Genomic DNA, 461373 nt, shown 5'->3' on the forward strand with positions numbered 1-461373 from the left:
AAAACCAACACCAGCGGCCGCGAAAATTAAAGCCTGAATAGAAAAATCATCAAAAAATGTTCCAGAAAGTACGGTAAGAGCGCATAAACCAAGACCTATTGAAATCATACCTAATGGCATTAATCCTTCTACTTTTTCTAGCCTATCAAAACTATAAATTATCCATAGCCAGAAAAAACCGGCGAAAAATTTATCAATAAGAGTTGGTGGCATCCTATCAAAATCAATGAATATAGATGTATTAAAAGTAGTAAGCGCGACAGATATCGCAAGTAATCTTATAGCTACCTTCGCTATTTGATGAATTGGCATTACATTGCTTAAGAGCGGTATAGCTGTCAGCATGAATATAGCGAGTATTAGGATATAAGTATAATTAGTTTGAACTCCCAAAAAGCCAATAATTATAGCGAACACCAAAGCTATACCACCATTTGTTGGTACTGGTGCTTTTTTCTTTCCGGTCATTATATTTATATCCGGAGATTTAAGGCTATTTCTAAGAGTTAGGATAACCAATTTTGTTCCGATAAGTGAGATAAAAAAAGCCGAGAAAGTAATTATTATATAAAGAGGCATCAGCGTCTTCCAAATAAGATTTCTATATCTTTTAATTTTAGCTCAATATAAGTTGGTCGTCCATGATTACATTGACCAGACAGAGGGGTTTGTTCCATTTGCCTTAATAGATCATTCATCTCCGCTATATTTAACATTCGCCCAGCCCTGATACTACCGTGACAAGCGATAGTTCCCGATAATTGTTCTATTTTTTCTTTAAGGGCAAGAGTCTGTCCATATTCACTTATATTATCAGCCAGCTCTCTTACCATATCTTGAACATTGACCTCACCAAGCATAGCGGGAGTCTCTCTTACTATTATCGTCTCGTCACCAAACTTTTCTATAACAAAACCAAACTCAAGAAGCTCACCTTGTCTCATTATTAGTGCTTCAACCACATCCTCACTTAGAGTGACGATTTCAGGGATAAGTAATTTTTGTCTGCTTATATTATTTTTATTTATTGATAATTTCATTTTCTCAAGAACCAGCCGTTCATGGGCGGCGTGCTGGTCAACTATCACTATACCATCATCAGTTTGCGCTACTATATAGGTCTTATGCAATTGGCAACGAGCGGCTCCCAAAGGATAAGACGTGTAGTCCTGCATACCAACACTATTACTGTCATATTTGTTTTGTTCTTCTGATTTTTCTATTTCTTTATAAATCTCATCATATCTGGCAAGGGGTGGCATCATCTCGGAAGGAATAAAGGGTTCCACTACCGGAGGATGATTATTAAATCCTCCACCAGAACTTTCTTCTAAAATAGGAATATCCATTGCCTTTTCTAAAGGTTGGTAGAATCTATTTAATGGAGAATTAACATTATTATTTATATTACTATAACCAGAAGCGGATTTACTATGTGTTGAAAAACGCTCCAGAGCTGAAGCGCTTACCGTGCTTGAGGCACGAAAACCAACATCGTTAAGAGCGTTTCTAATCGCTCCTACTATTAAACTTCTTACTGCTTGATTATCCCTAAAACGTACTTCCGCTTTCGCTGGATGAACATTTACATCAACTTCCTGATTAGGTATTTCTATAAACAATACAACTACCGGATGACGATCATGCGCTAGTACTCCCTGATACGCTCCTTTTATCGCGCCAAGTAGCAGACGGTCACGTACAGCTCGTCCATTTATAAATAGATATTGCTCACTGGAAGTTCCTTTATTAAATGTCGGAAGAGAGGCAAAACCGGTAAGCCTTATATTATCACGCTTATAATCAAGGGCTACCGAGTTATCGGCAAAATTTTTGCCCATAATATCACTTATCCGGTTAATCCTTTTATTATTAGAAGCCGTTTTTAGAGTGGTTTTACCATTGGAGCTAAGTATAAAAGAAACATGATGATTCGCCATTGCCAGACGTTTTACAATATCATTTATCTGAGCTATTTCCGAACGTTCGCTTTTTAAGAATTTTAGTCTGGCTGGTGTCGCGTAAAATAAATCTCTTATTTTTATAGATGTAGCACAACCAATGCTAGCTGGTGATACATCACCTATATTTCCTCCCTCTACCGTTATTTTCCAACCGTCCTTTTGTCCTGTAGACTTACTAGTAATACTCATCCGGCTTACCGAGCCAATTGATGGTAGCGCCTCACCACGAAATCCCAAAAAATTTATATTAAGTAGATCATTATCAGGAAGTTTAGACGTAGCGTGCCGTTGAATAGCCAGAGATAACTCCTCTTTTGACATTCCCTTGCCATCGTCACTTATAGAAATTAGGTTTTTCCCTCCTTGCTCAAGTGATATTTCAATATTTTTCGCTTTAGCGTCCAAAGAGTTCTCTATAAGTTCCTTAACCACTGACGCTGGGCGTTCTATAACCTCACCGGCGGCTATCTGGTTAATCAAAGTTGGTGGTAAAACACGAATTATAGACATGGCTCAGCAAGCAGATATTTTCTGGTAAGCTTTTTGCTTTCCTCAACTGCGGGTTGATCAAAAGGGTTAATTTCGAACAAGAATGATATAAACATTATCTCCAGCATAAAATGCATAATAAGTGCGCCAAAATGTTCTTCATCAAGCTTTTCAATCTCAATAACTCTTGTCGGGCAGCGATTATGAATAAGAGTTTCTATAGTAGCTTTTTGCTGAGCTGCCATCACATCACCCAAAGTTTTGTCAATCATGTAGAAAGCGTCAGGATGCTCACTATTAAGTACTTCTATATCATCTCCACTTCCTTCACGTTTTATCGTGAGCATATTAAATATTTTATCCTTAGGACCACTTAAATATAGCTGAAGTTGGCTGTGTTGATCAGTAGTTCCCATAGCGCAAACCGGAGTTGTACCTTTTCCTTTTTTACCAAGACTTTCCGCCCAGCATTGACGATACCAAGCGGACAAACCACTAAGACGTTGCCCATAAGGAAATAGCACACTTATGTTGTAGCTGCGCTGGTAAAACGCGTATTGTATAGCCGCTCCAAGAGCCGGAGCGAAACTCGCTGGTGTCTCAGCCTCCTCAAGTTGACGGACAACGGACGCGGCTCCTCTGCGCAAAGCCCTTACATCAATTCCAGCTATTATAGCCGGCAATAAACCAACATTAGTAAGGATTGAGAATCTACCGCCAATATCCTTTTTATGGTCTAAAACTCGCATATTATATTCACGGGCAAGCTGACGCATCGGGTTTTGCCCTTCAGCTTCCTCAGGTTCAGTTATCATAATAAATTGAGCGGGTAGGGCAGTACGTCCAATTTTCTTTTTTATCCGTCCAATAAGGGCGTATGTCTGACTTAATGTCTCAATAGTTTTACCGCTTTTACTGATAACAATAAAACAAGTATTTTCTATCTGGATTTTCGCCATAATATCATCCAGCATATGAGGATCTATATTATCAAGAAAATCAAAAGTTGGAGATACACACGGAGACATAGCGATTAGAGCGGAGCCACTAAGCCCAGAGCCACCAGATCCTACAACCAAAACGTGATTAAAACGACGGCGTATAGCTTCAGCCAGTGTTTCCAATTCTTCAAGATCCTCATCTTGCTTTGTTATATCAAGTATGGGATTAGCACCAGAAAACTTACGAGATTTTATTTTGTTAAATCCTGTTTTCAAATCATCCATAATCGCGCTTATTTCTTCCGCGCTAAGACCATGCACCCCTAGAGTTTCCTGCATACAATAATCCGTTATATGGCGATATGACATCATGGTTTTACTTCCCCATCAAATTTAGGTTTTCCTATCATTACAATTTGTAGCTTATCAGTTTTTATCAGTTTCTTGGCAATATTATTTGCTTTTTCAACTGTCACTTCATTTATTAGCTTATTCCTTCTATTCATATAATCTATTCCCAGATTATGCAATTGCATCATGGTAAGAAAATTTACAATACTGCTATTGCTATCCAGTTTTACCATAAATGAGCCTATAAGAAATTTTTTAGCATCACGTATCTCTTTTTCCGTAACACCATTTTCCACCATCTGCTTAATAGTTTCTTTTAATATAGACACAGCTTCTTTTGCTTTATCATTACGAGTAGCAAATCCTCCACCAAAAACAGCGGCGTGATTCATAGGAGATAAATCAGATGATATAGAATATGTAAGACCTTTTTTAGCTCTTAGATTATCATTAAGTCTTGAGGTGAGGGTTCCTCCACCAAGAATATAATTCATAACATAAGCGTCTATATAATCTGGTGAGTTTCTTTTTATTCCTTCCATAGAGAACAGAATTATAGTTTGTGGTATGTCTTTGTCTATTATCGTCTGTTTTGCCCCTTTTTGAACGGAAATATCCTTTATTTTGATAGCGGAACTATATTTTTTCGGTAGATTATTAAGGTTTTTATCTATCAGCTCTACTAACTCTTGTTCTGTTATATCACCAACAACGCTGATTATAATATTTTCCTTAGTTAAATAATTGCTAGTAAAGTTTTTTAGATCCTTCTTACTTATCGACTTTACGGTATTTTGATAACCGTAATCAGGTTTCGCGTATGGATGACTACCAAATATTTGTTTTTTCCATTCTCTATCTAGTAGATAATAAGGTTTTTTTTCATTTTCTTTAATCAGAGAAATAATCTGTCTCTTTAACCTATCAAGAGGTTTTTTATCAAAACGTGGTTTACTAAGAGCTAAACCAAGATAGTAAAACGCCTGCTGTTTATATTCACTCAAAGTATTAAGATTGGCGTAAAAATTATCATCTCCAGCGCTAAAGGACAGCTTTATAGCTTTTTCCTCTAAGCTATTGGTAAAACTTTCTGAGTTCATATTTCCCGCTCCTTCGGTAAGCATAGAACCAGCAAGTTTTATAAGACCTTCCTTACCATCAGGATCATATGAACTGCCACTATTACGGAAAGCTATATTTACTGAAATTATAGGATTAGAATGTTCCTCCACCAACCATACGTTAAAACTGTTTTTAGTTTTGATTTCTTTAACCTCAGTAGCTTCCGCGCCATTTGCTATAAATATTATTATAAACGGCAATAATAGATAAATTTTTTTCATTACTTATTATCTCCGTTATTATCATCATTTGGCAGCAACATAGCGGTAACACAATTATTGTCATTAAAAGCAATTCTACCAGCCTCTGTAATCTCTTTTTCCGAAACTCTATCTATTACAGAGGGCAATTCATTGAAGTAGCTAGCCTTAAGACCGATTATTTTTATCCAGCCGATAAAATTAGCGACAGAGCTAAGACCATCACGAGCGTAGATAAAATCAGCTTTTAGAAGAGTTTTAGCTCTTTTTAACTCATCGTTTTTTATGCCGTATTTGAGTAGTTTTTCTATCTCTTTTTTGATCGCCTTTTCAAGGGTTTTAATATCAACACCATGCTCAGGAACTGATAATATAAAAAATCCACCAGGACCACGATTAAATCCGCTATAATCAACATATATGGAAGAAGCTAGCTTTTGTTCTTTAATTAAAGATTTATAAAGCCTGCTAGTTTTTCCACCACCAATTATTTGAGAAAATATATAAAGAGGTATAGCTTGTTCTTTATTGCCATAATTAAGACTAGCGGTTGCGCAATTCATAGTTAGTTGCGGTTTTGTAACCTGCTCATGATACATCTTTAGTAGTCTTTGCGTATTTTGTGGTGGCTCATCAGTCCAATTTCTTGTTGGGATCTCGGCTTTTGGTAGGCTACCATAATATTTCTCTACCAGCGGCATTATTTCTTTCGCGGTCACATCACCACCTATAACTAGCATAGCATTGTTGGGATGATACCATTTATTGTGAAAATCAATAACATCCTGTTTGGTAAGTTTTTCTATCTCATGTTTCCAGCCAATTATAGGCATACGATAAGGGTGATGCCGAAACAAAGAAGCATTCACCTGCTCAGCCAAAAGATACTCTGGATTATTGTCAATTCGCATTCTCCTTTCTTCAAGAACCACTTGTTTTTCTTTTTCTATATCTTGTTCAGACGGAGTTATGGATCTCATCCTGTCAGCTTCCATACGCATGGCAAGCGATAAATTATCTTTTGATATATTTATGAAATAGGCGGTAGCGTCACGTCCGGTAAAAGCGTTATGCTCCCCTCCATTGCCGGATATTATATTACTATACTCACCGGATTTATAATTATTTGTTCCTAAAAACATCGCGTGCTCATGATAATGAGCAAGACCTGATTTTCCTAATGGATCATCACTAGCCCCAACAAAATACCATATAGTGTGATTAACTGCGGCAATCCTATGGTTAGGCACAACCACGACTTTAAGACCATTCTCAAGCTCAAAACTTTCTATGACTGATTCAGTTGACGCGGCGTAAGCACTGGCGTTTAGGGTAAGGCTAAATAGCAGCGTAAAAAATATTCTAATTTTTTTTTTCATCATCAGGTTTATTAATAGACTTTATATTGTAACGATTACCACCCGAATAGATCACCAAGTAAACCCCTGTCTTTTTCTTTTACAGTTGGAGTTTCTCCTTCGGTTATCGACTTATTTTTTTTGCTATTATCCTCAATACGTTTTCTCTCAGCGTCAGCGTCAACCAATACCGCCTTTTCTTTTTTCGTACCATATGAGAAAATATCCCACCAGCTAGATTCTTCTTTTTGTTGTCTGGTGACGATTTCTTGTTTTATTAATTTCTCTCTTATATCGGGATCAGCTTTGCTGACACCAATATTTTGTAAAAACCCTGAATTCGCCTTATCGTCACCCGATAAAGAACGAGAGCTTACTGGCATTACAGCGGTGTCTGAATATATTTCGTCTAGCTCAAAGCTGTTCCTTCTTGGCTCGTTGCCAATTACTATCGATTGCGCTTTCATATCCGCCGATACAACAGTGGGAGAAGTAGAAATAGCAGAAGGAGGGCGTAGATTAAATTGTGGAGGAACCGAGAGAGGTGGCCTTGATACAACCTGAAACTCATCAGGTGAGGTACGGTTTATACCAAGAGTTTCTTTTATAGTGCTTCCACTACCACCGCAGGAAGCGAGGAAAAAAACACTACAGCTTAAAGTTATTGGAAATATAGAAGAAATTTTCATAATATGACCTAGCCTAAAATTTTTTCTCAAAGAACATACTATAAACACATAAAACTACAACACCTATGAATATAAAACTATCAGCGATATTAAAAGCTGGCCAGTGCAGGTTATTTATATGAAAATCAAGAAAATCAACTACCGCGCCGTAATATATGCGATCCATGACATTGCCAACAGCGCCTCCTATTATAAATCCTATTGAAAATACAGTAGCCATAGAGGTGGTTTCCCACAACCATACAAGTAGAATAAGTACAATTACCATTGCTACTAATATCAGTAGCAATGGCTGGTTATGTTCAGAAAACATACCAAAACTTACGCCGCGATTAAAAACCAGAATAAAATTAAAAAAAGATGTTACTTTTATTACATTTCCATCCACGACTTCCTGCCATCCTAATATGGCGGTCTTACTCCACTGATCTAAAGTGAAAATAATAGTGGCGATAGCAAGAGCGATAATAACCTTGATAGGATTTTTTTTCATACGAATATAGATTCTTTTACTTGCTTACAATCTTTCGCGATTTGTTTTTTTAGTTCCTCTAAGGAAGAAAATTTCTTTTCCTCCCGTATAAAATCAATAAATTCAGCGCATATAAATTTACCATAGAGATTTATATTAATATCAGGAACATGAATTTCTAAAACTGGCTTACTAATACCAAAAGTGGGCTTTATACCTATATTAGCTATCGCGTTATACTTAACATATCTTCCAGATGAGTTTTTATCATATATATGAGCTTTTACCGCATAAACTCCTTTAAGAGGAATAAAGAGATTATCAATTTTAATATTAGCGGTGGGAAATCCAAGCCCCCTTCCTTGCTGATTTCCTTGTATAACTCTACCGCCTATGTGGTATGGTTGCCCTAGTAATTTATTCGCTTTTTTTACCTCACCACCATTAAGTAAATCACGTATGGCGCTAGATGATATTATATTATTCTTATCATCCATAATTTGCGGACAATCTTCATACTGAAAACCAAAAAGAGCTGCTTTTTCAGCAAGAAGATTTTTATCTCCTTGTCGGTTTTTGCCGAAGTAGAAATTTTGACCGGTTATCACGTAAGCGGCGTTTAATTTATTAACAATTATATCTTTTATAAACTCATCCGCTCTTAAAGCGGAAAATTCTTTATTAAAACGAACTAAAAAAATGGCTTCCACGTTAAGAGATTTTATCACGGAAAGTTTGCTTCTTACGTTAAAAATTCTGATTTTTTCTTGAGCTAGTTCTCTGTTATTACCTTTAAGTTTTTGTAGGAATTCTTTAGGGTGTGGCTCAAAACTCATTAATGTAAGTGGAATATTTCTGCTGTCAGCTATTTTCCTAGCTTTTTCTATTATAGAACGATGTCCGAGATGTAAGCCATCAAAATTACCCAGTACTACAACCGAGTTTTTATATTTTTCTGGTATAGCGCTAATATCACGAAAAATTTTCATTTTTTATCATTCATATTTTCCGTATCATTTTCTAGGGAAGGTCGTAGATTGAGATAGATAAGGGTAGGAGCGGAAATATATACAGAAGAGTATGTTCCTATGATTACCCCAAAAACCATAGCCGCTGAAAACGCTTTTATTACCTCTCCACCAAATAATAAAAGAGCAAGCGCTGCAAGAAGGGTAGTTCCAGCGGTAAGAACGGTACGTGACAAAGTATCATTTATACTTATGTTGATAAGGTCAAAAACTGACTTCTTTTTGAAACGTCGCATATTCTCTCTTATGCGATCATAGATAACCACAGAGTCATTTATCGAATAACCAATTATGGTGAGTATCGCTGCTATAGCGGTAAGCCCAAAATCAAGCTGTGTTACTACAAAGAAACCAATAATCATGGCACTATCATGGAAAAGAGCTAGTATTGCCCCAACTCCATACTGCCATTCAAAACGAAACCATATATAGAGCATTATACAAATAAACGCTAAGGAAACCGCCAATATACCGGATTTTATTAGCTCTTTTCCAACGGTTGGTCCTACATAATCTATTTTTCTATAGTCAATTCCCTCAGCTATATTTTTTTCTAGTATTTCTTTTATAGCCGTCACTACTTTCGCTTGTTCATCAGTCTCGGACACTTGGACACGGATCATTATATCACGTCCGGTTTCTATATCTCCTATATTCTGTAAGGATATTTCCCCAAATTCACCTTCTGATAAAGATTTTCTTACATTCGCTAGGTCAATTTTTTTTTCACTGTGGATTTCCATAAGAATACCACCGGTAAAGTCAATACCAAGATTAAGCCCTTTGCTAAACAGTAATCCAATTGAAACAATGGTAAGAATAATTGACAGAACAAAGCCTATCCAGCGCTTGCCCATAAAGTCAAATTCCGTTTTCTTGTGAAAAAAGGAAAGAATCATAAATTGTCCTTAACAATAGTATTGTAGGTAACGACCGTGAACGATTTACCTAAGCGGATACCGCTTCAACGGCTATCACCTCTGGTATATAGTGTTTTAACATATTCTCAACACCATTTTTTAGGGTAATTGTGGAACTCGGACAGCCAGAACAAGAACCATGCATTTCCAAGCTTACTATACCATCGCTAAATCCACGAAAAATAATATCTCCACCATCTTGAGCGACTGCTGGACGTACTCTAGTATCAATAAGCTCACGAATTTGCTGAGAAATCTCATCATCTTCAGAATTACTAGCGCTATCTGATATATTGTTTTTTTCTGTTGACAGCATCACAGGCTTTTTAGCTACAAAAAAATCCATGATACAGGTAAGTAGAGGAGCTTTAAGACTTTCCCAATCCTCATTTTCGCTTTTGGTTATTGTAATAAAATCATTGCCAAGAAATACAGCTTCTACCCCATCAATAGAAAACAACTCAGTGGCAAGTGGTGAAACTGTCGCGTCTTTCGGGTCTGTAAAAAAAGCGGTTCCTGATTCCATCACGGTACTTTCAGGAATAAATTTCAAGGTTTGTGGATTTGGTGTTTCTTCAGTCTGTATAAACATAGCGTTACTTTATAATATAATTAATGACATTTATGTTATATATAGTATTTACTGTCGGAAATTCAATCAATATCGTATCCTAAATCAGCTATTAGAGGATTATTTATGAAAAAATTTACTAGCAAAACTTTGTTATTTACAGCGTGTATATACCCATTTTCACAGTCTATAGCCGCAGAGTCTATAATATCTGTCACCTCAAATGATATAAAGCATGAAGCCAGAATAGCCGAGAAATTTGCTTTTTGTAAAGCGGACGGCAAGGGTAAAGCAGAGCCTTCTTCTAATATTAGTCCGCATATATCATGGTCTGGAGCGCCTAAAGCGACTAAATCATTTGCTTTAATTGTAGTGGATCCCGATGTTCCCGCTAAATTTGATGACGCTAACAAGGAAGGGAAAGTTATAGCGAAAGATTTTCCTCGTAAGAATTTTTATCACTGGATAGTAACTGATATACCAGTCTCAGTGACAGAATTGAAAGAAGGTGAGGGGAAGAATATAGCGCAAAACTTATCAGCGGGAAAAGAGCTTTTTTCCTATAAAAATGGAGGTGTTCCAGCGATAAACGATTACGCTTCTTTCATGAAAGATAAGCCAAGAACAGAATTTTTAGGATATGATGGACCTTGCCCACCATGGAATGATAGCCGTATTCATAATTATCATTTTACTATCTACGCCCTTGATACAGAAAAATTAGATACGGATAATGTTTCAAGTAATGAGGAGCTAGCTAATAAAATAGCGGCAAATAGCATTGCCAAAGGAATTATAGTTGGCACTTACAGTAATTATAAAAAATAGAGTTTTAGGCATAAATCATTGACTACCACCTGATGTGGTAGTTTGTAACGCTGCGCTTGAACCACTAGAAGTGTTTTGATTAAGTGTTAATAGTTTCTATTGAATAAGTCTGCATAGTCAGAGCATGGCAATCGCATTTGGATACAATGTCACCCCGTACGTGGTTAGCGGGGTCTGGTAGGTTGCAGAGCAATCCAGTGAAAAGCTCTGCTTTTCACAACCGGATGCCGTCATAAAGACGGCATGACAGTGTCATGTTCAGTGCCTGATACCCAAATGCAATCGCCATGCACCTACGGTAGAGGTTTAATTTGTATACAAAAAAACCTGCTGGAGTTTCCCCCAGCAGGTTTTTGTCGGTAAAACAAACTGATTATGGACAACCAACCGCATTGCCACCTAAAGCACCAACAAGGGCACTAGCACCGAAGATCAAGGATATACCAAGACCTACGATAATTGCCATACCCCAAGATACTTTACCCATAAGGGCACCGATACCGATGACTATGATCGCTATTGTCGCAAGACCTTGACCGGTAGTTCCGGTGAACCAGCCTACAACTGTACACATCATGTTACCAATTACGGTGTTAGTAGCGAATGCCATATCAGGTAGCATCACTACTATAGCGGTAAGCATCACTAGAAGCGATACTTGCCAAGTAAGAGCAAGCTCTTTGGTTTTAGTTTTCATAAAAAACTTCCTTTACAAAAAGGTTTAATAAAAATTGTGGATAATCCACTAATAAAAAGGTTTACTCCCAAAATGCGGAAAAACCGCGAAGCAAACAAGATTATCATATATTAAATATTTGTGGGGTGTAAATGATAAATTTAAGAAGATTTTGTTACAAATTGTTTAATTTTCTTCAAAACACATATAACCAATTGTAAAATAATAATTTATATAGTGCGTCTGCCCTCAAGCAGATGCTTGAGAATGGACACGATCAAAGCACGCGCCGTAAGTGTGTGCTTCGCGTGGCGCCTTGTTTTGTCGTAGCTTTTTAGGGTGAAGACAGAAGATAGCATAATAATAAATACCCCTGGCATGAGCCAGTAAAAATTAACGTAACTTTACTCCCTCACCTCAATAAACGCCTTGCGACGTAAATCTATCAAATATTTTTTTGCCTCTATCTCAAATTTCTGTCTAAACAAATTATCTTTTATTTTACTTAGCATTATCAGGCTGTTAGAAGATTGTTTTTTGCTGCATAGCATATACATACGTACACCTTGTTTGCTGGCAAAAGGCGTAGATATGTCACCTTCCTCCAAGTTTTTTACTATCGCTTTTAACGCTGAGGAAAGTTGTGACATTTTCAATTTCTGTATGCTTACGATAGGCCTATAATCACCAGATGTTCCTGTATATTCCAGTTCTTTAGAGTCACATTTTCCAGGATTTTTCATAATTTGCTCAGCGACTCTGGTAAGCGATCTTTTCTCTTCATCAGATGAGTCAGGAGAAAGCTTAAATAGTATTTCTTTTAAAGTAATCTCATAATCTATTGGAAGCCCTTTTTTTGTTGATTTTATATCAATGATCTTTACTATATTGAAGCCATTTTCTGTACGAATAGGCCTAGTCACTGCTCCTTTTTTGGCAGTAGATTTTAGTTCTTCCGCTATGTTTGGCTCTAATTGTTCAGGACGTATCCAAAAGGCTGATATATCATTATTTGCTGAGAATTGTCTTGCTATCGCGTGAAAATCAGCCCCTCTGCGTAATTCATAAAATAACTTTTCCGCGAGATTTTTTATTTTCAATTCATCTTTAGGGTTTTCTACAGGTAAATTAATAACCGATATTTTGATTTCCTTAATGTTTTTTTCTTGTTCAGCAAAAGAATAGCTCTGAATAAACTTAACTTCCTCATCATTTATTTTTATGAGTGGTCTTATATTCTTATTCAATAATTTGCTCCATGCTATTTGTGCTTTTATCTGTTTTTTGAAGGTGTCTAAGGGCACTTTGTGCTTGTTCAACATAGATAATATTCCTCCCTCAGGAATCTGCCGTTGAACTTCTATCGTACGAATAGCTTGCTCTACCTCATTTTTATCTATTTTTATATTATTCTTCTCCGCTTCCTGCAGTTGGAGTGATTCATTAATAAGAGTATTTATTACCTGCGGTCTTATATTCGCCTTCATCTCCGCATTATCAGGCAACCCCGTCGTTTTTATTATAAATTTTATGCGGCTATCCACATCAAAAGATGATATTATTTTTTCTCCTACAACCGCCTCTATTTTAAGAGAGGCAGCTTCCTTAGCTTGAGTTTTATGAATACAGAACGGACTAATGGCTACGAATAACGAAATACAGCCGTAATATAATATCTTGCTAGTTTTTTTACGAATATCAGCCATATCTTAGTCCAGATTCTTAAATGATATTTGAAACATGTAAGTGGTAGATGGTTTAATGTCACGATCTGAAGTATAGTTTCTACCGAAGCTGTTAGTAATATAAATACATTCATTATTAAAGGTTAAACTAGTGGAAGCGTTGCTAATATCATTTATTTGCAAGTCACGCGTAGCGCTTACTCCCCATATCCACTGTTTGGTAAGATTTATGGCAAGCGCTCCACTTATCTCCTCCCTATTTTGTAGAGTGGGATCATTCTTAAGAGAAAGATAAGAAGAGCTTAAATATACCGGATAATAATTAAATAAGGCATTTACCTCATTTTGGTTAAAGGCAAGACTATCTTTATCAAGACGTGTTCTATAGGATACCGAGAATGGGTCGTAATATACACCTATATTCCCTACATAGTCAGAAAATTTATTGCTGCTATTATTGGAATATGGAAAATTATTGTTAGTATCACGACGATAATGCTGACCTACCAACCAATTTACATATTTATTATCAGGAAATTGCGCGTGTCCCCTTATCCCATAACTAGCTTGCGCTCCAGTTTCCACCCTGTCATAGCCAGCAAAACGGTTGGGACTAAATAGATTGCTGGTGTTAAACTCAGGTATACTGGAATCCTCATTTGGTATTTTACCTGAGTTTCCACTTTTGGCGCTAGTTGCCAGCATTACTATAGGTTCTATAAGTATATTACTATTTTCTAAGTTGTTTATGAATGGATACCGCCATGTGACTGAGGCGCTAGGTAATACACGGGTAGTTTTTCCACTAAAGTTATTACCGTTTACGAGTGTAAAATCATCTATCCAATATAGATCAGTACGTACTGCCGCATTTAATTCTATTATCTGCCCATCCTCAGTGATATATGGCAGATTCCATCCTGCGGTAGTTGATATGCGGCGACTTTCCGTACCCTGCCTTCTAGTAAGAGCCATAATATTAGCGTTTATCAGAAATCTATCATCATATTCCCCTTTTTCTGATTGCCAGTCAAAGTTTACTAAAGGCAAAATACGTGGAGATATTCTGTTATCATCATCTGCGGTAAGCCCATCAAATTCTAAGGCTTGAATGTCAAAGGCGCTACGCATATGATTTTTTAGCTTATTATCCCCGATAAAATCATATTTTTCAGCGTATATCCTAGAGGTCAGAAATGAGTCATCACTAATATCATAACGTCTTAAGTAAGTATCATCACTGGTCTTATTTATACTAAATCCAAGATTAGTTTTATCCTTAGTGTGGAAATGACCCTCACCACTAAAATGTCCACGTATATCCTGTCCTTTTGAAACCACCCCTCCCGCGTCACGAGTCTGCGGCTTGGTAATACTCCCTGACAGATTTAGCGTGCCATTGTTAAATAGCTGGCGGTATTCACCATCCAATACAGGTCCTTCCAGTGATGTATATATCGGTGTAACAGTAATGTCTTTATCCGCTTCTATACTATAATATATTGGCTGTTTATATACAGTACCCAGATTGGTCGATTGCTTTAGAGTTGGAGCGAGTAAACCGCTCTTATTATCCGCTCCCGGTGTCGGGTGAGAGAAATAAGGTGTGTAAAAAATAGGTATGTTATAAATTTCCATAAAAGCGTTCTCATAGGAAACTTTTTGCTTTTCTTTATCTATAACTATGTGGTCAGCCTCTAATTGCCACAGAGGATAATTTTCCTCTGTTTCTGAGCGACATACTTTACAAGGCGAATATACCGCCTGATGTAGTTCTGTAACATTCTCGTTAATTTTTTTCGCGCTATTTGCGGCAAATAAAGAGTCATCATTAAGTCTAGCTTTGAATTGACCTATAACCCCTTTTTTCATATCATCTTTAAGTTCAAGCTTATCAGCGAATACAACATTTCCAGAAGCTTCCAAGACGCTTATATTGCCACTTGCCGTAACCACATTTTCCTTTTGATCGTAAATAATATGATCAGCAAGTAGTATTATTTCACCTTGTACTACCTCAACCTTACCACTAGCTGAAACTAAAGATCTTTCCTTGTCATAATCAACTTGTCTGGCTGTAAGTAGAACCGGTTGCTTTGTATCATGCTTTGAGTCAGATTTTATCTTTGTTTTACTAAAAACCGGAGCCGGTGTTGTGCCAACGGAGACAGTTATAGCGGAAGATGGATAAGGTATAAACAGTAGGGAGCCAGTTGAAATAACTCCTGTTGCTATATAACGATTAAACGAAATTAATCTCAAAATATCCGCCAGCTAAAAATTAATGTTTTAGTATATATAATTAGTATAATTAAACAGACAGTACCTAATTATCCAGTACAATAAAATTATCTAGTGAATTTTTTTCCACAAATTGCGCTTTGCTATATACATGAACATGGTAAATATAGCTAGAAAAATCAGAACCTTTATACCCATCTGTTTACGTGATTCCATTTCTGGCTCCGCAGCCCATTGCAGAAAAGTAGTAACATCACGTGCCATTTGCTCAACACTAGCTTTAGTTCCATCACTATACTCAACCTGATCCTCAGCAAGAGGCGGCGGCATAGCTATTCCAACATGATATCCGAAATATGGGTTATAATATTGACCATCGGCTATATGCACACCTTCCGGTGGAGTTTGCCCATATCCGGTAAGTAATGAATATAAATAATTCGCCCCGTCAGGACGAGCCTTTACTATCAAACTAAGGTCTGGTGGATAAGCACCATTATAAGCCGCCCGCGCAGCTTCTTCATTAGGAAAAGGAGGGACAAAATAATCAAACGGTTTCCCAGCTCTTTCAAACATCTCACCTTCATCATTAGGACCATCTTTTACCTGATAGCTTGCGGCAAGAGCCTTAATTTCAGCCTCAGAAAATCCTATGTCAGAAAGATTACGAAAAGAGATACGTCCAAGACCATGACAGGCGGAACACACTTCCTTATAAACTTGAAAACCACGTTGAGCGGATTGCTTATCAACATGACCAAAAATTCCATCAAACTCCCATACCATTTTTTTGGGGATAGCTTTATCTCCACTGGCAAATGCGGCACTACCGCTTACACCTAAAGCTATTAATGATACTGCTGTTAAAACTGACTTTTTCATATAGCTTATCCAATTAATGATGTTCTTTTTTAGACTTAAGCACCGCTGAACTTATGCTTTCAGGGAGCGGTAGGGTTTTTTCATTACCACTGATAAACCATAGCAGAGGAAAATAAGCGAAATAAATGAAAGCACAAATTTGACTAACAAGAGTATTGGTTAGTCCCCATGTATGACCATCAGCAGATTGTGAACCCATATAACCAAGCATTATGGTATTGACAATGAACAACCAAAACAACTTTCTGAACAGTGGACGGAAAGTCCCGCTACGTATTTTTGAACGATCAATCCATGGCAAAGCAAACATGATAAGTATTGAGCCAAACATAGCGATAACGCCACCAAGCTTATCAGGAATAGCCCGTAAAATAGCATAGAAAGGCAAGAAATACCATTCAGGAACGATATGAGCCGGAGTCACCATAGGATCAGCAGGAATATAATTATCTGGGTGTCCTAGTGAGTTTGGCGAAAAGAACACAAACCAAGCAAACACCATGAAAAAGACACCAAAACCGAAGAAATCCTTATAGGTATAGTAAGGATGGAAGGGAACGGTATCCTGAGAACCTTTAACATCTATGCCAAGAGGATTATTTGAGCCATGTTCATGTAGTGCCCATATATGTAAAACCACCACGCCAACAATTACAAACGGCAACAGAAAATGCAATGAATAAAAACGGTTAAGAGTGGGGTTATCTACAGAAAAACCTCCCCATAACCAAGTCACGATAGACTCACCAACTCCGGGAATAGCGGAAAAAAGATTAGTAATAACCGTAGCTCCCCAAAAGCTCATCTGTCCCCATGGCAGCACATAACCCATAAAAGCGGTTGCCATCATAAGTAAGAATATAACAAGGCCAAACCACCATAAAATCTCACGTGGAGCTTTGTATGATCCATAATATAAACCACGACATATGTGAATATACACCACTACAAAGAACATAGACGCACCGACCGCGTGAGCATAGCGCATCATCCAGCCATAATTAACATCACGCATGATATGCTCAACACTACCAAAAGCCATATCAACATGGGCGGTATAATGCATAGAAAGAAACAAACCAGTCAGAATCTGCATAACTAGGCAGATCCCCGCTATAGAGCCAAAATTCCACCAGTAATTTAGATTACGTGGCGCTGGATATTTACTGCCGAGACTATTATCCAGAAATGAGAAAACCGGTAGGCGATACTCAATCCAACCTTTAATCCCAGCTTGTTGTTCTTTTTGTTTATGAGCCATTATTTTTAACCAATCTTAATACGATTATCGCTTAAAAAACTATATTTAGGAATATCCAGATTTTTTGGAGCAGGACCTTTACGGATACGACCAGCGGTATCATAATGTGAACCGTGACATGGACAGAACCAGCCACCATTATCAGAATTATTATAGTCACCTGCCCCACTCAAAGGAATACAGCCAAGATGTGTACATACACCAACCATCACCAACCATTTTTCATGACCTTTTTGCACGCGATCTTCATCTTTTTGTGGGTCTTTCAGCTCATCAAGAGGCACCTTCCTTGATTCATCTATATCTTCATCTGTTCTATGACGAATAAATATTGGTTTTCCTCTCCATTTAACCTTTATGGTCTGACCTTCTTTAATCGGTGACAGATCAACCTCAATTGAGGAAAGCGCAAGAACGTCAGCCGATGGATTCATGCTATCAACTAGAGGCCAAGCAACGCTTGCCCCGCCAACAGCCGCCATAGCTCCTGCGGTAAGAGCCATAAAATCACGACGGGTACTACCGCATGATTTTTCATTACTATCTATGTTTGATGGTGTATTACTCATGATATTCTACTTAATAATATGTATATAGACATTACTAATTAGCTTTCTATAACAAAACATTATGAAGTTTCAACTATTAGTTCAATAAATTAAGTCAATTTTTACAAAACAGTTTTTTATGCTACTAGGATTATACGGAGTTTTTAAGGAATAAAAGCCAATTTGGAGTGTTGTTTTAATGATAAGTATAGCTCTATTTGAACCTGATATAGCGCAAAATACCGGCAGTATAATGCGTCTATGTGCCTGTCTTGGCATAAAACTTCACATTATAGAGCCGTGTGGATTTTTGTTGAACGATCGTCAACTTAAACGTGTGGCGATGGATTATAGACAGCATGTGGATATGATAAGGCACATGTCATGGCAAAAATTTCTCAAATCATTGCAAAAAGATAATCGTTTAATATTGCTTACCACCAAATCTGAGAACAAATATACAGATTTTACTTTTGAGGAGAATGATATTTTGCTATTAGGGCGTGAATCATCAGGAGTTCCTGACTATATAGATAAGGATGTGTTTGCCAAAATTAAAATCCCAATGCAAGAAGGGGCACGTTCGCTAAATATAGCACTTGCCGCTGCTATGGTCTTAGGCGAGTCTTTGAGGCAGATTAACTGATAGGAATTAAATTTATGGAAAAAATAGAACAGAGAAAAGAGCAAGCCGCTTCATGGTTTCGCACTTTACGTGATGACATATGCGCACGTTTTGAAAAGTTAGAGGATGAACTCACTGCTAGTGAACTTCCCGCTGGGCGATTCACGCGGACAAATTGGCAGCGTGACGAAGGTGGTGGCGGTGAAATGTCGGTAATGAAGGGCAGGGTGTTTGAAAAGGTAGGAGTAAATATTTCTACAGTACATGGTGAATTTTCAGGGATTATGCGTAAGGAAATTCCCGGAGCTGCGGATAAACCTTACTTCTGGGCAAGTGGAATATCATTGGTCGCCCATATGTGTTCGCCGTTAGTTCCCGCTGTCCACATGAACACCAGAATGATCGTAGTAAGCGATAAATCTGCTATCTCTGAATCGGAAGATATGCAAGAAGGTGTGGTCCGCAGACCACACGAGCCATCAGCCAGCGAAGCTGTGTTCCATGCGAAAGAAAGTAGTCTTTCGCGGGAGCAAAACATAAACAGGTCAATAGACCGAGTCAGCCTTGAGCAATGCCTCATGGGATTTCCAGTAGGAAATACCGGAGGCGAACATAAAACACGACCAGTAGACCGAGTTAGTCCTGAACACGCCTCATGTGAAAGCCAGCAGGCCTTCACGGAGGTAAACATAAATTATAAAAGTTGGTTTGGTGGTGGGGCTGATTTAACTCCAATGTATCCGATTGAGAAGGACACGCAGGATTTTCACGTCGCTTTTAAGGATGTATGCGACAAGTTTGATCCAGAATATTATGGTAAATTCAAAAAATGGTGTGATGAGTATTTTTTTCTAAAGCACCGTAATGAACCACGTGGCATTGGTGGAATTTTCTATGATTACATAAATACAGGTAATTGGGATAATGATTTTGCTTTTACTCAGGAAGTAGGAAAAGCTTTCGCCAATATTTATCCACAACTGGTGCGTCGTCATATACAGGAAAAATGGACGCAAGAACAAAGAGAGTGGCAACTTGCGAAGCGTGGGCGTTATGTGGAATTCAACCTGCTTTACGATCGTGGAACTCGTTTTGGGCTGATGACTGGAGGTAACACAGAAGCTATACTTATGTCACTACCACCAGAAGTTAAGTGGGGGTGAACTGTATGCTTCTAGCCGTATTTTTTTAGGAAATTACGCAAATCATCATATGATCCGTCCTTATTAGCGTATTCACTATAGCTTTTCGCAAGACCAAGCCATTCTCCAGTTGAAGACTTTATCTCAGTAAAAGCTTCCTGAAAATGAGAGTTGGAAAGTGGAATTATATCACTTCCGTCATTGCATTCATCAATCGCGTAATCCACAGCCGTTTCAACAAGAGCCGCTAAATCCGCGCCTGAAAATCCAGAGCTTTTCTCAATAATTAGCTTTTGATTAAGGTCGCTTACAACAGGGCGATCTTTAAGCAAGTCTTTTAATATAAAGCTACGGGCAATACGGTCAGGAGGAGGCACAAATATTGTACGATCAAAACGACCAGGACGACGAAACGCTGAGTCTAAAGACCACGGCACATTAGTCGCTCCCAAAAATAAAAGTCCCTCATTATTATCACCTACTCCCGCCATCTCGTTAAGGAGTGTTGACACAATTGTATTTACCGTTGATTCTGATTGGCGACGTTGCGCTAAAGCCTCAACTTCATCAAAGAACAGCACAGCGGGCTTTGATGAGCGAGCTTGGGCAAATATATCCACAATTTTCTTTTCCGCGACTCCTTGCCACCGATCAAGAATGTCAGCGGCGCGCGCCTCTATAAACTGTGCGTTGCATTCATTGGCTAAAGCTCGCGCGATCATGGTTTTTCCACAACCCGGTGGTCCATACATAAGAACACCGCCACCGGCACGTCTTTTGAATTTCAGGCAGGGTTTTTAAATAATTCGCCGCTTTCTCTCAGTGCGGCAAATTTTGCCGCATCGGCATCATTATTAAAACCAGATATTGTTTATAATTGCTGGGATTTTTAAGATCAATGTCCACAAATGTGACATCTATTCCATGTGATTTTAACACTTGATTTAGCTTCATTTAAAGAGCGATCACTAAATAAATAGTGTGATTCAATAGCCTTTCTTTTAGAGGCAGTGCCATCAGAATTGGGAAATCTATTTCCTTTACCGGTGAGTGATTCAGATTTATTTCGGTAATATCATTTATCACTATATTTTTTTATCTTATCAGCTAATTTTTCATTCGTTATATTTTCTGATATACTGGTTACTTTTCCAACAATGCGTGGTATGAATTGGTCCCTATATACTGGAAATGTAATTCCGGATAGGCTTTTGCCATTAACTCATTGGTTTTTTTGCGTCTCCACCGAATTTCCTGTAAGCTTGATTATATACTGCTGGTCATCTCCGCCATCGCTTCACGCGGAAATTCCGATGGCTTGTAACCCAGTGTGTTTTAAGATGCCTGCTTATGGTTCTTTCCGGATTTATTTCCGCTAATGCTGCTTCCCCTCGCCAGCCATTTCCTCTTTTCTCTTCTTTCCAATGCTTCATTCCATTTGTCTGATTTGTCTCAGAGATGTGTTACTCAGATGTGGAATAGTCCATGAACCATAATCAAATCTATGCCCCATTTCGTGACTGGTTATACTATGCACCAATTCAGGGTTAGAAATCAGATACGTATGCTGAATCATATTCTCTAAAGAAACCAATAGTTTTTCTGGATTTATCATTATTCAGTTGATGTATATCATTGAGTGTCCCGAAAGTAGCTCTTTGATGGTTTTCTATAATAAAAGCCTGTTGCCAGGGAGGAAACTCAGACAGTATCTTGACATATAGAGAGCGTATTTTATTCTTTTTCTTTTCACTAAAACTATCGGTTATTTCTATGGTGTCATCCACGAATTTTTTTATTGCGGAATCAGTATAGCCTTGTTTTGGCATAGGTATGGTTGTATCAGCGGACAAAAATTTTCTTGTCAAGACAAGCTGTGCAGCGATAGCTCGCTCCAGAGAATGACGGATATTATCTTCGTCTATCTCTATATCTCTGTTTTTTCTTATTTCTTCTTCAGGCATCCGCTCATTATAATAGAATTGTGCGGAAGAATAAATAGGATTTTGTTAAGGTTTTGTTAATTTATAGATATATCTCTGGCTGATTATTACAAAAACATTATCTGTCAATTAAACTTCATCAGTACTTTCTTCTGAATTGTCAACAGGTGTTTCTTCCAGCGCATAACCGGCAGAGCGTACAGTGCGAATAAGATCCGGCTGGTTGCCGTCATAATCAAGCCCTTTGCGCAGGCGGCGCACATGTACGTCAACTGTCCTTAACTCAACATAAATATCATGTCCCCACACCGCGTCCAGTAATTGCTCACGAGAGAACACTCTAGCAGGATGTTCCAGTAGGTAGCGAAGTAGCGAGAACTCGGTAGGGCTTAAATGCACCTCAACATCATTGCGGGTGACTTTATGACTAGACACATCCATTTTAATGCCAGCGAAAGACAAGGTCTTTTCCGAAAGCGCCGGACGGAAACGACGAAATACCGCGCGTATTCTAGCGATAAGCTCAGCGGGAGAAAACGGTTTGACCAGATAATCATCAGCCCCCGCGTCCAGACCCTTTATCCGGTCGCTCTCCTCACCACGCGCCGAGAGCATTATAATTGGTATACCTTTAGTGTCAGGACTCCAGCGTAACTGTTTGCAGATATTGATTCCAGACATTGATGGTAACATCCAGTCAAGCACGATAATATCCGGCTTACAGTCTTTAACCATATCCAGAGCTTCCTCACCATCACCGGTGGAAAATACCCGAAACCCCTCACGCTCAAGATTATAGCGTAGCAGTGTTACAATCGCGATCTCATCCTCAACTATTAAAACAGATGTTTCCAAAGTTTAACCTCTTATTGTTTGCAGGTAAGCCAGCGTAAAAGGTTATATATTTTATGCTGGTTAATTATTCCATTTAGTTATAAATAGGTGGTGATTGTAACATAATATATATTATAGGCAACAGGTTAATGAGTGATAAACATATGAATCCTAAATTGAAAATGCTCTTGGACATCGCTCCTCTTGCCGTATTTTTTGTCTGTTACAAGTTTTTTGACCTATTTGTCGCTACTGCTGCTATAATGGTAACGACTATTATTTCGCTTATTGTAACATATTGGCAGGAAAAGAAAATTTCTATAATGCCACTGGTTTCTGGCATAATAATCTCCGTATTCGGAACGTTGACATTAGTGTTGCATGATGAAACATTTATTAAGATGAAACCGACAATAGTTAACATGATATTCGCCGCCCTGCTACTTGGTGGGGTTTATTTCAAGAAATCACTACTTAAATACGCTATGGATAGCGCCTTCAAGCTTAGCGAAGAAGGTTGGCGGCTGTTGTCGTTGCGCTGGGGGGTGTTCTTCCTGTTCTTAGCCGCTCTTAATGAATTTATTTGGCGCAATTTTTCTGAGGATTTTTGGGTAAACTTTAAGGTGTTCGGGATGTTTACCCTAACCATAATTTTCACCATTCTGCAAATGCCACTTATAAAGAAACATCTGCGAGAGGAATAAACATATATAGTAAATTAAAACTACTTACTGTAAACTCTCCTAAACTACCTGCCAAGCTATGTCTCGTCTACAAAAACCATCTTTCCAGTCAATTAAATCCACAGCCTTATAGGCGCTTTTTTGCGCTTCCTTGATGTCATTGCCCAGTGCGCTCACTCCTAGAACTCGTCCGCCCACGCTTATAATATTACCGTCTTTTTCAGCGGTTCCAGCGTGGAATATTTTTACGCCATCTACTTCTTCAGCTTCTTTAAGTCCCTTAATCACACTGCCTTTCTCATAAGAAGCCGGATAGCCCTTAGCCGCCATTACCACACAAACCGCGGCTTTATCACTAAATGACAGATATTTTTCCTCAATATCTCCACGAGCGCAGGAAAGCAGCAGTTTGAATAGGTCGCCATTAAATCGCAGTAACATAGATTGCGCCTCTGGATCACCAAAACGGATATTATACTCAAGGATTTTTACGCCGTCTTTTGTCAGCATCAAACCGGCGAATAATATTCCTGTAAATGGACAACTTTCAGCCTCCATCGCCTTTATGGTTGGATTGATTATTTTTTCCATTATTTCCTTGCGGATTTCAGGGGTGGCAAGTGGTGTTGGGCTATAAGTACCCATCCCGCCAGTGTTAGGACCTTTATCGCCATCATAAGCCCGCTTATGATCTTGCGCGCAGGCGAACTCTACAGCTTTTTTACCATCACAAAGAGCAAAAAAGCTGATTTCTTTACCATCTAAAAATTCCTCAATTACTATATTACTTCCAGCTTCTCCAAACCTGCCGGAAAACATGCCTTCTATCGCTTCTGTCGCTTCCTTCTCGTCTTGTGCTATTATCACTCCTTTACCGGCGGCAAGCCCATCGGTCTTTATAACTATCGGAAAATTTTTTCCAGCTAGAAAAAGGGTAGCTTGTCGCTCATCAGTAAATGTTCCATAAGCGGCGGTTGGGATGTTATATTTCTTGAATAAATCTTTCATGAATATCTTTGAGCCTTCAAGCCGCGCCGCGCTTTTGCTGCAACCAAACACGGTAAGTCCCGCTTCACGTAAAATATCGGCAAGCCCGTCAACTAGCGGTTGCTCAGGACCTACCACCACCAGCTCTATATTCTCACTTTTACAGAAATTTATTATCTCGTCAGGCGCTGATATATTAATACAGATCGCGTCAGCGGTAATTCCAGCGTTACCGGCTGCGCAAAAAACCTGTTTAACTTCCGGTGATTTGCCAAGCTGCCAGCAAATAGCATGCTCTCTGCCGCCACTACCAATTACTAAAACTTTACTCATTGAATGCCTCATAAATTATGTTACAGTCTCCACTATAGCCATTAAAAATTTGAAACTCTATATGTTATTGCTCGTGATATGCCAGAAACAATACCAGATATAGGTCACAACCAGATAGTTTACTCGGTTAGTGAGATTTCTAGCTCCATAAAGAATATGGTGGAGGATCGGTTTGGACGGGTTTGTCTCAGAGGCGAAATCTCCGGCTGGAAAGTAGCGAGTTCAGGGCATGTTTATTTCAGCCTCAAAGATAGTTCAGCGGTGATAAACGCTATTTGTTGGCGAGGTGTTGCCGGAAAATTTAATTTTAAGCCAGAAGATGGGTTGGAGGTAGTCGCTAGCGGAAAAGTCACTACTTACGCCGGAAGATCATCTTACCAGATTATAGTTGATTCCATGCGTCCTTCCGGTGTTGGTGCGCTTATGGCACTGCTGGAAAAACGTAAAGCTGAATTAGAAAAAGAGGGGCTGTTCGCGCCAGAGCGTAAGAAGAAATTGCCGTACTTGCCGCAGGTAATAGGGGTGATAACCTCACCCACAGGAGCGGTTATCCGTGATATACTGCATCGTATCTCTGAGCGTTTTCCGCTGCGTGTGCTGGTATTTCCAGTAGCTGTTCAGGGTGAGGGGGCAGCCGAGCAAATTACCGCTGCTATTAATTTTTTCAACAATCTAGACCATGATTCTAAAATTCCAAAACCGGATTTATTGATCGTCGCGCGTGGTGGTGGCTCAATAGAGGATCTGTGGGCATTTAATGAGGAAATAGTGGTACGGGCTGCGGCGAATTCCTCTATCCCACTTATTTCCGCCGTCGGTCATGAAACCGATACTACTTTAATAGATTACGTCTCTGACCGTCGCGCGCCAACACCAACAGCAGCGGCGGAAATAGCCGTTCCGGTACGTTCCGAGCTTATTTTAGGCATAAAACAGTTGTCGCTGCGTGGTGATAGCGCTATATCACGCCTTATTACTCAAAGAAGTGAAAAATTAAATGGCATGGCAAGAGGCTTGCCCAAGCCAATGCAGCTATTACAAGCCGCTACTCAAAGGCTGGACGATTGGTCGGAAAGGCTTGTTTCTTCCCTTCCGACTTTGCTTACCATAAAGCAACAAAAATTAACTTTAATGTCGGCGCATCTGCGTCCACATATTTTAATAAATGATATAAATAATAGGCAAGAAAAGCTGGTTTCTCTGCACAAAACCCTTGAGTTTTTTACTAAGCGTAATCTTGATACAAAAAAAGATAAGCTGTTCTCAATAGAGCGTGCTTTACGTCCTATAACCTTAGTAAACGATATTAAAAAATATAATAAACAGCTAAATGATTTAAGTGATAGATTATATAGTTCAACGGTTCGTAAACTGGATTATACTGCGAGAAAACTAGAAAATTCTGGTAGTCTATTAGAAAGCGTAAACTATAAAAAAGTTCTGGCACGTGGTTTCGCTCTAGTAAAAAATGACGAGGGAAACTTAGTAATGACAGCTAAAGAAGCAAAAAATAGTAAAAAATTACAGATAGTTTTTGCTGATGATTCTTTATCAGTTTCCAAAGTTTAATATTTTACTTTGAAATAACCATAATATCGCTAGAACCCTAAATTTAGGAATACTACATCACAATTTTTATCTAGTTTAGTAGTATCGTATACGGCATTGGGTGCGGGCTTTGATTGTGGATTGGTACATCCATCAAGTTGCCAGTCACTTAATACCTGTATATTTCCTGAAGCTGGCTTCCCATCATCGTATTTTTTATCGAATGAGAACATTTCAGCCGGAGTTAGTAATTGAGGAGAGCCATAACCAAAGCTGCGAGTTGACACCATCATATGCTGGTTACGGAATCGCTGGTAAAGCTCAAATCCATTCCAGCTATCGACATTTGTATGTTCAAGATACCATGTATTATCAGAACCAGCTATCGCAGGCATTGATGTAGAATCATATGCTGGACTTCCGTTTGATGCTTGCGTTCCTCTATAGAAACCTTTTATCAAATTCGCGGCCGCTAGCTGCTGCCATACAGTAAATACTTCATCAATTATTCCATTGCCGTTACCATTACAGGTGCTATTTGTTTGTGGGCTTGCGGTAGGAGCCGGACATCCCGCCGGATTAGTTCCAAAATAGCTGGTAGCGTCTGGCAAATCACCAGGAAGGTAATTATATTTAAGCTTAAACGTATTTATAGCGGCTACAATATCTTCTTTTTGCTTATATATAGCTCTCAACTCGGCAGCTTTTATTAGATAATTGCCAACTAATACTCCACTAATAATAAGGCCAATAATTACCAAAACTATGGAAAGTTCTATTAAGGTGAAGCCTTTGCTAGGGTTACGGTATTGTCTCATAAAAATATTCATGCAATTTTAGTTCAATTTACACGAATCTATATATGGTTTATTAATATTGTTTTAATATTTTTCTCATTCTTTTGGCCAGCGTTTATGTACCCAAAACCATTGTTCCGGATACTCTCTTATCCACTCCTCCAGTGTTTCATTAATCTTTAGCATAATATTACGTGCGTCTTTTTCTTTATCACCAGTTTTGTTATATTCAATAGGTTTGTATATCGTAACCTCAAAATTAGCGCCACCCATGCGGATTGCTCGCGCTGGTATTATCGGCGCGTTGTAACGCAGGGCGAGTTCGGCGATGGCTGGCGCGGTCATCGCTGGTTTTCCAAAAAAAGGCACTTCAATACCATCATTCATTTTTTGATCAACTAGCATTGATATAGCTTCATTATTCTTAATAGCGCGGGCGATTTTTACTGCGCCTTGCCTGCCTTTAGGAATAAGATTAAGACAGCGGCTTCTGCGAATTTTTGCGATCATCTCATCAACTATCCGGTTATTTGCCTCACGGTAAACACCGGTTATTGGACGACCACAAATCTGCGCGACAACGGCAAGTAATTCCCAGTTACCGATATGACCGGAAAACATAAAAGCTGGTTTGCCGCTGACCGGTAAATTTTCCTGACCCCTTACGGTTATTCTGGTTTCTACATAGCTTTTTTGCAAGTGGGATAGCTCAGCGGCGGTTCTGCCTAGATTATCCCACATCTTGTTCAATAATTTATCTTTATCTTTTTCGCTAAGAGTAGGAAATACCATAGACAAATTCTTTTTCGCTGTTTTATGGGCGGAAAGAGAAGGACCTATCGCTTTTGCCATCAGACCACCCATTTTTGACGCTGTATCAAAAGAGAATAAGCGGAAGGCGGTAAACAGCATATGCAAGACAAAAGCTTCAAGAAAATGTTCAATTTTTTTTATCATTTTTCTCTGGTAATATATCTTCTATTAATTCCTCTAAATGGGCTTTATTTTCAAATATCAACTCCATTTCCGCTATTTTAATAGATTCCATCTCTTGTTTGAACTGTTTTTTCATACGGGCAGCATCCTTACTGGTAGTAACCAATTCCGCGTTATGTTTTTTCGCCTCTCTAAACAAGAAAAGTAAATCCTTTTCTTTGTAAGGATAGTGGTCAGGATAATCTACAGCCCTAATAATATCAGCGCCAACCTCTCTTAACATATCAAAGAATTTGGTGGGGACGGCTATACCACAAAAAGCGATGATTCGCTTTCCTTTAAGAGCGAGCATAGAATCCTTCGCTTTTGAGCGGGCGATTAGCATAGATGTATCCGGCATGGCAGTTGGTATAAAATTCGCCGGATTTACGATGATAACCGCGTCCGCCTTATTAAGACCTGCCGCTACCGGTTCACGCAGGGGACCCGCCGGCAATAATCTTTCATTGCCAAAACCAAGTCTTCTATCAGTAACTATAAAAGATAGATCTTTCTCAATGGATGGATTCTGCAATCCGTCATCCATTATAATAAGCTCAGCGCCTTGCTCTATAGCAAATTTTGCCACCTCAAGGCGGTTTTTACCGATAATAGTCGGCAGTATCTCCGCAAGTAGCAACGGCTCATCACCAACTAATTCCGCTCCATGTATATCCGCATCCACCCTGATCGCTGATTTTTGACTGCCACCATAGCCACGACTGATAAAAAAAGTGTTTACTCCCTTATTTTTTACCAGCTCACCTATATATAAAGCGACAGGAGTTTTCCCAGCTCCTCCGACACTTATATTTCCTACACAAATAACCGGAACAGGTAATTTCTCAGGTTTTATACGACCATATAACAATCTACCGACCAAGTAATATAACCATGAAAATGGAACCAGAATAAGCGATAACAAGGTAGATAACTTGGTTTTAGAATTCCAAAATTTAGGAGCTTTCATTTTCATATGATTTTTACTCTTTCTCCAGAGTAACCGGAGTAAAAATCGGAGCGAGTGTTTTTATTATTCTCTCTATCGCTCCAGTCTTGGTGTTAAGCCATTCTTTGGTCGCTATTAATGTATCAGTTATCCGGTCAGAATCCTTTATTAAAGTGGCTACTTGCTCTGTTAGTTCTGTCGCGTTTTTAACTCGCACGCATATCTTAAGCTCTTCCATCTCATTATACATATCCAGAAAATTCTTAGTATGAGTTCCGGTTATTATGCAGCAGCGCAGTCGTGCCGGTTCTAGTGGATTCTGCCCGCCATGCTCAATAAGTGATCCACCCATAAACACCACTTCACATAACCGGTAAAACAAACCTAACTCGCCGAGAGTATCAGCTATATAAAAATTCGTGTCAGCTTCTATTTTATCACCTCGTGAGCGCAAGGAAACCTTGCCGTAAGCGGAAATGGTTTTGGCTATTTCCTCACCACGTTGTGGGTGGCGAGGAGCGATAATAGTAACTATATCAGAATATTTTTTTATAAGAGGGGCGCAAGCAGCAGCGATTTGCTCTTCCTCATTGTTATGCGTGCTGGCGGCAAGCCAAACTGGTCTTTCCCCTATTTGTTTTTTCATAGCGGCGAGCTCTGATTCTAGGCAAGGAAGCACCGATGAGTCATATTTAAGATTACCGGGATAAATAGAGTCTTGTGCTCCAAGCGCCTTAAAACGCTGGCTATCAAGAGGAGTTTGCGCGAACACCACACTAAAGCAATTAAGCATATCAAAGATCATCAGCGTAGCGTATTTCTGCCACATATTGTAAGATTTTTCGGACATTCTGCCATTTATTATTACCATGAAACAGCCACGTGCCCGCGCGTTCATCACTAGGTTTGGCCATAATTCTGACTCAATCCAAAACCCAATATCAGGTCGGAAATGGCGTAGGAATTTATTAGTCGCCTCATCAGTATCTACCGGCACGAATTGGTGAAGTACATTAGGAAGACGTTTTTTAACCAACTGCGCTGAGGTCACTGTACCGGTGGTAAGCAGGATCTTAACATCTGGAAATTCAGCGTTTATTTTTTCTATTAACAGTAAAACCGAGTTTACCTCACCGACACTTGCCGCATGCATCCAAAGCAGTACGCCTTTTGGACGTTTTATCTTGTAATTTCCCAGCCTTTCACCAACCCTGTTTTTATCCTCTTTTCCTTTATACTGGCGGATTTTAAGCCAGATATAGATGGCAGGAGCGCATAAGATAGTAGCTATCTTATATGTTCTATAGCTTATCTGCATTTTTTTCTGTCCCACCTAACGTGCTCGCCTTTTTGGTTAACTCATTCATTGCTTTTTCAACCAATATCCGGCCCTCTTCATTCGCTATCTTTATGTCTATTGGTTGTCCGATACAAAAATATATCCGGCTAAAAATTTTAGCTAGCATAAATTTATCCCAGCTTCTTAGTCTTTTATGCTTGGTGGCGTAGAAAGTGACCGGTATTATCGGTAGTTTAGAGAGTTTTGCTATGGTAACTATTCCCATTGCCGCTGTTTGATTAGGACCACGCGGTCCATCAGGGGTTATGCTGACATTATCACCATTTTTAAGCAGGCGTATTATATCACGCACCGCTTCCGTCCCACCCTTGCTGGAAGATCCTTTCACCGTATCCTGCCCAAAACGCTTTATTACTTGTGATATTAGCCTACCATCACTATGGTCAGAAATAAGCACATGCATTTTGCGCTGAGGATTAACTGCTGGAAGTAACATCATTCGTCCATGCCAGAAAGCGAAAATAGCATTTTTCTTGCCATCCATAAAAATTTTTGCCTCAGGATGTATATAAAATTCTTTTTTTGCTGTAAGCATTACTAGGCGGATGTAAAACGCCAACATATGGCTTAAAATAAACTGTGTGAGCGGTTCTTTGAGCAGGCTCTTAAGCTTAAGTGATGCCATACCCGCCTCTTTACTGCCTATTTTTCGGGAATAAAGAAATAATTATCATCAGCGGCAATCCCAAAATATTTATGGTGGTGGTGGTAAGTATCGCTATTAATACCGAATCTGAAAGATTTTGTTTGTATAATGTATATGCTATTATAAGAGCGACGCATATCAAATATATTGATACCACCCACATTACCCAGCGACACATTCTGATCCTTAAGTTAGAGGTCGCTTGCTTAGCGTCATTACTAAGCTTATGCTCGCGTAATTCCTGTTCTTTTTTCAAATTATCAGACTCAGGAACAGGAGGAGTGGTATATTTTCTACCTTTAATTTTGGTAAGCAGAGCGGTTACGTCAATATTATCATCCACTACCATTTACCTTTATATTTAACTATCGCCTGTTTCGCCCTTTCTCTGATTAAAGAATCATCCATAGGAGAGTTCTCTCCCTGATCATAAGCATGACACCAAGGGCTACCATCTTCATGAGTAATATCGCTCAGTTCCAGACCGCTTTTATCTTTATATACCGCCCATACAGCGCTTAGTAGCTGAATAATATCATCATCGCCATTTTTGATTATGGGATAAGAGATCTCTCCAGTTTTCATCGCGAAATTCATTGAGAAAAAATCAATTGGATCATTAGCCGCCCGCTTGAACTCATGATATATGGAAGGAATAACCGGTCCATAACGCCACGCCTCAATCTTCTCAGAAAACAGCTTTTTGCCAAACAAAGCGTAATACCAAGCATAGCTGAAATAAACTAACTTTATCAGCTTCATTGTGGTTAAATCCTCAACATTTTCCTGCTTCGCCAGCCACAGAAAATAATTCGCTATGTGAGAGGGTAGGTAAGGAGGTTCGCTATCTTGTTCGTTCATAGTTATATTGTGGTGAATATTAGTGGTTAAGCCTATAGCATATTAATATAATTTTGTTAAGTAAAACAGATATAAACTACTATAACATAGGGAATTGTAGCAAATAGCTATAAGTTATGGACTAGAGTCTGGGGACTAGGAAAAAAGAAGCACGACCAGTATGTCGTGCGAGCCATCAGCCAGCGAAGCTGTATCCCTGTGAAAGATAGCAGTCTTTCACAGGGATAATATAAAAACCTCGTCATTCTGTGATCCACAAGACCGCATAGAATCTCAGAGTTATCTGAGCTTCTTCTCCAGATGTCACGACAAGTGTGGCATGACGATGTCAAATACTATTCAAAATTATTAGAATAAAGCTGATAATACTTACCTTTTTTTGTAAGCAGGCTTTCGTGATTACCGCTTTCAATTATTTTACCATCTTCCATAACATAAATTATATCAGCTCCAATAACTGTGCTAAGGCGGTGAGCGATAACCAGAGTGGTACGACCTTTCATAAGCCTAGATAAAGCTTCCTGTATGTTTCTTTCTGACTCATTATCTAGCGATGATGTCGCTTCATCAAGTAGCAGGATTGGGGAGTTTTTCAGCATAGCTCGCGCGATCGCTATTCGTTGCCGCTGTCCACCAGACAAACGTATACCATGAGAGCCTGCCATAGTTTCATAACCAAGCGGCATTGAGCGGATAAAATCATCGGCGGCGGCGTTTTTAGCGGCGGTAAGTATTTCCTCATCACTTGCCGATTGTCTGCCATAGGCTATGTTCGCTTTCATAGTATCATCAAACAACATGGATTCTTGCGGCACAAAAGCCATTGCCTCACGCAAACTATGGATAGTCACCTCTCTTATATCCTGTCCGTCTATGGTTATGCTGCCGCCTTGTATCTCATAAAAGCGTAGCAAAAGATTCATTATAGTTGATTTGCCGCTACCAGACAGCCCGACCAAAGCCGCCGTTTTTCCGGCGGGAACCGTAAGGTTAACTTTATCTATACCGACAATATCTGGTGTATACCCAAAAACCACATCCTTAAACTCTATACTGCCGGATTTTATATCAAGAGGTTTCGCGCCTTCCTTATCAGCTATCATAGGCTCGGTATCTAAGATATTAAATAACCGGTTAGCCGCCGCCACCCCTTCTTGCAAAACCCCGTTTAAGCCGGATACCGCCCGCACCGGCTTATAAGCCATCAAAAATGCTGTAATAAATGAGAAAAAAGCACCAGTTGTTATAGTTCCTTCCATAACCTGAAACCCGCCATACCAGATCACTAAAGCTATTGAGACTCCACTTAAAATCTCAATCATCGGTGTCGCCGCCGCTTGTACTTTCGCTGATTTATAATAAAGAGAAAACAATCTTTCTATTATAGTTTTCGCTCTATTTATCTCATAATTTTCTCGGTTATATGATTTTACCGTACGCGCTCCACTAAAAATCTCATCAAGAGTGCTGGTAAACTCACCAAGCTCATTTTGTGTACGGTCGGAAATACGGCGCATTTTTTTGCCAAGCCTTATTATCGGATAAATAGCTATCGGAAAAGCGATAAGAGCAAGAGCGGCAAGGGTAGCGTTCTGGTATATCATTACACCAAGCAAGAATATCATACTAAGCAGTTCTTTAGTAATAGCGGTGAGCACATTGGAAAAGGCGTTCCTCAGCAGATTTATGTCATTGGTAAAACGTGATATAAGCCTGCCGGACGATTGATTATGGAATAATCCGACATCGCTTTTCATAAGATGCTCAAATAACCTTATTTGCATATCAGCGATTATTCGCTGTCCAATAAAGCGCATGGATATAGTGTTACCATAATTAGCGATAGCTCCGATTATTGATATAGCTACCACCGCTATTGGTATAAGCAACAGCATATCATGATTTTTCTCAATGAATATTTGGTCAAGAGCTGGTTGAATCATCCAAGCATTGGCAGCGGTGCTGGCCGCTACTACTACCATGCAGGATATAGCGACAAAAAGCTTGCCACGATAGCGCGTTATATGCTCACGCAGTAGCCTTTTTATAATATCGTCACCTTTTCCTTCATTGGATTTGATTATAGTCATTATAATATAATTTACCTATAGTTTTATAATTCAGTTCTATAATCCATATTAATATCAAAATTCATATTAAACACCGGCTATCGTCATATTCTCAATTCTTATGGTAGGAGTGTTTTTAGAGTAGCGAAAAACAAGGTCATTCGCCGCTGTAAGATTAGAGAACATATCTTTTAAGTTTCCAGCGATGGTGATTTCTGATACCGGATAGGTTATCTCACCATTTTCTATCCAAAAACCTGCCGCGCCCTGACTATAGTCACCAGTTACCGTATTAATTCCCATACCAAAAGTCTCAGTAAGGTAAAGCCCATTTTTTATATCTGATATTAACTCTTGTGGGGTTATCTTTCCCGCCTCCATATACACATTGCTAGCGGACGGTGAGGGTGGTGAGGAAAGACCACGTGAGGCGTGACCTGTGGTTGTCATTCCAAGTTTTATCGCGGTTCGCATATCCAGTAACCAGCTTCGCAAAACACCATCTTTTATGATTGAGAGTTCTTTACCAGCGACACCTTCCATGTCAAAAGGTTTTGAGGAAAGTCCCCTTATTATGTGAGGATTGTCAATAATTGAGATATTCTCAGGAAATATTTTTTTGCCCATAGATTCTTTCAGGAAAGATGATTTTCTAACGATAGAATTTCCTGAAATACTACTTGTTAATATTGATAGTATAGACTTACCAACTCTTGGATCAAAAACTATAGGAGCGGTTGTAGATTTTATTTTTCTTGGATTAAGCTTCGCCAATGTTTTTTTCGCGGCACTCAAGCCAATGGATTTGGGAGAGTCCAAATCCTCTTTATGACGGACGCTGCTAAAATCATAATCCCTCTCCATTTTCTGTCCTTCTCCGGCAAGAACACAAACGGAAATAGAAAACGAGCTATTCTTATAGAAGCGAGAAAAACTCGTACCATTTTTTCCCATTATGGCTAGTTGTACGTTTGATTTCCTGTAACTAGCGTCAGCTCCCTCAGAATTGCTGATACCGCTTACGGAAAGAGCCGCCTCTTCCGCTTCTTGGCAATTATCCAAAAGCCATTCAGGGCTTGGTTCATAACTATCGTAAAGCTCAAGTTCTGGAATATCGCTAGGATATAGTTCCTCAGGGGCGAGAATATAATCTTTATCACTAGGCGCTAACCTTGCCATTTTCACAGCGTTATCCGCCAACTCCTCAAGTGCTGGTTCACTAAGATCGCTGGAAGAAACATTGGCTTGAGAAATTTCTCCATTGTCTTTTTTTACAAACACCCTAAGACCAATAGCGGAGGTTTCCGAGCGCTCAATGTTTTCTGGTTTGCCAAGCCTCTGTGATATACTCAGATCTGTAGTATTAAACATAACACCGTCAGCGTAGTCACCGCCATGCTTTTTGGTCATATCTAGTAGTTTATATAGTTTATCTGATTCGTTGGTCATCATCTATTCGTTATAATTATTTTGCCGCAAATTATTGCGTATTGTGTTTGCTATTAATACATATATAATCCACCCATTATGAATAGGGAAGCTTTAATAGAAACAGATTTTACACCAAGACCAAAGGTTAACCGTCTTCCGCCTGTCGCGCTTTATAAATCTCCATCATCTTTGCCTAAAAAGACCAATAAACTACCTAAAGTTAACATCGGGTTGAGCCCTATAAAAATTATTATTTATACTCTGGTCGCTTTGTTGTTTTTATTATCCATCATTATGGGTTATCAATATATAAAAGGGATGTATGATAATTTTAATAAAGAATATGAAGATGACCATCTGCTTAATATAATAAATAACAGCGGCTACGATAATCAGGCTTTTTATTTCAAAGATGGTGACAGTATTATAAGTGGACGTGATATACATATAGTCTCTAATAATAATTTTTTATTTTATGTTCCAAAATCTGAGAAAAATATGGAAAAAGATATTCTTACCATCATTAATAGATATGACTAATCACCAAATTTCTTAATAAAAGTTAATTTTTTGTAAAAATTGTTTGACAAACGTTAACCTTTTGGCTATTAACCCTATATTCTTTAGAAAAACTATATATTATAAAAAGTTATAATTTGGCAATTTTAGGTTATTATGTTCTTGTTTTTACGCAAATATTATTTAGCAACCTCATATTTTCTAATATTTACGCTATTTTTTGTATTATCATCAATTGTCACAATAGCTTTTGGTTATTCCGGAAAAGATATAAATATATCTATAGTAACCGGCCTTAAAACCGGTACTTATTATGCCTTTGCTCGTGACATATCGTCATTGGTAAAAGGAAGTGACATAAATGTTAACGTAAAAGATTCAGAAGGCTCCATTGACAATATAAGGCGCTTAAATAGTAATGAAAAAGTATCTCTTGGATTTATCCAGTCAGACATATTAGGTTTCTTGAAACGCTCCAAAAATCCTGACTCTATGAAAATGGCGAAAAATCTTCGGGTGGTTTTCCCACTTTATGATGAGGAGATACATGTTCTCGCCAATAAAAAAATAAAGTCATTCTCTGATTTGAATGGTAAAAAAATAGCTATAGGTGATGATGGTAGCGGTAATATGCTGACATCAATAAATTTATTTTCCATAACCGGAGTTAAACCGGCGGAAAGCGTAAAAATATCTTCAGCGAAAGGTGTAGTAAAAGTATTAAAAGGTGAGCTTGACGCGGTAATATTTGTCGGCGGCAAACCGATTCGCCTTTTCAAGAATCTTGAGGATTTAACTCTACCAGAAAACAAGAAATACACCCCTATGCTTGATAATGTGCATTTTGTTCCATTAAATGGCGTAAGACTACTTGAGGAATATATACCGTCAGAAATAACCTCTAAGGATTATAGTTTTGTAAAAGAAAGCGTGCCAACGGTCGCAGTAAGGGCTTTTCTTATAAGCTATGATTTTTCTGCTAATGATAATGAGGCTGTTAAAGAGCGCTGCGATAATTTGAATAAATTATCAAAAATTATCGCCAATAATATTGAGATACTTAAGAGAAAAGGTCATCCCAAATGGCGAGAGGTAGACCTAAACGCTGATGTGAATATATGGCAAAAAGATAGCTGTGTATGGGAAAATCCAACCGAGCTTAATAACATAATAAGCGGCAGGGAATAAGCTACCTTTGTTGTTTATAACATATGTCCGGCTTTTTCTTTTTTAGCTTTCATATATCTTTCATTATGTTTTCCGGTTTTGGTGACAATAGGAATCCTTTTTGAAATGGTAATACCATATTTCCTTAACTCAGTAACCTTGCGCGGATTATTTGACAATAGCTTTATTTTATCAAAACCCAGATGTTTAAGAATTAGCACGGCTATATTAAAATCTCTTTCATCATCAGCGAAACCTAGTGTATTATTGGCTTCATAGGTGTCCATGCCACATTCTTGCAATTTATAGGCTCTTATTTTATTGGTTATACCTATTCCACGCCCTTCCTGATTCAGATAAATTAATATCCCGCCACCATCATTTTTTATCGCCTCAATAGCGAGCTTTAGCTGATTGCCGCAATCGCAGCGCAGACTGCCAAGAAAATCTCCGGTAAAGCATGAGGAATGTACTCTTACCATCGGTGCTTGCTTGTCGTTTAATATATTTTCGTTAATTATAAGCGCAATATGAGTCTTGCCGTCACTTTTATCTCGGAAGCTGATTATAGTATTATTTTCACTTCCCTCCACAGGCATGGAAGCTCTTGCTGTTTCTAAAATCTCTTTACCTAGTTTTTTTAGCTCTTTTTTTAATAACTCTTCCTCAAATACCGGCCAGTCCTCACTCGCTAAGTTCATGGGGACACTAATGAGAGTAGGCAGTAGTCCAGCATATCTGGCTAAATCATTAACTATTGATGATTTTTCAATTGTATATTTCCCTTTCATCTGTTCATTTAGAAATTCCGCCGGATATATGGCGATTTCTTTGCCGTTTTTCTTTTTTATTACAATGCCTTCTTGGCGACGTAAATAGTCTGCGGCTTTTGTTAATATTCTTTCAGAGCTATTCATATTATCACTAGCAATCATCTATTATGTTTTCTATAATCTTAACTGTTACGGTTTACTATCTGTTATTAAGGAATAATTATGGAGGAATCATCAAATATAATCTTATTAATAGATAATAGTGATTTTATAGATGGATTTTGTGATATTGTCACGCGGGAGTTGGAGATTCCCTGCGATATAGTACAGTCTGAGGATGATATAGAAGGAAAAAAAGGGCTTATCGTTACTAACAGGAAACTTGTAAAAGATTATAATTTGCCAGTTGTCTCAATAAACCTTCCCGTATATATGAGAAGCCTGATCTCAGACATTGAATATTATCTAAAAAACAATAAGGATAATGACATTTTAATATTATCCGATGATTACTTATTATCCATTATCCACAAAAACCTGACTTGCAAAAATAATGGTATTTCTATTTCGCTTACTGATAAAGAAGCTCAGATATTAAGAGCCTTTGCTATATGCGATAATTCAGAAGTATCAAGAGAATATTTGCTAAAAGAAGTATGGAAAATAGAAGAAATTCTAGATACCCACACTATGGAAACCCATATATATCGTTTACGCAAGAAGATAAAGGATAGTTTTGGCATTGATATGATAAAGGCGACCGCAAACGGTTATAAAATTATATGATAGAAATTTAGGCTATAGATGACAAATAAAACAGAAATTATTGGACTAACCAGAAATGAGCTTGCCGCGAAACTTAAAGAGCATGGTTTTGAGCCTTTCCGTGCTAAGCAAATATGGCAATGGTTATATGTAAAAGGCGCTACGGACTTTACTCAGATGACCAGCATAGCAAAAAAGCAGCAAGCCATGCTTCATGAGCATTTTACGATTGGCCGCCCACAAATATCATGTGAGCTTACTTCTTTTGACGGAACTCGTAAATGGCTTTTGAGGATGAATGATAACAACAAAGTTGAGATGGTGTTTATTCCAGAGGAAGAAAGAGGAGCTTTATGCGTTTCCTCACAGGTTGGCTGTACCCTAAGTTGTAGTTTTTGTCATACTGGAACCATGCCATTAGTGCGTAACCTCACCGCTTATGAGATTATAGGACAAGTTCTTGTAACCAGAGACTCTCTTGGTGAGTGGGACAAAGACCGCAAGGAGTGTTTGTTTACCAATATAGTAATGATGGGAATGGGTGAGCCATTATTTAATTATGCTAATGTAGCAAAAGCATTAAAAATTATAATGGATGGCGAGGGCATAGCTATTTCAAAAAGACGTATTACTCTATCTACTTCCGGTGTCGTTCCAGAAATAGAAAGATGTGGTCAGGAATTAGGAGTAAATCTCGCTATTTCCCTGCACGCGGTTAGTGATGAGTTGCGTAATGAATTGGTGCCGATTAATAAAAAATATCCGATTAAAGAGTTGCTCGCGGCGTGTAGAAATTATCCAGCGGCGAATAACGCCAGACGTATTACTTTTGAATATGTTATGCTTAAAGGTGTAAATGACTCTGATAGTGACGCTAGACAATTGGTAAAATTACTTAAAGGTATTCACGCTAAAGTTAATCTTATTCCGTTTAATCCATGGCCTGGTTCAGCGTATGAACCTTCCAGTAATAACCGTATTCATTCCTTCGCTAGTATCATTAACGATGCTGGATTCTCAGCACCAGTGCGTGCTACTCGGGGTCAGGATATTTTTGCCGCTTGTGGTCAATTAAAATCTGATAGTGAGAGAAAAAAACGCCAGAAAGTCATTTTATAAATCTATATCTTATCTAAATTTATAGATGCTAGTCCAAGATTGTTTATTTGAATATTTATACAACAAAAATATTTGTTTTGTGATATTTTTGCCATATCCATGTGTAGATAATTTGTTCCGTATACGAAACATTATCTTTTCTTCTGTAAAAGGCTGTGATATTTATTGTTAAGAGTTTTAATTTGTTACGCGCAATTTTTTTGTGCTTTTATCTTCCTGTTTTGGGATTAATATTATCGGTTTTTTAACTAAATATTAATCTAGGAAAACTAGAGATAATGATGTAATTATAACGGCATCATGAGTTTTATAAGTTTTGTTGTTTATCTTTTATATTAATTTACGGAGTTCAGGTTATGAGTTTTATAAAAAAAGCTTTGTTTACTACTAGTGCGCTTGCGATAATTCCTGTTGCTGTCGCTTATTCTTCTTCAAGTTCATTCGCGGGGGACTCAGTTCTCGCTGACCGCCTTGATAAGGCAAGTACAGAAGCTTTTCCCGAAGTGACTCCGGGAAGTGTTGGGTATGCTATTTTACATGGTACTCCGTGGATAGATCTACGCTATCGTTATGAAACTGTTGACCAAGACGGTATCGCTAAAAACGCTCGTGCCTCAACACTCAGCAGCAAGATTGGATATAAAACTGGTTTATGGAAAGGCTTTCAATTCGCGGCGGAAGGCGAGAATATATCTGTCATAGGATCTGAGCGTTACAACAGTACCACTAATGGCAAGACACAATATCCAGTGGTAGCTGATCCTGAGGATACTCTCCTTAACCAATTATATATTAGTTATCAAGGTATTCCAAAAACCAATATAACAGTTGGTCGTCAGTATATAAAACTTGATGATCAACGTTTTGTTGGTGCGGTTGGCTGGAGACAAAATGACCAGACTTTTGATGCTGCTAGTATATCCAGCAACTATATAGAGAACGCTACTTTTTATTACGCATATGTAAGAAAAGTTAATCGTATTTTTGGTCCTGACGCTAATAATGGTGCTTTTGACAGCAACTCACACCTAATTAATCTTTCATATACGTTCCATCCCGCGCTAAAGGTAACATTATATGATTATATGCTTGATTTTGATGACGCGCGTAGCCTATCATCAGTGACTTATGGCGCGCGCCTTAGCGGTAGCTACGATTTAGGCAGTGGAGCGAGCTTTATATATAAAGCTGAGTTCGCCGATCAATCTGACTATGCTGATAATCCTAATAATTATAGCGCTAATTATTATGCGATTGAACCGGGAGTTACTTGGAGTGGCTGGACTGCTAAAATTGGTTATGAAGTCTTAGAGGGTGATGGCGTTGCTACTAATTCATTCCAAACACCTCTTGCCACGCTACATGCGTTTAACGGTTGGGCTGATAAATTCCTTAGCACTCCGGCAAATGGTTTGGAAGATCGTTACGCTTCTCTTGCTTATAAAGTACCATTTGGCAATGAGTGGTTTAAGGGAACTAATATGGCTGTTATCTATCATGATTTTAAGGCCGATAAGACCAATGCTGATTATGGAACTGAGTGGGATGCGGTAATATCTAAGACATTCTTTGATCATTATACGGTTGGTGTAAAATTCGCTGATTACGACGCGGATAATTTATTTACCGATACCACTAAAGTCATAGCCACATTACAGGTAAAATACTAGTAATTGGAGCGGTAGAACATATTTGATGAATAATAGATTATATTTATGTGGAGCTACCCTACTAATTAATTGTAATTTCTCATCTCCCGCTATAGCGGGAGATGAGGAAAACGCTAAGAATATGGCCACACTTTTTATGTCTGGTCGGGCGGTTATCTCCGAATATCAGTCTAAGATTAATGATCCCGATATTGGAGAGAAGGGGTTGACGGGTGATTTTGTAGTATCTGCCGCTAAAGAAAAATATAAAGAAAGACTCAATAAAAGAGTTGACGAGAAGGATCCCAATCAAAGAGCTATCGTAGAAGCTATAAGAGAAGTTATGGCTGAAGCCCAGCCGGTAATAAATCAAAAAGATAAGACATTTAAGGGGTTTCTTCCGGCTGTTTTTGCCAGTCAAGTGGCGAGTAAAGCATCTCAAAAGATGAATGGTAAGGCATTCATCAAGCTCACGGCTCCAAAGGAGTTGGTTCGCAATAAAAGAAATAGTCCAGATTCATGGGAAAATACAGCTATAGAAACGATTTTTAAGATAGCTGGTTATGAAAAGGGAAAACCTTATTCAGAATTGACAGAAGAGAAGGGGCAGATCGCTTTTAGATATATTCAACCAGAATATTATAAGAAGTCATGTCTTAACTGTCATGGCAAGCCCAAAGGTGAGCGTGATATATCTGGTGGTATAAAAGAAGGGGCCAGTCTTGATGATTTGGGTGGCGCGGTTAGTATCACTTTCTTTAAGTGATCACCATAGATCATCTTACTCAATTTTTACTGTAGAAGTTAAGCAGAAATATTATAAAAAAAAGTGCCGGTTTTTATTTTTAAGGCTTCTGATAGTTGTTTTAGGTAGTCATTCCTATTTATCTCAATTACGCCGAATTGCTTAAGATGATCATTGGTAAATTGCGTATCAAGTAGTATATATCCTGATTCTTTAAGTATCTCAACTAGATGTACCAGAGCGATTTTGCTGGCGTTACTCACGTTTGAGAACATGCTTTCGCCAAAAAAAGCGCCACCAATCGCTACCCCATATAATCCACCAACTAGAATAGGTTCTTTTTTATATTCATCTGCTGATTTTTGCCAGCATTCTACACTATGAGCGAACCCATAATTATATAATTCGCAGTATAATTCTATTATTTGCTGGTTTATCCAAGTATCTTTTCTTTTATCACTTGTTTCCGCGCAATGTCTGATAACCCGTTCGAAAGCTTTGTTAGCAGTTATCGTAAATAGATTTTTCTTAATTATCTTACTCAGGCTTCTTGGTGTATGGAATTTGTCCAGTTGTATTATTCCTCTAGTCTCAGGATACATCCAGTATATAGAGTCACTATTTTTACTCTCTGCCATCGGGAAATAACCATTCGCGTAAGCGGCAAGCAGAAATTCCCAGCTTATACTTGCTTGTGGTTTTTCATTTTGTTTGTCCATCTTCTAAGACCTATAGTAATTTAGAAACGGTCAGGAAAATCACTTATGATACCATCTACACCCAGTAAGTGCGCTCTTTCCATTTCATTATTTGAGTTTACCTCCCATGTTATTACTCTAAGATTTCGGGCATGAGCGTCATTTACCAGCTCTTGGTTAACGCAGTAAATTGGAGGATTTAGTGACCATGCTCCTGCTTCGCTTGCAATTTTTGCCAGAGTTGTAGGGATGCCTTCAAATAAAGCGCATGTACGTATATCAGGAATTGCAGAGCGCATCGCTTTAAGTTGTAAGTGATTAAAGGAACATATAAAGAATTTTTCATGATTCCATCCCAGATTTTTTAATCCATAGGCAAGCAACTTCGTTACGGGAATTACAGAATTTTCTGCTTTTAACTCAATAAACAGGCGTGTCCGCTCATCTATTATCTCAATCGCTTCCTGAAGAGAAAGTATTGTCTCTCCATCTCCCGCGTCTAATCTTTGCAATTCCCGCAAACTGAAATCATGGACATAACCTTTACCATTGGTCGTTCTGTCTAATGTATCATCATGTATTACAACTGGTATACCGTCTTTGCTGATTTGAATATCAAACTCAACACCATCTACACCCAATTCAATAGCTTTCTTTATGGATAAGGAAGTGTTCTCTGGCTCATAACCTTGCGCCCCTCTATGACCAATCCGCCACATAGTTAATGTTTATTTTCCAGCAAGTTGTTTACAGCTTGTAGCGCTAAAATATAACTATCTCCTCCAAACCCACAAATAACACCACTTGCCGCTTTAGATATGTATGATTCATGGCGGAAGGGTTCGCGCCTGAATATATTGGATAGATGAACTTCTATAACCGGCATATTTACCGCAAGCAGAGCGTCCATTATAGCGATTGAGGTATGGGTATAGGCACCGGCGTTAATTATTATCCCATTATGAGTTTTAGCTGCTTTCTGAATGGTAGTGATTATCTCATCCTCAGCGTTTGATTGCGTGAAATCAATAGCAATACCAAGTCCATCACCATATTTCTTACATTCAGTAGCTATATCATCCAGTGTTTGCTTGCCGTATATTTCTGGCTCACGAGAACCGAGCATATTTAGGTTAGGACCATTTATAATCAGTATTTTTTTCATATTTCATTATCCGTAAAATAATATCATTATCTAAACAATTCTTGCATGATAATGTTTAATTATTTAATAACTACATAAATAATGCTAATAACATATGTATGATTATGCAAATTCTCCTAAACGGTAAACCACACGAACTGCTAGCGGAAACCAGCGTCGGTGACTTAATAACCGAGCTTGGGCTCAAGGCTGGGCAGGCGGCGTTTGAGCGTAACCGAGAAATAGTGCCTAGTTCCTCCTATGATAGTACCATTCTTGAGGATAACGATGAAATAGAAATAGTCTCCTTTATCGGTGGTGGTTGATTGGTTTACAGCATGACAGATGGTAGCAATATAGCTGATAACTCAGAAGATAGGCTTGTAATAGCCGGTCGCGAATTCTTGTCCCGCCTGATGGTTGGAACTGGGCGTTACGGCGATATGGAAACCACAAAAATGGTAATAGAAGCCTCAGAAGCGCAAATAGTAACCGTCGCTCTGCGCCGAGTTAATCTAAGTGAAGATGGTAAGAATAGTCTAATAGAGGCAATACCACCGCAAAAATATACTTATCTTCCCAATAGTGCCGGATGCTATAATGCGGACGAGGCGGTACGCACATTACGGCTTGCTTGTGAGCTTGGAACAAATTTTGGTGGGATCTGGGATTTGGTAAAACTAGAGGTAATCGGTGACAAAGAAACTTTGTTGCCAGATGTTGAGGAAACCATAAAAGCTGCGAAAATTCTGGCAAAAGAGGGTTTTTCGGTAATGGCTTATACTAGTGATGATCTTATAAGCGCGAAGAAGCTAGAAGATGTTGGTTGCGTGGCGGTTATGCCGCTGGCCGCTCCGATCGGCTCCGGTCTTGGCATATTAAATCCCTATAACATAGAGCTTATAGCAAGCAAGCTCTCTGTTCCGGTGATAGTTGACGCGGGCATAGGAACAGCGTCTGACGCTTGTCTTGCTATGGAACTTGGCTGTTCCGGAGTGTTGCTTAATACCGCCATCTCAGCGGCACAGAACCCCGTATTAATGGTAAAGGCAATGAAAAATGCCGTAAAATCAGGTAGGTTAGCCTATCTTGCCGGCAGAATGCCCAAGCATAAAACCGCAAACGCCAGCTCCCCGAGTGTCGGTATTATGGGTATTTATGGTTGATTATTTGTTTATATACAAAATCTTAGTGCGCATAAGCTAATAAAAACTGTAACAAAAAGTTCATTAATATAGCTAAAATTTTCTGTATAATTGATGGAGGATCAGTTGATTATACACAGACTATTAGTTGGCTATGGAACATAATCTGGAAAAGATAAAAATAGAGCAGAGCAGGGTAGATGGGAAGTTAATAAGCGGTATCCTGACTGGCATGGCTGATGAGAGAAACGCAAGAAACGTTGCTCTTTACAATGTTGCTTTTTATAACAAGAATATTGGGCGTTACGAGCCAGTTGGTAGTAATTATGAACGAATAAATAGCGATTCAATAAGGCAGGTAAGTATAGATTTAGGAGGCGGCAATATACGCTATTTTCGGCAGATAGATTATCTTGACGCGCACAACAAGACCCTTCCTAAAAGTAGTACGGGTATCAGAGCGACCGCTTGGGAAGAAATAGATGAAGATGGTAAGGCGATAAAAGATGAAGACGGCAAACAGCAGATAAGAATAGGATTTCTTGGTTTTTCATTTTTTAATAATAACGATCATCGTTCTTTAATGGCGACGTTTGATGGCAGACTTAACCCACAGACTGTAGATGCTGTATCTTTTACCGATAATGTTATTAGCCGGATTGGAAAGGATAATATTTCATCAATAATATATATTGGCCATTCAATGGGCTCCAGTAACGCTATGGCGGCGAGCGTTATGGGAAGATTGCATAATATTCCAACTGAGGAGATATTACTGGTAGAACCGGTAGGGGCATCACAGCAGAAAGAAAAGATAAAATCTGCTTTGATGGATAAAAATAGTCCGTTTTTCAGAGAGATATTAAAAAACATGAATGGAGAAGACTCTCTAGGCAAGATAAATAATGTTATAGATACATTCAAAGATTATATAGCGCGAAATACAGTATCGATCCGCTCTGTAGTAATGGATGATGAGGGTGTACTAAGACCAACAACTTCTGCTAGTCTGCCGGTTGGTGATGGGTTATGGCAGGTAGTATCAGGTCAGCGTAACAATCCTTTTTCACCTGAAGGACTAAATAATGGTATGGTCGGGGAAAAAACTTATTACCAGGAAATAAAAGGTGATTGTATCGTGGATAAAGGACTAGATAGCGGGCATTTGCTAGGCAGTATGGTAAATTGTAACCTAATGGGGTCAGACTACTATAAACCGACTGATACACCAAAACGACCTGGGCAAATAGTAGCCAAGTGGGAGAAATAGTAGCCTTATCAGATTTTTATCTCAAAAGTAGCGTCAACCTCAACAGCAACTCCGAACGGAAGTTCAGCCACTCCAACCGCGAAACGAGCGTGTTTTCCCGCGTCACCAAATATTTCCACCATCATGTCAGAAACACCATTGGCGACTTTTGGCTGATCGGTAAACCCCTCGGCGGAGGCGACAAAAATACCCATACGTACACATTTTACTACTTTGCTTAGATCACCACCGCAAGCTGCTTTCAGGTGAGCGAGTATATTTATTCCGCACAGCCTAGCGGTTTGTTGCCCTTGCTCAGTGGTAAATTCTTTGCCAACCTTGCCAATATCCTGAGGTTTTCCATCTTTCATCGGTAGTGTTCCTGATATAAATACCAAATTTCCCGATATGGTATATGGCACATAATTAGCCGCCGGCATTACCGATGGCGGCAAGGTTATTCCCATATCATTCAGTTTTTGCTCAATATTATTCATATCATTTCCTTTTTGTTTTGATAATTATAACTTAATTTCCATCTAATCCAAATAACTTTTGTACAAACCACCATTAGGAATACCATCCTTTCGCCTCTCCCTATAAGATAGAACCGCCTTTTTCCCTCTCCCTCTGGGAGAGGGTAGGGTGGGGGTTCACTTGCAGGATTACAGATTCTTCTGCTTGCGAACTCTCGGTCGGGATTGTAAAAGTCAAATAATTCGGTGTCAGATTTTGTAATCTGTTTCATGTTATATTTTTTCCAATAAGATGAGAAGGAGTTTTTCCATTTGCGGCGGAGTGAGGTCTTGCGTAGTTGTAGTAAGTCATATACTCGAACACTTCATTTTTGAGCTGGTCTAGCGAGTCGAATACCATTTCACGCAGCAAATCTTCTTCTATTGTTTTCCAGAATCTCTCTATTTTTCCGTTAGTTTGTGGTCTGTAAGGTTTAGTTCGGCGATGTTTTATTTTAAGTTCAAAAAGCAGACGCATAAAAGGATTTTTCTTAATAGTTGCTGGATCGTTACTACCACTGCCAAACTCTGAACCATTATCCGTTAGTATCTCAACAAAATCAAAACCAAACTCTTTCTTGAATAAATTAAGTAGCTTCATTGTAGAAAACATCACATTTAGCGATGTAACTTCAGGAATAACCTCACACCACGCTAGAGAAGTTTTATGGTCAATCAGCCCCACCAGATAATAACGTTTATTATCACCGGAAATCATGCCTTTGGGTAGGTAATGGCAATCTATATGCCCTAGCTCACCGGCTTTTTCTTTGATAATCTTGCGTTTTTCTTCCATCATTCTTGGCTGCAATCTGTTAAATCCATGTTTTTTGCTTATATTATAAATAGTGCTAGGACAAGGACGAGTTTCATGTTCAGAAATCTGTAAATCAGCATGTATCTCAAAACGATTCAAACCTTTTTGCCGTAAGCCTATAATCTGTTGTTCTATATGAGGTAAAATTCTCCTAGTTTTATATTTAGCACCGCGTTTTTGAGGCAATAATTCTAATTTAGAACCACTACTTTTGTAACGATTATAGTATTTTATGAAATTCTGACGGGTTAGATTATGAAATTTATAAAATTCACTGACAAAACAAAATCTTGTGTGTCGCTTTGCCTTAATTAATTCATATTCCGAACATAAAAACTCCATCCGCTTTATTGTGCTTGACTCAAGAACTCTGTCCTTGCCACTGCGTAATTCTTGTTTGCTCATGCGTTGCCTCATTTATAAAGTTTGACTCAATTAGTGACTTTACAAAATCTGACACCGAATTATTTGACTTTTACAGGAATGACAGGACAAATACTAAGATAATCATACAAAAATAGTATAATAGAGAATCTATTAGCCTATAAGCCGCTGCCGTGTAAATAATTATTTGAGTTTTTAGCTATTATTAATTAATTTTAATTATTATAAAATAATGGGTTAATGAGTTTAATAAATAATAATAAATCATATTATTGTCAAAAATCTGTAACATATATGTGTTAGCATATTAGCAGAAGGTAAAATATTAACGTTGTTTGTTGGGAGTTAAGTGATGCGGAGAACTACTTCAAAAGCTGTGTCAGTCACCATAGATCATATAGATATGCGGCATTTTGGTGTTTTTTTGCTGTTTGCCTTATTTCTGATTCTGTTTTCCGGTAGTTTGGCTTTCGCGCAATCTCCGATAGGTAGCGTGTTGTGCAGCGCCTATGGTCTTATATATCATGATATAGGAAGAGCACTTGCGACACTTGGTGTGCTGGTATTTGGCATTGCCGCAACCCTCGGTAGGGTAACTTGGGCGCAAGGGCTTATAGTCATAGTCTGTATAGGAGGCCTTTTCAGTGCTTTTGATATTATTACAATGTTAATGCCCAATACATTGTTTGGTTCTGGTAATGCCGCTATTTGTGATTTGACTGGTTCAGTGGCTAATTATCAGAGTGCTGGCGGTAAGGTATTTAATATGCTTAATATTTTTAGATAGGTTTTATGGATGGTTGGGAGTTTGTTATGTTAGGTAGAAGAAGTGGCTTGGTCTCACTTGAGGGTTGTTCATGCTCATATAATGATAATAATTATATGAGGTTCGTAACTGGTAATTTACTTGTTATATTGTTGTTCTTAATTTTTACTAATCCGGTTTTCGCACAGAACGCTATATCTAATACTCTTTGCAGCGTTTACGGTATAATATATTACGATATAGGTAGGGGACTTGCAACCCTAGCCATTGTCGCTCTTTGTGTCGGTGGTTTGTTAGGCAGGGTAACATTTGGACAGGTGGCGACTGTACTCGCTGGCATGGGCGTTCTTTTTGGCGCTATTCGCCTTGCTTTTGCTCTTACACCAGTGAGTATTACAAGTGCTCTCAGCTTAACCGCTTGTGGTATAACAGGTACTATCGCACAGGGTAGTTCTTTTCTAAACTTTGCCAAAAACATATTCAATCCATTCTGATAAATCTATGATAGACAAAGAAAGTAACTCATGAAATTCGGTAAATCTTCCAGTGTAAAGAAAAAGATAAAAGAAGTCGTTGACTCATTGGGAGATAAGAGTGAGTTCATCCCATATCATAGCTATTATAATGGCCATACTATCCTCACCAAGAATGGTGAGCTACTCCAAATAATCAAAATAGAGGGTAATCTACGTGGAGATTCCTGTGAGAATATAGACGGAATACACGCCACTATTCGTGATACTATCCGTCAGGTAGTTACCCAAAGCGGTATAACCTCTAAAATGTCCTTTTGGTTGCATACAGTGCGCCGGAAAAAGAAGTTTGTTTCTAGGGTGCCAGAGTCTAAGGATAAAGAATCCGCTGATAGTTTCGCCGAGTATGTTGGGGCGCATTGGGATAATAATCACAAATGGGAATATGAGTATTATAATGAAATATATCTTACTATTCTCTATGACGGCCAGTCAGCAGCGATGATTGACGGTAAAAATACTGGCATGCTTCTTTTTCCAGCTATTAACCGACGTGTGCGTAATAAATACATTGATATTACTTATCCTATTTTAGACAAGACAGTTTTATCTGTATTGGATAATCTTAAAGCACAATGTACGACAAAGCGTTTGTCTCTAACAGAGCGTGCCACCGCAAGCGCTGGCAAAGTTAACCGACCGTCGGTTTTTTACTCCGAGATGATGGAGTTTTTAGGTTTTCTAATTAACATACGTCAGGAAAATTTCCCACTTCGTGATCTGGATTTGAGCGCTGATATACAAACATCAAGACTTACCATTGGTTTTAACGCTATAGAATCACGTTGTCGTATGTCAGGAAAACGTGATTTCGCCGCGATGTTTTCGCTTAAGCAATATATAGATAGTCCAGTAGAGAACATAGATTTTGTTCTTCAGGCTCCAGTTGAGTTTGTGATAAGTCAAGCCTTCGTATTCGTGCCATCAAAGAAAGCGTTAAAGTCCTATAATGAGCAGAAATATCTTTTTGATACGAGTGGGGATATTAAGTCAAAAGATGATTTTGGTATAAGCGATGTAATCGGTTTTAATAATAAGAAATCAGTTGATTTTTGTGAGCAGCAGACCAACATCATGGTTTTATCCGATGATTTGCGGACACTTGAGCAAGAGACGGAAAGATTTTTGAATTCCTTTCTAAAACTTGGTCTAGTGATTATCCGTGAGGATATAATGATAGAGGAAGCGTTTTGGTCACAACTACCAGGTAATTTTGAGTTTATCCGCCGCCTAAGCTACCTAGCTACGGGGCAGGCTGGTGGATTCTGTAGGTTAAATCGTTTCCATAAAGGAGTGGATGGAGAAGTCCGTTGGGGAAATCCTCTCCTTACTATTCCCACCAATGTGAAATCGCCATATTTTTTTGATTTTCATGTAGGAGATAATGGACACACCATATTGTATGATTTTAACAGTTTTGGTGATGGCATAGGCAAGATTCTACAATATTTTTTATTTACCAAACTATACGGTAGAAATGTACGTTCTTTTGTTTTCGATAGAAATCAGTCTGCTCGCCTTCTCTTCAATAAGTTAGGGGGAAGTTATTTTCCCATGTTACAATTGGTAAATTTCACCAAAGATATGGGAGAGGATAATTCAAGAAGGCTTTATCTGAACCCATTTATTTTGGAGCCAACTCCTCATAATATCTCATTTCTTGTGTCATGGTGTGGTTTATTGATTTCACCAGATGGTGAGCTTGATGACTCTGTTAAAACTATATTACGTGACGCGATTTCTAGGCTATATGAAAGACCAACAAGTGACCGCGACTTACCGACCTTAGTTGAGCTTCTTGCTCATTCGCATCCTTCTATTTCTAGCGTGTTTGAGCCATGGATAAAAGGCGGTGAGTATTCTGGCTTGTTTGATAATAAAGATGATACATTAGACATAGAAAGAAATCTTGTTGGGGTGGATATGTCATCAGCTCTATCCAAGCCTGCCTTTTCTCTTCCTTTATTCTCCTATCTCGTTCACCGTATTATTTCTTCAATTAATGAGGAACCAGCTATAGTCATTATTAATGACGCGCTTGATTTGTTTGAGAATCATTTCTTCGCTCCTCGCTTAGAAAGTCTTCTGGAAATGTTACGACAAAGAAATGTTATGGTGATGTTTACCATAAATAATCCCAAAATTTATGGTAACTCTGTAACTCTTGATACCATAAAATCCTCTGTGGCGACTCATATATACATTCCTGACGATTTGCCGGTTTCCTATCATAGGCAGAATATCGGTCTTAATAATCATGATGCTTTGAGTTTGTTGCATATGAGAAGACAGGATGGTGATTTTCTCTTAAAGCAAAATGGGGAAAGCGTAGCTCTTAAAGTCTCTCTTGGTGAGGCGGAAGATATAATCTCTATATTTACTAATGATCTTAAATCACTCTCAATAGCTCGCGGTCGTTTTGCCTCTATGCCGGAAGACTATTGATAAATTAATTATATGGAAAAATTACGTCATATAACAGTTTTTCTGATAACTATGTTGCTTACTACAGTATTGCTTACTGAAAGCGCTTTCGCTCAGAATGTTACCTGTAATTCTTCTGGTGGCATGGATACCACGACAGGTTTTATTGACACTTCTGTTGTTTCCACCTCAAACTGTACTGTTGCTAATGAAAATGAAATATTCAGCAGGCTAGCTTGTAATTTCATCTCTATAATAAATGATGTGTTTGGACATTTCTATTGTGGAATTCAATATGCTCTAGAGCGTATATTACCCACAGTTTTGGTGCTATATTTAGCGGTTTTTGGCATTGGCATTATGATTGGAACACAGGACTTAAACGCTGGAAATGTTATTCTTACTTTATTTAAGATAGGCGCGATTGTAGCTATAACTACTAATAGCGTCGTTGGGGTCGGGTTGATTTATAGCTTTTTTGTTTCTCTAGTAATAGAAGGTGTAGATTGGGCGCTCAGCGCGCTTGATTTTTGTGGTGGTAATTGTGGTAATGGTCTTAGGGATGTTTTTTCTAGTATAGATAGTAAGATATACGAGTTATTCTTGGGTAATAATGGTTTCTTCAGTGGTGATGGTGAACTGGTTTTATTCTTCTTTATGATAGTAACTCTAGTCCCACCAATATTCTATATGGTAGTAAGTGTTCTGTGGATGGTTTTTAGTGTATTTGTCCGCTCCATGGTTAGTTTTCTTATGAGCATTACCGCGATAGCCTTCCTTATAGCTCTTAGCCCTGTTTTCCTTAGTTTTGTTCTTTTCCGTTCGACAAGAAGTATGTTTGATAGCTGGATACGTTTTCTTACTGCTTATACTATAGAACCTATGCTAGTTTTTATGATTCTCGCGTTATGGGTAAATGTTTCTGGAGGTTTTCTAGATTTTGTACAGCAATTATCAAATGTCATTGAATATAGGAAAACACCTCTGGATAAGGGTGCTATCGCCACCGATAAAGATGGGATTGTTTTCTGTCGTCCTATCTATAATGATAGAAATCCAGGTGTCGGTATTTCCAGTGTTAGCTTTTCAATACTCGGCTTTTTTAGTATACCGCTTCCAACCTTAAATTTTACCCCAGGTGGTCCGACTATAGAGCTGGTTGATCTTAATGGTAATGGTAAGAAAGATAATGGTGGATGCTGTAGTGTATTAGGTAGCAAGATGACAAATGTAGGTCCTGTTATTACGTGTGATAGCTCAGCTAGCTCTGTTGATATTGGCTTAATAAATGATGATGATAAAGTTATTCCAAGTGTTATGATAAGGGATAGGGAGTTTATATATTTTCTGGCATACCATCTTATTACCATGCTTATAATAAGCTATGCTTTTGTAAATATGCTTCTTATGGCGCCAGTAATAGCCTCAGAGATAAGTGTATCACGCTCTCCTGCGCCACTTGGTGTTGGCTTTGGTAGTAGTAGGTCTGGTATTACTAGAATGGTCAGCGGGATTACCGATACAAGTAGGAATTTAGTAGGAAGAGTAGGCAATAGAACCGCTGGAAGTATGGCTAAATCACTTAACAATATGGCAAGTGGTAGAGCAAAGGTAAAATAAGAATCTTAACTCGCTATAAAATCAGCTGCTGTATTTTCCTTTATTTCTTCCAGCGAAACTCCTGTGGCTAAACAGCTAAGTATTAGCTTGCTGTCTTTTATAAGAAATTCACCTAGATTAGTTATCACCATATCTACGACATTCTTACCTGTAAGTGGAAGAGAGCACTCTTTTACTAGCTTGGAGGAGCCATCCTTTGAATTATGTTCCATAATAACTATAACTTTTTTTACGCCAGCTACTAAATCCATAGCGCCACCCATGCCTTTTACCATTTTACCGGGAACCATCCAGTTAGCTAGGTCACCATTTTGAGACACTTCCAACGCTCCAAGTATCGCCGCGTCAATATGTCCTCCTCTAATCATAGAAAAAGATGTAGCGGAATCAAAATAGCTGCTATGTGGTAACTGGGTTATGGTCTGCTTGCCGGCATTTATTAAATCCGCGTCTACTTCATTTTTTAGGGGAAATGGTCCCATGCCCAGCATTCCATTTTCACTTTGCAGAGTAATATGTATATCGTTAGGTATGTAATTAGCGACTAAAGTCGGAATTCCTATGCCCAGATTAACATAATACCCATCTTTTAGTTCTTTTGCCGCGCGTTTGCACATATCTTCTTTTGTCCAAGCCATTATTAAGTCTCTCTAGTTGTCGCGAATTCAATTCGTTTCTCAAAACTATCACCCTTGAATATACGTTGTATAAAAATTCCTGGCGTATGTATCATCTCAATATCAAGCTCACCTGGGTCCACTAGCTCTTCAACTTCAGCCACCGTTATTTTCCCAGCGGTCGCCATTATCGGGTTGAAATTACGAGCGGTTTTACGATAAATGAGATTGCCTTCGCTATCGCCTTTCCATGCTTTTATTATAGATAGATCCGCCTTTAGGGATTTTTCCATAACATATTTTTCCCCATCAAATTCCTTTATTTCTTTATTCTCAGCTATTACAGTTCCAACACCGGTCTTGGTATAAAATGCTGGAATACCGGCTCCACCAGCGCGTATACGTTCAGCTAGAGTGCCTTGCGGATTAAATTCAACTTCTAATTCACCTGATAAAAATTGTTTTTCAAAAGTTTTGTTTTCACCCACATATGAGGCAATCATTTTTTTTATTTGATGAGAATGTAACAATATGCCGCTGCCAAAATTATCTACACCACAGTTATTAGCAATCCATATTAGATTTTTAACTCCAGATTCCGCCAAAGCCCTTATACAATGTTCAGGTATCCCGCATAAGCCAAATCCCCCTGACATAATAGTCATACCGTCAAATAATAAACCATCAATGGCCGAATGAGCATTTTTATATATTTTATTCATATATTAACAACTGCTTGATTTTACTTGATTATAATAATAGTTGAAAAAATCTAACACAAATTTTTTAATAAAAAGTGAAGGTTGTTTTAGTGAAATATTAACTAAATTTATGTTTAATTAATTATATAGGTTATTTGCGGGTTTTGCTTAATTGACTAAAGTGTGTATTAATGTTAAATTAATTAGTAGTAAACTTTGCGCACAATTTTTTATTAATATTTAACTTTTATCATCTGTGTTGCTGAAGTCGTAAATAGCGGTTTATTCTATTCTTTGTTGTAATAATAAGAGATTATATGTATTATCTCGCCACCAGCGGGAGTTGAGTAAATCTAATTTTATTGCTAACGGTTTATGAGATGCAGTTGACAGCTATGGATGTACATAAATTAATTCAGGATCCTTCGGGTGTTGAGCTTGGTGTTCTAGCAGAGAAGGTAGTGGTAGCATTCGCTGCCGGAAGTTTTAACTCAAGAGAATCTGAAATAGCGTCTGATATTTTTCGTCTTTTGTTAAAAGATGCGGGTAGATCTGTGCGCCTCACTTTAGCGGAGCATTTGTATGATAATGACCAAGCTCCTCATGACGTTATTTTTAGTCTTGCCTGTGATGATGTGGATATTTCAGGGCGTGTTTTGCAACATTCGCCCGTGCTTACCGATAAAGATCTTTTGGCGATAGTGGAAAGTAGTAAGGATGTACTAAAGCTTTGCGCTATAGCGCGTCGAAATTCAATCTCTAACACTGTGTCAGGTGCGTTACTCAATAGTCGTCAGGAAACCGTACTTAAAGAATTATTTAACAATGAGAACGCATTGTTTGATGATGCCACCTTAATGAAAGTATGGGATAATATAGCTGCTAGCCATACGTTGTTGGAGGCTTTGGTGCAAAGAGGAGGGCTTTCTTTGGTTGTAGCTGAAAAGGTTTTATCGGTTGCCTCTGATGAGCTTAAAAAACATCTTACTCAAGAGTATGACTTTTCTTCCGCGGATGCTGGTAGTTCTCTTGCTGACGCAAGAGAATGGGGATTACTTGGTATCCTTCCCGTATCTAACATACCAACTCCCGATGATAGTGACAGGGTGGAAGAGTTAGTAGAACATTTGTATGTCAATAATCGGCTTACCTATTCGCTTATAGTGCGTGCTTTATGTATGGGGTTCTTAAACTTATTTGAGACCTCGCTAGCTCGTATGGCGGGAGTTCCAAGAGTAAATGCTCGTATTCTACTTATGGGTGGCGATAGCGGTTTTAGAGCCATTTATAAAGCGGCTAAAATGCCAGAATGTTTTGTGGAGGCGGTTGAGGTTCTGCTCAGTATATCTCATGAGCTTACAAAATATGGACATGAGAAGCCAAAAGATTTTCGTAAACATCTTGTTGAAAAAATATATGTAAATGGTTACAATAAATCCATAGATGGTATGGGATATCTTTTATCTATAATAGATGGGAAAATATCTTCCGGTTATACTTCTTCTTCTGTACATTAATTATGAACAATGGTATGAGCGCAATGAAGAGTGTGGAGTTGACAGAGGACGATGTGAGTCGTCTTTTGAGCGATACTTCTTCAGGTAGCAGATTTGATGTAGGCGCTAAAATAGCCGCCACTTATGGCAATAATATTTTAGGTGAGCAAGAAAAGCAGATGGCTGAACAGATATTTCGGCTTTTGCTTAAAGACACAGAGATTAGAGTTAGAGCATCGCTCGCTGAGAATCTCAAAGAGAGTGATGTCATTCCTCGTGATATAGTGTTATCAATGGCAAGTGATGTTAATGAGGTCGCGCTTCCAGTTATTGAGTGTTCTAGGGTTTTAGATGATAATGACTTGCTTGATATAATTCATTCAGCTAAGGACGATTCGCGCTATCTAGCAATATCACGCCGTGATACATTGTCGGAAGTAGTGTCTGATACTTTAGTTGATAAGGGTAATGAGGAAGTTCTGGAGTCTTTACTAAGTAATAATGGAGCGTCAATATCAGATAATGTTTTTTCTGGTATAATAAATACTCACAAAGAAAATCCCGCACTTATGGAGGCGATTACCTCGCGTTCTCATTTACCTATAAGTGTGGTTGAGAAGCTTGTAAGTGTTGTCTCAACCAATATAGCTGATTCTTTGAAAGAGAAATACCGACTTCCTGATGAGGCTATTAAGAAGGAGGTAGAGAAAAATAGAGAATCTGAGACCCTTGCGCTTGTCCGTCAAGCCTCATCCATAGATGACGTAGGTAGGCTGGTAAGTAATCTTCGTGATACTGGAAAACTTACACCATCAATTATCTTGAGTTCCCTTTGCCAAGGAAGTTTTGATTTTTTTGAATCATCCCTTGCTATTCTTTCTAATATAAAAGTTGAAAATGCCAGAACACTCATAGCGGATCGTGGAGAGTTAGGGTTTCGTGCTATTTACAATAAATCAGGATTGCCTGACGCTATGTTTCCAGCGGTAAAGCTTCTGCTTAAAATTGTAAGGGAGTTAGACGTGGAAGGAGAGAAATCTGGGACTTCGCGTTATTCCAACCGTATCGTTGAGCGTATACTGCAATATTCAGAAAATACACCGGTTGATAATATATCCTATATTATAGCTCTTATAAGGCGTGTGGCTATCCATTAGGAAAAATTATGGAAACTATTAAGATAGGTTGTGTCGCAGATAAATCACCAGTAGCTCAGGATGCTCTAAAAAAAATTAAAGAGCGTTATGAGGTGGTGGAAATCACCAAAAGAAATATGAAGGCACAGGTCATAGTTGTGCTTGGAGGTGACGGGTTTATGCTGCAAACTCTACATACATATATGAAGATGCGTTTGCCGTTTTATGGCATTAATTGTGGTACTATAGGTTTTCTTATGAATGAGAGGGTTATAGAAAATCTGGAAGAGCGTATAAATAATTCCCGCAGTACGACCCTTTATCCTTTGCATATGTACGCTAGAAGGCTAAATGGAAAAGTCGTACAAGCTCTTGCCTTTAATGAAGTATCCTTGTTTCGTCAGGGACGGCAGGCCGCGAAAATCAAAGTGGCTATAGATCATGTCGTAAGACTAAACGAGCTTATATGCGATGGTGTTATGGTGTCAACCCCAGCGGGAAGTACCGCCTATAATTTTTCAGCGGGAGGACCTATAATCCCTCTTGGTGCTAACGTAATAGCACTTACCCCACTAGTTCCATTTCGCCCACGCCGCTGGCGCGGAGCGCTGCTTACCCATAACTCAAGTGTTATATTCAGTATTTTAGAGCCTAAAAAACGTCCTGTAGCGGCGGTCGCTGATTTCACTGAAATTCAGGATGTTCAGGAGGTTATAATAAGTGAACAGCGTAAATCCGGTGTGAATTTACTTTTTGACCCTGAACATAATTTGGCTGAAAGAATAATTAAGGAGCAGTTTACCCATTAATGTAAAAAATGCTTAAAACCGGCTTGCATGTAAGCAAAAATTAAGTTACTAAATGCAGCGGCATTACTATGGTGGTATTGTTGTGTTTTAATATTGGGTCACCCAATTTGTTGTTTGTATAAGGATGTTAGTTTATGGCTACAGGTGTTGTTAAATGGTTTAATCCAAATAAGTCTTATGGTTTTATTAAGCCGGATGATGGCGGTAGCGATGTGTTTGTTCATATTTCCGCGTTGCAGGCGGTTGGTCTGCGTACCCTTAATGATAATCAGAAAATAGAGTATGAGCTAGAAAACAGTAAGGGTAAGACCTCAGCTGTTAATCTTAAGCTGATTGATTAGTTTATATAAGACTAATTTACCACGTCTGATTTTTTGTTTTCGGCAAACATTGATTTGTTTCCTCTTTGCTTGTGCATTGGTTTCTATTTAATTTTAGAGAATTGCGGATTGATATTGCCTAAAAAATAGAGATTAGTAAGCTAGTTTGGCTAGTGTGTTTTGTGATGCTCTAAGCTCATCATAACGATACCTTTTGGGCTTTTTTGCTAGTAATGCTCTCTATTAATTTATAAAATTTAACCATTATATATGTCTTATGAAGGATATTCGTAATATAGCTATCATCGCTCATGTGGATCATGGCAAAACTACTCTTATTGATCAAATGTTAAAACAGAGCGGAAGTTTTCGCGCCAATCAGTCTGTAGAGGAGCGCGTGATGGATTCTAACGCTCTGGAAAAGGAGCGTGGTATTACCATACTTGCGAAATGTACTTCGGTAATTCGTGGTAATGTCCGCATTAATATACTTGATACACCGGGTCATGCTGATTTTGGTGGAGAGGTGGAGCGCGTTCTCAGTATGGTAGATGGAGTTATTCTGCTGGTGGACGCGGCGGAGGGAGCGTTGCCACAGACAAAATTTGTTCTAACCAAAGCTCTTAAATTGGGGTTAAGGCCTATTGTTGTAATCAACAAGGTTGACCGTTCCGATGCTATTCCCGAGCAGGTTGTAAACGAGGTTTTTGATTTGTTCGTCGCTCTTGACGCTAGTGAGGAGCAGCTTGATTTTCCAATCTTCTATGCTTCCGGTCGTGACGGATGGGCAGCAAGAGAATTAGGAGATGGGCGTGTGGATTTGTCTCCGTTATTTGACTGTATAATAAGCCATGTGAATGCTCCTGATGTTGACGCTGAAGCTGATTTTTCTATGCTTGTATCCATCTTAGAGTATGACTCGTTTCTTGGGCGTATACTTACAGGCAGAATCTATAGTGGTATAGCTAAGGTAGGAATGCCGGTTAAATCTATGGATTTGGAAGGCAATGTTCTTGAGCAAGGTAGACTTACCAAACTACTTACTTTTAATGGTATTAAAAGGGAAACGGTGGATGAGGCGCATGCTGGTGATATTGTAGCGATTGCCGGTCTTACCAAAACGTCGGTGGCAGATACTATCGGTGATTTATCTATCTCTTCTCCAATTCCGTCTAGCCCTATAGACCCGCCTACTATGGCTGTTACTCTTTCTGTAAATGACTCTCCGCTTGCTGGTCAGGAAGGAACTAAAGTTACTAGCCGAATGATTAGGGATAGGCTGTTTAAGGAAGCTGAAGGTAATGTGGCGATTCAGATAAAAGAAACAGAGGCTAAAGACGCTTTTGAGGTGGCTGGTAGAGGAGAGTTGCAGCTTGGTGTTCTCATAGAAACTATGAGACGAGAGGGTTTTGAGTTATCAGTGTCACGTCCGCGTGTTTTGTTCAGGGAAGACTCTGGCACAAAAATGGAGCCTATAGAAGAGGTAGTTATAGACGTTGATGATGAATATACCGGCACTGTAGTTGAGAAAATATCTATGCGTAAGGGTGAGATGATAGATATGAGACCATCTGGAGGTGGAAAAACTCGTATAGTTTTTCACGTGCCATCGCGTGGCTTAATCGGCTATCAAGGAGAATTTCTCACTGATACGCGTGGTACAGGCGTTATGAATCGTCTGTTTCACTGTTACGCCCCTTACAAAGGAGATATTACAGGAAGGCGCAATGGTGCTTTGATTTCTATGGAAAAAGGTGAGGCGGTTGCTTACGCTATATGGAATCTACAAGACAGAGGTGTAATGTTCGTAAATCCAGGAGATAAGATTTATGAGGGAATGATTGTTGGTGAGCATAGCAGGGATAATGATTTAGAAATTAATCTTATAAAAAACAAGCAGTTAACCAATATAAGAACAACAAGCAAGGACGAAGCTATAAAGCTCGTTCCACCTGTTAAAATGACTCTTGAGCAGATGATTTCATATATAGAATATGATGAACTTGTTGAAATAACACCAAAATCTCTGCGTTTGCGGAAGATAGCTCTTGATTCTAATGAAAGAAAAAAAGCGTCAAGGCTAAAAAAAGCTGAGTAATTGATATATTTTTTTATTATTTGTTAATTTTCAATTGTTATCTTGTTTACAATTATAAAGTTATAGTTATACTTCTGCTTGTTATAAATATTTGTATGGTTAATAGTATTTAGTGAAGCTTATTTATGAAATTTGTATTTTATAGTGTATTAGCCGTTATCGCTGTTGTAGCGGCAATGGTTTCGCTCCGATTTTCTGAGCAGGAAACGAAACAGCCTGCTCCTGCTGTAACGCAGAATATACCGGTTCGTGAGATTAATATAGAAACAGCTCAGGTTTTGGTCGCTAAAAATAATATTTCAGTTGGTACTATCATAGATAGTTCAATGGTTGACGCTCAACCATGGCCAAAGAACTTAGTGCTTGCCAGTTTCATTACTGGTGAAATGGCAAGGCAGGAAGTTATAGGTAAGGTGGTTCGTTCCTCAATTCAGGCAGGTGAACCATTCATAAAGAGCAAGCTAGCTAATCCTAACGATCCGGGATTTTTAGCCGCGGCTCTTCCTCCTGGTATGCATGCTATTACTATTTCTACGGACGCTATATCCGGTATAGCAGGTTTTATATTTCCAGGTGATCGTGTTGATATATTGTTCGCTCACAGTATAGAGGGCGGAAAGTCAAAAGGTATTGGTAGGGCTTCCACCGCTGAGGTGCTTGGATCTAATATCAAGGTTCTTGCGGTAAATCTGCGCTCCCCTGATCCTAATAGCCCGCCTCCTGTCTCTCCTAATAGTGTTACTGTTGAGGTAAATGAGGAGTTGGCGCAAAGAATACGTCTTGCCGAGAAAAATGGCACTTTATCTCTGTCTCTTCGCTCAATTTACGATAATGGTACTGATATACCAAACCCAACCGGTATAGGAAGTCTTTCTAATATGTCGGCTCCTTCTCCTTCTCTGCTGGTTGTTCGTGGTCCGGGGCAAGGCGGTGGCGAGATACGTTCTTCGGATGTAACTGTTGGTGCGGTCGACTCAGCTTCTTCGGCTGCTGTGCGTAGTACGGATGGTGGTGATAAATTTGGTCTTGAAAAACTCAAACTTAATGGTGGTAGGTAGTTGGTATATGGCTTTTTTGAAAAATATATATAGCTCTAGGCTGTGGAGGGTTGGGGTTTTTACTTGCTTTATTGCATGTATAGGGTCGTCTTCAGCCTTTGCTGGTTCTGGGTTATTCGTTCCTATTAGCCGCTCTTCGGTTGTGGTAATGCCAGGGGTGGCTAAGGAGGTGGTCGTTGCCAATCCAGACATAGCTGACGTTCATGTTAACAATGAGAATACAATAACAGTTATAGGAAAATTAGCTGGAAAGACTAATATCAGAGTGTTTAGTGGTTCTGGTAAATTGCTGCAAACACTTAATGTCTCTGTGGGCTATGATCTTCCGGCGATTCGTCACGCTCTGAAAAAATTTATTCCTGATGAGACGATTGGTGTGGAGATGATAAATACTAGTGTAGCTCTTACCGGCTATGTTCGTAATAATTCTTCTGTAGATCGTGCTCTTAAGATTGTTCAAGAGTATATCACGAATGCTTCTGGTGTTCAAAAAGGGCAAGGCGATCAGAAAAACAAATCTAAAGACGCCACAGAGGGTTCTGCGTATCCGAAAATCATGAATATGCTAAAGTTGGTTTCTGGTCAGCAAGTTATGATTAGGGTAAGGGTCGCTGAGGTAAATAGGGATGCCCTAAAAAGACTTGGAGTTGATCCACAAGCTGTTTTTAATAGTGGAAATTTTGCCTTTTCCGGTGCTCTTGGTACCGCTACTGAAGGTATAACAGCAGGCTCTACAGCTGCTTGGAGAATATTGGACGATCAGTATAGAGGAACTGGTTTTCTGAGGTGGAATGGCTCTGACCGTTCTTTAGGAGCTGCTATTAATATGTTAGAGCGTGATGGCTTGGTCAAAACTCTAGCGGAGCCTAATTTAGTGGCAGTATCAGGTGAAGAAGCAGAGTTCTTGGCAGGTGGAGAAATACCAGTTGTCGCGCCGAGTTCCGCAACACCTGGAAGTCCAGTAAGTGTTACTGTGGAATATAAGCCTATAGGTGTATCGGTTAAATTTACTCCAGATATTTTATCAGAAAATCGTATTCGCATGAAGGTTCAGCCAGAGGTTTCAGAGGTTTCAGATGCTGATGCTGTTTTGCTGAGCGGATTTAGAGTTCCAAGCATTTCTACCCGTCGTGCCAAGACAGTAGTAGAGCTTGCGCCAGGCGAGAGTTTTATGATAGCTGGTTTGCTCAAGGATGAAACTAGATCTAGTATAGATCAATTACCTGGTATTAAGGAAGTGCCGGTTCTTGGGGCTTTGTTCAGAAGTACAGAATTTCAACGTAATGAAAGTGAGCTGGTAATAGCTGTTACTCCTTATATAGTGGATCCTCTTAAGAGTTCTGATGTTAAACTTCCAACGGATGATTTCCGTCCGGCTAGCCAGATGGAGATGTTCTTCTATGGTGCTTTAGGGTCAGTACTCACAGATAAGCGTTCTGCTTTTATTCCTAAATTAGAGGGACCAACAGGGTTTATGGTGGATTAGTTTATGAAAAAAAATACATTGAAAATATATGGATTGTTGGCTTGTGTGTCTATTTTGGCGTCATGTGATGTTGGAGGTAGCGAGTTTCAGATAAATAGAGGAGACCCTGAACGTTTCCTATATAATTCATCTGAGGAGGTTACGATAGGGCTTGATTCCGCTAACGCTCTATCTCATATCACCAGCATAGTTGATAAGGATAGACCAACAGGAGTTGAGCTTAGATGTTCAATAAAAGATGTTCGTTGCGCTCAAGCAAAAGAGATTATAGAGCGCCGTTCAATACAGATATATCTGAATAATGAATGGGCGAACAGTGTTGTTATGCTGTATAATAGAAACGTGGTTGGTGACTGCGAGCAGCGCTACGTTGATAATACTAGAGGTAGTCGCAGTGTGAATCATCCTGCTTTTGGTTGTTCAGTAGCGGGTAATATAGTGCAGATGGTCGCCGATAAAAAACAATTTACCGAGCCAGCGATTCTTGACTTGCCTGATGCTGAAAAAGCTAATCAGTCATATAGTAATTATTTAAGACCGTCTAATGAGCGCGAGTCTGGTGATACTGAATGGATAACCTCTGATAAATAACTTAATGATTGGGATTTTGTAGATTTGTCAGATTTATTTGACATTGGTTTAAGGGATAGTTTATGAGTGCTGCAAGTCCACTTTTGGTTATTAGTTATGATCCTGAGGAGAGAATTAATCTTGATGAGATTACGGATAGTCTTGGCTATCCCGACGCTCATTTTGTTACCGGCGAACTTTCAGAGATTATATCAGAACTTGAATCAAGGACTATATCACCGGAATATATGATTATAGATATAGGTGATCACGCTGATGATATTTTTTCTGATCTAGACGAAATCGCTATGCATTGTGAGCCAAATGTGCGTGTGGTTGTGATAGGTTCCGTAAACGATATTAATTTTTATAGGGAGTTGAAATCACGTGGAATAGTTGAGTATTGCGCGAGGCCTGTAAAAATTAGTGATATTCGTGAAATATTATTAAAATCTCATGGTAATGAGTATAATAATGTTAAAGCGAGTAGTAGCAACAGAGGTTCAGTTATTTCATGCATAAGCGCCGCTTCTGGTGATGGCGCTAGTACCTTTGCGGTGAACCTAGCATATTGTCTTGCTGAGGAATTTAACAAATCTACATTACTTATAGATATGGATTATCAATTCGGTCTCATCTCCAAAGGCTTAGATCTTACTGCGCCTTTTGGTATAAGGGAGCTGTTTGATTATCCAGAGCGTGGTGTTGATGACATGCTCGTTGAAAAAATGCAGGTTAAATATTCAGATAATCTTAGCATTGTCGCGTCTCCAAATGAACTTCGTAAATTACCAATGGTAAAGCCAGAGCTAATAAGAGATATGATAGCTTTACTGCGTAAAAAATTTGATTTTATAATACTTGATATCCCTCATATCTGGACTGGCTGGACAGCCACATCTCTTACCTATTCGGATAAAATAGTCATGGTAGCGCAGTTATGGTTAAGGTCTCTCACTCATTCCTCCAGAATGATATCCGCTTGGCAGGAAATGGGTATATCAAAGGAATTCGTGTCTCTGATAATAAATCGTAGTGGAGCGAAATTTAAGGAGGCGATTACTTCTCAGGATTTTGAGCGTATTTTACGCCATAAGATTGATGCTTACGTTAATAATGATATTAGAGCGGTAGTAAATGCTGAGGCTAATGGTCAAACATTATTTGAGATGGAGCAAAGCACAGCCATCCAACAGCAAATCAGGCAATTCGCGCAGAATATTATAGTTGATAGTGGAGGAACTGGTAAGTATTTTGATGATAACCCTACTAGTAAAAAGAAACTACTTTCTTTTCTAGGTAAGAAGGGTTAATCGCTATGTTCGGTAAAAAAGCTTCCGATCAAAATCAGCTAATAGATGGTAATCAATTTCGTGATATTGAGAAGATTAGCCTAAAAAATAAATTCCTTACCATAAATCATGAGGATGTTGAATCGGAAAAAAAAGAGCATGGTGATTGGTATAAAGTTGATGAGTTTTTTAGGGATTCTACTTTAGAAAACGCTGAATATGCTTCTGCCAAATCTTATCTTACAGAAAAAATTCTTGATAAACTTGAATTTTCCATTCTTGAAAAGATGGATGATGATGTAAAAAGAGACAAAGTAAGGGGGATAGCTGGTCAGATCATTAGAGATGAAATATCAACACCTCTAACCGCTGCTCAGATTGAGCTGTTAAAAGAACAGGCTATTGATGATTTGTTGGGATTTGGTCCTTTAGAAGTTTTACTATCTGATCCTGATGTGTCTGATATAATGATCAATGGAAGCAAAAGAGTTTTTGTTGAAAAGTATGGTAAAATAGCTCTTACCGATGTTACGTTTACTAGTGAGAAGCACTTACTTAATGTTATTCAAAAGATAGTATCGATTGTAGGAAGACGGGTTGATGAGGCTAACCCAATGGTTGATGCGCGCATGCCAGATGGTTCCAGATTTAACGCTATTATACCACCTTTGTCGCTTGATGGTTCCTTAGTTTCAATCAGGAAATTTCGTCGCCAAAAAATATCATTAAAAGAGTATGTGGATTTTGGTTCTATGACTCCAAGTATGGTAGATTTTCTAGCTATATGTGGATATATAAGATTAAATATCTTAATATCAGGTGGTACTGGCAGTGGTAAAACTACCTTGCTTAACGCTATGTCCGGTAATATTGCTCATACAGAACGTGTTATTACCGTAGAAGATGCCGCTGAATTGCAGTTGCAGCAGCCACACGTGCTGCGTATGGAAACTCGTCCACCAAATATGCAAGGTGTAGGGGAGATAACCGCTCGCCAGCTTGTAAAGAATGCTCTTAGGATGAGACCTGATAGGATAATTATTGGTGAGATACGTAGTGATGAGGTGATAGATGTGCTCTCTGCGATGAATACAGGACATGATGGATCAATGGCGACAATTCACGCTAATACACCTAAGGACGCTTTAAGTCGTATTGAAAATTTAGTAGGCATGTCAAATGTAAGTATGTCAGCCGCTTCGCTTAAAAATCAGATAGCAAGCGCACTGCATTTGATAGTGCAGGTGGCAAGACAGAGAGATGGTAAAAGAAGAATTACTCATATAGAAGAAATAATCGGAATGAAGGACGGCGAAATAGAAAGAAGATTATTATTTTCTTTTCATCCTGGTGAAATGGGAGAAGATGGTGTGCTCACAGGAGAATTTCGTTGCTCTGGTGAGGCACCTGATTTCCGCACGCAGGCCGCGTATTTTGGTAAGGAAAAGGAAATGCTTAAAGCTCTTGGTATAAGTAAGGATAAGTAAATGGTAGGATTGCCTATAGTAATAGCGATTATGGTTGGAATATCAGTATATCTGATAGGGGTTCTTCTCGCTCCAAAAATGTTAACCTCAGAGACTACAAGTTTTACTCGTAGGCAATTAAAGGGGCTTGAGAAGATAACCGCTGACGATGTTGAACGCGAGCATAACGAAAATCTTATGCGTGATCGCTATCAATCTACTGGTCCCTTAGCTAAAATATATTATGCTCTACCATTTGGTAAAGCTTCCCATCCTGCCTTGATACGTGGTGGTATAGCCGCTTCAGTGGATAAATTATTCGCGTTCTGTTTTGTGGTTTTCGTGTCATTGATGGTAATATTATCTATGACCAAAATTACTAATAACTGGATAGTTGTGTTTGTTATGTCGGTGGTTCTTTCCTATTTGATCTGCTGGTACATAATAAACTCTAGCATAAAAAGGCGTACAAAAAAATTTGTTGAGCAATTTCCTGATTCTCTTGATATTATAGTGCGTAGTGTAAAATCAGGGTTTCCAATAAACGCCGCTGTTAACATGGTATCGGAAAGTATGCCTGCTCCGGCATCTGAGGAATTTAAGCAGGTATCAACCGAAGTGGTTCATGGTAGTACTTTGGTTGACGCTCTTTCTCGCCTGAGCGATAGAATGCAAACACCAGATATAAGGTTCTTTGTGGTGGTGCTCACTTTGCAGCAGGAAGTTGGCGGTAGTCTCGCGGAGGTTTTAAGTAATCTATCACTGCTTATTCGTAAGCGCAAAATGATGTTTAAGAAAATTCGCGCGATAACTTCTGAGGGAAGATTCACCGGTTGGGTTCTTGGCGCATTACCGCTTTTTGTGGCGGCTGCCATACATTATATGAGCCCTGAGTATTTGTTGCCATTATTCAATACCGATATGGGGCATAATATATTGATGGCGATAGTCGGTACCATAGCGCTCGGTATGTTTATTATAAGAAGAATGGTTGATATGGAGATATAGTTGATGTTTTTTTCTGAATATCTTGGTTATGCTTTGTTAGTAGTTGGTATTTTTACCGCTTATATGGCGTTGGTAAACTTATTGCGTAAGGATCGTAATAAAACGCGTGCTGAAAAAATTATACTTTCCACTCATGATTTAGAAAAACAATATGACTCACTAGATGTCAAGGCGACGGTTATAAAAACCATTCTTATTCTTACGGGCGTTAATTTTGACAAGCAGGATGAAGTGTCTATGCAGCTTGCTAAGGCTGGCTATAACTCGCAAAGATCGCTCATATATTATCTGTTTTTTCAGCGTATTATCCAGCCTGCTTTACTCATCATAGGTATGGGCATATTGATAAAATTATTAATTTATAATCGCACAGAGATTAGTGATCATTTAGCTCTTTTCATCACTGGTTTATTGCTTTCGGTAATTGGTGGTTATGGTGGAAAGTTATTTTTGAGTAATAGCGCTACTAAAAGAAGCCAAGAATTAAGTAAAACATTCCCTGAGGCGCTTGATCTGATATTAATATGTGTAGAGTCCGGTCTTGGTGTTGATGCCGCTTTTGCCAGAGTATGTAATGAAATGAGGCATACACATCCAGTTGTCGCTTCTGAGTTTGACCGAACTCGTTTTGAGATGACTATGATGAGTGATCGTATTCAAGCGTTGCAGAATTTTTCTGATCGTACTGGTCTTAATGCCGTAAGAAGCCTTGTTTCATCACTTATTCAAGCTGAAAGGTTTGGGACCAGTCTTGTTGATACTATGCGTACTATTTCTGAAGAACAGCGAACTGATAGAATGATGCGAGCGGAGGAAAGAGCGGCTCGTCTGCCGGCGATGATCACTTTGCCGCTTATTATATTCATACTTCCGGGACTTTTCATGATAATACTAGGACCAGCTGTTATCAAAATAGTAGAACAAGGTGGTATTTTCGGAAGATAATATTTTCAACTGTGGTATCATAGTCATTTAAGGCAATAATTACCTAAATGTATTTTAACCGCAGAGGATTTTAATGACAGAGCTGTTCAAACTTGTTTCAGATTATACACCATCAGGAGACCAACCAACAGCGATAGATTCTCTGGTAGGTGGTATAAATTCTGGTAAGAAAGATCAGGTGTTACTTGGTGTAACCGGCTCTGGAAAAACTTTTACTATGGCGCATGTAATTGAGCGTACTTCCCGTCCAGCTCTTATCATGGCGCATAATAAAACTCTTGCCGCTCAGTTATATGCGGAGATGAAAAGCTTTTTTCCTGAAAACGCTGTTGAGTATTTCGTTTCTTATTATGATTATTATCAGCCGGAAGCTTATGTCCCCAAAAGCGATACCTTTATTGAAAAAGATTCTTCAATAAATGAGCAAATAGACAGAATGCGTCACTCCGCTACTCGTTCTATGCTGGAAAGAAGAGATGTCATAGTTGTCGCTTCCGTGTCATGTATATATGGCATTGGTTCAGCGGAAATGTATTCACAAATGACGGAAACTATAAAAGTTAGTGATTTATATAAGCAGAGTGATTTTATAAAAAAATTGGTTGAGTTGCAATATAGCCGAAGCGATATTGATTTCGCTCGTGGAACGTTTCGGGTGCGTGGTGATACTATAGATTTATTCCCAGCTCACTATGAGGATAGAGCTTGGCGAATTTCTTTTTTTGGTGATGATATAGAAGAGATAAACGAGTTTGATTGGCTTACTGGTGAAGTAAAAAAAGAACTTTCTGAAATAACCATATACGCCAACAGCCATTATGTTATTCCACGACCAACTATAGATAAAACTATAATTCAAATCAAAGCTGAGCTTAAAGAACGGCTTGACTATCTTTATAACACCGGAAAATTAGTAGAAGCACAGCGTTTGGAACAACGTACAAAATATGATTTAGAAATGCTTATGGAAACCGGTATGTGTAAAGGCATAGAAAATTATTCACGCTATCTAGCCGGTACAAAAGCTGGTGAGCCACCACCAACATTATTTCAGTATCTTCCAGATGACGCGCTACTTTTTGTTGATGAAAGCCATGTAACAGTGCCACAAATTGGCGGTATGTCTAACGGCGATCGCGCGCGTAAATCTACTCTCGTTGAATATGGATTTCGTTTGCCATCGGCTCTTGATAACCGTCCTCTACGTTTTGATGAATGGGATGCGCGCAGACCACAATCAGTTTTTGTTTCCGCGACCCCAGGTAAGTGGGAGTTGGAAGCGACCGGTGGTGAGTTCGCGGAGCAAATAATCCGCCCAACTGGTCTCATAGATCCGCCATGCCACATCCGTCCGATCGCAACACAGGTTGATGATTTACTCGCTGAATGCCATGAAAAAATAAAAATCGGGCAGCGTATATTGGTTACAACATTAACTAAGCGTATGGCAGAAGAGTTAACTGATTATATGAATGAAGCTGGAATTTCCGTACGTTATTTGCATTCAGATGTGGATACTTTGGAGCGTATAGAAATTATCCGTGACTTGCGTATTGGTAAATTTGATGTGTTAGTCGGGGTAAATCTGTTGCGTGAAGGGCTTGATATACCAGAATGTGGACTTGTTGCCATACTAGATGCTGATAAAGAGGGATTCCTGCGCTCAACCACTTCACTTATTCAGACTATCGGGCGTGCCGCTCGTAATGTTGACAGCAAGGTGATTTTATACGCTGACAGAATAACTGATTCCATGAAAAGAGCTTTAGATGAAACTGAACGCAGAAGAAACGCTCAGGTAGCCTATAATACCAAGCATGGCATAACCCCAGTATCCGTTAGCAAAAAAATCAGTGAGATTATGGATTCAGTATATGAGCATGACCATTATACGGTCGCCAAAACCTCTAAGAAATATGAGGTGGCAGATGATGGCAAAGATAGGCTTAAATATATAGAAAAATTACGCAAGAAAATGCTGGAAGCCGCCTCTGACCTTGAATTTGAGGAAGCCGCCCGCCTACGTGACGTTATCGGAAAACTGGAAAATGATAATAATAAGAGAAGGTAAAGAGTGAAGATGTATAAAAGCGCTTCCAAATCATCATTTAAGTTGCTATTTAGACGATAATAGGCAATATTTAGTCTTAAAAAGAGGGAAATGTATGTTAATTGAATTTAGTGTAGAAAATTATAGGTCTATTAAAGAACGGCAAACATTATCTATGGTTACAACTGAATCTGTGGATAAAAATGGACGTTGTGTAATTGATACTAACTTCAATGCTGCTTCAACAGTTTTAGCGAATGCAGCTATTTATGGACCAAATAGTTCTGGTAAGAGCAATCTTATTGATGCTATGGGTCTTTTTCAAAAGTTTGTTGTTAATTCTCACAAATTACAGCAAACAGAAACTATTGATGATATTGTTCCATTTCTTTTTTCTAAAAGAACTCAAAAACAACCATCAAGTTTTGAAGTGGTTTTTATTCATAATGGACATCTTTTTCAGTATGGGTTTGCCATAGATAAAAATAAAATTCATGATGAATGGTTATATGCAACTCCAGAAGGCAAACAAAAGCAAAAACCGCAAACATGGTTTGAAAGAAATTCAAAAAATATGAAGGAATCAACTATAAGGAGGCAGTTGAAGGGAGCTAAAGAATCATGGAAAGAAGGCACTGGTGAAAATCAGTTGTTTCTTTCTGTAGCTTCTAACAGACAATCTGAAGACTTTAGGAAACCTTTCGACTGGATTCAAAATAGTTTTAATGTTTTAACAAATCCAGAATTACTTCATCATGGATATACTGCTGGGCAGATTCATAAAAATGGTAAAAAAGATGCAGTTATGAAGTTTATGAAAGACTTAGATGTATCTTTTGATGATATTGAAATTGTAGAAAAAGAGATTGTTGAAGGTGATTTCAAAGATATTAAGGAACTACCAGAAGAGCTAAGAAAAAAACTTCTTAAAGAGATGGTTGGTAAAAAACGTCCAGAAATATTTACCTTACATAAAATGGAAGATGGAGGGTATTATCTGTTACAATTAGAAGAGGAGTCAGATGGGACAAAACAGCTTTTTGCCTTTGCCGCTCCAATTCTTGATGTATTAGAAAATGGCTATACTTTAGTTGTTGATGAACTTCATAATAGCTTGCATCCACTTGCCCTTAAAGGGGTTGTCTCTATGTTTCAGAATGAAAAAATTAATACAAAGAATGCACAGTTGATTTTTACTACACATGATACTAGTGCAATGAATTATTTATCACGTGATCAAATCTGGCTTTTAGATAAAGGAAAGTTTGGTGATGCTATTTTTACTGCATTGTCGGAGTTTAAAGATAAAAAAGACGTTCCTACTGAAAAGCGTTATTTAGGCGGAAGATATGGAGCATTGCCCAATGTTAAAGGTATTACCTGATGGCTGGTGCAAGAAGTGATAAGCTACATCAGAAAGCAAAACGGAAGTTTGCAAGAAAACCACCCACTAAATCCCCACGCGACCGTATTTTGATTGTTTGTGAAGGAGAGAAAACAGAGCCACATTATTTTGAGGAGTTATGTAGAGATCTCAATTTATCAATTAATACAGAAGTTAAAATATTTGGTAAAGAGTGCGGAAGTGCACCATCTTCTGTTTATGATTATACGATACAAGAGTTAGAAAAAGATTTAAAAGATACTCGTTATGATAATTACGATATAGCCTATTGTGTTTTTGATAAAGATAATCACGATGATAACGGTGGAAAGTACAGGCAAACACTTGATAAAATTAAAAAGAATAAGAAGTTTAAGATAATTGCAGCAAACAGTGTTCCTTGTTTTGAATTTTGGGTGTTGTTACATTTTGAGTCAACTACTAGCCAATTCAAGAATAGTACCGAAGTTACTAAGCGCATTAAAACACATTGGAAAGAATACAGTAAAGAAAAAACTAAGGATTTATATGCCAAGCTAAAAGATAAAACTGATATGGCAATAAAAAATGGGCATAATTAAAAAAGTGTGATGCTAGAATCTGCATAATTGCTTTATAAAACAATGCGATATACTGTATTTTTAAAAAAGGATTATAAAAGTGTCTAAAAACGCTGTGTAAAATGCGGTTTGAGCAGCATAAAAAGCAATGGCAAATTGCGTGGTCGTAAACGGTATCGTTGCAACTTGTGCTTACATCAATGGGTTGATAAGCGCGGCAAAAAAACCGACTATAAGCGTTACTATTTAGACTGGCTGCACAAACGCCGAACACTAGCAGAAATTGCTAGCATTCTTGATATTTCCATCCCCAAGCTCACCAAGGAATTTGATGCTCTTGAGTGGGCAGAAGGATTAATTTTTCCTGCCTCAAAAGAAGCGATTAACCTGCTCATGGATGCGTCTTTCTTCGGCAGAGAATATGGCTATTTCTGTGCGCATGATGGCAGCAGAATCATTTATTACCAAGAGATCAAAACCGAATCAGTGAAGCATTTGCGTGAAGCTTTGCATGAGCTTGTGCAGGCAGGATATTGCTTCAAATCAGTGACCATTGATGGGCGCAAAGGGTTTTATGAAAACATCAGAAAAACACTTGGTGGAGTACCAATTCAAATGTGTATTTTCCATCAAAAAGCGATTGTAAGGCGATATACTGGAAATAATCCAAAGCTCCGTCCTGCAAAGGATTTGAAGGAGTTGATGGAAAAATTATGCAATACCGAACCAGAAGATTTTGTGGCTCAATTTTACGCTCTGGCAGAGCAGCACAAAGGATTCCTGAATGCCAAAAAGGGTGGAAGATTTACGCACGGAAGGACGCGTTCTGCATATAATTCCGTGCAAGAAAATCTGCACAGGCTATTTACATACAAGGAATTTCCAGAACAGAATATTCCGCCAACAACCAACCATCTAGAAGGCTTCTTCTCTCACCTCAAGGAAAGAATAAATATCCACCGTGGGTTGAAACTCCATAGAAAGAAAAAAGCTATAAAAGCTTTCCTCAATTCTTTCTAAAAAGCATCACACTTTTTTAATTATGCCAAAAAATGCAAAGACTGTATTAAAAATTAAAGACGGCGACAACCCTTCAACACAAGTTCATATTCTTGTTGAAGATTTAGTTAATCAAGGCAAAAAATAGTTAAATTTATCCAACTATTTCAATTCCACTAAAAAAGAAATTTATTTCTATAGCGGCATTTTCCTCGCTATCTGAGCCATGCACTGAATTACGTTCAATGCCCTCACCAAATTCTTTGCGGATGGTTCCAGCGTCAGCCTTTGCCGGATCGGTCGCTCCCATAATCTCACGATTCTTAGCCACAGCGTTCTCACCTTCTAAAACCTGTACCACAACCGGCGCGGAGACCATATACTCTACTAGCTCACCATAGAAAGGACGCTCCTTGTGAACAGCGTAAAACTCACTAGCTTGTAAGCGAGACATACGCAGTCGTTTTTGTGCTACTATCCTAAGCCCGTTTTCCTCAAATTTAGCATTTATCTTACCAGTAAGATTACGCTCTGTCGCGTCCGGTTTTATTATTGAGAACGTACGTTGAATTGCCATTATGTGAATGCTCCTTGATATTACTAATAGTTAGACTTCGCAGGCTATATAAGTGGAAATGTCACAGAAAGCAATAATAAATTAGTACTTCCAATAATATACTAACAATATACTGTACAAAAATACTAAATTTAGTATGTTACACCCGTTTGTATCATTACTTGATTTTTCAAATAGCTAATGGTTTTATCAATCGTAATTTTGGGGTATCTGCTGATATGCGTTTTAATAGCCCTATATTATTTTTAGCTGTCATTCTATCTGTTACCGGATGTACCTCCAGTCTTGAGAAATTACAGAAAATATCTCCGGTAGCGGGTGACTTTAACAGTGCTCTTGCCGCTGAATATCAGGCATACGCTGAGTCAGAAGATGAACAGGGTAGGTATGAGCAGGCGGAGTATTATGCCTATAAGGGAATACGAGCGGTAAAAGGTTATAAGGTAGAGCCTGAGGAAATATCATTTAATTTTCAGGATAATAGCGTAATAAAAGAATATCGCGCGCAGCTTATTGACCTTTTAAGTGGTGACGTAAAGCGCGTAATTCCACAAAAAGCCGCTCGTGCTCAAATGCTGTTTGATTGTTGGAGTAAGCAGGAGGAACGTGCTAATTCTCAAGACGATGTGTATTGTAAAGATGAATTTGTAACAGCGTATGAAGAGTTAAAAGAGGTTGCCGGAAGCCTTATTCACGGCGCGGATAGTAAGAACGCCATAAAATTCTATCCCACTAGCACGCGGCTTGACGCTGAGGCAAAATACGTTATCGCTAAGCTAGTGTCTCATTTAAGAGGTCATTCTGACTATATGTTAAAGCTGGTGGCTAATGGCTACGTAAATAATAGCAAAAGCAGTAAAAGCATTATGGCCTATAACCGTCTTGTCGCGGTAAAAAATAGGTTGATAAAAGAGGGGGTTCCTAAAGAAAACATAGTTTTTATTCTTCCATACTCAGGAGGGGTTGTTGGTGGTATGGTTTATCTTAGTAATGATGATATAAGAAACAGTTCAGATGAGGTATATGTGATAATAACTTCTGACCGTATGTCATCACTGGTATCTAGGTAATGCTTAGGAAAATTACATTTTCATCATTATTAATATTGGTCACAGGTTGTTCCGCCTACAGTCTTCAAGAATTACGCAAAACCACTCCAAAAGGAAGTGAGTTTCAGAAAGAATTATCACGTTTTTATATGAAATTAGCCGAATCTGAGGAAAAAGACTATGATTGGCGTGATTCTTGGTATTTCGCTGATAAAGGGCTAGTTGCTGCTTATGGTCATGATGTTAATCCAGAAGAGCTTAAAAATTGGGATATAGCGGAGGATAAACTACCGCAACTTAAGGCAGCAAGAGATGATCTGATTTTTGCCCTTAAATCTGATATTATTCTTAAAAAACCAAAGCTTACAGCGAAAGCGCAATATTATTTTGACTGTTGGGTTGAGCAACAAGAAGAAAATTGGCAGCAAGAGGAAATAGATTATTGCCGTAATGGTTTTAATGAGACAATGGCTGAATTAGTGCTTACAAAGATTGATAGCAAGAGGAAAAATATCAAAACATTAAAAAAATCATCTGGAAAATCATTGGTTAATAAGGTAAGAAAACCACCTGAAGAAAAATCTACGGTAATATACTCATATCTTGTCCTATTTAAGGACGGTGGCATAGAGCTTACCAGTATGGGTAGCTCGGCTTTAGAGGAAATAATAAATATTCTAAAAGATAAAAAGAATTATGAGATTATAATTTCTGATAAAAGCGGTGTCGTAAAAAATGATTTATTGTCAGAAAGAGTTCAATATATAAAAGAGTTTTTAATTGCTTCTAGCATAGAAGGAGGCTCTATAAAAACATCCGTTACTGTTAATAGTAGCGGAAGTAGGGCAGTTAAAGCAAAATTTAGGGTAGAGATATTTATAAATGAATGAATGTATTTTGATTCTTGATTTTGGTTCGCAGGTTACACAACTTATCGCTCGCCGTGTACGTGAGTGTGGAGTTTATTCTGAGATTAGACCGTTTAATATTACGGCTGATGAGATAAGGTCATTCGCGCCAAAAGCTATTATTCTGTCAGGTGGTCCCGCTTCGGTTCATCATGATTTTTCACCACAGGTGACCGATAGTATTTTTAGTATGAATATTCCTATACTTGGTATTTGTTATGGTGAACAGCTAATGTGCAAGCAGTTAGGAGGTAAGGTTGAGCCATCACAAGATAGGGAGTTTGGCAGAGCGGAGATAAATATAGATGATAATTGCGCTTTATTTTCTGGTATCTGGGAAAAAGGTACAAAACAAACTGTTTGGATGTCGCATGGTGATAGAGTTATAAATTTACCAGAAGGGTTTAAGGTGGTCGCTTCCACCAATTCCGCGCCATTTGCGGCAATAGCCGATGAGAGTAGAAAATATTACGCCGTACAGTTCCATCCTGAAGTTGTTCATACCAAAGATGGCGCTAGATTACTTGAAAATTTTGTAAAAAAAATAGCTGGTTGTCATGGTAACTGGACTATGGAAGAATTCCGTAAGTCGGCTATAGATAAGATTCGTTCTCAAGTGGGTGATAGTAAAGTTTTATGCGCGGTATCAGGTGGTGTTGACTCTTCGGTTGTCGCCGCCCTAATGCATGAGGCGATTGGCGAAAGACTTATCTGTATATTTATAGATAACGGTTTATTGCGCGCTGGTGAGCCTCAGCAAGTAGAGAAAATGTTTAAGGAGAATTTTCATATACCTCTTATCCATGTTGACGCTAGTATGCTTTTCCTTAACCGTCTAAATGGTGTTTCTGATCCAGAGCGTAAACGTAAAATAATCGGCGAGACTTTTATAGAGGTTTTTGAGAACGAGGCGAATAATGTTGGTGGCGCTGATTTTTTAGCGCAAGGAACATTATATCCTGACGTTATAGAATCGGTATCGTTTGCCGGAGGTCCTAGTGTTACCATCAAATCACATCATAATGTTGGTGGGTTGCCTGAACATATGAAAATGAAATTGGTAGAGCCACTTCGTGAATTGTTTAAGGACGAGGTCAGGATTTTAGGCAAAGAGCTTGGAATGCCTGAGTCAATGGTCGGCAGGCATCCTTTTCCCGGACCAGGTCTTGCCATTAGAATACCGGGTGAGTTAAGTGAGGAAAAAATCGCGCTTTTGCGCAGAGTCGACGCTATATATATTGATGAGATAAGAAAGGCCGAGCTATATGATAAGATATGGCAAGCATTTGCTGTTTTGCTCCCAATTCGTAGTGTTGGTGTAATGGGAGACGCTCGTAGTTATGATTATGTTTGCGCTCTTCGCGCGGTAACTTCCACAGATGGTATGACCGCTGATTATTATGATTTCTCCCATGATTTCTTAGGTAGAGTATCTAATCGTATAACTAATGAGGTTGGTGGTATAAACAGAGTCGTGTATGATATTACCAGCAAGCCACCCGGCACAATAGAGTGGGAGTAAAAATAACAATGAGTGAGTTATTTAGAGAAATAGAAGAAGATCTTAAAAAGGAAAAGTTTGACAAAATATGGCGTATCATATGGCGGATAGCTATATTTGGCAGTATAATAGTTGTTCTTGTTACGGGAGCTTACGTTGGTTGGGACAATTATCGTCAGTCTAAGGAAGAAGCGAATACCATGAAGCTGTTGCAGGGAGCGGAACGTCTTGAGATAAAAGACTATAAAGGAGCTAGTCTTATCTTCTCCTCTCTTACCGATGATAAGAATTCTTCTTATTATCCACTAGCTATGTTGCAAAAAGCATGGGCTCAGGAACAGGGAGATGATTTAAGCGGAGCGTTAAAAACTTATCAACATCTTGCTAACAGTAACTCGGAGCTTGCCGATTTTGCTAGACTTAAACTATTAAAGGATCATGAAATCAAGATAGATAAAAACTCACCTTTTTATTATACGATGCTAGAAAATGAAGCTTGGAAATTACTGGCTAACGGCAAAAAGTCTGAGGCGATTGATATTTTTGTTGAGCTTACAAAAGCGGATAATGTACCAAATAGTATGGCGGCAAGAGCAAGAGGGGTAGTCAGGTTGCTTTCTCCAAAAAAACTGGAAAGTAAAGATGACATACAAGCCCAGATTGAGAAAATGATCGGCGCTAAATAACTATAATTTTACAGTCGGAGATACTGGAATGAGAAAAGTAATTTTATTATGCGGTATACTACCTTTTATCACCTCTTGTAGCTATATGCCGACATGGCTTGGTGGAGAGGAAAAAAAAGAGGAAAGGCTCGCTGGAAAAAGAGAGTCTGTGCTGTCATCTAATAATAATCTAAAAGTTGACGATGATATTAAGAATACCTCTCCCGAAATACCTGAAGCGGTATCCAATGTCGCGTGGAGTCAGCATAATGGGAACTTCACCGCCAATACCGCCAATATAAAAGCTGGTAATTTTTCTAATTATAGTTCGGCTACTATAGGTGATGGCAATGAGTTTTCTCATGGTCTTGTTACGTCACCAGTGGTTGCTGGAGGTAAGGTTTTTGCGATGGATTCAGCCGGTGTAATTTCCGCACATGACGCTGTTAATATAGAAAAAATATACTGGAAATCGGAAATAGTCGCCGATAGTCACGAAAATGAAATTATGGGTGGCGGATTATCTGTCAGTGGTGATTATCTATACGCCAGCACCGGACAGGGCAAAATAGCCGCTATTAATATTAAGGATGGCAAAAAAATATGGAGCAGAGCTTTTGGTGTACCTCTAAAAGGCGCGCCAAGAGTTAGTGGTTCCAACGTTATAATAGTAACTATTGATAGTCAGACCTATGCTCTTAACTCTAAGGACGGCAATATTCTTTGGGATCATAGAGGTATCAGCGAGATAGCGGCGGTAATGAGTGATGTAACTCCTACTATCTTTGGTGATGAGGTATTCATACCATATTCATCCGGTGAGATGTTCTCACTCTCTCTTGCCACAGGCGATGTCTCATGGGTTGATACTTTAATGCGTGATAGCCGTTCATCAGTTGATTTTTCTGGTATTGGCGGTGATCCAGTAACAGATAAGGAAGTGGTTTTTGTAACCGGTAATAACGGAGTCACTACCGCTATATCCATATTCAATGGCAGAAGGGTCTGGCAAAGACATATAGCGTCTTTCAATACTCCTTTATTAGCTGGTAGTGAGCTTTTTATTCTCTCTTCTGATAATGTTCTTATCAATATGGTAAAATATACCGGAAAAATCCGTTGGGTAAATCAGCTTGCTAGCTATGAGAATCCTGATGATAAGGAAGACGCGATAAGTTGGAGAGGACCAGTAATGGTAAACGGAAAGTTATTGCTTGTTGGCTCCAACGGGAAAATGATTTTCGTATCAGCTAGCGACGGTAAAGTTATTGAGACAAAGCAAATTCCTGATTCCATATTTACCCAGCCAGTTATAGCCGGTGGCAGGTTATATCTGGTGGATAAGGACGCTGTTTTATATTCATTCAAATAATAAAAATAAAATAATTAAAGATATGAGTTTTACGGTAGTAATAGCCGGTCGCCCTAATGTCGGTAAATCAACTTTATTTAATCGCTTAACCGGAAAGCGTCATGCTCTTGTTGATGATGTCGCGGGAGTTACCCGTGATTTAAGAGAAGGTATGGCGGAAATATCCGGCGTTAAATTCACGGTTTTTGATACAGCCGGACTTGAGGAAGCGAAAGACGGAAGCCTTGCCGCAAGGATGAGTCGGCAAAGTGAAAAAGCTATTGAGGCGGCTAATATTGTTTTGTTCGTTGTTGACGCTAGAGCTGGGATAACTCCCGTTGATAAATATTTCGCGGCGTTAATCAGGAAAAAACATTCAAATCCTATATTGCTTATAAATAAAGCGGAAGGTGGAAAAACAGAAGATGTTATCGCTGAAGCTTATAGTCTTGGCTTTGGTGAGCCAATTCTAATATCAGCCGAGCATGGCATTGGTATGGGCGATCTATACGATGTTATCGCTCCTCTGATAGAGAGTGCTCAAGAAGGAGATAGTGACGATTATGACAAAGAGGAAGATGTAAACACGACAATGCGAATTTCCATAATCGGTCGCCCTAATGTCGGTAAGTCAACACTGGTAAATAAATTGCTTGGAGAGGAAAGGGTGCTTACCGGTGATGAGGCTGGTATTACCCGTGATTCCATAGAGGTTGATTTTGAGTTTGAGGATAACCCTATCAAATTAGTGGACACCGCCGGAATGCGTAAAAAAAGCAATGTGATAGATAGGCTGGAAAAAATGGCGGTGGCCGACAGCTTAAGAACTATCCGTTATTCCCATGTCGTAATATTGGTAATAGATGCTAACGCTCCTATGGAAAAACAGGAAAATAATATAGCTTCACTTATAGAAAGAGAAGGTAGGTCTTTGGTTATAGCCATAAATAAATGGGATAGTGTCAAAGATAAGCCAGCCTATATGAAAGAAATATCCGATATAATTGATAAAACCCTACCACAACTAAAAGGTGTACCGTTGATACCAATTTCCGCTAAAACCGGATTTCAGATACATAAGCTACTTAAAACCTGTTTTGAGGTTTATGAGTTGTGGAATAAAAAGATAAGTACTGGTGAGCTTAATCGTTGGCTAGAAGCGGCGCTGGAATATCACTCTCCACCGCTAGTAAACTCACGGCGAATCAAAATACGCTACATAACCCAGAAATCTAGCAGACCGCCGTCTTTCTTACTGTTCTCTAATAATAGCGATATACCGGAGAGCTATATACGCTATCTTAGAAACGGACTTAGAGAGAGCTTCAACCTGCCATCAGTTCCAATCAGGATAAAAATCCGTAAGAACAAAAATCCGTATAGCAAAAAATAAATTTGTTTCACTCCCACTAAGGGACTACTGTCCCTAATCTTTGCGAATATCACCTCTCCCTTTGGAAGAAGGTTAGGGTGAGGGGTTATTATATCTCTCATCCTCGTGAAAATATGCTGATTTTCACATAAGGCATTGCTCAAGGCTTGCACGACCTGCTGACCGAGTTTCTTGTTCCCTAGCCCCTAGAACCTATACTTGTTCCATATAAAAATTATCCAAAAACTAGTATAGATAGCTATACTTTCAAATAAGCCTTGTATATATTTCAATATATGAAAAATTCCACAGCGAAAAAGAATAATGAACCGGCAGGAGCTAAGTCAGAAGTGACTCCAGCTATGCGTCAATTCCTTGAGATTAAACAGCGGCATCAGGATTGTCTACTGTTTTACCGGATGGGGGATTTTTATGAGCTGTTCTTTGATGACGCTGTAAAAGCCGCTGAGATTCTTGACATAGCTCTTACCAAGCGGGGTAAGCATGAAGGTCAAGATATACCGATGTGTGGAGTGCCCGCTCATTCGCATGAGGCTTATCTTGAGAAGCTTATTCGTTCCGGTGTTAAAGTCGCTATTTGTGAGCAGCTTGAGGAACCACATGAGGCTAAGAAACGTGGCTATAAAGCCGTAATATCGCGTGATGTGGTGCGAATAGTAACCGCCGGAACCATAACAGAGGAAAACCTGCTTGACGCTAGAAGCTCCAACTATCTGGCGGTTATAGTAAAAAATACGAATGATATAGAGAAGAACTCTAATAATACGCGGTCAGTAGTTCCGTATAATAAGCAAGATATAAAAAATTACATCATAGCTTGGCTGGACATATCAACCGGCGAGTTTAATGTTATAAATATAGAGGAAAAATCAATAGCTATGGAGCTATCGCGCATTTTCCCTCGTGAGCTTCTTGTTCCTGACAGTATATCGGCAATAGATGAGCTAAAGTCTTTTGATGGAGCTATTACCCAGCGCCCCGATAATATGTTTGAGGAAAAAAGGTCACAAAGATTGCTCAAGGAGTTTTATAATATATCATCACTTGACGTACTTGGGGATTTTAATCAATCCGAGATTATAGCCAGCGCCTCCTTGCTTGATTACATTAGAATAACCCAAAAAGAAACTCTGCCTCGCCTAGACCTGCCTCGTAGACAGGATGTGTTATCACACATGTTGATAGACTCGGCTACCAAAAGAAATTTAGAACTGCTTACTACCATGAGTGGTCAGAAAAAAGGCAGTCTATTCTCGGTAATTGATAAGACAATAACCTCATCTGGCGCTCGTCTGCTCGCCGGCAGGATTTCCGCGCCACATACCGATATAAAGATAATAAATGGCAGACTTAACATGGTACAGGCGTTTTTTGAGCAGTCAGACCTACGCTCTAAAATCCGTCTTGCTCTTAAAGAATGTCCTGATATGGAAAGAGCTTTGTCTCGTCTTTGTCTTGGACGGGGAGGTCCTCGTGACGCGTTAATGATAGCGTCCGGTCTGTCATCAGCGCAGGAGATACGGGTATTTTTAGAGTTAAGCGCACAGTTGTTGCCGCTAGAAGTTACTGCCGTAGCTCCAGTATTAGGAGGACATGAGGAAATTACCTCCAAGATTCTTTCTATCATTAGTAAAGATTGCCCGCTGCTCGCTAGAGATGGGAATTTTGTTCGCGCTGGACATAATGCCGCCCTTGATGAGTTAAGAAGGCTACGTGACGATGGCAAGAAACTAATAGTTGATCTTCAACAGAAATATATAAAAGAAACTGGAATAGCCAGTCTTAAGATTCGCTTCAACAATATGCTTGGCTATTTTGTGGAGATAACCCAGCAGCATCAAGCAAAGATTACTAGTGATTTTATTCATCGTCAGACCTTAGCTAATAATATACGTTATAGTAGTGTTGAGCTTTCTGAGCTAGAAAGAAAGATAGGTGAGGCGGCAGCGAATGCCTTAAAGCTTGAGCAAGAAATATTTGCCGAATTACTAGAAGAGATAAAAATCTCCTCAGAAAAAATAATAGATACGGCAAGAGCTATTGCTGAAATTGATGTGGCGACCTCTCTTGCTCATCTCGCCTCAGAGCGTGATTATACAAGACCATTGCTTGATAATAGTTTTTCTTTTGATATTACTAGTGGTCGTCATCCAGTTGTAGAGGAAAGCCTCAAGAAAAACACGGATTCTTCCTCTTTTATAGCCAATAGCTGTGACCTAGAAAATAGTAGAAGATTATGGTTGCTTACAGGCCCTAATATGGCTGGAAAAAGCACCTTCCTACGTCAGAACGCGCTTATCGCCATTTTAGCGCAGATTGGCTCTTACGTGCCCGCTACCTCCGCGACTATAGGTATTGTTGACCGCATGTTTAGTAGGGTAGGGGCGGCTGATGATCTCGCGCGTGGACATTCCACTTTTATGGTGGAAATGGTTGAGACCGCGACAATATTAAATCAGGCGACAGAGCGCTCGCTAGTTATATTGGATGAGATAGGACGAGGTACCGCTACATTTGATGGGCTTTCCCTTGCTTGGGCGGTGGTGGAGTATCTTCATGACGTAATTAAATGCCGCTCATTATTCGCCACTCATTATCACGAGCTTACGGAGCTTAAAGGTAAACTTTCTTGCCTGTCATGCCATACTATGAAGGTAAAAGAATGGAAGGGAGAGCTTATATTCATGCATGAGGTTGCCACAGGTAGCGCGGATAGGTCTTACGGTATTCATGTGGCAAAGCTTGCCGGACTTCCCGAGCCGGTAATAAGGAGAGCTGGCAATATTTTGCGAAACCTTGAAAATCAGCAAGGAGCGAGAAATAATTCGGGAGACTCATTGCCACTTTTCGCGCGTGATGAGGAGCCGGAAGAAGAGATTACTAACAGCTCTAATAACAATAGTGTAAATTTGCTATTGCTGCAGGAAATACTGGATATTTCGCTTGATGACCTTACACCAAAACAGGCTCTTGACGCTCTATATAATCTTAAAAACAAAGCGGAAGAACTTGCCTAAAATGTGGTATAGTGCTATTTACAGTATATAATCGTGTTATTTGCCATTATACGTACGTAAATATTAATAGCTATGTCACAAAAATCTGTCCTCCTAATAATCACCGGTAGTATCGCCGCTTATAAATCTCTTGATTTGATAAGAAGGCTACGCGCGAAAAACATTATGGTACGGGTGGTGCTTACCGAATCCGCTAAAAAATTTGTTACTGAATTTTCAGTAGCAGCTCTTACGGAAGGAGAGGTTTATAGCGATTTATGGTCACTAAAAGATGAAAGTGAAATGGGACATATCCGCCTGTCACGCGAGGCGGATATTATACTAGTCGCTCCAGCCTCCGCTGATATAATAGCGAAAATATCTGGCGGTTTTGCCTCCGACCTTGCTAGCAGTGTTTTGCTTGCGAGCAACAAACCGCTTATCGTCGCTCCTGCGATGAATAGTATGATGTTTGAAAATTCAGCGACCAAGCGCAATATAGAGCGGATAAAAGCTGACGGTGCGCTAATTATTGAGACGGAAAGTGGTGTTCTCGCTTGTGGTGAGGTCGGGCAAGGACGTATGGCGGATATTGAGAAAATAGAGCGGGTGGTGCTGGATGCTCTGCATGAAGACAGCAGTAAAAATAAAATACTTGCTGGAGTTAAAATTCTTGTCACAGCCGGAGCTACTTTTGAGGCGATAGATCCAGTACGTTATCTAGGCAATCATTCTTCCGGCAAGCAAGGATACGCTATCGCGGAAGCGCTTGCGGAAATGGGAGCGGATGTTACCTTAATAAGCGGGAAAACCAGCCTTGATACACCAAAAAATGTAAAATTTACTCAAGTAACAGACGCGCTTAATATGCTTGAGCGAGTTACAAACAGCCTGCTGGTAGATGTCGCTATATTCGCAGCCGCGGTAAGTGATTGGCGGGTGCGCGAGTTTTCTAGCGATAAAATCAAGAAGAATGATGATAATGACGAGTTGGTGCTAAACCTTGTTAAAAATCCTGATATTCTAAAAACCGTAGCGGGACATAAGAATCGCCCTAAATTAGTTATCGGTTTCGCCGCTGAGACTGAGGATTTAGAAGACAACGCCATAACTAAAAGGCAAAAGAAAAATTGTGACTGGATTCTGGCAAATAATGTCGCGAACGGTAAAGTATTTGAGCGTGATGAAACCGCTATTTTATTTCTTGGTGATGGTGATACCAAAGAATATTGGAATGATATAACCAAGCGGCAAGCGGCCGTAATGCTTGCGCAAAAAATAGCGGAAAAGTTAATGATTGGGAAGGACTGAATCTATGCTTAAGGTGAAAATTGTGAAGCTAGCTCATGGTGATGACCTGCCACTTCCATCCTATGCGACGCAACAAGCGGCTGGTGTTGATCTGATGGCGGCGGTGAGTGAGGATATTATTATCCAGCCTATGGACAGACGGCTAATACCAACTGGTATATCAATCGCCTTACCAGCGGATTTTGAGGCGCAAATCCGACCACGTTCTGGTCTTGCCTTAAAGCATGGTATTACGCTGCTTAATTGCGTTGGCACGATAGACGCTGATTATCGTGGAGAGATAAAAGTAATAATAGTGAATTTAGGAGGTGAGGAGTTTACGGTTAAGCGAGGTATGCGTATCGCCCAGATGATAATAGCCCCAGTTGCTCAGATAAGCTGGATTTCTGTTGATTGTTTGGATGAAACCGCAAGGGACATAAAAGGATTTGGCTCAACTGGATATGCGTAATAAAAACTATACATAAACAGGACTGTATGAATTTATTTAACAATAAACTATTTTACGCGGTAGAGGCGGTTGTTACCATAGCCTATAATTCAGGTGTTAGGGCAATATCAGGTAAAGAGATAGCTTGTTTGCAAGGTCTTTCCGCTCGCTACTTGGAACAGATAATGCAAAGCTTGGTGCGCGCGGGAATTCTTAGAGGAATGCGCGGACCAAATGGTGGCTATGTTCTGGCGAAAGAACGCAGGCGTATAACCGTATCTGATATTTATGAGGCAATAAGTGGCGACTTAGAGAAGGATAACCAGACAAGTAAAGAAAGAAATGAGAGTACAGAACTTTCAGAATTAATTATAAAGCCGGTATTTAAGGAGTTTGATGAGGTTATGTTAAGGTATCTTGAGCAGATAAATATAGAGAGTCTGTGTGAGAAGGCCTCCCTTAAGAATATCGGTAAATCCACTGATGAGAAAATTGACTTTATTATTTAACCAGTATTTTTATACAAACAATTATAAAAATATTAAAATAGGAGAATATTATGACAGCAAAACTTGATAAACCAAATCGTGGACGTATTTACGATAATATAATAGAGACTATCGGTAATACGCCGCTTATCCGCCTTAATCGTCTAGCGAAAGAAGCTTCGGTAGTTGCTGATATAGCGGTAAAGGCCGAATTTTTTAACCCTCTATCCTCAGTTAAAGATCGTATCGCTCTTTCTATGATTGAGGCCGCTGAAAATAGTGGCAAGCTGAACAGCGAAACTGTGGTTGTTGAGCCAACATCAGGAAATACAGGTATAGCTCTTGCCTTTATTTGCGCTGCTAAAGGCTATAAGCTTATCCTTACCATGCCTGAGAGTATGTCGCTTGAAAGACGTAAGCTGCTTAAGCATCTTGGCGCGCATCTTGAGTTAACACCAGCTGCCAAAGGTATGCGTGGGGCGATTGAAAAAGCAGAAGAAATCGCTGGAGCCAACAAAAACGCTATAATACTTCAACAATTCCAAAATCAGGCAAATCCCGAGATACATCGCCGTACCACCGCTGAGGAGATATGGCATGATACTGACGGCAAGGTAGACGTGTTTATAGTAGGGGTTGGAACTGGCGGTAGCATCACTGGTGTTGCTCAAGTATTAAAAGAGCGTAATCCTAACATAAAAATTATCGCTGTGGAACCTGAGGATAGCGCGATTTTATCTGGCGGTAAACCGGGTCCTCATAAGATACAGGGAATTGGCGCTGGATTCGTTCCCGATATATTGCAAAAAGATTTGATAGATGAGGTAGTAACAATCGGCAATGAAACCGCTTTTGCCACCGCTCGCAAAGCGGCGAAGCTTGAGGGAATGCCTCTTGGTATTTCATCTGGAGCTACTATCGCCGCCGCTCTTGAGGTTGGCGCGCGTCCTGATATGAAAGGAAAGCTGATAGTGACACTCGCCGCCTCATCAGCCGAGCGTTATTTAAGTACCGATTTATTCTCTGAGTAATATGGATTTAAGTCTTGACTGGCAGCGGCGTTACGCGCGCCATATAGTGCTTTCTGAAATTGGTAAGGGTGGGCAAGAACGTCTAGGACAGGCAAGAATACTTGTTATTGGCGCTGGCGGGCTTGGTAGCTCAGCTATCGCTTATTTAGCCGCCGCCGGAGTTGGTAAAATTGGCGTTATTGATCCAGATAGGGTGGAGATCTCTAATCTTCAGCGGCAAATACTTTTTGAAAGCGCTGATATTGGACGTTCTAAGGTATTCGCCGCTAGGGACCGCGCGCAAGAAGTAAACTCTGATTGTTTAGTCGAGGTTTTTGAGGATAGCATAGACGATAAAAACGCGGCTGGTATAATTCATAACTTTGATATTGTTATTGATGGTAGTGATAATTTCGCTACCAGATTTTTGGTTAGCAAAGCCTGTTTCTTAGAAAAGAAGATTTTAATATCAGCGGCGATAAGTGGCTTTTCAGCGCAAATATCCACCTTTAAGCCCTATCTTGGAAAAGAGCATCCTTGCTATAATTGTTTGATACCAGAAATACCTGAGCGGGAATTAAGCTGCGCTCAAGAGGGAATCATCGGACCACTCGCCGGAATGCTTGGTAGTATGCAGGCTTTAGAAGCAATAAAAGAGTATTTAGAGATAGGGCAGGGTCTTTCAGGTTTCCTTATAATTATTGATTCACTTACAATGAATATAAGAAAAGTAACTTTAGCGAAAGATAAAGATTGTAGGCTGTGTGGTTAGATACGACAGTAAGATATTCTTTAATGAGCGGCTCTTGCCACTTCTAAATCAGCTATTTTCTTCCAGTTAGAAGCTGATGCTAGCATAAAATATATAAACGGTATCCACCCTTTTTTGCGGAAGGAAAGATACACATCATCAGAAAGTTCATTAAAGGCTTTCTCATTTATCATGTTAAAACCAGATAACTGTTTTTTCTGACCGGTCTTTAATGTTACTTCAGATTGATATGGTTGTAGCAGCTTATGCTCCTGTAGATCAGCGCAGAAATTTCTAGTTATTAAATGATGTTGGTAGAAAGCGGTACAGAATTTGAGGGCATTGTCAGTAAATTCGGTTGGCTTGCCATCATCATTATAAAAACGGCTTACTCCATCTTCAGGTTTTTCCGCAAAATGTGGCGATAATTCGTCAACACAAAGATAAAATTTGTTTTCCTCTTTTCTTTCAAAGAATATAAAAGGATATTGACGGACATAAGCCGGTATATAGGAGTTTTCCTGCCATGAGCCATTATTCTTTATAAATATATTTTTTTGCTCAAGACCAACTACCGCAACTGGCATTACACTCTCATTGTTAGTAAAAACTACAGGATAGTTTTTCGCCGCCTCAATTAACTCAATAGTATTTAGTGGCAGAGAGTTAGTGTCACTTGCGAATGAATAATCGCTGACCGGACGTATCCCAGCTTCTTTATGACGGTTAGAGTCTAAAGGAACTGGTCTCTTATATAAGAGAGGCAGACCGGATAATTCATTATCATCCGGTCGCCCATTATTAAAGTCTTTTGCTTTTGTCATTTATTACTGTTGCTGATTAATATTACAGGTTCCTAGATTAAATCCATTATTGAATCCAGAACCAAGGAAGTTGTTTCCACAACTGAGACCACCCGCCGCTGGAGAAAGACTAGCTAGAGGATTATCACCACCCGCCGCTGGCTCTAAACCACCTAATTGATCTGGGGTAAGACCGGCAGGATTAACCGCACCACTATCCGCACCACCTGCCGCTGGGCTAAGCAAGCTTAGATTCAGCGAAGATATATTGAATTGAGGTGGGGTTACACCTGGATCATTGGTTATAGTCCGTCCGGCGTATGAAAATAGACCTAGAGGAGGAGCTTGCTGAAAACGGGTAAGACTAGCTGGAGCAAGGAAAGCGGCTACAGGGAAGTTCTTATAGAACACGTTACCGATAGTAGGTATGCCATCCTCAACATCTATAGTTTTAGCTTCAGCGGCATCACGTTGCGCCACTGTAAAGTCACTTGCTCTAACACCCTCAAAGAATTGCGCGCTAGCATCCAGAGTATCTCCAAACATAGCATTATTTTGTAGTACAAAATATTGATTCAGACCGGAGAATCTACTGGTATTGCTGTCAAATTGCATTGAGCTGCCAGCACCGTCTATCAGCACTCCTAAGCTATTACCAACACCAGATATATCAAGACCACGCACTAAAGTTCCACCAGAACCATTTTGTATCAACATACCAACGCCACCATTTGGAACACTCATTATAGCTTCGCGAATGTTGGTATTTTGTGAGTTATCAAGATTGATGCCAAGCACGTTACCGGTAAATATATCACCAGTAAGGGTTGCGTTGTCGCTATCAAAGAAAGATGCTCCAGTACCATTTCCTATGAAATCATTACTGGTCAAATTTACATTATCACTGTTATTTACAATAACACCAAACAGGTTATTCGTTAGAGTATTATCATTTAATACAGAGTTATCAGAGCCAACAACATTTATACCAGCAGAATTATCTGTCAGTGCGTTGGTTAGTATAGACAAGTTGGTGCTATTCTCAGCAAAAATACCGTTATTAGCATTTTCTACGCTATTATTAGCGATAGTAATAAAGTTATTTGACAAGCTATGAATACCACTTCCAGCCTTATTTATGATATTCAATATGGTCAGAGTACTAATATTAGAATCAAGGAAAATAGCATCCTTTATGATGTTAGTTATGTTGTTTGAGTCAACACGACTATTATTGCTATTTTGAACAATTACACCATCCACAAAATTATCTACAATATTATCTTTAATAGAAGTGTTAAGCCCACCATCCACGCTAATCGCGAACAACCCAGCTCCAGCTCCACCATCTGAACCATTTATATTATTATCAATTATCGTAAGACCGGTAGAGTTATTGGAAATAATACCCATATTGATTTTGTTCATAATATTATCCCTAACAAATAGAGAATTTCCATTTGTTGTGATAATGCCAGCACCGGTTTGTTCAAATAGGTTGTTGGAAATTATAGAGCCAACCACATTATTAAATATTCCGCCTGTAGGATTACCTAAGAATCTGTTGTTATCAACGGTAAGCCAAGTGGCGCTGTTCGCTATAAGACCTATAGAATTATCGCTAATAGTATTATCTATAATTTTTGTAAGTATAGAGTTGGAATCAACTATACCAAAGATATTATCAAAAATATTATTACTCAACACAAGTAGAGCGCTATTGCCATTCGTCAACACACCATTATTGGTGTTGCTAATATTGTTATCAACAATATCTATCTTAGAGTTTGAGTCGGCGAACACGCCATTTCTAGCGTTATTTATCGTGTTTCCTATAACAAGTGTGTGAGTGTTTTTATTTAAGGAAACAGCATCATTAAACATATTATTTATATTGTTTGAATCAATACGGCTATTATTGCTGTTGTTAATCAGAACACCATTTGTAAAGTTGCTTATATCATTACCTTTAATGGAAGTATGAAGACCATCTACAATATTCACGGCATGCAGACCCAGACCAGCTGGTTTTGTAAACCCAGTAATGATGTTATCAAGTATAGTAAGACCAGTAGTTCCAGAGGAGTCAATCCCACGCCTAATACCATTCATGGTATTATCATTGATAAAGATAGAATTTCCAGCGAATGTCACCACTCCAGTATCAGTAAAGTTAAATATATTATTTGAAATAGGAGCGCCTACTATATTATCCAGTATTACGGCGATTCCAACTCCTGAGAACAAATTATTCTCAACTTTAGACCAAATAGCATTTTTAAGTTTAACACCGGTAAAATTCCTATAAAATTCATTTCCAATAACTTTTACAGAGTCAGAGGCTATGCCACTTATAGCAACGTTATTTCGTAAAAAATTATTGTTGGTAACTAAAACGTTATTGGTATTGCTTAAAGCTAAAGCTATCCTAGAATTATCATGGAGCAAAGAGTTTATTAGTTCAAATAAAGAGCTATTATTCACCGAAACACCAACTTCACCACCGCCAATAGATAGATCTTTGATAGCTGCGTTATGAGTATTGTTTAATAGAAATACTGGATCAGCAGCGGCAAGTGGATTAACCACAGTAGCTCCGCTTCCCTGAATTGTAAGATTATCTTTTCCGTTAATCACCACATTCTCATTCCATGTGCCGTTGCCAAGAGTAACTGTCGCCTCTCCAGTTTCCACATTACTTATGGCATCAACAGCGTTTTGGATAAAGCCTGTTATATCTTGATTTAAGGTAACTACTTTACCACCAAGAACATTCGCTATGTTGCTACCAAATCTTCCAGTATTGTTGATCGCCACATTACCAAGAGAGCTTTTTATAGTACTAGAGCTCATCTTCATTTCACCAGTATTTATCGTAATATCACCACGCTTTGTCCATATATTGGCATTGCCCATCTGCACGCTGGTTCCTGAGTTTATATTAATCGCCCCTTGATTAGCCGCCCCATTAAAGAACGATCTTATGTCAGATTCTATTATGGCGTTATTACCAGCGTTTATAGTAAAATTACCAGCTCCACTCCAGACCATATCAGCTAACACGCTTACATTATTCGTGCCCAAAGCTATCACGTTAGCTCCACCATCTAGGGCTGTTACCAATGGTGCTATATTTACAAATAAATCTCCAGCGAAAGCATGATCAATAAAGTTTCCTAAGAACAGGCTGCCAGGATCTAGAAGCAGAGTTCCCGCGTTGCCGTTAGCCGCGCTCAGGTCAATAGAGCCATCAAATCCCAATTCACCTTTAGACGAAATCTCAGCAAAGCCACCATCACCACCATTTGTGCCGCCAGTGCCAGCTATTGTGGCATTAAAGTCGGTAGCTTCGTCAGACCATACGATAGCGGTTCCTGCGTTACCAGAATCGGTAGCGCTCACATTTATCTTGCTTTCTTTGTCGGTGGTTACGGTTTTAGCAGTAGCAAGTTCACCACCACCTTGATAATCACCGCCAATTCTTACTTTACCACCACCGGTTTTACCACTTGCGTCAATATCCGCTTTTGCAAGAATTATGTTGTCACCAGTTACGGTTACATTACCACCTTTTTTAGCGGATGAGGCGTTAAGCTTGCCAGAAACATTAACATTGCCACCATCAGCGCTAAGTACAATGTCCCCACCATCCATATAAGCGGAACTAGCCTCAATTACACCAGTATTATTTATAGCGTTATCAACGATGTTCTTAGCCACTTTAGCGGTTAGCACAACTTTACCACCACCAACAGAAATTATGCCGTTATTACTAACCGCCGCTGCTTCACCATCAGCGATTTGTGTAGTTTCACTATCCACTGCGAAGCTGTAAAGATTATCACCATAAAAATCTATACTAGCTGTTTGACCACTAGCAAGAATAACTTTACCCATGTTAGCTTGAATTACGCCATCATTACGCACACTGTGACCAATTAGCGCTACCAATCCACCATCAGCGGCGGTTATTGTCCCCTCATTTATAATCTTAGCTCCTGGGCTGCCTGCTATAGAAAAATTGGTTTTTCCAGCAAGGAAGTCAGAATTTCTTATATCATTTACTGTTGCTACCAAGCTAGCAACATCAACTTTAGAACCAGCGCCAAAAACCACACCGCTTGGATTTACTATAATTATTTTCCCATTAGCCGTAAGAGTACCAAATATTTTTGTTGGATTACCGTTTCTTATCCGGTTAAGAGCTACAGAATTAACTGATGGCTGAATAAATTGAGTGGTCTCACCATGTAATATATCAAAGCTCTGCCAGTTTATTATAGCCTTATCACTGCCCTGATTAATGACGGTCTTATTGATTTCTGGAGTGGTTATAGTTATGTTTCCAGACACTACCTGCGCACCTTGCGGGTTAGCATAGGCATTACTCGCTTGTAGAAGCGCGAACGTCGCCACAGAAAGGCACAGCGCCTTTGATAGACCACCTTGTTGCTTATTTTTTGAAGATAACAAAAGGCTTTTATTTTCTCCATTGAAGTGACTAATAATCATAACTTTTCCCCAGATGTGACAAATTTATTATTGTTTATTTTTTATTTGTAGTGTGTTTAAGCAAGTTCCGACACATTAGTCAAGTAATAGTTAATAATTATAAGTAAAATTATTAACGGTAAATGCTAAAAAATAGTCATTCTTGCTTAATTTCATTGTATTAACAGTATTAGCAGCTTGTTTTTTCACTCCTTGTTTGTTAATAAATTTATTAATAACGATACTGCATATTAAAAAATATACGTGGAGCTGAACCATCCGCACCATAAGCCGCGACATCTCTGGTTAGAGGGAAAGCTAGTTCTACATCGCCAGTCAGTGAGTCAAGTATGTTAAAACGAGTTCCAATACCAGCGGAAGCCAGAGAGTTATCTTTCGGCTCAGAATTCGCCACTATATTACGATTCCACACCTTGCCTAAGTCATAAAAACCGTATGACTGGAAAGAAGTAACGTATTTATTTTCGGTATTACCATTATATTGCAGCTCTAAACGACCAGCTATCCCAGAGTCTCCAGTTATCTCTGCTGGATCATACGCACTGCCAAATTGCGCGCCGCCAATAGCGTATTCTTGCGCTGAATAAAGCGGATCTAAAGAATATTGACCATCAACAGAAGTGGAAATTGACCAAGAGCCATACACAGGCTGAATGCGAGTAAAGTTAGCGTTAAATTTCTCAAAGCTAGCTTTTCCGCCAGCCCGTGAATGAGGTAAGCTAGCACTATCAGCAAACCAGTTAAGACCTTTCGCGAAGCTGCTTTCCAGACGATTTACCGCGTTCGTCTCATCAACAAAATCATAGGTTAGTTCAGTTGTCCATATCCGAAGATTGTCGTTATAAATATTAGCGTCCAGCACACTAAGATTCACTCTTTGTATAGAAAAATCAGTATTTACAAATAGATTACTTTGCCTGCTACGCATAATAGGATGACTTATTGACGCGTTAACCTCATAGTTTGTTCCTTCAACATCAAGAACCTCAAGATTATGACCTGGATTGGTTTCTATAAAGCTTAAGTCAATTGCTGCTTTAGTTCCGTAAGAATTTATCGGCTGTTCATGACGCACGCCAAAATATTTAAGTTCATCCGGCTCAAACGGTGTATTGATAACTCTAAATGCTGTCTGTTCGTTCATCCCAAGCATATTATTAACTGCGAACACACCTATCGCCTGAGTAGTTCCTAAAAAGCGAGTACCACGATTATTAACCCTTATTGTGCTACCCTCAAACTTATTACGTTTAATGTTCACTGTAACAAGAGAGGCGTGTGGTGTATCTGCTGACGGCTGAATAACAGCTCTTGCCTCAACACCCGGTAAATCTTCCATGAGCAGCAAGTAACGCTCTAAAGTCTTAGCGTCAAGAGGTTTGGATTCTTTTATTTTTTCCGCGTATTCATGCAATATACTATCTGTAACGTCGACATCTCCCTTAAGTTGGACATCACTAACAAAACCCTGAATAATATTTATTCTAACCACACCATCCTTAATTCTTTGTGGAGGAACAACCGCGCGATTTAATATAAAGCCTTTATTACGGTAATATGAGGTAATCTTATCCGCTATTTCATTGAGTTCACGAAGGTTTATGTCTTTCCTGAGTTTTTCTTCATATATGGGCTTAATATTCCTCATGTCCTCAGCGGTCATACCGTTAAACTCGATTATCTTAAGACGAAAAGATACGTTTCCTTTCAAGGTTTTACTTTCTTTGTCTTGAACTGTTATAAGTTGCTCACCGGTCACTTCTGGGCGTTGGCTATTTTGTATCTGCCTTTGTATTACCTCAGGACGAGCTGTGCTAGGAATATTAACTTGCGAATGAGCTGCTGTAGACACAATCGTCAAAGCGGAAGTGCTCACAGCTAAAATAAAAAAACGACTGGAGAGGCTATTTCTATAGCGCATAACTAAATATCCCTTATTTTTTGTAGTTGAGTAGTCAATTGTCCGATAGTAGTTGCCATAGCACATAAGTTATGAATGCGCAATTTAATTGTTAACACTTGTTTTCATTTTTTACGGTTAGCTGCTTTTATACCACATTGAAACTTTTCGCTTTTAATTTTTAATATAATCATGGATTATCAAATCATTGCCCTATAAACATAAGTTGTTTATTATTATCATTTGATAGAAAATAAATCTGTATTATATTGGCGTGGTATGATGCTTTTACGATTTATATCAGTTGTTTTTTTCTGCTTTATCTGTTTTGACGCGTACTCGGCGGAAGAATCAGGTGGGAATATCCCTCGCTTTGTTTCTCTAAGAGTGGATGAGGCTAATGTAAGAACAGGACCGGGAACTCGCTATCCTATATTATGGGTTTATAGAAAAAAAGATTTCCCTGTAGAGATAATAGAAGAATTTGGTCTATGGAAAAAAATTCGTGATATGGATAATTCTATAGGATGGGTGCATAAGAGCATGCTTAAAGGCGCGCGAAGAGCTATAGTCAGAAAAAAAAGAACTGCCTTCGTAAGAATTGATCACGATGAGGAGGCAAAGCCACTGATAAAGTTATCACCAAAAGTGGTTGTAAATATTCTGGAGTGCGACAAAAGATGGTGCTACATACAAGTAAGCGGTCACAAAGGATGGATCCAAAAAGAAGACATATGGGGAGTCTATTCGTACGAAATTATAGAATAGAGCGCATCCTGCCCGTTACTACTAAGGCGCTTTGTCTTTAGCGGATTTTTTTTGGAACATAGAAAGCATTCGCTGAGTTACCACAAATCCACCGAATATATTTATTGAGGCGATTACTACAGCGATAAATCCCGTAAGATGGGAGAAACCAAATCCCTCAGGACCAAGAGCTATTATCGCACCAACTATTATTATCCCTGAAATTGCGTTAGTAACCGACATAAGTGGAGTGTGTAAAGCGGGAGTAACTTTCCATACAACGTAGTACCCAACAAAACAGGCGAGAACAAACACAGTTATCCCAAACACCGAAGGATCAATCCCGCTTTGCTCCTGTAACCGTAGGCTCATTTTATTGACATCCTCAGAAAGCTCAAACGCCATCTGAGCAAGATTTTCAGCTTTCTGGTTTATTGTCTCACTGTCAAACATAACTATTATCTCATTTCATTTTTGATGATTAGTTCACGCGAACATAGGATGTATAGTGCTTCCGTCCCTCGTAAGCAATGTACCTTTTACCAACTCATCATCCCATTTTATATTTATAGATTTTTCCCCTATTAGTAAAGTAGATACAAAATTATATATGTTACGAGCGTAAAGTTGACTAGCGTCAATCGCTACTCTGCTTGGCATATTGCTGTAACCGATAAGTGCTACGCCATATTTTACCGTAACATTGTCGAGTTCAGTAAGAGGGCAGTTTCCACCGTTTAACGCGGCGAGATCCACTATAACCGAGCCTTCTCTCATAGTTTTTACCATATCCTCAGTAATAAGCACCGGAGCTGGTTTTCCAGGTATCAGAGCGGTTGATATAACTATATCTTGTTTTTTTATAGTTTGTGCGATTAGCTCTCCTTGCTTGCGTTTATAATCATCACTCATCTCTTTGGCGTATCCACCAGTTGCCTCTCCTGATTCGGTGTCTTCAACCTCAATAAACTTTGCTCCTAGACTTTCCACTTGCTCTTTAACTACCGGACGCACGTCAAACGCCGAGACAACAGCTCCCATTCTTTTAGCTGTGGCTATTGCTTGAAGACCAGCGACACCGGCTCCTATTACAAGGATCTTGGCTGGAGCGATAGTTCCCGCCGCTGTCATCATCATCGGCGTGGCTTTACCTAAAGTCGCTACTGCATCTATTACCGCTCTATATCCGGCGAGATTACTTTGTGAGGATAGAACATCCATAGATTGCGCTCTTGAGATACGAGGTAATAATTCTAAAGAGAACGCGGACAAACTATTTTGATTAAAATGCTCTATAGACTCAGTTTTCGCATAGGGAGACAGCATTCCAACTATGTTGCTACCACTTTTCATTTTTGATAAACTATTCTCAGACGGAGGGTTAACACACAAAACCACATCAGCGTCTGATATATCATCCGATATTGTAGCGCCATATTTCTCATAATCCTTGTCCGAGATAGCTACCCCAAGACCAGCGTCTCGCTCAACTATGACTTCCGCGCCAATCTCAATATATTTTTTTACAGTATCAGGAGTAGCGGCTACCCGCCTTTCACCTTCCGTTTTTTCACGCAACACCGCTATTTTCATAAATCACCTTACTTAGTAACCATAGCCATTTACCTAACACCCAACTCATTAAAAATAAAATAAGCGGCTATGAACAGAATTTATTTCTCATCTTTTGCGGAGTTTAGCCATTGTTTATTTATAATCAAATATTATTTTGTAAATATATAGTAAGATTATGTTATTTGAATACCAGAAGCCTTGCGGTTATCACCGGTATTTAGCGGAGTAAGATTACCTAGCATTTCTCTGGAAACATTAGCGAATTGAAGGCCACCATCACCAGAAACCGCCGGATTTTCAATAGCCGGTTTGGTAAGATTGCTGAAATCAACAGGCCCTAATTTTAATGCTCTACCAGTAAAGCTAGCGACGGAACCACCTCTTGAGTTCATCTGTGCCGCCATTTGGTTCATTTTTTTATCGCTCCACGCCTGAGGTAGCTTTATATGAGCGAATATTCCAGTTGAAAAAAACGAGGCTATTTTAATCCCAAAAATTCTTTCTATCCACGCATAGCTATTATTGGTGGTATCATCAGGATCTGGTTGCTGAGCGTCATCATTATTACCCCCACCAGCACCCTGCATCCGCTGTGCCATTAATAGCTGATCTACTGCTACCGGTTTATTATCCTCTGCCATTTCTATTTATTGCTAATAATAATTTTTATTGTCTACACCTAGATAATACAGGTTTTTTCTTATAAAATCACGTTAATTTTTTTTTACGACCATTGTTTTATAAAGATTTTATTAAAAAAGCCCCCTGAAATTTTCAGGAGGCTTTTTAACACTAATATTATGTGTTAATACTAGTTAAAACGCATACGCAAGCTACATGCTGGAGTATCACCACCAGTAGCTGTGCTACGGTTATAAGTGTCATTTGTAGCGGTGGCTGAAGTTCCGATCACACAGTCACCAGAAGCACCAGTTGTATTAGTCCAAGTAGGCTGCGAACTGCCTCCAAGAGCTGCGAATAATGTATCAGCGGTAGTAGACATAGTAGCGTGCCCACGGGCTTGTACTATACCAGTGTTAGGCAGACCATCATCAATCTTACTGTCTATATTGAAAGCCTCAACTGGAGTAATAGCGCCACCAACAGCTGTAGCGTAGGTAGCAGTACCAGCGCCACCAGTAGTAACACCGGTAACGTTAGCGATTACATAATAGTTAAGGCCACCACTAGAGCCAGCCAACCAAACACCACCACGACCAGTTTTAGCCGATGGGAAGTATAAGTCAGGAGTAGGGGACGCGGCCATTTGAGCTGCCGTTGTTATAGCGGTTCCATACGAACCATCAATAAGATTAGCGGCAGTAAGCTGTTGCCAGATTAGTAGAGGTTCACTTACAGGAGCGTTAAGATTAGAAGATGAAGTGCTCTCAACCAGTCCATTACCGTTACCACCAACGGTTAAAGAACCAGCCGCCGGATTAATACCAAAAGAGTTCGCTTCAGCGAATGTGAGATCCCCAGGTAGAGCATTAAATCTTGTTCTAAACGCGTTCATAGAAGCATTATATTTTTCATACTGAGCTATCGTCGCACGCACTTCAGCGGCTTTTACTAGATATTGACCAACAAGCACACCGCTCACTATAAGCCCAATGATTACCAACACTATTGATAATTCGATAAGGGTGAAACCCCCACTGTTATTGAGCTTAGGATTATTAGTATTTTTCATCAAACGCTCCTATAAATTAGTTACAAACACAATTTATTATACATCAAAACAATCATATGCAGTCGCTCTAACAGGAAAAGGTATCGTTCCAAATTGATACGGTTCGTCCTATGATTGCTCTAATGCAACAAAATGTCCAAATATTCTACAAGGTAGCGATTAAAGGTTAAATATTCGTTAGCAAGCTTTTATATTAAATTAGATATGTCATCTACACATCATGGAATAATAAGATAATATATTAATAATCAATATCTTACGATTATTTATAAATAACTTCGTCAAAAGCTGTCATAATTTAATTTATTTTCGCTTGAGCGGCGGCAAGGCGGGCTATTGGCACACGGTAAGGCGAGCAAGACACATAATTAAGCCCTGCTTTTTGACAGAAATATATAGAAGCTGGATCTCCTCCGTGTTCACCACAAATACCTAATTTAATTGTATCTCTGGTCTTTTTGCCACGACTGGCGGCTATTTCAATAAGCTCACCAACACCGGATTGATCTAATGACACAAAAGGATCTTGCTCTATAATTCCCTGTTTTTTATAAGACTCTATGAAAGAAGCCGAATCATCACGAGAGATTCCAAGAGTAGTTTGAGTAAGATCATTAGTTCCAAAGCTAAAAAACTCAGCGTGTTCAGCTATTTCTTCCGCACGTAGAGCAGCACGTGGCAGCTCAATCATCGTGCCAACCATATACTTAATCTCTACATTCTTCTCTTCCATCACCGAACTAGCGACATTATCCACCAGATCTTTGAGAATGTTCAATTCTTTTGGCATCATAACCAGTGGAATCATTATCTCTGGTATTACATTATCTTTTCCTTCCAGAATAATGGTAGCCGCCGCCTCAAAAATAGCTCTTGCTTGCATCTCATATATTTCAGGGTAGGTTATGCCAAGCCGACATCCACGATGTCCAAGCATTGGGTTTTGCTCTTTAAGTTCATGAGCGCGCATCCGCACTGTTTCTATGCTAGTTCCGGCGGCGTTAGCTACTTGCTTTATATCTTCCTCCGTATGTGGAAGGAACTCATGCAGCGGTGGGTCAAGCAGACGTATAGTTACCGGAAGTCCATGCATTATACTAAATAGTTTAATAAAATCATCACGCTGCATCGGAAGTAGTTTGGCAAGAGCATTTTTACGACCTTCAGAGCTTTGCGCTACGATCATTTCTCGCATAGCGGTTATGCGTTCAGCGTCAAAGAACATATGCTCAGTCCGACATAATCCCACACCTTCAGCGCCAAAACGACGAGCTACTTCCGCGTCAAGAGGTGTTTCGGCGTTAGTGCGTATTTTAAGAGAACGTATATCATCAGCCCAGCCCATCAGCTTATTAAAATCGTCGGACAGCACAGGCTGCACTGTGGCGATTTCCCCAAGCATTACCTCACCAGTTCCACCATTAATGGTTATAATATCGCCCTCTTTTACAGTGTAACCACCTGTTTTAATTTCTTTTTTGGAGTAATCTATATGTAATTCACCAGCTCCCGACACACAAGATTTACCCATACCACGCGCGACAACAGCGGCGTGACTGGTCATTCCTCCTCTAGCGGTAAGTATACCCTGCGCCGCGTGCATTCCATGAATATCTTCCGGTGAGGTTTCTATTCTTACCAATATCACCTTTTCCTTATGCTCAAGAGCCATCGCTTCCGCGTCTTCTGCGGTAAATACCACCTTGCCAGACGCTGCCCCCGGTGAAGCCGGCAGCCCAGTCGCTATAACGGTCTTAGCGGCTTTTGGGTCAAGGGTAGGGTGCAATAGCTGGTCAAGCGATAGCGGGTCTATACGTTTTATCGCTTCCTTTTTATCAATTACTTTTTCTTCTACCATATCAACGGCTATCTTAATAGCGGCGCTCGCCGTACGCTTACCGTTTCTGGTTTGTAACATCCATAATTTATTGTTCTGAATGGTGAATTCTATATCTTGCATATCACGATAATGTGACTCTAGCTTATCAAATACATCGGTAAGCTGCTTGTAAACCTCAGGCATAACCGCTGGCATTTCATCAAGTGGTTGCGGAGTACGGATTCCGGCTACCACATCTTCACCTTGCGCGTTTATTAGAAACTCACCGTAATATTTACGCTCACCAGTTGATGGGTTGCGGGTGAAAGCGACACCGGTCGCGCAATCACTACCCATATTGCCAAAAACCATTGACTGTACGGTAACTGCCGTTCCCCAGCTTTCTGGTATGTCGTGCAGCCGGCGATAGGTGTTAGCCCTCGGATTCATCCATGAGTCAAATACCGCGCGGATAGCGCCCCAAAGCTGTTCATTTGGATCTTCTGGGAAAGCCGATTTTTTTTCCTCAAACACTTTTTCTTTATATTGTTTTACCAGATCTTTAAGGTCATCAGCCGATAACTCGGTATCAAGATCAATCTCACGCTCTCTTTTCTTATCTTCTAATATTTCCTCAAAATGATAATGCTCAACACCAAGCACGACATCACTATACATCTGGATAAACCGACGGTAACTATCGTAGGCGAAGCGCTCATTACCGGTTTTTTTAGCCAGAGCCTGCGCTGTAGTATCATTTAATCCAAGATTAAGCACAGTATCCATCATACCAGGCATTGAGGCGCGCGCGCCAGATCGTACCGAAAGTAGCAAAGGGTTATCGGAATCACCAAAAACCATTCCCACAGTCTTTTCTATTTTGCCAAGAGCCTGCGTTACTTCCGCTTTAAGATTTTCTGGCATATTTTTATTGTTGGCGTAATAACCTATGCAAACGTCAGTGGTTATGGTAAAACCAGGAGGAACCGGCAGGTCAAGTGAGCACATTTCCGCTAGGTTAGCGCCTTTTCCACCAAGCAAATTACGCATGGAACCATTGCCATCAGCCGCTCCGCCAGAAAAGCTATAAACCATTTTTTCGGACATTTCTTCTTTAAGTTTTGTGCCTGTTTGTGCGTTCATTTTTTACTTCCTTTTGAATCTTATCCTTTTTACCCTTCAATTTGCGAGAAATTGGCTACTTTATTCATAATATTTTGAGCGAGGCATAATATAGATAATCTTGCTATTCGTAAATTTTTATTTTCACAATTAACCATTATTTTATCAAAAAATTGGTCAAGCGGTACACGAAACTTTGTCATCTCCAACATGGATTCAGTAAATTTATTTTGATTTATCAGATTATTAATTGTTGATTCAGTTTCCTTTAACAAGAGCAGAAGATTTTTTTCCTCTTCCTGTTCAAGTATAGATTTATCTATATTTTTGTTAAAATAACTGGTTTTATCCTTCTTTTGCTCAGCACTGACAATATTCGCTGCTCGTCTGTAAGCGGCAAGAAGATTGATACTTTCATCCTGTTTTAGGAATTCCTGTAAGTCTTCCGCTCGTATCTTTATCAGAAGAATATCATCATCGCCGCTACCAATCACCGCGTTTATAGCGTCATACCTTATTCCGCTATCTCTCAACTGAACTTTAAGTCGTTCATGGAAAAAATCCATTAACTCACTGCTAACAAATTCACTAAGCGGCAAATGTATATTATTCTCAAGCAATATTCGGATAACTCCTAAAGCTGCACGACGCAGAGCGAAAGGGTCTTTACTACCGGTTGGTTTCTCACCGATAGAGAACATGGAATTAAGCGTATCCAGCTTATCGGCAAGTGCCACACAGACAGAAACAGGATTTGTCGGCACGCCGTCACTTGCTCCCGCTGGCTTGTAATGGTCGCAAATAGCGTCCGCTATACTTTGCTGTTCTTTTTGCTGTAAAGCGTAATATCGTCCCATTATTCCTTGTAGTTCGGGAAACTCTCCAACCATACCGGTCACTAAGTCAGCTTTACAGAGGAGAGCGGCGCGGTGTACTAGCTGTGGATCAGCTTTTGGAAGGTATTTGACAATCTCTAAAGCTATCTTTGTTATCCGTTTCACCTTATCCGCTATCGTTCCAAGCTTCGCGTGATAGGTTACGGATTTTAGTCCTTCCGCCCAGTCAGATAATGGTTTATTGCGGTCGCTATTCCAAAAGAAACGAGCATCAGAAAAACGGGCGCGCAAAACTCGTTCATTGCCGGAAATTATAGATTTGCCATCATCTTCAGTTCGCATGTTAGACGTGATAACGAAATATGATGATAGCTTACCGGCACTATCTTGTAACGCGAAATATTTTTGATGCGAGCGCATGACCGTTGCCAGCACTTCCGGCGGCAGATCCATGAATTCCCCGTCAATTTTACCAACCAATATATTCGGATATTCTACTAATCCGGTTACTTCCTCAAGTAGAGGTTCATCAGTTTTTATGGTGAGACCATAGGTGGCGGCTTCTCCATGAGCTTGCTTGATAATAAGGCTTTTGCGTTTATCCCTATCAGCTATAACAAAGGATTTCTCAAGCAAGTTTTCATAGTCTTCCGCTGAGTTTATCACGATTTTCTCAGGAGCGAGGAAGCGATGACCATAGGTAACATTATTTCCTATGATACCGGCAAACTCTACTGGGACATTTTTCCAATTAAAAATACATAGTATGTTGTGTAAAGGACGCACCCAACTTTCATTTTTCTCACCCCAGCGCATTGATTTTGGCCATGAGAATTTAAGCAGAGTTTCCTCAATTAAAGGCTTTATTATTTCAGTAGTTGGTTTTCCTTGTTCATGTATAGTCGCGAAATAAACCCCATCACGTTCTTCAACTTGCTCCATTTTTAGGTTGTTTTTTTTAAGAAATCCATTGATAGCAACTTCTGGCGCTCCAACCTTAGGACCTTTTATTTCCAGCGTTACGTCGGGTTGAACTTCAGGAAGGTCACTTATTATAACAGCTATCCGGCGAGGAGTAACAAAAGATTTTCCGCTCGCATTATCAAGTCCATCGGCTATAGATTTAAGCAGACGAGAAGCCGCCGCCGCTTGCATACGAGCTGGTATTTCCTCCGAAAAAATCTCTAAAAGTAAATCAGCCATTTTCTACTATGTTGTTTTCTTCGTCAAAAATCAGCACTTTCGGCTTATGTGTTTTTACTTCCTCTTTTGTCATTTGGGCGTAAGCGATTATTATTAGGGTATCGTTGGGGTCTACTAGGTGAGCCGCCGCTCCATAAATACCAACACGCTTGCTGCCGGCTTCCTCTTCTATGAGATAAGTCTGGAAACGTTTGCCATTATTTACATTTAGAACATCAACCTGTTGACCAACAAACAGATTGGCACGATCCAAGAAGCTTTTATCAACACCCATTGATCCGTTGTAATGCAGTTCGCTGTGGGTAGCTCTTATGCGATGCAATTTACTATACATCATAGTTAACATCATGCGATAGCCTCCTTTTTAGAGTTTTTATTGGAGAGATTTATCATATCCTTTAACGCCGTAATACAGTTTCCTCTGATTAACAAGCGTTCACCATCCAGTTCTATCTTCACTTCCCCACGTGTCTTTGATGCCTGCATGGCAAGAAATTCTGTTTTGTCAAGCCTATCTTTCCAATAGGGGGCAAGGAAACAATGCGCGAAAACACTCACCGGATATTCATTACACTCACCATTGGCAGCAAAAAAACGTGATGCGAAGTCGTATTTTCTTGTCGCTGTCGCTGTAGTAATTATAATACCGCGAGCTTGAACCGCGCTAAGTTTTTTCACGTTGGGTTTTATTCCAAAAAGTGTATTCAGATTTTTTACTTCTACTAAGTAATCATTATCATTTTTCTCGCAGTTAATAACATCCGTACCAATTATTCCCTCTATATCAATATCATTTACTTGTTTGCCAGGTAGAGAAGGTAAATCTATCTCAATTTTTCGGTTTTTTATAATTTTGGTTTTAAGTAAACCAGCAGCGGTATTAAAGGTGACTATATCACCAGCTTGCGCTTGTCCAGTTTGCGCTAAAACATGGGCTGCGGCGACAGTAGCGTGTCCACAAGACAATGTCTCACCAAATGGAGAAAACCATCTAAGATGAAAATTAAGAGGAGAGTTTTTCACGACAAAAGCAGCCTCACCAAGATTAGCGCGCGCGGACAGCAACTGCATCCTCTTATCAACAGGAAATTCATCTAATAAATAAACAGCTACCGGACTTCCCCTAAATGGGATAGGAGTAAAGCTGTCTATAATCCATAAATTATGCATAGTCTGTCCCAATCATTTTTTTATATTACTCATTTTATGTTATTTATGCCGCTTCCACATATTTTTCACAGCAACCTTTAGCAAGGCTCCTTACTTTACCTATATAGGCGGCTCGTTCAGTAACTGATATTACTCCACGCGCGTCTAGCAAGTTAAAATAATGTGAGGCTTTTATACATTGGTCATAAGCCGGAAGCGGTAGATTTTTAGCTAGCAAGGACTCACATTCTTTTTCGCAGTCCTCAAAATGCCGTAGCAATATGTCAGTATCGGCATATTCAAGATTGTAAGCGGAAAATTCCTTCTCCGCGCGTAGGAATACATCACCGTAAGAAATGCCAGCCCCATTGAAATCAATATCATAGACATTTTCTACACCTTGTATATACATGGCGAGTCGTTCTAGACCATAGGTTATCTCGCCAGAAACCGGTTTGCACTCAATCCCACCAACTTGCTGAAAATAAGTAAATTGAGTTACCTCCATACCATCGCACCATACCTCCCAGCCAAGCCCCCATGCTCCTAATGTTGGTGATTCCCAGTCATCCTCAACAAAACGTATGTCGTGTTTAAGTGGATCTATGCCAAGTGTTTTCAGGCTCTCAAGATAAAGTTCCTGAATATTATCGGGTGATGGCTTAAGTATAACCTGATACTGGTAATAATGCTGAAGACGGTTAGGGTTTTCTCCATAACGACCATCCTTTGGTCTACGTGATGGCTGAACATAAGCGGCTTTCCAATGTTGCTTGCCAAGCGCGCGCAGCAATGTCGCCGGATGGAAGGTGCCGGCTCCTACTTCCATATCATATGGTTGGAGTATAACACACCCTTGATCCGCCCAGAATTGATGTAAATTAAGGATAATCTGCTGAAATGACAGCATTATTAATGTCCTAACTATTATTTATTTGCTTCATTGAGCCAACTTTTAAGCGTTTTTAACCGCTTTTTCAATCTTTTTCGTAAGTTGTTTGTAAAATATAAACAATACTCTAAGCCGCCTTTTGCCAGACTCCCGACTCACTTTGCTTGAAATAATTTATTTGATATTGCTCATCTTTGTATTTTTTCCACCTTTTTCTAGCGCTCTCAACCGCGTATTTATCTTTGCCATCAAAAATATCCACTATCTTATCAAATTTATCAGATTGGGTTATTTCTCTACCGTCGGTAATCATAAGTAAGTTCGCTGAGTTAATATTTTCCATTTCACATGATATTAATATGGGTTGTTTTTCAGCCAATTTATCATCATAAATCCCATGTGGAAGGAAGCTGTAAGGCTCGTATTTCCAAAGTAAATTATCTACTGCTTTTGCCTGTTCTATTGAAGAAACTGTAAGCAGGGTACGATAGCCAGAGGCGATCGCTTTTTCCAAAAGAGCGGGCAGCGCCTTGTCAAAAGAAGAGGTGGTCAGATGATAAAAGTTTATGGTGGTATTAACATTATTAGTTGTCATATGTGGTGTAGTTAGTTTATTTTATTTGTATCTGACGGATATAAATTTGTTCGGTTGCGCATAGCCGCAATTTTTTTGCGTGCATCCAATAATTCTTCCTCGGAAATAATGCCATCTTCTCGTAACCATTTGAATCTAATGGATTCTTTGTAATATGGCTTGTCAAAATTAACTTTTATTTCTTTTTTCCGTCTGCTTTCATAACGACGTTTATTAATTTCACCAAGAATAATTTTCTGTTGCCCATCGTGAATAATCGCTATTAGGGGATGTGTTTGTATGTAGCTGATAGCGGTTGGTTTTTTATAGATATACTGAAAGAAATTATAAATAAATAACGCGGATGTTATTAAAGTTGATGCATATAAAAATTTAGAAGATAATCCTGCGAATAGAAGATCATAACTTATTATGATTATAATAAAGCTAATGTAGCATATAAATATATACTTAAAAAGATGGAATGGTTTTTCTAATTTGAACAACACCCTATCGGGTATTAAATCATACGAAATTGAATTACCAACTTTCTTTCCATCTTCTGTAAAGCTATATTCTAGCTCATTATCCTCAAATTTTAATTCCGTCTTATAATAAGATGGAAAATATTTATTGTTAGTTTGCTTAAATAGCATATTGTCCCCTATAGTTGCCCATTATCTGCGCTAGCTATTATTGCGGTGCGGGCTTTTTCAAATTCCTGAGTGGATATAAAATTGTTATCTTTTAACCAAAGAAACTTGTTCATTTCATCTTCAGGATGGTTTAAGCTGTCTACTTCTCCGTAAATCCTGATAATTTCTTCTTTTTTACGTTTATATATTTCACTAATAATAGATTGATGGCTATTGTCATGAACAACCACTATATCACCCATATTAGTTGGAATTATGGTTGCGTCATATCTTCCAAAAAACAGACCAATGATATAGATAATTATTGCAATAGACATAAAAAACCAAAGGAAGCCTATGTCCATTTTATCAATACCGACTGGCTTATCAAGATATTTACTTCCATAGTATGCGGCGGCAACAGCCACAGCAATAGATGCGGACATAAAGCTCGTATATGTTCTATGAAAGCTTTCTACGTGATTTTCATCCGGTACTTCTACATAAGGGATAGAAAATCCTGTTTTTGCGTATTCATCACCTACGCTATAATGAAAATACTTAGCACCAAAACCATGTTCAATTTTAACGAAAGGGAATTTTTTCTGAAAAAAATGTACTAGCTTGCTACTCATAATAATCAGCTACTAATTGGTTAAGCAGGCGTACCCCATAGCCAGTTCCGCCTTTTGGTATAATCTCACTATCTTTTTTACTCCACGCCACACCAGCGATGTCAATATGCGCCCATGGCACATTATTTACGAAGCGCTGCAAGAATTGGGCGGCGGTAATTGAACCAGCCTCACGGTCTTTACCAATATTTTGCATGTCGGCGATGTCAGAGTTTATTTGCTTATCATAAACCTCAGCAAGCGGCAATCGCCAAACTTCCTCACCGATTTTTTTGCCGGTATTAAACAGATTTTCGGCAAGCTTGTCATTATTAGAGAAAATTCCAGCGCGGCTAGTGCCAAGAGCCACGATTATCGCTCCGGTAAGGGTTGCCAGATCCACGATAAATTTCGGTTTGAACTGTTCCTGCGTATACCATAACGCGTCGGCGAGAACTAATCTACCCTCCGCGTCAGTATTAAGTACCTCTATGGTTTGCCCAGAATATGATTGTACCACGTCACCAGGGCGTTGCGCGGTGCCAGATGGCATGTTTTCCACCAGCCCGACTACACCAACAGCGTTCACCTTTGCCTTGCGTCCGGCAAGTGCCTTCATCAAGCCGATTACCACACCAGCGCCACCCATATCCCATTTCATTTCTTCCATGCCGCCGGATGGTTTTATGCTGATTCCACCGGTATCAAAGGTCACGCCTTTGCCAACGAAGGCAAGAGGAGCTTCTTTTGATTTTTTGCCTAGACCGTTCCACTTCATAATCACAAGCTGTGACTCATAGGCAGAGCCCTGACCAACACCAAGTAGTGCGCCCATGCCAAGATTATACATTTCCTCTTCACTCAATATCTGCACTTCTATACCAAGTTTTTCAAGTGTTGCGCATTCTTCCGCCAGCGTCTCAGGGTTTATGACATTAGCCGGTTCACTCACCAAGTCACGAGTAAATATGACCCCGTCAGACACCGCTTCCAACTCACCATATTTCTTTTTGGCTTCTTTATGATTTTTCAGCGCTACCGTAAAACTATTCAATGTTGGTTTTTCATCAGCGGTTTTTTTAGTAAAATATTTGTCAAAATTATAGCTACGTAGCCTCATTCCATTAGCGATAAGCGCCGCCGCCCGATCCGATGATACATTGCCTATCTTATCAACCTCAATAGCTAAAGTCGCTGATTTCACCCGAAGGCTGTTTAGTTTAGCGCAAAGCCCTCCACCAAGCTTTTCAAGAGAATTCTCCTCAATATTTTTAGCTTTACCAACGCCAGCTAAAATAGCGAAATCAGCCCTTGCTCCTTGCGCGAGACTAACCGAGAGGAACTTTCCGCTTTTTCCCGAAAATTCACTGCTTTCTATCGCTTTGCTGAGAAGACCACCGGCTTTCTTATCAATTTCCTTTGCTTCTGGTGAGAGCTTCTTATCCTCTCCGATAAGAAATATTACCGCTTTATCAACTGTTGTTTTAGTAAGTTCAGAGAAATGTATTTTCATAATTTTTGTTCCTTTTTTCCATTAACTTTTTTGTGATTATTTGTGATTATAAGGTGACTACATAAGAATACAATGATAATATGAAAACCATTTGCAAGTTTACCGTCAGTTTTGTGGGAGGGTTATGGAAAATTTTGATGAACATAATTTTAAGAAATATTTTGATGAATTTGCCGCTAGCTTAGAATCAAGTAGGAACTATAACAAAAAAATATTTATTGTAATGGTTTGTATGGGTACGCTTCTGATATTAGGCTTGCCTTTTTATATTGATTGGCTAGCAGCTTACATTGACATTATATTAAATAAATTAGCGGTTTACACTGCTGTTTTGCAAGGGGTAGATTTTGTTAAAACAGATTACACCACCCCATTTTTTATATCTCTTTATTCGTTTTTTATAATAATATTTAGCATAACTATCGCTGTTCGTCCTATCTTTAAGTATCGCGGTAAAAATAAAAAAGCAGGAATGGTCGCACGGGATTATTCACTTAAAGACCATGTTTATTCGCATTTGTTAAGGTATTTTGGAAACTTTGAGTTTGCGCCTGACGGCGGAACATTTCCTCTTGATATAAAAAAATCTACCATAATCCCACCTTATCAAGTTTATACCGCTGAGGATTATATAAAAGGTGTTATAAATGAGTGTACGGTAAAAATCGCTGAAACAGAACTTGCTAACATAATTGATAAAAAGCGTGTGGCTATTTTTAGAGGTCTTTTAATAATTATAGATATAAGCGAAACGAATATTAAACTGCGCGCGCCATTTTCCGGAAACACAGTACTTATCGCGGATAAACAGAAAAATATTCCAGAAATAATCAAAAAATATGCTGAATATAATAATGTTAAATTGCCTGAAAAGGAGATAGAAGACATGTATGAGGCTTTCTCTACTGATGTGGCTGAGGCAGAAAAACTTTTATCAGCAGATTTTATAAAATCTATTTCGCTTTTACACAAACAACTATCCAATACAAAGGAACAAAGGCAGCATTTTGATGACAAAATGGCTTATATTGTGCAGGCATTACTTGATTATACAGCATTGCCATCTATAAGAAAATCTCCTTTAGATGATGAGTATAATAAGCTGTATAAAAATAGTCTGGATTTAACAAAAGAAAATCCCATAAGTTCAGAAATAGACAGCATAAATCAATCGATCCAAGCCGAATTTTATGATGATAAGTTGCTGATTACTATTCCTCTAAAAGCAGATCTTTTTGAAACAGATTCTATGTTTGAAAAAGTTATTAATGATGAAGATAGAGTATTATTATTTAATATAATGCAGGTAATATCACAAATCACCCAACATCTAAACGGTTACTTCAAGTCAAGATATAATTAGTGTATAGCAGCTAATGTATCACTATAACAAATATATAATAAGACATTTGGTTCATTCTTTCTCGCTGATAGTGTTCAGCCTAACCTCTATAGTTTGGCTCACGCAGGCATTACGCTTTGTTGAGTTCATAGTAAATCAAGGTGTGTCCATTTCTCTGTTTTTGCATCTTACCATGCTGCTTATTCCCTCACTGCTTATAATTATATTGCCGCCTGCTATGTTCTGCGCTGTGCTGTTTACCTATAACAAACTTACTTCCGATAGTGAGCTGGTGGTTATGCAGGCGATGGGGCTTAGTCGCTGGAAACTAGCGAAGCCAGCGATAATAGTGGCGTTCATGGTAACTATTTTTGCTTATTCCATATCATTTTATTTTCAGCCGGTGAGCTATAAGAATTTTCGTGATATGCAATCGTTGCTTAAAAATAATTATGTATCTCTGTTGGTGCAGGAAGGGGTATTTAGCAATCCAGTAAATGGGCTTACGGTTTTTATTCGCAATCGTGACGCTGATAATAAACTGCATGGTATTTTAGTGCATGATAGTAGGCAGCCAGATAAATCCATAACCATGATGGCGGAGTCAGGTGAATTAGTGGAAACTCCTAAGGGACCTCGCTTCCTGCTTGAAAATGGCAATAGACAGGAAATAAAAGATGGTAGACTGTCCTTCCTTAATTTTGATGAATATACTCTTGATATTAGCCTTTACACCAAATCTATAACCAGTAGAAAAGCAGATGAAAGAGAACTTTTTGTTGGCGAGCTTCTTGGTTTTAACGGTGATGAGGCTAATCTTACAAAATCTGAGATAATTAAAAGGCACGCAGAGGGTCATCAACGTATATTATGGCCTGCCTACATAATGAGTCTCACTTTGGTCGCTATCGCTACTCTTCTTTCCGGTCAGTTCAATAGAAGAGGGCAGTGGCGACGGATAACAGCCTCGGTAATTATGGCGACACTTATGTTATTTGCCGCGATTGGCATAAGGGGCGCTATGGCCGTTCATGAGTTTATGGTTCCGGTTGCTTATATCGTTCTGCTGATACCGGTAGTTGCTACTTATTGGATATTATGTGACCACGTGCCATCCAGCAACGTTAGGCGGAGAGTGACATGAGACTGCCCCTAACTTTATCCTATTATATAGGCAAATATTTTTTGCTATACATAATGGTCGCCCTGTTTGGTCTGCTTGCCGTGACTTCACTGGTTGATATACTTGAGTTGATACGTCGCGCTGGAAAAGTTGATGGTGTCCCGTTTCATGTTATATTAAGCCTAGCTTTGCTTAAAATGCCTAGCTTTGCTATAAAACTTATCCCTTATGCTGTGCTCATAGGCAGCATGGCATCTCTTAGCCGTCTTACTAAAACGCAGGAACTTATAATAGCGAGATCCGCCGGTGTGTCGGTGTGGCAATTTCTTTCTCCTGCTGTAATTCTGGTTTTTATCCTTGGTGTATTCGTAACGACTGTATTTAATCCGTTTGCCGCCGCGCTCATGACCAGAAGTGATCAGATGGAGAATAGATATTTATCCGCTAGCGCCAGCCTACTTGCGGTATCACCATCAGGTTTGTGGCTTAGGCAGTTAGAAGATATAGAACCTTCAGCGGAAAGCAACATTAGTAAAAGTAGAACAGTAATGGATATAAGCGAGCACATAATTCATGCCGCAAGGCTCTTGCAAGATGATATGTCTTTTATGAAAGTTATTATTTTTTCTTTTGATCGCGACAAGAAATTCGTAGAGAGGCTGGACGCTAAAAAAGCTATACTAATTGGTGACTATCTTTTGCTTAGCGAGGTGATACGCTCTATTCCAGGAAAAGCATCGGAGAAAATAGAAGAATATAAGCTGCCAACCAGCCTGACATTAGAGCATATACAGGATAGTTTCGCCTCGCCTGAGACTATCTCATTCTGGCAGTTACCAAATTTTATTGATATGCTGGAAGAGGCTGGTTTTTCTGCCTTAAAACATAAATTATACTGGCATACGCTGCTTTCATCACCTTTTTTGATGGTCGGCAGTGTGTTAATAGCGGCAGTTTTCTCATTGCGTCCACCACGTCGTGGTAAAATCGGTATATTAATAGTGTCAGGTGTGATAACAGGATTTCTCATCCATTTCTTTAGTGATATAGTTTTCGCTTTCGGCGCGGCTGGAACCATACCGATAAGTCTAGCCGCTTGGACACCTTCGCTGGTGGTGATAATGATCGGCGCTTCCTTGCTGCTTCATCTGGAAGATGGCTAGATAAGAGTTAGGCATCAGGCGTTAGACAATAGAGATTAGGGGACAAGAAGCATGACCAGCAGGTCATGCCAGCCGTGAGCGTGCCCCATGTAAGAATCAGTGGATTTTTACGGGGACAAAAAACAATGAATTGGAGTTTAGGGAACAAGAACTCGGTCAATAGACCGAGTGAGCCATCAGCCAGCGAAGCTGTACGATCCTTCAGCAATGCTCCATGCGAGGGACAGGAGTCCCGTAGCGGGAGCAAAACTTAACTATTGCTGCGCTTCCTCGGCGGGTTTTAGGGTAGCGACAGCGGCGTCAAGGAGAGTCTGTGTGCAAAGTCCTAGTAGAACCGGATCTCGAGGTTTAATGTTGCTACTGTTCCAGTGAGTTTTGTCACGTACCGCCATTATAGTATTCTTAGTCGTACCAACCAATTTGGTTATCTGGCGGTCACTCATTGTTGGATAGTTTTTTATCAGCCAAGCTATCGCATCCGGCTTATCTTGACGGCGGGCGATAGGTGTATAGCGACTGCCTTTAGCCTTCTGATTTATATATTTCTTCGCATTATCGCGTATTTGCAGAAAACTATCAGGATTTTCTTCACATTCCTGTATATTTTCTTTGGTAAGTTGCCCGCCAGCTATAGGGTCTTGTCCACGAATCCCAGCATAAACCTCACCATCAGCAATGCCCTGCACTTCCAGAGGATGCATCCCGCAAAATTTACCTATCTGTTCAAAGCTTAATTTAGTGTTCTCAACCAACCATACGGCGGTAGCTTTTGGCATTAATGGTAATGTCATGTTCTTTTCTCACGAATAATTGGATATGAAGCAGCTACATTTAGTTGTTTCTTTTCAAAAAAACAAGTATTTTAATGTTTATGACTATGGCAGCCAATCAAAAATCAGTAATTAAGGTTAAAAATCATAATAATATAGCGGTTATAACTCTAAACCGTCCACAGGCGGCAAACGCCTTTAATTCGGCTATGGCAAGGGAGTTAATTGAGGTTCTTACCGCTATTTCCACTGATATAAGGACGGTAGTGCTTACGGGGGAGGGTGATAAAGCGTTTTGCGCTGGCGCTGACCTTAAAGAACGTCATAATATGAGTTCGGATGATTGGCGCGCGCAGCACCAGCTATTTCGCGCTGCTCTAAAATCGGTAATGGATTGTCCGATTCCAGTGATAGCGGCGGTCGGTGGAGTAGCTTATGGCGGTGGCTTTGAACTTTCTCTTGGCTGTGATTTTATCTACGCCAGTGATAACGCTACCTTCGCCTTGCCAGAAGTGTCACTTGGTATTATGCCGGGTATGGGCGGAACACAAAATCTGCTTCTTGCCGCTGGTTTAAGGCGAGCGAAAGAGATATTATTTACCGCCAAACCAATATCAGCTGATACAGCCTATAGCTGGGGCATCGTAAATCGGGTTTTTCCGCAGGAAAACCTGCTGGAGGAGGCGATTGCCTGTGCTCAAAATATAGCGAAAAACGCACCACTTTCTCTAAGAGCTGTAAAAGCGGCGAGTGGACATAATTTCCAAGATTTCTTAAATAATGGTCTGGCTCGTGAGTCAGAGCATTATCAGAATTTATTAAATAGCGCTGACCGGATGGAGGGCATCACCGCTTTTAATGAGAAAAGAAAGCCAGAATTTAGTGGTAAATGATTTGCCTGTTGTTATTTTAATATTTTATGTATATACTTTGTATAGTATATATTAACTATTACGGTACCGCAAAATGGAAACAAATATAAATAGTTGGGGTAATAGCCTTGCGGTTCGTATCCCAAAGGTCTTAGCGAAAGAGCTGGGATTTGAGGAAAATTCCATAGTAAATATGGAGATTGTTGACGACAAGCTGGTCATTACGGCTAATCCTTTTAAGAAGTTAAAGTCTCCTTACAAATATACTCTGAAAGATTTGCTTGCGAAAATTCCAGAGGATTATAATCCAAACACGGATGAGGAGGCGCATGAATGGCGGAATTCTCCTCCAGTTGGTAGGGAATTTTGGTAAATGTCCGTAAAAAAATATATTCCGTCTCGTGGCGATGTTGTCTGGATGGATTTTTCTCCTCATGCCGGTAGTGAGCAGGCTGGTCACAGACCGGCTTTAGTTTTATCTTCATTATCCTATAACAGGATAGGATTAATGCTGGCTTGCCCCATTACAAGCGTAAAAAAATCACGACCGTTTCAGGTGATGATTAAAATGGACAAGATAAACGGCTTCGTTCTTGCGGATCATATGAAAAATCAGGATTGGCGGATTCGTAGTGCTGTATTTGCTGGAAAAGCGCCAAAAAAAGTGCTACAGGAAACTCTTTACATGATTTCGTTGTTATTGACAGATGATTAAACTCCGCTTCGCGCCGTCTCCTACTGGCTATTTACATATTGGTAATATGAGAACCGCTTTGGTCAACTATTTGTTCGCCCGTAAAATGGGTGGCGAGTTCTGGCTGAGGATAGATGATACCGATACGGAGCGTTCTAAACGTGAATATGAGGATGCCATTAAGGAAGATTTTATCTGGCTTGGTCTTGATTGGGATGGTTTTTTCAAGCAATCAGAAAGATTTGATCACTACGAGCAGGCGAAACAAAGATTAATAGAAGTAGGCAGACTTTATCCATGCTATGAGACACAGGAGGAGCTGGATGTACAGCGCAAAATGCAAGCCTCACGTGGATTGCCGCCAATCTATAACCGTGCTGCTCTTAAGCTTTCAGAAGCGCAAAAAGCCGAGTATAAGGAGCGAGGGCTAAGACCGCATTATCGCTTTTTGCTTGAGGATAAACCGATTATCTGGAATGATTTAGTGCGTGGCGAGGTGCGCTTACAGGCGACCCATATGAGCGATCCGGTGCTTATTCGCGAGGATAACATCCCGCTCTATACATTATCCTCAGTGGTTGATGATGGGCAGGAGGGAACTACCCATATAGTTCGTGGTGAGGATCATGTCTCTAACACTGCCGTGCAAACACAGATATTTGAAGCTCTTGGTTTTGCCGTGCCGGAATTCGCTCATCTCGCTTTACTTAAAACCAAAGACGGTGAAATGTCCAAGCGTCTTGGTGGAAATGACATAAGGGCTTTGCGTGAGAATTCTATAATGCCGATGGCGATAAATTCACTGTTGGCGAGAATAGGTACTTCAGATGCGGTTGAGGTGTTTGATGACATGCGACCACTTATTGAGAGTTTTGATTTTAATAAATTTGGTCGCGCGCCAGCTAATTATGACGTTGATGAGTTGAATAAATTAAACGAGAAGCTACTGCATAGTTTGCCTTTTTCTGAGGTGAAATATTTAATTCCATTTGCCAGCGAGGAATTCTGGCTTTCAGTGCGCGCTAATATAAAAAATATCGCCGAAGTGAAAATGTGGTGGGACATAATTAACGGTGATATAAACGCAGAGCTTAATCATGATGAAAGAGCCTTCCTGCGAGAAATTTACCATTTATTGCCACAAGATGTGTGGGATGATACTAGTTGGGATAGCTGGCTTGCGGCTATAAAACCAACCACTAACCGCAAAGGTAAGGAGCTTTTTATGCCAATCCGTAAAGCTCTGACCGGACTTGAGTATGGTCCAGAATTTAAGAAGCTGTTGCCACTTTTAGGCATGGACAAGGTAAGGCAAAGGTTGACCGGCTGAGTTTTTATGTATAGGCTTAAGCGTTAGAGGTTGGCAGCGGATTTTTCGTATTTTTTAGGATGTTTTTATGAAGTGGGTGGTTAAGGATGGTGAATTTTGATTTTTCGCGGCTTTCAATAGCAGAGAGGATAGAGCTTGCTCAGAATCTCATGGGTAGTGTTCGTGATGAGATTTCTACTATACCAATAAGCGAAGAGTTAAAGACGGAAATTGAATTAAGAGTATCTGAGTTAAGTAACAAGGAAGTAGAATTAGTTTCATTTGCTGACGCTAAGAAGAATATAGTTTCTGGTTTGTGATTGTGGAGATTTTCTTTCATCCATCAGCAATTTCTGATATTAATTTAGCCCGTGATTGGTATGTAAAAGAGAATCATGTTATTGGTAGGAGTTTTATAGACGCTTTATTGCGAGTTACTGAAAGTTTGAGAATTTTCCCCTGTTCTTTTGCCGTGTGTTTTTCTAATATAAGGCGTGCTACGGTTGATGGGTTTCCGTAGCATATATATTACCAGTTTGATCGGGAAGAACATAACTTGATTATTCTAGCCGTTGTTCACACTCATAAGAATCCATCTATAACAGGCAGAATTGTAGAAAACAGAAAAAACAATGCTTAATCTATACAATACACTAAGTCGCAAAAAGGAAGAGTTCAAACCAACAGATCCTAGTAACGTTCGGATGTATGTCTGTGGCCCCACCGTCTATGACCGCCCACATTTAGGTAATGCTCGTAGCGTGGTGGTCTATGATGTTCTGTTCCGGATACTGCGTCATATTTATGGTAGAGAACACGTTACTTACGTACGTAATATCACTGATGTTGATGATAAAATAAACGCCGCCGCCAAAACCGCTGGTGAACCAATTTCCGCTCTTACCAAGCGGGTAGAGGGTTGGTTTCATGATGATATGGAAGCTCTTAATTGCTTGCCGCCAACCCATGAGCCAAGGGCGACTTCCCATATTGGTGAAATGATAGAGATGATTAAGAAATTAATTGATGGTGGTCATGCTTATATAGCTAGCGGACATGTATTGTTTCGGGTGAACAGTTTTGCAGCTTATGGCGAGCTTTCCGGCAGGAAATTGGATGATTTGATTGCCGGAGCACGTATAGAAGTAGAAAGTTACAAGGAAAACGCCGGTGATTTTGTGCTATGGAAACCAGCAGATAGTGATGATGACGAAAGTAGCGTATTTGACTCACCATGGGGTAAGGGCAGACCGGGTTGGCATATTGAGTGTTCAGCGATGAGTAATAAGTATTTAGGTGCTGATTTTGATATACATGGTGGTGGCGCGGATCTCAAATTCCCTCACCATGAAAATGAGATAGCTCAGAGCCGTTGCTCTGCTGAAAATTCTAGCTTTGCGGCTTATTGGGTGCATAATGGATTCCTCACTGTCGGTGGTGAGAAAATGAGTAAGTCACTAGGAAATTTCACTACAGTAAAGGACGTGCTAGATAAAGGAGTTAGAGGAGAGGTCATAAGGCTTGCCTTGCTCGTTACCAAGTATAATGAGCCGATGGATTGGAGTGAGGAGTTGCTTGTCAGAACCACTCACACACTTAATCAATGGTATCGGAAAATAGAGGTTGCCGATGCCCAGCTTCCCGATGAGTTTATCACCACTTTAAGTGATGATTTGAATATGCCAAAAGCGGTAAGTCTCATGCATAATTCCAGTGGAGCGGAATTATATTCTATGGGCAGGTCGCTTGGATTATTCACTCTATCAACTGAAGAATGGTTCAAAGGAGGTGATTCCTCTGGTAACTCTGTAATTGAGAATTTGATAAATGAGCGTACCGCCGCCAAGAAGGAAAAAAACTGGAATCGTGCCGATGATATAAGAAAAATTCTTTTAGAACAAGGTGTTATGCTTGAGGATAGGCCTGATGGCACAACTGATTGGCGGAGAACTACTTGAATTATATCTGGCGCTATGGTAATGTATCTATTATATAGGCAATAATTGCCTATTTTTAGTAAAAAGATTATCAACTCTTCTTGATTTACTTTGTTCTTGTTGGTAAAATGCCGCCTCCATAGAGATTATGAGCGATCATTGTCGTGCAAGGTGAAGGAATAAAGAATAGTCATTGAAATATCTATAACCGTACATATATGGATAATAGACTATAGGTAATGAATAGTTAGTTTGGAGAATATATACATTATGTTTAGTGATATGAATTTTAGTGGAAAATCTCAGTCTAGGGCTATCGCGATACCGGCTGCCCCATCTTCGGCGGACGGTTTGCGTCGTTACTTACAGGACATAGCTAAATTTCCGATTCTCGGGCAGAAAGAAGAGTACGAGCTTTCCCGTCGTTGGCGTGAAGAGGAAGATGTTTCTGCGGCTCACCGCCTAGTTACCAGCCATCTTAGGTTGGTAGTGAAAATAGCTTTTCGCTATCGTGGTTATGGTCTGCCAATGGGAGAGTTAATCGCTGAGGGCAATATTGGCATGATGCAGGCGGTAAAACGTTTTGAGCCAGAGAAGGGGTTTCGCCTTTCCACCTATTCCATATGGTGGATTAAGGCGGCTATTCAGGAATATATATTACGTTCATGGTCAATGGTGAAAGTTGGCAGTAGTGCCGCTCAGAAGCGCTTGTTTTTTAATCTACGGAAAATAAAAAATAAGATAGGCGCGACCGGTGATCGGGGAATGAGTGAGCAACAAATTGAGGATGTGGCGAATATCCTTGATGTCAGCAAAAAAGAAGTGGTTGATATGGATAGCCGTATGTCAGGCAATGACGTTTATCTAAACAGTACCGCTTATACTGATGGTGAGGAGGAAAAGATAGACTTGCTGGTTGAGCCAGCTGAGAGTCATGAGGTGGCTTTGGTAAAGCGTGAGGAAAAAGAAATCCGCTCCAAGCTGCTAGGCGAGGCGATGGAAAAATTGAGTGAACGTGAGCAGGATATTATAAAACGTCGTCGCCTTCAGGAAAACCCAAACACTCTTGAGGATTTAAGTCAGATATACCATATTTCACGTGAGCGAGTTCGTCAGATAGAGGCGAAAGCTATTGAGAAATTACAAAAGGAAATGCTAGGAAATCCCGCGTGATAGCCTCGTTTTTTAGAAAAATATTCTCTCCGCCAAAAAAAGATATGGCGGCTCACCACGCTTATGTATCTTTAGTAAAATATTCCCGTAATCCTTATTTTTATCAGCTATGTGAGGTTGAGGATACCATAGATGGTCGTTTTGACGTTATCATCCTGCATATATTCATGGTGACTCATTGTATAAGAGATAAGAATCCGGAATTTATCCGTAATCTATGGGAAGTATTTTTTTCGGATATGGATAGAAATTTACGTGAAATGGGAACCAGTGATACCGGAATCGGCAAACGAATAAAGAAAATGGTTAAGGCCTTTTATGGGCGTATGGATTCTTATGAGAAATCTCTTGATAATAAAGAAAAACTCACTGAGAGCTTAAAGCGTAATCTCTATAGAGGCAAAGAGGTAGAACCTCAGCATGTATCTTCCATAGTCGCTTATATCAAACGTAATATAGATTATATAAATGGGCAGGACGTGGATTTGATTGCCGAAGGTAAGTTGGATTTTTGTAATTAGGTTAGCTATACAGGAACGACCACCATGCGCGCTTGTTCCCTAACCTGAACTACGGCTAAGATGTTCCTAACTTATTGCTGTTACTCTACTCTCCCCTTGTGGGGGAGTCAAAAATTGAAGAGGGTAACGCCTCAATTTTTGGTGGGGTGTTTGTATGTCTGCCTGCTATTCTACCCCCCTCCGCTCAATCTGCGCTGTCACTTGATTTCGCGTGCTCCACCCGCAAGGGGGGAGCGGTTTTTCTTATCCATAGTTGGGGTTCCCTAATTACCATCGCCTATTGCCTTAATCCTTAAACCAAATTCGCCGCTAGTATGGTCTGCTGATCTCAATTCCCTAGTCTCTAGCTTCTAGTCCCTAATCTCCGAGTCTGCCGCTTAACTCCTCATAATCCGGCATATGTGAGATGTCACCAAGTGCGGCGACAGTCATTTTCCCATTTATTATTTGCGTGGCAAGATTTATTATTTCATGTTTTTGTGTACCCTCAATCTTTTTAATTATCTCAAACGCGTCATTATATTTACCAAGCAATATAAGATGGCGACCAATCCAGTTCGCTACAGTTTGCGGGTTTTCTCGTGCCATTAGAAGTTCAGCTTTTTGTTGATTTTTTGCCTTAATTAATTCTTTGTCCGAAATGTTCTCGGTCATATTTTTTAGCTGTTCGCATATAGTATATGAGAGTTCACGTGCTTTTTCCGGTGAGGTGGCTGAATACACGCTCATAACTCCAAGCTCGGCGTAAGCTGAGGCTCCCGCGTAAATATTATAGGCAAGGCCAAGCTTTTCACGTACCTCCTGAAATAGTCTTGATGACATACCACCACCCAGTATGGTAGCGTAAAGTTGCATCGGGTAATATTGTGGTGAGTCAAGCGCTACCGCTGGAAATCCCATAATAATATGCAATTGCTCAAAATCTGATTTAACATAATTACCACCACCAATATATTTCGCGGCGCAGTGCTTCTTTGTTTTATCTGATGGTGGCATATCAAAAAAACGTTCCACTATAGAAACAAAATTTTCATGTTCTATATTTCCCGCCGCGCTTATTACTATTTTTTCGGTAGTATAATGGCTTTGCATATATGAGATAAGCTTGTCTCTGCCAAACGACCTAATATTTTCCTCTGTTCCAAGTATTGACCTGCCTAGTGGTTGCTCGGCGAAAGCCACGCTATCAAAACAGTCAACCACCAGATCCTCCGGTGAGTCCTTATGCATAGCTATTTCTTGAATGATAACTTCTTTCTCTCTTTTAAGCTCTTCCTCAAGAAACGTTGAGTTTTGGATTATGTCTGCCAGTATATCCACCGCCAACTCGGTGTTTTGTTTTAGCACTTTAGCGAAATAAACCGTCATCTCCATAGAGGTATAGGCATTAAGATGCCCGCCAATTGAATCAAAGGCTTCGGCTATTTCGCTAGCGCTACGGTTTTTGGTGCCCTTAAACGCCATATGCTCCAACAGATGTGAGATGCCGTTTTCATCCTCATTCTCATGCCTAGCGCCAGCGCCAACACTTATTGTAACCGCTACACTTTCTATGCTGGGTAAAAACTCGCTGGCGACCCTCATCCCATTTTTAAGGGTAGTTAATCGGTAAGTCATATATTCTTTTCAATAAAATTTTTTATTTCGGATACGTTATTATCAATCACTATAAATTTTTCCTCACGTTCCAAAAGGTCAGAAAGGTAAGGTGGTAGCACTGGATTTATAGCGCATGCTTTACTTACTGCTTCTGGGAATTTCGCTGGGTGAGCGGTAGCTAGAACTATTACGGGCGACGTGAGACTGTTTTTTATTTTCTTAGCGACACATAAGCCGACAGCGCTGTGTGGGTCTAGTAACTCTCCTGTATCTTCAAAACATTCCTTTATGGTAGCTATGGTTTCGCTATCATCAGCGCTTTCCGCCATAAATTCCTTGCGCAAGCGAAGCAGTGCGCTATCTGACAGTGTAAGCTTTTTTACGCTACGGAAATTTTCCATCATTGTTTTTATTTCGCTACCGTTATGATTATAAAGGTCAAAAAGCAAACGTTCAAAATTACTAGAAATTTGTATATCCATACTTGGTGAAAGTGATGGTTCAACGCCTTCTATCTTATATTCTCCGCTTTTAAGCGTCCGGCTTAAAATATCATTTCTGTTGGTGGCTATTATAAGTCTCTCTATGGGAAGACCCATTTTTTTAGCGATATAGCCAGCGTAAATATCCCCAAAATTGCCAGTTGGCACACAAAAACTTACCTCTTTCGCTGGCGTGCCAAGACGGGTAGCCGAATAGAAATAATATACAACTTGCGCTAATATCCTTGCCCAATTGATAGAGTTTACCGCTGTAATATTATAACGATTGCGGAATGATTCGTCGGCGAATAAAGCTTTTACAATATCCTGACAATCATCAAAAGTGCCTTTAAGGGCTATATTGTGAACATTGCTATCCATAACACTAGTCATCTGCCTACGCTGGACTTCTGAAACTCTATTATGTGGATGCATTATAAAAATATCCATATTGTCACGACCACGACATCCGGCAATCGCTGCTGATCCAGTATCTCCTGAAGTTGCTCCGACTATTACGATTTTTTGCCCACGTTTTTTCAGAATATAATCAAGCAGCCTGCCTAAAAATTGCAGCGCGAAATCCTTAAATGCTAGAGTTTCTCCATGAAATAACTCCAGCAGATAAGTGTTGCTATCAAGTTGCTTAAGAGGGGCAACCGCTTTATGGCGGAAACTCTTATATGATTCATTTATGATGTTCTTTAAGTCATCACTATCTATTTCGTTACCGGTAAATCTGGATATTATATTATACGCTAACTCACTATAACTCAGATTACCCATTTCCGTAATTTCAGCCATTGATAGGGTAGGGACTTCTTTTGGTACATAAAGACCGCCATCACTAGCAAGTCCAGCAAGTACAGCATCCTCAAATGAAAGTTCGCGGGCATCTCCACGAGTTGATATATATCTCATGATTATTCTTTAATATCTTTATCTTTTTTTCTGTAATAAAATCCAAACATAATAATTCCGATTATAGCGGTGGAAAACCAAGTTATCGTGTAGCCAAGATGAGCGTTATAAAGATTAGTTTTGCCATCTCCAGCAATCGGAAAACCTTTATCGCCTTTTTTCTTCACTTCCTCAACTATTATAGGAGTAATATCAAGCCCAGTCTTTCCCGACATCGCCACAATATCCTCATAAAACCAAATATTTTTCTCTGGCATATTCTCAGGAGAAAAATAACGTTTTGTTCTAGCAGGGCGGATAATTCCAGTTACTTCTTGTATGCCCTGTGGTTTGCTTTCCTTGTTAAGTGGTGAAAAGCCACGATTTACTAATATAATTCTGCCATCCTCAACAATCTCAAATGGTGTGACCATGAAATATCCAGGGATACTGCCAAGTTGTCTTCCGACCATATGTAGGGTCATATCATACTTAAACTCACCTCTAATATTTACCTTGCGGTATTCTAAACTCTTTCTACTTTTATCATCCAAAAGACGTGGCAAGCTAGCAAGAGAAGGCATTGATTCAGCATGTTTGATTTCCGCTATCAGGCCATTCTTCCAGATTAGACGTTTTACTTGCCACACACCAAGAGAGGTAAGCACAATAGTCGCCATCACTATAAATAGCAGCGGTATTAGTTGTGGTTTATCAAAATTCTGTCTGAAAAAATTTGTCATTGCGTAGTTTTGTTTAATTCTGCTGTCCTAATGTTATGTTCTCACAGTATTTTATAGCTCACTCATATGTCTATAGGTGGATAGTAAAAATACCTGACTGAAAAAGTATGTTTTTTGTTTTCTCACACTTGAACTTTTATATTACTAGTACTATATCTGGGAAATTATCTAAGTGAAGTGTTTATTTTTACAGGCAAAAATAAAATTAAACAACTATAGTTATTATAATTATTAAAGTTAGGAGATATTATGAGTGTGTTAGTAGGAAAACAAGCCCCTGATTTTACCGCGACCGCTGTTATGGCTGATGGTAGTTTTGATGAGAAATTCAACCTTTTTTCGCATCTTGGCATTAAAAAGGATGAGTCTGGTAAGATTACGAAAAAAGGCAAGATAGGTATGCTATTTTTCTGGCCACTTGACTTTACATTTGTTTGTCCGTCTGAGATTATAGCTTTTGATAACCGTTTGAGTGAGTTCAAAAAACGTGGTGTTGAGGTTATTGGTATTTCTGTTGATTCTCATTTCACTCACTTCGCGTGGAAACAGACTCCGGTAGATAAAGGTGGAATTGGTAATGTTCAGTTTCCGATGGTTGCCGACATAACCAAGTCAATTTCTCGTGATTATGACGTGCTTCTTGGTAATGCTGTTGCCTTTCGTGGCACTTTCCTTGTTGATGGCAGTGGATTGGTACGTCATCAGGTGGTAAATGATTTGCCTCTTGGTCGTAATGTGGATGAAGCTATCCGTATGGTAGACGCTTTACAATTTCACGAGGAATACGGGGAAGTTTGTCCGGCCGGTTGGCAAAGTGGTCAAAAAGGCATGAAGCCTAACGCTGAAGGTGTCGCCGAGTATCTTAAAGATAACGCCGCTAAACTATAAACAAATTATAGAAAGGAGCGCCGGTATTATCAGTACTTATGGGTTACTAGATAATAATTATAGACTGTGATACCGGCATCAATATTATGGAACATAAGACAAAAATTTTGATTATTGGCTCTGGTGCTGCTGGTTGTACTGCCGCTATATACGCTTCTCGTGCCGGTCTAAACCCTGTTATGGTGCGTGGTTTGCAACCGGGTGGTCAGCTTACCATAACTACTGATGTTGAGAATTACCCTGGATTTGAGAATGCTGTTCAGGGTGGATTTTTAATGGAACAAATGGAAAAACAGGCGGCAAATGTAGGAGCTGAGATTATTGATGATACTATAGCGAATGTTGATTTTTCTTCTCGTCCTTTTAGCGCTGTTGGTGAATCTGGTGACAAATATATAGCTGAAAGTGTAATTATCGCAACCGGTGCTACCGCTCGTTGGTTAGGGCTTGAAAGTGAGCAAGAATTTTCCGGCTTTGGTATCTCAGCTTGCGCTACTTGTGATGGGTTTTTCTTCAAGAATCAGGAAGTAGCGGTGATTGGTGGCGGTAACAGCGCGGTAGAAGAAGCTCTTTATCTCGCTAATATAGCCTCTAAAGTTACTCTCATTCATCGTCGTGATAGTCTGCGTGCGGAGAAAATAGCGCAAGACAGGTTGTTTTATAATCCAAAAATCTCTGTTATTTGGGACAGTGTAGTTGATGAGTTCTTAGGGGCTGATGAACCAAAAGCCCTAAATAATATTCGTCTTAAAAATGTCAAAACTGGTGAGTTATCAGAACTTAAGGTTGACGGTGCGTTCGTCGCTATTGGTCACTCCCCTAATACAGAGTTATTTAAGGGTATGGTAGAGCTTGATAAAGAAAACTATATCATAACCAAACCAGATAGTACCAAAACCAACATAGAAGGTGTTTTTGCCGCTGGTGACGTTCAGGACAAAATTTTTCGGCAGGCTGTTACCGCCGCCGGCACCGGCTGCATGGCAGCGCTCGAGGCAGAGAAATTTTTAGGCGGGCATTGACTCTGACCTAGCTGTGGATATATTTATTCTTATCTGCCAGTAAATTATCCATAATAGGAAGTAAGAGTTCATGTGTATTACAGCCGCTAAGCCTTATAAACCGGACTTTACCGCTTGGTTTGTACTACAAGGGGTAGTAGCGGTTATGAATAACCCTGTTTTTTATGATATAAGGGATATGGAAACGCTTCGCTTACACCAGATAATGGCGACAAAGGCAGCGAAGGCGCGCTTTCTATCTCGTATCATTGAAAGATTACCTTATAGTTGGCAGTATAAAATAGGTGAGTTTGTTACGAATCCCGGTCGGTTACGCCATTTTTATCTGCGTAAAAAGGAAATAGAGAAACAAGCTACAGAGTTTCTTGCTGGCAATGATGTCGGTCAGGTGGTAATATTAGGAGCCGGTCTTGATACCCTAGCGCTAAGGCTAGCGGTCAAAAATAAGAATACAAAATTTATTGAGATTGACCGCGATGACTCACAGATGTTTAAATATAGTTGCCTCAGGGAAAGTAATGTAACAATTCCGACTAACATAGAGTTTTTAGATGGTGATTTACGCAATCCGCTGTCTGAAATACTTTCATCATCAAAACTATATGACTCGTCTGTAAAAACATTATGGATAGCTGAAGGTTTACTAATGTTCCTTGATGAAAATAGCGTTATTAGTCTTTTCGGCTCTATTAAGGCTGCTTGCCCTAGTGGCTCAAGATGTATATTTACTAGCCTTAGTATGGCTGAGCAAGGAAGTGTTTTTGCTAGAATGATACAAAAGCTTTATCTGAATAAAGAAAAAAGCCCGCTAAGATGGTCAATTCCTTATGACAAAGTTTCTTTGTTTTTTGAAAACCTAGGTTTTAATGTGTTGTGTCAAAAAAGTTGTGATATGTTGCATAAAAGATACATAAGTAAAAATTTCAATATAAATCATAAGATTGGAGATGACATCCACATAGTGGAAGTGATAAGCTAGGCAAATCTTGCAACCAATAATAATAAAAATATATTGATTTGTTTATAAGTAGTTAATAAATGCTTAATTAAAGTTTTCGTTTTTAGCTTTTTATAAATAAGTATCAATAATACAGAATTAAATACAGGGTTCACGATTATGTCTAAATTGCGTACATCCAGTAGTAGGATGGATGATATTGGTTTCATTGGGACTTTACAAAATGTAATATCAAGACGTTTAATAAAACCTTACAGTTTTGGTGAGGATATAGTTTATGAATTTACTCAAGATAGAGGTTTTCTTCACCAATATTTTAGGCTTCGCGAGATAATGTATAGAAGAATTTTTGGTACTTGCGAGTTCAGCGGTGAAGAGGACTTGCATGATAAATTAAGTTATATATTGATTGCCCGTAAAGGTAGGCTGTGTGTAGGTGGATGTCGTCTAACCATACGTGAAGGTGATGAAAAGTGGGATTTGCCCATGGAAGAACATGGTTTTAATCTGCGTTCCACTTTTCCAAATCTTCAGCTTGATAAGAAAAAACATGCGGAAATATCAAGATTCGCGATACTTGAGGACAATGGAAGCAGAGATGTATTTAATGGCATGTGTCAAGCCATGTATGATAAAGTGATAATTTCAGATGTGGACTATCTGTTTGTTAAATCAACCTACCCGATGGCAAGAAGCTGGCGTACTGTCGCTAATAATTTCGGGGTAAGATCCACGAAAATATGTTATGATGTTGAGATGCCAGAAAATCCGATACATCCAGATGTTAAGTGGTATCTTATATATTCTGATATAAGCGCGCTTAATAGAACTAACTATAAGTTCCGAGGTCCGGTATCCTCGAAAATAATCGGAATGTCAGTTGGCAGAATACCGGAAGTGTTAAATTAACACATAGCCGTTATATATAGTCTCTCATGGCAGATTATCATTTCTTTTTGATAATCGCTCAATCTCTACCATAAGAGGCTTCTTCAATTTTAGGGATATTCCGGGATTCAGGCGATTATTCATCTTATTAAGGGCTGTTACGTTGAATAGGGGAAGTAATTTCGCTATTATGGTCTTTGCCTCCATATCGACGAACATATAGCCACTGCATTTCCTACCACCATGTAAGAATGGAAAATATATACCATCATCAATTTTACTCTCATTTTCCGGCAGGAAACGCTCTGGTATAAAGCTGTTAGGATCATTCCAGAATTTATGGTGACGATGCATGGCAAGCTGTGATATTACTATATTAGTCCCTTTTTCTACCTTAAAATCACCAAAATAATCATCCTCAATAGCCTCGCGACCAGTCATCCAGAATGGAGGGTAAAGCCGCATTGTTTCTTTAAGAACCAAAGGCATATATTCCATATTCTGGATTTCCGCGAAGGTTAGCTCACCGCTATCCTCAGTTTTTGTGCATGGAGCGTGCCTTACTATATCGTCTCTCAGTTTGTCTTTTACTTGAGCGTAATCATCAAGAACGTACCAAATCCACTGCATCAATATAGAGGTGCTTTCAAAACCAGCAAATACCATACTTACCGCATGATCCCGTATATCCTTATCCGTAAAATTCTCAGGATCTTGTTTCTGTGCTTCAAGCAGCAGATTAAGAAGATTTTTATTATCTTGTGATTTGTTAAGTCTATGTTCTTCTATAAGAGAGCTTAGTCTATCATCTATATTTTTTAGCTCTCTTCTAAAACGAAAGTAGGCAGGCATATAGAATAATTTTCTTAGGTCAACACTATGCAGGATTCTTATATTTTTTACATATTCTATCAACACACTATACGAATTATGTAGCGAAATTACCGTCTCATCAGTTATGTTTTTCCCAAATATAGCGCGTAAAATAACCTCTGTGGTAATTTTTGCCATCTCTTCTGTGATATTTATCCTGACCTTGCCGCCTTCAGTGAGCTTAAACCAGCGCTTTTTATATTTCTCACTAACCATATTTACTATATCAAAATAATAGCCGGAAATTCTTTCACGATTGAACATTGGTTGAATTTTCTGCCTATCTCGCTTCCATTTATCACCATTACTTGTTAGTAACCCCAGACCGATCGCTGGCTCAAATCGTATATATGCCTTGTTTTTTTTGTAGTTTTTCTGATTTTCAATAAATATGCGTTTAACTAGGTCAGGATGGTTAACTTGCATGACCTTATGTCCCATCACGTTAAACAATATTATGTCACCATTATTCTGTGATAAGTCAATAGCCATGCCTGACGGGTCTTTAATCGCGGGGATTAACAATCCCAAGAAGGGGAGAGATTTTACTTTGCTTAAGCTGTAGTTTTTTGTGTGTTGCATAGCCAATCATACATACAGTGAGTTTGATTACATATAGCCATTAACACAATGTTAATCAAGAATATTTAATTCATTAGCTATATGGCTATTTAATTAAATTTTAACTAAATTAAGTTAATACAGATAGTTAATATAATATATAAATAGTAAACAGGGTCTGGAATAAAATTTATGTTAAAGCCAAGTAAAAGCTTTATATTACCACTTACCATTATGGCTTTATACCCGACCATGGCGTTAGCATATGGCTCAAAAATCAGCGATGAGGACGCGGCAAAACTCGCCGGTATGTCGCTTGAGGAGCTTTCTAATATAAAAGTTACCTCTGTTTCTAAAAGAGAAGAACCGAAGGATGAGGCGGCAGCAGCCATTTTTGTTATAACCCAAGAAGATATTAAAAGATCTGGCGCTACTGAAATACCAGAACTATTAAGGATGGCACCAGGGATTACCGTTGCCCGTTCCTCCTCTAATAATTGGACAGTTTCCTCGCGCGGCTTTAATGATCAATTTTCTAATAAACTATTGGTTCTTATTGATGGTCGTACCATATATTCACCATTATTCTCAGGCGTGATTTGGGATACACATGATCTAATATTAAGCGACATAGAGCGCATAGAGGTGATACGAGGTCCGGGTGCGACTTTGTGGGGAGCTAACGCGGTAAATGGAGTTATTAATATAATAACTAAAAACTCAAAAGACACACAAGGTGGTTTAGCGCAAGCTAGCTTTGGCAATAAATCGGCGATAGGTTCCATGCGTTATGGGGCGAAGGTAGGTGATATAGGCTATATCAGGACTTATGCTAAACATAGTGATTATAATTCTCAATATAAGGCTGCAAGCGGCAAGGCTGATGACTCATGGCGCAGACAGCAGGCGGGATTTCGCAGTGATTTGAGACTTTCTGTTGATAATAACCTCAAAATACAGGGTGATATTTATAATATTGATGAGGATAATTTTTATAATTTTCCAGACATGGGAGCAGGTACGTTTCATCGTAGTTCCAAAGGCTTTGATCTAAGAGGTGGTAATATAATTGCTCGTTGGGATGGTGTGATTAATGATGATTCCGAGTTTTACCTACAAGCGTATTTTGATAGCGCGTTTCAGAAAACATCGTTTTTTAGCGATATAGCTAACACAGCGGACCTTGAGTTTCAGCATTCGTGGATAGGCTGGGATCGTCAGGAGATTACTTGGGGGCTTGGCTATCGTTTTATAAATAATGACAATGAGGATAGCAGCGCGCAATACGCTCTTACTCCGCATAGTAGGAATGATAGTTTATATAGCGCGTTCTTGCAGGATAAAATTTCTCTAGTCACCGATAAACTGTACCTAACCATAGGCTCCAAATTTGAGCATAATGACTATACTGGTTTTGAGTGGCAGCCAAGCAGCCGCATAGCATGGTTAATTGATAAAGATCAAACCTTATGGGCAGCGGTTTCTAGGGCGGTACACACACCAGGGCGTTTTAATTCTGATGGACGCTTGTCATTAGTTGTACTGCCAACAACTCCTCTGCCGACACTTCTTAGCAACCAACCAGATAAGAATCTTGATTCTGAGAATATGATTTCTTACGAAGTTGGTTATCGTGTGAAGCCAATAGATGATCTCTATTTAGATGTTACCGCTTACTGTAATAAATACAACAATCTTTACAGAGGAGTATTTGGCGCTCCGACGGTAGTTGGTGGCACCTATGTTAGTTTGCCTGTTTCTATTGAGGCGATTAACAAAGCTACCTCTGTTGGTTTCGAGGCTTCCGCGAAGTATCAACCGCTTCAGATCTGGTATCTTAGTGGTTCATATAGCTATATAGACTTGAATTTTGATGATAAGTCACAGATTGGTCTGTCCTTCATCGGTAGAAATCCTAAAAATATGTTTAACTTACAATCAACCTATATATTCCCTAATCGTTTAGAAATGACCAATATGTTATATTACACCTCCGAACTAAGTAGCATTAATATACCGGGATATTATCGTTTTGACACTAGGTTATCATACCCAATAACTGAAAATATAGAACTAAATGTTGTTGGGCAGAATTTGCTTGATCCAAGACATAAAGAATTTACTCAATTCCTATACCAAAATCCCGCGGAGATCGGTCGTAACATATACGCTGGTATGTCATTTAAGTTCTAGCGCGATTAATCTGTACGGCTAGTTTCTAAGAGGTTTCCCTGTTTGCAACATATGCTCAATACGTGCTATAGTTCCTTTAGTTTTTACCAGTTCCATAAATCCAGCAAGCTCTAAATCAAGTATATTTTGCTCACTCAGACTGTCATGTATATCAGTATCTCCACCATTTAACACTTCCGCCAGAACACGTGATACCACCACGTCATGTTCTGTTGCTTTTCCGGATGCTGCGTAACCATCAATAGCCATAAATAGAGCGGTTTTCCCGCTCTCACCGGCGAGTCGCAAAGTGCCAAATTCTGGTGGGCTGTAGTCATCTACCATCTGTAAGCATTTATCTTTAGCGTCAGACAGTAAACGAGCACGGTTCATAGTTATTTTATCATCTTCCCTAAGAATTCTAATGTCCCGAGCTTCCAATGCGGAACCGGCAACTTTCGCTGTTGCTATAGCCTCAAATACCTTACTTACCGCAGGCATAACATTACCATCAGCATCTGAGCTTACGTGTCGCAGTAACATTTCCTTACACCCTCCCCATGCTGGAATTAAACCAACTCCAACCTCAACCAGTCCAGCGTACGACTCCATGTGAGCTTGCACCGCGTTTGAATGTAATATTATTTCACATCCTCCACCAAGCGCCATACCACCAAGCGCTGACACCACAGGGAAGGGAGCGTACTTAATCGCCATCATAGATTGTTGACCAGCCTTTATAACTTCCTCAATCTGTTTCCACGCCGCGATATTAGCGGCCATAAGCATAAAAGCTAGATTCGCTCCCACCGAAAAATTATCACTATCACCACCGATAATCATTCCACGAAAATCTTTTTTCGCCAACTCTATTGATTGGTTAATCATCGTGAGAATATCAGGATCAACCGAGTTCATTTTTGAGGTAAGCTCAAGGCAAGCTATACCGTCACCTATATCCCACAACCGTGCTGAGGAATTTTTAGTAACAGGTTTGCTACCGTAAGTTCTGTCCTTAAGTAGCCATGAACCTTCACTTATTTTAATTGGTAAATAAACAGGGGAGGTGCCGCTCTTTTCTAGTTCACTGACATTAATCCTCAAATGTTCTTTGTCGTTCTTTGTATAAAGTGAATAATCGCCCTCAAGTGACAATATGGTTGGAATATCTTTACCTTGTTCTCGCAATATTTTGTTCAGATTTTTTACGCCTATTTTGTCAATAAGCTCAAAAGGACCAAATTTCCAACTATATCCCCATTTCATAGCGTTATCCACCGCGAGTATGTCATCAGAGATTTCTGGAATTAACGACGCAGCGTAATGAAGGGTGCCAATTAACACGCTCGCCGCATATTTGCCACCTATATCATTGTGAGAGACTAGCTTGTCTATACCTTCTCTCGCGGCGTTAATACTATCAAGACTTATTTTGCTCTCTACAGGAGAATATTCTCCAGTGCTTAGGTTGATAACCTCTTTTATTTTCTTTCCACCATCTCTGTTTATACGGTAGAAACCACCTTTACCCTTACGTCCAGTATAGCCATCCGCTATCATCTTTTTTACTATTTCTGGCTCCTGATAAAGACTTCTGAACATATCATCTTTGGGAAGTGTCGCGAGCATAGCCTTCGCTATAAGCGGCATAAGATCAATACCTATAAGGTCAAATAGACCAAATATACCAGTTTTTGGCATACCAAGCGGTCTGCCCATAATCGCGTCAGCCTCTTGCGGTGATATACCAAGCCTTATCGCCTCCAGTAATCCGAGCATCATCCAGTACACACCAATACGATTGGCGATAAATCCTGGAGTGTCTTTACACTTAACCACACCTTTCCCAAGTTTTACATCCGCGAATCGCGATATTTTTGTTATTATCTCCTCATCGGTATCTTGGCTGCCTGCCACCTCCAGCAGACGCATAAATCTTGGTGGGTTAAAGAAATGGGTTATAATGAAGTTCTTTTTGAAACTATCAGGAAAACCATCGGTAAGGGCTGTAATAGGCAAGGTAGAAGTGTTTGATGAAACTATACTGCTTGGCTTTCTTACGGAATCTATCTTACGGTATACCTCCTGTTTTACTTCCAATTTTTCTAAAACCGCTTCTATTATCAGATCGCAATCAGCTAGTAATTCCAGATCATCTGTTAAGTTTCCACAGGTAATATATTTTTTAAGTTTAGGGTGAGCAAAACCAGAGGGCTTCGCTGATAGTTGTTTCTCTATCGCTTTTTCCGTCAGTATATTATGGGTTTCAGCCCCTTCAGGTATAATATCAAGTAGAACTACCGGTGTATTGCTAGCCGCTATATGTGCCGCTATGCCGCTGCCCATAACTCCAGAGCCAATAACCGCTACTTTTTTTATATCAGCCATATAATTCCTTTTAGTTAAATTTGAGATTTCCTATAATTACAAGATTAGTAGCATAAGATAGTTTTGAATTACTTAAGTTTATTTCTGTTTTTTCGTATTAGTTTTTTGTCGCTTGTCCCTTACCCATATCAGAAATTTTAATGCGCGCTGTATAATTTTTTACAAAATTATTAGTCTTGTTAGCGTACTCTATTATTTGATTAAAGTTTCGTGAATTAGGAACCACATCTTCTGTGGTTAAATATTCAAACATATTATAATTAGGGTTGTTTTTCATAAGTGGCAGAAAGTAATCACGCAAATACTTAATCTGTTCCTTGTTGTTGGTAAATATATAGGCGAGCGCTAATTTTAATAGATACTCACTTTCATCTATTGTTATGGCATCTGTTATGTTCTCACGTTTTTTCAGTATATTTTCTATTTCAGAAATCAGATATTCCCAGTTTTTTTCTTTCCAATATATGCTAACACGTATATCTTCCGCTTCCTTACTTTCATCTTGTCCTAGAGTTTGTATGGCAAGTCCTGTCTTGCCTATTTCCGCCATAGCTCTTGCTGCTATGCGATTACGTGATAGTCTAAGCAATACAGGATTTTCACCATAAAGCGAATTTTGCAAAGCTTGCAGAGCATTTTTAGGCTTATTACGCATTAAGTATATTTGCGCTAATCTCGCTCCTATTTCACTTCTTTTTTGCTTTTCGGTTTGGTTGGTCATCTGATACTCAAATATTTTTATAGCTTGTTCAAGCAAATCTAAATTAACCAGACGTTCCGCGAGTTTTTCCATCATTTCATTTCCCGCCGCTCCTATTGGCATGTAGTTACGATAATTGTAATAAAGAGCTAAAGCTTTAAGGGGAGGGAATTTATTAGCCGCCCCACCATCATTAAACATAGTTATGAAAACCTCTTCCATCTTTCGTTTCATATCTAGTGATATTGTGGTATTTCTAAATGACTGAACTCCATTATCCCAAACTCTCATGGCATTTACATAATCTTTTTTCTCATAGTAAAGATCACCTAATAATTTTAGAATCTGTAACTCAAGATTATCGCCATGCCAGCTCAATCTCAGCTTCTCCAATTTATCTATTGTCTTATCCTTATTTTCTCCAGCTTCCATATCGTGAGTTATAAGAGTAAATTTGGCTCTGGCTTGAACAAAAGGATATTTTACATTATCGGCTAATTTTCTTAGGCTTTTTAGTCCATCCTCCTTTTGTCCTGTGTTCATTGAGATTTTCGCCATAAGAAAATTTATGTACACATCTATAGATTTTAACAAGTTATCCTGATCTAGTGAATCAAAGATTCTAAGAGCTGCATTATATTTTTTAGCGGTTATAGCTCTATCCGCAGCTATAATAGCCAGATGTTGCCGAAAAATTGGTGGATATTTATCTATATAATCCTCATTCATTGATAGATAATCATAATGCTTGCTGGTGTCTCCAAGAAGATCGGCTAGCACAGCCCTCCAATACTCTATTTCTCTATTATTATTAAGTTCCGCTGACTTGAAATCTTTCGCCGCCTCTACATAACGTTCCATTATAAAATTAGCCGCGCCTCTCATCGCGTTAAGCTTGGTCGTGCGATAGAAGGCCGGATTAGAGCTTTCTATATTATCAAGTATGGCTATCGCTTCTGGTGCTAATCCCTCACTTAAATATAACTGCGCCATCCTAAGCCTAGCTTCATTCGCTTTTTGTGGTGTACTTGCTTTTGTGATTTCTTTTAGCAATTCATGTATTTGGGTTATGCGTGATATTTCGGCTTTTTTTTTCCAAATACCATATGGAAACAAAGTAGGCGCGGTATCAAAACGCTTGCTTGTGTCATTTATATCAAGCTTTGGTAAGCTATCTGATATTATAGCTCCTTTTGTGGTGGTTACCCTCAGACCGTTACGCACCTTCAAAACAGATAGATTATCAGATTTTTTTACCGCGACGATTCCCTGTGTTGTTCGTAATAAATCAAATTCAACGAAACTTCTGGTACTAGCGATTGCCTCGCCAGTTTTGAAGACAGGTATTATAACAAGCTCATCACCTATTATAGGGTCTTGAATAAGTATAGAATTGCTCGTTTCTAATGATTGAATCAGAGCGTGTGGAGGTGAAGGCGGTTTGGTGTTTACTTCCACCTGAATAGGGTTTTTCGGAAAAGCTTTTTCCTGAGTAATCAATATAGCTATATTATTTGAATTTACTTCTTTACTTATGCTGGCGTAAGCGTTGCCATCAATAGGCATATATAATATGGTGACCTTAGGATTGGCGATTATATTGGCGGTGCCTATAACCGTGTTTTTTACGTCAAGTAACTCCGAAAAATTTAATTTTTCATCAGTATCTAAAACTATCCATAAATATTTATTCCTTATGAATACAGCAACAGCGGTTCTTTTTTTAAGTGGAAAACGTAGAGTGGCGCTATCACTTGCCGCCGATAATGTAACCATATCCACAAAATTTGTATTATATGTTGGTTTTTCCTTTATATCTTCTTTTTTATCCGTAGCTTCCTCAGAATTTATATCACTCTTTGCAGATTCTTCCGCCAAAGTCTCCTTAGCGTTATCCGCTTTATTTTCATTATTTGTGTTATGGTCTGATGGGTTGTTATCATCAGTCGTTTTTTTATCTGTAGTCTCCGTCGTGCTATGTTGTTCACTACCTCCTGCTGCTGGCTCGAGCTTGGATAAAAATTGTGTGTTTATATTGCTTGCTATAGATATGTTATTGGTAGTTTTTAATTTTTTTGCTATTTCTTTATTCTGCTGTTTTATTCCAGCTATTTCAATTCCAGAAGTATTACCGCTCGTAAATTTGCTAATCTTGTAGTTTTTGTTTAATGCTAGAATTAGCGTTCTGCCATCAGATTTTCTTTTAGCGTGAGTTATATACGGATAAAGTTTTGATAATATATTTCCAACATCGGGTTCTGCTTTTCTACTAAATTTGATTATAAGCTTCTTACCTTTTTTATTTAGGGTAAAGTCTGTGGGTTTAGGCCATTCAAAATTTATCCTCGCCTTGTCCCTTATTATCTCACTATTAGTTACCGGCGGTAGGCTGTAATCATTAGCGAAAACAATCCCATCCCGCATAAGAAATACGCAAGAAAATATAAAAAAAATACGTATATATTTTTTTAGGTCACTAGCTAATATCATTTTGCGATACTATATCGCACGGAAATCATTCGCAATATTCAATATCATAAACATACGATAAATATAAAATAGGCAATAGGCATTATGGAACAAGAAGAAGCACAGCCAGTAGGCTGTGCGAGCCCTCAGCCAGCGAAGCTGTGTCCCATGTGAAAGTCAGTAGACTTTCACGGGGATGGGATATAAATAGTTTCCAGTAGGAAATACCGGAGGTGAAAGATAATCTACTTAACCTGAGCTATGGCTAAGATATTCCCAACCTACCGCTATTACTCTACTCCCCCCTTGCGGGGGAGTCAAAAATTGAAGAGAGTAATGATTCAATTTTTGGTGGGGGGTATATGATTATCTATACTCTACCCCCCTCCGCTCAATCAGCGCTATCACTTGATTTCGCGTGCTCCCCCGCAAGGGGAGAGCAGTTTTTTTGAGTATAATATTTTTACCCACATGAAAGTCTACTGTCTTTTACGGGGACGAGAATAAACAATTTCCAGCAGGTCAGATGAACCTTAATCCATATCTAAACTGAAGAAAAAGATTGCCCGTTACTTGTTTGTTGTAGTGATTGCGCGTTTATGACTGTTTGCCATTTACCGTTTTTATCAATTGGTCTAGCGGCGACATCAGAGCTTGGAAGTTCTGGTATAATATTTGGCATTTTACATTTTGCCCATGGATTATTGCGCGCGGCTTCGACCTGAGTTCTGAGCAAGTCTTTAACCTCACTATCTTTCATGGCGAGCACGTCATCACGCCCCAAAAATCCTGACATATAATCTATTAAATATTCATGCTTAGCGGGAGGTTGTTTAGCTATCATCTCACCAGCGAGCGAAATCGCGGTATCCTTAACACTTTTGTCACCCACAACCCCTTTACCATGACCTTTAGAGGAGATAGTGACAAGTACTTCAGCCAATATACTTGCGGCAACAAACAATCCTCGCCAAGCGATAGTTTTTTTTACATCGCTTCCACCTTTTTTCCATTCAGACATTGTACTTACGGCGTGGAACATAGTGCTTACCATAAGTCCAACACCAGTTATCGCAAGGGGTCTTTCTTTTACCCATTCCCATACGCCTTCTAATCCCTTCTTTCTTGGTACATCAGGGTCTCTAGCTTCTTCATCAACGGTTATTCCAAATATACCGGAGCTAAGAGTTGTAAGACCAAGTCCAACATCAAGTTTACCGGCGTATTTCAGATCTTTTTTAGCCTGTTCATATGCCATGTTACTATATTGTGCATCGGTAAGATTCGGTGAAGCTTTCATAAAATCACTTTTCTTCTTTTGCAGAACTTCGCTAACCGTGATTTTAGAGGGTTTTCCATAAACTTTATTTTTCATTGCCGCCGCTGCTATTGACGCACCAGCAAGCGCAAAAAATCCATTCATCATTTCAGAAGGATAGCGCCGAAAAAAATCATCAGCGGTTTTGATAAGACCTTTATGTTTATCTTCGGTAATCGCTGAGATAGAACAATTATCTGGTATTTCAATATTTTGTGACGCCATATAATTAGCCATCCTACCTGATAGCTCTTTTACATGTAAATCATCCATTCCTTTGCGAGCAAACAACAAGGATGACCAAGTTCCACCCGAATAAGCTGCCCCAGCTAAAACATCAAGAGGACTTTTACTTTTTTTACCATATTGTATAAAGGAAATATCACCGACAATATAAGCAAGACCACTCAAAAACAGACTTTGTTTTTTTATTTGGTCAATAAAGCTACTTGTTTCCTTTTTATCCTCTATTTTTTCTGGAGAGCCATTTATCCAATGATTTTTTCCCAGCTCTTTTTTTAATTGTCCCTCAAAATCAAAACCACGTATTTCCAGCGTATGTTTACCATCTTTGGTAAAGGGAACCGCTTGCCAACCACGTTTTATAATGGAGTGGGATATATCACTTAATATCTTTCCGCTTGTTCCGTCTTTGGCATGCAAATAAGCGCGATAATCACCTCCAGCTGTTTTCTGGAAGTCTATCTCGTCTATAACGCTGCCTTTTGAGTATTTATAACTGGTCACTAATAGCCCTAAACTACGAAAATATATTAATATAATTTGTTATATTTCGTAGATTATAACCTATAAAATCACCAAATTAAAGAATTATTAACTAACCATTATCATTTTGCGCAATTTTATGGAGCTTGCTGTGTTTATGGCTATACAAAAAGTATATGGAAATGCCAACCACCAGATATACAAGATAAAACTTAACTGTAATCGGGTTAGAAAGTAACCCAAACATTAAATATCCGCATAGCAATATGCCAATCATTGGGAAGAATGGAGAGAACGGCACCTTAAATGGACGTTCCAACTCAGGCTCCGCCTTACGCAGATAAAGTACGGTAAAGCATATGATAGAAAAAGCGGTCAGTGTGCCAAGTGACACTAAATCCCCTAATATGCCAATGGGAGTGGTGGCGGCAATAAGACCAATAATGCAGCCAACAGTTATGGTATTTACATATGGAGTATGGAATTTTTCATGAATTTTACTGAAAACTTCCGGCATGAGCCCATCTTTTGCCATCGTATAGAAAACTCTAGTTTGACCATACATCAATACCATCATCACCGAAGTAAGACCAGCCAAAGCTCCTATTTTTATTATAAATGATAGCCAGTTAAGACCAATATAGTCAACAGCTTTCGCCATAGGATCCGGCACGGCGAGTTCAGTATAAGGCACTATTCCGGTGAGTACGGAAGCGACCGCCATATATAATATGGTACATACCACAAGCGAGCCAAGAATCCCGATAGGAATGTCACGCTGTGGGTTTTTCGCTTCTTGCGCTGCGGTGGATACTGCCTCAAACCCAACATAAGCAAAGAAAACAATACCAGCGCCACGTAATATACCACTCATACCGTACTTTCCTGTCTCGGTCGCTTCAGGAATAAAAGGATGCCAGTTGTCAGGATTTATATAGAAAAATCCAGCTACTATGAATAACACGATTACCGCCAACTTTATTGCGACAATAATATTGTTAAGGGTCGCTGATTCCTTGACCCCTTTTACTAAAAATAAAGTTATGGCAAGCACACCAAGTAGTGCCGGTAAATTTATCCCATTATTTATAATAACACTATGCCCGCCTTTTGTGAGTTCCACTGTGGGTATTGTAAGATGCTCTGGTATTGACACGCCAAAATTGCCAAGAAAACTTACCAAATATCCTGACCAGCCAACCGCCACTGTGGAAGCAGCGACCCCGTATTCAAGTAGTAACAGCAGTCCCATAACCCAAGCGCATAACTCACCTATGCTAGCGTAAGCGTATGAATAGGCGCTACCAGAAACTGGCAGCATGGAGGAAAGCTCAGCGTAGCAAAGACCAGCGAAAGCGCAGCAAAGACCGGCTATGACAAATGATAGAATTATAGCTGGACCAGCGTACTCAGCGGCGGCTTGTCCGGTCATCACGAAAATACCGGCACCGATAATACAGCCTATGCCGAGACTTACAAGGTTGGTCGCTGATAAAGAGCGTTTTAATTTACTGGTTTGCGACTCTGCCTGAATGGTAGCGATTGACTTTTTAGTCATGAATTTACGTTTCCTAGAAGATGTCGCCACCGCTACTCTTGATGAGTTCATAATATATACTCCAACCTGTTCATAGTTTTAGTCAATTTGGTTTTACCAACTTAATGAATATTTGCAATTATTTTATTATCTTTTGTAAAGAATGATTGTTTATCAATGTGTTGGTTAAAGTGCTTGTAATGAGATAGTTAACTGTTATGGTCTGCTAGATATATATTCTTATTCTATAGAATTTGTAAATTCAGGGGAGGGGTTGATGAATTATAGAAAATTGGTGGCACCACTTTTTGTGTTACTGCTGACTATGGGTATAGTATTTACTATTCCATCCAAATTATGGGCAGCGGCGGAAGAGCAAGCTTCTACGGATTCCTTTTTATTCTCCAGCATTAAAAGAATTATCACCGCTATCACCAACCATATGAATGATGTGTTGTTTTATAAGGTACCATTCCTGTTTGATATGCCGTTATTAGTAATATGGCTGATATTTGGCGCGGTATTTTTTACTGTAAGGCTTGGTTTTATAAATATTTTCATGTTTGGGCACGCCGTAAAGGTTGTGTCAGGAAAATACGATAATAAGGATGACCCTGGAGAAGTAAGCCATTTTCAAGCGCTTACAGCGGCAGTATCAGCTACTGTTGGGCTTGGTAACATAGCTGGTGTGGCGGTGGCGGTTGCTATGGGCGGACCGGGAGCGGTTGTGTGGATGTCAATAGCCGGAATTTTCGGTATGTCCACCAAATTCGCTGAAGTGGTGATGGGACATAAGTATCGTGAGATAGATGAAAATGGCAAGGTCTCTGGTGGAGCGTTTCATTATTTAAGAAAAGGACTAGCTGAGAAGAATATGCCAAGACTAGGGCGTGTGCTGGCCGCTATATTCGCGGTTCTTTGTATTATTGGCTCAATTGGTAGCGTTAATATATTTCAGGCGAATCAGACGGTCGCTTTGCTGAAAGATAATTTTACTCTATTAGGGAAAATTGACTGGCTTGTTGCTTTAATATTAGCCGTAAGTGTTGGTTTTGTCCTAATTGGTGGAATTAAGCGCATAGCGAGCACGGCCGAGAAAATAGTACCACTTATGGCTATCGTGTATGTGAGCGCTTGTCTGATTGTTATTTTTGCAAATATTGAGCATCTTGGCGAGGCTATAAGAATTATGTTCGTGGACGCTTTCGGCTTAAGCGCCGTTGGTGGAGGGATTACAGGAGCTATAATTGCCGGTTTCCGTCGCGCTACTTTTTCTAATGAGGCAGGGGTTGGTTCCGCACCGATAGCTCACGCGGCGGCAAGAACTAAAGAGCCGGTACGTGAAGGATGTGTGGCTCTGCTTGAGCCATTTATTGATACAGTTGTTATTTGTTTTATGACTGGTCTAGTAATTACCATAACTGGTGTTTATACCGATCCGGCAGTAGCTAAAAAAGGTATCATAATGACTAGCATGGCCTTTGAGACGGTTATTTATTGGTTCCCTATGGTTCTTTCTTTCGCGGTGGCGTTGTTCGCCTTTTCCACTATGATAACTTGGAGTTATTATGGGGAGAGGGCATGGGAATATATTTTTGGCAAGAAAAATATACGTATATTCCATATCATTTTCTGCGTTTCAACCTTTATTGGTGGAATGATAGATTTAGAATTAATAGTAAATCTTGTTGACGCGCTTATGATTATTATGGCTGTACCTAACCTAATCGGGCTTTACATACTTAGTAATGATCTATCTAAGGATCTGGCTTCCTATAAAAAACGCCTCAAGCAAGGAGAGTTTGACACGGCGGGATAAAGTATAATAAATCGTCACTCTGTGAGCTGCAAGACTGCACATAATCTCTGGATTAAGAGATAAGATCCTGTGTTCTCGCTCCGTTCGCCGCAGGATGACAATGTCATTCCGATTGAGCGTAAGCGAATGGAGGAATCTTTGAAGGAATTGAAGAACTAAGAGACAAGAAACTCGGTAAGTCAGACCGAGTGAGCCTTCAGCTATGCCTCATGGGATTTCCAGTGGGAAATACCGGAGGCGAAATATAAACTACTTAACCTGAACTACGGCTAAGATATTCCCAACCTACTGCTATTACTCTACTCTCCCCTTGCGGGGGAGTCAAAAATTGAAGAGAGTAATGATTCAATTTTTGGTGGGGGGTATGTGATTATCTATACTCTACCCCCCTCCGCTCAATCAGCGCTATCACTTGATTTCGCGTGCTCCCCCGCAAGGGGAGAGCAGTTTTTTTAGTATAATATTTTTACCCCCATGAAAGTCTACTGTCTTTTACGGGGACGAGAATAGATTTCAGTGGGAAATACCGGAGACAAATATAGAGATTAAGGATGATTATCAGGATGTCTGTTTATGGTAGCGAGGATTTTTGCTATGTTAGCGCCGGTATCCTCATCTTCTTTTAGTGATTCTGCCGGAATATTATAAATTTCTGCTACTTTGTCAGTCACTTCTTGCGGTGGGGTTCTGCCTCTTCCCGATACTATAACTTCACCATAACCATCTTTAGCGAAGTTCTGAATATTATATTTATTATTTATCGCTTTTTGGAATTCTTTAGCTAACTCCGGCTTTACCGCGACATAGCACCAGTAAAATCCACCGCCATTCATCAGCCCGCGTACCAAAATTATCAGGCGATAGTCTTTTTTATTATCTATGCCTGTTTCGTTGCTCATCTGTATTAATATCTTTTAGAATCAGGCACCGACCGCCGCGCCTACTGTATTTTCTACTCGGTTCACCAGCTTACTAGTCATATTACCAGCGACACCACCGGCAAGGGCTGCCCCCATGATGGTAGCCCCAGCATGTTCTATGAGTGGTGATGCAGCTAAAATATTACCAGAACTCATTGCTACCGCCGCTAAAGTGGTAACAACCGCCGCACCAACAATTACCGCTCCCCAATTTACATCTCTTAAAGACATAACAACCTCTTTTTCCTTATAACATTACAATTTATCATATTGTATAGTAGCATAAAATGAAAACAAATTATATTACAATTGCATGAAACTGTTATTACATAAAAATATTGTTATTATTCAATGTATTGTATGTAGTTTTGACAATATTATCCAACAAGGCAATTAATTTTTATTAGTTATTTATCGCTTTCCTTAAACCATGTTTTTTCCATAGCCAGATAAGTAAATGAGACTGTCCAGCCGATCATCACCAGTCCGTTTAGTACTTCCGCGCTGGTTATCATTCTAAGTTCCTTTGTTGGTCTTATATCACCCAGTCCCAGAGATGTATAAGTTGACGCTGAGAAATAGACACGTTCAATAAAACTCTCATAGTTAAAAGCGGCAATATCTATATTGCCGGTAAGCGTACCAAAATCAGTAAAGCTTTCTATTAACAGGTAGACGATAGCGTATAGCCATATATTGATGATATGAGAGGAGAATATCGGGATTATAATCAAGAAAGACTTAAAGCGTGGCATTACATGCAGATGAGGAAGAAACTTCCACACCGCGCTTAAAATTTTGTAATTAATGAAGCTAGTGGTAAGTATTATAAGAACGCTAAGTAATGATATTAATATAAAACTCATTATTATAACTTATCTTCGGTAATTTGTGGATATAATTTATTCATATAACATATAAAAATATGCGAAAATTGAAACAGAAAATATATGATCTATACGAGGGTGACAGCACAATTTCCCACCATTTTCGCTATACACTTCTTGCCATAGATGTTGTTACCATAATTTTTCTGGTTGTCTCAAGTTTCTTTTATGGCGTTGATGTAATAGAGATAATAGATATATTTTTTGGCTTATATCTAGCGGCTGATTATCTCGCTCGCCTGTGGATGGCGCCTAAAAAAACATCATTTATTATCAATGTTCTGAATATGGCGGACTTGATTGCTACCATATCATTCTTGTTGCCGCTGCTTGGCGAGAATTTAGCGTTCCTCAGAGCTCTGCGTATATTACGTTTGCTACGTTCATACCGCCTGCAAGATAGGCTCCGGCAGGATTTTGACTATTTCCGTAGAAATGAGGATATTATCCTAAGTGCTACCAACTTGTTCATTTTTATTTTTCTCATGACAGAATTGGTGTTCGTGACCCAAGTTGAGGTAAATAAGGAGGTTACAAACTTTGTTGACGCTATGTATTTTACCATAGCCGCGCTTACCACCACCGGATTTGGTGATATAACTCTTAGCGGTCAGAGCGGTAGGATAATTTCCATAGCCATAATGATACTTGGTGGCTCGTTGTTCCTGCGCCTAGTGCAGACAATTTTCCGTCCGTCAAAAGTCCGTCATACCTGTGAGAAATGCGGTCTGTTTCTGCATGAGAGTGACTCAGTATATTGCAAACATTGCGGCTCAATACTTGATATTCCATCAAGTGGAGGCAGTTAACTATAACGGAAACTCATATTCCAAGTTTATCTTAACAGCATAATCCTCCGCTGATTTGGATATACCGAACAATGTTCCTATCTCATATTTTAGCCCGCTACTAATAGTCCCATAAAATACAGGGCCTAGCCTATGCTTCTGTTCACTGTAACTACCCATATTGGTAAACTCACCAATCTCTCCATAATACTCAACACCGGGTTCAAACAAGCGATGATAATTATACTTAGCCATCCACTTAATATCACCTTCTGGATTTTTGTTGCCGTTACTTCCTATTTCTCTTTCAACCCCAAGATTTAACATTGTGGTAAACTGATCAAAGTTTTTAGCGGCAAGTAACGCCACATAGGTTTTATCGGCATCACCGCTCGGATGTTTGAATTCATAATCAACTTTAAGACCAAAATCCGCCCAGTATTCACCTACTTCGGTAAGTTGAAATATATTTTCAATTTCCGTAGCCTCATATTCATAACCTCTGCCACCACTCTTTTCTAACTCACCAACAAGCTCAACTGCCCAGAAATCTGCAACACCATAGCCAACACCAAACTTATGTTGACGAAATCTATCCTCACTGGAACGTGAGTCAAAATCAAAACGGTTCTCACTTTCAATTTCAAAAACACCTTTTTCCACATAAGGAGAATATACTTTAAGAGCGTAAGCGTTAGAGCTTATCATTAAAGAAAAACCTATCGCTGTTGTTATAATAAATTTCCTATTCACACTTTTTCCTTTCTTGTAATTTTTATAAGTGCCAAAGTTAAAATCATGGTAGCAGCGTAAAACATTAGCTGAATCCCACTTGGACGTTCACTATAGCCAAGCATAGCGTGCATTATTCCACCAATTGTGCTATCCTGTGACAACAGCCATCCACTATCCCATAATTGTCCAAACGCTGGAAGAATATCAGCGGCGTTGAGGTAAGATGCCATTTTCGCGCTCATACCGCAGGCAAGGAATATCAACAGCCACCCCGTAATAGAGAATAAATATTTTGTGGATAATTTTATAAGACCAAAATATATCATGAATCCTATAACAGCGGCCATAGCCGTTCCTACTACCGCTCCTGACATTATAGAGAAAATGGAGTCTTGTGATGTGTTTATTATCCCAGTCATAAATAACACTATCTCCGCTCCTTCACGCCACATTGCAAGGCTTACTACAATCGCCATTGAGTAAAGAGGGGTGTCACCACTAGCGACGGATTTGCCAATATTTTTCATTTTCTGCGCTATCTGTTTCCCATGTTTTTCCATCCAGATAACAGTCCAGATTATCATCAACACCGCGGCGCACAAAACTCCAGCGTTAAATATTTCCTGACCAAGACCATCCATAGCATTAGATATTTTTCCGGCGAACAAAGCGATAATCGCTGCCCCAGCCACTCCACCGCCAGCACCAATTAACACCCACATTCCACGCTTTGGCACACCACGTGTTGCCGCCATTATTATGGAGATGATAATAGCCATCTCCAGAACTTCCCGAAATAAGATTATAAAAGATTGTTCCATGTTTTTATTTTGTAGTTAAGAGTTATTGATGTTTTTTATTTAGCGATCAATTTTCCTTTAGCGCTATCCATATTAAATTCACCAAAGAATTTATATTCACCAGCTTTAAGTGGACCAACAAAAATAACGCCCTTTGAGTTTCCGCCAATAACTTTCTCACGGTTAAAGTCATTGCTCTCAAACTCCTCAGCGGTTGGGTCTTGATTATCAATTACTAACTTCACTTTTTTATCAGCAGGTATCTCTAATACATCAGGCTGGAATTTGTGATCTTTTATAATTATGTTAAATATCGGTGTATCCGCCAGTGCTGAAAATGAGAAAAATGTACTCAAAGCTACTGCGCTGATTAGAATTTTTTTCATGTTGTTATCCTTTTTGTTATATAAATAAAGTATGTTTTTCAGGTTGTTGATTGTTTGTTATATTTATTTTACCTTAATTGAGAATAATTATCAATCGCATCTTTATAGCAAATAATAATCATTTGCAACACATATTTGTAAGAAATAGAGAGCATGGTTTAGGCAATAGGGCTTAAAAATTAGAAAATTGAGTAACAAGAAGCACAGCCAGTAGGCTGTGCGAGTATTCAGCAATGTCCCATGTGAAAGTCAGTAGGCTTTCACGGGGATGAGATATAAATAATTTCCAGTAGGCTGTGTGAGCCCTGAGCAATGCCTCATGAGATTTTCAGTAGAGTTCTCAGAAACGAATATAAAAGATCCCTCGGCTACGCTCGGGATGACATTGTCATTCCGACTGAGCGTAAGCGAATAGAGGAATCTTAGAAATTGAGAAGATTCCTTATTTCCCCATCCTAATCACAGCTAAAGAGGTCACTATTAAGGCAGGTGAGCGAGGAGGGCAGGACGTAGCTATCATCATTTTCATATATATCATCAGCTATAGATGAGTAATCAACATCATCCCAGCTACTGCTAAAATCACATCCCGCTATAAACATCACGCACAATAGAATAATCCTAATAAAATTTTCCGTCATAAAATTTTTTATAGATATTATATCCTTTATTGGCACAGATTTTTTCCCAAATTTCTTATGTGGTTATAAATAGTTTGTTTATCACCAATTTATATGTATATATGAAGTCGCATTATAAACATATTATTGGAGTATCTACAATGTCTAACACACGGTCCACGGTCGCGAGTAATAATCAATCATCTTCAACTCGTACCGCTACCTTATCAGTAGATGGAAAAAATATAGATCTGCCGGTGTATGACGCGACAGAAGGTCAGAGCGTAATAGATATAACCAAGCTATATAATGAAACCGGATTCTTTACATATGATCCAGGATTTCTTTCCACCGCTTCCTGTGACTCAAAAATAACTTTTATTGACGGAGGGCAGGGGATACTACGCTATCGTGGCTATGATATAGATGTTTTAGCAGAAAAATCAGACTATCTGGAAGTGGCTTATTTGTTATTAAATGGTGAGTTGCCAAACGCTCAGGAGAAACAGTCTTTTGACCGTAAAATAACCTTACACACAATGATTCATGAGCAATTACAGTTCTTATATCGTGGCTTTCCTCGTGCGTCGCATCCGATGGCGGTTATGGCGGGTGCCGCTGCTTCGCTTTCCGCTTTTTATCATAATGAGCTAGATGTAAATGATCATGAACAGCGTGAGCTTGCCGCTCACCGTCTTATCGCTAAAATGCCAACCTTAGCAGCTATGGCGTATAAATACTCAATTGGTCAGCCATTCATCTATCCACGTAATGATATGGGTTTTGCCGAGAATTTCTTGCATATGATGTTCTCAACCCCGTGTGAGGAATATAAAGTAAGTCCAGTACTCGCTAGCGCAATGGATAAGATACTTATCTTACACGCTGACCATGAGCAAAACGCCTCAACCTCAACCGTAAGGATGGCAGGATCTTCAGGAGCGAATCCATTTGCTTGTATTGGGGCTGGTATCGCTTCGCTATGGGGACCAGCGCATGGTGGTGCTAATGAAGCGGTTATTAATATGCTGGAGGAAATTGGTGACGTAAGTAAGATTCCTGAGTTTATCAAACAAGTAAAAGATAAAAACAGCGGCATTAAGCTTATGGGATTTGGGCATCGTGTTTATAAAAATTATGATCCGCGCGCTACTGTTCTACGCCAAACCTGTAAAGAAGTGTTAGAAGAGCTTGGACAAGTGGATGAGCCGCTACTTAAGATCGCCGTTGAGCTTGAGCGTATCGCGCTTTCTGATGAATATTTCATTGAGCGTAAATTATATCCGAATGTTGATTTTTATTCCGGTATTATTTATCGCGCGATGGGGATTCCTTCCAAGCTGTTTACGGTGTTGTTCGCGGTAGCCCGTACTTCTGGCTGGATAGCGCAGTGGAAAGAAATGATGGAGGATCCAAAAAATAAAATTGGTCGTCCACGTCAACTATTCGTGGGTCCAGCTCCACGTGAGTTTGTAGAACTTGGTAAGCGTAACTAATTGATAAATAGGTAATTTTAAGTTATTTGTTGACTTGCAATTTGTTGCCATATATAATCATCGCACAAATGCCCTCGCTGACCGAATCGGCACCTTCAGGTGTACATGTCTGTTTGCAAGACTAGGCAGCGGGGCGACTCAGATTCATAGCAATCACCTTTGGATACAATGTCACCCCGCACGTGGTTAGCGGGGTCTGGTGGGTTGCAGAGCAATCCAGTGAAAAGCTCTGCTTTTCACAACCGGATGCCGTCATAAAGACGGCATGACAGTATCATGTTCAATGCCTGATACCCAAATGCAATCGCCATGGACTCAGATTGTAGTATAAATTCAGAAGAATTAGAATTACTTGAAATTCCAGACATTTTCTATTTTGTTTTCAAACATATTTCTCCACCTGAAACTGTCTTGTTTGTCAGCATTATTGAATGGTCTTGAATATGCGCTTACTATCATATCCGCTAATTGTATGAGCACGTCATTTTTAGAGTTGCGAAATTTTATATCTTTTATAATCCCAGAAGGAATCTCTTTTCTTAAGTAGCTGGCACATTCTTTTTTGAACACTTTGTTGCCAGTCCCATCAATTTTTACCACAGCATCTCTTAGTCGGTGTGAGCCGTCTTTCATTAAATTTTTTAGACAATAATTTATAAATAAAGTGTTATTTTGTCTCAAGTTGTGGCTATATATCAATTTTTTTTCTATTACGAATATTCTGATTTTGAATTTTGCTTTTCTTATATTATTAAAAAATACATCCCTTTTTCTATTGTCAGAGTGACTGAACTTGAATTCTCTCTTAAACCCTATTTCACGTTTTATCTTATTAATTATATTGGCAGTTCCCTCCGCATCATTAAAATTATCGAAGATTATCATCCCAATTACAAAATGAGAAGAAGACGCAGGCTTAAAGCCAGCGTCTCCACTCTCATCAATAACAACCAACATAGTCTATATTGGCATAATTAAAAAAGTGTGATGCTAGAATCTGCATAATTGCTTTATAAAACAATGCGATATACTGTATTTTTAAAAAAGGATTATAAAAGTGTCTAAAAACGCTGTGTAAAATGCGGTTTGAGCAGCATAAAAAGCAATGGCAAATTGCGTGGTCGTAAACGGTATCGTTGCAACTTGTGCTTACATCAATGGGTTGATAAGCGCGGCAAAAAAACCGACTATAAGCGTTACTATTTAGACTGGCTGCACAAACGCCGAACACTAGCAGAAATTGCTAGCATTCTTGATATTTCCATCCCCAAGCTCACCAAGGAATTTGATGCTCTTGAGTGGGCAGAAGGATTAATTTTTCCTGCCTCAAAAGAAGCGATTAACCTGCTCATGGATGCGTCTTTCTTCGGCAGAGAATATGGCTATTTCTGTGCGCATGATGGCAGCAGAATCATTTATTACCAAGAGATCAAAACCGAATCAGTGAAGCATTTGCGTGAAGCTTTGCATGAGCTTGTGCAGGCAGGATATTGCTTCAAATCAGTGACCATTGATGGGCGCAAAGGGTTTTATGAAAACATCAGAAAAACACTTGGTGGAGTACCAATTCAAATGTGTATTTTCCATCAAAAAGCGATTGTAAGGCGATATACTGGAAATAATCCAAAGCTCCGTCCTGCAAAGGATTTGAAGGAGTTGATGGAAAAATTATGCAATACCGAACCAGAAGATTTTGTGGCTCAATTTTACGCTCTGGCAGAGCAGCACAAAGGATTCCTGAATGCCAAAAAGGGTGGAAGATTTACGCACGGAAGGACGCGTTCTGCATATAATTCCGTGCAAGAAAATCTGCACAGGCTATTTACATACAAGGAATTTCCAGAACAGAATATTCCGCCAACAACCAACCATCTAGAAGGCTTCTTCTCTCACCTCAAGGAAAGAATAAATATCCACCGTGGGTTGAAACTCCATAGAAAGAAAAAAGCTATAAAAGCTTTCCTCAATTCTTTCTAAAAAGCATCACACTTTTTTAATTATGCCTCTATATTTCTAGCTACAGCCGCTAGTGCTACCGCAAGTATCGCATTTCAAGCAAGTTCCGTTGCGCACTAAGGTAAAGTTGTTGCATTCCATGCAAGCGTCACCCTCATAACCTTTAGCGCGTGCCTCACGGATTTTTTCACTTACTAAGTTCGCTTTTTTACTTTTAACACTAACACCAACTTTTACGTCAATATCCTCTTGCTCACTTTCAAGGTAGGCAACAGCTTCTTCATTAGCCAAAGCGAGGTTACCAGAAACTTGAGCGTGTCTTGCGGTGTTATTTCCATCATTATTGGATACTACATACAATTTCCCACGTACAAAACCATTGCTCGCTACCTTAGAGAACAGGTTAGGTAGTTCTGGCTCGTCGCTAGGGCGGGTGGAATCACCAGCTCCACGACCTATAGAATCAGATAATGTGTCATCCACGTCAACATGCGCTAAATCATTCCGCCCTAGATATGAAATTGCTAGCTCACGGAATATATAATCCAGTATTGAGGTTGACATTTTAATCGTCTCATTGCCCTCAACTATTCCTGACGGCTCAAAACGAGTAAAGGTGAAAGCGTCAACAAACTCCTCAAGCGGTACGCCATATTGTAAGCCGATGGAAACAGCGATAGCGAAATTATTCATTAGTGAGCGGAAAGCCGCTCCTTCCTTGTGCATATCAACAAAGATCTCTCCAATCTCACCATTTTCATATTCACCAGTACGCAGATAAACCTTATGTCCGCCAATACTTGCTTTCTGGGTATAACCTTTACGTCTTTCCGGTAGCTTACGCCTCTGTGACTCGTAAATAACCCTCTCAACAATACGTTCCGCTATAACTTGCGGTTGACGAGCGGCACGATATTGTTCTGGTGTTTGTTCCTCGTCCTCATCCTCATCCTCTAATTCGGTAGCGATCGCCGAATTAAGCGGTTGCGATAGTTTAGATCCATCACGATAAAGAGCGTTAGCTTTAAGACACAACTTCCATGACAGTAGGTACGCTTCTTTACATTCCTCCACAGTCGCTGAATTTGGCATATTAATGGTTTTAGAGATAGCTCCCGATATGTATGGCTGAACGGCTGCCATCATCCTTATGTGCGATTCAGCGGATAAGAATCTAGTTCCTTTCTTCCCGCAAGGATTGGCGCAGTCAAATACAGCAAGGTGAATATTTTTTAGATGTGGCGCACCCTCTAAGGTCATAGTACCACAGCAATATTCATTAGCTGCCTCAATCTCAGATTTTGAGAAACCAAGAGCGCTAAGCATATCAAATGAATAATCATTTAATTGCTCATCGTTAAAACCAAGTTTCTCTTTGCAGAATTTCTCACCAAGTGAATATTTATTAAAAGCGAATTTAAGCTCAAACGCCGAAGCAAGAGATTTCTCAATGGTTTCTATGGCGTTATCATCAAACCCTTTTTCTTTTAACGCCTCATGACTTATAGCGTTGCTGCCTTTAAGAGAGCCATGTCCAACAGCATAGGAAGTAATATCCTTTATTTGTTTTTTGGTGTAGCCAAGATATTCAAGGGCAGGGGGGACTTGATTATTGATTATTTTGAAATAACCGCCACCAGCTAGTTTTTTGAATTTTACTAGAGCGAAATCCGGCTCAATTCCAGTGGTATCGCAATCCATCACCAGCCCGATAGTACCGGTCGGAGCTATGCAAGTCGCTTGAGCGTTGCGGAAACCATATTTCTCGCCCCACATAATAGCGGTATCCCAAGCTTTCTTAGCTGCTTTTGCCAAAGATTTATCCTCAAGATTATCAATATCAAGTGGTACTGGATTAATTGATAGATCCTCATACCCATCTTTTTTACCAAGAGCTGCTATCCGGTGGTTATTCATCACCTTAAGCATTGATTTTTTATTTTCACTGTAACCATCAAAAGCACCGAGCTCTTTTGCCATCTCAGCGGAGGTCGCGTAAGATGTTCCAGTCATAATAGCTGAGATAGCGCCAGCTATAGCTCTTCCCTCATCACTATCGTAGGGAATACCACTTGCCATAAGTAAGCCGCCAATATTAGCGAATCCAAGACCAAGCGTGCGATATTCATAAGACAGTCTGGCGATTTCCTTTGATGGGAATTGTGCCATAGCCACCGATATTTCAAGCACGACAGTCCATAATCTACAAGCGTGCTCAAAGGATTTTATATCAAAAATATTATCAGAGCCTTTGGCAGTGTCTTTTTTGAATTTTAGCAAGTTTATTGACGCTAGGTTGCAAGCGGTATCATCTAAAAACATGTATTCAGAACAAGGGTTAGACGCTCTTATTCTGCCGGATTCTGGGCAGGTATGCCATTCATTGATGGTAGTGTCATACTGTAAGCCCGGATCAGCGCATGCCCACGCCGCGTACCCTATCTCATCCCATAATTCAGACGCCGGCATTTCTTTGCTTACCTTGCCATCTTTACGGTTTATCAGATGCCATGGCTTGTTTTTCTCTACGGCTTCCAAAAATTCATTCGTTACGCGTATGGAATTATTTGAGTTCTGGCCAGATACGGTAAGATAGGCTTCAGAATCCCAGTCAGTATCATACTCAGGGAATTCAATCTCAGTATATCCTTGCTTGGCGAATTGTATCACCCTTACAATATAATTTTCAGGGATAAGAGCTTTTTTCGCTTCTTTCATAGCGTTTTTAAGAGCTGGATTATCTGATGGGTTAAATCTTGATTCATTACTGCCGATATTGCAGGCATTCATAATGGCTTTTAGATGTTTAGCGCATATTTTAGAGCCAGTTACGATAGCGGCTACTTTCTGTTCCTCAATAACTTTCCAACGGATAAATTCCTCAATATCAGGATGGTCAATATCAACCACTACCATCTTAGCCGCTCTTCTGGTAGTACCGCCTGATTTAATAGCGCCTGCCGCCCTGTCACCAATTCTAAGGAAGCTCATAAGACCTGATGATTTGCCGCCGCCAGATAATTTTTCTCCTATTCCTCTAAGGTCAGAAAAATTGGAGCCAGTGCCGGAACCATATTTGAATAGACGGGCTTCACGTTCCCATAAATTCATTATGCCGCCTTCATTTACTAGGTCATCGGAAACGCTTTGAATAAAGCAAGCGTGCGGTTGTGGTCTTTCATAAGCGCTACGGGACTTAGTAAGTTGTTTGTTTTCCGCGTCAACATAGTAGTGCCCTTGACTAGGACCATCTATGCCATAAGCCCAGTGCAAGCCAGTATTAAACCATTGCGGAGAATTAGGGGCTGCCATTTGGCTGGCTAACATAAAGCGTATCTCGTCATAAAAGCTCTTCGCGTCATCTTCTGTGTCGAAATATCCGCCTTTCCAGCCCCAATATGTCCAAGCGCCCGCCAACCGGTCAAAAACTTGTTTAGATGATGTCTCACCACCAAAACGTTCATCTTCTGGTAAAGTAGATAGTTTTTCTTCATCAGGCACACTACGCCATAGCCAACTTGGTACGGTTTCTTCCTCAACTTTCTTAAGGAAAGCCGTCACCCCAGCCTTACGGAAATATTTTTGCGCGAGAACATCACTAGCGACTTGTGACCAGCCGGTTGGAACCTCAGTACCCAAAGACTCAAACACCACAGATCCATCAGGATTCTTCATGACAACATCAACTTTTTTGAAGTCTATATGGTCATAGATAGAAAAAGTATCAGTTTTCTTTGCGGATCTGGTAAAGTGTTTTTCTATGCGCATCCTTTATTCCTCTTAAATTTAAGTTATTTAGTGTTCTGACTTAGCTATTATAGCAACGGTTTATAATTCACGATTCAATTAGTTGATAATTACAAAAACAAGCATCATATCTCAAAATGATAATGGTGATTCTAACACCATATATTCGTAATGCAACTATATATTGTGCTTGACATGTATTTTGATACTATATGATGGGTTTTTTGTTAAAAAATGATTTTGTGAAAAATGTGGATAAAGTGATAACCGCTTACGACAAAACAATAAAATAATGAGCATGTATGTGCATAAGTTGGTGGGTATGTCCTATGCTAGGCATTAGGGAACAAGAGCATGACCAGCAGGTCGTGCCAGCCCTGCCTGTCCGCCTAAGCTCAAAGAGCGTAGGAGGAAGCTATGTCCCATGTGAAAATCAGTAGATTTTCACGGGGACGAAATATATAATAACCCCTCACCCTAACCCTCTCCCAAAGGGAGAGGGGATATTCGTAAAGATGAGGAACAAGAAACTCGGTCAGCAGACCGAGTGAGCCTTCAGCAATGCCTCATGGGATTTCCAGTGGGAAATACCGGAGGCGAATATAAAAAATACCCCTCACCCTAACCCTCTCCCAAAAGGAGAGGGGATATTCGTAAAAATGAGGAACAGTAATCCCACAGCGGGAGCGAAATAAAAATGATAGAGAGCATAGTAAACAAAAAACGATTTGCTACTCACACTAGTAAGTTAAGCATTGTCCCGCGATCCCAGAAAACCCCGCCACGCAACGCATCAACAGCGCTGCGAATCATCGTATTCATGGTTTCCGGCGCGGGTATATTATTAATCTCAGCTTTGTTTGGGATAACATATTTTTTAGAGCTTACTAAGGAGCGGTTACGGTCCCTTCTGCCTGAGCTGCCTGACTGTATATTAACTAAGCTAGGATTTACATTAATAACCACTTGTGATACTCCTGCGAAAAGTGCCAGTTCATACTAGCACGCAGAAATAACAGAAAATAAAATTGAAGGCAATAATTATGAAACGTATTATAAAATGGTCACTAATATTGTTTGTATTACTTGTAATAGCAATTGTTTCCGTTCCTTTTTTAATTCCAATTAATACGGTAAAAGAAATAGCGATAAGTAAGGTAAAAGAACTTACCGGACGTGACCTAGTTATAGCTGGAGAGATTAAAGCCAGCCTATGGCCTGACATTGGAGTTAAGCTGCAAAAAGTATCTCTCTCAAACCCAGAAAATTTTAGTAAAAAAAATATGGTGGAGATAGACTCGCTTACAGCGGAAGTAGCCCTCATGCCGTTATTTAGTGGTGATATAAGGATTAAGCAGTTCATACTTAGCAAGCCGACAATAAATCTTGAGATAGATAAAAATAACAAGAATAATTGGCAGTTTGGCAAGAAGCAGGCAAAACCAAGTGATAATAACAATCAGAATGATAAAATAGTAGCTAGCGAACAGGATAATAAAAAAATTCTACCGGTGCTTGGGATTATCAAAATAGAAAATGGTAATTTCTATTATAGCAATGCTAAAGATGGTAAAAAATATAATCTTAAAAATATAAATTTCGCTGTGGACATGCCTTCACTTTCATCACCACTCGGTGTGAAGGCTGATATGATGTTTAATAATGAAAAAATTAACGTTGATTTTGACACACAAAAACCTTTGTCTCTTAAAGATGGTGGCAGTAGTAAAACTAATCTTAATCTTATAGTAGGCTCTCTTGCCAAAATAAAATTTAATGGAGCAGCGAGTAAGGAAAAAATAAGTGGTGATGCTGATGTAAATATATTGTCCCTTAATAGTCTTGTTAAATGGGCAGACATGAAATTAGTTCTAAACAACGCTATGAAAAACTCACTTAATATAAAAGCTCATATTGACTGTAGCGATGTACGCTGTCTGTTAAAAGGGTCTTCTATATCACTTGATGACAACAAACTTACCGGAAACGCGGAAATAAATTTCGCGCAATCTCTACCGTATATTAAGGCTGATATGACATCGGATACCATAAATCTCAACCCATACTTAAAACAAGCTGAAAATAAGATAGGAAACATATCAATCATTAGTAGCGCTTACGCGGCGGAGAATGCGTCCAGTGATAAGATAGATTTATCAGGGCTTAATAAAGCTAACGCTGACATAAAACTTGATGTAAAAAAGCTAATATATCAACAAGCGGAATTAAGTGACTTAAAAGCGATAACAAAGCTTGCAAAAGGTGCTTTATCGGTAAATATACCAACAGCGTCACTGTATAGTGGAAGTGCCAAAATAGACGCGGTGGCGACTTCCGCCGGTAATTTCTCAGCAAATATCAACGCTAATAAAGTTCAACTAAAACCACTGCTTACAGATTTCGCTAAGTTTGATAAACTTAAAGGTATTGGTAGCTTTTCTACTTCGCTTAAAGCTTCCGGCAGCTCGCAGCAAGCTATAATATCCTCTCTCTTTGGAGATGGTAAAATTATGGTAAGTGATGGAAAAATAAAGGGAATAAACATAGCCAAGATAGTTTCCGGCGCAAAAGAGGTTGTCACTGGCGTTGATTCATACTCTGAAGAAACTAGCTTTTCTGAGCTAAGCGGCAGTTTTACAATAAATAAAGGTATATTAAATAATAATGACCTGATAATGAAAGCACCATTACTTCGCCTAAGTGGCGCGGGAAATATTGACTTGCCACGTAATTATGTTAATTACAGGCTGAGTCCGAGTTTCGTCGCTACCCTTGAAGGGCAGGGTGGGCAGGATAAAAGTGGAATCAATATCCCGATAATAGTTAGCGGTACCTTTAATAAGCTTAAATTTAAGCCTGATCTAAACGCCATAGCTCAGGACGCTATTAAAAACCCAACAAAAATAAGGGATACGGTAAGAGAAATAAAAAATTCCATAAAAAAACCGGATGATCTAAAAAATTTATTGCAGGGTTTTAGGTAAGATGACTGATAAAAATATAGCGAACAATATGTTCAAGGTAACCGCTTTCTATCATTTTTTTGATTTCCCTGATTTTGAGGAAAAGCGTTTTGTTCTGCTTAACTTTCTAAAAGAAAGAGGAATAAAAGGCTCGGTACTTATCGCCCATGAAGGCATAAACGGAACCGTAGCCGGTAACGCTCAATATATTGATGAGACGCTTGCTTTCTTAGAAAAGAAAATAATCGGTGAAAAATTTGAGCATAAGGATAGTTATAGCGAGCAACATCCTTTTATCCGTACTAAAGTTCGCTTGAAAAAAGAGCTTATCTCAATGGGAAGACCGTCCGACCCGCTTAATCCTGGTACCCATCTTGATTCAAAGCAGTGGAATGAATTGCTTGCTGATCCTGACACTATACTAATTGACTCACGCAATAGTTATGAGACCCATCTTGGCAAATTCAAGAACGCTATAGATCCTGATATACCAAACTTCAAACATCTTGCTGACTTTATAGATAGTCAGGATATTGATAAGAAAAAGGCAAAAATCGCTACCTATTGTACTGGTGGGATACGTTGTGAGAGATTTACCGCATGGCTTAAGGATGAGGGATTTGAAAATGTTTACCACCTAAAAGGTGGCATACTTAAATATTTGGAAGAAATACCAGAAGATGAAAGTTTATGGGAAGGGGAGTGCTACGTGTTTGATAAACGTATAGCCGTTGGACACGGGCTTGTGCCAAGTAGCACTGCCAGCATGTGTAACGCTTGCGGACACTCTCTGCTTCCAGAAGATAGAGAACACCCATCCTATGATGAGCATGTTATCTGCCCTTATTGTGTAAATGGTAAACTACAAACCCACCAAGCGCCTGAATCTACTAAAAGGTAATAACTTTACTGATAATGGCAGGGGCGACAGATTGACAAATGACCTACTGGTCATTTGCCCTATGGGCGGCTCGCTATTGTTCCGCCGTCCAATTTTGCTTGCTGCAAAATTGTCGAACCTAACGGTTCTCATTATGTCAAACAAATACTAACATTAGTAAAGTAGACTAAAGTCTACTTTACTAATGTTGGCAGGGGCGACAGGATTCGAACCTGCGACCTACGGTTTTGGAGACCGTCGCTCTACCAACTGAGCTACACCCCTATTTCAGGGAGTAGGTTCTAGGGGCTAGAAACTAGAAGACACTAGAACCTAGTTCCTAGAACCTAGCCCCAACGTGAATCACTCCACAATTTTGGCTACGACACCAGCGCCGATAGTTCTTCCACCCTCACGGATAGCGAAGCGCAAGCCTTCCTCCATCGCGATTGGTGAGATAAGCGAAGCCTCAATGCTCACATTATCACCCGGCATAATCATCTCAACACCATCTGGAAGCTTAATAGAACCAGTAACATCAGTAGTACGGAAGTAAAACTGTGGACGATAATTACTAAAGAACGGAGTATGACGACCACCTTCCTCTTTGGTAAGAACATATATCTCAGCGGTAAACTTAGTATGCGGAGTGATAGAACCAGGCTTAGCTAGAACCTGACCACGCTCAACCTCATCACGCTTGGTACCACGTAACAACACACCAACATTATCACCAGCGCGACCCTCATCAAGAAGCTTACGGAACATCTCAACGCCGGTACAGGTGGTTTTCTGAGTATCACGCAGACCAACTATCTCTATCTCCTCTCCAACCTTAACAATACCACGCTCAACGCGACCAGTTACCACAGTTCCACGACCAGATATAGAGAACACATCCTCAATCGGCATGATGAAAGGCTTGTCAATCGGACGCTCAGGTTGCGGTATATAGCTATCAACAGCGTCCATAAGTTTAGAAACAGCCTCACGACCAAGCTCAGGATTCTTATCCTCAAGAGCGCATAAAGCCGAACCACGAATGATTGGTATATCATCACCAGGAAATTTATACTTGCTAAGCAATTCACGAACTTCCATCTCAACTAACTCTAAAAGCTCAGGATCGTCAACCATGTCACATTTGTTAAGGAACACGACAAGCGCTGGAACACCAACTTGGCGAGCGAGAAGTATATGCTCACGAGTTTGCGGCATCGGACCATCAGCGGCGGATACAACAAGTATCGCACCATCCATCTGCGCCGCGCCAGTAATCATGTTCTTTACATAGTCAGCGTGACCAGGACAATCAACGTGAGCATAGTGACGACCCTCAGTCTCATACTCAACGTGAGCGGTGTTAATGGTTATACCACGCGCCTTCTCCTCAGGAGCGGCGTCAATGCTGTCATATGCCGAATATTTAGCCCGACCAGCCTCAGCCAATACCTTCGTAATCGCAGCAGTCAAACTCGTCTTGCCATGATCTACGTGACCTATAGTCCCGATGTTACAGTGAGGCTTGCTCCTATCAAATTTCTCTTTAGACATTGTTTATGTTCCTTACTAATTAGTGTTAAATGATTCTGTTATATTATTTTCTCAAATACCGGTTATAAAAAAAGCACATGCCTTAATGGAGCGGGTGAAGGGAATCGAACCCTCGTGTTCAGCTTGGAAGGCTGACGTTCTACCATTGAACTACACCCGCGAATTTGAAAAAATAGTAGGCGAACCTGCTATAGATAAAGCGTATGCCAAATATATTAGCGGTTTCTAATCCAGCTGTTAGAAAAAATCAACATCAGAATCATTAATAAGTAAATAAATAATGCAAAACCCTAAAAATAGCTATATATTCTCTGACTTCACCTGCGATTGGGTGATTTGGTTATGTTAAAAGTATAAATCAATTTCAATTAAAGAGAGTAGTTATGAAAAAGACATTTATTACTATAAGCACGGTTCTAGCGATGACTTCTACGGTAGCTATGGCGAGTGAAAAAGCTTCTGATAAAAAGCCACAGATGGATGGGCATAAGCAAGGCAAAATGTGTAAAAAAGGCTGGCACGCCAAAAAATGGGAAAAAATAGATACTAACAAAGATGGTGTGATCACAAAGGAAGAAGCCCAAGCGTTTCATGATAAGAAATTCAAAATGAAGGACGCTAATGGTGATGGAAAAATCACTAAAGATGAGTGGCAAGCTCACCATGAGGCTAAAAGAGAAAAAATGAAAGAAATGAAAAAGAAAATGGAAGAAAAAGCAGGTGCCGCTAAAAAATAAAATACTTTTCTAATTATATTCAAAAAAGGGGGCGTTGATTACGCCCTCTTTTTTAATCAACCTCTTTTTATTGCCATTTAATACCCCGTCAAAATCCTATCCACCAACTCTTTGATAGTTGGGATAAATCCATCAGCGTAAAAAGGATCATTCTTAAACTTGTAAGCATTATGACCAGAGAACATAAGCTGTGAATCAACTGGTTTGCCTAGAATAATATCTTGTAGGGTTTTTTGTATACAGAAACTACGAGGATCGGCGCGTTTCCCAGTCATAAAATCATCATGATCCTTCCAGTTGGAAAAGCGGCAATGGCTAAGACAGCCCATACAATCAACCTGATCTTTATGGATTTCCTGAGCTTTCTCAGTGGTTACAAAAATTAAGGTAGAGTCCGGCGTTTTCATCGCCTCAACAAACCCTAGTTTCTTCCAATCTTCCGCTCTTTCCTTATCATCAGGCTGTACAAAAACTGGACGTCCACGCGCGCCAACAGGAAGCGGTTCGGAGAATAGTCCTTCCTGTTCCATCCTATACTCAATTTGCCGTTCTTCACGACCACGCAATTCTTTAATGAAATCATTATTTACTCCAGAGGAATAAAAACCGGTCGGACTAAACCTGTTTAGGAATACGTCTCCTTCCTCTAAGGTCATTAGCTTTACTTTCCAATCGCTAGATACCGGACTTTCTTTGGTAAGTAGCGGGCGAGTACCAAACTGGAAAGCTATTTTACCAATTTCAGGATTATCTAGCCAATGCTCCCAATCTTTCAAATGCCAAGCTCCACCTGCCATAATTATTGGGGTTTCCTCAAGACCAAAACTATTCATCGCTTTCCTAAGAGCAGCTACTCTTGGGTAAGGATCTTGCGGCGCGTCTGGATCTTCCGCATTTGAAAGCCCATTATGACCACCAGCAAGCCATGGATCCTCATAAACCACACTGCCAAGCCATTTTGATGTTTTATTGTAAGAGCGTTTCCACAAAGCATTAAACGCGCGCGCTGAAGAAATTATCGGGTGATAGTAAACGCCGTAGCTTGCGGCTAAATCACCAAGCCGGTAAGGCATGCCAGCACCACAGGTAATTCCATGAATGAGTCCCTTAGCTCCTTCTAAAATTCCAGTAAGGACTCTTTCTGCTCCGCCCATTTCCCATAAAATATTTACGTGGATACGACCATTATCGCCCGCTATATCATGAGCTATTTTCGCTTGGGTAACGCCGCCACGGATACTTTGCTCAATAAGTTCCTCATGGCGCGCGCGGCGGGTTTTCTCTTCATAATGGTATGGTATTATGTTGCCTTTATCATCATAATACTGAGCATTTACGCCAGACAAAGTACCAACAGCGCCAGCGGCAGCGAAAGCTCCCGCGCTATTACCATTACTCGCTCCTATACCCTTGCCACCCTCTATTATAGGATGGACTTCTTTTCCTGATATTACCACAGGCTTCAATTTCTGACGAAAATCAGCCATAATTAATTCCAAAATCTCATGATTATACTTATCAACCCAAACACGTAAATTTAACCATAATCACTTAAGATAACTATTCTTCTAAATGACTATGAAATGATGACTATAAAGCTATATAGCAGTTAACACAATCATGAAACAAGGAAAAATCTAATAACTATAAAAATACTAGGAAGAGTATTTTTGTCCTAATCAGCCTTGAATGCCTGTATGCCAGTTATTGCCTTGCCAATAATCAGGGCGTGTATATCATGAGTTCCCTCATAAGTATTGACACTTTCAAGATTCATAACATGCCTGATGACATGGTATTCATCGGAAATACCATTTCCTCCATGAATATCACGTGACATACGGGCAATATCAATAGCCTTTCCGGCAGAGTTACGTTTTATCATGGAAATCATTTCCGGCTCTACTTTTCCCTCATCCATAAGTCTGCCAACCCTAAGGCAGGCTTGCAAACCTAAACTTATCTCAACCAGCATGTCAGCGAGTTTTTTCTGGATAAGTTGGTTGGCGGCAAGTGGTTTTGAGAATTGTATCCTCTCAAGGCTATATTTCCTAGCTGCCTCAAAACAGAATTCCGCCGCGCCAAGCGCTCCCCAGCCAATACCATAGCGGGCTTTATTCAGGCAAGAGAATGGGGATTTAATGCCACCGCTAAGCGGCAATATGTTGTCTTTAGGCACAAAAACATCTTCCATTACTATCTCACCGGTCGCTGAGGCTCTAAGCGAGAATTTTCCTTCTATTTTAGGTGCTGAAAGTCCGCCCATGCCTTTTTCAAGAATAAATCCCTTAATAGTGCCATCAGGTATTTCTTTATCACCAAAAACTTTTGCCCATACTACAAAAATATCAGCTATCGGTGAATTAGTTATCCAATTTTTAGCGCCACTTAATATATATCCACCATCTGTTGTCTTTGCTCTGGTTTCCATGCCTGAGGGATTGGAGCCATGATTAGGCTCGGTAAGTCCAAAGCAACCAATAAGCTCACCGGTCGCTAGTTTTGGCAGGTATTTTTCTTTTTGTTCTTCGCTGCCAAAACTATATATAGGATGCATAACCAAACTTGATTGTACTGAAAGCGCGCTACGATAACCGGAATCTACCCATTCTATCTCCCGACATATCAAACCCGAAGCCACATTATTTACTCCAGCGCAGCCATAACCTTCTATCGTCGCGCCAAGTAGGCCAATCTCTCCCATCTCACGCATGATGGCTGTATCAAATTTTTCATTGCGATTTGCTTGCAAGATACGCGGAAAAAGCCTTTCCCTCGCGTAAGAACGTGAGCTATCACGCACCATTCTTTCTTCGTCATTTAATTGCTCATCAAGCAAAAACGGATCTTCACAGGAAAATGGCATATCTTAACCTATTGATTTATGTATGAACACCACAATCATTTTAGCATGAAATTTCTATAATTGGCAGATAAATATTGGATGATTGTGTGTCGCCTTCCTTTTACTTCATTGTTAAATGTATACAAAACAATATATTAATTATATGGATGTTAAATATTGTTTTTGTTGTCTTGCAAATATCTATGTAATTAAGGGAAGGGTATTTATGAGCAGCTATGCTCATCCCAGAGGTGAAGCTTTGGGTGTTATATGCAAAATTTCGGTGAATCTCCGCCAGCCCACGCAGGTGGCCTTAGGATATGTATAAATACAGGAGCTATTTTATCTTATTAAAAGCAAAATTATCAGAATAAGCCTTATGCTGCTGATTGCGAGCGTTAGGCACAAAAATCTCACAATCAATATTTTGCTTTTTAGCGTATTCCACAGCCGCTTCCATGCTTGGAAAACGTAGGTTAAGCTCTCTTTTGGTGTCGCTCATACCGTTCCAGCCCATAAACCCATCAGTAAAATAGGGAGTTTGTGGAATAAATTCTAAAATCCAGCTATGGGCTTTAGCCTTACCGGACTGCATCGGGTTTTTATCTGGACAATATATGATAGCTTTACTCATAAGCGATAAATACTATAGTTAATACACAAAGCAAGAAACTTATTATTTTTTACTGGATTTTTTGGAGTTCTTAGCGGATTCTTTGGTAGACACGCTAATTATCTCATTAATTTCTTTCCTCACCTCTTTAGAGCGGTTCTTCCTCTCTTCTTTTAGAAATTCATTTATCTTTTTATGGATCATAGCGTTTTTACTTAAAGACCATTTAGCTACTTTACGTACAACTTTATCAAAATTCTCATCGCCAAGTATCTTTGTTTTTGGGTCAAGCAAATCCACAACCCGCTTTATATAATCAGTATTACCGGTCGCGTAAAAAGCTCCCCACATAGTGTCAATGTCAGCTGGTTTTATTATCCTGATATCAATTATCTCAATAGTATCATGGCTTAAATATTCCGGCTGGCTTATATCATTTTTATATAGCCTATCTATTATATCGTTACGCTTAGCGAGCCATAGGGCGATTTTTACAGTTTTCCTTTGGTTGCTCGTAAACACCACTGACTTCATCCACCCATCTACCATATCAGGATTATTGATAAATATAGAACCTATGAAAGTAGAAAACTCAGTCATATTATCAGGGTTACGGTCAAGGAATTGTGAATTTTGCAGCCATTGCAGAAAATTTTTAACCTCATCTGTATTTTTATTCACATAATAAAAATGCTCCCATATGGAAAATTTAGTATCTGACTCATCATATTGATTTTTACTGAACGGATTAACTGCTGTTCCGGCGTTTTTGCTATCAGTAGATTTTTGTTCTGTCTTTGCATCAATAATTTCTTTCGCGTGAGCAGAATATGGGAGTGCGGCGGAAAAAAGCGCTAGCGCAACTATAGTAAATTTCAGACTATATTTTCTCATATTACTATCCTTTGCTATTTTTCGTTTTACTTTTCTTGGTGGTTTTTTTACTAGATACCGCTTTTTTAGGTTTTCCCTTAGAGCCAGAAGCGGTCTTTTCCGCTATTGCCTCTAGCGCTTGCTCAAGAGTAAAATCATCTATATTAACATTTTTAGGCATAGGAACATTGATTTTATCATATTTTATATAAGGTCCATACCTTCCTTCAAGTATATTTATCTCCTTATCGTCATCTGGATGCTTACCCAGCTTTTTCACCACAGTATTTGCCGCCTTACCTTTTTGCGGGGCTTTAGCGAGTACCTCAACCGCCCGATTTATCCCGATTGTAAGCAAATCCTCACTAGCTGGCAGGGTGGTAAACTTGCCATCATGCAGTATATAAGGACCGAACCTGCCATTATTTACACTTATAGTTTTTCCGGTATCTGGATGCTTACCAAGCTCTCTTGGCAGAGATAGCAGAGCTATAGCGGTTTCAAGAGTTATATCCTCCGCTTTCATAGATTTTAATAAACTAGCTCTTTTTGGTGATTTACCTTCACCAAGCTGAACATAAATACCGTAAGGACCTTTACGCATGGAGATGGTTTCACCATCTTCTGGATTAATACCAAGATCTTTTGGTAATTTTAATATATCACCATTTTCATCTGTTATTGGAGGTTCACTACTCTCACCAAGCTGCGCTTTATAATCACATTCTGGATAGTTGGAGCATGATATATAAGGACCATATCTGCCAATTTTAAGACCAAGAGTGCCACCCTCACAGGATGGACATTTCCTTGCCTTATCAAGATCTTTATCGTTTTCGCCACTACCAAAAGCATACGTTGCAAGTAGACGGTTTAACGCTTCTAGCACATCATTTATGGAAAGATTTTTGCTTTCATCTATCTTAACAATAAAATCATTCCAGAAATCCCTTAGAACTACTTTCCAATCAATATCACCCGCTGAAATATCATCAAGACGGTTTTCCAGATCAGCGGTAAACCCATATTCAACATAGCGCTCAAAGAAGCTTACCAAGAAAGCGTTAACCAGCCTTCCAAGTGATTCCGCCACAAAGCGTTTTTTCTCAAGGCGAACATATTTTCTATCTTGTAATACAGAAATTATGGAGGCATATGTAGAAGGTCTACCAATACCAAGCTCTTCTAGTTTTTTCACCAAACTAGCTTCCGAATAGCGAGGCGGCGGCTCAGTAAAATGTTGTTGTGGTATTATGTCATTTACACTTAATTTTTCGTTTTTCTCAAGAGGCGGAAGCTTTGAGTTATTCTCATCGTCATTTTCATCATCTTTACCTTCTTGATATAGTTTTAAGAAGCCGTCAAAACGCATCACCGAGCCGTTAGCCCGTAGTGCCACTTCTTTGCCATCATCATATATATTTACCACAAGCTGATCAAAAATGGCTGATTCCATCTGGCTTGCTACTGTCCGCTTATATATCAGCTCATAAAGTTTTTTCTGTTCCTCACTGATCTTCGCTTTTTGCGGGGTAAGCGAAATATCGGTAGGTCGGATTGCCTCATGCGCTTCCTGCGCGTTTTTCGCTTTTGTTTTATAAGAACGTGGCGAGGAGGGTACATATTTATCGCCATGTGTCGCGCCAATATGACCACGAACCGCCTGCACAGCGTCACTAGCGATACTCACGCTATCGGTACGCATATAGGTTATAAGACCTTCCTCATAAAGTTTTTGGGCAATGGTCATGGTTTTCTTAGCGCCAAATCCGCATTTGCGGGCGGCTTCTTGTTGCAGGGTAGAGGTGGTAAAAGGTGGCGCTGGATGACGGCGCGCTTGTTTTTCCTCCATGCTTACCACATGGTATTTTCTATCCTTCAAATCGGAGGCTATAGACTTTGCCGATTTTTCATCAGTAATAGAGAATTTCTCCATTTTCTCATTTTTATATTCTACAAGACGCGCGGAAAATTCCTCGTTTTTCTGGGTTTTAAGCAGGGCTTTTATGTCCCAATATTCTTGTGAGATGAATTGCTCAATCTCCTCGTCACGTGTACAGATAAGACGTAGAGCTACTGACTGTACTCTTCCCGCCGAGCGACTTCCCGGAAGTTTCCGCCATAACACTGGTGATAAAGTAAAACCAACCAGATAGTCAAGAGCACGCCTTGCTTGCTGAGCGTTTACCATGTTCATATCAATGGAGCGTGGATGCTTAAAAGACTCAAGTACGGATTTTTTAGTTATCTCATTAAAAGTTACACGCTGGACGTTCAGATTTTTCTTAATAGCCTTAGAGTGTTTAAGAGCCTCAAGAACATGCCACGATATAGCTTCTCCTTCACGGTCAGGGTCAGTCGCGAGAAAAAGATTGTCAGCATCTTTAACCGCTTTAGTTATAGCCGATAGATGCTTCTTAGAAGTGCTATCAACTTCGTACACCATAGAAAAATCATCATCCGGCTTTACCGAGCCTTCTTTGCTTGGCAGATCCCGTACATGACCGAATGAGGCGAGGACGGTATAATCATTTCCCAAATATTTATTTATGGTTTTCGCTTTAGATGGGGACTCAACTACTACTACATTATTCACTGTTATACCAATACTGCTTCTTCTGTTGTGTTAATCAGATAAACCCTGCCTCCAGCGCTACGCTTTGCCACTCCAGCAAGCTCCAGCTCTAACAATACTGTCTGCATAGCAGAGGCAGAGGTATGGCACTGTTCTATCAATTCGTCAATAGATACGGCGTAACTGCTTAATTTATCAATAATTTTTTTGCGTAATTCAATAATTTCGTCTTCAGCGACTGGCGCGGAATCAACCATATTGGTAAAATTCACGGATGGCGTTTCCAGCAAGTTTGACTGTCTTAGATGTTTTATCGCCTCCAATATATCATCTGGTGATTGTGCCATTATCGCCCCTTGTTTTATAAGTTGGTTGCAGCCTTTGGAACGAGGATCAAGGGGGGTGCCCGGAACAGCGAAAACCTCACGATTGTTTTCCAGAGCGAGATTAGCGGTAATTAACGAACCAGATTTTGGTGAAGCCTCTACTATAAGAGTACCAACACTCATGCCAGCTATTATCCGGTTGCGTCCAGGAAAGCTTCCGGCAAATGGCAGTCCACCAAATGGCTGCTCACTAATTACCGCGCCTTTTTCAAAAATTTCCTGATAGAGGTTTTTATTCTCCGGTGGATATGTATTATCAATCCCACCAGCTATTACCGCTATCGTTCCACTATCAAGTGAGCCTTTATGGGCAAAACTATCAATTCCACGAGCGAGTCCTGATATTATTATAATATCATTTTGTCCAAGCTCATACGCCCAGTCACGTGCCAGTTTACAGCCTCCAGCAGAGGCATTACGCGCGCCAACCACAGCGATTATGGTTTTGTTGTTCCACAAATTTTTATTGCCACGTACCGTGATTACTGGTGGTGGATCTGGTGTGTTAAGCAGTAAGGCAGGGTATGACGGATCATTATAGGCTATCATTTGCGCGCCAAATTTTCTGGATTTTTCTATTTCCAATTCAGCAAGCTCTCTTGAGAATGGAATGACCGGTTTTTTCCTACCACCCAGCCGAGAAAGCTCAGGAAGTGCTTTTAGCGCTTTTTCACTATTTCCATATTTCCTTATTAGATTGAAAAAGGTTATTGGTCCCACATTCTGGGTACGAATAAGCCTCAATGCGTCAACAAGGCTATCATAAGCGCTGATTTCTGTAATCATTGCTATCCTCGCCTGCTTCTAAAAGACATTTCCGTGCCATTTAGCAATCTTGATATATTATGACGGTGGCTATAAATAACTATGAGGAACAGGAAGAAGCATATAACCGCCATGCTATAACCGTCAAACATATAGGATATTATCGGTGAGTAAGCAATGCTAAGTAGGGCGGAAACTGAGGAAATGCGGGTTATTAAGAAAGTGGCTAGCCACAGAGCGCATATTACAAGCGCGAATATCCAGTTAACAGCGAAAAATACACCAAGTATGGTGGCTACTCCTTTGCCGCCCTTAAATTTAAGCCATATTGGGAATATGTGTCCAATTACCACGAATACAGCCGCTAACAATGCAAGCTCGTTATTATATAAATAGCTAGTAAGTTTAACAGCGAGTACACCTTTTAGAGCATCAAGAAGTAAAGTTATGATAGCAAGACTTTTTCTTCCTGTACGCATTACGTTGGTAGCGCCTATATTTCCTGAACCTATAGAGCGTATATCGCCAAGCCCTAGCAGGCGGGTCAAAATAAAGCCGAATGGGATAGAGCCTATAATGTAGGAGATAAGAAAGACCTCAAATATCCAGCTCAGATTCATAAAGTTCCTTTTTGGAAAACAGACATCATGCTTTTGATTAGATGCTAAATGTTAATTCTATGTTAAATTTACGGCTAGTCCGCTAAAAATATATTAATATTATATCTTTATCATCTTGTCCAGATAACCCTGTAATATATAGCTTGCGGCTAGTTTGTCCACCAATTCACCTCTGCGTTTTCTTGACATATCCGCCTGAATCATCATTTTTTCCACCGCCATTGTTGACATTCTTTCGTCCCAAAGCGTCATGGGCAGCTTTATTTGTTTGCTAATATTGGATATGAAAGTGTTAACTGACTGAGTGCGTGAGTTGCTCCCACCGTCCATATTTAGCGGATTACCGATTATAAGACCGCATATATCCTGTTTGCTTATTACGTCTTTTAATATTTCAATATCCTTACTAAATTTTTTACGTTCTATCGTAAGAAGAGGGCTGGCGATTACTCGTCTCAAGTCACTTATCGCTATCCCAATAGTTTTTTCGCCAACATCAAGCCCTAATAATCTAGCCTCTTTTGGTAAAGCTTTGTTAAATTCATCTTGGTTTTTTACGAGCATGGCTATATAGGTTGGTTATTAGAAATATAGTATAAGACTTTACTAGCCGTAAATCACTGGCTATTACAAACTACTAGATACTAACTACTCTTAAAAGGAAAATATTAATGTCTATAGACACAAAAACGGTAGCGAAAATAGCCAGACTTGCCAGAATCGCCGTGAGTGAGGAGGAAAAAGAGCATTTCGCCGGAGAGATTTCTGACATACTAAGGTGGATAGAGCAGCTATCGGAAGTCGATACGGATGGTGTTCCGCTTATGACCTCCGTATGTGAGGCAACACTGCCATTAAGGAAGGATGCTGTAACTGATGGTAATCAACAGGTGGCAGTTCTTAAAAACTCCCCAGAAAGTGATTATGGCTGTTTTGTGGTTCCTAAGGTGATGGAATGACGAGATTGTAATGGATGATAAAAATTTTATAGCCGAATACGCGGCAAACGAGATAATTCGTATTAACGAGCGTATCAGAGAAATGATAGAATCTGAGAACACGCCTTCTGATGAATTCAGAAATGAAGTGATAACCGATATAGAAAATACACTTGAGAGGTTGCGTAAGGCGGTTTCTTATGTGATAGAGACTACAGATGAGGATAATGATAATGCTGATAACAAATATAATTGAATGATTTTGGTGAGTAATTAAATGACAGATAATTTACGCGAATTAACATTAGCGCAAATGCGTGATGGGCTTAGAAAAAAAGAATTTTCAGCGGTGGAGCTAACACAAGCGCATCTTGATGAGATAGAAAAAACTAATTCTTATTATAACGCTTTTATAACTATCACCAAAGACAAAGCTCTTGAGATGGCGTATGCTTCTGATACGCGCATTGCAAAAGGTGAGGGCGGAGCGGTTGAGGGTATTCCGGTTGGAGTAAAGGATTTATTTTGTACTAAAGGGGTGCTTACTACCGCCGCCTCTCATATACTTGATGGTTTCGTACCACAATATGAATCGGCGATTACTGAAAATATCTGGAATGCTGGTGGGGTAATGCTGGGTAAGGTGAATCTGGATGAGTTCGCTATGGGTTCGGCTAATATCACCAGCTATTATGGCAATGTGGTAAATCCATGGCAAAGAAAAGGTGATGACGCTAAGTTAGTACCAGGTGGCTCTTCCGGTGGCTCGGCGGCTTTGGTTGCGGCGAACCTCGCTCCAATGGCGCTGGGTACAGATACCGGAGGGTCAATTCGGCAGCCCGCCGCTTTTTGTGGTGTGGTTGGGATGAAACCAACTTATGGTCGCTGCTCACGCTGGGGGACTATTGCTTTTGCTAGTTCGCTTGATCAAGCGGGACCTATTACCAGAGATGTTCGTGATAGCGCTATAATGCTTTCGGTTATGTGTGGTCACGACAAAAGGGATTCAACCTCCGCTAATCTGGAAGTTCCGGATTTTGAAGGACTACTTAATTCTGACGTAAAAGGTAAAAAAATTGGTGTTCCAACAGAGTATCGTCCAGAAGGAATTAATGAGGATATAAGCAAGGTTTGGGATAATGGTATAAAACTGCTTAAAGAAGCGGGCGCGCAAATAATAGAGATAAGCTTGCCACACACTAAATATGCTTTGCCAACTTACTATATCGTAGCTCCCGCTGAATGCTCATCTAATCTCGCTCGCTATGATGGTGTACGCTTTGGCCTGCGGGTTGGTGGAGATGGTAGTCTTACTGATATGTATGAGCAAACCCGTGCCGCTGGCTTTGGTAGAGAAGTAAAACGGCGGGTTATGATCGGAACTTATGTACTGTCCGCTGGTTATTATGACGCTTACTACAAAAAGGCGCAAAAACTACGTTGGCTTATCGCTGAGGATTTTAGGAAAGCTTTTGAGATGGTAGATGTGATACTTACTCCAACCACCCCATCAGCGGCGTTTGATTTTAACCATAAACCGAAAGATCCAGTGGAGATGTATCTAAATGATGTGTTTACCGTGCCTTCTTCGCTGGCTGGACTGCCAGCTATTTCTATTCCCGCCGGATTAAATAAAGATGGTTTGCCGCTGGGCTTACAAATTATCGGCAAAGCGTTTGATGAGCAGGAAGTTCTGAATGTGGCTTATGGCTTGGAGAAAATACTCCCCGCGCGTATTCATTTCACTGATGCAGTGGATAATTAATAGGAGATTGCTATGTTAGACAAAGACTCATCATCTGATTTCGCTATTACCAGCGCATTGCGTGATGCGGTAAATGCGGCTCTTAATGATCCTGAGTTTATTCATAATCTAGCTGAGAAACTGGCAGATATAATGGAAAATCGCTTGTCACAGCAGCGTAATGTTAAACTTGCGGAAATTAAAAATATGCTAAGTGAAGGGATTAATAGCGGTAGAGCTGGTTCGGCTGAGTCTGTTTTCAATCGTTTGGCAGAAAAATATAGAACAATGATAGCGGAGGCAGGTAAGTGATAAATAAGGTAACAACGCCACGAGGGGAATATGTTAATAAAAGGTAATACAGGCGATTGGGAAATTATTATCGGGCTGGAGGTACACGCTCAGATAAATACCAAATCTAAACTTTTTTCAGGAGCGTCTACTGAATTTGGTAATGAACCGAATGAAAATGTGGCGTTTTTAGATGCTGGAATGCCGGGAATGTTGCCCGTGCTAAATGAGGAAGCAGTAACGCAAACTATAAAAACCGGACTTGCTCTGGGCGCGCAGATTAATCTTAAAAGTGTGTTTGACCGCAAAAATTATTTTTATCCTGACTTACCGCAGGGTTATCAGATTTCACAATATCTAGATCCTATAGTTGGCAAGGGTGAGATAGTTTTGGATATGCCAGAAGGTGATAAGAAAGTCGGAGTTACCCGTATTCACATTGAGCAGGATGCTGGTAAATCCTTACATGAATATAAGCCTAAAAATACTTGTATTGACTTAAACCGTGCCGGTGTGCCGCTTATGGAAATTGTCTCCGAGCCGGACATACGCAGCGCTGATGAGGCGGTGTCTTATATGAAAAAACTGCGCTCAATCTTGCGTTATATCGGCAGTTGTGACGGTGATATGGAAAAAGGTAATCTACGCTGTGACGCGAATGTTTCAGTGCGCAAACTGGGTGAGGAGTTTGGTACACGTTGTGAGATTAAAAATCTTAACTCAATGCGTTTTATGAATAAGGCAATTGAGTTTGAGGCGATGCGTCAGGTAGATATTTTAGAAAGTGGTGGGGTTATAGATCAGGAAACTCGGCTGTTTGATTCAGCAAAGGGCGAGACCCGCACCATGCGCAGCAAAGAGGACGCTCACGATTACCGCTATTTCCCTGATCCTGACTTGCTGCCTTTGGAGTTTTCACAGGAATATGTTGACTCACTAAAATCCAACCTGCCGGAATTACCGGACGCTAAAAAACAGCGTTACATGGAAAAATTCGGTTTATCCGCTTATGACGCTGGAGTAATTGTCGCTGAGAAATCTATAAGTGAGTATTACGAGGAGTTGGTAGTTAAAATAGATCCTAAACTTGCCGCGAGCTGGATGACGGTTGAACTGTTCGCCCGTCTTAACAAAATGGGCTTAGATATTGAGAATTCACCAATTGCGGCGGAAAAATTCAGTGGTTTGCTTGCTCTTATTTCCGATGACACCATATCTGGTAAAATAGCGAAGGATGTGCTGGACATAATGTTTGAAAGCGGCAAGGAAGCCGCCGTCATAGTTGAGGAAAAAGGCTTAAAACAGGTAAGTGACAGCGGTGCTATTGAAAAAATAATAGATGAAGTGCTTGCCGCGAATCCTGACAAGGTAGCCGAGTATAAGGGCGGTAAGGATAAGTTATTTGGCTTTTTTGTCGGACAAACTATGAAAGCCAGCGGCGGCAAGGTAAATCCGCAGGTGGTAAACGAGTTGCTGAAGAAGAAATTATCTTGATAATCTATGGTTAAGCTGAACTATGGCTAAGATGCTTCTAACATATTGTTATTGCTTGTATTTATAAGGGAGTAAGAAGCACGACCAGCAGGCTGTGCCAGCCATCAGCTATGTCCCATGTGAAAGACAGTAGTCTTTCACGGGGACAATATACAAAAGCTCGTCATTCCGTGTGCCGCGAAGCGGCAGCGCGGAATCTTATGCTCCAGCAACTATTATAACTTACAAAATCACTATTCTTCAAATGCTTAAATGAGTAAATATACTCATTATGAATAAAAACATTACATGATTTTATTCAATTTTACGCTTGCTTCGCAGCGGAAAGCCTTATCTTTCGTAAGGATTTCATACTTGTTTTGTATAAAAATTATCCAAAACAAGTATAGTTTTTTAATTGTCATACAGTCTTAACAGTCAAAGATATATTAATATGCTAGCATAAGATATTAATTATGGTGTTTGTGTTCTGGGTAAGTAGCTATGGATTTTGGCGATATTTTTGATATTTTTGGCTCTGGTGGTGGTAATTGGGAATTTCCACACGGCATGTCCTCCGCTTCTATTGATGGAGCCGAAGGCATATTCTCACGCATGTTTTCCGGTAATAGTTCAGCTTTTGAGGAGTTAGCCGCTATTTTGCGTAAAGCCGGATCAGGCACAGCTAGTGAAATGCTAGATAATTATCTTTGGTATCAGTTTGGTAAGGATACCGCTGGTGGTCACGGCGGAAAAAGCTGAGGAAACTGGCAGGAGTTCTCTAAAGATACCAGCCATGAGGCAGTGCTGATGAAAAATGCTGGTGAGGTAATAACCAGCCATTCCCTGCTTTTAGAGCAATTGAAAAAACACGCTGCCGGAAAAGATGTATTGCGGGAATATGAGGCATTAGGAATTAACCTGCCAAGTGATGATTTGCTTAAAAAGGTGAAGAAATCTCTCTCAGGACATTTACATCCTGATAGAGCGGGAGGTAATAATGAACTTATGGGGAAAGTTAACGGGGCTTTGGAGGTATTGGGAAATACTGAAAAAACCGCTGGCTACCGTGAAATTCTCCAAAATGCTGATTCCGCTATGAGACAAAATATTGAGAAATTATTTAGGGATATTGCCGGAAAACAGACCGAATTTTATGAAAGAACCGCTCAGCGCGCGGCGGACGCGGCGAGGTTGAAACTACCTTTTAAGGGTAAAGCGACAGAACAGATGAATGCTTCCGAGCTTTTTTCCAAAAAGATTCATGATGGCTTTAAGAATTCCAGCCGGTTCAAACGAGGAGCTATAGCGTTCGCCCTAGTTACGGGAACTTCGCTACTTGCTTATGGTCTCGCCTCAATGCGTGAGAAGAAGCTGGATAAGAATAAACCAGTATCTTATGTGGATATGGTGAGTAGTAAAAATGACGAACAACAGAAATCAATGATGGTATAATGGAGGTAGAAAATGGTTGGTGTTAACCACAGAGTGCCACAACAACAGTCTGGCGGCGTATTTGTTGACGGTAGCGGTGGCGCGCACGTTATGGGTGAGCAATTGCGTGAGGTAGATGCTCCTGTAGAAGGACTTGTCGGCGCGGCAAAAGGTCTGGTAAATGGTCTTGTATTAGGTGGTGCTGGCTCAGCCGTTATAACAGCGGTTGATACGCCAGAAGGACAAAAGGCTGGAAGAGCTATTATCCAGAACATGAAAAGCAGCCATCTAGGAGCGATTCTTGGTGTAGCGCTGGCGACATCCGCCCTTAGCGGTTTTATCCGTTATTCACGAGCCGCCAAGCAGAATGAATGGAGCAGGAAACATTATGGTTTTCTTGAATCGCAGATTGATTCTAGGCGGTTAGGGCAAGCACAAAGCTTTGCCCAGCGTGAGGATGAGCGTAAGAACGATACGCAGGATAGAGGAATATCTTGATTTTAGGCGCTTATTCTGTTAATCTAGCTAGATAATTAGCTAGAAAGTTATTTATGCAAGTAGGTATGTTTGAGGCAAAAACACAGCTTTCCAAACTGGTGGCGTTTGCTCAGGATGGGGAAGAGGTCTTTATAACTAATCGTGGCATAGTAGTCGCCAAGATAACGGCGGTCAGCAGTTGGCAGCCTAATAAGGCAAAAAAACTGGTGGATAAAATGCGGAAAATGACCAAAAAAAATCCTATTGGCAGTTTTGAAGAAATCATGGAATGGAGAAAAGAAGGGCGTAAATGATCGTTATTGATGCCAGCATTTTTATAGCGGCGATTATAGACGATGAATCCGATGAGTTCTCCGATAGTATTTATGAGCTTATTACAAATGAAGAGATCACCGTTGTAGTTCCGCCGATTTTTTATTATGAAGTAGCTAATGTATTTTTGCAGGTATTGCGTCGCAAAAGAATTACAAAAGAAAAATATCACAACTATCTAGAAATTTTGTCTGACTTTCCCCTATTTGTAGATGGTGGTCAGCTATTTTTGGAAGTAGCTAATTTGGCGGAGGTGCATAGTTTAACTGTTTATGACGCTTCTTATTTAGAAGTGGCTAGGCGCAATGGTTGTCTGCTTGCGACTCTTGATAAGCAGCTTAGTAAAGCAGCATCTAATATTGGTGTTAAATTTGAGTTAAATGGATAATTCATAGATAATGACGGAAAAATCACTTTTTATTTTTGGCGCTGGTTATAGCGCGCTCGCTATCGCTGGTAGGGCTATTGATAGTGGATTTTCGGTGTCAGCCAGTTGTCGTGGTGCTGAAAAAAAAGATCTGCTAAAAGAGCGGGGAATAACCCCAATTTCTTTCGAGGAAATAACTGAAACTCTACTAAAAAACTTTACTCATATATTATCCAGCATACCGCCACAGAAAAATATTGGAGATATAGCTATACCATATTTACCAGAAGATATAGGTGAGGGCAGGTGGCTTGGCTACCTGTCAACTACGGGTGTTTATGGTAATCACGATGGAGCGTGGGTGGATGAGAATAGTCCGTTATATCCCGATAATGATCGCCTTAAAAGACGAGTGGAAGCTGAGAAACAGTGGCTCGCGCGTGGTGGGCATATATTCCGACTGTCAGGGATTTACGGTAAGGGTAGGAGCGCCATTGATGATGTAATATCTGGAAAGGCGAGAAGGATATATAAGGAAGGGCAGCTATTTTCACGAATTCATGTTGATGATATTGCGTCTGTGGTGCTTACCTCTATGTTAAATCCGTCACCAGCTACTATCTATAATGTTTGCGATGATTTGCCCGCCGCCGCTCATGAGGTGGTTGAGTATGCTTGCGAGTTGCTTGGAAAAGATCCGCCACTGCTTATTCCATTTGAGCAAGCGGAAATGTCGCAGATGGCAAGAGAGTTTTACAGTGCGAACCGACGGGTGAAAAATGATAAGATAAAGCGAGATTTGCAGGTTGGTTTGCTCTATCCTGATTATAGAGAGGGACTTTCCGCAATATTACAACAAATGAATGCTTGAAAAATAAAAAAAATACCTTAAGAATACACCTCCTTCCTTGTAAGGCGCTTGAGTGGTAAGGCAGCAGTCTTGACACCGACCCGAAAGGGGGGTGGACGGCGAAGCCGCCAGTAGGGTGAGGTGAGTTAAAACGAACCGAATCAAAACTGCCGTAGGCAGGAAGTTTTATAGTCCTTTATGGGGCTTGTGTATGGAGGAGTGGCCGAGTGGTTTAAGGCAGCAGTCTTGAAAACTGATGAGGTAAGTAGTTTTTAGCCCCCTAAAAAAGGGCGTTTTGATGTGGAAGAGTGGCCGAGTGGTTTAAGGCAGCAGTCTTGAAAACTGCCGAGGTGGCAACGCCTCCGTGAGTTCGAATCTCACCTCTTCCGCCACTACCCCAAAAATTGATTTGGGACAAATTTGGGACAGTAAACCACAACAGCTATCCACAAAATTATAGAAACTCCTACAGGGGCTTGCAAAAGTCTAGGGGGGCGTTTTCCTCAGGGGAAATTTAGAAATCATATTTCACGATAAAAAATCAGCAAAAAATTTTGTTTTGTCCTGCTCACTGTCCAATTATTGTCCATTATCTTGATCCGAGGGCGGAACACGCCTTGAAATTTACCCCAGGCAGCAATATTTTTTGCGCCAATGCATGGAGTGCAAAATCCTGTATAGCTAAACAAGATGTTTGGCTGTGGGAGCATCCAGAAATGCAGCAAGAAATTCTGGAGCTGTCACGCGCAGTAAATCATGAAGGTTTTAATCATCTTGATAAAGCTCGGAAATGCCAAATCCTAACTAATCGTGCGAATGCTCTAAATACCGCAGGGCGATTTATAGACGCCATTGAAGCATGGGATCATGCACTGCGTGTAATACCAAGATTTGCCATGGCTCACGGCACAGAGGGCATGGGCTGAAATATTATGCTATGGCGCTATATGACCCCAGACATTGCGGTATTCTTTTTGTTACATGCAATGATGCATTTCAAGCAGCAGCAGGTGGATTGTATGACTCGGAATACCCGTCTGAGACTAAGCAGGCCTTTGTATCATCGGCAGAGCGTATAGCGCTTGCTGTTCCGCTCAATGACATAAGAGCCAACCAAAATCTTGATAATTTCACCGGTAAAAGTAAGCACGAACAATCATAGGCGCTGGTGTTTGGAAGAACGACTGTTCCTGAATCCGCTCAATGATCTAGGGATACACCCATTGCAGCACATGATGTTTTAACTCTTCCAGGCATTACAGAACATATCAACGCACGAAACAGCTCATATCATATGCCGCCGATCATTGGATTTTATAACCAAATGAAACAAGAATTTGCCTGGCGCGTTACATGCTTTTGAAGGGTTACATAAGTCCGGTCCACATTTTCGGATCGCGATGTCCTGCCGTATAATACGCTGGATTATCCTTCCTATTCACTGGCTACAGAGCAAGTACGATTAAGCTATCGAGCCATTTATTCCATACTGATAAAATCGCGTTCTTTATCAATCGCTATTGGGAATTGGGGATGCGCCTTTAAAGACGTTAATTTCAAAAAGTATGGTACAGTAAAAATGAAATTTTGCATCTCGCTTTTAACGCTTATGAAAATTGGCCGTTGTGCGGTTTATTTTGGCTGTCGAAAGAAATTTTTGATGAACAATTAAAGCAGAGTACAAATCCTATGCACGGGAGTTGCATGAAATTCAAATCACTTAGAGCATAAATATCTTCAGGTTCATCAGGGATGGCTTCCGGATAGATCAGACAATGCCGATGGACGAATTTAGGAAAAGCAATTTCAATAGATCAATTGGAAGCAAAAGCACTCCGCATAGCGAAAAATTGTAAGCTCCGCTCTTATTTATCTGTCTCTAGGAAAGAAAAACAGACTGTAGCAGGTGATGCAAGAATCAAAGTAGGAAGAAATGAACAATGCCCTTGTAGATCAGGCAAGAAATTCAAAAAATGCTGTGGACGTTAAATGTCATATATTACCGTAAGTAAGATTTTACCATAGTAATCTGGAATAGAAAAATCTTATTTCAAATGACCATATATTTACTGCTCTCATCCTTCTGAAACATAAAACACTAGATTTCTCTCAGCGGATTTTTTTTATTTTGTTTGTAACTAATAATGTTGTATATACGAATTCGTAGTTATAACATTTTTATTACAGATGTTATTTTATCAACGATCTTAATTTAGGAGATAATTATGAAAAGCAACAAGAAACTTGCTATATCCGCGCTTGCCGGTCTTATGGCTATGGGTGCTATGGCTGTAAGTCCAGCGGTGGCTAATGATGGCGGTAAAGCATCTTGTAAAAATAAAAGTGGGTGTAAAGGTAAAGCCGCTGTAGAAAAAGCTAACTGCAAAACAGCGGATGGCAAAGAAAAGAATTCCTGCAAAGGTCAGGATACCGATGATAAGAACAAATGTAAGGGACATGACGCGTCTCATAAGGATGGCAAGTAATAGCCAGTCAATCATTTGATTATGATATATAGTGGCGGGGGCGGTTTTTGTCTCCGCCATTTGTTTATACTCATTTTGTATGATTTTTATTCATAATGAATATAGAAATTATAGTAATGAAAACAGATATAGAAAGATTGCCTAATCTCGGTTTTGGGCTTGGTCTTAGAGCCAAGCACTATCCATATATTCTTGAGCACAAGCCAAAAATTGACTGGTTTGAGATTATTTCCGAGAATTTTATGGATACTGACGGCAGACCAAAACGGAATTTATCACGTATCAAAGAGCATTATCCTATTGTGATGCATGGCGTGGCGATGTCCATAGGTACGGTTGATCCGCTTAATTCAGAATATTTGCGAAAATTAAAAGCTTTAATGGAGTGGGTAAAACCAGCTTGGATATCCGATCATTTATGTTGGACGGGAGTGGCTCACAAAAACACACATGACCTTTTGCCGGTACCCTACACTGAAGAGGCGTTAAAGCACATAGTTCAGCGTATCAAAGAAGTTCAGGATTATTTGGAATGTAAGATCGCTCTTGAAAATCCCTCAACCTATCTTGAGTTCAAAACATCCCATATTCCTGAAGCGGAATTCATTGCCCGTATGGCGGAGGAATCCGACTGTAATCTTTTGCTAGATGTAAATAACGTCTATGTGACTTGCTATAATCATAGGCTTGATCCAAAAAAATATTTGGATAGCGTTCCTATAGATAAGGTTATTCAAATACATCTTTCAGGTCACACCAATAAGAATACACATATTATAGACACGCATGATGATCATGTAATAGATGAGGTGTGGAATCTATATAAATACGTGGTATCCAAAGCCGGACGTGTGCCTAATACGATGGTAGAGTGGGATGATAATATACCGGAGTTTCCGGTATTAAACGCTGAGTTGGAAAAGGCGAGGGGGGCAGCCGAGAATTTCGCTGATTATACGCTTCCAGATTTAGCGCGAGAGAATATCCCACAGCTTGCGAATCGTAAAACATCTCTTATTGAGGAACAGAAACACATGCAGCGCGCGGTCATGGAAGGTGGTAGTTTTGATAGCGATCCGACAAGCTGGATCCGTAGTAAGGAATCATTCGCGCCACACGAGCAATTATCAGTGTATATTAACGCTTATCGTTATCGTCTGAATGACGTGGTCGTAGAGGACTATCCAGTATTAAAATATTATCTTGGTGAGAAACTATTTGAGGATACGGTGTGGGATTTTGTAAATACAGCACGACCTGATAATTTTAATATCGCGCGCTACGCGGCGAAGTTTCCAGAGTTTGTGGGTAAAAATATTTCAGATGATATATTCGCTTATGAGTTATGTCAGTTGGAGACTGCCATAACGCAACTTGCTGATTGTGCTGAGACCGAAGTTTTAGAACAGAAACATCTTACGGGTATGACACCGGAAAAATTAATGGAATCAGTTTTATATCCAAGAAAAGCTTTGCGACTTTTCGCTTTTGCTCATCAGGTAAATGCCTATTATCAGGCGGTAATGGATGATGAAGAGCCTGAGTCTTTCATTTTAGGAAATAGCCATGTCGCCGTTTTTCGCCATGAGGATTCTATGTGGCGTATGGATTTGGAAGAGCAAGAATATAACCTGTTAAAAAAATTGTTTAGCGGCGCAAAAGTCGGAGAGGCGTTAGATAACGTGGATGAATCCGCTGGCGATAAACTTGCGGAATGGTTTTCACGGTGGATAAATAATGGGTTGCTCGCAAGTCATGAATCTATGAATGATCAAGAAAAACATATACATGAAACAGCGTAATGTGCTTAATTAGAGGCGGTATATACTAATAAGACGGACGATTTGTATATGGGACATGGTCACGATCATGGAGAAAAAGACATGGCTGATGGGCGGCTTATTGCCGCTGTTGGCATAAATCTTCTGCTCACGATAGCGCAGGTGATTGGCGGTATAATTTCTGGCAGCCTCTCACTTGTCGCCGACGCTCTTCATAATTTTAGTGACGCGGCTTCTTTGGTAATAGCGCTTTTCGCGCGTAAAATAGGACGCAAGCCACCTGATGAGCTTAGAACATTCGGGTATAAAAGAGCGGAAATTATAGCTGCTCTTATCAATCTGGTGACTTTAGTTATTGTTGGTGTTTATCTTATATATGAAGCTCTGTGGCGTTTTTTTAAGCCAGAGATGGTAGAGGGATGGTTGGTTATAATAGTCGCTTCCATCGCTTTGATTATAGATGTGGTAACCGCCATTCTTACTTATAATATGTCAAAGAATAGCGTAAATATGAAAGCGGCGTTTTTGCATAATCTTTCGGACGCTTTATCATCGATATGTGTTATAATAGCCGGAAGTTTAATTATACTTTACGACTGGTACTGGGTAGATAGCTTCTTAACCTTGCTGATCGCTGGATATGTGTTGTATCAAGGTTTTAGCATGTTGCCATCTACCATTCATTTGCTTATGGAAGGTACTCCAGCTCATCTATCAATAAGTAAGGTAATATCAGCTATGGAAGAAATAGAGGGGGTTGATAGCGTACATCACGTACATGTTTGGCAGTTGGATGAACATCATAACGCGCTGGAAGCTCACATTGTAAGTGGCGTTACTCAGATAAGCGAGATAGAGAAAATAAAAACAAGTCTTAAATCCATGCTTAAAGATAATTTTTCAGTTGGGCACTCAACATTAGAGTTTGAGCATGCTAATAACACTGATTGTCAGTATAGTAACTTACGGTAAAGTTAACGCGAATAACTATAACATGGTTGTTTATGGAAAAAACTAAAGAGAAGACAAAAGCTGGGCATAGAGAGTTTGTCATGCTTATGGCGGTACTTATGTCGGTAGTGGCGATTTCTATAGACGCTATGCTGCCAGCGCTTGGCTTTATCAGAGACGATCTAGGTGTATCCCATCCTAATCATGGGCAATATATAGTTGGGATTATTTTTGCTGGAATGGCAATCGGACAGCTTATTAATGGAGTACTTTCTGACGCTTTTGGACGGAAAAAAATTCTTTATGTAAGCCTCACTATGTATTTTATCGGAAGTATAATCTGTGTTTTCGCGAATAGCCTTAGTATAATGCTCGTCGGGCGCTTCATACAAGGTATAGGTGTTTCTGGGCCTTATATATCGGTCATGTCCATAATCCGTGATCGTTATAGTGGGCGTGAGATGGCACGTATTATGTCGCTGGTTCTTACCATATTTATCATGATACCTGTGATCGCTCCCGCTGTTGGACAGTTGATATTATTTTTTGCCTCATGGCGGTATATTTTTGTCATGTATGTAATTTACTCTATATCAGTTGGGCTGTGGGTATATTTTAGGCTAGAGGAAACTCTAATACCAGAAAATCGTGTGCCGTGTCGTATTGCTAACATTACTCATGGAGTGAAGACCGTATTGTCAAACCGCGTAACACTATGTTATACGCTCGCTCTTGGTTGTATATTTGGCGCGCTTAACGGTGAGCTTAATTCAGTTCAGCAGATTTTTCAGGTGCAGTACAAGGTGGGCGATATGTTTGCTGTGTATTTTGGACTACAGGCTTTAGCCTTTGGCGCGGCTTCCTTTGTGAATTACCGGTTAGTTGATCGTTTTGGTATGCGTTACCTATGTATTTTCGCCACCAGCTTTATTGTTTTTATATCTTTATCTTTTCTAATATTAATAGCTATAACAGATGCTACGTTCATTATGTACTTTTTATATGGCATGTTTTTGTTGTTTAGCATTGGTATTTTGTTCGGCAATCTCAACGCTATCGCTATGGAACCAATGGGTCATATAGCTGGTATGGCATCCGCTATTATTGGGTGTATATCAACAATTATCGGCATATTATTTGGAACAGTGATAGGTCAGATGTACGACGGAAGTCTTACTCCTATTATCGCTGGGTTTTTTGTTATGGGAAATATTGCTTTAATTATTATGCTGTATGAGAATAGAAAAGAGAAAATTCTTATAAGGTAGAAAGTATTATATGAATAAAAGCTTTATAACTAATTTTATAGCGCTCCTAATTACAGTCGGTGGTTATTTTTCTCCAGTGTATTCTGAGATAATCATGATGACTGGCCTGTTCGCTCTGTCTGGCGGTATCACAAACTGGATCGCTATTTATATGCTATTTGAAAAAGTACCGTTTCTTTATGGCTCAGGAGTCATACCAAAGCGTTTCGATGAATTTAAGGCTGGTATTAAACAGCTTATAATACAGGAGTTTTTCGCTCGTGAGCATATTGAGCGTTTTTTCCAACAGGTAAGTGGTAACTCAGCGGAGATAATATCTGATAAGATAGATTTTGAACGTGTGTTTTCTTCTATCGTGGAGGCGATTGAGGAGTCTCCCCTTGGTGGCATGCTTGGTATGCTTGGTGGAAAATCCGCTTTAGAACCTCTTAAAGAACCAGTCATAAAAAAACTAAAAGAAATAGTCACTGAACTGGCTGCTGGTGGTAATAAAAAAGATAGTGGTGACCAAGCCGGAAATGATTTTACCTCATCGCTTATCTCTCAAGTTGAGAAGATTATTGATAATCGTCTAAGTGAGCTAACACCGCAAAAAGTAAAAGAGATAATTCAAAACATGATCCGCAAACATCTTGGCTGGTTGGTAGTATGGGGAGGCGTGTTTGGAGGACTTATCGGTTTCGTGGTAAGTATCAGCGAGATGGGTGTTTTTCAATAATATACTACTGTGTTTCATGTCTAAATATACTGGTGAGGGCTAGTAGGCAAATTCAGAACCTCGGTGGATGATAAATTTCTGATTTATAGTGTAAAGAAAAAATTTCTACGGCCAAAATTACCTAACTAAAGAAGTGTTAGTAGGTTCGGACAACGCTAGATAGAATGCCTTTGAACCTTACCGCCCGCATATTGACCGATTTGATTTGACTGAGGAGCAGAAGATCGAATTGGTGAAGCTATACACCATATTGCACATTTGGTTTTGACAAGAAGTTTGGCATGTTACAAAATTAGGATAAGTAGGACAACTTCCTAGAAATCCATATTTGTTGAGCGGTCGAATTGGACCACATAAATAATCAAGAAAATCTTCCATATCTTTAGTGGATTGCATAGCCTTTTCATAAGTTCCATCTGAGGCCATGGGCAGTATCAAAGGCAAATCGCTTTCTTTGAATATACAGTTTTGCAGGCTCTCTACAATTGCCCCATGAAATGGAGATGAAGTCCTGAATTGATTTAATTGCATTTGATTCATCAAATGCAACTTCACCACTTAGAGTAAAAATACTTCTCTTTTTGATGCTCCAATAAAACTGGTACGGCTCCAGGAATGGAAGCTAAAAGCCTCGCCTTGCTTCCCAAATGAACCATGTGCCATAAAATTTCTAAGCTGGCGTCTAATAGAAATCAGAATATCGAAATGTTTTTTTGTAACTTTGTCATTTACATCAAATGCTGTTTTGAATTTCTCTCCCCAATCTTTACCCGCCAATGCAGCAACTTCAGAGCCAGTCGACAGCTTTCCCTCAAGAATAGCGATATGTATGAAAATATGCTCAGTCCAACTGAAGAATGCATCAATAGCAGCTTGGGCCAACCACTTGGATTTTTTTCGAAGTTCCCATGCAGGATAAGTGTAGGATTTAGCATTTTTAGATAGCTCTGTGATTATACATTCATCACGCCTATCAATGGCTTCTTGATGCATTTCTTCATATGCATTAACGAAATATTCGTAACGGCTAAATAGTTCACGGCTATGGTCTACAACATTTAAGTTTGAATCTTGTATAGCCTGTTCGGCTTTCCACTTAAAAAAACGGTTTTGCAGCTTTTACGGATTTATGGGGATTAATTTTACAATTTCTTTTGCTTGAACCTCTTGGTTTTTTGCATCATGCGCAAAAACACCTAACCCAAACTTCCGATGCTCTATCAAAAAGCAGTACCTCGTAATCTATTGAATAGACCATGCAATTTTCTGAATTTTCCAATATTTTTAAAGCCTAGCAACTCAACTAACAAAAAAATATACAAGATAGTATGGAGGCAAGGAGCGGCCTGCGTCTGTCCTTTGAGCATTAAACAAGAATTGTTTATCTGCCTTGGTATTATCATCTGCGGGTTTAATACTACCAATGGCCTTTAATGCCTTTTTCTCTTATTGGCACTAATTCCAAGGGGAGGTTGTTTTTATCATCTTTAGCCATAGGCGAGTCGAACCATCAAATTCTTGATTATATTAGAGAATAGCAGGTAGAGATAAAATGTAAGCTAAAAACTTAAGAAAACAAGCGAGCTTTCAAACCGCATCAAGTTCTTATCTATCAATTGTCTTGGAGAAATGATAGAAAGTTATGGTGGAGCATCGGCGATCTTATGCAAACCAAATGCTTTTGTGATGTGATTGGTGGATGATTTTTGAACAGCACACCAGCCAGGAAATAACTTGCTAGTTCTCGGAAAGGAAGGTGTTAGCTCAAAAAGGAGCTGACTTATGAAAATCACCGACCTCGAACCTTATCGTCCGCACATTGACAACTTCGACCTAACCGAAGAGCAGAAGCTGGAGTTATTGAATACACTGGCTGAAATAGCGGACAAGATTATAGAGAGGAGATTTAAATCTTTTGAGCAAAAAGAAAAATAGCTAGATATTTTTACGTAAGTCATAAAATTTGGATGGTTCTCCACTATCTAACTCTGCATCAATAAAATATCTTGTTTCTTTTTCGGTTTCAAAAACTTGATTTCTGCATTCGTCAAAATAATCACGCTCTGTTGAAAGTTCTTCTTCTTGATCGACCTTCCAACTATGATCAAAGTAGCTGGCAATCATATACAGGCAGAATAGTGCTGTAATAGTTCCAGCAACTCCATAACTATCATAGACCGGATGGTAGATTAGAATAGCCAATACAGCTGCTGCCAATCGAGCTTTTGGTCCTTTGTATTTCGCCTTATTCAGCTCTTTTCGCGCATCATGCAAATTTAACTTCGCATTATCGATAAAGGCCTTTGAGAGAGCTATTCGTAAGCTTCAATTAACTTTTTACGCTCTTCAACATTGGGGTAAGAAGTAAGTCTCTCTGATTTGTTCAATTTCGCTCGCATAAGGGTACTCAGTTTTCAGGCCATCAATACCAGCGGCAGCTTCTGTCTTTTGTATTTCAGAGGCGATTTCTTCGAGGTGTTTTTCAAGTTGTGATCTACGCATTTTCATCTACCTTAAACCGAGTTATAAAGAAATCATGTTTTTATCATGAATATTAATTGGAAAATGCTGTTCAGCAGACATCCAACTTTCTCCACGAAACTCACTCATATTACTTCCTAAATATAGGATAACCTTTTGGATATCAACGGATTATAATGCTGCTATCTGTATATGTACCATTATAACAGGGAATATACTGCGTATGGTCTGGGATTATCGCCAGCAAAGCAGCGCAAAACTGACAGATGCAATGAAGCAGGAACTTGTGACGCTTGATCGGGGTATTGAACAACTTCTGGATCGCATTGTAGATGCATCCAGTCCAACGGTCATCGGTGCCTATGAGAAACGTATTGAGGGTATGGAAAAACGAAAGCTGGTTTTACAGGAGAAACTGATACAAAAAGCTAGCCCCGTTCACAGTTTTGAAGATACGTTTAGAACCGCTCTGATGATTCTCTCAAATCCGCTGAAAATATGGCGTTCTGGAGAGTTCGAACAGAAGAGAATGCTGCTCAGGATGGCATTTACCGATAAGCTGGTATATGCCAGAAATAAGGGGTTTAGAACCGCCGAAAAGGCGCTCTCATTCTCGCTTATAGGGCAAATTGCTAACGATAATGAAGGAATGGTGGGCCCGGGAGGAGTTGAACCTCCGACCTCACGCTTATCAGGCGTGCGCTCTAACCACCTGAGCTACGAGCCCGTTCACTGTCATTTACAGCAATAATACAAACCACACTAATTATGTGCGTAGCGTATAAACAATGAAGGAAATGAGTTTTTAAGGCTCATTATGTTAAAAGTCAATGTTTTTAAGGATTTATAGTGATTTAAGAGAATTATCATCTGAATGACTATGACGTTATTATCCAAAAGACAAGGTTTTCCGCAGCGAAGCAAGCATAAAACTGAACAAAGTACGACCAGCAGTTCGCGCGAGCCTTCAGCCTTTCCATATACCTCATGTGCCGCCAGTAGGCGGCACGAGCCCTCAGCAATGCCTAATGAGATTTTCAGTAGAAAATCTCGGAAGGCAAATATCATAAACTACCACTAGAGGGAGAGGGGATATTCATGAAAAATGAGGAACAAGAAGCACAGCCAGTAGGCAGCATGAACCTTCAGCTATGTCGCATCCGCCTTTGCGCTTGCGCGCTACGGCGAGACAAGTGTGAAAGACAGTAGGCTTTCACGGGGACGGGGGAAAATCTGTATCAAACAGAGGCGCTAATGGATAACACTCTGCTGTGTGGGAAGATTATCTGTACTGTTGTGCCTTCATTCTGTCTGCTACTTAATATAAGCTTTCCTCCGTGTAGCTCAGCGTGCATTTTACATAACGGCAGACCAAGACCGGTTCCCTCATGATTTTTGGTACGGTGAACCTGCCCAAAAACAGACAGCGCTTTTGGAATTTCATTTTCTGGTATCCCAATACCGCTATCAGCTACTGATAGAACCATATTACGCTCACTGTCAATATTTGCCGAAACCGTTATATTACCGTTCTGTGGTGTAAATTTGAATGCGTTTGAAAGGAGGTTTATTAATATTTGTCGTATTTTACGACCATCGCCCAATAAGATAGGTAGACCTTGTTCTACCCTTACCAAAAGCTCAATATTTTTGGTTTTTATTTTGCCTTTCATAATACGAGTTGACTCATTTATAAGCTCGCTAATATTTACTTTTTCCTCAACAAGCTCTAATTTTCCAGCATCACCTTTAGAAAATTCCAGTATATCGCTTATCAGTTGGAGGAGGTGACTGCCGCATAAGTTAATATCATATATACGCTCTTTTTGTTTAGTGGTAAGTGGTCCAAAATAACCAGAATTTATCATTTCAGAAAAACCAATAATAGCGTTTAACGGTGTTCTCAACTCATGGCTCATATTCGCTAGAAATTCCGATTTTGCTTGGCTTGCGAGAATAGCCGCGCTTTCTGATTCCTGTACACGTATAACTTGGCGCGCCATAATTAGAGCGAATATGGAGAGAATAGTTCCAAATATCGTAAATAACGCTAATATCCCAATATCACGTATTCTGGATTGATACCACTCCGTGAGATATTCGTCTTCGTCAAGAACTATATGAACCGCTATTGGCAAATTCTGCAGTATTTTAAGTGCCATTATCAGATCAGAATCGTTTGAATGTACGTTGCGCCTATATATAGCTCCTTGCTTTTTTTCCTGTTCCGCCAGAAAATTTCTTCCCAACAACTCATTTAATTTAGCTTTGTATGTACTGGCGGCGAGTATAGTTTTATCAAACAACATTATAGACATGAATTGTTTGTCATTATAGTTGATTGAGTTATAAAAATTAATAAAATACTCAGGATCAATAGCTGCGATTACTATACCGTTAAAGCTTCCATCTTCATTACTGCGTCTTTTACTCATTATTATGAGCGGTTTATTGTTTTTTGATTCATATTTGCCAATAAAAATATCTCCGCTACTGGTATTCTTAATATGATCAAAAAGTTTATCTCCTAGAATTTTATAATTAAAATCCGCCCAATTTTTATAATCTGGTTTATATGACAATATTTTTATAGAGCCATTAGTGTCAAGCAACGCAATGCCAGCTATTTGTGGTGTTGTTTTAAGCCAGCTATCAAACTCAGTTCTTATCTGCTCAATATTTTGTTTTATCTTAGATGCTTGCTCCAGATATAAGCTTGCTCCAAGAAAGCTGAGTTCTATATGTTCACCTAGAATACTTACGAGTCGTATAGAATTTTCTTCACCTTTTTCTATGGCTTGTTTATATTCCTTCGTTCCTTGATAGATTATAATAAATATAAAGGTCAGCATGATAAGAACTGAGAACGCTATTAGGTAGCGTATTCTCGGTGATTTAAGTCGTTCTATCTGCTTTTTCGTCATTAATTTTTTCTTGTTTTTATTGGTATTTTTATCATTTTTCTTAATTGGTTAAAATAATAAATTTTTTACAACATCATAGATTTAACCTAATATAATTAATTTAGAGTGATAATATAAAGAATATTTAGTTAACACGCAGGCTTTTATTAAAAAATATTATTTAATTTGCTTTAGTGGTATAATATAATAAAAATTAATAAATAGTTAAAATGCTAGGTGAATAGTCAATTTTACTATAATTTTTATTAATATAAATTAATTATTGTTGGTGTTTTGATTTGTTCACTGGCTTTAGAGAAATGATGGTAAGGTCATCACTAAATATATGTTTTTTGATATTTATCGTTTTTAATATATTCTCCAATATGTTCCCACAGGGGTTTTTTGATAACTCTTCAATTTCTGATAGAATAGATTTTTCAGTAAATAATTTCTTGTTGTCATTATTTATTTCTACCAACGCGTCACTATATATCAATAACTCATCATCATTGGTAAATTCTAATAAATTATCATTGTAGTTTGCGTTTTGATAAGCTCCTATCGGGATTCCTGTGCAATCTAAGAAGGTTGCCTTGCGATTATTTATTGCTATTATTGGTGGCATGCCAGCTCCACAATAGCTTAATGTTTGTGTTTTGTAATTAATAATACCGGCAAAACACGTAAGATATTGACCATCTTGTAACTTACTATGAAAATCACGATTCATATTAGTAAATATTTGTGACAGATCTCCTAACGGCAGAGTAAGTCTTTTTATATATTCATGCAGCCATAATATATCAATTAAAACAGCAGCACCATGATAGGAGAAATCAGCGACAAAAATAAAGAAGCTATCTTTATCCATTTCTCTAAGAGTCCAATAATCTCCACCCATAGTTTGTGGTGTTTGATATACGTAATTAATTTCCACTTCGTATTTTTTCTTGTAAGTATTTAACTCTTTTTTTGAAGGTAATAAAGAACGCTGTATTCCCGCTGCCGTTTCTAGGTCACTACTACTTATATTTTGATTATTTTTTATTTTTTTAAGTAGGTAGTCTTTAGCTAAAACTATATTTCTACACTCATATATCTCATCTGATTGTTCGGTTCTATTTATCATTTCTTTTGCGCCGCGCAATTACAATATTATCTATAATGAATTAGTTTGTTTGCTAATCAACAATATTAAATTTATCATATGACTTGGTCATCTGTAACAGCGTTTTCACATCTCCAGATGGGTTGTACAAGGTGAGGGGGATGTTGATTTTTTTACATTCATTTCGTGCTATAATAAGCATCCCAAGACCAGCTGAATCCATAAAATATAATTCATCCATATATATATTAAGAGAATCTATATCCGCTACAAGGCATTCATTAAGAGAGTTGCGAAATCCCCTATCATCAAGAAAAATAAGCTTTTCTTTTAGATGAATTTCGGCACTTTTCTCATTTATAATTTTTGTAATAGTCATGATAAGGAAATGTTAATTCTTTGCAATAAGAATACCGATATTGTACATTAATTTTATATTTTTAACAAATATTTTTAGCATAGTCATGATGTTTATAATTGATTTATGCTTTTAGCATAGTTCTCTAAGGCAAAGACGGAGGCCGGTGCAATAAGGTAAATGGTGCAATCTAGTAGAAAATTAATAATTTCTTATATGGTAATTTTTGATGGAAAATACAATTAAGATACTGGCTGTTGATGATGAGGAGTTCAATCTTGATATTATAAGTGAGTATCTGGAGAGCGATGGATTTGAAGTTATTACCGCTGGTGATGGCGCGGCTGCTTTAGAAAAGTTAAGAGAGCATCCAGACGTTGGAGTTATAGTTCTGGATCGCATGATGCCGAATATGGATGGTATAGAAGTGCTAAAGAAATTACGCGAAAAAGAATTGCTGCGTGATATTCCAGTAGTAATGCAAACAGCCGCCACCAGCAGTGAGCAAATTAGGGAAGGAATTGAGGCTGGAGTTTATTACTATCTAGCAAAACCCTATAATGAATCTTTGTTTTTATCCATTATCAGAGCTGCGTTAAAAGACAGTATCGGTCGTTTGGAAATGCGCAAACAGGTGAAAAGACAACGATACAGTTTGGGGCTAATGGAAGAGGGAAGGTTTCGTTTTCGTACCTTGGAGGAAGTTGATAATTTATCATATTTTATAGCCAATTGTTTCCCTGAGCCAGAGCAAGTGGTTTATGGTCTTAATGAGTTAATGGTAAACGCTGTTGAACATGGAAATCTAGGAATTAGTTATCATGAAAAAATGGGTCTAGTTCTTGATGGCAGATGGAAAGAGGATGTAGAACGTAGACTCTCTTTGCCTGAAAACGACAATAAATACGCTATTTTAGAATATTATGCTGATAAAGATAATATTACAGTAATTATTAGTGATGAGGGACAAGGTTTTGAGTGGGAAGACTACATTAAATTATCAGCGCGTAGGGCGATGGATCCTAACGGTAGGGGAATAGCGGTAGCTAAAATGAAGTCATTTCCATCACTTGAATATAAAGGGTGCGGGAATAAGGTTGTCTGTACCATAGCTCGTACCAAGCAATAACATAGCTAAACAATCACAATATCTTTTTCGTGGTCATTTAGGGTGATAATTATCCTGAATAGTTAGTCGTGTTTTGTAGGATTTCTATCCTAACAATTTGTCTTGACTTCTGCTCTATATATAGTATTCAAAAATAATATTAACTACTATATATAGTAATAATTAATTATTTGCCTTTTCGCGGAGATTTATACAGATGAATAAAAAAATGATAACCCTTTGTCCTTTACTACTATCATATCCAGAGATTTCTTTCGCTGGTGAAAGCACCGAACCACTATCGGCGGAATTAGTGGTGGAATGGCAGAATGAAAACCGCCTGTCGTCTGATGACTCCACAGTTGATGAAACGAATAACTCATTTTTTAGAGCTGAGTTAGCTCCTGTATTAAGGCTTTCATCTAATATATTTATAGATGGAGTTCTCGTATTTGAGCCATTCGCGCAAGCCGCCGCTAAAAATATTGGTGATGACATTTGGTTTGAGAGCAATGGTCTATTCGCTGAGGAAATAAAAATAAATTTTGAATATGGAAACTACACATTTTGGGGTGGTAAGTTTAATCCATCATTTGGAACTGCTTGGGATTATGGGCGGGGTATATGGAGTGAGGATTTTGCGGAAGATTATGAGATTACTGAAAAATTAGGGGTAGGTGGCTCTTATGATTTCGTAACAAAGAATTTTGGTAATCATACTTTCTCCGCAAGTAGTTTTTTCGCGGACACTACTTTTTTAAGCGGCTCAACCGTAACTAAAAGAGCACGCACTAGTCTTAAAGATGGTGGGGCTAGTAATACGGAGGATTTTTCATCATTTACGATTTCACTTGATGGTGAGAATTTAATGGGAATTGAAGATTTGAAATACCATATGGCTTATCGCTTTTTAGGCGAGCAGGATAAAAACCGTAGCGGTACGGCTGATGACGAAACTGGTTTTGCCGCTATGCTTAATTATGGTATGGCGCTGGATGAGGATTTATCTGTTGATATATTGGGAGAATATGCTTCACTTTATAATTTTGAGGGAGTTAAGAATTCAGATCGTAATTATTACTCGGCAAGTATCGTTACTACCATATATGATAATTGGAATATAACCGCTGGTTATACACTGCGAGATATAAAGAATGATGGTAGTGGTGGTAAGTTTGACGATTATTTATTTCAGTTATCGGCTGGCTACGATTTTCAAAACGGTCTTACCGCTGAGACAGGATGGCGTGTTACTGAGGAATCTAATGTGGATACGGATGTAATTGGCTTCTTGATTCGTTATACAAAGGAATTTTAGAAGAATAGCGATAAAAAACTACTTAATTTGCTGTGTTAGCTCTTTATCTGATAAGTTTAGGCAGTGTATTATCGTGAGTTCAGGAGCTGACGATTTTATTTCTTCTATCTCGCTTTCTTTTCCAAACCACATTAGCTGGTCACATTTTTTGATGAATGGCATATCTTCCAAATGGTCAGTGAAAAATATTTTTTTTCTATCTTGCCAGTTTTTTTCTGTAAGGAACTCACTTATCCTTCTTGCTTTTTCCTCACCACGATTTTCCGGTTTTCCAGCTTGTGTGGCAAGTACGTGAGAAAATCCAGCGTACCCAGCGAATGGTTCGGCATATACAGAGGCTGCGGCACTGGCTAGCACCGCGTCTATCTCATTTTCTTTTATCATTTTATGGATAGATAACATATTCGGGCGGATTTTTTCCGCAAGAGTCACACAAACATTTCTGGTCGCGGTTTTATCATCTATATTTTGCCATAACTTATGCAACTCATCACGTATATATATATGGTCGCGCCCAAATATTTTTCTCTCAGCGAATAGTTTTAGAGTTTTTATTCGTAGCGCATTGCGCCGGATAAAATTCAGCGAGTCAAACTTACCAAATAGAAAATATTTCGCCCATAAAGGAAAGCTGTTGACGCTAAGGAACGTCTCATCCAGATCAATGATAAATACAGGACTATTTTTTGAAGTCAAAGGACCAAGGTAATCGGCAGAGGACATTTTGGTATAATGTGTAATCAGTTTTAATTAATGGATTTTCAGTGGTAACAGTAATAGCGGCGGTCTTAACAGAGCATTCTTCACCAGCTTCGGCGTATATTAACTCATAAACCGCGAGCATCGTCGCTCCGCTATCCACTGCGTCATCAACTATTAGTATATTTTTTATTTTATTATTTTTAAGAAAATTACGCAACTCTTCCAATTCTTTATGGTTTGGCACAAAATTCCTGTCAGGAATAGGTGGTTTTGAGTTGAGTTTTTTATGCTCAACTATTCTAAGCTGGTCGGTAATACAATAAGGCAGGCTACCAAGTAAATTTTTAAGCCCTTTTACTTTGCTTTTGGTCTTGGTGCTTGCTCGTTGTTTGGAAATGGCAAGTAATGGTATGTCTCCGGCTTCCTTACTCATAATTTCCGCCAAAATATAACCGCCAGTCCTGATACCAACGATAACATCTGGCTTGAATCCAACAAACACAGCATCGTTAAGCCCGCGTGCCGCTTGCGTGAACTCTTTTTGGTCTAGCGTAATTACTTTTAGTTTTTTACTCATTCCGAGATTCATATAGAAAACAGAAGATCAATACAATAATATTTCTCTCCTTATTAATTAATTGTTATTGATATGGTTGATTAATCTGTAAAGTATAGTATTATCATGTCAATTATACTAATATTATACGATCTTTTAGGAGAGGTTTTATGCGTTATTCATTACTGACATTTACCGCTTTATGCACTTTGTCACTGTCAACAAATTCAGCTTTCGCTGAGGATAAGGTTATGGATCTTCCAGCCGCTGAGGAAGTGCTGCAAGCGCAGCAAAGCCTTATGGCGGATAGTGGACAAGTTTCTGATCCGGTATATATGCCCGTAGCCAGAGATGGCGAGATAATAGACTCAGCCGGTGGTGGGGCTATTGATGCAATTCTTCCGGTAGTGAAAACTGAAAGTGGCATGAGTTATATAACCGGTGGTATCGGTGAGGAGGAAATGACAGCTCTTAAGGAAGCGGCTCCCAATTTTAATGTTCGTGTATTGCTAGCCTCCGCTGATGGCGCGTATATGGGCGACGCTATTATCCGTTTTCTTGATAAAAATGACGCTGAGATATTAAGGGTGCATGATGTTGGTCCTTATTTCTATATCAATTTGCCAGCGGGTAAATATAGAGTTGAGGCGGCTTCCGCTGGTGGAGAGGTGCAAGGTAAAAACATAAATGCTCCCGCTAAAGCCTCAAAAACCGGCAAAATAGTGCTGAGATTTAAGTAGGCTCGCTTGTTTTTGTAAGTTTTGTACAAAATATATTGCTGAACTGTACCAATTATGTTAGCATCTTACTTGTTAGTAAGGTAGGTTTTTATGCAGATAGTATCTTCCAGTGATGTACGCAATAATTTTGCCGCGATGCTTGATAAAGCCCAGCATGAGCCTGTTACTATCCAAAAACAGGGTAGAAATGCGGCTGTACTGATTTCGTATGAGGAATTTGAGCGTTTGACTGACGCGCATAAACAAGCATTTCAGGTAATATGCGATGATGTAGGCGCGAGAGCTGCCGCAAGAGGGCTTACTGAAGCAAAACTCATAGAGATATTAAGTGGTAATGACTAACCCAAAGTACCGTGTCGTTATTGATACTAATTTTCTAATCAGCCGAGTTTTGACTCCAGATTCTTTAATTTCCAGCGCATTGCGGTTTATTATCCAGCGCTGCGACATATTAGTTTCACAAGCTACTATGGATGAGTTTATAGATGTCTTGAATAGGTTTGAACGTAGGGGCTATATTAATCAAGAAGAGATCATAAATCTAGTTAACTCCTATAAAAATACGGCGCAATGGATACCGATAATTAGGAAAATACAAGCTTGCCGTGATCCAAAGGATAATAAATTCTTAGAGCTTGCCGTAGCTGGTGCGGCGGATTATATAATAACCGGCGACAAAGATCTGCTAACACTCCACCCATTTGAAGGGGTAAGTATTGTGAAGGCAAAGGATTTTATTGCTGGTTTCGTATCGTAGCTATTTGATTCAGCCATCAACTTCAATTATACTCATCAATTCCCGCCATTCACCTTTGCTCATGCCGCTCTCTTCCTGTGATACTTTCTCTCCGGCGATCATTTTTTTAACTACGGCTAGCCCTTTGGCGGACAAGCTCGCTCCTCCCACCCGATAATCCATGAAGGCGTTATAAGTTATCGGCAGCCACGCTTTAAGTATGGCAAGCATCACCTCAGCGTAAGCTCGGATTTCATATTGCGCGTGACCATCAGCGCGTAGCGATAGGAAGTGCAGCAGGTTGTGCAGGTCAATTTTCCAGTACCACTGCGTATAGAAATTAAGCGATAGATTCATTCTCGCCAACTCCCGAGCCAACCCGCTTTTATTCTCATCTAGCACATTCTCATCAATATCCTCATTGAGCATTTCCTCATAATGAGTATAGGCGGTTCGCGCGTCCTGTTTCAACAGTTCCAACACTCTGTTCGCCTCATCACCACTAAGAACATTACCACGTCCTTGTCGGTTAGATTTTGACTGTGCCGCTAGATGCTCAGGAGCAGGAATATAGAACTCTTTATCCATAATAGAGTAACGGCCGGAATATTCATTAACATTAGCGGTGCGGTGACGAATCCATTGTCTAGCGATAAAAATTGGTAGTTTGATATGAAATTTTATCTCACACATCTCAAATGGTGTGGTGTGGCGGTGGCGTAGTAGATAATTAATAAGCCCAGCGTCCTCATTTACCTTTTTAGTTCCTTTCCCATAAGAAACCCGCGCGGCTTGTACTATCGCCGAGTCAGTTCCCATATAATCAATAACCCGTACAAACCCATGATCCAAAACGGGCAGGGGGGTGTAAAGCATTTCCTCAAGCCCCGTCGACACCTCACGCAATGTTGGCTGTTTTTCACTACGTAATCTGCTTATTTCATTTTCTTGTTCTTTGGTAAGTTGCATAATTCCCGCTCAAGTTAAGTTTGTTTTTTATGAGTTTTATAAAAATTAAACTATGGAATCTGTTTGGTCTATTAATTTTTTAATGTTTTTTGTATGCTAGCTTTACCAAACATTTTAATACGCAGCCATTAGGTTGCATGAGCCAGTGGAAATTTAAAAGGATAAAAAATAACCACAACAATTATAATTAAGATTTCATTTTACGATAGAAGGTGGATTTGGCGATAGAAAGAGCTGCGGAGGCGCGGGTTATATTATCATCAAAATGTTTAAGAGCCATGTGCATCGCTTCGGCTTCAATATCGTTCATGCTTTTGAAGTTTCCTTCAGCGTTTATTATACTGATATGCATATTCGGTATAGCTCTCCTATCAACTAAAGGAGGTGTGTCGCTGAATTTGAGGATTCTCTCCAATATATTATCATCTATAATATCTGAGTCGCTGAGTACCAATATACGGTGTATCAGATTTTCCAGCTCACGTACATTACCCTTCCAGTCATTTTCGGTAAGCATCTTTTTCGCGCTATCACTTAATTGTTTCGCGGAAATATTTTCTGATTTCGTGATTTGGTTTATAAAATATTCGGCAAGCGGTATAATATCTTCCTTTCTATCGCGAAGGGGTGGTATTGTAATTGGCAGAACATTAAGCCTAAAATAGAGATCCTCACGGAATTTACCATCAGCGACTTCTTTAGCTAAATTACGGTTGGTTGCCGATATTATTCGCACATTGATTTTTACCGGTTTTACCCCTCCCACCGGCTCTATCTCTTTTTGCTGCAACGCTCTTAGCAGTTTTACCTGTGACTCATGAGGTAACTCTCCTATTTCATCAAGAAATATGGTTCCTCCTTCTGCTTCACGGAATTTCCCGATAGTGCGGATTACCGCTCCGGTAAAAGAGCCTTTTTCGTGACCGAATAATATACTTTCTACAAGATTGCTCGGTATAGCACCGCAGTTTATAGCGATAAATGGAAAAGAAGAACGCTTGCTTTCGCCGTGAATAGCTCGTGCTAAAAGTTCTTTTCCCGAGCCAGTCTCCCCCATTATTAATACGGGAACATCACTTTTTGCCGCTTTGCTCGCGTATGACACGGTTTCCTTAAGACCTGTGTCATGACCGATTATATCGGAGAATTTAGCGGTAATTTCTTTTTCTTGCTTCAGTTTAGACAGTTCTTTTGAGACATTTGAGTATTTGATCGCGTTTTTTATAGCGACATCTAGTTGTAGAGGATTAGGTAGCTTAACCACAAAATCATTCGCGCCTTCCTTAATGGCTCTCACTGCGGTTTCTATATTATCGTCACCCGTAAGCATCAATACCGGTAAGTTGTTGTTATATTGACGAATTATTTTAAGCGCCTCAAACCCATCCATAATCGGCATTTTTATATCCATCAATACAGCATCTATACTATCCCCGTTAGGGCTTTTTATATAATCAACAGCTTCTTTACCATTGGTTACGTCTATTACCTCATATTGTAATTTTTTAGACAGAACTATTGACACCATCCGCCTTTGCACAGGGTCATCTTCCGCTACCAATATCTTGCCATTCATGTTTAATCTACCTATTCCATGGGTTATTTTTAACTTTCGTTAGTATGTGCTTGTTTTAGATAATTTTTATGCAAAACAAGTATGAAAGCCTTATCCGAAAGATAAGGTTTTCCGCTGCGAAGCAAGCGTAAAATTGAATAAAACCATGTAATGTTTTTATTCATAATAAGTATAAATTATAAAAGTAAATAGTTTTATAATGAGAATTCAAAATGAAAAATTTTCTCAAAATAAAACTAAACGATAATTTTATATCACTGCTTATAATTTAATATATTGATATATATAAATTTTATTTTTTGGCATAATAATTGCCTTAATATAAATTAATATTCTTATTCATAATGGGTATAAGTAATTAAAGAAGTTATAAGTATGATTATTATAGATGAATACGCTAATGAAAAGTTAAACGACGAATTGGAGCGCTTAAGGGATTCTGATGATAGTTCACCACGTGACCTCACTAGATACGTTTATTTTAATCTTTTAGATAATCCTAACATTGGTGATATAGGAGACATTGTTACTGAAGCTGCTAATAAACATATATTTTCTTTGAGTACAAAAATATATCTTTGTGATGATCGTGACATATTTATACTAACCCCATCACTTCCGGTTAAAGATCTGAGGAACTTTATAATGGAAGTAGCGAATAGCATAAATATACCAGTAGAAAATAGCTGGGTAGAGATTATGGATATATCTACCCATATAAATCATTTGCTAGTTGTAATGGAATCAAAGTTAGAGAAGAGACGTAAGATTATAGAAGATGAAAAAAAGATTAAGGAAGAGCGAAAACAGGAACGTATTAAAAAATTTAAGCACGATAATATATTAAATGTTGAAATTTCTCAGAGCAGTGATGACATTAGAAAATGCCGGCGGCAGCGTGATAACATAGAAATTATGATTATAGAGGATGATGTATTCTCTCGCCGTTTAGTAGAGAATGTTCTGCAAAAAAAATATTCACTTACCGGTCTTGGAGAAGCCAGCCATGCCCTTTCTACTTACGCGAAGTTAGCTCCAGATTTATTGTTTCTTGATATAAACTTACCAGATGTAACTGGACATGAGTTGTTGGAAAAAATCATGCGGATGGATCCCCATGCTTATACAATAATGCTTAGTGGTAACTGTGATAAAGAGAATGTTACTCAAGCGATGAAACTTGGCGCGAAAGGATTTATCGCCAAGCCTTTCACCAGAGATAAGCTTATGCATTACATAGATATTTGTGTTGAAAATAAAAACAAGGAGAAATCTCGTGAGAATTCATAAAAATAGTCAGATATATCTAAAAGCATTTGTTAATTCTCTTGAGAAAGATCCGGTCAGTTTTGAGAGTTGGAACTGCCTACATTTTGAGTTTTCTGGAGATGATAGCAGTTATGATTTTTGTAGCGATCTTATATACGAAATCAAGAACAAAAATAGTGGAGTTGATTGTGATATAATACATTGTGAGGATAATGACATATTGTTTATCAGCAAAGAATTAAACAAGGATGATTTATACGATATTGAGGAACATGTGACCTATAGTTGTATATCTAATGATATTAAGACCAAGTCATTATGTTATGATTTATTCATGGATTGGCGCATAGTTAAGGACATATTATTGTTAAAAATAGATGACCTATCGGTAATGGTATTTAAGTCCGATAATGAAAAACAAAATATTTTCGGTGAAATATCGTCATTACAGGAAATATTTGATGACGCCAGAAAATTAAGAAAAGTAAGAAATCCTATACATATTATGATAGTAGATGATGATCCGATTACAAGACGTGTAGTAAGTAATAGCTTTAAGGAAAATTATGCGCTTGTTACTGCTGAAAACGCGCGGGAAGCAATCGCCAATTATTTGACTTATGCTCCTGATATAGTTTTTCTTGATATAGGACTTCCTGACGTAAATGGATTTGAAGTGCTTTATCAAATTATGAAAAGTGATCCTGATGCCTATGTTGTGATGTTTAGCGCTAACAGTCATATGGATAATATAACATCTTCGCTCTTATCCGGTGCTTCTGGTTTTGTATCTAAGCCGTTTAGCAAAGAAAAAATGCGTCATTATATTGAGGAAAGTGCTGATTATTATAAGAAAACATTGTCCTAGATAGTAGGTAAAATTCTAAAAAAATAAACATTATATTCGTTACTAAGAGAGCCATTTATGCATGAAATTAAAAAAATAGTAAGCATATTCTTTGTGACAGTATCTGTAGTGCTTATATTTGTTCTACTAACATATTCTTGGTTCGCCCATTTTATTTACAAGCAAGAAAATATAAGGGCAATTATCGGCATTAATAATGAACAGACCTCTTTGATTAGAGATATAGAATATAATATTAATGGATTGGCTGCGGCTGAGACTAAAGAGAAAAAACAAAAATTAAACAAGTTACTTGCTGATAACTATTCGCGGCTTAGTAAAATGCACGATCAGATAGTAAATCCTAGTGAGAGCATATGGAGTATTGTATATAGTGATGTAAGGTTGAAAAAAATATATTTTGGTGGTTCTAGCAACATCAATAAAAATATAGAATCTTTAATTTCTGAGCTTGCTAAAATACTAAATACCTCTGGCGATACATCAGATCATGATAGTAGGCGATATAGTTCCATAACTAACATTACTATACCGGAATTACTTTCTAGTCTTAAGAAAGCCTCAGATATTTATCACGATATTCAAAAATATGATTTATTAGTTTTATATAATATCGCAGCCGTATTTTTGATTTTCATTCTTATTGTTATATCCAGCCTTTGGTGGTTGGTATTTAAGCCTATCTTGTCAAAATTCAAGAAGATTATTGGAATGATGAGGTTGCAGCAGAAAATAGCTATCGCTACCAATGAATCAATAAATATGGAGGAGGGACTGCAAGCAGCCATTGATGGGATATGTGATTTTATGGATTGGTCAGTGGGACATATTTATAGTTTCTCTGAAGAAGAGCATCGCCTCGTAAGTATGAGCATATGGCACTTAAAATATGGAAATCGCTATTCTGACTTTAGGAAAAAATCAGATACTTTAAGTTTTACCCCAAATTTTGGTTTTATCGGTGAGGTTTACGCGAACGCTTCAGCTATGTGGGTGGTTGATTTTGAGAACTCAGAAATTTTTCGGCGCAAGGAAGAAGCAAAAGGCGCTGGACTTAAATCCGCGTTCGCTTTCCCAATTTTTATTAGTCGCAAAGTAGTCGCCGTTATGGAATTTTATTCCTCAGATACTAGTATACCAGACGAGTTTATCCTTCAGGTCGTTGGTAATATAGGCAAACAGCTAGGCCAAACTTTTGAGCGTTCACAATTTAATGAGAAGGCAGAGTTGTTAGATACCGTGATTAAAAGCGCTAATGATGGAATAGTTATAACTAAAGCGAATCTTGATAATGATGGACCAAAAATAGTTTATGTAAATGAGGCGTTCAGTAAAATTACAGGTTATCGCGCGAATGAGGTTATTGGCAAGACCCCAAGAATCTTACAAGGTGAGCAGACAAATAGGGAAACTTTACTTGCTATAAAAAATTGTTTGCTTGAGGGTAAACCGTTCAAAGGAGAGCTTCTTAATTATAGAAAAGATGGCGAACCGTACTGGCTAGATATAGGCATCGTTCCCGTTCGTGATATGGAGGGCAAGATAACACATTTCGCCGCTATTGAACGTGATATTACCGACAGGAAAAATTCAGAAAATGAATTGAAGCAGGCTATGATACAGCTTAAGCTTACATCTATGAAGGCGGAAGCGGCAGCGAAAGATTTACAAATAAGTCTAAATAAAGCAGAAGAAGCGAATAAGGCAAAAAGTGACTTCTTAGCTAATATGAGTCACGAATTGCGTACCCCTATGAACGGTGTTTTGGGCATGGCACATCTTCTAGCTGATACTAATTTGGATAGTGAACAGAAAAATCTTGTAAATACTATAAACGGATCAGCAGAGAACTTGCTATTTTTACTAAACGATATTCTTGATTTTTCTAAAATAGAGGCTGGTGCGTTGGTGCTTGAGGACATAGCCTTTCCATTTACGGAAACCATACGTCAGGTAGTAAATTTGATGCAGACTCAGGCAGAAAGAAAAAATATATCACTTATAGTAGATTGTGAATCTGATGTTCCTGAATATATAAGAGGGGATTCAGGGCGCATTCGCCAGATCCTAACCAATTTTCTTGGTAATGCTATCAAATTTACTGACAAGGGATATGTGCATCTAGTCGCTAGTATAATTGAGGAAGGAAAAAATAAGAGTATCCACATTAGTGTTCAAGATACCGGAGTTGGCATATCAGCGGATAAACTAGGTGAGATCTTTGATAAGTTTACTCAAGGAGACGCATCTGTCACTCGTAAATACGGTGGAACTGGTCTTGGACTTGCCATAACCAAGCAACTCGTAACCCTGATGGGAGGAGAGATAGGGGTTGATAGCGTTGAAGGAAAAGGATCAACTTTCTGGTTCTCAATACCATGTAAGATAGCTCACAAGGAGGATATAGTTATGTCTAAGTCTGAAACTCATATAAATTCTAAAAAATCAGAAGATCTTATTCCTGTAGAAAACGCGAAAGCCCTACTCGTGGAAGACTATCCCGTAAATCAGATATTCGCTGAGAAGCTGTTACGCAAATTTGGTTTCAATAATATTGATTTGGCTGAAAACGGTGTTGAGGCACTACAGAAATACCGTAGTACAACCTATGACATTATTTTTATGGATTGTCAGATGCCAGAGCTTGATGGATATAAAGCTACTGAAAAATTACGTGCTTTGGAAGATGGAACTTCTATGCACACATATATCGTGGCGATGACCGCGAACGCCATGATGGGAGATAGAGAGAAATGTTTGAAATCAGGTATGGATGAGTATTTGAGTAAACCTTTACGCGCTGAACATTTGAAAAAGGTTTTAGAAAATTGGTTTAATCTTGATGGCAATAAATCCTTAATCGTAAAGAAACCTAAGATTGAGCAAGAAAATAACATAAGCAAGATAGTAGGCAGCGTTGATGATGATGAGGAAGTGCCGGTTGATATAGAGCAGTTAACATTATTTACTGATGGTGATAAGGAAGAGGAAAAAGTTCTAACAGAACTGTTTTTAGAGCAATCCAGAGAGCTTGTTGAGCTTCTTGAAAAAAGCGTCAGTGATCAAGAAAAAGAGGTTTGGAAATCAGCGGCTCATAGATTCAAAGGATCGTCAGGAAATTTTGGCGCGATGAAATTGCATAATATATGTAAGCGTGCGGAAGCGAATTCTTCCGGTGATAGAAATGATAAGATAGAACTCATGATAGAAATTAAAAGCGAGATAGAAAGAGTAAAAAACTTTATGGAAAACCACTCAAACGCCGCCTAATCCCTCTTTCCTTTGAGGGGAGAAGAGGGTGGCATCGTGGAAGAATCTACTAAAATACTCGGTATCTATTATTTAATTCATCAACTACCTCATTCATCCTATTATCAGTATGCACCGTATCGTAAAATAGATGAGATAGTACCGCTCCTTGTAGTGGTTGTGCCGTGTGAGGCGTGTTGTTGTTAAGTAATCCACCTATAGCATATTTAGAAGTAACATCTTTCATACTCGTTCTGTCAAGAGCGGAATTTGTCTGGCTGTTATCGTTAAGTCTAAGCGTTGGTACCCCATTGTTAAACCTAAAAGCGAATATATAAGGAATTTCAGTAGAGGTTGGCTTGAATATTGTGTTGCTGTCGGTTAGAACTTCTGACGAATTAATATAGTACAGGAAGAAATTGTCGTTAACATCCAAATTAATTCGCCACGACGCTCCGATGGCTGAATCATAAAAACCACATATACATTGAGCCACTCCCAGATTATGAAAACTAGCCACCACATAAACGGTAAAGCCATCTCTGTTATAGCTGAAATTATCTACAGTCATTAATTTTCTGTCGCTAGAATTATAAAAATCAGGAACATACAAACTGCCATGCCGGTAAGTGTTTATAAGCGGTTGGTCGCCACTGGTTGCCTGTAACGCGTGATTGCCATTACCACTTATATCATCCCACTGGCTTATATTACTGCCTGATAAAGTATAATTAGCGAAATCAAGCGATGATAGATGAACAAGTAAATTTCCACTGTCTGGTGTGGGATTAATAGCCGGAATTAAGGAGTTGTTTCTTATATATGAAATACCGACACCTCTACTAAAATGGATGCCATCTTTAGTGGTTGGGATATTACCACCATATAGATCTGTCCGCCATTTATAATTATTGGTTAAATCATTTACGCAGTCCGCTAAATCAATATAACCGTCTCTGCTAATACTGCCTGTGTTTTTACGAAGTCGCTCATTAAAACTAACCACTTCACCCCCAGAATCATAAGGAGTAGAAAAAGCTGTTTGATTGGTTGTAGTAAGATAGGAGTCCGTAGATGTGGTATGTGGCGGTATAGTAGTTCCCCAAAGATTACCTATTCCTTTGTTAGAAAATTCGGTAAATATACTCTGAATTCTACCTTCCATAGTACTTGCTGTAAGCGCTGAGTCCTCACTAAAATCATTAGTGCCTAGCGCTCCTACGAGAATAGCTTTGCTGATATTTAGACCATCGGCTATCACTTTATCAATAAAGGCAAGTAGTTTGTCATGGTTTGTTACCCATCCGCTAGCGCTATCGCCAAACCTTCCGATTTTCCAAAAGGCGTAGCCATGAACACTTACGATTAATTGTTCCAATGCTCCTGAACTGCCAACTAAGTCACCAGTTCCGCCTGCTGAGCCAATACCAGCTCCATTGGAATCAACAATGGATATAAAGAAAGGAGTGTTATCTGATGATTCTCCGAGTATTAGGCACGGACCATAATTTGTTTGATCGCCAGAGCCCCAGCCACCACCGCCGCCAAGCTCAACCAGTGGTGGATTAGCGTCATCATGTCCTGAACCACCTGTCTGCACAGTGATGCTAGTAACACTTCCGCCTTCCTGAGAGGCAAACCCAGTAACTCCGCTAGGCAAGAATTCGCCACCTTGTGTATAAGTACCAAATCCTGTTCCATCAACTCCCGAAAGTTCAAAAGTAGTAGAGGTAACATTAACTAAAGTGTAAGTTCCACTGTTAAGTTCGGTCATCCCGCCAACATCGCTAAATGTTCCTGTCTGTCCACTACTATAGCCATGTGCCTTACTGGTGGTAATCACTATCGGATTAGCGCCCGTTGCTCCTGTTACAAAAGCCACTGGTGTTGATTGATAATCAGCAGCTGGTTGCCCTCTGCCAGCGTCACCATAATAAGCTCCAAGTGAGAGACCAGAGGAATAATCTTGCCCGCCGCCGGTTACCGTAGCTGGTGTTTGTATCACCCCACCAGATGAGCTGAAAGTACCAGCCGAACCCTGTCCATAACCACCACCAGTATAATCTATAGTATCATTAGTACCAGAGACTATACCATCTTGCCTTGCTCTACGCCCCATGTGAGATGTAAGTACATTATAGCTTCCCGCTACTCCACCATCGCTAGCGACACGGCGGTTAATTACATGGAAAACAGTATTAGCTGGAATAGTAAGCCCAAACACACTCCAAACGCCGCTACCCCATTCTTTTACGAGTGTTTTAGTGGTGACTCCATTATCAGCGATAGCCGAATAGAATGTCCCATTATATTCAATGCCAACATTCAAATCAAAATCATAGTAAGCGTCACTATTTCCGTTTTGGATAACTATGCCATTAACAAAATATATACGTGGATTAACTAACGGTACATTACCGGTTTTGTGGGTAGTGCGGCTATTATGTACCCAGTTAGAGCTGCTATTGAATGTATAAGGGAATAATAAATTACCTGTAGCTATTACTAGGTTTTTATTATTTGTGTTCGCCAGTAATTTGAGTAATTGTCCCATTATACTAACCGTAAAGCTAATGTTAGTATGGTGTCATCAGTGGATTGAACTGTATCAGCTTCTAGTTTGATAAATTGCCAAGCGGCGGTTATCGCTAGATTAGAGATAGCCACAGGTTTACCCGCCGTAGCGCTCAAGGAAAAGTCCACTCCATCCACTTGTATTCTGTTGTAGCTTCCACCTAAAGAACTAGATGCTTGAATATAGATCTTCGTGCCATCAAAATTGCTTGGAATAAAAACTCCCGCCAGATCCATACCATGTAGATCTATCGCCGAACTTAAAATCTGACCACTTGCTACGGTAGTTGTAAGACTATAAACTTTATTTGACGCGTATGATTTTTCATTTGTCATATCATTACCCTTTTTGTTGTTCTAGGGTAACAATATTTATCTACCTTATTTTGTTCAGGAAGTGGATAATTTAGCTACACACTCGCGCTAAGCATCCATCCCGCTTTTTCATGAACAGTCAGCCTGTCTACCGCCAGTCCGATAGTTACCTCATCACCGGCTTTTTGCGCTGTTTTAATGAGTTGGTTGAGAGTGGAACTGATTATTTTTTGATCTTCCGCCAGCTCTTTTACCATAGATTTAGCGTCTTTATCCTCATCGCCATCTTTTATGTTAGAAACTTCCGCGTAAGATTTCCAACTACCCGGTGCTTTATGACCAAGAGCTCTTATTCTTTCGGCTATCTCATCAATAGCCGCAGCCAAGTCAGTATATTGCTCCTCAAACATAAGATGTAACGCTTTGAAATTCTCGCCTTCTACATTCCAGTGATAGTTCTGGGTTTTAAGGTATAAGGCATAGCTATCCGCTAGTAATATTTTTAGTTCTTCTGCTACAGGATTATTACTCATAAAAATTTCCTTCCAGTTACAATATTCAACACGATGACCATTGTGATGTTATCAACGGAAAAATCAAGACTATTTTTGTATTGTGTATAGAACTACAAGTTTTAGATTGGAACAGTCAGCTTAATAAGCGTGAGTAAGTGGAAATTTAAGCGTATTTTTTTACCAGTTTTTTTAGTTCATCCGCTATTTGCGCTCCGGATTCACCAGCGTTTCCTTTAAGTTGATGTCCTAATATAACTTGTAGAACTTCTATGTGTTTTTTAACTACCAAAAGATGCTTTTTGTTTTCTGGATTTAGAACATTTTTACTAAACATATAAAGCTCGTATGCTATTTCCTTTGCTCTGTTATAACCGAACGTTCCGGATCTTGATTTAATTATCAGAGCGGTATCCGATATATTTTTAATTGTTTTTTCTGCATTTGGTATTGATGTAAGATCGTTGTAAAATATTTTAAGCTCATCAATATTCTCACGAATCCATAACAAAGAATCATCCGTTATCGCGTCAATAGCTTTTTGAGCGTTACTTAGAACACCTTTCGTAATAAGATTACCAAGAGTAACATTCTTGCCAAGTTTTACTTTTAGTGAAAAGTCAGGAGGCCATATTTTAGGTTCTTTATTTTCCGCTGATAAAGCTTTCTTTATTTCTTTAGGATTAATTTTTTTATTAAAATCACGCTTATTTAATTTCCTTCTTTCTTTAGTGGGCTTATTATCATTTTCTATTGTACGCCTGTCTGGTCCTACAAAATTTTCACTAACCACGAAATCTCTCGGTGACTCAAATATTTTTTCCAACCTTTTATAAATGGACTGAGCGGTAAATGGTTTTATCATATACTCATTTACCCCATAATTACGAGCGAGTAGGACATCCGCCACCTCAGTTCTACCAGTTAACATTATTACTGGAATAGTGGGGTTAGGAGATTGTGGATTGCGGCGGATGAATTTAAGCATTTCCAAGCCATTCATCTGCTTGGTGTCCCATTCAGTTATCACGAAATCAAAATTTATGGTCTGCAATAGATTAATAGCGTCCTTTCCATCTTTAGTAAGATGAATATCCGAGAAACCCATTTTTCTGAGAGTCTGTTTTAACACTCGTGCCATTTTCTCATCAGCGTCCACTATGAGGACACGGTAATCTATTAGTCTGCTAATCAATATTCCCTCCAGCCCTACGAATATTAATGTTTATAAATATTTGACCATTTTTTGGTTAAAATATAGTTATGTATTGAGGCTATTTTGAGATATTTTTTATTTTTTCAATGGTTCTAAGCCCGCTAAGCCCCAACATTCCCATCAAAACAGTGGATAAAGCCTCCATATTAAATGATGGTAATTCAATTTTGCCACCACTACCGGCTATTATAAATACCAAAACCGGTTGTATTATAAAATGATAGGCAAAAGCAATTCCACATACCCAGCCGATAAAAGGTCGCCAACCTGATATGAATATGTTGGAATTCGTGGCCTCTATTTTATTTATCTCCGATTGGTTGAGATCAGCGGATAGAGCCATTTTTAGCTTTTCTAGTTCGGCGGCTCGTTCATATTTGAGTAACTCACTTTGAGCTTTTTCTCTTTCCAGCGGATCGGGGATTATCTTATCAAGCAATTCTGATATTGCTGGTATTAATGCTAACCATGCTCCCATATAATTTCTTTATCTCTTAGTTGATTTTACTAAAGTAATATTAAAAATATCATGTCTAGGTAATAGTAATTTAATTTTTTCTGGAAGATGGAAAATATATTCTATGGATTAAAAATTTGTAATGTTGCTTATAATAAGCTGAATTATATATAAAAAATTACTAATTTATCTCTCTTGCAACAAAACGTAACAAACAGTGATTTGAAATACATAATACAAAATCGTAACTTACGATTACATATTATGAATAACTTTATAAAGTAGGATGTTACGTGATTAAACAATCGGTTTCTTTTCAGACAACAATTGCGAATAAAGTATCATGCAGTGGTGTCGGTCTTCATAGCGGCAAGGATATAACGATGACTATAAAGCCAGCGGTAGCTGATAGCGGTATAGTTTTCAAAAGGTTGGATGTTGAGGAAAAAAAATCATACGTTCCGGCGGTTTTTGACGCGGTATGTGAGACTAATCTTGGAACAAAAATTCGTAATGAATATGGAGTGACTGTTGCTACCGTAGAGCATCTTATGGCCGCCCTTTGGGGGTTTGGTATTGATAACGCTATTATTGAGATTGATGGTATAGAAGTGCCTATTATGGATGGTAGCTCGGATCCTTTCATGTTTATGCTTGAATGCGCTGGAATATCCTCTCTCAAAAAACCACGTAAAATTTTGCGTATTGTTAAAAATGTAGAAATTCGTGATGGCGGAAGTTTCGCTCATATCTCTCCTAATCAAGAGGGGGATTGCGGTATGTTACTCGACGTTGAGATTGATTTTGACAACTCAGCTATAGGTAAACAAAAAGCTGTTTATGATTTCCGTGATATAAATTTCAAACAAACCGTAAGCCGTGCTCGTACTTTTGGGTTTGAGCATGAGATAGAAGGTTTGCGTTCTATGGGGCTCGCTCTTGGTGGTTCACTTGATAACGCTATAGTTGTTGGTAAAGAAGGTGTGATAAACAGCGATGGTCTTCGCTATAGTGATGAGTTCGTAAGGCATAAGGCTCTTGATTGTGTAGGAGATCTATTTCTTGCCGGTTACCGTATTGATGGAAAATTTGAGTTCATACGCCCAGGTCATTCAATAAATAACAAGCTGCTTCGCGCGCTATTTGCTGATGACACCGCTTACGTTATTGAGGATGAAGGCTCCATTTCTGATATGCTTCCAATTAATGGTGCGTTGGAAAATATATACGCCTAATCAAGCAGAATCTATATTTGTTTGTATTTCTAGTATTTCCTACCAAAAATACTGTGGAGCATAGTTTAGGCTCGCTATATCTAATGACCTATGGTAACTTGTAGGAGGAATTACTCAAATTACTATTAGAGCCAGCTCCGGAAGAGTTGATTTTACAACGCTTAGCGAGCGAGATAATTTTATTTTTGTAGGGAAAAATAAAGGTAATTTACTATAATTCTCCATTTCTCCAGTTCCTCAATTCCCTCATCTCTTACTCCTATAAAATTAGCTTGTGCCGGAACTATTTTGCCTGATATAGTCGCCCCATTCACAACAGTATAAAATCGGCTATGCTTAATAACAAAACCATATTCTATATCTTATCATCTTTTATCGTTGTCTCTTGTTCAAATGGTGATGATGATTTGATAACTCATAAAAAAGTGGAATCCCCTGAATCTATATATAATCGGGCACGTGATAATATTGACGAGGGAAATTATAATTCCGCTATTACTGATTTTGAGGAAGTTGAACGCCAGCATCCATATTCTCCGCTTTCCACAGACGCTCAAATTATGGCGGCTTACGCTAGTTATCGTATTGAGAAATATGATGAGGCAATAGCCATGCTTGAACGTTTTGTAAAGCTATATCCAAGTAGTGATTCCACTCCCTACGCTTATTATTTGATAGCCATATGTTATTACGACCAAATTTCAGATGTCGGACGTGATCAAATGATTACCCAGCAAGCTCTTCAGGCGCTAAACGAGGTGGCAAGACGTTTCCCTAATTCTGATTATGCTCGTGACGCTAAAATAAAGGCCGATCTTACCAGAGACCATCTTGCCGGCAAAGAAATGGAAATAGGTCGCTATTACCTTAAGCAAGATGACACTATCGCTGCGATCAATCGTTTTCGCTATGTGGTTGATAATTATCAAACCACCAGTCATGTACCAGAAGCTTTACATCGCCTTGTAGAGTCTTACTTAACGCTTGGGGTTGTTGATGAGGCGAAACGCTACGCCGCTGTGCTTGGTTATAATTTCCCAAATAGCTCATGGTATCGTGATAGTTACCGTTTGATGGAAGAGTATGGTTCTGATACTAGTTCTGGATTGAAGAAGCCAGAGAAAGAATCATCATGGTGGGATAGTATTATTCCGTAACTGATGGTAACATTATGCTGATAAGGCTTTCCATTCGTGATATAGTTTTAATTGAAAGCTGTGATATAGAGCTGAAGTCGGGCTTATGTGTGCTTTCCGGTGAGACGGGCGCTGGTAAATCTATATTACTTGATTCTCTTGGCTTGGTACTAGGGGCGCGTGCGGATATTTCACTTATCCGTAATCAAAAAGAGCAAGGTACGGTTAGCGCCGAATTTGATATTTCAGGAAATAATCGGGTGAAAGAAATACTAGCTGAGCTAGGGCTGGAAGAATCCGATAATATGATAATAAGACGGATAATAAATTCTGACGGTAAAAGTAGAGCGTTACTTAATGACCAGCCGATAGCCCTTACTTCTTTGAAAAAAATTACGGAAAATATTATTGAGCTTAACGGGCAACATGATCAAAAAATCCTTATGGATAATTCTTTGCACAAGAAAATGCTGGATGATTATGGAAAACTCGCGGAGACCCAAAAGAGTGTGGCTGAAAAATATACGGCTTGGAGTAAAAGTAAAAAGGCGGTAAGCGATCTTAAAGAAGAGATAGAGCTTGCCACCCGTGAACAGGAATATTTACGGCATATGCGTAGTGAGTTAAAGCAGCTTAATCCGCAAATAGGTGAGGAGGAAAGCCTATCGGAAACTCGTGCTGAAATGATGAAAAGTGAAAAAATGTTTGGTGTGTTAGATGAGGCGATAGCTGAGCTTAATTCCGGTAGTGGTGTGCTTGCCGCTTTACGTAATGCCCAGCGCACTCTCAGTCGCTCACCGCTTACTAATGACTTGGCGGAGTTCTCTGCTATAATAGAGGGATTAGAAAAAGCCGCGATTGAGGCGGAGGAGGCTTTATATTCTTTGGAAAAGATTGGTCAGGAATCACAGTTTGATCCAGTAAAGCTTGAGGAAACAGAAGAAAGATTATTCGCGCTGAAAGCGGCGGGACGTAAATATAATTTACCGCTTGATGAGCTTGCCACTCTTAAGGAGCAAGTAGAGGAAAAACTTGATATAATAGATTCACAGGAAGAAAAATTGCGTAAGCTTAACGCTCTTTCGACAAAGGCAAAAGAAGAGTTTTTAAGTGAGGCTTTTACGCTATCAGATAAACGTAGAAAAATTGCCACTAGCTTGGAGAAAGCCGTAGAAAAGGAATTAAAGCCACTAAAAATGGAATCCACTCGTTTCAGGGTTCTAATTGAGCGGACGGATGAACAAAGCTGGAATTCATCGGGCATTGATAATATCCAGTTTGAGTGCGCTACCAATGTACCAAAAGACGCTACGGAAATTCACTATGCCTCACTTAACAAGATTGCCTCTGGCGGTGAGATTTCCCGCTTTATGCTTGCTCTTAAAGTAGTTCTTAGTGGAAATAATAACACCCCAACCATTATTTTTGATGAGATAGATACCGGAACCGGCGGCGCTGTCGCTGATGCTATCGGCAAGCGGCTTGCTGCTCTTTCCGCTGACTCACAAATATTGGTGGTAACTCACCTACCGCAAGTCGCTGTGCGTGGTAATCATCATTTATTTATCAGCAAACAGGAAAAGAATGGTAAAATCGTAACTGAGGTAAAAGAACTTTCCACTAAGGAAAGAGAAGAGGAGCTAGCCCGCATGCTTGCCGGAGCCATAATAACTAAAGAAGCCCGCACCGCTGCCCGCAAACTGTTGGAGCAAGCGGCGTAGAGGTTTAATCTCTCTGATTTTTATTCATCTCCTCTTGCATTGTATTAAAAAGCGGTAGAAACTTGGATGAGCGAGGTGACGACTAACACCATTGAGGTGCGCGGCCTGAGTGGCGCATGAACACAATAGCTTCAATTCAGCTTTTTTGTAAGCGTAGCTATTTCCTGCTTAGACATTTGTCCTAGTTCTTTCAGCCGGTTAGGCATGTCCATGCTATGGTGAAAAATACCAGCTATTACGAATATATTGCCTTCAATAATCTTATAAACTACATAATAATGCTGTATATGCTGTAGTTCAAAACCGGTGGAATCCTTCCAATTAAGATGTTTGTTCGCCTCATTGCGGTGATTAATCGCTATTTCGTTAAACCCTTTTTTCAGCAAGGCTGAATATTCAAGCATTTGCTTGCTGCCGTATTTTTTCTTCGTGTATCTAAGAATATTGCTAAAATGCTCAAGTGCGGTTGGTGTCAGAACGATATTACCAGCCATTATCTAATTTTCTTCTGAGGAGACTCTTGCTTCCACCTCATCCAGCGCTGATATAGGTAGCAATATATTATTTGTAATTTCATCATCAGATTTTAGTAATTCTCTGAATATATACAATTTTGTAGCGTCTTTTTCCATATCCGAGCGGATTAGGGCACGCACATATTCACTGGGTGTAGAATAATCTCTACTACCACCGGTACGCATATCAACATAAGCTCGCATCTCATCAGGCAAACTAACATGTAGGCTGCTGGTCATATTTATAGTTCCTTTTTTACATTAAGTTGCTATCTTACAATGTCATAAATATCATAAAATGTCAATATATGACATTAATTGCGACAGTGAATTTTTATTATTAATATTAGTAAAAACAATATGTTAAATGGGTTTAATAGTGTTATCTAATCCAAACTTTGAAGACGCAAACAGGCGGTGGCAGAAGCTAGCAGAGGAAATCCGCCATCACGACCTTCTATATTACCAGCATGACCGACCGAAAATATCTGACGTTGAATATGATCGGCTGCGTAGAGAGCTGGAAGAGCTGGAAGAGCAATTTCCTGAGCTTATAACTTCTGACAGCCCTACGCAAAAAGTCGGCGCGCCGGTAATCTCAAAATTCGCCAAAGTTGAGCACAAAATCCCGATGCTCTCGCTTGCCAATGCTTTTAGCAAAGAAGATTTGATAGAGTGGGAAGCTCGTAACCGCCGCTTCTTAGGGATTTCTGAAGAAGAGAAAATATCTTATGTCTGCGAACAGAAAATAGATGGGCTTTCTTTTTCCGCTCACTACGAAAATGGTAAATTCACACTGGGACTTACTCGTGGTGATGGCAATGTCGGAGAGAACATCACCGATAATCTGGCGACCATATTACCGACGAATCTAGTCGGAGATTTTCCAGAAATATTAGAAGTGCGTGGCGAAGTGTACATGTCGCATACACATTTTGCCGCACTCAATGCCTCGCTTCCAGAAGATAAGAAATTCGCCAATCCCCGTAACGCCGCCGCTGGTAGCTTGCGTCAATTGGACTCTAAGATCACGGCAAGCAGAAAACTTGACTATTTTATTTATTCTTTGGGTGAGTATTCACCTGACTTTATACCGCTAGATAGTTCACACACACTTATGTCAGTGATAAAATCATATGGGCTTAACGTTATTAACCAGCATTCAGCTTCCGATATAGCAGAACTTATCTCATACTATGATGAAGTCCAGAAATTACGGGTGGAACTTGATTATGATATAGATGGTATTGTCTATAAAATAGATGATTTGAATCTGCGTAAACGCTTGGGTGAGGTAGCCCGTGCGCCACGTTGGGCGATAGCGCATAAATTCCCAGCGGAAAAAGCCACAACCATCATAGAGGCAATAGATATACAGGTCGGGCGAACGGGAACGCTCACGCCGGTCGCTCGCTTAAAGCCAGTAACGGTGGGTGGTGTGGTGGTAAGCAACGCCACGCTGCATAATGAGGATGAGATAAGACGTAAGGATATAAGAATTGGTGATACAGTAACGATTCAGCGGGCGGGTGACGTGATTCCGCAAGTCGTTTCGGTGGATATTAGTAAGCGCTGTGAAGGCTCTGCCGAGTATATATTTCCGACTAATTGTCCGGTGTGCGGCAGCCATACTGTTCGTGAGGAAGGGGAGGTGGCGATACGTTGCGCTGGTGGTCTGCTTTGTAACGCTCAACTTGTTGAAAGGCTCCGCCATTTTGTCGCTCGTGGCGCGCTAGACATTGAGGGGCTTGGAGAAAAACAGATACAAGCATTCTGGAGCGATGGGTTGATTGTCAATGTAGCGGATATTTTTTCCTTAAAAGAAAAAGCGGATGAGATAGAAAAACGTGAGGGCTGGGGCAAAAAATCTCTGGATAATCTACTTGCGGCGATTGAGAAGGCAAAGAATGTTCCGCTGGAGAAATTTGTTTACGCGCTTGGCATCCGTCATGTGGGGGAAGTGACGGCAAAGCTGATGGCGCGCTATTATGGTAGTGCGCAAAACTGGTTTACCGCGATGCGGCAATTAGCAGAGAAAGATGAGACCGTTCAGGAGGACATTCAAAATATTGACGGTATTGGTGGAACGGTGGTTGCCTCATTAGAAGAGTTTTTCTTGGAAAAACATAATCGGCTGATAGTAGAGGAATTACTCGCCGAGTTGCGTGTGCGCGACGCTAAAACCGCTGGTGCGACTTCTGCCGTATCAGGAAAAACAGTAGTGTTTACGGGAACACTCACCAAGATGAGCCGTGCGGAAGCCAAAGAAAGAGCTGAGCATCTGGGCGCAAAGGTGGCAAGCAGTGTCTCGGCAAAAACTGATTTTGTGGTAGCGGGTGCGGATGCTGGCTCAAAACTCAAAAAAGCAAATGAGTTAGGCGTAAAGGTCTTAAGTGAGGATGAATGGTTAGGGATGGTAGGGTGAAACACAACACCAACAAAAACCCATTCGCGCAGGCAGTATCTTACTGGCAGGTTTTGTTTATGATTCCGGCGGCAGCGGTGGCGACCGCAGAGGAATCATTTTCTGACATCGCCATCTCGGTAGCGAATTTTGAGACCGATGAGCAGAACCATATATGGAGCTTTGAGCTTATATTTTCCGACAAGCCGGATGCGGAGGAACTAAAGAGGCGATTGTTCTTAATCGCTTCGTTACATAATATAGATACTCCAGAAATAAAAATAGAAAAGCTAGAGCAGACGGATTGGCTATCACAGGTAGCGCAAGATTTTCCACCGCTTTCTATTGGGCGGTTTTTTGTTCATGGAGCGCATGTTTCTGAAACCCCTAAAATGAATAAAATAGCGATTCAAATAGACGCAGGAGCGGCTTTCGGCTCTGGTGAGCATGCCACGACCAGTTGTTGCTTAGCCGCTATGGAATATCTGGCGAGAAAACATACATACACCAATATTTTGGATATGGGGACAGGATCGGGAATCCTCGCGATCGCCGCCGCTAAATTATGGAAGTCCGCCATTCTAGCGGTAGATCTTGATCCGGTATCGGTGCGGGTGACAAAGGAAAACGCTGCAATAAATAAAACAGACAAATATATCAAAACCGCTATCTCCGATGGCTATATCAGTGGGGAGGTCAAAAATAACTCTCCGTATGATTTGATAATCGCCAATATCCTCGCCCGTCCTCTAGTGTCATTCGCGCCCTATCTTAAGAAAAACCTCGCTATGGGTGGAGTGGCGATATTGTCGGGGTTACTTGCCTCGCAGGAAAAATATGTGCTTGCCGCCCACCGGACGCATGGCTTGCGCTTAAAGAAAAGATTTATAAGGGATGGTTGGTCTACGCTGGTGATTGGCTAGATTTTATCTGTACTTTTGTGTGGTCAATGATTCTGTAGCACTTCTGGTAATGGTTGCTAGTTTTCCCAAAGAGTTGGTTATGCTATTGATATGAAGTTGAGGATTGTCACCAATTTTATCCATATCCTCGTTTAAGATACCTGCCTCTAAAAGGATAGAACCTGATATTTTGCTTATTATTTCCTCAGCGTTCGGAGAATTGGATTTTTTTGCGGTTTTTATAAATTCATGTATGGCTAATTTTGTGCCTGCGATTTGCTTTTTTAGTATATCTATTGTCTCGGCCATATTGTCAGCGTTTTTTAGGTCATCACTATCAAGCAATCCAGCTAATTTTTCTAATATATTATTAAAATTGTCATTGTTCTTAATGATTGATTCTACACGCTTATTTTGCTCTTTTCTACGTTCGGTAAGAGAGACAACGTTATCTGTTTTTTCTGCCATTATTATCTTCCAATTATTTTAGTACAGTTCCAAATTGTTTTATCGCCATATTGACGAGCCTAATCTGTTTATATTGTTGGCGGTCTCATTAAGCTTCTCCCATAATCTGGATATTTCCTTTGATGTTATATCAATATTGGGTAGATAGCCTATTTCCAATTTACCGGTTGTTTCTTCTATTACTTTGATTGAGTCGCCCACCAATCTTTTTATTTTATTAGCATTATTATTAGTTATATATTTAAAATTTTCTGACACTACAATTGAGAGTGAACTAGCTGTACCAGATAAGCAACCTATGGTTTTTCTTAACTTATTAGTGCTATCACAGTGTGTTTTGCCATATTTTTGACTAAACAGATTATCAAGCACCAATATTTTGTTTTTTAGCTTTTCTATTTCTTTGGTTAAAGGGTCTTGATTACTAACAATCATTGTCATATACGCTCTTAAATTCGTTACATGACTACTGCTAGTATATGGTTTAGCATGAATTTGAGTGTTGACCCGATTTCTAATCCTATCGGTAAAATTAACAGCTACAACATTGCTGGTAGGTTTTTCTTCACTCATGATAAGTAATTATGTCATTATTAATATAATTAGATTAAAATATTATAATAATAATTAATTTTTATCAATAATAAGTTGGCGGTTGGTTTATGTCTAATAAATTGTTATTAGTCAGAAAGTTATTAGAAAAATATGGTATAAACGCCTATTTGCAACCCGTGCATGATGAGTGGATGAGCGAATATCCACCGTTATGTAATAGGCGAGTGGAGTGGCTCACTGGTTTTACGGGGTCAGCTGGTCTTGCGGTGGTCACAGACGATAAAGCAGTAATATTCGTTGATGGGCGTTACACTCTACAAGCGAAAGAGCAGGCGGGTGCGGATTATGAAATACATAATATAGCTGATTACCCACCAGAAAAATGGCTTGCCGGTAATATCCCAGCTGGAAAAAAAATTGGTTATGATCCGAAATTATATACCAGAACCATGCTGAAAAGATTTGAGAAATTATCATTAATTCCTGTTGAGAATCTGATTGATGCGCTCTGGGAAAATCGTCCGCCTCCACCAGCGACACCACTATTTATCCATGAGACTAAATATAGTGGTGAGTCATCCACTTCCAAACGTAGCCGTGTAGTTTCTGAAATAAAAAAAGCAAACGCTGATTTATTATTTTTAAGTGCGCCAGAAAATGTGAATTGGCTGTTTAACATCAGAGCACGTGATGCTGAAAATACTCCGCTATGCCTCGCGTCAGCGATTCTTGATAAGAATGGTAAAGCATATATCTATCTTGACGAGGATAGAGTCAGTAATAAGGTTAGTGACCATCTGGGAAATGATACCGAAATAATTTCTCCTGAAAATATTAAAGAAAATCTTTCCGTATTTACTGGTAAAAAGATTCTGTGTGATAGCGGTACCACGCCACTTTTTATAGAGAATTTATGTGTTGATAGTGGTCTTAAGGTAATAAATTCTACAGATCCTTGCGAGCTACTTAAGGCGATTAAAAATCCGGTAGAATTAGCAGGAATGCGCGCTGCTCACATCCGTGATGGGCTAGCGGTCACCAAGCTGTTATATTGGTTAAGCAGGCAAAGTAAGGTAAGTGAACTTGACGTAGTGGGTAAGATTTTAGAATTACGTACTCAAAATGAATTATTCGTTGAGCCAAGTTTTGATACTATAGCCGGAAGTGGCGAGCATGGAGCGATAGTACACTATCGTGCTACAAAAGAAAGTAATCGCAATTTAGGTGATGGCGAGCTTTTTCTGCTGGATTCTGGGGGGCAGTACTATGATGGCACAACCGACATAACCAGAACAGTGATCATAGGAAACCCAACAGATGAGCATAAGAGAAATTTTACTTTAGTGCTCAAAGGTCATATCGCGCTTGCCTGTGCTATTTTTCCTGAGGGTACAACCGGAACGCAACTTGATGTTCTGGCACGGCAATATCTATGGCAGGCAGGGCTTGATTACGATCATGGAACTGGACATGGTGTTGGTTGCTTCTTAGGTGTTCATGAGGGACCGCAGCGAGTATCTAAGCGGGCAGGGGATGTGCTCCTTAAATCCGGTATGATATTATCAAACGAACCGGGTTATTATAAAACTGGTGAGTACGGTATACGTATTGAGAATTTAGTTGCGGTAGTAGAAAAAATCACCGGTGATAATAATAAAAAATATTTGGGATTTGAGACGATTACTTGCACACCGATGGATGTTGCGCTTATAAATATTTCCATGCTTACATCTGAGGAAAAAATTTGGATAAATAATTACCATAATTGGGTAAGGGAAGAATTATCACCATATCTTGACGCTGATGAGACAGTATGGCTTATAAAAGCCTGTGCTTCTCTGTAAATTATATCAGATTTTATGGTGGTTTTACTTAATTTTTCTGGTTGAGTAAAGTGACAAGGATGCGACCGCGTCCCGCCATCAATTTAAGTGGCACTACCGCTTCGCTATTTGAGCGCGGTGCGGCGTAAGTCATGTGGCTATTCTTATCAATTAGTCGCTAAAGAACTTCTTTTAAGAAAAATCTTTCCTAAGAACATACCAGCCACAGTTACAATAAATACAGGAATGAAGTGCCAAATCATAAGCACCATAGGATCATCGTGTATATCTATGAGGCGCAGCATTATATAGCTAAAGCTAGCGATTGAAAGCGCTGCCATGCTCCCCGCCCAGCAACAAAGAGTTGGCGCGGCTTTGCGTATTGCCGCAAATATAAATACTCCCATTATGGAGCTGAAAATTAGTATGCTTGCCATGCATTCATATTCTTTCTTTTTTAGGCAGTCCATCATACTCATAGAATTTTCATGCGTAACTCCTTTAATTAAAAAAAATGCTATTATCAGCGTAGGAATTAATGGGATAAACCTTACCCATCCTTTTTGTCCACTATCAGGTAGTGCAAGAAAACTAGCGGCTATCATCGCACTAGTCGCGGCGATAAACATTACTGATACATCGAAGATATAGTCACTTTCCCTTATTTTTATGGCAATATCAGAACGCAGTCCAAAAAATACAGTAATAAATGCAAAATATGTAATAGTAACAAATATCCATTTGCTTGCCATGATAATGGGATCTGGCAATGGTGGTTCCAGCTTCTCTACAGATAATTTATCTATTAAACTATCCGTATCCATTATAATTCTCCTTTCTTATTTTTTTCTATCAATATATTATACGCTCTATGTGCCGATACCTTAACCGCTGAAACGCTCATATCCATTTCCGCCGCTACTTCCTTCGCCGAATATCCTTCAATTTTCATCATGCTTACTATCTTTTGCTGCTTTTCTGGTAATATTGATAAAGCGTCATTTAGTAGTTCGCTTGATTCTTGGGATTTGGTTACATTATCAGCGAGACTATGTTCAATCTCATTAAAATCTATTTTAATGAGAGCAGATTTCCTATAGTAGGCTCTTAAATAATCTTTTACCTTATAGTCGGCTATAGCGAACATCCATGCTTTGAAACTTCTGTCAGTATTATAGGTATGGCTTGATTTATGTATAGCCAGCAGAATTTCTTGTAATATTTCTTCGTTATCTACCCCGTTTCCAATCTTATTATATAAGAAGCCCTTAATAATTGGGGTAATGCTTCTAAGGAGCTTGTTGTAAGCTTTACTATCACCAGATTGAGCCTTTTTCATCAGCTCTTCCAATGATTGAGTATTTGATTGTTTTTCAGTCATTTATATATTTTTTGTATATATTTACACACAGAATTGTTATATAATAACCGTACTAACACAGCCATTTTATTTGCTTTTTATATAAACTTTGTTAGTGTACCGACCGCTTGTAGATTGTCTATTGTTTTTATTAGGAGGGTTTTGTGCTATTATGGATACTAATAGGAGCTTTGTTGCTAATCCTAGTTTATATAAAAGGGATAAGGTAAGCTTTGTCTAGTTAATGGTGCAAGTTACAGCTCAGCAGTTTCCTTAGAATAGCTCGGTTGCCATATTGCGATGACCGTTAGCTCTACATTTTAGTGTCGCTTTCCCCTACTTGATGCAGTTGCCTTACGACCAGAATTAACTTATTAATAAAGTTTGCTGTATTTAATGACATATGTATAATGCTGTCATGGGACGCAAACTTACATTCTGTAAAAATAAAGCTTTGGAAGAGACAATGTTCCTTTTTTGGGAGAGGGGATATGAGTCTACCTCTGTGCGCGATATAGCTAGCAGACTTAACATCCCTATAGCCTCAGTATATCATAGTTTCGGTGATAAAGATTCTATTTTTGCCTCAACCATTGATGTTTATTTCAACAAATATATGGTTCCACTCTTTTCTGATTTAAGTAATTATGAAGATGCTAAGCAGGCAATCATAGATCTTTTTGAGATCATTATAAAAAACTCTAGTAATAGCACACCATCTGGCTGTTACTTGGTGCAAACAGCATCCGATATAATGTCACGTAATCCTGATATAAAATCAAAGTTAGATGATTATTTTAATTATATAAAATCATCTCTTTACGATTTAATCAAAAAAGCGAAGAACGATAAGCAAATCATAACACAAGAAACTAACAGTAATCTGTCTAACTATCTATTTATTCTTATGTTATCAATTAAGAGCTGTTCACGCGTAGGAGCCGACAATAGACAGATCCGTCAATATATAAAAACAGCCCTGCAGCCCGTATTTTCTTGACTATAATTTAGCCAGATTACCGAATTTTCTCTTGATAAAATAATCCGCTGATATTCTACCAGAGCCAAAACACAATATCGTACCAAGCAAGAACGACCAGTAATAATGCTGTTCATGTTGCAAATAGGTAATTTGGATAACTGCTGTTATCACTAAAAGAGGGAGGGTGGCAAAGCGTGAGCCAAGACCAACTGTAAGTAATATCGGGCATAATAGCTCAAATGTAGTGCCAGAAAGAGCCGCGAACTCAGAGTTTACATAAGGAACCGGATGCTCATCAGTAAATAGCATGACGGTTGTTTCCCAGTCATTAAACTTTAATATTCCAGATTTCCAGAAAATATTCGCTATCCATAGTCTCATCCCAAGTAATAGAAAATCTTGTAGGAAAGAAGTTGTCTTAAAAAAGATAGAAAATAGCCTAATAATTTGTTTTTTCATAGTTTATTCCTTTAGCGTAGTCATCAGTATAGCTATTCGCTATATAATCAAAAAAGGTTACCTAAAGCATAATTTCATATTATACGTAAAACCAAATCATTAGCTTATTTAGTTATACGCAATACATAGAAATTTAATGTAACCTTTTATCAGGGTTTACGAATATAAAATAATAGTATAAATGTTCTATTTATATATTTTTCTTAAATATTGCGTGAAAGGGAGTTGTTAATGACAGCCTTAAAAAAGGAAATTATTAAAGATAACAGTTCTATTGCTTATAATTTGGGGTGGACAGGAGCTCCTATCGCTCATGGTGTATGCGCTGGTGTAAGAAGTGATGGAACTATGATATCACTCCCTTTGGTAAATCTGAACGCTAGTCGTGGGCGGATTCTTGATTATTTCAATAATAGTTGGGCGTTAAACGATGTATTGTTCAGCTCTCTTGCGTGTGAGGAAGCGTTTTATAAATGCCCCTATCATAAGCTTCGTCACCCGATGATTTTTTACTATGGTCATACCGCTTCGGTATATGTCAATAAATTGCGTGTCGCCGGTCTTATAGAAAAACCGATTAATCCTGAGTTTGAGAAGATTTTTGAGGTTGGTGTTGATGAGATGCGTTGGGACGACATGCACGAAAATGATCAAGATATTTGGCCTTCTGTCGCTGAAGTAAAAGAGTATCGTAAAGTGGTTTACAATACAATACGTGACATAATAGAAAATCATCCACTGCTTAACGAGGAAAATTTACCCGTAACCCAAAAAAGTCCAATGTGGGCGCTGGTTATGGGTTTTGAGCATGAGCGTATCCATCTGGAAACTTCCAGTGTTCTTATCCGTGAATTACCTATAGAATATGTACGTAAACCTAAAGAATGGCCGGATTTTTACTCAATTAAGTCAGATAGTCATTATCCGCAAAATGAGATGATAGAGCTTAGCAAAAGCAGAGTGTTCTTAGGTAAACCCGAAGACTTTCCTTCATTTGGTTGGGATAACGAATATGGCGCGGAAACTCTTGAAGTTCGTCCATTCGCTGCCAGTAAGTTTCTAATAAGTAATGGTGAGTTTTTAGAGTTTGTAAAAGATGGTGGATACAGGCAAGAAAAATACTGGTCACGTGATGGTTGGCAATGGCGGCGTTTCCGTAATATTAAATGGCCAACTTTCTGGATTCAGGATGGTCCGGCTGGCTCACATCTTTACAAATTGCGGACTATTTTTGAAGTGATTGATATGCAATATGATTGGCCGGTATGCGTTAATTTCCACGAGGCGAAAGCTTATTGCGCGTGGAAGAGCGAAAAAGAAGGTACGGATACTCCTTACCGGCTACTTACGGAAGCCGAGCATAACGCTATTCGTAGCAATAATATTCTGGATAATATTCCGAGCATGGAAAGTGACATGGTAATGAGTGGCGAGCTGCTTGCGAAAGGCTATAACCTAAATCTGGAAAGTGGAGCGGAAAGCCCAGTTAATGCTTTTGCCGCTAATGACAAAGGTTTTTACGATACGTTCGGTAATGTCTGGCAGTGGTGTGAGGATCATTTTCATCCACTTGCTGGAAGTAAGCCTCATCCTTATTACGATGATTTCAGCGCGCCTTGCTATGATGGCGAGCATCAGATGATGTTGGGCGGATCATTTATCAGCACTGGTGATGAGGCGAGTATCTGGGCACGCTTTCACTTCCGCCCGCATTTCTATCAGCATAGTGGATTTCGTATCGCCCGTAATATAGATGATAATCCAGCAAGTGAGGCGAAACTATTATTCGCTGGTGGGACTTCTTCTTACGAATCACGGGAAATGCTAGATAAATATCTGCTTATGCACTGGGGTAGCAACAATGACATATGGGGTAACGTGCCGCAAAGCACTATGGCAAGGCCGGAATCATTTAATCTCCCACTTAAATGCGCTGAGCTGGTAAATAGGTATGCCACAGGTTTTGATAGGGTGTTAGATATTGGTTGCGCGGTTGGTCGTTCCAGTTTTGAATTGGCTCGTAACTTCTCTGAAGTTACCGGAATTGATTACAGTAAGGAGTTTATAGAAGCCGCGAGCAGGCTTAAGAAAAATGGTACTATATCCTGCCGCCGTAAGGAATCAGGTGATGAATTTACCGACATGCTAATCTATGTTGATAACTCCATAGATAGAAGTAAAGTTCGCTTTGAACAGGGTGATGCTTGTAACCTACCTTTATATATAAGAAATTATGACGCTGTACTACTTGCCAATACATTGTGTCGGTTGCCAGAACCGGTATCCTTTCTTGAGAGGACGCAGGGGCAGAGCGCGTTGGTAAAGAAAGGCGGTGTGTTAGTTATGACTACACCATTTAGCTGGCTTGAGGAATATACGCCAAAATCTAACTGGCTTGCTGGCATTGCTGCGGTGCAAGATATTCTAAGTGAGTTTGAACTTATACATCAGGAAGAGCTTCCGTTTATGATTCGTGAGCATAGCAGAAAATTTGAGTATGTTATAACTCTTGCCAGTGTATGGAAAAGGAAATGACATTCCATATAACGTATTGGAGATAAAAAATGAGTCATAAAAGTACTAATCTAAAATTCACTAATGATAGAGGAATTACTCTGGAGGCGGTTTTAGAAGAGCCGGTTTCCGGCATAAAGGCTTATGCTTTATACGCTCACTGTTTTACCTGTTCTAAAGAGATTAATGCCGCTGTTAGAGTGTCGCGGGCTTTGGCTGATAAGAATATCGCGACTTTACGTTTTGATTTTTCCGGTATAGGTGATAGTGGAGGGAAATTTTCAGAAACCACATTCTCCACTAACGTAGAAGATATAAAGTACGCTGCTGAGTTTTTGCGTAATAACTATAATTCGCCGCGATTATTGGTTGGTCATAGTTTAGGAGGAGCCGCTGTTCTTGCCGCCGCCGGTGATATTGCTGAGGTAGTGGCGGTGGCTACCATTGGCGCACCAAGTAAACCATCACACCTTGAGCATTTATTCAAGCAAGAGCTTGAGCGAATTATGGCAGACGGTAAATCATGCGTATCTCTTGGAGGAAAGAAGCTAGAGATAAGTAGAGATTTTGTAGAGGATATACAAAGTTATGATTTAGCAAAAAAAGTAGCGAAATTAAAAAAAGCATTGTTGATTTTACATTCTCCAATGGATGAGATAGTGGGTATAAAAAATGCTCAGGAGTTATATGAAGTAGCTTACCATCCCAAAAGTTTTATTTCACTAGATGGAGCGGATCATCTATTGAGCAAAAAGAAAGATTCTGATTACGCGGCTTTCATTATATCCACATGGGCTGAGCGTTATGTAAAAACAGAAAATAATTCCGCTAAAGTAACAAATATTCCAGAGTCTCTTAATGGCGAGGTTATAATTGATGAGGCGGGAGGGGGACGACTCGCGCGCGTAATTAACGCTAATGGTCATATATTACACGCTGATGAACCGCTAGAACAGGGTGGCGCTAATAGCGGAGCTACGCCATACGAATTATTACTAGCGGCTCTGGGTAGTTGTGTGTCAATGACGGTAAGAATGTACGCTGATCACAAAAAATGGCCTCTTGAGAAAATAAGTGTCCGTTTGAAACACCAGAAGATTCACGCCAAAGATTGTGATGATTGCGAATCAAAAGATGGCAAGATAGATATTATAGAAAAGAAGCTAAGTTTTTATGGTGACTTATCAGAAGAGCAAAAACGACGTTTGCTAGAAATATCAGAAAAATGCCCAGTAAATAAAACACTTAAATCAGATATTAAGATAATAACTAGCGAAGTATAATAATCGGTTGCCTTAGCTATTATTCTCTAAGTAAAGCCATTATTTCCGCGCCGAGCAATATGTCTGGAGTATGACCAAACTGCTTTTTTCTGAGCATTCCCTTCTTGTCAATCAGCATAGTGGTTGGTGTGCCTTGCAAGGCGTATTCACGCATGGTAAGCGGAATATTGTCTATATCAGAAGGTGTATCTATTCCTACCGGAAATTTTATGCGATACTCATAAAGAAACGCTTTAAGGCTTTCTTCCCGCATCGCCGCATGATGCTCAAATACAGTATGTAGACCAAGTACGGCTACATCAGATTCAGAAAATATCTCATACACTTTTTTCGCCTGTGGCAAACCAACCTCTACACATCCAGGACATAGCATCTGGAAAGCACAGATCATAACCACCTTATCTTTTAATTTTTCTAACGATATATTCTCTTCGCTATTTAACCATTTTAATATTTGTAATTCTGGTGCTGGATATAGTTTTGTCATAATATTTTTTTTATTTTCAATAATTAAATTAATAGGAAATACAGGTCATTTGTAGTTAATCATAGATTACGAGGAAAGTCTTTTTATTGTTCTAACCATATTTCGCAAAATAATCTGTGTAAGTAATGGACTTTCAGCAAATTGCGATTGTAATAATTTTTCATCTATTATGGAGCATTCTGTGTTTTCTATGGCAATGGCGGTGACCAATCTGTGTTTGTTATCGAAAAGAGCCATTTCTCCAAAAATAGAATTTTTTTCTAAAATTCCGAAAGGAGTGGATTTATCTTGTAACTCTCTATAAAGACCTACTTTACCAGACATTATGATATAGGCGTGAAAACCTTCATCGCCTTGCGAAAATATAGTATCTCCTTTTTTGTACGACTTTATCTGTTTATTATCAAAACACTGCGCAGGATCAGAATCAATAGTTTTATTAATGTTTTTATCAATAGCCACAACTTTCTGAATCTCTTTTTTTAATGCCTCCGATGATATAGGCTTTTTAAGTATTTTAGTAGCTCCTACCTGTAAAACAACATCCTCAATTAGTTTATCATTATTCCCTGTAAGCATTAGTATAGGAATATCTTTATTAGACAATATATTCCCGTTTCGTATCTCACGGATAAAAGATATTCCATCCATTTTATCCATATATAAATCGCAAATTATAATATCTATATTATCATATGAAATTTTATTATTTGTAAGTTCCTCTATCGCGTCAGCCCCATTTTTAGCTTCTTTAATCTTTTTTATTCCTATTGTGTTTAGGATTTGTCTTATTATGGAGCGCATTGTGGATTGATCATCTATAACCATAACATTAAGATTTTTTAAGCTTAATTCCATATAATATCCAATAAAGTTAAAATATTTATCATATATGTTAATATATTATAGTATGGTTAACATATTGTTTAATATTTAAGAATATAGTTTTAATATTTTTGACTGTTTGTCAGGATATTATTAAAATAATCAATAGGCTATTGGTTTGATTAATAGAAAAAAATTGATACAATCACGTAAGTTGCAATTATTATTTATCAATAAATCATTTGTTTACCAATGAAAAACTCTTGGCTACATCCTTCATTATCACGTGACTTTGCTTTGCTCTCAATGGCGGTTCTGCTAGTTCTCGCTTTGGTTTCGGGATGGGTAACCTATAAAACGTATGAACGCCACTATGATGAGATAACCATAAAAATAGGTAAAGACGCCGCTCTTATAGAAAGTATTCTATCAAATGAGATAGGTAGAGCCAATTACATGCTGGCCTCACTTGGTCGCCAGATTATTATTGAGCCAGACCGCAACTATACAAAGCTTGCTCAATCACTTAAGTCATTTGATAGTAAAAACAATATATACAGCATATTTTCATGGGTGGATATTAATAAATACCTAGTTGTAAGTAGCAATAAGGGCGTCCTAGAGGAACCTGTTGATATATCCGATCGTGATTTTATGCAATATTCCTACTCTGATTCATGGAAAATGCATATTGGTCGTCCAATAGAGGGAAGAGTTTCTAATCGCTGGGTAATTCCTATGGCTATGGGGGTTACCGATTATACCGGTAAATTCATCGGAACATTATCACTTAGTATGGACATTGATGTTCTAACCAAACATATATCAAGTATGGTGCAAAGAGAAGGTATAAGCTTCGCCATAATCAATAAAAACTTATCACCTCTTAGTGAGGTTTCTGAGCATAAAAATTTTATCGCGAATAATTTTCCGCCATCAGTTTTTGAAAATATTGATTTTGAGAAAAATATTAGCGGTTTGCTTTCTAAAGGCAATCTAATGTTCGGAATAGGTACGTATACCTACTACAGATCGGTTGAGAATTATCCGTATGTTATATTGATGGGATATGATGCCAGCTACAGTGACTCCGCTGTACGCACTATATTATGGTCACGGTTACTACAAATTTTTGTAATTGCCATATTTTTTGTGTTCTTTCTTTGGATAGTAAGGGTAAGGGTAATAAGTCCAGTCCTTGATATGACATCACTTATAGCGTCTATCATACGAGGAGAGAGATTTAATCCTCTTCCTAAGAGGAGCTCAATTGAGATGGAGAGCCTTCTCGCTCAAGTTCAGCAGGTTAGTAAATATATAGATGAGACTGTCCGAATTGAGAATGAATTACGTGGAAAAATGTTTCAGATGAAGAAAGATAAGGAAAATGCTGAATTTAATACTCGGAGCAAGTCAGAATTCCTCGCTTATATAGCTCAGGATTTACGTATGCCTATAAATAACATTATTGGATTTTCTCAAGTGCTTAAAGATCAGGTGTATGGTTCTTTGGAAAATCGTAAATATAAACAATATGCTTCTGATATTTATAATATAGCCAATCAAATAATGGATAAAATACAGAATATTCTTCTATATTCAAAGATAGAGAATGGTTATTTAAGCATAAAAGAAGAATCATTTGATATTAAGGCAGCTATAAATACCTCATTACGTCAATTGTCAGATAAGCTGGAGTTCCATAAGACAAGTGTGAAATTAGCTTCTAATGATCTATCTTTCGCTCTTAAGGCAGACGAATTTAGGTTTCAACAGATTGTTATTAATATACTTTTGTTCATGCTTGATGATATTGCTGAAAACAGCGTAATTAACATTGAGATAAGAGCGGTAACTGAATATCGTAACCAGCAGTTTTTATCTATTGTTATAAGTAATGGAGAAGATAAACAGTTCTCTGCAAAAGAGTTAACGGATATTGCCGAAAAGCGATTTTCTACACTTGAAAAGGAGAAAAAGCTTATAAGCAGTTTTTCTTATATCCAAAATCAAAACAATGAAGAACATATTATTTTGAACAATGACTTAAGAATAGAATTAGTCAAATTATTGGTAGCTATACATGATAGTGCTTTCTATATGCACCAAGATAATGATAGAAGGTATTGTATTATATTGTTTTTCCCATTTTCTAAAATTGATACAGAATATTGATTTTTTTATTTATAGAACTTATTTTAATGAAATTTTAACCTAAAAATTATACTATATGTAACCTTCCTTGTATTCTCTGTTTTAGCGTGTTTGACACAGTTTAGGCAGCCTTATATCTATAAGCGAGTAATCTTATGAAATCTTTATTCAAACTTAAAATATCTCAAAAAATTCCTTTTGTTGTGGCAATGACATCTGTTTTTACAGGCCTTGTTGTTGGAACTATAGGGTATATTCAAGCAAGTGACGCGAATAACGTTGCTATTGAGGAAAAGATGAGCGCTTTGCTTACAGCTCGTAGTAGTGCTCTTAAATCCTATCTGGACTCAATTAAAGAGGACATAGAAATAGTAAGTGGAAATGAAAACACCATTAACGCTGTCTATGAGTTTTCTCAGGCTTGGGATAGTATAGAACATGGTCAGACTAATATTTTGCAAGATCTGTATATAACAAAAAACCCTCACCCTGTAGGTCAGAAGGAAAAGCTAGATTACGCTAATGATGGATCATTTTATTCGGAAATACACGCTAAGTATCATCCGTGGTTCAGGGATTTCTTAAATAAAAGAGGTTATTACGATGTATTCTTGTTCAATAAAAAAGGAGATTTGGTCTATACCGTGTTTAAGGAAGCTGATTACGCTACTAACCTTAACAGTGGAAAATGGAAAGATAGTGATTTAGGGCATGCTTTCAGAGCGGCTATAAAAAATAAAAACCAAACCCAGTTTTTTGATTTTAAGGAATATGCTCCAAGTAATGGCGCGCCGGCTAGTTTTATTTCCAGAACTGTATTAAACAAACAAGGCGAAGTTATTGGGGTAATGGTCATACAGATGCCAATAGGTCGTATAAATTCTACTATGGCTGTGTATGATGGTTTAGGTAAGACAGGCGAGACTTATATTGTTGGTGCTGATATGCTGATGCGCAGTGATTCCCGTTTTTCTGAGGAGTCTGTAATACTCAAGAATGAAGTAGATTCTGTTACTGCTAAAAAGGGTCTAAAAGGAGAAAGTGGTATAGAAGTTGTAGAGGATTATAGAGGTATTAAAGTATTCTCCGCTTATAATCCTTTTGAATTCATGGGCGCGCGCTGGGTTATTATAGCTGAGCAGGATCAGCAAGGGGCGTTGGCGGTAATATACTCAATGCGTAATAAAATAATACTTTCTACCCTTATTGTAATAGGAGTTGTGTCTATTATGGGTCTATGGATAGCAAGAGGTATCTCTCGTCCTATTAACGTTCTTGTCGGGCAAATGGGTATGTTGGAAAACGGAAACAGGGAGTTTTCTGTGGAATTCAGAGGGCGTAGTGATGAAATTGGTGGGATGGCAAGAGCTCTACAATCTTTTAAGGAAACTGCTATCCGACAAGACCAGATAGTAGAAGAGCAAAAAGCTGAGCAGTTCGCTAAGCAGAGACGTGTAGAGAAAGTTGACTCACTAATAAAGCTGTTTGAGGAAAAAGCTTCACTTGCTGTGAATTCTGTAGCGTCGGCCGCCACTGAGCTTTATAAGACAGCGGAATCAATGGGTGAGCAAATAGGTCAGGCTAATCAGAAATCAGCGGACGCTTCTGGAGCCTCCAGCAAAACATCATTTAACGTTCAGTCGGTGGCTTCGGCCGCTGAGGAAATGAGCGCTTCTGTAAGTGAAATATCAAAACAAATTACTTCTGCTAATAACTCTGTATCATATTCAGCAGAAAAAGCTAAGGATGCTGGAAGATCTGCGGAAATGTTACAGCAGGCATCCGTGTCAATTGGTCAAATTGTTCAATTGATTGAGGATATAGCTGGTCAGATTAATCTTCTTGCTCTAAACGCTACTATTGAATCAGCGCGTGCTGGCGAGGCTGGTAAGGGATTCGCGGTTGTGGCGGGAGAAGTTAAAAATCTTGCTTCTCAAACCTCAAAAGCTACTGATGAGATTAGTAAAGAAATCAGTAGTATACAGTCTGTAGCAAAAGATGTTGTGGAAGTTCTTGGCTCAATTCAGGAATCGATATCAGCTGTAACTGAATCATCTTCAGCTGTTGCGACCGCCGTGGAGGAACAAACCGCGGTGACAAATGAGATTTCATCTAATATGCAGATTGCGTCTTCCGGTGTTGAGACTATCGCTGGCAATATTAGTGAAATAGCGGATCTTACAAAACTCGCTAATGAGGCGACTAAAAGTGTACAAGATGCCGCGAGAATGCTTTCTGGACAATCAGAAGATCTAAACAGGGAAGTGCAAGAGTTCCTAAATGGTATAAGAGCGGCGTAGTTTTCGCCACGCAAAGAGAAAGGCGATTCGCAACTCAATGGAATGAGGTATAGCTGGAAATTGTACTTAACCAAAAAAGTAATTCTGTTTTCTAATCCATTCTTTGGCGTTATACTTTAGTTTCTCTATTTTCATCACATCATCTATGCGTCTTTCTAGGAAATCCCAGCTATTTTGATAGCCTATGCTATTATCATTAACCCATATAGAAAAGGTGGATGAGTACACAGCGGCCAGTGTTAGTCTTTTAGTATAGAAATTAAAATCAGTAGAGGTGTCACCAATGCCATACCATATTTTATCTACTGTTTTATACAGGGTGGAGACTCCTCTGTGAAAGTAAAAAGGTAATGAGTATATAGCAGCCATTTTTTTTGCGGCTTCTCGGTGAGGATGATGAAGCTCAAGGCGTAACTTCACAGCATTCTCTATGCGCTTGCGTATTTTTACGCCATCAACCATATAATGCTGTAAAGATTCTAGCATTTGTTCATCAAGCATTTCTGAATAATAATCAATAGCATCAATAGCACCACCACTAAAAGCTCTTATGGCGTCAGTAGCACTATAACCAGCTTCCAAAGCAGCCTTACCAAGAGTGCGTTGATTCCACCCCTCAAAATCTATTATCGGAATAGCTTTTTCTATTATCTGTCTACGCAGATTTGACTTATCCATCTTCAAGTTGTCTTATATCTTTTTGTTTTGCATCTTTTTTTATTGATATATTTTTTGCCGATGGAGTCATCCTTATACATTCTCTCGGCAAATTAATAGAAACGGTAGTTCCCACTCCCGCGCTACTTACGATTTCAACCTCACCGCCATGCATAGATACAAACTCTCTAGTTAGAGCAAGTCCAATCCCTATATGCTGGTTATTATTGTCAGTCCAACAACTTTCTTGCCTCAACGCCTCTTTTATATCGTAGCATTTCAGTATACTCATCCCATCACCATTATCATGGACCGATATAGATATACCATTATTACTGCCACGTTTCACCTCTATTGTGACCTCACCGCCAGAGCGATTAAATTTTATAGAATTGGTAATTAGATGTCCCAATATATGCTGTATTTTTATGCGGTCAACAAATAGTAAAACATTCCCTTTAGGCACATATGATATAGATATATCAGAATTTTCCGCATGATGTATCTGCTTCTTAATTGCCTGTTTTATTAACTCATTAACATAAACTTCTTCTTTATCCAGCACTACACGTCCAGCGTCAATATTAGCAATCTCAAGTAAATCTTCAATTTTTGCGAGTAAATCATGCCCGCTTTCCTGTATATGTCTAATATAACCACTATATTGAGGGTTATCTATCTCACCAAAAATACCTTTCTCCATTATTTGAGAAAACCCTATTACAGCATTCAATGGTGTGCGTAACTCATGACTCATATTGGCTAAGAATTCTGATCTGGATCTAAGAGCCAATTCAGCCTCAAGCTTAGCTTTTTGTAGGGTGTTTTGCGTTTGTATGTTCTCATGTATGTTGTCAATCATACATATATATTGATCATTTTGTGAATATATCGTGAACTTATACCAATAGTAATTACCATCACTATGGCGCATTTTAAGATTTATATTGCGTTGGCTGCTACCGTCCACATAAAGATCTTTAGAGAAATTTTTGATGAATTTCTCCCGATAATCATCAGAAAATAGTTCAAGAAAATTATCGCCTATCATAATAGATGATTTATGACCAGTTATTGAATCAAAGTTTTGCGACAAATATACACATTCCCCGTTTTTATTAAATATAGACAATATTTGTGTTCCATAGCGAGCAAAATAATCATTTTCAGAGTTAGTATATACTTTGTTCTCTAGCTGAGGAGGTTTATCAGAAACACTCCCATCCTTTGTGCTAGCGGCTTCTTCTTTAATTAAAGCCGTACATTCATCCAATATAACTTCCAGTTTTTTCACGAGTATAGAATCGGTTATTGATAATATTTTCTCCGCCTTTTCTATTATTTTACTGGTATTAGTAGTCCTCTTAGCAGAAGCTGTGACATTTATTTTAGAGTTGCTAACTTTGTTTGCTGTGGATTTTCTAGTTTTTACTAATTTAGGGGGAGATTCTTTCTTAGCGGTTTTACCGCTAGCTGTTTTTGCTGTTTTTTCAGAGCGTTTGCGTGTTGTTTCAGCCTGCGTGTTCAGCACTATATATTGCTCCCCTAGATTACTCTTTGAATTTTATAATAAAAAGAGCGGTTAAAAGATATTAGCTTAACAATTTATATAAAATTTTATGTATTATTTACAAAAAATTTATCTTTATGCTACTACTATATGTAGTGTTGTACCTAAAATAAGCAACAAAAGATAAAACTGTTGCCTCAAAGCAACAAAGGGTAAATTATAGGTTAACTTTATCAGGCCGCAACATACTGCTAATTCAAAAGTTCTGACAGTTTTCCAGCTTTTTCTAATGCCTGTAAATCGTCATTACCGCCAACATGAGTATCGCCGATAAATATTTGTGGCACTGTTTTGCGACCACCAGATTTTGTGATCATCTCCTGAAGCATATTTTCATCTCTGGTTACATCTATTTCTGTGAATTCCACACCTTTACGTTTCAGTAGGTTTTTTGCTTGAACGCAGTGCGGACAATAATCTTTAGTATATATAATTGTATTTGTTGTCATAAATCCTCCTTTATCATTTGTATGCTAGTATTGTGCGTTTATAAATTATATGGCTGCTTGAAACAAGAATTTCTTACTTCAAATGGCTGTAAGTTCATCATAAGCCCATCTTGCGGTTTCAGATATAATAGATGAGGGATTTGATAACATTTTCTCTATTATTTCTAGAAGAGATTTATCTTCGCTATTTCCAGCGGCAATTAAAATATTCCGTATAAAGCTCTCATGACCAATTCTTTTTACCGGAGACTTCCTAAACATCTTCCTGAATCTTTCATCATTTAGTGTAAGTAAATCTTTTAATAGTGGAGATTTGAGTTCTTCTCTAGGGTGGTATGCCTCCTCATTTGATTTTTTGGCGAATTTATTCCATGGGCAAATAGCGAGGCAGTCATCGCAGCCATAAATACGATTGCCGATCGCTTTTCTGTATTCTATCGGAATTAACCCCTTATATTCTATAGTTAGGTAAGATATACATTTGCGCGCGTCAATCTTATGCGCGTCTATAAAAGCTCCGGTCGGACATATATCAAGGCATTTTGTACAGCTTCCACAATGTGTGCTCTCTTTTTTATCAGGTTCAAGTTTTATTGTGGTAAATATCGCTCCTAGAAACAGCCATGAGCCGAACTCACGACTTACTAAGCAGGTATGCTTTCCCTGCCAGCCAATACCAGATTGTTCTGCTAGTGGCTTTTCCATTACCGCCGCTGTATCAACAAATACTTTAACGTCTCCACCGTGCTCTTTTACCAGCCAGCGCGCTAGTTCTTTGAGTTTTTTCTTAACTACATCGTGATAATCATTATTTTGCGCGTAGCAGGAAATATTACCTATGCTCTTATTATTTAATTTTTTTAAGGGATTTTCTTCAGGAGCGTAATTATGTCCGAGCATAATTACAGATCGTGCCTCTTCCCATAAATTGTTAGGTGACTCTCTCCATTTTGACTTTTCTTTAAGCCAATTCATCTCTCCGTAGTAATTTTTTTGTAAAAAAATGTTAAGATTATCTTTTGCACTGGTGGGTAAATTTGTCTCGCAAAAGCCTATAGCGTCAAAACCTATGGATTTAGCTTTATCAATAATTGTTTTTTTTGTTGCTTCTGACATGAAAAAGCTGTTATTTGTTGGCAAGTTACAGTTAATAAATATGGTTTGATGATTAGTGGCTAGCTATAATAGCCTCGTTATAATATAGCTGGTAATCGGTAATTGTCAGACATTAGTATAGTTTTTGCTGATTGCTAACCACTATTTTTACGAATTTACGAAAGTTATTATGGATCAAGTTGTCGCTGGATATTTTCCGATTCTTGTTTTTATGGGGATTGCTGTTGGTCTCTCAGTTATCATGCTGTTAGCTCCTATGGTTATAGGTAGGCAAAAACCGGATGTAGAGAAAAATTCACCTTACGAGTGTGGTTTTGATGTTTTTGGTGACGCTCGTGGTAGGTTTGATGTGCGTTTCTATCTGGTCGCTATCCTATTTATAATTTTTGACCTTGAGGTCGCTTTCTTATTTCCTTGGGCGATCTCTCTTGGAGAGATAGGAGTGGCTGGTTTCTGGTCAATGATGGCGTTTTTGACCGTGCTTACCATAGGATTCATATATGAATGGAAGAAGGGGGCGCTGGAATGGGAGTAGTAGCGCGAAATAATTTGAATAATAAGCTGTCATCAGCCGATCAGGACGCTCTGCTCAAGGATGTGTTCACTGACTTCAATGATAAGGGTTTTGTAGTCACTAATTTTGATAAGTTGGTAAACTGGGCTCGTTCTAGCAGCTTATGGCCAATGACCTTTGGTCTTGCTTGTTGCGCGGTGGAGATGATGCAAGCGGCGGCATCACGTTATGATATGGATCATCTCGGTGTGGTGTTTCGTCCTAGTCCACGTCAGGCGGATGTTATGATTGTCGCCGGAACTCTGTGTAATAAAATGGCCCCAGCCCTGCGTAAGGTCTACGATCAAATGGCTGAGCCGCGTTACGTCATCTCGATGGGGAGTTGCGCTAATGGTGGTGGTTATTACCATTACTCATACTCAGTGGTGCGTGGATGTGATCGCATTGTGCCTGTGGATGTTTATGTTCCGGGTTGTCCGCCAACCGCTGAGGCTCTTATGTATGGGATTCTACAATTACAGAAAAAAATTCGTAGGACTGGGAGTATTATTAGGTGACGGATGATTTTCCCTACGGAAAAACCTTTTATGTCATGCGCCACGCGAAAACTAACGATAATGAAAAGGGGATGGCAAGTGGCGGTAAAAGTCAGGCGTATCTTGTTGAGGAAGGTAAAAAGCAGGCAAAACAAGCCGGAGATATAATAGAAAAGCTAAGAGATAAGATTGATCTAGTCGTAACCAGCGAAATGCAGAGAACTAAGGATACAGCTAAAATATCCTTTGATAGGGATTCATTGCGTAATATAAAACATATTGCAGACGCTGGAATTAATGAGCGCGACTATGGTCTGGGCGAGGGGCTTTCAGAAAAGAGAAGGCGAGAATTTAAGGAACTTGGCGGCTTTGTTGATGGTGAGGAAAGTAAGGATGAGTTGCGAGCTAGGGTGTCATATGTGGTAAAACGGTATTTGGGTGAGAGCAAATCTCCCTTGTTTGTTACTCACGGTGGAGTGGTGCTGCGTCTCATAGGAATCGCTATTGGTGGTGAGAAAGCTGTTGATGAGTTAAAAAAGCGTGGTAGATTGGTAAATAATTGTGATATATATGAATTTAAGACTCCTGAGAAAAAAAATGGCAAGTGGCAGGTTAACCTGATTACACTTGATAAAGATAGAAATATACTCCGCCTCCCGTTAGTTTGAAAAGTAAGTGTGTGGCAAAAGAAAGTGGAATAAATAATGATACGAGAGGTATTACATAATGTTTGATAATAGTATTTTAGAAAAATTCTCCGCTTCTGTGGGAAGCAAAAATGGTGAGCAGGTTATAAATGTCCCAGCGGATAATCTCGTTGAGCTTCTTACCTTCCTGCGTGACGATGAATCTACACAATTCGTGCAACTGGTTGATATAGCTGGTGTTGATTATCTTGAGCGTACTCAGCGCTTTGAGGTTGTCTATATGCTGTTAAGCCTAAAAAAGAATAAGCGGCTCCGCGTGTGTGTGGTAACTGATGAGGAAACCCCTATACCATCGGTAGTATCTATTTATTCATCAGCCTCTTGGTTCGAAAGAGAGGTATGGGATATGTATGGTGTTATATTCTCTGGTCATGATGATTTGCGAAGAATCCTTACCGATTATGGCTTTGAAGGGCATCCGCAGCGTAAGGATTTTCCACTTACCGGTTACGTTGAAATGCGTTATGACGCTGAGCGTAAACAGGTGGTCTATGAGCCAGTAAAGCTAAATCAGGCCTATCGTAATTTTGACTATCTCAGCCCATGGGAAGGTATGGATTACGTACTCCCTGGTGATGAAAAAGCCAGCTAACTTAGTCTTCACCTAACACATGAGTAAAAAAACAAAAAATTTTGTAATCAGGGAAGCTCGTCTTGAGGATTTTGAGGAGATATACGATATTTTCTGTGAAATACTTACTGAGGGTAAGACTTATTCCTATACTCTTGAGGAAATGACACCAGAGAGGTCGCTTGCTTATTGGATGTCAGCCGCTGGCACTAATTGTATCGTCGCTGATATTGATGGCAGGGTGGCGGGAGTCGCCGCGATTCGTCCTAATAGAACAGGAAGAGGTGGGCATGTCGCTAATGCTTCTTTTATAGTGTGTCCTGATTGTCGTGGTATAGGAATCGCCAGTGCGCTTGGTGATGAAATTATCGCTCTTGCTCGCAAGCAAGGCTATAAATCACTACAATTCAATTTTGTGGTAAGCGTAAATGATATAGCGGTAAAACTATGGAAATCATTTGGTTTTGAGATAGTTGGTACTCTACCTAAGGGCTTTGAGCATGCAGATAAAGGTCTAGTAGATGTTTACATTATGCATAAGTTTTTGTAAGCTGATCGTTGATGATTAGTGTTTGGTAAGTAGCGTGAATCAGTAGAAAATAGTGGTAATATCCAATCTGCTAGTATAAAATTCATTAGTTGCGAGTTTATAGCATTAATCATTGAGGGTGTTGTTTTGAAAAGAGATACATAATTCAAATTTTATTAAATCACTAATTACTAATTACAACTACTAGCCACTAACACTATGACACAAAACACAAAAACTACAACAACCACGATAAATTTTGGTCCTCAACATCCGGCGGCGCACGGCGTTTTACGTCTTGTTCTGGAGATGGATGGTGAGGTAGTTGAGCGCGCTGATCCGCATATAGGGCTTCTGCATCGCGGTACCGAAAAGCTTATTGAGCACAAAACTTATTTACAGGCTTTGCCGTATTTTGACCGTCTTGATTATGTTTCGCCCATGGCGCAGGAACATTGCTACTCGCTGGCTGTTGAGAAGCTTCTTGGCTGTGAGGTTCCTTTAAGGGCGCAATATATCAGGGTTATGTTCTGCGAGCTTACCCGTATTCTTAATCATATTCTAAATATTACGACTCAGGCATTAGATGTTGGGGCGATGACCCCTCTTTTATGGTTGTTTGAGGAGCGTGAGAAAATGCTTGAGTTTTATGAGAGAGCGTCCGGCGCGCGTTTCCACTCCGCTTATATCCGTCCGGGAGGAATTCATCAGGATATTCCGGTCGGTCTTACCGATGATATATACAAATTCTGTGAAAACTATGTGCGATATATTGATGATGTTGATGATCTACTTACTGAGAATCGCATTTTCAAACAGCGCCTAGTTGATATAGGTGCTGTCTCAAAAGAACAGGCGTTTGATCTTGGTTTTTCTGGTGTTATGTTGCGTGGAAGTGGCGTGGCGTGGGATTTACGCAAGTCTCAGCCTTATGATGTTTATGATAAGCTGGAGTTTGATATTCCAATTGGTAAAAATGGTGATTGTTATGATCGTTATTTAGTGCGTATGGAAGAAATGCGGCAGTCTCTCAGCTTGATTAAACAGTGTATTGAGCAAATGCCAGAAGGCAGGGTGGTAACGGAAGATCCAAAAGTGGCTCCGCCGAAACGGGCGTTAATGAAGCAGTCTATGGAAGCGCTTATCCATCATTTCAAATTATATAGTGAAGGGTATCATGTCCCATCTGGCAGTACTTATACAGCAGTTGAGGCTCCTAAAGGAGAGTTTGGTGTTTACTTGGTCGCCGACGGTACAAACAAGCCATACCGCTGTAAAATAAAGGCTCCGGGTTTTGCGCATCTTCAGGCTCTTGAGGCTATGGGCAAGGGGCATATGCTTGCGGATATAGTCGCGATTATCGGTACTATGGACATAGTGTTTGGCGAGATAGATAGATGAGTTGCAGGAATATAATGGCGGATTTTATAAAAAAAGCGCTGCTTGCTTTTATACTTTTCGCTATCAGTAATTCCATTTCGTACGCTCAGTCTGATCCATATAATCAGCAAGAAAATAGACAAGAAAGCCAAAATCTGCCAACCAGCAGTCTCGCTTTGTTCCCAGAGCTTCCTCCTTCTGAGCTTTGTGAAACTTGGAAATTATATGGTACATGGCGTTTACTTATGGTTTATGAGGTGCCACCGGGTGTAGAGTTGAAGAGGTATCAGGAAGCTCCCATTCAGTATTATGTATTTAGTGGTGATAGCCGGTATGGTGAGTATCTTGGTGGTCTTAGGGATGTAAGCCTTAAGGAGATTAAAGAGATAGCGATGACTAGGCAGAAGAATATTCAGCAATTTGTGGTGAGTAAGGAAGGATTGCTGTTTTTATATAAAGACAGTATTCCGATTGATAGCCTTGCTTGTTTTATTGTCGCTAAAGATAAAAAACCTTTTACACGTGGACAAATGTTACTTATGTTACCGGAGCATGTGGCTGTACGTGGCAGCCGTATGGTTAAGGTATACAATAAGGTTATACCGTAATTTTGATTACCTAATATAAATGATAGATTGAAGATTTTGATTTATGACCGCTAAATATTATTATAACCCAGATATAGAGCCAGAAAATTTTATCTTTACCGATGAGAATTTAGAAAAGGCTAGATATATAATAGCGAAATATCCAGAAGGTAGACAGCAAAGCGCGGTGATGCCGTTACTTGCTCTGGCACAAAAACAAAACAACAACTGGCTACCAAAAATAGCAATGGATTATATAGCTGGTATTCTAGGAATGCCACCGGTTAGGGTGTATGAGGTGGCAAGTTTTTATACTATGTATAATCTTGAGCCGGTGGGTAAGCACTGTGTTCAGGTCTGTACCACTACTCCCTGTTGGTTGCGTGGATCGGAAGAAATTGTCTCTATGTGCAAAAGTCGCTTAGGCATAGAAATAGGAGAGACAACAGCTGATGGACAATTTACCCTGCGTGAGGTTGAGTGTCTTGGCGCTTGCGTTAACGCTCCGGTTTGTCAGGTGTCTAGCTATGGTGAGGAAGATAATTATTATGAGGATCTAACTCCTGAGTCAGTTAGTAAGCTTATAGATTCGTTAGAACGGGGAAGACCACTCAAAACCGGTTCTCAGATAGGTCGTAACTCTAGTGAGCCGTTTGGGGATTAAACTATATAGAGTATCTAACATGTTAAGATTCATAATCTTTTCTATTTTTTTCATGTCATTGCCATATTCTGTTTGCGCCGCTGATATTTTTCAGCTTAAAACCTATCAGGAAGGGTATTTCCTCAAAACTAATAATACAAAGAAATGTATTGCTGAATCATTGGCGGAAAAATCAAATACGGTCTGGGAATTTTGTGGATGTGAGTCGTCTATCAAATACCCTGTTTTTACCAAGATTAAAGATAAATCAGGGCAGGAATCGTTGAATAAATTTTTTCTGGATAATGTTGTAGCTCGTAAATGTGAAGGAATAAAAGCGGATAAATTGCCAGAACTGCATGATAGAATGGGTGATAATAGAGACATATCTTTTGACGCTAATTTTAAGAAGAAAAACTTTTTAAGCATTGTAAAATTATTCAGGGGGCTTAATGCTGGTGCTGCCCATGATATGTACGCTAAAGATGGATTTATCATCAATCTTGATAGTGGTGAAATTCTTGGTGTTGCCGATATTTTTGGCAGTGATAAAGAGAGATATAAAAAACTGAATGAATATATAATAGGTAAATTAACAAAAGAAGAGGGAACTAATTATTTTAACGGTAGCAGCATAAAAGATAGTTTCGTTTCAGAAAACGGCTGTGACAAATGCAGTTTTTATGTAGATTCCAGCGGTAATCTTAAAATTGTCTTTAACCCTTATATAGTTGCCTCCTTTGCCAAAGGAATAGTTGAGGTTGTTGTGCCAAAAGAATTTTTGGCCAATAAAGAATTAGCGGATGTTTTGCGAGAGTAGTTTGGTCTGGGTGGAGTAGAATAATGCGACTGTTTCCAAGTTTTATTATCGTCTTTATATATTTTATATCTTTTTCATGGGCTAGTGAAGTCACTATAAAGCGTGTTCCTGTGCAGGTAGGAACCTACAAATATAGTGACTGTATTCCAAGTGAAAATAAAGTTCCTTTCGGCAATTGCCTATGTGAGGCAAAAATATATAAACCGGTAGTAAGCGGTATTAACCCTGTAGCCATGAAGAAAATAAACGGTTTTTTTGATAAAGAGGTCGCTCCCAGATATTTTGAAGGCAGGTCTTATAATTCATGTGAAGGGGTTTCGGTTGAGAGTAAAGATTCAGCAAAAAATAGCAGAAATTATGATTTTCAGGTGGATATGAATGATTGTTCTTTGTTGGCTATTAGCACTTCAGGTTATTATTATGATTATGGGTTGCCCCATCCTAACGGCTATAGTAACAGCCATATATTTAATGTTGAGACAGGTGAGGAATATACTTACCAACAGCTATTCGGCGATAATCTTAAGAAGATTAATTTGTTTATTGCAAAGGAGGTTGAAGCTCAAAAAGAGCTTATGTATGAGGATTTGGTCTCGAGAATAAAAGAAAAACCCGATAGTCTATGGATTCCTGCGGAAGGTATTGATAAAGGGATCAATAATTTATTTCTCACTAAAGATGGGCTGGATATGCGTTTTGATGTGCTTCCTTATGTTATGAGGCGTACTATAAGCGTTTCATTGCCTTTACGTTATATTGAAAATGCTCATGTTCGCGAATGTTTGGAGAAAAAATACGCTAAGACAAAAAATTAAAATTTCGATTAGCCTATCTTGGGACATAAAGTATAATCACTGATAATGCGAAAAACATCAAATAAGTATAAATATCTTTTATGCGCTGAATTAGCGTTTTCTTTCGCTGTGCTGCCTTCTTTGCTTTCTATATACAAGGTTCGTAGCTTGATTTATTCTGTTCTTGTGGCGCTGAGCATCATTTGTTTTATAATTCTCAAAAAATACTATAATTATAGCTTTACGAAAGATCTTAATCTAAGAGCGGTAAATAGGAGATTTATAAAAGAGCTTTTTCCAAGAATTCTTACAGTGTATTTAACGTTATTTTTCTTCACCTATCTTGTAATTCCAGCAAAATTATTTTCTTTTCCAACTGAGCGTCCATCAGTCTGGTTTATTGTTATGATATGGTATCCGCTATTTTCTGTGCTACCACAGGAATTTCTTTATCGTTCCTATTTCTATCATCGTTTTAAGGTTTTGTTTTCAAAAAGATATTTGTGGATTGTAAGCGGGGTGTTGTTTGGTTGGGCGCATATTATTCTACAAAATTGGGTCGCTATATCTTTTACTGTAATTGGCGGATTATTTTTTGCCAGAACCTATGAAAGAACGCAGTCGCTAGCGGCAGCGATATTTGAACACGCATTATATGGTTGTTGGGTTTTTACTCTAGGGCTTGGAGTGTATTTTTATCATGGGTTGGCGGTGAAATAATAACGCAATATTATTGACCAAAATTATTAAGTAGTGCAAAGTGCCGCGATAATATGTGGATAACGTGGTAACTAAGCTTTATTTTTACCCATATAATAAGGCTATAATACCCGCCGCGTAGCAGGCGTAAATGCATAAATAATGTGTAACGTTATTTATGCAAATAGCTATAAGTGTTGGATTTTATAATTATTTAGGGTAATAATTGCTCCAAATGACTATAGCGTAATCAGAAAGAATATATAGATGCTGGAAGATAGAGATAGAATTTTTACTAATTTATATGGCTTTGAGGATTGGACATTGGCTGGCGCGCGCGCTCGTGGTGATTGGGATAATACAGCGGCGATACTTGCTAAGGGGCAGGATGCTATTATAGATGAGGTCAAGGCATCAGGGCTGCGTGGGCGTGGGGGAGCTGGTTTTCCAACTGGTGTTAAATGGTCATTTATGCCCAAGAAGTCAGATGGTCGTCCATCATATCTGGTTGTAAACGCCGATGAGGGGGAACCGGGAACTTGTAAAGATCGGGACATGATGCGTCATGATCCACATAAATTGATAGAAGGTTGCTTGATAGCCTGCTTTGCCATGCGGGCAGTTGCCGCTTACATATATATTCGTGGCGAGTTTCGTGAAGAAGCCGGCCGTCTTGAATATGCGATAGGCGAGGCGTATGAGGCGGGGTTGCTTGGTAAAAACGCTTGCGGTAGTGGTTATGATTGTGATGTTTTTGTCCATCGTGGTGCGGGCGCTTATATTTGCGGTGAGGAAATGGCTCTTATTGAGTCTTTAGAGGGGAAAAAAGGACAGCCACGTCTTAAGCCACCATTTCCAGCTGGTGTTGGTTTGTGGGGATGTCCAACTACTGTTAACAATGTTGAGTCAATAGCAGTGGTACCAACTATATTGCGGCGTGGAGCGTCTTGGTTCGCCGGAATTGGTCGCCCTAATAACGTTGGAACAAAAGTATTTTGTATTTCTGGACATGTAAATAAACCATGTAATGTTGAGGAAGAAATGGGAATTCCGCTTAAGGAACTCATAGAAAAGTATGCTGGTGGAGTGCGTGGTGGTTGGGATAATCTGCTTGCGGTAATTCCCGGCGGTTCATCCGTTCCACTTCTGCCAAAGTCAATATGTGAGACAGTGCTTATGGATTTTGATAGTCTTAAGGCTGAACGCTCTGGTCTTGGAACAGCCGCCGTCATAGTTATGGATAAATCAACCGATATAGTAAAGGCGATTGCTCGTCTTTCAAAATTCTATACCCATGAATCATGTGGTCAGTGTACGCCATGTCGTGAGGGAACTGGTTGGTTATGGCGGATGATGGAGCGCATGGTAGAGGGTAACGCTTCGGTTTCTGATATAGATTTAATGCTTGATGTGGCTGGTCGGATAGAAGGGCATACTATATGCGCTTTAGGGGATGCCGCCGCTTGGCCGGTACAAGGGCTCGTTCGTCATTTCCGTCCAGAGATTGAACGACGCATTAAAGAATTTTCAAGAAAGGTCGCTTAATTAAATGAAGAGATATATAGTAATTTTCTTTTATATTATATTTTGTCCTAAACTGGCATTGGCTAGCAACTATGATTGGGAGAGCTTGGGTAGGCTTAAATGTGATTTTGACTACGGTACTTTCTATGATGGTACTAACGTGAGAACTAATAAAAAGCCTCTTGGTGGTGACATAATCATAATAGATGCTATAAATCTCACCACTAAATCAGTTCGTATGACTGGCAAGATAGGTAGAAATGGCGTAAAAATTCTTGATGATAGAGAATTATTGGTTCTTGGCGAAAAAACGGTTTCAGGTAGCTGGATTTTTACTAGTATATCGCCAAGAGTTGGAAAATGGTTTGATATTGCAGTCTCGCAGCATTCTCTAGTATCTGGCAAACCGCTTTTTTCTCAAAGTTATGGTAATTGCTCTAAATATTAATATAAAGGATCAGGGGTTTTTATGGGTAATATTATAATGAAGGTTGAGGGGAATGATGGTCAAATAGAGCTGATGAGTGACAGGGTTATAATTAACCGTGCTGGTGTTTTTAATATAGTTAAGTTTGGTCTTAACGCGAAAAGAGAGATACCAGTTGGCGCAATATCAGAAGTAGCTTATAAAAAGCCTTCTCTTCTTGGAATGGGAGAAATAGAATTCGTGGTAAGTGGTCGGAATAATTCACGAGATAAAAAACAAGTGAATCACAATCTGGTTAAATTCGGGAATAAGAAGAAAGAGGAGTTTGAAGCACTAAAGGAAAAGGTTTTTGATCTTATTAATGAACAGAGAGTAAGCAAGTAAGTAAGTTTATGCCAAAATTGGTATAAAGGTTAGATTAATTGTAGAGGTAGAATGTAGAAAGAGTTTAAATCTTTGATGGAAGAAGAAGTTGAAAACGCTATCGCCGGAGATCCGGACTTACAGACTCCTGATGATGGTAACGGTGTATGGCTTGGTGAATGGCAGGTTCGTAGTAATAGTGGGGAAATAATACTACCACTTTCTATAGATATTAAGTGTAGCTAAATATTTAACCGAAAATAATGGAGACAAAATGCATAATGTAAAATATGTAATTTATAAAGAAGGAAACTATTTTGTTACTAAATGCCTTAATTTTGAACTTTCAACTTTTGGTAAGACTTTGGATGAGGCTCAGAAAAACATGAAAGAGGCATTGGAGCTATATTTTGAGGATGATGATATTGGGGATACGAATTATGTTCCAGTAGAGTTGGTTATGGTTGCTGAGCAGGACATAAAAACGTAAATGGTTAGTTCACGCAATATTATAAAAGTTCTGGAACGAAATGGTTTTGTTGTTAAATCACAAAATGGTAGTCATGTGAAATTGCATAACGGAAAAAATAAGGTTATTGTCCCGCATCCTAGAAAAGATATGCCTATTGGGACTTTCGGATCAATTGTAAGACAATCCGGTTTAACTAAACAGGAATTTGAGAATTAAAAATGCCAAAATTAACGATAGATGATCAGGAAATTGAAGTAGAGGACGGAACAGTAATAATACAGGCGGCGGAACGTCTTGGTATAGAGATACCACGTTTTTGTTACCATGAAAGGCTAGCCATAGCCGGAAATTGCCGCATGTGTTTGGTTGAGGTTTCGCCGGGGCCTCCCAAGCCACAAGCATCATGTGCTTTGCCGTGTTCTGAGGGTATGGTGGTAAAAACCAATTCGCCGATGGTAAAAAAAGCTCGTGAAGGGGTAATGGAATTCTTGCTTATCAATCATCCACTGGATTGTCCTATATGCGATCAGGGTGGTGAGTGCGACCTTCAGGACCAAGCTATGTTTTATGGAACTGGTGTAAGCCGCTACAAAGAGCGTAAGCGGGCGGTTGAGAATAAATATATGGGGCCAATAGTCAAAACCGAGATGACCCGTTGTATACACTGCACCCGCTGTGTACGTTTCGCTACAGAAGTGGCTGGGGTGCCAGAGCTTGGAGCTTTCGGGCGTGGTGAGCATATGGAAATAGGGACTTATGTCGAAAAAACCATATCTTCAGAACTTTCCGGCAATCTTGTGGATTTGTGTCCGGTTGGCGCGCTTACCAGCAAACCATACGCTTTTAACGCTCGTCCTTGGGAGCTTAAAAAAACCGAGACTATAGATGTGCTGGACGCGGTCGGTTCAAACATTCGTGTTGATTCTCGTGGAGAGTCGGTTCTTCGTGTATTGCCTAGAGTTAATGAAGAGATAAATGAGGAATGGATTTCCGATAAAACTCGTCACGCTTGCGATGGCTTGCGTGCGCAGCGTCTTGATAGACCATATATACGTGGTAAAGATGGTAAGCTTAAAGAGGCAAGTTGGGAGGCGGCTCTTGGGCTCGTAGCTGAGAAAATGAAAGGGTTGAAACCTGAGGAAATGGCAGCGCTTTCCGGTAATCTCGCCTGCGCTGAGAGCGTTATGGCGCTTCGTGATTTGCTAGATAGCTTGGAAATAACAAATCGTGATTGCCGTCAGGATGGCGCTATGTTTGATACTAGTAGCCGTTCTAACTATTTATTCAATACAACAATATCTGGTCTTGAGCAGGCGGATGTTATATTAATGATCGGCGCTAATCCAAGAAAAGAAGCGTCTTTAGTTAACGCTAGGATCCGTAAAGCCTATCTTAAAGGTGGGGTTAGCGTCTATAGTATTGGAAGCGCTGATAATTTCAATTATCCTGTACAGTCATTCGGAAATAATCCAAGAAGCTTGTCTGATATATCTTATGGAACCCATCCTTTATGTGACATATTAGAGCAGGCGAAAAATCCAGTTATTATTCTTGGTGCGTCAGCGATAGCTCGTGAGGACGGAATGGCTATCTTTTCCGCCATAAAGTCAATATCTAAAAAATATGGTGTGATTAGGGATGATTGGAATGGTCTTAATATGCTCCACCATGCTGCTGGTCGGGTCGGCGCGCTTGATCTTGGCTTTGTTCCTGAAAAAGGTGGTCGTAATATAGCGGAGATTTTTTCGGGATGTGTCGCTGATAATGAAGAGGAAAGAGTAAAATTTGTTTACCTGCTGGGAGCTGATGAGTTTGATATGGCTCTTCTTGGTAACGCTTTTATTGTGTATCAGGGACATCATGGTGATGATGGAGCGCATCGTGCTGATGTTATTTTACCGTCTGCCGCTTATACTGAGAAAGAAGCGACATATGTCAATCTGGAAGGGCGTGTGCAGCGTACCAAACGGGCGGTCTTCCCAGTGGGGCAGGCAAAAGAGGATTGGACAATTATCCGCGCCTTGTCTGATTATGTAGGGAAACCACTACCTTATGATAATATTCACCAGCTTCGCGTGCGGATGGAAGAAATAGCGCCGCACTTCGCAAAGATAGGAGAGATCGTACCAGCTCCGTGTTCTACTTTGCATATCTCACACTCAACTCACATTTCCTCAGAGCCATTCGCGGAATTTATAACTAATTTCTACATGACTGACCCAATTTCTAGGGCCAGTAAAACTATGGCGGAATGCTCGCGTAATTATATAGCTATGAACCAGGTTGGAAAGGCCGCCTAATGAGGGAATGCTGTAGAGTATATACTCATAAAGAGCTGTCTATCTATTTTTTGTTTTTCCTAGTTATAACTATAACGGCAGATTTTTTGTTGCTTTATAGCTGGGGTGTTAGTATTCCTTTGCTTGTTTTTCAATATATATTGGTAGGATCATGAGCGAACTCTTTGAATTGGTGGTCTGGTTTTTTGATACACCTCTAGGAAAGATACTTTTAGTCGTTTTTCCTTTGCTTATTTGTGTCGCTATGCTGACTTTGGTAGAGCGTAAAGTAATTGCCGCTATGCAGTTGCGCAAAGGACCAAACGTAGTTGGTTTCTGGGGGTTGTTGCAACCATTTGCCGATGGTCTTAAACTGTTTCTTAAAGAAACAATAATTCCCTCGCAATCAAGCCGGTTTATTTTTCTACTCGCGCCGATGATAACCTTTATGCTTGCTATGCTTGGCTGGGCAGTTATTCCGATTACACCTAATTTTGTGATAGCTGACATTAATGTTGGTATATTATATTTATTCGCTATTTCCTCACTCGGTGTTTATGGAATTATAATGGCAGGTTGGGCTAGTAACTCAAAATACGCTTTTTTAGGCGCGATACGCTCTAGCGCACAGATGGTTTCTTATGAAGTATCAATAGGTTTTGTTATAGTTACAGTCCTTTTGTTAGTTGGCTCACTAAATCTTGGTGATATAGTTCAATCACAAGCTGGAGGCTTTTGGAATTGGCATTTTTGTGGAATGCTTTTTCCTATGTTTATAGTATTTTTTATATCAGCTTTGGCAGAGACTAACCGTCATCCATTTGACTTGCCAGAAGCTGAGGCGGAGTTAGTCGCCGGTTATAACGTTGAATATTCCTCTATGTCGTTCGCGTTATTCTTTCTTGGTGAATACGCTAACATGATCTTAATGTCTGGTATGACCACCATATTATTTCTTGGTGGCTGGCAGCCTTTGGCGGATGTCGCTATATTTACGTGGATTCCGCCTGTATTGTGGTTCGCCGCTAAAGTAGCTTTCTGTTTGTTTGTATTTATCTGGGCAAGAGCGACACTGCCACGCTATCGTTACGATCAATTGATGCGGCTTGGTTGGAAGGTGTTTTTGCCTCTTTCGTTAATCTGGGTGGTTATTACTTCCGCTTATGTAGTGTATTTTGCGAGTTAATTTATGGAAATAGCGGGATTTGATATAACTACTCTTGAGGGAATAGGGGAATTACTGGTTTGGGTTGTCCACCATTTTGGCTATCTGGGGATTTTTGTCGCCTCTTTTTTAGAAAGTACATTTATTCCCATACCAAGCGAGGTAACGATGATACCAGCCGGTGTTCTTGTCCAGCAAGGACATATGAATTTCTGGTTGGTTATTATTTCCTCTACTCTTGGCGCGCTTGGCGGTTCTCTATTTAATTATTATTTGGCTTATCATTTTGGGCGTAAGTTTTTTTACGCTTATGGGAAATATTTTTTCTTCACTCATGAGAAAATTGATAAACTTGATAAATTTTTTGCAAGTCACGGAGATGTATCTACCTTTACCGGTAGGCTTATACCGGGTCTTCGGCATTTTATTGCTTTTCCCGCTGGTCTTGCTCATATGGACTTGAAAAAATTCTGCTTTTATACGGCGCTTGGTAGTTGTATATGGATGACTACTCTTACGGTTGTTGGTTATCTTATCGGTGATAATAAGGCTCTCTTGAAACGTTATATGCCGTATATCGTGGGATTTTTTGTTGTATCAACGATATCTGGTCTTGGATTTTATATGTGGCGTAAATATAGGAAAAATAAATGCTCAAAAAAAGAGGTTGGCAGTGAGACTATATAAAACAGCGAAGGCTTTTTTACTTGTAGAGCTTGCTAGGGGCTTCATTCTTACTTTGCGCTATATGTTCAAGAAGCCCGTTACTATTAATTATCCATATGAAAAAGGACCTCTAAGTCCTCGATTTCGTGGCGAGCATGCTTTACGGCGTTATCCTAATGGTGAGGAACGCTGTATCGCCTGTAAATTATGTGAGGCGATTTGTCCAGCGCAGGCTATTACTATCGAGGCGCGCGAGCGTGAGGATGGTTCACGTCGTACCACCCGTTATGACATAGACATGACCAAGTGTATATATTGTGGTTTTTGTCAGGAAGCTTGTCCGGTAGACGCTATTGTTGAAACTCCTAATTTTGAGTTCGCCACTGAAACTCACGAAGAGTTATTTTATGATAAGGAAAAATTACTTGCCAATGGTGAGCGTTGGGAGCTAGTAATAGCAGCGAATATGGTAGCGGACTCGGAGTATAGGTAGATGGAACTTGCGTTATTGCTTTTCATATGCTTTGCCTCTGGTGTTATTGTAATGCGTGGAATACGTGGTAAGAATTTGAGTGATGGTAGAGACGGTGATTCTTCTCCTAGCAGTGATAATAGCGCGGGTTATTTTGGTGATAGTTTTAATAACTGTTTTGGAGGTGATTCTGGAGGAGGAGATTGTGGTGGTGATTAATCAAGCAAAGGTGAAAAATGGCTGATATTGTAGCTACAACGATGTTTTATGTTTTTTCGGCGGTTACGTTATTTTCCGCTATAATGGTTATATCAGCCAAAAATCCGGTACATAGCGTTTTATTTCTGATACTCGCTTTTTTTAATACCGCTGGGCTTTTTGTCCTACTAGGAGCGGAGTATATAGCGATGACGCTGGTGATAGTATATGTCGGTGCGGTCGCTGTTTTATTCTTATTTGTAGTAATGATGCTTAATGTAAATTTCTCAGAAATGCGTGAAGGCTTTCTGCGTTATTTGCCGGTTGGTAGTCTAGTTGCCTTGATAATGTTACTTGAATTACTATTGGTATTTTATCATTCACTAGCCGTAGACAGATCAGTTGCCGTTTCCGAAGTTCCTATAGTATCCAGTCAAAATACTAGTAATACCAGCGCTATAGGTATGGTTTTATATACTGATTATGTGTATCCGTTCCAAATGGCAGGTATCATATTGCTTATAGCGATGATCGGCGCGATAGTGCTTACTAAAAGACAACGTACCGGCGTACGCAAACAGAATATAGCTAAGCAGCTCGCAAGGACAAAAGAATCTGGTGTTGAGATTGTTTCGGTAAAATCAGGTGAGGGGATTTCATAGTTTATGGGACATGTGTTTTTCGGCAATATAACTATAATGCATTATCTTATCCTTTCGTCCATATTATTTACCACAGGTGTTTGTGGTATTTTCCTTAATCGTAAGAATATTATAACTATATTAATGTCTATAGAGTTGATTTTGCTTTCAGTGAACATTAACTTTGTGGCGTTCTCAGTAAAGCTCGGTGATTTGGTAGGGCAGATCTTTGCTATGTTCATACTTACGGTTGCCGCCGCTGAAGCAGCGATTGGGCTTGCCATCTTGGTAATTCACTTCCGTAACCGTTCTTCCATAGCGGTAGAAGAAGTAAGCACGATGAAGGGGTAGTGTAAATGATTTCTCTTCTAGTTTTTCTTCCACTTCTTGCCTCTCTTGCCGTTGGTCTTACCGTAAGGGTAATAACTCCACGTCTTTCCCATATAATAACCTGTGGTGGTATGGTGCTTTCAGCTATTTTCGCTGGAATAATCTTTTGTGATTTTGCCTTCGGTAGTGGTGGTGTTTATAAGGCTAATGTTCTGCCATGGATAATGTCTGGTGATTTTATCGCTAACTGGACGCTCAGGGTCGACGCTCTTACCTCTGTTATGTTGTTGGTGGTTACGTGGGTTTCTACGGTGGTACATATTTATTCAGTTGGCTATATGAGTCATGATGAGCATCAGCCGCGTTTCATGGCTTACCTATCGCTATTTACCTTTTTCATGTTGATGTTAGTTACTTCCGACAATCTTGTTCAGTTATTTCTTGGCTGGGAAGGAGTTGGACTTTGCTCATATCTGCTAATTGGTTTTTGGTTTAAGAAGCAATCCGCCTGTAACGCGGCGATGAAAGCTTTTATAGTTAACCGTGTAGGCGACTTTGGTTTCGCTCTTGGAATATTCGCTGTGTTTGTTTTATTTGGCAGTGTTCAATTTGACGAGATTTTTGCTGCCGCTTCATCACATTCAGCAGATAGTTTTTCTTTTCTTGGTTATCAGTTTCACGCTCTTACTCTAATAAGTATTTTACTATTCATTGGCGCTATGGGTAAGTCAGCTCAGCTCGGTCTACATACTTGGTTGCCGGACGCTATGGAAGGACCAACACCAGTTTCCGCGCTTATCCACGCGGCGACTATGGTTACCGCTGGTGTATTCATGGTAGTGCGTTGCTCGCCACTTTTTGAACAATCTCCTCAGGCTCTTGAGATTGTTTGTATAGTTGGTGCTTGCACTGCCTTTTTCGCGGCAACCATTGGTCTGGTTCAAAATGATATTAAACGAGTTATCGCCTACTCTACTTGCTCGCAGCTTGGTTATATGTTTTTTGCTTGCGGTGTTGGTGCGTATTCGGCGGCGATGTTCCATCTCATGACCCACGCTTTTTTCAAGGCTTTGTTATTTCTTGGTGCTGGCTCGGTTATACATGGTTTTTCTGATGAGCAGGATATGCGTAATATGGGTGGTATTTGGAAAAAAATGCCGATAACTTATACCTATATGTGGATTGGCTCACTAGCTCTTGCCGGAATCCCACTTTTCGCCGGATATTACTCTAAGGACATAATATTAGAAGCAGCTTATGCCAGTGAAAGTGGAAAATTCGCTTTTTGGATGGGTGTAGCCGCCGCTTTCATGACCGCTTTTTATTCATGGCGGTTATTATTTATGACCTTTCATGGCAAATGTCGTGCTTCCAAAGAAGTGTTTCGTAATGTTCATGAGTCTTCGGCGATTATGTTAAGACCGCTGCTACTTCTCGCTATTGGCGCTGTTCTTTCTGGTTGGCTTGGTTATCACGTTATTGGTATGGTATCAGCTGAGGGAAAATTTTGGGGAGACACTATAGCCTCACACCTTGCTATAGAGCACGCTCACCACGTTCCAATGTGGGTCGCTGTTCTTCCGCTTTTAGTCGCGGTATCAGGTATCGCTCTTGCATGGCTGTTCTACATAGTATTCCCTCATATGCCGGCGCTAATGGCAAGAAAATTTCCTTTGATCTATCGCTTCTTACTGAATAAATGGTATTTTGACGAGCTATATGATTTCTTATTCGTAAAACCGACAAAGAAGCTAGGAAGTTATTTGTGGAGAGTATGGGATGAGAAAATTATAGACGGTCTTGGTCCAAATGGAGCGGCTTTATTCTCGCATTTAATGTCGGGTAGAGTGAGTCGTCTGCAAAGTGGTTTTGTCTATCATTATTCGTTTGTAATGCTGCTTGGATTTTTATTTATTATTAGCTGGGTACTGTTTGGTAACGGTTTTAATTTCTGGTAGATGTAGGTTCTATTGTTAGGTTATATAGGTTTTAGAAATGGTTTTTTACGGAAATTCTGGAATATTGTGTAGGGTGAGGAGCGGTAATATATAATGCTTACTACTCTCATATTAATGCCACTTGTTGGCGCGCTGGTTATAATGCTTTCTTCTTTCTTCAATGGTGGTGAAGAGCAGAAGGCAGGTGAGGCTCGTTATATAGCGTTATTTACCACCATAGTTACTTTTTTATACTCCATTCTTTTATGGACGAGTTTTGATAGTAGTACCGCTGATTTCCAATTTGTGGAGAAAGCTGATTGGTTCAGAGATTTAGGGATAAGTTGTCATCTGGGGATTGACGGTATTTCCTTGTTTATGGTGCTTCTTACCACTTTGCTTACTCCATTTTGTATTTTATGTAGTTGGAATTCGGTGAGCAGCCGTGTCCGTGCTTTCATGGTCAATTTCTTATTGTTAGAAGCGTTTGTTATCGGGGTTTTCAGCGTTCTTGATACTGTAATGTTTTATATTTTCTTTGAGGGAATGTTAATCCCGATGTATCTTATAATTGGGATATGGGGAGGTAACCGCCGTATTTACGCTTCTTATAAATTTTTCTTATATACGCTTGCTGGCTCGGTGTTATTTCTAGTCGCTATTATATATATGTATATGAGCTTTGGTACTACCGACATACCGACCCTTATGGAAAAATCACCATCACTTGCTCTTGATGTTCAGAAATATCTGTGGCTTGCGATGTTCGCTTCTTTTGCGGTAAAAGTTCCAATGTGGCCAGTGCATACTTGGTTGCCAGACGCGCACGTACAAGCGCCAACCGCTGGTTCGGTTATTCTTGCCGGTATATTGCTGAAGATGGGAGCTTATGGTTTTTTAAGATTTTCGTTGCCAATGTTGCCAGCCGCTTCGCATTATTTTGCGCCGTTTATTTTTACTCTTAGTATTATTGCTGTTATTTACGCCTCATTGGTAGCTCTTGTTCAGAGTGACATGAAGAAGCTAATAGCTTATTCTTCAATTGCTCATATGGGGTTTGTCACTATCGGTATTTTTACCTTTAACGTTCAGGGAGTAGAGGGTGCTATAATTCAAATGATAAGTCATGGTCTAGTTTCCGGTGCTTTATTCCTTTGTGTTGGTGTGGTTTATGACCGTTTGCATACCAGAGAAATAAACAGATATGGCGGTCTTGCCACTATTATGCCTAAATACGCCTTGTTTTTTATGTTCTTTACTATGGCTTCGGTCGGTCTTCCCACCACTTCCGGTTTTGTTGGTGAGTTTCTTGTATTGCTAGGAGCGTTTAAGACCAGTACCTATGTTGCGTTTGGCGCGGCGACTGGCGTTGTCTTAGGCGCGACTTACGCTCTGTGGTTATATAAACGGGTTGTGTTTACTGAGATAGTTCATGAGGACGTAAAACAGATGAAAGACTTGTTCGCTCGTGAGGTGTTTGTATTTGTTCCATTAGTACTGATAGTGTTGTGGATTGGCTTATATCCGAAGCCTTATTTGAAGGTGATAGAACCATCGGTGGGCAAGTTAGTAAATCAGCTAGACAAATCTACCGACGCGGATACTAATAAAGATAAGAACGTAGGAAAAGATAAATGATATATGAAATGGCAAAATTAGGTATAGAAGCTATAAAGCCAGAATTGTTCCTGCTTTTCTCTGCTGTTTTTTTATTATTATACGGATTATATCGCAAGCGTACGATCCATGATGTTTTTGTCTCATTATCTTTGATGGTACTGGTACTTACCGGTTACATGGCATTATGTTCTAATGTGACAAGTGGAACTTTTATTAATGGTATGTTTACTCATAACGGATTTACCCAGTTTTCTAAGGCGCTGGTGCTTCTTGCCGGTGGTCTTTCCTTGATGCTCTCATCAGATTTCTTAAAGGAAGATGGCGGTAGACCATTTGAGTTTGTTATATTAATATTACTTTCTCTACTTGGCATGATGCTTATGGTATCAGCCGCTAATTTGTTGGCGTTATATATGGCTCTTGAGATGTCCAGCCTGTCTTTATATGTGCTTGCCTCATTCCTGCGTGATGATGACCGGTCAAGTGAGGCTGGTCTTAAATATTTTATTCTTGGCTCGCTCGCCTCCGGCATGATGTTATTTGGAATTTCCTTAGTTTATGGATTCGCTGGAACAATAAGTTTCTCCGCTCTTGCCGAATTATTCGCGTCCCAGCAGGGTATTACTCCAGCAATTATAGTTGGTCTTATTTTGCTTATTGTTGGGTTTTGCTTTAAGCTTTCGGCGGTTCCTTTCCATATGTGGACACCAGATGTATACGAAGGAGCGCCAACACCAGTTACTGCTTTTTTCGCTACAGCTCCTAAGATAGCTGCTTTTATTTTATTTATACGTTTGCTTTTTGAACCGTTCGCTTCTTCTGTGGATAGCTGGCGGCAGGTGATTATTTTCATTTCCATATCGTCTATGCTGGTCGGTGCGTTTGGTGGTATCGCTCAAAATAATATAAAGCGCATGCTTGCCTATAGCTCTATCGGTCATGTTGGGTTTATGTTCATGGCGATTGCCGCCGGTGGGCAGGATGGAGTTCAGTCAGTCCTTATATATCTTTGTATATATGTGTTTATGAGTATCGGCATGTTTGCCGGTGTTATGCTCATGAAGCGTGGAGGTAAGGCACTGGAAAATATTTCCGACTTAGGTGGTCTTGCGCAAACCAGTCCGACTCTTGCCATCGCTATATCCATATTTATTTTTTCTATGGCTGGTATCCCACCACTAGCTGGCTTTTTTGGTAAGTGGTACGTTATACTAGCGGCGGTTAAGGGAGGTCTTTCTTATCTGGCGATTATAGGGGTAATAACAAGCGTTATTTCCTGTTACTATTATCTGAGAATTGTAAAAATCATGTATTTTGACAAAGCTGAGGATTCTTTTGATAAAAGTAGAGACTTCCTTCTTAAATTGGCCATTCTTATTAGTAGCATGTTCATACTTCTATTCTTCCTTATGCCAACAAAGTTGATAGTTGTAACGGAGAGCGCGGCAGTCGCTTTACTAAAATAATGATAAGTATTCGTAAGAAAAAAATAATTTCTAACCTGCTTGACGATTATCATCTATTGTCCTTTGATTCTTTAGACTCAACTAACGAAGAAGCAAAAAGAATGGCGCGCTCTGGGGGGAGTCATGGCGCGGTTATCTGGGCAAAAAGCCAAGATGGTGGCAAAGGAAGAATGGGGCGTAGTTGGGTTTCTGATGATGGTAATCTTTTCGTATCTATATTACTACGACCGCAGAAAGATATAAAAGAGCTATCCCAGCTTTCATTTGTAGCATCGGTCGCTATTTGTGACGCTATATCTCCGATGCTTGCTGGTGATAACATTTTGCAAACCAAATGGCCTAATGACATATTGCTAAATGGTAAAAAACTTGGCGGTATATTATTGGAATCATTCATGACTGAAGGAAACTCTAAGAACTGGGTGGTTGTGGGGCTTGGAGTAAATATTGATAGTTATCCAAGTAAGACTGATTTTCCAGCGACTTGTCTTAAGGATGCCGGTGTTGAGCTAGTATCGGCGAAAATAATATTATCACGTTTTATCCATCATTTTATTGAGCGCTATGATGAGTGGGAAAGCAAGGGGTTTACCTCTATTCGTGCCTCTTGGCTTAAAAATGTCTGGAATCTTAAAAAAAATATGGTTGCCTGCCTTCCCAACGAGCAACTTGAGGGAGTATTTGATGGGGTTGATAAAGACGGTAGCCTTATTATGGTTCTAGGTGGTGGAAAAAAACGTTCCATACTCGCGGCGGATATATATGCTTCTTGTAATTGATGTTGGTAATACAAATGTTGTATTTGCCGTTTTTGACGGTGATATAATCATAGGACAGTGGCGTATTTCAACCAACGATCGTCGTACAGCTGATGAATATGGTGTATGGATAACGCAGGTTTTAGAACATTCCGGCATTGATATTAAAAGCCTCAGTGGGGCGGTTGCCGCCTCAGTAGTTCCTCAAGTGTTATTTGATCTACGCAAACTTACCAAAAATTACTTTAACACCGAACTTATGGTAATAGGCGATCCTCGCCTTAATCTTAAAACAGGAGTAGGAGTAAAAGTTGATAATCCACTAGAAGTTGGCGCGGACAGGTTAGTCAACGCTTTTTCCGCTTGGTCAGTTTATAAAAAGCCTCTTATTGTGGTTGATTTTGGAACGGCGACCACCTTTGATATAGTTGATAAAAATGGTGATTACATAGGAGGTGTGATAGCAACCGGCGTTAATCTGTCAGTTGACGCTTTGCATAAGGCTGCGGCAAAACTACCTAATGTCGCGATCGCAAGACCAGAAAAAGTTGTTGGCACTAACACTATATCAGCTATGCAGTCTGGTATATATTACGGTTACGCTGGCATGGTGGATGGCATTGTCGGTCGTATAAAAGACGAACTACAGCAGCCAATGTTTACAATAGCAACCGGTGGTCTTGCTTCTTTATATGACAAGGCTTGTTCTTCTATAGAATGCGTTGATCCAGATCTTACCATTAATGGTTTAAGGAAACTATACGAACTTAATAATAAGATATAAGAAATATAATAATCTAATAATATAAATAGCGAGAATAAATATGGTGTTTGATTTTAAGAAACATAGCGATGAATTACTATTTGTGCCTCTTGGTGGTTCTAATGAAATAGGCATGAATCTCAATCTTTACACGATAGATGGTAAATGGCTGATGGTTGATTGTGGTATCGGTTTTGCCGGTGATTATTTGCCGGGTGTTGATATTGTTGTACCAGATATTTCGTTTATCGCTGAGCATAAGGATAATTTACTTGGTCTGGTAATTACTCATGCTCATGAGGATCATTTAGGAGCGGTACCATATCTTTGGCGGGAGCTGGAGTGTCCTATCTATACGACTAAATTTACCGCTGCTTTTCTTAAAAACAAAATTTCTGAAATGGGCGAAGGTAAAAAGCCAAAAATTACAGAGATAGAATGTGGTGGTTCTATAGATTTGGATCCGTTTAAGATAGAATTTATTGAACTAACTCATTCCATAGCCGAAATGCAGGCTCTTGCTATTACCACAAAAAAAGGAGTGGTATTACATACAGGAGATTGGAAATTTGATGATAAACCAATGATCGGTTCAATCTCAGATACTCAAGCACTAAAAAAATATGGTGATAGCAAAGTGCTAGCGATGGTCTGTGATTCCACTAATGTTTATGAAGATGGGTATTCTGGTTCAGAAGGTGATGTTCGTGAGCATTTAGTATCGCTGATAAAACAATGTAAGAATAGAGTGGTGGTATCAACCTTCGCCTCTAACATAGCGCGGCTTACTACCTTGATTCACGCTGCTGAGGAAACTGGCAGGTTGGTGGCTCTTGCCGGTCGTTCATTATACCGGATAGTGGATGCTGCCAAGCACGCTGGTTATATCAGGGAGGATATGGAGTTCGTAAATGAGCGTGATGTAATGGGGTTGCCACGTGGCGATGTCTTGCTTATATGCACCGGATGTCAGGGAGAGCCACGCGCGGCTCTCACCCGTATCGCTAGGGGCGACCACCAGTCAATAAGGCTACAACCGGAAGACACAGTTATTTTTTCATCACGTAAAATTCCAGGAAATGAAACCAAGATAAATACTATTTGTAATAGATTAGTAAGCAAGAGAATTGAGGTCATTACCGATCATCATAAACATGATATTCATGTATCTGGTCATCCAGCGCGTGGTGAGTTAGAGAATATGTATAAATTGGTACGTCCAACAATAGCTGTTCCCACACATGGCGAACCAAGACATTTGCATGAGCATGCTAAATTAGCTAGGAAGCTAGGAGTTAAAGAAACAGTAGAAGCCCATAATGGAGCGGTAATCTGGTTGGAAGAAGGAGAAGCTAGTATTATCGGTGAGGTGCAATCAGGATATATGGCGGTGGATGGCTCATCTCTTATCTCCACAGACAGTGATGTTATCCGTACAAGACGTAAGCTTCGTGATGATGGCGCGGTGTTTATCAGTGTGGTGCTTGACGACAATATGGAGTTAATAGAGCTTTATATGAGTTTTCCTGGTGTCCTTGACGCAAAAGAAGACGATGAGTTAATAGAGGAATATAACGCTGAACTAAGTGATGTTATAAGCGGTATAAAAGCAAAAGCCAGCGATGAGAAAATAATAGAGACAATACGAACCTTTATCCGCCGTAGAATAAAGAGGGATATTGATAAAAAGCCAGTTATAGAAATAGCTTTAAGCAGGATATAGGAGTAAAAGTAAGGCTCCACAATTTCCATTTTGTGGAGCCTTCTAAATCTTAACTAAAATAATCTTTAAGATTATCAACTAAATCTGTCTTTTCCCATGAGAAGCCACCATCAGCTTCTGGTGTGCGACCAAAATGACCATAAGCGGCGGTACGGGCATAGATAGGACGGTTAAGCTGAAGGTGATTTCTTATGCCACGTGGTGAAAGATCAACTAAATCTTGCAACACTCTTTCCAGTTTTGCCTCATCAATTTCACCAGTACCGCCGGTGCTTACATAAAATGATAGTGGTTTTGACACGCCAATAGCATAGGAAATCTGGATAGTACAGCGATCAGCAAGTTTCGCCGCTACAACATTTTTAGCAAGGTAACGAGCCATATAAGCCGCGCTACGGTCTACTTTAGTTGGATCTTTTCCAGAAAACGCGCCTCCACCATGCGGAGCCGCCCCACCATAAGTATCAACAATTATTTTACGTCCGGTAAGACCACAATCGCCATCAGGACCACCGATTATGAACTGACCAGTAGGATTGACATAAAATTCTTTATCATCACACATCCAGCCATCTGGCAGGGCGGCGATAACTTGTGGACGCACAATCTCTATAACGTCTTTTTGTGACATACCCTCAGCATGTTGTGTGGAAACAACTATAGAAGTTGTTTTTACTGGTTTTCCATTTTCATAAAGTAAAGAAACCTGACTTTTCGCATCAGGACCTAAACCCTTTACCTTACCACTATGACGAACTTCCGCCAGATTCTGTAAAATACGATGGGAAAAATTTATAGGAGCTGGCATTAAACTTTCAGTTTCATTACAAGCGAATCCAAACATAATACCTTGATCACCAGCACCTTCATCTTTATTTTCAGCGGAGTCAACACCAGCGGCAATATCTACAGACTGGTTATGAAGATGCACATAAACATCCATGTTGTCAGCGTGGAATCCGTCTTGCAGATAACCAATCTCACGTACTTTATCACGAGCGATTTTCTCAATAGCCGCTTTGGTAAGGCTTTCCGCTCCTCTTGTCTCACCAGCGATTACTATAGTGTTAGTGGTAGCTAAAGTTTCACAAGCCACTCTTGCCTCTGGATTGATTGTAAGCATAGCGTCAAGCACAGCGTCAGAAATTTGATCACATACCTTATCAGGGTGACCTTCCGCTACCGATTCACTGGTGAAAATATAACTACTTCTATTGGAGAACTGACCAGACATAAATATCCCTTCAACTATGTAAACTAATAATGAGGGATTTGAGAAACATCGCTTACATTATAACGATAGCTTAGTCCATTTTTTTTATGGCTAATAACAAGCCAAACAAGGTGGAGGCAAGCCAACCCAAATCCCCACCAGAAATATATATTCGCTACAATAATCTGTATGCGATATATGTCAAGCCCTGAGCTGCGATAAAATTAATCTTCTAATATAGTCTTGTTATCCGCTATAGCGCGCAGTAAGTCAGCAAGACGCTTGCGTATAACTGGTTCTTTTATACGTTTGAATGATTTCATTACCTCAAGAGATTCCCTATCAGACGCTATATTATTATATTCAAATTTTGTTTTCTCTGATTCAGAAAGAGATGCTACTTTATTCTTTCCTTTACCACTATCATTGCTAGAGATCTCTGCCTCAACACCATCAAAAAAATAGGCGACGGGAACATTCATAAAGCGAGAAAATTCAAACAATCGCATCGCGTTCATGGCATTGCTACCTTTTTCATATTTTTGCACTTGCTGAAATGTCACGCCAATAGCTTTAGCGACAGACTCTTGACTTAAACCCATTATAGTACGGCGTTGTTTAAGTTTTCTTCCTACGTAACTATCTATATCTTGTTTTAACATCTTACTTTACCGGATAAAAAATAATAAAAATAACCAAAAGCAGTACATAACTAGACAAAAAGTAATTTGTTTGCAAGTTAAAAAGTTAATATTTAATTAATTTTCTAAAAAAACTTCCTAAAACGACGCATGCTATGATGCATAATGATACAGTTAAGTTATTTATACGACTATAGATTGAAAAATATACTGTATTATATGATTCTGATGTATTAATATTTATATCAACAATTCCCTTATCTGACAAACCGATCTGTTTTTGTACTATACCATACCGATTTACGTAGGCGGTAATGCCAGTATTAGCTACCCTTACCATTGGCACTCCATGTTCCACCGCGCGCATTCTAGCCATCTGAAAATGCTGATAGGGGCCGGTACTATTACCAAACCAAGCGTCATTAGTGATATTAAGTAGCCATTTAGGGCGGTTTGTAATATCAACCGCAGCGTCGGGGAAAATACTCTCGTAACATATAAGAGGGCTGAATTCTGGGAGTTTATCTAATTTTATAGTTCGTACTCCACTTCCTTTAGAAAAATCTTTATCACCCACCGGTAATTTCCACGATTTCGGTATTAGAGAGCGAAATGGTAAAAATTCCCCAAAAGGTACCAAAATATGTTTATCATAAATATCTATTATGCTGCCTTTATTGTTCAGTATTATTAGGCTGTTATAGAAATTAAAGTCATCTCCACTCTGTTCTATCCTAAGACCACCAGCCATGAGTTTTGTGTGTTGCGGTAGATATTTTCCTATATAGCGCGCTAGACCACTATCAGATCTTATAGGGAAGGGTATAGATGTCTCTGACCATATAACATAATCAATATTTTCTATTCCCTTGCTTAAAGTAAGTTTTATATGTTCATCCAGATGCTGTTTCTGTAGATCTTTGTTCCATTTATGGTGTTGTTGTATGTTAGCTTGTACCAGCCTGATAGCTGTATTTGTTTCTACCGCTTTTGATTCTACGGTGGTATGATCTATTCTTAAATACCCCCATATAGTAAGGCAAAAAAACATACCCCATATAATGGCGGCTGGGAGTTTTACATTTTTTATGATAGCAGCAGTGACTGCAAGCAGTAATGTAAAAAAAGTAAGACCATATATTCCAAAAATGGATGCCGCTTGCATAGACGCGTCACTAAATGCAAAGCTATATCCGGCAAGATTCCAAGGGAATCCCGAAAATAAATGACCTCTTGCGTATTCAAGTAATAACCAGATAAGAGAAAACCCAAAACAATCAACAACAGGTACTATTTTATAGTTGTTTCTATATTCCTGATTTTTAATAAATAGATGAAAAAATAATAAACACGCTATAGCTGGGTATAAGGCTATGATCGCGTTAAGACCAAAAATAGTCGGTGGTATCGCCCAAGCGAATTTTTCAGGATCGGTAAGAAGAGCAATACAAAACCAGTATAGACCGCTTATGTAAAATCCCCATCCCCACCACCAGCCATCGGCAAAAGCTCTTTTACCTTTTTTTGAGTTCCTTATAAGTAAAAATAGACCGCCATAAGCAGGTATTATAAGAGGAAAAATATAAAATGGCGCTAGAGTCAGAGTAGCGCATACTCCTAACAAGAAAAGAAGAACGTTACGCCGCCATCCAGAAAGATTTATTATAGAGGTCATGCCTCATCATTTTCTTTGCTAGGAGATATTTTTATACGAACTTTTTTAATCCTGCGCGGATCCGCGTCCATAATATCAAAATCAATTCCTGATTCATGGTTTATAGTCTCTCCTTTTACTGGAACCCTTCCCAGATTAAAGAAAATAAGACCTCCTAGAGTATCAAATTCATCTTCATGTTCTTTGACGGTAAGGTCAATGCCAAGCTCTTTTTCCAGCTTCTCTATTCTTATACGTGAATTAACTTCAAAAATATTATCGGCTATTTTTATAAGCCTATCTTCTTGTTCTTCATCCTCATCATGTTCGTCTTGAATATCGCCCACTATTTCCTCAAACAAGTCTTCCATAGTGACCAGCCCGTCAGTTCCACCATATTCATCAACCACTATTACCATATGGCTGCCTTCTTGCCGCATTTTTACCAGCAGATCTATTATTTTCATTGAAGGCGGAACAAATAGCAGGTTGCGTATAACTTTGCGTAGATCAAATTCCTCTTTTCCACCAACTATCATCAGAAAATCTTTTACATGCAAAAAGCCAAGCATATTATCCATAGTATCTTCATAAACTGGGATACGAGTGTTTTTCTGTTCAATTATATGCTTTTTCAGGTCATCAAATGATATATCAACAGACACTGCGGAAATATCGGTACGTGGGACCATTATATCACTTACTTTAGTCTCTCCAAAACTTAGCACATTATGTAGGATTATCCTTTCTTCAGGTTCCATCCTATCATCGGTCTGTGATTCGTGCTCATCTATTATTTCCTCAAGGGTCTCTTTAAGTGAGGTGTCGTTTTTTATGCCAAACAAGCTTTTAAGCATATTCTTGAAAGAATATGACTGAAAAAATGGCAGGGTACGGGGACTATCAAATTTATTTAATTTTTTATTTTCAACTGCCGCAGATATTCTCTGCGGAGGCTTACTAGAGTCAGGATCATCCATTTCAGACAAAATACCGGAGTTATGTATATTCAAATTGTTCTTCATACTTATGAACTCATTATTACATAATTATCAGATAAATTACAAGTAGGGATTGCTAATATCCAGTTTTTTAAGTATTTTTATTTCCATATTTTCCATTATTTTAGCGTCTTTCTCATTCATATGGTCGTATCCCAGTAAGTGCAGAAAACCATGTACCAGTAGGTGAGCACTATGATTACGAAAGGTTTTTTTCTGCTCTTTCGCTTCTTTTTCTATTGTTTCTAGGGCAAGTATTATATCGCCCAGATTTAAGTTAATATTGGACGATTTTAATGAAAAATCACCATTAGGGAATGAAAGTACGTTGGTTGGTTTGTTTTTGCCTCTATATTGGTGATTGATGTTTCTTATGAATTTATCGTCAACAAACACCACCGCTATCTCAAAATTATCGCCTGTATTATTTTTTTTGTGTAGACCGCTAAAGGCTAATGCTTCGTTAAGTATAAAACCAACAGTCTTGGTATATGGACGCAACCTGCTCTTCCATAAATCATTTGTTATGTGGAAAGAAATATCAAGTTCTGTGCTCATATTTTATCCGCCTAAAAACCTATTTTATAATACAGAGATAAAATCCATTTTTTCATGTAATATCGCTAAAAAAATAGGTTCTTTCTCTGATAAGAAGAAAATATAATGATGTTCACAGCGAACATAGCGAACATATTGTATTTTCGTGGAGTCATAAAAAATTTGCTTATAAAGGCAATCACCAGCTACTATATTGTCAAAGCATCTGAAAATATTCGTGACATAACTATCCGCTTGTTTCTTGCCCCATCTATCAAATGTATAGTTCCAGATTCCTTTTATATCTGTCCTGGCGTCTGACGACAATCTATAACGTCGCATTAAATACCGCGCGCAGAGTATATTTCAGAAAGTATCTCATTTAACGATATATCCAAGAACTCACCTCTTTTAGCGGCTTTAATACGTGGCGCGAGAAACTCTTTTAACCGCTCTAAAGCTTCTATTTCCTCCTTGTTATATGCCTCATCTTGTGTAGGGAGAGTTTTTTCTAGGATATAATCCTTTATGCTCAAGCCACTAATCGCCGCCATAGCTTTGATTTTCTGGTGTTGATGATCTGAAATCTCTATTGAAAGTCTACTCATATACAATACATAATAAAGCTGCCACACGAGCCTAAGTGCAGCTTTCACATTACTCATTAATTCAAATCACTCCGTAAAATATAGCATAAATGTTCAATCTTGTCAAAATTGAACATCACTAAATTAGTACTCATGACTTTTTCTTGTTTTTTTCCCAATCATCATAGGCTTTGATGATTTTTGCTGCTAGTGGATGGCGTACCACGTCTCTATCGGTAAAGCGCACACAGCCAATACCATCTATCTTCTCTACTTTTCTGATAACATCGGCAAGTCCTGATTTTATATCTTTTGGCAGGTCGGTTTGAGTAAGGTCGCCAGTAATTACCATTCTTGAATTCTCACCTAGTCTGGTTAGGAACATTTTCATTTGAGTTGGAGTAGTGTTTTGTGCCTCATCAAGTATTACGAAAGCGTTTGACAAAGTTCGCCCACGCATGAAAGCTAGAGGCGCTACCTCAATCTCACCAGTTTCCATATAGCGGGTGAGTTTTTCTATCGGTATCATATCATGTAGCGCGTCATATAATGGACGCAGATAAGGATCTATTTTTTCCTTCAGGTCGCCAGGTAAAAAGCCAAGTTTCTCACCAGCCTCTACCGCTGGGCGTGACAATATTATTTTCTCAACTTTTTTATCCGCGAACATAGCCACCGCCTGAGCTACCGCTATATATGTTTTGCCAGTACCAGCAGGACCGGTAACAAACACCACGTCGTTTTTCGCCAAAGATTTCATATATCCCGTCTGCGCTGGCGAATAAGGACGTACTGATTTACGTAGGGTTTTTATTCTTATTTCAGGCAGACTATCTTCATCATCATGGTTATAATTGCCATTTTCAACCATACGGATAGCGGCATCAACTTCCTGAGAACCAATATCAATACCTTTTTTTAAGTCCGAGTGTAGCGATTCAAGTACCGCTCTAAAAGCTTCCACATCATTGCCGCTGCCGCTTACAGCAAGCATATTGCCACGAGTTACGGTCTTTACGTTAAATTGTTTTTCTAATCTGGTGAGATTCTCGTCATTATTTCCAAACAACATTGGTAGCAGGGAGTTATCCTGAAATGATATGCTTATAGATTCACTGTCGCTACCGGCGTTTATCTTTTTCTCTCTCATCAGTAATACGTGGTTGTTGTGAATATATCCATTCTACACGATATAAGGCGAATTTGCTACGCAATTTTGTAAAATATTGACTATATTTGTAGTTTATAAGCGCAAGATATTGGCTTAAGTCTTGATGGTCATAGAGAAGCGCAGTAAGTCAGGCTGTGTGATTCTTCAGACAGCCAAGCTATAGGCATATATGAAAGATCCCTCGTCTACGCTCGGGATGACAATGTCATTCCGACTGAGCGTGAGCGAATGGAGGAATCTTTGAAGGAATTGAAGAACTGAGGAGTAAGAAGCATAGTAAGCCAGACCGAGTGAGCCTTCGGTTATGTCCCATGTGAGGGACAGTAGTCACTTAGTGGGAACGAAAGATTTATTTAATGACAGCTAGCGCTAGTATGATCCATCGCCTCCAAAGCTTGCACGGCGTTATCTATTATTTTGTCATGTTGCACTGTCTCAGAAATAGGGAGGTCAGTACCGTAATCAGGGTAGACCAACGTATTTATTAGAGGATGGTTTTTACTAGCGCTTATCATCTGTTGTTTTGTTTTACCATCGTCATTTTTGTAATGTAAATCATAAATATCAAGCCGTACATGACTATTTTTGTGCTGTCGCAGTTTCATAGTGGTTCCAAAAATGCCGTATATAACAGACGTTGTTAGAACAGTAATAAGTGGGTATTTCAGCATTATAGGCTCAGGAGCGGTGGTTACATTGCCAATTGTCATAGACACAACCACTAGCAACAAACCAAAGCTAGCGCCAATAGCTATGCTGGAAAAAGCTGACTTTACAAAATTAAAATGTTTATTCTCTAGTGTATCTCCATTTTGAATACATATTTCATATTTTTTAGCGTAATTATCTTCTGTTTCTTTGCAATCAATATCAATATATTGATTTTTCTGAAGCTTTCTGCTGTTCATAAAATATATGCCTATTTCTGCGTGTGAAAATGACGTTGCGTAAATGATGTAATCATAATACCCTAACCCAAGCTCATTAAAAGTGAAACTTTTATTACAGTAGGGATTACCAGTATTGTAACAAAAGTTTTTCAATATATTAATTTAACAGGTTAATTTAATAAGTTAATTAGGAGGCAAGTAAATGATTGGCAGACTTAATCATGTAGCGATAGTGGTTCCTGATTTGGAGAAAGCGTCAGCCACCTATCGCGGTACATTAGGGGCTAAAGTCTCAGAACCACAGGATGTTACCGAGCATGGCGTAACGGTGGTTTTTGTGGATTTACCTAATACCAAGATAGAATTATTATATCCTCTTGGCGAAAATTCGCCAATCACTGGGTTTTTAGCTAAAAATCCGTCAGGTGGTATTCACCATATATGTTATGAGGTTGAGGATATTATAGCGTCTCGTGATAAGTTGCTTGCGGATGGCGCGCGAGTGCTTGGCGATGGCAACCATAAGATAGGAGCGCATGGCAAACCAGTTTTGTTTCTGCATCCAAAAGATTTTTTTGGAACTCTTGTTGAATTAGAGCAAGTATAAGTGTTAGCTTCTAGGGACTAAAGAATAGGTAGTAAGAATATGGAACAAGAAACGAGGTCAGTAGACCGAGTCAGCCTTGAGCAATGCCTCATGGGATTTCCAGTAGGAAATACCGGAGGCGAACATAAAACACGACCAGTAGACCGAGTCAGCCCATATTTTTTCTGTATATCCTCTGTGAAAGACAGCAATCTTTCACATGGATGAGATAAATAATAAAACTATAAAGATAAATAGGTTATTTTATGTCTGTCCCATTTTTCTTTTTTACTTTTGTAAATTCGTGGTGGATATTGTTATTCGTCAGTATTCCTTTTGCTGTACGTTACGAAAGTGACGGTATTGAAACAGAGAATAATGACTCATATAGAGCCGCTCCAAGAAAAATATATTGGAAAAAATTGCTGTTAATAGTTACTAGTCTTGCTTTGCTAATAAGCTTTATTTTAATGATTATTATTAATGAGAAGATTATAACCATACCAAAATTATGATAACCATAGTAATTCGGATTTTTAATTATGCGCCTTTCTCGATATTTTTTGCCACTTCTTAAAGAAACACCAGCCGATGCCCAGATAGCTTCCCACCGTCTTATGTTGCGTAGCGGCATGATTCGTCAGCAAGCGTCTGGTCTTTACACATGGCTTCCGCTAGGACAAAAGGTTCTCGCTAAAATAGAATCCATAGTAGCTGAAGAGTTAAACAGGGCTGGTTGTATACGTGTTATGATGCCAACTCTGCAATCTGCTGATTTATGGCGGGAGTCCGGCAGATATGACGCTTATGGTAAGGAATTGCTACGGATGAAGGATCGTCATGACCGAGACCTTTTATATAGCCCTACCTGTGAGGAGATGATCGTTGATAATTTTAGGAGTCTGGTTCGCAGCTATAAATCACTACCGATGAATTTATATCAGATTAACTGGAAATTCCGTGATGAGTTACGTCCACGTTTTGGAGTAATGCGAGGTCGTGAGTTTTACATGAAAGATGGTTACTCGTTCCATATGGATATTGAGGACGCGAAACGAGAATATAACCTAATGTATGATACTTATCACCGTATTTTTAATCGTCTCGGTCTTACCGCGATAGCGGTTAACGCCGTTACTGGCCAGATTGGCGGTAATATGAGCCATGAATTTCAGGTTCTTGCTGAAACTGGCGAGAGTGACGTTTACTATGATTGTGTATTTGATGATATACGCAGTGGTAAAGTCCAGATGAGTGGTGAGGAGGCAAGAAAGTTATACGCTGCCGCAGACGAGCTGCATATTCCAGAAAAATGTCCGATAAGCTCTGATAAATTACGACAAGCAAAGGGTATAGAGGTTGGTCAAATATTTTTACTTGGCAGTAAATATACCGATGCTCTTGGTGTTGATATAGCTGGAGAGGATGGCAAGCCAGTGCGTGTTCAAATGGGAACTTATGGTATTGGGGTTTCCCGTTTGGTCGGAGCGATTATTGAGGCGAGCCATGACGATAACGGAATTATTTGGCCAAAATCAGTTTCACCTTTTGATGTTGGTCTGATTAATCTGAAGGTAGGTGACGAGCGTTGTGATGATTTTTGTGAATCACTATATTCAATTCTTACCTCACACGGTAAAGATGTGCTGTACTATGATACGGATGAGCGTGCTGGCGTTAAATTCGCTAGCTGTGATCTTATAGGGCTTACTTGGCAGATCGTAGTTGGACCAAAGGGAATAAAAGAAGAAATGGTTGAGCTTAAAAATCGCTCTACCGGTGAGAAGTACGAGTTATCAACTCATCAGGCTATAGAAAGGTTACTCGCTGTATGATAGATGATAATAGTTTTATAAATAATGTGCTAGACCAGTTGGCGGATGTTGATGGTATCACCACTCGGCGGATGTTTGGCGGTGTTGGAATTTTCCGCTTAGGGTATATGTTCGCTATAGTAGCGGATGACCGTTTATATTTTAAGGTTGATGAGGAAAATAAACCAGATTATCAGGCGGCTGGTAGCGCGCCCTTTATATATGATCGTCACGATGTAAAAGGAGAGAAAAAGCTTGTCGCTATGAGTTATTGGGAGGTTCCCCCTGATATATTTGAGGATAGGGACGCGTTGTTTCGTTGGATGGTAAAAGCTCATGAGGCGGCGATAAAGTCAAAACATAAAGAAATAGGCTGATATGTTTTCACGGTTTGAGCGTATTGTCGCCATTCGTTACCTCCGCGCTCGTAGGGAGGAAGGGTTTATCTCTGTTATCGCTTTTTTCTCACTTATTGGTATCGCGCTTGGCGTTGCTACTCTTATTGTGGTGCTTGCTGTAATGAATGGGGTAAGAGGTGAGTTGATAAATAGTATAATTGGTATTGACGGTCATATTACCGTATATCCTAACAATTCACTACCAACGAAAGAAAATGGCATCGCGAATTACGATGATTTAGTCGGTGGAATATCTTCAGTAAACCATGTGAAATACGCTATTCCTAAAATTGAGGGGCAGGTTATGGCGAACAACAAGAATATTTCGCTTGGAGCGTTGGTTGTAGGGTTCAAGGCGGATGATATATTAAAGAAAGAACTACTCAAAAAAAAGATAAGTCATGAATCTATAGAGCCCTTCAAAGTTGGTAACGGTATTTTGATTGGTAGCCGTATGGCGGAAAAGATGGGTGTTAAACGTGGTGATGAGATAACTCTTATTTCGCCAAACGGCAGGGCTACCATAGCCGGAATGGTGCCAAGAGTTAAGTCATATCAGGTGATTGGTATTTTTGAGCTCGGTATGTTCGCTTATGATAATAGCTTAATAATAATGCCGTTTTCGCAGGCACAGCTTTATTTTAAGTTGCTTGAGAATGGTCAGGATATGGCATCCGCTATAGAGGTAAGAACAGATAATCCTGATAATGCCCGCTTGGTTGCCATAGATATAGCTAAGAAATTAGGAAGAAACTTCCGACTGTATGATTGGAAGTCATCAAACAATAATATTTTTGAGGCGGTGATAGTACAACGTAATGTTATGTTCTTAATACTTACACTAATAATTCTGGTAGCCTCATTTAACGTAATTTCTAGCCTTATTATGTTAGTTCGGGAGAAGGGTAGGGATATAGCGATACTTAGGACAATGGGCGCTTCACGTGCGTCCATTACACGAATATTTTTTATGTGTGGCTCTAGTGTTGGCGTGATTGGAACTTTTATCGGGCTGTTGCTCGGATTGCTTATCGCGTTTAATACCGAAAATATACAATTATGGCTGGAATCAATGATAGGACATAAATTATTTTCCGCCGAGCTTTATTTCCTTTCGCACTTACCATCACGAGTTGATTTTTCTGAAGTTTCTGGAGTTATTATATTTTCTCTATTGTTATCGTTCTTATCCACTATATACCCAGCCTACAGAGCGGCGAAAATGAATCCGGCGGAGGCTTTGCGCTATGAGTAATGTTGATATTGACTATTTTGACTAAATGTATATACTAATAGTATATACATTTTGGTGTCATTCCTATAAAATTGAGTTAAATAGGTGATAGATTTATAGTATATATTGTGCGTAAGGTTGCGTGAAAATAAGGTAAGCAATTTATGGAAGATAGTAAAGATATTATAACCGCGAAATTATTTAAGAATGGAAATTCGCAGGCGGTGCGTCTTCCTAAGCAGTTTCGCTTTGAGGGAAGTGAGGTGTTTATTTACCGTGATGGCAAAAAAGTGATAATTGAGCAGAAAGATAGCTCAGCTCCATCTGTCAGAAAAAAAATATGGGAGGATTTTTTCTACAATACTCCGTTAGTAGACGCGGATTTTTTATCCGAACGTGGCGATGAGCCACCGCAGAAACGTAAATTATTCTAATCATATAACTGATGTATATTCTTGATACTGATATTTGTAGCTATATATTAAAGCAACGCCCTGTTAATGTGCTAGATAAATTCGCTGAGATTGAGTTTTCTCACATGGCTATCTCAATCATTACTGTAGCGGAATTATTATATGGTGTGCGTAAAAAATCTGGGAATAAAATAAATATTTCAGTAGTAAATAAATTTATCTCAAATCTTCAAATTATCAAATGGGATGTGGCAGCGGCGGAGGAATACGCGAAAATACGTTCATATCTTGAGAAAAAAGGCAAAACAATCGGAAATATGGACATGATGATAGCCGCTTGCGCGGTTAGTATTGGTGCGGTTTTAGTCAGTAATAACACCCGTCATTTTATTAATATACCAAATCTTAAGGTTGAAAATTGGGTATGAATAGCAAAGTACTTGAGCTTAATAATATTACTAAAAACTACCGGCAAGGTGATTCTTCTATAGAGGTTCTTCGTGGTCTTGACCTTAGCGTAAAATCTGGTGAGGTGGTAGCGCTCGTTGGGCAGAGTGGCAGCGGTAAAACCACCTTGCTACAAATAGCCGGTCTTCTTGATAACCCAACATCAGGAGAAATAAAAATACAAGGTGAGGATTTAAGCGCGGCAAGTGATAGGAGACGCACAGCGGCACGTGGTAAACATCTTGGATTTATTTATCAGTTTCATCATTTATTACCGGAATTTTCCGCTGCCGAGAATGTCATGATGCCGCAGATTATAAGCGGGATAAGTTATAAAGAGGCTGAGGAAAAAGCTATCAATCTTCTGACGGAATTGGGTCTTGGTGATCGTGCCTCCCACCGTCCGGCTAAGCTTTCCGGTGGACAAAGGCAGAGAGTAGCGGTCGCCCGTGCTTTTGCCTTAAATCCAGAATTAATCTTAGCTGATGAGCCAACCGGAAACCTAGATCCAAAAACAGCCGATGAGGTGTTTTCCGTTTTTATGAAAGCGGCTAAAGAAAAAGGACGGTCGGCACTTGTCGCTACCCATAACTTGGAGATCGCTAAAAAAATGGATAGAATAGTCCATCTTGAAAACGGTATTTTGATATAGCATCAACAATTGTGTGGTGATTGTTAGATATTTCACAAGTAGTAATGTGAATGTTTTGGTTCCATAGCACATTCTTTTATACATTGCTGTTTTCGTTTCAGCTGTTAGAATATAGGATAAATTATATTAATTCCTTGTAACCTTATGAATAATCCTAATTTTATACATCTTCGTGCTCGCAGTGCCTACTCATTGCTTGAGGGGGCTATTCATGTAAAAAATCTGGTTGGGTGGTGCGTTAAGGAAAAAATGCCAGCGGTTGGTCTTACCGATTCGGCTAATTTATTTGCCTCACTTGAGTTTTCACTCGCCACCGCCGCGCAAGGTGTACAGCCAATAATAGGTTGTACATTTCATATAAAATCATTAAATGAACAGGATTCACGATCTCATAATAGCGCGCCTGATCAGTTGGTAATATTTGCGCGAAATGAGATCGGCTGGAAAAATATGCTGGCTCTTTCCAGCAAGTCATATCTAAAGCCGGAAGATGGAATAGTACCATTGCTCTCAATGGACGATTTTGTTGGGCATAGTGATGGTCTCATAGCTCTTACTGGCGGTGTGCATGGCTCGGTCGGAAAAAGTCTGATCGCCACACGTGATAATCTGGCGGAGGAAAATCTTCTAAGACTTAAAGAGCTTTTTCCTGAACGTTTATATATAGAACTTACCAGACACGGCATTGCTGAAGAAGAGAAGATAGAAAAACCGCTCATAGAGCTTGCTTATAAACACGATATACCTTTAGTCGCGACCAATGAGGCATATTTTATTGATGAGGGAATGTTTGAAGCGCATGACGCGTTTTTATGTATTGCTGATGGAAGATATGTAAGTGAGGATAATAGGCGGCACCTAACCAAAAATCACCGTCTCAAAACCGCGAAGGAAATGTGTGAGTTATTCGCTGATATACCGGAAGCTTTGGCAAATAGTGTAGCGATAGCGAAACGCTGTTCATTTATTGCTCAGTCACATAGCCCAATTCTTCCCAGCTTTTCTATAGAAGGGATGAGCGAGGCGGATAGCCTTAAAGCGCAGGCGGCAAAAGGTCTTAATGAGCGGCTTGTTGGTTACATTGAGGATGAGGAAAGGCGGAAGATATATTTTGAGCGTTTGGAGTTTGAGCTGGACGTAATTATTCGTATGAAATTTCCTGGTTATTTTTTGATAGTATCCGATTTTATAAAATGGAGTAAATCTCATAATATTCCAGTAGGACCGGGTCGTGGTTCGGGAGCTGGCTCTCTTGTCGCTTGGTCTTTGTCAATTACCGATCTTGATCCTTTGCGTTATGGTTTGCTATTTGAGCGTTTCTTAAATCCACAGCGTGTCTCTATGCCAGATTTTGATATAGATTTCTGTCAGGAAAGACGTGAGGAAGTAATAAATTATGTCCAAGAAAAATATGGCGGTGATCATGTAGCCCAGATTATAACTTTCGGAAAATTGCAAGCACGGGCGGTGCTGCGTGATGTCGGACGTGTTTTGCAAATGCCTTATAATCAGGTAGATAGAATATGTAAGTTAGTACCGAATAATCCAGCTTCTCCGGTAACTCTTGGTCAAGCGATAGAAATAGAGCCGCTGCTTAAATCGGCGATTGATGATGATGAGAGCGTAGCGCATCTGGTAAGTATGTGCTTGAAATTAGAGGGTCTTTATCGCCATGCCTCAACTCATGCCGCTGGTGTGGTAATTGGTGATAGACCACTACATGAATTGGTTCCCTTGTATCGTGATCCTAAATCAGATATGCCAGTAGTACAGTATTCCATGAAATACGCTGAAAGTGCTGGGCTTGTTAAGTTTGATTTTCTTGGGCTTAAAACCCTTACCGTAATATCACGAGCGGTAAGTCTGATTAAGCAGCGAGGAATTGAAATTGACATAAAGAATGCTCCAGATGGTGACAAGAAGACTTATGAGATGCTTGGGCGTGGCGATACGGTCGGTGTGTTCCAACTGGAGTCGGCTGGTATGCGTGATACTCTGAAAAAGTTAAAACCTGACTGTCTTGAGGATATTATCGCTCTGGTATCCTTATACCGTCCGGGTCCTATGGATAACATACCAACTTATATTTCCCGCAAACATGGTGAGGAAAAACCAGTCTATCAACATCCGCTTCTTGAGCAGGTTCTAAAGGAGACTTTTGGAGTTATCATTTATCAGGAACAGGTGATGCAAATAGCCCAGCTTCTTGCTGGATATAGTCTTGGTGAGGCGGATCTGTTACGGCGGGCTATGGGTAAGAAAATTCGTTCGGAAATGGAAGCGCAGCGTGATATTTTTGTTGACCGCTCTGTTGAAAGAGGGATTCCTAAGAGCGATGCCGCTAGTATTTTTGATTTAATAGCGAAATTCGCTGAATACGGGTTTAATAAATCACACGCCGCCGCTTACGCGGTAATCGCCTATCAAACAGCCTATCTTAAAGCTAATTTTCCGGTTGAGTTCATCGCCGCTTCCATGACTTATGATATGGGCAATACCGACAAGTTAAGTATCTTTCGTGAAGACGCTGAGCATTTTGATATAGAGGTTCTATCACCAGATATTAACAAGTCAGAAGTTTTATTTTCTACTCAGAGAGTTACAGAAAAAAATACCTCTAGTAATATACGAGATTTGGTTGAGGGTAGTCTTGCTATACGTTATGCGCTTGCCGCTATTCGTAATGTTGGCGCGGCGGCTATGGAAGGGGTAATAAAGGAGCGTGAGGAAAAAGGAGAATATAAAGACATTTTTGATTTTGCTGAACGAGTTCCTTCTGATGCCTTAAACCGTCGCTCGCTAGAATATCTCATTAAAGCCGGAGCTTTTGATAATCTACATAAAAATCGTGGTCAGTTATTTGAAAATATAGATCTTATAATAGCACATGGTATGGCAGCGCATAGAGATAGGGAAAGTCAGCAAGTAAATTTATTTGGTGGCGATAGTTCCAGCCATAAACATATACCAAAAATGATAGAGAGAAAAGATTGGTCATCTTTGGAGAAACTAGAAAATGAATTCTCAGCCATCGGGTTTTATCTATCAGCGCATCCGCTTTCTGGTTACCAAACAGCGCTTAAATTACTTAAAGTTACCCAGTCAAATTTACTTACAGATAAGCTCACGTCTAATTATAGTCATGTGAAGCTTGCTGGCATAGTGATGGGACGTAAATTTAAGACATCAGATCGTGGACGCTTTGCTTTTCTACAACTTTCTGACATGGGTGGAGGTTTTGAGGTATCAATATTTAACGAGGAAATTTTATCAAGTCAGCGAGATAACTTAGAGAATGGTAAGATTTTATATATCAAGGCAGATGGTAAAAATGACGAATCTGGCACACGTCTTATAGCGCAAAGTATATCACTTATTGATGAGGAGATAAAACGTGTTCAGAAAAATAACGGAAATTCAGGCTTTAGTATAACTTTAGATAGAGTTGACGCTGTAAAGTCTTTAAGTGAATTACTTGGTAATCCAGTTGGTAGCGGAGCCACAGTAAGGATTATGGCATGTATTGATAGCAGGAAAGCTGAGATAGAACTTACTGGTAAATATAGCTTATCACCATCTCTTTTAGATAAAATTAAGGTTTTAGACGGAGTGATTGAAGCGAAAGAGGAAGAATATGTCTAAAAAATAGACTGTATAACATAATAAATTTTAACGTTTTTTTTGCTTTTCATAGTTAATCTTAGCTGTAATTAAATTTATTCAGTTTGGATTTTTATGGTTCCTGCGATTGGTCTTGTAATAATTTTTGCCTGTGTATTCGGTATATATATAGAATCGGGTGGAAAGATAGATATTATCCTGCACGCGCTTCCACATGAGCTTGGAACTATTCTAGGAGCGTCTATAGGCGCTTATATGATAACCAATCCGGGTTCTATCCTAAAAAAAACTTTCAAAGAGCTTATTGTCTCCTTCAAAGGAGTTAAATGGAAGAAGCAGGATTACAAAGATTTACTATGCCTTATGTTTTCTCTTTGTAAATTAATGAAGTCAAAAGGTTTGATAGCTGTTGAACAGCATATAGAGAATCCAAAGGAAAGCTCAATTTTTTCCCAATATCCAAAAGTAGCCCATGATCATTTCGCTATAGATATTATCTGCGATACATTAAGAACCCTTACTATGGGGCTAGAAGATCCTATGCAGATAGAAGATCTAATAGAAAAGCAAATAGAAAAACATCACCATGAGGCTGGTGGGGTAGGACATGCGTTGCAAGGTATGGCAGACGGTCTTCCAGCTATTGGGATTGTCGCGGCGGTGCTTGGTGTGGTAAAAACTATGGCTAGTATTACCGAACCACCGGAAGTTCTGGGCGCGATGATTGGTGGTGCATTGGTTGGAACATTTCTTGGTGTATTTATGGCTTATTGTATAGTAGCACCTCTTGCTGGAAAGAACGCTGCGATTCATAATGAAGAGCAACAATTTTATTTTATTATTCGTGATATACTTATTGCTCATCTTAAAGGAATGGCTCCACAAGTATCTGTTGAAATAGGGCGCGCGCAGGTGCCGTCGCACTTGCAACCATCTTTCTCTGAGATGGAAGAAGCTACTAGCAACGTTAAAACCGAGTAGTTATTGAGTTCTAAATGGGAAGCTTTGTACGCTTTTTCGCTTTAAGCCAACCTACAACCATCATCCTTGTTACCATGATTGATGTAAATAATGAGCATAAAATACCAATAGTAAGAGTGACCGCAAAGCCTTTTACCGTTCCAGTTCCAAAATAATAAAGCAACATGGCGGCAAGTAAAGTGGTTATATTACTATCAAATATAGTTCCAAAAGCTATCTTGAAACCATCAGATACCGCCCTATGTATCGGCTTTCCATTTCTCGCTTCCTCACGGATACGCTCATATATAAGTACGTTAGCGTCAACCGCCATCCCGATAGTAAGTATTATACCAGCGATTCCTGGTAATGTAAGGGTAGCGCCAAACATAGCAAGAAAAGTGATTATCATAAAAGCGTTTATAATCATTGCCACATCGGCGAATAATCCAAACAAACCATAAAACATAACCATAAATACTATAACCAGTATAAGGGCTATTATAGAAGCAATAGCACCGGATTTTATAGAATCAGCTCCAAGACTTGGTCCAACAGACCTCTCCTCAATTATTTTAAGTGGTGCGGGCAGCGCGCCAGCTCTAAGCAAAATTGCTAGATCCTTCGCTGATTGTGCCGTAAAGTTACCACTTATTACGCCATTACCGTTGAGAATAGCTGATCTTATAACCGGAGCGGTAATTACTTTTTTATCAAGTATCACAGCAAATGGTTTTCCTATATTCTCACTAGTAATAGTGGCGAATTTGCGTGCTCCAGCATGGTTAAAACGAAAAGCTACTACCGGCTCACCAGTTTGGTTGTCAAACGTGGTATGAGCGTCAACCAACATATCACCAGACAGCATAACTCTGCTATCTATAGCGTATTTTGGAGAGTTTCCATTGTTATCCACTTCATCACCGCTTAATATTTTAGTGCCAACAGGAACATTACCTAAAGCTATATCATCAGCGCTTACTGAGTCATTGACCATGTGAAAAGTCATTTTCGCTGTTCGTCCCAGTATTTCTTTAAGGCGCTCTGGATCTTTAAGACCTGGAACCTGAAGAACTATACGATTATCTCCTTGCCTTTGAATAATAGGTTCCTTTGTACCGGTTTCATTTACCCGTCTATTTACTATCTCAAGTGATTGTTCAATCACCCGCACACGCTCGGCTTTAATAAATTTATCCTTAAACCCTACGGTGTAAGAAAGCGCGTCTTTACCTATTATCTCAATATCAGGATTTATCTCTTCAAGTATTTTTTCAATATTCGCTGAATCAGTTTCGTTTCTTAGCTTGAAAATAATATTTCTTTGCCCATCATTTTTACTGATTCTTAAATCACGATAGCCGATCTGCTTCGCGCGCAATTTAATACGTATATCACTTTTAAGGTTTTCAAATTGCTCTTTTATATAGTGATTGAAATCAACTTCTAATAACAGGTGGGAGCCGCCTTGCAAATCAAGACCAAGAGTTACGGCATGTACTGGAAACCAATCAGGAAGCGAATTACGACGTGCCTCACTAATAAGGCTAGGTATGGCCATAATCACAAATAACAAGCAAGCGCTTGTTATGGTGATTATCTTCCATTTAGGAAATTCCAGCATCTAGTTATCATTCGCGTTTTTATTATCAGAAATTTTATCGTCAGCTATCTCAGCTATTGAGGCTTTCGCCATGCGGATACGGACATTTTGTGCTATTTCCAAAGCTATAACATCGTCACCCTCAAGCTTAATTATGGTGCCTATTATTCCGCCACTCGTTATAACCTTATCACCTTTTTTAAGAGAGCCTATAAGATCTTGATGCTTTTTTATCCGGTTCTTCTGCGGCTTTATAAGCATAAAATAGAATATGAAGAACAATACCCCAAGAATGAGGAAATTATCAAACATAACCTTCTCGGCAGATAGATTCTGCGCCATCTGGTTATTCAAAGGCGGATAATTATTAGCGGTACCCGTAGTAGCGCTACTAGCGGTTTCCTCAGCGGCATATAAATCGCCAATAATAAAACTCATACTAAAAACTACTTAATTTTCGCTTCGTTAAATATAACATGCTTACGAGCCACCGGATCGTATTTCTTAAGAGCCAGCTTTTCAGTTTTTGTCTTAGGGTTCTTTCTGGTAACATAGTAAAAACCAGTCCCAGCGGAACTCACCAATTTTATAAGATTAACCGTTTTCTTTGCCATAATATTCCCACTAAGAAATTGATATAGAAAAATTTCTTCTTCAAACCGTACTAAACATAAAAATACCGAAGATTAAAGGCTGGAGCATATACATGCTGCTCATACTGTCAAGTACAAAAAATAACATTACAAGATTGTAATAACAAAGTTTTTGACTTTTTAGCCACTATTTGGGTAGTGTGCGCCCTAAATTAGGATAGCTGGTGTAAGTTTTTCAGCTTTGTTCTGTGTTTGATTGTTTTTATGGAGAGTTAGTTTATGGCGTATAAAAAGGTTAAAAAGGTCGTTTTTCCGGTTGGTGGTCTTGGTACCCGCTTTTTACCCGCTACTAAATCAATGCCTAAAGAGATGTTGCCAGTAGTGGATAAGCCTTTGATTCATTATGCTTTTGAGGAAGCAAAAGATGCTGGAATAGAAGAATTCATATTTGTAACCGGTAGGAATAAGGTGGCAATAGCCGATTATTTTGACCATTCATACGAATTACAGGATACTCTTAACTCTCGTAATAAAATGAAAGAGTTAGGTATTACAAGCGATTGGATACCTGAGGCCGGTAATGTTATATTTACCCGTCAGCGTCAGCCGCTTGGTTTAGGGCACGCTGTATGGTGCGCCCGTAATCTTGTTGGTGATGAGCCATTTGCCGTAATTCTTGCTGACGATCTGGTTCTTTCGCAGAAGGGTTGTCTGAAACAGATGGTTGAACAATATAACGATTGTGGTGGAAATATACTTGGGGTTATGGATGTGCCAAGAAAGGAAACTGCTAGATACGGTATAGTTGACATTGATAATAGCGCGACAAGTGAGGACGGTAAGTTAGTCAAAGCGCTTGGTCTTGTTGAAAAACCAACTCCTGAGGAAGCGCCTTCTACTCTATCGGTCATTGGTAGATATATACTGCAACCAGAGGTAATTAACGTACTATCAGATCAGAAAATAGGAGCGGGTGGCGAAATACAGCTTACCGACGCTATCGCTAGTATGATCGGCAAGCAGGATGTTTTTGGCTATCGTTTTGACGGTGTTCGTTACGATTGCGGTAGACTTATGGGATTTGTCGCCGCGAATGTGGCTTTCGCTTTGGAAAGAGGTGATGTTCGTGATAATTTAATTACCGAGCTTGCGGAAGTTTACAAAAGAGCTGGTATTAATAACTAATAGCCTATATTAAGCAATTCATAGATTCATTTATACTAACTTTGGATAATTTTTATCCAAAGTTAGTATGAAAACCTTATCTGAAAGATAAGGTTTTCCGCTGCGAAGCAAGCGTAAAAATGAATAAAGTACGACCAGCAGGTCGTACGAGCCTTCAGCTATGCCTCATGAGATTTTCAGTAGAAAATTTCGGAGGCGATAAAAATATGTAATATTTTTATTCATAATAAGTATATAGAAAATATGGAGAGAAATAATGCGAATTGCCGTAATTGGAACCGGATATGTTGGTCTAGTCTCCGGTGTATGTTTTTCTGAGTTTGGCTTTCACGTTACTTGTGTTGATAAAGATCCAGATAAAATCGCCGGATTGCAGCAGCACGTAATGCCAATTTATGAGCCGGGTCTTGAACAGCTAGTTGAGAGTAATCGTAAGGCTGGTCGCTTATTTTTTACTACGGATTTAGGGCAGGCGGTAGAGCAAGCTGATATAGTGTTTATCGCTGTTGGTACTCCGTCTAATGATAGCGACGGCATGCCGGATTTAAGCGCGCTTAACTCAGCGGCAAGAGATGTCGCTAAACACATAAAAGATTACACTTTAGTTGTTAATAAATCTACCGTCCCAATTGGAACTAACCGTGAAATATCTCGTCTTATATCACAGGAAAATCCGAACGCTGATTTTGATGTGGCTTCCAATCCTGAATTCTTGCGTGAAGGGGTGGCGATAGAGGATTTTATGTCACCGGACAGGATTGTGGTTGGTGTTGACTCTAAGCGGGCGCGTAATCTTATGAACAGGATTTATGAACCGATATGCTTAAATGGCGCGAAGATATTATTTACCACCTTTGAAAGCGCTGAGATGATAAAATACGCTTCAAATAGTCTGCTTGCCACTCGTATCGCTTTTATTAACGAAATGGCTGATTTATGTGAGAAAACCGGAGCTAATATTCGTGATGTTGCGCGTGGTGTCGGGCTTGATAGCAGAATAGGAGATAAATTCTTACAAGCTGGTCCGGGTTATGGCGGTTCGTGTTTCCCTAAGGATACGCTGGCTCTTAGGCAGATGGCTGTAAATAATGGAGTTCCCAGTCGTTTGGTAGAAGCGACTATAGAAAGTAATGAAAGCCGTAAGAAACAAATGGCGGAGAAGATTATATCAGCGGCTGTGGAGGTAAAAGACAAAACTATCGCCATACTTGGTCTGACCTTTAAGCCAAATACTGATGATATGCGAGAGAGCGCCAGTCTTTCAATAATACCAGCTTTAATCGGTAGTGGCGCTAAAATAAAAGCTTATGACCCGCAAGGTATGAAAGAGGCAAAACATCATCTTAAAGAATATAGTAATAGCATAACATGGTGTAATAGCTCGTATGAAGCGATGGAAGATGCCGATATGTTGGTTATTCTTACCGAGTGGAACGAGTTTCGTAGTCTTGAGTTAAAGCAGGTAAAGGAATTACTCAAAACACCTTTAGTGGTTGATTTACGCAATATCTACAAACGGCAGGATATGATGGCGCATGGCTTTAACTATATATCAGTGGGTAGACAAAAAGTGGTAACAGGTGAGCCGTGGATAGCTGACCTTAATATGGATGATGAGTTAGCTGTCTGACTGCTATTTATAAGCTTTATAAAGATTACGTTAATATATATACGGAGGAAAATATGAGCAATGATCCACTACCAAATCTTTCAAGGCTTGGGATAAAAATCCTTAATTTCTTAGGAAAAACGCCTACTCAAGAAAAATCCACTATGGAAATTAGGAGTGGCATGGAGGGGGGAAGGGGTCACTATTCCTTGTTTGCATTTAGAAATAGAGAAACTAGAGCAAATGGATTTAATAACCACACGGCAGGAGCACTCTAACAAACCAGAAAGAGGCAGAAGAGCTGAGTTAATGGTAAAAATGTCAGAACGTGGACAAAAAGTAGGTTACGAAATGGAAGTTAGGCAAGGCAATACAGATTTCGGTGATTTACAGACTGATGGGGCTAATAGATTCCAATCTAGCATAATAAGCAACAGGAGTAGTTTGCGCCAACGGTAAAATCATCTTACAGATTTAACCCATCAATTTGCCGCATTATCTGTTCAAGTTCCTCCTCAAACCTGTGGTCTGCTCCATATTCTTCCTTCATTTCTTGTATAATGTTTTCAGGAGGTATTTTACCGACCCCGTGCTTTAATATGCTCCCATAGTCGGCGAGGTCATAATTGCCCTTTTTCTCTGCTTCTTTGAAGTTTTGGTATTTGCTAAAAGGTATAGAGGCGTAAGCCCAGTGTTCGCTACCATCCTCCAAAGTTCCTGTTATCAGAGTAAGTATGCGTACGTTCTTATCAATCTCCTCAAATATATTCTGTTCCATAACTATACCGCTAGCACACTACCAGAGTTTCTACGTAACGTCTCTTTGTAAGCAAAAGATTGTGGCTCTGGTCTTTGTGTGCTGCCCTTAATATCTTTATCTTCAGCCCCTTCCACGTTAAAGCCTTTTTTAGTAACGGTAGCCGCCATAAGCAGGCTAGCTGCTAAGAACAAAGCTCCACCAGTCACATATACAGGTATGGCTTCTATAAGACCGCCTATTATCATACCAGCGCTTACGGCTGATTGCATCAGTGAGGAAGCGAATACCGGTTCATCTTTCATCCTTTGTATGAATTTCCCAGTAAAACCTTGCGCTTTACTTTGAGATTTCGCGAAATGTAGTGATTCCTCATTTTCTTTTTTGTTAGCTTTCTCTGGTTTTTTATCCTTTTCTTTGCCAAATAGCATATTCGCATATGAGATTATAGCGACAAGCCCTAATAATAAAGGGGTGTACCCAGTTCTGCCATCTTCCATGAAGAGGCTAGCTCCGTAAAGTGTTCCAAATGTTTCCGCAATTACCGAAAATCCCGCGCTTGACTCAATAGGATAAGATTTTGGATGAGCCATTTTTTTTATATTTCCGGCTATGGAGTCGTCTTTTTTTAAATTTCCCTTATTCTGATTTGCGGTTTTTTCCTGATTTTCTTTAGTGCCGTAAGCAATCATTATCAGCCTGCCGATTATGGCGAAAGCTGAATAAGCCATAAGTAATGGTTCTCCACTAAAGCCAAAAATGACATCGCCTGCAAGCTTCATTGCTCCAGATATCCGTGGGGCGTTGTCACGGATTTTATCACCAAGCTCACCGCTAATACCAACAGTTTTGCTTGTGCCGTTAGCAAATACAAGGCTAGCATCATCATCCAGTAGATGTTTTGCCACGTGCATATTATCTGTAGTAGGCACAAAACCACCAGCTTCCCTTATATCACTTAAGGGAAGGTGTAGGCGCACTTTTTGTTCTAAAACCGGATTCAGACCTTCCATTATCCTATAATAATGTAACCAACTAAAAAAATATAGTTACAAAATAATGACAAATATCAGCCATTTACCGCAATAAATATACAGCTATCACAGTATGTTATATGTTAGGCTAAATTCTTAGCGGCGAAATCCCAGTTAACTAGCTTATCAAGGAAAGTCGCCAAATAGTCAGGGCGGCGGTTTTGATAATCAAGATAATAAGCATGTTCCCACACGTCACAGGTAAGCAGTGCCTTCTGACCGTGCGCCATTGGTAGGTCAGCGTTTGCGGTTTTAGTTACTTTAAGTGTATCGCCGTCTAGCACCAGCCATGCCCAGCCGCTACCGAATTGAGTAGCTCCCGCTTGTTTGAAAGCTTCTTTGAAAGCGTCAAAACTACCAAAATCTTTATTAATTCTTGCCGCTAAATCTCCACTTGGCTCACTACCACCATTTGGTTTCATTGAATTCCAGTAGAATGTGTGGTTCCACACCTGAGCGGCGTTATTAAAGATACCGGCTTTGCCAGCGTCACCAGCGGTTTGTTTTATTACATCCTCAAGGCTAGCTGAGGCAAGAGGAGTATCCTTTACCAGATTATTCAGGTTAGTAACATAGGCTTGATGGTGCTTATTATAGTGATAGGAAAAAGTATTAGCTGAGATGTGAGGTTCAAGGGCGTTAGGTGTGTATGGTAGTTCCGGTAATGTAAAAGTCATAAAATCCTCTTTTATCTTTATTGTTAAGTAGTTATATAAATCTTACTATTCATGTAGGTTATTTAGATGATTTTTGCAAGTAAAGAAGAATATTCTCATTATTGCGTGCAGGTGAAAAATCAAAGGTATGATTTTTTTGTGTCACTAATGTTTATTCCATCTCATCTGCGAGAGGTGGCGGTAGCTATATGCGCGCTAGATATTGAGCTTATGAGTATCCACTCTAACGTAAAAGAGGAGATGATGGGGCATATACGCTACGCTTGGTGGCAGGAGGCGATAGAGTCTATAAAAAATGGGGAAATTCGTGCGCAACCGCTAATTCAGGCTTTGGCAAGAGCGGAAATAAATGAGGATATAGTAATTCCGATTATCAACTCTTATCGGGAGAATTTTCCTGATAAACCAAGTAACTCTGATAATATATTGCGTGATACTATAAAAAAATATTTACTTAGTAAGGCAGATAAAAAAGAAATAAAGAAATGGGAAAAATCCGTAAGCATTATAAATAAACACAACGCCAAACACGGAAATAAAAAAAACTGGCTGTTGTTGAGCAGATTGTTGTTTGTTTTTTGATTTTATTGTCTGCTAACAAGCGCGTGGCGGAACTGTTTAAGGCGCAAAAGGAAGGCATCAAGTATCTTCTCAACCTGTTTATATTGCGCGGAGATACTTTCCGTATCCTCATCAGGAGGTAGCAGGGCAGGGGTGGTAAAATCAGCAAAACCGGTTCCGGCATATTTGGCAAAAGATATTCCAGTGTTTTTTTCCGCTTCCATAACAGTGGTAATTAGGCAGGAAGCGACAATGCGTGGGAATAATCTAGTATACGCTATTACCTCATCAGCTTTGCTTTCCTCGCTTTTGGGAGCAGTCTGTAATTCACGCTGGACATAAGCGATAGCGTCAATATAGCGATCTAGTCCTTTTAGTAGATTCTCACTATTCTGCGCGAAAATATCAGCCCATAATTCTGAGTCGGAGGAGGTGATTCTAAGAAAAGTTTTATATATGTTATTCTGTTGAGGGTCTTCCAGTTCCCGCTTGTAAAACTCACCAAGCGGTTCTGTTACGCAAAACGCTATAAGTTGTGGCAGATGCGACATATAAGCGTAAATAAGGTCATGCGTGTCCGCTGGCATCCCCTCTAGCCTAGCGCCCATCGCGCCCCAAAAATTGGTAAGCTTGTTAAGTAATTCATCTTCTGGAGGTTGCTCTGGGGTTATTATTATTCTCCGTTGCTTAAAAAGGTCATCACGTCCACTACGTACACCAGTTCTCTCACTACCAGCTATTGGGTGAGTTGGCATAAATATCACATTCTGTGGTAGGTTATCTTCAATAGCCGAAATAGCCGGTCTTTTTACCGATGCTACGTCTATTACTATAGTTCTGTCGCTGAGGCTTGTCGCTATTTCTTTGCTTATATCAGCGAGTGTCGCTGGTGGGGTGGCGATTATTACCAATTCACTGTCACTTACGGATTCCCCAATATTATTTGCCGCTTCGTCAATAAATTTTTCTTTAATAGCGTAGGTTAAAGACAATTCATCTTGATCATAAGCGATTATTCTTTCAGCAAGATTGTTTTTACGAACTCCACGCGCGATAGAGCTGCCGATCAAACCGAGCCCTATTATAGTTATCTGTTTGAATATTGGATTAGTCATTTATATCTTCTATGTTAACTTTTAAGTCAGATACTTATAATCGTTCTGCTTTCTAAAAAATAGAAAGACTATGAAATTAGTCACCAAAAGCGACTGATTTCCGCCGCGATAGCGAGCACAATCAATTTTTAATATATCATTAAAAATTTGAAGCCACATAGCTAACATGTATCATTTATATATGGAAGAGAAAAACGTTATCTTATCATTTCTGTCCCAGTTTTTATACCTATTTCCCTATTATTGCCTTCTAAAATATCACGAATTTTTTTTGGAACATTTTTTTGTTTATACAAACTATCTGTGTCTTTAAGTGTCATTTTCTCTGTTATTGTTTGTCTAATAGAACCATTCGTGTATTTAGTCCCTAAATCAAAAATATACGCTGGTTGATTGCTAAGTATTTCATTAAATTTTTCTATTATTGGTTCTAGAACTTGATAATTATCACTCTTTTTTGAGCCAGTTTTTACAGTTCTAAAATTACGTCTGTTTATCCGCGTTCTAAGACCGCCTGCGTGAGCTGGCGGATGTAGCGCAGCTACAATCTTCCTGCTACAAATAATATATGAGTTACAGGAAACAAAATAACTGCATCTATCTATGTCACTATCACCTTGTTTTTGCGACTAAATACCGTCGTAAGATTATCAACGAAGGTGTTAGCGAATTTTTGAGGAATAGACTCTATGAAATAACGGAACATTATCCAGAAATAGATATTATGGAATATAATGATGATAAAGATCATATACATATTCTTGTGTCTATTCCTCCAAAGATGAGCGTAGGAGATGTTGTACGAATAATTAAGACGAATACAGCACGCAAAATCAAGGTAAAGTTTCCGTTTCTCAAAAAGGTGTATTGGGGTACAGATAGTATATGGTCGGGCAGTTATTTTGTTTCTACGGTGGGGATAAATGAAAAGATTATACAGCGTTATATAGAAAAACAAGGGCAGGAAGATTGTGGCCAAGCGAAGCTTGAACTAGAGTGAAACCGCCTGCGTAAGCTGGCGGAGATTCACAGGTTTTTCGAAACAAGATATAGACTTTTCTGGTACACCCTCCATTCTTAGCTCTTTTAGCGCTCTTTCACAATTTTTTCCGTTTGCCGCGTCATTTAGACGCCAGTTTACATGTGTCAACGCTTCCTCAAAATTTTTCCGTGTGTACCCATTTAATTTCCTTATTGCTTCCTTTATTATTGGGTCTAAATCTTTTTTTAGAGACGTAACAATGTTTTTATCCACTTGGGAAATTATGTCCTTTCTCGGCATATCAATAAAATATATAGCAAAATCAGTGGTTTTATCAGAGCTATTTCTAGTCTTTTTAATTGTTATATTTTCACCTTTTATTTTATTCAATACACCATTGATATAATCAATATTATGATCTGTGCTTATGGCGAATGTGTCAGTGCCAACACCTTCATTGTTTGTATTGTGGGAATGATATATATATCTCGTACTTTCAATTAGCAGTAAACTTCCTAGTAATTCTTTTACTGCTTGTATATGACTCTTTTGTTCTTCAGTGTTTGAAGCCATAATTCACTTCCTGCATTTTATTAAAAATTGGTTAATTATACAGGTTAAAAATTATTAAATCAAATTGAATAATAGGCTATATTAAAAACCAAGAATTGAAAAAAATGTTGTTTTTCAAATATATATTTATAATATATATTATTAGAAAATAGTTAATTATTTGTTTAGGAATTTTCTTAAAACATCAATGACTGCCTCATTATCCTCGCAAAGACCGACGCTTATTCTCAGGCAGTTGGGAAACCCATAATTTGTTACCTCACGAACTATTAACCCTCTTTCCATGAGATAGGCGTTAGCGGCGGTGGCGGTGTGCCCCTTTTCAGGAAATTTCACCAATAAGAAATTACCAGCGCTTGGATATGGCTTAAGACCAAGTTCTGATATTTTCGCAAATAATTTCTCCAACTCTTGTTTGTTAAAGTCTTTGGCTTTAGCGGTAAATTCAGTATCACGCACGGCGGCGATCCCAGCCTCTATAGCAGGAGTTGAAATGTTAAAAGGACCTCTTATTCGGTTTATAACATCTATTATATGTTCTGGCGCGAACATCCAGCCAAGACGTAGTGCGCTAAGTCCATAAATTTTTGAGAATGTTCTAAGCATTACCACATTTTCATTGTTTTTTACTAGTGTGCTGCCATCACTATAGTCATCCGCTTCCACATATTCGCAGTAAGCGTCATCAATAGCTAGAATTACATTTTTGGGAATACCAGCATGTAGACGTTTTAGTTCGGAAGTAGTTATATATGATCCAGTTGGATTGTTAGGATTAGCGATGAATATAATCTTAGTTTTTGGACTTATAGTGGCTAGTATAGCGTCAACATCGGTTCTTAGCTCTTTTTCTGTTGCCGCTATTACCTTAGCTCCAACGCTCTGCGCGTATATCTTATACATCAAAAAACCATGCTTGCTTATTATTACCTCATCACCTTTATTCACATAAGCGTGAACTAATAATCCGATAAGTTCATCAGATCCAGCGCCACAGACAATTTTTTTCAGTGGAAGTTCATAAATATCACTGATTGCTTCTCTTAATTTATATGCGCTACCATCAGGATAGCGGTGTAAATTAGTGACGACTTCTTTATAAGCCTCTATAGCTTTAGGGCTTGCTCCAAGTGGAGTTTCGTTGGAAGATAGTTTAATGGTTTTTATCGCGGAATTAGATGTTGATTTTCCACCAACATAAGGTGCTATCTCTAAAATTCCATGATTTGGGGTAGGACGCATAATTATTTATTCTAAATTTTATATTATTAGATTAATTAGTAAAATCTATTGGGGTGGCATAAGCTCCAAGAAAATAACATCTAAATAAAGCGCGACCCAAAGCGGAAAGAGCTTGCTTTAACTCTTCATGATTTTCATCAACAAAGCATCTAACTTCAATCAGATGATGACGGCTTGCTGGGTTAATAGTCGTAGTGGTAAGCCAGCGGGCGTTCAGACCTATACTACTAAATATTGTCTGCAAGCGATTTTGGCTTACATTATGCTCAGCCTCTATAACTATTATGGATATATCATCACCAGACGGTTCAGGGATGAGTTTAGCTATGGCAAGAGCTGATGGATTATTCCTGTCTGTAGGCTGGTTATTTACAAATGGTATATGAGCGAATATTTTGGGAGAGTTTTCTCCTTGTTGTAGCAGTAATACCCACCAGTTATCATCATCACTTATATTATCCATATTTGGAACTATACCAACCGACGCTTTATCCTCAATCACATCACTTATAACACGTTTTACATATGGCTGTTTTATAATTGGTATATTGGGACCAAAATATTCTCTTGCCAGCCAGTATAGCTTACTTTCTTTTTCATCAGAGAATATAGAAGTGGTAAGTTTAGACTCAACGTTAGTGGAAGCGCCAATAATTATACGCCATATAGCGGCCGCTGAAGCCGCTGGAAAATCACTTTCGGCGAATCTTTCCGTTATATCTCTTATCATTTCAGCTTCCCTACCGGGACGGATAGGGCAGGGTATATTGGTCTTACTATATTTTAGGCTTCCAACCTGCTTTACTATACCTATACGCTTTTTAAGCTGGCTTATTATGACATTATCAATTTCATCTATTTGCTTGCGAAATATCGCTAATTCTTTTTCAATGTTATCTACTTCAACATTGGTATCCTCTACTGTAGAGGCTTCTGATATATCATCCATAGCCATTCATATTATTAAAATTGTTAGACAAACTAAGCTATAAGAGATAATTCAGCTAAGTCAACCTGTAAAAGTAACATATTTTACCATATGGGTAAGCTATTTGCTGATTCTGAGATTAGCCAGCGAATCACCAATCTGGCTGAAGGCAAGCGATAAATCATCGGTGGTCGGGCTATCAAAGTAGTACTCTGCCTTGCTCGCACAATTTTTTAACACATTTTTCGCTGTTGTGCCTATATTCGTACCAAGTGCTATGGTATAAATTATTACATTACTGCTATTTGCCTTGATGTTATCACATACACTGCCTGTTCTTATGTTTAACTCAGATTCTCCATTATTGCAATCGCTTCCCCACCACGAGGAAGTGCAGGCGCTTGGTCCAAGCTGTCCATCATCAGGATAACCATAAGCGGTATATCTGTTATCGGATATTGTGTTGTCTCCATCACTCATCAGGATTATCGCTTTGTTCATCAGCGGGGTGTTGTAATCAAGCGGAAGTGCGTTAGTGTCCATCTCTCCACCCCATAAATTACGCCATTTAGGGGATATTAACCTCCAACCCCAAGCCATTCCTAGGTTAATATGGGTAAGACCACCTGTAGTCATCGATGAAATAGCATTCAATATGGTAGTTTTGCTGGATGTAAGTGGAGTAATTGCTTGCGGACAGTAAACATTAGGACCTTTGGTGCTGGTTATGTAGTAATTACCATATGATATCCAGTTATTGGTGCTGTCATTATCCTCCGCGTAATATTTAGGAAACAGCCTTACGGACGGTATGTCATCAGTTATATCATATTGCGGAGTTAAGGTGCTGTTACTGCGTGATTCCACACAACCTTCCCAGCTTGATGGTCCCCAGTTGAAACTATCTGTCTCAACCCAGCTGGTTCTGCTAGAGCCGATATTTACCGTTTGTGAGAAAGGAACAAGACCAATCCAGAGATTATCTATGGTTTCATTGCTGCCATATAATATATTTACCATTGTCGTTGCCGCGTTTTTAGCGGCGGTTATTTTGCTTACTGAACCACCTGCAGAACCGGTCATTGAACCTGTCGTATCCATTACTAGCACTATTTCCAGACCTTTGCTCTCACGGGTAATTTCTGATGAAGCGGAAATAGCAAGACTCTCAATACCAGCTATTCTCATAAAAGTCGTTGGCACAGATCCTGATATAGAAAGAGATATCACTTTATTGTCACTGCTTGGCGTAACCAACAATGTGCCAATAGTAGTTCCCATATAATTGGCAGGGAAATTAGCATTGAAATATTTGTTGGCTTCGCTGTTTATATCATTGGTGCTTATGGTGGCCGCTGCCGCAAGACCGGCGTTATCTAATGCGCTCCCCATTCTTGCCTGTACAAGCTGCGCACGTGCCATATCAATTGACACACCGATTATTGAGACAATGGCAAGTAATCCAACACCTACCACAAGCATTGCTGATCCCGATTGTTCGCAAGTAAACCTGTTAAATGCTCTACGTGTATTACTGGTATATAGAGAAAGTTTTTCCATGCTAGGCATATATTTCTCTCCATATCTCTCCCCACAAGTTTTTTGGAGAGTATATGTTATATCCAAGTACCTTCAGATCCCCCAGCCTTGGTTTATGTATGCTGTAGCGATACATCGTGCTGCTATTATATATGGTGCCCGATAGTATAGGTTCGTAGCTGAAAAATACTTCAGCTATTATAACAGTCTCCTTGTCAGTTATGGCAAAACCTCCAGGCATGGTGGCGTTTCCTCCCGATGTTCCGACAAGACTCGTCTGCACTGTCCCTCCGCTTGTATATTGCCAGTTGATTACTGGGGGATCTTCACCGGTTTTGGTTACGGATGATATTATGGCATAGCCGTTTGTATCAAAATCATAAGGAAGCATCAGCTGGCTGGCTGCGAGTATTATCTGGCTTAAATCACCGGAGTTAACATTCTTTGACTGTGCTACAAGGTCAGAAAGAGATATTGAGACACGTTCCATTTTTTGCGTGATCAATACGTAGCGCGTTACCTCAATAGCACCGAATGTAAGAATTATGAAAAGCGGGAGAAACAGAGCAAACTCAACAGCCGCAAGACCATCCCGCGAAAGTAGCATTTTTTTATATGTGTACAACAATCTGTTTTTCATTTTATTTATACACTTTTACTAAAATAGTTTCGATTAATATGGCTCGTTCTTTACAACAGTACGGCTTGATATTATTAATGGATTATCAAAAAAGGAGTTTATTATTGGTGTCGTAATGGTCCATGGATAACTTACCGTATATACTACTACGTCATTCGCATTGCCCAGTCCTTCAACACCAGCACTGTCCCATTGCCCGTTCCCGTTTACATCCGTGTAGGTTTCCCCGACATTATAGACACCATTGTGATTTGAATCTATGTAAGGTTCTTCTTGGCTTATTGATTCGAATGATGGATAAACCGTAGTGTTGACGGTAATATTTTCAGGATCCAGCAATCCGGTTGTTCTTAACGCCACGGTATTTACTATTTGTTGCTGGCGGGTTATTCCTTCTATGGTATATCCGGTTTTTCCATAACGGCTGCCTGCTGCGGTAGCTCCTTCCATTACGCTGCTTACAAACATGACAAGAGAGAACTCAACAAGACCAGTAAGCATTAGCAGAAATACCGGAGCGATCAAAGCAAATTCAACCGCAGTCGTACCACTGCGATCGGAATAAAATTTTCTTGTTTTGTTGTTTGTGGACATTGTCTTATATCAAGCATTATGTAGATTTATTGTACTATCGCACTAAAACACCACTTAGCGCATCTTATCATAACAATATTAACCCGTAGTTAATTATGTTAATTAATTTATTGAAAATTATAAAAAATATATAATTAATTTGTTTCAAATATGTAAATGCTTTATATTATATTTATATTATAACTGATGTATAATTAATTAGCTGTCCAGCATATTCAATTTTATTTTTTCATTATGAAAAAAAAGTCAATATTTGGTGATAGATATAGAGAGATAGAAATCGGCAATGTTGTTAATATAGCGGTCGATGAACCTCTTGTCCTAGAATGTGGCGTTAAGGTTGCTAATATACCTATAGCCTATCAGGCATATGGAAAAATTAATAAAGATAAAAGCAATGTAGTTTTGGTTTGTCATGCCTTAACCGGTGATCAATATCTTTGTGGAGAGCATCCGGTTACAGGTAGAATAGGTTGGTGGGATAGAATGGTAGGGGTTGGAAAACCTATTGATACAGACAGGTTTTTTGTTATTTGCTCTAATATAATTGGCGGTTGTATGGGGTCATTTGGACCTAAGGAAATCAATAAAGAAACTGGCAAACAATATGGGCTTGACTTCCCATTTATTACAATAGGCGATATGGTAAAAGCCCAGTCGTTATTGTTGGACGCGATCGGGATAAAAAAAATATTCTGTATAGTTGGCGGTTCAATGGGAGGTATGCAGGCTCTTGAGTGGGCTAGATGTTTCCCTGAGCGGGTTTTCGCGGTCATGCCAATCGCGACTGCTGTCCGCCAGTCAGCACAGAATATAGCTTTTCATGAAATAGGTAGGCAAGCTATAATGGCGGATCCCAATTGGTGCGATGGTAATTATCTGCAAATACGTAATTACCCGTCTAAAGGACTTGCGGTAGCGCGCATGGCCGCTCATGTTACCTATCTTTCGCAAAAGACATTACAAGAAAAATTCGGTCGTAATCTTCAAAATAGGCAGAGCGTTACCTATGGTCTGGACGCTGATTTCAGAGTAGAAAGCTATCTTCGTCATCAGGGGACTAGTTTTGTCGAACGATTTGATGCCAACTCTTATCTATATTTGACCAGAGCCGCCAGCTATTTTGATTTAACTGAAGGTAATGACAGCAAGCTTACAGATATATTTAAGGGAACAAAAACCCGTTTTTGTGTTGTTTCATTTAGTAGTGACTGGTTATATCCAACCTCTGAGAGTCGTTATCTGGTAAGAGCCTTAAACGCCGCCGCCGCTGATGTCAGTTTTACCGAGATAGAAAGCGACAATGGGCATGATTCCTTTCTGCTGGATATACCGGAATTTGATGATGTGGTGCGTGGGTTTATAGAGGGGAGCGCGGAGATGTATGGAGTATAATAAAACTAATAATATCAATATATTGTTAGCTATAATTAAAGTTGTTGATTAAGTAGGCATTGTAAAAGTCAAATAATTCGGTGTCAGATTTTGTAAAGTCACTAATTGAGTCAAACTTTATAAATGAGGCAACGCATGAGCAAACAAGAATTACGCAGTGGCAAGGACAGAGTTCTTGAGTCAAGCACAATAAAGCGGATGGAGTTTTTATGTTCGGAATATGAATTAATTAAGGCAAAGCGACACACAAGATTTTGTTTTGTCAGTGAATTTTATAAATTTCATAATCTAACCCGTCAGAATTTCATAAAATACTATAATCGTTACAAAAGTAGTGGTTCTAAATTAGAATTATTGCCTCAAAAACGCGGTGCTAAATATAAAACTAGGAGAATTTTACCTCATATAGAACAACAGATTATAGGCTTACGGCAAAAAGGTTTGAATCGTTTTGAGATACATGCTGATTTACAGATTTCTGAACATGAAACTCGTCCTTGTCCTAGCACTATTTATAATATAAGCAAAAAACATGGATTTAACAGATTGCAGCCAAGAATGATGGAAGAAAAACGCAAGATTATCAAAGAAAAAGCCGGTGAGCTAGGGCATATAGATTGCCATTACCTACCCAAAGGCATGATTTCCGGTGATAATAAACGTTATTATCTGGTGGGGCTGATTGACCATAAAACTTCTCTAGCGTGGTGTGAGGTTATTCCTGAAGTTACATCGCTAAATGTGATGTTTTCTACAATGAAGCTACTTAATTTATTCAAGAAAGAGTTTGGTTTTGATTTTGTTGAGATACTAACGGATAATGGTTCAGAGTTTGGCAGTGGTAGTAACGATCCAGCAACTATTAAGAAAAATCCTTTTATGCGTCTGCTTTTTGAACTTAAAATAAAACATCGCCGAACTAAACCTTACAGACCACAAACTAACGGAAAAATAGAGAGATTCTGGAAAACAATAGAAGAAGATTTGCTGCGTGAAATGGTATTCGACTCGCTAGACCAGCTCAAAAATGAAGTGTTCGAGTATATGACTTACTACAACTACGCAAGACCTCACTCCGCCGCAAATGGAAAAACTCCTTCTCATCTTATTGGAAAAAATATAACATGAAACAGATTACAAAATCTGACACCGAATTATTTGACTTTTACAGGCTTGACTATGGTTTTGGATTTAAGATACGATTTAAGAGCGATAGCCGACATGGTTGAACCAAATTCCACATTGCTTGATGTTGGCTGTGGGGATGGTGATTTACTATATTGGTTGAAAAAAGAAAAATCCGTAGTGGGTAGAGGTATAGAATTATCTCAAAATGGGGTAAATAACTGTATTTCAAAAGGATTATCAGTAATGCAAGGTAATGCTGATACAGATTTATCTTTTTATCCTGATAAGGCATATGATTACGCTGTTCTTAGTCAAACTCTGCAAACACTTGAAAATCCAAGAAAAACATTGGAGAATTTGGTTCGTATCGCAGATCGTACCATAGTTTCGGTCCCTAATTTTGGACATTGGAGAAACCGTTTATATTTAACATTTTTTGGTCGTATGCCTGTTACTCGTAATCTTAGTTATCAATGGTATGACACTCCTAATATCCACTTTTGTACGATTACCGACTTTATGGAACTTTGTGCTAATCTCGGGTTATCGGTGGAGAAGACCGTCTATATTACTGAAACAGGAACATCATCCAATGTTGTAGGGTATAAATGGGTTGCCAATCTTTTTGGGCAACATGGTATTTTTATGCTTTCTGGTTGATATAGTCATTACTCTGTATTTAACAATATGTTGTGTATTTTTACTTACATTTCACGGTTAATGTAATTAATAAAATAAATTAATGATATATATACAATATTGAGATATGCTTCGTTAGTTATGAAATTCTATTAGGTTATGTATGGTTTTGAGGCATAGAAAATTAATAAAAAGATTAATAATACTAATATTATTAATTATAGGTGGGTTCGAGTGGCTTCTATTTTCAATAAGCGCTTGGATTAAGCCAGAAATTTATCAGCAACAGGTTTTAGATATTATTAAAAAACAAACCGGTAAAGATCTAACCATCGCTGGTAACGCCAGATTCGTGTTACTACCTACTCCAAGATTAGTTATTCAGGGTTTAGAGATGGATAATAGCAATAGTGACCTATTCGCTCCTAGCCTTTACTCAGAAAAGCTAGAAGTTCATATAGAGCCGATGTCACTTTTATCAGGTGAGGTTAGCATAGCGGGAGTTACGCTTATCAATCCGATTCTCTCTTTAGAAAGAGGTGGCGACAATATTATCCATTGGGATTGGCTTAATATAAATCTTCTTAATAGCCTTGATAATAGCGACAATAAGAAAACTCCGCCATTTTATATAAGGGGTGGTATTATTAGTTATCGCGATAATATACATGATCAGAATATTTTTATAGAGGATATTAATCTAACCGCTAATTATAATAATTATCTATATTTAAGCGGTAGTATGAAACGTAATAAACGTTCATACAATTTTACCATAGATAATAGTCCATCAGATATAAAAATTGACAATGGTTTTTATATCAACTTTCAGATGGCAGGTGATAATACTGGGAGAATCAATCTAAAAAGTGCTATTCTATCACTTGGAGAGTCTCCAGAAATTGTCGGGACAATAAATTTTACCGCTAGCGATATGTGGAGTTGGATGCATTTACCATCCAGATATAAAAACAATGAGAAAGATAAAAATCAAAAAAAAGTCGCTAAGAGGCTCTTTGATATGCGGTTTGACGCGTCTTGGAAATTAAAAGATGGTTTTATCAATATTGATGAGTTTTCATTAAATGGGTTAAATTCAAAAGGAGGCGGCAAGGCTAAAGTTTATTGGAACAAATGGCATCCAACCATAATTACCGACACAAGATTTGAATATATAGATTATTTTGTATGGAAAGCCGTCATAGAAGATTCAATGGCTGCGAAATTGCGTAGTGCGCATCCTGATGATTATGTGCAAAATTACGATTTTAACCCTACTAATCCTCTGCCAGAAAATATTGAGCTAAAGCTTAATATGAAAGCGAATAATGTCCTATTTGGAGAGCAGAAATGGGAGAATGTAGCGTTAAATACAGTGCTTGATAATGGAGCTGTAACCATAAATCAGTGTGATATTAACCTAAAAGGTGATGGTCTTCTGTCAATATTTGGGGTTGTTTCGCAGGGTGGTCTGGGTAATCTTCGCTTTGAGGGTAATATGGAAGCCAAAGGAAAAAAATTTCATGAATCAATAGAAATGTTTTATCCTGCGGCGAATAAGCTACCTGATATAGGAAATGGAAAATTTGTGATAGACTCCAATTTGTATATGGATAGTCAGCAAATTCGGTTGTTTGAGGCAGATGCTGTTATTGATGGTCAAGATATGAGTGGAACCATGACAGCCTATATTGCTGGAGTCCCTCGTGTTGACATGAAGATAAAGTTAAAAGATGTAAATTTTGACTATATAAGAGATGTACTGCTAACAGATAATTTTACCGATGATAGTATTCCAGAAACTACGAGTAACTTGATTGAAAAGAAATCGTCTATCATTAAAAAATATTCTGATAATCGTTTTGATTGGCTTAAAAAAATTCCAACGAGGATGGATATTAAAGTATACATTGATGATTTTACTTTTATGGAAAAAAAGGGAGATAAGGCTTCTTTTTATTTATACGCTTACAAGGGAGACTTAAGACTTTCGGATATTCGTTTTGTTTATCCTGACTCAACAACAGAGCTGAATTTTAGTCTGAATGTAAATAATTTGCTGCCATATGTAAATTTAATGATCAATGCTGATAATTTAGATACGGAGTATTTTATTCCATCATCAGCGAAGATTGAGCATAGTAAAGACAAAAATAGTGCTAAAAAATTAAGAAGCCTCAAAAAACGAAAAATTCTTAAAGAAGAAATAAACGAGTATATTGATAGCCGTATTCCTATGGAATGGATGGGAGAAGTTGATGGAATACTAGACATTAATTTACGCAAATTGATACATAAGGGGTTCACTTTTGAGAATGTTAAAATGCGGGCGAACCTAGAAAGCAGAAAACTGAAAATAACAAATTTAGATTTTGTTTATTCTCAAGCTGAAACCAGTATGGCTGGCAGTGTTTATGGTGGTAAAGTTCCCGGTATTTTGCTTAATTTTACTATGTCTAAGGCTGATATTTACGATATATTAAATCCGGTAATAGGTCTAAATAATATAAATGGATATAGTAGTTTAAGTGGTACTATCTCAACTACCGGCTGGAACTTTAGAGAATGGCTTGAGCAGATGGAAGGAAAATTTCTAATTTCCGCTCGTGGCGTAAAAGTGAAAGGCATAAATATATTTGGTGTTAGCAATATAATTGAGGTAGCGCGTTCTTCCGCTGACGTATTTAACAATGTAAATAACGTTGTTACTAAAGGAACCACCGAGTTTATGGTTGATGGTTCAATTAATGTAAGAAAAGGTGAGATAAGAGCGCCCGGAGTTACTCTAAGAAGCGGTTTGGTTACAGGGACTATCATTGGTGGTATAGATCTTAAAAGTCTTTCTGGTCAGTTTTCTATATTATTCAGATTTTCAAACCTATCTCCTGATATAATTCCAATAATGGTATTGCAACTTTCTGGTAAGTTAAATGATCCGTCAATAAGAGTAGATACGTCCTCACTTGAGGATTTCGTCGCCAAAAGGAATGTCGGTAGGAACATCGGGAATTAGGTTGTGGCTATTCTATTTTGTAGTATAATTTTTGCAAGCTCAGCTCTACTATTTTGGATACAACCACTTTTCACTAAATCACTGCTACCATCACTTGGTGGTTCCCCGAGTGTTTGGGGCATTTCTATGGCATGTTTCCAAATGTTGTTACTTTCTGGTTACTGGTACGCTAATCGTGTAACAACCATTTTTACAGTAAATAAGCAAGTTATCATTCATATTGCTATCGTAGTGATAGCTGTATTATATATGTGGAAAATGCCGTTTTATATAGAGGTAGATAGTGATGCTTATATTTACCCTATAAGATGGCAAATTCAGAAACTTTTTTTATATGTAGGGCTGCCATTTTTTTTATTAGCCAGTACCTCGGTTCTGCTGCAGAGGTGGTATGTAAATATTAGCGAGCAGGATAATATATATTGGCTATACGCAGTTAGTAATGCCGGTAGTATGTTTGGTATACTTGGTTTCGTAGTATTGATAGAACCATTTATTGGAATAGAGTCGCAGATAATACTATTTCAGTATATATTTACCATAATTGGTATAATGCTAGTGCTATGTGCTATAATTTACAATAATGCGGCAAAATATAGTATTATCAATTTATATAAATCCACAATTTCTGTAATTCCTATAGGAACAAAACTACACTGGATGCTATTGTCGGCGGTACCTTCTGCCTTTCTTATCGCTATTACTACCTATGTGACTACAGATATTGCACCGATACCATTATTGTGGATGTTGTTTTTGGGGGTTTATCTTGCAAGTTTTATAATGGCGTTTAGCGGTTGGAAACGTCTATCACTACCATTACTGTTGAGATTGCAGATAATATTTACCCTGCCCATATTATTAGAATTCCTTACAGGAGTCTATTCTATAAGAGATGTATTTTCAATAATATGGTACAGTAGTATGTTTTTCATAACTGCGCTTATATGCCATATAATCCTTTATAGGATGCGTCCGGAAGCGTCTAACCTCGCTGTATTTTATTTATATTTATCAGTAGGTGGAGTGTTGGGAGGTTTTTTTATTACTTTCGTAGTGCCATCATTATTTAATATGCTTTTTGAGTTACAAATAATCATTGCGCTTGCTCTTATGCTTCGTCCATCCAAAAAAAGAATTGCCTCTACATTTCGCAAAGATTTAAAGATCATATTTGTTTTTTTGATTTTAATTTTATCTTCGCTATTCATTGCGACAAATCTTACTTATCCTTTTGGTGCTTTTTTATTAGTTATTATATTTTTAGTTACAACTTATGCTGTGTTTAAGTATTGTTTGTCAGGTTATCAAAAACCATTCCGTATGGGCTTGTTCTATATAGTTATAGTCTCATCTGGGTTGTTATTTCATAATTCTTCAGGTGGATTAGTAAAGTCTATTCGTAATTTTTATGGAGTCCTAAAAATTAGGAACCATGACTTAGAAGCTATAATACTAAATAATGGTACTACGGTACATGGTATCCAATATATTTCAGGTAAAAAACATCTTATTCCTATGTCATATTATCATCCAAGTGGTCCGGTAGGTGATGTAATTAATGCGTTGCAGAAGGAAAAATATTCTATGGATATTGCTGCTATTGGTCTTGGTGTAGGCAGTATAGCTTGTTATGGTAGAAAAGAAGATAAAATATCGTTTTTTGAGATTAATCCTGCCGTAATAGATATAGTAGAGAATAGCGATTATTTTTCATATGTTAAGGAGTGCGAACCAACGGTTAATATAATAGCGGGTGACGGAAGACTACAAATTAAAAAATATGGTAAGATGTTTGATCTAATAGTTTTAGATGCTTTTACCTCTGACTCTATACCAATCCACTTGCTTACCTACGAAGCCTTTATTTCCTATAAAAAACATCTAAAGAAGGACGGGGTTATACTAATAAATATAAGCAATCGTTATCTTAATCTTGGCAAGGTCGTGTCTGCCATAGCAAATAACTTAGGAATGGATGCTATGGTATTTTTTGATAAGGATATAAGTCAAGATAAATATAAAAACACATCAATCTGGGTGGTTATGGCAAAAAAATCAGTGATTAAGCAAATGAATTTGCCTAAACATTGGGGTAAGTTGGATAGTATGGATTCCGTATATTTGTGGACAGACGATTACTCTAATATACTTAGATTGATGTTTTAGGTTTTCATATAATTGTCTTTTCAATATATTATATTATAGTAAGCTTATTTGCCGATATTTGGTTTTTGTCATGTCACTTACGTGTGGTTTCAGTAATTGGTTAAACTATTTGTAATCAATGCGGTAAGTGATACGCTAGTACAAACTATTCTTAGTGGAATTTATAAATTATGATAGTAGTCCAGAAGTCAGCCGAAACCAAATTGATGGAAATGTTAGGGTTTATCCATAACCCAGATGGTTGGTGGGCTATACATTTTCATCTGGACACTCTTCTTGAGCAATATAAAAGCGAATATCAGTTTAAGATAGCTATAAATTTAATCAGAGATTTACTTAAAGGCTATGAAGGTGGAATTTACTATATGGCGGATCACAGCATAATAGTAGTGTGCTGCGATCTTGAACATAACATAATGAATAAGCTTATTTTCCAGTTGCGCTATCTATATATGGACGATCCGGTTAGTTATCTTGACGATGGTGAGGAAAATTCAGATTTTTGTACCATATATAATCTGAGTGATAATTTCCAAGATTTTATGGATATGTGCGGAAAACGTATGGCGTTTCTTGTTCGTCGGAACTCAGCGGCGGAAAGAGCTGGCAATCTTGCTATGTCAGAGGAATCACCACGTTCGGTTAAAAGAAAGTTTGACGTATCAAGTCTTGCTGCTGTTGAAAGAGATTTACAGAAGGCTGATATACAGCGTGTTCTTCGCCGTCAACCAGTTTGTGCCGTGTCTCCAGATATGAGCATGCGTAGAATTTTTGAGGAGATGTATATAAATATAATGCATCTACGTCAGCTTCTTAAAACGGATGTTGATTTTTTAAGTAACCGCTGGTTATTCAAATATATGACACAGTTGCTTGATAATCGGATGCTTGAATTATTTCGTGGTAACATAAACAGATATACCGGAAGTCCCGTAAGTCTGAATCTAAATGTTGAGACTATTATATCAAGCCGTTTTGCCAAATTTGATTCCATGATAAAACCATCATCAAAGGTTGCCATAGTAATAGAGATACCAGCTATAGATGTGTTTGTTGATATAAACGCTTTTAAGGTAGCAAGAGATGAGGCGCAAAGGCTTGGTTATCGTGTTTGTCTTGATGGTGTAAGCGTTGATAGTTTTCTGATGGTAAACAGCAAAAAGTTAGGGATTGATTTGGTGAAGATGCAGTGGAACGCTGATATAGAGGATGATCTCAACAATACAGCCAATTTAGAAATATCAGAAGCGATACGAAATTTTGGCAGTAACCGTGTGATATTATGTCGCTGTGATAACAAAGAAGCGGTACAATATGGTCAGGCGCTTGGTATATCTCTATTTCAGGGACGTTATATAGATAAGATAATCACCCCTGATCTAAAAATAGAGAATTGATCTGATGTAAGGAGTCTAATAATTGATGTTCACCGTAATTGAGACAATGGATGCCAGATATATTTGGTCTGGGGTAATTTGGGCGATAGTAATGGGACTTGCCGTCGGAAACTATGCCTGTTCACTTATTCACCGTTTGCCACGTGGTCGTTTGCTACTTGATAAAAAACCATATTGCGGTAGCTGCGGAGCTTTGCTTCAGGTGCGTGACCTGTTTCCGGTAATCTCCGCTGTGCTACTTCGTCATAGATGTCGTTATTGCGGAACTTCTTATCCAACTTCACATACCGTAACTGAGTTGCTACTTGCTTCTATATTTGTATTTGCCTTTCTTAAGTATGATTTCAGTGATATGGCGATACTCACAATTACTTTATCAGCTTTTTTGATTATTCTTGCCGCTATAGAAGTAAATGAAAAAATTATCATGGGTAAGGTAATAATATGCACGATTATAGTCGGTATGCTGCTTAGGGTTTACACTGATGGAGTGTTGTTCAATTTCGTGCTTGGCGGGTTGTTCGCCACTGTTATCGGCGCGGTAGTCTGGAGAAAATCCATTGAAAAAGTTGGGCATATATATCGTCTACCAAAACAAGCGGAAATTATGGCAATGGCTGGTATATGCGTAGGTGCTAAGCTGTTCCCGCTATTTTTACTATTATTTATAGGATTTACGTTTGCTATATGGTTATATGCCAAAATTAGCAGTGGTGTGTTTTATATTACTATACCGCTTGGTTTAGCTATTATGTCTACCATTTTTTATGCTAGTTAGATAGCGCAAATAAACTGCACGACTGGTTAAAATAAAAATAATAACAATGAATAACCATAAAAAATATTGGCTTACGGTAATTGGCATCAATGAGGATGGGATTTCTGGTCTGTCGCAAGACGCACGTTCTCATATTGAGAATGCTGAATTAGTTATTGGTGGCGCGCGTCATTTAGAATTGGCTAAAGACTTAATAACAGGCAAAAGTGAAATTTGGCAAAGTCCAATTGAAAGAACAATTGAGCAAATTATGCGACCGACCGCTTGCCACAGACCTCTGACCACTGTCCTAGCATCTGGTGATCCATTTTGTTACGGGATAGGAGCTACTCTTAATCGTTTTATTCCCATAGATGAGATGCTGGTTATTCCCGCGCCTTCCTGTTTTTCTTTAGCGGCGGCAAGGCTCGGTTGGGCATTGCAGGATACGGTAACTATTGGGCTTAACGGTAGAGCTTTGGAAAAAATAATTCCACACTTGCAGCCAAACGCGAAAATAATGGCACTATCAACCGATGAAACAACACCACACTTGTTGATGGAACTGCTTAAAAAGCGTGGTTTTGATGAGATAAAATTTTTGGTGTTGGAACATCTAGGAGGTGAAAAGGAGCGTATAGTTGAGTTCAAAGAAGAAGATAACTACGCTCGCCTTAATATGATAGCGCTTGAGATAATGGAGAATTCAGCAGGAAATATAATACCAATTTCTAGCGGCATAGATGATAGTTTTTTTGAGCATGACGGACAATTAACCAAACGGGAAATACGGGCGATTACTTTGTCTAGTCTTGCTCCTAAGAGAGGGCAATTGCTGTGGGATATTGGTTTGGGAGCAGGTTCTATCGCCATTGAGTGGATGCTTCATAACTCATCTAATCGCGCTATTGGTTTTGAGAAAATTCCTGAGCGGGCCGAACGTGCGAAACGTAACGCGATAAATCTTGGAGTACCAGACTTACGGATAATAGAAGGCAGCGTACCAGATAGTTTGCGGGAAATAGAAGCACCAGACGCGATTTTTATCGGCGGTGGAGCTGGCAATCCCAAAGTGATTGAGACGGCATGGAGCGCTCTTAAAAAAGGCGGTAGGATGGTTATAAACTCTGTGACTGTTGAAACGGAAGCTACGATTCTAGCGGCGTACAAAAAATATGGCGGTGATATAATCCGTATTGGTATAGAGCGTTCAGAGGCGGTGGGAACGATGACAGGTTTGCGTCCCGCTATGAGTGTGTTGCAATGGAGCGTGGTAAAATATTGACTTATGAGAGTTATTTTTGTATGATATAAATATGATTATCATCATATAAATATATAAATCGGAGATCACATGACAATGCTACGTAAAACTATTACTATATCAGATACTATGGAAAGCTGGGTGAAATCTCAGATTAACAGTGGTTTATATGGTAATGATAGTGAATATTTTCGTGATTTGATTAGAAGGGATCAAAGCCAAAAATTAGCGGAGCAGCGTTTACGTTCCCTTGTTGATGATAGTCTAGAAAGTGGAATAAGTGAGTCAAAAATCCCTGATATTATGAGGAAAGTTGAAGATAGGCTCATTAAAAATGGCAAACTATAAGCTTACCAATAACGCGGAAAGTAATTTAGATAATATTTATGAATACTCTATTCTAAATTTTGGATTAGAAATCGCCAGAAAATATATGTTGGGATTACATGAGTGTTTTGATTTATTGGCAAAAAATCCGACATGGGGTAGTAATTATGGGTTCATATGTAATGGATTGTTGCGCTATGAATACCGTTCGCATGCGATATATTACATTAATGATAAGAAAAATATTTTGATACTAAATATTTTGGGCGGAAAGCAAGACCCTATTTTGAGTGTAGAGTTTAATTTTTAGGTGTTAGATGAATAATTCCATAATCGCAATTGGTATTGGTTGTCGCAAGAATTGCTCAGTTGCCGAAATAATAGAACTGATACATACAGCTTTAGAAAAAATTGATATGGTCGTTACCGATATAACGGTTATGGCAACAGCATGGGTGAAAGAAAAAGAAGATTGTATAATAAATTCCGCCGATGCTCTTGATATACCATTAGTTATTATATCAAAAGAAAAATGTGAGGAAATGGCCGGTATGGAGCAGACAGTATCGCAAAAAGTAATAGAGTTATTTTCCATTCCATCAGTGGCGGAAACCGCTGCTCTTGCCGCCGCTGGAAAGGGAGCTAAACTTATTTGCTCACGCGTAAATTCAGCGTCCGCTACTTGCGCCATAGCACTAGGAGAGGGGTAGATGACGATTCATTTTATTGGAGCGGGACCGGGTGCCGCCGACATGATAACATTGCGTGGAAAGAAATTGATAGAATCGTCTCCCATCTGTCTTTACGCCGGTTCACTTGTGCCTGAGGAAATGCTTAGCTGGTGTCCTAAGGGCGCGAAAATTGTTAATACCGCCCCGCTGGATTTAGATAAAATAGAAGCGGAATTTATTGATGCTCATGAAAAAGGATTAGACGTGGCGAGGCTTCATAGTGGTGATTTATCCATATGGTCGGCGATGGGTGAGCAGATACGCCTTTTGAAAAAACTTGGTATTCCCCATACGATTACAGCAGGCGTACCATCTTTCGCCGCCTCTGCTGCCGCTCTTTCGTGCGAATTAACATTGCCGGAGTTGGCGCAATCATTAGTCTTAACCCGTACCAGTGGTAGAGCGTCCGCCATGCCCGAAGGTGAGTCTCTTGCCACGTTTGCTAAGACGGGAGCGACAATTGCCGTTCACCTATCAATCCACGCTCTGGATAAGGTAGTAGATGAGCTTGCTCCGATTTTAGGAAAAGATTGTCCAGTCGCTGTTGTCTACCGCGCGACATGGGAAGATGAGAAAATCATCCGCGCGACACTTGGTACGATTGAGAAATTGGTGGATAATAAGGAAATAGAACGTACTGCTCTTATTATAGTAGGAAAAGTATTAGCGGAAGAAAATTTTCGTGACTCCGCCCTTTATGATGCTGATTACCACCGGAGGTATCGTAGTTAAACTCTCGCAAGCAACTCGCCATTGCGGTCAAAAATTACTATTTCTAACTCTATGTCAGCATTCCTTATTACTTCTTGCGCTGTTTTAAGCGCTTTTTCAGCCACGACAGACGCTATGTTATAACCATGTTTTCCTGCTATTTCCAAAGCGTGTTTTGCGGTATTTGCCTGTTTGATTTCCTCAATTCCGCTGATTTTGGCAAGAAAATTAACATCAACACTGCCAGCCCGTGAGTGCAAGTCTAATAACCCTTGCGCCAGTTTGCACATTTTGCCAAAACCACCCGCTATCGTCACTTTTTCTATAGGGTGGTTGCGTAGATATTTTAACATTCCGCCTACAAAATCACCCATATCAATAAGTGTGTCTTCCGGCATACTATATAATTTGCTTACCGCGAGTTCTGAGGTTCTGCCGGTTGCTCCTGCTACATGTTTGATTTCGGCGGCACGAGCAACGTCAATGCCACGATAAATGGAATGAATCCACGCCGAGCAAGAGAAGGGGATGACAATTCCAGTAGTCCCTAAAATAGAAATACCTCCTAAAATCCCCAGTCTTGGGTTTAGTGTTTTGAGCGCTAATTTTTCCCCGTCTTTTACTGATATCTCAATCTCCACATCATTATTTACATTATATTTCTTGGCTATTTCCTCTATAGCCGTTGCTATTATCTGTCTTGGCATAGGATTGATGGCAGGTTCGCCAACATCAAGAGGCAGTCCGGCTTTGGTAACTTTTCCTACGCCTTTGCCAGCAGAAAATAGAATGCCGCCGCCTTTTTTAGCATAACTGACTTTAGCCGTTATCACCGCGCCATGTGTAACATCAGGATCATCGCCTGCGTCTTTTACTACACTAGCGGTAGCGTATGTTTCAGATAGCTCTGTATGAGCTAAGGAAAAAAACGGGCGCTCGCCACGTGGTAGCGATACATCAATCATATCAGGGAATTTTCCGGTGATTAATGCCTCAAACGCCGCTTTCGCCGCCGCCGCCGCGCATGTGCCGGTCGTCCAGCCTCTACGCAAATCGCTATTTGGTTTAGATTCTTTCATAAACCTGTTGTAGCTGAGTTTGCTATGTTATATCAAACAGATATAGTCATTTAAGGTAATTTTTACCGCAAACGACTATTAAAACCATCACCGAAAGTGGTGGTTTTACGCCGCGAAGCGGGCGGGATTACTTTATTTTTGTCTATAAAAATAAAGTGAAACGACTATAAACTCAGAAATGGTAAAATATGGTGAAAACTTTAATGGTTGCCGCGCCCCGTTCTGGCTCCGGTAAAACTACGGTAACACTTGGATTGCTCAGGGCTTTAGCACGGCGTGGTATAAAAATATCCTCGTTCAAATGTGGTCCTGATTATATAGATCCAGCATTTCATAAGGTGGCGACAGGACGTAGTTGTTATAATCTTGATAGCTGGACAATGCCAGAGCATGTGCTTGCCGCAAATTTTAGACGAGGAATAGGTGGCGCAGAATTTGTGATAGCCGAAGGCTCTATGGGGCTATTTGATGGGGTGGCTATGGATGGCGCTAGCGGTAATGGGGCATCTTCAGATATAGCTGCTCGTTTTAACATGCCGGTTCTCTTAGTTGTTGACGCAAGCGGTCACTCGCAGTCGGCAGGGGCGGTCGCTCTTGGGTTTAATAATTTCAATCCAGATATTAAAATCGCTGGTGTGGTGCTTGGGAATATAGCAAGTGAACGTCATTATAATCTGGCGAAGATTGGAGTGGAGAAAGCGGGAATAAAAGTATTTGGGTTCTTGCCACGTGGCTCTGTTCCCCCCATACCAGAGCGGCATTTAGGATTGGTTCAGGCGGGAGAAATAGCGAATATTGAAAAAATGATTGACGCGGTGGCGGATTCCATAGAAAAACACTTAGATATTGATAGTATTTCGGCAATGGCTTGTCATCCCGCACTTGTTGCGGGATCTAGGAATAAAACCACAGACTTAATTTGTAATTTTATACCCCGCGACAAGTGTGGGGCGGCAGTGCGAAGAATCGCCTTAGCGTCCGACATAGTATTTTCATTCATGTATGAGCATGTTTTAGCGGGTTGGCGGGAAAGTGGTATAGAGATTATCCCATTTTCACCACTTGCGGATGAGCCTCCGGATATGGATGCCGATCTATGTTGGCTGGCTGGTGGTTATCCTGAATTGCATGCTAACACACTATCTAGTAATAAAAATTTTCTACATGGATTACAGGAGTTCGCTACAGAAAAACCAGTGCATGGTGAGTGTGGTGGCTATATGGTACTCGGTGAGGCGATTATTGACGCGGGCGGAGCGGAACATAAAATGGCAGGACTACTTCCGCTTGTCACTTCATTCTCAAGTAAAAAGTTGCATCTCGGCTATCGTAAAGTAACGCTTGCCACTGACTGCCCAATAGGATTAAAGGAGAGCATAGTACGTGGGCACGAGTTCCATTATGCTACCGTAATAAAACAGGGTGAAGCTGAATCTATAGGTGATATAGAAGACGCTAACGGATATGCGCTTGGCTCAGCGGGAATGAAATCGGGTAATGTATCAGGAACATTTTTTCATATGGTGGCGGGTGAGGAATAAAAAATGGTAGGTAAAATAATATTGGTTGGGGCGGGATGTGGTAATCCTGAACTCCTTACGCTTAAAGCTGTTAGGGTTCTTAAAGAAGCCGAAATTGTCCTTTACGATAAACTGGTCTCACCGGAAGTGCTAGCGATGGCAAACCCGCAAGCGGAAAAAATATCGGTGGGCAAAAAAGGGCACGGAAAATCATGCCGCCAATCCGATATTAATGAAATGATGGTAAGATTCGCCCTTGACGGCAAAATTGTGGTGCGTCTTAAAGGCGGCGATCCGCTTATATTCAGCCGTGCGGCAGAGGAAATGGCAGCGGCAAGAGGGGCGGGAATAGAGGTGGAAGTTGTTTCTGGAATTACTACAGCACAATCCGTAGCTGCTATTCTTGGTTTCCCACTGACCCACAGGGAATCAGCGAGGAGATTGCAATTCGTAACCGGTCATGACCATAAAGGCGGGCTTCCCGAAGGAGTTGACTGGCAGGCGGTCGCTGATGAAAACGCGACAACGGTCGTTTACATGCCAAAGAAAACGCTTTCGGCGTTAAGCGAAAAAATTCAAGAATTTGGTCTTAACCCTGATACTCCAGCGGTTGCGGTCATGAACGCCACTTTGCCAAGCCAGAAAATAATAAAAGGGACAATCAATACAATTCCACAACTACTAGAGGACACGACTATGGAAGGTGCGGTTCTAGTTGTTATTGGTAAGGTGGTTAACTGACTCTTGGTTCCCGCGAACACTAAAGAAATGCTTATAAGCTAGCGATAAGCATGTTAGAACAATAGGCACCGTTACCATAAGGTTAAATAAAATCTCTATAACTAAGGATATTTTTGGGTCTTTTGTAAATACTGAAATTACTAGAGCAACTAATATTGTTGGTATTAAATATAATATATTTAGGACAAGTAGTCTTGATTTATTAAGAAATGTTGCTTGCCATATGTCATCAATAACCGTGCCCTCTTCTGGAAATGATCTGGCTGGTAGCACAATACAAAGTCTTGAATTTACTAATAATACAAATATAGAGACGAATATAGTTAATAAACTTGTCAGTAGGATAGTATTTCCTGTCAGCATACCGTATCTTGCGAACATTACATTGACTGAAGACCAAATGATATTTGGAATCATCGCTATAACTGCTATAGTCATCGCAAATATCATATAATTTAAGACCCTTATATTAAAGAAGCTCATATAATCTAAGCTTTCGCCTTTTACTACAAAGCGATGCCAAGCGGAGGCAGAAAAAGAGTAAGTGTATAATATCACAAAAACAAAAATTAGCAGCTCTAGGCTGGGATTACTAATTTTATACACTATGTAAAAATAACTATGCCCTACAATAAAAAATGAAGAAACAATAGTTAATAATATATTTATAGAAAAGAATTTTACATAGTCAATATAGTAGATTTTTACAAATTTTAGTGATTCAATAAAAATAGAAATCACTGGCAATTTTGAGTCTTCTGGAATTTTTCTTCTATTTGTCAGTATCCTTATTCTTCTGTTCTCTCTAATCTTTAACAAGGAACGTATTAGAACTACAGGAATAGAAAGTAAAAATATAATAGAAACAATAGCTTTTAATAGTCTAGGTTCTAATAACATTATTATAGCAAATAATAAAGCAACTCCAGTCATTATTAGTTGTTTTTTAGGATAACCACCCATAGTTAAACAATTTTTTTTCTATTAGTCATTTTCCATACAACCAGCCACTTACCGCGCCAAGCGCTAACCAGAATAGCGCCATACTGCCAATTGAGGCGGCGGCAAACTGAGCGTTAAGTTCTGTTGGCACAATTCCACCAAGTGGCGCTTGTGGCGCGCCAATCATGTGAGGTATGGCTATGATAGCAGCGGCGATTATTTTTACTATGCTATTTTTATTAAATACCATAGCGTACAGACCAAAAGCGGTAGCCAGCACGGTTGCTACCCACCATATTTGGCGGGCTTGTAACTCAGCGGCGAGTGTTGTCGGCAATTCAGGTGGCAAGCCAAAAGATGGAGCGAGAGAGAAGGTGGCAAATCCCGCCACTCCCCACAATATACCCTTATCCATATTCATATTATCGTTTCTTAAAACAAAAAATCCTACCATGATGAGGGCAAACCCAACGCCCATTCCTATGTCAGTAAGCAGGCGGTAAGCGTCGCGCTCAAATCCGTCCTCAGGTGCCCATGCCTCAGAATCATGCTCGTGAGAATTCGTATTATGTTCGTGCCCTGCGCCTTGTTCAGCAGGAGCGTTTTGTTCATAAGTCTCCGCTTGTAATATCAAGGGATTAAGTTTCGCGCTTTGTACCAGAAACGACAGAAAACCAGCGACTATACCAGCCACTAAAGCGGTAATTAAAATCTTTTGCATAATTAGACCCTATATTAATTCGTTAAGATATACCTTTAATGCCATACCAATGCTAATGGCACGGGAAGGCGGCGGAGTGTCGAGTATCATGGGCGGCATTATGAACCGCGTCAATATTGGCAAATCCGATAAGGTAAATAAAAATACCACCGATTAATATAGAGGAAATAGCAGCCAGCTTGCCGCTAGCTATAGTGTTCAAAGAACTGTCTGTTCTAGTAATTGTTTTATACATAAAAAACCTCGATGCGTAAAATGATACACATCACTGCAAACTTGGATTTTTAATCCTCACCGATCACCCAGCCCGATGCGTTTGCGCGTGACAACTTAACCGATGGCATGTCTCCTGACTCGCGAGTTGCCGTTCTGTTACGTCTTCCCGATTTCCCAGTGACATAATGTAACAAAACTATCGCATACAGTTGCAGGGGCAGTTGTGGAGTTGGACTATAGCCCGTACCACATTCCATTTTCATTTCTACCGATTTCACACCAGCAGAAAAACCATCATTCGCCAGACTATAGAGCCAGTGCGTTCGCGTCAATCTTTTTATGGTAGATTTTATAAAATTAGGTTGCGAAGTTAAGAGGCTTGCTTTAACTGGTTTGTCTTTGTTACTTTAATAAGGAATCCTTCCCAATGAAAAAAATAGTTTCTTTAAGTGTTTTGCAATCTATTCTAGTTGTGAGTTTTGCCTCCACCCAGCCTGCTTATGCCGGAGGTGTCTCTCTGCCTGATGATCATGCCCCGATTGGGGTTATGGGGGATCATAATCATAGAAAAGGCGAGTGGATGGCTTCGTACCGCTATAGCCGTATGGAAATGGATGGTAATCGCGACGGAGATAGCAGAATCAGTAGAGCTTCCGTACTTAATAATTTTGTGGTAGCTCCACTTGATATGACGATGGAAATGCATATGTTTGGGCTTATGTATGGTGCAAGCGATAGTCTCACTATAATGGGGATGCTGCCATATATCAGGAAATCCATGAATCATGTCAATCGTATGGGAACTTATTTTGAAACGGAGACAGAAGGGGTTGGGGATTTCAAATTAAGCGGCATATACACGTTGTATGATTCAGGAAGTAACTCAGCGCATCCAAATAATCATTCACACCGTAGTAAACATAATTTATTGTTTAATTTTGGCGTGAGCCTGCCAACTGGAAGCGTTGATGAGCGAGGTGATACTCCAGCAGGCTCTAATCAGAAGCTCCCATATCCGATGCAGCTTGGCTCTGGGACTTTTGACCCGCTTCTTGGTCTTACCTATACCAGTAAATATGATAGATGGTCGTGGGGAGGGCAGATCGGCACAGTGCTGCGTTTTGGAACGAATAGTGAGGGCTATCGTCTAGGTAATGAGTATTCCGCTACAACATGGATAGCACGTGACGTTACCGAGTATGCGAGCATTTCTTTCCGCTTAGACGGAAAATCATGGGGAAATATTCACGGTAGTGATCAAGATCTGAATCCAATGATGGTGCCAACTGCCCGCACTGACTTACGTGGAGGAGAGCGCGTTGACGCTCTGGTCGGACTCAACTTATATAAACCTTCGGGAAGTCTTTCTGGAAATAGGCTGGCTTTAGAATTTGGTGTGCCAGTTTACCAGCGTCTCGACGGACCACAGCTTGAGACTGATTACCGCCTAATGCTTGGTTGGCAGCTAGCGTTTTAGATCTACCCAGCTAGCTCTTGCAAGATAGCTTCTCCCATTTCAGAAGTGGATGTTTTTTGTTTTCCTTCTTGCATGATGTCAGCGGTGCGTAGACCTTTGGCAAGAACATTTTTAATGGCGTTTTCCAGCTTGTCAGCCTCGTTTTTCAGATCAAATGAGTAGCGCAGCATCATAGCGAAAGAAAGTATGGTCGCTATTGGGTTAGCCATGTTTTTTCCGGAAATGTCTGGAGCTGAGCCATGTACTGGTTCATAAAGAGCTGGAGTTCCCGCCTCACCAAGCGAAGCGGAGGGAAGCATGCCAAGAGAGCCGGTAAGCATAGAGGCGATGTCAGACAAAATATCCCCGAACATGTTATTAGTTACCATCACGTCAAATTGTTTTGGATTACGGACAAGCTGCATAGCGGCGTTGTCAACATACATATGTGATAATTCAACATCGCTATATTCATTCTGTCCAACTTTAGTGACTTCCTCACGCCACATTTCAGTACATTCTAGAACATTAGCTTTATCTACCGAGCAGAGTTTTCCACCACGCTTTTTCGCCAGTTCAAAAGCGACACGGGCGATGCGAATAACTTCCGGTGAGGTATAGACTTCCGTATTTACGCCTCTGCGTGTCCCGTCCGCTAGCTCCTCCACACCACGTGGCTGTCCAAAATAAATCCCACCGGTGAGTTCACGCACAATCATAATATCAAGTCCAGCAACTATATCATGCTTCAGGCTGGAAGCGTCCGCCAGAGCGTCAAAACACACGGCTGGGCGGAGATTGGCAAACAGACTAAGAGCTTTGCGTATTCCAAGTAACCCTTTTTCAGGACGTGATGCGATTGGTAGCGATTCCCACTTAGGGCCACCTACAGCTCCAAGAAGGACAGCGTCAGATTGTTTGGCGGCGGTTACGGTCTCTTCTGGAAAAGGCGTGCCAACTTTATCGTAAGCCACGCCACCGAGCAGAGCCTCGCTGGTTTCAAATTTTACATTACCATTGTCGCTGAACCAGTCTATTATCTTTTTAGTCTCCATCACCACTTCTGGACCAATACCATCACCAGCGAGCAGTAATATTTTTTTCGTTGTCATTATACTATCCTCTTATTAAATCCTTAAAACTATCACCTAGTCTGGCGGGAGTGACGGTGATTTTATCCCATACTTTACCTTTTACATAAGGCTCTGATGCAAGCCAAGCGTCTAGTTCAGCTCTTGAGGAGAAATTGACAAGGATATTTGAGCCAATCATTTTTCCATTATCATCAAGTAGTGCCGCGCCACAGAGCATGTTACCATTTTCCCGCGCGAGTGTCATCGCTTTAGTGTGCTCTTCACGTGCCGCTAGCCTTCTTTCCATAGCTTTTTCATCAGTAGCGTCATACGCCATAATTACAAATTGCTGCATATAATTTCCTATATTTAAGTTTGTTCTTGTGAAAGCATGTTTGCTTTCGCATTAGACTCCACTTTTCTGGTTGCTGACTCACACGACCCGTCGGACATGCATTTTTTATAGCTGTGGTAGTAAATCACAACACAGTATCTTCTTCAGCTATGCCGCGAGCCAAGGAGTATTTTGTTTTTGTTTTTGCTCATAGGTGGCGATAGAGTCCATTTTTTCCATAGTAAGACCTATATCATCCAACCCATTAATTAAGCAGTGTTTACGAAATGGCTCAACCTCAAACGAGAAATCTGGAGTGTTCTGACCATCAGCTTTTACAGTTTGTTTATCCAAATCCACAGATATTTTAATACCATTTTTTGCCGCCTGCATAAGCGGCAGAGCATTTTTTTTTGGTAAAACAATTGGTAATATGCCATTCTTAAAGCAGTTATTGAAGAATATATCAGCGAAGGACTCAGCGATTACACATCTGATTCCAAAATCAAACAATGCCCACGGTGCATGCTCACGTGAAGACCCACAGCCAAAATTAGCACCAGAAACTAATATCTCCGCTTTATCATATGGGCTGTTATGTAAAACGAAGTCAGGAATAAAATCGCCATTCGCTTTGTAACGCATCTCATAGAACAAGCCTTCTTTAAGACCTGTACGCTTAATTGTTTTAAGAAATTGCTTCGGGATAATCATGTCAGTATCAACATTATCAATAGGAAGGGGGGCTGCTATAGCTGATAATTTATTAAAAGGTTTCATATTTTCTCCGTCATTCAGGGGAATGGATTTCTACTAATGAGCGCAATACGCTAATATAGTATTCATCAAGTCTTCCAAGGGTCTATATCAATCGGGGTGAGGTTATCGGGCTTCGCTGGTTTTCCATAATCTAACTCGTTCCAGTTAATTTCCTCTTCTTTTTTCCTCTTCTTTTTCTTTCTTTTAGACGGAGAAAACCAATCTTTTATTTTTGTAAATAAAGACATTATTCCAACTCCCTAGCATCCGCAAGCTTACCTGTAACCGCCGCGGCAACCGCCATCGCCGGTGATAGTAGGTGGGTACGCCCGCCACGACCCTGTCTTCCCTCAAAATTACGATTAGAGGTAGAAGCACAACGTTCACCATCAGAAAGCTTATCGGCGTTCATGGCAAGACACATAGAGCAACCCGGCTCACGCCATTCAAAGCCAGCCTCTAAAAATATCTTATCAAGACCTTCTTTCTCCGCTTGCTCTTTTACGAGTCCTGAACCCGGTACTACCATAGCCAGTTTCACATTGCTTGCCACCTTGCGCCCTTTGGCGAATTTTGCCGCTTCCCGTAAATCCTCAATGCGACCATTAGTACAAGAACCGATGAATACCTTATCTATTGCTATATCAGTAAGCTTCTGTCCGGCTTTAAGCCCCATATACTCAAGAGCGCGCGCTTTACTTGGTGTATCCCCAGCGGGGACGGAGGCGGTAATTGGCAGCACATCTTCCGGTGAAGTCCCCCATGTTACTTGTGGTACTATATCGCCAGCATTTAATATAACCTCCGCGTCATATTTAGCACCAGCATCAGAAGGCAAAGTCTTCCAGTAAGTAACAGCTTTTTCCCAGTCAGCGTCTTGCGGCGCTTGTGGTCTTCCTTTCAGATACTCAAATGTTTTTTCGTCAGGAGCGATAAGACCAGCGCGCGCTCCGGCTTCTATCGTCATATTGCAAACCGTCATCCGCCCTTCCATAGAAAGCTCTCTTATCGCCTCACCAGCATATTCTATAACATAACCAGTACCACCGGCGGTTCCTATTTTCCCAATAATCGCAAGAACTATGTCTTTCGCGGTAACTCCTACTGGTAGTTTGCCATCAACCCGAACTAACATATTTTTCGCACGGCGTTGAATAAGGGTTTGGGTAGCAAGAACATGCTCTACCTCAGAAGTTCCTATACCAAAAGCAAGTGCGCCAAAAGCTCCATGTGTGCTGGTATGTGAGTCACCACAAACTATGGTCATACCTGGTTGGGTAAAACCTTGCTCAGGACCTACTATATGAACTATTCCCTGCCGCTTATCATCCATCGCGTAATGGGTTATGCCAAACTCCTCGGCGTTATCGGCTAATGTCTGCACTTGCAATCGGGAAGTCTCGTCTTTTATCACTCCTTGCTTACGCTCTGGCGTGGTTGGAACATTATGGTCAGGAACAGCAAGCGTAGCGTCAGGGCGACGTACTTTGCGTCCAGCGGTGCGCAACCCCTCAAAAGCTTGCGGACTTGTTACCTCATGAACCAAATGCCTATCTATATAGATTAAACAAGTACCGTCATCCTGAGTATGGACAAGATGATTTTCCCATATTTTATCAAAAAGAGTTCTAGGCATCAGTGACAATATCTATGTGATAGCTGATGAAGAATGTACCAATCATTAGCGCCAGCCACCAACGCTAAGATGGTCATTAGACAAGAATATTATTTCTTATTGTCACGTTTTTCAGCGATACGAGCCGCTTTGCCGGTAAGACCACGTAGATAGTAAAGTTTAGCGCGGCGAACAACACCTCTGCGCACCACTTTCACACTCTCAACACGTGGAGAGTAGGTAGGAAACACCCTCTCAACACCTTCACCGTGACTGATTTTACGAACAGTAAATGACGAACGAACACCAGCGTTTTTCTTTGCTATGCACACACCTTCAAAAATCTGGGTACGTTCGGTGTTTCCCTCAATAATGCGAACACCAACCTTTACGGTATCACCTTGCGCGAAGTCATCTATTTCCTTGCCTTCAGCAAGTTTTTCCATATTTTCTTGTTCAATCTTCTGCAATAAATTCATTTTCTTGTTCCTCAACTTTAACCGTATCTATATTTCACTTATCTTTGCCCATGCCCACCAAGTCAGGACGACGAGCCTGTGTGATTTCTCTAGCCTGCTCAAGTCGCCACCGTAGAATTTCCTTATGATTACCAGAAAGCAGTACCTCAGGTACAGACATTCCTTTCCAAACGGATGGGCGAGTATAATGCGGATATTCTAATAGTCTAGTAAATTCTTCATTATTGTTGAAACTTTCTTGAAGCAGGGTCTCGCTATTGCCTATTACCCCATCAAGCAGGCGTACACAAGAGTCAATAATAGCCATTGCCGCTATTTCACCACCAGATAATATAAAGTCACCAAGACTTATTTCTTGCATATTATGGTGGTCTATCACCCTCTGATCAATTCCCTCAAAACGGCCGCATACTATTATTGGTTGTGTATCTTTTAATTTTTCAACCATAGATTGAGTAAGTGGTTTGCCGCGTGGGGAAGGGTAAATAATAGTTGGTGGCTGGTGGTTGGTGGTTGGTGGTAACAGGGTTTTGGCGTGTTTGATGGCGGCATCAATTACGTCCGGTTTCATCACCATACCCGCCCCACCACCAAAAGGTTTATCATCAACGGTTTTATGTTTGTCGGTGGCAAAATCACGAATCTGTAAGGTTTTCAGCGACCATATGCCTTGCTCTAAGGCTTTACCAGCTAATGAATGCCCCAAACTGCCCGGAAACATCTCAGGAAAAAGTGTTAGGACAACTGTGGAGAAGATGGGGGAAATCTGTTCAGTCATATTTCTTGTCCAGTATTCTCTCTACCCCACCGTTTTCGGAGGGTGAGTTTTGTAATCTACCACTACCCGATAATGTGGGTCATCATCTTTATCCTGCTCTATCATATTTCCCGCCTTATACAGTAGGTCACGGCAGTCAGAACTCAAATGTTTCAAATGTAGTTTTGTTCCGTTTTTTATATAGCGCTCAGCTAGTGAGTCAATTGCCTCAAGCGCTGAATGATCCCATACACGGGAATAACGGAAGTCAATTATCACATCCTCAGGGTCATTTTTTGGGTCAAATAGTCTACTGAATTTATTTATTGAGGCGAAGAAAAGCTGCCCATGTAATATATAAGTTTTAGTTTTTTCATTTTCGGATTGTGCTTCCACATAAATATGGCGTGCCGACTCCCAAGCGAAAACTAAAGCGGAAACTATTACGCCAACGATAACAGCGATAGCGAGATCGGTAAACACAGTCACCGTAGAAACAAGTACAAGCACAAAAGCGTCTGATTTAGGTATTTTATGGATAATTCTTAGCGATGACCACTCAAAAGTACCTATAACTACCATGAACATAACCCCAACCAACGCAGCGACCGGAATCATCTCTATCCAGTCAGAAGCGAATAATATGAACGATAATAGGAAAAGAGCGGCGGCTATTCCAGCAAGTCTTCCTCTGCCCCCAGATTTTATGTTTATCATGCTTTGTCCGATCATAGCACAACCACCCATGCCACCAAAAAATCCAGTACAGATATTGGCGATTCCTTGAGCGGCGCACTCACGGCTGTTGCGACCTCTGGTCTCTGTCATTTCATCTATTAATGTCAAGGTAAGAAGAGATTCTATAAGTCCTATAGCGGCAAGTATTATAGAGTACGGAAATATTATATATAACGTTTCTAAATTAAGAGGTACGGATGGTATGTGAAAGCTGGGAAAACCACCAGCTATTGAAGCTAAGTCACCAACCGTACGAGTATCTATACCCACAAAAATAACCAGTAGCGACGCAACAAGTATTCCAGCTAGAGGAGCGGGAAATTTTCCCGTAATTTTTGGCATTAAGTAGATAATAGACATAGTAATGGCGACAATAAAAAGCATTGTAAATATTGCCTCATTTTTCATCCATGCCATTTCACCATTATCATTTATAGTTTTGAATTGACCGAGTTGAGCTAGGAATATCACAATCGCCAAACCATTGACAAATCCAAGCATAACCGGATATGGCACCATGCGTATGAATTTCCCAAGCCTAAGAAGACCGGCTGAGAATTGTAATATTCCCATCAAGATAACAGCGGCAAACAAATATTCAACGCCATGATTTTTAACCAAGCTCACCATAACTACCGCCAATGCGCCGGTCGCTCCTGAAATCATACCAGGTCTGCCGCCAAACGTGGAGGTAATCAATCCAACCATAAAAGCCGCGTAAAGACCGACAAGTGGTTGAACACCAGCTATAAACGCGAAAGCAACCGCCTCAGGAACAAGAGCTAAAGCAACCGTAAGTCCCGACAGCACTTCTGTTTTGAAATTTTTGAAAAGAGATAAATTCACTGCTCACCTACTATTTTTACATATTATTTCTGTTTTGAAGAGAGCAGAATCTATAGATTTTTGGAAGATTTGCAACTATCGCGAAGGGGTAGAGCAAAAATAAGGCTTAGAACTCATGTGTTTGTCGCAAATGGCAGGAAAAAATCAACGAGACATAACTTTGCATAATAGTGGTAAATATTGTAGCAGATTTTTTTAAAAAATCCAGAATTTTAAGTTGATATTTTTTTTCATAATATGCTGAATATATTAAGATTTTTTGTTATAATATGATGGTAGTCACAGTTATTTTGTAAAAATATACGACAGGAGGTTGTATGTCTGATTTTGAGTTGATGCTTAAAGATTACCGGCTAACCACCGCTGAAATACTATATCATCTGCCGGATCATCCGTCTTTGTTGCAGAGCTTTGTTTGGCAAAATTTAGATATAGCGCCAAGGTTTCCAGTTCTTAAAAAATTCTTAGATTTTTGGGAGGATGAGATAGAAGGTAAGTTGCATTCTGTGAAAGTAGCGGCGATACCGGTTATAGCGCCATCAAATTTTATTTATTGCAATGAGCGTATCACCATTCACTAATCTTTATTTCTTACTTTGTACCGGCTTGTTTCTGGTAAAAACATAGTTATGTTCGTCAGATAATCTATCCGAGAACTTATAACCATCATCATTAAATCTGAGCAATTCTTCTGGCTTTTCTAGGTGATTCCTTATTATGAAATTAGCCATTTTACCACGTGCTCTTTTAGCGAAAAGACCAATTATTTTCAGTTCTTTTCCTTGCCTTTCCTTAAACACTATATTCACAAGTTTACCGGCGAGAAGTTGCGGTTTTATCGCTTTGAAATATTCTTGTGAGGCTAGGTTGATTATAGTTTTTTCTTTATGGCTTTTTAGTTCAAAGTTTATCGCTTCTGTTATACTATCGTTCCAGAACTCATATAAATCTTTTCCGGATTCGTTTTTAAGTTTTGTTCCCATCTCAAGTCGGTATGGCTGGATAAGATCCAGTGGTTTTAGCAGACCATAAAGACCTGATATTATACGCAAGTGCTTTTGGGCAAACTCAAAATCTTTTTTTTGATATTTTTTTACTTCTATTCCCTCATATACATCACCCTGAAAACTTAGAATAGCCGGATGGGAGTTTTTCTTGGTAAACGGGGTTGTAAAATTTTCATAACGATTTTTGTTAAGAATTGCTAATTTATTGCTTATTGACATTAAATTAACCAAATCATCAGTGGGTTTTTTGCGTAGTATTTTGATAAGCTGCTCTGATTTGGTAATAAATTCTGGTATATAAGTAGCGATGTTTACCTTGTCTAATTCTATATTATTAATAGTTTTTGAGGGTGATAATAGTAAAATCATTAAAATAATTTAAGTTTTATCTAAAATATTAACTAATTTTTAATAGAAATTTGTTACATTTTTATTAAATATGAAGGATTGTAACATTTACTAAGGTAATTCATTACTGTATATGTTATAATCAGCATCAACGATTTTGTACAGCTGTTTGTCTTATCTCAAATATTGAGATTATTGAATTAAACAGGAGATGTTTTTAATAACTGGTTAGAGCTACGCATTAATTAGGCAGAATTTATGAGAAAAATAAACATATTATCGCTTTATAAGGATAAAGAAGGTTCCGCCATTCTAGAATTTGCTTTTGTCGCTCCTGTGTTCTTTCTCCTGTTTTTTGGGATTACCGAGTTCGGTTTGTTTATGTATCACAAGGTGGTAATAGAAGGAATTGCAAGCAAAATAGCTCGTCTTTCTTCCACAGGTGTTGATAGTGATCCGGTATGTAGTAGCTCTGCCGACCGTATAGCTTATATTAAATGTGTGGTGGAGCACAATACTGATAGTTTGATGGATAAGGATAAGATAGTGTTTCAAACTAATCTGCTGTCTGGAGGAGGAACAGTAACCCCTGATATTTGCATGGATGGCGGGACTCCAAGCAGCAGCCCATCTAGCTGTACTACATTTGAGGAAATAAATGGTGTTGCCGGTTATCAGGGTCTTGGAGCCAGTGCTCTAACCAATGGGGGGGAGATCATAGAAGTTCGTATCTCATATCCGTGGCAGGTTAAGTTTCCGATAATGGCGGATTTTTTTGGTGATAAAGGGGTGGTTATGATCACGGCATCAACAGTTATTAAGAATGAGCCTTTTGGAATAATAAATTAGGTTTGGACAGAAATCTGGTTATAGAATTCTTTGTTGGAATTTGAGTATGTTATGGTTACGGGGGTGGTTTATGACTAAAAATAGAAAAAATTTAATATATGATGCCGGTGGTATGGCACTGGTAGAGTTCGCCATATTATTGCCGATATTGCTTGTATTATTTTTTGGCTCTGTTGAGGTGGCTAGATATATAATCGGCTTTCAGAAATTTGAGCGCGCGACATATTCTGTTTCTAACATAATGACTCAATATCTGCCGATTACCTATAAGGATGGTCCTCTGGAAATAGATTTGGACGCGATAAATAATGAAATAATTCCGCAGTTTGGAAATAATATGGAGGGGTATAGTGATCCATTAGATAGGATAATACTTCTAAGTTCAATCAGTAAAACCAAACCGGGGGGTAACAATGATACTATTACCGTGAATTGGCAGGTAGCTGGTGGGGGTGATCTAGCAAATGCTGATACGAGAAGCATTTTGAATGGTGCTAACGCTATTATTTTCAAGCCTTCTTTGAATGGGAACGGTTCGGATAATGGTATTGCGGCCGGATCGCATCCAACTTTTCCTACATTTTCAGGGCAGCCTTTGATGAATGGCGCGTTGAGTGGCATGGAAGTCGGTGAGAATATGCTTATTGTTGAAGCTTTTTATAAGTATGAGCCAATAGCTAGTAAAATACTCGGAGGTTTAGGCGTTGGTAATATAGGTGAGCATACTATGAAGTCAGTTATTTATTCACGTCCGCGTAACGGCGATCTTCTGACTTTAGTACGTCCGGCCCCTCCTTCAGTCATACCAGGTCCGGTACATAGCTGGGAAGGCTGTTATACAATAGATAAGCCTTATAATAATTGCACTACAACCGGTACCCCAGAGACGGGGACTCAGACAGTATGCTGGACATGTACAGGGGAGAAATATTGTCAGTATTGTACTATAACTTTTGCGAGCCCTGATGATACTGTTGGTTCAAAAGTTTGTAATCCCGCTGAGTTTCGTAACCGTACTGGATGCACGTCCACCACCACTCAGACACCAGGAACCGGCACTGGTAGTGGAGGTGGTGGTGATCCATACCCGCCACCATCAGAAGGTTGATTATATTGGGGTGGTTAATACATCGTTAGTTGTCTACTGTTCAGGGCTTTTAGGAGTGTGATATGTTTAACAAGAAAAAAATATTGTTGTCTTTTCTATATTGTGAGCGTGGAAATGTGATAATAATGACAGGATTGTTTATTATGGCTTTGTTTGCCATCGCTGGGGCTGGTCTTGATTTTGGTAGGGCTTACCTATTTAAGACAAAATATCAGCAGGCACTTGATCTAGCTGGTCTTGCCGCCGCCAATCCCGCCAAGAATAACCCTGACATCGCTGACAGACAGACAGCGGCTAATATGTATTATAACCTTAACTTTCCTGCGAGTTATCTCGGTAAAACTAGACCTTCTTTTACATTAACCCAAAATACCCTTAATATGGAGATAAGTGGAAATACCTCTCTTGATACTAATTTTATTGGGACTGTAGGGCAGGATAAGCTAAAACTTTCCGCTGCTAGTAAAGTTGATATACCAGGAAAAGCTCCTAAGTTTGATGTAATATTGGTGCTTGATGTATCTGATTCAATGGACTGGCAGTTTGACGGTGATAAGTGTACTCAATTCGCAACCACTCCATGTAATGATAATGATGGCAATCCAGCTACGGCAGGTTACCCGTATTGTTATGATACTACAGGAAATTATTATTCTTGTGCTTATGCTTCCCGTTTCCATGCTCTTACAATAGCAGCAAAAGCTCTTAGTGATACTTTGCTTGATGACACTGGAAGTTCTCCAAATAGGGTTGCTGCCGTAACTTGGAATGATCAGTTGGTTGAGGTTAATGATTTTGTTAATAAAACCACTGGTTCAACTAGTATACCTAATTTCCTCAGCTATTATAACAATACAAAGATAAAGGGCGCGACTGACAGCACTAAAGGGCTTGAAGCTGCTAAATCTAAGGCTACGGAGTTCAGAGCGGATACTGTACGTGTTGTGGTATTACTTACTGATGGTGAGAATAATGGTGGTAAGCCAGGTCACGACCTTGATATAGATAACGCTAGCATAGCGATTTGTAACGAGTTAAAAGCCATGACACCGCCAACTATTATTTATACTATAGCGCTTGGTGATATTGTAAAAAAAGATATTGATGGTAATTTTATAAATACAGGTGGGGTAGCGGTTGAGCAATTCCTAAGAACCTGTGCCTCTGGTAATGTCGTCAATAATCTTAACAAATACTATTTTGTCGCCCCTGATGGAACCCAATTGAAAAATATTTTTACCGCTATAGCTGAGAATATTCAAAAGCTGCGCATTACTAATTAATTAAGGCTTGTGAACATATTGATGTTTTTCTATATTCGCTTTTATAATTAATAAATATATATATAGAAAAATGAAAAATATTTTAATCGCCGGTGGCGCTGGTTTTATAGGTTCCCATTTAAGCGTCTTACTTGCCGGTCAGGGTAATAGAGTTTTTATTGTTGATAATTTTTTCACCGGCAGACGTGAGAATGTAGAATCTCTATTGAAGCGGAATGACGTATCACTTATTGAGCACGATATAATTGAGCCATTTGCTGGAATTAATGATATAAAGTTTGACGAGATATATAATCTCGCCTGTCCGGCTTCTCCAATCCACTACCAGCCAGATCCAGTGCGTACCATGATGGTGAATGTTCTTGGCATGAAAAATTTACTAGAGCTTGCTAAGGAACATAACGCTAAAATATTGCAAACATCAACCAGTGAGGTTTACGGTAATCCTAAAATTCATCCTCAGTCGGAAAGCTATCTTGGTAATGTTAATATAATAGGACCACGCGCTTGCTATGATGAGGGTAAAAGAGCCGCTGAGACTTTATGTTTTGATTATCATCGTCGGTATGGAGTTAACATAAAGGTGGTAAGAATATTTAATACTTACGGGTCATTAATGCGTGAGGATGACGGGCGGGTAGTGTCCAATTTTATCTGTCAGGCATTGACAGGAAAACCGATAACTATATACGGTAACGGTTCACAAACCCGCTCTTTCTGTTACATTGATGACATGGTAGACGGTATAGTAAAAATGATGGAAAGTAAGGATGGTTTTACTGGTCCGGTAAATCTCGGTAATCCTGATGAGTTTACTATTGAGGAACTGGCGGAAAAAATACTGGAAAAAACCGGCAGCGACTCACCGCTTAATTATAAGCCATTACCACAGGATGACCCGTTGCAGCGACAGCCAGATATCAAGTTAGCTAAGGAAAAGCTCGGTTGGCAACCCAAAATGTCTCTTGATAGAGGGCTAGATAAAACAATAGCTTATTTCAAAGAGAAAATTGTTAATTGATTGTTAAAAGCTGTTTGATAACATTTAATAATGAAAATATTAGTCCCAATAAAACGAGTGGTTGATTACAATGTGCGCATACGTGTTCGCGCTGATGGTAGCGGGGTGGAAACACAAGGCGTTAAAATGTCAATGAACCCTTTTGATGAAATAGCGGTTGAAGAGGCGGTGCGTCTTAAGGAAAAAGGTATCGTAAGCGAAATTATAGTGATGACCATAGGTGCGGAAGCATCTCAAGATGTGCTAAGAACCGCTCTTGCTGTTGGCGCTGACAGAGCTATTTTTGTAGAGGTTGGTAGCGACATTAAGCCACTTGCGGCGGCGAATATTATTAAGAAAGTCGTTGAGAAGGAAAATCCTAGTTTAGTAATTACTGGAAAACAGGCGATAGATGATGATGCTAACCAGACCGGACAGATGCTTGCCGGATTGCTTGGTTGGGGGCAGGGGACATTCGCTTCTAAGCTGGTTATAGAAAATAATTCCGCTTTGGTTACTAGAGAAATAGACGGCGGGCTTATGAGTGTGAAGCTACCTCTTCCAGCGGTAATAACCACTGATCTCAGGCTTAATGAGCCTAGATATGCCGCTCTTCCTAATATTATGAAAGCTCGCTCTAAACCACTTGAGAAAATTGCGGTATCTGACTTAGGAGTTGATGCTTCCTCAAAATTAACCGCCGTAAAATATGAGGAACCAAAAAAACGTTCCGGTGGTGTAATGGTTTCAAGCGTTGAAGAGCTGGTTGGTAAGCTTAAAAATGAGGCGAAAGTTATATGACAGTTCTTATAATAGCCGAACATGATAATAAAGAGCTTGCCGCATCCACTTTAAGTGTGGTAACCGCTGCCAATGCTATAGGTGGTGGTTTTGATGTGTTGGTAGCGGGCGTTGGTGCTGAATCAGTAAGCAAGCAAGCCGTGAAAATAAATGGTGCGGGAAAAGTTTTATATTCTGACGCTTCTCATTACGCATATCCTCTAGCGGAAAATATAGCTCCTCTTATCGTCTCCATTGCTGGAAACTATTCGCATGTATTAATGGCGGCGACCACTACGGGTAAGGATATTATGCCACGCATTGCCGCCTTGCTCGGTGTCTCACAAATTTCTGAGATAGTTGAGGTATTATCCGCTGATACGTTTGTTCGTCCGATTTATGCCGGCAACGCCCTTGAGACGGTACGTTCTAATGAGGATATAAAAATAATTACGGTACGGACGACTGCTTTCGCTAAAGCGGAAATGGGTGGTAGTACCACTATAGAAACGCTCGCTCCGCTTGAGTCTTCAAATCTTTCATCGTTCGTTGAGTTAAACGAAAATAAATCAGAACGTCCTGAGCTTACCTCAGCTAGGATAGTGGTGTCCGGCGGTCGTGGTCTTGGCTCGGCGGAAAATTTCAAAAAACTGGAAGGATTCGCAGATAAGTTAAAGGCTGGGGTTGGCGCGTCACGAGCGGCGGTTGATGCTGGTTTTGTTCCCAATGATTATCAGGTCGGGCAGACCGGTAAGGTGGTCGCTCCGGAGCTTTATATCGCTGTTGGTATTTCAGGAGCGATTCAACATCTTGCTGGCATGAAAGACAGTAAGGTAATAGTTGCTATCAATAAGGATGAGAACGCTCCGATTTTTGAGATAGCTGATTATGGGCTGGTTGCTGGTTGGGAAGAGGCTTTACCAGAGCTTGAGAAGCTGCTATCAGAATAAAATGTCAATATCCTCTGATTTACCTTGTACAGCCATAGCGCAGATAGATTTCACGGTTGGCGATATTTCCGGCAATCGTGATAAGATAATCGCCGCTTGGAATAAAGCCAGTGATGATGGCGCGCAAATAGTGATATTTCCAGAATTATGCGTAACTGGTTATCCGCCGGAGGATTTAATTTTAATGCCGGAGTTCCGTACTCAGGCGATGAAAGCGGTTCGTGATATAGCGGCGGCTACTAAGGATGGGGCGGCGGTTATTATCGGCTCGGTATTAGAGGAAGACGGGAAAATATATAATGCCGCTTTACTCCTTGATAGTGGCAATATTGTTCACGTGCAGCGTAAAATAATGTTGCCTAATTATGGTATTTTTGATGAGAAGCGGCTTTTTTCCACCGGTAACAGTCATAAAATAGCTTTGTGGCGTGATTATAAGGTGGGAATCCTTATCTGTGAGGATATATGGGATCAGTCTTTTGAAAAAGATCTACGTGATCAGGGTGTAGATATAATATTTGTAATCAATGCGTCTCCATTTGAGGTTGGTAAATATGAACGGCGTATTGAGGTGGCGAAAAAAGTGGTGTCTATTACGGGATGCTCATTATTATATGTGAACCTAGTTGGTGGTCAGGATGATATTGTTTTTGACGGTGGTTCATTTGCTCTAAATAGTAAAGGTGAGGTGACAAATTCATTTCCACAATTCGCTGAGGGTATTTTTACCATAAATAATTACATGAAACTGTCTTCTGAAAATACATTACCATTAAACCAACGTGATGATAATTGGCTGATATGGCAGGTGATGAAATTAGGTCTTTACGATTATGTTCGTAAGAATGGCTTCTCCGAAGTTTTACTAGGTCTTTCCGGCGGGATAGATTCCGCAGTTACCGCTGTTCTTGCCGCTGACGCTTTGGGTTCGGATAATGTTCTTGGAGTATTACTGCCATCACCTTATAACTCAAAAGGCTCAGTGGATGATGCTAAAGTTCTCGCTGATATGATCGGTATAAGGACTATTACAGTGCCAATAAGTTCCGCTATGCGAACATTTGATGAGATGCTGACACCACATTTTGGGCGTGAAAGCTGGATAGAAGAAGCCGAAATAGGTGGTAATTTACAGGCAAGGCTTAGAGCTGTCGTGCTTATGGGGCTTTCCAACAGTTATGGCAGTCTGTTGCTTTCTACCGGTAATAAGTCAGAAATAGCCGTTGGTTACTCAACTCTTTATGGTGACTCTTGCGGGGCTTATAACGTACTTAAGGATTTATACAAAACTAAAGTGTATGAACTTGCTAACTGGCGTAATTCAGTTGCTACGGCTATACCTGAGTCTGTCATTAGCAAACCGCCATCCGCTGAGTTAAAACCGGAGCAAAAAGATACAGACAATCTACCACCATATGAGATATTAGATGACATACTTGAAAAATATATTGAAAAAGCGATGTCAGCGGCGGAGATAATAGCGGCTGGTCATGAAGCTTCTACGGTTGAAAAAATTCTCAAATTGGTCAGAATATCAGAATATAAACGCAGACAGTCTTGTCCGGGAGTGAAAATATCATCAATGCTGTTTGGACGGGACAGACGCTATCCAATAACCAACAAGTTTTAGATATTATGATGATGACAGTAAATAAATATTTGCCGACACCACTTGCTATCCTAGCGTTTCTAGTAAGTTTTTTGCTTATTTATATGGCTGGAGTACCTATCCTGCAAGATTATGATATGGGGTGGCATATAGCTTCAGGTGACTTAATTAGGGCGAGTGGTTTCATACCTGAAAAAACTACTTACTCTAATTCAGGTGGCGAGGATATGTGGTATAGCCATTCATGGCTATGGGATATTATAATCAGCTTCATACACGAAAAATCAGGAGTAAAAGGGCTTTACATCTTCTCGGTCATATTTCCATCATTAGTGGTTGCCACCCTTATAGGAGCTCTTAGCAAGCGGCATGATATAGGCGTAAATGCCATGATTTTTACCTCTCTTATCGCCGCTTATTGTTTGCGTGAGTTTGCTACCGGTAGACCACAAATAGCTGGCATATTACTCGCTCTTATTTTTTATAATATATTAAATTCATACCGTATGAGGAATGATATTCGTAAGTTATTTGTTCTGCCTCTGCTTATGATGATTTGGGTAAATATACATGGCAGTTTTATAGTTGGTTATACTATTCTAGGGGCATTTGGTTTGGAGGCTATTTTCCGTAAAAAATGGAAATGTCTCATCAGTATGCTTACCGTTGGTATCTTTTGCCTGTTCGCTGCTCTTATTAATCCTTATGGGATTGATCTTATATATTTCATCATAAACACTAGGGAAAGTGTCATAACCCAATATATAACCGAGTGGCATCCATTTGTTTTTGGTGAGGTAATAGGCGCTACATTTCTCATGCTTGCCTTTGTGCTTTTTGTGGATATACGCAAGAATAACTCACATCTTGCTGATATTATCCTTGCTTTCATCTGGCTTACCGCTATGTTTTTTTCTATCCGTAATGTTGGCTTTGCAGCTATTTTATGCGCGCCTTATTTAGCGGCAAACTTGCCTGCTGATGACCTTAAAGACAAAAATACCCGCAGCCTTCTTGAATGGATAAGAAATAAAAGATTATCTCCGGTTATGACAAGTCTTACGATTATCTCGGTAATAGCTAGCTATTTTACTCTTACAATTATGGGTAAGGAGCATTATTTGGAGCAAGCTGATAAGTCGCCGCTTCCGGCTATAGAATATGTAATGAAAAACTATCCAGATAAAAAACTACTCAATGATTATGATTTTGGCGGTCGTATAATCTATGAAAGCGGTGGCAAGCTGCCAGTGTTCATTGATGGACGAGCGAACGCTGCCTATAATGAAAAACTTCTTAGTGATTTTATAGATTTTTTCCTACTTAATGAAGGCTGGCAGGAAAAAATGGATTCTTATGGTGTTGAGATAATACTGATAAAAAACGGACGAGATTTCGCTAAATATTATGAAAGAGGATTATTTCATGATGAATGGCAGGAAGTTTTTCGTGATGATGTAGCGAGTGTGTACGTTAGAAAAGATTCAACCGTTAAAGAAATAATTAAAAACTAATCTCCATGTCCGAAACTAAACACGGATAGCAGAATTTTATTTTATTCATATCTTCTGCCGCTATTGGCCATGGATCAACATTTGGATCTATGTCGTATAGTTTTTTCGCTTTGCTAAAAAATATTCCTGAAAAATCTGATTTGGCTCTGAAAACTATTCCAGATGGTTTTGCTACGGCAACTATCTGTCCTTTCTTTACCGCTTCCATTTCATCATATTGATGTTCTTCTACTGCACCACCAATCTCTTTTGCCATATATATAAGATCATTACTGGGCGGAGTTTTCTCATACTCAAGATCACCATAAGTTATTCTTGGCTGGACACTATAGCGAACAAATTTCCCGTCTTCTTGAGGGTTAAGAGGAGTAACGCTAGTAATACCCTGATTATACAAGGTAGCAAGAGTAAAGGCTGCCGCTATATTTGGCGAGTTTTTATCTTCATGTCTTCCGGCTTCTATGCCAGTTTGGCATTTAATATTCTCAAGCGGGGAAAGAATAGTTTTAAGGGTTTTTACCGTAACCTGCTTCGAGGCGTTAGCGGAAATTGCCTCAGCGAGATCGGTAAGCACCGCTCTTATTGGGCTATATTTAAGATCATTATCATTTTTATGATCAGTAATACAAACCATATTTCCACGTGCGGAATGTATATCTATTATGCCACGTATATTTCGCGCTATATGGTATAATTCTCTAGCTCTTTCCGTATGTGGGTAATCGCTATCACGTTCAAGAAAATCAACCGGTATTCGGTTGCCATCGGCAAGTAGTTTGCCATTATCATCAAGACCACAGCGAAAAGCGTCACGTGTTTCCTGCTCGGAACTTGGCGATTTTTCCCATTCTTTGAAATATTGCTTTGCCGCCAGCGGATTGCCGATAGCACAGATCACATCATGACGTAACATACCAGCTTTGCTAAGGGCGATGGCAAGAGCGACTCCGGCAAGACCCGCCGGTTCATTGCCATGCAACTGCGTAAGTATGAGAAATGGAGGTAACTCTCCGCTAACTACCCCTTTAAGGTATGTGGCTGCTTTTATAGTTTTTCCATCTATTTCCACCTGTTGATTTTGCAGATAATCATGTATAGTCTTAAGTTCGCCGATAGTAAGATGCTTGGTAAAAAACTCCTGTTTGAAAGCTTCTTCAGGATTCTGGCAGCTCGCTAGCTGTGCGAAATCATAATTATATATATCGGTTATTGGCATTTGCTAATTACTTTATTCACTATTTGCAAAATTTTAGAGGTTGCTATGCGGGAAGTTATTTTTATCGGTCTTTCAGGACTTACCCATAATTATGGTGGTCTGTCACCTGATAATGTCGCTTCCAGCAAAAATCGTGGCAACAAGTCTAGTCCAAAGAAAGCGGCTTTGCAAGCTATTGAGCTAATGCGTAAGTTACTTTCTCTTGGAGTAACAGTCGGAATTATGCCTCCACAATTACGCCCTGATATTATGGGAATACAAAAAGAGGGTTACGATTTATCTAACGCTCCGGTGGATATATTGGAAAGATACTCATCATCATCATTTATGTGGGTGGCAAACGCCGCGACCGTAACTCCCACCACTGAGAGTATTTCTGGTAAATCTTGTCTTACAGTCGCGAACCTACATACCAACCAACATAGAAGGATAGAGGCAGACGCTACATATTCTATACTTAAACAAATATTTTCTGCTGTCAGTAATATCAATATATTCCCACCACTTTCCGCGAATGATGGCTTTTTAGATGAAGGGGCGGCAAACCATATGCGACTTTGTCCAAACCATAATAAAAAAGGTCTTAATGTGTTTGTATATGGTGGTAGGCAGAATTTAGAGGCTTGCACAGAAATAGTAAAAAAACATTCTATCTTTGATGATAGTTACCTGATGCTTAGACAAAACCAGCAAGTAATAGACGCTGGGGTTTTTCATAATGACGTAATAGCGGTAAGTAATGAGAATTTATTACTTGTTCATGAACAGGCTTACGCTGGTGGTGAGAGTGACATTAAAGAAATAGAAAAATCCTATAAGAAATTATATCCGGAGTTCGATTTTCATGTAATTACCATTAAGGATAGCGAACTCACGGTGGAAGAGGCGATAAATACCTATTTCTTTAATAGTCAGATAGTAAGTAAATCTAGTGGTGGTATGGTAATAATAGCTCCACAAGAACTTAGAGATTTGTATGGCGGCAAAGCGGCAAATTTAATGGAAAAAATAATAGCGGATAATAGTAATCCACTTTCCGAGATAATCTATATGAATCTTAAGCAAAGCATGCGAAATGGTGGAGGTCCCGCCTGCTTGCGGCTTAGGGTTCCGCTGGAGGAGGATCAGCTAGAATATATGTCTAGTCAGAATAACGTAATAGTTAACAATAATATATTGGAGCAGATAGAGGAGCTTGTTAATAAATTCTATCCTGATGAGCTGGTGCTAGATGAACTACGTGATTCTAATATTTACGAATCTAACAAATTGTTTTTGCAAGAACTTTCTAAGCTGTTACGTATAAATATATTGTAACTATATAGCTTATTACGACGAATTATCCATGTAGATGCTATCTAGGAGTTTTGTCATCAAATTTTAACTTTCGTTATATTATTTTCTAGGCTAGCATGTATCATTGAATTATCTTGAGATTTTTTGTTTTTATGAATAAGTGCAACATATTGTTTTTATTTATTATTTTCCTTGTATCCGTAGTTTTGCTTCCAGATGTGGCTATGGCAACGGACACTGTTATCGGTAATATGATGTGTACGGTTAATGGCTGGATGCTAGGGACTACTGGTAAGGGACTGCTTACTATTGGTACGATTATAGTAGGGCTCCTTGCTATATTTAATAAAATAACTTGGGGGTTCGCTATTATACATGGTGTTGGTTCTGTGTTGATAATAGAGGGAGCTTATATAGTAAATTCTCTAAATTCTGGTGGCACTGGATGTGCTTGATTGGTTAGAGCGGATTCTTTATTTATCTATTTTATTTTATGTTTTATCCTAAGCGTAACATTTTGATGGGATTCTTTTGTTAAATGTTTTTACGGGAGGCTATTTTGATAACAGAAAATACCCCTGAATTATGGCTTTCCCATCTGCCTTCCCCAGCCATTGAGGGAAATAAATATGATCGTGGTTATGTTGTCGTAGCGGCTGGTGGTATAGAAAGTACTGGCGCTACTAAAATAGCCGCGCTTTGCGCTCTGCGTAGTGGTGCTGGTCTAGTATCAGTTGCTTGTGACAGTGCTTCATTACCGGTATACGCCGCTTCTCTCTCCGCTATAATGACCAAGCCAGTTGAGGATATTTCACAGTTTTTATCACTTATAAAAGATAAACATGTGACCTCCGTGTTGATAGGTTGTGGGGCTGGTATTAACAAGAAAACAAAGGAATTTACCCTTGCTGCCTTAGCTGAAGAGAAGATGGTTATAATAGACGCTGACGCTATCAGCGTATTTTCGGAAAATCCCAAACAGCTTTTTTCCTCTATAAAATCACCGGTAATCCTTACTCCACATGAAGGAGAGTTTAAGCGTCTATTTGGTAATATAATTGATATGAATCATGATAGAATTAGCAGGGCAAATAAAGCGGCGGAAATTAGTGGAGCGGTTGTCATATTGAAAGGTCATCATACGGCAATAGCTTCTCCTAGTGGTAAATTAGTGGTAAACAAAGGCTCAACACCATATCTGGCGACCGCTGGTTCAGGTGACGCTCTTGCTGGAATATGCTCCAGCCTAGTCGCCGGTGGTATGCCAGCTTTTGAGGCGGCGTGCGCGGCGGTTTGGATTCATTCAAGGGCGGCGATAAAATTTGGTTGTGGTTTTATAGCTGACGATATGGCAAACTTGCTACCAGAAATATTCACTGAGTTAAAAAATAAAGTTAAATGAATATATAAGGGATTTGATTATGGTTAATAATAAATTCTGGGAAGAGGTGGCAGGCAGGCTGCTATGGCATAAGAGCTGGCACAGTGTTGACAGTTCAGATTTTAATACCGCCACCATAAAGTGGTTTGATGGTGGCAGCCTTAATGTCTCTGAAAATTGTATAGACCGCCACTTAAAGGAGCGTGGTGATAAAACCGCGATAATCTGGGAAAGTGATAGCGGTAATGAAAGCCGTATAATTAGTTATAAAGAATTGCATAAAGAAGTATGCAAAGCGGCAAACGCTCTTACTAGTCTTGGAGTAAAAGCCGGTGATATAGTTACGATATATTTGCCGATGATTCCGCAAGCAGCAATCGCTATGCTCGCCTGCGCCCGTATCGGCGCGACACATAGCGTGGTATTTGGTGGCTTTTCCGCTAAGTCTCTTCGTGATAGAATTACTGACGCTAATAGCCGTATTTTGATAACCGCCGATGAGGGAGTGCGTGGAGGCAAAAAAGTTCCACTCAAAGCGACCGTTGATATAGCCGTAAAAGATACAAGTATAGAAAAAATATTATTGGTAAAGCATAGTGGTGGAAATATTGAATTTACTGATGGGCGTGATGTTTGGTGGCATGACGTAGTTGACATGGCGGATGATAATTTTCCCGCTAAACCTTTTGATTCAGAGTGTCCTTTATTTATTCTATATACTTCGGGTTCTACCGGAAAACCAAAGGGATTGATGCACACTAGCGCTGGTTATCTGGCATGGGCTTCTTATACTCACGAAATTATCTTTGATCTTAAAGAGGATGATGTATATTGGTGTACCGCTGATGTTGGCTGGGTGACCGGACATACATACACGCTTTACGGCGCGCTTGCTAATGGTGCTACCACACTTATGTTTGAGGGAGTTCCAAACTATCCGGATTCGTCACGTTTTTGGCAGATAGTTGATAAATATAAGGTCACTATTTTTTACACAGCGCCGACCGCTATTCGCGCTATGATGCGTGATGGCAATGAGTGGGTCAAAAAATATAGCCGCAAGTCATTACGAATTTTAGGCTCTGTTGGTGAGCCGATAAATCCTGAAGCTTGGCGGTGGTATGATGAGGTGGTTGGTGAAAAACGTTGCCCGATAGTTGATACTTGGTGGCAGACCGAGACCGGAGCGACCTTAATCAGCCCGCTTGCCGGTAAAACAAAAACTAAAGCGGGATCTGCGACATTACCGCTAAATGGAATTGAACCCGTCATACTTGATGAAAAAGGTAACGAGATAACAGGAGAAGGTGAGGGAGCTTTATGTATAAAAAACGCTTGGCCATCACTCGCCCGCACTATTTACGGTGATCATGAGCGTTATAAAAATACTTACTTCGCGCCATACGCAGGGTATTATTTTAGTGGTGACAGAGCAAGGCGTGACGCTGACGGCTACTACTGGATAGAAGGACGGATGGATGATGTACTGAATGTCTCCGGTCATAGACTCGGAACCGCCGAGATAGAATCAGCGTTAGTCGCTCATGAAAAAGTAGCTGAAGCCGCTGTTGTTGGTGTTCCTCATGATATAAAAGGTGAGGGGATATGCGCTTACGTTACCTTAAATAAGAATGTTGATGTCGCGGCGGATAAAGATAAACAGGTGGTAGCGGAGCTAAAAAATTGGGTAAGGGAACAAATTGGCGCGATCGCCACACCTGATGAGATAAGATTCGCCGCTCAATTGCCAAAAACCCGTTCTGGGAAGATAATGCGGCGGATACTTAGGAAAATAGTAGCTGGGCAAATAGACCAAATTGGAGATACCTCAACATTGCTAAACCCAGAGGCAGTGGATGAGTTGATAGCAAATAATAAATGACTATTCTTAATTTGCCAAATATTTTGGAGAACTAAATTAGTAATGAGATAAATATTTTTTATCAGATGAAAGGAAATAAATATGTTAAAAGGAAAAAACGCGATTGTAACTGGTTCAACCAGCGGTATTGGTCTTGCCATAGCCAATGTTCTAGCGGGACATGGCTGTAATATAATGCTTAACGGCTTTGGTGATGAGTCATTTATTGACTCGCTAGCAAAAGAGCTGCCGGAAAAATATGGGGTAAAAGCTTCCTACTCACCGGCGGATATGACCAAGCCAGCCGAAATAGCCGGAATGGTCACAGATTGTAACACGCAGTTCGGCAGTGTTGATATTCTGGTAAATAACGCCGGTATTCAGTTTACCGCACCTGTGGAGGAATTTCCCGATGATAAGTGGGATGCTATTATAGCGATAAATCTTTCATCAAGTTTCCATTCAATTAAAGCCGCTATTCCGCTTATGAAAAAGCAGGGTTTTGGGCGTATCGTAAATATAGCTTCCGTGCATGGTCTGGTCGCCTCTACCCATAAAGCGGCTTACGTGGCGGCGAAGCATGGTATAGTCGGGCTTACTAAAGTAGTAGCGCTAGAAAACGCCGAAGCTAATATTACCGTAAACGCTATCTGCCCAGCATGGGTACATACTCCGCTAGTGCAAAAGCAAATTGAGGATAAAGCAAAAGAGCAGGGCATAAGTGTAGATGAGGCAACCGCTAAATTACTCGGTGAGAAACAACCTAATAAACGTTTCATCAAGCCAGAAAATATCGGTGAGATGATCGCTTTCTTATGTGGCGAGAACGGCAACCCAATGACCGGTGAGATAATTACTATGGATGGGGGCTGGCTGGCACAGTAGGGCGCATAATTTGCTACCCTGCGGGTACGGCATGACGAAAGACCAAACTGCTTGTTATAATCATTAAAACTGCTATACTGAACTCACGGCGATTGAAAACCGCTGAAGTTACCGGTGCGCTCCCGACAGAGCGATTTTTTGTGTCCATTATTCATGGCACTGTTTTCTTATGTCGGGAGTGCGGTAAATAAAACACCCTTTTGGGGAAATAGCCGTATCGCGTGTAACTTCGTGGTTTTCAACTCCCGACACTTTATACTTGTTTTGGATAATTCTCATACAAAACGAGTATGAAAACCTTATCTGATAAATAATGTTCTCCGCTGCGATTCGTATTGTCGTAGCCCTTTAGGGCGAAGACAGAAGCGAGCGTAAAATTGAATAAAAATATTACATAGTTTTATTCATAATAAGTATAAGAAAGGAAAATACCATGAATTACAGTACAAATTATAACGCAAAACTACTCCGTAACTTACGCCTTTCTATCGGGCAAAATATCCATAACCACCGCCTACGTAAAAAAATTACTCTGAAAAAACTAGCTGTCTCTTCAGGGATTTCTGAACATATGCTTGATTGCTATGAACTCGGAAAATATGAGATAACTATAGAGCATATCCTAAGAATATCCTGTGCTATGAAAATGGAAATGGAGAGATTGCTCGCTACAGAATAGTAATATTGTACTCAATCTGAATAATTTTTGTACGGTACATTCCTTATTGTCTTTCCGACCGAACTTTAGTGAGTGGAGGAATCTTTATAAAAATTGCCTATAACCCTAAGATCCCTCGGCTACTCTCGGGATGACAGTTTATTAGCTACCCCTTCTTCTCTCGTAGCTTCTCCCAATAATTCAGCCGTTTAATAATCTCTCGCTCAAATCCAGCTTCTGCGGGATTGTAATATTTTTTGCGTGGCATCTCTTCGGGAAAATAATTTTGCCCAGAAAAACCATCTTTGGTGTCGGGATCATAGACATAACCCTTGCCGTAGCCTGCCTCTTTCATAAGCTTGGTTGGGGCGTTGAGTATATATTTTGGTGGCGATAGCGAGCCATTTTCTTTCGCATCTTTTAAGGCTTTGTTCATGGCGCGGTATACCCCGATTGATTTCGGAGAGGTGGCGAGATAAACAGCGGCTTGCGCGATATTGACATAACCTTCCGGCGCGCCGATAAATTCAAAAGCGTCTTTAGCGGCGATGGTCTGAACAAGAGCGTTCGGGTCAGCAAGCCCTATATCCTCAGAGGCGAAGCGAACAAGACGGCGCAGTATGTAGAGTGGATCCTCCCCACCATCAATCATTCTGGCTAGCCAATACAGGGAAGCGTCTACATCAGAGCCACGCAGTGACTTATGCAGCGCGCTTATCAGGTTATAATGCCCATTACGGGATTTGTCGTAAACTGGCATCCGTTTTTGAATGATAGTAAGCAATTTTTCACTGTCCAGCGGCTCTGTTATTTCCAGTAATTCCTCAACCATATTCAGTAGGTAGCGAGCGTCCCCATCGGCGATGGCGCATAGTGTTGTTCTCGCTTCCTCATCAAGCGACAGGTTTTTACCGGTAAATTCCTCCGCCTTATGGGTGAGTTTTTTAAGGCTGTTACTGTCAAGCCGGTTGAGTATCAACACTTTACAGCGAGAGAGCAGGGCGGAGTTAAGCTCAAATGATGGGGTTTCGGTGGTCGCTCCAATGAGTATTATCGTACCATTTTCAATGTAAGGTAGAAATAAATCCTGCTGTGAGCGGTTAAAACGATGAATCTCATCCACCAGTAATATGGTGCGCTTTCCAGCTTCCTTATCGATCGCCGCTTGCTCAAATACTTTGCGCAAATCAGCACTGGCATGAGATATAGCCGAGAGCTGGACAAAAATCCCGTCACTATACCCCGCGATAAGCCGTGCCATCGTGGTTTTGCCACAACCGGCACTGCCCCAGAAAATTATGGATGGAAAATTTTTGGTTTTTATGGCATTAGCAAATAACGAACCATCAGTAAGCAGATGATCTTGTCCCAGCACGTCAGCAAAGCTCTGCGGGCGCATCCGGTCGGCAAGCGGACGAGCGGTGTCATCAGCGAAGGTGAGGGCGGTTTGGGCGGTGGTCATAAACTCTACTTTATTTAATTCGTTTTTTGTTTGCACTCTCAACAGCCTTTTCCTTTTCTTCTCTGCGTGCTTGCGAAAGAGCGGCCGTCATTATGCTAGCTGGCATTGCCACGAAACCAAGACCGATAAATACGATGAAACCAGTAAATATTTTCCCTCCCATTGTTATGGGATATACATCGCCATATCCAACGGTCGTAAGAGTAATTACTGACCACCAAAGTGAATGAGGAATTGACTTAAAGTTATCTGGTTGAACAGGGTTTTCAAAATAATATATTCCAACTGATGATACATATAATATTATCAGTGATGCCCCTATAAAAAAAATAAGTTCATCTCTAGCTAAAGCTAAGGCACGAGCGATTCTCTTAAGCGCGCTGCTCCTTCTAAACATTTTTAATATATAGACTAGTCTGAAAAGCCTTAAAATCCTTACATATCTTAAATCCATCGCTACACCCATATAAGCACCTAAATAATATGGAAAAATAGCAAGTAAATCAATGATTCCCCACCAGCTAGTTATAAACTTAAACGGTTTTTCACTGATAATGATGCGTAGAAAATATTCAACGGTAAAAAGTCCTATCGTAATGATTTTAATCAAAAACAGTACTTTGCTTCCTGTTTCAGAAATGTCTGGTAAAGTATCAAGAGAAAAGGAAATTAAAGAAACAACTATAAGAATCTGTACGCATACAGCAATACGACCATTATCAAGTTCTTTTCTAATTTTTGTTTTTACTTCACTATTGAACATTTGTGGTATCCATATGAATTTTACTTCTTACTTGTTAGTACTGTCATCCAAGCGTTCGGGATTTATCTTAAACTCATAACATATTAGTATAGCATATGGCGCAACAAATAATACTTTCTTGCTACTACTAATCAATATAGTATTTTGACTTTCCCTGTAATCATGCTATGCGAAGTGGCTTATAGATATAATTGTTTAGTTAGGTTTTTCGTATATGTTGTTTATTGCTCTTTTGCTCGGAATTATTGAGGGAATGACCGAGTTTCTTCCGGTTTCCTCCACCGGTCATCTTATATTATTTGGTGATATACTCGGTTTTGAGGGGCCTCCGGGAAAGACTTTTGAGATTGTGATTCAGCTCGGGGCGATTCTGGCGATTTGCTGGTTATACCGTAAAAAACTGACCGATACAACGGTCGGCATTATTCAGCGCAAGGAAAAAGACTGGAAATTTGCTATGGGCATTTTACTGGCGTTTTTACCAGCTATGGTATTTGGCGCGCTATTCCACAAATTTATTAAAGAACAATTGTTTAATCCGACAAGTGTATCCATCGCTTTAATTGTCGGCGGTATCATTATTTTGATTGTTGAGCGCTATAAACCAAAGCCACGCCATCATACGGTTGATGATTTTTCTCCGGCGCTCTGTTTCAAGATAGGGCTTTGCCAGTGCCTAGCCATGATACCGGGGACATCACGCAGCGGGGCGACCATTATGGGCGCGTTGCTTCTGGGCGCGGATCGTAAAGCGGCGACCGAGTTTTCCTTTTTCCTTGCGATCCCTACTATGTTTGCCGCCACCGTGTTTGATTTATATACAAGCTGGCAGTATCTTTCACTTGATAATGTCCAGATCATCGCCGTTGGATTTATCGCAGCGTTCGTAAGTGCCTTGCTGGTGGTGCGCTGGGCGATTACTTTTATTACTAAACATGGCTTTGCGGTATTTGCCATTTATCGTATTATACTCGGTGGCGTGATGCTGTATTTACTGAGTTGATTTTAGGTGTCTCGCTAAGGCACAGCTATTTTTGGAATTCACACTACCTATTTTGACGGTTCTAAAAGAATGTTTTGCTTATCAACATTCTTGCCTTTTAGGCGACACTAATATAGTATTCCCGTAATCGACGTTTAAGACCGTCACATAAACCGGACTTCCCTCCCGTCAGAGGGTTTTCTTACATCTGCATATTACAGGTGTTCCCTTATGTCGGGAGTGCGGTGAATATAATAGCTGCTTGCAGCGAATAAACTCACACGGCGTTTATGGCGTGGTCTTAAACTCCCGATACCAACTAAATATAGGGAGCATACCATGCAAAAAGCCAATCAAGAATTACATCACCTTCAAAAAACTATCGGACAGAATATCCACAACATAAGGTGTAAGAAAAAGCTTACACTAAAGAAATTCTCACGGCTTACAGGTATCAGCATTAATCTGTTAGACCAGTACGAATTAGGCAAGAACCATATTCATCTGAATGAACTTGTAAGAATTGCATCTGCGCTAAACACAAAAATAGAGTTTTTAATGCAATCTGATATTAGAGCATTCTCATGAAAATTTCTACTGATGAAGGGACAAAACAGTTTATAAAAAATACCGTATCGGCAGATCTTAATAAGAAATTCTTTAATTATATCGATATTTGAATTGTTTCCAGTTAAGAGCTTTGATCATCATGATATTCTTTATAGCCATGCTTAACCCTTACCTCACACTCAACCGCCAATATATTGGTAAAATATTTTCCCCAATGGGAATGGCGGGCGATGACAGGCTCTAACTGCCGACCCTCTCGGTGGCGTGATACTGTATTTGCTGAGTTAGTAACTGTCATTTTCTAAGATTAGTGAATCGTTCTTGATTCCTGTGCGCTAAGGCGTTGTTCACTAAGTCTATCCACATGGTCTGATCTGTATGAAGCATTATTATATGACACAGCATATGGTGTACTATCACTATTGTCTTTGTGAGTATCATCTATTTGGTAAGGAGTCTGTTTATAAGCTATGAGTCCAAGCTCTGGTATATCTATTTCGTTATTATTAATCATTTTAGTTAATGCTTTTGTGTGTAGCTTATGTTCATAATGATCTACCACATTTGATTTTATCGCCATAGGTAAATTAGAATAAGGTTTATCGTATTTTCTATTAATTTCATTGTTTATATCAGAGTGTGTTTCTAGTAAAATCCCGAATGTTTGTTCAGGTTCTAGCTTATTGGAACGGTTATAATTAATCAATTCTTTGAGTTGATTGTTAAAAGCATACTTATCTTTCCCTCCCATTGATTTTGACATAGCGTGATCAACACTCATAAATACAGCGTTAGTTACAATACCAAATACAGTATTTGCCATTATAAATCCTGCCCCAGTTAGCAGTGTGGGAGATATTAATCCAGCAGTAACCGTAGCTAATGCCGCAACAATCAATATACTAGCTAGGCTGGTATTTCTTCCGATATTACTATTTTTTTGTATTGCTTTTAATTCCAATGATATTGGATTTTTTTCGCCTAATATTTTTGTATCAGCAACATTTTCTAAATCATTTACAGTTAGCTGTGTTTTTGGCTTTCCAGTTATATTAGAAATTTTATCAGCATATAATTCTAGCAGAGATTCTTTCCATTTTTTTTCTATGCGATTATGGCGAAATATAGTTAGCGCAGAAAATACTATAGTTGCAACGGCTGTGCCGACAACACCAAAGGTCGCTGCCGATGATAGTTGTATAGAGCCGCGTGCGAACTGCCACAATTTGCCGCTTAGTTCATTGCCTAAGAAATTGCCCAATTGGTGATAATAACTTTGATTATTTTCTCTATTCATACCAACTATATTAGTTGGTATTACGTATGATTGATAGTTAAGATTATGTTACAAGTCTACTGTAAAGCTGATAATAATAACATCTTGATTTATATACAAAGTATAAATATGGCGGGAGTGACGGGACTCGAACCCGCGACCTTCGGCGTGACAGGCCGACGCTCTAACCAACTGAGCTACACCCCCGCAAAGAAGTGTTTTTTACAGCGCAGAACAGCATTCAGCAGAATGCCCAGCCCTGAGCCCTGTCTCATGTGAGCACCATTAGGCGCGCAGCGGAGACAATGTCACATTATGGTGGGCGATGACAGGCTCGAACTGCCGACCCTCTCGGTGTAAACGAGATGCTCTACCAACTGAGCTAATCGCCCTTTTGTCAAGAGTTTTCCAAAAAGGGAAGTAGTTTACTACCCGTTTTTTTCCGTTATTGCAACAAATGAATTAAAAAAAAGAGCGTTCCACGCAATATACTGGGAACGCTCTATATTTTCAAGAGAATAGCTTATATTATACTAAGCTGCTTTTTTCCTAGAAGGTTTGTTTACCGCATCGCTTAAAGCTTTGCCTGGTTTAAATTTAGGCTTTTTAGAAGCCGCGATTTTTATAACCGCACCAGTACGTGGATTACGACCTTCAGTAGCTTTACGATGAGTAACCGTAAATGTTCCAAAGCCCACAAGACGAACTTCATCACCTTTAGACAGAGCTTTTGAAACTACAGAGATAAAAGCGTCAATAGTTTCAGATGCTTTTGCCTTAGTTAAGTCAGCTTGATCCGCGATCTCTGCTATCAATTCATTTTTATTCATATTTTTTACTCCCTAGTTGCTTAATAATATTTATATAACGATATTATAACTTAAATTATAAATTTAGTTATATTAGCTTAAATAAAAGCTACGCCTATGAATCAAGCATGGAAGAGAGGAAAAGTAAACAGTAATTTTAATATTATCGCAAAAAAATAATGCGAGAAAGCGCTCTCATCCTAGATCTTGGAGTTACTTATAGGATAATAAATAAAATTTTTTAATAAGTGTATCAGAATTTAGTTTCTTTTAATTAGCTTTTTTGCTGCTAGTTTTTTGACCGGATTTAACCATTACCGGTGCCGCGTTATTTTCAATAACATCAGCGTTAATTATGACCTCTTCCAGATTTTCTTCACTTGGAACATCGTACATCAGGTCTAAAAGATGTTCTTCCAGTATCGCTCTAAGACCACGCGCTCCAGTTTTTCTTTCTATCGCTTTTGCCGCTATCGCTTTAAGAGCATCATCAGAGAAACGAAGACTCACGTTCTCCATTTCAAACAATTTTTGATATTGTTTTATAAGAGCGTTCTTAGGCTCAGTAAGTATAGATATAAGCGCTTCCTCATCCAAGTCGGTAAGGGTCGCTATTACCGGAAGGCGACCAACAAACTCCGGTATAAGACCGAACTTCAGCAGATCTTCTGGTTCAACTTGTGAGAATAATTTACCAATTTTCTCGTCTTCACTACTACGAACGTCAGCACTGAAACCAATTGCTGTTCCCTTGCCGCGAGAAGCGATGATTTTTTCCAGTCCAGAAAACGCGCCACCACATATAAATAATATGTTAGCGGTATCAACTTGTAAGAATTCTTGCTGCGGATGTTTGCGACCACCTTGCGGAGGAACAGAAGCCACCGTTCCTTCCATGAGTTTTAGTAATGCTTGTTGTACGCCTTCTCCTGACACATCACGGGTAATTGATGGGTTATCCGACTTGCGGGATATTTTATCTACCTCATCTATATACACGATACCACGCTGCGCTCTATCCACATTATAGTCCGCTGATTGTAGTAGCCTTAATATTATATTTTCAACGTCTTCACCCACATAACCAGCTTCGGTAAGAGTAGTAGCGTCAGCCATAGTAAAAGGCACATCCAATATTCTAGCGAGAGTCTGAGCAAGAAGTGTTTTCCCAGAACCGGTGGGACCAACAACCAGTATGTTTGATTTAGCAAGTTCTATATCAGAGCTTTTCTCAAGCAGTGATATTCTCTTATAATGGTTATGCACAGCGACGGATAAAACCTTCTTCGCCTGTTCCTGACCAATCACATAATCATTTAGCACTTTACATATATCGGCAGGTTTGGCTACCTCATCACCTTCTTTTGATAAAGTTCCCTTATCAGCGGCACGTATGATGTCCATGCACAACACAACACATTCATCACAGATGAATACGGTAGGACCAGCGATTAACTTGCGAACCTCATGTTCACTTTTTCCACAAAATGAACAATAACGGGTATTCTTCGTTTCTTTTCCACCACCGCCTGTTTTTGTCACCTGCTTACTCCGTCATTTTTCTATAGTTAACTATTACTTAAATATATGTTTTTTGAAATAATAAGCTATCTTTTCGGAAATACTACTCCCTGTATCTTCTTCTTCCGCCTCAGCCATTTTTGCTTTAATCTTTTCCACTTCTTCTCTTATATCCGCTTTTATGGCCGCGACATCAATACTTGACATATGATCTTGATAAATCCTGTCATAGGTCTCCTGTTCAAGCTTGCACAGCTTACCGTCTTGTCTGAAAATTATAGAGGCGATATTAAGCAAGTGAGCACGGTCCTGTTTGTCACTTATCTTTCCCCACACGTCATCTATTTTAACTCTGTTTGATAGATTATTAAGTAGATCGCCACGCTGTTCATCTGAAAACCAGATATAATTTTTTATAAAGTTCTGAAGTTTTTCTTCTTCCTTGCTGTCCATATTACCGTCTGCCCAAGCAAGAGCGATAGCTCCTTCCATAACAGCCATTTGACTATCAGTTGCTTTTGCGTCTTCTGTTTTACGCGCTTCCACTTACCACCTCTTTTATTTTGGACAATAACAGGTTATTTCTTTTTATCGGTCGCTGGCTCATCACCACGCTTTTCAATTATATGATCTACTATACCAAAATCTTTTGCCGCCTCGGCAGTCATAAAATTATCCCGCTCCATATTTTTTTCAACATGCGATAATTTCTGACCAGTATGTTTTACATATATCTGATTAAGGCGTGCTTTAAGAGATAGAATTTCTTTCGCGTGTATCTCTATATCGGTAGCCTGTCCAGAAAATCCACCAGATGGTTGGTGAATCATAATTCTTGAGTTAGGTAGCGAATAGCGAGATCCGGCCTCACCAGCAGCGAGAAGAAGCGAACCCATAGAAGCGGCCTGTCCAAAGCAAAGAGTTGATACTTTCGGTTTTATGTACTGCATAGTATCATATATTGAAAGACCGGAAGTAACTACTCCACCTGGAGAATTGATATACATGAAAATATCCTTGTCAGGATTTTCCGATTCCAAGAATAACAATTGAGCGCATATCAGAGAAGCCATATTATCTTCAACTGGACCCACCAAGAAAATAATTCTTTCTTTAAGCAACCGAGAATAAATATCAAAAGAACGCTCGCCACGACTAGTTTGCTCAATAACTATTGGCACCAGAGTATTCATAAAATTTTCTTGTATATCAGCCATTGTCTATCCTAATAAATATGAACCAATTGAAAAAAGACTATTTATCTAGCAGTATCCCTTAAAGGTTAACAAAGAATTACTGATCCGTTGTCTTTTTTGCTTTTGCCTTGCCGGTATTCGTTTTTTTCTTTGTTTCTGTTTCTTTTTTATCCTTTTTTTCTGCTTTTTCGCCAGCAGCCTCTTCATACTCAGCGTTTACCAGTTCCGATATAGCTACTTTGCTATCATTGAACTTAACCTTACCGAGTATAGAATCCACCGCTTTTTCCTCCAATATAGGACCACGCAGATTTTCTATATGCTGAGGATTTTTTCTGTAAAACTCAAATATTTGCTGCTCTTGACCTGGATATTGGCTTGCTTGCTGCATAACGGCTTGTGAGATTTCCTCACGACTTACCTGTATTTTCTCACGAGACCCTATTTCCGCTAGCAATATACCAAGCGCCACTCTGCGTCTTGCCACCTTTTGATATTCAGTTTTTAGCTCTTCCTCACTTTTATCTTTGAGCTCTTCATCACCACTATTTTTTGCTTGCTCTATCCTTTCCCATATGGTGCCGAACTCAGATTCCACCATGCTCTCAGGCAGTTCAAAATCAAACTTTTCTTCTAACTGGTCAAAAAGTTGCTTTTTAAGTAGGTTGCGAACAATATCATCAAACTCTTTGATGATTTGCGCGCGGACAGCCTCATGTAATTTATCAAGATTCTCAAAGCCTCTGGAAGTGGCGAATTCCTCATTTATCTCTGGCAACTGTTTTTCTTGAATAGCTTTTACGGTAACCGCGAATTCCGCTTGTTTTCCTTTAAGGTTTGCCGCTGGATAATTATCAGGGAATTTTACTTTTACGGTTTTTTCATCCCCCGCTTTACTACCAATAAGCTGGTCTTCAAAATTGTCAATAAACTGACCGCTGCCCAGCTCAAGGCTAAAATCCTCCGCGCTGCCTCCTTCAAAAGCGACACCATCTACACTGCCTTTGAAGTCTATTTTGACAACATTGCCTTTTTCCGCTTTGCTACCTTCTTTCATATCAACAAATACAGGATTGCGCTCGGCTATTTTTCTCTCCGCCTCATCAATATCATCCTGTGTTACCTCATAGGTTTTGCGCTCCAGTGTAATATCATCAAATACAAGCTCTGGAAGGTCTGGAAAAATCTCCAGCTCAACATTAAATGATAGATCGCCTTCATCCTTGTAATCTTTATCTATGTCAATCCTTGGTGTTATGGTCGGACGGAATTTATTGTTACTTATCAGCTCACCCACTGAATTTTTTACCACTTTATTTACGACATCATTATGAACCGCTTTGCCATATCTCTGCTGTAATATTTTCATCGGTATCTGACCGGAGCGGAAACCGGCGATCTTAGCGGTCTTGCCAAGCTCTTTCAGTTCATTCTCTTTTTGTGATTTAATAGAGTTTTCATCAATAGTGATTTGAAAGCTTTTTTTAAGATTCTTTGATTCCAGTTCTTTAACTTGCATGGCAACTCTCTTTTCTTATTGGTTATTTAGATATATATTATTTAGATATATAGTGTGTGATTTATACGTTTGCAGGGGAAGCTATACGTTATTTGTAAGAAAATAAAGTGTTTTTCTAATTTTGTTCTTGTTGCCGCATGGAAAAAATCAACAGGGGGGAATTTGCTATCTGCTAGGCATAAGGCTAGGGTCTAATTTGGCTGAATTCCTTGAAGGATTAGGACTGGTAAAGCTTCCTAAGCTGTCATCACCAATCTGTTGAGAATCGCCAAACTGGACGGTATTTCCATTTATAACCGCCATTTGTCCTTCTGTAATAGCCTGTTGCTGTGCCGTTTGTTGATTCTGAGGAGTATTGGTATTTGATTGTCCTTGACCTTGCTGCGCTGCCGGCGCGGGACCGCTTGCCGCCGGTGGGTTTCTTAGTTCTTCAGCCAATTGCCTGGCATTTACGCCATGTTTGCTAGCAAACTCGTTTATACGATCATTTTCTTTGCGTTCAGCCAGAATCTCTCCAAAGCTTCTATCCGAACGAAATGATTCTATGAAAGCATGAAAGATGTTTCCAAAGTTCCTGGCAAGGCTAAATATTCCGTCTATCATACCATTACCAAACGCTGAAAAAGTCTCAATAATTCCTCCAGCGGTTTTTAATCCTTCTTCACCACTATCCTTGCCTTCACCTTTAAGTATATTCACCTGTTCTTTAGTCCAGTCGGTTCTCACCCATTTAGCCGCTTGTTCATTTATCTTATCCCTCTCAGCTTGAGTGATACTTCCGGTTTTTCTCTCCGCTGCCTTTATCATAAGGCTGGCTCTGTCATCTTCTGCCTTAGACACAGCTTCAAAAATAGAATTAGGAGAGCCATTTTGGGCTTCCTCAACTAATTCCTTAAATCTTTTATCAATAGACATATTGCGTATCTGTCACCATCTTAATTTTAATATATTATCCAGACTAACACAGTTTGTTTGCATATAGTGTTAAAAGTTTATTACAATGAAAATTATTTTTTTAATAGAGCTGTCATAATTATAATATATTGAAAAATATATGTAAAATCTAAAATTATTGCTTTTGCTTTACTCCCCCCTCGCGGGGGAGTCAGAAATTTGGTGGTGAAACCATTCAATTTCTAGTGGGGGGTATGTGTAATTACTGTTATTCAGCATCCCACGACTCAATCTAAGTCCGTCTTGCTTAATGGCGGTGGCGCGACTTGATTTCGCCTGCTTCCTCACAATAGGGGGCGGATTTTAGTGTGTAATGATGGATTCCTTATCCATAGCTCTGGTTTTACAACCTCCTTAATGGCTTACGTGGGTCTTTGAATATAAACAGCTTATCATCAATTTTCACTCCAAATTTTGCCTTATTCAGAGAAACAGTAGTGGTTTTGCCGTTAGTGTCAGTGACTATCATATTGCGGATGAGTAGGGGGTTATTGGTAAATTCCAGAACTAGCTGACCTTCCTCTGGTTTTTCCCGTTGGGTAAGCCCGATGCGTACACTACCAGTGCTTTCCTCAAAAGATATTATACCAACCTCATCACCAAGAGAAATCTTCTCTTTGGCAAGAAAACCAATCAGCGTGGAATCCATTGGGATATGACTTATCTGCTCAAGCTCGTAATCATAATATATCAGTTCAAAACCATCAGCTATCATAAGTATGGGAATAGGCGGGTTATATTGCCAGCGCATCTTACCGGGGCGTTTTAAGAAAAATTTCCCGCTGGCAAGCCCTCCATCAGGTGCGGCTTGCACAAACTCAGAGGTGATTGTGGTAAGAGAGCTTAAATATTTCTCAACTTTAGCGATGGTAGCTTGATGAGGCGCAAGCTGTGATTCTTTAAGAAAAACTACCTCAGGTCGTGATACTTCTTCCGCTGCCACTGAAATTGGCATTACCATAAGCACAAAAAATATGATTGTTTTTTTAAGCATATTCATTCCGCGAACATTTCCTCAAGTTTTGCTAAAATTTCCTGCCTGTCTTTTCCTCTTATCATCTCTATTACATCACCAATCCGTGACTTATCAACAGTTCTCAGTTGGTCAAGAGCGATTTGTCCTTTTTTGCCTTTTATTTCTACGTTAGCCCTAAAGGGAAGACTTCTTTGGGTTGAAGTTATAGGAGCGATAATAACAGTACCTAAAAGTCTATTCATCTTATCTGGGGTAATGACCATACATGGGCGAGTTTTCTGCATTTCATGTCCAACTGCCGGATCAAGGGTTGTCCAGTAGACCTCAAACCTTTTGATGCTTCTAGCTATTCCCCGTCCGGCCATGTCCATTCTGTTTTATCAAACTCGTTTATCATATCTTCTGGCCACAACAACTCCGGCACACCATGTTTTTTTATATCTGCTTCTATCGCCTCCGCCCAGCCTTCACGCGGTTTGCGTTTAGGCTTTGCCAGCACCAAGTCACCATCTTCCACGCGCAAATCAACGCTGCCGTTAAAACCGCATTGCTTGAGTATGGCTTTTGGGATACGAATACCCTGCGAGTTGCCGATTTTGATAATATCCACCTTCATAGTAATTACATTGTAATTATTACGCCGGATAACGTCAAGTCTTTAATCCTCTTCACGTACTAAAATCTCACGTTTTCCAACATGGTTAGCAGGACCTATCACCCCATCTCTTTCCATTTGCTCAATTATAGTCGCCGCTCTATTATAGCCAATTTTCAGGCAGCGCTGAATATAGCTGGTAGAGGCTTTACGATCACGAGCGACAATAGCGACCGCTTGGTCATACATCGGATCAACCTCACCACCGCCATCAAGCATTCCCTCAGATTCCTCTTCTTTGGTGACATCCTCAATATAGCTAGGCTCACCCTGCGATTTAAGGTAAGAAACAACTTCCTCAACCTCACGATCGCTTACGAAAGGACCATGTACACGGGTTATCCGCCCGCCACCAGCCATATAAAGCATGTCACCTTGTCCCAATAACTGTTCGGCTCCTTGCTCGCCAAGAATAGTTCGGCTATCAATACGAGAGGTAACCTGAAAGCTGATGCGGGTAGGGAAGTTAGCCTTAATAACACCGGTTATCACATCAACACTTGGTCTTTGTGTCGCCATTATAATGTGGATTCCCGCCGCTCTCGCCATTTGCGCAAGGCGCTGAATAGAGCCTTCTATTTCCTTGCCCGCGACTACCATCAGATCCGCCATCTCGTCAACCACTACCACGATAAATGGTAGTTCTTCCATTTCCAGTGGCATTTCCTCTATAATTGGCTCTCCACTATCAGGATCAAATCCGGTTTGTACTTTTCTAGTAAGCTGATCGCCCTTTGCCCGCGCCTCACGGATTTTTTTGTTATAGCCCTCAATATTACGCACAGCGTGATTATTCATTAGCCGGTAGCGGTTTTCCATCTCCTTTACCGTCCATTTAAGAGCCACCACCGCTTTACCCGGTTCAGTAACCACCGGTGACAGCAGGTGAGGGATGCCGTCATAGACTGATAGCTCCAGCATTTTCGGGTCAATCATTATAAACTTACACTCCTCAGGCGTAAGGCTATAAAGCAAAGACATGATCATAGTATTTACCGCGACCGATTTACCAGAGCCAGTAGTACCAGCAACCAGAAGATGCGGCATACGGGCAAGATCTACTATAATCGGCTCACCTCCAATGTTTTTTCCAAGTGCCATCGGCAGTTTTGCCTGTGATGAGTCAAACTCATCACTTTCCAGAATTTCCCTGAAATACACAGTCTCACGTATATTATTTGGCATTTCTATGCCTATAGCGTTGCGACCTGGTATAACCGCGATACGGGTTGAGATAGCGCTCATTGAGCGAGCTATATCATCAGCAAGACCAATAACCCGTGAAGATTTTGTGCCAGCCGCTGGTTCTAGCTCATAGAGAGTCACTACCGGACCGGGGCGAATTTCTATTATGCTACCATTTACCCCAAAATCTTGTAACACTGATTCTAGTAGCTTGGCGTTTTGGGTAAGAGCTGATTCGGATAGGTTGTTTTTTTTGCTTCTCGGTGGTAGCTTTAATAGTTTTACGGAAGGAAGCTCATAATCGCCAAAATCCAACGAGAAATTGCTGTCATCTTTTTTAGGCGGTGATTTTTTTGGAGGTTGGGTCTTGTTTTTTTGTGTAACGCGCGGTTTGGACTTTACCGGCTCCTCATATTCTTCCTCGTAATCCTCATCGTCTTCATATTCCTCATCATCTCTTCTAAATCTATCAAACCATGACGCTATTCTTTCCCTAAAGGTAGGAAGATAACCACTGCCTTCTTCCTCTTCATATTCTATTTCTTCTTCATACTCATATTCCTCAGTTTCACCTCTTCTTTGTATTTTATTATATATAAATGATAAAACGATGGATACGGTGTATGATAATTTATCATATATAGTAGTGAATATATTCTTCGTAAGATGGGCAAGACCTTTCCATTCTGTCCAGCTCATACCAAAAGATAAAGAGGCGGTGACAATCGTTATAGATGCTACGGTAGTAGTAAATAGGATATTCTTAAACGGCTGAAATAAAATCCTCTCATATATGAGAGAGCCAATAGATCCACCAAATCCACTACTTATCGGCCAAGAAAGAGGAGGCTCTATTTTAGAAAGTACAGTCGCAGAAAGGACAAGTGTTACTAATAACAAAGATATACGCATCCATAAAAATGATATACTATATCCCTTTATTATTTTTACTCCCCACACTAGCGGTACCAGAACAACAAAGGCGCTGGCAAGGCCAAGAAGTTGTAAGCAAAGATCCGAAATTAAAGCTCCGCTATACCCACCCCAGTTAAGTACCGGATCTGACGTTGATTTGTTAAGTGAAGGGTCAAGCTGGTTGTAACTTATCAGGCACATCATCACAAACAATGAGGCTATACATAACAAACAACCGCTCAGTATTCCCAGCGGGTGTACCGCTTCTTCTTCATAATATTCTTGGTAATTTACTCGTGAACCCATTTAATTGATCTTTTATTCTATTGTTTCTTATTTAAGATTTTTTATAGAGGATTTTAGTTAACACAATATTATCGCCATATAGCTCATTGTAAAGTCATATGACATATATTTTAGTGATTTAATCAGAGAGATTGTATTCTTTTAGGAATCTCATTATCTCTTCAGCTACTTTTCCGCTATCAAAATTATTGTGACCAACATCATCAAAAAATATAGCTTTTTTAGGTTGAACGGCTTCCTTTAGCAAGGTTTCCGAGTGATAAGAAGGTATCACCTCGTCTTGTTTGCCATGTAAAATAAGCAGTGGACAATTTATTCTGTCTATTCTTGATATTGAGTTAAATTTATCAAGCATCACCAAATTTACTGGGAAGAAGAAATATATCTCAGAAGCTCTTTTTATCGCTGATATATAAGGAGCTTGCAATATAACCGCTCCTACGTCGTATTCTGAGGCTATTTTCGTTGATACTCCCGTACCTAAAGATTCTCCATATATTATTATTTTATTAAGTGGTAATCTCATTGATTCGTTTAAGAAATATATAGCCGCTCTAGCGTCTTTATATAATCCTCGCTCACTCGGGTTGCCTGCACTTTTCCCATATCCTCTGTAGCTTACAGCTAGCACTCCCAGCCCGTGATTGGTAAGCGCCGAGTATATTCCAGCGCGGTTTCCCATATGTGAGGCGTTGCCGTGAAAATAGACTATTGTCGGTTTATTGTCTTCCGCTGGCTTGTACCATAATTGTATGGAAATATTATCATCTGTTTTTACAAAATACTCGTGAAAGCCTAAAAGACCATATTGTTCTGGCTCACCTATATTTCTATCAGGGATGTACAGCAGTTTCCTCTGAAATACGGCAACTACGGCAAGAACAATTAAATATATCGCTATTAATGAATATAAAATACGCATCCGTATATACTAGCAGAACGCATTGTTACTTTCATCATATTATCCACTATTTGACAAAATTTAATTGTTTATCTAGCAAGCTTATTGCCTCATTTTCAATAGGGCAGGCGGCTGGTCGTTTACCCTTATTAGTAGATTGTTTTAGAAAGCTTTCGCACTCAAGATCACATGCTCTTGCTAATATTGCCGCATTTTTTGAGTTTTTAGCGGAATGGCGAGCCAGCGCGCATTCTTTAGCGCGGCGTGATAATTTGGTAACTTTTGGTAAATTGCCAATCTTAGTGGGTGTTTCGCCATATTGAGGTATTATGATAGAATCGCCACCAGCGGCAGGCGATAGTGAGGCGAACTTTTGTTCATTGCCATTTTTGCTGGAATTATTATTTGTATTGTTATCGGATGTAACACTCTTTTTTGTTGAGTTGCTCTGATTATAAACAAAACTATTATTTTCATTATTAGTATTATTGCCACCATCACTTTTGCCGAATATATTCTCATTTAATATTTCTATGGACGGTTGGGTAACATTATTGCTTTTACCATTTTGGTCAGTGACGTTATTATTAGGGCTAGATGTCCTATTTACATTTCTTTCCACTACAAGAATTTCCTGATTTTTTTGAATATCAGATTTAGCGGAGTTAGAAAGTTTTTTTGTATCTAACGATGCTCTTGTTAGTGGCGCGTTATTTGCCAGTGATTTCTCATTGGTAGATATATTATCAGAAGTATTTTTATTGTCTCGGATTTTATTTTTTTCTTGGTTGCTAATTACAGAGAGTACGGTTCTATCACCACGTTTATCTTTGCCAGCGATTTTTAATTTGTCATTTCTATTATTGTTTATGGCGGTTTGTGTTTTTCTACTATTTAGCTCATTAACATCATTTTTGTCTTTATTTTGTCCTTTACGTAAAGCATTCTGATATTGGGTAGGTTGTTTATTACCTTTATTTTTAGGCGCTTCCAAATTCTGGTTTGCTTGTTTTGTTTCTAGTTCATCAAGATTTTTACTAAAAATTGGTTGATATTGAGTCGGTCTATGGTTGACATCTTTCGTTGTTTCGCTGCCTACTGGGTTCTGTCCATTATTTTTAGTAGTTCTTGGTTGTCTATAGACTATATCAGATCTGTTATCACCACTAACCAAGTGTGTTTCATTTTCTTTGAAGCTATTATTTATCCTATCTAAACTAGTATCCTTTCCTCCAGCCGCTGGGCTATATTGAGAAAGTCTTCTCGCCTCTTTCTGTTGACTTTGTTGCCTGCGTTCAGCGGTGGTAAGAGGTCTTCTGTCGTTGTTATTGTCATCTACATATCGCTGACCAGCTATTATTGGCTGATATTGCACTATCTTGGATTGCTTAATATTCTCTCTTTGGTGTTGCCTGCCAGATGATTGTTTTGCCGCGTCCTGTTTTCTTTTTTCATCTCTTGTAGAAATAGTTTTATCTCTATTTCTATTTTTGTTGGTCAAATCACTGTGTTTGCTATCAGTATTATTTGCCAATATTTGTTTCTCTTTTGTTTTTGTGCCCTTATTTATGCTTCTACTTGTGGCAGTTATATTAGAAGAGTCATCAGCCGTTTTTATTTTTTCCATAACTCTCGGCTGTCTGTGCACTATATCAGATCTGTTATCACCACTAACCACATGTGTTTCATTATCTTTGAAGCTGTTGTCTTTACTTCTATCCGCGCTACTTCTAGCCGTTTTATTATCTCTTCCTCCCGCTGCTGGGCTGTATTGAGATAATCTTCTTGCTTCTTGTTTTTGATTTTGCTGTTTGCGCTCAGCGGTAGTAAGCGGTCTTTTATCGTTTCCATTATCATTTATACGTTGCTGACCAGCTATTATCGGCTGATATTGCACTATCTTGGATTGCTTAATATTCTCTCTTTGTTGTTGTCTGCCAGATGATTGTTTTGCCGCGTCCTGTTTTCTCTTTTCATCTCTTGTAGAAATAGTTTCATCTCTATCTCTGTTTTTGTTGGTCAAATCATTTTGTTTGCTACCAGTATTATTCGCCAATATTTGTATTTGTTTTTCTCGTGCTTTTGTATCCTCATTTATACTTTTATTTGTGGCGATTATATCGGAAGAATCATCATTTGTTTTTACTTTTTTTACAACTCTTGGCTGTCTGTTGACTATATCAGACCTTCTTTCATCACTAACTACACGTGTTTCATTATCTTTGAAACTGTCTCTATTTCTATCCGCGTTACTTCTAGATGTTCCATTGTCTCTTCCTCCCGCTGCTGGGCTGTATTGAGAAAGTCTTCTTGCTTCTTGCTGTTGATTTTGTCGTCTGCGCTCAGCGGTGGTGAGTGGTCTTCTGTCATTGTTATTGTCATCTACATATCGCTGACCAGCTATTATTGGCTGATATACCGGTTGGTTTTCTCTATCACTTTTTTGCTGTTTATTGCTTGCTTGTCTAGGTGTTTTCTGCTCGCCACGCTTTGCTGTTACGGTGTTACGACTATTTTCTATCCTTTGCTTATCTGAATTATTCTGTTTTACATTATTTCGATTGTCTTTAGTAATTCTTGGCTGTCTGTGCACTATGTCTGATTTGCTCTCACCACTAATCACATGTGTTTCATTATCTTTAAGGCTGTCTTTACTTTTATCCGCGCTACTTCTAGCCGTTTTATTATCTCTTCCTCCCGCTGCTGGACTGTATTGAGATAATCTTCTCGCTTCTTGCTGTTGATTTTGCTGCTTGCGTTCAGCGGTGGTAAGCGGTCTTCTGTCATTGCTACTGTCAGCTTTGCTAACAATTATAGGTTGCTGTTCTGTAGCGTTTGTTATCTTTCGTCCTTGCTGATTTTGTGTGCTGGTGGTCTGTCTTGTTGTATTTTCTTTACGTTTTTTTGTAACAGCCGGTTGTTTGCGTACATTATTTTGTTGGTTATCCGCTTGATTATTATTCTGATTATTATTAGCGGTTGTAATCAATCGTTGAGTATCTTTATCTTTTTCTCTATCATTTTGAGACTTTTGGATTTCTTTTTCCTGTTTCTTGGTAACACTCTTACTTTCCTGTGTGGTTTTTCTTTTATTATTTTCTACCGGTGTTTTTCGTTCTTGTTTGTTGTCTCCATTATTCGTTATAGGTAGAACAGCCGCTGACCTAGCCGCGTTACCAGCTTGCCCACCATTTTTCGCTAGTTGCTGTTTAGTAGTTTTTTTAATACCACTCGGTATATCCCAGCCATGCCTTGCCATACAGTCACTAAACAACGCCACCAATTGTTTTTTTTGTTCTCTTTTGCTAATGTTAGTTGTTATTTTTTTTAGAGCTGCCTGTAGATTATCCTGTGCTTCACTACGACAATTATCTCTCATTTCAACATAGTCATTCTGTATGGCTGTTTGTTCATCACAAAGGAAATAACAGCGCCACCGGTAGCCTGAGGACATAATAGCTATCAATAATAAAAATATTATTCGTAATTTATAACTCATAAATTTAACCCTTTATTAACTATTGTTATTAACATTATTTAGTATAGAATGCAGCAAAAAAATATTTAAGGCGCATTATAAAATTGTTGATTGTATAAATATAATTATATACAATTTGTGGTGGTTTAATTTTTATAACTGTACTATTTAGATATAGATAATTTGTAATTCATTCATTATTTTTGGAAAAACATATGGTTAGTAACATTTTAGTTATTGATAGTGGAGATATTCAAAAAATTTTAGAGAAAAAATATATAAATAATAGCTCTAATTATAAGATACTTACGGCTAAAAACTCAGTAGACGCTATTAGCTCTGTGGTGTCTTTGGAGTCGCTTATAGCGTTAATGATTATAGATGTGACTTATTTTGGGGCGGGAAGTGTTGATTTAATTCAGGCCATCAGGCTCTATAGTTCTAAAATTCCAATAATAATTATTACTGAATATGGAAACTATGAATTCGCTCTTGACGCTATAAATAAGGGAGCCAATGATTTTTTAACCAAGCCAATTTCTATAGATAGGCTTTGGCTTTCAATTAGGAATTCGCTTAAAATATCCAATTTATATAGAAAAATTGAGCAGTTAGAAAAAAGACTAAAATCTGATGGTATAAATAGTGGCGGTGATAATGTAACTCATTTGTATAGCGTTTCTTCTTTATTGGACAAGGAAGGCAAGATAAAAAAGCTTCGTATATTAGAGGAAGACGCTATTCGTTATGCTCTTGGGGCTTGTGGGGGTTCAATGAGTAAAGCAGCGCGTAGTCTAGGGATAGGGCGTTCTACTCTATATCGTAAGGTAAGTGAGTTGGATAGACATAGTAATAACAATAATTATCTAAATCATTTGGTAACTTGATTGTGATTAAAGAAGGTTTTCTGTTTAGGACAACATGGTTGCGATTTACGACTATAGTAGTTTAACTTTATTTTCCCCCATGAAAATAAAGTTATTTCGCTCCCGCTACGGGACTACTGTCCCTCACACCTGTCTCGCTGTAGCGCGCAAACGCAAAGGCGGATGGAGCACAGATGAAGGATAGCACGACCTGCTGGAAATTTTTATATATCATCCCCGTGAAAATCTACTGATTTTCAATGGGACATTGCTCAGGGCTGGCACGACCTGCTGGTCGTGCTTCTCGCTTAGCTCAGTGGCGTAAAATCAATGCTCTTACGCATTGATTTTGATAGTCATTTGCGGTAAAAATTACCTTAAATGACTATAGCTGTTAGTCAACTTAATTTTTAGAGAAGAAGTCAAATGGAAAGGCTATAAATTTAGCTATTATATTATACGGGATAAATGTATTACTCTGCCAATTACTGATATATCTTTTATGTGGCATTCATAAGTAAGGTAATTTGAGTTATCAGATATTATACGAATATGTTCATTATTAGGCTGTCCTATGTATTCCAAGCGTTTTGCGATCATTCCTATACCATCTGATATCACGAATATGCCAGGAGGAGTGGGTTTTTTATCGTCTGTATTTATCAATATAAAGTCATTTTTTGTCAATGTTGGAAGCATTCCATCATCATTAATTATAGATGCCCGTATGTTTTCTGTGTAAACCCCTAACTTTTCGTCTGCCCAATTTTTATTTATAAGGTACGGTATTTTTAGTGATTTTTCATATTCTGTGGTATTTTTTATGTTGTTTGTAAATTTTATTTCTGCGTAATTGTTTTTTCCACTTTTTACCCCATCACGTATAGAGTCATTATCAATTCCACTTATTAAATAAGTAAGGCTTATATCCAATATATTAGCTATACGAACCAATTTTATGGTAGAGGGATTATTGGATTTTCCGCTTATTATGTCGTATATAAAGGAAGCCAGAACATCGGAACGCCTCGCTAGTTCTGTAACAGTCATTCCATTTTTTTTTATTTCAGACTTCAACCTAATTCCTATGCCAGATCCGGTGTTAGGCATATTAATGTTACTGTTATATTCCACGCTTTCCGTCATTTTTGATCAAGTCTATTTGTATAAAGTGTCTCATAAAACCTAAATTATTCTAAGATTTTATAGTCATATATAACTCATATTTTACTAAAAATTTATTTAATTTATTTGTTAGAGGTATCTCATAATTATTTTGGTACAGTTTTTATTTTATAATGCAATTTTTATTTACTAAAAATTTATTTTTATAAGCGATAGTTATTTATACTTTTTGCTGCAATTAACTAGAATATAAGAAATTTTAATGATTGACGATATAAATATAGCGGAGCTGCTATGTACGCGCTTGTGTCACGATCTGACAGGACCGATAGGTGCTGTGAATAATGGAGCGGAATTTTTAAGTGAAGAGGGATTTGACTTGAAGGGGCAGGCTGTTGATTTGATAGTAAGTAGTGCTTTTTCCGCCGTAAGTAGGCTGCAATTTTATCGTATGGCTTACGGTAATATAAAAAATAGTGGAGAAGCTAATCTTGCCGAAAAACGCAAGGTAGCTGAGGATTTTTTTGTTGGTAGCGAGATAACGTTAGACTGGCCTGATGCTCATGCTGATGCTTCTGGCGTTTCCGTAAGCTTCAGGATGGTGCGTTTGATCTATAACCTGATTATAATTCTTTCTTCATCCTTGATAAGAGGTGGAAGTGTTTCGGTGAGAATGGGTAAGGATGAGCTGTCGCGAAAGAACATTACTGTTCATGCTAAGGGTGAAAGTATGAAGTTTAATGAGGAGGTTGATGAGGTTTTGCTTGGCGAGTCATTTGATGGAGAAATAACTCCAAAAAATGTTCAGTTATATTTAACTAGGAGATACGCGAAAGATTTGGGTGTTGTTCTTGAGTGTAAGAAAGATAATGGGTTGATTTTTAAGGTAGTGCAGTAAGATTTTTCTGCACATTAATATTTATAATTAGGTGTTGTTATGGATGATTTGATAGTAGAATTTATAACTGAGACAAGTGAGAGCCTTTCTACTTTAGACCTTGAGTTGGTGAAGTTGGAAAAAAATCCTCAAGATGATGAGATATTGGGTAATATCTTTAGGATTATGCATACAATTAAGGGTACTTGTGGGTTCCTCGGGTTGCCGCGTCTTGAGCACGTGGCCCATGCTTCTGAGAATGTATTGGGAAAAATAAGAGATAGAGAGCTAGAAGCTAGTTCTGATGCTGTGACAATAATATTGGAGTCACTTGATAATATTAAAAGACTTATAGATTATCTTAGTGAATATGGTGAGGAAGAAGCGGGAAGTGATAGTGATCTTATAGATCGTCTTAATAAATTCGCTGAAACAGGGGTTATTGACAATTCTAGTTGTGGTTCAGTCACTTCTAATTCTGAATCTCAGGCGAAAGACAATGTTGTTAATGATGACTCTATAGCGAGTGGTGATGATTTCCCTCATTTCAAGGGTGAAGATGATCCGAGCATAATAGAGGCTCTGGAACGTATGGCTGCTGAAGAAAAAGCTTCTAAATTAGGAGAGAACTCTTCTCCGAGTGATGTAACCGAGTCTGATAATACAGGAGATATTAGTATGGAATCTATGTCATCTTCAGATCAGCATGAAGAAGCTGTTAATGACTCATTTGAAAATGATGAAGCCATTTCTGTTGTAAAGAATGGTAAAGCGCCTAAATCTGAAGAAGAAAATATTAAAAAACAGCCAACGGCTAAAAGTGGTGAATCTGTACAGAGTATACGTGTTGGTATAGATGTGCTTGAAAGTCTCATGCAGATGGTTAGTGAGTTGGTTCTTACTCGTAATCAACTTATGCAAATAGTGCGCATGAAAGACGATAAAGAGTTAGTGACTCCTTTACAGCAGTTGAGTCATATCACTTCCGAATTACAAGAAGGTGTGATGAAAACAAGGATGCAGCCTATAGGTAACGGTTGGTCTAAATTCCCTCGTCTCATTCGTGACTTATCTATTGACTTAGGGAAAAAGATTGATTTGAAGATGGTTGGTGCTGATACCGAACTTGATCGCCAGCTTTTAGATGTAATTAAAGATCCACTTACCCACATGGTGCGTAACTCCTGTGATCATGGACTAGAAACCCCTGAGGAAAGGAAAGCCGCCGGCAAGAGTGAAGTCGGTACTGTGAGTCTTTCCGCTTATCACGAGGGTGGTCACATTATAATAGAGATTACTGATGATGGTAGAGGAATAAATATAGATAGGGTAAAAAAGAAAGCTATAGCTAATGGTATAGCGACTGAGGAAGAACTTTCCAGTATGAGTGAAAAACAGATAGCACAGTTTGTTTTTGCTCCGGGGTTTTCTACGGCTGAAAAAGTTACCAGCGTTTCCGGTCGTGGTGTTGGAATGGATGTTGTCAAAACTAATATACAAAAGATTGGCGGGACTATAGATCTAGAAAGTAGATTTGGTAAGGGATCAAAGATAGCCGTTAAAATACCGCTTACCCTTGCGATAGTTTCAGTGCTCATTGTGGAAGCGCAGGGTCAGAAGCTAGCGGTGCCGCAAATAAATGTTATTGAGTTGGTAAGAGCCGCTCCTGGTTCAGGAGTTGAATTGGAAATGATTAATGATTCATTGGTAATGCGCTTGCGTGATAAGCTTCTACCACTTGCTGTGATGACAGAGGTTCTTGGTTTCTCTTGCGATCATAACGAGTTGATTAATAGAGAGGCCTACATAGTGGTCTGTAGAGTCGGTAGTTACGATTTTGGCATACTGGTTGATAAAGTGTATGATACTGAGGAGATTGTAGTTAAACCTGTTTCAGATATTTTGAAAACCTTATCAATTTATTCCGGTAATACCATTCTTGGTGATGGTAGTGTTATAATGATACTTGACCCAAATGGTATAGCTAGAACTATTAGTAGTACGGATATTGGAGCTAAATCTGAAGATGTTGATGTGGTGCAGTCTATGGAATCATCACAAAATACCATTGGTTTCCTATCATTTACGCTTGGTGATGGCGCGCCTAAAGCTGTACCTCTTGAGCTTATATCGCGTCTTGAGGAGATTAATGTAAAAGACATAGAGGTGGCTGGTGACAAGCCCGTTGTTCAATATCGCGGCGATTTAATGCGTCTTATAACTCTGGATGACGATTTTTCAATGCCTGATAATGGAGCTGTAGATGTAATAGTATTTGGTTATGATAAAAAGGTCATTGGTCTAGTGGTAGATGAAATAGTTGATATTGTTCAAGCACCATTTGATATAAAGCTTTCATCTAAAGACGCTAAACGTCAAGGCTATCTTGGTAGTATGGTCATCTTAGGTAAAACCACCGATATAGTTGATATAGGTTACCTGCTTTCTGACCTTGTTGGAGAGGTGGTAGCTGACAGTAACTCTATAGGCAAACAGCAGGCTGAGAATAAGTCAATTCTACTGGTAGAGGATAGCCCATTTTTCCGTAACCTCACAGTCCCGATGCTTTCAGCGGTAGGTTATAACGTTAGTGTAGCAGAAAATGGACGCGATGCCCTCAATATACTTTCCAAACAAGACAAGAAATTTGATGTAATAGTTACTGATATAGAAATGCCGGTTATGGATGGGTTTGATTTTGTTTCCGCATGTCGCAATAATACCAACATTAATGGAACTCCGATTGTCGGTTATACTGCTTCTCTTAGTAGCGAGGTTGTGCAGCGCAGTAAGGAAGTCGGTATGAATGACTGTATAGTCAAAACGGATCGTCCTGGTTTGCTTGGCTCTATCGCGCACTGGGTTCTTGGTCATAAGGAGGTTGCGTAATGAATACTACACCAAATATTGATGCCGCAGGCGCATCTTCTGTTGATTACGGGATTTTAGCTTCTGACGCGCACATGTATGTTACTATGCGAATAGATCAGCAGTTATTTGGAATACCTGTTGGAAATGTTCGTGATGTGTTACGTAGGCAGAAAATAACCTCAATACCTCTTTCAGCATCAGAAGTTGAGGGCACTCTTAATCTGCGCGGTCGTATCGTAACCGTAATAAATCTTCGTCGCCGCCTACGTCTTGTAGAAAAAGAAGAAGATGAAAAGAGTATGTTTGTGGTTGTTGAACATAGGGGACAGCTCTATAGCCTTATGGTTGATAGTGTAGGCGAGGTTATGACAGTGCCAAGCCACGCCATTGAGAAATCACCGACTAATCTTGGTGGAGCTTGGAGAGAGGTAACTACAGGTATTTACAAGCTAGAAGGAGAGCTTTTGGTAATTATTGATGTAGAATCCATGATTTCTAACAAATAGATAAAGAGAAGAAATATGTTGTCATGCCTTGTAGTTGATGATTCTAAAGTTGTTCGTAAGCTGGAGCGCAGCATTATGGAAGATATAGGATTCGTAGTGTTTGAAGCTGAAGATGGCAAAAAGGCTGTAGAGCATTGTGGTAAACCAAAATCTGATGAAGGTGGAATGCCGGATCTTATTTTATTGGATTGGCATATGCCGGTAATGAATGGGTTGGAATTTCTTAAAGAGCTTCGTTCTATGCCTGACGGCGATATTCCAAAAGTTATATTCTGTACAACAGAAAGTGAAATGACCAATATTATGAAGGCTCTTGAGCTAGGAGCCAACGAATATATTATGAAGCCTTTCGACAGTGAGATTATTAAAGGTAAACTTGATCAAATAGGAATAGATTATAGTTAGTTTATCCTATTCTGTTTATTTGTTTTATAGAAAGGTTTTCTGTGTCCGTTAGGGTTTTATTAGTTGACGATTCTGCTGTTATACGCGGTCTTATGTCTAAGGCGCTATCGAGAGATAGCTCTATAGAGATTGTAGAGGCGGCTTCTAGTGGCGAGATGGCTATAGGTATGGCTAGTAAATTAAAGCCTGATGTCATCACTTTAGACGTTGAAATGCCTGGTATGAATGGTCTTGACGCTTTGCCGCTCTTGCTTAAGGCGTCTCCTAGCAGCAAAGTTATAATAGTATCCACTCTCACTAAAGCTAATGCTAGTATAAGTCTTAAAGCTCTGTCGCTTGGGGCTACTGATTATCTAATGAAACCTTCATCGCGTGATGGCAATGAGGTTGATGTATTTTATCGTGATTTAATAGCTAAAGTAAAAGCTCTTGGAAAATCAGTTCATCTTTCTACGACCGCCGCTATCGCCAAAGCAGGAGAACAGGTAGAAAAAAAGGCAATTCCAAAAATAGAATTAGTCTCATATAATAATATTCCTCTTAGTGTATCTGGAGTGCGTGCGATAGCTATAGCTTCATCTACTGGTGGACCACAAGCTTTGGTGACGTTATTTGAATCTCTGAAGGGGCATTTACTCAAATTTCCAATTTTCTTAACCCAACATATGCCTCCTACATTTACGACTTTACTAGCGGAGAATCTAACAAAAATTTCTGGTCGTCCGTGTATTGAGGTAAAGGGTGGTGAAGTAGTTGATGCTGGGAATATTTACCTAGCGCCTGGTGATTATCATATGGTTGCGGAAAAAGGTAAGGATGATACGGTTGTTATAAAAATAAATCAGGAAGCGCCAGAAAATTTTTGTAGACCAGCCGCTGACCCTATGATTCGTTCACTAAGCAAAATTTATAGTAATAAGTTAGTTGTACTGGTGTTAACAGGTATGGGGCAGGATGGTTATCTTGGTTCTAAGATAGCTGTGGAAAATGGTGCTAGTGTGATAGCTCAAGATGAGGCAAGCTGTGTTGTGTATGGTATGCCCAAGGCGGTTGTTGAGAATAAATTATGTAGAGCGGTATTGCCACTGAATGAAATAGGTGGATACCTGATAAAGCAAATAGAGGGAAGGTAATGCAGGCTCAGGATTTTCAATATTTGGCGGATATTCTTAAAAAACGTTCAGGGTTAGCGCTTACTGATGATAAAGCGTATTTGATTGAAAGTCGTTTGTTGCCGATAGCTCGTGCTCATAAATTACAGGATATAAAACAATTATGTGATTTATTGCGTTTACGTCCTAACGAGTCGTTGTTAGTTGAGATAACTGAGGCGATGACTACTAATGAGTCATCATTCTATCGTGATATAAAGCCTTATGAGGCTCTTCGTAAGATAGTTTTTCCTATGCTTATGGAACGTCCTAACGCCGCTAAGAAATTACGGATATGGAGTGCCGCTTGTTCCACCGGTCAAGAGCCTTACACAATATCCATGTGCATCAAGGAGGACTCTAAGCTTATTGGTTGGAATTTTGATATAGTAGCGACAGACTTGGCTAGTAAAGTGGTAAATAGAGCAAAAGAGGGTTTGTACTCGCAATTTGAGGCTCAGAGAGGTCTTCCTATTCAGATGCTGGTTAAATATTTTACCTCGATGCCTGATACCTCATGGAAGATAAAAGATAATATCCGCTCAATGGTAGAGTTCAAGCTTCAAAATTTATTAGAAAGCTATATAACTCTCGGAAAATTTGATATTATCTTCTGTCGTAACGTGCTTATTTATTTTGATGAGCCAACTAAGGCGGAAATAACCGCTAAAATGGCTAAGTCGCTTAACGAAGGTGGAGTGTTTATTATCGGTTCAACCGAAAGTCTTGTTGACCCTAAAGGACAATTTAGTGAAATTCCCGATTTTCGTGGTGCTTATAAATTAAAATAAACATCAAAAGATTATATTTTGTTTAAGTTAAATATCGTGATTTTTTAGTTATGAAAAAACAACTTACCCAACTTGGCGCGCAAGTTTCCTTAGCAAGTTCTCCGCAGGATGCTGTTATAGAAAAAGTAAAAAATCCTCATAAAGATACTGACTATTGTATACGTTTTTCTTGTCCAGAGTTCACCTCCATATGCCCGATTACTGGGCAGCCGGATTTCGCTCATTTGGTTATAGACTATATCCCAAAAAATTATCTTCTGGAAAGTAAGTCACTTAAGTTGTTTCTTGGTTCTTTTCGTTCACATGGTGCTTTTCATGAGGATTGTACGGTGTATATAGCAAAGCGTATTATTTCCGAGATAAAGCCTAAATGGTTGCGAATTGGTGGCTATTGGTATCCAAGGGGAGGAATCCCAATAGATGTTTTTTACCAAACTGGTACACCACCAGAAAATATATGGATACCAGAGCAGGGCGTGGATAATTATCGCGGACGGTAATCCGTGCTACGTTATCACAGTTTGGTGGCTATCCACTTATCAAGAATAGAAAATAACGCTCTTTCGCATGAAGCTATATTGGTGGATTTTTGTTTTATTATTTCTGCTTGCTGAATGGAGCCACCGGTTTCTGTTAGTTCATCACCGCAATTTTTTATTATCCTGTCTATAGCATTCTCATCCATTTCCAGGTGGAACTGTAATCCTAGAACATTACCGTTATACAAAAAAGCTTGATTAGCGCATGCTTTGCTTGAAGCAAGATGGATAGCGCCATCAGGTATAGAAAACTCTTCCCCATGCCAGTGAAAAACACTCATCACCAGATTGATTCCTGATATAAGTGGATTGCCCATCGCTGCGTCTTGCCACGCTATCGGAAACCAGCCTATTTCTTTTTCGGACATTTTTGCTATTTTAGCTCCTAGTGACTCAGCTATAAGTTGTGCTCCAAGACAGATACCCAATATATGTTTTTTCTCTTTTATCGCCTGTTTTAAGTGCTCTTTTTCTGGTTTTAGCCATTTATATTTATCTTCATCATGAACACTCATAGATCCACCCATTATTACCAAAGCATCATATTCACTTATATCTGGCAACTGTTCACCGTTATAAAGTTTTGTGTATGACAGGCGATGCTCTTGTTGTTCCGCCCACGTGTTGATTAGCGCTGGCTCTTCAAAATCAACATGTTGAAAGTAATGGATTTTCATAATAAATATTTTTGGTTGGTTTATGCATTTTTTATTATTATACAATTATATATATTGCTAATCTATATCAAAAAATACTATTGACAATAATTACATATTTAACTATATTATTAGGAATCCTAACTATTTTAGGGTCGTCGATTTAGGTGGTTTTATAGATATTTTGTATCTGTGGTTTCTTGTCCTATTTGGCTTAATATTTATGAATTAAAAATAAAAGAGGTATATTTATGTTTTTACGTTCAGGAATTGTGTCAGCGGCTTTTGCCCTGATGGTTGGAACTTCTTTAAGTGCTTATGCCGATGCTGGTAAAAGTGATATAACAGCTACTAAAAGCAAAGGGATAAGAGCGGAATTTGACATTGTTCACGCTAAAGTAGTAACGGAAGGTAGTAATCTTGTATTCAAGCAAGAAGTTGTTGGTAATGTAGGTAAAGTTATACCACAAGCTAAAGGTAAGCTAGCAAGCGCGGATGTTTATAGTTATGTATGGCCAACCAGCCTTGATAGCGGTGTTGTTGGTTTTGAAAAAGGGCAGGGGATACTCGCTTTAGTTCTTACTTCGCATCCAGATTTTGATGATACGCCTCTTTATGATGAGGATGGTGACGGCAATAAAGCCAATGATGGTAAAAAATGGCATTCACACTGGGTTGTTCTTACTAAGGATGAAGCTTGTGGTAAAGATGGTATGAAAGTAAAAGACATACCAGAAGGGACAAAACCTAAACTTCCAGTAACTTGGCCGAATCTTCCTATATTTATTGATAGTCCTGGTTATGATTTTTCAATGGAAGGGAGTAAAACTATGGTAAAAGTTCCTCTTAAGGAGCTTGGTTTCCCAGAATCGTTCAATTATGACGCTGTGACCTCAGCTCTTAGAGTTAATGAACAGGTTCATGCGCCACTTCTTTGTATAGTGAACGTATGGGATGTAGCTTCTGGTGATTTAAGTCTTCTAGGTAAAAGTAAGTAATTAATCAAATAGGAGAGTTTATGAAAAGGATTGCCGCGTTTTGTGTTCTATCTTGTCTAATTGCTCCTGTTGCGTTTGCTGGGGAAACACCATCCCCAGCAGGTGCTAAGGTGTATTTTGTTAATCTTAAAGATGGTCAGACCGTAAAGAGCCCTTTTAAAATTATTTTTGGATTAAGCAATATGGGAATTGCTCCTGCCGGAGTTGATACCAAAAAATTTAGTAATGTTGGTCATCATCATTTGCTAGTTGACGCACCAATGACTAAGGAACTTTTGGAATATGCTATTCCCAATGATGATAACCATCTTCATTTTGGTAAAGGACAAACTGAAACCGAATTGAAGCTTCCAAAAGGCAAGCATAAATTACGCTTGTTATTCGCCGATCCTAGTCATGTGCCGCACAATCCGGTGGTAGCGTCAGAAGAAATAACCATAACTGTTGAGTAATACTCATTTACGATAAACAAAAATACCGCAACAAATAATTTAGGATATTTTATGAAAATAGATGTTTATGATACTTACGCTTCCTCATCTAAGGGAGGTACTATTCATTTTGATGTATTGTTACCAAATGGTGGTAGTAAAGAGGATGCTGTAAAATTTGCTAGAGCGTTTTTAGAGGAAATAGGTGAGTCAGCTGGTGCTCTAAAGCAAGAACGTTGTAACTTTTGTCATTCTGAGTCAGCTAACCAACTAGTAGAACAGTCTATAGCTGAGAAAGGTCACTTTATATTACAGATGGAAGGATGTCCTAATCCATATTAAAAATTATTTTTTAATTAATTTTTTTACTAATATGTGATAGATTATTCATATGGTTGGTGCATTTGATAGAGATGAGCAGGAGTCCGATAGGCGCGCCAAAATAATAGTTGGCATAGAGCGTTTGTCTACCTTGTTTCGGGCTATATTGTGGGAAGAGGCGAAAATGTACCGTCTAAGCCCTTTGCAAATGCAGATTCTTTTATTTATATCCTATCATGATATCGAGCAGTGCAATGTAACCACTATATCCAAAGAGTTCGCTGTTACTAAAGCTACGGTTAGTGATGCGGTTAAATCACTTTTGGAAAAAGAGCTGCTTAAAAAACAGGGTGGAGAGGATGCGCGCGGCTTCTCTCTATCACTATCGAGAGATGGTAAGAAATACGTAAAAAAACTTTCTCCTTTTACTGATTTTTTTGCTAAATCGTTTGATAAAGCCTCAGAAGAGGAAATTGGTAAGATGTGGGAAGGTATGTTGTTGCTTATAGGTTATCTCCAAAACACAGATGTTATACCGGTAAGGATGTGTTTTAGTTGTAAGAATTTCGGCAAAGAACATCCTAAAGGGAAGCCACATTATTGTCATCTTATGCAAAAGCCATTGAAAATAAATGATATTCGTCTGGATTGCGCTGAATATAGTGGTATTTAGAATTTTTTATTTGTTTAGCTATGCAATTATAGCATAACTGTCCTGCCATATTAACATTAGGAAAAATGAGGATCTGCGGCTAACTTCAGTCTCAAGTGATTGCTACTATGTAGCCTTCATCGTCGGGCTTAGCCCGATTCCTCCCTGTATACTTTGCCGAACCCCGCAAGGGGTTCGGTTTTTTTTATTTACAGTAGTGATAAAATCATTATAAACGTGATGTATCTTTGTGCCGCTTTAGCTCAGTGGTAGAGCAACCGCCTTGTAAGCGGTAGGTCATCTGTTCAAATCAGATAAGCGGCACCACTCACTGCGGGTTTCAGAGGGTTTTGCTTTTGCTGTTGTACTATAGATTGGTAATTGTACTATAGAATTATATATTTCACTGTCTTATAGTCTCAAGAAGCTCGTCCTAAGCCATCTTCTGAGAGCTTTCTAAGCATAAATTCCTTAAACACCTTAACTCGCTTCAGATTGCGGATCTCTGTTGAGTATATGAAATACACATCAGTTTGCGGACCATTTACTTCTGGCAATATCTTGGTAAGTAATGGATTGCTGCGCCCGATATAGTCTGGCAAGCTGGTAATTCCCATCCCGCTTTCAACCGCCTTTACAATGCCAAGCATAGTATTTATCTTAAAAGGCGGGGTTTTAGGCGGGTTGTTAGCACCAAGTGTTTTTAATATCCAATTGCCGCCATAAAATGGATGCTTCCTATCATCACCAAATATAACAAGTTTTCTATCAGACAATTCTTTCGCTTTTTGTGGTACCCCATGTTTTTTTAGGTATTCGTGTGAAGCGTATATGGAATTTCTGAGTACAGTAAGCTTAAGTTGGATAAGGTCAGGGTGTTTTGCTGGAAATAGTCTGATAGCTACATCCGCTTCTCGTTTATTTAGGTCAAGCTCTTTGTCGTCTATTAGCATTGATATATCAATATCCTGATAGGCCTGAGAAAACTCATTCATTCTTGGTGTAAGCCAAGTGGTGCCAAACGCGACCGGCGCGGTTATTTTTAGTGGACCACGTGGGCGTTCTTTGCTTTCCAGCAAGGAGTTTTCCGTAACGGATAGACGATTCAATATCTCGTTTGCCGCGCTAAATAGAATTTCTCCTTGCTCAGTTAAGGTAAGACCACGAGCGTGACGGGTAAATAACGATACTTTAAGCCGTTCCTCAAGCGAGCTTATTTGTCTGCTGATAGCTGACTGACTAAGATTTAGTTGCTCACTAGCGTTAGTAAAACTACCAGCACCTGCGACCGCATGAAATATTCTTAATTTATCCCAATCTATCATATTGATTCCATAATATATTTATCGTTTTATTATAGCCTATTAATGTGTCTCTAATGCGCTTCGCTCCAGTTGCTACCTGTTCCAATCTGAGCTGTAAGAGGTACGGATAAACTAGCAGCGTTTTCCATACAGTTTTTGATTATTGGGCTGAATTTAGCGACATAATTTTCTCTTACCTCAAATATCAACTCATCGTGAACTTGCAGCAGCATATCTATATCTTTTTCATTCTTGAGTTTACTGTCAATATTTATCATCGCGAGTTTTATTATATCAGCGGCTGTCCCCTGTAGGGGGGCGTTTATCGCGGCACGCTCCGAGAATTGTCTACGCGCGGCGTTTTTATCATTTATATCGGGCAGATGACAACGGCGACCGAATAAAGTATTTACATAACCATGTTTACGAGCGAATTCACGACAATCTTCCATATAATCACGGATTCCAGAATATTGAACAAAATATTTATCTATATATTCTTTTGCCTCAGTTCTACCTATACCAAGTCTAGTCGCTAACCCATGCGCACTAATTCCGTATATAATCCCAAAATTAATAGTCTTTGCCTTGCGCCTTAGGTCAGAATTAACCTCATTAAGCGGCACACCGAACATCTGACTGGCGGTTATAGCGTGTACATCATCACCATTTTTGAAAGCCTCTTTAAGGCTTCCAATATCCGCTATATGGGCAAGTAGCCGTAACTCTATCTGCGAATAATCGGCGGATAACAGCACAAAGCCATCCTTAGCTATAAAACTCTCACGGATTTTTTTGCCCTCATCGCTGCGTATTGGTATATTTTGTAGGTTAGGATCACTGGAACTCAAGCGACCAGTAGAGGCGATCGCCATAGCGAAACTAGTGTGTATACGTCCGGTTTTTGGGTTTATCTGTTGAGCCAGTGAGTCAGTATAGGTGTTTTTAAGTTTCGCTAGTTGCCGCCAGTTAAGCACTTGTTTTGGCAGTTCATAGCCTTTATCAGCGAGATCCTCTAATATCTTACTATCAGTGCTGTAAGCTCCACTTTTCGCTGATTTTTTTCCACCTTCTATAGCCATCTCATCAAATAATATCTCACCAAGTTGTTTGGGGGAAGCTATGTTAAATTCTCTGCCCGCCAGCTTATAAATTTCCTGCTCATATTCCGCCATCTTTTTCGCTAATTCTTTTGAGAGTTCAGCGAGTTTTAGCGGTGATACTTTAATACCTTTTTCCTCCATTTTAACAAGCACCGGCGATAGTGGACGCTCTATGGTTTCATACAAAGTTACCAATTTTTCCTTTATAAGATTCGGTTTAAGCGAGTTCCACAGACGCATGGTGACATCAGCGTCCTCTGCCGCGTAGTTTGTCGCGTCTTTTATATCAACCATTTCAAAACCAATACGATTTTTACCAGTTCCAGTCACATCATCATATTTTATCGTAGTAATGCCAAGATAGCGTTTCGCTAGTTCATCCATTCCGTGTGAGTGCGTGCCAGCGTTAAGCGCATAAGATAGCAGCATGGTGTCATCAACAGGCTTTATATTAATCCCTAAGTTTCTCAGCACTAACATGTCATATTTTATATTCTGACCTATCTTAAGCACAGACTCATCCTCTAGCAGAGGCTTGATTATGGTAAGAGCTTCTTTTATAGATATTTGTCCAGTATTTTGTTTGGCTACGCCTGTTGGTTTCACGCTATCTCTAAATAAATCATCCGTTCGCGCTTCCTCATTTCCTGCTACCTTATGGGCAAGCGGCACGTAACAGGCTTTTCCTTCCTCTACGCATAATGAAAAACCAACTAGTTCCGCCTGTGTGGCGCTTAGAGAAGTAGTCTCAGTGTCAAAAGCGACCACCCCTTTTTCTATCGCTCTTTCTACCCATAATTTAAGTTCCTCTACTTTATTTACAGTCGTATATTCCGTATTTTTTTCTGTTATATTTTTCTCTACGGTTTTTTTGTTATTTACCGGTGGGGTGGCTTCAACCCCGAATTTCTTTTCCATCTTAGCAAGCAGTGATTTGAAACCGTGTTTCTGTAGGAATTTCACTAATATATCTGGTGACATTTCACGAAGAGCAAGCTCTTCTATTTTTAGTGGTAACTCTACATCATCTTTTAAGGTTATAAGTTTTTTAGAAAGCTTCGCTATCTCAGTACTATCTATCAGAGTTTGTCTGCGTTTTGGCTGCTTTATGTCACTTGCGTTTTTAAGTAAATTTTCAAGGTTCCCATACTGTCCGATAAGTTCCGCCGCTGTTTTAGGACCAATGCCAGCGACTCCCGGAACATTATCCGAGTTATCGCCAATAAGTGATAAAACCTCCAAAACTTTATCAGGAGTAACACCAAATTTCTCAACTACCTGCTCGCTTCCTATCTCCTTGTTTTTCATAGCGTCAAACATTTTTACCATGTCATCATCTATAAGCTGCATTAGGTCTTTATCTGATGATACGATAGTAACTTCAACATTTTGTTCTTTCGCTAGACGGGTGTAGGTGGCGATTATATCATCAGCCTCATAATTTTCCATTTCCACAGCGGGAAGATTCATCGCCAATGTCGCGTCACGCACTAACTTGAATTGTGGGATAAGATCCTCAGGGGCAGGGGGGCGATTAGCTTTATATTCAGGATATATCTCATTACGGAAGGTAATTCGTGCCGCGTCAAAAACCACCGCTACATAATCAGGGTTTTTGCTTTCCATCAATTTTAGTAGCATATTCATAAAGCCGAGTACCGCGCCAACCGGAGTTCCATTAGGGTCGGAAAGCGGAGGCAAAGCGTGATAGGCACGGAATATAAAACCGGAACCATCTATTAGAAGTAAGGATTTAGCCATTGTTTAGTTGCACCTTGCTGGTTAATAGTATATCCAAATTACTAAACTAAGAATCCATAACTAACAACAATAAAGGCTAGCAAAAGACTCATGTCAAAAATAACTCCGACAATATTTAGAAAACCGTCTTCCGGTGCTGCGGCGAAACAACTCGTTATTCTTTTGCATGGTTGGGGCGCGGATGGTCCGAATTTGATAGATATTGGTGATATGCTAGGCAGGGCATTACCGGATGCTCATTTTGTGGCACCCAACGCACCTTTTGTTTGTGAGGCGAATCCATATGGATTTCAGTGGTTCTCACTAATGGATAGGCAGCCACAACATATGCTGGACGGTGTAAATAAAGCGGCTGGTTTGCTTAACGAATTTATTGATGAGCAGCTTGCGGAATTATCTCTTGATAACTCAAATCTGGCTCTTGTTGGCTTTTCACAGGGCACGATGACCGCTTTGCACGTAGCACTCCGCCGTACTCCACAAATAGCGGCTGTGGTCGGCTTTTCCGGTGCTCTTATAGGAGCGGAGATACTTGCGAAAGAAATAGTAGCGCGACCGCCAATAGCGCTTATTCATGGTGAGGCGGATGATGTAGTTCCTTATTCCTCGCTCGCTCACGCCACACAAACGTTGAAAGAGCATGGTTGCGGTGTGCAATCGCATACCAGGCCTTTTCTTGGACATAGTATAGATATGGAAGGCATAGTTATCGCCGCTGAGTTTCTAAGAGATAAGTTTTGCTGATGATTCTCAAGGGGTACACAGCTATATTTTTGCTACTCAAACTTGGCGTTGCTCGGATTCTCTAGTGGAGATAGTTGTAGTAGGAATACCGTTATAGCTGCTGGCATCGCTAACATCAAACTGGTTTCCATTTGCCGCTTCTTTTGCTTTAGTTTGAAGCTGATTTTCTGGTAAATGGTTATTACCTTGCTCTTTTTCTCTTTGTACGCCAATCATACCAGCGGCTGTCATCAGTTCACCAAAATTTTTCTGGGTTATGTTTTTACGAACCTCATCTAGTATATTTTCTTTTACCGTGACTGTCCTGCCGTTTTCATCCTCAAATTTAGTATCAAGGGTAACCACAGAATAGACTCGTCCTTTTTTACTGGAATGACTATCTGGAAGCGAACTCCCATTGCCACTAGTCCTTAATCCTGCTGCCATAGCCTCCACGCTGCCAGTCAAGGTTTTAGTGATTTTTAGGTTGTTTCGTTGTGCTTCCAGTTTTTCTTCAACCTTTTGCGCAATAAACTCCGCTGCCGCTTCTTTGTCTTTAAGTTTGATGAAGTCGGGATCTTTTACCGCCGCCTCAAAACCATCAGCTATAGCGTCAGCAGTTATTTTACTAAATTTTTCCGCCTCACTTTTTGAGTTAAGAGCAAGCGCGTTAGTAAGAGTGGCTTTAATGTAAGCCTCAGTTTTATCTTTTGGGTTAAATAGAGATGTTCCTTTATTTTCCGCCTGTGCTTGCTCTTCCGCTTTTTTTGAACCAGCGAAAATCTTTGTCGCTATCTCATCCGCAAGGTCACCTTTCTCGCCATTCTTTTCTGGGAAGCGGACACCATCCCTTACTTTTGAGATTATAGAATCTAATGGAATATCGGGAACCGGTATCGGTACGGCGGTCGCTATAAGATTTTTATCTATTTTAGGAACTTGATATTTTTCCGGTACGTCAAGCCCAAATTTTTTATATACTTCCGCTGGGACAGTAGCGTTTATGCTATCTAATACGTTTTTGGGTTCTTCCACTATAACTTTGCCGGAAGCGTCATGTTGTATGGTTTTACTCGGGCTTTCTTGCGCGAGGAAATTATAAACATCATGATCTTTCTCAGCTAATTCCACTAGTTTGTTGTTTATTTTTTTTGTTGCGTGAGAAGAGGCCGCCTCCGCTTTCGCTGCGTTAAAATCCCACCCTTTTCCTGTGAGTCCATTGGCAAAGAAATTAAATAGCGCTACGGCGAATACGATTAACATATTAAGAGGTGAGGTTGTTATTTCTGTCTGAGCAGTATCTATCGTATCTGCCACTTTACCTATGGTCTCTTCTTTGGGTATCAGCGCATCAAGGTTAAAACCATCAAGATTATGTTTTTTTCGGTGGTTTTCCTGCAATAACGCTATGCGCCGGTTAATTTCATCAAAACTGATTTCTTTAGTTTCGCCATCCGTTGTTTTAAGAGATAATGAACGATTTTTCATGGCAAGGGTTGCCATATCCTTAAAATCCTGATCGTTTAGCTTGTCTATATCGACTATCTCTACAGAGTCTTTTGAATTACCACCAAACATCAGCAGGGCCTGAAGCAGGTTATAGTGCCGCCTGAGTTCATGACCGACCTTCAGAACGATCGGTTCCATAAGTGATTTTTTGGTATTTTCTACGGACTCGCTCATTGTCTATTATTCGTGTTATTACAATTCCTATCTTATCATTCTAACTGATTTTTTATAAAATAGTGTGAAGTTTATGTAACATATGCCTAGCGCCGAAAAAACAATTGTTACACTATTATAACAACAGTAAAATATGCTTATTCAATATGTTATGATAAATAGGGGCGATTTGATAGCGATTTGATTTTATGTGGAATTACAACCAACCTGTCATTGTTAGCCGTAACTACCCCTGATTTTTGCATATTTTCAGTTTCTACCATTACGTTATCATTGGCAATTATGCCAAGTAAAGACCGTTTGTTTCTGATAAGCTCAATTTCCAAATAATGAGCTAAGCCAGCCTTCCCAGCGGCTCCATTTATTATGTTATTATTAGTAAGCATTTTTTTTACAGCAATACTAGGTACCATAATTGGCTTTTCTTTTAAGGCTTCCTCTTTTGCCATTTCACGGATAGATTTTTCCGCTAACATAGCTGTTGGGTCAGAGCTATCCGCTGATAGTAATTTTCTGGATATAATCTGTGATAATTTTTTTGGGTTACCTATATGCTCACTATTATCGTTGATAATTTTTGTCATAACGGTAATAACAGCCTCTCTTCCTTCACCAGCAAGCGGCATAGAACCATCAACTATATCTGACACCACGTCCTTCATCGTTGTATATTCAAAATTAAGTTTTTTTACATTCCCACCCATACTATTTTGCTGCGCCTTGTTGCTGCGTTTGTTGAGGCGCTCTCATCGCGAGGTTAGTGGCTTTCTGATTATCATTTACGCCTGCTGCCTTAGCTTGTTGTTGAACTTTTGTCGCTTCATCCATAACAAAAGAATTCTGCAGTTCTTTTTGAAGCTTTCCATTCTTATCCGTAAGAGTTTCTTCCATACGCTGCGCCATTCCAGGGATGTTTATTCCAAGCATTGGTATATTAATGCCATCTATTAAAGTTTTATCATTCGCGCTTATATTTACTCCGCCGGTTTTCTCAGCAAGTTGTTTTTGTCCAGCTCTACGAATAGAGTCAGCAGCGAGCATAGCCGTACGATCGGTAGGGTCATCAGGATTTAATAGATCTTTCGCTATAGCTTTAGCGAATAGTTTTGGATTATTTACTAGGTTTTTATGTTTATTAGCAAGCTTTGTCGCTGTTTCTGCAATAGCGTCTTTGCCTTCTGTGCCGTCTGGCACTAACTGGTTTACTATTTTCTTAACGGTAGCTTTAGTGTTAGCCATCTCTACCGTCTGTTCATGAGCTTTTTGTTCTTGTACGTTTTTCTCACCTGTATTTTTTCCATCTAATTCTTTGCTGCCAGCGTCAGCCACCTGAGTTTCCTGAGAGCTTGATCTACCAGCGAAATCTTTAGGGACAGGTGGCTTTCTTCTTACAAGACCCTCCGCGAGAGCCGCCGCCATAGCTTTATTCATATTAGTATTAGTTTCCTGCCCACCCAAATCTTTAGGCTTTTCTGTATGCTGTGTGCCTTGCCCTTGTTGCTCTGTTTGACCCTGATCAACTCCCTGTTCCGCTTTATTCTGTGGTTGGGTATGAGCGGGGCTGTTCTCATGGAACGGAGTTTCCGCTAATGTTTTTGGTTTTTTAACATCTTTATCATCTATCTCAACACCGGCGACTTCCATAACTTTATGTTTTACGCCGTTACTTATATCAGAGATTTCCTCTTTACTTAAGTTTATCCCGCTTTGTTGCAAATTATGCGAAACGGCGGATGCCATATTCCCAGCCTGATATTCCGCTACTCCTTCTGTAAAGCCTTTGCCGGTAAGCAGTCCGATTATTCCCATTATTATTCCCATAAAGGATAACCCACTATTCGCTTCTACCCCATCAGCCACCGCCTTGCCGATAGCGGCTCGCTTTTCCTTAGTTGGAATTAACTCATCAACCGAATTCGCGCCAAGTCCCTTAACTATACCCGCGGGCATTTTTGGGTTGCTTTCCTTCAATTCACCAAGCTTACCATCAATTTCCACGATAGTTACAGTTACGTCCTTTCCATCCGTACCCTTCGCGGTAAATTGTCGTTTTTCTATCAGCTCATTAGCGATCCGCGTATATTCTTCATTGGTTGACGGCTCCGCTACATCCTTACCAAGCAAACTCCCTATAGCTGACACCGCACCATTTTCCTTAAGCTGTATCGCGACTTTTTCGGTAACCCCATCGGTCGTTGCCTGATAAGCCTGCTGTGCTGGGGTTAGATTCGTATCACTTTGTTGTCCTTGCGTATTTTCTACATGTCTGGTTGTTTTTGCTACTTCATACAAGGTTTTTTGGTACTCGGTGGCATATTCCCTAGCCTTGGGATTTCTTTGCAAAGCTTGGTTAAATTGATGGAATGTTACGGTATTCCCATCACCATCCACAGTTTGCATATTCTTCGAATGCAACTCGGCAAGTGCCTTCGCCGCCCGCTCTTGTGGAATATTAAGGTCATTTTCAAGTACGCTCAATATAGCCCTCTGCTGCTCGGGAGTAGCTTTCTCGTTAGTCTTCCGCGCTATATCATCCGCGAGATCTTTTGGTATCTTATTTTCTGCCATGTTTATCTATCTGTTTTTTCTTGTAAAAATACTATCACCCTACCATGATATATTAATTTCTGTAAATTTGCGTGAAGTTTTTGTGACAATTCATGGATAAATGTGTATTTTACCAGTGTATAAGGAGGCGTAAATGGCGGTTGTTGACGTAAAAATTAATGGAAAATCATACCAGTTAGCTTGTGATGATGGGCAGGAAGAGCATCTTCGCACGCTTGGTGATGATGTGGATGACCTTATTCGTGAGCTTGCGGGCAGGGTAGGCGGTGGTCTTTCCGAGGTTATGGGGCTGCTCATGGCATCTGTGACTATGGCTGATGAACTGATTGAAAATAAAAAAGAAATTAACAAAATCCTTGAGGAAAACAAGAAATATCGGGCGATAATAGAACAAGGTGGCGGACAGGTCATAGATGAAGGTGAGCGAATTGATGATGCTATCGCGACAACGATTGAGGAAATCGCCCAGCGTATAGAAAAGATTGCCGATAGTCTTCAAATCAGCTAGAATGCGTGCGGACGGTTCTGCCCGATACGTTTGGCACATTGTTCCTTGGACCAATAATTTTAATTAGGGAGCTGTCTCTGGTGAGGGTCTTGCCCTCGTACATATGGCACCCACCTTTACTTACCGGTCGCATGCGACTTGTTAAGCCGACGGTCATGGTGGTTCCGTTCATTAATAAAATACGAGGTCAGTAGACCGAGTCAGTCCTAAGCGATGTCTCATGTAAAAATCAGTAGATTTTTACGGAGACGAGATAATAGAGGATTAGAGAACAGTCTCTGAAATAACTGTTGGTGTTGAAATTGTAGAAATAGGCTGGATAAATATTATAAATGACTGTCAGTAAGGAAGATTTACGTAAAGAGTTGTTAGCCAAAAGACAGTCCATTAAGCAGGAAGAAGCAAAATCAGCTTCGGTTGCTATCGCTGGTTTTTTGTCTGATATTATTCCACAAGCTAGTATAGTTTCTGGCTATCAAGCGATACGCGGGGAAGTAAACCTAGATGACTTACTGGATGAATTAAAAGACAGAGGAGTAAAAGTTACTCTACCGGTTGTGTCTGATAATTCGCAAATATTGCGTTTTTTAGAATATTCAGAGAAACAGGAACTAATCATTGGAAAATTCAGAGTGTTGCAGCCTAAGGATAGCGCGAAGGAGCTTGCACCAGATATTGTAATCTGCCCGATGGTAGGTTTTGATGGCAATGGTAATCGGCTTGGCTATGGTGGTGGTTATTATGACACGACAATTAAGGAGTTGCGTAAGGAAAATAAAAATTTATTGGTTGTTGGTGTGGCTTACGAAGCGCAACGGATTGATAGTATAGCTATACATAATGGCGATGAGAGTATGGATATAGTGGTTACGGAAAAGAAAGTACTTAAATTCGCATGAAAATATTATTTTTAGGAGATGTTGTTGGGCGTAGTGGGCGCGACGCTATTATAAAAGAAGTTCCAAACCTGCGCAAGGAAATGGAATTGGATGTAGTTGTCGTAAATGGTGATAATGCAGCGGGCGGGTTTGGAATAACGCCGCAAATCGCTAAGGATTTTTTTGCCTGTGGGGTGGATGTGATTACCGGTGGTGATCATATATGGGATCAGCAAAAGGAAATAAAACCATATCTAGCACAGGAGAAACGTTTGCTACGTCCTGAGAATTTTCCGGTAAAAACAGTTGGAACAGGTAATTATCTGTTGAGCCTTGCTGATGGTCGTAAGCTTTTAATAATACATCTTCTAGGGCAAGTCTTTCACAAGGAACATACACGCTGTCCATTCCTTACCGCTGATGAGATTCTGGAGAAATACCGTTTGGGAAATAATACCTCAATATTGCTTGATTTTCACGCTGAGGCAACTTCGGAAAAAACCGCGATGGGTAAATATCTGGACGGGCGGGTAAGTGTGGTGGTAGGCAGCCACACCCATGTGCCAACAGCGGACGCGCGGATACTTCCTAAAGGCACTGCCTATCAAACCGATGCTGGGATGTGTGGTGATTATGATTCTGTAATTGGCTTTGACGCGGAAATCCCTCTTGAACGGTTCTTAAGCAAAATACACAAAGGTAAAAAGATGGAAGCGGCAAAAGGCAAAGCAAGCCTTTACGGGCTTTATGCGCAAACCGATGATAAAACCGGATTGGCAAAGAAGTGTGGGGCTTTTGTTCGGGAGTGATTATTTCTATCTGTACGCTATTTTGCTATTTCTTCCGATGTGTTTGTCCAGAGTCCATTTCGGAATATTTGCCGCCTCAGTTGATTCCTCAAGGGATTTACCTGACATCATACCTGCAGCAGCAGCGAGATAAGAATCGGCTTCTCTTTCAAATTTATTATCCCTTATAAAATTATCCAGTGATTTTGAATCAGATATTAATATGGGGCGAGTATACATATGACCACCTTTTAACATGACATCAAAACTGTTATTCTTACCTTGATTTATCTTAGCTGCATGAGATATTGCGGCTTGCGCATCTTTATCACTCTTATCATCATCAAAAAAATGTGGAGACATTTTTTTGCCATCAGGATGATAGCCGAATTCTCCATTATATCTGGTGGCAACCAACCTGTTCAGTGAAGCGAGCATAATCAGTGCGCTAATTGCTTGATCCTGATTAACATTTCCTTGTTCTATTCCTCTTTTAATCTCTTCAGCGTTTTGGATGACAGGAACTGGGTCAACAAGTGATTGTATTGTATTTCGGTTTATAGGTTGCCTCATAGCTTCTTCACCAAGCCTTGCTCTTAGTTTAAGGCCTTTACTCAGGTCAATGTTCATTGGACTTTTTGCGTCCATAGGAAACACGGCTATTTTTTCGCCAAGCTCACCAGATATATACATCGCTTCAGCTATTTTATTGTAGGGAAAATCCTTACTATGTGGGTCAGGATCAGGAGGAATAGTAAAATGCTCTTTTCTTTTATACATAATAAACGGGTGAGCTTTTTTACCATTTTCTGCTATAATGCCGTGATGTATAAGATATTTCGGTATGCTTTCCCGCTCTGGCTCTTGCGGAAGCGTTAAAGAAGCTATTTCTGGTTCTTTTCCCTGTAACACACTTTCTGCTATATTTTGAAAATATTTGGATACCGTACGCAGTTTGCGGTCGGTAATTAATTCATCAATAGAATCTTTTAACTCATTATTATCGGGATTATTAGAAGTTTTTTTTATTCCTTTAGTAAATACATCACCATATTGAGTAGCCATAAGATTATATAGGGAGGCAAGCTGGGTAAGCGCAGCGGCTTTTTGTTTATCATTAAGCTTTTCTCCAGTGTTGCCGTTAGTTTTAAGCTCATGTAAAACGTCGTTGGCTAATTTTTGATAATCACTCGCTTTCCAGTTTTTATCATCAACCTTAATTTCAACACCATTTGTCGGTTCGCATTTCCCATCTTCAGAAAATTGCAGCCTTAACACTTCTCCACGCTTCGTTTTTGTACCATTAGAGACAGAAATTTCATCATTTCCAGACTGATACATAGCGTGAGCTATAAATTCATACTGCTTGCTACTAGCATCCCACTCATGCCAAGAAAAACGGTGCTGCTTACCACCGTCTTGAGCGGATAATGGTTGAAATTTATGGTGAACTGTAAGTTGCAATTATTTATCTCCCTATATAGAAGTAAATATTGCAAAAAATTAACTATATGTAAAGATGTTAGTTGATTTTCAGGTTGTTATATGTTTTTCTATAAACAAATCAAGGAATTGGCTGGCTGTAAATTGGTTAAAATTACCGTTGCCTCATATGAATTCTAAGGTTTGCGCGCTCAGTTATAAATGCTACCAATCAATTTCTTCTTTGCCGACACTTTTCAAGTAAGCATTGGTTTTACTAAAATGTCTGTTGCCAAAAAATCCTTTATCAGCGGAAAATGGTGACGGGTGAGGGGACATCAATACATGGTGCTTTGCTCTGTCAATTACCGCTCCTTTTTTCTGGGCGTAAGCTCCCCATAATATGAACACGATATTTTCTTTTTCATCGGATATTTTTTTTATAACAGCATCAGTAAATTCCTCCCAGCCTTTGCCTTGATGTGAGCCAGCGGAACTCGCCCGCACGGTAAGCGTCGCGTTTAGTAATAAAACCCCTTGTTTTGCCCAGCGTTCTAAATTTCCGTTTGTGGGTATGGGGTTGCCGAGATCGGAAAGGATTTCTTTGAATATATTGTTAAGTGATGGTGGAAAACGAATACCATCATTCACGGAAAAACATAAGCCATTGGCTTGTCCTTGTCCGTGATAAGGGTCTTGTCCTAAAATAACAACTTTAACCTTCTCAAATGGGCATTGCTCAAAGGCGTTAAAATAAAGTGCCGCCGGAGGATATATATTATAATATTTCCTTTCTTCTCTTACAAAATGTATGAGTCGCTGAAAATATGGTTTTATGAATTCATCCTGTAAATAAGGTTTCCACTCTGGTGAAATCTTTACATCAACTATCTCTTTATTTTCAGAATCTTCCTTTATATGAATACTTGCTTGTGCCATATCTATATTCCTCATGATGATTTATATGGTTCACTATACAAATTACCTAAATACAGGTCAATTTGACTCTTCACAATCATATAAAAATATAGTATAATCGCACTGTTACTTATGTAACTATGACAATAAACGCAATTCAGAATAAGCGGATTGGACCCGGGGGCAGAGCCCGGCAGCTCCACCTGAGTCCACTTAAGTGGCAGCGGATTTTGGTGGGGCTGATTCAGGATCGACAAACGTAGTAAAGGTGTTGTTTTTGTCCGTGATGATACTGGCGTCTTGCCGTGCCGAAACCTTTGGTGCAGGCAGGAATCAGGTCAAAATTATAGATGCTAACGATAACGTTGCACTAGTCGCTGCTAACGACAACGCAGTCGTAGAAGTTGCTGTTGCTGCCTAACGGCGCATAGCATACTCTAGTATGTGACACGGTCATTGGAACGGGTACCGGGTAACAGAAACCCGTTCCGCTTAATAATTGCGATAAATTTTTGTAACATTCTAGCTTAACTTACCAAAAAATAATATTTTTTAGCTTGGTGGATTTTATAAATAACTTGCTTTTCTTGTCTAAATATATAGACTGTTCCTATATATCATGTAATTGTATTGTCACGGAAAATTTATATGTCTGAGGATAAAATTAACTATACTTATTTAATAGATCAGGCTATGCGTGGTGTGGTGAGGAGCGTTTTGCAAAAAGTTAAGGAAGAGGGGCTTCCCGGCGAGCATCATTTTTATGTTTCTTATCTTACTGGCTATCCAGGAGTTAAAATGTCAGATCAGCTCCATCAGAAATATCCAAAAGAGATTACCATAGTATTACAGTATCAGTTCTGGGATTTTAAGGTTGATAATAAGCAGTTCAGTGTTACGCTGTCCTTCGGTGGGGTTCCTGAAAAGCTTACCGTGCCATTTGCCGCTCTTACCGCATTTGCTGATCCAAGCATAAAGTTTGGTTTGCAATTCCAGTCTTCGGAAATGTTTGAGCAAGAATTAGAGGAATTTGATATAAATGATATATTAAAAGATGGTGATACAAAAATATCTTCAGAAGAGGATTCTGGCGATAAGATAGTCTCCCTAGACTCATTCAGGAAAAAGTAAATTTCTTTAGGTGTGATCTCTCATGAATTTTATGGAAGAGTCTCTTAGGCTAGCCGGTTTGTCTAGCGATAATGGGGAAGTTCCTGTAGGCGCGGTTATAGTACGAAGTGGAACAATAATCGCTTCTGCCCATAACAAGGTGGAAAAAGACAATGACCCAACCGCTCACGCTGAAATGCTTGCCATTCGTGCCGCTTGTGAGATTTTAGGAACAGCACGCCTTAATGATTGTGATTTATACGTGACTTTAGAGCCATGCGCCATGTGCGCGCAGGCGATTTCTTTCGCTCGTATCCGTAGGCTTTATTTCGGGGCGTATGATGTGAAAGGTGGTGGGGTAGAAAATGGCGCGCGAATCTTTGCTCAATCTACCTGTCACCATAAACCGGAAATATACGGCGGAATAGATGAAACTAGATGCGGTGAGTTACTTAAGGCTTTTTTCAGAGATAGAAGAGAGTAGGAGATTTCAGGGAGATAGGGGTAAAAAATATTATATACCACCTTATCGCCCCGATTTTTGTTTGCTTGAACTGTCTATAAATGATTGTGTGGCAGCATTTACAAAGCTCTTTTTGCTAACTTCCCACGCCTCGTCACCAAAGGCAGCAGAATTTGCATAATCTTTTGTTCTGCCTAGTTCATTTTTGTATTTCTTCATCATCATATTTTCAAATTCAATAGCAGGAACTTCATAATTAGTTATGAATTCCATAGCAATATCGCTATTCTTAATTTCTTTGTTTGCTCTCTCTATCATTTTCTCTGATTGTGGGCGGACATGCCTATCGTAAATTTCTGAAAAAATTTTTTCCAATGACTCTGAATTGCCCTTAACCGCGTTTAATCTGTTCTGGTAATTCTTCATAGGAATATTTATTTGCGAAGGATCAGAATATTTACTGCGTATTTTTAAATATTCCTGCGCTGCTTCGGTTGCATTTTTCTGTGTCGCATGGGTTATTTCATGTGCTAGGAACCTTTCCAAGCTGGAGTTATGCTCCGTGTTGTTATCATCAAGATACTTAGCCGCTAGTACGTTCTTTGGGTTTACTTGGATAATCGGCATACCGTTATGGACGATAAATCCACAATCTGTAATATCCACCTCGTTAACCAAGATATTCAGTTTTTGTCCATGAAGTTTCTTTGCGTTTTGTAGTGCTTGTAACCCTTCCTGTTTAGACGCTACCCACTCCAATGCCTTCTTTACCTCATCTATTTGTTTTCTGTCTTCACCATGAAAATCCACCAGCTCTTCTATTTGCATATAAAACCTTAATATTGCTAAATTTTAATCCATATCGCAATATTTTTACCATAATGGTAATTTGTAGTAAATAAAAAATTAACTTTTTCTCTCTTCCTGCATCCGCGCTACCAGCACAGCGGTAAAGCCATCAGTGTAGATATTGCAGGCGGTACGCACCATATCCAGTATCCTATCTACCGCGAGTATTATTCCAATCGCTTCTACCGGCAGACCAGCGACCGTAAGCACGGTAGCAAGCATTATTAGGCTAGCACCAGGTACGGCGGCGGTTGCTACAGATGCCATCAGAGAAGTGGCGGAAACCGTTATCAGCATATGGGTATCAAGCGGATGTCCCATTACGTTTGCTATAAATATAGTAGAGACTATGATATTAATGAGTGTACCATCCATATTTACAGTCGCGCCCAAAGGGGCGACGGAGGTCGCGATTCTATCTGGCACTCCAAGCTTTTCTGTTAGCACTTTGATAGTAACCGGAAGGGTAGCCGCGCTTGATGAGCTGGAAAACGCCACTAACTGCGCTTTCAGCATGGATTTAGCGAAGAGAAGCGGTGGCATTTTAAGAGTGTATTTTACTAGTGCCGTTATAAGTAATTGGTGTAAAGCAATGGCTAATATTACCGCTCCAGTGAGTTGTGACAGTGCTATAAGAACTTCCGCTCCGTGAGTTCCAACACTATATGCCATAGAGCCAAACGCGCCAAGTGGCGCGAATTTTACGATATATATAAGTATTTTCTGAAGCGATCTGTCCATAAACTCGGTAAATGCGAAAAATACATTTCCTACCTCCATGATATGACTGTCATTTTTCCGTTCCGCCTCATTAAGCACGAGCATCGCGGCTATTCCAATAAGCGCCGCGTACCAGATTACCTGAATCATATTGCCGCTACCCAGTGCGTCTATCGGGTTAGTGCTTGGCAAAAATTGTAGAACAAACTCGGTAAGCTCAAATTTCATCGGTTCTGGTGTTTTTGTAAGCTCTGTGGCGTTTAGCGAGACTCCATCACCCACCTTCCATAATCCGGCAACTAAATTAGCCCATATAAGGGCGAGTAGCGAGGTAGCGAGAAAGCTTGTCACCGCGATTCCAAGAGTTTTACCAAGTGATGATATATCACGGTTTTTACCGATTGAGTTTATGATGGAAACAAAAACCAGAAGCCCAACAAAACCGATAATTATTTTAATGAATGTAATTCCAAAAACTTTGAGAAAAGCAGCATTCTCACCAAGAACGACACCAGCTACCACACCAAGAATAGTGGCAAGCAATACCTGTACGGTCATGTTGGCGCGGATAAGGCGAATAATATCACATATGAATCGCATCGGGTGATTCTATGAGAATAAAGGAAAAAAAGCAATATTGTTGGTGCTCGACAAAGGACTGGGAGCGAACCGATTAGTATCCTTTGTAGATGCTCTGAATGAGATGGGCAAGATATTTGAGAGCCCTATCAAGCTGGATGGAAAGAGCTTTACCTTTGAACCGCTGGCTATCGCTGCATAAGCTGCTATGTTAAGAAAAAACAGCGAGATAAGTCGATGCCATCAAAGAAACAAGTTTCCGAAGGATTGTCTGTAATCCCCTACGAGGGTGCGGCCTATCTAAAATTGGTCGATATGATCAAGGAACGTCACCCATGTGATGATCAAACCGCACATCGTCTTGCCAGAAATCTAATGGGTTACACCGAATTCGTGCTGCGGATAGATCAAAAGAACAAAAAGAAACGGTCGAAAAAGAAATAAACATGAAAATCATCACCTACAGCGATTTGCATTTGGAGTTCGGGACGGATTTCTTGCCGCCTACCGATAGTGACGCTGATGTGATGATTCTGGCCGGTGACATAATCACCTTCAGGGATTATGCTCCGCTGGAGAAATTCCTAGCTGGATGGCAAAAGCCGGTACTCTTCGTTGCTGGCAACCATGAATTCTACACTCGTCGCCCGATGTTGCCCGATACGGAGCAATTTAAGGACTGGCTTGCCAAGACACACCCTCATGTTACGTTTCTTCAGGATGAAGCGGTCACATTGGACGGCGTGCATTTCTTCGGCGGCACCATGTGGACGGATTTCAGCGGTGGTAACGCTAAAGCCATGCTGGAAGCCAGAACGCAAATGAATGACTATCGCCAGATCAGGCAAAGTGATGATCTGGCACTTACGCCAGAACATACGGTGGAACTGCACGAGACATTCGCAGAGAAGCTGGCGGCTTGGTTTACAGAACCATTATCTGGCGCACGGGTGGTGATCTCGCACCATGCGCCGGTGGTAAACCCTAACACCAAGTATGGCAGTAGCCTTTTGATGCCTGCATTTAACTCTCTGGATATGATCGAAGTAATTGATACGCACCATCCTGTGCTGTGGGTTTATGGTCATACGCATGAATGCGATGATCACATGCGCGGCAATACACGGATCATCTCGAATCAACTGGGCTATCCAAGCGGTGGTGGCGGATATGAATGCCGAGGCTTTGATCCTTCCGGGAAGTCTATAGTTATATAAAGGACAAATGCCATATGAAGATTTTTGCTACACGCACTTGGGGTTTTCGTCCTGAAACATATCCAGTTATTAGCTTCGTCAGGGAGGGCGATAGAGATAAGCTGTTGAAAGAGTCTGAAATTGGCGATGTCATTTTGATTGTAGGAACTCAGGGAGAGCCGACGGAAGAAAACGAAAGAGGGCGATTACTTGGAATTGCACAGATTGGTCGTATAGCGGTGGACACACTGACTGTACTGGATGAATCCGAAATCCGGCCTCATGATTATGATGCTCACGGCAATTACCGTTGGCCAAAAGCATTGGCAATGACTCGTGCATGGTATTTCCCATCAAAGCCATTGTTAAAAGATGTGTTGGCTCAACAGCTTCCATATAACGCAACTACTCAGGCGGTGTTGCTTAATGAGGATGACACCTCCGCTATTATGGCTTTGCAAGCTGAAGAGGCTTTGATTCCAGAAACAGAAGCAGTCGCAAAATTAAAGAAACTCGAGTCCGCACTACTAAGAGGCAAGCCCACTCGCGGTGTTATACCTTCCGCATGGTCGAGTAGAGTTGTGCGCGAGCTGGGAAGAAAGAGCGTCACTTATGCACTCAGATATGGGAAAAGTGATTGCTGGAAAATTGGACATACTGTCGATGTAAAACAGAGGTTATCGGACATTAACAAACATATTCCTTATGAGATCACTGGGGAAAAATGGGAATTATTTAGAACTCAATCATGGGAAAACGAAACTTTGGCGTATGAGATGGAACAAGGCCTTTTCAATGATCTATTTAAGTTCCGAACTGCTGGAGAACGCCTCCAATGCAAAGAAGAAGATCTGCACATAGCTTGGCTGAAATCAATCGGCCTATAATCAGGAAATCATCATGCCTACGGATATTTCAGTCGAGCGCGATTTGAAGTCGCTGCGGCGCGGATTGAACGCGCTTGAGAAGCAGGCAGTGCCGCAAGCCACGGTTCGCACGTTAAACCGGGTGGCCGAAAGTGCTAAGACAGCCAGCGCCCGCTATATAGCCCCACAGATGGGCGGCAGGCAAGCTGGGGTAAAACGACGTATCGAAACCCGTAAATCGACTGTGCGGCGTTTGTGGGCGGCGCTGGTAGCAAGTGATCATCCTCTCCGGCTCATCGAATTTGTGGTGGGATCAAAAAAGCCGACGCAGCAGCCCGGTGGCAAACGTGGTCCCGTGAAAGCCAAGGCATGGGGAAAGACAAAAACCTACCGTGGCGCGTTCATCGCACCACAAAAGAAGGGATCGAACAAAACTACGGTCTATGTCAGGAAATCAGGAAAGCGATTGCCGCTAAAGCAGCTGTTTGGTCCCGGTATTATGCAGTTATTTAAGCAACGGGAGAATGCAAGTGTGATGGAGCGAACGGTGCAGGATCGCCTGCCGAAGGAGTTTATGCAGAATCTTGCCTATTATATCTCGCGGATCAGGCGTTAATACTCACTCGCGAGCATGATGGTCAGCACGCGGGTGGTTACATCAGGATTAGTCGGGTCTTCAGAGCCATATTCCATACGGGCGTCGTAATAGTCGATTTTCCAGAAGCAATCATGGCCGTTCACTGTAATCTTGCCGAAATCATGCTCGCCGTGGGGATCGTTCTCCTCGGTGAATGCGTCGTAATCAGAAACAGCGCGGAAGATGGCAAGCTGGGTATCTTCGGATAATTCGTTGATGCCGGGCGTGGTCATCACCTTGCCGCCCCAATAGGTCTGGCGGAAGTTGTCATTGAGTGCGGCGATTTTGTTGGTGGCGCATGTGTTTAGCATTGTTTCCTCATAGGTTTAATGTTGCTTGTGCGGGTGTAATTGGCTGGATTGCATTGGGAAGCAGATGGGCGGATACGCCATGCTTCTGCATCATCTTCCATTGCGGGGTGGCGCGAGATTCCCATTGCTCCATGCGAAGGGTGTCACCGTGGATAACCACTCCCGGCAGGCAAAGCGCTGAGAGTTGGAAATACGCCATATTGAAGCAGGTGCGGTTTATGTCGATGGCTTGGAATAATAGGGAAATACACGGGTCATGGCCTTCCTCACGGATGGCGTTGGCGGCTTCGATGATCATCACCCCGGCACCACAAGCTGGTTCCTGAAGCGTGATGTAACCTTGTGCGCTGATCTTACTGCCGATGCCGTGCATCTGCATTTTGGCGATCATGCGGCTGATTTCGTTGGGCGTGAAGAACTCGCCGTTATGTTTATTGCTGACTTCCAAGTCCATATATTGCTGGCCGAGGAAGTCCTGCTCGCTGGTGCGTAAGGCCATGAGCGACGTGCTGTAGAGTGTGACAATCAGGTCGATCTCTTCGCGTGTGTATTTCTTGATGGTGTCGAGGTAACGCTGCTCGATGCGGTCATAGTCATCATCTTTATCGAGATGGCCGTAGAAATATGGCTCTTGATGGATGGTGCAGGCAGCGATCTCGATGAAATCGCGGAAGGCATCGTGCCAACTGCGACGGTAAGAGAGATCATCAAAGGCTTTACGAAAATTTTTGGCGTAATCGGCGTGTTTCATGCTGTTTATCGTTCAATAACAGTTGTTTAATATGCGAAACGATAACAGGCGTGCAACTGCAATCAACGCTGTTTTCTATTGTTTTTCAGTTGGTTGAGTGATGGGCGGGCGTCGGGTCCTTCCACGGCACCCCCTTACGGGTACGCCGCGAGCGCGGAATTTCTCCAGCGCCAGCTTCAAAAGTTCGATTTCGTTTCGTTTTTTTCAGCACATCCATCTGAGAAACAACGATAACCCAAAATCAAAAAACGAAATGCCCTGCCTAAAAAAACGAAATGAGGTGTAAAATGAAAGTAGAACTGGTTGCGATAGATCAGGTGATTCCGTATGCGCGGAATCCTCGGATCAATGCCCATGCGATTGAGAAAGTCGCTGCTTCGATCAAGGAATTTGGTTTTCGCCAGCCGATTGTCACCGACAACGACATGGTGATTGTCGTTGGGCATGTGCGCTTTGAAGCAGCCAAGCGGCTGGGGCTCAAAAAGGTGCCGGTGCATGTGGCCACGGAGCTAAAGCCAGAACAGATCAAGGCCTATCGGATCACGGATAATCGCGTTGGCGAAGAATCAGAATGGGACAAGGCGCTGCTTCAGCTGGAGATCACCGAGCTGAATGATGCTGCTTTTGATGCTGATCTGCTGGGCTTCAATGCTGAAGAACTGAAGGAGATTCAAGCTTCGCTGGAGGATTTGCTGGAAGATGGCTTTGGCGATGACGAGGACGGCGACATCGAGGAAGCGGATACCACCGCCCGCATTGGTGCCTACACATTCCCCATCCCACGCGAGCAATATCTGGAATGGCTGGAGGCCATGAAGCAGGAGGTGGGATTTGAGAAAAAAGAAGTGATTGCAGAACTGAAACGCAGGTTAGGATTATGAAACTGGTAAATGTGAGCGAGATTGCGCCCTCGACCTATAACCCGCGCGTGGCTGATTCGGCGCGGCTGGATTTGATTGAGCTGTCATTGCGGAAGCTGGGTTTCCTGTTGCCGCTATATGCAACGCCGGATGGAGAAATCATCTCTGGCCACCAGCGTCATCATGTGGCCTGCCGCATGGGTGCAAAGCAGGTGCCGCTTTTCATCACCCGCCCGATGGATTTAGCGGAGCGCAAAGGCGTGAACATCGTCTTTAACCGCGCTACCAATGATCTGGGGCAAAGCGACACCGTGGCTAAGATCAATGATCACCTCAAAGCGGCAGATGTGATCCGGCTGGCTGAGAATATCCCGGACAAAACGCCCGATACGCCGGAGTTCTATCCTTGCCTCAGTGCCAAACCGCACCCGATTGCACCGTTTCTCAAAGCCAATCAGGGACGCTGGAAGAATTACGCGCTGAATCTGGCCAAAACACTGAAGCGGCGCGGCCTTGCCATGCCGATTGTGGCTACGCGGGACTACCGGGTGGTGAATGGCATTGGCCGTTTGCAGCATTATGCAGAGCTGGGCGAATCCGAAGTGCCGGTAGTGTTTGTAAGTGACACAGAAGGTGCTCTTGCCGAAGCAATGCTCAATTACCTCTCGATGGATTTTGACATTCATCATCGCTACGAGGATTTGCTGCGTCATAATTCTTTTCGGCGCTTGCGTCAGGTGCGCGGCAGTTTGGGACGTGGATTCATCTTCGCAGTGGCGGGTGATGCTACCTCGAAAAGTTTTGATGTTACGCAGCCGGAAAACCGGGATCGCTGGATTGCCAAGTTTGGCCGCTGCGTGCTGGATTTTGGCGCAGGCCATTTGCATGAAACCCGCATCCTGCGGAAACTCGGCATTACCGTCACGCCATTTGAGCCGTACCGTGTGGGCGAAACCAATGAGATCGACAAGGAAGCCAGCCTCGCACTCACGCGGGAGTTTTTGCACGCGATTGGCACGGATCAACTGCATTACACCTCGATTTTTATCTCCAGCGTGTTGAACAGCGTGCCGTTCAAAGCGGATCGGGAGCATATTGTTTGCATCTGCGCAGCGCTGGCACAGGAGCAAACACGGCTGTATGCGGTGGCCTCGGCCAGTAACCATATCAATATCAAGCAGCTGAATGGCTATCACTCACTTAATGAGCGCCAATCCAGCGGCGTGTTGTTCCAGCTGGATTATGAGGACGGGATCACGCTGGGCGACATCGCCACTTCGCCCAAGGTGCAGAAGTATCATAGCCAAAAAGAGTTCTACGATCTGTTCAAGCAGTTCTTTGAATTGGTGAAGGTGGATGAGTGCAATCAGAATGTGCAGGCAATCTGCGCTAAGCCACGGAAGATAAGTGCGAAAAGACTAAAAGCAGCGCTCGAATTTGAGTTCGATTTACCCTATCCTGACGGCACGCGGATGGGACTGGTCGAAGAAGCAAAGCAGGCCTTTTCCAGCCGGTTAGGAATAAAGTTATGATCATTCTACTTGATCTGAATTACACGCTGGTTGCTAACAGCCATGAAAAACACAAGCCCTTCGCCCTGCAAATACAACATGAGACGTACCGCAACTGGCTTGTGAGTCTGGTGGCTCCGTATCACACGATTCTGATGACGGCGCGGCCTGAGAAACATAAGCAGGCCACGCTCGATAGTTTGTATTTCAAGGCCGGATGGGTGCCGCAGCAGGCGCATTTTAATCGCTATTACAAACCGCCGCATATCGCCAAGCGCATCATGCTGGAGCAGTTGGTGTTCCCGGAGCATGGCAGCAATGGCAGCCAGTATCTGGCGATTGAGAGCAACCCAAAAACGCAAAGCATGTATGCCGAGTATGGCATCCCGTCGATCAAAGTATTTGAGAATGAAACATGGACAGAACTTCCGAAACCCTGATGGACATCCCCAAGGAATGGACGTTTGAGAATGCCAGTGTCGCGCAGAGCTTTAACCAGCATGTGCGCGAGCAACTGCCGTGGTATGATCTCGTCACCGGCGCGGTGGTGCATATCGCCCGCCATTACATTCCGCAAAACGGGCTGGTCTATGATATTGGCGCATCCACCGGCAATATCGGTGCGGCGCTGGAGCCTGCACTCACCCAGCGACAGGCCAAGCTGATCCCGATTGAGCCAAGCGCCCAGATGTGCGCGGAATATGCGGGACCGGGCAAAGAGCATCTCGTGCAGATGGATGCCTGCCGCTATCACTTTGAGCCGTTTGATGTGGCTGTGTGTTATCTGGTGTTGATGTTTATGCCGGTGCATGAGCGTCCGGCCTTCATTGCCAAGCTCAAGGCATCACTCAAGCCCGGTGGCGCGATTGTGATTGTCGATAAATGCGAGGCAGCAACAGGCTATCAGGCCACGGTTCTGTGGCGGCTGACACTGGCGGGCAAAATGGCCGCCGGTGTATTGCCGGAGCAGATCATCGCCAAAGAGTTATCCCTCGGTGGGGTGCAGCGCCCGCTAGACCCCGCATTACTCGGAGAAAATGCAGTTCAATGGTTTCGGTTTGGAGAGTTCGCGGGGTGGATTATCACGTCATGATAGGAACCTCCCATGCAGATTCTTCACAAAGTCGCCGTGATTGCGCGGTTCCTGAACCTGACCGAGCGACGCGTGCAGCAGCTGGCGCGGGATGGCATCATCCCCAAGGCCGACAAGGGCAAATACGATCTGGTGCGCTGCGTGCAGCACTATGTGCAGTATTTGCAGGAACGCGCCTATGGCAACGGCGATACTGCCCGCGACACGCACCATGAACGCGCTCGCCTGATTAAAGCGCAGGCCGATAAAACCGAGCTGGAAGTAGCAGAGATGCGCGGCCAGCTGATCCCGATTGAAACCATTGAACATGATTGGATGCAGCATGTGTCGTCCTGCCGGATGCGCCTGCTTGCGATCCCCAGTAAATCCGCCTTTCAGATCGCCTCGCTGAAGGAACCCGCTGAGATTGAGCGGTTTCTGAAAGCGTCGATCTATGAGGCTTTGACGGAACTTGCCCGCGATGATGACGAACTACCAGAGCCTGAAGCAGAAAGTCCGGCAAGTGTGGATGCCGCCGCCGGAACTGACGGTAAGTCAGTGGGCGGACGCACACCGAAAGCTAAGCCCGGAAGCAAGCGCCGAACCCGGAAGGTGGAGGACTGATCGTGCTCCCTATCAGCGCGGCATGATGGATGCGGTGAATGAACCCGGCGTGCGCGAGGTGGTGTTTATGACATCGGCGCAGATCGGCAAAACCGAGATTTTGAACAATATCCTCGGCTATTTTGTGCATCAAGACCCAGCGCCGACGCTGTTTATTCAGCCAACGTTGGATATGGCAGAAGCATGGAGCAAAGACCGGCTTGCGCCGATGATCCGCGATTCGGATGCGCTGACGGAATTGTTCAAAGACCCGAAAAGCCGCAACAGCGACAACACGCTGCTGCATAAGAAATTCAATGGCGGGCATTTGACGATGGCGGGAGCTAACAGCCCGTCATCGCTGGCCAGCCGCCCGATACGGATTGTGCTACTTGATGAGGAAGACCGCTATCCAACCTCCGCCGGTTCTGAGGGTGATCCCGGCTCGCTGGCGCAGAAACGTACCACCACCTTCTGGAACCGGCTTCTGGTATCGGCCAGCACGCCGACGATTGAGGGTGAAAGCAAAATAGAAGCCCGCTTTCAGCAAAGCGACCAGCGGCTATTCTTCGTGCCTTGCCCGGAATGCGGCGCATTTCAGGTGCTCAGCTGGTCGCATATTAAATTCGATAAGAAAGACCCCGCATCAGCTCATTGTGAGTGTGAGCATTGCAAAGCCAAGCTGCAAGATAGCGATAAGCTCTGGATGCTGGCGCGGGGCGAATGGCGGGCGCAGGCGGAATTTGACGGCATCGCGGGCTTCCATATCTCGGAGATTTACAGCCCGTGGGTGCGCTGGTCAGAGATGGTGGCCAACTTCCTGAAGGCCAAGCGCCTGCCGGAAACGCTGAAAGTCTGGGTGAATACCAGCCTCGGCGAAACGTGGAAGGAAGCGACCGAAGGCGTTGATCCGAAAGGATTGCTGAACCGCAAGGAAAACTGGGGGCGGATTGTTCCCGACGGCGTGGCGGTGATAACTGCTGGCGTGGATGTGCAGGACGACCGGCTGGAGGCGGAAGTAGTTGGCTGGGGCATCGGGCAGGAAAGCTGGTCATTGCAATACCATGTGCTGCACGGTGATCCGGCTCAACCGAAAGTATGGGAAGAACTCGACCGGGTGCTGCGGCAATCCATGCAGCGCGTGGACGGCAGCGTGCTAAATATCGGCTGCGCGTGTGTGGACACTGGCGGCCACCATACGCAGAAAGTCTATGAATATTGCAAAGCGCGGGAGGCAGAGCGGATTTTCGCCATCAAAGGTGCATCGCAAACCGGCAAGCCGTTGGTCAGCAAATTCAGTCGCTCCAACAAGCTACGGGTGAAGCTATTTACCATCGGCACCGATACGGCCAAGCAGATGATCTATTCACGGCTTCGGATTCACCAGCCGGGTGCGGGTTACTGCCACTTTCCGGCGGAATACCCGGAGGAATACTTCCGGCAACTGACGTCCGAGCGCGTGCAGACCAAATTCGTGAACGGTCATCCTTCGCGGATATGGGTGCTGCCGAAAGGCCACCGCAACGAGGTGCTGGACTGCCGGGTGTATGCGCTGGCGGCGTTGCATATTCTGAACCCTAACCTTGCGGCGCTGGTGCATGAGATGGAGCGCGAGCGCCTCAGCAAACCGAAGGAAACACCGCCGGAAAAACAGGCCGATCACTGGATCAGCTACGACGATTGGAACTTTAACTAAAGGAGAGATGTGATGTCGCGATAACCGCTTAATACACGGACGATTGAAATGGGCTGCGTGGTGGCGTCATAGATAATCAGGTAGGAATAGATACTCCAAAAGCGTACCTCGCGTGAGGTTAAATCCTCCCGCTTGTGACCAATGAAAGGCTGTTCGGCAAGTGTTGCGAAAGATTCGAAACACTCATCAATGACGCGTGCCGCAACCGTGGGATTATCCAGAGCAATGTAGTCCTGAATAGCGATCAGGTCGTCTTGCGCTTCAATCGTCAGAACAAAATCGGCCATTACTAAGCCTGTTTGTAAGAAGCGCGGCGCTCTTTTAACTGGCGGATTGCTTCTTCCCCGGAAATCACATTGCCGGATTTCAGGGAAGACAAGCCTTTGTCGATTTCAAGATTTAGCATTTCGATGCGTTTCTTCTTGATGGTGTCCTGTTCATCCAAAAGGCGCAAACCTTCGCGGATGACTTCGCTGGCAGAGCCATAGAAGCCACTTTTTACTTTAGATTCAATGAACTGTTCTAGTTCCGGCGTGAGTGAGACGTTCATAAGCATAACTCCTTATTTATGCTCAATTATACACCGGATAACAATAAATAGCAAGGATGGACATCAATGGCACTCACTCTTACTCAAGCACAAACGGCGCTCGATGCGTGGATCGCGGCGGATTTGGCTGTGGCCAAAGGCCAGAGCTACTCCATGAACGGGCGCAGCCTAACGCTGGCCAATACCCGCGAGATACGGGAGCAGATTCAGTATTGGGAGCGGCGCGTGCAGGCCTTCCAACAGACCATACAAAATAACCAACAAGCAGCCTTGGCGGATTTCAGCGATGTTTAATCTTTTCGACAAAACCATAGAGGTGTTTGCGCCTGAAGCGGCATTGCGACGGGAAACGGCGCGGCGCATTCTGCAAGCGCAGCGTGCCTATGAAGCCAGCCAGCCCTCGCGCCTGCGGAAGATCAAGGGAGATAATGGCTCCGGCGATGCGATTATGGAACGCGCCGGGGAATCACTGCGCTTGCAAGCTCGCTATCTGGATGAAAACCATGATCTGGCGCGTGGGGTGTTGAATTGCCTTGTCAATAATGTGGTTGGGCGTGGCATCACCATTGAGCCGCAGGTGAAGCGTGCCGATGGCGAACTGGCCAAACCGATTAATGACCAACTGATCGAGCTATGGGAAGAATGGACGCGCTTTCCTGAAGTAACGCGGGAACTGAACTGGAACCACATGCTGCGCCTGCTGGCGCGGTGCTGGTTTCGGGACGGTGAAGTGCTGGTGAAACATATCGAAGGCACGAGCAACACGATCAATCACGGCACGCTGGTTCCGTATTCGTTGGAGCTGATTGAAGCGGACTATCTTCCGTTCGATTTCAGCGACCTGAAAAAGCGGATCATACACGGGGTGGAAAAGAACGCATGGCGCAGGCCGCTTGCCTATTACCTCTATAAGGAGCATCCCGGCGACAATCATCGCTTTGTCACCAAGCAGGACACTAAGCGCTTCCCGGCGGAAAAGATCATCCACCTAAAAACGGTGGATCGTATCGCGCAGACACGCGGCGTTTCCATCTTTGCCAGTGTCCTCACCCGCATGGAGGATATTAAGGATTATGAACTCTCTGAGCGGCTGGCGGCAAAGGTGGCGGCCAGCATTTGCGCTTATGTGCGTAAAAACATGGATGCACCCATGAGCGCCGCGAAAGTCGATGATGCAGGCAACCGCTTAATGAAGATGCAGCCGGGCATGATCTTCGACAATCTGCTGCCGGGTGAAGAAATCGGGATGATTGATAGCAACCGTCCGAACGCAATGCTGGAGCAATTCCGTAATTCGCAGCTGCGGGCGGTGGCGGCTGGCACAGCAACCAGCTTTTCCAGCATCTCGAAAGATTACAACGGCACCTATAGCGCCCAGCGGCAGGAACTGGTGGAGCAATCCGTCCACTATGCAGTGATGCGCGAGTATTTCATTGAGCGCTGCGTGCGGCCAATCTGGGAACGGTTCGTGGAAATGGCCATTTTATCCGGCCAGCTTGAGGTGCCAGAGGCAGAGATCAATCCGTTGTCGCTAAAAAAAGCCAGCTTTCAAGGTCCCACCATGCCTTGGATTGACCCGCAGAAGGAAGTCACGGCGGAGGAAAAATCCGTACAGGCCGGATTCAAATCTCGCTCGCAGGTGATTCGCGAACGCGGCGGCAATCCGCAGGATGTGTTCGAGCAAATCAAACAGGAACGCATGCAGGAAAGCGAAGCTGGAATCAGCTTCTCCAGCTCCAGCGGATCAGCAAAACCCGAACCCAAACAGGAGGAACCAGATAATGACGAAGGAACCGGAAATACTAACACGAACGGCTGAACTTGCCTCCCGGTCGGTCGTGGATGAAGAAAGCCGCCTCGTGCGGCTTTCTTTTTCTTCGGAGGAACCCGTCACACGCCAATCGTTTTTCAGCGAACCTTGGGTGGAGGTGCTGGGGCATGAAAAAAGCGAGGTTGATCTTTCACGCCTCAATAACTCCGCGCCGGTGCTGTATAACCATGACCGCAGCGAACGCGAAAACCGTATCGGCGTGGTGGAACGCGCATGGATCGAAAATGGGCGTGGATACGCGGAAATTCGCCTGAGCCGCCGTGCAGACGCTGAAGGCATCTGGCAGGACGTGCGCGACGGCATTTTGCGTAATGTGTCGGTGGCTTACCGCATCGTTGAGCGAAAAATCACCGAAGAACCCAAAGACAAACCCGCGACTTACCGCGTCATCCGCTGGATGCCGATGGAAATCTCGCTGGTCGATATTCCCGCTGATCCCACCGTTGGGGTTGGCCGGAGTCTGGAGGAAACCCCTCCAGCATCACAACCCCAACTTAACCAAAAGGAGAATCCCATGCCTGAAGTAACTGAAACCCCGGAGCGCACGGAGGCGGAAGACATCCGCGCCGTGCAGGATAACGCGATGGCCGAAGGCGCAAAGCGTGCGCTGGAGGCGGAAAAGAAACGCCGTAGCGACATCCGCACCCTGTTTGAAAAGCACGGCGACTATGGACAGCTGCGCGATCAGTGCCTCGATAACCCCGAAGTCACCATTGGCGAAGCGCGTAAACAGTTGCTGGAAGCGATTGGTACGCGTGAGGAACCGGTAGCCACCAACCAGCGGATCGAAATCGGTGAATCGGACGTGGAGAAATTCTCCCGTGCCGCCGAAGACGCGATTGCCTTCCGTGCTGGCATTGCCGCCAAGGACACGAAACCCACCGAGCTTATGGGCTACACCTTGCTGGAGATGGCGCGTAAGTCGTTGGAACTGCGCGGCGTGCGTACCGAACACATGGACAAGCGCGAGCTGGCAGCGCGTGCCTTCACGCACTCCAGCAGTGATTTCCCGAAGATTCTGGAAAATAATGCACGAAAGGCCATGCTGCGCGGCTATGACGAAGCGGAGGAAGTGTTCCAGCAATTCACCCGCACCGGCAATCTGACGGATTTCAAAACGCACTCCCGCGTGGGTATGTGCGTGTTCGATTCGCTGGATGAAATCCCCGAAAGCGGTGAATATAAGCATGGCACCATCGGTGAGCGTGCAGAACCCATCAAGCTGGCAACGTATGGGAAACTATTTTCCATAACCCGCCAAGCAATCATCAATGATGATCTGACAGCGTTCACGGAAATCCCGCGCAAGATGGGGCGTGCCGCTGCCCGCACGGTCGGTGATCTGGTGTTCAGTATTTTAACTGGCAATCCCACCATGAGTGACGGCACGGCCTTATTCCATGCCGATCACAAAAACCTCGCTGGAAGTGGCGCTGCGATTGCCGCTGCCAGTGTTGGGGCTGCCCGCACCGCTATGCGCACGCAGAAAGATGGCAAGGCGACGCTGAATATCCGGCCTTCGTTCCTGATTGTGCCTGCCGCGCAGGAGGACACCGCACGGGTGCTCATGAGTTCAGAGACTGATCCATCGCAAACCAACAGCCGCAAACCTAACCCGGTGCGCGGTGCGGCGGAAATCATCGTGGATGCGCGTTTGGATGATGCCTCAACGACCGCATGGTATCTGGCAGCTGATCCAAATGTGTTTGATACGATTGAAGTGGGGTATCTGGACGGCGTGGCCGCTCCGTTCCTCGATCAGCAAGATGGCTGGACGATTGACGGGGTGGAATACAAGGTGCGCATCGACGCGGCAGCAGCGCCGCTGGAATTCCGCACCCTGTATAAAAATCCGGGCGCTTAGTCTGAATCGGGGATGTTTTTTGTAAGTTCTTTATAAGTTTTATAAGAGAGCATCACAGCGGACAACTCATCATCTCTTACTACAGTAACAGGCTCAGTTTTTACCTGCTCAAGCAGTGCTGACCAGTTTTGTTGTGCGTGCTGAATAGAAACCGTTTTCAAAGGCATCTCCTTATTACGAGACATTATAACACTAACCAACTTGCAATAAAGGAGAAATCTCATGTCTACCAACTACGTTCAGGAGGGCAAAGCCCTCAACTACACCCCATCCGGTGCAGATGTCGCATCGGGTGATCTGGTAATCATCGGCACGATTGCTGGTGTCGCTAAAACCGACATTGCCGACGGCAAAACCGGCGCGGTGCATATCTGCGGCGTGTTCAGTCTGGCTAAGGCCAGCGGCGCCGTGACGCAAGGTGCAAAGCTCTATTGGAGCAGTGCCAACAGCAACGTCACCACTACGGCCACCGGCAATACGCTGATCGGCGTGGCGGCTGCCGCTGCCGCATCCGGTGATGCCAGCATCCCCGTTTTGCTGAATGTGGGGCTGTGATGGCATTTATGGATGACATGCACGGCCATCATGCCACGCTGCTGGAATCACTGGACGGGCGAGAGATGTTCTACACCCCTGCGGGCGGAGCAACTCGCGCCATTACCGGCATGTTTCAGGCCTATTCGGAACTGGTGGGTGGTGAAACGGTGGATGTGCTGGTGAATCATCCCGTGCTATCGGTGCGAACCAGCGATGTACCGGAGATTGCCACAGGCGATAGCTTCACCATCGACGGCACGGACTATGAAGTCGCCGTTATCCGACCGGATAGCGAAGGCATTACCGAACTGATTCTGGAGGCCGTATGACCCATGCCCGCACCCAGATCAGAAAAGTGGTGGTTGATGCGCTGAAAAGCAATACTTCCGCCGGAGCGCGTGTTTATGAATCCCGCGTCTATGCGCTGGATGACCCTAAGCTCCCAGCCTTACTGGTGTTTACGCCGCAGGAAAGCATGGGGCAGCCTTCGATCCAGCGGCCACGCACGCAAATGCGCCAGTTGCAGCTGATGGTGGAAGGCTATCTCAAAGCCAGAGGCGACATCGACGCCGAAGCCGATAGCCTTGCGCTGGAGGTAGAACAGCTGATTGCCGCTGATCCAACACTTGGCGGATTGGTGAAAGATACCATGCTCGATCTCACCACTACCCAGCTTTCCGGCGATGGCGAAAAGCCGGTGGCCATTGTCAGTCTCACCTTTGTGATTCTGTACAGCGTCAAAGAAAACGCACCCCAAACGCTACTTTAACCAACCCAACCATAGGAGAATCATTATGGCTACCCACGCTGGCAGCGAGGGGAAGGTCTTTGTCGGATCGTCCCAAGTCGCAGAAGTAAAATCATGGTCGATGGAGATCACCTCTGACACGGTGGACGCCTCCATCATCGGCACACAATGGCGTAAAAACCAAGCCACCATCAAAAGTTGGTCTGGCAGTTTTGACGCATTTTGGGATGAAACTGACACTACCGGCCAAGGCGCTCTTTCCGTCGGCGGAACGGTGACGCTTAATCTTTATCCCGAAGGTGACGACACTGGCGCAACCTATTGGAGCGGTGATGCAATCATCACCTCCATTTCTTACAGCGCCGCCTTTGATGGCATCGTGGAAGCGACCTTCAGCTTCACCGGCACCGGCGCACTTACCGAATCAACTGTATCATAAGGAGGCGTTATCATGCGCGTGATCGACCAAGTAAAGCAGCATTATCAATCGCAGCAGCGGCTGGTGGTGGCCGTTCCGGAATGGGGCGAGCCGGAAAAACCGCTGGAGATTCATATCTTCCCCATGACCATGGCAGAAGCTGGCTTAATCCAGCGCATGTCTGGCAAAAAGGCCTCGCCGGTGGAAAATGCGGTCAATTCACTGATCGTCAAAGCCCGCGATGCAGAGGGCAACCGCCTGTTTAAGGTTGAAGATAAAACGGAATTGCTCAATTTTGGCGATTGCCGTGTGATCCTCCGCATCAACGATGAGATCGAGCGCCATTTCTACCAGAGCGTGGAGCAACTTAAGGGAAACTCCGAAGCGATCCCTTCCGACGAAACCAGTTAGCGCTGGCATGGCGGCTTGGCCGAACCTTGCCAGACATCGAGGCCATGGCCACCCGCGAATTCACGGAATGGATCGCCTTCTTTGAACTTCAAGCAGATATGAGTAAACACCATGCCCGCATTCGGTAGTGCAGAATTTGTCATCCGCGCCATTAACAAAACGCAGCAGACATTCACGCAGATCAATGCGGGCGTGGATAATATGGATCGACGTTTCAAGAAACTGGGCGGTGGGCTGAACCGGCTGGGCGGATTATTCGCCACGGCCTTTGTTGGCAGACAGATCACTGACACGATCACCAAGTTTGAGAAGCTGGAAGCGAGCCTTCGCACCGTCACCGGTTCGGCAGATAAGGCAAGCGTGGCGTTTGGATTCATTGAGAATTTTGCCGCAACCACGCCCTTTCAGCTGGAAGAAGTAGTGGATGCCTTCATTAAGCTGAAGGCGTTAGGGCTCAATCCTTCGGAAGAAGCACTCACCTCTTACGGCAATACTGCTACCGCGATGGGGAAATCCCTCAATCAGATGATTGAAGCGGTGGCCGATGCTGCCACCGGTGAATTTGAACGCCTGAAAGAATTCGGGATCAAGTCCCGCTCGCAAGGCGATCAGGTGACTTTTACCTTCCAAGGTGTTTCTACCACGGTGGGTAAAAATGCCAAAGAGATTGAAGGCTATCTGCGCTCCATCGGTGATGTACAATTCGCTGGTGCCATGAAGGAACAAGCCGGAACGCTGAATGTCGCACTCTCCAACATGGGCGATGCGTTCTCCAAACTGGTGAAAGCTATTGGTGACGCTGGCCTAACCGATATTCTGATCTTCATTGCCGATAAAATCAAATGGCTGGCGCAGGTGATCACCGATTCGATTGAACCCTTCCGGCTTGGATTCAAGGCCTTCATCGCGGAGGTGATCAAGTTTGGTAATCTGTTTATTGCCGTGTTTGAAGGCGTTGGCGATGCGTTCAATGCCTTCGGCGATGCGATTTCTGCACGCTTTGAAGCGCTGGGGAAAGACCTTGCTAATTTCGCAGAAAATCCACTGGTAGGTATTTCCTTCGATAATACGCGTGCAGCGCTGGAAACAGGCCTGCTCGATGCGATGGGAACGGCCTTTGATAAGGCGCTGGCCAGAGCACAGGAATTTAACAGCGCCATTGATGCAGAGATTCAGGACGCCGCCGCAAAAATCGTAGAAGCACGCGCTGCCAAAAACCAATCACTGGCTGGATTGTTTGAAGAAACAGCTACACCGGACAAGGTGGAAGAAACCAGCAAAGCCGTTAAAGGCTTGAATAAGATGCAGCAGGAAGCCAAGCGCATCTTCGAGGCCACGCGCACGCCGCTGGAGCGTTACAATCAGGAAATGGCGCAGCTGAACATGCTGCTGGAGAAAGGTTATATCAACCAAGACACGTTCGGGCGTGCAGTGGAACAAGCTGGCGAGAAGCTGGAGAAATCGACCAAGAAAACCGGCGAAACCATTGAGGGTGAGTTCTCCCGCATCGGTGAAACGATGGAAGGCTCGATTGCCGATTCGCTCGATGCGATTGGTGGCCGCTTTGATGGCTTCGGCGATTTCTTCAAGGGCTTTCTGTCTGATCTGAACCGCACGCTGCTGCAATATGCGCTGAAAGATTTAGGCATCTCTGGCAAAGGCGGCATCATTGACGGACTATTTAGCTCCATCGGTGGATTGTTCGGCGGTGGTGGTAGCAACGGCAGCGGCGGTGGTTTCGGCAGTATCCTCTCCAGCGTTGGTAGCATGTTCGGCGGGTTTTTCGCTGATGGTGGCCGCCTGCAACCGGGCAAATTTGGCATCGTTGGTGAACGCGGTCCCGAACTGGCGTTTGCCGGGAACGCACCAATGCAGATCATGCCAAACATGGCAATGGCCGCCGCACCCGTCACTGTGAACATGAACATTCAAACACCAGATGTCCGTAGTTTCCGCCAAAGTCAGAGCCAGATTGCGGCGGATATGGCACGGAGCATTGAGCGTGCAAGGAGGAACTTATGAATGTTTTTCAAAGTGGTTTTATAGCCAGTGAAAATAGTTTTTCTAATGTCTGATAATCTTGATGATGAAAAGCTGCTATCACGGCTTTCAGAAGCTCATCAACTCCCATTTCCGACCATATGATCTGTTTCTCTACCCGTCGGGCAATTTCGTCAAAAAGAAGTTTTTGGGTGCGGCCATTACCCTCACGAAAAGGGTGCAATACATTCAATTCGCCAAAATAATAGGCCATGCGGTTAGGGTCAGTCAGATCGTCCGCAGCCATTTGGTTAAAAATGCGCTTTGCTTCTGCCTCAATATGTTCAGGCATTGCAAAAACCGTACTGCCTTTAGCCAGTTGCACAGAACGAATTTCGCCTGCCCAAGCATAAACATCCTGAAACAGGGTGCGATGAATGGTTTGCCATGCGGTAAGGTTAATGGAGGATTTTGAGATCGCCTGAATAACTTCATCTAGCCGCAGCGCAGTGGCGCGATGCTCGAATAATTCGAGCGCCTTTTGATCGGGAATATCAGGGATGTTTCTTAAAACTGGAGAGTCAGGATATTGATACGGGTCAGAGTCTTGGTTCCAATAAGATTGGGTCATTGGGCACCGCTGCGAGCATCGGTGAGGCAGAGTTCAAGATACTCATTCTTACTGACTTTCCCGGCGGCGAGTAATGCAAAAAGACGGTTATCAAGTTCGCTTGCAAACAGTCCTTCAAATTTATTGATAGCAGAAAAATGCTCATACATGGCGGCGCGACGGTGCTGCTCTGCTGCATCGTAAACAGCAGGTCGTAACTCAAATTCTTGCAGTTTTTGCTCTAGTAGCGTCATGCCTCAATTATACCAAAATAACCGGTGAAAATAAATAGTTATGTAACAAAGGAATAGATTATATGTCTGATTTCTCAGAAGTCCAGTTTCCATCAGATATTTCCTACGGGGCAACCGGTGGACCCATGTTCTTAACGGATGTGGTGGCCACGGTTTCCGGCCATGAGCAACGCAACAGCAAATGGAGCCAGTCGCGTGCGCGGTACAATGTTGCCTCCGGCGTGAAAACCGAAACGCAATGGCAGGCGCTGATTGCCTTTTTCCGTGCGCGGCGTGGCAAGGCGGTGGGGTTTCGCTTCAAGGATTGGGGCGATTTTAAGGCCATCAACCAGCCTTTGCTGGCGCTGGGCGGCGATGAACACCAACTGGTGAAGCAATATGTCAGCGGCGCGGTGGTATCGGAGCGGATCATCACCAAACCAGTGGCCGGAACGGTGCAACTCTATGAGGACAGCATCCTGCAAGCCAGTGGCTGGAGCATCGACACCGCCACCGGCATCATCACTACGTCACTTTCCGGCACACTCACGGCAGATTTTGAATTCGATGTGCCAGTGCGCTTTGATACCGACGAGCTGGCGCTTTCGCTGGATAGCTTTGATGCGGGCAGCTGGAACAACATCCCGCTGATTGAGGTGCGCGTATGAGAGTAATTTCCCCACAACTGGAAGCGCATTTCGGCAGCGGCCTGACCACGCTTGCCACCTGCTGGCGCCTCACGCGGCAGGATAACACCGAACTTGGCTTTACCGATCATGACCGGGCGCTGGTGATTGATTCGCTGGAATATGACTCCATTGCCGGGTTCACGCCCACCGCGGTGGAGAGCAAATCCAACATGAGCGTGGATAACCTTGATCTGGAAGGGCAAACATTCCCTTCCAAAATCACAGAATCCGATCTGCTGGCTGGAATGTATGACTATGCCGAGATTGAAATCTTCATGGTGAATTACGAAGATTTGAGCCAAGGCAAGCTTGTGGTGAAGCGCGGGCGGCTGGGCGAAGTGACGCTGAACGCGCAGATGTTTCATGCCGAAGTACGCGGCCTCACGCAGCATTTAAGCCAAACCATCGGCGAAGTGTATTCGCCTTCCTGCCGTGCCGTGCTGGGTGATAGCCGCTGCAAGGTGAATCTGGCCAGCGTTACCGTGACGACCACCATCACGGAAGTGGTGAATAACCAGACCTTCAAGGCTTCTGCGCTTACGCAGGCGGCGGGTTGGTTCACTGGCGGCGAAGTGGAATGGACATCCGGCAATAATGATGGGCGGCGCATGGAGGTGAAGGAATTCGCTTCCGCGCAGGTGGTGCTGGCGCTGCCGATGGGAAAATCCATTCAGGTGGGCGACGAATTCAAGATCATCGCCGGGTGCGACAAAACCCATGAAACCTGTCAGGGCAAATTCAGCAATATCCTTAATTTCCGTGGCGAGCCGTATGTTCCCGGCGTGGATGCGCTGCTCACTACCGCAGGAACCATGAGTAAGGGAAACCGCAATGACTAAAGTCACGAAACTACAGATTATCCTCCAAGCCCGCACATGGCTTGGCACAAAGTATCACCACCAAGGCAGGCTGAAAAAGTCCAAGGCTGGCACGGGCGGCGTGGATTGCATCGGCCTGATTATCGGCGTGATTGACGAGCTGGGCTTGCAGGACGGCGAAGGTGTACCGCTCTCCCGGCATGATGAGTTCAATTATTCCATGTACCCGGAGCGCGGGCGGCTGGTGGGCGCTATCCAGCGGCACTTACGCGAAGTGCCGATCGAGCAAATGACGCAAGGCGATGTGCTGCTATTTCGTACCTTCCGCGATCCGCAGCATGTGGGATTGCTGACGGAATATCCCACCGGCGGCGCTGGGCTGATTCATTGCAATTCCAGCGCTGGGCGCGTGGTGGAACAGCCGCTTTCCGATGCGTGGCTGCGAATGCTAACACACGTTTACCGATTCAAAACGAAACAACTTAACTCCCTGAAGTAATCATGGCTGATATTGTCCTTCCTGTCGTCGGCGGCGTGGCCGGTTTTGTGCTGGGTGGTCCCTCCGGGGCGATCCTTGGCGCGAATCTTGGCGGTATGGCTGCGGGGATGTTCTTCCCGCGCACGCAGCGCGTCCAGCTTCCGACTCAGGAAGGACCGCGCCTCGCTGATCTTCGGGCGCAGATTTCCTCCTACGGGAATATGATCCCGAAAGTGTACGGCACCATGCGGCTGGCCGGAAACGTCATCTGGTCAACCGATATTAAGGAAGTCCGCAGCGAGAAAACCACCACGCAAACCTCCAGCGGTGGCGGCAAAGGCGGTGGCGGCGGCAAAACCACTACCAGCCAAACCACGATTTCCTATGAGTATTTCGTCACGCTGGCCATTGCCATTTGCGAGGGTGAGATTGACGAGGTGATCCGCGTATGGGCGGATAGCAAGGTGCTGACGGAAGCCGAACTCTCTGCCGCGCAGGGCAAGTATAACGTCCATTTCGGCACCGAAGATCAGGGCGTTGACGACATTATGGCCAAATACCTGCCAGCTGGTGCGATTCCGGCGCATAGGGGCATGGCCTATGTGGTGATTGAGGATTTCCCGCTGGCGGCTTATGGCAATCGCATTCCCAATTTCACGTTCGAGGTGCGCCGTACCGTTAAATTCCAGCCCAGCGTAGAAGATAAGGTCAAAGACATCGTGATAATCCCCGGCGCGGGGGAATTCGTCTATGGCACACAGGTCACCACCAAGCAGGATGGATATTATGCCTATTTCGGCGGAGCCTTCACGCCTTCCAGCGACAAGAAAAGCATCAACATGCACAATTACGAAGGCAAAGCCGATGTACAGGTGGCGATTGACCAGCTGCTAAAGGTATTGCCGAATCTGGAATGGGTGGCGGTGGTGGTGACGTGGTTCGCCACTTCCACTGATGCCGGGGATTGTGAAATCATCCCTAAAGTGGAATTCCAAGGCACCACGCAGGTGCTGCCGCAGGATTGGAGCGTGGCCGGTTACACCCGCGCTACCGCGCAAACGGTACTGTTCTTTGATGATGACAAGCCCACCTATGGCGGCACGCCTTCCGACCACACGGTGGTGCAGCTTTGCGCGGAACTGAAAGCCCGTGGCCTGAACGTCATGCTCTATCCCATGCCGTTCGTGGACACCATTACGCCGGTGCCGAAGCCTTGGCGCGGGCGCATCGAACCTGCAAACGCCACCGATGCGGCCAGCTGGTTCACCAAAACCAACGGCTATAACGCCTTCATCATGCACTACGCCAATCTGCTGAGCGGCGATGTGGATGCATTCGTTATCGGCTCGGAGCTGATCGGTATGACCGGCTTTAGCGATTCGCCCGGAAGCTATCCGGCGGTGGCGCAGCTGGTGAGTTTAGCGGCCAGCGTGAAAGCCGCCATGCCCGGAACGCTGATTACCTATGCCGCCGACTGGAGCGAATATCACAGCACGGGCGGCTGGTTTAATCTCGATCCGCTGTGGGCATCTAGCAATATCGACTTTGTGGGGATTGATAGCTATTTCCCGCTGACGCCGGACTTGCCGCAAATCCAGATCACGCCGGAGCTTATCACCGAATATTGGGAGAGCGGCGAAGGCTGGGATTATTACTATGCGGATTCCGTGGCTCGCACTGGACAAACGAGCTATGGCGGTGATCCGACCTACGCATGGAAGAACCTCGAACACTGGTGGAAGAACACTCACACCAACCCCGATTCTAACGTGACGGGTTGGACATCGAAAATGAAGCCGGTCTGGTTTACGGAATTCGGCTTTCCTTCGGTGGATGGCTGCACCAACCAGCCTAACGTATTCTATGATCCGACCAGCTCGGAAAGTTTCTTTCCGCGTGGAAGCAAAGGCCGGGTGGATTTTCAGGCGCAGCGCGTGGCGCTGGATGCGACGCTTGATTATCTGGAAGCGCGGGAAACCGCTTCCGGCAATGCTGGCCTTGTAGCGCGGCGTTTTATCTGGACGTGGGACGCACGCCCGTTTTCCTTCTGGCCTGATCTGGAAGGCGTGTGGCAGGATTCTATCCTCTGGGCAACCGGGCATTGGGTGAACGGCAAGCTGGGCGCTTCCACGCTGGGCGCGGTGGTGGCGGAGTTGCTGCAAGCCGCTGGCCTCACGCCTTCGGATTATGACGTCACCCGCCTGACTGCCTCGCTGGAGGGGTTCATCCTGCAACAGCCGATCACGGTGCGTAATGCGTTGGAGCAGCTGGCCAGTGGCTTCTTCTTCGATGTAGTGGAAAGCGACGGCATCTTAAAATGCGTGCCGCGTGGCAATGCGTCGGTGAAATCCATCCCGGAAGCTGACCTCATCCCCAGCGCCAAAAGTGGCGTGCAGGATGTGCTGGAAATCAATTACGCACAGGAGCTTGAACTGCCCCAGCGCGTCAATGTGACCTATATCGACCGGCCATTTAATTATGACCCGGTGACGCAGACTTCCCAGCGGCAGGTGGTGCGTGCGGTGGATCAGGTGACGATGAATCTACCGATTGTGATGGGTGCGACGCAGGCCAAGCAGGTAGCGGATATTACCCTCTATGGCACTTGGAAGGAGCGCCTGAGCTTTAGCCTGACCGTGCCGCCCAAATATGTACGGCTGGAACCGACCGACGTCATCACCGTGACCGTTTCCGGGGTGGCGCATGAAATGCGCGTCATCAAAACCGATATGGAAGCCAACGGCCTGATGAAAATCAACGCCGTGGCGGAGGATGTGAGTTCCTACGATTTCTACACCCCACCCGGTGAAACATCGCGGAATATCACGCCGCCGGTGCTGGTGCCGGAAACGCTGCTTCAGTTTGTGGACGCGCCGCCGCTGCCGGTGGATACGGTGCAAAATCAGGGATTGCTGCGCCTTGGCGTGGCTCCTGATGGCGCGGATTGGAATGGTGCGGCGATCTACCGTTCCGACGATGGCGGAGAAGATGGCGGCAACACCTTCAACCTGCTGGCCGGGCTGGAGGGCGCGGCCACTTTCGGTGTTATCATCACCGACCTTGCCGCCGGTATCACGGAAACGTGGGATCAGGTGAATCTGGTGGAGGTGGTATTAACCGCCGGAAGCCTCGCCAGCGTCAGTGAATTGGCCGTGTTGAACGGAGCGAACGCTGCTTTAATCGGTGACGAGCTGGTGCAATTCCAGAATGCGGAGCTGATCGGCGAGCGTACCTATCGCCTTTCCCGGCTTTTGCGGGGGCGGCAGGGTACGGAATGGGCGGTGGGTAGTCATACCGCCGGGGACAGGTTCATCCTGCTTTCTCTGGCCTTATATACGACCGCAATCGCTAATAACCTGATCGGGCGCGAACTGTTCTACAAAGCGGTGAGCGTTGGCAACTCGCTGGGTAATACCGACGAGATTACCTTCACCTATACCGGGCGAAGCCTGAAACCCTTCGCGCCGGTGCATGTGAAAGGCCTACGCGATGGTTCCGGCAATCTCTCGATCAGCTGGGTGCGCCGTTCCCGCGTCGATGCCGAATGGCGCGACGGGGTGGACATTCCGCTGGGTGAGGAATCGGAACGCTACGAGGTGGAAATCATGGACGGGTCAACGGTGATGCGCACCATCGCCACCACCAGCCCGACCGCCAGCTACAGCGCCGCCGAGCAAACCGCCGATTTCGGCAGCCCGCAAAGCAGCGTGGCCGTGAAAGTCTATCAGCTTTCCGCCGTGGTTGGACGCGGATACGCCGCCAGCGCCAGCATCTAATCAACAAAACCGGAGGATTCCATGTCTCAGACCACACGTCTGGGCTTGCCTTATATTGTTTCAAGCCAAGCCCAAAAAGAAGTCACGCATAATGAAGGGTTAAATAAGCTCGATGCGTTCGTCACGCCGGTAGTGGCGGATATTGCAGATAGCCCACCCGGAAGCCCGGCGGCGGGTGATTTGTATATCGTTGGTAGTAGTCCGTCGGGGGATTTCACCGGCCATGCCAACCAGCTGGCGCAATACCAGACTGGTGGCTGGGTGTTTTACGCACCATTCAAATGGATGGATGCGGTGGTGGAGTCGCTGGATTCGCGCATGGCCTATGATGGTGCCTCTTGGGTTCCCTTCGGCCTGATCATGAGGGATACCGGCGAGTATCTGCGCGTGCAGAGCTGGCAGGAAGATGTTGATCTAAGCCTTACCAATGCCACAGCCACCAACATTCCCGACCGCTCCAGCGTGATCGCCGTCAACACGCGTGTGATCACTGCCGTGACAGGCAGCGTCACTACCTTCGGCGTTGGCGTATCGGGCGATACCTCACGCTATGGAAACGGCATCGGCACGGGCGTGGACTCCACCAATATCGGCATGAGCTATCACCCCGTGACTTATTACAGCGACACGCCGGTTTTGCTCACACCGGACGCTGGTTCCTTCACCGGCGGGCTGGTGCGGATCAATGTACAGTATCTGAAACCTCACGGACCATGGAACTGGTAATATGACAAACGCTTATCACTATGCGAACACCTTTGATGACGCGCTGGCGAATGAATTCGAGGGCGTGCTTTCCATGCGGTATGATCCGCGAGACATGCAGGGGCTGGCGGTTTGGCATGATGGAAGCGACACCGCCAGCCTCATCATTGTGAATGATCAAGTGGCCGTGTGGGCAGATAAGTCAGGCAATAATCATCCGCTCGGACCCGTTGCCGGTGAAGCATTGCCCAGCCTAAGCGCCAGCCTGCAAAATGGTATGCGCGGCGTGTTCTTCGACTATGCAGCAAAAGAGATGATGGAGAGCGACTATATCGCAGCGGCGGATGGCTCCATCTCTGCCTTTGTGGTGGCCAAGCGTGTGGATGCCTCCAGCCTCTATGACGGTGGCTCGGTGTATAAAAACATTCTGTCCATCGGCAGGCCTGATGGCACCACCACAGAAACCGGCAAGATCAACATTACCGAAGATCGCGATAGTGGCGATGTACGCACCAATGCTCACAAGGTATCGGCCAATAATAGTGCGGGCGAGATATTGTGGGATGGCAAAGCGCATATTCTCACCTCGATCCTTACTTATGCCACCAATTTCTCGTTGGAAGGCCGCGCCGATGGGGTGCGTGAAGAACTGGGTGAGCGCACGAGTATCGGGCTCGCGGATGAACTCGGTCCCTTACAGATCGGTGGTTCAACCAGCGCCAGCAGTCGGCGCTTTTGGGGAACGGTCTATGAAGTGCTGATTTACGAACGCGCACTAAACCCAGCCGAAACACAGATCATCGAGAAATACTTATCCGCCAAATGGGGCGTAGTCCTGCAAAGCTAGGAAATCATTATGGATGAAGAATTGAAAAAAGCCATTCGCGCTGCCGTGCGCGAAGGGATCGAGGACGCTTTGACCAAATACGGGATCGACACCAGCGATCCCACGGGGTGCAGGCGGACATGATTTACTTGCGCAAATCCCGCACCGGCTCGGACGAGGTTCTCAAATGGGCAAAACGCTCCGCTATCACTGCCGCCGTCACCGGTGCGCTGGTGGCGCTGTGGCAAGGATTCAAACAGATCATTCAGGGAGGTTAATATGATAACATTACTCGGTTCTTTATTGGGCTTTATTTCGGCGGCGTTTCCAGATTTGCTGAAGCTGTTCCGCGACGCACAGGATCGCAAGCACGAGCTGAAAATCCTAGAGATGCAGATGGCGCAGCAAGCGCAAGGTCACACCAACCGGCTTGAAGAAATCCACGTTGAGGCAGATATTGCCGAAAGCCGCGCCTTATACCGCACCTATAACACCGGCATCAAATGGGTGGATGCACTTAATGGCACAGTGCGCCCGGTGATCGCGTACAGTTTCTTCATTCTCTATGCGGTGGTGAAGATGATGCAATTCTCAGCCGATCTGCCGTGGTTGCTATGGAGCGAGGAAGATCAGGCGATCTTCGCAGGCATCATCAGCTTCTATTTCGGCCAACGCGCCATGAGCAAAGTGCGGGGTGGGAAATGAGGCGTATCACACAGGATGGTCTTAACCTGATCAAACGGTTTGAGGGGTTCGAGCCGGAAATCTATCTGGATGCGGCAGGCTTGCCTACGATTGGCTATGGCCATTTGCTGCGACCGGGCGAAGAGGAGATGTTCAAAAACGGTATCAGCGAAGAAGCAGGTGTAGCGCTTTTGATCAAAGATGTGCTGGTGGCCGAACGTGCCGTGCTGCGCCTGATCCGCGTCCCGCTCAGCAATGGCCAGTTTGATGCGCTGGTGTCGTTCACCTTCAATCTAGGCAGCGGCGCTCTCCAACGCTCCACCCTCCGGCGCAAGGTCAACCGTGAAGAACACGAAGATGTTCCCGCCGAATTCATGCGGTGGGTCTGGGCTGGTGGGCGGAAGCTGAAGGGATTGATCAGGCGGCGGGAAGCTGAGGCTAGGATTTATCTCAGCTAGAGCTCTTTCAGCTCTTTTTCAATCAACTTGAAGCGCTCTTTAACCTCTTCGCCAGAATAGAATTCTAGTAAATCTTCCTTAGACATATTGCCGTCTACAAGAAATTTAGCTAGATACCTTTGATTGAAGTCCATCAGCAGTATGCTCTTTTCTAGCTGTGCAAGTATCTTTTTGTTGGTTTCAATATTGCTTAATACTAAGTTTTTTATGCTGATAATTTCACTAATATCTTTAATTATTCTATTGATTATTATTGATAATATGTCCTTGTCCATTTCTACTGGGTGAGCATTTACAACAATGTCTCTGGCTAGCATATATGCGATTGCTAAATTGCTATAATCACCTTTTTGAGAGTCAATGATACAAATCAGTCCAACTGCTGGAATATAGCGAACGTTTTGGATATTATTTAATATCCCACTATCAGCCACAGATATATCCAATACTAAAATGCTTATCCGGCCATCGCGATTAGCTTGCGATTCTATCAGCTGACTCCATGCAGTGTCTGTCTTTCTAGTAAAAATATCTTTAGATTCTATATCGCCTAAACGTAGGCTTTTATCGAATTTACATTCGATCACTATCTTAAGAGAATCATCTCCGTTGACATGGCAAATAATATCCCCAGTCTTGTTCTTAGGTAGTTGTCCGACAGTTGTTCCGGATAGGACTGCTTTGTCCTGCAATCTTTGAGCAAGAAAGAATTGATTTAAGAATTCGGCCACTTCGTCTTCTGCTATCATTCCTTTAACGGCAGATTTGAAGAATAGTTCTTGCTTCATCTCAAATATCATTTTGAGACTTTCCAATTCTGTTCCTAGCTCGTTAGATGTTTTTGCAAGAAATGCAGAAAGCCTATCTTCCATCAGAGCCAATACCCCAATATATATGGCTTTTAGCAGTTTCTCATCACGTTCTACAGCAGGAAGTTTGTCAAAAAAACCAAACACCACTTGGTTATCAAGCTCAAAGCTTTCTAGCTGAACTCTTTTGTTCTTCTGGTTCAAAGATAGTATTGGCATGGCTATACCTTACTGTATCTATAGTGGCCTTTTATATCGGACGCCAAATACTTGCCTTGCGATGGAGCTGACTTGAAATCATTCCAGACCTGAAGTGGCACATCAAAGTAGTGATACACTCCTCCATTATGAAAGCTCACCTCAAGTATCATACTTGTGTCTTCATAGCGAGCTGAGGCCAAATTTGATGAAGTAAACTCAAAAGATTGCCATGCCATGCTTATTTCTCCTTTTTAGGTTTTGGTTCTGGTAATTTAGGATTTTGTTGCCTCCAAACGAGACTAAATTCTTCATAGTTTGGATTTTCTTCCATTTTGATTCCCCATCCACCGGGTGAAGTTGACTGATCTGGAGGCAATTCATCACAGACCACTGGATCATGACTATCTGGTCGTTGCTCTTTGGGCGGAGCTTGAATGATGGTACGCATTGGCAGCCCGACTGCTTCACCAAGAATAATAGACTCACCTGTTCGCAAAATAGGGAGCATATTAGTCAGCCCTTCTAAATTATCAGTAATGGCACCCGTGATATGCGCTCTATCTGTGCTGTTACTTAATCGTAAAGCAAAGAATGTTCCACATTGTGAGAGGATCGTTGAATTTATCTCTGATGGGCGTTGGCTTACTATCATTGCCCCCATCCCATATTTTCGACCTTCCTTGACAATTCTTTGCACGATAGAAGAAGCAAGGCCTTGGAAGTTGTCGTTCAAGTACGCATGTGCTTCTTCCATAACCACTAGCAGAGGCCTTTCTCTACCGCCTTGGGATAGGTTTCTTGCCCAAAAAAGAGCATCATACAATAAGCGAAGCAATATTCCGATTACATCATTGATTATAGTTGTTGGAATTCCAGATAAATCCAGAATTGTGATAGGTTTCTCTGAACCAATCCACCCTTTCATTAGTTCAGGTAAATCGGATGTTACTCTTCCATCCAGATCGGGAAGCCATTCCCCCGGTTTGAAGAGAAAATCATATCTAGGGATGCGTAGCTTTGCGCCAAGATTTTCTAGTGATGATCTAATGTTCAAAGGGTCTGGTAGGTAGTTTATTTTTTCAGGATCATCTTTAATGTTTTTCACCTTCCTAAAACGAGGAGGTCTTCCAGTCATTGCATCACCAGTTATAAAATTTCCTTCAGCATCTTTTTCGTATGCCCAATTTTCAGGAATTGGTGTTTTGTCGTTTGAGTAATAAGTTCCAAATTCTTTGCAATAGAGTTCATGCCATAATGCATGCAAACTAAAAGGAACCGGACTATCCACACTAAGATTTTCTGGTGATATTCCAAGTTTGGGATACTTCTGCAGGGCTTCCGATTTGTATTGAAGAATCTTTTCTAAAATTATATTTTTTTCTTTGCTATCAGCGGAGAGGTTGCCAAAGGTAACCTTAACTAACTCGTCAAAGCTCATTGCCCAAAATGGCAAATATAATGGATTCTCATTTGGATTTCTTTTATCTGGCGACAGCTTATAAACGTTTGCTTTGTCCCCCAGCGCCTTGCCGTATTCACCATGAATATCCAATACGACTATTCTGGCAGCAGGAAAGCGCTCTTTATTTGATAACATTGAGAGCAAGCCTGCAACTGTAGTTGATTTTCCGGAACCAGTTGTACCAACAACGGCAGAGTGTCTAGTGATCAACTTGTTAATGTCTACGAGTGCATCAATGGATTCTGCTCCGGCAATATGCCCAACCTTAATCAGGTGATTCTGTTCACCTTTCTTTCCGTAAATTCGAGCGAGGTCTTTCTCTGAAACCAAATGGACTTCATCGTCTATAGTTGGATATTGAGAAATCCCACGTTGAAATTTTCCTGAATTATAGCCCTCACCAAGAAGCTGAACTTTTATCCATCTGTGTCCATACGGCTGCTGTTCAGCAAGATTTTCAGGAACAGCGCTAGCTCCGACCTGAGTGACAATGCCAAACAAGTCAATGTACCCAACAGGAATCTTAACAAAACTACCTAGTTGCCCGATTCGGTAGCCCTGACCATTAACAAAGGTTAGTCCTGATAAATGATTACCTGAAAGAGTGACACTTACCGATGTGCCACTAACATCTTGTACCGTCCCAAGCACAGTTGAACCTGTTGCAATCTTACTCATCGCTTTCATCTGCGCCACTCAAGCCCTTCAATAGATTGCTAAATTGTAGAAAATCACCGAGCCTAACTTCGCACTTAGGCTGCTCATCTTCAGATTCCTTTGGTAGTGGGGAGACTATCCCTTCAGGTATATTAGTTCGCATGTCATCGTTATATGACCAATTTCCCTTGTTCCTTCCTATAACAGCTCCATCAAATGCTAGCAGGCTCAAATTAGGAGTGCGGAATGAGCATTCGCGTGCCTTTTTATATTTTTCATCTTCTAATTTTCCAAAAATGAACGCATAGGCCATGCCGGTTGAATTGCTTTCTAGGCATCTGCAAAGCACATCATTTATATGATCATCGCTAAATGAATAACCGGAAATAAATAGTATTGAAGATTGCTTCAGCATAAAATCCTTCAACCTATCCAGCATAGCCAAATAAGGCATTTTTCTGCTTTGATCATATTTCAAATGAGAGGGATAGATTAGGTGATGATTATCCTTTGCAAGGTCATCACTTCTTACGACATTCTTTTTAGCATCTAGCCGCCAATTTATTGATCCATGTATTTTCCAATACCTTGTCCATCTTGGCGGAAGCACATGCTCGTTTTCTACGGCACCAAGATCAAAGAAAGCCTTTCTTGATCCAACAAATCCATCAAAGTATGGGGCGGAAGACTCTTCAAAAGATTGCTCGATGAGTAAGTCATAGTTAGTAGTAAAAATATGCACAGGCTTATCGCGCTCGATAGTCCGCGTCCATATTGCTAAGTTATGGTAAGGGGACAGAGAGTCTGGCAGAGACTTATTTACTTCTTCGGATATTATTGTGCAAATTTCGGTGTCAAGCGTCTCTAAGTCCTTAGCAACAAAACCCCTTACGGTTCCTTTTCCAGCTACACTTGCTAGGGCACGAACTTGCGTTAATATATCCTCAATATTAGGCGTATTGCAGCCATCTTCTTTCATTAAAGAGATCATTTTTTCCCACGAGCTTGGCTCGCTATCTTTTTTACTCTTGAGTCTCTCGGCAATGATATTTGTTAGCCCGGCAACATCGGGAATTAATGGATCAGAAATTTGGTTACCTTCATCATCGTTACGCTGATTAATTCGAACAGATAATGGACAGCCTGCCCCGATAAAGAAACCTATAGGCTTCTTATTCTGAGATAGTGCTTGCTGAATATAAGACACTTGTCTGTAGGCATCGTGATAACTACTCATTCCCAAACCTCATCATCATTTGGCGCAAACTTTCTGGATTCTGAGATAACAGACGCATAATGCTGCTATCGAAAGCGCGTTTGAATTCATCGTCGGAGGCATACTTCTTATAGAGATCAAGCTCTCTGCGACGCTCGCTATTTACAGCCTGTCCAATAATATCTTCCAGCGCAATCCGGCGGTTTTGCTCGTCGGCATTGTTCAAAACTTTATCCTTGTAGCTTGGGTGATTCATGACATGCTGTGCAATGTTAATAAATTTCACGCGCTGTTCCTCTGGCGTCGCATCCCAGCCAGCAAAGAAACGCTCATTAAACGAATTGATAATCTGATCCAGAGGGTCTTTTTCATTATCACCGCCATGCGCACCACGAGGATTCGGGTTTTGCGGATCAACCTCACTATCAGAAGCATCAAGTCCAATCGTATGATTTAGCTTCACGCGTTCAAGCCCATAGGTGGACAGATCAACACTTTCCAGAAGTTCATCAATTTCCTCTGAATCAGGGTCTTTTACCTTCAACTTAGGAATCAGGAATTTCAGGAACCAGTGCAGCATTTCCCATTCTGGATTATTGAACGGGATGATGCAGGCAACCTGCGCATAAATTTTTACAAACTGTTTGGCCTTAATTTTGAAATCGGCCTTTTGTTCTTCTGGCAGATCCTCATCAAAACGGGCAACCACCTGATCCAAAACAGGTGAAAGCTGGTCTGCTTCCACGGCAGCAAAAAACAGCTGGTTAAATTGCTCAACTTCGCCCCGTTCATAAATTCCATAATCATCCAGTGCATCTTTAATATCGTGCAGTACGTTGACATCGGTGGGCTGGCTAAGCGATGTAGAGGTGTAGAAATCATCAAACGCACTCTTGATGTCTTCTACACTGTTGTAGAAGTCGAGGACAAACGTGTCCTGCTTAGCAAGTTTATAATTACAACGATTCAGGCGAGAGAGCGTTTGCACTGCCAACACGCCTTGCAGCTTTTTATCGACATACATGCTGTGCAGCATGGGCTCATCAAAGCCGGTGAGGAATTTATTCGCCACCACCAGTATTTTATATTCATCCTTTTTGAATTCTTTGGGGATGTCATTTCCGGGAAAACCATTGAGGCTGTCTTCCGTATGCTCAATCCCGTCCACGACCTTTTTGCCAGTAAACGCAATTACAGGCTTAAACGGCACGCCGCTTTCCTTCAGGACAGTGCGTAAGGCCATGTAATAGCGGATTGCAGATTCAATATTGCGGGTGACCACCATTGCCTTGGCCTTGCCTCGCAGTTTTTTCGCCTGATAGACATTCTCTATAAAGTGATTAGCGATGATATTTGCTTTGGCTTCGATCGTATCACGATGGGCTTCAACATATGCTCGCAGCTTCTTCTGCGCCTTTTTTGTGTTAAATAGCGGGTTGTCTTCAATGGATTTTTGTATCTCGTAATAGCTGCGATAGGTGGTGTAGTTAGCCAGCACATCCAGAATAAACCCTTCCTCAATCGCTTGCTTCATGCTGTAGAGGTGGAAGGGATGAAACTTTCCATCCGCGCTTTGCACGCCAAACTTCTCCAGCGTCGCGTTTTTAGGCGTGGCGGTGAAGGCAAAGAAAGAAGCGTTATTACCCATCTTTCGACGGTTCATGGCATCAAGGATTTTATCCTGCAAATCTTCAGGCACTTCTTCGCCATCTGCTGCACTGATTACCGCGTTCAATGTATCTGCCGTGCTGCCACTTTGTGAGGAGTGCGCCTCATCCACGATCACTGCGAATTTGCGATCAGAAAGATCGGCCATGCCATCTACGATGAAGGGAAACTTCTGAATAGTCGTGATGATTAGCTTCTTGCCATTCTCTAAATGCTGTTTAAGGCCTTGTGCATTGTCACAATGCGCGACGATATTTTTAACTTCGGAAAAGCTCTTGATATTGTCTTTCAGCTGCTTATCCAGAATGCGGCGATCCGTCACCACAATCACGCTATCGAAGATATTGGCTGCACCGGTAGGATCATACAGCTCCACCAGCTGATAGCCCAACCATGTAATGGAGTTAGATTTCCCTGAGCCTGCTGAGTGCTGAATCAGATATTTATGTCCGGCACCATTAGACTTTGCATGGTTAAGAATTTTCCGCACCACATCCAGCTGATGATAACGTGGGAAAAACAGCAGCTTCTTTTTCTTCCCTGTTTCTTCGTCCTCTTCCTCAACCAGCTTGGCGAACTGCTCAATAATGTTAATCAGGCTGTTACGCGTCAGCACTTCTTCCCAAAGATAAGCTGTTTTATGGCCGCCTGAGTTTACAGGATTTCCTTTGCCGTGGTTATGACCTTTGTTGAAGGGCAGAAAGTAGGTTCCTTTGCCATCAATCTTCGTGGTCATGAAGACTTCATCCGGATCAACGGCAAAATGCACTAAACAACGCCCAAATTCAAAGAGCGGCTCGTTTTTATCGCGATCTTCCGCATACTGTTTGCGGGCATGATAAACAGTTTGCCCTGTCCACGGGTTCTTCAGCTCAAAGGTGGCGATGGGTAAGCCGTTGAGGTAAAGAACCATATCCACAGATTTGAACGTATCCGTGGCAGAATAATGCACTTGCCGCGCAATCGAAAAGATGTTGGAAGCAAAGGCGCGAATCACATCAGGGTTCAGATCATTATACACGCCGCCATAGCTTAGCTTCAGGTGAGCATCATCAATGGCGAGGCCTTTTTTCAGGACAGCGAGCATGCCATCTTTTTTGATCTTGCGGTTCAATCGCTCCAATACCAGCCGCTGCCAATCATGCCGCCCGCGCAACTTTTCCAATTCTTCTGGCTGAGTAGCTTCCAGAAACGCCCAGAACTTGGCTTCATCCACAGCAAATTCAGTGTTAAAATCCGCAGGAGCAGAGGACACATAGCCATCAGCCAGCAATGCTTTCTCGATATGGGCTTCCAGTGCCGCTTCGTTGGTTTGGCTGGTTTGGATCATACTTTCCCCGCAATCTGTATTTCTTGAACTGTTCGGAATTTCCGAACAGTTGCTGCTGGTCTGTTGTGTGCTGAAAATTTCTGCACAGTTACTTGAATGTCTTTTTAAGCATTTTTGAGAGTTCATCACTGATGGCTTTGGTGGCGTCCTTTTGGATAGCTGGTTTTTCTTTGGCATAGGCTGCCTTCACCAACTGATCTTTTGTGAACTCCGCACCGCATGCGTTGCAGGTGTAGTGATCCACGCCTTGTTCAAATGCGAAATCGGTATGCTCGCACTCCAGACAAAAGAGCTCAATCTCTCTATTCACTGCCTTCTCAATTTTCGTCATGTCCATAATATCGCTCCTTTTACACCTTGATTTTTCCTGTCACCGCATGGGCGATGAGCGTTTGTTTGAATTCTTTAAGTTTCTCAATTTCACGCTCTGCGTTGTTAAACGCAGGGCTGAAGTCAGATTCAATTTTCTTGCAATATGCGACAATTTTTTCTTCGTCATCTTTGTGTGGACAAATTACTTTAAGAGCGGAAAGCGTATTTTGCCCTAGTGTTGGGATGGTTCCCCCAATGACATTATTCTCTACTTGTATTCTAAAATACGGTGCAGAGATGCTTCTTTGCAGCAAGCTAGCACTCATCTTAAATCTTTTGAGAACAACCAACTGTGGATTGATTGTCATTTCCATATCGTATTTATCAATAATGGCGCTTTTTCCATAAGATGAACCAGTTTTGACAAAGATTATATCATTCTCGAAAACCATGATTTCTGGGGATTCGTGATATTTCTTCCAAGATAAAAAGCTGACCTTGTCTGTTGAAAATCCATTTTCATGAATGTTGCTTGGGCTAAGAGTTATTGCACCTTCACCTTCATCCACTAGATCAGAAGCAGTGTAGCCCCTGAACCCAATACGTCCGAAGATTTGGCATACATTCTTCAAGCGCTTCACCTCCCAGTGGGCGGGGATGTGGCCGATCCATTCGATGCCGCTGTCTTTCATGGGCGCGTTGGGGTTGAGGCCTTTAGTGACGGCTTGGTTGATGAGGATGGATTTTTGTTCCTTCAGCAACTCAATCAGCCGCTGCTTTTTCTCTATCGCCGCATCAATCTCCGCCGTTTTCTGATCCAAAAACGCCACAATGCGATCTTGTGTTGCCATATCAATGGCGGGAACAGGTAAGTCTAGCAGATCATTTTGATTGAGTGTTGAGCGAACACCCGCGCCTAATTTGTTGTAGACTCCCTCCAGATACATGAAGAAATAAAAATAATATAAGAATCTGGGGTTAGTATTATTAGAAGGTCGAACTCGAATGTATGCTGAGCTCATAATCCCATCTTCATGTACAAGCCCCACACGACTTGTTTTGTAGTTTTCAAGGTCAATTAGCTTAAAGACCAGATCATCTTTTTCAAACAGCTGGTAGGTGCGGTAATCGTCTGGAACCAACCCTTCTGGCGAATCCGGATTGTTATTCACTACACCACGAAGCGTTAGTGAAAGCACGTTCTCACATTCATTCTTGCGGTTAAGATATTTTTTATATTTGTGAATCCACTTTGCGCGCTCCAAAGACCAATCTTCTGGAATCTTTCCCAGCCAAGGCACGCCGCTGTCTTTGTAGCTGTCATAGGTTTGGTAGGCTGCTTGCATCATGCGGCCTCACTTTTTGGTGTAGCGCTGGTGAGATCAACCAGCTTTTTCAGCAAGCCTTCGGTTTCTTCTTCCAGCTGCAGAATATCCCGCGTCACATCATCCAGCGAGCGCAACGGCTGGTGCTGGTAGAAATAGCGGTTGAAGCTGATTTCATAGCCGATGGTGGTTTTGCCAATGTCCAGCCATGCTTCATCCACATGTGGGCGCACCTCGCTCAAGAAGTAATCGTGAATATCTTCCTTCAGCGGCACGTTCTCTGTGTCGCGTAGGTCGCTGTCGGTTTCATATTCGAGATACTCGCCATCTTTGCCGGTCGGCCAGTAGCCATAATCCGCCAGATGTTGTTTTTCTGTTCCCAGCTTCTCCAGCAGCTCTTCCAGCTTTGCACCGGCGAGTTTATGCTGTTTTTTGATGACTTTCTCAGCCTTTTCATCGCGCCAGCTAATAGCGTTTAGAATCTGGTTTTTCTCGGAAGCTGAGAGCTTGATCTTCTGCGCTTTCAGCGTGGCCTCAAATTTCTCGCTGAAAGTGTTGAAGTCGTTCCAAACATCCTGCCCAATAATACCCATCAGCTTTTCAGCCGTTTGCATCAGGTCACGCTGCTCTATCCACGTTTTTTCGCTGAGTAGCGCTTTTTTGTTTTTTGGGGTGATGCTGATTTCCTCGCGCTCCAGATAATCCTCGATCACCTGCTTATGCGATTTGATGTTGGTGTACACTTCATCTTCATATTTTTCGAACATCCATTCCATCACCTCCTGCATGGCAGAAGCAAAGCGAAGGCTGGCCACGCGCTCCGGCGTGAATTGCGCGGACTTACGCAGCGGACGTTCTACCGTCACTTTGTAATAACCAAAATCTTCATTATCAAAGAGCTTGGAAACGCCTTCGTCCTTCATATCCAGATAGATGCGGGTGATTTCATCAATATGTGCGTCGGTAAATTCGCAGTTCTTTTGCCCCAGATTCTTGCGGAGCTTTTGATACATCTCTGAAGCATTGATCAGCTGCACCTTGCCGCGTCGGTGGGCAGGCTTGTTGTTGCACAGAATCCAGATATAGGTGGTGATGCCTGTGTTGTAGAACATGTTATTCGGCAGCTGGATAATGGCTTCCAGATAGTCGTTTTCAATAATGAAGCGGCGGATGTTGCTTTCGCCGCCGCCTGCATCACCTGTAAAAAGGGATGAGCCATTATGCACTGATGCGATGCGCGAACCTTGCGGGCTGTTGGCGAGGTTACGCATTTTGCCTGCCATCTCCATCAGGAACAGCAGCTGGCCGTCGGATGAGCGTGGGGTGGCATCTGCCATTTCATCTTCCCCAGCGAAGTTCTTCAGGCGCACCTGAAAGCGAGAGTCGATAACGTCTTTGCCGTCTTTGATGTATTTCAGGTCAGATTTCCATGACTTACCATAAGGCGGGTTGGAAAGCATAAAATCAAACTTCATGGCCGAAAACTCGTCTGTGGCCAAGGTGGAGCCGAGCTTGATGTTTTCAGGGTTATTGCCCTTGATCATCATGTCGGATTTACAGATGGCAAACGTTTCCGGGTTCACCTCTTTGCCGTACACATACACATCAGCGGTGGATTTGATGCCGCCTTCGGGGTCAATGATGAAATTCTGCGCTTCGGTGAGCATGCCGCCAGAACCGCAGGCGGGGTCATAGATCGTCATCACCGGCGGCAGTTGGTTTTTGACCGGCTCAAAGAGGATATGCGTCATGAGCTTGATAACTTCACGCGGGGTAAAGTGCTCTCCGGCTTCTTCGTTGTTTTCCTCGTTGAATTTGCGGATCAATTCCTCAAACACATAGCCCATGCCCAGATTGCTAAGGCCGGCCAGCAGGCGTCCATCAGCCGTGCGCTTATCTTCCGGGCTGAGGTTGATTTCTTCTGAGACATATTTCTCGATCACATCATACAGCACATCAGCCGCTACCATCTTGCGCACCTGATTACGCAGATCAAAGTTTTCGATGATTTCTTTCACGTTGGCGCTGAAGCCATCCAGATAGGTTTTGAAGTTTGCTTCCAGCTGTGACGGGTTGCCCAGCAATGATTTCAGCGTGAATTGAGAGGTGTTGTAGAACACATAGCCTGAAGCCTCGCAGAGTCCTTTAGGATCGAGCTCGGTGAGTCCGACATCCGTGCGTTGAAATTTCACTTCTTCAAGTACGGCTTCTTTTGTCGGCTCCAGCAGGCAATCTAGGCGGCGCAGTACAAACATCGGGAGAATAACGTCGCGATATTTGCCCCGCACGAACACATCGCGCAGGCAATCATCCGCAATCGACCATATAAAGCTGACAATTTTATTATGTGTTGAGTGATCCATTACTTTGCCTCCCTTTTTCCCTGTTCTGCTATCCAGCTATCAATCTCACTTTTCTTGAAACGCCATGCGCCGCCAACCTTAAAGCCGGGAATTTTACCTTCAGCCGTCAGCTTGTAAGCCGTCTTGTCATTGATCTTCAGGTAGTCTGCGACTTCCTTCATGGTCATTATGTCAGAATCCATTGCAACGCCTCTCTAAATGCGGGACATCTGACAATACAGAAAAGGAGAGAAAAAACAAGAAAGTTACAGAATAAATTCACCCCTTAACGTATTGTTCTGAAGCGCTTACACCGCCTGTGGCTCAGATAGGGCTGGCATAGGGCTGCATATAGGACTCAGGCGGTAATAGCCGCGTCCATTGGAGTGTATCAATTCTTTCCAATGTGCCTGATGACGGAACGCGTCGCGCATGATCATGCTGGATGATCCGGCGTTGGCGAGCAGCGTTTTGCCGTGAATCCACGGGTTATCCGATAGCAGGCTGGCTTCATGCAGCTGGCGCACGATGGCAGCCTGTATCTCGCCGAAAGTAAACTGGTAGCCATTTAGCCGCACGAGGCGATAGTTATTTTGCTGGTTAAACATTGGCTGCGCTTGCGGTGGGGCATCGCGTTTGATTTTGTGTACACTAATCACCTTGCAGGGTTTACTTGCGGCGAGATTATGCGCTTTCTCGAAGCTCCGCATATCTTCGGTGAGGATCAGCAAATCCTCGATCCACATCTCTACCTTATCCAAATGCTCCACAATGAGGTAATGTGAATCGGGTTGGCGGGTGAGGAATTTGCGCCGCGCCACCACACCTTTGGAAAAGATGATTCGGCAGGATTCCGGTGCCACACGGACATATCCCTCCAGCTGCTGCGCAGGATGGCGGGTGGCATTGTCCGGGCTGTGTTCAGTGATGGTGTAGGCATAGGTGGGCGATAACCACACCGAAGCATGTAGTTTACCCGCGACGATTGCATGCTGCACCTCCTCCAGAGTGGTCGTCCAACGAGCTGCTGCCTGCGATAATGTGTAATACTCCCGTTCAGGAAAGGGCATGCCAGCCTCCCGATTTTGCTTTATAATTTGGTCTTTCCAATGCCTCTTGAATTATGTACAGTATTTTGTTATGTAGCGTCAACTGCATTGAAAACTTTTTAGGAGTGTTCACTTGTCTAAGCACACGCACGGCGGGAAACGCAAAGGCGCTGGCAGGCCAAAAGGTCAAGGAAAATTCGGCGAAGCCACCAAACCGGTACGCATACCTCTGAGCTTGCTTGGGGATGTGTGCCAATATGTGAAAAATCGTGGCTACAAAGTGCCGCTTTATGCGTCGAAAATTCCCGCAGGCGTTCCCACGCCGCTGGAAGATCATCTGGAAGATACGATTGATGTGAACGAGCTGATCATCAAAGACCCGGATTGCACCTATCTTGTGCGCGTGTCGGGCAACTCGATGATTGATGCAGGCATTCGTGAAGATGATGTGCTGGTGGTGGATACCGGCAAACATCCTGAGCATAAAGACATTGTGATTGCTTCCGTTGATGGTGAGTTAACCGTCAAACGCTTGTACCGGCAAAATGGCGACATCATGCTGGTGCCAGAAAACTCTGATTATGAGCCACGCCTGATCAAAGAAGGTGAAGAACTCAACGTGCTGGGCGTGGTGACGTTCATCATCCATCCGGCATCTTAAGCCCTATCTCGGCTCCACCTCAGCCCTAAGCGACACCTAGGCGAGCCCCACGCCAGCCCACCCATTTGTCATGCACCTTCTGTCCGAACAGTTCGAACAGGAGGCAACCATGAACGATTCACCCACACCTATCTCTGCTTTTGATGAAATCTGTCATCTGACGGAACAGACCATGCGCCGCATGGATTTGGACGAACTACGAGCGCTTAGAAAGCAGGCCAGTCGGGAGCAGCAAAAGTCGCTGCTGGCGATCCGCGCACTCACCACCATCATCAACGAAAAAACACAGGCGCAGGGCAATGAAGATGCCAGCAGCGCATAGGGTCGCTCATGTCAATCGAATGGTACAGGGTTTATCACGGTATGCCAGAGGACGCTAAACTTCGGGTGATTGCCAAACGCAGCGGCCAGCTGATGACGCATGTTGTCACGGTGTGGCTGTGCGTGCTGGATGCCGCATCCCGTCACAAAACACGCGGCACGGTGGAAGTGGATTCCGAGCAGATTGCAGTGGTGCAGGAGATTGACCAGCGCATAGTCGAATCCATCCTGCATACCTTCTACGAGAAAGGCATGATCAGTGAGGATCACCGGCTGGTGGGCTGGGACAAGCGGCAATATGCCACCGATGCTGAGCGTGCGAAGAAATACCGGGACGGCAAAAAACAGTCTGACACGGAAAGTAACGCAGCGTCACGCGGCGTCACGAACGGTAACGCGAAAACACACAAAAACGACAAATCGGCACCAGATACAGATAGCAGAGTACAGACTACAGATTCAGACACAGAAAACAGAAAAACAGATAAAAAAAGCAGAAAGAGAGAAGAAAAGAGAGAGTCCGAGAGAGAAAAACAGCAGATCAGTGGAAAAACCCAGAATAAGATTCTGGCAGAGATGCTCGACATCTGGAACGAGCATGTGCAGAGCAAGCTCACCAGAGGCCACAAGGCGATCCTCACCCCCAAACGCAAACAGCTGATCACCGAACGCTGGCTGGAGGATTTCCAGCAAGACATGCGGGCGTGGCGTTACTACTGCGAAGTGATCGGCAATTCGGATTTTTGCCTCGGCAAGCTGGAAGGCAAAGGCTGGACGATTGATCTGACATGGGCGGTGGAGTCCAGTGAGCATGTGGCCAAAATCTTAGAGGGCGGATTCTCTGGCGGCAAGCATCCCTCCAAACCCTCGGTTTGTCATGTGCCGGAATTGAAGGACGCATGGGATCAAGTGCTTGCCGCCTTTGCAGAGAAGCACACCTCGCAGGCCTGTCGCAGCTGGCTCGGCAATACCGCCATCACCCACAAAACACCGCACCCGGATGGGGCAATGGTGACGCTGGTCTGCGCGTCGCGCTTTTCCAAGGAATGGATCACCAAACATTACCTCGCTGACCTGAATCGCTGGTGGGCAGAGGTCACGGCAAATGACGCCCGCGTCACGGGCATGGAACTGATCATGGAGGGCGAGTCATGCAAAAATGGACAATGAATGATGTGGCCGAACGCTTTGAAGAAGCGGTGTACACACTGAAACGCCTGCCGCCGGTGCGCGTGCAAGGCTACTTCAACGCATGGCCGGAAGTCGTGCGTACCACGATGGAAATCTTGCAAGCAGAGCCTGACCCGTTCCGCCTCGGACCACCTTCGGCAGCCGCCATCAGTCGCATGGAAGAATGCCTCGGCTGGATATTCTGGCTCGATAGCGAAGATGAACGCCGCCTGATCTGGCTGAAAGCGCACCGCGTGCGCAACCGCCAAATCTGTGCGCGGCTGGGCTGCGGGCGCACCAAGGTCTGGCAGATGTGGTCGGTGGCGCTGATGAAGATCGCCGTGCGCCTGAACGCCAAGCAGGAAGGGCGTTAGAATGATCACGCAAAAAAACACTAAACAGAGTGAACAATTTCTGATATATGTACACATATCATCGCGAGAGGTGCGCCAAAGCGCCTTTTTAGAATCCGCGAGATTTCCCTTACCTATATCGCCAGCTTTGCGCGAGGCTTGAGATGATCACCGATCTCACGCCATACCGTAAGCATGTCGATCAGTTCGATCTGAGCGAGCAAGAAAAGCTGGAATTGGTGAACGCTGTTTGGATGTTGGTCGAAAATTTATACGATCATCAGCTTGGCATTAACCAGCTGCTTTTACTGGATAAAAAGGCTAAAAACAGCGTTGATTGCGAAGTGCCACCTGTTATCGTTGACGAAGTAAACCCTTCTGAAACATAGGAAATGGAGGCATCGCATGAACCCAAAAAAGAAGGCAACCAACCAGGCAGTCATCTACTGCCGCGTATCATCACCCGATCAGGTTAAAAACGGCCACGGGCTAACATCACAGGAAACACGCTGCCGCGAGTTTGCGAAATTTCGCGGGATTGAGGTAATCAAAGCATTTCATGAGGAAGGCATCTCCGGAAGCCTGATTGACCGACCAGCCATGACGGAAATGCTAACCTTCCTGCGACAGGAGAAAAAGAAAAAGCGTGAAGTGATCGTGCTGATTGATGACATCAGCCGCCTTGCCCGAAGTCTGAAGGCGCATATTGAATTGCGGATGGAAATCCAACATGCTGGCGGCACATTGCAATCACCCTCGATTGAGTTTGGCGAAGATTCTGATAGCCAGTTGGTAGAAAACCTTCTCGCCAGTGTATCGCAGCATCACCGGCAAAAGAACGCCGAGCAGGTAAAAAATCGGATGCGGGCACGGATGCTTTCTGGCTATTGGATTATGCGTATGCCGAAAGGCTACAAAATGGAAAACCTGCCAGAGCATGGTAAGGTGATGGTAAGGGATGAGCCTTTAGCATCTATCATTCAGGAGGGTTTGGAAGGGTTCGCGCTTAATCGCTTTGGGTCGGTGGTGGAACTGAAGGCCTTTTTTGAGATGCAGCCTAACTTCCCACGCGACAGTAAGGGGCGAGTGCATTTTCAACGCGTGATCGACATGCTGAACCAACAGCTTTATTCGGGCTATTATGAATATCCCAAATGGGGGATTGGCCTAACACGCGGAAAACATGAGCCAATTATCAGTTTTGATATTTACAATCGGATTCAGGATAAATTGCACGAACGTGAGAAAGCGCCTGCGCGGCGTGACATAAACGAAGATTTCCCGCTGCGCGGCTTTGTAACATGCGCCTGCTGCGGCTTACCATATCGTGGCAACTGGTCAGTAGGACGTGGCGGTCGATACGCCTATTATCTCTGCCAAACCAAAGGATGTGAGTTTTATGGCAAATCCATCAAGCGGGATATGGTGGAAGAAGAATTCGAGGATCTGCTGAAAAAGATTACACCATCACCGGCGATGGTGAGGCTAGTCGAGGATATAGTAGAACAGGCACGGGACATTAAACTCGGCAGCTACGAAGAAGTCGTCGGCGGTCTGAAGGATGACCGCAAGAACCTTGATCGAAAAATCCAACAATTCTTGGATCGAATTGTGACTACCGATAGCGCCACATTGGTTGCCACTTACGAAAAACAGATCAAGAATCTGGAGCACCGAAAGGCTCTGTTGGAGGAGAAAATCGAAAAATGCGGTACGCTGGATGACAGTTTCGAAAAGGTCAATAGAACCGCGATGGATTTTCTGGCAAACCCGCACAGATACTGGCGTGTAGCGGATTTAACGGGAAAAAGAATCCTTCTCAAGGCTACTTTTTCACGGCAGGTGTCCTACAAAAAAGGCGAAGGATATAGAACCCCGGATTTATCGCTCCCTTTCTCGGTTTTAAGGGAGTTTTCGGACAATGAGTCCGGTTTGGTGCCGCTTAAGGGACTTGAACCCCCGACCCCATCATTACGAATGATGTGCTCTACCAACTGAGCTAAAGCGGCATTATCAAATATCATAAACTTCTATAGATGCTTACTTATAAGATATAATAATTTCAATATCATTATTAATTATATATACAAAAAAGCCCCGTATTTCTACGAGGCTTTGTGGTTTAAGATATTATCTTTCTAGTACCTCAAGGTCTGGCTTTACTTTTTTATTAAGAATATCTCTGGCTAACTTATAATCAAGAGCATTCTCCCACTTGGCGACAACAATTGTTGCCACTGCGTTACCTATCATATTAATAATAGCTCTACCAGTAGACATAAATCGGTCAACCGCGAAAAGTAATGCCAAGCCAAGTGTTAGATTTTCTTGAGACACTACATTCATAGAGGCGAGGGTTGCGGCAAGTACCAAAAACGCGCTTCCAGTAACACCAGCCGCTCCTTTTGAGGTTATAAGCAAAACCCCAAGTAGAGACGCTTCCTGCCAGAAGGTTATTGGCGTATCGGTAGCGAAAGTAATAAACAACGCACCCATAATAAAGTATAGCGAGGAACCATCTAGGTTAAATGAGTAACCGGCCGGAATGGTAAGTCCCACAACTTTCTTGGAACAACCAAGAGCGGTAAGCTTTTCCATCATTCTAGGAAGTACGGTTTCTGAGGAGGAGGTGCCAAGCACGATAACTATCTCAGAACGTATATATCTGATTAGTTTCCAGACGCTCAGTTTACAATAGAAGCGCATTACTGGGTCAAATATAAACACAATAAACATAAATCCAGTCATGTAGAACAGAAGAACTAGTTCTCCTAAGTCTCTTAACGCTCCAATACCAAATTTGCCTATGGTATATGACATAGCGCCAAAAGCACCAATTGGCGCGAGAAGCGTTACCATATCGACCATCTTGAATAACACATGGGAGAAGCTTTCAATAAGGTCATGCACGACCTTTCCTCTGCTTCCCATCTTGGTAAGAGCCACAGAAAATAGCATCGCTATTAATAAAACTTGTAGCAGATTACCGTCAGTAAACGCACTAACCATAGTATGCGGTATTATATCAAGTAGGAAATCAACCGTACCTTTAAGCTGTTTACCTTCCATGCTTGATTGAATACTGCTGGTATCTACACCAGAATTAGCGGATATATGCATTCCGTTTCCTGGTTCAAATGCAGAGACTACTATCCATCCTATAACAAGAGCGATGGTTGTCACTATCTCAAACCATATGATAGCTTTCGCACCAACCCTACCAGCTTGTTTTACATCGCCCATACCAGCCATACCACTTACAATGGTACAGAAAATAATTGGGGCGATAAGCATTTTTATCAAATGGATAAAAGCATCACCAAGTGGTTTCATAGCTGCTGCTTTTTCCGGTGCTATAACCCCAAAACATATTCCCAAAAAAATCCCGAACAGAACTTGGAAGAACAAAGACTTGAACAAAGGCTTTTTCTTAGCTGGTTTAGCTGTAGGGTTTTTAGATATTTTAGGCGCTATAGTATCCGTCATAATCAACTCTCGTTTTTCTGAATTATTACTTTTTTATTTTATAAGACGGTAACGTTTAGGGGAAAATTAATCAAATGACCAGCTAAAATCGCAACGACGCCATGCAATTTTTGCATATAATAGGATTTCTTTTTGATTTTTCAGAATAAAACAATTTATGAATTTTTGATTTTTAGTGTTTTCTCATATATAATTTTCCGTGATATACCAGTTTTTTCTACAACTATTGCCACAGTTTCTTTTATAGATTTTGTTTGCAGAATATTTTTTATCTCATTTTCAATTTCTTGAGAGTCATTAATTAGTTTATTTGAATTAGGAGGGGATATTAAAATTACTATCTCGCCTCTTGGCGCGCCGTTACTTTCTATATCGGTCAAAATTTCAGATAAAGTACCTCTTTTATTTTCCTCGTATAATTTGGTAAGTTCTCTGGAAATCGCTGCTTTCCTATCACCGAATATTTCATTCATAATATTTAAGGTTTTTACAAGTCTGCGCGCTGACTCAAAGAATATCAGAGTCGCCGGTATTGACGTAAGGTTATTTAGATGTTTTTTAAGAGCATTTTCCTTATTTGGCAAAAATCCACCAAAAAAGAATTTATCGGTGGGAAGACCAGAAACACATAAAGACGTAATTACACTGGAAGCTCCGGGTATAGCGGTGATATATATGTTATTTTCAATCGCTTCTTGTATAAGTCGGTATCCCGGATCCGATATTAAAGGAGTTCCAGCGTCAGAAATAAGCGCTACCCTTTTTCCTTCATTAATGGCGTGTATTATTTTATCTTTTTGTTTGCCGGCGTTATGGTCATTATAGGAAATGAGTTCTTTCTTTATTCCATAATGGCTTAGCAGCTTCCCACTTACTCTTGTATCCTCGCAGGCTACTAAATCCACTATTTTCAATATGTTTATTGCCCGTAACGTTATATCTTCCATATTACCTATTGGGGTGGATACAACATAAAGACCGGCGGGATTCACTTGTTTTTCTGTCTTGTTCATTCTTGAAATTATTGTTTTTAATAATAAGACATATGATTCTACGATATTGTATAATATAATTACAATGTGTAAATCTTTAAGAAATATAACCTATTATCCTTTATACAGCTTTATCATGAGAATTATAACTAAATGTCTATAAAACCAATACCCGTAAAAGCTAAGGAGCGATTAAAGCAAAAGCTACCATCTCTTAACGAGACATTAAGAGAGTTATCTGTTTCTTTGCCAGATAAGCGAGAGCATGCCCTAGAGATATGTAAGAAATGGCTGGAGGAAAAAAATAATTTTATTAAGAGGGAATTTTTAGAATCAGGCAAAGTTACGGTTCTTTTATCGCGTAATACTAAACTTATTGATGAGCTTCTCATATCAATTTTTAGTCTAATATCAGCTGATAAGGAGCAAATGGCGATAATCGCTGTAGGTGGTTATGGTCGTAGTGAAATGTTTCCTTACTCAGATGTTGATCTATTATTTCTATATAATGATGGCAGTAGGAAACAGTTATCTTATATTGCTGAGTCCATACTATATATATTGTGGGATCTTGGATTTAAGGTTGGTCAATCTCATCAGACCATAGAAGAAGCTCTGGAATTCGCTAAAGATGACATAACTGTCCGTACTAACATGCTTGATTCTCGCTATGTGGTTGGTAACAAAGATATATTTTCCAGTTTTTACGCTAGGTTTGATAAAGATATAGTAGAGGAAAATATTTCTGAGTTTATTGAGGCAAAACTTGAGGAGCGTGAGAAAAGGCATCAGCATTTTGGTGATTCCCGTTATATGTTGGAACCTAATGTTAAGGAGGGTAAGGGTGGTCTTAGAGACACTCATACGCTCTGGTGGATCATAAAAGCCGCTTATTCTCTGTCCAGTAATCAAGAAATGGTAAAACGTGGCTTGGTAAGCCGTAAGGAATATAGAGATTTTGAACATGCTCGTGTTTTTTTATGCCGTACCCGCGCTCATCTGCATTACATAGCGGGACGTATGGAAGACCGAATTACTTTCGATTATCAACACCGCCTCGCTGAGGCTATGGGATTTTCTCATCCGCTTATCAACCGTACCATTGAGCGTTTTATGCGTCGTTATTTTGTGGCGGTACGTACTATCGGTAGTACGACTAGGATTTTCTGCGCTCTTTTAGAAGATAGTAAAAAACGTAAATTACGGCGTAGAAGATTTACCAATCTCTGGCGATCATCATGGGTTTTAGGCGATTTTACGGTTGATGGCGACCGACTCAATGTCCGTGATGAGGATTTGTTTAAGAAATCTCCTATTTCCATGATTGAGATATTCCGCACAGCCCAAATAAATGATTTACATATTCATCCCAAAGCGCTGCAACTTATTTCTTATGAGTTGCCTAGAATAGATCATGAACTTAGAAATGATAAAAGATCTTGTGATTTATTTCTTGATATATTGCTTTCACCTAAAAGGGCTGAAGGCACTTTAAGAAATATGAGCGAAGCGGGAGTTCTTGGAAGTCTAATACGTGATTTTGGCCGTATTATTGGGCAAACTCAGTTCAATATGTATCATGTATATACGGTTGATGAGCATACTTTAGTCGCTATTGGTATATTGCATGACATAGAAAATGGAAAATTAAAAAAGGAATTGCCACTGGCAACGGATGTTTTTTCCCGTATCCGCTTGCGCAGAGTTTTATATCTAGCTTTATTCTGCCACGACATAGCCAAGGGCAGAGGCGGCGATCATTCACGTTTGGGTGAAAAAGTTGGAATAAGGCTCGCTAAAAGATTTGGTTGCTCACCTGAGGAAGTGCGTACTGTCGGTTGGCTAGTTCGCTACCATCTCCTTTTTAATAAGACCGCTATTAAGCGTGATATAAATGACCCAAAAACAGTAGAGGATTTTGTCGCCACTGTTCAAACTCCCGAAAGACTGAAATTGCTGCTTCTGCTTACGGTTGCTGATATAAGAGCGGTAAGTTCGGTAGCGTGGAATGATTGGAAGGGTGTATTGTTGCGTGAACTTTATGAGCGTGCTGACAGCTTCATGGGTAGCGGTAAAATAGAGTTAAGACCACAGCAAACTGATAATTTTCGTGTTGAGTTATGTGATAATCTGGAAGGCTGGAATAGGCAGGATGTAGATAATTATTTGGCATTGGGCGATGCTAGTTTTCTAGTAAATTTTGAGCTTTCAAGGCATATAGCGATAGCTTGTATGGTGCGTAAGGCTGAATCTATAGAAAGACCTATATTGCTTGATATACGCCATAATTATGAGCGTTCTTTTACCGAAATAGTGTTATGTACTAATGACCAAAAAGGTATTTTCTCAAAAGTAGCGGGTGCTATGTCATTAGTTGGCGCTAACATTATAAACGCTAAGATATTTACCTTAAAAAACGGCATAGCGATAGAATCATTCTGGATTCAGGCCGCTGGAGGCGTGGTTTTTGACCGTACTGGCAAACTTGATAAAATGTCATCATACATAGAACAGTCATTATTTGGTGAATTTGATATGTCTGAAGCTTTTAATAAATACACTCCAGCATATATACGTTCACGGAGCAAAGCATTGCCTATCGCTGGTCAGGTTTTGTTTGATAATGAGGCCAGTAACTTAAATTCTCTCATAGAGCTTACCTGTAGAGATCGTGTTGGATTGCTTTATGATATAACTAGAGCCATCGCTGAGCTAAATCTTTCCATAGTAACCGCTCATATATCTACTTATGGTACGCAAGCGGCTGACGTATTCTACGTGAAAGACAATTTTGGTTTTAAGGTAACCCATAAGGATAAGATTAACCTTATAAAGGAAAAATTGCTCTCAGTAATTAATGGATAACTTTGGGGATTAGGGTACAATAAGCACGACCAGCAGGTCGTGCCAGCCCTGAGCCTGTCCTATGTGAAAGACAGTAGTCTTTCACGGGGACGAAATATACAATAACCCCTCACCCTAACCCTCTCCCAAAGGGAGAGGGGATATTCGTAAAGATGAGGAACAAGAAACTCGGTCAGTAGACCGAGTGAGCCATCAGCCAGCGAAGCTGTATCCCATATGAAAATCAGTAGATTTTCATGGGGATGAGACATAAATAATTTCCAGTAGACCGAGTGAGCCATCAGCAATGCCTCATGGTATTTCCAGTAGGAAATACCGGGGGCGAATATAGAAAATACCCCTCACCCTAACCCTCTCCCAAAGGTAGAGGGGATATTACATGATTAAAAACTACTCCCCCCTTGCGGGGGAGCACGCGAAATCAAGTGGAAACGCAGATTGAGCGGAGGGGGGTAGAATAGTAGACAGCCATATACACCCCCCACCAAAAATTGAATCATTACTTTCTTCAATTTTTGACTCCCCCGCAAGGGGAGAGTGGAGTAATAGCAGTGGGTTGGGAATATCTTAGCCATAGCTCAGGTTAGGGAACAATAAGCACGACCAGCAGGCTGTGTGAGCCTTCAGCCAGCGAAGCTGTATCCCATATGAAAATCAGTAGATTTTCATGGGGATGAGATATAAACAATTTCCAGCAATGAATTGAAGAATTGATAAAGCTAGTATAAAATCAATATAAAATAAAGGTAGGTTTTACATGGATTCTAATAAATATAACGATGTAGCTAAAGAATTTATGGAGCTTTGGCAAAAGCAGATGACATCGGTAATGGGTGACAAACAGTTTATCCATGCTATGCTGGATTTTTTTCATAATTTGCAAACAACCGCCGAAAGTCAGACCCAAAAAAATAATGACAACAAATCTACCGACACTTCCGATACATCTGATGCTCAGCGTAGGGTGCTGGATGAGCTCACATTTCGCCTTGCAATGTGCGAAAAAAGGCTCTCAGATCTTGAAAAGGGAAAGCATACTACCAGAAGAACTACAAAAAGCGGTAAACGAGGAAGCAAAAAACCGGATAAGTAAAATGCTTTCCGGTGTTTTGCGTTACTACGATACAGCTTACGAGAGAAATGTGCCAGAAGTTCCAGTAGTGTGGAGTAAGGGTAGTGCTCGGTTGCTTGATTATGGTTGCCGTGTTAAAAACATAAAATCGGTAGTGCTGTTTGTCCCGTCTCTCATTAACCGCTATTACATTCTTGACCTAGAGGAAAAAAGAAGCTTTATGCGTTATCTCGCCTCTGAAGGTATATACCCTTTATTACTAGATTGGGGAGTGCCAAGCGACGCGGAGAAAGACTTTAACTGCGCTGATTATGTAACTGAGATACTATGTCCTACCATTGATTTTATCAATAAAATATCAGGTAGTATTTCAATAGCTGGTTACTGTATGGGTGGAGTTCTAGCACTAGCGGCAAGTAAAATTGTCAGAAAAAAAATCTCCTCACTAGCTCTGCTCGCTACCCCTTGGGATTTTCATTGTCCGCAGTTCAAGCCTTTTATATTAGAAGAAAAATGGCAGAAAGAGATGAATTCGCAGATAGATAAAAATGATTTTCTTCCCGCACAGATAATCCAGTCATTATTTTATCTTACTGATCCATTTGTTTTTGAGCATAAATTCTGCCGTTATTCAGATCTCGCGGAAAACGGCGCGGCGGCTAAGGAGTTTGTCGCGCTTGAGCATTGGGTAAATGATGGTGTCCCGATGACGGCAAAAGTAGGGAGTGACTGTCTTGTTGGCTGGGCGCAGCGTAATGCTTTAAGTAAGGAAGAGTGGCTGGTATCAGGGAAGAAAGTCACTCCGCCATCTGCGTCTCTGCCCACTTTTATCGCCATACCAAAGAATGATAATGTAGTGCCTTATGAATGCGCTATGCCGCTTGCTAGAAAATGCCCGAACGCTCATATAATCCGCCCAAAAACTGGTCATGTCGGTATGGTAGTTGGCAAAAACGCCAAAAAAGAACTATGGGAGCCTTACACAGATTGGCTTTTGAGTGTTTAGTAATGTTCATAATGTTGAATTATAGCAATTTGCATGGTTAATCATGTAAATTGCTATGAAAGGCGACTCCGAAAGAGTTGACTTTCCGCCACGTAGTGAGCGAAATAAAAAATTAAGATTAATCTTAATTTTTCAAATTATTATAGACTGTATTTTTGCTGTAACAGTCATGTCACGCAAATGTAACAATAACACTCTTGATTACTGCGCTTATAATAATTAATATTATTACTAATATTTAAGTTTATTGCATTTGCTGGAGGTTTTATGAGTGATTTAGAGAAAAATGCAGGGGGAGCGGAAAATCTTGAGTCCACACTGCCACCTCCTAAAACTACTATGGAAGGAGTTGTTGATAGTAATATAGGTCGTAGTTCAAGAAATGCTGTGCTAGTTGGAGCTATTACTACTTTATCTTCTGGAGCTGCTGATTTGCATAAAAATCCTCTACCAACCTATGATAAAACCCCTCAGGAAGCCGCCGCTCATAATGTGGCAAAACAGCTTGACGTAAAGAATATGACTCCTGAGGAATTCGCTAAGGAACATTCCAAGAGGTATCCGCAAGCCCTTAAGAAAGAAGAAGCTGCAAGAAGAAAACCGATTATAGATAAGGTTGCAGATGCTGGTAAGGTTGGCGCTTATGGGACAACTCTAGGCTTTGGAGCTTCGTTACTAGGTGGTTTTGCTGGAAGACGTCGCAGGGAAATAGAAGAAGTTAAAAGCGAAAATCCTCATGGCAGGGGTTAATTTACACAGTCTGTTCTAAGCTTACATTGAGTGCTTTTGCCAGTTTTTTCATTGTTGCTACACTGCCATTTTTATGTCCTGCCTCAATAGAGGCGATCATAGCGCGTGATACGCCAGATTCTATCGCGAGATTCTCCTGAGTTAACTTTCTATATTGTCGCCATTTTTTCAGCATATTTTCACCATTTACCCTAGCCTCGCTGAGTTCAAAAGGTATCACTTCATCATCACCATCTTCCAGACGTGCTTTTGCTATATCATATGCCCGTATATCGGCTAGCGCTTCTGAGTCAGATAATAATTTTTTCAGTTCATTTATAGGTATCACCGCTAGCTTTTTACCATCATGCACTATTGTTTCTATGTTCATTGATATATTCCTCCTCTGGAATCCATTTCCAATATTATCATTATTAGTATATCATCGTGTAATTCATATATTATTCGCCAATCACCAACCCTTAGCCTATAACCATCACGCCCTTGTAATTTCTTAACGTTATTGTTGGTAGCATAGGGATTCTCAGCTATTTGACGAATTTTATTGATAATTCTCTTTTGTAAATTAGCAGGTAGCCCTAACAATCTTTTATCAAAAGATTTTGTGGTTTTTATTTTGTATGTTAAAGTTCTCTTGCTCATAGAATGTTTCTATAAGAAACAATTATACCTTAAAAATTAGAATAATCAATCAGTATTTATACAATATATGAACAACGCCATTGAAATTCGTGACCTTTATAAAATCTATAATAAAGGCAGTAAAAATCAGGAAAAAACCGCTCTAAATGGTGTAAGCCTCGATGTTCCAAAAGGCTCGTTCTTTGCCTTGCTCGGCGCGAATGGCGCGGGTAAATCAACTATGATAAATATCATGGCTGGCCTTACCATAAAAACTAGCGGTAATGTCTCCATTTTCGGTCATGACATAGAAAAACAAATGCGGCAGGCACGCATGTCCATTGGTGTAGTGCCACAGGAATTAATGCTGGATACTTTTTTTACTGTTCGTGAGGCTCTTGATATTCATGCTGGTTATTATGGTGTCCATAAATCCAAGCGGCGTACACAGGAGATAATAGACGCTCTTGGGCTTTCCGATAAGGCGGATATAAATTCCCGCCGCCTGTCAGGAGGGATGAGAAGAAGGCTGCTTATCGCCAAAGCACTTGTCCATAACCCACCGGTTTTGATATTAGATGAGCCAACTGCTGGTGTTGACGTTGAGCTGCGTTCACAGCTTTGGAGTTATGTAAAAGAATTAAATAGAGGTGGCACAACCATATTGCTTACTACCCATTATCTGGAAGAGGCTGAGCAGTTATGTGATAAAATAGCGGTAATTGATAATGGTGAACTGGTCGCTTATGATGATAAAACAACGATGCTACAAAGCCTTGACCATAAACAGCTTGTGCTTACCTTTGCCAGTCCGCTTAAAGAGATTCCTAAAAAAATAGATAGGTGGAAAACTGAGATAAGCCCTAATGGTAGGCTGATAGTTCATTATAGACCAAGCACTGATAGGTTTCAGGACATATTAAACAGTGTAAGTGAGGCGGGACTAGCGGTATGTGACCTCACCACCAGAGAGCCAAAATTAGAGGATATATTCCTGAAGCTTACTGGTGGTGCTTATAAAGTGGCTTAGTTATCACATGGATTATGCCGCATTGCAGTAATGACGGTTTTATTAAGGATTTATTATCCTCGTTATGCTATGATCATCCCAACGTAATGTAGGAGAAATATATGCCGCAGTTCAAAGCCAATATTCGTGATTTCCAGTTTTTATTAAATGAGTATCTGAATATTTCTCAGTATTCTGATATTGAGGGTTTCGCGGAAGCTGGAGAAGATTTAATGAATCCAGTTTTAGAGGCGGCGGCGCAAATGTGTGAGGAAGTGCTATTTCCACTTAATCAAAAGGGTGACATAGAGGGGCTTAAATATGATAATGGGCGGGTAATTATGCCCGATGGCTTTAAGGAAGCTTATAAACTATATTGTGAGAATGGCTGGCCGTCCTTTACCTGTGACAAAAAATATGGCGGACAGGATTTGCCGGAAGTTCTCAACATGCCGCTTATGGAAATGGTATGTTCGGCGAATCTTTCCTTTGGTCTTACTCCCGGTCTTAGCCACGGCGCGTATAACGCTATAAAGCTACACGCTAGCGAGGAATTAAAGGATATTTATTTGCCAAAACTGGTAACAGGGCAGTGGTCGGGCGTTATGTGTCTTACCGAGCCGCAGGCGGGAACAGATCTTGGTTTGGTTAGAACTAAAGCCGAGCCAAATTCTGATGGTAGTTACTCAATTACCGGTGGTAAGATATTTATTTCTTCTGGCGAACATGAGCTTACCGAGAATATTATCCATCTGGTACTTGCTCGCCTGCCGGACGCGCCTGCTGGAATTAAAGGTATAAGTCTGTTTTTAGTGCCTAAAATTCTGCTTAATGAAGATGGAAGTCTTGGTGAGCACAATAAACTTATGTGCGCCGGTCTTGAGCATAAAATGGGGATTCATGCCTCGCCAACCTGTCAGATACAATATGATGGCGCGAAAGGTTTTCTGGTCGGAGAAGCGCATAAAGGAATGCGCGCTATGTTTACTATGATGAACGCCGCTAGGCTTTATGTCGGGGTACAGGGACTTGGTATAGGGGAGATTGCCTACCAGAACGCCCTTGTTTATGCCCGCGAGAGGCTGCAAAGCCGCTGTCTAACCGGTGCGAAATATCCAGAAAAACCAGCCGATCCGATAATAGCTCATCCTGATGTACGGCGTATGCTACTTACCATGCGAGCGTTCGCTGAGGGAGCAAGGTCGCTTGCTCTTGAAATGGCGCTTAAAATTGACTTGTCCCGCCGTCACCCTGACGCTTCGGTAAGGCAAGAGGCGGATGATTATGTGCAGCTTCTGACTCCGGTAGTAAAATCATATCTTACTGATGGCGGCTTTGAAAACGCCAGCCTTGCCATGCAAGTGCTTGGTGGTTACGGCGTGATTAAGGAATACGGGGTTGAGCAATACGCTCGTGATGTGCGTGTTACCATGATTTATGAGGGAACCAATGGTATTCAGGCGCTTGATTTAATTGGACGTAAACTTCCCAAAGACGCAGGTCGCTATCTGCGATCTTTCTTCCATCCTATAGATAAATTTATAGCTGATAATCGGGAAAACTCTCTTATGGCGGAATTCACCAAACCGCTTAAAAAGAATATGGAATATTTGCAGCAAGCTACCATGTATATCGCCTCTGCCGGACTGGCTAATCCTGATGATGCGGCAAGCGGAGCGGTGGAATATCAGAAAATGTTCGCACTGGTAGCACTAGCTTATTCATGGGCAAGGCAAGCAAAAATCGCTATAGAAAAACTAGATAATAGTGATGAAAAGGAATTTTATCAGGCGAAAATTGACACTGCTCGTTTCTTTATGCAGAAAATATTGCCGCAAGCCACCTCACTGCTGCAATCTATTGTCACTGGTAGTGGGTCAGTAATGTCGCCTAAATTATAATATATAGCAATTAGTTAATATATAATAGTTACCCGCAGAAAATTTTTAATATCTGTGAGTTTTCCGTATATTTATAAGCCGTTCCACTAGCCTCTTGAAATTTTAATATTTTTCCTTTAATCTTTTAGTTAATATAACAATTTATACAATTACCTATGTGTTTGCTTTAACAGCTTAATCAACAAAATGTGGGAAAAATAATTTATGCAGAAAAAAGAAGATGAAATTGTTGTTATAAAGAAATACGCCAATCGTAGATTGTATGATACCCAAACTAGCGCCTACATAACTTTGGAAGATTTGTGTGAAAGAGTAAAAAAAGGACAGGATTTCGTGGTATATGACGCTAAATCAGGGCAGGACATAACCCGTCAGATATTGACTCAGATTATATTTGAGCAAGAAAGCAAGGGCATAAATTTATTGCCTACTGATTTTTTGCGTTCGGTGATAGGTTTTTATGACAATAACATGCAGGACATATTACAGCCTTATCTTGACGCTAGTATGAAGAGTTTTGTAAATAATCAAGAACGGATGAAAGGTATGTTTGGTAATACCATTGGTAAAGCTATGGATGGAACCTCTCCGCTTGGAACATTGGAGGAAGTTACCAGAAGTAACGTTGCTCTATTTGAAAAAACAATGCAGATGTTCAATCCATTTGGTGGCATGTTCACAAGTGATGGAGATGACTTGGAAAGTGGTAGAAAGGATAGTAGCATTAAATCCAGAAAAGGCAAAAAATAGGTTATTATGATAGAAAGTAATTCCTGTCTCGGTAGTAAGACTTATGATGAAATAAATTTAGGTGACTCAGCGAGTCTCACCCGTATTCTTACCAAGCGTGATATTCAACTTTTCGCCATAGTAACTGGGGATATGAATCCCGCCCATCTTGATGAGGCTTACGCTAAAACCGATATTTTTCAGCGGATAATTGGACATGGCATGTGGACTGGTTCTATGTTTTCCAGCCTGCTTGGTATGCAGCTTCCTGGTCTTGGAACTATCTATTTAAGTCAGACATTGAAGTTTTTAAGACCGGTACATTTGGGTGATACTATAACCGCCTCTGTAAAAGTTATAGAAAAGGATGATAAACATAAACATGTAAAGCTTGCCACCATATGTGTAAATGAGAGCGGTCAGCATGTGCTAGAAGGAGAGGCCGTTGTTCTACCTCCTGAAAAGAAAGTATGTTGGTCATCAGCTCCACTTCCAGAGATAAATATTAAAACTGATGGACATAATTACGAGCAGTGGCTGTTAAATAAAGCAAGGGAATTGGAGCCATTAAAGACAGCGGTAGTGCATCCGGTAGATATTCTTTCCCTATCAGGGGCGGTTGAGGCCGCTCAGATGGGAATTATAGAGCCTGTGCTGGTTGGAAATGAGGAAAAAATAAGGAAAGTGGCGGATGATGCTCATATAGATTTAAGTAAGTACCGGATTGTATCAACCGAACATAGTCATTTAGCCGCTGATACCGCCGCGAAAATGGCTCGTGATGGTGAGGTTGAGGCTTTGATGAAGGGCAAAATAAAGACTAGTGAGCTTATTGAGGCGGTTCTGAAAAAAGAAAATGGTTTGCGTAGTGAGCGTCGTCTCAGCCATGTATTCGTTCTTGATGTGCCAAGCTATCCGAAACCGTTATTTCTCACAGATGCGGCGATAAATATAGCTCCGAATCTGATGGATAAAAAAGATATAGTGCAGAACGTTGTGGATTTATTTCATTGTTTAGGACTAGGAATTCCTAAAGTTGCTATTTTAGCGGCAGTGGAAACCGTAAATGAGAAAATGCCAGCTACCATTGATGCTACCGCTTTATGTAAAATGGCGGAGCGTGGTCAGATAAAGGACGCTATAATTGATGGTCCTCTTGCCTTTGATAATGCTATATCAAAAGAATCGGCAGATATAAAGGAAATCCGATCTGATGTCGCTGGAAATGCGGATATTCTAGTGGTTCCCGATATTGAATCGGGAAATATGCTTTATAAGCAATTACGTTATTTTTCTGGCATTAGAGGAGCAAGTATAGTCATGGGAGCAAAAGTTCCAATTATTCTTACCAGCCGTTCTAGTGATGTTGAGAATCGGGTTATATCATCCGCTCTTGCCATGATTTACGCTAGAGCAAATAAAACTTAAGTAAAAAATAATAAAATACAGGAATAGGGCTAATGGAAAACATAATAATAACTTACAACGCCGGATCGTCTAACATAAAAATTTCTTTATTCAACGCTGACAGTATGGAGCGTGTAGAAAATGTTAGGCTGAATAACCAGAAAGAAGCTTTCGATTGGCTAACCTCAGTAAGTAAGGAAGATACTGGTAGAAATATTTTAGCGGTTGGACATAGAGTAGTTCACGGAGGTGATAAATTTATCGCTCCACAAATAATAGATGAAAAAATTATATCTGAACTTGAAAAATTTATTCCTCTTGCTCCTCTTCATCAGCCCGCCTCAATAGAAGCTATCAAAAAAATGAAAGAGCTATTCCCAAAAATACCGCACATAGCCTGTTTTGATACCGCTTTTCATCATACAATAATAGATGTTGAGAAGAGGTTCGCTATTCCTCGTGAGTATCATGATAAGGGAGTAAGACGTTACGGTTTTCATGGTCTTTCTTATGAGCATATAATATCTGTTTTACCAGAATATATAGGAGATCTCGCTGATGAGAGAGTTATAGTCGCCCATCTTGGAGGAGGTTCTAGCATATGCGCTATATGTGATAAGAAAAGTATTGGTATAAGTATGGGATTTTCCACTCTTGATGGTCTCATGATGTCGTCGCGTTGTGGTTCTCTGGATGCTGGTGTTGTTTTGCACATGATGGAACAGGAAAATATGACCGCGCGAGAAATATCCGATATGCTTTATCACAAGTCAGGATGTCTTGGAGTGTCAGGAGGTCTTAGCGCCGATATGAAAGAACTAATAATAAAAGGTACTAAAGAGGCCATAGAGGCGATTGATTTATATAGCTATATAGCCGCTAAAAAACTCGCGTCATTACTTCCATCAATTGGTGGTATAGATGTATTGGTGTTTACGGGTGGTATTGGCGAGAATTCTGATGTTATAAGACAGCGCATTTGTAGCTATTTGTCATGGGTTGATGATGTGCCGGTTTATGTGATTCCAACCGATGAAGAGTCAGTAATAGCTAGGGCTTGCGCCGATATTACTGGTTTACGAGCTGCTGTATAGCCGGTTAACCATATCGCATTCTATTGCTTTATTTTTATATAAAAATATAGTATAAGACTGCTGTTTTTCCGTTTTAATGTGTGAAAACAATGTTTAAGCTGCTTCTGGTTAATTTATGGTAGCTATAATTATGGATAAAATATTACCAAAATTAATAATTTGGCAATCTTCATTTAACTTATTCTTCAGGGTTTATAGGCAATAATGATTATAGACACTAAAATGTCAGGATATGGTGATAAAGAGCATGAAATCGAAGGTGGTGGATTGCTCTTAGTAGAGCCGGAGGTGAAAACCAAAAGGCCGCCATACTTTAAGGTGGTGTTGCTGAACGATGATTATACACCGATGGATTTCGTAGTCTTGATTCTAAAAGACGTTTTCCATCGTTCTCATGGAGAAGCAGTGAGCATCATGCTTGAGGTTCACCAAAAAGGTGAGGGCATTTGTGGTGTTTACACTCGCGATGTCGCGGAAACCAAAGCTGAAGAAACAATGTCTCTTTCTCGTCAGCAGGAATATCCGCTTCAGTGTCGGGTGGAAAAAGAATAGTGACATAAGTATCTGAACGGTTTGATTCTTTAACTTCTAATCTATCGGATAACTTAATTCGCAAAGTAACTGCCAACGGGAGAATAGTCTATGCTATCTAAGAATCTGGAAATCAGTCTGCATCGTGCCTTAGCGACAGCTAAAAAATATAGCCACGAATATGCTACTCTTGAGCATTTGCTTTACTCGCTGATTGATGATCCGGACGCGGTATCAGTAATGCGCGGTTGTGGTATCAATGTTAAGGATATAAAAAGAAATCTTGAAGAATTCATGGAGACTGAGTTAAGCTCACTTGTCATTGACGAGCTAGAGGAATCTCGCCCTACCGCTGGTTTTCAAAGAGTTATTCATCGTGCCGCTATTCATGTTCAGTCCGCTGGTAAGAGTGAGGTAACAGGAGCAAACGTACTTGTGGCTTTGTTTTCGGAACGTGATAGTCACGCTGTGTTCTTTTTACAAGAGCAAGAACTTTCCCGTCTTGATGTGGTAAATTACATATCTCATGGTATAGTTAAATACGATGATAGTGGAAAAATAGCTGAGTGGAAAGGCTTTGACGCTGACGCGGCGGCTGAGTCGCTAGAACGTCCACAAGCATCAAGAGAAAAGGACAAGCAAGACGCTCTTTCTCAATATACTGTTAATCTGAATAAAAAGGCTGAATCCGGCAAAACCGATATTTTGGTAGGTCGTGAGGAAGAGGTGGAGCGTACTATACAGGTGCTTGCCCGTCGCACTAAAAACAACCCGCTTTATGTTGGTGAGGCTGGTGTTGGTAAAACTGCTATCGCTGAAGGTCTAGCCCTTAGAATAGTGCGTGGTGAAGTACCAAAAGTATTGCTTAGCTCGGTTATATTCTCATTAGATATGGGAGCGCTTCTTGCCGGTACCCGCTATCGTGGTGATTTTGAGGAAAGAATGAAGGCGGTGATTAAGGAAATAGAGAAGGTTCCAAATGCTATATTATTTATTGATGAGATTCATACAATAATAGGCGCTGGCTCTACTTCTGGTGGCGCGCTTGACGCTTGTAATCTGCTGAAGCCAGCTTTAGCGCGTGGTGAGTTCCGTTGTATCGGCTCTACCACCTATAAAGAATATAAATCAAGTATAGAAAAAGACCGTGCTCTTGCCCGTCGCTTCCAGAAAATTGATGTTGTTGAGCCTACTATTGAGAACTCAATTAAAATTTTGCGTGGTCTAAAACCATATTATGAGGAACATCACAAAATACGCTATACTAACGGCGCGATAAAAGCGGCGGTTGAGCTTTCCGCTCGCTTTATAAATGACCGTAAATTACCAGACAAGGCAATAGACGTGTTGGACGAGGCGGGAGCGGCTCAGATGTTGCTTCCTGAATCAAAACGTAAACGTAGCATAACTCATCGTGAGATTGAGGATATTGTGGCTAAAATAGCTCGTATGCCTTCTAAAACCGTATCGGCTGATGATAAGGAAGTTCTGCGTAACTTAGAGAAAGAATTGAAACTTGTGGTCTTTGGTCAGGATGAGGCTATTGATACTCTTGCCGCCGCTATTAAAATGTCAAGAGCAGGGCTGCGTGATGAGGAAAAACCAATAGGAAGCTATCTATTTACTGGCCCAACCGGTGTTGGTAAAACTGAGGTCGCTCAACAGCTCGCGGTTGCTATGGGCATGGAGTTGCTACGTTTTGACATGTCCGAATATATGGAAAAACACGCGGTCTCGCGCCTTATCGGCTCACCTCCGGGTTACGTTGGTTTTGATCAAGGTGGTCTGCTTACCGACGCTGTTGATAAATCACCTTATAGCGTTGTCTTGCTTGATGAGATAGAAAAGGCTCATCCTGATATTTATAACATATTGTTACAAGTTATGGATTATGGTCGTCTTTCTGATAATAACGGTAAAATGATCAATTTCCGTAATACTATAATAATTATGACCAGTAACGCTGGAGCGTCTGACGCGGCGCGCGCGCCAGTCGGATTTACCAAAGTTGATAGAGAAGGGGAGGATAAAGAAGCGGTTATTCGCGCTTTCACCCCAGAATTCCGTAATCGCCTAGACGCTATAGTGCCATTTACCCATTTAAGTCCGGAAGTGGTTGGTCATGTGGTAAATAAATTCATCTTCCGCCTAGAGTCACAACTCGCTGATCGTAATATTACGATAAATCTGGATAGTGAGGCTAGAAATTGGCTGATAGAGCGTGGATACGAAAGAGCGAATGGCGCACGTCCTATGGCAAGGCTGATCGCTGAGAAAATTAAAAAACCTCTGGCTAATGAGGTTCTATTCGGTAGCTTATCTAAAGGCGGTGTTGTTGGTGTCAGCGTAAAAGATGGAGAGCTTACCTTTAAGTATGGTAAATCCACTAATCCCACAAAACGTGATATAGACGCTGATGATGAGGAATTGGTTTCTTAACTATGTATTTTGTAGATAAGTACTATAAGTAAATTTTTCTTGCCATACTAGTTAATGCTTGTTAGTCATTCTGAATGAGAAATAAAATTAGAAGTGACTTGGACGAAGTGTTACCTTATCTGCTAGATAGGGTAACAAAAAAAATACAAAATGCAAAATTAGATTTCACACCGCTTGATGATGGTAGTGGCTACGGTGGAAGCTATAGTGTATTGTTGATCACAAACAAAGACAACCCAACCGATCATGTATTCGATATTCGAATTGCTGACTCTAATTATAAAAAACTTCATACAAAAATCTCATTTTTCGGGACTAAAGAACAAGCGGAAGAAGCGTATAAAGCATTATCCAATCTATTTGAAAAAGAGTATCGTGCATTCAGTCACAAACTTAATAGAAATAATGGTTTAATAGATCTGGATGATGATAAATTAAAATTTATTGTAAGACGAAAATTAAAAACGTTAGAAAATAAATTCCCGGACGAGTTTTCTTTTAATAAGAACGGTGATGATTCAAAAAAATATATTTTATCCTTAACCAGAAGCTTGCCAACCCGTGCAAAAAATGGTGATCTAAAAGAAAATATACATTTTAGAATTAGGATTAGAGACCATAGTTGCATAGAAAGAATAGAGAAGGAATATATTGAGGATGCGGTTCTGGCGACACTGTCAATTGGTACGAAAGAAACGAATAGAGTTGCAGAGATTGAAGAAAAAGTTAGAGATATATTGAAAGAATATTCAATATTTGAATATACGCTGAAGAGCAGTCCGACCAATATTGATAAAGCAATCCCTAAAAATTGGATTGAGCCGGACAAAATAAGAGTTCTTACAGAGAGAATGAGGAATGGGGAAAATAATTATGATATCGCCATCGTTCCTAAGAGTACTAAAAACAGAATCCCTAAAATTATACTTTCACTGAGCAATGCTTCTTATGATGAAGCAAAAAAAATCAGGGATTATTTGGAGAGTAAAGACGGGATTATTTCTGACTATTTACATGGAAAGCATAAAGACGATCCGTTAACCGTTAAAATGATTAGAAATGATCTGGAAAATAAATTTCCGGACATCGTGAACAGGAGAGAAGCGGCAGCGCCGAAACGTTCGGATATAAGGAACGTCATATGTAATAACGATATAAAAATGACACTTTTAACACCAAAATTTGTTCGAAGGGAACAGAGTGTTGAAATGCAAATTGTCTCGCCAAAAGAGAGTCGATACACGCACAATATTAGAAAAACCATATCTGTTCCGCTTAACACCTCAGATTCTGACTTGGCTTTTAGCAGAATAAACGCGTTGCAATCTTTAACAAAAATTGCTCTTGAGGAGTATTTTCAAGACAATCCGGATACGCAGATAGCGACAGAACCCAGAGTCACAAAAAAACATGGAAATGGCGTGGCTTTTATAGAGGAGCCGCCACCAGGTCAAACTGCTCCTGAAGGAAAGATATTCTTTAATACTTTGCGTGATGACGTTCTAAAGCCAGCTTATGAACAGTTTAACCGTTATATTTATTGGGAAACCAAGATTGAAAAAGAAAAAGGCGGTGACGGTTATACCATTACGGCGCAAGTAAAACGTAATAAAGACGCTGAGGAATTTCCTGAAAATGACAATATTCTGGGGAGAGAGTGGAAATTCAAAGCTAAGGATGAAAAAGGGGCGATAGAGTTTTCTCATCAGCTGGAAGAAAATATCCTTCGTAAAGAACATCTTTTTAGTCGTGAGAGACCGGTTGATCAATTTGGAGCGAATTCTATGCGTCTGGTAACCAAGAAGTCTTTGCTGGAGGCGGTGGGCGCGTCGCCAGACATCGAGGATTTACAAAAGAATTTAACTAAACATCTAAAAGTGGAAACAAGAAGAATACCTTGAAAATATAAGGAGATAATGCTCTAATTCTATCTTGTAACATTGCTAAATATAGAGAATAAGAAATATCGAGTGTAGTTATGACCAAAAACCTAGACCCAAGACTTGCGGAAGAATGTCTACCTGTTATTAATCTTGGTGTTTGTCGGGTTTACCTTCAGAATAATAGTAATTTCCCTTGGCTGATACTTGTTCCTATACGTGATAGCATAACTGAGATTTACCAGTTAAGTAATGACGATTATGAACAGATGGCAAGAGAAATCCGTATGGTAACTAAGCAGTTCGCTGAATTTACTAGCGCCGATAAGATGAATGTGGCCACTCTTGGCAATGTAGTGCCTCAATTACATGTACATATAATCGCTCGTTTTAATGATGATAAAGCTTGGCCAAACCCAGTGTGGAATTGTGGCATACCTCCAGTGCCTTATAGTGAGGAAAAAGCCGAGTCACTAACTAGGGAGCTGCGGGAAATATTATGATATTTTCTTATAGATAGAAAACCCTTCTACATCCTCAACATGCCTATAGTTTTTCCACAATTCTCGAAATCTCTCATATCCCATAAGATATTTCAGTATATCAAATTTCATTTGTGGCAACCCGGATTTTTTTTCATTATAATTTATGATGATAAGTACGGGTAGCTCTTCTAAATCCTGAATTGTACGCTCTGTAAAGAGCCTTTCCTCATCAGTCATCTCCTCTATAGTATGATATATAGGTTCTTTGTTGGTTCCTCTGAAATCCATATAAGCGCTAGGTATTTGCGCCATATAAGGCAATGATAACGCCCATACACCACCGGAATAATTAGTAACGGGAAAGCTTGGAGCTGTTAAACTATCTAAAAACGCTATTGGATCACCAGCGGATATATATGTTTGTATGCTCTCAGAAAGTGCTTTGATAGTCCGCTCACGCTCAAGGTTAACTGGTGCTTTATAATATAGCATAGATAATAATAAAAATACCCAAACATATCTTGCTTTTTTAAGTAATAATACTGTCCATAGAAATATTTGTAACGATATCATTGGTAGTAAATGATAGTAATAATCGGTAAGTGGTATTAAATATAGCAATAGTGACGAAAATATTAGCGTTACCAACAATACAGCAACATTAGTATTGTAAGATGGTGTTTTTGTAATAATTCCGACCATAAATATGGTTGGAGCTATAAACAATATACTTCCAGCAATCATTAATTCTAAACTGGATTTATACCCAGAGTAGTTTTTTACGAACGCGATGCCCGCTTCTTGTAGATATTCAGAGAATATTGCGGCAATAACAACGTGATAAATTACAAACCCTAATCCTATAATCCATGGCTCTATTCTCATTATGGATTTGAAGCCACGCATTATATGCAGCATAGCGAGTTCCGCCGCCGCGAATACAATAATGAAATATGGTTTAATAGAAAACGCTATGGCGGCCACTACCCCAACCATTACTCTGAAACCAACTGGCAATGTTCGCTGGTAGCTATATGCTATGAGTAGAGAAATATAAGGCAGAATTCCTAGCACGAATATATGCTCCCTCTGACCAAAGTTGCTGGTAATGGCTGGTACTATAAACCCTATACAATACAGCACCATCAGCATGGTATTAGCTTGTATTTGCGTATCATATATCGGTAGTTTTTTAAGAACAGACCAGCTAAACCAGATACTCGCGTATCCCATTGCGCATATTAGTAAGAAAAATAAAGGAATAACCGGAATGTTAGTTAGGTGATGTATGGATACTGGTATCATAGAAATGTAAAAGATAAGTGGTGTATTAATTTCCCAAATATCTTTATAGAGAGACTTTCCCTGCCACATTAATTCTGCGGCCATAAGATAATATGCCGCATCATGATTTATGCTTTTACTACATACATAAAATATAGTTACAAACGATGCTATTAAACACGGTATTAACCAAGAGTACTTTATATTTCCTAAATACTCACTCGTAGTGTAGTTAAGTTTTTTTCGCATAAATTCATTCAGTTTTGTTATTTGTTTTTGGTAATAGATTATAGTTACGACATGCCCACAATATATTAGAGCGTAATATATCTGAATCTAACTCACTCCATTTTTTATTTTTTTTGTCCCAAGTATAAATACCAAACCCCAAAGATTTCAGGAATAAAATACTGTCTTCCTGAGAATGCCCAAGACGCTTGCACCAATCATCCTCATTCTCAAACATAATAACTATATTATTATTAGTTTTTAGAGTTTTTTCAGCGCCTTGGAAAAACAGATACTCACCACCTTCTATGTCTACTTTCAAGAAATCTATTTTATTTATGTTATTACGAGAAATCCAGCTATCCAAGGTTGTTACCTCAACTGTTTCTGAATGTTCGTGTTTCGTGTCTTTTTTATCAGATGATAACAGATAACTATACGCGTCACCATACCCACTGTCGCTAGCAAGTAAGGAAGAGCTTTCTTTATTGCTCAGAGCGACTTCATATATGTTAATAACATCTTCGCATTCGTTTAGTGTTATATTCTGCGTTAGTAGAGAAGCTGTTTTACGTGATGGTTCAAAAGACCATATATTAGTTTGGTTATTGGTTAACTTAGCGGCATAAATCGAGTAAAGACCAATATTGGCTCCAACATCAATAATATTCATATTAGGTTTTATTAAGTCACCAACCAGAGTTAATTCTGTTTTTTCAAATAACCACCCCAACCAGAGGAATTCAGCGATCTCTCCTTTCGGCCATAAATTCATAGTTACGCCGTGAGGTAGTTGATATGTAACTGGTTCGCCTTTTTTATAACGTATATTATATGATACATGTATGATTTTTCTAATACACCAGCCAATAAAAGAGTGCCTTATTTTTGAGGATAGTGACATAAAAACCTATATATTATAATAATCCAGCCAAAATTTTACCGATACGCACACTTTCGGAAATAGAACGATCTTCAGGGTAATAATATGATGTATCGGCCATATAAAAACCTTCTATGTCAGTTTTCATAGGTGGCAACATACTAAAAAAATCTGGTGTACATACGGTTTGAGCATATTGATAGCGAGAAACGTGCGATGATAATATCCATGTCTTAGAAAAATCAGGACGTATTTTTTCTAAATATTTTATAACTTCTTCAACAAATCGCTCATTACTTTGTTTATGCTTGGCATTGTCATTAGGCATATAATATGGGAAATATACTATAGAATTTTCCATAGGATATAAATTACTATATTCAATAACACCGGGTACTAAAATTTCAGGGTCGTTAACATTGATCCAGAAATTATCGCTAATAGGCTTGGATAGTTTTAATATTACACAAACTACGCCTATATTTTGTATATTTTTTATTTTCTCTAATGTACTATTGGGCAAATCAGGAATCATATCTGGTACGTATGGTAACGGTATTGTTGATATAACATCATTACATTCCAATGACATGCCAGATGATGAAATACCTACAACTTTATTATTTTCCACAATTATTTTTTCTACAGCCTGATTTAAGTGAATTTCCCCGCCCATTTGCTCAATTTTTTTTCGCATAGCATCCAGCAGAGTTTGGCTGCCCCCCTCAAGAAAACCCAAATTCTCACTAAATATACTTTTCCTAGATTTCGCTAGTCTTTGTATACGGGAAGCTATCCAAGCAGCTGACAGATTTTCTGTGAGCTCATAATATTTCAAATATAACAAGCTTTCCCATAATTTGTGATATGTCTTCGTTCCAAGCCATTTTTTAAGCCATTTTATACCATTTTGTTTATCTAAATAGTCCCAGCTTTTTATATTCTTGCAATATAAGACATGTAGCGCGTACCGGCATTTAGAAATAAAATCCAGTTTTGGAAATTTTAGTAGAGAAAAAGGATCTCCCCACGAATATAGTTTGCCATTATAATAAAACCCCATTTTAGTAGCGCGCCACCTTATAGCGTGTTCTATATTTAATTCTTTTAATAAAGACAGTAGAGGAGCATCTCCACTACATATGAAATGATAATAACGTTCTATCTGAAGGCCATCAAAATCAAAAGACGCTGTCATTCCCCCAATACGATCGTCACGTTCACATAATATTACTTGATGTCCTTTTTTAAGTAATTCGTAGGCACACATCAAACCCATAGGACCTGTTCCTATGACCACGACTTTTTTATGTGATTGTTCCAAACTGGTAAACCTATAATATTAAAATTATACAATATTATTAAAATATAATTGGTTGATTATATTAGGTAAAGTAAAAATAGGTATAATAGTCTTGTCTTTATCAATAAACTCGTGCTTTGGGTGGGACTGGCTGTACCTCATTAGATAGAGTATTTAGATGTACCGGACGATAATCAAAAGAAACATCTCCTTTATCATTTATCCAAGTAAGTGTGTGTTTTAGCCAATTTTCATCGTCACGGTTGGGGAAATCCTCTCTTGCGTGCCCGCCCCGACTTTCCGTGCGATTAAGCGCGCTGGCAATGGTAATGAGCGCTTGTGTACGCAAATTATCAAGCTCAAACGCCTCAACCAGATCACTATTCCAAACCAGTGAACGGTCAGAAATTTTAATATCAGCGTAGCTTTGCCAGATATTATTCATTTTCTCCGTCCCTTCATGAAGCAAATCATGCTCACGGAAGACTAAAGCGTGTGACTGCATATTGCGCTGCATATCACGCCTTATCTCAGAAGTAGGTCGGCTACCGTTAGAATTTCTTATTTTATCAAACCTATCTAAAGCTTTTTCAGTAGCGCTATTTTCAACAGGTTTATGCGCCGAGTTAGGCTTTATAAGCTCCGCCGCTCTTTTTGCCGCCGCTCTACCAAACACTACTAGATCTAACAGAGAGTTAGAGCCAAGACGATTCGCGCCATGTACCGAAACACATCCTGCCTCACCAATCGCCATAAGGCCTTGCACGACGCTATCTGGATTACCATCTTTAAGAGTAACTACCTCTGTGTGATAATTGGTTGGAATGCCGCCCATATTATAATGAACAGTTGGAAGAACTGGAATTGGTTGTTTGGTAACATCAACGCCGGAGAAAATCTTCGCCGTATCAGAAATTCCCGGAAGTCGCTCATGAAGAACTTTAGGGTCAAGATGATCCAGATGCAGATAAATATGATCTTTATCTTTGCCAACACCACGTCCAGCCCTTATTTCCATAGTCATAGCCCGTGATACCACATCCCTTGACGCGAGGTCTTTGGCTGACGGCGCGTAGCGCTCCATAAATCTCTCACCCTCAGAATTTACCAGATAACCACCTTCGCCACGTGCTCCTTCGGTAATCAGGCAACCCGCCCCATATATTCCGGTTGGGTGGAATTGAACGAACTCCATATCTTGAAGTGGAAGACCAGCGCGAGCTACCATACCACCACCATCACCTGTACAGGTATGAGCGGAAGTGCAGGAGAAATAAGCACGACCATAGCCTCCGGTGGCAAGAACCGTCATATGGGCGTTAAAGCGATGGATTGTCCCATCATCAAGATTCCAAGCGATAACCCCGCGACACACACCTTCACTATCCATCAGCAAGTCAGTAGCGAAATACTCAACAAAGAATTGAGCGTTATGGCGTAGAGCCTGCGTGTAAAGAGTGTGCAGGATAGCGTGTCCGGTTCTATCCGCCGCCGCACATGTGCGTTGTGCCGTACCTTTTCCATATTCGGTTGTCATACCACCAAAAGGGCGCTGATAGATTTTTCCATCAGCGGTACGTGAGAAAGGAACACCATAATGTTCTAGTTCAATTACTGCCTCAGCTGCGTTCTTACACATATACTCAATAGCATCCTGATCTCCCAGCCAATCAGAGCCTTTGATCGTATCATACATATGCCAGCGCCAGTCATCCTCTCCCATATTACCAAGAGCCGCTGATATACCACCTTGCGCCGCTACAGTGTGGCTACGTGTTGGAAAAACCTTAGTGACGCAAGCGGTGTCAAGCCCAGCCGCTGCCATACCAAACGTTGCCCGCAAACCAGCACCACCAGCGCCAACGACAACTACGTCATGAAAATGGTCAATAATCTTATATGCTGAACTCATAAAAATACTCTTTATTTTATCAATATATTATTCAATATTTATTTAGGAACATTATCTTAAGAAGCAGGTATATTAAGAAAATGGATTTTAAGTATAGCGATCAAACAGAACGCAGTACCACCCAGACAGAAAAAACTGTTAGCGATAAGCATGCCGTATCTCATACATGAGCATTTCACATAATCTTCTATTATGACTTGCATCCCAAGTTTGGCGTGAAAAAACATAGCGATAATAAACAGCGCCATAAATAAAGCGTTAAATGGCGAGGAAAACCAGTGAGCCACCGTAAGCACGTCAGGTGATAGCATGACTGAAATAATTGACGATACCAACCACAATCCAAGTGGAATTAAGGCGATAGCTGTAAGTCTTTGTAGCCACCAATGACTCACCCCGTGCTTTGCTGAGCCAAGACCACGCACCCTAGCTAAGTTGCTTCTAAGATCAGATTCTTTTTTACTATTCATAATATATTTCCATTATAACAATGCGGTATTATTACAAGCCACAGCCCAGCTAATAGCGGTAGCGGCTATAGTAAATAACAGAACCAGCCAACCGCTTCTATTTACTGATGATACCTCAAAACCGTATCCCATATCCCAAAATAAATGGCGAATACCATTGAAAAAATGATAATAAAAAGCAAATGCCCAAGATATTATGAACGCCTTACCAAATGGTGTAACAATCAACCCATGTAGCCCTCCATAATTCTCAGGACAATATACGATGACTCCAAGAGTTATCACTATAAGCAGCATTCCACCATACAAAACAACACCAGTAATACGATGCAGGATAGAGAGAACGGATGTTATTTGCTTTTTATATATGGATAGATGTGGAGAGAGTGGGCGCTTGGTTTTTTGCATAACTATCTCAATAAATTAAAAATTATAATCAAGTCTTTATAACTTAGATGGATAAATAATCTATAAAAAAATAAGTTAAATTATTTGTTAAAAAGAGACAAATTTATTTCTGGTGTTATCTAGTACATGGTTTATAGTTAGCTACCACCATTCATTACATATTATATTTCCGAGTACGAATTATGGAAAACTTGTCACAAAACCCGATAGAGATAACACTCAAGTGGCTTGAGGAAGCGAAGAACGAATCACGGATAACCGAGCCGACAGCTATGTCGCTAGCTACATCTACTAAAGATGGTATTCCATCGGTGAGAATGGTTCTGCTTAAAGGACTGGATGAGCGTGGGTTTGTTTTTTATACTAATCTTGGTAGCAGAAAGGCGAGTGAGCTTAAAGAAAATCCAAAAGCCGCTTTATGTTTATATTGGATGCTTTTAGAAAGGCAAGTTAGGGTTGAGGGAAAAATAGAAGAGGTAGCAGCGACAGAAGCGGATGAGTACTTCGCTACCCGTCATCGTGATAGCCAAATAGGTGCTTGGGCTTCAAAGCAATCACAAGTTCTTGAGGAAAAAGTTGATTTACTACAAAATATATCAGAAAGAATGGCGGAATTTGAGGGAAGGGGTGTTCCGCGCCCTGATTTTTGGTCGGGATTTAGAGTTGTACCAGATAAGATAGAAATATGGCAGCAGGGAGATTTCCGTTTGCATGAGCGTAGGCTTTTTACTCACGTTGCCGAGGGCTGGAAATCAGTGCTACTATATCCTTAGACGAAGTTTTATATTCGCCTCCGAGATTTTCTGTTGAAAATATCATGAGGTATAGCTGAAGACCCACACGACCTACTGGTCGTGTTTCTTGCCCAATTATAAATACATGTAATAACAATGGATTAGGAATATCTTGACCATAGCTCAGGTTAAATTAGTTCAGGTTATTGTAACTTCCACTGAGCAATTTGGAGTCTCATATAGCCTTATATGCGTACAGCATATTCCTAATCCAGAAAATAACTGTGGGCATATCTCACCTATCAGATACGAAGCCATATTTTCCGCTGTTGGATTGTTTTGTAAGTAAAATATTTTTTGTTCGGTGACACCGCTTATAGCTTTTCCAAGCTGTTGGTCTTTCTCGTAAAGTATGGTAGCGTGATCCCAATTATCATCTAGCCACTTGCCAAGCTTTTCTTTTATTATGGAAAAATCTACGATCCTCCCTAGATCATCAAGGTCGTCAGCGCAAAAAGTGGCTTCTATGGCGTAGCGATGACCATGCAAATATTTGCATTTGCTTTCATGATTCATAATCCTGTGAGCCGCGTCAAACTCAATTCTTCTTACGCACGATATTTTCATAATTTTATCTAAAGTAAGTGTATTTATAAAAATTGTCTGTAATTAATAACTTAGCCGAACTATAGCACAAATAACAACAAGTGACAAAATTAAGATATTGCCTTTATAGCTGTTTTTTGCTATACAGCCGCACTCCTTAAATTGCTAGAATTTCTGGCGTTTGAGAGCTGAAGTAGTTATTATATGGTATGTTTATATATTTGTTAATAGCTATAAATAGTTATATAGACAATGTTTACTGGGAGCAGGGTTAGATGACAACAAAAAATGCCACTGAATATAAGCCTTCTGAAAAAGAAGAGTACATGAATAAAAAGCAGCTTGAGTATTTTCGTAGTAAGCTGATGGCTTGGCGACAAGAACTAATAGAAGAATCGCAGGAAACTATTGATAATCTAAAGGAAGAGAATTGGCATGAAGCCGATTTATCCGATCGTGCTTCCCTAGAGACAGAAGCGGGTGTTGAGTTGCATACCCGTAACCGTTACCTAAAGCTCATTGGAAAGATTGATTCAGCTTTGCGTCGGATAGAGGATGGAAGCTATGGTTATTGTGAGGAAACCGGAGAGCCTATCGGTATTAAGCGTCTAGAAGCTCGCCCAATAGCAACCATGACCGTAGAGGCACAAGAACGTCATGAAAAGATGGAAAAGCAATATATTGAGGAAGACTAGTCCCTTTTTATGTGCTGCGAAGCCACAGCCTACATTTGAGGGGATGGGGGTTAAGTAAGCCTGTCCAGAGGATGGTGACTTGAGTATTCGGCATAATTAAAAAAGTGTGATGCTTTTTAGAAAGAATTGAGGAAAGCTTTTATAGCTTTTTTCTTTCTATGGAGTTTCAACCCACGGTGGATATTTATTCTTTCCTTGAGGTGAGAGAAGAAGCCTTCTAGATGGTTGGTTGTTGGCGGAATATTCTGTTCTGGAAATTCCTTGTATGTAAATAGCCTGTGCAGATTTTCTTGCACGGAATTATATGCAGAACGCGTCCTTCCGTGCGTAAATCTTCCACCCTTTTTGGCATTCAGGAATCCTTTGTGCTGCTCTGC

At 40.5% G+C, this 461373-nt stretch carries 451 protein-coding genes, 8 tRNA genes, 2 other RNA genes, 2 pseudogenes and 1 riboswitch (2 of these 464 only partly in view); of the genes and pseudogenes, 256 read left to right on the forward strand and 207 right to left on the reverse strand.

What is annotated here, in order from left to right:
- The 10 genes in view from R3D71_00330 to R3D71_00375 are tightly spaced (at most 49 nt apart) and all read right to left on the reverse strand, a layout consistent with a single transcriptional unit that may run on beyond the window.
- A protein-coding gene (locus R3D71_00330; protein MEZ5690096.1) for a hypothetical protein crosses the window boundary here: on the reverse strand, positions 1-579 show its 5' portion. 414 nt of this gene lie to the left of the window's left edge; 579 of the gene's 993 nt are visible here — the first part of the coding sequence; the start codon lies at positions 577-579; its stop codon lies off the left edge, out of view.
- Positions 579-2474, reverse strand: a complete 1896-nt coding sequence (gene mutL, locus R3D71_00335) for a DNA mismatch repair endonuclease MutL (GenBank protein MEZ5690097.1) — start codon at positions 2472-2474, stop codon at positions 579-581. Before mutL ends, R3D71_00330 begins: the two co-directional genes overlap by 1 nt.
- Positions 2465-3766, reverse strand: a complete 1302-nt coding sequence (locus R3D71_00340; GenBank protein ID MEZ5690098.1) for a hypothetical protein — start codon at positions 3764-3766, stop codon at positions 2465-2467. The genes mutL and R3D71_00340 overlap by 10 nt, the downstream gene beginning before the upstream one ends.
- A complete protein-coding gene (locus R3D71_00345) occupies positions 3763-5088 on the reverse strand; it encodes a pitrilysin family protein (protein MEZ5690099.1) in 1326 nt (441 codons plus the stop codon). The genes R3D71_00340 and R3D71_00345 overlap by 4 nt, the downstream gene beginning before the upstream one ends.
- Positions 5088-6449, reverse strand: a complete 1362-nt coding sequence (locus tag R3D71_00350; GenBank protein ID MEZ5690100.1) for a pitrilysin family protein — start codon at positions 6447-6449, stop codon at positions 5088-5090. Before R3D71_00350 ends, R3D71_00345 begins: the two co-directional genes overlap by 1 nt.
- A gap of 32 nt (positions 6450-6481) precedes the next feature.
- The gene (locus R3D71_00355) at positions 6482-7114 is read right to left on the reverse strand and encodes a DUF3035 domain-containing protein (GenBank protein ID MEZ5690101.1); all 633 of its coding nucleotides are present in this window, start codon (positions 7112-7114) and stop codon (positions 6482-6484) included.
- Between the two features lie 13 nt (positions 7115-7127).
- Entirely contained in the window at positions 7128-7607 is a 480-nt protein-coding gene (lspA, locus tag R3D71_00360) for a signal peptidase II (GenBank protein MEZ5690102.1), read from the reverse strand.
- Positions 7604-8575 (reverse strand): bifunctional riboflavin kinase/FAD synthetase, encoded by a 972-nt coding sequence (locus R3D71_00365; GenBank protein MEZ5690103.1) that lies wholly within the window; start codon positions 8573-8575, stop codon positions 7604-7606. Before R3D71_00365 ends, lspA begins: the two co-directional genes overlap by 4 nt.
- Positions 8572-9513 (reverse strand): protein translocase subunit SecF, encoded by a 942-nt coding sequence (gene secF, locus R3D71_00370; GenBank protein ID MEZ5690104.1) that lies wholly within the window; start codon positions 9511-9513, stop codon positions 8572-8574. The genes R3D71_00365 and secF overlap by 4 nt, the downstream gene beginning before the upstream one ends.
- A gap of 49 nt (positions 9514-9562) precedes the next feature.
- Positions 9563-10126 (reverse strand): NifU family protein, encoded by a 564-nt coding sequence (locus R3D71_00375; protein ID MEZ5690105.1) that lies wholly within the window; start codon positions 10124-10126, stop codon positions 9563-9565.
- Positions 10127-10231: 105 nt separating this feature from the next.
- Between R3D71_00375 and R3D71_00380 the strand changes: the two genes are divergently transcribed.
- Entirely contained in the window at positions 10232-10933 is a 702-nt protein-coding gene (locus R3D71_00380; GenBank protein MEZ5690106.1) for a YbhB/YbcL family Raf kinase inhibitor-like protein, read from the forward strand.
- A 373-nt stretch (positions 10934-11306) separates the two neighbouring features.
- Here R3D71_00380 and R3D71_00385 read toward each other — a convergent pair whose 3' ends face one another.
- The 6 genes from R3D71_00385 to petA all read right to left on the reverse strand — a co-directional run bounded on the left by R3D71_00385 (position 11307) and on the right by petA (position 18247).
- A complete protein-coding gene (locus R3D71_00385; protein ID MEZ5690107.1) occupies positions 11307-11630 on the reverse strand; it encodes a TrbC/VirB2 family protein in 324 nt (107 codons plus the stop codon).
- A gap of 383 nt (positions 11631-12013) precedes the next feature.
- Positions 12014-13315: a peptidylprolyl isomerase gene (locus R3D71_00390; GenBank protein MEZ5690108.1), complete on the reverse strand. Its 1302-nt coding sequence runs from the start codon at positions 13313-13315 to the stop codon at positions 12014-12016.
- Between the two features lie 3 nt (positions 13316-13318).
- Positions 13319-15556 carry an LPS assembly protein LptD gene (gene lptD / locus R3D71_00395; protein MEZ5690109.1) on the reverse strand — a complete coding sequence of 746 codons (2238 nt, stop codon included), beginning with the start codon at positions 15554-15556 and terminating at the stop codon, positions 13319-13321.
- A 90-nt stretch (positions 15557-15646) separates the two neighbouring features.
- The gene (locus R3D71_00400; protein MEZ5690110.1) at positions 15647-16417 is read right to left on the reverse strand and encodes a cytochrome c1; all 771 of its coding nucleotides are present in this window, start codon (positions 16415-16417) and stop codon (positions 15647-15649) included.
- A 13-nt stretch (positions 16418-16430) separates the two neighbouring features.
- Positions 16431-17678, reverse strand: a complete 1248-nt coding sequence (locus R3D71_00405) for a cytochrome b (protein MEZ5690111.1) — start codon at positions 17676-17678, stop codon at positions 16431-16433.
- A gap of 5 nt (positions 17679-17683) precedes the next feature.
- Positions 17684-18247 carry a ubiquinol-cytochrome c reductase iron-sulfur subunit gene (petA, locus tag R3D71_00410; protein ID MEZ5690112.1) on the reverse strand — a complete coding sequence of 188 codons (564 nt, stop codon included), beginning with the start codon at positions 18245-18247 and terminating at the stop codon, positions 17684-17686.
- A gap of 178 nt (positions 18248-18425) precedes the next feature.
- On the opposite strand from petA, the gene R3D71_00415 reads away from it, so the two are divergent.
- The 3 genes and pseudogenes from R3D71_00415 to R3D71_00425 all read left to right on the forward strand — a co-directional run bounded on the left by R3D71_00415 (position 18426) and on the right by R3D71_00425 (position 20014).
- Positions 18426-18872: a tRNA (cytidine(34)-2'-O)-methyltransferase gene (locus tag R3D71_00415; GenBank protein MEZ5690113.1), complete on the forward strand. Its 447-nt coding sequence runs from the start codon at positions 18426-18428 to the stop codon at positions 18870-18872.
- 14 nt (positions 18873-18886) lie between these two features.
- A pseudogene (locus tag R3D71_00420) lies at positions 18887-19264 on the forward strand (coproporphyrinogen III oxidase).
- Positions 19265-19549: 285 nt separating this feature from the next.
- Positions 19550-20014, forward strand: a pseudogene (locus R3D71_00425) (coproporphyrinogen III oxidase).
- An 11-nt stretch (positions 20015-20025) separates the two neighbouring features.
- On the opposite strand, the gene R3D71_00430 reads toward R3D71_00425, so the two are convergent.
- From R3D71_00430 to phoB, 3 genes are all read right to left on the reverse strand, one after another.
- A complete protein-coding gene (locus R3D71_00430; protein MEZ5690114.1) occupies positions 20026-20745 on the reverse strand; it encodes an ATP-binding protein in 720 nt (239 codons plus the stop codon).
- A gap of 795 nt (positions 20746-21540) precedes the next feature.
- On the reverse strand, positions 21541-21957 hold the full coding sequence (locus tag R3D71_00435) for a hypothetical protein (GenBank protein MEZ5690115.1): 417 nt from the start codon (positions 21955-21957) through the stop codon (positions 21541-21543).
- A gap of 108 nt (positions 21958-22065) precedes the next feature.
- Complete coding sequence (gene phoB / locus R3D71_00440; GenBank protein ID MEZ5690116.1) at positions 22066-22791, reverse strand: phosphate regulon transcriptional regulator PhoB; 726 nt, start codon at positions 22789-22791, stop codon at positions 22066-22068.
- A 128-nt stretch (positions 22792-22919) separates the two neighbouring features.
- Between phoB and R3D71_00445 the strand changes: the two genes are divergently transcribed.
- Positions 22920-23474 (forward strand): septation protein A, encoded by a 555-nt coding sequence (locus R3D71_00445; GenBank protein MEZ5690117.1) that lies wholly within the window; start codon positions 22920-22922, stop codon positions 23472-23474.
- A gap of 39 nt (positions 23475-23513) precedes the next feature.
- Here R3D71_00445 and purD read toward each other — a convergent pair whose 3' ends face one another.
- Complete coding sequence (purD, locus tag R3D71_00450) at positions 23514-24773, reverse strand: phosphoribosylamine--glycine ligase (GenBank protein ID MEZ5690118.1); 1260 nt, start codon at positions 24771-24773, stop codon at positions 23514-23516.
- Between the two features lie 78 nt (positions 24774-24851).
- Between purD and xseA the strand changes: the two genes are divergently transcribed.
- Positions 24852-26342 carry an exodeoxyribonuclease VII large subunit gene (xseA, locus tag R3D71_00455; GenBank protein MEZ5690119.1) on the forward strand — a complete coding sequence of 497 codons (1491 nt, stop codon included), beginning with the start codon at positions 24852-24854 and terminating at the stop codon, positions 26340-26342.
- Between the two features lie 29 nt (positions 26343-26371).
- On the opposite strand, the gene R3D71_00460 is transcribed toward xseA, so the two are convergent.
- The 9 genes from R3D71_00460 to R3D71_00500 all read right to left on the reverse strand — a co-directional run bounded on the left by R3D71_00460 (position 26372) and on the right by R3D71_00500 (position 35388).
- Positions 26372-27139, reverse strand: a complete 768-nt coding sequence (locus tag R3D71_00460; GenBank protein ID MEZ5690120.1) for a prepilin-type N-terminal cleavage/methylation domain-containing protein — start codon at positions 27137-27139, stop codon at positions 26372-26374.
- 75 nt (positions 27140-27214) lie between these two features.
- The gene (locus R3D71_00465) at positions 27215-28075 is read right to left on the reverse strand and encodes a lipid A biosynthesis lauroyl acyltransferase (GenBank protein ID MEZ5690121.1); all 861 of its coding nucleotides are present in this window, start codon (positions 28073-28075) and stop codon (positions 27215-27217) included.
- On the reverse strand, positions 28059-29069 hold the full coding sequence (lpxK, locus tag R3D71_00470; GenBank protein ID MEZ5690122.1) for a tetraacyldisaccharide 4'-kinase: 1011 nt from the start codon (positions 29067-29069) through the stop codon (positions 28059-28061). The genes R3D71_00465 and lpxK overlap by 17 nt, the downstream gene beginning before the upstream one ends.
- Before the next feature lie 7 nt (positions 29070-29076).
- Positions 29077-30360, reverse strand: a complete 1284-nt coding sequence (locus R3D71_00475) for a 3-deoxy-D-manno-octulosonic acid transferase (GenBank protein MEZ5690123.1) — start codon at positions 30358-30360, stop codon at positions 29077-29079.
- On the reverse strand, positions 30344-31027 hold the full coding sequence (locus R3D71_00480; GenBank protein ID MEZ5690124.1) for a lysophospholipid acyltransferase family protein: 684 nt from the start codon (positions 31025-31027) through the stop codon (positions 30344-30346). The genes R3D71_00475 and R3D71_00480 overlap by 17 nt, the downstream gene beginning before the upstream one ends.
- A gap of 10 nt (positions 31028-31037) precedes the next feature.
- Positions 31038-31397: a hypothetical protein gene (locus R3D71_00485; protein MEZ5690125.1), complete on the reverse strand. Its 360-nt coding sequence runs from the start codon at positions 31395-31397 to the stop codon at positions 31038-31040.
- Positions 31391-31909 (reverse strand): DUF4065 domain-containing protein, encoded by a 519-nt coding sequence (locus tag R3D71_00490; GenBank protein MEZ5690126.1) that lies wholly within the window; start codon positions 31907-31909, stop codon positions 31391-31393. The genes R3D71_00485 and R3D71_00490 overlap by 7 nt, the downstream gene beginning before the upstream one ends.
- Before the next feature lie 335 nt (positions 31910-32244).
- On the reverse strand, positions 32245-33999 hold the full coding sequence (locus R3D71_00495; protein ID MEZ5690127.1) for an ABC transporter ATP-binding protein: 1755 nt from the start codon (positions 33997-33999) through the stop codon (positions 32245-32247).
- A 66-nt stretch (positions 34000-34065) separates the two neighbouring features.
- Positions 34066-35388 (reverse strand): metallopeptidase TldD-related protein, encoded by a 1323-nt coding sequence (locus R3D71_00500; protein MEZ5690128.1) that lies wholly within the window; start codon positions 35386-35388, stop codon positions 34066-34068.
- 117 nt (positions 35389-35505) lie between these two features.
- Between R3D71_00500 and R3D71_00505 the strand changes: the two genes are divergently transcribed.
- On the forward strand, positions 35506-35949 hold the full coding sequence (locus tag R3D71_00505) for a hypothetical protein (protein ID MEZ5690129.1): 444 nt from the start codon (positions 35506-35508) through the stop codon (positions 35947-35949).
- A gap of 135 nt (positions 35950-36084) precedes the next feature.
- Entirely contained in the window at positions 36085-37116 is a 1032-nt protein-coding gene (locus tag R3D71_00510; GenBank protein ID MEZ5690130.1) for a TAXI family TRAP transporter solute-binding subunit, read from the forward strand.
- A gap of 14 nt (positions 37117-37130) precedes the next feature.
- Here the strand turns inward: R3D71_00510 and ribA are convergent, their stop codons facing one another.
- Positions 37131-38030 (reverse strand): GTP cyclohydrolase II, encoded by a 900-nt coding sequence (gene ribA / locus R3D71_00515; GenBank protein ID MEZ5690131.1) that lies wholly within the window; start codon positions 38028-38030, stop codon positions 37131-37133.
- A gap of 60 nt (positions 38031-38090) precedes the next feature.
- On the opposite strand from ribA, the gene R3D71_00520 reads away from it, so the two are divergent.
- From R3D71_00520 to R3D71_00535, 4 genes are all read left to right on the forward strand, one after another.
- The gene (locus R3D71_00520; GenBank protein MEZ5690132.1) at positions 38091-38654 is read left to right on the forward strand and encodes a helix-turn-helix domain-containing protein; all 564 of its coding nucleotides are present in this window, start codon (positions 38091-38093) and stop codon (positions 38652-38654) included.
- 18 nt (positions 38655-38672) lie between these two features.
- On the forward strand, positions 38673-39752 hold the full coding sequence (gene rlmN / locus R3D71_00525; GenBank protein MEZ5690133.1) for a 23S rRNA (adenine(2503)-C(2))-methyltransferase RlmN: 1080 nt from the start codon (positions 38673-38675) through the stop codon (positions 39750-39752).
- Positions 39753-40108: 356 nt separating this feature from the next.
- A complete protein-coding gene (locus R3D71_00530) occupies positions 40109-41422 on the forward strand; it encodes an alginate export family protein (GenBank protein MEZ5690134.1) in 1314 nt (437 codons plus the stop codon).
- 25 nt (positions 41423-41447) lie between these two features.
- Positions 41448-42167 (forward strand): DUF3365 domain-containing protein, encoded by a 720-nt coding sequence (locus R3D71_00535; protein ID MEZ5690135.1) that lies wholly within the window; start codon positions 41448-41450, stop codon positions 42165-42167.
- Positions 42168-42205: 38 nt separating this feature from the next.
- On the opposite strand, the gene aat is transcribed toward R3D71_00535, so the two are convergent.
- Genes aat through aroQ form a run of 3 tightly spaced genes read right to left on the reverse strand, consistent with a single transcriptional unit; the run spans position 42206 to position 44009 of the window.
- Complete coding sequence (aat, locus tag R3D71_00540) at positions 42206-42865, reverse strand: leucyl/phenylalanyl-tRNA--protein transferase (GenBank protein ID MEZ5690136.1); 660 nt, start codon at positions 42863-42865, stop codon at positions 42206-42208.
- Between the two features lie 20 nt (positions 42866-42885).
- Positions 42886-43563 carry a glycerophosphodiester phosphodiesterase family protein gene (locus R3D71_00545; GenBank protein ID MEZ5690137.1) on the reverse strand — a complete coding sequence of 226 codons (678 nt, stop codon included), beginning with the start codon at positions 43561-43563 and terminating at the stop codon, positions 42886-42888.
- Positions 43564-43565: 2 nt separating this feature from the next.
- Positions 43566-44009 (reverse strand): type II 3-dehydroquinate dehydratase, encoded by a 444-nt coding sequence (gene aroQ / locus R3D71_00550; GenBank protein MEZ5690138.1) that lies wholly within the window; start codon positions 44007-44009, stop codon positions 43566-43568.
- A gap of 104 nt (positions 44010-44113) precedes the next feature.
- On the opposite strand from aroQ, the gene thiS reads away from it, so the two are divergent.
- The 3 genes from thiS (at position 44114) to R3D71_00565 (ending at position 46403) form a co-directional block, all read left to right on the forward strand.
- The gene (gene thiS, locus R3D71_00555; GenBank protein ID MEZ5690139.1) at positions 44114-44314 is read left to right on the forward strand and encodes a sulfur carrier protein ThiS; all 201 of its coding nucleotides are present in this window, start codon (positions 44114-44116) and stop codon (positions 44312-44314) included.
- 12 nt (positions 44315-44326) lie between these two features.
- Complete coding sequence (locus R3D71_00560; GenBank protein ID MEZ5690140.1) at positions 44327-45154, forward strand: thiazole synthase; 828 nt, start codon at positions 44327-44329, stop codon at positions 45152-45154.
- 133 nt (positions 45155-45287) lie between these two features.
- Positions 45288-46403: a hypothetical protein gene (locus tag R3D71_00565; GenBank protein MEZ5690141.1), complete on the forward strand. Its 1116-nt coding sequence runs from the start codon at positions 45288-45290 to the stop codon at positions 46401-46403.
- Between the two features lie 8 nt (positions 46404-46411).
- Here the strand turns inward: R3D71_00565 and R3D71_00570 are convergent, their stop codons facing one another.
- Together R3D71_00570 and R3D71_00575 are read right to left on the reverse strand one after the other, a co-directional pair.
- The gene (locus R3D71_00570; protein MEZ5690142.1) at positions 46412-46879 is read right to left on the reverse strand and encodes a RidA family protein; all 468 of its coding nucleotides are present in this window, start codon (positions 46877-46879) and stop codon (positions 46412-46414) included.
- A gap of 247 nt (positions 46880-47126) precedes the next feature.
- Positions 47127-48119, reverse strand: coding sequence for an integrase core domain-containing protein (locus tag R3D71_00575; GenBank protein ID MEZ5690143.1), 993 nt, complete (start codon positions 48117-48119; stop codon positions 47127-47129).
- A gap of 331 nt (positions 48120-48450) precedes the next feature.
- On the opposite strand from R3D71_00575, the gene R3D71_00580 reads away from it, so the two are divergent.
- Genes R3D71_00580 through R3D71_00595 form a run of 4 tightly spaced genes read left to right on the forward strand, consistent with a single transcriptional unit; the run spans position 48451 to position 53441 of the window.
- Positions 48451-48885, forward strand: a complete 435-nt coding sequence (locus R3D71_00580) for a TrbC/VirB2 family protein (protein ID MEZ5690144.1) — start codon at positions 48451-48453, stop codon at positions 48883-48885.
- A 26-nt stretch (positions 48886-48911) separates the two neighbouring features.
- Positions 48912-49358: a TrbC/VirB2 family protein gene (locus R3D71_00585; protein MEZ5690145.1), complete on the forward strand. Its 447-nt coding sequence runs from the start codon at positions 48912-48914 to the stop codon at positions 49356-49358.
- 30 nt (positions 49359-49388) lie between these two features.
- Complete coding sequence (locus R3D71_00590) at positions 49389-51842, forward strand: hypothetical protein (protein MEZ5690146.1); 2454 nt, start codon at positions 49389-49391, stop codon at positions 51840-51842.
- Between the two features lie 12 nt (positions 51843-51854).
- Positions 51855-53441, forward strand: a complete 1587-nt coding sequence (locus tag R3D71_00595; protein MEZ5690147.1) for a type IV secretion system protein — start codon at positions 51855-51857, stop codon at positions 53439-53441.
- A 5-nt stretch (positions 53442-53446) separates the two neighbouring features.
- Here the strand turns inward: R3D71_00595 and R3D71_00600 are convergent, their stop codons facing one another.
- Positions 53447-54079, reverse strand: a complete 633-nt coding sequence (locus tag R3D71_00600) for a CoA transferase subunit B (GenBank protein ID MEZ5690148.1) — start codon at positions 54077-54079, stop codon at positions 53447-53449.
- 2 nt (positions 54080-54081) lie between these two features.
- Positions 54082-54780 (reverse strand): CoA transferase subunit A, encoded by a 699-nt coding sequence (locus R3D71_00605; protein MEZ5690149.1) that lies wholly within the window; start codon positions 54778-54780, stop codon positions 54082-54084.
- 374 nt (positions 54781-55154) lie between these two features.
- Between R3D71_00605 and R3D71_00610 the strand changes: the two genes are divergently transcribed.
- The 16 genes from R3D71_00610 to R3D71_00685 all read left to right on the forward strand — a co-directional run bounded on the left by R3D71_00610 (position 55155) and on the right by R3D71_00685 (position 73457).
- Positions 55155-56276: a DUF2336 domain-containing protein gene (locus tag R3D71_00610; GenBank protein ID MEZ5690150.1), complete on the forward strand. Its 1122-nt coding sequence runs from the start codon at positions 55155-55157 to the stop codon at positions 56274-56276.
- Positions 56277-56329: 53 nt separating this feature from the next.
- On the forward strand, positions 56330-57412 hold the full coding sequence (locus R3D71_00615) for a DUF2336 domain-containing protein (protein MEZ5690151.1): 1083 nt from the start codon (positions 56330-56332) through the stop codon (positions 57410-57412).
- A gap of 8 nt (positions 57413-57420) precedes the next feature.
- Positions 57421-58200, forward strand: a complete 780-nt coding sequence (locus R3D71_00620; protein MEZ5690152.1) for an NAD kinase — start codon at positions 57421-57423, stop codon at positions 58198-58200.
- Between the two features lie 134 nt (positions 58201-58334).
- Positions 58335-58541 (forward strand): cold-shock protein, encoded by a 207-nt coding sequence (locus R3D71_00625; GenBank protein MEZ5690153.1) that lies wholly within the window; start codon positions 58335-58337, stop codon positions 58539-58541.
- A 247-nt stretch (positions 58542-58788) separates the two neighbouring features.
- A complete protein-coding gene (typA, locus tag R3D71_00630) occupies positions 58789-60618 on the forward strand; it encodes a translational GTPase TypA (GenBank protein ID MEZ5690154.1) in 1830 nt (609 codons plus the stop codon).
- 125 nt (positions 60619-60743) lie between these two features.
- On the forward strand, positions 60744-61676 hold the full coding sequence (gene cpaB, locus R3D71_00635) for a Flp pilus assembly protein CpaB (protein MEZ5690155.1): 933 nt from the start codon (positions 60744-60746) through the stop codon (positions 61674-61676).
- Between the two features lie 7 nt (positions 61677-61683).
- Entirely contained in the window at positions 61684-63162 is a 1479-nt protein-coding gene (locus R3D71_00640; GenBank protein MEZ5690156.1) for a type II and III secretion system protein family protein, read from the forward strand.
- A 3-nt stretch (positions 63163-63165) separates the two neighbouring features.
- Complete coding sequence (locus R3D71_00645; protein MEZ5690157.1) at positions 63166-63753, forward strand: hypothetical protein; 588 nt, start codon at positions 63166-63168, stop codon at positions 63751-63753.
- Between the two features lie 62 nt (positions 63754-63815).
- Positions 63816-65045: an AAA family ATPase gene (locus tag R3D71_00650; protein ID MEZ5690158.1), complete on the forward strand. Its 1230-nt coding sequence runs from the start codon at positions 63816-63818 to the stop codon at positions 65043-65045.
- Between the two features lie 5 nt (positions 65046-65050).
- Complete coding sequence (locus R3D71_00655) at positions 65051-66511, forward strand: CpaF family protein (protein ID MEZ5690159.1); 1461 nt, start codon at positions 65051-65053, stop codon at positions 66509-66511.
- A complete protein-coding gene (locus R3D71_00660) occupies positions 66512-67498 on the forward strand; it encodes a type II secretion system F family protein (protein MEZ5690160.1) in 987 nt (328 codons plus the stop codon).
- Between the two features lie 3 nt (positions 67499-67501).
- A complete protein-coding gene (locus R3D71_00665) occupies positions 67502-68443 on the forward strand; it encodes a type II secretion system F family protein (protein MEZ5690161.1) in 942 nt (313 codons plus the stop codon).
- A gap of 73 nt (positions 68444-68516) precedes the next feature.
- A complete protein-coding gene (gene uvrB / locus R3D71_00670) occupies positions 68517-70514 on the forward strand; it encodes an excinuclease ABC subunit UvrB (protein ID MEZ5690162.1) in 1998 nt (665 codons plus the stop codon).
- A 94-nt stretch (positions 70515-70608) separates the two neighbouring features.
- Positions 70609-71877, forward strand: coding sequence for an ATP-binding protein (locus tag R3D71_00675; GenBank protein MEZ5690163.1), 1269 nt, complete (start codon positions 70609-70611; stop codon positions 71875-71877).
- Entirely contained in the window at positions 71877-72458 is a 582-nt protein-coding gene (locus tag R3D71_00680; protein ID MEZ5690164.1) for an RloB family protein, read from the forward strand. The genes R3D71_00675 and R3D71_00680 overlap by 1 nt, the downstream gene beginning before the upstream one ends.
- Positions 72459-72566: 108 nt before the next feature.
- Complete coding sequence (locus R3D71_00685; protein ID MEZ5690165.1) at positions 72567-73457, forward strand: hypothetical protein; 891 nt, start codon at positions 72567-72569, stop codon at positions 73455-73457.
- Positions 73458-73590: 133 nt separating this feature from the next.
- Here R3D71_00685 and ndk read toward each other — a convergent pair whose 3' ends face one another.
- Complete coding sequence (ndk, locus tag R3D71_00690; protein ID MEZ5690166.1) at positions 73591-74013, reverse strand: nucleoside-diphosphate kinase; 423 nt, start codon at positions 74011-74013, stop codon at positions 73591-73593.
- A gap of 218 nt (positions 74014-74231) precedes the next feature.
- On the opposite strand from ndk, the gene R3D71_00695 reads away from it, so the two are divergent.
- The 12 genes from R3D71_00695 to R3D71_00750 all read left to right on the forward strand — a co-directional run bounded on the left by R3D71_00695 (position 74232) and on the right by R3D71_00750 (position 87887).
- On the forward strand, positions 74232-75083 hold the full coding sequence (locus tag R3D71_00695; protein MEZ5690167.1) for a hypothetical protein: 852 nt from the start codon (positions 74232-74234) through the stop codon (positions 75081-75083).
- Entirely contained in the window at positions 75083-75952 is an 870-nt protein-coding gene (locus R3D71_00700) for a hypothetical protein (protein MEZ5690168.1), read from the forward strand. Before R3D71_00695 ends, R3D71_00700 begins: the two co-directional genes overlap by 1 nt.
- The gene (gene guaA / locus R3D71_00705) at positions 75945-77492 is read left to right on the forward strand and encodes a glutamine-hydrolyzing GMP synthase (protein MEZ5690169.1); all 1548 of its coding nucleotides are present in this window, start codon (positions 75945-75947) and stop codon (positions 77490-77492) included. The genes R3D71_00700 and guaA overlap by 8 nt, the downstream gene beginning before the upstream one ends.
- Before the next feature lie 8 nt (positions 77493-77500).
- Positions 77501-78157 carry a tetratricopeptide repeat protein gene (locus tag R3D71_00710; GenBank protein MEZ5690170.1) on the forward strand — a complete coding sequence of 219 codons (657 nt, stop codon included), beginning with the start codon at positions 77501-77503 and terminating at the stop codon, positions 78155-78157.
- Between the two features lie 28 nt (positions 78158-78185).
- Positions 78186-79508, forward strand: a complete 1323-nt coding sequence (locus R3D71_00715; GenBank protein ID MEZ5690171.1) for a PQQ-binding-like beta-propeller repeat protein — start codon at positions 78186-78188, stop codon at positions 79506-79508.
- A gap of 22 nt (positions 79509-79530) precedes the next feature.
- The gene (gene der, locus R3D71_00720) at positions 79531-80880 is read left to right on the forward strand and encodes a ribosome biogenesis GTPase Der (protein ID MEZ5690172.1); all 1350 of its coding nucleotides are present in this window, start codon (positions 79531-79533) and stop codon (positions 80878-80880) included.
- Between the two features lie 275 nt (positions 80881-81155).
- Complete coding sequence (mutS, locus tag R3D71_00725) at positions 81156-83897, forward strand: DNA mismatch repair protein MutS (GenBank protein MEZ5690173.1); 2742 nt, start codon at positions 81156-81158, stop codon at positions 83895-83897.
- A 72-nt stretch (positions 83898-83969) separates the two neighbouring features.
- Complete coding sequence (gene coaBC, locus R3D71_00730) at positions 83970-85187, forward strand: bifunctional phosphopantothenoylcysteine decarboxylase/phosphopantothenate--cysteine ligase CoaBC (protein ID MEZ5690174.1); 1218 nt, start codon at positions 83970-83972, stop codon at positions 85185-85187.
- Positions 85188-85191: 4 nt separating this feature from the next.
- Positions 85192-85638 carry a dUTP diphosphatase gene (gene dut, locus R3D71_00735; GenBank protein ID MEZ5690175.1) on the forward strand — a complete coding sequence of 149 codons (447 nt, stop codon included), beginning with the start codon at positions 85192-85194 and terminating at the stop codon, positions 85636-85638.
- A 26-nt stretch (positions 85639-85664) separates the two neighbouring features.
- Positions 85665-86126, forward strand: a complete 462-nt coding sequence (locus tag R3D71_00740) for an Rrf2 family transcriptional regulator (GenBank protein MEZ5690176.1) — start codon at positions 85665-85667, stop codon at positions 86124-86126.
- A gap of 50 nt (positions 86127-86176) precedes the next feature.
- Complete coding sequence (gene cysK, locus R3D71_00745; protein ID MEZ5690177.1) at positions 86177-87136, forward strand: cysteine synthase A; 960 nt, start codon at positions 86177-86179, stop codon at positions 87134-87136.
- Position 87137: 1 nt separating this feature from the next.
- Entirely contained in the window at positions 87138-87887 is a 750-nt protein-coding gene (locus R3D71_00750) for a HesA/MoeB/ThiF family protein (protein MEZ5690178.1), read from the forward strand.
- Positions 87888-87907: 20 nt separating this feature from the next.
- Here R3D71_00750 and R3D71_00755 read toward each other — a convergent pair whose 3' ends face one another.
- The 3 genes from R3D71_00755 to R3D71_00765 form a co-directional block, all read right to left on the reverse strand.
- Entirely contained in the window at positions 87908-88690 is a 783-nt protein-coding gene (locus R3D71_00755; GenBank protein ID MEZ5690179.1) for a SapC family protein, read from the reverse strand.
- Positions 88691-88693: 3 nt separating this feature from the next.
- Complete coding sequence (locus tag R3D71_00760; protein ID MEZ5690180.1) at positions 88694-93181, reverse strand: NosD domain-containing protein; 4488 nt, start codon at positions 93179-93181, stop codon at positions 88694-88696.
- Positions 93182-93392: 211 nt separating this feature from the next.
- A complete protein-coding gene (locus R3D71_00765; GenBank protein ID MEZ5690181.1) occupies positions 93393-95102 on the reverse strand; it encodes a ShlB/FhaC/HecB family hemolysin secretion/activation protein in 1710 nt (569 codons plus the stop codon).
- Positions 95103-95360: 258 nt separating this feature from the next.
- Between R3D71_00765 and R3D71_00770 the strand changes: the two genes are divergently transcribed.
- The gene (locus R3D71_00770; GenBank protein MEZ5690182.1) at positions 95361-95849 is read left to right on the forward strand and encodes an SH3 domain-containing protein; all 489 of its coding nucleotides are present in this window, start codon (positions 95361-95363) and stop codon (positions 95847-95849) included.
- A gap of 21 nt (positions 95850-95870) precedes the next feature.
- On the opposite strand, the gene R3D71_00775 is transcribed toward R3D71_00770, so the two are convergent.
- From R3D71_00775 to R3D71_00835, 13 genes are all read right to left on the reverse strand, one after another.
- On the reverse strand, positions 95871-96281 hold the full coding sequence (locus R3D71_00775) for an NAD(P) transhydrogenase subunit alpha (protein ID MEZ5690183.1): 411 nt from the start codon (positions 96279-96281) through the stop codon (positions 95871-95873).
- A 33-nt stretch (positions 96282-96314) separates the two neighbouring features.
- Positions 96315-97421, reverse strand: coding sequence for a Re/Si-specific NAD(P)(+) transhydrogenase subunit alpha (locus R3D71_00780; protein ID MEZ5690184.1), 1107 nt, complete (start codon positions 97419-97421; stop codon positions 96315-96317).
- 155 nt (positions 97422-97576) lie between these two features.
- A complete protein-coding gene (locus R3D71_00785; GenBank protein MEZ5690185.1) occupies positions 97577-98044 on the reverse strand; it encodes a hypothetical protein in 468 nt (155 codons plus the stop codon).
- A gap of 170 nt (positions 98045-98214) precedes the next feature.
- Complete coding sequence (locus R3D71_00790; protein ID MEZ5690186.1) at positions 98215-99096, reverse strand: prepilin-type N-terminal cleavage/methylation domain-containing protein; 882 nt, start codon at positions 99094-99096, stop codon at positions 98215-98217.
- Between the two features lie 298 nt (positions 99097-99394).
- Entirely contained in the window at positions 99395-102058 is a 2664-nt protein-coding gene (gene ppdK / locus R3D71_00795) for a pyruvate, phosphate dikinase (GenBank protein MEZ5690187.1), read from the reverse strand.
- A gap of 29 nt (positions 102059-102087) precedes the next feature.
- Complete coding sequence (gene glyS / locus R3D71_00800; GenBank protein MEZ5690188.1) at positions 102088-104076, reverse strand: glycine--tRNA ligase subunit beta; 1989 nt, start codon at positions 104074-104076, stop codon at positions 102088-102090.
- Positions 104069-104425 (reverse strand): aspartate 1-decarboxylase, encoded by a 357-nt coding sequence (locus R3D71_00805; protein MEZ5690189.1) that lies wholly within the window; start codon positions 104423-104425, stop codon positions 104069-104071. The genes glyS and R3D71_00805 overlap by 8 nt, the downstream gene beginning before the upstream one ends.
- Complete coding sequence (locus R3D71_00810) at positions 104422-105246, reverse strand: PhzF family phenazine biosynthesis protein (GenBank protein ID MEZ5690190.1); 825 nt, start codon at positions 105244-105246, stop codon at positions 104422-104424. The genes R3D71_00805 and R3D71_00810 overlap by 4 nt, the downstream gene beginning before the upstream one ends.
- A gap of 43 nt (positions 105247-105289) precedes the next feature.
- Complete coding sequence (locus R3D71_00815) at positions 105290-106135, reverse strand: glycine--tRNA ligase subunit alpha (GenBank protein ID MEZ5690191.1); 846 nt, start codon at positions 106133-106135, stop codon at positions 105290-105292.
- Between the two features lie 109 nt (positions 106136-106244).
- The gene (locus tag R3D71_00820; protein ID MEZ5690192.1) at positions 106245-106712 is read right to left on the reverse strand and encodes a DNA polymerase III subunit chi; all 468 of its coding nucleotides are present in this window, start codon (positions 106710-106712) and stop codon (positions 106245-106247) included.
- A gap of 11 nt (positions 106713-106723) precedes the next feature.
- On the reverse strand, positions 106724-107347 hold the full coding sequence (locus R3D71_00825) for a hypothetical protein (protein ID MEZ5690193.1): 624 nt from the start codon (positions 107345-107347) through the stop codon (positions 106724-106726).
- An 8-nt stretch (positions 107348-107355) separates the two neighbouring features.
- A complete protein-coding gene (locus R3D71_00830; GenBank protein ID MEZ5690194.1) occupies positions 107356-107961 on the reverse strand; it encodes a hypothetical protein in 606 nt (201 codons plus the stop codon).
- Complete coding sequence (locus R3D71_00835) at positions 107954-109453, reverse strand: leucyl aminopeptidase (protein ID MEZ5690195.1); 1500 nt, start codon at positions 109451-109453, stop codon at positions 107954-107956. The genes R3D71_00830 and R3D71_00835 overlap by 8 nt, the downstream gene beginning before the upstream one ends.
- A 124-nt stretch (positions 109454-109577) precedes the next feature.
- Between R3D71_00835 and R3D71_00840 the strand changes: the two genes are divergently transcribed.
- Genes R3D71_00840 through lptG form a run of 3 tightly spaced genes read left to right on the forward strand, consistent with a single transcriptional unit; the run spans position 109578 to position 113081 of the window.
- Positions 109578-110816: a DUF3137 domain-containing protein gene (locus R3D71_00840; protein MEZ5690196.1), complete on the forward strand. Its 1239-nt coding sequence runs from the start codon at positions 109578-109580 to the stop codon at positions 110814-110816.
- 13 nt (positions 110817-110829) lie between these two features.
- Entirely contained in the window at positions 110830-111939 is a 1110-nt protein-coding gene (gene lptF / locus R3D71_00845; protein ID MEZ5690197.1) for an LPS export ABC transporter permease LptF, read from the forward strand.
- A complete protein-coding gene (gene lptG, locus R3D71_00850) occupies positions 111936-113081 on the forward strand; it encodes an LPS export ABC transporter permease LptG (protein MEZ5690198.1) in 1146 nt (381 codons plus the stop codon). Before lptF ends, lptG begins: the two co-directional genes overlap by 4 nt.
- A gap of 254 nt (positions 113082-113335) precedes the next feature.
- On the opposite strand, the gene R3D71_00855 is transcribed toward lptG, so the two are convergent.
- The gene (locus R3D71_00855) at positions 113336-113872 is read right to left on the reverse strand and encodes a cell cycle transcriptional regulator TrcR (protein ID MEZ5690199.1); all 537 of its coding nucleotides are present in this window, start codon (positions 113870-113872) and stop codon (positions 113336-113338) included.
- 86 nt (positions 113873-113958) lie between these two features.
- Between R3D71_00855 and R3D71_00860 the strand changes: the two genes are divergently transcribed.
- The 9 genes from R3D71_00860 to R3D71_00900 all read left to right on the forward strand — a co-directional run bounded on the left by R3D71_00860 (position 113959) and on the right by R3D71_00900 (position 120357).
- Positions 113959-114744 (forward strand): enoyl-CoA hydratase-related protein, encoded by a 786-nt coding sequence (locus R3D71_00860; GenBank protein ID MEZ5690200.1) that lies wholly within the window; start codon positions 113959-113961, stop codon positions 114742-114744.
- Between the two features lie 73 nt (positions 114745-114817).
- Positions 114818-115096 (forward strand): AbrB/MazE/SpoVT family DNA-binding domain-containing protein, encoded by a 279-nt coding sequence (locus R3D71_00865; GenBank protein MEZ5690201.1) that lies wholly within the window; start codon positions 114818-114820, stop codon positions 115094-115096.
- Positions 115097-115438, forward strand: a complete 342-nt coding sequence (locus tag R3D71_00870; protein ID MEZ5690202.1) for a type II toxin-antitoxin system PemK/MazF family toxin — start codon at positions 115097-115099, stop codon at positions 115436-115438.
- Positions 115431-116747: a glutamate--tRNA ligase gene (gene gltX / locus R3D71_00875; protein ID MEZ5690203.1), complete on the forward strand. Its 1317-nt coding sequence runs from the start codon at positions 115431-115433 to the stop codon at positions 116745-116747. The genes R3D71_00870 and gltX overlap by 8 nt, the downstream gene beginning before the upstream one ends.
- 86 nt (positions 116748-116833) lie before the next feature.
- Positions 116834-117046 carry an addiction module protein gene (locus R3D71_00880; GenBank protein ID MEZ5690204.1) on the forward strand — a complete coding sequence of 71 codons (213 nt, stop codon included), beginning with the start codon at positions 116834-116836 and terminating at the stop codon, positions 117044-117046.
- Positions 117043-117246 carry a type II toxin-antitoxin system RelE/ParE family toxin gene (locus R3D71_00885; protein MEZ5690205.1) on the forward strand — a complete coding sequence of 68 codons (204 nt, stop codon included), beginning with the start codon at positions 117043-117045 and terminating at the stop codon, positions 117244-117246. The genes R3D71_00880 and R3D71_00885 overlap by 4 nt, the downstream gene beginning before the upstream one ends.
- Before the next feature lie 112 nt (positions 117247-117358).
- The gene (gene cysS, locus R3D71_00890; GenBank protein MEZ5690206.1) at positions 117359-118684 is read left to right on the forward strand and encodes a cysteine--tRNA ligase; all 1326 of its coding nucleotides are present in this window, start codon (positions 117359-117361) and stop codon (positions 118682-118684) included.
- Between the two features lie 249 nt (positions 118685-118933).
- Positions 118934-119836: an RNA polymerase sigma factor RpoH gene (gene rpoH, locus R3D71_00895; GenBank protein ID MEZ5690207.1), complete on the forward strand. Its 903-nt coding sequence runs from the start codon at positions 118934-118936 to the stop codon at positions 119834-119836.
- Positions 119833-120357 carry a ubiquinol-cytochrome C chaperone family protein gene (locus tag R3D71_00900; GenBank protein ID MEZ5690208.1) on the forward strand — a complete coding sequence of 175 codons (525 nt, stop codon included), beginning with the start codon at positions 119833-119835 and terminating at the stop codon, positions 120355-120357. The genes rpoH and R3D71_00900 overlap by 4 nt, the downstream gene beginning before the upstream one ends.
- A 357-nt stretch (positions 120358-120714) precedes the next feature.
- Here R3D71_00900 and R3D71_00905 read toward each other — a convergent pair whose 3' ends face one another.
- The 3 genes from R3D71_00905 to R3D71_00915 are packed head-to-tail and all read right to left on the reverse strand — an operon-like array spanning position 120715 to position 124081.
- Entirely contained in the window at positions 120715-121974 is a 1260-nt protein-coding gene (locus tag R3D71_00905) for a pitrilysin family protein (protein ID MEZ5690209.1), read from the reverse strand.
- Positions 121971-123359, reverse strand: a complete 1389-nt coding sequence (gene thrC, locus R3D71_00910) for a threonine synthase (protein ID MEZ5690210.1) — start codon at positions 123357-123359, stop codon at positions 121971-121973. Before thrC ends, R3D71_00905 begins: the two co-directional genes overlap by 4 nt.
- Before the next feature lie 2 nt (positions 123360-123361).
- The gene (locus tag R3D71_00915; protein ID MEZ5690211.1) at positions 123362-124081 is read right to left on the reverse strand and encodes an SURF1 family protein; all 720 of its coding nucleotides are present in this window, start codon (positions 124079-124081) and stop codon (positions 123362-123364) included.
- A 249-nt stretch (positions 124082-124330) separates the two neighbouring features.
- Here R3D71_00915 and R3D71_00920 point away from each other — a divergent pair, with 249 nt between their 5' ends.
- From R3D71_00920 to R3D71_00935, 4 genes are all read left to right on the forward strand, one after another.
- On the forward strand, positions 124331-124969 hold the full coding sequence (locus R3D71_00920; protein ID MEZ5690212.1) for a peroxiredoxin: 639 nt from the start codon (positions 124331-124333) through the stop codon (positions 124967-124969).
- 86 nt (positions 124970-125055) lie between these two features.
- Positions 125056-125991 (forward strand): thioredoxin-disulfide reductase, encoded by a 936-nt coding sequence (gene trxB, locus R3D71_00925; protein ID MEZ5690213.1) that lies wholly within the window; start codon positions 125056-125058, stop codon positions 125989-125991.
- A 70-nt stretch (positions 125992-126061) separates the two neighbouring features.
- Positions 126062-126970: an SAM-dependent methyltransferase gene (locus R3D71_00930; GenBank protein ID MEZ5690214.1), complete on the forward strand. Its 909-nt coding sequence runs from the start codon at positions 126062-126064 to the stop codon at positions 126968-126970.
- A 138-nt stretch (positions 126971-127108) separates the two neighbouring features.
- Positions 127109-127858, forward strand: coding sequence for a hypothetical protein (locus R3D71_00935; GenBank protein MEZ5690215.1), 750 nt, complete (start codon positions 127109-127111; stop codon positions 127856-127858).
- Positions 127859-127882: 24 nt separating this feature from the next.
- Here R3D71_00935 and R3D71_00940 read toward each other — a convergent pair whose 3' ends face one another.
- Positions 127883-129292 (reverse strand): cytochrome P450, encoded by a 1410-nt coding sequence (locus tag R3D71_00940; GenBank protein ID MEZ5690216.1) that lies wholly within the window; start codon positions 129290-129292, stop codon positions 127883-127885.
- 171 nt (positions 129293-129463) lie between these two features.
- Between R3D71_00940 and R3D71_00945 the strand changes: the two genes are divergently transcribed.
- The gene (locus R3D71_00945) at positions 129464-131464 is read left to right on the forward strand and encodes a TonB-dependent receptor (protein MEZ5690217.1); all 2001 of its coding nucleotides are present in this window, start codon (positions 129464-129466) and stop codon (positions 131462-131464) included.
- Between the two features lie 18 nt (positions 131465-131482).
- Here the strand turns inward: R3D71_00945 and R3D71_00950 are convergent, their stop codons facing one another.
- The 4 genes from R3D71_00950 to R3D71_00965 form a co-directional block, all read right to left on the reverse strand.
- Entirely contained in the window at positions 131483-133831 is a 2349-nt protein-coding gene (locus R3D71_00950) for a 3-hydroxyacyl-CoA dehydrogenase NAD-binding domain-containing protein (GenBank protein MEZ5690218.1), read from the reverse strand.
- Positions 133832-133928: 97 nt separating this feature from the next.
- Positions 133929-136955, reverse strand: a complete 3027-nt coding sequence (locus R3D71_00955; GenBank protein ID MEZ5690219.1) for a hypothetical protein — start codon at positions 136953-136955, stop codon at positions 133929-133931.
- Between the two features lie 589 nt (positions 136956-137544).
- Positions 137545-139065 (reverse strand): hypothetical protein, encoded by a 1521-nt coding sequence (locus R3D71_00960; protein ID MEZ5690220.1) that lies wholly within the window; start codon positions 139063-139065, stop codon positions 137545-137547.
- A gap of 91 nt (positions 139066-139156) precedes the next feature.
- Positions 139157-140653 carry an amino acid permease gene (locus tag R3D71_00965; protein MEZ5690221.1) on the reverse strand — a complete coding sequence of 499 codons (1497 nt, stop codon included), beginning with the start codon at positions 140651-140653 and terminating at the stop codon, positions 139157-139159.
- A 205-nt stretch (positions 140654-140858) separates the two neighbouring features.
- Here R3D71_00965 and R3D71_00970 point away from each other — a divergent pair, with 205 nt between their 5' ends.
- Complete coding sequence (locus tag R3D71_00970) at positions 140859-142400, forward strand: alanine/glycine:cation symporter family protein (GenBank protein ID MEZ5690222.1); 1542 nt, start codon at positions 140859-140861, stop codon at positions 142398-142400.
- Between the two features lie 545 nt (positions 142401-142945).
- On the opposite strand, the gene R3D71_00975 is transcribed toward R3D71_00970, so the two are convergent.
- The 3 genes from R3D71_00975 to R3D71_00985 form a co-directional block, all read right to left on the reverse strand.
- Entirely contained in the window at positions 142946-143299 is a 354-nt protein-coding gene (locus R3D71_00975; protein MEZ5690223.1) for a hypothetical protein, read from the reverse strand.
- A gap of 21 nt (positions 143300-143320) precedes the next feature.
- Positions 143321-143551 (reverse strand): hypothetical protein, encoded by a 231-nt coding sequence (locus tag R3D71_00980; GenBank protein ID MEZ5690224.1) that lies wholly within the window; start codon positions 143549-143551, stop codon positions 143321-143323.
- A gap of 176 nt (positions 143552-143727) precedes the next feature.
- Complete coding sequence (locus R3D71_00985) at positions 143728-144186, reverse strand: ion channel (protein ID MEZ5690225.1); 459 nt, start codon at positions 144184-144186, stop codon at positions 143728-143730.
- Positions 144187-144245: 59 nt separating this feature from the next.
- Between R3D71_00985 and R3D71_00990 the strand changes: the two genes are divergently transcribed.
- Positions 144246-145016 carry a potassium channel family protein gene (locus R3D71_00990; protein ID MEZ5690226.1) on the forward strand — a complete coding sequence of 257 codons (771 nt, stop codon included), beginning with the start codon at positions 144246-144248 and terminating at the stop codon, positions 145014-145016.
- On the opposite strand, the gene R3D71_00995 is transcribed toward R3D71_00990, so the two are convergent.
- The 4 genes from R3D71_00995 to R3D71_01010 form a co-directional block, all read right to left on the reverse strand.
- Complete coding sequence (locus tag R3D71_00995; GenBank protein MEZ5690227.1) at positions 145017-145748, reverse strand: hypothetical protein; 732 nt, start codon at positions 145746-145748, stop codon at positions 145017-145019.
- On the reverse strand, positions 145745-146551 hold the full coding sequence (locus R3D71_01000; protein MEZ5690228.1) for an FTR1 family protein: 807 nt from the start codon (positions 146549-146551) through the stop codon (positions 145745-145747). The genes R3D71_00995 and R3D71_01000 overlap by 4 nt, the downstream gene beginning before the upstream one ends.
- 35 nt (positions 146552-146586) lie before the next feature.
- Positions 146587-146916, reverse strand: coding sequence for a cupredoxin domain-containing protein (locus R3D71_01005; GenBank protein MEZ5690229.1), 330 nt, complete (start codon positions 146914-146916; stop codon positions 146587-146589).
- 455 nt (positions 146917-147371) lie between these two features.
- Positions 147372-147557, reverse strand: a complete 186-nt coding sequence (locus R3D71_01010) for a hypothetical protein (protein MEZ5690230.1) — start codon at positions 147555-147557, stop codon at positions 147372-147374.
- A 140-nt stretch (positions 147558-147697) separates the two neighbouring features.
- On the opposite strand from R3D71_01010, the gene R3D71_01015 reads away from it, so the two are divergent.
- A complete protein-coding gene (locus R3D71_01015) occupies positions 147698-149032 on the forward strand; it encodes a citrate synthase (GenBank protein ID MEZ5690231.1) in 1335 nt (444 codons plus the stop codon).
- A 348-nt stretch (positions 149033-149380) separates the two neighbouring features.
- Here R3D71_01015 and R3D71_01020 read toward each other — a convergent pair whose 3' ends face one another.
- Positions 149381-149989, reverse strand: coding sequence for a DUF3800 domain-containing protein (locus R3D71_01020; protein MEZ5690232.1), 609 nt, complete (start codon positions 149987-149989; stop codon positions 149381-149383).
- Between the two features lie 129 nt (positions 149990-150118).
- Between R3D71_01020 and R3D71_01025 the strand changes: the two genes are divergently transcribed.
- On the forward strand, positions 150119-151009 hold the full coding sequence (locus tag R3D71_01025; GenBank protein MEZ5690233.1) for a hypothetical protein: 891 nt from the start codon (positions 150119-150121) through the stop codon (positions 151007-151009).
- A gap of 36 nt (positions 151010-151045) precedes the next feature.
- Here the strand turns inward: R3D71_01025 and R3D71_01030 are convergent, their stop codons facing one another.
- Both R3D71_01030 and R3D71_01035 read right to left on the reverse strand, forming a co-directional pair.
- A complete protein-coding gene (locus tag R3D71_01030) occupies positions 151046-154756 on the reverse strand; it encodes a vitamin B12-dependent ribonucleotide reductase (protein ID MEZ5690234.1) in 3711 nt (1236 codons plus the stop codon).
- 714 nt (positions 154757-155470) lie between these two features.
- Entirely contained in the window at positions 155471-155701 is a 231-nt protein-coding gene (locus tag R3D71_01035; protein ID MEZ5690235.1) for a hypothetical protein, read from the reverse strand.
- Positions 155702-155778: 77 nt separating this feature from the next.
- On the opposite strand from R3D71_01035, the gene R3D71_01040 reads away from it, so the two are divergent.
- A complete protein-coding gene (locus R3D71_01040) occupies positions 155779-157719 on the forward strand; it encodes an AsmA family protein (protein MEZ5690236.1) in 1941 nt (646 codons plus the stop codon).
- A 1-nt stretch (position 157720) separates the two neighbouring features.
- Positions 157721-158599 carry a rhodanese-related sulfurtransferase gene (locus R3D71_01045; GenBank protein MEZ5690237.1) on the forward strand — a complete coding sequence of 293 codons (879 nt, stop codon included), beginning with the start codon at positions 157721-157723 and terminating at the stop codon, positions 158597-158599.
- 188 nt (positions 158600-158787) lie between these two features.
- On the opposite strand, the gene R3D71_01050 is transcribed toward R3D71_01045, so the two are convergent.
- The 3 genes from R3D71_01050 to R3D71_01060 form a co-directional block, all read right to left on the reverse strand.
- Positions 158788-158863, reverse strand: a tRNA-Trp gene (locus tag R3D71_01050).
- Positions 158864-158941: 78 nt separating this feature from the next.
- Positions 158942-160132 (reverse strand): elongation factor Tu, encoded by a 1191-nt coding sequence (tuf, locus tag R3D71_01055; GenBank protein MEZ5690238.1) that lies wholly within the window; start codon positions 160130-160132, stop codon positions 158942-158944.
- An 86-nt stretch (positions 160133-160218) separates the two neighbouring features.
- Positions 160219-160292 (reverse strand) — tRNA-Gly (locus R3D71_01060).
- Between the two features lie 223 nt (positions 160293-160515).
- Between R3D71_01060 and R3D71_01065 the strand changes: the two genes are divergently transcribed.
- Entirely contained in the window at positions 160516-160869 is a 354-nt protein-coding gene (locus tag R3D71_01065; GenBank protein MEZ5690239.1) for a hypothetical protein, read from the forward strand.
- Positions 160870-160946: 77 nt separating this feature from the next.
- Here R3D71_01065 and R3D71_01070 read toward each other — a convergent pair whose 3' ends face one another.
- The 8 genes from R3D71_01070 to ruvX all read right to left on the reverse strand — a co-directional run bounded on the left by R3D71_01070 (position 160947) and on the right by ruvX (position 170110).
- The gene (locus tag R3D71_01070) at positions 160947-162356 is read right to left on the reverse strand and encodes a nitronate monooxygenase (GenBank protein ID MEZ5690240.1); all 1410 of its coding nucleotides are present in this window, start codon (positions 162354-162356) and stop codon (positions 160947-160949) included.
- Positions 162357-162544: 188 nt separating this feature from the next.
- Positions 162545-163735, reverse strand: a complete 1191-nt coding sequence (locus tag R3D71_01075) for an acyl-CoA dehydrogenase (protein MEZ5690241.1) — start codon at positions 163733-163735, stop codon at positions 162545-162547.
- A 316-nt stretch (positions 163736-164051) separates the two neighbouring features.
- Positions 164052-164348 carry an NADH dehydrogenase ubiquinone Fe-S protein 4 gene (locus R3D71_01080; GenBank protein MEZ5690242.1) on the reverse strand — a complete coding sequence of 99 codons (297 nt, stop codon included), beginning with the start codon at positions 164346-164348 and terminating at the stop codon, positions 164052-164054.
- 42 nt (positions 164349-164390) lie between these two features.
- Positions 164391-165221, reverse strand: a complete 831-nt coding sequence (locus R3D71_01085) for a hypothetical protein (GenBank protein MEZ5690243.1) — start codon at positions 165219-165221, stop codon at positions 164391-164393.
- Between the two features lie 4 nt (positions 165222-165225).
- Entirely contained in the window at positions 165226-167796 is a 2571-nt protein-coding gene (gene topA / locus R3D71_01090; protein ID MEZ5690244.1) for a type I DNA topoisomerase, read from the reverse strand.
- A gap of 2 nt (positions 167797-167798) precedes the next feature.
- Complete coding sequence (dprA, locus tag R3D71_01095) at positions 167799-168947, reverse strand: DNA-processing protein DprA (protein MEZ5690245.1); 1149 nt, start codon at positions 168945-168947, stop codon at positions 167799-167801.
- 2 nt (positions 168948-168949) lie between these two features.
- On the reverse strand, positions 168950-169546 hold the full coding sequence (gene plsY, locus R3D71_01100) for a glycerol-3-phosphate 1-O-acyltransferase PlsY (protein MEZ5690246.1): 597 nt from the start codon (positions 169544-169546) through the stop codon (positions 168950-168952).
- Between the two features lie 99 nt (positions 169547-169645).
- Positions 169646-170110 (reverse strand): Holliday junction resolvase RuvX, encoded by a 465-nt coding sequence (ruvX, locus tag R3D71_01105; protein ID MEZ5690247.1) that lies wholly within the window; start codon positions 170108-170110, stop codon positions 169646-169648.
- 107 nt (positions 170111-170217) lie between these two features.
- Between ruvX and gatC the strand changes: the two genes are divergently transcribed.
- The 19 genes from gatC (at position 170218) to R3D71_01200 (ending at position 184657) form a co-directional block, all read left to right on the forward strand.
- Positions 170218-170505, forward strand: coding sequence for an Asp-tRNA(Asn)/Glu-tRNA(Gln) amidotransferase subunit GatC (gatC, locus tag R3D71_01110; protein MEZ5690248.1), 288 nt, complete (start codon positions 170218-170220; stop codon positions 170503-170505).
- A 10-nt stretch (positions 170506-170515) separates the two neighbouring features.
- Positions 170516-170740, forward strand: a complete 225-nt coding sequence (locus tag R3D71_01115) for a hypothetical protein (protein MEZ5690249.1) — start codon at positions 170516-170518, stop codon at positions 170738-170740.
- 21 nt (positions 170741-170761) lie between these two features.
- Positions 170762-172249, forward strand: coding sequence for an Asp-tRNA(Asn)/Glu-tRNA(Gln) amidotransferase subunit GatA (gene gatA / locus R3D71_01120; GenBank protein MEZ5690250.1), 1488 nt, complete (start codon positions 170762-170764; stop codon positions 172247-172249).
- A 12-nt stretch (positions 172250-172261) separates the two neighbouring features.
- On the forward strand, positions 172262-172540 hold the full coding sequence (locus R3D71_01125; protein MEZ5690251.1) for a hypothetical protein: 279 nt from the start codon (positions 172262-172264) through the stop codon (positions 172538-172540).
- A 30-nt stretch (positions 172541-172570) separates the two neighbouring features.
- Complete coding sequence (gene gatB / locus R3D71_01130) at positions 172571-174013, forward strand: Asp-tRNA(Asn)/Glu-tRNA(Gln) amidotransferase subunit GatB (protein ID MEZ5690252.1); 1443 nt, start codon at positions 172571-172573, stop codon at positions 174011-174013.
- Between the two features lie 483 nt (positions 174014-174496).
- The gene (locus R3D71_01135; protein MEZ5690253.1) at positions 174497-174754 is read left to right on the forward strand and encodes a hypothetical protein; all 258 of its coding nucleotides are present in this window, start codon (positions 174497-174499) and stop codon (positions 174752-174754) included.
- Between the two features lie 48 nt (positions 174755-174802).
- Positions 174803-175447, forward strand: coding sequence for a hypothetical protein (locus tag R3D71_01140; protein MEZ5690254.1), 645 nt, complete (start codon positions 174803-174805; stop codon positions 175445-175447).
- A gap of 12 nt (positions 175448-175459) precedes the next feature.
- Complete coding sequence (locus R3D71_01145; protein MEZ5690255.1) at positions 175460-175924, forward strand: hypothetical protein; 465 nt, start codon at positions 175460-175462, stop codon at positions 175922-175924.
- Between the two features lie 53 nt (positions 175925-175977).
- Positions 175978-176217: a type II toxin-antitoxin system prevent-host-death family antitoxin gene (locus tag R3D71_01150; protein ID MEZ5690256.1), complete on the forward strand. Its 240-nt coding sequence runs from the start codon at positions 175978-175980 to the stop codon at positions 176215-176217.
- A complete protein-coding gene (locus tag R3D71_01155) occupies positions 176214-176624 on the forward strand; it encodes a type II toxin-antitoxin system VapC family toxin (protein MEZ5690257.1) in 411 nt (136 codons plus the stop codon). The genes R3D71_01150 and R3D71_01155 overlap by 4 nt, the downstream gene beginning before the upstream one ends.
- 10 nt (positions 176625-176634) lie before the next feature.
- Positions 176635-177474, forward strand: coding sequence for an SDR family oxidoreductase (locus R3D71_01160; protein ID MEZ5690258.1), 840 nt, complete (start codon positions 176635-176637; stop codon positions 177472-177474).
- 281 nt (positions 177475-177755) lie between these two features.
- Positions 177756-177845 (forward strand) — tRNA-Ser (locus R3D71_01165).
- 225 nt (positions 177846-178070) lie between these two features.
- The gene (locus R3D71_01170; protein ID MEZ5690259.1) at positions 178071-178379 is read left to right on the forward strand and encodes a hypothetical protein; all 309 of its coding nucleotides are present in this window, start codon (positions 178071-178073) and stop codon (positions 178377-178379) included.
- Between the two features lie 89 nt (positions 178380-178468).
- On the forward strand, positions 178469-178615 hold the full coding sequence (locus tag R3D71_01175; GenBank protein MEZ5690260.1) for a hypothetical protein: 147 nt from the start codon (positions 178469-178471) through the stop codon (positions 178613-178615).
- A gap of 1063 nt (positions 178616-179678) precedes the next feature.
- Positions 179679-179939, forward strand: a complete 261-nt coding sequence (locus R3D71_01180; protein ID MEZ5690261.1) for a hypothetical protein — start codon at positions 179679-179681, stop codon at positions 179937-179939.
- A 116-nt stretch (positions 179940-180055) separates the two neighbouring features.
- On the forward strand, positions 180056-181741 hold the full coding sequence (locus R3D71_01185) for a DUF692 family protein (protein MEZ5690262.1): 1686 nt from the start codon (positions 180056-180058) through the stop codon (positions 181739-181741).
- Between the two features lie 48 nt (positions 181742-181789).
- Positions 181790-182692, forward strand: a complete 903-nt coding sequence (locus R3D71_01190) for a cation diffusion facilitator family transporter (protein MEZ5690263.1) — start codon at positions 181790-181792, stop codon at positions 182690-182692.
- 32 nt (positions 182693-182724) lie between these two features.
- A complete protein-coding gene (locus R3D71_01195) occupies positions 182725-183939 on the forward strand; it encodes a multidrug effflux MFS transporter (GenBank protein ID MEZ5690264.1) in 1215 nt (404 codons plus the stop codon).
- 10 nt (positions 183940-183949) lie between these two features.
- On the forward strand, positions 183950-184657 hold the full coding sequence (locus tag R3D71_01200; GenBank protein ID MEZ5690265.1) for a hypothetical protein: 708 nt from the start codon (positions 183950-183952) through the stop codon (positions 184655-184657).
- Positions 184658-185215: 558 nt separating this feature from the next.
- On the opposite strand, the gene R3D71_01205 is transcribed toward R3D71_01200, so the two are convergent.
- Positions 185216-185650, reverse strand: coding sequence for a hypothetical protein (locus R3D71_01205; GenBank protein ID MEZ5690266.1), 435 nt, complete (start codon positions 185648-185650; stop codon positions 185216-185218).
- Positions 185651-186439: 789 nt separating this feature from the next.
- Here R3D71_01205 and R3D71_01210 point away from each other — a divergent pair.
- On the forward strand, positions 186440-186592 hold the full coding sequence (locus R3D71_01210) for a hypothetical protein (GenBank protein ID MEZ5690267.1): 153 nt from the start codon (positions 186440-186442) through the stop codon (positions 186590-186592).
- On the opposite strand, the gene R3D71_01215 is transcribed toward R3D71_01210, so the two are convergent.
- The 6 genes from R3D71_01215 to R3D71_01240 form a co-directional block, all read right to left on the reverse strand.
- The gene (locus R3D71_01215; protein MEZ5690268.1) at positions 186593-186931 is read right to left on the reverse strand and encodes a hypothetical protein; all 339 of its coding nucleotides are present in this window, start codon (positions 186929-186931) and stop codon (positions 186593-186595) included.
- A 72-nt stretch (positions 186932-187003) separates the two neighbouring features.
- Positions 187004-187159, reverse strand: coding sequence for a hypothetical protein (locus tag R3D71_01220; protein ID MEZ5690269.1), 156 nt, complete (start codon positions 187157-187159; stop codon positions 187004-187006).
- 629 nt (positions 187160-187788) lie between these two features.
- Positions 187789-187865: transfer RNA gene (locus tag R3D71_01225), tRNA-Ile, on the reverse strand.
- Positions 187866-188376: 511 nt separating this feature from the next.
- Positions 188377-190062 (reverse strand): ATP-binding protein, encoded by a 1686-nt coding sequence (locus R3D71_01230; protein MEZ5690270.1) that lies wholly within the window; start codon positions 190060-190062, stop codon positions 188377-188379.
- 259 nt (positions 190063-190321) lie between these two features.
- On the reverse strand, positions 190322-191173 hold the full coding sequence (locus R3D71_01235; protein MEZ5690271.1) for a SpoIIE family protein phosphatase: 852 nt from the start codon (positions 191171-191173) through the stop codon (positions 190322-190324).
- A gap of 52 nt (positions 191174-191225) precedes the next feature.
- A complete protein-coding gene (locus R3D71_01240) occupies positions 191226-191531 on the reverse strand; it encodes an STAS domain-containing protein (protein MEZ5690272.1) in 306 nt (101 codons plus the stop codon).
- Between the two features lie 208 nt (positions 191532-191739).
- Between R3D71_01240 and R3D71_01245 the strand changes: the two genes are divergently transcribed.
- Together R3D71_01245 and R3D71_01250 are read left to right on the forward strand one after the other, a co-directional pair.
- Positions 191740-192639, forward strand: a complete 900-nt coding sequence (locus R3D71_01245) for a response regulator (GenBank protein MEZ5690273.1) — start codon at positions 191740-191742, stop codon at positions 192637-192639.
- A 196-nt stretch (positions 192640-192835) separates the two neighbouring features.
- Entirely contained in the window at positions 192836-193936 is a 1101-nt protein-coding gene (locus tag R3D71_01250) for a hypothetical protein (protein MEZ5690274.1), read from the forward strand.
- 18 nt (positions 193937-193954) lie between these two features.
- Here the strand turns inward: R3D71_01250 and R3D71_01255 are convergent, their stop codons facing one another.
- Both R3D71_01255 and R3D71_01260 read right to left on the reverse strand, forming a co-directional pair.
- On the reverse strand, positions 193955-194632 hold the full coding sequence (locus R3D71_01255) for a haloacid dehalogenase-like hydrolase (protein MEZ5690275.1): 678 nt from the start codon (positions 194630-194632) through the stop codon (positions 193955-193957).
- A complete protein-coding gene (locus R3D71_01260; GenBank protein ID MEZ5690276.1) occupies positions 194616-195215 on the reverse strand; it encodes a phosphoribosyltransferase in 600 nt (199 codons plus the stop codon). The genes R3D71_01255 and R3D71_01260 overlap by 17 nt, the downstream gene beginning before the upstream one ends.
- Before the next feature lie 149 nt (positions 195216-195364).
- On the opposite strand from R3D71_01260, the gene R3D71_01265 reads away from it, so the two are divergent.
- The 3 genes from R3D71_01265 to R3D71_01275 all read left to right on the forward strand — a co-directional run bounded on the left by R3D71_01265 (position 195365) and on the right by R3D71_01275 (position 196691).
- A complete protein-coding gene (locus R3D71_01265; GenBank protein MEZ5690277.1) occupies positions 195365-195934 on the forward strand; it encodes a hypothetical protein in 570 nt (189 codons plus the stop codon).
- A gap of 90 nt (positions 195935-196024) precedes the next feature.
- Positions 196025-196276 carry a type II toxin-antitoxin system Phd/YefM family antitoxin gene (locus tag R3D71_01270; protein MEZ5690278.1) on the forward strand — a complete coding sequence of 84 codons (252 nt, stop codon included), beginning with the start codon at positions 196025-196027 and terminating at the stop codon, positions 196274-196276.
- Positions 196269-196691: a putative toxin-antitoxin system toxin component, PIN family gene (locus R3D71_01275; protein ID MEZ5690279.1), complete on the forward strand. Its 423-nt coding sequence runs from the start codon at positions 196269-196271 to the stop codon at positions 196689-196691. The genes R3D71_01270 and R3D71_01275 overlap by 8 nt, the downstream gene beginning before the upstream one ends.
- A 9-nt stretch (positions 196692-196700) precedes the next feature.
- Here the strand turns inward: R3D71_01275 and thyX are convergent, their stop codons facing one another.
- Both thyX and R3D71_01285 read right to left on the reverse strand, forming a co-directional pair.
- Positions 196701-197546 carry an FAD-dependent thymidylate synthase gene (gene thyX / locus R3D71_01280; GenBank protein MEZ5690280.1) on the reverse strand — a complete coding sequence of 282 codons (846 nt, stop codon included), beginning with the start codon at positions 197544-197546 and terminating at the stop codon, positions 196701-196703.
- A gap of 280 nt (positions 197547-197826) precedes the next feature.
- On the reverse strand, positions 197827-199215 hold the full coding sequence (locus R3D71_01285; protein ID MEZ5690281.1) for a sigma-54 dependent transcriptional regulator: 1389 nt from the start codon (positions 199213-199215) through the stop codon (positions 197827-197829).
- Between the two features lie 375 nt (positions 199216-199590).
- Here R3D71_01285 and R3D71_01290 point away from each other — a divergent pair, with 375 nt between their 5' ends.
- From R3D71_01290 to R3D71_01300, 3 genes are read left to right on the forward strand one after another with little or no spacing between them, the layout of a single operon-like run.
- Positions 199591-200505, forward strand: coding sequence for a response regulator (locus R3D71_01290; GenBank protein ID MEZ5690282.1), 915 nt, complete (start codon positions 199591-199593; stop codon positions 200503-200505).
- Entirely contained in the window at positions 200492-201352 is an 861-nt protein-coding gene (locus tag R3D71_01295) for a response regulator (protein MEZ5690283.1), read from the forward strand. Before R3D71_01290 ends, R3D71_01295 begins: the two co-directional genes overlap by 14 nt.
- Positions 201353-201409: 57 nt before the next feature.
- Positions 201410-204622, forward strand: a complete 3213-nt coding sequence (locus R3D71_01300; GenBank protein ID MEZ5690284.1) for an ATP-binding protein — start codon at positions 201410-201412, stop codon at positions 204620-204622.
- Positions 204623-204671: 49 nt separating this feature from the next.
- On the opposite strand, the gene R3D71_01305 is transcribed toward R3D71_01300, so the two are convergent.
- The 5 genes from R3D71_01305 to R3D71_01325 all read right to left on the reverse strand — a co-directional run bounded on the left by R3D71_01305 (position 204672) and on the right by R3D71_01325 (position 209696).
- Positions 204672-207155: a ubiquitin-activating E1 FCCH domain-containing protein gene (locus R3D71_01305; GenBank protein MEZ5690285.1), complete on the reverse strand. Its 2484-nt coding sequence runs from the start codon at positions 207153-207155 to the stop codon at positions 204672-204674.
- A complete protein-coding gene (locus tag R3D71_01310; GenBank protein ID MEZ5690286.1) occupies positions 207155-207511 on the reverse strand; it encodes a hypothetical protein in 357 nt (118 codons plus the stop codon). Before R3D71_01310 ends, R3D71_01305 begins: the two co-directional genes overlap by 1 nt.
- 74 nt (positions 207512-207585) lie before the next feature.
- A complete protein-coding gene (locus tag R3D71_01315) occupies positions 207586-208023 on the reverse strand; it encodes a Dps family protein (protein ID MEZ5690287.1) in 438 nt (145 codons plus the stop codon).
- A 145-nt stretch (positions 208024-208168) separates the two neighbouring features.
- Positions 208169-209197, reverse strand: coding sequence for a response regulator (locus R3D71_01320; protein ID MEZ5690288.1), 1029 nt, complete (start codon positions 209195-209197; stop codon positions 208169-208171).
- A 79-nt stretch (positions 209198-209276) separates the two neighbouring features.
- Complete coding sequence (locus R3D71_01325; protein ID MEZ5690289.1) at positions 209277-209696, reverse strand: holin family protein; 420 nt, start codon at positions 209694-209696, stop codon at positions 209277-209279.
- Positions 209697-209968: 272 nt separating this feature from the next.
- On the opposite strand from R3D71_01325, the gene lpxC reads away from it, so the two are divergent.
- The 3 genes from lpxC to recN all read left to right on the forward strand — a co-directional run bounded on the left by lpxC (position 209969) and on the right by recN (position 213767).
- Complete coding sequence (gene lpxC, locus R3D71_01330; GenBank protein MEZ5690290.1) at positions 209969-210910, forward strand: UDP-3-O-acyl-N-acetylglucosamine deacetylase; 942 nt, start codon at positions 209969-209971, stop codon at positions 210908-210910.
- Between the two features lie 332 nt (positions 210911-211242).
- Positions 211243-212067: an outer membrane protein assembly factor BamD gene (locus R3D71_01335; GenBank protein MEZ5690291.1), complete on the forward strand. Its 825-nt coding sequence runs from the start codon at positions 211243-211245 to the stop codon at positions 212065-212067.
- A gap of 14 nt (positions 212068-212081) precedes the next feature.
- Entirely contained in the window at positions 212082-213767 is a 1686-nt protein-coding gene (gene recN, locus R3D71_01340; protein ID MEZ5690292.1) for a DNA repair protein RecN, read from the forward strand.
- A 131-nt stretch (positions 213768-213898) separates the two neighbouring features.
- Here the strand turns inward: recN and R3D71_01345 are convergent, their stop codons facing one another.
- The gene (locus R3D71_01345; GenBank protein ID MEZ5690293.1) at positions 213899-214261 is read right to left on the reverse strand and encodes a type II toxin-antitoxin system RelE/ParE family toxin; all 363 of its coding nucleotides are present in this window, start codon (positions 214259-214261) and stop codon (positions 213899-213901) included.
- 3 nt (positions 214262-214264) lie between these two features.
- Positions 214265-214522: a hypothetical protein gene (locus tag R3D71_01350; protein ID MEZ5690294.1), complete on the reverse strand. Its 258-nt coding sequence runs from the start codon at positions 214520-214522 to the stop codon at positions 214265-214267.
- Positions 214523-214661: 139 nt separating this feature from the next.
- Between R3D71_01350 and ligA the strand changes: the two genes are divergently transcribed.
- Complete coding sequence (ligA, locus tag R3D71_01355; GenBank protein ID MEZ5690295.1) at positions 214662-216707, forward strand: NAD-dependent DNA ligase LigA; 2046 nt, start codon at positions 214662-214664, stop codon at positions 216705-216707.
- Entirely contained in the window at positions 216686-217609 is a 924-nt protein-coding gene (locus R3D71_01360) for a 50S ribosomal protein L11 methyltransferase (protein MEZ5690296.1), read from the forward strand. The genes ligA and R3D71_01360 overlap by 22 nt, the downstream gene beginning before the upstream one ends.
- A gap of 3 nt (positions 217610-217612) precedes the next feature.
- Here R3D71_01360 and R3D71_01365 read toward each other — a convergent pair whose 3' ends face one another.
- Both R3D71_01365 and R3D71_01370 read right to left on the reverse strand, forming a co-directional pair.
- Positions 217613-218056, reverse strand: coding sequence for a hypothetical protein (locus R3D71_01365; GenBank protein ID MEZ5690297.1), 444 nt, complete (start codon positions 218054-218056; stop codon positions 217613-217615).
- A gap of 39 nt (positions 218057-218095) precedes the next feature.
- On the reverse strand, positions 218096-218629 hold the full coding sequence (locus tag R3D71_01370) for a hypothetical protein (GenBank protein ID MEZ5690298.1): 534 nt from the start codon (positions 218627-218629) through the stop codon (positions 218096-218098).
- Positions 218630-218718: 89 nt separating this feature from the next.
- Between R3D71_01370 and R3D71_01375 the strand changes: the two genes are divergently transcribed.
- Complete coding sequence (locus tag R3D71_01375) at positions 218719-220455, forward strand: aminopeptidase P family protein (GenBank protein ID MEZ5690299.1); 1737 nt, start codon at positions 218719-218721, stop codon at positions 220453-220455.
- A gap of 146 nt (positions 220456-220601) precedes the next feature.
- Here the strand turns inward: R3D71_01375 and R3D71_01380 are convergent, their stop codons facing one another.
- Both R3D71_01380 and R3D71_01385 read right to left on the reverse strand, forming a co-directional pair.
- Positions 220602-221258 (reverse strand): NrsF family protein, encoded by a 657-nt coding sequence (locus tag R3D71_01380; protein MEZ5690300.1) that lies wholly within the window; start codon positions 221256-221258, stop codon positions 220602-220604.
- Positions 221258-221815, reverse strand: a complete 558-nt coding sequence (locus tag R3D71_01385) for a sigma-70 family RNA polymerase sigma factor (GenBank protein ID MEZ5690301.1) — start codon at positions 221813-221815, stop codon at positions 221258-221260. The genes R3D71_01380 and R3D71_01385 overlap by 1 nt, the downstream gene beginning before the upstream one ends.
- A 445-nt stretch (positions 221816-222260) precedes the next feature.
- On the opposite strand from R3D71_01385, the gene R3D71_01390 reads away from it, so the two are divergent.
- Positions 222261-222794 (forward strand): TetR/AcrR family transcriptional regulator, encoded by a 534-nt coding sequence (locus tag R3D71_01390; protein MEZ5690302.1) that lies wholly within the window; start codon positions 222261-222263, stop codon positions 222792-222794.
- Here R3D71_01390 and R3D71_01395 read toward each other — a convergent pair whose 3' ends face one another.
- Positions 222795-223235 (reverse strand): DoxX family protein, encoded by a 441-nt coding sequence (locus R3D71_01395; GenBank protein MEZ5690303.1) that lies wholly within the window; start codon positions 223233-223235, stop codon positions 222795-222797. It abuts the gene before it with no gap.
- 231 nt (positions 223236-223466) lie between these two features.
- On the opposite strand from R3D71_01395, the gene ovoA reads away from it, so the two are divergent.
- Both ovoA and R3D71_01405 read left to right on the forward strand, forming a co-directional pair.
- The gene (ovoA, locus tag R3D71_01400) at positions 223467-225770 is read left to right on the forward strand and encodes a 5-histidylcysteine sulfoxide synthase (protein MEZ5690304.1); all 2304 of its coding nucleotides are present in this window, start codon (positions 223467-223469) and stop codon (positions 225768-225770) included.
- 29 nt (positions 225771-225799) lie between these two features.
- The gene (locus R3D71_01405; protein MEZ5690305.1) at positions 225800-227032 is read left to right on the forward strand and encodes an alpha/beta fold hydrolase; all 1233 of its coding nucleotides are present in this window, start codon (positions 225800-225802) and stop codon (positions 227030-227032) included.
- Positions 227033-227051: 19 nt separating this feature from the next.
- Here the strand turns inward: R3D71_01405 and R3D71_01410 are convergent, their stop codons facing one another.
- Both R3D71_01410 and R3D71_01415 read right to left on the reverse strand, forming a co-directional pair.
- Complete coding sequence (locus R3D71_01410; protein ID MEZ5690306.1) at positions 227052-227519, reverse strand: redoxin domain-containing protein; 468 nt, start codon at positions 227517-227519, stop codon at positions 227052-227054.
- A gap of 66 nt (positions 227520-227585) precedes the next feature.
- Positions 227586-228377 carry a response regulator gene (locus R3D71_01415; protein MEZ5690307.1) on the reverse strand — a complete coding sequence of 264 codons (792 nt, stop codon included), beginning with the start codon at positions 228375-228377 and terminating at the stop codon, positions 227586-227588.
- A 219-nt stretch (positions 228378-228596) separates the two neighbouring features.
- Between R3D71_01415 and R3D71_01420 the strand changes: the two genes are divergently transcribed.
- Together R3D71_01420 and R3D71_01425 are read left to right on the forward strand one after the other, a co-directional pair.
- Complete coding sequence (locus tag R3D71_01420) at positions 228597-230519, forward strand: histidine kinase dimerization/phospho-acceptor domain-containing protein (protein MEZ5690308.1); 1923 nt, start codon at positions 228597-228599, stop codon at positions 230517-230519.
- A gap of 134 nt (positions 230520-230653) precedes the next feature.
- Entirely contained in the window at positions 230654-232798 is a 2145-nt protein-coding gene (locus tag R3D71_01425) for a methyl-accepting chemotaxis protein (protein ID MEZ5690309.1), read from the forward strand.
- Between the two features lie 66 nt (positions 232799-232864).
- Here R3D71_01425 and R3D71_01430 read toward each other — a convergent pair whose 3' ends face one another.
- The 4 genes from R3D71_01430 to queG form a co-directional block, all read right to left on the reverse strand.
- A complete protein-coding gene (locus R3D71_01430; GenBank protein MEZ5690310.1) occupies positions 232865-233476 on the reverse strand; it encodes a COQ9 family protein in 612 nt (203 codons plus the stop codon).
- Positions 233469-234986 (reverse strand): ATP-binding protein, encoded by a 1518-nt coding sequence (locus R3D71_01435; GenBank protein ID MEZ5690311.1) that lies wholly within the window; start codon positions 234984-234986, stop codon positions 233469-233471. The genes R3D71_01430 and R3D71_01435 overlap by 8 nt, the downstream gene beginning before the upstream one ends.
- A 230-nt stretch (positions 234987-235216) precedes the next feature.
- Complete coding sequence (gene grxC / locus R3D71_01440) at positions 235217-235474, reverse strand: glutaredoxin 3 (GenBank protein ID MEZ5690312.1); 258 nt, start codon at positions 235472-235474, stop codon at positions 235217-235219.
- Positions 235475-235552: 78 nt separating this feature from the next.
- Positions 235553-236590, reverse strand: coding sequence for a tRNA epoxyqueuosine(34) reductase QueG (gene queG, locus R3D71_01445; GenBank protein ID MEZ5690313.1), 1038 nt, complete (start codon positions 236588-236590; stop codon positions 235553-235555).
- Positions 236591-236759: 169 nt separating this feature from the next.
- On the opposite strand from queG, the gene R3D71_01450 reads away from it, so the two are divergent.
- From R3D71_01450 to R3D71_01595, 30 genes are all read left to right on the forward strand, one after another.
- Entirely contained in the window at positions 236760-237125 is a 366-nt protein-coding gene (locus tag R3D71_01450; protein MEZ5690314.1) for an NADH-quinone oxidoreductase subunit A, read from the forward strand.
- The gene (locus R3D71_01455) at positions 237116-237661 is read left to right on the forward strand and encodes an NADH-quinone oxidoreductase subunit B family protein (protein ID MEZ5690315.1); all 546 of its coding nucleotides are present in this window, start codon (positions 237116-237118) and stop codon (positions 237659-237661) included. The genes R3D71_01450 and R3D71_01455 overlap by 10 nt, the downstream gene beginning before the upstream one ends.
- On the forward strand, positions 237658-238308 hold the full coding sequence (locus R3D71_01460) for a histidine phosphatase family protein (GenBank protein MEZ5690316.1): 651 nt from the start codon (positions 237658-237660) through the stop codon (positions 238306-238308). The genes R3D71_01455 and R3D71_01460 overlap by 4 nt, the downstream gene beginning before the upstream one ends.
- A 58-nt stretch (positions 238309-238366) precedes the next feature.
- Positions 238367-238939, forward strand: coding sequence for an NADH-quinone oxidoreductase subunit C (locus R3D71_01465; GenBank protein MEZ5690317.1), 573 nt, complete (start codon positions 238367-238369; stop codon positions 238937-238939).
- 19 nt (positions 238940-238958) lie between these two features.
- Positions 238959-239468 carry a GNAT family N-acetyltransferase gene (locus R3D71_01470; protein ID MEZ5690318.1) on the forward strand — a complete coding sequence of 170 codons (510 nt, stop codon included), beginning with the start codon at positions 238959-238961 and terminating at the stop codon, positions 239466-239468.
- Between the two features lie 198 nt (positions 239469-239666).
- Positions 239667-240848: an NADH-quinone oxidoreductase subunit D gene (locus R3D71_01475; protein ID MEZ5690319.1), complete on the forward strand. Its 1182-nt coding sequence runs from the start codon at positions 239667-239669 to the stop codon at positions 240846-240848.
- Entirely contained in the window at positions 240845-241435 is a 591-nt protein-coding gene (locus R3D71_01480) for a hypothetical protein (protein ID MEZ5690320.1), read from the forward strand. Before R3D71_01475 ends, R3D71_01480 begins: the two co-directional genes overlap by 4 nt.
- A 43-nt stretch (positions 241436-241478) precedes the next feature.
- Positions 241479-242078, forward strand: a complete 600-nt coding sequence (nuoE, locus tag R3D71_01485) for an NADH-quinone oxidoreductase subunit NuoE (protein ID MEZ5690321.1) — start codon at positions 241479-241481, stop codon at positions 242076-242078.
- Between the two features lie 19 nt (positions 242079-242097).
- Positions 242098-242877 (forward strand): DUF3298 domain-containing protein, encoded by a 780-nt coding sequence (locus R3D71_01490; protein ID MEZ5690322.1) that lies wholly within the window; start codon positions 242098-242100, stop codon positions 242875-242877.
- 23 nt (positions 242878-242900) lie between these two features.
- The gene (locus R3D71_01495; protein MEZ5690323.1) at positions 242901-243692 is read left to right on the forward strand and encodes a hypothetical protein; all 792 of its coding nucleotides are present in this window, start codon (positions 242901-242903) and stop codon (positions 243690-243692) included.
- Between the two features lie 45 nt (positions 243693-243737).
- A complete protein-coding gene (locus tag R3D71_01500) occupies positions 243738-244391 on the forward strand; it encodes a type II CAAX endopeptidase family protein (GenBank protein ID MEZ5690324.1) in 654 nt (217 codons plus the stop codon).
- A 246-nt stretch (positions 244392-244637) separates the two neighbouring features.
- A complete protein-coding gene (gene nuoF / locus R3D71_01505; GenBank protein MEZ5690325.1) occupies positions 244638-245915 on the forward strand; it encodes an NADH-quinone oxidoreductase subunit NuoF in 1278 nt (425 codons plus the stop codon).
- A 4-nt stretch (positions 245916-245919) separates the two neighbouring features.
- Positions 245920-246342 carry a hypothetical protein gene (locus tag R3D71_01510; protein MEZ5690326.1) on the forward strand — a complete coding sequence of 141 codons (423 nt, stop codon included), beginning with the start codon at positions 245920-245922 and terminating at the stop codon, positions 246340-246342.
- 21 nt (positions 246343-246363) lie between these two features.
- Entirely contained in the window at positions 246364-246705 is a 342-nt protein-coding gene (locus R3D71_01515) for a hypothetical protein (protein MEZ5690327.1), read from the forward strand.
- 72 nt (positions 246706-246777) lie between these two features.
- Positions 246778-246930 carry a hypothetical protein gene (locus R3D71_01520; GenBank protein ID MEZ5690328.1) on the forward strand — a complete coding sequence of 51 codons (153 nt, stop codon included), beginning with the start codon at positions 246778-246780 and terminating at the stop codon, positions 246928-246930.
- Positions 246931-246958: 28 nt separating this feature from the next.
- Entirely contained in the window at positions 246959-247174 is a 216-nt protein-coding gene (locus R3D71_01525; GenBank protein MEZ5690329.1) for a type II toxin-antitoxin system HicB family antitoxin, read from the forward strand.
- Complete coding sequence (locus R3D71_01530; GenBank protein MEZ5690330.1) at positions 247175-247372, forward strand: type II toxin-antitoxin system HicA family toxin; 198 nt, start codon at positions 247175-247177, stop codon at positions 247370-247372.
- A gap of 2 nt (positions 247373-247374) precedes the next feature.
- The gene (nuoG, locus tag R3D71_01535; protein ID MEZ5690331.1) at positions 247375-249456 is read left to right on the forward strand and encodes an NADH-quinone oxidoreductase subunit NuoG; all 2082 of its coding nucleotides are present in this window, start codon (positions 247375-247377) and stop codon (positions 249454-249456) included.
- Between the two features lie 151 nt (positions 249457-249607).
- Positions 249608-250621: an NADH-quinone oxidoreductase subunit NuoH gene (nuoH, locus tag R3D71_01540; GenBank protein MEZ5690332.1), complete on the forward strand. Its 1014-nt coding sequence runs from the start codon at positions 249608-249610 to the stop codon at positions 250619-250621.
- Between the two features lie 3 nt (positions 250622-250624).
- Entirely contained in the window at positions 250625-251287 is a 663-nt protein-coding gene (locus R3D71_01545) for a DedA family protein (GenBank protein ID MEZ5690333.1), read from the forward strand.
- Entirely contained in the window at positions 251274-251759 is a 486-nt protein-coding gene (gene nuoI, locus R3D71_01550; GenBank protein ID MEZ5690334.1) for an NADH-quinone oxidoreductase subunit NuoI, read from the forward strand. The genes R3D71_01545 and nuoI overlap by 14 nt, the downstream gene beginning before the upstream one ends.
- The gene (locus tag R3D71_01555) at positions 251760-251957 is read left to right on the forward strand and encodes a hypothetical protein (protein MEZ5690335.1); all 198 of its coding nucleotides are present in this window, start codon (positions 251760-251762) and stop codon (positions 251955-251957) included. It abuts the gene before it with no gap.
- Between the two features lie 17 nt (positions 251958-251974).
- Positions 251975-252598: an NADH-quinone oxidoreductase subunit J gene (locus R3D71_01560; GenBank protein MEZ5690336.1), complete on the forward strand. Its 624-nt coding sequence runs from the start codon at positions 251975-251977 to the stop codon at positions 252596-252598.
- 3 nt (positions 252599-252601) lie between these two features.
- Entirely contained in the window at positions 252602-252928 is a 327-nt protein-coding gene (gene nuoK / locus R3D71_01565; GenBank protein MEZ5690337.1) for an NADH-quinone oxidoreductase subunit NuoK, read from the forward strand.
- Positions 252929-252933: 5 nt separating this feature from the next.
- Positions 252934-254865, forward strand: coding sequence for an NADH-quinone oxidoreductase subunit L (nuoL, locus tag R3D71_01570; GenBank protein ID MEZ5690338.1), 1932 nt, complete (start codon positions 252934-252936; stop codon positions 254863-254865).
- A 93-nt stretch (positions 254866-254958) separates the two neighbouring features.
- Positions 254959-256482, forward strand: a complete 1524-nt coding sequence (locus R3D71_01575; GenBank protein ID MEZ5690339.1) for an NADH-quinone oxidoreductase subunit M — start codon at positions 254959-254961, stop codon at positions 256480-256482.
- The gene (gene nuoN / locus R3D71_01580) at positions 256479-257930 is read left to right on the forward strand and encodes an NADH-quinone oxidoreductase subunit NuoN (protein ID MEZ5690340.1); all 1452 of its coding nucleotides are present in this window, start codon (positions 256479-256481) and stop codon (positions 257928-257930) included. The genes R3D71_01575 and nuoN overlap by 4 nt, the downstream gene beginning before the upstream one ends.
- A complete protein-coding gene (locus R3D71_01585; protein ID MEZ5690341.1) occupies positions 257930-258709 on the forward strand; it encodes a biotin--[acetyl-CoA-carboxylase] ligase in 780 nt (259 codons plus the stop codon). Before nuoN ends, R3D71_01585 begins: the two co-directional genes overlap by 1 nt.
- Entirely contained in the window at positions 258693-259472 is a 780-nt protein-coding gene (locus tag R3D71_01590) for a type III pantothenate kinase (protein MEZ5690342.1), read from the forward strand. The genes R3D71_01585 and R3D71_01590 overlap by 17 nt, the downstream gene beginning before the upstream one ends.
- A 40-nt stretch (positions 259473-259512) precedes the next feature.
- Positions 259513-261174, forward strand: a complete 1662-nt coding sequence (locus R3D71_01595) for a ribonuclease J (protein MEZ5690343.1) — start codon at positions 259513-259515, stop codon at positions 261172-261174.
- Positions 261175-261223: 49 nt separating this feature from the next.
- On the opposite strand, the gene metK is transcribed toward R3D71_01595, so the two are convergent.
- From metK to R3D71_01635, 8 genes are all read right to left on the reverse strand, one after another.
- On the reverse strand, positions 261224-262408 hold the full coding sequence (gene metK, locus R3D71_01600; GenBank protein MEZ5690344.1) for a methionine adenosyltransferase: 1185 nt from the start codon (positions 262406-262408) through the stop codon (positions 261224-261226).
- A 203-nt stretch (positions 262409-262611) separates the two neighbouring features.
- Positions 262612-263049, reverse strand: a complete 438-nt coding sequence (locus R3D71_01605) for a helix-turn-helix transcriptional regulator (GenBank protein MEZ5690345.1) — start codon at positions 263047-263049, stop codon at positions 262612-262614.
- A gap of 85 nt (positions 263050-263134) precedes the next feature.
- Positions 263135-264703 (reverse strand): apolipoprotein N-acyltransferase, encoded by a 1569-nt coding sequence (gene lnt, locus R3D71_01610; protein MEZ5690346.1) that lies wholly within the window; start codon positions 264701-264703, stop codon positions 263135-263137.
- Positions 264700-265707 (reverse strand): hemolysin family protein, encoded by a 1008-nt coding sequence (locus R3D71_01615; protein MEZ5690347.1) that lies wholly within the window; start codon positions 265705-265707, stop codon positions 264700-264702. Before R3D71_01615 ends, lnt begins: the two co-directional genes overlap by 4 nt.
- Positions 265708-265743: 36 nt before the next feature.
- Complete coding sequence (gene ybeY / locus R3D71_01620) at positions 265744-266241, reverse strand: rRNA maturation RNase YbeY (protein ID MEZ5690348.1); 498 nt, start codon at positions 266239-266241, stop codon at positions 265744-265746.
- Positions 266242-266561: 320 nt separating this feature from the next.
- Positions 266562-266828, reverse strand: coding sequence for an antitoxin (locus R3D71_01625; GenBank protein MEZ5690349.1), 267 nt, complete (start codon positions 266826-266828; stop codon positions 266562-266564).
- 130 nt (positions 266829-266958) lie between these two features.
- Positions 266959-267957 (reverse strand): PhoH family protein, encoded by a 999-nt coding sequence (locus R3D71_01630; protein ID MEZ5690350.1) that lies wholly within the window; start codon positions 267955-267957, stop codon positions 266959-266961.
- A 374-nt stretch (positions 267958-268331) separates the two neighbouring features.
- Entirely contained in the window at positions 268332-268886 is a 555-nt protein-coding gene (locus tag R3D71_01635; GenBank protein ID MEZ5690351.1) for a hypothetical protein, read from the reverse strand.
- 184 nt (positions 268887-269070) lie between these two features.
- Between R3D71_01635 and mce the strand changes: the two genes are divergently transcribed.
- The 11 genes from mce to motA all read left to right on the forward strand — a co-directional run bounded on the left by mce (position 269071) and on the right by motA (position 279014).
- Positions 269071-269475: a methylmalonyl-CoA epimerase gene (mce, locus tag R3D71_01640; GenBank protein ID MEZ5690352.1), complete on the forward strand. Its 405-nt coding sequence runs from the start codon at positions 269071-269073 to the stop codon at positions 269473-269475.
- A 39-nt stretch (positions 269476-269514) separates the two neighbouring features.
- Positions 269515-269682 carry a hypothetical protein gene (locus R3D71_01645; protein ID MEZ5690353.1) on the forward strand — a complete coding sequence of 56 codons (168 nt, stop codon included), beginning with the start codon at positions 269515-269517 and terminating at the stop codon, positions 269680-269682.
- Between the two features lie 38 nt (positions 269683-269720).
- Entirely contained in the window at positions 269721-269969 is a 249-nt protein-coding gene (locus R3D71_01650) for a DUF1467 family protein (GenBank protein ID MEZ5690354.1), read from the forward strand.
- Between the two features lie 27 nt (positions 269970-269996).
- A complete protein-coding gene (locus R3D71_01655; protein MEZ5690355.1) occupies positions 269997-271289 on the forward strand; it encodes a proline--tRNA ligase in 1293 nt (430 codons plus the stop codon).
- A complete protein-coding gene (locus R3D71_01660) occupies positions 271286-271645 on the forward strand; it encodes a TfoX/Sxy family protein (GenBank protein MEZ5690356.1) in 360 nt (119 codons plus the stop codon). Before R3D71_01655 ends, R3D71_01660 begins: the two co-directional genes overlap by 4 nt.
- Before the next feature lies 1 nt (position 271646).
- Positions 271647-272921 carry a lipoprotein-releasing ABC transporter permease subunit gene (locus tag R3D71_01665; protein MEZ5690357.1) on the forward strand — a complete coding sequence of 425 codons (1275 nt, stop codon included), beginning with the start codon at positions 271647-271649 and terminating at the stop codon, positions 272919-272921.
- A 143-nt stretch (positions 272922-273064) separates the two neighbouring features.
- Positions 273065-273334 carry a type II toxin-antitoxin system VapB family antitoxin gene (vapB, locus tag R3D71_01670; protein MEZ5690358.1) on the forward strand — a complete coding sequence of 90 codons (270 nt, stop codon included), beginning with the start codon at positions 273065-273067 and terminating at the stop codon, positions 273332-273334.
- A gap of 11 nt (positions 273335-273345) precedes the next feature.
- Entirely contained in the window at positions 273346-273741 is a 396-nt protein-coding gene (locus R3D71_01675; protein ID MEZ5690359.1) for a type II toxin-antitoxin system VapC family toxin, read from the forward strand.
- Positions 273738-274412: an ABC transporter ATP-binding protein gene (locus tag R3D71_01680; protein ID MEZ5690360.1), complete on the forward strand. Its 675-nt coding sequence runs from the start codon at positions 273738-273740 to the stop codon at positions 274410-274412. Before R3D71_01675 ends, R3D71_01680 begins: the two co-directional genes overlap by 4 nt.
- Before the next feature lie 144 nt (positions 274413-274556).
- A complete protein-coding gene (dnaE, locus tag R3D71_01685) occupies positions 274557-278054 on the forward strand; it encodes a DNA polymerase III subunit alpha (protein ID MEZ5690361.1) in 3498 nt (1165 codons plus the stop codon).
- A 93-nt stretch (positions 278055-278147) separates the two neighbouring features.
- Positions 278148-279014, forward strand: coding sequence for a flagellar motor stator protein MotA (gene motA, locus R3D71_01690; GenBank protein ID MEZ5690362.1), 867 nt, complete (start codon positions 278148-278150; stop codon positions 279012-279014).
- A 10-nt stretch (positions 279015-279024) separates the two neighbouring features.
- Here the strand turns inward: motA and secD are convergent, their stop codons facing one another.
- From secD to rpmG, 3 genes are read right to left on the reverse strand one after another with little or no spacing between them, the layout of a single operon-like run.
- Entirely contained in the window at positions 279025-280617 is a 1593-nt protein-coding gene (gene secD, locus R3D71_01695) for a protein translocase subunit SecD (GenBank protein ID MEZ5690363.1), read from the reverse strand.
- Complete coding sequence (yajC, locus tag R3D71_01700) at positions 280618-281034, reverse strand: preprotein translocase subunit YajC (GenBank protein MEZ5690364.1); 417 nt, start codon at positions 281032-281034, stop codon at positions 280618-280620.
- Positions 281035-281042: 8 nt separating this feature from the next.
- Positions 281043-281210, reverse strand: coding sequence for a 50S ribosomal protein L33 (gene rpmG / locus R3D71_01705; protein ID MEZ5690365.1), 168 nt, complete (start codon positions 281208-281210; stop codon positions 281043-281045).
- A gap of 258 nt (positions 281211-281468) precedes the next feature.
- Here rpmG and galU point away from each other — a divergent pair, with 258 nt between their 5' ends.
- The 3 genes from galU to R3D71_01720 all read left to right on the forward strand — a co-directional run bounded on the left by galU (position 281469) and on the right by R3D71_01720 (position 284442).
- Positions 281469-282374, forward strand: a complete 906-nt coding sequence (gene galU / locus R3D71_01710) for a UTP--glucose-1-phosphate uridylyltransferase GalU (protein ID MEZ5690366.1) — start codon at positions 281469-281471, stop codon at positions 282372-282374.
- A 256-nt stretch (positions 282375-282630) separates the two neighbouring features.
- Positions 282631-284004 carry a UDP-glucose/GDP-mannose dehydrogenase family protein gene (locus tag R3D71_01715; protein MEZ5690367.1) on the forward strand — a complete coding sequence of 458 codons (1374 nt, stop codon included), beginning with the start codon at positions 282631-282633 and terminating at the stop codon, positions 284002-284004.
- 156 nt (positions 284005-284160) lie between these two features.
- A complete protein-coding gene (locus R3D71_01720) occupies positions 284161-284442 on the forward strand; it encodes a hypothetical protein (protein MEZ5690368.1) in 282 nt (93 codons plus the stop codon).
- Positions 284443-284449: 7 nt separating this feature from the next.
- Here R3D71_01720 and R3D71_01725 read toward each other — a convergent pair whose 3' ends face one another.
- From R3D71_01725 to R3D71_01735, 3 genes are all read right to left on the reverse strand, one after another.
- Positions 284450-284761, reverse strand: a complete 312-nt coding sequence (locus R3D71_01725; protein ID MEZ5690369.1) for a hypothetical protein — start codon at positions 284759-284761, stop codon at positions 284450-284452.
- 2 nt (positions 284762-284763) lie between these two features.
- Positions 284764-285753: a hypothetical protein gene (locus tag R3D71_01730; protein ID MEZ5690370.1), complete on the reverse strand. Its 990-nt coding sequence runs from the start codon at positions 285751-285753 to the stop codon at positions 284764-284766.
- 104 nt (positions 285754-285857) lie between these two features.
- The gene (locus R3D71_01735; GenBank protein ID MEZ5690371.1) at positions 285858-286451 is read right to left on the reverse strand and encodes a superoxide dismutase; all 594 of its coding nucleotides are present in this window, start codon (positions 286449-286451) and stop codon (positions 285858-285860) included.
- A gap of 66 nt (positions 286452-286517) precedes the next feature.
- On the opposite strand from R3D71_01735, the gene R3D71_01740 reads away from it, so the two are divergent.
- The gene (locus R3D71_01740) at positions 286518-287033 is read left to right on the forward strand and encodes a squalene/phytoene synthase family protein (protein MEZ5690372.1); all 516 of its coding nucleotides are present in this window, start codon (positions 286518-286520) and stop codon (positions 287031-287033) included.
- Positions 287034-287035: 2 nt separating this feature from the next.
- Here the strand turns inward: R3D71_01740 and R3D71_01745 are convergent, their stop codons facing one another.
- Entirely contained in the window at positions 287036-288127 is a 1092-nt protein-coding gene (locus R3D71_01745) for a prephenate dehydrogenase/arogenate dehydrogenase family protein (protein MEZ5690373.1), read from the reverse strand.
- A gap of 197 nt (positions 288128-288324) precedes the next feature.
- Complete coding sequence (locus R3D71_01750; GenBank protein MEZ5690374.1) at positions 288325-288447, reverse strand: hypothetical protein; 123 nt, start codon at positions 288445-288447, stop codon at positions 288325-288327.
- A 248-nt stretch (positions 288448-288695) separates the two neighbouring features.
- Here R3D71_01750 and tnpA point away from each other — a divergent pair, with 248 nt between their 5' ends.
- On the forward strand, positions 288696-289127 hold the full coding sequence (tnpA, locus tag R3D71_01755) for an IS200/IS605 family transposase (GenBank protein ID MEZ5690375.1): 432 nt from the start codon (positions 288696-288698) through the stop codon (positions 289125-289127).
- Here the strand turns inward: tnpA and R3D71_01760 are convergent.
- The 6 genes from R3D71_01760 to R3D71_01785 form a co-directional block, all read right to left on the reverse strand.
- Positions 289119-289682 carry a hypothetical protein gene (locus R3D71_01760; GenBank protein MEZ5690376.1) on the reverse strand — a complete coding sequence of 188 codons (564 nt, stop codon included), beginning with the start codon at positions 289680-289682 and terminating at the stop codon, positions 289119-289121. The two genes, tnpA and R3D71_01760, sit on opposite strands and share 9 nt — an antisense overlap.
- Positions 289683-289838: 156 nt before the next feature.
- Positions 289839-290924: a histidinol-phosphate transaminase gene (hisC, locus tag R3D71_01765; protein ID MEZ5690377.1), complete on the reverse strand. Its 1086-nt coding sequence runs from the start codon at positions 290922-290924 to the stop codon at positions 289839-289841.
- Positions 290925-290955: 31 nt separating this feature from the next.
- Positions 290956-291873: a chorismate mutase gene (locus R3D71_01770; protein ID MEZ5690378.1), complete on the reverse strand. Its 918-nt coding sequence runs from the start codon at positions 291871-291873 to the stop codon at positions 290956-290958.
- A 99-nt stretch (positions 291874-291972) separates the two neighbouring features.
- Entirely contained in the window at positions 291973-293421 is a 1449-nt protein-coding gene (locus R3D71_01775; GenBank protein ID MEZ5690379.1) for a TadE/TadG family type IV pilus assembly protein, read from the reverse strand.
- A complete protein-coding gene (locus R3D71_01780; GenBank protein ID MEZ5690380.1) occupies positions 293414-294031 on the reverse strand; it encodes a TadE/TadG family type IV pilus assembly protein in 618 nt (205 codons plus the stop codon). The genes R3D71_01775 and R3D71_01780 overlap by 8 nt, the downstream gene beginning before the upstream one ends.
- A 33-nt stretch (positions 294032-294064) precedes the next feature.
- The gene (locus R3D71_01785) at positions 294065-294625 is read right to left on the reverse strand and encodes a TadE/TadG family type IV pilus assembly protein (protein ID MEZ5690381.1); all 561 of its coding nucleotides are present in this window, start codon (positions 294623-294625) and stop codon (positions 294065-294067) included.
- A gap of 234 nt (positions 294626-294859) precedes the next feature.
- Between R3D71_01785 and R3D71_01790 the strand changes: the two genes are divergently transcribed.
- The 12 genes from R3D71_01790 to cobM all read left to right on the forward strand — a co-directional run bounded on the left by R3D71_01790 (position 294860) and on the right by cobM (position 308177).
- Positions 294860-296020, forward strand: coding sequence for a homoserine O-acetyltransferase (locus tag R3D71_01790; protein MEZ5690382.1), 1161 nt, complete (start codon positions 294860-294862; stop codon positions 296018-296020).
- A 135-nt stretch (positions 296021-296155) separates the two neighbouring features.
- Positions 296156-297148 carry an integrase core domain-containing protein gene (locus R3D71_01795; protein MEZ5690383.1) on the forward strand — a complete coding sequence of 331 codons (993 nt, stop codon included), beginning with the start codon at positions 296156-296158 and terminating at the stop codon, positions 297146-297148.
- Between the two features lie 51 nt (positions 297149-297199).
- Positions 297200-297808 (forward strand): methionine biosynthesis protein MetW, encoded by a 609-nt coding sequence (metW, locus tag R3D71_01800; protein ID MEZ5690384.1) that lies wholly within the window; start codon positions 297200-297202, stop codon positions 297806-297808.
- A gap of 142 nt (positions 297809-297950) precedes the next feature.
- A complete protein-coding gene (locus R3D71_01805) occupies positions 297951-300800 on the forward strand; it encodes an AsmA family protein (protein ID MEZ5690385.1) in 2850 nt (949 codons plus the stop codon).
- A gap of 126 nt (positions 300801-300926) precedes the next feature.
- Positions 300927-302969 carry a fused MFS/spermidine synthase gene (locus R3D71_01810; GenBank protein MEZ5690386.1) on the forward strand — a complete coding sequence of 681 codons (2043 nt, stop codon included), beginning with the start codon at positions 300927-300929 and terminating at the stop codon, positions 302967-302969.
- 170 nt (positions 302970-303139) lie between these two features.
- Positions 303140-304366, forward strand: a complete 1227-nt coding sequence (locus R3D71_01815; protein ID MEZ5690387.1) for a hypothetical protein — start codon at positions 303140-303142, stop codon at positions 304364-304366.
- 25 nt (positions 304367-304391) lie between these two features.
- Positions 304392-305144 carry a prepilin peptidase gene (locus R3D71_01820; GenBank protein ID MEZ5690388.1) on the forward strand — a complete coding sequence of 251 codons (753 nt, stop codon included), beginning with the start codon at positions 304392-304394 and terminating at the stop codon, positions 305142-305144.
- A 46-nt stretch (positions 305145-305190) separates the two neighbouring features.
- The gene (gene cbiE, locus R3D71_01825) at positions 305191-306408 is read left to right on the forward strand and encodes a precorrin-6y C5,15-methyltransferase (decarboxylating) subunit CbiE (protein MEZ5690389.1); all 1218 of its coding nucleotides are present in this window, start codon (positions 305191-305193) and stop codon (positions 306406-306408) included.
- A gap of 69 nt (positions 306409-306477) precedes the next feature.
- Positions 306478-306735, forward strand: a complete 258-nt coding sequence (locus tag R3D71_01830; GenBank protein MEZ5690390.1) for a type II toxin-antitoxin system ParD family antitoxin — start codon at positions 306478-306480, stop codon at positions 306733-306735.
- Positions 306722-307024, forward strand: a complete 303-nt coding sequence (locus R3D71_01835) for a type II toxin-antitoxin system RelE/ParE family toxin (GenBank protein MEZ5690391.1) — start codon at positions 306722-306724, stop codon at positions 307022-307024. The genes R3D71_01830 and R3D71_01835 overlap by 14 nt, the downstream gene beginning before the upstream one ends.
- A 7-nt stretch (positions 307025-307031) precedes the next feature.
- Positions 307032-307424 carry a cobalamin biosynthesis protein gene (locus R3D71_01840; GenBank protein MEZ5690392.1) on the forward strand — a complete coding sequence of 131 codons (393 nt, stop codon included), beginning with the start codon at positions 307032-307034 and terminating at the stop codon, positions 307422-307424.
- Positions 307425-308177, forward strand: coding sequence for a precorrin-4 C(11)-methyltransferase (cobM, locus tag R3D71_01845; GenBank protein ID MEZ5690393.1), 753 nt, complete (start codon positions 307425-307427; stop codon positions 308175-308177).
- Here the strand turns inward: cobM and R3D71_01850 are convergent.
- Positions 308174-309235: a cobalt-precorrin-5B (C(1))-methyltransferase gene (locus tag R3D71_01850; GenBank protein ID MEZ5690394.1), complete on the reverse strand. Its 1062-nt coding sequence runs from the start codon at positions 309233-309235 to the stop codon at positions 308174-308176. The genes cobM and R3D71_01850 overlap by 4 nt on opposite strands.
- Before the next feature lie 188 nt (positions 309236-309423).
- Between R3D71_01850 and R3D71_01855 the strand changes: the two genes are divergently transcribed.
- Both R3D71_01855 and cobA read left to right on the forward strand, forming a co-directional pair.
- The gene (locus R3D71_01855; GenBank protein MEZ5690395.1) at positions 309424-310776 is read left to right on the forward strand and encodes a cobyrinate a,c-diamide synthase; all 1353 of its coding nucleotides are present in this window, start codon (positions 309424-309426) and stop codon (positions 310774-310776) included.
- 3 nt (positions 310777-310779) lie between these two features.
- Entirely contained in the window at positions 310780-311496 is a 717-nt protein-coding gene (gene cobA / locus R3D71_01860) for a uroporphyrinogen-III C-methyltransferase (protein MEZ5690396.1), read from the forward strand.
- Here the strand turns inward: cobA and R3D71_01865 are convergent.
- Genes R3D71_01865 through R3D71_01875 form a run of 3 tightly spaced genes read right to left on the reverse strand, consistent with a single transcriptional unit; the run spans position 311467 to position 313394 of the window.
- Positions 311467-312459 carry a hypothetical protein gene (locus R3D71_01865; GenBank protein ID MEZ5690397.1) on the reverse strand — a complete coding sequence of 331 codons (993 nt, stop codon included), beginning with the start codon at positions 312457-312459 and terminating at the stop codon, positions 311467-311469. The genes cobA and R3D71_01865 overlap by 30 nt on opposite strands.
- A gap of 25 nt (positions 312460-312484) precedes the next feature.
- A complete protein-coding gene (locus R3D71_01870; GenBank protein MEZ5690398.1) occupies positions 312485-313159 on the reverse strand; it encodes a CbtA family protein in 675 nt (224 codons plus the stop codon).
- A 52-nt stretch (positions 313160-313211) separates the two neighbouring features.
- Complete coding sequence (locus tag R3D71_01875; protein MEZ5690399.1) at positions 313212-313394, reverse strand: CbtB-domain containing protein; 183 nt, start codon at positions 313392-313394, stop codon at positions 313212-313214.
- Positions 313395-313480: 86 nt separating this feature from the next.
- Positions 313481-313686: riboswitch (cobalamin riboswitch) on the reverse strand.
- A gap of 116 nt (positions 313687-313802) precedes the next feature.
- Here R3D71_01875 and R3D71_01880 point away from each other — a divergent pair.
- Positions 313803-314852 carry a hypothetical protein gene (locus tag R3D71_01880; GenBank protein ID MEZ5690400.1) on the forward strand — a complete coding sequence of 350 codons (1050 nt, stop codon included), beginning with the start codon at positions 313803-313805 and terminating at the stop codon, positions 314850-314852.
- Positions 314853-314854: 2 nt separating this feature from the next.
- On the opposite strand, the gene leuB is transcribed toward R3D71_01880, so the two are convergent.
- From leuB to R3D71_01920, 8 genes are all read right to left on the reverse strand, one after another.
- Positions 314855-315943: a 3-isopropylmalate dehydrogenase gene (gene leuB / locus R3D71_01885; protein MEZ5690401.1), complete on the reverse strand. Its 1089-nt coding sequence runs from the start codon at positions 315941-315943 to the stop codon at positions 314855-314857.
- Between the two features lie 4 nt (positions 315944-315947).
- On the reverse strand, positions 315948-316259 hold the full coding sequence (locus tag R3D71_01890; protein MEZ5690402.1) for a YciI family protein: 312 nt from the start codon (positions 316257-316259) through the stop codon (positions 315948-315950).
- Between the two features lie 147 nt (positions 316260-316406).
- Positions 316407-317018, reverse strand: coding sequence for a 3-isopropylmalate dehydratase small subunit (gene leuD, locus R3D71_01895; protein MEZ5690403.1), 612 nt, complete (start codon positions 317016-317018; stop codon positions 316407-316409).
- A gap of 65 nt (positions 317019-317083) precedes the next feature.
- The gene (locus R3D71_01900) at positions 317084-317245 is read right to left on the reverse strand and encodes a hypothetical protein (GenBank protein MEZ5690404.1); all 162 of its coding nucleotides are present in this window, start codon (positions 317243-317245) and stop codon (positions 317084-317086) included.
- The gene (leuC, locus tag R3D71_01905; GenBank protein ID MEZ5690405.1) at positions 317245-318633 is read right to left on the reverse strand and encodes a 3-isopropylmalate dehydratase large subunit; all 1389 of its coding nucleotides are present in this window, start codon (positions 318631-318633) and stop codon (positions 317245-317247) included. The genes R3D71_01900 and leuC overlap by 1 nt, the downstream gene beginning before the upstream one ends.
- 89 nt (positions 318634-318722) lie before the next feature.
- Positions 318723-319091, reverse strand: a complete 369-nt coding sequence (rplS, locus tag R3D71_01910) for a 50S ribosomal protein L19 (GenBank protein MEZ5690406.1) — start codon at positions 319089-319091, stop codon at positions 318723-318725.
- A gap of 34 nt (positions 319092-319125) precedes the next feature.
- Entirely contained in the window at positions 319126-319869 is a 744-nt protein-coding gene (gene trmD / locus R3D71_01915; GenBank protein MEZ5690407.1) for a tRNA (guanosine(37)-N1)-methyltransferase TrmD, read from the reverse strand.
- Positions 319870-319890: 21 nt separating this feature from the next.
- Positions 319891-321432 (reverse strand): SulP family inorganic anion transporter, encoded by a 1542-nt coding sequence (locus tag R3D71_01920; protein MEZ5690408.1) that lies wholly within the window; start codon positions 321430-321432, stop codon positions 319891-319893.
- A gap of 317 nt (positions 321433-321749) precedes the next feature.
- Between R3D71_01920 and R3D71_01925 the strand changes: the two genes are divergently transcribed.
- Positions 321750-322013, forward strand: coding sequence for an aspartate-semialdehyde dehydrogenase (locus R3D71_01925; GenBank protein ID MEZ5690409.1), 264 nt, complete (start codon positions 321750-321752; stop codon positions 322011-322013).
- 3 nt (positions 322014-322016) lie between these two features.
- Here R3D71_01925 and yaaA read toward each other — a convergent pair whose 3' ends face one another.
- Positions 322017-322808: a peroxide stress protein YaaA gene (yaaA, locus tag R3D71_01930; protein ID MEZ5690410.1), complete on the reverse strand. Its 792-nt coding sequence runs from the start codon at positions 322806-322808 to the stop codon at positions 322017-322019.
- Positions 322809-323045: 237 nt separating this feature from the next.
- Here yaaA and R3D71_01935 point away from each other — a divergent pair, with 237 nt between their 5' ends.
- The 8 genes from R3D71_01935 (at position 323046) to R3D71_01970 (ending at position 331880) form a co-directional block, all read left to right on the forward strand.
- Entirely contained in the window at positions 323046-323636 is a 591-nt protein-coding gene (locus R3D71_01935) for a pilus assembly protein (GenBank protein MEZ5690411.1), read from the forward strand.
- Positions 323637-323706: 70 nt separating this feature from the next.
- A complete protein-coding gene (locus R3D71_01940) occupies positions 323707-324744 on the forward strand; it encodes a TadE/TadG family type IV pilus assembly protein (GenBank protein MEZ5690412.1) in 1038 nt (345 codons plus the stop codon).
- Positions 324745-324806: 62 nt separating this feature from the next.
- Entirely contained in the window at positions 324807-326027 is a 1221-nt protein-coding gene (locus R3D71_01945; protein ID MEZ5690413.1) for a VWA domain-containing protein, read from the forward strand.
- Positions 326028-326097: 70 nt separating this feature from the next.
- Positions 326098-327048: a UDP-glucuronic acid decarboxylase family protein gene (locus R3D71_01950; GenBank protein ID MEZ5690414.1), complete on the forward strand. Its 951-nt coding sequence runs from the start codon at positions 326098-326100 to the stop codon at positions 327046-327048.
- A gap of 30 nt (positions 327049-327078) precedes the next feature.
- Entirely contained in the window at positions 327079-327828 is a 750-nt protein-coding gene (locus R3D71_01955; protein MEZ5690415.1) for an electron transfer flavoprotein subunit beta/FixA family protein, read from the forward strand.
- Complete coding sequence (locus R3D71_01960) at positions 327825-328757, forward strand: FAD-binding protein (protein MEZ5690416.1); 933 nt, start codon at positions 327825-327827, stop codon at positions 328755-328757. Before R3D71_01955 ends, R3D71_01960 begins: the two co-directional genes overlap by 4 nt.
- A 1-nt stretch (position 328758) precedes the next feature.
- Positions 328759-330387 (forward strand): NAD+ synthase, encoded by a 1629-nt coding sequence (locus R3D71_01965; GenBank protein ID MEZ5690417.1) that lies wholly within the window; start codon positions 328759-328761, stop codon positions 330385-330387.
- Positions 330388-330392: 5 nt separating this feature from the next.
- Positions 330393-331880, forward strand: coding sequence for a hypothetical protein (locus tag R3D71_01970; protein MEZ5690418.1), 1488 nt, complete (start codon positions 330393-330395; stop codon positions 331878-331880).
- Here the strand turns inward: R3D71_01970 and R3D71_01975 are convergent.
- Entirely contained in the window at positions 331870-333096 is a 1227-nt protein-coding gene (locus R3D71_01975; protein ID MEZ5690419.1) for a hypothetical protein, read from the reverse strand. The two genes, R3D71_01970 and R3D71_01975, sit on opposite strands and share 11 nt — an antisense overlap.
- A 45-nt stretch (positions 333097-333141) precedes the next feature.
- Here R3D71_01975 and R3D71_01980 point away from each other — a divergent pair, with 45 nt between their 5' ends.
- From R3D71_01980 to R3D71_02005, 6 genes are all read left to right on the forward strand, one after another.
- A complete protein-coding gene (locus tag R3D71_01980; protein MEZ5690420.1) occupies positions 333142-334413 on the forward strand; it encodes an N-succinylarginine dihydrolase in 1272 nt (423 codons plus the stop codon).
- A 131-nt stretch (positions 334414-334544) separates the two neighbouring features.
- Positions 334545-334847 (forward strand): TrbC/VirB2 family protein, encoded by a 303-nt coding sequence (locus tag R3D71_01985; GenBank protein ID MEZ5690421.1) that lies wholly within the window; start codon positions 334545-334547, stop codon positions 334845-334847.
- A 104-nt stretch (positions 334848-334951) separates the two neighbouring features.
- Positions 334952-335794, forward strand: coding sequence for an NAD(P)H-hydrate dehydratase (locus R3D71_01990; protein ID MEZ5690422.1), 843 nt, complete (start codon positions 334952-334954; stop codon positions 335792-335794).
- A gap of 19 nt (positions 335795-335813) precedes the next feature.
- Positions 335814-337655, forward strand: coding sequence for an acetate--CoA ligase (gene acs, locus R3D71_01995; GenBank protein ID MEZ5690423.1), 1842 nt, complete (start codon positions 335814-335816; stop codon positions 337653-337655).
- Between the two features lie 81 nt (positions 337656-337736).
- Positions 337737-338519, forward strand: coding sequence for a 3-hydroxybutyrate dehydrogenase (locus R3D71_02000; GenBank protein MEZ5690424.1), 783 nt, complete (start codon positions 337737-337739; stop codon positions 338517-338519).
- Between the two features lie 433 nt (positions 338520-338952).
- A complete protein-coding gene (locus R3D71_02005) occupies positions 338953-339198 on the forward strand; it encodes a helix-turn-helix transcriptional regulator (GenBank protein ID MEZ5690425.1) in 246 nt (81 codons plus the stop codon).
- Positions 339199-339343: 145 nt separating this feature from the next.
- Here R3D71_02005 and R3D71_02010 read toward each other — a convergent pair whose 3' ends face one another.
- Complete coding sequence (locus tag R3D71_02010; GenBank protein MEZ5690426.1) at positions 339344-340639, reverse strand: replication-associated recombination protein A; 1296 nt, start codon at positions 340637-340639, stop codon at positions 339344-339346.
- Positions 340640-340649: 10 nt separating this feature from the next.
- Complete coding sequence (locus R3D71_02015; GenBank protein MEZ5690427.1) at positions 340650-341402, reverse strand: ion transporter; 753 nt, start codon at positions 341400-341402, stop codon at positions 340650-340652.
- 214 nt (positions 341403-341616) lie between these two features.
- Here R3D71_02015 and R3D71_02020 point away from each other — a divergent pair, with 214 nt between their 5' ends.
- On the forward strand, positions 341617-342405 hold the full coding sequence (locus R3D71_02020) for an undecaprenyl-diphosphate phosphatase (protein MEZ5690428.1): 789 nt from the start codon (positions 341617-341619) through the stop codon (positions 342403-342405).
- A gap of 670 nt (positions 342406-343075) precedes the next feature.
- On the opposite strand, the gene R3D71_02025 is transcribed toward R3D71_02020, so the two are convergent.
- From R3D71_02025 to R3D71_02100, 16 genes are all read right to left on the reverse strand, one after another.
- The gene (locus tag R3D71_02025) at positions 343076-343252 is read right to left on the reverse strand and encodes a hypothetical protein (protein MEZ5690429.1); all 177 of its coding nucleotides are present in this window, start codon (positions 343250-343252) and stop codon (positions 343076-343078) included.
- Positions 343253-343261: 9 nt separating this feature from the next.
- On the reverse strand, positions 343262-344251 hold the full coding sequence (locus R3D71_02030) for a hypothetical protein (protein ID MEZ5690430.1): 990 nt from the start codon (positions 344249-344251) through the stop codon (positions 343262-343264).
- A 109-nt stretch (positions 344252-344360) separates the two neighbouring features.
- Positions 344361-344437: transfer RNA gene (locus R3D71_02035), tRNA-Asp, on the reverse strand.
- Positions 344438-344546: 109 nt separating this feature from the next.
- Positions 344547-344622, reverse strand: a tRNA-Val gene (locus tag R3D71_02040).
- A 141-nt stretch (positions 344623-344763) separates the two neighbouring features.
- Positions 344764-345060: an HU family DNA-binding protein gene (locus tag R3D71_02045; protein MEZ5690431.1), complete on the reverse strand. Its 297-nt coding sequence runs from the start codon at positions 345058-345060 to the stop codon at positions 344764-344766.
- Between the two features lie 249 nt (positions 345061-345309).
- Entirely contained in the window at positions 345310-346581 is a 1272-nt protein-coding gene (clpX, locus tag R3D71_02050) for an ATP-dependent Clp protease ATP-binding subunit ClpX (GenBank protein MEZ5690432.1), read from the reverse strand.
- A gap of 33 nt (positions 346582-346614) precedes the next feature.
- On the reverse strand, positions 346615-347106 hold the full coding sequence (locus tag R3D71_02055; GenBank protein MEZ5690433.1) for a hypothetical protein: 492 nt from the start codon (positions 347104-347106) through the stop codon (positions 346615-346617).
- Between the two features lie 32 nt (positions 347107-347138).
- Positions 347139-347753 carry an ATP-dependent Clp endopeptidase proteolytic subunit ClpP gene (gene clpP / locus R3D71_02060; protein ID MEZ5690434.1) on the reverse strand — a complete coding sequence of 205 codons (615 nt, stop codon included), beginning with the start codon at positions 347751-347753 and terminating at the stop codon, positions 347139-347141.
- A 100-nt stretch (positions 347754-347853) separates the two neighbouring features.
- Positions 347854-349275, reverse strand: coding sequence for a trigger factor (gene tig / locus R3D71_02065; GenBank protein MEZ5690435.1), 1422 nt, complete (start codon positions 349273-349275; stop codon positions 347854-347856).
- 165 nt (positions 349276-349440) lie between these two features.
- Positions 349441-350190 carry a hypothetical protein gene (locus tag R3D71_02070; GenBank protein MEZ5690436.1) on the reverse strand — a complete coding sequence of 250 codons (750 nt, stop codon included), beginning with the start codon at positions 350188-350190 and terminating at the stop codon, positions 349441-349443.
- A 382-nt stretch (positions 350191-350572) separates the two neighbouring features.
- Positions 350573-351223 (reverse strand): outer membrane lipoprotein carrier protein LolA, encoded by a 651-nt coding sequence (locus R3D71_02075; GenBank protein ID MEZ5690437.1) that lies wholly within the window; start codon positions 351221-351223, stop codon positions 350573-350575.
- Positions 351224-351225: 2 nt separating this feature from the next.
- Positions 351226-351576: a type II toxin-antitoxin system PemK/MazF family toxin gene (locus tag R3D71_02080; protein MEZ5690438.1), complete on the reverse strand. Its 351-nt coding sequence runs from the start codon at positions 351574-351576 to the stop codon at positions 351226-351228.
- On the reverse strand, positions 351552-351821 hold the full coding sequence (locus tag R3D71_02085) for an AbrB/MazE/SpoVT family DNA-binding domain-containing protein (GenBank protein ID MEZ5690439.1): 270 nt from the start codon (positions 351819-351821) through the stop codon (positions 351552-351554). The genes R3D71_02080 and R3D71_02085 overlap by 25 nt, the downstream gene beginning before the upstream one ends.
- Positions 351822-351863: 42 nt before the next feature.
- Positions 351864-354266, reverse strand: coding sequence for a DNA translocase FtsK 4TM domain-containing protein (locus R3D71_02090; protein MEZ5690440.1), 2403 nt, complete (start codon positions 354264-354266; stop codon positions 351864-351866).
- A gap of 118 nt (positions 354267-354384) precedes the next feature.
- A complete protein-coding gene (locus tag R3D71_02095; GenBank protein ID MEZ5690441.1) occupies positions 354385-355188 on the reverse strand; it encodes an alpha/beta hydrolase in 804 nt (267 codons plus the stop codon).
- A 46-nt stretch (positions 355189-355234) separates the two neighbouring features.
- Complete coding sequence (locus R3D71_02100) at positions 355235-358666, reverse strand: hypothetical protein (protein MEZ5690442.1); 3432 nt, start codon at positions 358664-358666, stop codon at positions 355235-355237.
- 194 nt (positions 358667-358860) lie between these two features.
- On the opposite strand from R3D71_02100, the gene R3D71_02105 reads away from it, so the two are divergent.
- A complete protein-coding gene (locus R3D71_02105) occupies positions 358861-359532 on the forward strand; it encodes a response regulator (GenBank protein MEZ5690443.1) in 672 nt (223 codons plus the stop codon).
- Positions 359533-359961: 429 nt separating this feature from the next.
- On the opposite strand, the gene R3D71_02110 is transcribed toward R3D71_02105, so the two are convergent.
- On the reverse strand, positions 359962-360657 hold the full coding sequence (locus R3D71_02110; protein ID MEZ5690444.1) for a helix-turn-helix domain-containing protein: 696 nt from the start codon (positions 360655-360657) through the stop codon (positions 359962-359964).
- A gap of 241 nt (positions 360658-360898) precedes the next feature.
- Here R3D71_02110 and R3D71_02115 point away from each other — a divergent pair, with 241 nt between their 5' ends.
- The 7 genes from R3D71_02115 to queF are packed head-to-tail and all read left to right on the forward strand — an operon-like array spanning position 360899 to position 367737.
- On the forward strand, positions 360899-361534 hold the full coding sequence (locus R3D71_02115) for a histidine phosphotransferase family protein (protein ID MEZ5690445.1): 636 nt from the start codon (positions 360899-360901) through the stop codon (positions 361532-361534).
- A 39-nt stretch (positions 361535-361573) separates the two neighbouring features.
- A complete protein-coding gene (locus R3D71_02120) occupies positions 361574-364402 on the forward strand; it encodes a chemotaxis protein CheW (protein ID MEZ5690446.1) in 2829 nt (942 codons plus the stop codon).
- Entirely contained in the window at positions 364402-364890 is a 489-nt protein-coding gene (locus R3D71_02125) for a chemotaxis protein CheW (GenBank protein ID MEZ5690447.1), read from the forward strand. Before R3D71_02120 ends, R3D71_02125 begins: the two co-directional genes overlap by 1 nt.
- A gap of 15 nt (positions 364891-364905) precedes the next feature.
- The gene (locus R3D71_02130) at positions 364906-365295 is read left to right on the forward strand and encodes a response regulator (GenBank protein MEZ5690448.1); all 390 of its coding nucleotides are present in this window, start codon (positions 364906-364908) and stop codon (positions 365293-365295) included.
- A 41-nt stretch (positions 365296-365336) separates the two neighbouring features.
- Entirely contained in the window at positions 365337-366428 is a 1092-nt protein-coding gene (locus R3D71_02135; GenBank protein ID MEZ5690449.1) for a chemotaxis response regulator protein-glutamate methylesterase, read from the forward strand.
- On the forward strand, positions 366428-367237 hold the full coding sequence (locus R3D71_02140) for a protein-glutamate O-methyltransferase (GenBank protein MEZ5690450.1): 810 nt from the start codon (positions 366428-366430) through the stop codon (positions 367235-367237). The genes R3D71_02135 and R3D71_02140 overlap by 1 nt, the downstream gene beginning before the upstream one ends.
- A 50-nt stretch (positions 367238-367287) precedes the next feature.
- Positions 367288-367737, forward strand: a complete 450-nt coding sequence (gene queF, locus R3D71_02145) for a preQ(1) synthase (protein MEZ5690451.1) — start codon at positions 367288-367290, stop codon at positions 367735-367737.
- Between the two features lie 14 nt (positions 367738-367751).
- Here the strand turns inward: queF and R3D71_02150 are convergent, their stop codons facing one another.
- Entirely contained in the window at positions 367752-368453 is a 702-nt protein-coding gene (locus R3D71_02150; protein MEZ5690452.1) for a type 1 glutamine amidotransferase, read from the reverse strand.
- Between the two features lie 230 nt (positions 368454-368683).
- Here R3D71_02150 and R3D71_02155 point away from each other — a divergent pair, with 230 nt between their 5' ends.
- The 5 genes from R3D71_02155 (at position 368684) to R3D71_02175 (ending at position 371161) form a co-directional block, all read left to right on the forward strand.
- On the forward strand, positions 368684-369430 hold the full coding sequence (locus R3D71_02155; protein MEZ5690453.1) for a hypothetical protein: 747 nt from the start codon (positions 368684-368686) through the stop codon (positions 369428-369430).
- Positions 369431-369450: 20 nt separating this feature from the next.
- Positions 369451-369882 (forward strand): DUF4399 domain-containing protein, encoded by a 432-nt coding sequence (locus tag R3D71_02160; protein ID MEZ5690454.1) that lies wholly within the window; start codon positions 369451-369453, stop codon positions 369880-369882.
- A 51-nt stretch (positions 369883-369933) separates the two neighbouring features.
- Positions 369934-370203: a DUF2024 family protein gene (locus R3D71_02165; GenBank protein MEZ5690455.1), complete on the forward strand. Its 270-nt coding sequence runs from the start codon at positions 369934-369936 to the stop codon at positions 370201-370203.
- Positions 370204-370252: 49 nt separating this feature from the next.
- The gene (locus R3D71_02170) at positions 370253-370855 is read left to right on the forward strand and encodes a MarR family winged helix-turn-helix transcriptional regulator (protein ID MEZ5690456.1); all 603 of its coding nucleotides are present in this window, start codon (positions 370253-370255) and stop codon (positions 370853-370855) included.
- A gap of 231 nt (positions 370856-371086) precedes the next feature.
- Positions 371087-371161: transfer RNA gene (locus tag R3D71_02175), tRNA-Thr, on the forward strand.
- 92 nt (positions 371162-371253) lie between these two features.
- Here the strand turns inward: R3D71_02175 and R3D71_02180 are convergent.
- The gene (locus tag R3D71_02180; protein MEZ5690457.1) at positions 371254-372159 is read right to left on the reverse strand and encodes a LysR family transcriptional regulator; all 906 of its coding nucleotides are present in this window, start codon (positions 372157-372159) and stop codon (positions 371254-371256) included.
- A 50-nt stretch (positions 372160-372209) separates the two neighbouring features.
- Positions 372210-375002 (reverse strand): DNA polymerase I, encoded by a 2793-nt coding sequence (gene polA, locus R3D71_02185; protein ID MEZ5690458.1) that lies wholly within the window; start codon positions 375000-375002, stop codon positions 372210-372212.
- A 90-nt stretch (positions 375003-375092) separates the two neighbouring features.
- On the opposite strand from polA, the gene R3D71_02190 reads away from it, so the two are divergent.
- Positions 375093-375746 carry an alpha/beta fold hydrolase gene (locus R3D71_02190; protein MEZ5690459.1) on the forward strand — a complete coding sequence of 218 codons (654 nt, stop codon included), beginning with the start codon at positions 375093-375095 and terminating at the stop codon, positions 375744-375746.
- A gap of 36 nt (positions 375747-375782) precedes the next feature.
- On the opposite strand, the gene R3D71_02195 is transcribed toward R3D71_02190, so the two are convergent.
- The 3 genes from R3D71_02195 to R3D71_02205 form a co-directional block, all read right to left on the reverse strand.
- A complete protein-coding gene (locus tag R3D71_02195) occupies positions 375783-377408 on the reverse strand; it encodes a hypothetical protein (protein ID MEZ5690460.1) in 1626 nt (541 codons plus the stop codon).
- A gap of 149 nt (positions 377409-377557) precedes the next feature.
- Positions 377558-378112: a hypothetical protein gene (locus R3D71_02200; GenBank protein MEZ5690461.1), complete on the reverse strand. Its 555-nt coding sequence runs from the start codon at positions 378110-378112 to the stop codon at positions 377558-377560.
- Position 378113: 1 nt separating this feature from the next.
- Positions 378114-379976, reverse strand: a complete 1863-nt coding sequence (locus R3D71_02205; protein ID MEZ5690462.1) for a hypothetical protein — start codon at positions 379974-379976, stop codon at positions 378114-378116.
- Positions 379977-380109: 133 nt separating this feature from the next.
- Between R3D71_02205 and R3D71_02210 the strand changes: the two genes are divergently transcribed.
- The 4 genes from R3D71_02210 to R3D71_02225 all read left to right on the forward strand — a co-directional run bounded on the left by R3D71_02210 (position 380110) and on the right by R3D71_02225 (position 382171).
- Positions 380110-380484: a cell division protein ZapA gene (locus R3D71_02210; GenBank protein MEZ5690463.1), complete on the forward strand. Its 375-nt coding sequence runs from the start codon at positions 380110-380112 to the stop codon at positions 380482-380484.
- A gap of 11 nt (positions 380485-380495) precedes the next feature.
- Positions 380496-380653, forward strand: a non-coding RNA gene (ssrS, locus tag R3D71_02215) — 6S RNA.
- A gap of 163 nt (positions 380654-380816) precedes the next feature.
- Complete coding sequence (locus tag R3D71_02220) at positions 380817-381383, forward strand: 5-formyltetrahydrofolate cyclo-ligase (GenBank protein ID MEZ5690464.1); 567 nt, start codon at positions 380817-380819, stop codon at positions 381381-381383.
- Positions 381380-382171 carry a TIGR00282 family metallophosphoesterase gene (locus R3D71_02225; protein ID MEZ5690465.1) on the forward strand — a complete coding sequence of 264 codons (792 nt, stop codon included), beginning with the start codon at positions 381380-381382 and terminating at the stop codon, positions 382169-382171. Before R3D71_02220 ends, R3D71_02225 begins: the two co-directional genes overlap by 4 nt.
- A gap of 6 nt (positions 382172-382177) precedes the next feature.
- Here the strand turns inward: R3D71_02225 and R3D71_02230 are convergent, their stop codons facing one another.
- Both R3D71_02230 and ung read right to left on the reverse strand, forming a co-directional pair.
- On the reverse strand, positions 382178-383614 hold the full coding sequence (locus R3D71_02230; GenBank protein ID MEZ5690466.1) for a hypothetical protein: 1437 nt from the start codon (positions 383612-383614) through the stop codon (positions 382178-382180).
- A gap of 183 nt (positions 383615-383797) precedes the next feature.
- Positions 383798-384511 carry a uracil-DNA glycosylase gene (gene ung, locus R3D71_02235; GenBank protein ID MEZ5690467.1) on the reverse strand — a complete coding sequence of 238 codons (714 nt, stop codon included), beginning with the start codon at positions 384509-384511 and terminating at the stop codon, positions 383798-383800.
- Between the two features lie 65 nt (positions 384512-384576).
- Here ung and ssrA point away from each other — a divergent pair.
- From ssrA to R3D71_02250, 3 genes are all read left to right on the forward strand, one after another.
- Positions 384577-384980: a transfer-messenger RNA gene (gene ssrA / locus R3D71_02240) on the forward strand.
- A gap of 158 nt (positions 384981-385138) precedes the next feature.
- Positions 385139-385621 carry a ClpXP protease specificity-enhancing factor SspB gene (locus R3D71_02245; protein ID MEZ5690468.1) on the forward strand — a complete coding sequence of 161 codons (483 nt, stop codon included), beginning with the start codon at positions 385139-385141 and terminating at the stop codon, positions 385619-385621.
- Between the two features lie 31 nt (positions 385622-385652).
- Positions 385653-386084, forward strand: coding sequence for a nucleoside deaminase (locus R3D71_02250; GenBank protein ID MEZ5690469.1), 432 nt, complete (start codon positions 385653-385655; stop codon positions 386082-386084).
- Positions 386085-386126: 42 nt separating this feature from the next.
- Here the strand turns inward: R3D71_02250 and R3D71_02255 are convergent, their stop codons facing one another.
- Entirely contained in the window at positions 386127-386891 is a 765-nt protein-coding gene (locus R3D71_02255; GenBank protein ID MEZ5690470.1) for a hypothetical protein, read from the reverse strand.
- A 78-nt stretch (positions 386892-386969) separates the two neighbouring features.
- The gene (locus R3D71_02260) at positions 386970-388232 is read right to left on the reverse strand and encodes a dicarboxylate/amino acid:cation symporter (GenBank protein MEZ5690471.1); all 1263 of its coding nucleotides are present in this window, start codon (positions 388230-388232) and stop codon (positions 386970-386972) included.
- Between the two features lie 425 nt (positions 388233-388657).
- Here R3D71_02260 and R3D71_02265 point away from each other — a divergent pair, with 425 nt between their 5' ends.
- The 3 genes from R3D71_02265 to R3D71_02275 are packed head-to-tail and all read left to right on the forward strand — an operon-like array spanning position 388658 to position 390889.
- Entirely contained in the window at positions 388658-389428 is a 771-nt protein-coding gene (locus tag R3D71_02265; GenBank protein MEZ5690472.1) for a metallophosphoesterase, read from the forward strand.
- 14 nt (positions 389429-389442) lie between these two features.
- On the forward strand, positions 389443-390294 hold the full coding sequence (locus R3D71_02270) for a hypothetical protein (GenBank protein MEZ5690473.1): 852 nt from the start codon (positions 389443-389445) through the stop codon (positions 390292-390294).
- 13 nt (positions 390295-390307) lie between these two features.
- The gene (locus R3D71_02275) at positions 390308-390889 is read left to right on the forward strand and encodes a phage tail protein (protein ID MEZ5690474.1); all 582 of its coding nucleotides are present in this window, start codon (positions 390308-390310) and stop codon (positions 390887-390889) included.
- On the opposite strand, the gene R3D71_02280 is transcribed toward R3D71_02275, so the two are convergent.
- Both R3D71_02280 and R3D71_02285 read right to left on the reverse strand, forming a co-directional pair.
- Positions 390886-391221 carry a DUF3768 domain-containing protein gene (locus tag R3D71_02280; protein MEZ5690475.1) on the reverse strand — a complete coding sequence of 112 codons (336 nt, stop codon included), beginning with the start codon at positions 391219-391221 and terminating at the stop codon, positions 390886-390888. The two genes, R3D71_02275 and R3D71_02280, sit on opposite strands and share 4 nt — an antisense overlap.
- A 7-nt stretch (positions 391222-391228) precedes the next feature.
- The gene (locus R3D71_02285; protein MEZ5690476.1) at positions 391229-391972 is read right to left on the reverse strand and encodes an N-6 DNA methylase; all 744 of its coding nucleotides are present in this window, start codon (positions 391970-391972) and stop codon (positions 391229-391231) included.
- 287 nt (positions 391973-392259) lie between these two features.
- Between R3D71_02285 and R3D71_02290 the strand changes: the two genes are divergently transcribed.
- From R3D71_02290 to R3D71_02315, 6 genes are read left to right on the forward strand one after another with little or no spacing between them, the layout of a single operon-like run.
- Positions 392260-392853 carry a ParB N-terminal domain-containing protein gene (locus R3D71_02290; GenBank protein MEZ5690477.1) on the forward strand — a complete coding sequence of 198 codons (594 nt, stop codon included), beginning with the start codon at positions 392260-392262 and terminating at the stop codon, positions 392851-392853.
- Positions 392850-394364, forward strand: coding sequence for a ParB N-terminal domain-containing protein (locus R3D71_02295; protein MEZ5690478.1), 1515 nt, complete (start codon positions 392850-392852; stop codon positions 394362-394364). Before R3D71_02290 ends, R3D71_02295 begins: the two co-directional genes overlap by 4 nt.
- Positions 394361-394783 (forward strand): hypothetical protein, encoded by a 423-nt coding sequence (locus tag R3D71_02300; GenBank protein ID MEZ5690479.1) that lies wholly within the window; start codon positions 394361-394363, stop codon positions 394781-394783. The genes R3D71_02295 and R3D71_02300 overlap by 4 nt, the downstream gene beginning before the upstream one ends.
- The gene (locus R3D71_02305; GenBank protein ID MEZ5690480.1) at positions 394759-395436 is read left to right on the forward strand and encodes a class I SAM-dependent methyltransferase; all 678 of its coding nucleotides are present in this window, start codon (positions 394759-394761) and stop codon (positions 395434-395436) included. Before R3D71_02300 ends, R3D71_02305 begins: the two co-directional genes overlap by 25 nt.
- A 12-nt stretch (positions 395437-395448) precedes the next feature.
- Positions 395449-396039 carry a hypothetical protein gene (locus R3D71_02310; GenBank protein MEZ5690481.1) on the forward strand — a complete coding sequence of 197 codons (591 nt, stop codon included), beginning with the start codon at positions 395449-395451 and terminating at the stop codon, positions 396037-396039.
- 22 nt (positions 396040-396061) lie between these two features.
- A complete protein-coding gene (locus tag R3D71_02315; GenBank protein ID MEZ5690482.1) occupies positions 396062-397714 on the forward strand; it encodes a phage terminase large subunit family protein in 1653 nt (550 codons plus the stop codon).
- On the opposite strand, the gene R3D71_02320 is transcribed toward R3D71_02315, so the two are convergent.
- Positions 397711-398001: a type II toxin-antitoxin system RelE/ParE family toxin gene (locus tag R3D71_02320; protein MEZ5690483.1), complete on the reverse strand. Its 291-nt coding sequence runs from the start codon at positions 397999-398001 to the stop codon at positions 397711-397713. The two genes, R3D71_02315 and R3D71_02320, sit on opposite strands and share 4 nt — an antisense overlap.
- Before the next feature lie 2 nt (positions 398002-398003).
- The gene (locus R3D71_02325; protein ID MEZ5690484.1) at positions 398004-398264 is read right to left on the reverse strand and encodes a type II toxin-antitoxin system ParD family antitoxin; all 261 of its coding nucleotides are present in this window, start codon (positions 398262-398264) and stop codon (positions 398004-398006) included.
- A 66-nt stretch (positions 398265-398330) separates the two neighbouring features.
- Here R3D71_02325 and R3D71_02330 point away from each other — a divergent pair, with 66 nt between their 5' ends.
- From R3D71_02330 to R3D71_02340, 3 genes are read left to right on the forward strand one after another with little or no spacing between them, the layout of a single operon-like run.
- On the forward strand, positions 398331-398558 hold the full coding sequence (locus tag R3D71_02330) for a DUF6148 family protein (GenBank protein ID MEZ5690485.1): 228 nt from the start codon (positions 398331-398333) through the stop codon (positions 398556-398558).
- Positions 398551-400083 carry a phage portal protein gene (locus tag R3D71_02335; protein MEZ5690486.1) on the forward strand — a complete coding sequence of 511 codons (1533 nt, stop codon included), beginning with the start codon at positions 398551-398553 and terminating at the stop codon, positions 400081-400083. Before R3D71_02330 ends, R3D71_02335 begins: the two co-directional genes overlap by 8 nt.
- Positions 400046-401959: a Mu-like prophage major head subunit gpT family protein gene (locus R3D71_02340; protein ID MEZ5690487.1), complete on the forward strand. Its 1914-nt coding sequence runs from the start codon at positions 400046-400048 to the stop codon at positions 401957-401959. Before R3D71_02335 ends, R3D71_02340 begins: the two co-directional genes overlap by 38 nt.
- Here the strand turns inward: R3D71_02340 and R3D71_02345 are convergent.
- Entirely contained in the window at positions 401956-402144 is a 189-nt protein-coding gene (locus R3D71_02345) for a type II toxin-antitoxin system prevent-host-death family antitoxin (protein ID MEZ5690488.1), read from the reverse strand. The two genes, R3D71_02340 and R3D71_02345, sit on opposite strands and share 4 nt — an antisense overlap.
- 37 nt (positions 402145-402181) lie before the next feature.
- On the opposite strand from R3D71_02345, the gene R3D71_02350 reads away from it, so the two are divergent.
- The 6 genes from R3D71_02350 to R3D71_02375 all read left to right on the forward strand — a co-directional run bounded on the left by R3D71_02350 (position 402182) and on the right by R3D71_02375 (position 406095).
- Positions 402182-402514, forward strand: a complete 333-nt coding sequence (locus tag R3D71_02350; protein MEZ5690489.1) for a DUF2190 family protein — start codon at positions 402182-402184, stop codon at positions 402512-402514.
- Entirely contained in the window at positions 402514-402825 is a 312-nt protein-coding gene (locus R3D71_02355; GenBank protein MEZ5690490.1) for a hypothetical protein, read from the forward strand. Before R3D71_02350 ends, R3D71_02355 begins: the two co-directional genes overlap by 1 nt.
- Complete coding sequence (gene gpU, locus R3D71_02360) at positions 402822-403265, forward strand: phage tail terminator protein (GenBank protein MEZ5690491.1); 444 nt, start codon at positions 402822-402824, stop codon at positions 403263-403265. The genes R3D71_02355 and gpU overlap by 4 nt, the downstream gene beginning before the upstream one ends.
- Before the next feature lie 25 nt (positions 403266-403290).
- Positions 403291-403683, forward strand: a complete 393-nt coding sequence (locus R3D71_02365) for a hypothetical protein (protein MEZ5690492.1) — start codon at positions 403291-403293, stop codon at positions 403681-403683.
- 12 nt (positions 403684-403695) lie between these two features.
- Positions 403696-404073, forward strand: a complete 378-nt coding sequence (locus tag R3D71_02370; GenBank protein MEZ5690493.1) for a hypothetical protein — start codon at positions 403696-403698, stop codon at positions 404071-404073.
- Between the two features lie 111 nt (positions 404074-404184).
- Positions 404185-406095 carry a tape measure protein gene (locus R3D71_02375; GenBank protein MEZ5690494.1) on the forward strand — a complete coding sequence of 637 codons (1911 nt, stop codon included), beginning with the start codon at positions 404185-404187 and terminating at the stop codon, positions 406093-406095.
- Positions 406096-406102: 7 nt separating this feature from the next.
- On the opposite strand, the gene R3D71_02380 is transcribed toward R3D71_02375, so the two are convergent.
- The gene (locus R3D71_02380) at positions 406103-406684 is read right to left on the reverse strand and encodes a Fic family protein (protein MEZ5690495.1); all 582 of its coding nucleotides are present in this window, start codon (positions 406682-406684) and stop codon (positions 406103-406105) included.
- Positions 406681-406917 (reverse strand): hypothetical protein, encoded by a 237-nt coding sequence (locus tag R3D71_02385; protein ID MEZ5690496.1) that lies wholly within the window; start codon positions 406915-406917, stop codon positions 406681-406683. Before R3D71_02385 ends, R3D71_02380 begins: the two co-directional genes overlap by 4 nt.
- Positions 406918-406979: 62 nt before the next feature.
- Here R3D71_02385 and R3D71_02390 point away from each other — a divergent pair, with 62 nt between their 5' ends.
- The 9 genes from R3D71_02390 (at position 406980) to R3D71_02430 (ending at position 415330) form a co-directional block, all read left to right on the forward strand.
- The gene (locus tag R3D71_02390; protein ID MEZ5690497.1) at positions 406980-407564 is read left to right on the forward strand and encodes a DUF2460 domain-containing protein; all 585 of its coding nucleotides are present in this window, start codon (positions 406980-406982) and stop codon (positions 407562-407564) included.
- Positions 407561-408424 (forward strand): DUF2163 domain-containing protein, encoded by an 864-nt coding sequence (locus R3D71_02395; GenBank protein MEZ5690498.1) that lies wholly within the window; start codon positions 407561-407563, stop codon positions 408422-408424. The genes R3D71_02390 and R3D71_02395 overlap by 4 nt, the downstream gene beginning before the upstream one ends.
- Positions 408417-408902 carry an NlpC/P60 family protein gene (locus tag R3D71_02400; protein MEZ5690499.1) on the forward strand — a complete coding sequence of 162 codons (486 nt, stop codon included), beginning with the start codon at positions 408417-408419 and terminating at the stop codon, positions 408900-408902. The genes R3D71_02395 and R3D71_02400 overlap by 8 nt, the downstream gene beginning before the upstream one ends.
- Positions 408903-408904: 2 nt before the next feature.
- Positions 408905-412657 carry a glycoside hydrolase TIM-barrel-like domain-containing protein gene (locus R3D71_02405; GenBank protein MEZ5690500.1) on the forward strand — a complete coding sequence of 1251 codons (3753 nt, stop codon included), beginning with the start codon at positions 408905-408907 and terminating at the stop codon, positions 412655-412657.
- A gap of 21 nt (positions 412658-412678) precedes the next feature.
- Positions 412679-413383 carry a DUF2793 domain-containing protein gene (locus R3D71_02410; GenBank protein MEZ5690501.1) on the forward strand — a complete coding sequence of 235 codons (705 nt, stop codon included), beginning with the start codon at positions 412679-412681 and terminating at the stop codon, positions 413381-413383.
- 1 nt (position 413384) lies between these two features.
- Positions 413385-414209: a hypothetical protein gene (locus R3D71_02415; protein MEZ5690502.1), complete on the forward strand. Its 825-nt coding sequence runs from the start codon at positions 413385-413387 to the stop codon at positions 414207-414209.
- Between the two features lie 119 nt (positions 414210-414328).
- The gene (locus R3D71_02420) at positions 414329-414466 is read left to right on the forward strand and encodes a hypothetical protein (protein MEZ5690503.1); all 138 of its coding nucleotides are present in this window, start codon (positions 414329-414331) and stop codon (positions 414464-414466) included.
- Position 414467: 1 nt separating this feature from the next.
- Positions 414468-414893, forward strand: a complete 426-nt coding sequence (locus tag R3D71_02425) for a hypothetical protein (GenBank protein MEZ5690504.1) — start codon at positions 414468-414470, stop codon at positions 414891-414893.
- On the forward strand, positions 414890-415330 hold the full coding sequence (locus R3D71_02430; GenBank protein MEZ5690505.1) for a lysozyme: 441 nt from the start codon (positions 414890-414892) through the stop codon (positions 415328-415330). Before R3D71_02425 ends, R3D71_02430 begins: the two co-directional genes overlap by 4 nt.
- Here R3D71_02430 and R3D71_02435 read toward each other — a convergent pair.
- The 9 genes from R3D71_02435 to R3D71_02475 form a co-directional block, all read right to left on the reverse strand.
- A complete protein-coding gene (locus R3D71_02435) occupies positions 415327-416358 on the reverse strand; it encodes a hypothetical protein (GenBank protein MEZ5690506.1) in 1032 nt (343 codons plus the stop codon). The two genes, R3D71_02430 and R3D71_02435, sit on opposite strands and share 4 nt — an antisense overlap.
- A 220-nt stretch (positions 416359-416578) precedes the next feature.
- On the reverse strand, positions 416579-418480 hold the full coding sequence (locus R3D71_02440) for an ATP-binding protein (protein MEZ5690507.1): 1902 nt from the start codon (positions 418478-418480) through the stop codon (positions 416579-416581).
- A complete protein-coding gene (locus tag R3D71_02445; GenBank protein MEZ5690508.1) occupies positions 418473-419450 on the reverse strand; it encodes an SIR2 family protein in 978 nt (325 codons plus the stop codon). The genes R3D71_02440 and R3D71_02445 overlap by 8 nt, the downstream gene beginning before the upstream one ends.
- A 238-nt stretch (positions 419451-419688) precedes the next feature.
- Positions 419689-422673 (reverse strand): DEAD/DEAH box helicase family protein, encoded by a 2985-nt coding sequence (locus R3D71_02450; protein ID MEZ5690509.1) that lies wholly within the window; start codon positions 422671-422673, stop codon positions 419689-419691.
- Between the two features lie 88 nt (positions 422674-422761).
- Positions 422762-423010, reverse strand: a complete 249-nt coding sequence (locus R3D71_02455) for a hypothetical protein (GenBank protein MEZ5690510.1) — start codon at positions 423008-423010, stop codon at positions 422762-422764.
- 13 nt (positions 423011-423023) lie between these two features.
- The gene (locus R3D71_02460) at positions 423024-424334 is read right to left on the reverse strand and encodes a restriction endonuclease subunit S (GenBank protein MEZ5690511.1); all 1311 of its coding nucleotides are present in this window, start codon (positions 424332-424334) and stop codon (positions 423024-423026) included.
- The gene (locus tag R3D71_02465) at positions 424331-426673 is read right to left on the reverse strand and encodes a class I SAM-dependent DNA methyltransferase (GenBank protein ID MEZ5690512.1); all 2343 of its coding nucleotides are present in this window, start codon (positions 426671-426673) and stop codon (positions 424331-424333) included. The genes R3D71_02460 and R3D71_02465 overlap by 4 nt, the downstream gene beginning before the upstream one ends.
- Positions 426673-426855 carry a helix-turn-helix domain-containing protein gene (locus R3D71_02470; protein ID MEZ5690513.1) on the reverse strand — a complete coding sequence of 61 codons (183 nt, stop codon included), beginning with the start codon at positions 426853-426855 and terminating at the stop codon, positions 426673-426675. The genes R3D71_02465 and R3D71_02470 overlap by 1 nt, the downstream gene beginning before the upstream one ends.
- 105 nt (positions 426856-426960) lie before the next feature.
- The gene (locus tag R3D71_02475; GenBank protein ID MEZ5690514.1) at positions 426961-427722 is read right to left on the reverse strand and encodes a hypothetical protein; all 762 of its coding nucleotides are present in this window, start codon (positions 427720-427722) and stop codon (positions 426961-426963) included.
- 112 nt (positions 427723-427834) lie between these two features.
- On the opposite strand from R3D71_02475, the gene umuD reads away from it, so the two are divergent.
- The 5 genes from umuD to R3D71_02500 all read left to right on the forward strand — a co-directional run bounded on the left by umuD (position 427835) and on the right by R3D71_02500 (position 430595).
- Positions 427835-428362, forward strand: coding sequence for a translesion error-prone DNA polymerase V autoproteolytic subunit (gene umuD / locus R3D71_02480; GenBank protein MEZ5690515.1), 528 nt, complete (start codon positions 427835-427837; stop codon positions 428360-428362).
- 109 nt (positions 428363-428471) lie between these two features.
- A complete protein-coding gene (locus tag R3D71_02485) occupies positions 428472-428684 on the forward strand; it encodes a hypothetical protein (protein MEZ5690516.1) in 213 nt (70 codons plus the stop codon).
- 41 nt (positions 428685-428725) lie between these two features.
- Positions 428726-429853, forward strand: coding sequence for a DnaA N-terminal domain-containing protein (locus tag R3D71_02490; GenBank protein MEZ5690517.1), 1128 nt, complete (start codon positions 428726-428728; stop codon positions 429851-429853).
- The gene (locus R3D71_02495) at positions 429835-430227 is read left to right on the forward strand and encodes a DUF6362 family protein (protein MEZ5690518.1); all 393 of its coding nucleotides are present in this window, start codon (positions 429835-429837) and stop codon (positions 430225-430227) included. Before R3D71_02490 ends, R3D71_02495 begins: the two co-directional genes overlap by 19 nt.
- Positions 430228-430370: 143 nt before the next feature.
- Positions 430371-430595, forward strand: coding sequence for a hypothetical protein (locus R3D71_02500; GenBank protein ID MEZ5690519.1), 225 nt, complete (start codon positions 430371-430373; stop codon positions 430593-430595).
- 1544 nt (positions 430596-432139) lie between these two features.
- On the opposite strand, the gene R3D71_02505 is transcribed toward R3D71_02500, so the two are convergent.
- The 3 genes from R3D71_02505 to rsmI form a co-directional block, all read right to left on the reverse strand.
- Positions 432140-432215, reverse strand: a tRNA-Thr gene (locus R3D71_02505).
- Between the two features lie 121 nt (positions 432216-432336).
- On the reverse strand, positions 432337-433692 hold the full coding sequence (gene dctA / locus R3D71_02510) for a C4-dicarboxylate transporter DctA (GenBank protein ID MEZ5690520.1): 1356 nt from the start codon (positions 433690-433692) through the stop codon (positions 432337-432339).
- Positions 433693-433847: 155 nt separating this feature from the next.
- A complete protein-coding gene (gene rsmI / locus R3D71_02515; protein MEZ5690521.1) occupies positions 433848-434705 on the reverse strand; it encodes a 16S rRNA (cytidine(1402)-2'-O)-methyltransferase in 858 nt (285 codons plus the stop codon).
- A gap of 132 nt (positions 434706-434837) precedes the next feature.
- Between rsmI and R3D71_02520 the strand changes: the two genes are divergently transcribed.
- The 4 genes from R3D71_02520 (at position 434838) to R3D71_02535 (ending at position 440377) form a co-directional block, all read left to right on the forward strand.
- Positions 434838-437549 carry a [protein-PII] uridylyltransferase gene (locus R3D71_02520; GenBank protein ID MEZ5690522.1) on the forward strand — a complete coding sequence of 904 codons (2712 nt, stop codon included), beginning with the start codon at positions 434838-434840 and terminating at the stop codon, positions 437547-437549.
- Between the two features lie 757 nt (positions 437550-438306).
- Positions 438307-438642, forward strand: a complete 336-nt coding sequence (locus tag R3D71_02525; protein ID MEZ5690523.1) for a hypothetical protein — start codon at positions 438307-438309, stop codon at positions 438640-438642.
- Positions 438569-439627, forward strand: a complete 1059-nt coding sequence (locus R3D71_02530; GenBank protein MEZ5690524.1) for a hypothetical protein — start codon at positions 438569-438571, stop codon at positions 439625-439627. The genes R3D71_02525 and R3D71_02530 overlap by 74 nt, the downstream gene beginning before the upstream one ends.
- 267 nt (positions 439628-439894) lie before the next feature.
- The gene (locus R3D71_02535; protein ID MEZ5690525.1) at positions 439895-440377 is read left to right on the forward strand and encodes a hypothetical protein; all 483 of its coding nucleotides are present in this window, start codon (positions 439895-439897) and stop codon (positions 440375-440377) included.
- Position 440378: 1 nt separating this feature from the next.
- Here the strand turns inward: R3D71_02535 and R3D71_02540 are convergent, their stop codons facing one another.
- Together R3D71_02540 and R3D71_02545 are read right to left on the reverse strand one after the other, a co-directional pair.
- Positions 440379-440747, reverse strand: a complete 369-nt coding sequence (locus tag R3D71_02540) for a helix-turn-helix transcriptional regulator (protein ID MEZ5690526.1) — start codon at positions 440745-440747, stop codon at positions 440379-440381.
- A complete protein-coding gene (locus tag R3D71_02545) occupies positions 440744-441019 on the reverse strand; it encodes a type II toxin-antitoxin system RelE/ParE family toxin (protein ID MEZ5690527.1) in 276 nt (91 codons plus the stop codon). Before R3D71_02545 ends, R3D71_02540 begins: the two co-directional genes overlap by 4 nt.
- 67 nt (positions 441020-441086) lie before the next feature.
- On the opposite strand from R3D71_02545, the gene R3D71_02550 reads away from it, so the two are divergent.
- From R3D71_02550 to R3D71_02590, 9 genes are all read left to right on the forward strand, one after another.
- On the forward strand, positions 441087-442028 hold the full coding sequence (locus R3D71_02550) for an ABC transporter ATP-binding protein (protein MEZ5690528.1): 942 nt from the start codon (positions 441087-441089) through the stop codon (positions 442026-442028).
- Positions 442029-442129: 101 nt separating this feature from the next.
- Positions 442130-443908 carry an acyl-CoA dehydrogenase C-terminal domain-containing protein gene (locus tag R3D71_02555; protein MEZ5690529.1) on the forward strand — a complete coding sequence of 593 codons (1779 nt, stop codon included), beginning with the start codon at positions 442130-442132 and terminating at the stop codon, positions 443906-443908.
- A 204-nt stretch (positions 443909-444112) separates the two neighbouring features.
- Positions 444113-444658 carry a polyhydroxyalkanoate synthesis repressor PhaR gene (gene phaR / locus R3D71_02560; GenBank protein MEZ5690530.1) on the forward strand — a complete coding sequence of 182 codons (546 nt, stop codon included), beginning with the start codon at positions 444113-444115 and terminating at the stop codon, positions 444656-444658.
- 6 nt (positions 444659-444664) lie between these two features.
- Positions 444665-446065 (forward strand): bifunctional enoyl-CoA hydratase/phosphate acetyltransferase, encoded by a 1401-nt coding sequence (locus R3D71_02565; protein ID MEZ5690531.1) that lies wholly within the window; start codon positions 444665-444667, stop codon positions 446063-446065.
- 32 nt (positions 446066-446097) lie between these two features.
- The gene (locus R3D71_02570) at positions 446098-447138 is read left to right on the forward strand and encodes an acetate kinase (protein ID MEZ5690532.1); all 1041 of its coding nucleotides are present in this window, start codon (positions 446098-446100) and stop codon (positions 447136-447138) included.
- Between the two features lie 204 nt (positions 447139-447342).
- Positions 447343-447690, forward strand: a complete 348-nt coding sequence (clpS, locus tag R3D71_02575) for an ATP-dependent Clp protease adapter ClpS (GenBank protein MEZ5690533.1) — start codon at positions 447343-447345, stop codon at positions 447688-447690.
- 90 nt (positions 447691-447780) lie between these two features.
- On the forward strand, positions 447781-450108 hold the full coding sequence (gene clpA / locus R3D71_02580; protein MEZ5690534.1) for an ATP-dependent Clp protease ATP-binding subunit ClpA: 2328 nt from the start codon (positions 447781-447783) through the stop codon (positions 450106-450108).
- 74 nt (positions 450109-450182) lie between these two features.
- A complete protein-coding gene (locus R3D71_02585) occupies positions 450183-452009 on the forward strand; it encodes a hypothetical protein (protein MEZ5690535.1) in 1827 nt (608 codons plus the stop codon).
- 77 nt (positions 452010-452086) lie between these two features.
- On the forward strand, positions 452087-452491 hold the full coding sequence (locus tag R3D71_02590; GenBank protein MEZ5690536.1) for an HIT family protein: 405 nt from the start codon (positions 452087-452089) through the stop codon (positions 452489-452491).
- Here R3D71_02590 and R3D71_02595 read toward each other — a convergent pair.
- The 6 genes from R3D71_02595 to sdhC form a co-directional block, all read right to left on the reverse strand.
- A complete protein-coding gene (locus R3D71_02595) occupies positions 452486-453862 on the reverse strand; it encodes a hypothetical protein (protein MEZ5690537.1) in 1377 nt (458 codons plus the stop codon). The two genes, R3D71_02590 and R3D71_02595, sit on opposite strands and share 6 nt — an antisense overlap.
- A 148-nt stretch (positions 453863-454010) precedes the next feature.
- Positions 454011-454889, reverse strand: a complete 879-nt coding sequence (locus R3D71_02600; GenBank protein MEZ5690538.1) for an FkbM family methyltransferase — start codon at positions 454887-454889, stop codon at positions 454011-454013.
- Between the two features lie 13 nt (positions 454890-454902).
- Positions 454903-456192 carry an NAD(P)/FAD-dependent oxidoreductase gene (locus R3D71_02605; protein MEZ5690539.1) on the reverse strand — a complete coding sequence of 430 codons (1290 nt, stop codon included), beginning with the start codon at positions 456190-456192 and terminating at the stop codon, positions 454903-454905.
- Between the two features lie 100 nt (positions 456193-456292).
- Complete coding sequence (gene sdhA / locus R3D71_02610) at positions 456293-458083, reverse strand: succinate dehydrogenase flavoprotein subunit (protein MEZ5690540.1); 1791 nt, start codon at positions 458081-458083, stop codon at positions 456293-456295.
- Between the two features lie 56 nt (positions 458084-458139).
- Positions 458140-458553 (reverse strand): succinate dehydrogenase, hydrophobic membrane anchor protein, encoded by a 414-nt coding sequence (gene sdhD, locus R3D71_02615; GenBank protein MEZ5690541.1) that lies wholly within the window; start codon positions 458551-458553, stop codon positions 458140-458142.
- Between the two features lie 12 nt (positions 458554-458565).
- Entirely contained in the window at positions 458566-458961 is a 396-nt protein-coding gene (gene sdhC / locus R3D71_02620; protein MEZ5690542.1) for a succinate dehydrogenase, cytochrome b556 subunit, read from the reverse strand.
- A gap of 182 nt (positions 458962-459143) precedes the next feature.
- Here sdhC and pdxH point away from each other — a divergent pair, with 182 nt between their 5' ends.
- Positions 459144-459734, forward strand: coding sequence for a pyridoxamine 5'-phosphate oxidase (gene pdxH, locus R3D71_02625; protein MEZ5690543.1), 591 nt, complete (start codon positions 459144-459146; stop codon positions 459732-459734).
- A gap of 159 nt (positions 459735-459893) precedes the next feature.
- Here the strand turns inward: pdxH and R3D71_02630 are convergent, their stop codons facing one another.
- Positions 459894-460322, reverse strand: a complete 429-nt coding sequence (locus R3D71_02630) for a 6-carboxytetrahydropterin synthase (protein MEZ5690544.1) — start codon at positions 460320-460322, stop codon at positions 459894-459896.
- 254 nt (positions 460323-460576) lie between these two features.
- On the opposite strand from R3D71_02630, the gene dksA reads away from it, so the two are divergent.
- Positions 460577-460996: an RNA polymerase-binding protein DksA gene (dksA, locus tag R3D71_02635; GenBank protein ID MEZ5690545.1), complete on the forward strand. Its 420-nt coding sequence runs from the start codon at positions 460577-460579 to the stop codon at positions 460994-460996.
- A gap of 116 nt (positions 460997-461112) precedes the next feature.
- On the opposite strand, the gene R3D71_02640 is transcribed toward dksA, so the two are convergent.
- Positions 461113-461373: the 3' portion of a hypothetical protein gene (locus tag R3D71_02640; protein ID MEZ5690546.1), read on the reverse strand. The gene runs 630 nt beyond the window's last position; the window shows 261 of its 891 coding nt (coding positions 631-891); the start codon falls outside the window, past its right edge — the gene reads right to left on this strand; it ends in the stop codon at positions 461113-461115.

The organism is Rickettsiales bacterium (assembly GCA_041396965.1).
GTDB lineage: Bacteria > Pseudomonadota > Alphaproteobacteria > Rickettsiales > SXRF01 > SXRF01.

Excerpts from the sequence above, each read along its gene's own strand:
- mutL (MEZ5690097.1), bottom strand. The coding sequence starts at position 2,474 with ATGTCTATAATTCGTGTTTTACCACCAACTTTGATTAACCAGATAGCC.
- R3D71_00340 (MEZ5690098.1), bottom strand. The coding sequence starts at position 3,766 with ATGATGTCATATCGCCATATAACGGATTATTGTATGCAGGAAACTCTA.
- R3D71_00345 (MEZ5690099.1), bottom strand. The coding sequence starts at position 5,088 with ATGAAAAAAATTTATCTATTATTGCCGTTTATAATAATATTTATAGCA.
- R3D71_00350 (MEZ5690100.1), bottom strand. The coding sequence starts at position 6,449 with ATGATGAAAAAAAAAATTAGAATATTTTTTACGCTGCTATTTAGCCTT.
- R3D71_00355 (MEZ5690101.1), bottom strand. The coding sequence starts at position 7,114 with ATGAAAATTTCTTCTATATTTCCAATAACTTTAAGCTGTAGTGTTTTT.
- lspA (MEZ5690102.1), bottom strand. The coding sequence starts at position 7,607 with ATGAAAAAAAATCCTATCAAGGTTATTATCGCTCTTGCTATCGCCACT.
- R3D71_00365 (MEZ5690103.1), bottom strand. The coding sequence starts at position 8,575 with ATGAAAATTTTTCGTGATATTAGCGCTATACCAGAAAAATATAAAAAC.
- secF (MEZ5690104.1), bottom strand. The coding sequence starts at position 9,513 with ATGATTCTTTCCTTTTTTCACAAGAAAACGGAATTTGACTTTATGGGC.
- R3D71_00375 (MEZ5690105.1), bottom strand. The coding sequence starts at position 10,126 with ATGTTTATACAGACTGAAGAAACACCAAATCCACAAACCTTGAAATTT.
- R3D71_00380 (MEZ5690106.1), top strand. The coding sequence starts at position 10,232 with ATGAAAAAATTTACTAGCAAAACTTTGTTATTTACAGCGTGTATATAC.
- R3D71_00385 (MEZ5690107.1), bottom strand. The coding sequence starts at position 11,630 with ATGAAAACTAAAACCAAAGAGCTTGCTCTTACTTGGCAAGTATCGCTT.
- R3D71_00390 (MEZ5690108.1), bottom strand. The coding sequence starts at position 13,315 with ATGGCTGATATTCGTAAAAAAACTAGCAAGATATTATATTACGGCTGT.
- R3D71_00400 (MEZ5690110.1), bottom strand. The coding sequence starts at position 16,417 with ATGAAAAAGTCAGTTTTAACAGCAGTATCATTAATAGCTTTAGGTGTA.
- R3D71_00405 (MEZ5690111.1), bottom strand. The coding sequence starts at position 17,678 with ATGGCTCATAAACAAAAAGAACAACAAGCTGGGATTAAAGGTTGGATT.
- petA (MEZ5690112.1), bottom strand. The coding sequence starts at position 18,247 with ATGAGTAATACACCATCAAACATAGATAGTAATGAAAAATCATGCGGT.
- R3D71_00415 (MEZ5690113.1), top strand. The coding sequence starts at position 18,426 with ATGATAAGTATAGCTCTATTTGAACCTGATATAGCGCAAAATACCGGC.
- R3D71_00430 (MEZ5690114.1), bottom strand. The coding sequence starts at position 20,745 with ATGTATGGACCACCGGGTTGTGGAAAAACCATGATCGCGCGAGCTTTA.
- R3D71_00435 (MEZ5690115.1), bottom strand. The coding sequence starts at position 21,957 with ATGCCTGAAGAAGAAATAAGAAAAAACAGAGATATAGAGATAGACGAA.
- R3D71_00445 (MEZ5690117.1), top strand. The coding sequence starts at position 22,920 with ATGAGTGATAAACATATGAATCCTAAATTGAAAATGCTCTTGGACATC.
- purD (MEZ5690118.1), bottom strand. The coding sequence starts at position 24,773 with ATGAGTAAAGTTTTAGTAATTGGTAGTGGCGGCAGAGAGCATGCTATT.
- xseA (MEZ5690119.1), top strand. The coding sequence starts at position 24,852 with ATGCCAGAAACAATACCAGATATAGGTCACAACCAGATAGTTTACTCG.
- R3D71_00460 (MEZ5690120.1), bottom strand. The coding sequence starts at position 27,139 with ATGAGACAATACCGTAACCCTAGCAAAGGCTTCACCTTAATAGAACTT.
- R3D71_00465 (MEZ5690121.1), bottom strand. The coding sequence starts at position 28,075 with ATGATAAAAAAAATTGAACATTTTCTTGAAGCTTTTGTCTTGCATATG.
- lpxK (MEZ5690122.1), bottom strand. The coding sequence starts at position 29,069 with ATGAAAATGAAAGCTCCTAAATTTTGGAATTCTAAAACCAAGTTATCT.
- R3D71_00475 (MEZ5690123.1), bottom strand. The coding sequence starts at position 30,360 with ATGCAGATAAGCTATAGAACATATAAGATAGCTACTATCTTATGCGCT.
- R3D71_00480 (MEZ5690124.1), bottom strand. The coding sequence starts at position 31,027 with ATGGCATCACTTAAGCTTAAGAGCCTGCTCAAAGAACCGCTCACACAG.
- R3D71_00485 (MEZ5690125.1), bottom strand. The coding sequence starts at position 31,397 with ATGGTAGTGGATGATAATATTGACGTAACCGCTCTGCTTACCAAAATT.
- R3D71_00490 (MEZ5690126.1), bottom strand. The coding sequence starts at position 31,909 with ATGAACGAACAAGATAGCGAACCTCCTTACCTACCCTCTCACATAGCG.
- R3D71_00495 (MEZ5690127.1), bottom strand. The coding sequence starts at position 33,999 with ATGACTATAATCAAATCCAATGAAGGAAAAGGTGACGATATTATAAAA.
- R3D71_00500 (MEZ5690128.1), bottom strand. The coding sequence starts at position 35,388 with ATGACCAAAAAGCATGGCGGTGACTACGCTGACGGTGTTATGTTTAAT.
- R3D71_00505 (MEZ5690129.1), top strand. The coding sequence starts at position 35,506 with ATGAATAGGGAAGCTTTAATAGAAACAGATTTTACACCAAGACCAAAG.
- R3D71_00510 (MEZ5690130.1), top strand. The coding sequence starts at position 36,085 with ATGTTCTTGTTTTTACGCAAATATTATTTAGCAACCTCATATTTTCTA.
- ribA (MEZ5690131.1), bottom strand. The coding sequence starts at position 38,030 with ATGATTGCTAGTGATAATATGAATAGCTCTGAAAGAATATTAACAAAA.
- R3D71_00520 (MEZ5690132.1), top strand. The coding sequence starts at position 38,091 with ATGGAGGAATCATCAAATATAATCTTATTAATAGATAATAGTGATTTT.
- rlmN (MEZ5690133.1), top strand. The coding sequence starts at position 38,673 with ATGACAAATAAAACAGAAATTATTGGACTAACCAGAAATGAGCTTGCC.
- R3D71_00530 (MEZ5690134.1), top strand. The coding sequence starts at position 40,109 with ATGAGTTTTATAAAAAAAGCTTTGTTTACTACTAGTGCGCTTGCGATA.
- R3D71_00535 (MEZ5690135.1), top strand. The coding sequence starts at position 41,448 with ATGAATAATAGATTATATTTATGTGGAGCTACCCTACTAATTAATTGT.
- aat (MEZ5690136.1), bottom strand. The coding sequence starts at position 42,865 with ATGGACAAACAAAATGAAAAACCACAAGCAAGTATAAGCTGGGAATTT.
- R3D71_00545 (MEZ5690137.1), bottom strand. The coding sequence starts at position 43,563 with ATGTGGCGGATTGGTCATAGAGGGGCGCAAGGTTATGAGCCAGAGAAC.
- aroQ (MEZ5690138.1), bottom strand. The coding sequence starts at position 44,009 with ATGAAAAAAATACTGATTATAAATGGTCCTAACCTAAATATGCTCGGT.
- thiS (MEZ5690139.1), top strand. The coding sequence starts at position 44,114 with ATGCAAATTCTCCTAAACGGTAAACCACACGAACTGCTAGCGGAAACC.
- R3D71_00560 (MEZ5690140.1), top strand. The coding sequence starts at position 44,327 with ATGACAGATGGTAGCAATATAGCTGATAACTCAGAAGATAGGCTTGTA.
- R3D71_00565 (MEZ5690141.1), top strand. The coding sequence starts at position 45,288 with ATGGAACATAATCTGGAAAAGATAAAAATAGAGCAGAGCAGGGTAGAT.
- R3D71_00570 (MEZ5690142.1), bottom strand. The coding sequence starts at position 46,879 with ATGAATAATATTGAGCAAAAACTGAATGATATGGGAATAACCTTGCCG.
- R3D71_00575 (MEZ5690143.1), bottom strand. The coding sequence starts at position 48,119 with ATGAGCAAACAAGAATTACGCAGTGGCAAGGACAGAGTTCTTGAGTCA.
- R3D71_00580 (MEZ5690144.1), top strand. The coding sequence starts at position 48,451 with ATGCGGAGAACTACTTCAAAAGCTGTGTCAGTCACCATAGATCATATA.
- R3D71_00585 (MEZ5690145.1), top strand. The coding sequence starts at position 48,912 with ATGTTAGGTAGAAGAAGTGGCTTGGTCTCACTTGAGGGTTGTTCATGC.
- R3D71_00590 (MEZ5690146.1), top strand. The coding sequence starts at position 49,389 with ATGAAATTCGGTAAATCTTCCAGTGTAAAGAAAAAGATAAAAGAAGTC.
- R3D71_00595 (MEZ5690147.1), top strand. The coding sequence starts at position 51,855 with ATGGAAAAATTACGTCATATAACAGTTTTTCTGATAACTATGTTGCTT.
- R3D71_00600 (MEZ5690148.1), bottom strand. The coding sequence starts at position 54,079 with ATGGCTTGGACAAAAGAAGATATGTGCAAACGCGCGGCAAAAGAACTA.
- R3D71_00605 (MEZ5690149.1), bottom strand. The coding sequence starts at position 54,780 with ATGAATAAAATATATAAAAATGCTCATTCGGCCATTGATGGTTTATTA.
- R3D71_00610 (MEZ5690150.1), top strand. The coding sequence starts at position 55,155 with ATGGATGTACATAAATTAATTCAGGATCCTTCGGGTGTTGAGCTTGGT.
- R3D71_00620 (MEZ5690152.1), top strand. The coding sequence starts at position 57,421 with ATGGAAACTATTAAGATAGGTTGTGTCGCAGATAAATCACCAGTAGCT.
- R3D71_00625 (MEZ5690153.1), top strand. The coding sequence starts at position 58,335 with ATGGCTACAGGTGTTGTTAAATGGTTTAATCCAAATAAGTCTTATGGT.
- cpaB (MEZ5690155.1), top strand. The coding sequence starts at position 60,744 with ATGAAATTTGTATTTTATAGTGTATTAGCCGTTATCGCTGTTGTAGCG.
- R3D71_00640 (MEZ5690156.1), top strand. The coding sequence starts at position 61,684 with ATGGCTTTTTTGAAAAATATATATAGCTCTAGGCTGTGGAGGGTTGGG.
- R3D71_00645 (MEZ5690157.1), top strand. The coding sequence starts at position 63,166 with ATGAAAAAAAATACATTGAAAATATATGGATTGTTGGCTTGTGTGTCT.
- R3D71_00650 (MEZ5690158.1), top strand. The coding sequence starts at position 63,816 with ATGAGTGCTGCAAGTCCACTTTTGGTTATTAGTTATGATCCTGAGGAG.
- R3D71_00655 (MEZ5690159.1), top strand. The coding sequence starts at position 65,051 with ATGTTCGGTAAAAAAGCTTCCGATCAAAATCAGCTAATAGATGGTAAT.
- R3D71_00660 (MEZ5690160.1), top strand. The coding sequence starts at position 66,512 with ATGGTAGGATTGCCTATAGTAATAGCGATTATGGTTGGAATATCAGTA.
- R3D71_00665 (MEZ5690161.1), top strand. The coding sequence starts at position 67,502 with ATGTTTTTTTCTGAATATCTTGGTTATGCTTTGTTAGTAGTTGGTATT.
- uvrB (MEZ5690162.1), top strand. The coding sequence starts at position 68,517 with ATGACAGAGCTGTTCAAACTTGTTTCAGATTATACACCATCAGGAGAC.
- R3D71_00675 (MEZ5690163.1), top strand. The coding sequence starts at position 70,609 with ATGTTAATTGAATTTAGTGTAGAAAATTATAGGTCTATTAAAGAACGG.
- R3D71_00680 (MEZ5690164.1), top strand. The coding sequence starts at position 71,877 with ATGGCTGGTGCAAGAAGTGATAAGCTACATCAGAAAGCAAAACGGAAG.
- ndk (MEZ5690166.1), bottom strand. The coding sequence starts at position 74,013 with ATGGCAATTCAACGTACGTTCTCAATAATAAAACCGGACGCGACAGAG.
- R3D71_00695 (MEZ5690167.1), top strand. The coding sequence starts at position 74,232 with ATGCGTTTTAATAGCCCTATATTATTTTTAGCTGTCATTCTATCTGTT.
- R3D71_00700 (MEZ5690168.1), top strand. The coding sequence starts at position 75,083 with ATGCTTAGGAAAATTACATTTTCATCATTATTAATATTGGTCACAGGT.
- guaA (MEZ5690169.1), top strand. The coding sequence starts at position 75,945 with ATGAATGAATGTATTTTGATTCTTGATTTTGGTTCGCAGGTTACACAA.
- R3D71_00710 (MEZ5690170.1), top strand. The coding sequence starts at position 77,501 with ATGAGTGAGTTATTTAGAGAAATAGAAGAAGATCTTAAAAAGGAAAAG.
- R3D71_00715 (MEZ5690171.1), top strand. The coding sequence starts at position 78,186 with ATGAGAAAAGTAATTTTATTATGCGGTATACTACCTTTTATCACCTCT.
- der (MEZ5690172.1), top strand. The coding sequence starts at position 79,531 with ATGAGTTTTACGGTAGTAATAGCCGGTCGCCCTAATGTCGGTAAATCA.
- mutS (MEZ5690173.1), top strand. The coding sequence starts at position 81,156 with ATGAAAAATTCCACAGCGAAAAAGAATAATGAACCGGCAGGAGCTAAG.
- coaBC (MEZ5690174.1), top strand. The coding sequence starts at position 83,970 with ATGTCACAAAAATCTGTCCTCCTAATAATCACCGGTAGTATCGCCGCT.
- dut (MEZ5690175.1), top strand. The coding sequence starts at position 85,192 with ATGCTTAAGGTGAAAATTGTGAAGCTAGCTCATGGTGATGACCTGCCA.
- R3D71_00740 (MEZ5690176.1), top strand. The coding sequence starts at position 85,665 with ATGAATTTATTTAACAATAAACTATTTTACGCGGTAGAGGCGGTTGTT.
- cysK (MEZ5690177.1), top strand. The coding sequence starts at position 86,177 with ATGACAGCAAAACTTGATAAACCAAATCGTGGACGTATTTACGATAAT.
- R3D71_00750 (MEZ5690178.1), top strand. The coding sequence starts at position 87,138 with ATGGATTTAAGTCTTGACTGGCAGCGGCGTTACGCGCGCCATATAGTG.
- R3D71_00755 (MEZ5690179.1), bottom strand. The coding sequence starts at position 88,690 with ATGACAAAAGCAAAAGACTTTAATAATGGGCGACCGGATGATAATGAA.
- R3D71_00760 (MEZ5690180.1), bottom strand. The coding sequence starts at position 93,181 with ATGATTATTAGTCACTTCAATGGAGAAAATAAAAGCCTTTTGTTATCT.
- R3D71_00765 (MEZ5690181.1), bottom strand. The coding sequence starts at position 95,102 with ATGCGCTATAGAAATAGCCTCTCCAGTCGTTTTTTTATTTTAGCTGTG.
- R3D71_00770 (MEZ5690182.1), top strand. The coding sequence starts at position 95,361 with ATGATGCTTTTACGATTTATATCAGTTGTTTTTTTCTGCTTTATCTGT.
- R3D71_00775 (MEZ5690183.1), bottom strand. The coding sequence starts at position 96,281 with ATGTTTGACAGTGAGACAATAAACCAGAAAGCTGAAAATCTTGCTCAG.
- R3D71_00780 (MEZ5690184.1), bottom strand. The coding sequence starts at position 97,421 with ATGAAAATAGCGGTGTTGCGTGAAAAAACGGAAGGTGAAAGGCGGGTA.
- R3D71_00785 (MEZ5690185.1), bottom strand. The coding sequence starts at position 98,044 with ATGGCAGAGGATAATAAACCGGTAGCAGTAGATCAGCTATTAATGGCA.
- R3D71_00790 (MEZ5690186.1), bottom strand. The coding sequence starts at position 99,096 with ATGAAAAATACTAATAATCCTAAGCTCAATAACAGTGGGGGTTTCACC.
- ppdK (MEZ5690187.1), bottom strand. The coding sequence starts at position 102,058 with ATGAACGCACAAACAGGCACAAAACTTAAAGAAGAAATGTCCGAAAAA.
- glyS (MEZ5690188.1), bottom strand. The coding sequence starts at position 104,076 with ATGGCTGATTTACTTTTAGAGATTTTTTCGGAGGAAATACCAGCTCGT.
- R3D71_00805 (MEZ5690189.1), bottom strand. The coding sequence starts at position 104,425 with ATGATGTTAACTATGATGTATAGTAAATTGCATCGCATAAGAGCTACC.
- R3D71_00810 (MEZ5690190.1), bottom strand. The coding sequence starts at position 105,246 with ATGCATAATTTATGGATTATAGACAGCTTTACTCCTATCCCATTTAGG.
- R3D71_00815 (MEZ5690191.1), bottom strand. The coding sequence starts at position 106,135 with ATGCTGTCATTTCAGCAGATTATCCTTAATTTACATCAATTCTGGGCG.
- R3D71_00820 (MEZ5690192.1), bottom strand. The coding sequence starts at position 106,712 with ATGACAACTAATAATGTTAATACCACCATAAACTTTTATCATCTGACC.
- R3D71_00825 (MEZ5690193.1), bottom strand. The coding sequence starts at position 107,347 with ATGCTATTTAAGCAAACTAACAATAAATATTTTCCATCTTATTATAAG.
- R3D71_00830 (MEZ5690194.1), bottom strand. The coding sequence starts at position 107,961 with ATGAGTAGCAAGCTAGTACATTTTTTTCAGAAAAAATTCCCTTTCGTT.
- R3D71_00835 (MEZ5690195.1), bottom strand. The coding sequence starts at position 109,453 with ATGAAAATACATTTCTCTGAACTTACTAAAACAACAGTTGATAAAGCG.
- R3D71_00840 (MEZ5690196.1), top strand. The coding sequence starts at position 109,578 with ATGGAAAATTTTGATGAACATAATTTTAAGAAATATTTTGATGAATTT.
- lptF (MEZ5690197.1), top strand. The coding sequence starts at position 110,830 with ATGTATCACTATAACAAATATATAATAAGACATTTGGTTCATTCTTTC.
- lptG (MEZ5690198.1), top strand. The coding sequence starts at position 111,936 with ATGAGACTGCCCCTAACTTTATCCTATTATATAGGCAAATATTTTTTG.
- R3D71_00855 (MEZ5690199.1), bottom strand. The coding sequence starts at position 113,872 with ATGACATTACCATTAATGCCAAAAGCTACCGCCGTATGGTTGGTTGAG.
- R3D71_00860 (MEZ5690200.1), top strand. The coding sequence starts at position 113,959 with ATGGCAGCCAATCAAAAATCAGTAATTAAGGTTAAAAATCATAATAAT.
- R3D71_00865 (MEZ5690201.1), top strand. The coding sequence starts at position 114,818 with ATGGAAACAAATATAAATAGTTGGGGTAATAGCCTTGCGGTTCGTATC.
- R3D71_00870 (MEZ5690202.1), top strand. The coding sequence starts at position 115,097 with ATGTCCGTAAAAAAATATATTCCGTCTCGTGGCGATGTTGTCTGGATG.
- gltX (MEZ5690203.1), top strand. The coding sequence starts at position 115,431 with ATGATTAAACTCCGCTTCGCGCCGTCTCCTACTGGCTATTTACATATT.
- R3D71_00880 (MEZ5690204.1), top strand. The coding sequence starts at position 116,834 with ATGGTGAATTTTGATTTTTCGCGGCTTTCAATAGCAGAGAGGATAGAG.
- cysS (MEZ5690206.1), top strand. The coding sequence starts at position 117,359 with ATGCTTAATCTATACAATACACTAAGTCGCAAAAAGGAAGAGTTCAAA.
- rpoH (MEZ5690207.1), top strand. The coding sequence starts at position 118,934 with ATGTTTAGTGATATGAATTTTAGTGGAAAATCTCAGTCTAGGGCTATC.
- R3D71_00905 (MEZ5690209.1), bottom strand. The coding sequence starts at position 121,974 with ATGACTTACCGATTAACTACCCTTAAAAATGGGATGAGGGTCGCCAGC.
- thrC (MEZ5690210.1), bottom strand. The coding sequence starts at position 123,359 with ATGAGATATATATCAACTCGTGGAGATGCCCGCGAACTTTCATTTGAG.
- R3D71_00915 (MEZ5690211.1), bottom strand. The coding sequence starts at position 124,081 with ATGACAAATTTTTTCAGACAGAATTTTGATAAACCACAACTAATACCG.
- R3D71_00920 (MEZ5690212.1), top strand. The coding sequence starts at position 124,331 with ATGAGTGTGTTAGTAGGAAAACAAGCCCCTGATTTTACCGCGACCGCT.
- trxB (MEZ5690213.1), top strand. The coding sequence starts at position 125,056 with ATGGAACATAAGACAAAAATTTTGATTATTGGCTCTGGTGCTGCTGGT.
- R3D71_00930 (MEZ5690214.1), top strand. The coding sequence starts at position 126,062 with ATGTGTATTACAGCCGCTAAGCCTTATAAACCGGACTTTACCGCTTGG.
- R3D71_00935 (MEZ5690215.1), top strand. The coding sequence starts at position 127,109 with ATGTCTAAATTGCGTACATCCAGTAGTAGGATGGATGATATTGGTTTC.
- R3D71_00940 (MEZ5690216.1), bottom strand. The coding sequence starts at position 129,292 with ATGCAACACACAAAAAACTACAGCTTAAGCAAAGTAAAATCTCTCCCC.
- R3D71_00945 (MEZ5690217.1), top strand. The coding sequence starts at position 129,464 with ATGTTAAAGCCAAGTAAAAGCTTTATATTACCACTTACCATTATGGCT.
- R3D71_00950 (MEZ5690218.1), bottom strand. The coding sequence starts at position 133,831 with ATGGCTGATATAAAAAAAGTAGCGGTTATTGGCTCTGGAGTTATGGGC.
- R3D71_00955 (MEZ5690219.1), bottom strand. The coding sequence starts at position 136,955 with ATGCGGGATGGGATTGTTTTCGCTAATGATTACAGCCTACCGCCGGTA.
- R3D71_00965 (MEZ5690221.1), bottom strand. The coding sequence starts at position 140,653 with ATGAACTCATCAAGAGTAGCGGTGGCGACATCTTCTAGGAAACGTAAA.
- R3D71_00970 (MEZ5690222.1), top strand. The coding sequence starts at position 140,859 with ATGAATTATAGAAAATTGGTGGCACCACTTTTTGTGTTACTGCTGACT.
- R3D71_00975 (MEZ5690223.1), bottom strand. The coding sequence starts at position 143,299 with ATGAGCAACGAAACAGGCATAGATAATAAAAAAGACTATCGCCTGATA.
- R3D71_00980 (MEZ5690224.1), bottom strand. The coding sequence starts at position 143,551 with ATGTCTTTAAGAGATGTAAATTGGGGAGCGGTAATTGTTGGTGCGGCG.
- R3D71_00985 (MEZ5690225.1), bottom strand. The coding sequence starts at position 144,186 with ATGAGTTTTATATTAATATCATTACTTAGCGTTCTTATAATACTTACC.
- R3D71_00990 (MEZ5690226.1), top strand. The coding sequence starts at position 144,246 with ATGCGAAAATTGAAACAGAAAATATATGATCTATACGAGGGTGACAGC.
- R3D71_01000 (MEZ5690228.1), bottom strand. The coding sequence starts at position 146,551 with ATGGAACAATCTTTTATAATCTTATTTCGGGAAGTTCTGGAGATGGCT.
- R3D71_01005 (MEZ5690229.1), bottom strand. The coding sequence starts at position 146,916 with ATGAAAAAAATTCTAATCAGCGCAGTAGCTTTGAGTACATTTTTCTCA.
- R3D71_01010 (MEZ5690230.1), bottom strand. The coding sequence starts at position 147,557 with ATGACGGAAAATTTTATTAGGATTATTCTATTGTGCGTGATGTTTATA.
- R3D71_01015 (MEZ5690231.1), top strand. The coding sequence starts at position 147,698 with ATGTCTAACACACGGTCCACGGTCGCGAGTAATAATCAATCATCTTCA.
- R3D71_01020 (MEZ5690232.1), bottom strand. The coding sequence starts at position 149,989 with ATGTTGGTTGTTATTGATGAGAGTGGAGACGCTGGCTTTAAGCCTGCG.
- R3D71_01030 (MEZ5690234.1), bottom strand. The coding sequence starts at position 154,756 with ATGCGCATAGAAAAACACTTTACCAGATCCGCAAAGAAAACTGATACT.
- R3D71_01040 (MEZ5690236.1), top strand. The coding sequence starts at position 155,779 with ATGAAACGTATTATAAAATGGTCACTAATATTGTTTGTATTACTTGTA.
- R3D71_01045 (MEZ5690237.1), top strand. The coding sequence starts at position 157,721 with ATGACTGATAAAAATATAGCGAACAATATGTTCAAGGTAACCGCTTTC.
- tuf (MEZ5690238.1), bottom strand. The coding sequence starts at position 160,132 with ATGTCTAAAGAGAAATTTGATAGGAGCAAGCCTCACTGTAACATCGGG.
- R3D71_01065 (MEZ5690239.1), top strand. The coding sequence starts at position 160,516 with ATGAAAAAGACATTTATTACTATAAGCACGGTTCTAGCGATGACTTCT.
- R3D71_01070 (MEZ5690240.1), bottom strand. The coding sequence starts at position 162,356 with ATGGCTGATTTTCGTCAGAAATTGAAGCCTGTGGTAATATCAGGAAAA.
- R3D71_01075 (MEZ5690241.1), bottom strand. The coding sequence starts at position 163,735 with ATGCCATTTTCCTGTGAAGATCCGTTTTTGCTTGATGAGCAATTAAAT.
- R3D71_01080 (MEZ5690242.1), bottom strand. The coding sequence starts at position 164,348 with ATGAGTAAAGCTATCATATATTGTCCAGATAAAAACCCGATGCAGTCC.
- R3D71_01085 (MEZ5690243.1), bottom strand. The coding sequence starts at position 165,221 with ATGAGAAAATATAGTCTGAAATTTACTATAGTTGCGCTAGCGCTTTTT.
- dprA (MEZ5690245.1), bottom strand. The coding sequence starts at position 168,947 with ATGATTACAGAAATCAGCGCTTATGATAGCCTTGTTGACGCATTGAGG.
- plsY (MEZ5690246.1), bottom strand. The coding sequence starts at position 169,546 with ATGAATCTGAGCTGGATATTTGAGGTCTTTCTTATCTCCTACATTATA.
- ruvX (MEZ5690247.1), bottom strand. The coding sequence starts at position 170,110 with ATGCTCGTAAAAAACCAAGATGAATTTAACAAAGCTTTACCAAAAGAG.
- gatC (MEZ5690248.1), top strand. The coding sequence starts at position 170,218 with ATGTCTATAGACACAAAAACGGTAGCGAAAATAGCCAGACTTGCCAGA.
- R3D71_01115 (MEZ5690249.1), top strand. The coding sequence starts at position 170,516 with ATGGATGATAAAAATTTTATAGCCGAATACGCGGCAAACGAGATAATT.
- gatA (MEZ5690250.1), top strand. The coding sequence starts at position 170,762 with ATGACAGATAATTTACGCGAATTAACATTAGCGCAAATGCGTGATGGG.
- R3D71_01125 (MEZ5690251.1), top strand. The coding sequence starts at position 172,262 with ATGTTAGACAAAGACTCATCATCTGATTTCGCTATTACCAGCGCATTG.
- gatB (MEZ5690252.1), top strand. The coding sequence starts at position 172,571 with ATGTTAATAAAAGGTAATACAGGCGATTGGGAAATTATTATCGGGCTG.
- R3D71_01135 (MEZ5690253.1), top strand. The coding sequence starts at position 174,497 with ATGGATTTTGGCGATATTTTTGATATTTTTGGCTCTGGTGGTGGTAAT.
- R3D71_01140 (MEZ5690254.1), top strand. The coding sequence starts at position 174,803 with ATGAAAAATGCTGGTGAGGTAATAACCAGCCATTCCCTGCTTTTAGAG.
- R3D71_01145 (MEZ5690255.1), top strand. The coding sequence starts at position 175,460 with ATGGTTGGTGTTAACCACAGAGTGCCACAACAACAGTCTGGCGGCGTA.
- R3D71_01150 (MEZ5690256.1), top strand. The coding sequence starts at position 175,978 with ATGCAAGTAGGTATGTTTGAGGCAAAAACACAGCTTTCCAAACTGGTG.
- R3D71_01155 (MEZ5690257.1), top strand. The coding sequence starts at position 176,214 with ATGATCGTTATTGATGCCAGCATTTTTATAGCGGCGATTATAGACGAT.
- R3D71_01160 (MEZ5690258.1), top strand. The coding sequence starts at position 176,635 with ATGACGGAAAAATCACTTTTTATTTTTGGCGCTGGTTATAGCGCGCTC.
- R3D71_01180 (MEZ5690261.1), top strand. The coding sequence starts at position 179,679 with ATGAAAAGCAACAAGAAACTTGCTATATCCGCGCTTGCCGGTCTTATG.
- R3D71_01185 (MEZ5690262.1), top strand. The coding sequence starts at position 180,056 with ATGAAAACAGATATAGAAAGATTGCCTAATCTCGGTTTTGGGCTTGGT.
- R3D71_01190 (MEZ5690263.1), top strand. The coding sequence starts at position 181,790 with ATGGGACATGGTCACGATCATGGAGAAAAAGACATGGCTGATGGGCGG.
- R3D71_01195 (MEZ5690264.1), top strand. The coding sequence starts at position 182,725 with ATGGAAAAAACTAAAGAGAAGACAAAAGCTGGGCATAGAGAGTTTGTC.
- R3D71_01200 (MEZ5690265.1), top strand. The coding sequence starts at position 183,950 with ATGAATAAAAGCTTTATAACTAATTTTATAGCGCTCCTAATTACAGTC.
- R3D71_01205 (MEZ5690266.1), bottom strand. The coding sequence starts at position 185,650 with ATGCATCAAGAAGCCATTGATAGGCGTGATGAATGTATAATCACAGAG.
- R3D71_01210 (MEZ5690267.1), top strand. The coding sequence starts at position 186,440 with ATGAAAATCACCGACCTCGAACCTTATCGTCCGCACATTGACAACTTC.
- R3D71_01220 (MEZ5690269.1), bottom strand. The coding sequence starts at position 187,159 with ATGCGTAGATCACAACTTGAAAAACACCTCGAAGAAATCGCCTCTGAA.
- R3D71_01230 (MEZ5690270.1), bottom strand. The coding sequence starts at position 190,062 with ATGACGAAAAAGCAGATAGAACGACTTAAATCACCGAGAATACGCTAC.
- R3D71_01235 (MEZ5690271.1), bottom strand. The coding sequence starts at position 191,173 with ATGATAAATAGAACCGAACAATCAGATGAGATATATGAGTGTAGAAAT.
- R3D71_01240 (MEZ5690272.1), bottom strand. The coding sequence starts at position 191,531 with ATGACTATTACAAAAATTATAAATGAGAAAAGTGCCGAAATTCATCTA.
- R3D71_01245 (MEZ5690273.1), top strand. The coding sequence starts at position 191,740 with ATGGAAAATACAATTAAGATACTGGCTGTTGATGATGAGGAGTTCAAT.
- R3D71_01250 (MEZ5690274.1), top strand. The coding sequence starts at position 192,836 with ATGAATAAAAAAATGATAACCCTTTGTCCTTTACTACTATCATATCCA.
- R3D71_01260 (MEZ5690276.1), bottom strand. The coding sequence starts at position 195,215 with ATGAGTAAAAAACTAAAAGTAATTACGCTAGACCAAAAAGAGTTCACG.
- R3D71_01265 (MEZ5690277.1), top strand. The coding sequence starts at position 195,365 with ATGCGTTATTCATTACTGACATTTACCGCTTTATGCACTTTGTCACTG.
- R3D71_01270 (MEZ5690278.1), top strand. The coding sequence starts at position 196,025 with ATGCAGATAGTATCTTCCAGTGATGTACGCAATAATTTTGCCGCGATG.
- R3D71_01275 (MEZ5690279.1), top strand. The coding sequence starts at position 196,269 with ATGACTAACCCAAAGTACCGTGTCGTTATTGATACTAATTTTCTAATC.
- thyX (MEZ5690280.1), bottom strand. The coding sequence starts at position 197,546 with ATGCTTTACACCCCCCTGCCCGTTTTGGATCATGGGTTTGTACGGGTT.
- R3D71_01285 (MEZ5690281.1), bottom strand. The coding sequence starts at position 199,215 with ATGAATGGCAAGATATTGGTAGCGGAAGATGACCCTGTGCAAAGGCGG.
- R3D71_01290 (MEZ5690282.1), top strand. The coding sequence starts at position 199,591 with ATGATTATTATAGATGAATACGCTAATGAAAAGTTAAACGACGAATTG.
- R3D71_01300 (MEZ5690284.1), top strand. The coding sequence starts at position 201,410 with ATGCATGAAATTAAAAAAATAGTAAGCATATTCTTTGTGACAGTATCT.
- R3D71_01305 (MEZ5690285.1), bottom strand. The coding sequence starts at position 207,155 with ATGGGACAATTACTCAAATTACTGGCGAACACAAATAATAAAAACCTA.
- R3D71_01310 (MEZ5690286.1), bottom strand. The coding sequence starts at position 207,511 with ATGACAAATGAAAAATCATACGCGTCAAATAAAGTTTATAGTCTTACA.
- R3D71_01315 (MEZ5690287.1), bottom strand. The coding sequence starts at position 208,023 with ATGAGTAATAATCCTGTAGCAGAAGAACTAAAAATATTACTAGCGGAT.
- R3D71_01325 (MEZ5690289.1), bottom strand. The coding sequence starts at position 209,696 with ATGGGAGCATGGTTAGCATTAATACCAGCAATATCAGAATTGCTTGAT.
- R3D71_01335 (MEZ5690291.1), top strand. The coding sequence starts at position 211,243 with ATGCTTAATAACAAAACCATATTCTATATCTTATCATCTTTTATCGTT.
- recN (MEZ5690292.1), top strand. The coding sequence starts at position 212,082 with ATGCTGATAAGGCTTTCCATTCGTGATATAGTTTTAATTGAAAGCTGT.
- R3D71_01345 (MEZ5690293.1), bottom strand. The coding sequence starts at position 214,261 with ATGGCTGGTAATATCGTTCTGACACCAACCGCACTTGAGCATTTTAGC.
- R3D71_01350 (MEZ5690294.1), bottom strand. The coding sequence starts at position 214,522 with ATGACCAGCAGCCTACATGTTAGTTTGCCTGATGAGATGCGAGCTTAT.
- R3D71_01360 (MEZ5690296.1), top strand. The coding sequence starts at position 216,686 with ATGGTTAGGGATGGTAGGGTGAAACACAACACCAACAAAAACCCATTC.
- R3D71_01365 (MEZ5690297.1), bottom strand. The coding sequence starts at position 218,056 with ATGGCAGAAAAAACAGATAACGTTGTCTCTCTTACCGAACGTAGAAAA.
- R3D71_01370 (MEZ5690298.1), bottom strand. The coding sequence starts at position 218,629 with ATGAGTGAAGAAAAACCTACCAGCAATGTTGTAGCTGTTAATTTTACC.
- R3D71_01375 (MEZ5690299.1), top strand. The coding sequence starts at position 218,719 with ATGTCTAATAAATTGTTATTAGTCAGAAAGTTATTAGAAAAATATGGT.
- R3D71_01380 (MEZ5690300.1), bottom strand. The coding sequence starts at position 221,258 with ATGGATACGGATAGTTTAATAGATAAATTATCTGTAGAGAAGCTGGAA.
- R3D71_01385 (MEZ5690301.1), bottom strand. The coding sequence starts at position 221,815 with ATGACTGAAAAACAATCAAATACTCAATCATTGGAAGAGCTGATGAAA.
- R3D71_01390 (MEZ5690302.1), top strand. The coding sequence starts at position 222,261 with ATGTTCCTTTTTTGGGAGAGGGGATATGAGTCTACCTCTGTGCGCGAT.
- R3D71_01395 (MEZ5690303.1), bottom strand. The coding sequence starts at position 223,235 with ATGAAAAAACAAATTATTAGGCTATTTTCTATCTTTTTTAAGACAACT.
- ovoA (MEZ5690304.1), top strand. The coding sequence starts at position 223,467 with ATGACAGCCTTAAAAAAGGAAATTATTAAAGATAACAGTTCTATTGCT.
- R3D71_01405 (MEZ5690305.1), top strand. The coding sequence starts at position 225,800 with ATGAGTCATAAAAGTACTAATCTAAAATTCACTAATGATAGAGGAATT.
- R3D71_01410 (MEZ5690306.1), bottom strand. The coding sequence starts at position 227,519 with ATGACAAAACTATATCCAGCACCAGAATTACAAATATTAAAATGGTTA.
- R3D71_01415 (MEZ5690307.1), bottom strand. The coding sequence starts at position 228,377 with ATGGAATTAAGCTTAAAAAATCTTAATGTTATGGTTATAGATGATCAA.
- R3D71_01420 (MEZ5690308.1), top strand. The coding sequence starts at position 228,597 with ATGAAAAACTCTTGGCTACATCCTTCATTATCACGTGACTTTGCTTTG.
- R3D71_01425 (MEZ5690309.1), top strand. The coding sequence starts at position 230,654 with ATGAAATCTTTATTCAAACTTAAAATATCTCAAAAAATTCCTTTTGTT.
- R3D71_01430 (MEZ5690310.1), bottom strand. The coding sequence starts at position 233,476 with ATGGATAAGTCAAATCTGCGTAGACAGATAATAGAAAAAGCTATTCCG.
- grxC (MEZ5690312.1), bottom strand. The coding sequence starts at position 235,474 with ATGACAACAAATACAATTATATATACTAAAGATTATTGTCCGCACTGC.
- queG (MEZ5690313.1), bottom strand. The coding sequence starts at position 236,590 with ATGTCAGAAGCAACAAAAAAAACAATTATTGATAAAGCTAAATCCATA.
- R3D71_01450 (MEZ5690314.1), top strand. The coding sequence starts at position 236,760 with ATGGATCAAGTTGTCGCTGGATATTTTCCGATTCTTGTTTTTATGGGG.
- R3D71_01455 (MEZ5690315.1), top strand. The coding sequence starts at position 237,116 with ATGGGAGTAGTAGCGCGAAATAATTTGAATAATAAGCTGTCATCAGCC.
- R3D71_01465 (MEZ5690317.1), top strand. The coding sequence starts at position 238,367 with ATGTTTGATAATAGTATTTTAGAAAAATTCTCCGCTTCTGTGGGAAGC.
- R3D71_01470 (MEZ5690318.1), top strand. The coding sequence starts at position 238,959 with ATGAGTAAAAAAACAAAAAATTTTGTAATCAGGGAAGCTCGTCTTGAG.
- R3D71_01475 (MEZ5690319.1), top strand. The coding sequence starts at position 239,667 with ATGACACAAAACACAAAAACTACAACAACCACGATAAATTTTGGTCCT.
- R3D71_01480 (MEZ5690320.1), top strand. The coding sequence starts at position 240,845 with ATGAGTTGCAGGAATATAATGGCGGATTTTATAAAAAAAGCGCTGCTT.
- nuoE (MEZ5690321.1), top strand. The coding sequence starts at position 241,479 with ATGACCGCTAAATATTATTATAACCCAGATATAGAGCCAGAAAATTTT.
- R3D71_01490 (MEZ5690322.1), top strand. The coding sequence starts at position 242,098 with ATGTTAAGATTCATAATCTTTTCTATTTTTTTCATGTCATTGCCATAT.
- R3D71_01495 (MEZ5690323.1), top strand. The coding sequence starts at position 242,901 with ATGCGACTGTTTCCAAGTTTTATTATCGTCTTTATATATTTTATATCT.
- R3D71_01500 (MEZ5690324.1), top strand. The coding sequence starts at position 243,738 with ATGCGAAAAACATCAAATAAGTATAAATATCTTTTATGCGCTGAATTA.
- nuoF (MEZ5690325.1), top strand. The coding sequence starts at position 244,638 with ATGCTGGAAGATAGAGATAGAATTTTTACTAATTTATATGGCTTTGAG.
- R3D71_01510 (MEZ5690326.1), top strand. The coding sequence starts at position 245,920 with ATGAAGAGATATATAGTAATTTTCTTTTATATTATATTTTGTCCTAAA.
- R3D71_01515 (MEZ5690327.1), top strand. The coding sequence starts at position 246,364 with ATGGGTAATATTATAATGAAGGTTGAGGGGAATGATGGTCAAATAGAG.
- R3D71_01525 (MEZ5690329.1), top strand. The coding sequence starts at position 246,959 with ATGCATAATGTAAAATATGTAATTTATAAAGAAGGAAACTATTTTGTT.
- R3D71_01530 (MEZ5690330.1), top strand. The coding sequence starts at position 247,175 with ATGGTTAGTTCACGCAATATTATAAAAGTTCTGGAACGAAATGGTTTT.
- nuoG (MEZ5690331.1), top strand. The coding sequence starts at position 247,375 with ATGCCAAAATTAACGATAGATGATCAGGAAATTGAAGTAGAGGACGGA.
- nuoH (MEZ5690332.1), top strand. The coding sequence starts at position 249,608 with ATGAGCGAACTCTTTGAATTGGTGGTCTGGTTTTTTGATACACCTCTA.
- R3D71_01545 (MEZ5690333.1), top strand. The coding sequence starts at position 250,625 with ATGGAAATAGCGGGATTTGATATAACTACTCTTGAGGGAATAGGGGAA.
- R3D71_01555 (MEZ5690335.1), top strand. The coding sequence starts at position 251,760 with ATGGAACTTGCGTTATTGCTTTTCATATGCTTTGCCTCTGGTGTTATT.
- R3D71_01560 (MEZ5690336.1), top strand. The coding sequence starts at position 251,975 with ATGGCTGATATTGTAGCTACAACGATGTTTTATGTTTTTTCGGCGGTT.
- nuoK (MEZ5690337.1), top strand. The coding sequence starts at position 252,602 with ATGGGACATGTGTTTTTCGGCAATATAACTATAATGCATTATCTTATC.
- nuoL (MEZ5690338.1), top strand. The coding sequence starts at position 252,934 with ATGATTTCTCTTCTAGTTTTTCTTCCACTTCTTGCCTCTCTTGCCGTT.
- R3D71_01575 (MEZ5690339.1), top strand. The coding sequence starts at position 254,959 with ATGCTTACTACTCTCATATTAATGCCACTTGTTGGCGCGCTGGTTATA.
- nuoN (MEZ5690340.1), top strand. The coding sequence starts at position 256,479 with ATGATATATGAAATGGCAAAATTAGGTATAGAAGCTATAAAGCCAGAA.
- R3D71_01585 (MEZ5690341.1), top strand. The coding sequence starts at position 257,930 with ATGATAAGTATTCGTAAGAAAAAAATAATTTCTAACCTGCTTGACGAT.
- R3D71_01590 (MEZ5690342.1), top strand. The coding sequence starts at position 258,693 with ATGCTTCTTGTAATTGATGTTGGTAATACAAATGTTGTATTTGCCGTT.
- R3D71_01595 (MEZ5690343.1), top strand. The coding sequence starts at position 259,513 with ATGGTGTTTGATTTTAAGAAACATAGCGATGAATTACTATTTGTGCCT.
- metK (MEZ5690344.1), bottom strand. The coding sequence starts at position 262,408 with ATGTCTGGTCAGTTCTCCAATAGAAGTAGTTATATTTTCACCAGTGAA.
- R3D71_01605 (MEZ5690345.1), bottom strand. The coding sequence starts at position 263,049 with ATGTTAAAACAAGATATAGATAGTTACGTAGGAAGAAAACTTAAACAA.
- lnt (MEZ5690346.1), bottom strand. The coding sequence starts at position 264,703 with ATGACCTCTATAATAAATCTTTCTGGATGGCGGCGTAACGTTCTTCTT.
- R3D71_01615 (MEZ5690347.1), bottom strand. The coding sequence starts at position 265,707 with ATGAAGAACAATTTGAATATACATAACTCCGGTATTTTGTCTGAAATG.
- ybeY (MEZ5690348.1), bottom strand. The coding sequence starts at position 266,241 with ATGAGCACAGAACTTGATATTTCTTTCCACATAACAAATGATTTATGG.
- R3D71_01625 (MEZ5690349.1), bottom strand. The coding sequence starts at position 266,828 with ATGAGTAGACTTTCAATAGAGATTTCAGATCATCAACACCAGAAAATC.
- R3D71_01630 (MEZ5690350.1), bottom strand. The coding sequence starts at position 267,957 with ATGAGAGAGAAAAAGATAAACGCCGGTAGCGACAGTGAATCTATAAGC.
- R3D71_01635 (MEZ5690351.1), bottom strand. The coding sequence starts at position 268,886 with ATGAACAGCAGAAAGCTTCAGAAAAATCAATATATTGATATTGATTGC.
- mce (MEZ5690352.1), top strand. The coding sequence starts at position 269,071 with ATGATTGGCAGACTTAATCATGTAGCGATAGTGGTTCCTGATTTGGAG.
- R3D71_01645 (MEZ5690353.1), top strand. The coding sequence starts at position 269,515 with ATGGAACAAGAAACGAGGTCAGTAGACCGAGTCAGCCTTGAGCAATGC.
- R3D71_01650 (MEZ5690354.1), top strand. The coding sequence starts at position 269,721 with ATGTCTGTCCCATTTTTCTTTTTTACTTTTGTAAATTCGTGGTGGATA.
- R3D71_01655 (MEZ5690355.1), top strand. The coding sequence starts at position 269,997 with ATGCGCCTTTCTCGATATTTTTTGCCACTTCTTAAAGAAACACCAGCC.
- R3D71_01660 (MEZ5690356.1), top strand. The coding sequence starts at position 271,286 with ATGATAGATGATAATAGTTTTATAAATAATGTGCTAGACCAGTTGGCG.
- R3D71_01665 (MEZ5690357.1), top strand. The coding sequence starts at position 271,647 with ATGTTTTCACGGTTTGAGCGTATTGTCGCCATTCGTTACCTCCGCGCT.
- vapB (MEZ5690358.1), top strand. The coding sequence starts at position 273,065 with ATGGAAGATAGTAAAGATATTATAACCGCGAAATTATTTAAGAATGGA.
- R3D71_01675 (MEZ5690359.1), top strand. The coding sequence starts at position 273,346 with ATGTATATTCTTGATACTGATATTTGTAGCTATATATTAAAGCAACGC.
- R3D71_01680 (MEZ5690360.1), top strand. The coding sequence starts at position 273,738 with ATGAATAGCAAAGTACTTGAGCTTAATAATATTACTAAAAACTACCGG.
- dnaE (MEZ5690361.1), top strand. The coding sequence starts at position 274,557 with ATGAATAATCCTAATTTTATACATCTTCGTGCTCGCAGTGCCTACTCA.
- motA (MEZ5690362.1), top strand. The coding sequence starts at position 278,148 with ATGGTTCCTGCGATTGGTCTTGTAATAATTTTTGCCTGTGTATTCGGT.
- secD (MEZ5690363.1), bottom strand. The coding sequence starts at position 280,617 with ATGCTGGAATTTCCTAAATGGAAGATAATCACCATAACAAGCGCTTGC.
- yajC (MEZ5690364.1), bottom strand. The coding sequence starts at position 281,034 with ATGAGTTTTATTATTGGCGATTTATATGCCGCTGAGGAAACCGCTAGT.
- rpmG (MEZ5690365.1), bottom strand. The coding sequence starts at position 281,210 with ATGGCAAAGAAAACGGTTAATCTTATAAAATTGGTGAGTTCCGCTGGG.
- galU (MEZ5690366.1), top strand. The coding sequence starts at position 281,469 with ATGGCGTATAAAAAGGTTAAAAAGGTCGTTTTTCCGGTTGGTGGTCTT.
- R3D71_01715 (MEZ5690367.1), top strand. The coding sequence starts at position 282,631 with ATGCGAATTGCCGTAATTGGAACCGGATATGTTGGTCTAGTCTCCGGT.
- R3D71_01725 (MEZ5690369.1), bottom strand. The coding sequence starts at position 284,761 with ATGGAACAGAATATATTTGAGGAGATTGATAAGAACGTACGCATACTT.
- R3D71_01730 (MEZ5690370.1), bottom strand. The coding sequence starts at position 285,753 with ATGGAAGGTCTGAATCCGGTTTTAGAACAAAAAGTGCGCCTACACCTT.
- R3D71_01735 (MEZ5690371.1), bottom strand. The coding sequence starts at position 286,451 with ATGACTTTTACATTACCGGAACTACCATACACACCTAACGCCCTTGAA.
- R3D71_01740 (MEZ5690372.1), top strand. The coding sequence starts at position 286,518 with ATGATTTTTGCAAGTAAAGAAGAATATTCTCATTATTGCGTGCAGGTG.
- R3D71_01745 (MEZ5690373.1), bottom strand. The coding sequence starts at position 288,127 with ATGACTAATCCAATATTCAAACAGATAACTATAATAGGGCTCGGTTTG.
- R3D71_01750 (MEZ5690374.1), bottom strand. The coding sequence starts at position 288,447 with ATGACACTTAAAGACACAGATAGTTTGTATAAACAAAAAAATGTTCCA.
- tnpA (MEZ5690375.1), top strand. The coding sequence starts at position 288,696 with ATGAGTTACAGGAAACAAAATAACTGCATCTATCTATGTCACTATCAC.
- R3D71_01760 (MEZ5690376.1), bottom strand. The coding sequence starts at position 289,682 with ATGGCTTCAAACACTGAAGAACAAAAGAGTCATATACAAGCAGTAAAA.
- hisC (MEZ5690377.1), bottom strand. The coding sequence starts at position 290,924 with ATGCGTCCTACCCCAAATCATGGAATTTTAGAGATAGCACCTTATGTT.
- R3D71_01770 (MEZ5690378.1), bottom strand. The coding sequence starts at position 291,873 with ATGGATGATATATCAGAAGCCTCTACAGTAGAGGATACCAATGTTGAA.
- R3D71_01775 (MEZ5690379.1), bottom strand. The coding sequence starts at position 293,421 with ATGCCTAGCATGGAAAAACTTTCTCTATATACCAGTAATACACGTAGA.
- R3D71_01780 (MEZ5690380.1), bottom strand. The coding sequence starts at position 294,031 with ATGAAAAACAGATTGTTGTACACATATAAAAAAATGCTACTTTCGCGG.
- R3D71_01785 (MEZ5690381.1), bottom strand. The coding sequence starts at position 294,625 with ATGTCCACAAACAACAAAACAAGAAAATTTTATTCCGATCGCAGTGGT.
- R3D71_01790 (MEZ5690382.1), top strand. The coding sequence starts at position 294,860 with ATGAAAAAAAAGTCAATATTTGGTGATAGATATAGAGAGATAGAAATC.
- R3D71_01795 (MEZ5690383.1), top strand. The coding sequence starts at position 296,156 with ATGAGCAAACAAGAATTACGCAGTGGCAAGGACAGAGTTCTTGAGTCA.
- metW (MEZ5690384.1), top strand. The coding sequence starts at position 297,200 with ATGGTTTTGGATTTAAGATACGATTTAAGAGCGATAGCCGACATGGTT.
- R3D71_01805 (MEZ5690385.1), top strand. The coding sequence starts at position 297,951 with ATGGTTTTGAGGCATAGAAAATTAATAAAAAGATTAATAATACTAATA.
- R3D71_01810 (MEZ5690386.1), top strand. The coding sequence starts at position 300,927 with ATGGCATGTTTCCAAATGTTGTTACTTTCTGGTTACTGGTACGCTAAT.
- R3D71_01815 (MEZ5690387.1), top strand. The coding sequence starts at position 303,140 with ATGATAGTAGTCCAGAAGTCAGCCGAAACCAAATTGATGGAAATGTTA.
- R3D71_01820 (MEZ5690388.1), top strand. The coding sequence starts at position 304,392 with ATGTTCACCGTAATTGAGACAATGGATGCCAGATATATTTGGTCTGGG.
- cbiE (MEZ5690389.1), top strand. The coding sequence starts at position 305,191 with ATGAATAACCATAAAAAATATTGGCTTACGGTAATTGGCATCAATGAG.
- R3D71_01830 (MEZ5690390.1), top strand. The coding sequence starts at position 306,478 with ATGACAATGCTACGTAAAACTATTACTATATCAGATACTATGGAAAGC.
- R3D71_01835 (MEZ5690391.1), top strand. The coding sequence starts at position 306,722 with ATGGCAAACTATAAGCTTACCAATAACGCGGAAAGTAATTTAGATAAT.
- R3D71_01840 (MEZ5690392.1), top strand. The coding sequence starts at position 307,032 with ATGAATAATTCCATAATCGCAATTGGTATTGGTTGTCGCAAGAATTGC.
- cobM (MEZ5690393.1), top strand. The coding sequence starts at position 307,425 with ATGACGATTCATTTTATTGGAGCGGGACCGGGTGCCGCCGACATGATA.
- R3D71_01850 (MEZ5690394.1), bottom strand. The coding sequence starts at position 309,235 with ATGAAAGAATCTAAACCAAATAGCGATTTGCGTAGAGGCTGGACGACC.
- R3D71_01855 (MEZ5690395.1), top strand. The coding sequence starts at position 309,424 with ATGGTGAAAACTTTAATGGTTGCCGCGCCCCGTTCTGGCTCCGGTAAA.
- cobA (MEZ5690396.1), top strand. The coding sequence starts at position 310,780 with ATGGTAGGTAAAATAATATTGGTTGGGGCGGGATGTGGTAATCCTGAA.
- R3D71_01865 (MEZ5690397.1), bottom strand. The coding sequence starts at position 312,459 with ATGGGTGGTTATCCTAAAAAACAACTAATAATGACTGGAGTTGCTTTA.
- R3D71_01870 (MEZ5690398.1), bottom strand. The coding sequence starts at position 313,159 with ATGCAAAAGATTTTAATTACCGCTTTAGTGGCTGGTATAGTCGCTGGT.
- R3D71_01875 (MEZ5690399.1), bottom strand. The coding sequence starts at position 313,394 with ATGTATAAAACAATTACTAGAACAGACAGTTCTTTGAACACTATAGCT.
- R3D71_01880 (MEZ5690400.1), top strand. The coding sequence starts at position 313,803 with ATGAAAAAAATAGTTTCTTTAAGTGTTTTGCAATCTATTCTAGTTGTG.
- leuB (MEZ5690401.1), bottom strand. The coding sequence starts at position 315,943 with ATGACAACGAAAAAAATATTACTGCTCGCTGGTGATGGTATTGGTCCA.
- R3D71_01890 (MEZ5690402.1), bottom strand. The coding sequence starts at position 316,259 with ATGCAGCAATTTGTAATTATGGCGTATGACGCTACTGATGAAAAAGCT.
- leuD (MEZ5690403.1), bottom strand. The coding sequence starts at position 317,018 with ATGAAACCTTTTAATAAATTATCAGCTATAGCAGCCCCCCTTCCTATT.
- R3D71_01900 (MEZ5690404.1), bottom strand. The coding sequence starts at position 317,245 with ATGTCTTTATTTACAAAAATAAAAGATTGGTTTTCTCCGTCTAAAAGA.
- leuC (MEZ5690405.1), bottom strand. The coding sequence starts at position 318,633 with ATGCCTAGAACTCTTTTTGATAAAATATGGGAAAATCATCTTGTCCAT.
- rplS (MEZ5690406.1), bottom strand. The coding sequence starts at position 319,091 with ATGAATTTATTGCAGAAGATTGAACAAGAAAATATGGAAAAACTTGCT.
- trmD (MEZ5690407.1), bottom strand. The coding sequence starts at position 319,869 with ATGACTGAACAGATTTCCCCCATCTTCTCCACAGTTGTCCTAACACTT.
- R3D71_01925 (MEZ5690409.1), top strand. The coding sequence starts at position 321,750 with ATGTCTGATTTTGAGTTGATGCTTAAAGATTACCGGCTAACCACCGCT.
- yaaA (MEZ5690410.1), bottom strand. The coding sequence starts at position 322,808 with ATGATTTTACTATTATCACCCTCAAAAACTATTAATAATATAGAATTA.
- R3D71_01935 (MEZ5690411.1), top strand. The coding sequence starts at position 323,046 with ATGAGAAAAATAAACATATTATCGCTTTATAAGGATAAAGAAGGTTCC.
- R3D71_01940 (MEZ5690412.1), top strand. The coding sequence starts at position 323,707 with ATGACTAAAAATAGAAAAAATTTAATATATGATGCCGGTGGTATGGCA.
- R3D71_01945 (MEZ5690413.1), top strand. The coding sequence starts at position 324,807 with ATGTTTAACAAGAAAAAAATATTGTTGTCTTTTCTATATTGTGAGCGT.
- R3D71_01950 (MEZ5690414.1), top strand. The coding sequence starts at position 326,098 with ATGAAAAATATTTTAATCGCCGGTGGCGCTGGTTTTATAGGTTCCCAT.
- R3D71_01955 (MEZ5690415.1), top strand. The coding sequence starts at position 327,079 with ATGAAAATATTAGTCCCAATAAAACGAGTGGTTGATTACAATGTGCGC.
- R3D71_01960 (MEZ5690416.1), top strand. The coding sequence starts at position 327,825 with ATGACAGTTCTTATAATAGCCGAACATGATAATAAAGAGCTTGCCGCA.
- R3D71_01965 (MEZ5690417.1), top strand. The coding sequence starts at position 328,759 with ATGTCAATATCCTCTGATTTACCTTGTACAGCCATAGCGCAGATAGAT.
- R3D71_01970 (MEZ5690418.1), top strand. The coding sequence starts at position 330,393 with ATGATGATGACAGTAAATAAATATTTGCCGACACCACTTGCTATCCTA.
- R3D71_01975 (MEZ5690419.1), bottom strand. The coding sequence starts at position 333,096 with ATGCCAATAACCGATATATATAATTATGATTTCGCACAGCTAGCGAGC.
- R3D71_01980 (MEZ5690420.1), top strand. The coding sequence starts at position 333,142 with ATGCGGGAAGTTATTTTTATCGGTCTTTCAGGACTTACCCATAATTAT.
- R3D71_01985 (MEZ5690421.1), top strand. The coding sequence starts at position 334,545 with ATGAATAAGTGCAACATATTGTTTTTATTTATTATTTTCCTTGTATCC.
- acs (MEZ5690423.1), top strand. The coding sequence starts at position 335,814 with ATGGTTAATAATAAATTCTGGGAAGAGGTGGCAGGCAGGCTGCTATGG.
- R3D71_02000 (MEZ5690424.1), top strand. The coding sequence starts at position 337,737 with ATGTTAAAAGGAAAAAACGCGATTGTAACTGGTTCAACCAGCGGTATT.
- R3D71_02005 (MEZ5690425.1), top strand. The coding sequence starts at position 338,953 with ATGAATTACAGTACAAATTATAACGCAAAACTACTCCGTAACTTACGC.
- R3D71_02010 (MEZ5690426.1), bottom strand. The coding sequence starts at position 340,639 with ATGACCACCGCCCAAACCGCCCTCACCTTCGCTGATGACACCGCTCGT.
- R3D71_02015 (MEZ5690427.1), bottom strand. The coding sequence starts at position 341,402 with ATGTTCAATAGTGAAGTAAAAACAAAAATTAGAAAAGAACTTGATAAT.
- R3D71_02020 (MEZ5690428.1), top strand. The coding sequence starts at position 341,617 with ATGTTGTTTATTGCTCTTTTGCTCGGAATTATTGAGGGAATGACCGAG.
- R3D71_02025 (MEZ5690429.1), bottom strand. The coding sequence starts at position 343,252 with ATGACAGTTACTAACTCAGCAAATACAGTATCACGCCACCGAGAGGGT.
- R3D71_02030 (MEZ5690430.1), bottom strand. The coding sequence starts at position 344,251 with ATGAATAGAGAAAATAATCAAAGTTATTATCACCAATTGGGCAATTTC.
- R3D71_02045 (MEZ5690431.1), bottom strand. The coding sequence starts at position 345,060 with ATGAATAAAAATGAATTGATAGCAGAGATCGCGGATCAAGCTGACTTA.
- clpP (MEZ5690434.1), bottom strand. The coding sequence starts at position 347,753 with ATGAATACTCTGGTGCCAATAGTTATTGAGCAAACTAGTCGTGGCGAG.
- tig (MEZ5690435.1), bottom strand. The coding sequence starts at position 349,275 with ATGCAAGTTAAAGAACTGGAATCAAAGAATCTTAAAAAAAGCTTTCAA.
- R3D71_02070 (MEZ5690436.1), bottom strand. The coding sequence starts at position 350,190 with ATGTCTATTGATAAAAGATTTAAGGAATTAGTTGAGGAAGCCCAAAAT.
- R3D71_02075 (MEZ5690437.1), bottom strand. The coding sequence starts at position 351,223 with ATGCTTAAAAAAACAATCATATTTTTTGTGCTTATGGTAATGCCAATT.
- R3D71_02080 (MEZ5690438.1), bottom strand. The coding sequence starts at position 351,576 with ATGGACATGGCCGGACGGGGAATAGCTAGAAGCATCAAAAGGTTTGAG.
- R3D71_02085 (MEZ5690439.1), bottom strand. The coding sequence starts at position 351,821 with ATGAAGGTGGATATTATCAAAATCGGCAACTCGCAGGGTATTCGTATC.
- R3D71_02090 (MEZ5690440.1), bottom strand. The coding sequence starts at position 354,266 with ATGGGTTCACGAGTAAATTACCAAGAATATTATGAAGAAGAAGCGGTA.
- R3D71_02095 (MEZ5690441.1), bottom strand. The coding sequence starts at position 355,188 with ATGCGTATTTTATATTCATTAATAGCGATATATTTAATTGTTCTTGCC.
- R3D71_02100 (MEZ5690442.1), bottom strand. The coding sequence starts at position 358,666 with ATGAGTTATAAATTACGAATAATATTTTTATTATTGATAGCTATTATG.
- R3D71_02105 (MEZ5690443.1), top strand. The coding sequence starts at position 358,861 with ATGGTTAGTAACATTTTAGTTATTGATAGTGGAGATATTCAAAAAATT.
- R3D71_02110 (MEZ5690444.1), bottom strand. The coding sequence starts at position 360,657 with ATGACGGAAAGCGTGGAATATAACAGTAACATTAATATGCCTAACACC.
- R3D71_02115 (MEZ5690445.1), top strand. The coding sequence starts at position 360,899 with ATGATTGACGATATAAATATAGCGGAGCTGCTATGTACGCGCTTGTGT.
- R3D71_02120 (MEZ5690446.1), top strand. The coding sequence starts at position 361,574 with ATGGATGATTTGATAGTAGAATTTATAACTGAGACAAGTGAGAGCCTT.
- R3D71_02125 (MEZ5690447.1), top strand. The coding sequence starts at position 364,402 with ATGAATACTACACCAAATATTGATGCCGCAGGCGCATCTTCTGTTGAT.
- R3D71_02130 (MEZ5690448.1), top strand. The coding sequence starts at position 364,906 with ATGTTGTCATGCCTTGTAGTTGATGATTCTAAAGTTGTTCGTAAGCTG.
- R3D71_02140 (MEZ5690450.1), top strand. The coding sequence starts at position 366,428 with ATGCAGGCTCAGGATTTTCAATATTTGGCGGATATTCTTAAAAAACGT.
- queF (MEZ5690451.1), top strand. The coding sequence starts at position 367,288 with ATGAAAAAACAACTTACCCAACTTGGCGCGCAAGTTTCCTTAGCAAGT.
- R3D71_02150 (MEZ5690452.1), bottom strand. The coding sequence starts at position 368,453 with ATGAAAATCCATTACTTTCAACATGTTGATTTTGAAGAGCCAGCGCTA.
- R3D71_02155 (MEZ5690453.1), top strand. The coding sequence starts at position 368,684 with ATGTTTTTACGTTCAGGAATTGTGTCAGCGGCTTTTGCCCTGATGGTT.
- R3D71_02160 (MEZ5690454.1), top strand. The coding sequence starts at position 369,451 with ATGAAAAGGATTGCCGCGTTTTGTGTTCTATCTTGTCTAATTGCTCCT.
- R3D71_02165 (MEZ5690455.1), top strand. The coding sequence starts at position 369,934 with ATGAAAATAGATGTTTATGATACTTACGCTTCCTCATCTAAGGGAGGT.
- R3D71_02170 (MEZ5690456.1), top strand. The coding sequence starts at position 370,253 with ATGGTTGGTGCATTTGATAGAGATGAGCAGGAGTCCGATAGGCGCGCC.
- R3D71_02180 (MEZ5690457.1), bottom strand. The coding sequence starts at position 372,159 with ATGATAGATTGGGATAAATTAAGAATATTTCATGCGGTCGCAGGTGCT.
- polA (MEZ5690458.1), bottom strand. The coding sequence starts at position 375,002 with ATGGCTAAATCCTTACTTCTAATAGATGGTTCCGGTTTTATATTCCGT.
- R3D71_02190 (MEZ5690459.1), top strand. The coding sequence starts at position 375,093 with ATGTCAAAAATAACTCCGACAATATTTAGAAAACCGTCTTCCGGTGCT.
- R3D71_02195 (MEZ5690460.1), bottom strand. The coding sequence starts at position 377,408 with ATGAGCGAGTCCGTAGAAAATACCAAAAAATCACTTATGGAACCGATC.
- R3D71_02200 (MEZ5690461.1), bottom strand. The coding sequence starts at position 378,112 with ATGGGTGGGAATGTAAAAAAACTTAATTTTGAATATACAACGATGAAG.
- R3D71_02205 (MEZ5690462.1), bottom strand. The coding sequence starts at position 379,976 with ATGGCAGAAAATAAGATACCAAAAGATCTCGCGGATGATATAGCGCGG.
- R3D71_02210 (MEZ5690463.1), top strand. The coding sequence starts at position 380,110 with ATGGCGGTTGTTGACGTAAAAATTAATGGAAAATCATACCAGTTAGCT.
- R3D71_02220 (MEZ5690464.1), top strand. The coding sequence starts at position 380,817 with ATGACTGTCAGTAAGGAAGATTTACGTAAAGAGTTGTTAGCCAAAAGA.
- R3D71_02225 (MEZ5690465.1), top strand. The coding sequence starts at position 381,380 with ATGAAAATATTATTTTTAGGAGATGTTGTTGGGCGTAGTGGGCGCGAC.
- ung (MEZ5690467.1), bottom strand. The coding sequence starts at position 384,511 with ATGGCACAAGCAAGTATTCATATAAAGGAAGATTCTGAAAATAAAGAG.
- R3D71_02245 (MEZ5690468.1), top strand. The coding sequence starts at position 385,139 with ATGTCTGAGGATAAAATTAACTATACTTATTTAATAGATCAGGCTATG.
- R3D71_02250 (MEZ5690469.1), top strand. The coding sequence starts at position 385,653 with ATGGAAGAGTCTCTTAGGCTAGCCGGTTTGTCTAGCGATAATGGGGAA.
- R3D71_02255 (MEZ5690470.1), bottom strand. The coding sequence starts at position 386,891 with ATGCAAATAGAAGAGCTGGTGGATTTTCATGGTGAAGACAGAAAACAA.
- R3D71_02260 (MEZ5690471.1), bottom strand. The coding sequence starts at position 388,232 with ATGCGATTCATATGTGATATTATTCGCCTTATCCGCGCCAACATGACC.
- R3D71_02265 (MEZ5690472.1), top strand. The coding sequence starts at position 388,658 with ATGAAAATCATCACCTACAGCGATTTGCATTTGGAGTTCGGGACGGAT.
- R3D71_02270 (MEZ5690473.1), top strand. The coding sequence starts at position 389,443 with ATGAAGATTTTTGCTACACGCACTTGGGGTTTTCGTCCTGAAACATAT.
- R3D71_02275 (MEZ5690474.1), top strand. The coding sequence starts at position 390,308 with ATGCCTACGGATATTTCAGTCGAGCGCGATTTGAAGTCGCTGCGGCGC.
- R3D71_02280 (MEZ5690475.1), bottom strand. The coding sequence starts at position 391,221 with ATGCTAAACACATGCGCCACCAACAAAATCGCCGCACTCAATGACAAC.
- R3D71_02285 (MEZ5690476.1), bottom strand. The coding sequence starts at position 391,972 with ATGAAACACGCCGATTACGCCAAAAATTTTCGTAAAGCCTTTGATGAT.
- R3D71_02290 (MEZ5690477.1), top strand. The coding sequence starts at position 392,260 with ATGAAAGTAGAACTGGTTGCGATAGATCAGGTGATTCCGTATGCGCGG.
- R3D71_02295 (MEZ5690478.1), top strand. The coding sequence starts at position 392,850 with ATGAAACTGGTAAATGTGAGCGAGATTGCGCCCTCGACCTATAACCCG.
- R3D71_02300 (MEZ5690479.1), top strand. The coding sequence starts at position 394,361 with ATGATCATTCTACTTGATCTGAATTACACGCTGGTTGCTAACAGCCAT.
- R3D71_02305 (MEZ5690480.1), top strand. The coding sequence starts at position 394,759 with ATGGACAGAACTTCCGAAACCCTGATGGACATCCCCAAGGAATGGACG.
- R3D71_02310 (MEZ5690481.1), top strand. The coding sequence starts at position 395,449 with ATGCAGATTCTTCACAAAGTCGCCGTGATTGCGCGGTTCCTGAACCTG.
- R3D71_02315 (MEZ5690482.1), top strand. The coding sequence starts at position 396,062 with ATGATGGATGCGGTGAATGAACCCGGCGTGCGCGAGGTGGTGTTTATG.
- R3D71_02320 (MEZ5690483.1), bottom strand. The coding sequence starts at position 398,001 with ATGGCCGATTTTGTTCTGACGATTGAAGCGCAAGACGACCTGATCGCT.
- R3D71_02325 (MEZ5690484.1), bottom strand. The coding sequence starts at position 398,264 with ATGAACGTCTCACTCACGCCGGAACTAGAACAGTTCATTGAATCTAAA.
- R3D71_02330 (MEZ5690485.1), top strand. The coding sequence starts at position 398,331 with ATGGCACTCACTCTTACTCAAGCACAAACGGCGCTCGATGCGTGGATC.
- R3D71_02335 (MEZ5690486.1), top strand. The coding sequence starts at position 398,551 with ATGTTTAATCTTTTCGACAAAACCATAGAGGTGTTTGCGCCTGAAGCG.
- R3D71_02340 (MEZ5690487.1), top strand. The coding sequence starts at position 400,046 with ATGACGAAGGAACCGGAAATACTAACACGAACGGCTGAACTTGCCTCC.
- R3D71_02345 (MEZ5690488.1), bottom strand. The coding sequence starts at position 402,144 with ATGTCTCGTAATAAGGAGATGCCTTTGAAAACGGTTTCTATTCAGCAC.
- R3D71_02350 (MEZ5690489.1), top strand. The coding sequence starts at position 402,182 with ATGTCTACCAACTACGTTCAGGAGGGCAAAGCCCTCAACTACACCCCA.
- R3D71_02355 (MEZ5690490.1), top strand. The coding sequence starts at position 402,514 with ATGGCATTTATGGATGACATGCACGGCCATCATGCCACGCTGCTGGAA.
- gpU (MEZ5690491.1), top strand. The coding sequence starts at position 402,822 with ATGACCCATGCCCGCACCCAGATCAGAAAAGTGGTGGTTGATGCGCTG.
- R3D71_02365 (MEZ5690492.1), top strand. The coding sequence starts at position 403,291 with ATGGCTACCCACGCTGGCAGCGAGGGGAAGGTCTTTGTCGGATCGTCC.
- R3D71_02370 (MEZ5690493.1), top strand. The coding sequence starts at position 403,696 with ATGCGCGTGATCGACCAAGTAAAGCAGCATTATCAATCGCAGCAGCGG.
- R3D71_02375 (MEZ5690494.1), top strand. The coding sequence starts at position 404,185 with ATGCCCGCATTCGGTAGTGCAGAATTTGTCATCCGCGCCATTAACAAA.
- R3D71_02380 (MEZ5690495.1), bottom strand. The coding sequence starts at position 406,684 with ATGACCCAATCTTATTGGAACCAAGACTCTGACCCGTATCAATATCCT.
- R3D71_02385 (MEZ5690496.1), bottom strand. The coding sequence starts at position 406,917 with ATGACGCTACTAGAGCAAAAACTGCAAGAATTTGAGTTACGACCTGCT.
- R3D71_02390 (MEZ5690497.1), top strand. The coding sequence starts at position 406,980 with ATGTCTGATTTCTCAGAAGTCCAGTTTCCATCAGATATTTCCTACGGG.
- R3D71_02395 (MEZ5690498.1), top strand. The coding sequence starts at position 407,561 with ATGAGAGTAATTTCCCCACAACTGGAAGCGCATTTCGGCAGCGGCCTG.
- R3D71_02400 (MEZ5690499.1), top strand. The coding sequence starts at position 408,417 with ATGACTAAAGTCACGAAACTACAGATTATCCTCCAAGCCCGCACATGG.
- R3D71_02405 (MEZ5690500.1), top strand. The coding sequence starts at position 408,905 with ATGGCTGATATTGTCCTTCCTGTCGTCGGCGGCGTGGCCGGTTTTGTG.
- R3D71_02410 (MEZ5690501.1), top strand. The coding sequence starts at position 412,679 with ATGTCTCAGACCACACGTCTGGGCTTGCCTTATATTGTTTCAAGCCAA.
- R3D71_02415 (MEZ5690502.1), top strand. The coding sequence starts at position 413,385 with ATGACAAACGCTTATCACTATGCGAACACCTTTGATGACGCGCTGGCG.
- R3D71_02420 (MEZ5690503.1), top strand. The coding sequence starts at position 414,329 with ATGATTTACTTGCGCAAATCCCGCACCGGCTCGGACGAGGTTCTCAAA.
- R3D71_02425 (MEZ5690504.1), top strand. The coding sequence starts at position 414,468 with ATGATAACATTACTCGGTTCTTTATTGGGCTTTATTTCGGCGGCGTTT.
- R3D71_02430 (MEZ5690505.1), top strand. The coding sequence starts at position 414,890 with ATGAGGCGTATCACACAGGATGGTCTTAACCTGATCAAACGGTTTGAG.
- R3D71_02435 (MEZ5690506.1), bottom strand. The coding sequence starts at position 416,358 with ATGCCAATACTATCTTTGAACCAGAAGAACAAAAGAGTTCAGCTAGAA.
- R3D71_02440 (MEZ5690507.1), bottom strand. The coding sequence starts at position 418,480 with ATGAGTAAGATTGCAACAGGTTCAACTGTGCTTGGGACGGTACAAGAT.
- R3D71_02445 (MEZ5690508.1), bottom strand. The coding sequence starts at position 419,450 with ATGATCTCTTTAATGAAAGAAGATGGCTGCAATACGCCTAATATTGAG.
- R3D71_02450 (MEZ5690509.1), bottom strand. The coding sequence starts at position 422,673 with ATGATCCAAACCAGCCAAACCAACGAAGCGGCACTGGAAGCCCATATC.
- R3D71_02455 (MEZ5690510.1), bottom strand. The coding sequence starts at position 423,010 with ATGGACATGACGAAAATTGAGAAGGCAGTGAATAGAGAGATTGAGCTC.
- R3D71_02460 (MEZ5690511.1), bottom strand. The coding sequence starts at position 424,334 with ATGATGCAAGCAGCCTACCAAACCTATGACAGCTACAAAGACAGCGGC.
- R3D71_02465 (MEZ5690512.1), bottom strand. The coding sequence starts at position 426,673 with ATGGATCACTCAACACATAATAAAATTGTCAGCTTTATATGGTCGATT.
- R3D71_02470 (MEZ5690513.1), bottom strand. The coding sequence starts at position 426,855 with ATGGATTCTGACATAATGACCATGAAGGAAGTCGCAGACTACCTGAAG.
- R3D71_02475 (MEZ5690514.1), bottom strand. The coding sequence starts at position 427,722 with ATGCCCTTTCCTGAACGGGAGTATTACACATTATCGCAGGCAGCAGCT.
- R3D71_02485 (MEZ5690516.1), top strand. The coding sequence starts at position 428,472 with ATGAACGATTCACCCACACCTATCTCTGCTTTTGATGAAATCTGTCAT.
- R3D71_02490 (MEZ5690517.1), top strand. The coding sequence starts at position 428,726 with ATGCCAGAGGACGCTAAACTTCGGGTGATTGCCAAACGCAGCGGCCAG.
- R3D71_02495 (MEZ5690518.1), top strand. The coding sequence starts at position 429,835 with ATGCAAAAATGGACAATGAATGATGTGGCCGAACGCTTTGAAGAAGCG.
- R3D71_02500 (MEZ5690519.1), top strand. The coding sequence starts at position 430,371 with ATGATCACCGATCTCACGCCATACCGTAAGCATGTCGATCAGTTCGAT.
- dctA (MEZ5690520.1), bottom strand. The coding sequence starts at position 433,692 with ATGACGGATACTATAGCGCCTAAAATATCTAAAAACCCTACAGCTAAA.
- rsmI (MEZ5690521.1), bottom strand. The coding sequence starts at position 434,705 with ATGAACAAGACAGAAAAACAAGTGAATCCCGCCGGTCTTTATGTTGTA.
- R3D71_02520 (MEZ5690522.1), top strand. The coding sequence starts at position 434,838 with ATGTCTATAAAACCAATACCCGTAAAAGCTAAGGAGCGATTAAAGCAA.
- R3D71_02525 (MEZ5690523.1), top strand. The coding sequence starts at position 438,307 with ATGGATTCTAATAAATATAACGATGTAGCTAAAGAATTTATGGAGCTT.
- R3D71_02535 (MEZ5690525.1), top strand. The coding sequence starts at position 439,895 with ATGAGTGATTTAGAGAAAAATGCAGGGGGAGCGGAAAATCTTGAGTCC.
- R3D71_02540 (MEZ5690526.1), bottom strand. The coding sequence starts at position 440,747 with ATGAACATAGAAACAATAGTGCATGATGGTAAAAAGCTAGCGGTGATA.
- R3D71_02545 (MEZ5690527.1), bottom strand. The coding sequence starts at position 441,019 with ATGAGCAAGAGAACTTTAACATACAAAATAAAAACCACAAAATCTTTT.
- R3D71_02550 (MEZ5690528.1), top strand. The coding sequence starts at position 441,087 with ATGAACAACGCCATTGAAATTCGTGACCTTTATAAAATCTATAATAAA.
- R3D71_02555 (MEZ5690529.1), top strand. The coding sequence starts at position 442,130 with ATGCCGCAGTTCAAAGCCAATATTCGTGATTTCCAGTTTTTATTAAAT.
- phaR (MEZ5690530.1), top strand. The coding sequence starts at position 444,113 with ATGCAGAAAAAAGAAGATGAAATTGTTGTTATAAAGAAATACGCCAAT.
- R3D71_02565 (MEZ5690531.1), top strand. The coding sequence starts at position 444,665 with ATGATAGAAAGTAATTCCTGTCTCGGTAGTAAGACTTATGATGAAATA.
- R3D71_02570 (MEZ5690532.1), top strand. The coding sequence starts at position 446,098 with ATGGAAAACATAATAATAACTTACAACGCCGGATCGTCTAACATAAAA.
- clpS (MEZ5690533.1), top strand. The coding sequence starts at position 447,343 with ATGATTATAGACACTAAAATGTCAGGATATGGTGATAAAGAGCATGAA.
- clpA (MEZ5690534.1), top strand. The coding sequence starts at position 447,781 with ATGCTATCTAAGAATCTGGAAATCAGTCTGCATCGTGCCTTAGCGACA.
- R3D71_02585 (MEZ5690535.1), top strand. The coding sequence starts at position 450,183 with ATGAGAAATAAAATTAGAAGTGACTTGGACGAAGTGTTACCTTATCTG.
- R3D71_02590 (MEZ5690536.1), top strand. The coding sequence starts at position 452,087 with ATGACCAAAAACCTAGACCCAAGACTTGCGGAAGAATGTCTACCTGTT.
- R3D71_02595 (MEZ5690537.1), bottom strand. The coding sequence starts at position 453,862 with ATGGCCGCAGAATTAATGTGGCAGGGAAAGTCTCTCTATAAAGATATT.
- R3D71_02600 (MEZ5690538.1), bottom strand. The coding sequence starts at position 454,889 with ATGTCACTATCCTCAAAAATAAGGCACTCTTTTATTGGCTGGTGTATT.
- sdhA (MEZ5690540.1), bottom strand. The coding sequence starts at position 458,083 with ATGAGTTCAGCATATAAGATTATTGACCATTTTCATGACGTAGTTGTC.
- sdhD (MEZ5690541.1), bottom strand. The coding sequence starts at position 458,553 with ATGAATAGTAAAAAAGAATCTGATCTTAGAAGCAACTTAGCTAGGGTG.
- sdhC (MEZ5690542.1), bottom strand. The coding sequence starts at position 458,961 with ATGCAAAAAACCAAGCGCCCACTCTCTCCACATCTATCCATATATAAA.
- pdxH (MEZ5690543.1), top strand. The coding sequence starts at position 459,144 with ATGGAAAACTTGTCACAAAACCCGATAGAGATAACACTCAAGTGGCTT.
- R3D71_02630 (MEZ5690544.1), bottom strand. The coding sequence starts at position 460,322 with ATGAAAATATCGTGCGTAAGAAGAATTGAGTTTGACGCGGCTCACAGG.
- dksA (MEZ5690545.1), top strand. The coding sequence starts at position 460,577 with ATGACAACAAAAAATGCCACTGAATATAAGCCTTCTGAAAAAGAAGAG.